A 461373-nucleotide genomic window follows, 5' to 3' on the forward strand; every position below is an offset into this window, starting at 1 on the left:
TTCATGGTGCCACGGTTGAGAATACCCTCTTCCAGGATGGAGAAGGTTCTAGTACCTTCCGAGCATTTAACCCAACCCAAGCGGAAGAAACCTATTCGATGGTGACGGCGAACCGGTTCTGGAGTCAGATTTTCGGTATTGCCTTCTCCAACAAACGCTGGCTGCACTTCTTCATGTTATTTGTGCCTGTGACCGGTCTGTGGATGAGTTCCATTGGCATTGTGGGTTTAGCCTTGAACCTGCGCGCCTATGATTTCATCTCCCAGGAGATACGGGCAGCGGAAGACCCAGAATTTGAGACGTTCTACACCAAGAACATTTTGCTCAATGATGGTATCCGTGCCTGGATGGCTCCCCAAGATCAACCCCATGAAAACCTAGTCTTCCCCGAAGAGGTACTGCCCCGTGGTAACGCTCTCTAGGGATTCGTAACGAGATTCGTAACGATTTGTAATGCGTTGACTCATTAATCACGCATTAATTAAAGCCAGTTCGTTGGAAAAATGATAGCAGTGGTCATAATATAAAAGGCTGCTGCTATTTTTTATGTAGCTCTTATATAATCTTGAAGCCCTTCCGTCGATGGGCCTGCCCACCCCGCTGCCGAGTCACTATGTCCTTGAGTTTTGAAGCCTCTGCGATCGCCACGGCCCGCCACCTTCTCTATGAAAAAGCCCTCGTCTATTTTAATCATGAACCCGTTGGCACCATTGCGGCCATCCCCCAAAAAACGCGGGTCTATAAAGATGGCAGATATCAGACCGTCGTTCCAGAAACAGACTTAAACTACACAGAGCTATTTATTCGGGATAATGTCCCCACAACGCTCTTTTTCTTGCTGGATGGCCGGGCGGATATTGCTCGTAATTTTTTAGATACCTGTTTACTCCTCCAGAGCAAGGATATTTATACGGCGGGTATTTTTCCCGCTAGTTTCCATGTTGGCCCCGATCGCCTCACCCCCGATTATGGTCAACGGGCCATTGGTCGGGTTGCCTCGGTGGATGCCACGTTGTGGTGGCTCATTTTGGCCGAAATCTATGTCCAGCGCACCGGCGATCGCGACTGGGCTAAGCAGGATTCGGTGCAGCACGGGATCCGCCAATTTTTACGGCTCCTATTACATCCCGGCTTTCGCGAAGCACCCACCCTCCAGGTTCCCGATGGGGCCTTTATGATTGACCGTCCCTTGGATGTGTGGGGCGCGCCCCTAGAAATTCAAGTGTTGCTCTATGGGGCCCTGATCAGTTCGGCCAGTTTAATTTTGGCCGGCCATGACTACGACTTAACTCCCGATGATCATTGGCGGGTGCAGCAATCCTTAAAACGGGCAATTCGACTACGGCGGTATCTACTCAAACACTACTGGCTGAATACCCGTATTGTCCAAGTATTGCGGCGGCGGCCCACGGATCTCTACGGCGATAGCAGCATTATCAATGAGTACAATATTCGCACAGAAACCATTCCCCATTGGCTGCAACATTGGCTAGGGGAGCAGGGGGGCTATTTGATTGGCAATGTGCGTACCGGTCGCCCGGATTTTCGATTTTTTACCCTGGGGAATTGTTTAGGAGCCATTTTTGATCTGTTAACCCGGAAACAGCAAAAATCTCTTTTTGAACTCATGCTCCATAACCACCAAGAACTCTTTGCGGAGATGCCCCTACGGATTTGCCATCCCCCCCTAGATAACGAAGACTGGCGGAATAAAACTGGCTTTGATCCAAAAAATCAAACCTGGTGCTATCATAATTCCGGTCATTGGCCCTGTTTATTTTGGTTTTTAGTCATTGCCATGATGCGACATCAGGACTATGCAGCGGATGTACCCGAAAGCTATGCCTATCATCGCCTCTTGAAAGATGGCTACGAAACCCTACTCCAGCGATTACCGGAACAGCAATGGGCAGAATATTTTGATGGGCCCACGGGGGTGTGGATTGGTCAACAGGCCCGTACCTACCAAACCTGGACTTTCACCAGTCTCTTGCTCAGTCATCATTTGTTAATTACCCATCCCGGCGATCGCGATCTGATGAATTTACCGTCATTGCGGCAGTTACTCTGTTATCTGCGGCCCAATTAGCTCCATCAGGCATCATTAATTCTCTAAATTTATACCCAAAAACATTTATACCCAAAAACATAATGAGTGAGCCACCCAATTCCCATCCACTTTGGGAGAAATGGAGTAATTCTAGATTAGTTCGCTATTTATTACTCTTTGCCTTGGGCTGGGCGATCACCCAAGTTTTAGTTTATTTTGAAGCGGTTATTATCATTTTCATTTTCTCCGCTGTTTTAGCCTTTTTGCTCCATTATCCTGTCCGTTGGCTGGCCCACTATATTCCCCGCAGTGCCGCCGTCCTCATTGTTTTTTCAATTACCCTTTTAATCCTGGGGGGATTACTGAGTACTCTGGGTTTAGCTATTATTTCCCAAGGGCAGCAACTCCTCAACCAAGCACCGGTTTTCTACAGTGCCGCCATTGAGTTTGTGGAAACAATGCAAGGCTTACTGACCCGTTGGAATCTGAATGTCAACTTTAATGGCATTGAGGATCAAATTCGGGATCAGGTGATTACGGGAGTTGGGTTTGGCTTTAGTACGCTTCAGGGGGTATTAGCCAGTTTACTGGATATGATTATCATTGCAGTGGTTGCTTTTTTCATGCTGTTGGATGGCGGAAAACTTTGGGAATTTATGCTCAAGGCCATTCCCATACACCAGCGTCAAAATTTTACCATTGCGGTTAAACGAAACTTTCTGGGTCTTTTTTTGGGGACGCTTAATTCTTTCTCTATTTTTTGGCGTATCTGTCTTTATTGTTTTATTATTCTTAGATGTTCCCTATGCCTTATTTTTAGCGGCGATCGCCGGTGTTTTTGATCTCATTCCCGGAATTGGAGCCACCCTGGGCATTAGCCTCGTTTCAATTATTTTATTACCTCAGGGTATTTTTCTCAGTCTTAAGGTGCTTGTCAGTTGTGTATTGCTGCAACAGGTGGAGGAAAATTTATTAATGCCACGGGTGATGCAAAACTCGGTTAATCTCAATCCAGTGATTATGTTTCTAGCACTCTTAATGGGAGCTAGGATTGCTGGACTTGTGGGCATATTTTTAGCCATTCCCATTACTGGGGTCGTCATTAGTTTACTCAATATTGATGAAATGCAAAGTAATGGCGAGGCAACGAAGAAAACAAAGGGTTTAGAAAACCCAAGCTAAAAACTCTAAAACTAAAAGTTAAAGTCGAAAATAACGGACAATACCATCGGCGATCGCCACCGCAAGGGCCTGGCGATGTTCGGGTCGAGCTAGGTTTCGTGCATCTTCCCGGCCCGTCAAAAAACCCACTTCCACTAATACGGCGGGCATGGTGGTATGGCGGAGAACATAAAAACGGGCTTGGCGAACCCCGCGATCGCGCACCTGAACCCGACTCAAAATACTATTATGAATGGCGCGGGCCAGGGGTAAACCCGTTGCGTAATAGTAGGTTTCCAAGCCATTAATATCGGGTCGGGACATACTGAAGGCATTGGCATGGATACTCACAAAGGCGCGGGCATTGACCTGGGCGGCTCGAGAAACCCGTGGGGCTAAATCCAACTCGCGATCGTCATTACGGGTCAAAACTACCTGTACACCCCGCTGTTGCAAGATTCGCGAGAGTTGCTGGGAAATATCTAGGACTACATCCTTTTCCCGCAGGCCACCAATGCCAACGGCTCCGGGATCTCGACCCCCATGGCCCGGATCCACGGCAATCACGACGCGGGCCCGGGGATAGGCAGGAGGATTGGGCACGGCAATTTGAATCGGCTGCGCCCTGGCTACGGCGGATCCCTCTAGGGGTAAAAACTTCGGCAGTTGAATATACCAGCGATTGGGGGCCAGGGCCCGCACCTTTACCTCCTGGGGACGCATGGTATAGTTTGGCCCTAGTTCAATCACAATCCGGGTCACTTGGGGGGTGAACTGCCCCACCCGTACTTCCCGGACAAAATTGCCAATGGATCGCTGGGTCAGGGGCCGGCCAAAGGATGTGCCCGGTAAATCCACCACGAGGCGAGCTGGGTTACTAAGTAACTGGACTTGGGGACGCACCCCCTCCTCTGCCACCATTTCCAGGCGGCCCATGGGCGCGTTAAATCGCCAATAATCTAAACGATTTGCCCAGGCTGGACAAGTATTTAAGAGCCAAAATCCAATGACGCTTAAGGAGCCTAAGCGCAAAAATTTCCATGGCGATCGCCCCATCACTCCCCCCTTCACACCCCGCCGCCATGGATTTCAACCCAATGGTTTTCTGATCCGCCGGTGGCGTAGACATTCTCTGTTTCTTCTAATGGGAAAAAGACGGCTCCATGCAGAATAGAGTTCCAGCTAGGTTAACTGGGCAGGCGGCGCAGCTCTTGGAGGAGGAGATCCACCGATTCGTAGCGATCTGTAAAGTTAAATTTCACCATGCGATTAATAATGCGAGCTAGTTCTGGGCTGACCTGGGTATACTGTTCCCAAGCCAATTCCCCACTGGCTCCATCCCGGGGAATATCCCGCGGCTTGACCCCCGTTAAGGCTTGAATGGCAATCATCCCCACCGCATAAATATCACTATTGAGGCAGGGTTGACCCGATAACTGCTCTGGGGGCGCATAGCCCATCGTGCCAATCACCACCGTACTGCCATCGGTTTTTTCCGTTTCCTGGGGTTTCATTTCTTTCACTGCCCCAAAATCAATCAAGACCAATTTTTGATCCGATTGACGGCGAATAATATTGTCTGGCTTAATGTCCCGGTGGATCACGTAATTGGTATGGACAAAATTGAGAATACCTAAAATATCCCGGAGAAAATCAATAACGACGGTCTCGGGTTGGGGGCGGGCAATTTCGGCGGTAAGGGATTGACCTTCAATAAACTCTTGAACGAGGTAAAATTCTTGGTTTTCTTCCACGTAGGCTAGAAGCAAGGGAATCTGATCATGGCGACCCAGTTTTTCTAAAATCTCCGCCTCTGTATTAAATAACCGCCGGGCAACCTGCATAAAGCGGGCATCGGTACGACCCGGCCGCAGATGTTTGACGACGCAAATGGGTTGACCGGGCCGTTGGGTATCTTTGGCCAAATAGGTGCGGCCAAAACCACCAGCTCCCAGGACTTTTTGAATTTTGTAGCGACCACTCAGGAGAGAACGGGGTTTGCCGGTAATTTCCGTCGGCTCCTGGAGAGCTTGGTTAAGGGCGGCGGTATTATCGGCCATGAGCGATCGCAGCACAGCAAGGGCTTTGTCCTGTTCTGCTACTTTTTCCCGGAAGGATTGCTGTTCCTTTTGGGCTTCATAACCGACGTAGGCGACAATACTACCACTGCTGAGGACCAAACCAATGGCGGCGGGGACCACCGGAATCCACCCTGCCGATCCCACAAATATGCCCCAACTGCCTGCCACCAAAAGGGCGATCGCCGCCAAAACCGCTCCCCCTAAATACAGAGGTTGACGAATCCACCAGGCGAGACTACTGCCCAACCCCGTCCAAACCCCAATCCACACCACTACTAAGGGAAGGGGCCAGTACCAAATGGGGCCGCGACCATCCAGGGCCGCACTGAGAAATTGGCTCACCATTTGCCCATGGACGACCACCCCAGGCATTTGCTGGGCAATGGCATCACTGCCGCTGTAGGGTGTCAGGAAAATATCTTTGACACTGGGGGCAGAGACACCAATTAAGACCACGCGATCGCGGATTAAATCTTCACTGACATTGCCTTCTAGGACATCGGAGAGGGTGACGGTTTTGCTCAGTTGATCCGTATTTCCGCGATAGTTTAATAGCACCTGCATCCCTCGGGCATCCAAGCCCACATAGCCCCCAGGGTTGGGATTTAGGGCAGGAAAATAGGTAGACCCCAAAATAATGCGATCGTCATTAATATCCACATTGACATCCGGTTCCTGATCCAGGTAGATCAGGGAAAGGATAAACCCAAGGGAAAAGGGTGTGGTGCAACGGGTGGCATTACTATTGGAAATTAAGAATAGATTACGGCGAATCACGCCATCGTTATCAATGGGAATGTCGGCAAACCCCACCTGCTCCGGGACGCGATCCGTGGGAATAATGGGTGGGGGTGGAACCTCTGGCTGATCGGTGGTTTCTCCGGCCGCTTTACAGACCGGGACAATTTGGGGATTAGCGGCAAAGAGCGTCGATAGCTCTGGATGGCCCGGCTCCGTTGGTAGATCCCGATAAATATCGAGGCCGATGGCCCGGGGACTGGCTTCATTCAAACGACGCAGAAGATCCGCAATGGTTTGATCACTCAAGGGCCAGGTCTGCTGCTTTTGAATATCCTGTTCCGTGACCAAAACCGTTAGGATCCGTTCATCGGGCGGTAGGCTGGGCCGCGATCGCAGGAACAGGTCATAGAGACTCAATTCACTTTGTTGCAGCCAGCCAAATTGACGCACCCCTGCGACTACGCCTGTTACCACTAGGGTTGTGACTAAAACAGGCATGGCGGTTAGTTTTTTCCAGTTTTGCCAGGGGATTGCCACGGAGATGCCTATAAAAATAGAGAATATGGGCTTTATCTTATCGAAAATTTGGTGACTTGCTATAGAAATCCTGGCTCAAGGTTATAGGCTGAACATAGCCCGCTAGGATCCGTTGGTTTCTTATGTCCGTTGAATATCCAGAGCAGCCCCTTGAGGATGAAAATGAGAATAATGGGACTGATGTGCCTGTTCCCAGTCATCACCACCCGCCCTTTGATTTTCATGCCCGTTTCCATGGTTGGATGGAACTCTATGCCCCCGTCAGCCAGTACGAAGCCTATTTGAATGACCATCGTCAGTGGTTTTATCGCTGCGCCCATCCCATGGCAGCCGAACCCATTGGCGAGAATGGTTATATTTTGACCATTGGCCGCTACGGTTCCTTTGGCTATGAAGTCGAACCGAAGATTGGCCTAAATTTACTCCCGGAAGACGAGGGAGTGTATCGGATTCAGACCATCCCGGTGCCGGATCAACCCTTTTTGAACTATGAGGTGGATTTTCAGGCAGAAAAAGCCCTAAAGCCAGCGATCGCCCAGCCAGAACAGGATCAGGATTTAATTGATCTGGGGGTGAGTCAGTACACCATTGTGGATTGGCAGCTAGATTTATCCGTGAAGGTCTATTTTCCCCGCTTTATTTATCGCCTACCCCATGGACTGATTCAACGCACCGGCGATCGCATTTTGGCGGAAATTGTGAAACAGGTCTCCTATCGTCTCACGGCCAAAGTCCAGGATGATTTTCATCAGACCATTGGTTTGACCCTAGGTAAGCGTTGGCGACGACAGCGATGCCACAATGCCCGCCTTAATCACCCAGCGGACGATCTGGATGCTCTAGATGATCTAGACCCAACACTTGACGGAATCGCTTCACCCGCGCCTGAATTGCCAGCCAATTCTGAGTCGCCACCCACTCAGGAGCCATAAGATCACTACCCACCCCCAGGGCGATCGCCCCCGCCTGAATCAGTTCCGGTGCATTTTCGAGGGTGACACCCCCTGTAGGAATGAGGGGAATGCCCGCGAAGGGCCCCTGTAAATCCCGCAGATACCTCGCTCCGCCCATCACCCCAATCGGAAACACCTTGACGCAGGTTGCCCCCCCTTGCCAGGCTTTTAATATTTCCGTGGGAGTCAAGGCCCCTGGAATAATGGGTACGGCAGCGGTTTTGACATAGCGAATTAAAGACGGATCCGTGTGGGGAGTGAAGATAAATTGAGCCTCGGCGGCGATCGCCTCGGCCGCCATGGTTTCATTGAGGATCGTACCTGCCCCAATCCAAGCCTGGGGAAATCGTTTCCGAAAGTGGCGAACAAGCAAGGCTGGCTCTGGCATATTCCAGGTAACTTCCAGAAGGCGAATCCCCGCTTGAATTAAGACCTCTCCCAGGGCGATCGCCAATTCCGGTTCCCCAACCCGCAGAACGGCAATTAACCGCTCTTGCAGAAGATGTTCTTGCCAGTTGTTCATCTTAAAATGAGGGTAAAGATTTGACAAAGCAGCAATCTCCCAAATCATAGGAATACAGTTTTGGGCACTGGTTTGGGGCCACTTCCCTGTAGCCAAGACGTTTTAAGAGGCGAATGCTCCTCTGATTCATAGGATGAACCGTGGCCCACCACTCTGTTCTGGGTGTAACCGTAGCGAGGTAATCGTGCCACCAAGACATCGCCTCAAAGGCCAATCCCTTTCCCCACCAAGCTTCACCTAATAGGTAGGCAACTTCGCCCCAGGCTCCGTGGCCTGTCGCCTCAAATGGGACGAAGACTTTTAGTTGACATGAAGGTACAAATACAAGATAAATGAAAGAGATCCGCGGGGGTGAGTTTATGAGTGTCAAATGGAATTGTAAATGAGTGTATCCCCATGATTGCCTCACTGATAGCTACGTTCTGGGGACAAATGCAATCCTGGTTTACTCAGGCAAAGGCAGTCACAGAATCGACCGATGATTTGATGCCCCTGCCCAATTCCTTAGAAATTCAAGTTTCCCAGCATATCCAGTCCCTCCCCAGTCCCCAAGCCTATCAAGCTTTTATTCATGAGTCCCTCTCTAACGCCCTTAGTCCTTGGCAAACGGACTTGGATGCCCCCAATAGCTTGGTCATTTTGGGGAGTCCGGTGGAATCCATTGCCAAAATTATTAGGGATGGTTTACAAACTTGGGTCGATCGGCCCCCTTTAGAGATCATTACGCCCCTGTCCTGCCGAAGTCGTCCCCAGATACCCTGGATCGTTACTTCCCAAATTCGCCAGGCCCTACAACCCTATCCCCAAATTAATGTGTCCGAGGATCTCCCTATGGATGATTCCCTGGATTTGGGTAGTCTGGAGGAGCGCACAACCCTAATCGTCATACCCTGTTTAGAACAGTGTTTTCTCCGTTGCATTGGCGGTTGGGAAAGTATTGAATTCCTACGGGATAGGGTCATCCATAATCCCAACTGTTTTTGGTTAATTGGCTGTAATCATTGGGCCTGGGATTATCTTGATTTTGTGTGTCAGGTGAGGGCTTACTTCAATGATGGACTGTATGTACCCCCCTTAGGGGGGGAGATGCTGCAGGCCTGGTTAGACCCGGTGATGAAGACCGTTGTCGCTCCCACCATTGATTTTGGCGATCGCCAGCATTTCATATTACAGAACTCTACCCGCCACCATCAACAGTCCCTCACGGACGAAGAACGCCACCAAACCTACTGGAATGTCCTCGCCCATCAATCCCTAGGCATTAGCAGTATGGCCACCAGCCTGTGGTTAAAAAGTTTACGCATAAAAAATGATGCGATCCCTGGGGGAACCGTCCCCAAACTTGAGTTGTCTGCGCAGGAGTCAACGGAGCAACCCTTTACCATCCACGAAGCGTTTCCTGCCCCCCCTAGCCTGCCGACCCTAACTGGCGGCGATCGCTACCTGCTTAACTCCGTTCTCATCCATGGCCACATTACCCGCTCTCACCTGGCCCTGAGTCTAGGAGAACCGGAAAGTAAAATCCGAGCACAGGTGCAATCCCTTCTGCGGGCCGGTGTCTTAGATCAGGGCCAGGGGGTATTGTCCGTACAGCCCGCCTATTATGGCAAAATCAAAAGTGAATTAGCCAATAATAACTTCTTTGTTAGTAAGAACTAAATGGCCGTCACTTAGGTTGATCGGGAAATGTTTGAATCTATAGGATCATTTGTCACACATCAAGTTCTTTATCTGCCGGTATTCTTGGCCAACGTGTTCTTAGCCGACATTGAACCGTCGGAAGAACTACCTCAACTATTAACTGAATTAACCTTGCAAAAGGTGGTGCGGGCGATAGTCATTATTATTATTGCCTACGCTTGTATGTCGATGATCCAAGCCGTCACCAATTGGCTATCAGAACGAGTACCCCGACGATTTCGACTCTTAATTAAGCAATCCCTACCCTTTTGGAAGGGGCTGATTTTAATCGTCACGATTTCCTATTTACTCAACTTATTTCTCAATTTATCGGAAACAAATCTGTTGGCACTCACTGGCACGATGGCCGTTGCCCTGGGTTTTGCCTTTAAGGACTACATTAGCTCTATTATTGCCGGTATTGTGGCTCTGTTTGAAACCCCCTACCAAGTGGGCGATCGCATTCAAATTGATGATCATTATGGCGAAGTCGTCGGCTATGGCTTACGGGGAATTCGGCTACAAACCCCGGACGATAATACGGTGACAATCCCCCATAACAAAACCTGGACAAATGCTATCTCCAATGCCAATAGTGGTCAATTAGAGGCCCAAGTTGCCACGGATTTTTATTTTGATCACCATGTAGATGGGGACAAAGTTGTCCAAATTCTCTACCAAGCCGCCTACAGTAGCAAATATACCCAGCTTAAGTTACCCATTGTGGTGGTAATGAAAGAACACCCCTGGGGAACCCAGTTTAAGCTGCGCTCCTATCCCATGGATGCTCGGGATGAATTTGTATATCAAACGGATTTGATTTGCCGCGCCAAGCAGGCCTTTAAGCGTCAGGGTTTTCCCTATCCAAAATTATGGCGTGCCGCTTTTCCTGATTAAGGATATACCCGTGAACCAATGAGATGGGTAGATTACTCGTCAGATTGGCTGCCGTCAGGCATGGTGGCATTGCGTAAATTAATCCCCCGCATTTCCGCCTTATAGAGATTGGCTCCTAAAAAGCAGGTGCGACAGGCATTGGCCTTCATCAGGTTTGCCTCCACTAAAATGGCATCCGTAAAATCCGTATTAATCAGGCTGGCTCCCTCCAGAATCGCCCCTTGGAGAATGGCTCCCTTACAATTAGCCTGGAGGAGATTGGCCTGTAACAGGTTGGCGCGGGTCAGGTTAGCCCCTTCTAGGGTGGCCTCCAAAAGATTAACCCGCCGCAGGAGTGCCCCCACCAAATTGGCATTGCGGAGATCGGCCATAGCGAGGTTTGATTTATAGAGATCTGCCCCCGCTAGGGTCGCACGCTGCAAGCAGGCCCCCTCCAGATTCGCCTCAATCAAATCACACATATAGAAATTGGTGTTGGTCAAATAGGCTTCCCGGAGCGTGGCCCGTCGCATATCAGACCCGGCCAAGTTGGCCCCCTCTAGGTTGACATCATTGAAATTAATGAGTTCTAGGGTCATACCACTGAGGTTGGCTCCCCCCAAATCTGGGCGAATCTTGGGATAATTCTCTCGCCACTGGTTCCACTCATTGGTTCCCTGCTGCAAAATTTCTAGGTGTTCAGCGTTTGCCATAGATTCGGTTCATCCTAAGAAGCCATAATTATATTATCTTGCAATCTGATAATTTTTCCTGACGTTGGTAGATTCGGAGGTTTCACCCAGGATGTACCCTTTCTAGATGTGCCATTTCTAAAAGCGGCTTGAAGTTTTATATTTTGAAATCAATGTCTATAATTCTTACAGAGACGTGAAACAAAACGTTGCAGAAAGGAGATCGAGTCCCGTTGCATGAAGCCACGAATTCTAATTATTGATGACGATGCAGCGATCGCCGATGTACTGTCGATCAACCTAGAGATGGCTGGATACGATGTGAGTCAGGCCTTGGATGGCATGAAGGGGCAGGCCCTAGCTGTTCAACTGTCTCCGGATCTAATTTTGTTGGATTTAATGTTGCCCCAGGTGGATGGATTTACGGTCTGCCAGCGACTACGCCGGGATGATCGCACCGCCAATATTCCCATTTTGATGCTGACGGCCCTCAGCCAAACCCAAAATAAGGTGGATGGCTTTAATGCCGGGGCCGATGATTATCTAACCAAGCCCTTTGAATTAGAAGAAATGTTAGCGCGGGTGCGGGCCCTTCTGCGGCGAACGGAGCGAATTCCCCAAACAGCGGGGCATAAGGAAATTTTGAGCTATGGCCCCCTCACCCTCATTCCCGAACGATTTGAAGTATTCTGGCTCAATAAGGTGATCAAGTTAACCCGCCTAGAGTTTGAATTACTTCACTGTTTACTCCAACGCCATGGCCAGACCGTTGCCCCCAGCGAAATCCTGAAGGAGGTGTGGGGGTACGATCCCGATGATGATATTGAAACGATCCGGGTTCATGTCCGCCATCTGCGTACTAAGCTGGAGCCGGATCCCCGCAGTCCCCGCTATATTAAAACCGTGTATGGAGCTGGGTATTGCCTGGAGTTGCCCAGTAGTATTGAGCCAGTGGAATCCTTAGCTCTCTAGGGTTTTAGGCAGGATTTTAGGCAAAGAGAGGGGCGGTGGGGGGAGCGATCGCCGAGGGTTCGGCCCACTCCAATTGTTGCTTCAGTACCAGGGCCAGCCAATCAATATCTGCTTCGCTGGTATCCCGCCCCAAGGTGAGACGAATACTTGATTTTGCCATGGCCTCGTCGTAACCCATGGCCATTAACACCGGACTGGGAATGGATTGGCCACTCTGGCAGGCAGAACCTGAACTAATGCCAATGCCAGCTAAGTTGAGTTGGCGCACGACGGATTTACCACTGAGGGGCGTACCATCGGCCAAGGTCACGGTAAAACTGAGGTGATGGGGTAAGCGTTTCCAGGGATGGCCGGTCAGATGGAGTCCGGGTAAGGCATTAAGTTGATGGTACAGGCGATCGCGCAGTCGCTGTAATTGCAATCCGGCGGCGTTCACTTCGTTACTGGCCAATTCCGCCGCCACACCAAAGCCAACGATGGCGGGTAGGGCCTGGGTTCCCGACCGCAGACCCATTTCCTGGCCCCCACCCCGATTCATGGCGGCGAGGTCAACCCCTGGGCGAATATAAAGGGCACCTGCCCCCTGGGGGCCATAGAGTTTATGGCTAGAGAGGGATAATAAATCAACGGGGAGGGTTTGCACATCAATGGGAATGCGGCCCGCCACCTGAACCCCATCGGTATGGAAGAGGATACCCCGTTGCCGGGCAATGGCCCCCAACTCGGCGATCGCCTGGAGGGTTCCTACTTCACTTTGTCCATAAATAATAGAGATTAAGACCGTATTTGCTTGCAGGGCCCCCTCCAAATCGACGGGATTCACCTGTCCCCAGCGATCCACGGCTAAACGGGTGATCTGCCATCCCTGGCGTTCTAGGGCGGCCATGGGCTTGCTAATGGCCGAATGCTCCACCTGGGAGGTAATCATGTGTTGAGGCTGGGCATACTGCTGGGCGACTCCCCACAGGGCCAAATTATTGGCCTCCGTGCCGCCAGAGGTAAAGACAATGGATTCCCCTGAACCATGGAGCAGACTAGCCACTTGCATTCGTGCCTGCTCTAGGGCAGTGGCCGATCGCTGACCCCATTCGTGCAGACTGGATGGATTCCCCCAATGGTTGTGCAGAACCTCTTCCATGGCGGCGATCGCCTCACTGCGGCAGGGGGTTGTGGCACTGTAGTCAAAATACAGTTGCATGGAGTCGCCCAAGTTCATCACTCCTAGTATATCTTTGCCCCTTCCCCCCTTTGTCTTTTGCATAGAATTGTACCCCGGATCGTAGTTTCCCCTTGGAATCAACTGGCACTGCTACAAGTAAGGACGATTTAGGGGTAACAATGACAGTGAACAGTGAGTCACCAAAAACGGGTCACGAATCCGCCTATCGGGTTGAGGCTTGCCTCCATGATGTTTGGGCTAACCGGGTCATTGATGACCTGTTTACTGATCTTGATTCGGCGGAGTACGACCCTGAGGAATCCCTAGCGGAGTCGGATTGGTTAGACAACCCCTTCAATAAGCCAAGAACCTTAGACGTTCAAGCCCTTGATCCGCGAGAGCAGGATACCGCTCTTTTGGTTCCCTACGTGCCAGGGGAGGCCCCAAGTCCCCAGACCTTATCTCCTAAAGCCTTACCCTCTAAAGAACGTCCCCTTAAGCCCTTCATTCATTCAGCAGAAACCTTCAGCGGCCGCGATCGCCTGCTAATGGGTGTGGGCATTGCCTCATTCATTGTGAGTGCGGGTCTTTGGATTGCCAGTCTCCAGCGATCGCCGGTCACGGCCGTTCTCCCCCCCATGGATGGTGTGGATGTCAATCCCCAGGATGTTGAGTTTGCCCGCTATATGGAGGAAGCCCTTACCCAACTGTCACGACAATCGGTGGCCCTGGCCCAAGAACCGGGAGCAACCGGCACGCCAACGATTACGGTGCCAGGGGCTGGAAATCCCAATGGCACTACGAATGGTGTCGAGCGGGTTTATGTGCCCGTCTATCAACCCCAGCCACCGGAGCAGGTATCTATTCCAACTTTGCCTAACCCAGGGAATGGCACCTCCTCGGCAATGACCTCTCCCCAAGCCGCCGTAGCTCCGGCTCCCCCCCCACCCACCCGTACCCTCGTCGGGGTTCTGGAATTAGACCAGCGATCGGTGGCCATGATTGAGATGAATGGCTCTACAGAGCGGGTTTCCGTTGGACAAACCCTAGATGGGGGTTGGAAACTGGTGCAAGTTAGTGACCAACGGGCTGTGTTACAACGGGGTGGGGAAGTCCGATCTATTGGGGTGGGCCAAAAGTTCTAAAATGGGTAATCATTCACTCGTTTTAGCCAGTTTTCCCCATCTTCCCATCGTTCTAAATGTAGCCTAATGACTTTTCTTGATGACTTGGCGGCCTTTCTTGAGCAACGCCTAGATGATTTTATTCGGGCGAATCCTGGCCTTGAATTAAATTTGATTCTGCTGGATATACAGGAGCAGGAACGCCATACCCTTCATTTATTACAAACCCTAGAACAGAAATGTCAAACCTGTGAGAAGGATATTCTTGGCCTAGTTGAGGATATTCGCCGCTGGCACGATCGGGTTAAGAAAGCGGAAGCTGCCGGCCGCGCCGACCTTGCTAAACTTGCCCGGGAAAAGGAAGAGGAACTCCGCCAACGGGGCCAAGACCTCTGGGGCCAGCGCACCCAAGCCCAAGCCCAGGTTGAACCCACTCGTTTGCTTCTAGCTAAAATTCGCGATCGTCGCAAAGAACTAGAAACGCGCATTCCCCAACCCCAAGGGACACCACCGCCCAAAGCCAGCTACACTCCTCCTAAGAGCGATCGCACGGATCCCATTGAAGCTCAATTTCGTAACTGGGAATTAGAGGCTGCCCTGAAAGAGTTAAAGACCTCCATGGGGCTGTGATATTTGTTTACTGGGACTATGAAATAGGTAAAATTTCAACGATTGAGAAGTCCCTGTCCATTACTAACGACGAAGACAAAAACCAACTCCTCCTACCGTGTTTGCAACCTTAGCTAGGATACCAACAACGCAACAAACTCTGCCGCTTTCAGAATTACAATATCTTGATAGTTTGTCAATGCCAAAAGATGCTTGTCTCCCGTAACGATGTGAGTTGCATTACCAACGACTGCACACTCTACAATCATGTCATCATCTGGATCGTCTGGAACTACCTTAAGCGTTCCAGAAATCTTAACTAATCGAGAGAAATCACGTACTTCCTTTACTGCTGATTGTGTCATATCTTCAGAAAATTTGAACTTCATGAGCAACTTCTCGGCAAGCTCGTCTAAAATTTCCTGACAGGTAATAGACTCAACCTGTCCAATCTTTGCCAAAGCTAGACACCGAAATGGATGACCATTTGTAGAAAGTAGAGCGGAGAGAAAAATATTGGTGTCAAAGACCGCAACATACCCCATTAGTCCTCATGCACTACATTATTAACAAAGTCTTCCCGTTCTTGCTCCGTCATTATATCCCAGTCATAGCCTCGCTCCTGGGCTACTAGTCTGGCTTTGTTTGACCCATAACGTGATAATGATTCCCACATCCCCCATTGCTGGAGGAGTAAGAGCCTGAATACTTCCACCTGTTGCTCAACTGGCAACTGTTTGACCAGTTCAACAACCTGCTCATTACTAAGAGTTACTATGGACATCTTTCACCTTAAAGTTAACGTTCTATAAATACCTTTATTGTAGACAATACCCAACTTTTAACGAGAAACAGATTGTAATAAAAATTCACATAAGCCCAAGTTGCTTTTTTACAGGTTGCGCCGTCTCCCAACAGGTAACCGATTGTCTAAAGTGACTCCATAAAGGTTATTTATCCGTAGCTCGGCAGCAGATTTAGGATTATTTACAGGATATCTTGAATGTCATGAGTGCGATTGAGCAATTTACTACTGGAATTGAATTTGAAAATTTTGATCAGAACTTAGAAATTGATTCGTTTATTTAGTTGATCTGCTGGGAAAATCTGGGCATTTCTGCCCCCAACCGACTATAATTCGGGCATCTTTCTTTGGCCCAAGGATCACGGCGATCTCAGAGTAACGGTGTACGTCAAACAGCTTGAACTCACAAATTTTAAGTCCTTTGGTGGTACGACCCAAATTCCGTTACTGCCAGGATTCACCGTGGTTTCCGGGCCCAATGGATCGGGTAAATCCAATCTTTTAGATGCACTCCTTTTTGCCCTAGGGTTAGCTGGCTCCAAGGGAATGCGGGCGGAGCGATTACCGGATCTGGTGAATCACAGCCAGTCGCGGCGGGGGCATCAGGTCATTGAAACCAAGGTTAAGGTGACGTTTGCCCTAGAAGGGGAGGGGGCCGAAGTCGTATCCGGGGAAAATCAGGCCCCTAGGAATGGAGCTAAGACGGGTTCAGAAACCGCCGATGAAACCCACCCCGCCCCAGGGGAATGGCAGGTGACACGGAAACTACGGGTGACAAAGCAGGGAACCTATACATCCACCTATTACTTAAATGATCAGCCCTGCACGCTGAATGAGCTTCATGGCCAACTCCAACAGTTACGTATTTATCCCCAGGGTTACAACGTGGTGCTTCAGGGGGATGTCACCGGTATTATTTCTATGAATGCGCGGCAGCGACGGGAAATTATTGATGAATTGGCGGGGGTTGCTGACTTCGATCGCAAAATTGACCAGGCCCGGGACAAACTGGATACGGTAAAAGAGCGGGAGGAGCGGTTTCGGATTGTTGAGAATGAACTGATCCAACAGCGCGATCGCCTCCAACGGGATCGGGTGCAGGCAGAAAAATATCGCTCGGTGCGCCAAGAATTAGAATCTAAGGAGCAATGGGCCGGGGTCTTGCGATGGAATGCCCAAAAAGCAAAAATTGACCAGCTTAAAAAAGCCATTGCCCAAACCCAGGGCGATCGCCAAACCTGCCAAACCGAGATCGACCTGCTGAAAACAACCATTGCCCAGGCCAGCCAAGTCCTAGAGGGGTTGAATGCCCAGGTCAAAGCCCTAGGGGAAGAGGAGTTCTTGAAACTTCAGTCAAACCTGGCGCAGCAGCAGGCGGAGGGACGGCAATTAGAGCGGCAACAACGGGAACTCCAGGAGCAACAAACCCGTGTAGAGTCACAGATTCAAGCTCAGGAAACCCAACGGCACCAAGAGCAACAGCAATTAGAGCAACTTCGCCACCAGATTCACCAGCGTAGCGAAACGGAACTCACGCCCCTGGATCGGGACTGCCACCAGGCCCGCCAAGCCCTAGACCAGATTCGCCTGGAATCCCAGGATTTAACGGCCGCTGCCCAGGAATGGATGGAGCAACACACCCACCTGCGCCAAAATATTGAGGAACTCCTAAAAAAACTAGAACCGGGCCGCAGCGAATTATCTCGCCTATGGGAGCGATCTCACCAGTTGGAGACCCGTACCCAGGAAACCGGCCAAGCTCTCCAAGACCTAGAACAGCAACGCCACCACCTGGATCAGGAGATGGCCACCCTCACCCAGGAATTACAAACCCAGGAAGCCCAGGTGCAAGCCACCGCTCAGGCATTGGCGATCGCCCAGCATGATCTGACCCTTCAGCAGGAAACCAAGACCCGCCTAGAACGGGAACAACGGGATAAACAACGGCAATTGGACAAACTAGAGGCCCGTCAACAGGCCGTCCAGGAAACCCAGGGCACCCACGCCACCCGTTTGATTTTGGCAGCGAATCTACCTGGGGTAGCCGGAACCGTTGCCCAACTCGGTCAGGTCGCCCCAGACCATCAATTGGCTCTGGAAACTGCCGCTGGAGGACGTTTGGGTAATATTGTCGTAGATGATGACGGTGTAGCAGCGGCCGGCATTGAAATTTTGAAGCGACAGCGGGGTGGTCGGGCTACCTTTTTGCCCCTAAATAAAATGAAGCCACCCAAGCCTCTGTCCCCCGTGAATTTTTTGGGTTGTCTGGACTACGCCCTGAATCTAATTGACTATGATCCCCGTTATCAGGGAGTCTTTGCCTATGTGTTTGGCCAGACCTTAGTGTTTGAAGACCTAGGGGCAGCCCGGCGGTATCTGGGGCAGTATCGCATTGTCACCCTAGAGGGAGAACTCCTGGAAACCAGTGGAGCGATGACCGGCGGCAGTCGCAGCCAACAAACTATGTTCCACTTTGGTCGGGGCAGCCAACCCCAAACCTGCCAAGAGACCCAAGACCTGGGCGATCGCCTCGCAGAAATTGAACGACTATTAGGGCGGTTGGAACCGGATCTGGCTGCAAAACAGACCCATGTACAAACCATCAGCCAAAGCCTGAATGAAGCCCGCCAACACCACCGCGATAGCCAACGGAATTTAGAGCAACTTCGCCGCCAAAAAGACCAGCTGGACAATCAATATCAGCAACAGCAGCAGCAGCAGGAACAGCAGGCCCAAGACCAGGCCACCACCCACGATCGCCTAGAAACCCTAGAGAACGAGTTACCCATCCTGGAAAATCAATTGCGGGATGCTCGCCTTGCCCTTGCCGAACTGGAGGCATCCCCCAGCCATACCCAATGGCAAACCCTGCAAGCCCAGATTCAAGCCCAGGAACAGGCCTGCCAAGTCCAGGAAAATCGGCGGCGATCGCTCCAGGAACAGATTCAAGATCAAACCTATCAAGCCAACCGGCTAGAGCAACGAATCCAAGAACACCAAGGCCAGATTCAAACCCTGCACCACCAGCACAGCCAATGTTTAGCCCAGAGCCAAACCCTTCAGACCCAGCAGGAGGAACAAGCCCGCCAATGCCAAGCCATTCAAGAGCAACTCCAACGCCTCGAAGACCACATGGGGGCCATCAAAACCCAGCGCGATCGCCAGGATAACGAACTGCGCCAGAGCCAAGCCATCCTCCAGCAAAAAGAATGGCACCTAGAAAAATTACTGACCCGCCAACAGGAGGCAGAAAACCAACTCACTGCCCTGGAAGAGGATATACCCCCTGAAGCCCCCACCCCACCCACCCCAATCCCGGAAGCCATCACCTTAGAGGAACTGGAAAAAAACCTAGAATCCCTGGAAAAGCGATTGCGAGCCATGGAGCCGGTGAATATGTTGGCGATCGAGGAGTACGACCAAACCCAATCTCGCCTAGACGAACTGCAAACTAAACTTAATGTTCTGGATTCCGAGCGTACCGAAATTTTATTGCGCATTGAAAACTTCACCACCCTGCGCCACCAAGCCTTTCGGGAGTCCTTTGATGCCATTAATGTAAACTTTCAAGGAATTTTTGCCGAACTCTCTGATGGAGATGGCTATCTGCAACTGGAAAATAGCGAAGATCCCTTTGCCGGTGGCCTCAACCTTGTCGCCCATCCCAAGGGCAAACCCGTCCAACGCCTAGCGTCGATGTCTGGGGGAGAAAAATCCCTCACCGCCCTTAGCTTTATTTTTGCCCTCCAACGCTATCGCCCCTCCCCCTTCTATGCCTTTGATGAAGTGGATATGTTTTTAGATGGGGCCAACGTGGAGCGTCTATCGAAAATGATTCAAAAACAAGCCCAGCAGGCCCAATTCATTGTGGTGAGTTTGCGTCGTCCCATGATCGAAGCCTCCCAGCGTACCATTGGTGTCACCCAAGCCCGAGGCCAACATACCCAAGTCATTGGTTTAGCTTTATCCTAGAAAAGGTTTTTACCATTTTTTTACTATTTCTGTGTAAGCTCTTTTTCTGTCTAGTCCCAGTTCTTTGTACGTCATTGATCCATTCCCTTCAATCATCCCCATCCCGTGACCGATAGTTTTCTGCATAGTTGGCACGCCCATTCCCAATGGATCATGGTGGGCCTCATTCTCACCTTCGCGATCGCCCATAGTGGTTTAGCGGCCCTGAGACCTTGGGCCGAGGACAAAATTGGCCCCCGCCCCTATCGCATTGGTTTTGCCCTGGTATCCCTCTCCCTCGCCCTAGGGATGATCGGCTATTTCTTGGCCCATCGTTATGATGGTGTCCAACTCTGGCAGGTGCAGCAGATTCCCTGGATCATGCCCCTGGTGTGGCTCCTCTCAGCGATCTCGTTTTTGTTTCTCTATCCCGCCACATTTAATCTTTTAGAAATTGCCGCCATTCAAAAACCCCAGGTTCACCTCTACGAAACCGGGATCATTCGCATTACCCGCCACCCCCAACTCTGGGGCCAGGTGATCTGGTGTCTGGCCCATACCCTCTGGCTGGGAACGTCCTTTACACTCCTTACGTCCCTGGGACTCATTGCCCACCATATCTTTGGAGCTTGGCATGGCGATCTCCGCTGGGAGAAACGCTATGGCGAGGCCTTTCGAGCCGTTAAAGCCCGAACCTCCCTGATCCCCTTTTTAGCCATTGCCCAGGGAAGACAACAATTTGTGATCAAAGAATTTATTCGCCCCGCCTATCTGGGGGTGGGACTTTTCATCGGCCTACTTTGGTGGGCCCATCCCCTAATTTATCGTGCAGGTACAGCCATTCACTGGTAAGATGATCCCAAGGTAAAATGGGTTAATATCCGTGGAATCCATTAACGAAAATAATTTTAATCAAGAAGTTATAGAATCTACGATCCCGGTCATTGTCAACTTCTGGGCCCCTTGGTGCGGAGTCTGTCGATTGATTGAGCCAGTTCTCAACCAGTTACAAGCTAATTTTCCGGCAACCTTTAAGGTTGTGCGTATCAATGCCGATGAAAACTTCCGCCTCTGTTGTAATTATCGGCTCACCAGTTTGCCCACCCTCTTGATTTTTGAACAGGGAGAAATTGTACAGCGGTTTGATCCCCTCCAGGCCCAAGGAGATTTACGCACCGCTCTGCGGCAAATGATTGAGCAGTTTTCCCCTACGCCCTGTTTGCAGGGGAGTGTTATCTCAAAGTCTTGATCCCCTCACCCTGGGCTGTCCTTAATTAGAGCCTGCACAATGCGATCGCTGGCTAACTTTGCGCCAAATAGATTGCGGGCCACCGGGCCGATGTGGAGGGCTGCGGCACCACCCATGATGAATAATTCACAGCCTGGCCAGCGCAGGTGATGATCCAGAATCGGCAGTCCTTTAATAATCGGCAGTGGATAGCGATCTCGCACATCAGACAACAGCGGCCAATGATTCACGTTGATCGTACCTCCCGTGGCCAACCAGATGCGATCAATGGGTAGATGGGCAATACAGTCGTGGCCATCCCCATGGGTACCTCGTTGGGCACAGGTAACGTTCCAGCCCTTCTCATGCCACGCCGCTGTCTGCACTTCGCACTGTTCGTAAAAAGACAGCTTGCCCTGCCGTTCTAACCGCCGCAATTGGGTCAAAATAGCATGGGTGAGGGAACCACCATTGCGGGCCGACTGGATCATTTGCCAGCGATTTTCCCAATCAGGTTCACCATGGAAGCCCTTGAGATACTTGGGCCCCAGCCAGCCTGGATCCGCATCAAATAATTTTTCATAGAATTGCCGTCGCGCCATCAGGATAACTTCAGCACCTTGGGCGATCGCCCCTAGGGCAAGGTGTCCACTGGTCAGACCACTGCCCACAATCAGCACCCGTTCCCCAGTAAACCGCGATCCCCGTAGATCAACTTGGTGGGAATGGCGTAGGCGATCGGGGGGATAGGTGAGCGGTAAGGATCGGGCCCATGGGGGCAGGTGGGGATCCCCGCCAGCGATCGCCAGTACCACCCGCCGAGCGGTCAACTCCCTGCCATCCGCTAAACCCAACCGAAACCGCTGCCGACCCTTCTGATCAAATAGTTCGATATGCTGCACCAGTGCCGGGATCACCCGCCTTTGCAAATTCCAACGTTCAATTACATCCTGGCAAAAATCCTCAAATAGTTGCGTTCCCGGCAGATCATAGGGGGGAAAAAGCTCCTGCGATCGCGATGCAGCAAAGGCACGAAGGGCATGGGGGTTGGGATCGGGATGATGGACAGCGGGCGATCGTAAATGGGGAATCCCATAGGCCGCAAACTGCTCCTGCCATTGTCTCAGCCAATTCCCCGCCGGATCCAACACCACAAAGCGGCTTTCCATAGACCGCTTCTTTTGCAACAGGTGCGTCACAAGGGTGAGGGATTGGGGCCCCGCCCCTACGATCGCTAGGTCAACTGAAACCGGCAATGCCCCCGAACCATCAACCATACAACTCAAGGTAAAAAAGGTGAATTATGATAATGATTATCATTTTAGTATTATAATTTACCCGTAGCTTCTAGCTCCGATTCTTAGGCTCAGATGAATCCCCACAACATCACACTGATCGCAGGCCCCCCAGGTGTGGGCAAAACCGCCTGGATCAGCCAACTACTTCAAGATAAGACCCGGCCCATGTTTTACCTTTGTCCAGGGATGGGAGAGGTTTCCGTCGATTTGGCACGCATGGGCTATCAATTTCCCTGGGTGTCTTTGCTTTCAGAGGATCAAGCCCCCAGGGTACTGGCTAACCTTCCCGATCAAGCTCAGGTCTACTTGGAAGTAGGATTTCACCTGAACCTGGAAACACCCTTTTTCACGACCTTGCCTTGCCATCGAGTAGCGGTGTTACCCCCTAGCCTTGAGCAATCTGAATGGCATCACTGGGCAGATGACGTGATTCCCGGAAATGACATTGGGGTGCCTGATCTTGGTCAATCCCAACAACTACCAGAGCTATGGCGATCGCTGTTGACCGGCCAAGTATTAGATCCCCCCAGCCTGGATGAGATATTGATTGAACTCACGGGAGGAGCCTACGGCCAGATTATGCGTCTAAAAGGCATCTTTGAACTGCCGGATGGTCGGGCCTTTTATGTTGATTTTGTTGAAGGATTGTCCGGCATTGAATATGGCGATCTGAACCTTCCTCCCTGGCGGCAGGGCCGTCCCAACCGTTTCAGTGGTCTGGAAGTCATTGGTTACAACCTAGAACGGGACATCATCGCTAAAACGTTGCTAGAAGCCTGTTTGGCAGAGGATGTGCTGGCCCAGTACCAGGAACAATACCAGATGTTGCACCCACAGGGTAAGGATACAGAAGAGGTGATCTCCCCATGAAACTCGCAGTGATCTCCTGCATTCACGGCAACTATGAAGCATTAAATGCCGTCCTCTCCGATATTGATACTCAAAAAGCAGACCAGATTTACTGTCTGGGTGACTTAGTGGGGTACGGGCCTTACCCAAATGCAGTCGTAGAAATGATTTGCTCCCTCGATATTCCAACCTGTCAGGGGTGTTGGGATGAAGATATTGTGGAGGGTTTGAATGCCTGTGAATGCAGCTATCCTTCCCAACTGGCGGAAAAGCGGGGCAGGTTGGCCCATGAATGGACGAATCAGAGGATTCACCCAGAGGTGCGGGCCTATTTAGCCGCATTGCCCATGACGTTGCGTCTGGAAAATCTTGGTTTTGTCCATGGTAGTCCAAGTAGTCAGCACGAGTACCTGTTACCCAGCATGGACGGTTTTGCGGCCTTAGAACGGGTACTGTTCGCCGATGTCGATGTGCTGTTCTGTGGTCACACCCATGTTCCCTATGTCCGGGATATAGAGGATGCAACGCTATCGGTACGGGTTCATCAGCCGGATCACAGCGAACGTCAGCACCAGTTTCATACTCCCTTGAAACGGATTGTTAATGTTGGTTCCGTGGGCGAACCTCGCCATGGTCGTCCCCATGCGACCTACGTACTCTATGACACCGATACGACGCAGGTGGTATTGCGCGAGGTTCCCTATGACTACGCCAAAACCTGTCAGGCGATCCTAGACCAGGGCTTGCCCCCGATTTTTGCCTGGCGACTGGCACGGGGAATGGAGTTTGCTGAACGAGCCGATGATCCCAACCATGTGTGTCAGCGGTAAGGAAATAAACTTGCGGAAAGATATTGGGAGGTCGGATGGTGAACTGGGCAATTTTGAGCGGTATTGAGGGAAATTTGGCGGCCTATGAGGCTGTTTTAGGGGATATGCGGCGGCAGCGAGATCCCGTAACTGATCTCTATATTCTTGGGGACGTGATTGGCCTCCAGGGAGATAATGAAGCGGTGATTCAGCGACTCCGCTTTCCCCGGCCCCATGAACTGATACCCCAGGTTTGTATGGGATGGTGGGAAGAACAATGCTTTAATCTGCATGGATTGAGTGGATTGCCCCAGGCCCCTGAGTTAATTGCCCAGGTGGGCGGTAATGGGGCAAAACAATTGTGGGAATCCGTATCCCGGGAGTCAGTTCAGTGGTTGAGATCCTGCCATTTTGGCTTTCATGAACTAGGCTGCTTGCTGATTCATGGTAGCACCGTTAGCTATGCCGATGAATTAACCCCAGAAACCTCCCCAATTCAGCTATGCGATCGCCTCATCCGTGCGGATGCCAATCATTTATTTTGCGGACGGTCAGGTCTCAGCTTTGAGTGCTGGGTTACCCCCGTCGGTTTACGGTCTACCATTACTACCCTCGATGGCGTTCAGGATCCCCAGGATCAGGGAAAAACACCTCGCCGCATTGTCGGAGTCGGCTCTGTTGGTCGCACACCGGGCCAGGCAACCTATACGCTATACAATCCTTCCACCGATCGCCTGACGTTCAAAACTATAATAATTTCATAAATAGTTAACTCTGGGTGATCTAAAATACCATGGGACAACCATTCTCCATTGGCGATCGGGTTCATTTAGTCGCCCTGCCCACCTACGTCAAAACCGCAGAACCAATGCCCATGCTACGTCCACCCAATGTCTTGACCCTTGGGGAGGAGGGGATCATTTTGGGGCGAGAACCAGGGGACTACTGGGTAGTGCGTTTAGAACGGGGCACGTTTTTACTTGAAGAAAAATATTTAGAGGCCATCCAGGGCGATCGCCCAATGGAGTAGATTTTAGTAACGATCGGCAAAATACCCCCTAGCGTGCTTAAATGCTTAAAGCAAGGTTCAGGGAGGACATCTAGGTGAAGCTGGGACAGTGGATTGGCCTCTTTGTCTTTTTAGTGTGTCTGTATATTCTCTGGGAGATCCGTCAAGTTGTTTTAGTCATCTTTTTAGCTGTTGTCCTAGCGACGGCCCTCAACTGGCTTCAGAATCGACTACAGCAGTGGGGCTTAAACCGTGGCCGGGCGATCGCCCTCACCCTAGGGATGACATTCTTGATCATGATTGGCTTTGTGCTGATTATCGTGCCGCCCTTTTTGCGGGAAACTCAGCAACTAACGATTTTAATTCCCAAGGGACTCCATCGCTTGCAGGGTTGGCTAGAGCAGGTTGACACACTTTTCTCCATTAATGGATTGAATGAGGGCCCCCTAGTAGATCGGTTATTCCGACAAGTTGAGCCATTTCTAGAGCGAATTTTTGATAACTTTTTCTCAGTTTTTTCTAATACCTTGGCTATTTTGCTGAATACCCTGTTGGTTTTGGTATTAACGGTGATGCTGGTCTTAAATCCTTCCCCCTACCGCCGTGGCTTTATTCGCCTGTTTCCCGCCTTTTATCGTCGTCGCATTGACATGATTTTGACCGAGAGCGAATCCCAACTCCTGGCCTGGTTAGCGGGGACGGGCTTAAATATGCTGGTGGTGGGAACGGTGAGTGGGTTGGTACTCTTGGTTTTGGGGGTACGCCTGGCCCTGGCCAATGCCTTTTTAGCTGGGCTTTTAGAAGCCATTCCCAATATTGGTCCCACCCTGAGTGTGATTCCCCCCATCGCCATTGCCCTATTGGATGATCCCTGGAAGGCCGTGGCGGTTTTAATTGCCTATATTATTATTCAACAACTAGAGCAATATTTACTCGTGCCGGTGATCATGGCCCACCAAGTCAATCTTTTACCAGCCTTTACCTTAATTTCCCAGATTATTTTTGCGATCTTCTTTGGCTTTTTGGGACTATTACTGGCTCTGCCCCTAGTTATTGTCGGAAAAATTTGGTTTGAGGAAATTGTTCTTAAGGATATTTTAGATCCGTGGGATCATGCCCTAGGGTCATCATCCCTAGCCGAGTCATCTTCCGAATCCAAGTAGAAGCGAATTGAGCCACACAACATCCCAGCATCAACATCGGGAGAACTGATGAAAAATTGAGGTACTCTATTCATTAAAAATTATTTTGCTCTGGGCTGTTCACGTTATCTGGATTATTGTTAAATCCTGGATCCTCATCAACGTCAAAGGGGGCTTCCTCAATAAATCCTTCTTCAATAAAGGGGTCATCCTCAATAAAACGTTCGTCTACGGGTGGGAGCAAATCTTCGGGAATATCAAAATCTCGTCCCGCTAGATCCGCTGGAGATAGCTCAAAGGAGGCAGGACTGTCTTCCTCTAGGGGACGGCGTTCGGGAACCGGCATATGGTAGAAAACAGCCGCCATGATGGCTAAACTGGCTGCACCCAAGGCCACCGGCGTTAATTGCTTGCCCAGGGGAACTTGGGGGGCGATCGCCCGGCGGGGCAAGGAGCTTAACTGAGTGCCCAGACTAGGCAGGGTTTGGCTATCACAGCAGAGTTGATCCAGGGCTTCTAACAGGTCAAAGAGTTGCAACCAGGATAGGGACACCTGCACCATTTTCGAGTCGGGATGCTCCTTTGTCACATGGGCCAGATCCGTTTGGGTGAGTAGGGCCGCAGGAATGGTTAGGAGAAACTGATGGGATTCCTGCTCTTCTAGATGAATCAAATGCTCAGACTTCACCAGCGATCGCCGTAAGCGTACCCCACTCATCCAGGTTTGCACCATAGGCGGCAATTGCTCCACTAGGGCATCCAAAAATTCACGCCCCCCCCTCAAGACCGATTTTTGTCCCAAGAGTTGACATTCACAAACCGTGACCACATCTAAGACCGGAGATAGGGTATTGGTTGGGTTACTTAACCCTTCAATGACCAGAATGCAGTTGGGTAAACTGTACTGACGTTGGACGAGCATCGTTTAATCCACTTCCCCATCAAAAAGACTAAACCAAAGCCGCTCCATACCTAGGGTTCCCGTACAGATCAAGAGTTGATGAAGTAAGCGTAGACCTAGGGCATTAAGCTGGGCATCATCCCTATAGATAAATAGGCTAGAACGGCGTAAGTTCATCCGTTTGCGAAAATGACGGCGAAACCGATCCAGATAGTCTCTCAGGGGCCCATAACTCTCCGGGGATAGATTCTGGGCTTCCATTTGGGGCAGAACCAGGAGTAGATGACGAATGACAGCGGTTTGGCGACGGGCCACATGGCAAATAATCATTACTAAGGCTTTGCCTTCCTCAAAACTGAGGGGATGACGTTGGGCTAAATGTCGAAATGGATTGGTACACCGCAATTGCCAAAAAATAACTCGATTGGGAATAATTACCTGAAGGCTGAGTTCGCGAGCAGCTTGCAGCATCATCTCCGCCGCGTTTAAGTCAAGGGACTCTAGGGCAATCATGAGTAGATCAATCTGCCAACGGGCACGCCTTGGACAAATACTCACCCCCTTGGGATTGGCTAAGGTGGCCAAAAGGGGCGGTAATACGTCCGGGGAAGGGGATTCTAAAATGGTGGTCGTGGGTTTTGCCGTCTCCATAATCCTAGATTGCCCTATCTAAGGGGGCACTGTACATGGGCATTAACCTAACGATGGTACATCACCACTGTAGCCTTTGCGGCTAATGGGCCTCTAGGGAGTCCTCTATGACCTTGATCTTTAGTGGCTAGATTTAGGTTCTCGGAATGTGCGAATCAAGGCGTAGCCCAGGATCAGCCAAAACAGCAACAGTCCTGCGGTCAAGGCCAGAATGGGTAGTAATCCAAATCGACTAATGAGGACAGGAGCGGCCGCCGTGAATAGACCACCGCCGACAATGGGTTCAAAAAACAGTTGCTTGTAGGCAAAGCCTTCAAAAGCACCGGTACGGTTATCCGGGTCCACCATGCGTAATAACAAAATGCCAGTGGCTGTTACTCCCATGGACTGTCCCATATCGCCAATCCCTTTCTCAAACCAGTAGCTAGGGAAGATGCGGGGGGCCCACCACAGAAAAATCAGCACATTCCAGAGGATTCCAGCCCCACTTAGGATCAAAAAGACCGCTAGGTTGCCGCCAATCACTTTCAGGGAAATAGAGGCGATCGCCGCTACAACGACCACATCTAGGGCGACACCGGCAATATTCTGCACCATGGATCGAATGACTAAGACCCCTAAGCCGAGGCGGTTCAGTAGGGATTGGGTGATAATGCCACCAATTAAGGCCACCGGAAACAGGGGCACAAACTGAAATATGGCAAATCCATCTTCCCCGCCCCACGTCATGGATTCGACCCATCTCAACGCTTCCAGAATCAGCCAGCCAATGGCAATGGCCATCCCGACAATGGCAAAGTTAATGGATAGAGGATCAATGAGTAGATTTCGCAGCAGTCGGGCGCGATGCCGCCGCACCTCTGGAGTTTCCGTAATCACATTTAAGTCTGGAATTTCTTCCGGTTCAGTGACATGATGGTTCACGGCAGTCACATGGCCCTTGCGGCGACCCCAATCCGCCAGAGCCGTACCGAGGACAATTCCGGAGACAATGCCCACGGTTGCCAGGCCAATGGCTAAATCAGCCCCATCGGTATATCCCAACTCCTTTAGGGTGTCTGCCATCCCCCCAGCGGTGCCATGCCCCCCTTCAAAGCCAATCTCAATCAAAGTGGCGGAAATGGGATGGGCACCAAACAGAGGGCCCAACACCAGTAATGTGGCTAAAATACCCACCACATACTGTCCCCAGGCTAGGGTTTGACCAAAGACGACTTGGGGGGCAGCCTTCCGCCAAATATCTTGGGGCGGTGGAATGGTTTCCCCTAAAAAGAGGGCGGCAAAGACAATATTGATGAACACTCCTGGTGCTTGAGACCAGACTGCTCGAATATTTTCAGAAAAGAGTCCCCCAGCAAGGAATCCAACGTTACCACCCCGGGCCGTGGCGATCGCCCCCAACACCTCCGGCCCCAAAAGTAACGCCAGCACTCCAGCCACCACTGAAGCAGGCAGATACAATTTCTGAAAGACCTGAACTTTTTGCTTGAGAAAGCGTCCTGCCAACAACAACAGGGCTAACAACACAAAGGCAAATAAAACGGTTTGTAGATTAAACACCGATCTTGAGGACTCCCCACGGACTATTTACTGGAAATACGGCTCAGTTCAGCAGCGTGGGATAATCATACCTGATAGGTCAAACAATACCTGCTTCAACTGTATTTCTCCTCCAGGTAATCCACATAGGACTCTGTAGGCTCTTCTGTATCTAACTGAACTACCCCAATTAGACTTTGAGTCCAGGAACTAAGGCCCGTCAAAGAACTCACGTTTGTTGCTAGAGGACTAAAAACGAGCGTTTCCTTTTGAATTGAACTCAACAGCGACTGCACTAAACGCCAGCGATCGTCAATCGGCAGTTGCAATGCCTGATTTTGGATCTCTTGCAATGTCATCAGCCTTTCACTAGCAACTCTTGGGATTCTATTTTACAAGGTACTCTTTTCGGTTGGGGTGAGGGCTATTGGATTTTAGGGCGATCGCAATAATGTTGAGCCATTGTTCCCGCCCCAAACGGCTCTGCAACCATCACGCCGCAGTGAAACCCCCTAAACCAGTTATGGCACTCTGACTCACTCGCAAGGCAGACTGGGAAAATAGTTGAAAGGCCTGTTGAATTTCTTTATGGCCATTCCCAGGGGTGAGAATCCATTCATCCCGGATACCCATAGACTGAAACACTTGGCGAAAGTCCGTGGAGCGATCATCAATCCCCATGGCAGCAATAATGTGATTTTCCGCCCGCAGCATATCCTGCACCAGCGATCGCACCGTTTGGGCATTGGCCCGGTGAGAATGTTGATCTGCCCCATCGGTAATTAAAAGGGTAATGGTTCGCACGGGTACGCCATTTTCGGCAAAATCCTGGGCTTTGGCAATCACTGTTCCCAACACAATTACGGTTTGATCGTAAAGGGGCGTGCCCTGGCGGGGATCATAATTCTGGGCATCCATGGGAATGGCCTGTAGGACAGGGCAGTAGGGGTAGAGAACCATACCATTGAGGTAACGATTGTGAATGAGAATACTATCCTTTTGGTTAGAGGCTTGCAGGGCACTGAGGATTGTATTATGGCCCGCCCGCACCACTGGGGTATTGCCGGCAAACTGAATTGAGCCGGAATCATCGGTCATAATCGTCACTAATACCACTTCACTGGCCGTCACGTCATCAATGGTAATGCCGAGACCCGCTTGGATCTGGGCACCAATATCCATCACGTTTAGGGCTTGCATTGAGGATGTTGACAGGAATCCCTCGTTTTGGGCTGATTGAAACAGATCATTTAGATTGGGAGTGGACATTTTTAGCTCCTGCATGATTGCATGAAATCAAGATAAAAATTGGAAAAAACTAGAATTTGATGTTGGGCTTAGAATTTGATATCCGGCCAGGTGGCGATCGCCTCGGTAGATTTGACAATGTGCATCCCGGCATCGGCAAAGCGTTGAAAGGCCTGATCCGCCTGCTCACTAAAGTCCACCACCCCAGGAACGACGACGGGGGACGTGCAGTCTTCCAGGAGATACACTTTTTTAACCAGGTCTGACCCCTGGGCCTGAAGCTCTGTGAGCAGATCCGCAATTGTCCAGGCCACACAATGGCTTTTGGCTTGTCCGGCAATAATGACCACATCAAAATCCAGCAACCGTTGGATAAAGCGGGTATTTCTCTGGGCGATCGGGTGTCCTTGGCTACTCTCTAAGACCTCGGGCTGGAGGACAGAATAGTTTTCCGTCAGGGGATTACCGCCCTTAATTTCAAACCGAGTCTGGCTATGGCGAGCCATATTGTGGAAAAAACAGGCTTCTTCCACGGCCGCAACCAGGGCATGGCCGATTCCCCCCAAGAGAGAGTGGTAGGGCCAAATCGTCAGCGGGAATTTCCCGACCTGATCCAATGTTTGTACATAGTGGAGAGCGTGTTGTTGCAGGCCCATGTAGTTCCCCGCGGCTAAACTATGGGCGATCGCCGGGTTTACTTTCCAGCGGCCGGTTTGCACATCGGTCAATGTAATGGTTTGGAGAGGTGCGGGGTGATGCCCCCCATCATCAATCCAAAAAACAGCATGGAAAATTTGGCTGGCGGTGTGGGTGTCCATTGTCGGCGCAATTTCCGTAATCACACCCAGGTTGCGATAGATAAATTCACAGAGGCGGCGATTGTCCTCTACCGCACCCATCCCAGATGTTCCCCCCACAAACAGTTCAAAGCCAGGAATACAAAAGGTATTTTGCACATCCACGAGCATTAAACAAATACGGGTTTTATCCGTAACCGCTGGAGCTAAAGGGTGGTACTTGGCCCAGGCCTGCGCCTCACTGGCCCGCTGTTGATAGGGCACTCGCCAGACTTCGCCGACGCGATCGCCGTGAAAATGTTGGGGAATGGGTAGTTCCGTAAGAGTTGGTGTTTTCATCATCAAGGTTTCCTAAAGTATCTGTAGATATTGAATGGATTGGGGGTGAATCCCATAGAGGCCCTGCCGAGCCGGTAATAACTGGCAATGGCTATTCACAAAGGGTTCCGTTTCCGTAAATAAACGGGTGGGTTGCAGGTGTCCCTGCTGGAGTTCCAGCCGCAAAATTCCTGCATCTGTGGGGACAAACAACTGATCTGCGATTGGGCAGGATCCACGACTGGCTAACCAATGATCCTCTTGATCGCTGGTGAGACTGGCTTCAATGTGGCCCTGAGCCTGGATGACGAGGAGGTGATAGTGACGTTTACCTTGACATTGGCTGGTGGCAAAGAGCCAGGCCCGATCGCCACTAAAGCAGCAGTGGAGGGTTAACAGTTGGCCCGGCCAGGCAGGAACGGTGAGGTGATCCTTGATGCCGGGGCGATCGCAATCAAAGATCAAAAGGGTCGTCAGGGTATCCATTCGATACAATCCCAACCCAAACGGGCCCACCCAAATAGCCGTTTGATGGAGGAGAACATCGCCCATATAAACCGGTGCCATTGGGCTCCCACGCAAGAGTTGGCCCTGATGAATCCAGTAGTAATGGCGATCGTTGCCCGCAAAACTGTGGCCCGGTAAATGGCAGGGATCCAGCCCAAAACGTTTCCTTAGATGGGGGCGATCGCCCAGAAGAACTAATTGGCCACCGTTGCTGATGAGTGTAGCGGCTCCGTGGAGCATAAATTCTAGGTGGGGAGCGGGGGTTCCTTCTCCAACAATGGCCCCGTCCTCGCGGTGAAACCCCTGATGATCGTGATAGAGCCAGCATAATTGATCTCCTTGCACAGTGGCAGTCACAATAATTCCTTGGGTTTGGAACAGCGTTTTTACATGGAGCGTCCCAGATTGCAGGGGTGGCGCAATCACCCTAAGTTGGGCGAAACAGTTGGGACAGGTGGGTTTGGCGTGGTCTAGGCCACAGGTCGGACAGGTCTGCCACCTCAGTTGTCGCAGTAAGGTTTGGGGGAATACCCCGCGCTGATCCTGGCGAAAAACCTGCTCAAAATAATCTAGAATCGCCTCTGGTAAACAATGGAGAGGTAAGGCAGGCTTGGGATACCTAACCTGGGGGTCAAAAATACTGATGCGATGGAGCGATCGCGCCCCCTGGGGAATTTTATGGGTAGGATTTTTCGGTTGATAAACTCCGCCGTAGGGATGGACAAAAAGAAGACATTGCATCACCATCACCGTAAAGGCATACCAATCCGACTCATCGCGATAGGGTTGATCTAAACAAAGCTGATGGCCGTGGTTACAAAGCTGGGGATCTAAAAATCGCTCCGTAAAGACACGGCAGGGAAAGGAACCAAACTGAAACGAATCCACATCAATAAAATAGGCTTGGTGATCCTGCACCAGAAGATTGAGATCATTAAAATCACCAATGATCATTCCCTGTTGATGGATTTGGGCCACCGTTTGATGCAGGTCTAACAGCATTGCCGTCACCTGTGGGGCCGAGATGCCCTGATGCCGAATCCGGCGATCGCCGTAGTCCAGTAAGGGGCGAGATGGCCTTAAAAAACGCATCGTATAGCCGACAATTCTGCCGCTGCGATCGTAGGCAAACTCCTGAGGGGCAATGACCCGATCCGGTAAGCCTTTGGGAAGTTGGTGTAATTTTTCCTGGTGTTCCTGTAGCCGTACCTGTACCGCCTGTTGGAGGGGAGAAGAGGCTTGATAATCCGGGTGATGGGCTTGCTTAAAGAGTTTTAAGACCTGACCTGTGCCCAGATCATAGACTTCCGCCTCGCCGCCGTTACCAATTAACTGTTGCCGCCGAATAGAAACCTTTTTTTGATTCAGATAGATATTCATGGCTAATTAGGTGCAAAATCGGAACCGAAAGTCTTGGCTGGTCTGCCAAAGTGGCTCGTCTAAGGTTTCTCGGACAAGATTAAGAATTGGATCAGGAATTTCGCCATAAAATGCCTCGGCAATTCCCCCGGTAATACAGGCGATCGTGTCACTATCGCCGCCAATGGAAATGGCATTGCGAATAGCATCTTCAAAATCTGTAGATTCCAAAAAAGCAATGATGGCTTGGGGAACGGAGCCTTGGCAAGACACATCAAATTGATAGTGGGGGCGAATCTCATCCAAGGTTTGATCCAAGTTGTAACCAAAGGTTCTTTGGATATAGGTTTTAATCTCCTCTTTTGACGTGCCGGTGCGCGCCAAGAAAATTGCGGCGGCGGTGGATTGGGCCCCCTTAATACCTTCCGGGTGGTTGTGGGTCACGGACGCACTGGCTTTGGCAAGCTCTAAAACCGTATCGAGGTCTTGGCCCACATAGGCTACTGGACTTACCCGCATTGCCGAGCCATTGCCCCAACTGTTATAGGGTTGACGGCGTTTCAAGGTTGCCCAAAGGGTAAAATTTTTGCCGTAGCCCGCTAGGGGATAACGCCAATAATAGTGATGGAGGGTCTCAATGTAATTCTTCCCGTGGAGATGGGCATCCGCAATGGCAACGGTCAGCACGGTATCATCCGTAAACCGAGTCATCAATTTTTTCAGGGGAAAATCTTTTGTTTTGACATTACGCCATTCATAGGCGGAGCCAATAATATCCCCTGCAATTGCACCTAACATAATGAGTTCTCCAGTTGTTTACGGCGAATTAAAACCAGCGTTGTATCATCTTCTAAGCGGCCACCTTGGCGATCGAGTACCTGGTTGTCCCAATCAGGGTGAATAATTTCACGATTACATTGGGCTAAATATCGCCGTAGTCGATCTGGATTTTGGAAGATACGCGGATCCTCTGCCAAGGCTGCCATAGCAGGAAGAATGGAGCCAGCGGGGGCTAAATCTTTAACACCATCACTGCCCAAAACCAGAGTATTCACCGTAGCCGTGGGGCGGACAATCACTTGAAATTGCACGTTGGCATCCCGTTCTAGAGTTGGCACTAAGCCATAGGCCAAAAAGGGTGGACAATTATCCACTACGGAACCCTTGAGGATCACCTCCTCATTGAGAATCACCACCCCATCTCCTAGGGAAAAAATGGCGGTTTGATCAGGGGTTAGTACCGCACCCACAATGGTGAACAGAAAATAATCCCGCATCACCGTTAGGGAATTTCCCATGGCACTGATCATTTGCTGCAACTGGGTTAGAAGTTCTTGGCGCAGGTCTTGCCAAAAGTCTGGACTAAACTCTAATTGCCCCCCATCTAGGGCCCGTTTCAGGGCAGATAAAACCAGCCGCGTCCCTAATTTGGCTCCCACCTCGGAATGGGGAGAACTACCACAACCATCACAAACAATGGCGATCGCCCTGTTCGGACTCAGATCAATGGCATAGGCATCCTGGTTATTACGACCTAAATGGCGGTGCGATCGCCCGATAACCGTACCCGCAGCAAGTTCAAAAAGACGGTTCATTTGCTTTTGGTGTTTAACATACACTAACTATAGTGTCAAAAAAACACTTTGTCAATCCTAGAGTGCGCCAAAAATTCCTTAGGAGGACATTAAGGGGATGCTAAGAACGGTGAAATGTTAACCCAGATATAACGTGGCAGTAACCGGGCCTTGTTTTTCCCTTGGTAGGATCCACTTAGTGCTATTTCTCTGGGGGATGTTTTCACTGTGGATTCGTCTAAGCTTAAAAAACTCTCACCAGAAAGTACCCTCGCAGATCTACCCACCTATTCGTTCCGAGTAGAACCTGAGACATCGGGGCAAGTGGTAGCCCAACAATTCAAGGCCCAACCCCAATTGCCCGGTGTGGTGATCATGGCAGATCAAGACCTGATTGGCGTGATCTCCCAAGCCAAATTTTTCGAGCGCATGAGTCAACGATTTAGTTTAGAACTCTACCTAAAGCGTCCCATTCAACTCCTCCCGGAAGTGGCGACTCCAACCGTTGCCCCCTTGGTTCTGCCGTCGTCCTGCAAAATTGGCCCAGCAGTGGAATCTGCCCTAGGTCGCCCCAGTAGCTTTGCCTACGAACCGATCTTAATCCGTAAAGACCATGAGATTTATTTGTTAGATTTGCATGATGTTCTTTTAGCCCAAACCCAAATTTTAGGGACAATTAATAAATTTATCGAGAAGCAACACCAACAAACCCGCCAACTCCTGGAGAGTCTGAAGGTTGAGCAGGCTCGGACAAAGGAATATGCGGCTCGCCTTGAAGAGGAACAGTCAGAAACCCAGCGGGTGAACCAAATTTTAGAGAATCAGCAGCAGGAAATGCGCCAGCAAGCGAAGCGGATTACCCGTCTGAATCATCGCTTCATTAATATTAGCCAACTCCTCTCGTCGGAAGGGAAAAAAGCCTTTGAAGCGACATTTATGGGGGTCAGTGCCATTTCTAAGGATACCGATCGCGTGTTTCGGTTGGGAGAACTGCTAGAGCGGGATTTAGAAATTGTGGATCAGGCAACCCACCAAATTGAGCATGTGAGTCGCCAAGTGAAGCATTTAGCCCTGCAAGCGAGTTTAATCGTCAGTCGTTCCGGTGGGCAGATTACCGGCTTTGACTTTATTACCAATGAAATTAATAAACTCGGAAACCAGGCGGTTATTGCCAACCAACAGGTGGATGAAATTGCCAATCGCTTTCGCCAACGGATTCGCGAAGTCATTGATGCGGCCCAATCGGGGGAACGCACTGCCCAATCCTTGATTCAGGAAATTCAACAGGCGGAAACGGCCTTAGCTCAATTGGAGGCCCTCGTCAATGAACAGGAAGGTCATCAGGGGGTATCCGCTCCTAGCCCTAGGGAGCCAATGGCCGCCATTTCCCTGAATTAGACTGGGATTTCTAGGGATTAGGCCTTAGGTCCAGTCATCTTTTTTGTTGCTACTCACCTTATAAAGGCCGCCCCGCTGATGAATGGCGCGGGTTTGCTCAAATAGTTCTGCTTCCGTCAATTGCCAACGGTCTAGGGCTGCCTTTAGATTGGCTTGAATATCCTTTGCGCCAGGAAACCCTTGGTAGCGAATGATCAATCGCCCTAGTTCCACTAGATGGTAATCCGTGGCCTCTCCCTGGAGTAGGCGTTCTGAGATCAGGCGATCGCCCCCGGCCCGAGGATGTTGCTGCTCTTTTTGTTCTGGATTTGCCATGGATCAAAACCTAGTCAAAACCTACTCGAAATCTACTGTAGTAGCCGCAGCATTTCCTGTTGAATGCGTTGACTGAAATTGGCATCCACCTGGGCCCGCTGGGTCATGGCATTAAACTGCTCTAGGGACATATTATATTTTTGCAAGATTTGCAGGGATTCCCGCAGATAGTCTTCACAAATACCTTCTAAACCGTTGGGAATATTCTGGCGATTGTAACCAAAGCAGGAATTGCGTGGCACAGTCCCGGAAACGACCTGCTGGGCCTGGCGATAGTATTTACGGCGAATCGGTTCAATCTCAAGGACGACACGGGCATAGTTGCTCACATCGGCTTGCACAAAAAGCAGAGACGGCTCTGGACTGGATTGGCCTCTAAGGGAAGAGTAGACCCCCGGCAGTACCGCAATCAGCAGGGCGATCGCGACCCCTTGGGTTAGTTTTCCTAGGCTCCATGGATTATTCACCTGTCGCAACAATCATCATCTCCCATGAATTCGCATCTAGTGGTATCTAGTTACTTTGAATGATCATTGTAGAGGAGAGTTCCCGCATAAATTTGGGATGGGGGTAAGGTTTTATGGTAGTAGGCACCACGATAGGCATAAATACCTAATTCTTTCTCAGTATGTTGAAGTAAGGCCTGGGAGTTGGCCAGCGTTGCATCCACCCACAATTTGAGGGAGGTGTTGCCTTCGACCAATAGGCTAAAAATTCCCAACTGAAGACAGTAATGGGACACGCCAATGGCCACCTTAAACTCTGTTTTCCGAAAGGAATAGAAGGGAATTAAATTTTTACCCTGAAAATGAAGTTCCTCCGACTCGGGTGCAAAGTACCCCTGGTGGGCTAAATCCCCATGGCTCATCATCAGCATGTTCTACTTGCCCCCATCTCTGCGGCGATCGCTGGCTGTACTCGTCTGTAATTAATGTATCTTTTAATACAGATTTTTTCTAGAATCTTCAAAATTCTTCCTAAACCCCTTAAGAAAACGTCATCTTAGAACCCATCCCAAAAGGGTCAGATTGGGGGAGGCAGGACTCATCACACTGGGGGAGGTGAGGTATGGGGCGAACCAGGGATAGTGGGGATAACCCTACATTACGTGACTAGGATTATGTTGCAGTTATCTATGAAAGAACTAAATCTTCAAATCGGCCAAAAACTCTATTTACGGGATGAGTTGTTCGAGATCATTGCCCTACGCCATGAGTTGGTTGTAGTGAAATCCCAAGAGCGGTCAGAATTGAGTTGGGTAGTGGCTAAAAGGGATTTACTCAAGTATTTCCGGGATTGCGAAGTGTCATCCTATTAGGAACACCTTAGGATACTGCCCCTGCCAGCACAATAACCCCGTTAGTAAAATAACCAGGTGGTGAAGGCGTATTTAGTGCCCTGGGTAACGGGTAAGGCGGCATGGGGATGGGTGTAGTAGGAGGGAAAGGCAATGACATCGCCGGTAGCGGGTTTGATTTTAATGTCTTGGCGATCGAAGTAGGTCTCGCCCCCTTCAAACTCATCGTTTAAGTAGCCCACAATACTAATATCTCGGGTGGGGATGCCCTGGGCCAATTCCATCATCCGGCTGGCTAAAAGGAGGTTATCCACATGGCGACGATAGCTCTCACCGGGACGGTAGCGCAGAATGGAAAACCCTTCCACCTGGGGAAATTTAATCCCATAGTGCTGGTAGAGGGCCCGTTGGATGAGTTGAATTTTTTCGTAGAGAAGCTGCTGGGTCGATCGCTGTACGGGGTGTTGAGCATCTAGGGGAAGAATGCCGCCACTGCGGACCTCTGGATCCACCGTTCCCATCAAGATCGAGGAGGGATCAAACGTGATCCATTCCGCCACCTGAATAATTTGCTGGCAAACCTCTGGGGAGAGTAACTGCCGAAACAGTAAAATATCTGCCCCGACATCTGTAAAGCTAGGTTGGGTCGCCTTAGGTTGGGTCATGGGTCTGGACGGCCCTTTGGGCATCTTGGCGTAGTTGGCCACAGGCGGCTTGGCGATCCAATCCCCGCGATCGCCGGATACTGGCAGTGAGGCCGTAGTCCTCTAGTTCCCCTAAAAAGGCCTCTATATCCTGACCATGGGGCCGGGCATAGGGAGCATCGGCAATGGGATTATAGGGAATCAGGTTGACATGGCTCTGGAATCCCCGCAGGTGGTGGGCGAGTTCCTGGGCATGGTGGGGCTGATCGTTGACACCGGCAAGGACGGTATATTCAAAACTAATCCGGCGGCCGGTCTGCTCCACATAGTATCGGCAATCGGCTAACAGGGTGTCCAGGGGATAGTGCTGGGCACTGGGAATTAATTGGCAGCGCAGGTCTTGATTGGATGCGTGGAGGCTAACTGCCAGGGTAATCTGGAGATCGTAGCGGGCTAAACGGCGAATCTGTTGGGGAATACCCACCGTCGAGACCGTCAGATGGCGTTGACCAATGCCCACATCCCGATTGATGGAGGTGAGGGCGGCCAAAACATTCTCTAAATTGAGGAGGGGTTCCCCCATACCCATAAACACCACATGGCTGACGCGCTGCTGAAAGTCTTCCTGGACGGTTAAAACTTGATCAATAATTTCGTGGGGGGCAAGATTACGACTAAATCCCCCTTTCCCGGTGGCACAAAAATCACAGGCCATGGGACACCCCACCTGGGAGGAGACACAGACGGTCAACCGTCGCGCCGTGGGAATCCCCACGGTTTCAATAATCTGATCATCCCCTAGTCTCAAGAGGTATTTAACCGTCCCATCCTTGGCTTCTAAACGCTGCTCAATGTGCGATCGCCCTAGGGGAATATGGTTCAGATCATCCCGCCATTTTTGGGGAAAGACGGTGATCTGTTGCAGCGATCGCACCCCCTTTTGATACAGCCACTGGTGTAATTGGCGGCCCCGATAGGCGGGTTGATGATGTTCCGTCACCCAAGTCTCTAATTCGGATTGGGAACGACCTAATAGGGGACGATCGTCCAGGGCAGTGGGAGCATTCATCGGCAAGTATGATAACTATCGCTAGGGCTAGGCCATTTTAACGCGCAGCCCAGTCAATGGGGAAATAAAGGCGGAGGGGCGATCTCCCCAAAATAGTCAATTCATCATTGCCAGTGGCCAGCTTGTTTATTGGCACTCCATGGCAACAAAAGGTGCAAGTCTGTGAATAGGATTATTTGCAATGATTTAGTAATATTTTAATAATGATCGCTTTTTATATTAAATCTTATTAAATCTTACGTGCAATTATCCTTTTTTATATATAGTTCTGTGTATTTATGTATAGTTGCCTCAATAAATTGGGTAGCCTTAAGGGTATAGAACCAGCTTTAATGGTACTTTTTCCCTTTGAATCCCTTCTAGAACATCTTGATCCGTAAACCCGCTGTAAATTCGTATCCTTTTTATATTCCTTTATCCGTAACTTATGTAGATAATGGCCTTTCCAGAACCTCAACTCATCCAGGTCATGGAGCGATTGCAAAGTGCTATCTTTGGTTGCGATCGCCATGGGCGACTGATATTTGTCAATGCCTATGGGGAGGCACTTGTCGGTCAACTCGCCAGCAGTGTTCAAGGGGTCTACCTGTGGGATATTTTACCTACCTCCCTTGGGTTGACTGCCGCAAAAGTCTTAATATGCCTGGAAAACCAAACGGATTACCATTGGGATTGTTACGATCCCCTTGAGGAGAAGTGGTGGCAAGGATTTCTCTACCCGGATCAGGTGGGACTCACCCTGATGATGACGGATATTAGCCAGCGGCAGCAGAGTCAAATTCTCCAGCAAGCCCAAGTCATCGAACTGGAAAAATGGTACCACCGCTTCCAAACCATGGGCCATCTCAGTCGTCAGATTTTTTGGGAATGGCATCAGGACACCAACTGGGCCCTGTGGAGTGGTGATACGATGACGGTTTTGGGCCATCCCCTCGAATCCATGCCCCGCTCCATTGAGGACTGGATGGGCTGGATCCACCCGGAGGATCAAGCTTGGTTCCAGGATTGTTTTTGGCAGGCCTGTGAAACAAAGACCTGTTTTGCCCAGGACTACCGTCTTAGGGATGGCGATGGAGCCTACTACTGGGTCAGCGATCGCCGCGAGTTTGCCCAGAGTACAGAAGGACAGACCCATGGGTGGGGAATTATTGTCGATATTCACGATCGCAAGATCATGGAGTTAGCCCTCGCCGAAAGTGAATATCGCTGGCGCACGATTTTTGAAGCGGCGGCCCTGGGAATTGTCATTGTGGAGCCAGGGAACAACTATAAATTAGTCTCCTGCAATCCATCCTTCTCTGAATTTGTCGGCTATAGTATCCCCGAACTCCTAGACTTACATCCAGCGGATCTCACCTTTCCTGAGGACTGGCAGAGGGAGCAAGCCCTCATTCACCAGTGCTGTGAACAGTCAAAAAAGTTCTATCAATTCAAAAAGCGATATCGTCACAAAAATGGTCAGGTTCTCTGGGCGAATTTAACCCTATCCTACGTTCAAGATGATCAACACAATCTGCAATTTATTGTTGCCCTGATTGAAAATATTAGCGATCGCCAGACCTTAGAAGACTCCCTGGAGACAGAACGCTTTCGCTATCAACAACTGGTCGAAAACTCCCCCAATCTCATCCTCAGTCTAGATGCCCTTAAACATCTCAAAACCATTAACTGGGCTGCCCTAGACGTTTTAGATTCCCTGGATACCGATGAGGGCCAATCCTACCAAAAGTTACTCCATCCCCAGGAGTCTATCGAGCGGGTTGAATACCTCCTCGATCGCGTCCTCCAGGGTGAATCAATCAGTGACATCGAGCTTATTTTCAATAGCCCCGATGGTCAACCCCATTATATGCTGACCCACCTCTATCCCCTTGTTAGCCATCACCAGCAACAGGATTCCACTGGCTGTGTTTTGATTAGCACCGATATTACCGCCCAAAAGAAAGCCCTCCAAGACCTGAACGAACGGGAAGCCCAATATCGCAGTGTGTTTGAATCCGTCACCGATGGCCTCCATGTTTTTGATATGGATACGGGCAAACTAGTGGAAGCAAATCCGGCGGCCTGTGCCATGCATGGCTATACCTACGCAGAGTTCATGGATTTAGACCCACGGCAGTTTGTCCACCCCAATTGCCATGCCATGTTTAGCAATTTTATGGAAACGGTTCGGGCTGGCAAACGTTTTGAATCCGAGGCTCAAAATATCTGTAAAGATGGCTCCATCATTGATATTCATGTCTATGGTTTACAGTTTACCTACCGCGGTCGCCCCCATGTCCTATCCGTGGTACGGGACATTACCGAACTCAAACAGATTGAAGCAAAACGGCAGCAGGTTGAAAACCAACTTCGGGAAAGTGAAAACCTCTTTCGATCCCTGATTCATGACCTGAATGTGGGTGTCATTGTCTATGGTCAAACGGGAGATGTGCAAATCGTCAACCATAAGGCCTGTGAACTGCTTGGTTTAACGGAGGCGGAATTTCTCGGGAAAACCTGCTTTGACCTAGACTGTCAACTCCTCAATGAAGAGGGCAGCCCCATCCCCATGGAGCAGCATCCGGTAGCCCAGGCGATCGCCCAAAGGCAGTGCATTCCTAATCGAGTAGTCGGTGTTCACAACCATCAAACCCATGACCTCCATTGGTTGCAAGCCACCGCAGATCCGCAAACTACGCCCCAGGGAACCGTTGGCCGCGTCATTGTTACCTTTAGTGATATTAGCGATCGCAAACGCACCGAGGATCAACTGCGTCACCAGGCAGAGCGGGAACAGGCCCTTAACCATGTGATTCAGTCCATCCGCGACTCCATTGACATTGAAACAATTTTTACGACCACGGTGCAGCAAATCGGCTCCCTCCTGAAGCTCGATCGGGCCCTGATTACGGAATATATGCCGGAACAAAAGGGTTGGGTTGCCATTCATGAGCATCGTCCCGATCCATCCACACCCACAACCCTGGGGGTGATTATTCCTGAGGAAGATAACCCCGTCAGTGATCAGGTCAAACAGGGAAAAATGGTACGCCTCGATCGGATAGCTGATACTGATTTAGCCAACGATCACAATAATCCCTGTGCATTCATTGAACAATCCGGCGGCTGGTTAATTTTTCCCTTGGTTATTAATCATCAAACCTGGGGAACCTTGACCCTTCAGCGGTACGATGAACATCCCAATTGGCAGGATCATGAAATTGCCCTCGCCCAGTCCGTTGTCAATCAACTGGCCGTCGCCATTCGCCAAGCCCAACTTTATCGGGATTTGCAACACGCCAACGCCGAACTCTCACGCCTGGCCACCATTGATGGATTAACCCAAATTGCCAATCGGCGGCACTTTGATCTCCATTTGTCCCAAGAATGGCAACGCTGTTTACGGGAGCAAGCCTGTTTATCCCTAGTGCTGTGTGATGTGGACTACTTCAAACCCTACAATGACCACTACGGCCACCAAGCGGGGGATGATTGCCTGATTCAAATTGCCCAAACCCTGGCCCAAGCTGCCCGTCGCTCCACGGATTTAATTGCCCGCTACGGTGGTGAAGAGTTTGCCTTAGTTTTACCCAATACCGATTTAGACGGTACGTTACGGGTGATCCACAAAATTCAAGAAGCCCTACATCGACTCAATATCCCCCATTTAGCCTCGTCTATTGGCGATCGCATTACCATTAGCTTTGGTGTTGTCACCCTTACCCCCCATTCCTCCCGTTCCCTAGACGAGTTCTTAAACGCCGCAGATCAATCCCTCTACCACGCCAAGCAGTCCGGCCGCAATACCTACTGTATCCATTATTTGAGCTATTCTAATCCGGCTTCACCGGAGACGACCTCACCGGATTTACGAATCACCTAATTCTATCCATAGCCTGTCCATAAAAATTTTGGTGACAAGAATTTCCCCATCCCTGATAATAGAGACTTTGCCCCAATGAATATCTTGCGGGGTTGAGGTCATAATTTTGGACACATTTTATTTCGGACGCATTTTGATGGTTTTTGCATGAACAAGCAACGGGTCTTATCAGGAGTTCAGCCCACCGGCAGCCTCCATCTGGGGAATTATTTGGGAGCCATTCGCACCTGGGTTGAGGGTCAAGCAAATTACGATAACTTTTTTTGCGTCGTGGATCTCCATGCCATTACGGTTCCCCATGATCCAACCCTATTAGCCGCCCAAACCTATGGTGTTGCCGCTCTCTACCTTGCCTGTGGCATTGATCTCGTCCATTCAACGATTTTTGTCCAGTCCCATGTGTCCGCCCACGCCGAACTCACCTGGTTATTGAACTGTATTACCCCCCTGAATTGGCTAGAGGCGATGATTCAGTTTAAGGAAAAAGCAATTAAACAGGGCGAAAATGTTGGTGTTGGTCTTCTTGATTATCCCGTTTTAATGGCCGCCGATATTTTGCTCTACGATGCCGATCGCGTCCCCGTGGGGGAAGATCAAAAACAACACCTAGAACTGGCCCGGGATATTGCCAGTCGGGTTAATTTTCTCTTTGGTTCAGGAGAAGGAGAACAAGTCATTCTCAAGCTGCCCCAACCCCTCATTCGCACCGAGGGAGCCAGGGTAATGAGTTTGACCGATGGCCGCCGGAAAATGTCGAAGTCTGACCCCTCCGAGCAAAGCCGGATTAACCTTTTGGATTCCGCCGCAGACATCCAACGGAAAATTAAGCGTTGCAAAACCGATCCGGTACGGGGACTGGTCTTTGATGATCCCGATCGCCCGGAATGCCATAACCTCCTTACCCTCTATATGGTGTTATCCAACCAAACCAAAGAACAGGTGGCTAGGGAGTGTGCCGATATGGGCTGGGGACAGTTTAAGCCCCTGCTAACGGATACGATCATCCATGGACTAGAACCCATTCAAACCCGTTACCAAGAAATCATGGCCGCACCGGATTATTTAGACCAGGTTCTCCGCCAGGGTCAGGAAAAAGCCGCCGCCGTAGCAACCACAACCTTAGATCGGGTCAAGCAGGCCTTTGGATTTGCTCCCAATGTTAAATAACCCAAAGCCAAATAAAATGTTAACTAAATGTTAAGTAACTGATCGATTTCTCATTTCTCAAAAAACTGCTGCTATACTCTTGTTCTTGAGTTCTCCTTTCGGCCCGGCTGAATTTGCATCCCATTGTGCATAAACCTGTTGTTGCCTACCGATAACTCCTTGACGTTTTTTACATGAATCACCGGAACAGTATATGCGGGAACCCACTCAACTGGTTGACTATTTAGAGCAAGAGCTATCCTTAGCACCAGCAACCATTCAAATGGCCCTAAAACAATGGCAGGAGCATCGCGGCCCCCTACCCATTATTCTCTGGCAGTACGGCTTCATTACCCTGGAGCAGTTGGATAAAATCTTTGATTTCATCGAGACCAAAGAGCGATAACGCCTAACTCGCCCAACTTGTCCAAGGTCTTTATCGTCACTCCGGATGTCTAGGAATGACCGAATTAAGTTTGCAGGATGCCCGCCACGCCCTCCAGCGAATTTGGGGCTATTCAGACTTTCGCCCACCCCAGGCCGAAGTAATTCAAGCGATTATTCAGGGACAGGATGCCTTAATTATTTTGCCCACAGGGGGAGGGAAAAGTCTTTGTTTCCAACTACCCAGTATCCTAAAAACCGGCTTAACCCTGGTGATTTCCCCCCTCTTGGCCCTGATCGAAAACCAAGTTGCCGAACTGCGGGAGCGAAATTTAGCGGCCGCCGCCTTTCATAGTGAATGCTCCAGGGGCGATCGCCAGCGGGTACTCCATGATCTCGATCGCCAAAAACTACGTTTACTGTACCTATCCCCCGAATCTCTGTTTAGTCCCAAAATCTGGCAGCGGCTCATCCACCCCGATCTGCTGATTAATGGCTTGATTTTAGATGAGGCCCATTGTTTAGTGCAGTGGGGGGATAGTTTTCGACCAGCCTATCGCCGCTTGGGTACGGTGAGACCGGCCCTAGAACAAGCAAAACCCCATCATCCTCGCCCAGCGATCGCTGCATTTACCGCCACCGCAGATCACCAGGTTCGCCAAACCATTGAACAGGTTCTCGGTCTAAAGCAGCCTCACCGGGTCTGTCTCAATCCCTATCGGGCCAACCTGAGTCTCGGGGTAAAATCCGTCTGTAGTCGGGGTCATCGTCGCCAACAGGTGATTCAGTTTATTCGCCAGCAAAGGGGAACCTCTGGCCTGGTCTATGGCCGCAGTCGTCGTGACTGTGAAACCTTGGCCCAGACCTTGAATGAATTGGGCTGGCAAACCCTGCCCTACCACGGCGGCCTCAGTGCGGGCGATCGCCGTTCCATTGAACAGGACTGGATCAGTAATCAACTTCCCTTTGTAGTCTGCACCAGTGCCTTTGGTATGGGGGTCAACAAGCCCGATGTGCGTTGGGTGTGCCATTACCAAGCCCCCCTCCATTTAGGGGAATACATCCAGGAAGTGGGCCGGGCCGGTCGGGATGGCAATGCGGCAACGGCCCTAACCCTCATTAGTGAACCCACGGGCTGGCTGGATCCCGAAGATCGGCAACGACAACGTTTTTTCCAGCAACAGGCCCAAGCCCAACGCCAAGAGGCTCTAGACCTGGCCAACCGCTTACCCCGCCAAGGATCTATTCAAGAGATTAGTCAACGCTACTCCCAGGGGGCGATCGCCCTAGCCCTGCTCCATCAACAGGGTCGCCTCGTCTGGACAGACCCCTTCCATTACCAAATGAAACCGACCCCCCAGGGCCCCACACCTCCCTTAACCGATGCCAGCAAAACCGATTTGGGCCAAATGCAAGCCTATGTTCACTACCGGGGCTGCCGTTGGCAAGCCCTCCTCCAAGCCTTTGGTTTTCTCCAGGAAGCCCACGCCATGGCCTGTGGCCGCTGTGATAACTGTAAACGCCAAAAATAAGATTTCACCTTTGCGCTATAGCTGTCGCCTGTTTCCCTAGGACATTTCGGACAAGGGGGGTGTGGGGGCTTCGCCCCCAGCCAGGGGTTCCACCCCTGCACCCCGTCCTAGACAAACCATTGGTTGCTATAACAGTGTTGACATTTATGGGACGTTGACATTTATGGTGAAATCTACTATAAATAAGATATTCTAATCGCGACCCTTTGCCATGACGGCTTTGAATCTCAGTGCTGACGACTACGGATTACTGACGGATCTCTATCAACTCACCATGGCTGCGGCCTATGTGGGGGAAGGCATTGCCGAGCAGCCCAGTAGTTTTGAACTAACGGTGCGGCGGTTGCCCCTGGGCTATGGCTATTTAGTGGCCATGGGACTTGCCCAGGTGGTGGACTACCTAGAGAATTTTCATTTTAGCCCAGAGCAGATTGCCTATCTCCAAAGCCTAGAGGTTTTTCAGCGGGCACCGGACTCCTTTTGGACATTATTGGCAGGGGCACGATTTTCCGGCAATCTTTGGGCCGTTCCCGAAGGCACCGTTGTCTTTGCCCATGAGCCGCTATTGCGGATTGAGGCTCCCCTTTGGCAGGCCCAGATCCTCGAAACCTATATTCTCAATACGATTAATTACCAGACCTTGATTGCCACACGGGCGGCCCGGCTTCGGGATATGGTGGGCCCCAAGGCTCCCCTATTAGAATTTGGTACCCGGCGGGCCTTTAGTCCCCAGGCATCCCTTTGGGCGGCGCGGGCGGCCTTGGCGGGGGGGTTTACGGCCACCTCCAATGTTTTGGCGGCCCAGCGGCTAGGGGTTGTCCCCGCTGGCACCATGGCCCATGCCCTAGTGATGGCCCTAGAGGCCACCCAGGGTTCGGAGCAACAGGCCTTTACCACCTTTTCCCAGTATTTTCCCGGCTCTGCTCTCCTGATTGACACCTTCGATACGATCGCAGCGGCAGAAGTCCTGGCCCAGCGGCGGGAGGCAGGGGAATTAGAAATTACAGCGGTGCGGATTGATTCGGGAGATCTGGTGCATTTATCCCAGCAGATTCGCCAACTCTTACCGGATGTCAGTATCGTGGCCAGTGGTGATTTGGATGAAACGGAAATTATGCACCTGCAAGCCTCTGGGGCCTGTATTGATGCCTATGGCATTGGCACCAAACTCGTCACGGGTACGCCGGTGAATGGGGTTTATAAGCTGGTGGAGTTTAATGGCAAGGGAGTGATGAAGGAATCCAGCGGCAAAATGACCTTACCCGGTCGGAAGCAAATTTTCCGATCGCCCGAGGCGGATATCCTGGGCCTGATGACAGACACCTCGGTTCCGGGGGTACGCCTTTTGATGCCAATTATGGATGAAGGAAAGCTAGTTGCCTTGATGCCTCCCCTAGGGGACATTCGCCAACATACCCGCGCCTCAGTGGCCAATCTGCCGACAATGGTACGGATTAATGCCCAGCCGGAACCCTACCCGGTCGCCTATTCCCTCGCCCTCCAGGAACTGGTGGATCGCATTCAACAGCGGCGGGCCCTATGCTAAGGATTGCCCTCTTTGGAACCAGTGCGGATCCGCCCACCCTGGCCCACAAGGATATTCTCCAATGGCTCGGAGATCGCTACGATCGGGTGGTGGTGTGGGCCGCCGACAATCCCTTTAAGGCCAATCAAACCCCCCTGGAACATCGCCAAGGAATGCTGAAATTATTGGTGGATCAACTCAATGGGAGCCACCCCCAGATTGAACATCACCCGGAGTTGAGTTTTCCCTATACCCTTTATTCCGTCAATACCGCGCGGCAACGCTGGCCCCAGGCAGAGTTTAGTTTAGTCATTGGTACGGATGTTTTAGCTAAACTTCCCCACTGGTATCGGGTCGAGGATCTCCTAGACCAAGTGAACCTATTGATCTTGCAGCGACCGGGGGTGCATATTTCAGCGGATATTTGGCAACAGGTAGCAGCATTATCCGCCAAGATGGAAATGGCCGACTACGTTGGCCCCGCCGTCTCCTCAACGGCCTGTCGCCAAGGGGAGCCTTCCGTTGCCCTGATTCCGGCGATCGCCTCCTACATTCACCAAGAGAACCTATACCAGTCCGGCAATCCATGACCAGTATCCATTCCCCCTCCTATCCTACCGTGGTGAATCCTGGCTCCCCCATTGCCGATCGACCAACGGTTTTGGCCGAGTTTGTGGTGGGGGTTGATAATGTCATTTTTTCAGTGGATACCCTGGAAAATCGCCTGCTGGTCTTACTCGTGAACCGTAGACAAGACCCCTTTGCTGGCTACTGGAGTTTACCGGGAACTCTGGTGCGCCAGGGGGAGTCCCTAGAGGCAGCGGCCTATCGGACATTGTCCGAAAAAATTCGGGTTAAAAACCTCTACCTGGAGCAACTCTATACCTTTGGTGGCCCGGATCGGGATCCCCGCGAATCTAGCACTGCCTACGGTACTCGGTATTTGTCCGTCAGTTACTTTGCCCTTGTGCGCTATGAAGATGCGGAACTGATTTGCCCGCCTGAATCTGGAACCACCCCCCAGCGAATTCGTTGGTTTTCGATGGAGCAAATTCCCGATTTGGCCTTTGATCATCGGCGAATTGTTCAGTACGGCCAACGGCGATTATGCAGTAAATTAGAATACAGTCCGGTGGCCTTTGAGGTTCTGCCCGACACCTTTACTCTCAACGATTTATATCAACTCTATAGTACGGTTTTAGGGGAGAATTTTTCCGACTATTCTAATTTTCGGGCACGACTCCTAAAACTAGGAATTTTACAAGATACCGGCGAGAAAATCACCCGCGGGGCAGGCCGTCCCGCTAGTTTGTACCGCTTTGACCCGGATGCGTTTGCTCCCCTGAAAGATAAACCCCTCCTTTTTGTTTAAGGCTCAGTTTTTTATTGATCCTCTCTTGAATTCTCCAAAGGTTTGAGAATGCAACTAAGCCCACTCGAAGATCTCAAAAATGATGTGATTCCCTACGCCTATTACCGTCACGATGAGGGGGATAGAAGTGGGTTTTTCCATACCTATGATGGTTTGCAGCTAGACCCGGCAATCGATCAACCCCGCAAAGTCCATATCTTTTTGCCCCGGGACTACGAAACTAGCGATCGCCCCTATCCGGTGATCTATATGAATGATGGTCAAACGGCATTTTGGCCCGAGGGTCTCAGTGCCTACTCCTGGGATGTCCGCCAAACCCTAGCAGACCTCTATCAACTGGCCAGGATATCGCCGGTGATTATTGTGGCAGTCCATCCCCTCAATCGCGCCCACGAATACCTGCACGTCAAGGAATATTCAACACCGCTACGGAAAGAAGGGGGGGGATTACCCATCTACAGTGATTACATGGTCAGGTTAAAGAAATTTGTGGATGATCATTACCGTACCCTCAGGGATCGGCGTTGGACAACGGTTGTTGGTTCCTCCCATGGCGGTTTAGCGGCCTTTTACACTGGGGCTACCCATGGCCACTATTTTGGAAATTTAGCAGCCCTCTCCCCCTCATTTTGGGTGGGAGGCGTGTTTAATCTACGGGATACTCCCTTAATGAGTGCCGTGCATCACTATCTTTTACCCACGAATCAAGATCGTCCCCGTATTTGGATTGATTGGGGATTAAAGCGTTTCGGCGGTTTTCATAACTCCTTAATTGAACAGCAGGCGGCGAAATGGGGGAAGGAAATGGTGCGACTCCTGGAAATGGATTATATGTATCGCAAAAACAAAGATCTATTTGTCTACAAAGATAAAATTGGCGGCCACGATGAACGATCCTGGGCCTATCGTTTTCGCCTAGTGCTGCAAACCTTTTATGGCCTCACCTAATGGCTATCCCCCAACATCTCTGGCTGCCATGAACATTGCGATCGCCCAGATTAATCCGATCATTGGTGATTTGGTTGGTAACAGCCAGAAAATTCTAGAGGTCGCTCAGGGAGTTGTAGAGCCGAATCGCTCCCCCGCCGTGGATCTACTGATCACCTCTGAGCTTGCCCTCTGTGGCTATCCCCCCAAGGATTTACTCATGGATCCCCATTTTATTGAGGCCATGGATCGGCAACTGGAAGAGCTAACCCTAAATCTACCGCCATCCCTCACCCTGTTGCTGGGAACTGTTCGTAAAAATAAACTTGCCCAGGACACTGGCGGAAAAACCCTCCTAAATGGGGCCGTGTTAATTCAGGATCAAGCCATTATTCAAACCTTTGCCAAACGATTACTGCCCACCTACGATGTCTTTGATGAAGATCGTTATTTTGAACCGGGGCATACCGCTAATCATTTTGAATTAGACCTCCAGGGTAAATCGATCAAAATCGGTGTCACCATCTGTGAAGATCTTTGGAATGATGAGCAGTTTTGGGGACAGCGACGCTATCAGATCAATCCGGTGGCTGAGTTGGTGCAGGAACAGGTGGATTTGATTGTCAACCTTTCGGCCTCTCCCTATAGTCTGGGCAAACCCAAGCTCCGGCAACAGCTTTTAGCCCATACGGTACAGCGATATGGCTGCCCGATCATCTATGTCAATCAGGTGGGGGGAAATGACGATCTCATTTTTGATGGCCATAGTTTAGCGGTGAATCGCCCTGGGGAAATCGTTGCCCAAGCTGCGGGTTTCCAGGAGGATATTCTAGTCGTGCCTTGGCAGCAGGGGGACTTGCAACCAAGCCGTAAGACCCCCCTGGCCCAGAGTGAACAGGAAGAAATGTGGCGGGCGTTGGTATTGGGGGTGCAGGACTACGCCCAAAAATGTGGTTTTCGGCAGGCGGTGATCGGTCTCAGTGGTGGTATTGATTCAGCCCTTGTGGCCGCGATCGCCACGGCGGCCCTGGGGCCCGAAAATGTCCTCGGTATTCTGATGCCCTCCCCCCATAGCTCCGATCACTCCATTACCGATGCCCTGGCCCTGGCCAAAAATCTGGGGATACAAACCCATACCCTGGCCATTGCGGATTTAATGAAGGGCTACGATCGCACCCTGGAGACCCTCTTTTTGGGAACCACCCCAGGGGTAGCCGAAGAAAATATCCAGGCCCGGATTCGCGGTACCCTCCTGATGGCGATCGCCAATAAATTTGGCCATTTGTTAATCTCTACGGGTAATAAATCCGAATTAGCCGTGGGCTACTGCACCCTCTACGGGGATATGAGTGGCGGGTTGGCAGCGATCGCCGATGTTCCCAAAACCAAAGTGTATGCCCTCTGCCACTGGTTAAATGCCCAAGCAAAGCATAATCCCTTAAATTTAGCTGCCTTTAATTTAAGCCAAGGGCCCGCGAATATTATTCCAGAACACATCTTGACCAAACCCCCCAGTGCGGAACTCAAGCCTGGCCAAACCGATCAAGACTCCCTGCCGGACTACGATAGTTTGGATGATATTCTCGAGCAAATGATTGATCACCACCAGGCCGATGCCGCCATTGTCAGCCGAGGCCATGACCCCGCCCTCGTGGAACGGATTCGCTCCCTGGTACACCGGGCGGAATTTAAGCGTCAGCAAGCGGCCCCAGGCTTAAAAATTACGGAGCGGGCCTTTGGTTCGGGGTGGCGAATGCCCATTGCTGCCAAAATCAGGATTCAACATCAAAATTAACGGCTCAAGCTACAATAGCCCTAATTGATGCCCTATAGCTCCTTCACTTCATAAGCTAATGATCGAAATCGACTATCATCAACGACGCAAACAGTTACTTGAAAAAATTGGTTCTGGGGTTGCCGTCTTTGCCAGTGCCCCCATGGCGGTCATGCACAATGATGTAGAGTATAACTTCCGTCAAGATAGTGATTTTTATTATTTAACGGGCTTTAATGAACCCAGGGGCGTGGCAATTTTCGCCCCGAACCATCCCGAACATCAGTTTATTTTATTTGTCCAGCCCAAGGATCTTGCAAAGGAAATTTGGACTGGGGCGAGGGTGGGGGTAGCCGCCGCCCAAGAGCAGTACGGCGCGGATCAGGCCTATGCCATTGGTGACTTAGACGAGCATTTAGCCAGCTACCTAAAAACGGGGGATAAAATTTACTATCATTTTGGCCGCGATCGCCGCCTCAATGAACAGATTCTTGGCCATTACCAGCGATTATTAACCACCTATGCCAAGCGGGGAACGGGGCCCCTAGGGATTGCGGATCCGGGCCCCCTCTTGGCCCCCATGCGCCAGATTAAAACCGAAGCGGAGTTAGACCTGATCCGCCGGGCGATCGCCATTAGTGCCGAAGCCCATAACCTGGCTCGGGAAATGGCCCAACCGGGGTGTTACGAGTACGAAATTCAGGCCGAGATGGAGCATTTATTTCGCCTGCGCGGTGGCGATGGCCCGGCCTACCCCTCAATTGTTGCCTCCGGCCCCAATGCCTGTGTGCTGCACTATACCGAGAATTCTCGCCAAATGGAGGCTGGGGATCTATTGCTCATTGATGCCGGCTGTGCCTACCGCTACTACAACGCCGATATTACCCGCACCTTTGGGGTGGGGCGGCCCCTAAGTGAGGAGCAGCGCGTCCTTTACGAATTAGTATTGGCGGCCCAAAAGGCGGCCATTGACCAGGTTCAGCCCGGAAATACCTACGACCAAATCCATGACGCTGCGGTGCAGGTAATTGTGGAGGGACTGGTAGACCTTGGTTTACTGGCGGGAGATATTGACACCTTGATCAATGAAGGGAAGGACGAACAAAAACAAAAATATCGTACCTTCTTCATGCATGGCACGGGTCACTGGTTAGGCCTAGATGTCCATGACGTGGGCATCTATAAACACAATAAAGACACCTGGATCAGCCTACAACCGGGCCATTTACTCACCGTTGAACCGGGAATTTATATCCATCCTGAAGCTGAACCTGCGGAGGGCCAACCCGCCATTGGCGATCGCTGGCGGGGGATTGGCATTCGCATTGAAGATGATGTGTTAGTTACGGCAGCAGGCCCTAGCGTCTTAACTAGCGATGTGCCCAAAGAACTCATGTCCTAGGACGGAACCGTGGGGACTTTGACAATAGGGTGTACCACCACTTGATTGCGGCCCCGCCGCTTCGCTTCATAGAGGGCTTGATCCGCTGCATTGAATAATAACAGGGGGGAATCCTGGCTTTCGGGGTACATGGCAGCAACGCCAAAGCTCATGGTGAGGCAAGAATGGATGGGAGATCGCCCATGGACAATACAGCGTTGATAGATAGCTTGACGCAAACTCTCGGCAATTAACTGGGCCCCACTGGCATCGGTATTGGGTAGCACTAATACAAATTCTTCTCCCCCATAGCGGGCGGCCATATCCCGGGGGCGGCGAATGGATTGACGCAGGGTTTCCGCGACCTGTTTTAAGCAATCATCTCCGGCCTTATGACCATACTCATCGTTATAAAGCTTAAAAAAGTCTACATCCGCCAAGACTAGGGCTAGGGGGTAGCGATCGCGGATTGCACTGAGCCATTCCTGATGGAAAAAGAAATCAAAATGCCGCCGATTGGCCAACTCCGTTAATTGATCCGTAATCGACAGCCGCATCAGTTCTCGGTTAGCCCGTTCTAATTCAGCGGTGCGGGCGGCAATAATTTCCGACTGCTGGGCCACCACCCGCTCGAGTTCTTCATTGGCCTTAGCCAGTTCTTCGTTAAGTTGCCGCAGGCGATAATTTTGTTCATCAATCTTGCGATCCTGTAAGTAGCTATGCACCGCATCTAGAACCGTAAGTTTTAAATCCTCAGGGTTCCAGGGTTTAGAAATATAGCGATAGAGTTTAGATAGCTTCAGGGCATTACTGACGGCTTCTAGGTTAGCCTGGCCCGTGAGCATGATTTTGAGGGTTCCCGGCGACATCTCATGGACGCGGCCGAGGAGTTCATCTCCCTTTAGATCCGGCATAATATAGTCGGACAGCACTAGGGCAATTTCACAGTCTTCTTGCTTGAGTTCCGCCATGAGGGAAAGGGCATCTTCGGCCCCTTCAGCGGTTTCAATAATACATTCATCGCCTAGGGCCCGCCGCAGTTCAATCCGCAAACTTTCTAAAACCGCTGGCTCGTCATCAACACAGATCACAACAGGCTTATTGTGAAGGGGTTTTCGCTCTTCGTCCAAGATATTATCCACTAGAATAAAGACTATGGATAGGATGCATTTTCTAGGGTCATTGTGACCCATAAAATATAAGGATAGCTGATCCAATGAACTTTATTTATTTTTTAGAATAATTTAACTGCGATTTTTGATAACTCCATGGCTCTAGCTGGCCCCGTCCCTAGTAATCTAAATAGTCTCTGGTCTTCGATTCTCTTTGAAACCCTATTTCGCCTAGGTCTCAGGCAGGTGGTTGTTTGTCCCGGTTCCCGATCCGGGCCCTTGGCCGTGGCGGTCGCCGAGCATCCACACCTAGAAGCGATTCCTATTCTTGACGAGCGATCTGCGGCATTTTTTGCCCTAGGCTTGGCCCGTCAGTCCCATACACCCGTGGCCCTGATCTGCACATCGGGAACCGCCGCCGCTAATTTCTATCCAGCGGTCATTGAAGCCAGTGTGAGCCATGTTCCCCTGTTGATTTTGACTGGCGATCGCCCTCCAGAATTGCGCTTTTGTCATGCTGGCCAAGCCATTGATCAGACCCAATTGTATGGGGGGTATAGCCGGTGTTTTCGGGAATTGGCTCTACCGGAGTTAAATCAGTGTGGGTATCTGCGGCAAACCATCCAACAGCTTTGGCATCGGTGTCTATCCCCGGATCCCGGTCCCGTACAGATTAATATTCCCCTGCGGGATCCCCTGGCTCCCCTGCCGGATCCTGAATTTCAGGCAACGTTCCAGGAATGGGTCGCCGCCAAGTCTTGGGGGGAAACCTTCTATCAGCATCTCGCTCCCCACCCTAGGGTCAGCCCCAGTTCATTTCTCTTTCCCTGGCGAGATTGGCAGGCCCATGGTCGAGGGGTGATTATTGCCGGCCCGGCCCAACCTCCGGTTCCCTTAGACTATTGCCGGGCGATCGCCCAATTAAGTGCAGCTTTGGGCTGGCCCGTATTGGCGGATGTTCTATCCCCCTGTCGTCACCACCAAGATGTCATTCCCACGGTCATCAGCGGTTACGATCTTCTCCTACGAGATAGTTCCTGGGCAGATAGGTTGGCCCCTACCGCCGTGATTCAATTGGGAGAACTCCCCACCAGTAAACCCCTACGGGCTTGGTTATCAGAGTTTCAACCCCAACGTTGGATCATTGACCCCTATGGCGATAATTATGACCCCCTCCATGGCCCCAGTATTCCCCTGCAAACTGGGGTTGAGGCCCTATTGCGATTAGACTCGGTGACTTTGGAGGATCAACCAGCAGGCTGGTCAGATTACCTAGAGGATTGGCTACGGGGCGATCGCCAGGTTCAGGAACAGCTAGATCACCTCTTTGCGGAAACAGATTGGCTTTGGGAACCCAAAATAGCCTGGACTCTGGCAAAAATGTTACCCCCCCAAACCCCCCTCTTTATTGCCAGTAGTATGCCGGTGCGGGATGCAGAAACGGTCTGGCCCGCCAATGATCACCATATTCAGCCCTGGTTTAATCGCGGAGCCAATGGGATTGATGGTACCCTCTCCACCGCCCTAGGGATTGCCCACCGCCACACTGCCGCCGTTCTGCTGACCGGGGATCTGGCCTGCCTGCACGATACCAATGGGTTTTTAATTGCACCCCAATTCCAGGGATCCCTAACGATTGTATTAGTGAATAATCACGGGGGTGGGATTTTTGGCATGTTACCCATTGCCCAGTTTGATCCACCCTTTGAAACCTACTTTGCCACCCCCCAATCCGTTTCCTTTGCCACATTAGCCGCCGCCTATGGCATCCATTATCAATCCCTTCACACTTGGCCAGATTTGGAAAAAGCCCTAGAAATCCATGAACTCAACCGCCCAGGTATTCGTCTATTAGAACTCACCTGCGATCGCCAACGGGATGCCCACAATCGGAAAACCCGGTTGTATCCTTTACTTAGCAACTCCTTCCATTCGTAAATTTAGTAATAAGGCCTTGCCGATGACGTTTATGTTTACCTACCAACCCTCAAATAGCTCACGATGGATGCCCCTTGGGATGGTGATCACCGTGCCGATGGTGATGGCTACCCTACCCGTTGCCGCCCTAGAGGTTGTGGTTCGCCCCGATCGCGCCTCCCTGGGGGATACCCTATCCATTGAAGTGCAAACCACGGAAACAGAGCCGCCCCAAGTGGAAGTAGCCGGTAAAATTGTGCCGGTCTTTCCCCTAGGAAACAATCGCTGGCGATCGCTGGTTCCCACCACCCCCCTGCAAACCCCCGGCCGCCGTTCCCTCATTGTTCGTTCCGGTGCAGATACCCGCAATATGCTGGTTTGGGTAGGAAATCGTCAGTTTTCAGTACAGCGCATTTGGCTTCCCCCCGGCAAAGATTCCAGCGGTACAGATTTTGAATTTGATCGGGTGGATGAATTTAAGGCCCTCGTCACCCCCGAAAAACTGTGGCAAGGCCCCTTTCGTCGCCCCCATGCTGGCCCCGTCACCACTCCCTACGGTGTGCGTCGCTACTACAATGGTGTCTTTGCGGAAAATTACTTCCATCGCGGTATTGACTATGCGGGTGGCACTGGCTCCCCTGTCCTAGCCGCCGCCCGCGGTCGCGTTGCCCTTGTGGGTCGAGAATCCCAAGGTTTTTTAATCCATGGCAATACGGTGGGAATTGATCACGGCCAGGGGGTAATTACTATTTATCTACACTTGCACAATATTCGCGTCCAGGAAGGCGATATGGTCACAGCCGGGCAGGTGATTGGTACCGTTGGCAATACAGGCGCGTCCACAGGGCCCCATCTCCACTGGGGATTGTACGTCAACGGCGAATCTGTGGATCCCCGCTCCTGGTTAGGCCAGGGATGGGAATAATCTGAATATTTAATGCAGAAAGATTAAAAAAGAGCCAGCATTTTGCGCTATGCTAGGTCTGCTACGCGGATGTGGCGGAATTGGTATACGCGCACGTTTGAGGGGCGTGTGGCTTTGCCTTGCGAGTTCGAGTCTCGCCATCCGCATAACTATTCACTATTCCCAGGACATCAACCCCAATCCCTACAGGGGTGATTCCGACGAGCTATCTGGCCCAGAGGGTTTTGGCCCATAGGTCTCCAGTAGAGCCAGCACTGCTTCAATGTCATCGGGGGTAATGATCATTTTGATAGGATGGCCGTCATCAATGAAAATCCCTTCTTCCTTCTTGGGGCGATTCGGATCCAAGTGAAACCAGTGGGGGATCAGACCCATTCCCCACAGTCGCCATTTCCCTTCAAAACCTAGCTCTAGTTTTTCATAGCTTTGAATAGATGAGTAGGGCACTGACTTATCGCCAAAGGGAAAGTAATACCAGCGAATGGTCAGACCCTGGCGATCGCAACTAATATACGTGTCTTCGTAAAGAATCTCATCCATGGTTATTCTTCAGCCTCCAAAAAGGGAGTATGACCGCTATCATGCCCTGTTCCCTTCCTTTAGGCAAGGGAGTAGACGGACGAGTAAATAGTTTAAATAATGCCGAGAATTAGGCGAGATTGGGGGGCAAGGTCAGAGCCTGGATAATTTTCTGTTGCAACTGGGCACGGGAGACCTCCGAACTATTTTCCGTCGCCCCATCCTCCAGGATTAAAAGGCTATCCACTGGCTCCATGGCCAAAAGTTGAAAGAGTAAATCAATAATCGGAATCGGACAGGCCCCTAACCCTCCCCCTCCATGGCTCAGGGCCATGGCCTCACTGCCGTAGGCATAGATCACAGACTTTGTTTGACCGGGATGGCGACGGTGTTCCAGGGTGACAACTTGCCACTGTTGGTTTGGGGTTTGTAATACGTAATAAATTAACTGGGGAAACATCTGGGCCTGGGCTACTAGAATTGGTGCGATCGTCCGTATTGCCTGGGGAGTTTGACCATCCTGGGGGGCATCGGCAATCAAACGGTTGGCTTGTTCCTGTAAATTCACAGGGGATCCTCTTGAGTGCAACTATCCCTACTCTATCTTTCTTGCCATGACCGGCCGCAGCAACACCATTAATGAATCATTGCTAAATCGTTACCATTCCCTTAGGGGAAACGAACTCTACCCAGAACTTCGCCTATGGTTTAGCTTATGAACCCAGATATTTTCCAGAATACTTATTTTATGCAGATAAAACAAATTAAAATTGTAAATCTTCAGTCAAAAATCCAAAAATTCACCTAGATCAGGCCTAAAACAACTTGAATAACTGAAACGAATATGCTTTGCTTATTAATAGGCTGTCAACACAACGTTACTGTAAAGTAAAAGTCCAAAAATTGTACAGCATGATGGAATATGTTCATTGTGTTTTAACTCAAAGGTAGGTTAGGAATGGCGCGGAAACGACATGAAGTCTTGACGGGCAGAGCACTTGTGGAGAAGGTTAAAGAACTGGATCACCTAACTAAAGAGGAAAAGGCAAAGGCCTGTGGTTACTACAGCATGACTAAAGGTGGTACTGAACGAGTCAGTATGATGAAATTTTCCAATGCCCTTCTGGATGCCTTGGGAATGAACTTAGATGGTAGAGGTTCCTCTCGCAATCGGGGCGGGCGCAGTGCCAGCTATCGGATTACGGTTCAAGCCAATGGCAATTTACTCATTGGTTCTGCCTATACGAAGCAAATGAATTTGGAGCCTGGGGATGAGTTTGAAATCTCCTTGGGGCGCAAACACATTCATCTGAAGCAGTTATCTAATGAGGAAGAGGAGGATGTGTCCGCCGCTTAGTTATGACCTAACTAGGTTTGGGGCCTCAACAAGAACTTATAACTCTTAGGGCTGACCAAAGCCGCCGCCACCGGGAGTTTCAATTCTAATTTGATCACCAGGTTCAACCCTTAGGGTGATAGTGCCAGGTAGGGATAGGGGGTCTGCGTTTTTACGTTGAAGCCAATTCTGTCCCCCTTGGCCACTCTTGCCTCCCTGAAGACCAAAGGGATGAATGCGGCGACTTTGGGATAGAATGGTTACGGTCATTGATTGACAAAATTCTATACAGCGAATGGCCCCATTTCCCCCCTTAAAGGCTCCAGTTCCCCCACTATTGGGCCGCACTGCAAAGGTTTTGACTAGAACGGGAAAGCGGTTTTCTAAAACTTCAACATCCGTTAGGCGAGAATTGGTCATGTGAGTTTGCACCGCATCGGCTCCGGCAAATCTAGCTCCGGCTCCGGCTCCGCCACAAATGGTTTCGTAATACTGATAGCGATCGCCACCAAAACTAAAATTATTCATCGTCCCTTGACTGGCGGCCATCACCCCTAGGGCCCCGTAAAGAACGTTAGTAATCGTCTGGGATGTTTCCACATTTCCGGCGACAACTGCCGCTGGGGGATGGGGGTTAAGAAGGCAACCAGGGGGAACAATAATATCTAGGGGTTGGAGACAGCCGGCATTCAGGGGAATTTCGTCTTGGATGAGGGTACGGAAGACATAAAGAATGGCAGCTTTTGTGATGGCTAGGGGCGCATTAAAATTGTCCTGGGTTTGGGCAGATGTGCCCCTAAAATCCAGGGTCGCCCGTTGGCGATCGCCCCGGATTGTAATTTTCACCTGAATGCGACTGCCATTATCCAATTCACAGCTAAATTCCCCATCTTCTAGGGTAGTTAAACAACGACGTACACAGTCGGCTCCATGGTCTTGACTAAACCCCATATAGGCTTGAACCATGGCTTGGCCATAGCGATCGCAGAGGCTTTTTAACTCCATTACTCCCCGCCGATTGGCGGCAACTTGGGCCTGGAGATCCGCAATATTTTGATCTGGGTTACGGGCAGGATAGGGGCCGGCGCAAAGTAAGGAGTATAGGGTTTCTGATTGCAGGCGATCGCCCTCCACAATCAGGACATTATCGAATAACACCCCTTCTTGATCCACCTGGGTACTATTGGCGGGCATGGAACCGGGACTGATACCGCCAATGTCGCTATGGTGTCCCCGGGACGCAACAAAAAACTGCGGCTGAAGTCCACCTTGTCCATCTAAAAAGACCGGCGTAATCACCGTAATATCCGGTAAATGGGTGCCGCCCCGGTAAGGATTGTTACTGGCATAGACTTGACCGGGTTTAAGGGTAAGTCCGTTTTGGAGGAGAGCCTGGACACTATCCCCCATGGAGCCAAGATGGACGGGAATATGGGGGGCATTGGCCACTAGGTTGCCTTGGCGATCGAAGAGGGCGCAGGAAAAGTCCAGGCGTTCTTTAATGTTGACGGAGGCACTGGTTTGCTGAAGCGTAATGCCCATTTGCTCGGCGATCGCCTGGAAGAGATGGTGAAAAATTTCCAGTTGAACCGGATCCCAGGTCAGGGGTTGATCGGAGTTGGCGGCGATTTCAGAGCAGTGATTCCCATCCCGATACTTTGTAGGCGCGATCCCTTGGCGTTGAATTTTTAGACCGCCTTGGCTAAGTTTGACCGCTTGCCAGCCCATTTCAATGACATTGGTTCCCGTGGCATCAATAATTAGGGCCGGGCCAGGAATCGGCGACCCTGGGGTGAGGTGTTCCCGTTGTAGCACTGGAGCTAAATGCCAAGCATTGTTACTATACATCTCTACCTGGGTGGGTTTCCCTGGCGGGGATGGGGCAGTGGCGATTGGTAAATCCCCATTCACGGGGGCCTGGCCAATGCCCTCTACTTGCAAACGGGTTATGATCAGCGGGCGATCGGGAAAGGTAAATCCATAGAGTTGCTGATGCTGCTCCCTAAAGCATTCGGCCATGGTCTGGGGGTCTGCTAGGGCCACCACCAAGGAGGTATCCGTTCCGATGTAGCGCACATACACCCGCTGGAGGCAATCCATGGCCGCTAAGGGTAATTCCTGGGCAACTAACTCCCCTTGCACGGCTTGACTGAGATCATCGGCCTGGGCCTGCACCTGGCGATAGTGATCCTCATCGAGGGGGGCTTCAATGGTTTGCTCCTTTATCACCCGCAGCTCTGCCCTACCCATGCCATAGGCCGATAGCACCCCCGCGTAGGGATGGATAAAAATTTCAGGAATACCCAGTGAGTCCGCAATCAGACAGGCGTGTTGCCCCCCCGCCCCGCCAAAACAACAGAGGGTATAGTCCCGCACATCATAGCCCCGCTCTAGGGAGATTTTTTTAATGGCTTGGGCCATCTTGGCCACGGCGATCGCCAAAAATCCCGCCGCCACCTGCTCTGGGTTTGAATCAATGCCGGTTTGTGCCTGGATGTCTCGACTAATGGTCTGAAACATGGCTTGGACAATGGGTTTATTTAGGGGTTGATCCCCTTGGGGGCCAAAACACTGGGGAAAAAATTCCGGCTGGACTCTCCCTAGGAGGACATTGGCATCCGTAAGGGTTAAGGGCCCTCCCTGGCCATAGGCCGCGGGCCCGGGATTAGCTCCGGCGGAGTCGGGGCCAACTCGATAGCGACTGCCATCAAATTTCAAAATGGATCCGCCTCCCGCCGCCACCGTATGGACCGCTAACATCGGCGATCGCAGGCGTACTCCCGCTACTTCTGTTTCATTAAAGCGTTCGTATTCTGCCCAGGGGGATTTTTCGCTATGGCGGTAGTGACAGACATCCGTTGAAGTGCCCCCCATATCCAGGCCAATTAGCCGCTGAATCCCTACCGCCAGAGCCGTTTGCACGACCCCCACCATGCCCCCCGCCGGCCCGGACAACAAACTATCTTTCCCTTGGAAGAAATTAGCTTTGACTAAGCCGCCATTGGACTGCATACAAAAGAGGGGCACATTACCTAATTCATGGCTCACCTGCTGGATATAGCGATGCAACACGGGAGACAAATAGGCATCCACCACGGTGGTATCTCCCCGGCTCACCAGTTTGATTAGCGGACTCACCTGATGGGAAACGGAAATCTGGCTAAACCCAATCTGCCGCGCCAACTCGGCCACCTGCTGTTCATGATCCGGGTAACGAAAACTATGGAGTAGGACAATGGCGCAGCCACGAATACCGGCAGCAAAGGCCGCTTCCAGTTCTGGCCTGAGGCGATCGCAATTTACGGGTTCCAATTCTTCCCCGGTGGCACTGTAGCGTTCCTGTACCTCAATTACCCGCTCGTAGAGCATCTCCGGTAAGATAATTTCCTGGGCAAAAATATCCGGGCGATGTTGGTAGCCAATGCGTAGGGCATCCCGAAATCCTGCCGTAATCACTAATAGGGTGCGATCTCCGCTACGCTCCAGTAGGGCATTCGTCGCCACCGTCGTTCCCAGCTTAATGGCACTAATGTTTTCACTGGGGATGGGGTCATGGGGGCCCAAACCTAAGATTTCACGAATTCCCTGTACCGCTGCATCAGGATACCGCTCTGGGCATTCGGAAAGGAGTTTATGGATGGTTAATGTTCCCGTGGGCGATCGGGCGACAATATCCGTAAATGTGCCACCGCGATCGATCCAAAATTGCCATTTCCCCAATGCAGCGTCTTGTTTCAAAATCAAGGGTTCCAAACCAACAAGATAAACTAAAAAATACTAAACCATCTCCTCCCCTATCCAGATTATGAAAACTCGTACCCTTGGCACAACGGATATTCAAATTACCCCCCTGATTATGGGGACTTGGCAGGCGGGCAAACGCTGGTGGGTGGGTATTGACGATAGCGAATCCATTAAAACCATTCGGGCGGCGGTGGACGCGGGGATGACGACCATTGATACCGCTGAAGTCTATGGGGAGGGCCATTCAGAGCGCATTGTGGCCGCTGCTCTCAAGGATATTCGCCATCGCTGTGTCTATGCCACCAAGGTATTTGCCAATCATCTGCGCTATCAGGAGGTTTTGGCGGCCTGCGATCGCTCGTTGCAAAATCTACAGACCGACTATATTGATCTCTATCAAATCCATTGGCCGGCGGGTTCCTTTAACAGTGACATTGTTCCCATTGCCGACACGATGGCGGCCCTCGTCAAACTAAAAGAAGACGGTAAAATCCGGGCGATCGGGGTATCCAACTTTTCCCGCCAGCAACTCCAAGAAGCCCTACAGTACGGCCCCATTGAGAGTATTCAACCCCCCTATTCCCTCTTTTGGCGATGGGCCGAGCAGGAATTAATGCCCTTTTGTGTGGAGCATCACATCACGATTTTGGCCTATTCGTCCCTGGCCCAAGGACTTTTAACGGGTCGCTTTAGCCGGAGTCATACCTTTCCGAAGGAGGATAACCGTGCCGCCAATAAACTTTTTCAGGGGGATGTTTATCAACGGGCCCTGGATGTCCTAGAGGAATTCAAACCCATCAGCGATCGCTATCAAACCAGCTTAGGGAATTTAGCCCTGGCCTGGCTCATGCACCAACCTCAAACCTGCGCCATTGTTGGTGCCCGTCATCCTGAACAGGCGATTGAAAATGCCCAAGCGGCCCATATCCATTTATCCCCAGAGGACAGGGACATCCTGGATCGCCTCAGTCGCCAAGTCAGGGATTTGCTGGATGATCAGCCCGTCATGTGGGAATGGTAGATGTGGGTAGGGTGGGAGAGCCTTGGATAGATTGTTTTTGCTGGTTGCCATAGGTTTTGCTTGCCGCTATACCGCTATACAATGTCCTATAACCATGATTCACTGGGTAGGCTGGGAACTATGACCATTAAGAAGGGCAGTTTTGTGAAAGTGATCGAAGAAAAACTAGCCAATAGTCTGGAAAGTCAAGCCAGCGATCGCCGCTATCCGCCCTATATTTTTGCCGGACGGGGGGAAGTGGTGGATATTCAAGGGGACTACGCCCAACTTAAATTTCCTGTACCAACACCAACCATTTGGTTGCGCCTTGATCAACTCGAAGCAGGAAAATAAATGTCTCCCTTGGTTGCCATCCTTGGGGCAGGAAATGTCGGTAGTGCCTTAGCTCAACGATTAATTGAAGCCAATATTGCCGATGTTGCCCTTTTAGATGTGGTTCCAGGGCGGGCCCAGGGGTTAGCCCTTGATTTGAGTCAAGCCGCTGTTCTGGAAGGCCACGATCGCCGGATTCAGGGCAGTACGGACTACGAGGCGATCGCCGGTGCGGATGTGGTGGTGATTACTGCTGGATTTCCCCGCAAACCGGGTATGAGTCGAGATGATCTCCTGAAACTGAATGGGGCCTTAGTGCTCCAAGTGACTCGCCAAGCGATTCAAAAAGCGGCCGATGCCATTTTCATTGTGGTCACCAATCCCCTCGATGTGATGACCTATGTGGCTTGGCAATGTAGTGGTTTACCTCCCCACCGTGTCCTAGGAATGGCCGGGGTTCTGGACTCAGCCCGGTTTGCTGCTTTTATTGCCCAGGAATTGGATGTTTCTGTCTTAGATATTCGGGCCATGGTACTGGGGGGGCATGGTGACTTAATGGTTCCATTGCCTCGTTTTTCCTGTGTGAATGGTATTCCGATTACGGAACTATTAGAGCCAGAAGTGATTGATCGGTTAGTGGATCGCACCCGCAATGGCGGCGCAGAAATTGTGGAATTGCTCCAAAGTGGTAGTGCTTTTTATGCCCCTGCCTCATCCACCGCCCAAATGGTCGCAGCCATCCTCGGCGATCGCCCTCGCATTATGCCGGTTTCTGCCTATGCCCACGGACTCTACGGCATTCATGATGTCTACATGGGCTTACCTGCCCGCATCAGTGCCTATGGTGTTGAAAAAGTCCTAGAACTTTCCTTGACCCAGACCGAACTCAACGCCCTGCGAACCTCCGCTGCGGCGGTGAAGGCTCGGGTTGACCTGATTAAAGAGATTCTTCCGTTTTAGCCCGCTATTATTTATAGATTAAGAGAAAATTTGGTTCCATCACTGTGCTAGGATCAATACTGGCTCGGAACCATGCGATGACAACGCCTAAACCTTGTCAGGCCCGGAAGGGAGCAGCAATACGGGATGCTTGTGATAGGCGTGGTCTCCGGGTCATGATTTTTTTTGCTTAACCTATGACCAGTCTTAGTTCTATTCCCCTCGATCAGATCTGCTACGACGATCGCGGTTTAGTTCCAGCCATTGTCCAGGATTACTTGGATGGCACGGTGTTAATGATGGCCTGGATGAATCGGGACTCCCTAGAAAAAACAATGGAAACTGGGCGTACCTGGTTTTGGAGCCGATCGCGGCAGGAACTATGGCCCAAGGGGGAGACATCGGGCCATGTGCAGTGGGTTAAATCCCTTCGCTATGACTGTGATAGTGATGCCCTTTTAATTGGGGTGGAGCAGGTGGGGGATATTGCCTGTCATACGGGGGAACGCAGTTGTTTCCATCGAGACGCGGATCGGGTTGAACCGCCTCCCGCTGATACCCTCTCCCAAGTATTTGACGTAATTTGCGATCGCCGCGATCGCCCCCAGGAAAACTCCTACACCTGTCAATTGTTTGCGGGGGGAGACAATAAGATTCTCAAAAAAATTGGTGAAGAATCCGCTGAAGTGGTTATGGCTTGCAAAGATGATCAGGCCGAGGCGATCGCCAGTGAAGTGGCCGACCTGTTTTATCACACTATGGTTGCCCTAGCCCACCACGGGGTTTCCCTGCGACAAGTCTATCAACAGTTACAACATCGTCGTTAGCTGGGCAGCTTATTGCCACACTTATGAGCGTTAGCCTAACGATCTAATCACCCTTCTATGATAGTATTTGCAGTAAAAGTCTCTCAATTGGGATGTTATCCGGCATTTACGGAATAACTCTATAATATGATACTGAGAAATTTTAGTACCGACAGTGATTGATAATACCCTTCCGAGGGGAGTTATCATGCAGATGCGGTCTAATAAATAGTTATACGGCATAGGGTACCGCCATGTTCTCTCAGAGAATGGGAATAACTCCAGCAGGCAAGATGGTGCAGGTCACATCAATGGATAGCGACCTGAGAAATACACTGTGGAGTTTGCTAAATATATACTATTGGGAAAAATTTGATCTTCCAAAGTTTGCAAGTGGAGGTAGGGCAGACCACATTTCGCGAAGCAATGTTTGGCAGATATTTCTATCGCTGTGGATAAACTACTTCAAAAAGCCAACTGATACGATACCTCAGCTTTTTTACGACGATATAAACACAGCAGGTGGGCTAGCGCAGATTAGAGAGTTTTTTTTTCGCTGCAAGTGGAACCAAGTCTATGACGTAATTGAATTGGTCTCCGAGTATGGCTCGAAGGAGGACAAAGGTACATTTCAACATACATGCAATCTTTATTTGGAAAAGGAGAATTCTGCCTACCGGTTTATAAATGGCGTTATCGCACCAATCAGCTCATTGGAAGAGGTGAGCGAGGTAGAGGAAGCAATTAGACAAACGCAACCCCAACCCTATGATGGGGCTCGTCAACATCTCCAACAAGCACTTGTTTTACTCAAGGATAGAGAGAATCCAGACTATAGAAACTCGATCAAGGAATCTATTTCAGCAGTCGAATCGGTATGCAAGCAGATTGACAAAAGCAGTGCTAAAACGCTTGGTGCAGCGCTGAGCGCACTCGAACAGAAAGGTAAACTACATCCAGCCTTGAAGAAGGCGTTCTCGGCACTTTACGGATACTCAAATGACGCAAATGGAATTCGCCACGCTCTCCTTGAGGAGAGCAATTTATCTAGCGCAGAGGCAAGGTTCATGCTTGTGAGTTGCTCTGCATTCATAAATTATGTGATCGTTGTTGTCGCAAATGCCGTATAAAAAAATTCCTCCAACCGACGGCGGACTGGTCGTCTCGCTCACTGTGGTTAAGTTCAGCTATTAAGCTGCCTCAAGTCACTAATAGAGCCATAGTAACAAGAAATTCCTGTAATAGAGTCAATTACGTCAGTAGCGATCCAGGCGATCTCGAAATATGCTCTTGCCTATAAGATGAATGATGACAACATACTTTAGACTTGTTTATGGATCAGCAAACCTTCAAACTTCCATGATCGCTCAGTCAGTAGGTGGGTAGACTAAAGATGTAAGCTCTACAACTTATGAGTACATGCTATGCCCCTTACTGATGTTCATCCTATTGTTTGACAGCTTTCTACTGTGGATAAGCTAAGACTCATTCGAATTTTATCAGAGGAGCTAGAACCAACGGAGGATATTTTACCTCTAGAACCCTTTAAGACCTATGACTTGCCGACACCTTACAACGGCTTTGGGACAGGAGCAGTGTTAATGAAAGCATTAGAGTTGGCAGATCAGCCTTAATTGTTATTATGCGTTTCGCTACTCCACCAGCGATCCAGCACAGAACGAGTTCGACAGCCTACCAAGGTTGCCAGTCATTCTCCGTTGTCAGGGGTGTACGGTTGAAACACTCGGTCTTGTTGACAGTGGCGCAACCGTCAACGTCATGCCCTACGAGCTTAGTCTGCAACTGGGAGCTATCTGGGACGATAACAGGGCCATCATTCAACTTGCAGGCAATCGAGGTAGCCAACCCGCCACCCCTTTCTTCGCGGTGGTTTAAGTAGGGGATATTGCTCCAGTTCAACTGGCGTTTGCTTGGACTAAACGCCCCAATGTGCCCCTAATTCTGGGACAAGTGAACTTTTTCATGGAATTTGACGTCTGCTTCTGCCGCTCCAAGATGGAATTTGAAGTTCAACCCAAATCATCGTAAGCTGTCTAGCTTACGGGCACCTCGAAAAATTGCTCGATCTGCTAAAAATAGAGGCTGAAACCATTGAAATCTCGTTTGCGATCGCCCCGACTTTTGAATTAATCGAGGTATCCATAACATTAGCTGTTTCCGCAGAAGGCTATTAGACTCCTCTGTGAAAGTTGTCGGTTAGGGCACAAACAGGGCAAATTAATACCGCACATCATCAACTGTGATTGCCATGATCTTTGATCCCTAAAACTAAATTATCTCGATGCACAATGGTTTCTGCTCCTTCGTAGCCCAAAATCTCTGGAATATCCCTTGATCGTTTACCTTGAATTTGATTCAGTTCCTGACGATTATAGTTGACTAATCCTCGGGCAATTTCTTCACCATTACTATTACATAGTTTGATCGCATCCTGAGCCTGAAAATCGCCTTTCACTTGAGTGATACCAGCCGCCAAGAGCGATCGCCCCTGATGGACAATAGCCTCCACCGCCCCCGCATCCAGCCACAGTTCCCCCCGAGGGATCAATGCCCGGGCAATCCATCGCTTTCGGGCATTTATAGTTTTTGGCTGGGGGATAAATTGAGTTCCTAAGGCTTCACCCCCCAGAATTTTCAGAATATTATGGGGAAACTTTCCTTCCGTTATCGCTGTACGCACGCCGGCCTCACTGGCAATCTTTGCGGCCGTGATTTTGGTGGCCATACCACCTGTGCCCCATTCAGAGCCGCGATCGCCTAAGGTAATGGCCAAAGCATCAAGTTCTTCAAATCGCTCCACCCGATCAATGGGCTTGGCATCGGCCTGATAACGGGGATCGGCGGAATAGAGGCGATCGACATCCGTCAATAAAAAGAGCCAATCCGCTTCTACTAAACTGGCCACTAGAGCAGAAAGGGTATCATTATCACCAAATTTGAGTTCGTCTACCGCCACGGTATCGTTTTCATTCACGATGGGGATCACACCCAGATCAAACAGTTCATGGAAAGTGTTGTAGGCATTTAGGTAACTCTGGCGATCGATAATGTCATGGCGTGTTAATAAAATCTGGGCGATCGGCTGCCCCAACACCGTAAACAAGTCATCATAGATTCTCATTAAATGCCCTTGGCCCACAGCGGCTACCGCTTGTTTTCGGGCTAATTGCCGTGGCCGTTCCCTCAAATTTAAGCGGGCTGCCCCTACCCCCACAGCCCCTGAGGACACCAATACGACGCGATCGCCCTGCTGCCGTAGTTGACATAGCACCTCTACAAGTTGGGCTAAGGTTGCAAGGGATAATCGGCCATTGATCCCGCCCGTGAGACTAGACGTACCAATTTTTATGACCAGAGTTTGAGTCATATTTCAAACGTTGCGCTAGGAGAAATATTAACAGTCAGTAATAAAATGTAACCAAAAGCAAAATGCCAGCCCCCCGATTTTCAGAGAACTGACACTTCACGCAGTATTAAAGGTGATTCAAAGTTAAGGTCTATATTGGGCTGACCTCATTTCAATATTTTAATCTTGGCACTTGATCCCCGTGATCCCGAAAGTTCTTAATAATTTCTTTATATTTTATATTTGTTCATTTGTTTACAGACAATACCGATATATTTCCTTGCGATGCAAGACGCGAACGAAGGTAATAATACCTTTGCCTTCTGATAAGCTAACTCGATAATTACCAATTTGACCCTGTAAGCCTTGGTGCCCCCATTGAATCGCCCTGTAAGTACTTCAAGCTCTAATCGGGATGACAGGATTTGAACCTGCGGCCCCTTCGTCCCGAACGAAGTGCCATAAAGACATAGAAAGTAGACTAGGCAAGGGATAGGGAGCATTTGCAATAAGGCATGGGGGTTAAAGCGGGGGTAAACTCTGAATCCCCACTAAGATGTGGGAGTTTTCTAGGATGGGCAAGAGAATTGATAAGGGTCACTCATGGATCATTCCCTTGGGTCAATGCCTCCTCAAGCTTTGCTTGCCAATGTGGATCATTAGGTTGCAACTTCAGGCGATGTGGCCGGCTTCGTAATTCCGCATAGACTGCCGTAGCCTGGGGAGTGCCTTTGACTTCCCACAGCAAGCTAGTGAGTTGCTGGGTTGTCAGTTGGGTTAGGTCAAGAACATTAGACATAGCCGATTTCACCATCTGGGTTAATGAACAAGATTGAGCGAGATCTCGGGGCATCATTCCGGGTTGTGTAAACGTAAAGGGATTTATCCTCTGGCAACTCCACAAAAACAATGACCGTAGATAATCGAACCAACTGATAGACCACCCGATAGAACGCTTTTAATTGTTCTAGGGTTGGCTCACTCATGGCTTGGACTCCACAGCGGTCTTCCGCGGTCGCCCACGCTTGCGCTTGGTAGGTTGTTCTGTCATCTCAGAGGATGGGGAAATATCCGCCGCCGGTGATGGGGTTGTACCTGGATGGGCGATCGCCCTGGATTCCTCCGGTGAGGGTGACATCAATTCTCGCTGTGCCGCTTCGGTGATGACACGGCGCACCCAGGGGACACGTTCTTTAGGTGGAAGACTGAACACGGCTCGGTCAATGTCTATGGGGAGCTTAATCCCTAGAACCCTACTGGATAGAGGCTGGGACACTTCACCAAATGCCTTAAACTGCTTTGCCTTGAATTCTGGAGTCTGAACCGGATTAGGATTACCCTTCATTTTTCCCTGTTAACTCTATACATTGCACTATATCACAGAGTTAACTGGGATAAGTGAAACTTATCTAATTTCGCGGTTAACAGCGTTAATTATTATATAAATTTCGTTTCTTTTCTCGGTTAACTGGGTATACTAGAAATTGTAAAGGGAAGGCACCCCACCAAGAGTAACCTTCCCAACACTCAACTAGGAGCTTTTCAATTATGACTTCTTTTAATGCACCCAAAGTTACCAAGACCGCCAAAGAGTTAATCTATTCGGTCAGTAATGCCATTCGCATTTTGGGACGCAAGTATCACGCTCTCAAGGTTGAAGTCTGGTTTAACTGTGTCTATGTTTGGGCAAAGGGTCAAGTTTCCCGATTCGTTTCCAAGAAAGCCTTTACTCAAAAGTTTGTAGACTTCCGTAAAGCTGGTTCCGTTGGCTTGGAGGTTGTCAAAGTTCCCTTTGAGACGGGTGAGTACATGATCAAGTCTGCCAGTAAAGACGGTTCCTACTTGGTTCAATGTTTGACTGATAAGCTCACTTGCACTTGCCAAGACTATCAAGCTCAAGCCGCTGCTATGAATAAGGCTTGCTGTAAGCACTGCTACGCAACATTAAGTTATCTCGGTTTTGACTCTCTAGCCGCCTATATCGCTTAGTTCCCGCGCCCTGGGCATGGCTCTAAACTGCCCTAAATAAACTACCTTTGGAGATGCAAATCATGCACCCGTTTACTGAACTGGAAATGTATAAAATCAACCTACCAGGGTTGAGCTTTGAGATTGGCACTTGCCACCTAGACCAGTCTCATAAGGTTGCTAAATGTGACTATGGGTTAATGCCCACCATTGACAATTTAGCTCCGGTCTGGGAGTGGGCAAAGTCACAGGAAGTTTATATCTGTCACTGTTCTGAATGGGGTGATAAACACTATCACTCCGCCCGTCGCGTAACGATTGAAGCGGCTTTAGTCCGTTTCCATGGCTATGCCCTTAGTCCGTTTTTATCCACCAAAAATGGCTGGGTGTTGTCGTTTTCACCATACAAAATCGACCACAATGACTTGGGTTGCTTGTTGATTTCTGAGAGTGGTGATTGTTTTCTTGACCCGTCTGAGAACCACCTTAGTGAGTTTCTTTATATCGTCCCACCTAATTACATGGATCAATTTGAGATTGATGATGATGGGGAGGATTTAGAACCAGCGATCGCCCCCTAAGACCAAACTGCACCGCGCCCCTCCCTTGGGGCGTTTTTCATGCAAAAAAATCCCCCAAGCGGTTAGAAACTTGGGGGCAAAGGAAGGCACGGAAAAGAGAATTATCTAATCACATTCTAACTCGATTTCATCCTCATTGAATCGCAAATTTGTTGCAGACAGTAACGCTAACACGTCCGTTTTTGGTTGCCCTTCTAAACCGTTCAGCAAGTAGGTTAATAGTTCCTTGGTCTGCTTTTCTGCCTCTTTTTCAACGCGAGATTGTAAAGCCCAACGCTGAGGGTATCTGCGCTCTAAAAACCAGGCTTTCGATTGCCAAGTTGGGTCATCAAGTATGACTCGCAAAGCGTTAGATTCGGATTCGCTTTCAGCCCTTTTTATGCTGTCCCAAAGTTCCCGATAAACCCCTTCGGTTTCAAGTTTTCCAATCGAAACCTACCTATAAAAAGTCGTGGTAGAAATTCCCGCAGCTTTGCAAGCGGCTTCCCGAAAGTTACCCTGTGCGATTGCCACTGAGATCGTTTCAATCATTTTGCGGTTTAGTTTGAGTTGGTTTCCTGGCATGGTTTTAACTCCTGAATTTAATTTTGCCTTCACGGATTTTCTGTGGCGCGCCAATGGGGTCAGCTTTGATGATCTCGTTCAGTTGGTCATGGTGGTAATAGGTCACGCCATCTGAACCCGTTTCACCACCGGATTGTTTTTGTTGCTTTTGAAACGGTGAATCAATCAGGTTTGAAGTTTGACGCAATTCAGCGATCGCTGATTTAGCCGGCTTGCCGCCAACAGCAACCAGGTCGCCCACTCCATCAATTTCAAAATGCCGGTCAACCGCCCTACTCCAGTCTGCAAACTGCTCTGGGTCTCCCCCCATTTCCCGAAAATGGTCTTTCAAAAGCAGGTTTTTCAGCTTGCTTTTAAGTCGCCGTTCTAACTTGGTTTCGCTTGTTAATTCCACAGGAAAAATCTCCTTTAGATAAGTAAATTATACCTTTGTTTCATTGAGAGTAGGGAACACTTAGCGATCGCCGCTATTCAATCGCGGTGACATTTTGGCGAATCCGATTAATATCACCTTCCATTTGTCCTGACTCAATCTCCTGAATCATTTGATTGCCATAGAACTCAACCAACCTTAGATAGGCTTTGCGAGTTAGCAAACTCCCTCCGGCGATCGCCAGACGGCAAATCTCAACCTGCTCGTAAATCGATTTACCTAGCGGTAGCATCAATGCTGCTCGAATCGATTTTTTACGGTGAGCCTGTACCATTTCCCGCCGCTCGGCGATCGTTTTTCCAGCAAAATCAAACATTATTTATCCTCCAAATAAATGTCTCGTTCAATGATTTGCCGGTCAAGTGAAGCCCACCGGCCACCATCGGATTCCAGTAAATAGAAGCCGTTATCGCACTGCTCCGCCACAGTCCACCATTCAGGACTATGCCCTAAAGATTCCAGCCAGTGCCGTAGATAGAACCTCGACCCCACAGGGATAGGGTCAGGTTCATTAGTGTGTGACACTTCTAAAAAATCGTCACATGACGAAGGCTGCATTTCACGATCTTTTTTTCTGGATTTCCCACCCCCTTGTTTTTTTGGTGTTACCGGTGTTACCGGTGTTACCGATCCTGGAAACCCTTGATATACATAGGTTTCATCGGTAACACCGGTAACACCGATTTTTAATAGGGGGGGGGAAATGCCGATCAAAGTTTTGTCTTTTGCATTTTCGGCTCCCAAAGTGTCACATACCTTTTCATTCCCCATCTTGCACCTCCCAGAATGGAGTAAAAGCGTAGAATCGCTGATTTTTGCCCTCTACCTTCCGCTGCACCGGTGTTTTGTTGGTCGCCTCATCCCATTTCAGCCACCCAAGCGATCGCATTTGCGTGGTTAGCAGTTTTCGATCAATTCCTTGACAGAATTGGTCACGGTAAACAGACGGGAGGATCAAAATTTCACCGTTGAGCCGGCGATAACCGAGTAAATTGCCGCGTGGGGTGTCCCCCAGCCTGTTCTCAAGATCAAGTGGGACTAATCCGGTGTGATAGTTTTCCCGCAAAATTGCCTCAACCCGTTCTAGTGCGGCCTTCAGGTCGTGGCTCCCTAGCCCGCCCCGCAAGTTAAGCCAGGTTTGTAGCAATATTGCTGAGGCTTGGGTAGGCTCACCCTCTGGTATAGGCAATATCCCAAAACGGATCGCTAACTCACCCGCTAGGGCAACCACCGCAAACCGCTCGATCGCCCGCCCTACCGCCGGATCAGCCACACCTGACGGGGTTAAAACCTCACGAATAGCCCGAAAAGAGTCGCGCAGGTCGTCAAGTCCTTCGGATTCCACCTGAGAAACCAAGACCTCTAGGAAGCTGGTTAGGGCTGTGCCGTGGTGTTGCCGTGTTGCGGATTTCAGGTGGTTCGCTATACCTGCCCCATCTTTGAAGCCATGCAAGTTCTCAAACACCCCATGCTCACCGGCGATCGCCCCAATATCGATTAATCGGATTTCCTGTCCACCCTTGACCGTTAAACTGTGCCCCTTGAGGTATTCGACAAAAGGCATCTCGCCGGTAGACAGAAACAGCGTCCGCCATGTTTTCGGGGTTTGCTTGCCGCCGGTACGGTTAGCTCGCTGCTTGCCAACACCATTAGCTAGTAGGTAGCTGGCCTGATCCACTACCTTCGGATGGCACTCCTTCAATTCGTCCAGAACTAGCGTCAGGTCGCTATGCTCTGAGGCGATCGCCTCTAACCCGTTGTCCGTAGCCCGCCAGCTACGGACAACTTTATCAGGATGACCCGCAACGCTCGCCGCCACCTGTACCGCTGTGGTTTTGCCGCGTGACGTAGCTCCGTAAAGGTTGAACCCCCCACCTGGAATATCCAGCAATTCCAACAGCGGGCCTGCAAACGAACTCGATAAAGCAAACGCTAGGCGAGAGTTCCCCGCCGCATATTTGCCCACCTCCACTGCCCAGTTTTCAAGGGTTCCCTTGGGTTGGTAGGGATGCGTTAAGGGTGGCTCGAAACTCTGAAACCGCAACCGGCGATCGCCAATAGTGACATGAGGCAGTAGAAAAGATTTTTGCTCCTGAACATCCGCCCAGCCAGTGGAAGGCATCAGAAGGAATTGCTCTTCAATCCCCGCCCCCAGCCCGTGGAGGTACGTCAGGAGGCGTGTTTTCTCGCCCCGCAAGAACGAGTACGATCGCAGTAAAAGTTCGGCTATCACCTCGTTGCCATCACCGGCTAGGCTCCCCCGCCCCATTAGGTAAGTAGCTAGATACCCGTGGATTGTCTTGAAACTCAGCACCAACGCCGCGCCGTCGCCACTAGGACTTTGGCAATAACCTATTGCCTCTAGGTGGTTGCCGATAAAGTAACGTAGCTCGTGACCGGGCTGTGAGGTGCGATCCGTGTAGATTAACCCCCGATCCGGATCGGTGGAAAACCCACTTTTAGGGAGTTGCGCCCGTAGCTCCGCCTCGATATCGAGAGGTTCAAGAAGTCGCTCTATCTCAAACTCAAGAGCCGCTTGGATTTGCTCAACCGACCAACCCGAATAGGTCACTAAATCGTAAATATCGCCCTTGGTAGGGATGCCGGGCCAAACCTCAGCCAAATCAAGAACGATTGTTTTAACGTGAACTTTTTCGAGTTGCGTTTTGAGCACCTCCCCCATCTCGCGACCGGTGGCATCGTGATCAGGCAAAACCACCGCTAACTTGGACTTGGCGGCTTTTAGGAATAGGGCGATCTGCTTGAGTCCTGCGGTTGTTTTTTCACCGCCCTGATTGCAGATTGCTACCCCTCCAATGCCGCGCATAGCCTCTACTGACTGTTCACCCGCAACCACAAAAACGACAGAGCCAGGGGTCACCTCGTTTTGCCGATAAATGGGCCATTTCCCATCACCCTTGCCCCGATCGCTCCACCAGCCTTTAACCCCGTCAGCCACCATTGCTGGAGTGGGTTTAGCCCAGTGCCAGGGACGTATTTCCTTAGTTTTTTTGGATGCGCCACGACCGTAGGCTAACCGGCGATCGCTCCATTGTTTTCTTACCACCTTGCCCAACGGATCGCCGGTTATCGGGTCGGGGTAATGGTATTCAATAATCTGTTCCGAGTGTTTTCCGTCTTTGCTACCGGTGGGTTGCCACTGGGGGCCGTCCGATTTTGGCTCCCACTCCAGAGGCAAAACGAGATCTGATAAAGTGCGAGGTTCGGCATAACTGCCAGTTTTAGCAAAGATCGGCCGTCCGTCTTTTGCCGTGCCCCGCTGTGAATAGCCTTCTGGCGGTGCGCTGATGCGATCGCAAATAAAGGCGGTCTCATTAATTAGGTAGCACCAGTCAGTACCACCACAGCCTGGGCAAGGATTATCCTTGTTGGCTTCTCTGCCCTGGTCGTTTAGATCTGTCTCAAGCATTTAATTTCCCTCCAGGGAAGTTTGAAGTTTGTTCCTGGAGGGGTAGAATGGAATTGCTATTCGATTCAGCCCCACCAGGCATTTAGAACCCCCGCCCCGCACGGTTGGGGGTTCTCGTTTTTTTATCTCTCTAACCAGTTAAGATACTCCTCGACCAATCGCTTGTGATCTGGCGAATTGAGATCATTTCTAATTAGAAAATCTTGGACTAGGACGCGGTTCCAGAAGATGCTCCGATTTGGCTGTATCCAGTAAATGCCTTTCGGTAATTTTCGCCGCAGGTCGGACTGAATTTGCTTTTTTAGTCCAAAATTCCTGGTCAAAAAACTCGAATCGACAAATTGAAATTGGGGGGGGTAGCAGTTGGCACAATTTACCTCCTAGGGTTTTCAAGTTTGGGGTTTTGGGGCTTTAGGGGGGGAGAAGCCGTCAGTAAGCTTTTAAGCTTCTTAAGCCTAATCGAATTTTTTACAGGCAAACCGAATTTGGGATTAATCGCTAGAAGGCTTACAGAGTAAGCCTTTCAGAGGGGTGGAAAATTTTAGAGTCAACAGGAACCAAAGATCGCCCCCTTCCTCTCTGGTAAAGTTTCCCCTGTTGGATCACTAAAGTTGGACTCTTTTCCACCGATGACACCTCACACCTCAGTGCAGTTATCCAGGGCTTCCAGTATGCAGACCAGTAAGAGTGATCGCTTGCTGCAATTATTCGACTGGTTTCTATCATGTAGTGGATGTTGGGTAGGTCACGAGGATACGGATTCTCTAGCTTCACCAAAGGCACGATAATGAGCTTCCTTAAGTCATTCGCTACAGACCGCTGTGTCAGCCCTCTGATAGTTGCCTTGCAGGAGAACTGCCGATAGCAAGTAAACAAATGGAAAATGGTCAAATCAAACCAACACCAAGCAAACCAATCGATTTCTGATAGATGGGGGTAAACATCTGGGTGTTGCCCCCTCGACTTGGCAGAGCCGCATAGCTCAAATAGGGCAGAGTTCCTTTTACCTATCGCTTGCAATGCCTTCCTTTGTCCCCTGGTGAGCTTCCGTTTGAATCTGGGGTCTACCGTCTCTAGGAACAGGTAAAGCCCCGCTAATTCCCTATCAAAGTACAACATCAACATCCTCTCCTCGGCTTCGGTCTTGCCAGGGAGAATAGAGTAGGCTTGCCTGATTCTCTCCCGGAAGTCCCGATCCTTTTGCCGTAGCCTCTCCTGTAACTCTTCTTTGTTCATGGACTACGAAAACTCCACAAAAATAGAGCGATTCTCAATCACAGAAGCATAGCTCTTATAGAGAATCGCGGGATTATGACCCGCTTGGGTGGCCACCATCAACGGATTAGCACCATTCGCTAAAGCATGGGAAACCGCTGTATGCCGTGTCGAATAGGGTTTCCTGTAATCAATCCCTAGCCGGTCAAGAATTGTCTTCCATGCTCGTTTGCGGAAGAGTTGATCACTCATTGATCCACCATGGGGTGCAGGGAAAACAAGATCATCAGGCTTGGGCGATCGCCGGTCGTAGACTTGGGCAAGCAAGCCAGCAAGACCTGGGGATAACACTACCTCGCGTGCCTTACCCGTCTTGGTGGTACGCCGGTGATGACCTCGGCTAATAGTTTCCCCAATCCATGCGGTACTGAACCCCTGGCTTAGGTGTTTCCATTGCAGTGCAGCAGCTTCACCAAAGCGACAACCCGATCCAAATAGAAAACAAACCATCGGGTAGTAATGCCGGTAATGGCGATCGCTCTTGAACGCTTCGAGAATCTCTATTACCTCTCCCTCTGTGAAGGGTTTCACCTTCTGGGTAGAGTGAGGTCTGATCTTTGCCGCAAGACCTTGCCATGGATTGCTATCAGCTAACCGATATTTGTCTTTTGCCCAATTCCAGCAAGACTCCAGTAGCCAAAGGTATTCCTTAGCAGTGCGGTCTGAAACGGTTTCCCGCAAGATTGAGGCAAAGTTGCCAGCACGTCGCTGGTCAACCAAGTCGGCATCAACATCTAGAGATCGTCGGACGTGCGACAAACACCCTTTATATCGGTGAATGCTACCAGGGGATAGTCCCTTATCCTTTGCAATATGCCGCGTAAACCGTTCAAATAGGTCTGAACAGCCAATGATGGTGGCATTCTTGCCGCGTTTCATCGGCTTGTACTTCAGCAGGGTAGTGTCGAATTGCCCTAGAAGGATGTCTCGCGTAATCTCATTTGAACGTTGAAGCGCGATCGCACGTCCGACCACATCATCCTTGACACCCAAAGACAAGGTGTACCGCTTCCCATCGACTAGCCAGCGTAACCGTAACAATCCGCGATGATTTTCTGTTGTAATTTTCATGGGGGTAAAAATGGGGGTAAATGTACAACCCCAATAACCCAAAAAGACCTATCTCTGTAGCCGTTATTGACATTAGAAACAGCCCTTAAGGATTATCAGGAATCCCCAAAAGCCTTACTGTGCTTGACTCCCCAGTCAGTCGGGATGACAGGATTTGAACCTGCGGCCCCTTCGTCCCGAACGAAGTGCGCTACCAAGCTGCGCCACATCCCGAAGCAAAACTATCCTAACATGGCATTCTCATCTCTTTCAGTGAGATATGACCCTGGGAATAAATGCCCATCTGCGGCAAAAATTTAAGGCGACAGAAGCTAAGGTGATCTACCGCCGCTGATTTGAGCAGCTTAGTCCGTTGGCGTAGGTACAACCAAGTATAACCATTCCCAGGAATCACCCTCTGTGGATTTTGCTCCCCCTAGGCCGATCACATAGAGTTCCACGGTGCGATCTTGGCTAACACGCGCCTGAAGGGATTGAATATCTTGAGTTCTCACCGCGACCCAGTAGGGGCGATCGTTTTCAAACACCCGAACTTCGACTTGGTAGGATTCGGTATAGCCCAGGGGGTTGCCAGCATAACGACGAGTCCAATGATCAAGTACGTCTTTTTTGAGGCCTTCTAGGGGACGCGCTTCGCCGTCATAAATGACCTGTACCCGTGATGGCAGTACATTGGCTTGAATGATGAGAGCATCCCCTAGAATATCTCCGAGGGGATCCGTGCCTAATTTACTGGCTAACCCTGCTTGGGCGATCGCCGCCAAGGTTCGGGGTTGATAATCAGCCAAGGATCGAGGTGTTTTATTGCCTCCCCCAGGAGATCGATCTTGGCTAGGGGAAGCCATGGGCCAAAGCCAAAAAAGAGAGCTAGTCAATAGCAGAAGGAATCTAGCCCTTCGCGTTTTGTTGGAAAACATGATCCATACCAAACATATTTATCCTAGGACGTTAACCTAGAAAGCGATCGAGGGCTGCCTTGAGTTCTTGCAGTTCGACTTCTATGGTTCCCTCTTCCGCTGCACGGGTAATACATTCACTCAGATGTTCGTCTAAAATAAGGCGGGCAACGCGATCCAAGGCTCCCCTCACCGCCGCAATCTGAATTAATACATCGGGACAGGGCCGCCCTTCTTGTACCATCACCTTAATTCCGCGCACATGGCCTTCGACCCGTGCGAGCCGATTCATAATGGCTTTCAGGGATTCTTCACTGTGAACATGGCCATGCCCTGTACCATCCCTATGGGTATGGGAGGGATGAACTAAGGACGGTAGGACAGTATCCGCAGATGATTTAGGTTTAGACTCAGGGGGATTTTGCTCGTGAGTCATTCATCCTTAAATAGATCGTAATGATTAATTTTAACTCCCCAGGCCGGATTCGAACCAGCGACCAATCGGTTAACAGCCGACCGCTCTACCACTGAGCTACTGAGGATTACTATCAGTGCCGGTCTTTAAGTATAACGGATTGCTAAGGCTTTCGCAACAGCTGACAACAGACTAAAAAAGACTAAAATAGCTGGGAAATTAAATTTTCCCCCGATAAATCTCCGTCTGTCTATTGGTTGTAATATAGTATAGGCTAGGTTGTTATATGCTAAAAGCTATGGATAGCAAGCTACCATGATTACGCCAGAGCAACTCACTGAAATTATTCAACGGGGCTTGCCCAACGCCATTGTTCAAGTTCAAGACCTGACGGGTGGCGGCGATCACTATCAAGCGGTGGTTGTTTCCGATGCGTTTCACGGAAAAGGACTGGTACAACAGCATCAACTCGTTTATAAAACCTTGCAAGGTCTGATGGCCAGTAATGAACTCCATGCCCTTGCTCTCAAGACCTATACCCCTGATCAGTGGGCCGAGGCTAGCTAAGGGAGACTAGCTAAGACAAAGGGTTTAGGGTTAGGGTTAATTTGCTCACGATTTTACGAGATTTACGAGGTGGTTATGACTCCTGAGGTTCAAGCCAAAATTGAACACCTGCTCAAGTCCAACAAAATTATTGTCTTTATGAAAGGCAGTAAGTTAATGCCCCAGTGTGGCTTCTCCAATAATGCGGTACAGCTTCTCAATTCCTTGGGGGTTCCCTATACGACGGTGGATGTGTTAGAAGACTTCGACATTCGCCAAGGCATTAAGGAATACTCCAATTGGCCGACTATTCCCCAGGTGTATATCAATGGTGAATTTGTGGGCGGCTCTGACATTCTCATTGAGCTTTACCAGAAAGGTGAACTCCAGCAGCTTGTGGAAGTTGCCCTCGCCTCCTAAAGCAAGGATACTTAGCGTTTTTAGAGCGTTAACTCGTGCTTCAGGGGGTTACCCCGCTCAAAGTCTGAGATGCTGGCGATCGTGGTGCTGAAAATATTGTTGAGGGCATTTTTGGTAAAAAATGCTTGATGGCTGGTGATGACCACATTGGGAAAGGACTGGAGGAGTTGAAAGGTGTCATCTTGAATGATGCGATCGGACCAATCAGCAAAGAATAGCTCATCTTCCTCTTCGTACACATCAATGCCAAAATAGCCCACTTTACCGGAGCGAATGCCTTTGATCACGGCTTGGGTATCCACCAGCTTGCCCCGACTGGTATTGATCAGCATCACGCCATCCTTCATTTGGGAGATCGTTTCCGCATTAATAATATTGTGGGTTTCCGGCAGTAGGGGGCAGTGGAGGGAAATAATATCGGCTTGGGCAAATAACTCAGGTAAGTCCACATAACGGGCTTGGGCGATCGCCGCAAACTCAGGATTAGGATACACATCATACCCAAGTAACTGACAGCCAAAACCAGCCATAATTTGGGCAAAAATCAGGCCAATTTTACCCGTACCCAAAATGCCCACACTACAGCCGTGGAGGTCAAACCCCAGTAAACCATCCAGGGTGAAATTATCATCCCGCACACGGTTATAGGCTCGATAGAGTTTGCGATTGAGCATTAAAATTAACCCCACCGTATGTTCAGCCACAGAGTAGGGAGAATAGGCTTCCACCCGCACGACTTTAATCCCCAATTGAAACGCGGTTTCCAAATCCACGTTATTGAATCCGGTACAGCGTAGGGCCACTAATCGGGTTCCTTGCTCTGCCAAAACCTGGAGGGTTTCTGCGCCAACATTATCATTGACAAAGACACACACCGCTGGAAAATCTGCCGCTAAGGAAGCGGTTTTCGGCTCTAAGCGGGTATCAAAGTAAACAATTTCATGGTGGGTATTGGCTTGATCTAAAAATTTGCGATCGTAGGGTTTGGTACTAAAGACAGCAACTTTCATGGTATCAAGGCTTCGAGTATCTGCCCTTAGACTATACCTCAGGGCTTCAAACTCGGGTGCATCTTAGCTAGTAAACGAGTATATATAGCCCTTATCTGCCTGCCAGCATTCCCTCCCGTAGTTTAGCCTTCCAGCAATCTCCTAAAGAGTTTCTTGGCAGTCTGTAGGGAGTCATGCTCTTCGCCAGCTAAATCTATAATCATTCACCTAGACCTCAATATTAAAGATACTAGGCTGTCATTCAAAAGCGGGTTAAGCCGTTCTATCTACTTCTACACTTTTTCTACACTTTCCTTATCAAAAGTAGAATCTTCTACCAGAAAAAAAGATATTCAGAAAGTCAGTAGAAGCCGTGTAACCCTTGCCTGGACTACGTTTCATGGTATGGACACAACTGGACTCGAACCAGTGACCCCCACGATGTCAACGTGGTGCTCTAACCAACTGAGCTATGCGTCCCTGAATCATTAGGGTAACATTAAAATAACAATGATCAATAAAGTGTATTTAAAATTCCTTCAGTTTTTAATATTCGGTCAGGCCTGATATGATAAGAGATCGCTCTATACCCCTAAGCTGAATCATGGTATTACTGCAACAAGACAAGCAAGAAATTATCAATACATATCAGACCCATCCCACAGATACAGGCTCCGCAGATGTTCAGGTTGCCATCCTAACGGAACGGATCAAGTCCTTATCGGGTCACCTTAAAACGAACAGCAAAGATCACTCGTCTCGCCGGGGTCTGATGAAAATGATTGGTCAGCGGAAGCGACTCCTGGCCTACATTGCCAAGCACGATCGCCAGCATTACCGCGATCTCATTGCCCGTTTAGGTATTCGGGGTTAGTGCTATGGCAGGGGAACAGAAACAGGGCAAGCAAAAAGAGTCTAACAAGGATGCTTCTGGCTCTGCCTTACCCTTTCAGCCAGGCAAAAAAAAGTCATCCTCCTCCACCAAAAAGCCTGCTTCTGTTAACTCGTCCCCTAAATCTTCATCTAATACAGCTAAAAACATGGGTATCCCTGATGCGGTCAGTCGGCGAATGGTCAGTCGCATGGCCGTCTGCTCAGGAATTCCTACCCTACTAGGATTTGTCACGTTTCCTTTGTGTTATGTGATTGTCCAGCAACATTGGCTTGAACTTCCGAATGTGGCAGTAGTTGCCATGAGCTTAGTCCTGTTTGGCTTAGGGGCCATAGGTTTGAGCTATGGAGTTCTATCGGCATCTTGGGAAGAAGATCAGGCTGGTAGTTTTTGGGGCTGGGAGGAGTTTCGACTGAATTTTGGGCGAGTGATTTCCGGTTGGCGATCGCCCAAGGATTCTTCTTCGACCTAAATTACAATTATTTGTCGTCACGATCACTCATTTTGTGTTGAAGCGATCACCCTAGTTTCTCTAGTCTAGACCTATCTTAGAAGTATCAGGATTGATCAATTTTCAGGAGAGCAACCATGAATGCGCGTGACTTCAGTATCAATGTTATTTTAATGGGAGCATTTACCCTCACCACCGCTGGATTAACGAGTCTAGCTCCAATGCCCACTGCCCTGGCCCAGGCAGCGAATTACGATAGCTATATGCGAATGGGGTATAGCTTGGCAGCCAAACGGGATTACCAATCTGCGATGATTAACTTCCGACGTGCTTTAAATCTGCGTCCCAGCGATCGCTATGCTCAAACAGCCATTCGGAATATGGAAGCCTATATTGCCCGCGATCGTATTGCTTCCCGACCTGGACAAAATCGTTTAGCCTATATTCCCTCTAACCTCAGTATGCCTGGACGCACTGTTGCCGGCGCATCCCGTGCAGGAGACTGTGTAAAAGGGAAGGTGCCTTTAACGGCTCTCCTACCTAACAATAATCTTGGACTTACCGCTGCGGCCCATCCCAGTTTATTTTTCTATATTCCAGAAACAACGGCTAAAACTGCTGAACTGATGGTCTTTAATGAAGTAGGGGAACTCTTGGAAACCCAAAACTATGCCATCAGCAATGTCCCTGGCATTATTGAAGTAACCTTTGATACCAGCAAATCTGCCTTAACACCTGGGGAGAAATATCGCTGGAATTTTTCCTTAACCTGCCGCACCGATCCCAGTGCGAATCCCTTTGTTGCCGGCTGGGTCGAACGGATCGAGATGGATCCCAATCTAGTTCAAGCCATGGTGGCATCTCCCCTTCAGGATCGTTTATCCCTCTATGCAGCCAATCAAATCTGGAATGAAACCCTGAGTACATTGGTTCAACTTAAAACCAGTCAGCCCAATAATGCCGACATCACCCAGCAATGGCAAGATTATCTTAAGGATGCTGGCATTGATCAAAGCATTGCTGATATGCCCATTGTGGACTGCTGTAAGCCAATGTAGTCCTACAACGTGGCAGACCCCTGACATTCTCGCTCACGGTAAAGACGATATCCGGGCACGGGTCTTCATGTCCATGTATGCCCCAATCTCGGCAAACATTTCTCTAGGATTGCCCAGGCAATCGGCTTGCCGATTCAGAACGGTTTGCAGTCTTTGGTCTTCCAGGGTGACGCGGATGCTGGTCATGCAGCGTTGACAAGGCCTTCTTCAGAATTTCCGTAGATAGCGTAAGCCAAGGCTTTGTCCCAGTCCTGGCGATCGCCCATCATTTTCTCCAATTCAAGCCTTTGCTGGTTAGTTCATCTTCAATTAATTCCTGAAAATAATCAAAAGCGTTGTCCACTATGTCCATTCCTCCCTAGTCAGTCGCTGTATTTGCCGGTTGTTGAATATCAGGACAATTTCTGTAATTATTTCGTTGGGGTAATAAAAGAAAGCCTGTTGAACCCCACGATTAATGCCACTTATAGCTGTCGCCTCTTCTCTTAGGACATTTCTGATAAGGGGGGGAGCTTCGCCCCCAGCCAGGGGTTCCACCCCTGCACCCCGTCCTAACCTAGGTGACGATAGCTATACATACATTGTCTACTACGATGGGCGATCGCCACCGATTTATTGATATTGACTAGCAATATACTTAGGAAAAAGTATATTTTAATTTTATTTTCTAAATTAATTTTATTTATGGGTAAAAACTGAACTTGCCTAGACATGAAAAGAGCAATTAGGCGTATCGTGAAAATACCTGATTAAATATTTGACAAAAAATTAACATTCCAAGTAAAAACTACTATAATAATTCCAAACTTATTGATTTATTTTCTCAATTATATAGTTGAGAAAAATCTAACTATTGAATTAATTTGTACTTAACTGATCAGTATCATGGAGACAACATGGCTAAAATTGGCTTATTTTACGGCTCTACTACAGGTAAAACGGCAGATGTTGCCGAGCAGATTAAAGCAGCCCTAGGGGGGGATTCGGTTCTTGATACCTACGATATTGCGGATGTGGAGGTTGCCCAGCTTACGGATTATGACTATTTAATTCTTGGCTGTCCGACCTGGAACATTGGTGACCTCCAAACTGACTGGGAAGGAATTTTTGATGACCTCGATACGATTGATTTTAGTGGTAAGAGTGTTTTTTACTTTGGTACAGGAGATCAGGTAGGCTATGCCGACAATTTTATGGATGCCATCGGCATTCTAGAGGAGAAAATCGCCAGCTTAGGGGGAGAAACCCTGGGCTACTGGCCCACCGATGGATATGACTTTAGCGACTCTCGGGCGATTCGCAATGGCAAGTTCTGCGGCCTTGTTCTTGATGAAGATAACCAATCTGACAAAACCTTAGAACGTATTCAGCAATGGACAACTCAAATCAAGCCTCTCTTGGGACTTTGAACTCAGCCCATTGTCCCTCAATCATTTACCGTTTTGAGCGTCATCATCGGTTGCCCACTCGGAAAAATTCACTGTGGCAAATCCATGAGGGCCTGGTGCGTACCGTAACTTGGGATGATGATGGCAGAGTTATCGTGTTGGGTTACTGGGGAGTTGGCAGTGTGGTGGGCTACGGCATTGATCAGATGGATCCCTACGACATTCAGCCCTTAACGGCGGTGAGTGTGACATCCATTAGTCTGAATTCAGCCCTAGCTAGCTCCTACTTGCTGGCCCATCAAAAGCAAACCAATGAACTATTGGGACTCCTCCATTGTCACCCTATGGATAATCGCCTATTGCGCTTTATTATATGGCTAGCCCAGCGTTTTGGTGTATCGAAAAAGCATGGGATTGAAGTACGATTCCTCTTGACTCACCAAGAAATTGCGGAAACCTTGGGAACTAATCGAGTGACCATTACTCGGTTGATCAAGCAACTCGAAAGCAATGGCAAACTACACTGGTCTCGCAAGCGCCGATTGATTCCCTATCAAACCTTTGATCGCTATGGTCAAACTCCCTAAGTATACATTAGGGCTAAATTTAGGGATGGCTGATTACTTCGGTAGTTTGGTAAACCAACTTTTCTTTGCCATGTCCAGTTGACCTTGAAGGACACCCGTGGCACCGGTTAAATCTGCCCCACTTAAATCTGCCCCCTGCAAATTGGTTCGGGAGAGAGATGCTTCCCGGAGAATGGCTCCCTTTAGGTTGGCATTACTCATATCTGCATTTACAAAATAGGCAGCGGTAAGATTTGCTCCTGCTAAGTTTGCTTGCCGTAGATTGGAGCGACCAAAATTGCAATTGGCAAGAATAGCATCTTTGAAATCCACATTTTCTAGTTTGGCATTGGCAAAATTACAGCCCGATAAATCATATTTACGCAAAACTAGGTTGGATAGATCCGCATCTACAAAATCCTTTTGACCTTGGCGGTAGGCGTTGGCTAATTGGGCCGCTGTATATCGCTTAGCCTGGTTCCCCATATCTCCAGGGCGCAAACGACCCGTATTAGAAGCTAGGGGTAAGCGTCCAGTCAAGGGGCGATCGCCGCCGAGGTTGCCATCACCCATGCGGGATTGACGATAGCGGGCGGCCTGGGCATTGTTGCTCACCGAAGAGGCATAGCTACTTTTATTACTGCTTCTTCCCTGAGAATTTCCCTGGGAGCTGGGGGAAGGGGATTGGCGGCGAGGTGGTGCAGACAATGAACCACTCATGTCCTCATACTGATCATCTTCGGACGTCGAGGAGGGCTGGGCCTGCAAATCTCGAACGATGTCTAGGGCATTTTGATAGCGATTTTTAACGGAATCCTCCAGCATTTTGTCTAAAATCTGGGCGAGGTGATCCGAAATTTGAACATGGTTCTTCCATTTCCATTCCCCGGTGCGATTATCCCGCTCAATTTCCTTGGGAGATTTACCCGTGAGTAAATAAATACAGGTTACCGCTAGGGCATAAATATCACTGGCATAGACGGGCCGCATTGCCATCTGTTCGGGGGGAGCGTAGACCGGGGTTCCCACCGCAAAGCTTGTGAAGGTACTCAATTCCGGGGCACCCTCAACCATGGCCTGGGTTACTTTATCTTTGACGGCCCCAAAGTCAATCAAAACGAGCTTATTGTCAATTTCCCGTCGAATGAGGTTAGCTGGCTTAATGTCTCGGTGGATCACCTCACATTTATGCAAATAATCAAGGATTGGCAACACTTCCAAAAGCACTTGGATTACGTATTGTTCATCTTTCGCCCCAAAGCGTTTTACTTCTTGCTGAAGGGTAAGACCGGCAACGTATTCTTGGACTAAGTAAAACTCACTTTCTGCTTCAAAGTAGGCTAAAAGTCGGGGAAGTTGGGGATGGTTGCCCACCTTGCCAAGGGTTGTGGCTTCCCGTAAAAATAATTCCCGGGCCATGGCAAGAATATGGGGGGCAGAAACGGCAGGCCGGAGTTGCTTAATCACACAGGTGGGATTTCCGGGCAGCTTTACATCAATGGCTAGAAAAGTCGTCCCAAATCCACCCCGCCCTAAAACCCGTACCGCTTGGTATTGGTCTTGAAGTAGTAAAGATGACCCACAGGCTTCACAATTTCTTAAGCCATCGGGATTGTCAGGTTTGACACAATTTGGGTTTAGACAATAACTCATGGGATGGTGCAGCGTGAGGGTAGGCAATCAATCTAAGACCATGATACCTGCAATGCAAAAAATCCTCCCTAAGGAATGGATGAGAAAAGTTGGCAGACTCCGTATATTTACGATACCGTTTCTGGTAAGAATTTACCTATCCGTAAAATTACGGAAGTTCTAGGGCGGTGGGTTGACAAGAAGCGGAGTGGATAGACTTTTTAAGTCTGGGTTAACCCTATGTTTGGATCAACCCTAATGTCTATAGGGATTGTTAATATGGTAATAGATTAGGATCAGAGAACGGTTGCATTTTCTCCTAGGGCAGGGCTAATGGTTTCCTTTGTAAGGATGTCTGCATATTCCTCTGGGATCGATCGTCCAGAAATTTTAGGCTGGCTGGAAAAACATGTTCCAGCTCCCCGTATCCACCATATCCTACGGGTTGAAACCATGGCTGCTGAACTGGCAGCCCGCCATGATCTAGATCCAGCGGAAGCTGCCCTAGCTGGGTTATTGCACGATTTGGCTAAATATTTTCCCCATGAAAAATTGATTAATATGGCGGAGGCGGCGAAGTTAGATTTGGGACCGGTGGACTATAGCAATCCCCATTTACTCCATGCGGATGTCAGTGCCCTTGTGGCTCAACAGGAATTTGGCATTGAGGATGAACGTCTTTTAGGGGCGATCGCCAACCATACTCTGGGGCGACCCAATATGGATGCCCTTAGTTGCGTTGTCTTTTTAGCTGATAGCTTGGAACCGGGTCGGGGCGATACTCCCGAATTAAATTCCCTACGTCAGATTGCCCAAACCAATCTCCATCGGGCCGTATGGCGGGTGTGCGATCGCACCCTCTACTTTCTAGTGAATCAATCTCGGTCTATCCACCCACGCATGGTCTTAACCCGAAACTGGGCCATGGAGCAGGAACATCAATCCTAGGGCACTTGCCAAATGCGCTGGTGATAGGCATCTAAATCATCTAGATTAGGGCCGCCATGGTGGTGATGGCCATGGCTAGAGTGGGGGTGATCATGGCTGTGATTATGGTCGTGGTGGCTATGATCATGGCTGTGGGGAGTCCCCTGACTGAGGGCAGAAAGGCGAAATTTACAGGCTTCACAGTTCATCTTCACCTCTCCCCGCTGGGTTTCCAATTCCCGCTGCCGAGTGAGATAAAACAATTGGGGATGTAAACCAATTTCCGGCAACTCTACACATTCAATGTCTGGATATTGGCTCTGCTGTTCAGCGGTAATCCGTTGGATCTTTTTGACGAGGGCACCGGTAAACATAAAGTGGGGCAGCACAATAATTCGACGGGGATGGTAAAGACGGGCGCGGGCAAAGCCTTCCTCAAGACGGGGATGGGTAATGCCAATAAAACAGGTTTCTACGGTACGATAGCGGCTGCCTTCCCAGAGCATTCGCGCTAATTTGAAAACATCGCCATTGGCATCGGGATCACTGGAGCCACGACCCACCACCAGCAACACTGTGTCTTCCCGGGAGATTCCTTGGGGATTGTGGTCAGGATGATCTAAGGCATCAAGGCGATCGCGCCAGAGGGCTAAAATTTCTGGGCTAATGCCGTAATGCCGTCCGTAGTGAAATTGAATCTGGGGAAACTGTTGTCGGGCGCGATCTAGCTCATTGGTGACATCAAACTTATTGTGGCGGGCTGCAAATAATAAAATGGGAAGGGCGGAAAAGTCGGTGTATCCCTGGGCAACACAATCCTGGATTACTTGGAAAATAGAGGGTTCCGTCAATTCTAAAAAGCAGGGAAAGACTGGGCGGCTGGCATCTAACTCCTGGTATTTCTGAACAAACTCAAGAAAACAATTTCGACCATGGTCGTCTCGGGTGCCATGGCCAATCATGAGTAAGGGACGGGGAAAGACTAGGGGAGGTAGCTGAATGTTTGCTGTTAACGATGGTAGGGCCACCGTCGCCGACTCATCGACAGATAAGACCACTGAATAACTCCATTCCTGTGCAACGCAGGATCATAGAGTGAAGATGCAGCAGGTTGGTGTTCTGACTGAGGAGCTAACTCTGTTTAGCGTTAACTCTATTCACAGTTGCGGCACAGTACCAGACTTTCACTGGTTTTCCCAACGGGCTACCATTCACTAATAACGCCCTAATCATAACGAATTGGGGATCTGTCTGTCTACAGCCCTGTGGGCCCTTGAGGTTAGGCGTGATGGGTTCCTTGGGGTGTAGCTGCCACCACAATGACTCCACAGACAGAGATATTGTGGGACTGAAGGGTTTGGGCCGCAGTTTGAACCGTGGTTCCTGTGGTGTAGATGTCATCACAGAGGAGAACGTGGTGATGCCTCTTTAGACCTGAACCAAGGCGAAAGGCATTCATGGCATTCCGTTGGCGATCGGCGAGGGACAGCTGAAACATGGCTAGGGTATTTTTCTGGCGAATGAGGCCTTGGGGTGCTAGGGGTAAACCGGTGATGCGACAAAACCCACGGGCAATGAGTTCTGCCTGGTTAAAGCCCCGCTGCTTCAGTTTTTCTGGGTGGAGAGGAATTGGTACCACGGTGATTGCTCCCGTTGGCCGGGTGGGGTTAGCCAACCAGGATTCGGCTAACCATTGTCCGAATAACACCCCTAGTTCAGGATGCTGATCATACTTGAGATGGGCGATCGCCCGTTTCAGGGGGCCACCATAACTGCCCCAGGCAAAAAGGGGAAATAAACCCCGGCCATTCAAGAGGGATGATTTGAGTTGACAGGTCTGTAATTGTCGCTGGCAATGGCCACAGATCAACGCTGGACTACGACGACCACAGCAGGGACAGGGATTGACAAATAGTAGCGTCCGCAGCGATCGCCAAAACACCCCAAGCTCCTAGACTCAAACTCTTATACCCAAGTTTCTAGACCTAAGCTTCTAAATCATGCATCTAGCAAGGTATTGTATCTTGTCAATTCTAAATCGATTCTGCACTCACATCTACGGTGGGGCCATCCCCAGGAACCTCCTGTTTGGCCTTTTTATTTTTGAGGTGCTCCACTGCCATTTGGGTGATTTCACTGGCTAATATGATCAAAACGGCGGCATCATCCAATTGACCCACAATGGGAATTAAATCCGGGGCAATGTCAATCGGACTCAAGAGATAGATTAAACTTCCGCCAATAATAAACCAGCGATACTTGGGATGACGCAGGGTGTTGCGATACCAGTTATAGAAAGCGGTCATGGTTGGATTGTCCTCAACAGTCTTCCTAAATTCTGACATACTGCATAGGAGCTGGTGGTACGGAAAGCCGCCCCAGAATTAGCCAACGCTCTACCCATGGATCAAGAAATACAAAAAATGATGAAATTATTAATGATTAGTTTACGCATTGCCCCAGCCCAAGAAGCGGCCTTTACGGAGTTTTACCACCATTCCTATATTCCCAAGCTCCTGGAGGTGGTGCCGGAAATTCACAGGGCCCATCGCTACGAAGAATATGGTGTGGCCGGTAGCCTGAAATGGTTTACGAAACGATTTTTAACAATCTATGAACTGGCAGCAAATATCAGCTTAGATGATCTCAATCGGGCCCTCGATCGCCCAGGCCGGGAAGCGGAAAAATCGGAATGGCAACGCTGGCGAGGGGAGGGGCTAAGGGATGTGAGCCACACCACCTATGAACAAATCTATGGCCACGATCGCCGCCCCCTGGATGGCTGGTTTGGCCGTCGTCCCTTTTTCATGGTAACGGTTGAGGTCAAACCGGAGGCAGATCAGGAGTTTCGCACCTGGTATGAGCAGGTTTATTTACCCAAAATCATGGCGGATGTACCCAGTTGGGCCGCCTGTCATCGCTATGTTAGCTGCGATCGCCAACCGATCCACTATCACACCGTCTATGAGACCCAAAGTTTAGCAGATTTGGAGGAGTCCTTTGCCCTGATGCGGGCCCCCTACCGCTATAGTTCCAATGCGGATTGGGATCACTGGGTCGGCCCAGCCATTACGGAGCAAGATGCCTCCAGCTACCGACCCATTTACTGCCGCCCAAACTAGACTAGGCCCCAAACTAGGCCTGATAATTCACAATCCGCGCAAAACTATCGGACTTGAGGCTGGCTCCTCCCACCAAGACCCCATCAATTTCCGGCTGGGCCATAATGGCATCAATATTGCTGGGGTTAACGGACCCGCCATACTGAATGGGGACATCGGTATTGGTCAACTGGGAACGAATTAAACCCACCACCCGGTTGGCCTCATCATCGGCACAGGTATCCCCAGTTCCGATCGCCCAGATGGGTTCGTAGGCAATCACAAGATTGGTCTGATCAACCTGTTCTAATCCTTTCTTTAACTGGCTTAAAATATGAGTCTCCGTTTCACCAGCATCCCGTTGTGCTTTGGTTTCGCCCACACATAAAATCGGTGTAAGACCATGGGCTTGGGCCGCTTTTGAGCGTAAATTGACGGTTTCATCGGTTTCGCCAAAGTATTGTCGCCGCTCACTATGGCCCACCACCACGTAACGGACACCCAACTCCCGTAGCATCGGCGGGGAAATTTCTCCGGTAAAGGCACCATTATCCTGCCAATGGACATTTTGGGCACCCAGGCGGATTCTGCTTCCGTGTAAATTTTTAGATAGGGTGGAAAGGGCTGTAAAGGGGACACAGAGGACGATTTCCCGCTCCCCTGGGGCTGTGTCGATCTCATGAACAAAACTAGAGAGAAAATCTAACGCTTCCACCTGGGTTTTGTGCATTTTCCAGTTGCCAGCGATAATAATACTGCGCACCGATCCTTTCATACCTCCCACGTATTCAGTTCATCTACACTACCATGAAGGCCGGCCAATCTTGTTTGATTTATGTCTATTCATATTAAAATTCTTCCTTTCTTTCTGGCGATCGCCATTGGCATCGTTGGAGCCGTTATTCTCTCCCAATTACAGATTAGTTTTTGGTGGGAACCTAATATAGTGGATGCACCCACGCCCCTGATTGAAGCTGAACCCACCACCACCCCCACCGCCCTGCCACCGCCTATCCCACCCCAAGAACCCCAACGGGATGGCCTCAGGGTGAGTAATCAAACCAGTTACCCCCTACGGATTGTTCTCCTTAACTACAGCGATCGCTCTAGCCAAGAGGAACACACGACCCATTGGGATTTTGCACCGATGGAAGGAAATATCCAAGGGTTGTTACTTTCCCTACCGGAAGGCAACCTCCGCCTTAAGTCTGGGGATATTTTAATGGCCTTTAGCCTGGATGGATCAAAGCGATACTGGGGGCCCTACATCATTGGTGAGTCTCAACAACTTCAGCAGGATAGCCAAACCCAGGAATGGCAATTGACTCTCCGCCCCTAAAAAATCACCCCTAAAAAAATCCACCCTAGGGCTGAAATAGTGTCCTCAGGGTGGAGATGAATCGCTGGTTGTCAATAAGTTGTCAACAGGTTGTCAGCACTTTGAACGTTTAGGATGCATTGATCTTTAACGGATCTTTAGCGTTTATTTACTAGGGGTTGGCTCCCTGCCAAGGAGGGGCGACAGGCTTCCAGGGAAACGGGAACAGGCTCCACCCCCCAGATGTCCTGGCAGTACTGGGAAATGGTGCGATCGGAGGAGAATTTACCCATGCGAGCAACATTTAAGATCGCCATTTTTGTCCAGCGATCCTTATCTCGGAAGGCTTCTGCCGCCTGCTTTTGGCAGTCCACATAGGATTGATAATCCGCAAACAGCATATAGGGATCGCCATAGAGGAGGGAATCCACAATGGGAGCAAATAGACCCGGATCCCGGGGACAGAAATAATCAGAAATGAGGCTGTCAATCACTTTTTTCAGCATTAAGTTACTGTTGTAGTAATCCATGGGATTGTAACCCTCTGCCTTGAGACTCATCACCTCTTGGGCTGTTAAACCAAAGAGGAAAAAGTTCTCTGGGCCCGCCTCTTCCCGGATCTCCACATTTGCCCCATCCAACGTACCTATGGTGATGGCACCATTGAGGGCAAACTTCATATTTCCGGTTCCCGATGCTTCCTTACCGGCGGTGGAAATTTGCTCGGAAAGATCGGCGGCAGGATAAGAAATTTCCCCTAGGGATACGGAATAGTTATTCAGGAAGACAACTTTTAAGCGACCATTGACATCACTATCGTGGTTAACCATATCCCCCACGGCATTGATCAGCTTAATCACCATTTTGGCCATGAAGTAGCCCGGAGCCGCCTTACCACCAAAGATAAAGGTGCGGGGTTGAATGTCAATACTGGGGTTAGCCTTGATCTGCTCGTAGAGGGTAATAATGTGCAACACCATTAGATGCTGCCGCTTGTACTCATGGATACGCTTAATCTGCACATCAAACAAGGAGTAGGGATCTACCTCAATCTGGTTATTTTGCCAGATATAGTCCGCCAGGCGTTCCTTGTTGGCCTGTTTGATCTGTTGCCATTCTGCCCGGAATTCTGGGCGATCGGCATGGGCCTCTAATCCCCTCAAGTCGTCTAGATGCTTCACCCAGCGATCGCTGCCCAGGGTTTTGGTGATCAGGCCAGAGAGTTGGGGATTGCTCAATAGCACCCAGCGGCGAGGGGTAACCCCGTTGGTTTTGTTCTGGAATTTATTGGGGTACATCTCGTAGAAGTCCCGCATCAGTTCCTGTTTAATCAATTCCGTGTGCAGTTCCGCTACCCCATTTACCGTATGACTGCCCACACAGGCCAAGTGCGCCATGCGAATTTGTTTGTGCCCCCCTTCTTCGATCAGGGACATACGGGCCAAACGGGCGTGGTTCCCTGGATAGCGGAGACGGATTTCATTGAGGAAACGATAGTTGATTTCGTAAATGATCTCCAGATGGCGCGGTAGCAGGCGGCCAAACAAATCCACCGACCATCGTTCCAGGGCTTCTGACAGTAAGGTGTGATTGGTGTAGGCAAAGGTGCGCTGGGTAATATCCCAAGCCTTTTCCCAGGTTAAGAAGTAGTCATCCACCAGCAGGCGCATGAGTTCGGCAACGCCAATGGAAGGATGGGTGTCGTTTAGCTGAATGGCGGTTTTCTCTGGGAAGGCATCAAAGGTTTTGTGTTTCCGCAGATAGAGGCGAATAATATCCTGCAAGGAACAGGCGACAAAGAAGTACTGTTGTTGCAACCGCAGTTCTTTTCCTTGGAGGGTGTTGTCATTGGGATAAAGAACCTTGGAAATATTCTCGCTAAAGGTTTTATTGGAGACGGCTTGGGTATAGTCTCCAGCATTAAACACTTGTAGGTTGAAATCCTGGGCAGCCCGGGCACTCCATAGCCTCAGGGTATTGACCGTATTATTGTCGTAACCGGCAATGGGAGTGTCGTAGGGGGTTCCATAGACGGTAGTCCCAGCAATCCAGCGCACGCGATAGTGGCCCTGGGGATCGGTGTAGGCCTCGGTGTGGCCACCAAATTTAACTTCAACATTGTAGTCGGGGCGGGCAATTTCCCAGGGGTTGCCAAAGCGGAGCCAGTTATCGGGGACTTCGTGCTGCCAGCCGTTGGTAATGATTTGCTCAAAGATGCCAAACTCATAACGAATTCCGTAGCCCACCGCTGGAATTTCTAGGGTGGCCAGGGAGTCTAAAAAGCAGGCAGCTAAACGGCCCAGTCCACCATTACCTAGTCCGGGTTCCGGCTCATGTTCCATCAGCTCAGCCAGATCTAAGCCAAATTCCCCAAGGGCTTTTTGGGTTTGCTCGTAGAGTCCGACGTTAATCAGGTTATTGATCAGCAATCGCCCAATCAAAAATTCCGCTGATAGGTAGTAAACGACCTTGGTATCTTCCTCGAAGTAGGTTTGGGCAGTCTTAATGCGTCGATGCAACAGGCGATCGCGGACGGTGTAGGCCAGGGCCATAAAGTAATCGTAGGCTGTGGCGAAGGTGGCATCTTTTCCCTGGATGTAGTGCAGGTTATCCACAAAGGATCGCTTCAGGGTACTGACGGTCATGCCGGTGCGATCGCTTTCAATATAGAGATCACAAACCTCTGCGGGATCCATGGGGTCAGGACTGTTGGCTAGATTTTCATTCATTAAAGGAGTGGTGCGATCGGCGAATGACTGTCCCCCGGAACTGCCACCGTTTGTAGTTTGATTGCTCATTAGGCTCTCTGCGTGGAATCGTGAAATCTTAAATAACTTACATTAAGGCTAATACACTTTAGCCAAAAGTACCTTAGAATACCAGCCACAAACCTTAATAATTACTTAAGCTCTGCGATCTCATTCCGGGAGATTTTCGGCTAGCTGTGGGCTGGAGGGGTGGCAAAACGAATTTTCAGATAGTCATCTTCCATTTTTGCGCCAACGGGCTGCATCGCTGCCAATCCCTGGGGAAGCACCATGTTCCGGCGATGATTACCAATGCGAATATTCAGTTCATCGGCACTTTTATTGAGTTCGACCTTTTCTTTAGGAATACCGGGCAAGTAGAGTTCTAAACTGTATTCCCCTTCTTCTTGGCGCACCCGAATCGTTTGCTCTTTGTAATAGACCTGGGCTGGATCTTCATCGCCATAGAGAACCCCCTTGAGGCGATCGAGGGCGGCTAGTCCACAGAGTTCCTCGGCAAAGAGGGGGACTTCTTTTACCGGCAGGGGACGGAAATTATCATGGATTTCTTGGCGGTATTGCTGCTGGGTGGCTTTCCAACGACTAAAGAAGGGATCATTGACCGTTTCCGGAATAATCCGATTGGCAATCACCAAATCCGTGGCCACATTGTAGAGACTGAGGTAGGCGTGGGCCCGCAGGGATTCCTTGATCACCATTTTTTCGGGGTTGGTGACGAGGCGGACAGAGGTTTGGGTATTGTCCGTCAAAACCTGCTCTAGGGCCTCAATCTGTTCGTAGAATTCGTAGGGGGCATCCATGACTTCTTTATCTGGCAGGGAAAAGCCAACGAGGGGCTTAAAAATCGGCTCCACAATGGGGCGCAGCGCCACGGACATCCGTTGCAGGGGTTTATAAAAACGGCGCATATACCAGCCACTCACCTCCGGTAAGCTCAATAGGCGGAGGGCGGTTCCGGTGGGGGCAGAATCAATAATCAGGACATCGTACTGGGCTTCATCGTAGTGGCGTTTCATCCGCACGAGGGCAAAAATTTCATCCATGCCAGGCAGAATGGCAAGTTCCTCCGCTTGCACTGCTTCTAGACCTCGGGCTTGGAGAACTTGGGTAATGTAGCGTTTGACCGCTCCCCAGTTGTCTTCCAGTTCCATTAGGGCATCGAGTTCCGCCCCCCAGAGGTTTTCACAAACAGGAGCCGGGGCGTGACCCAGTTCAATGTCAAAGCTATCCGCGAGGGAATGGGCTGGATCGGTACTCAGGACAAGGGTTTTGTAGCCTAATTCGGCACAGCGTAGGCCGGTGGCTGCGGCAACGGAGGTTTTGCCAACACCGCCCTTACCTGTCAATAAAATTACGCGCATTGAGGCCCTTAAATGAGTGAGTAGTGAATGGAACTATCCGTATTTTGGCACTTTTCCCCTAAGGTGACCTAGGGCAACCGGATGCAATCAGCGTAAGCTACCTAGGGTGTGTTGCCAAGCCAATTCTTTACTGAGAATTTCCAGGGCGCGGCGATCGCTGGGTTGAAATAGGGGTGTAATGGTTCCTAATATCTGACTGACTAGGGGAGAAGCGTAGCTACCCCCGGAATTTAATAGATGGGCATAGTAGCAACATTGGGCTTGGCCCTTGGCGTTGTGATGGAAGACCCGTAGGTCGTCCTGGGAGAGTTGCCACACGGGGGTATTGACGGGGACGACGGCCGCTGGAATCCCCTGTTCGCCGTACCGTTGCCCATCGGGGGAGGTAACAATGGTGCCGATGAGGACGATCCAGAGGAGGGTGCGGGTTTCATAGATCAAATCGGGGGTGAAGGTGGCATCCGGTTCGCTACTGAGGCGGGGACTGGTGCTATTAAATTGGGGATTGAGAAGCTGGGAATTGTAAATCACGCCGATGGCCCAATGACGCTGGCTGTCTTCTAATTTCACAAAACTGCCAAAGCCATAATCCTCTGGTTGGGGAGGGGAGATCACCTCTAGGGAATCGTCAATCTGGGCAATGTAGTCACAGTGGGAATTGGATTTAACAATTTTGCCAAGGCGACAGGGTTCGGAATGATTCATGATTCAAGGGCGACTTTTTGGGCAAGGATGAGATCTTTAATGCCCTTCTCCGCCAGATCTAAAATATCCAAGAGTTGGGCACGGCTGAAGGAGCCATCTTCGGCGGTTCCCTGCACTTCGAGGAGTTCCAAGGATTCGGTCATGACCACATTGAAGTCCACACTGGCGGCCACGTCTTCGGGATAATTTAAGTCTAGGTAAAGCTGATCCTCAATTAAGCCGATGGACACTGCGGCAATGTGCTGGATCAGGGGCGATCGCTGGAGGAGATTTTTTTCTAGCAGTGTGGCGATCGCATCGGCTAGGGCAATAAAACTGCCGGTAATGGCGGTGGTACGGGTTCCGGCATCCGCCTGTAAAACATCGGCATCCACGATCAGGGTACGCTCTCCCAAAATAGAAAAATCCAGGGCGGCCCGTAAACTGCGCCCAATCAACCGTTGAATTTCCTGGGTTCGCCCCGAAAGTTTCAGCCATTCCCGTTCCTGGCGTTGGGGGGTTGCCCCCGGTAGCATCCGGTATTCAGCGGTTAACCACCCCCGCCCCGTTCCTTCCAAAAATCTAGGCACGCCTTCGCGGATACTGACATTACATAGCACTTGGGTTTGACCACAGCGGGCTAGGACAGAACCAGGGGCAAACTGGGTGAACTGCCGTTGAAAACTGTGCGATCGCAACTCATCCCACTGCCGACCATCTGGACGCTGCCATCCCATAGTTACTCCGTTAGTTTTAGGGTGTTAATGTAGGGTGCAAACTAAATGCGTTACCAATTCTAGCTAATTCCCAGTCTTTTCCCCTAGGCGATAGATCATTGCAATACATCATTGCAAGCGGGACTCCACTTGATATTGCTCCCACAGGGATTGGTACAGGCCCGGTTGCTCCACGAGTTCACTATGGGTTCCGGTTTGAATAATTCGCCCCTGATCCATCACCAGCAGGCGATCGCAACAGGCCGCGGCCGCTGCTAATTGATGGGAAATAAAGATCACGGTTTTTTGTTGGCTGCCAGACTGGAGGGCCTGGAGGATTTGGGTGGCGGTTTCGTTGTCCACACTGGCCAGGGAATCATCCAAGACGAGGATGGGGGCATCAATCAACAGGGCCCGGGCTAGGGCGGTGCGCTGGCGTTGGCCACCGGAGAGGGTAATACCCCGCTCTCCCACGGCGGTCTCATACTGGCGGGGAAAGTTAAGAATTTCCTGGTGGATTTGGGCTTGGGTGGCGGCGGCCTCAACCAGGGGATGATCCGCCTCAGGATTGCCATAGCGGATATTGTTTCGCAAACTGGTACTAAATAGAAAACTTTCCTGGGGTACGTAGGCGATCGCCCGGCGCAGATCCACTAGGGAAATATCCGTTAGATCTATGCCATCTAGGAAGAGTTGCCCCGGTTTAATGTCCAGTAGATGGGGGAGGGTACTGGCCAACGTGGATTTACCACAGCCAATGGGGCCGACAATGGCCACGGTTTCACCCGGCTGAATCTCAAAACTGAGGTGGTCTAGGGCGGGATGGGTCGTTCCCGGATAGGTATAGCTGAGGTTCACCCCCCGTAAATGACCCCGCACTGAAGATAGGGGCAGGGCGATCGCCTGGGGATGGTCTTGAATCAGTGGCTCCACCGAAAGAATCGCTTCAATGCGATCTATACTCACCTCCCCCCGTTGGTAGGCGGTAATCGTAAATCCAAGCAAGGCCGTCGGAAAAATTAACCGCTCAATGTACAGAAGCAGGGCAATAAAATCTCCCACCTGAATCGTATTGGCGGCAATCATGCGACTGCCAAACCAAAGCAGAATTAATAAACTGAGGCTCACCATGCCCCCCAACAGGGGAAATAGAATATTCCGGGTTTTGGCTAGAACTAAATTGCTATTGAGGAGGTCTTGGTTGAGACGGCGAAATTGGCCCTGTTCATTCTCTTCCTGGGCATAAATTTTAATCAGGGCAATCCCGCTCATGTCCTCTTGGATCAAATCACTCAGGTCGGAAAGGGCCTGTTGCACATCCAGTTGCTCCGCCCGAAGACGTTCACTGAACCCCAGCACCAGCACGAGGACGGCCGGATAGACGGAAATTGCCCCCAGACTTAGACCCGGATGGATCGCCAGCATTACTGGCAGGGTGAGGGCATAGGCAAAAATGGTATTGACAAAGCTGAGAACCGCAAAACCAACGAGACGACGGATATTATCCACATCACTGGTGGCTCGATTAATCAGATCCCCAGCCGTATTGCGCTGGAAATAGGCCGGCTCCATTTCCAGCAAGTGATCAAAGATCTGTTGCTTGAGATCAAACTCCACTTGCCGGCCCACCCCAAAGAGCCACATCCGGGATGCCATGCGAATCAGCCACATGAGAGAAGCTAAGACCAGCAGCAAAACGACGTAAAAGACAACCCGCTGAAAATCAAAGACATCCTGCAACTCATCAATGGCCGTACCAATAAGCAGGGGTAAATAGGTTCCGACAAGATTCACAATAAATAATGCGACAATTCCGGCCCAAACGGTTTTTTGATGGGGGCGTAAATAGGTGAGGAGCTTCTGAAAACGGGAGAAACGGCCCGAACTTGCTTTATTTTCCATGAATTTTTTTCGAGATGATCCAAGTATCCTAGCTCTAGTATCCTTGATCCAAGCTGAGGGTATTTATATTGGGCAAGTTGTGGGTATTCATCCAAGTGCAGTGATTGAAGAGGGAGCCACCCTAGGTGAGAACGTGGCTATCAGTCCCTTTTGCTATATCGATCGCCACGTACAGTTAGGGGCAGGGTGTGTGCTTGGCCCCCACGTGACGATTTTAGGCCATACGACCCTGGGTAAGGATTGCCGAGTTCATGGTGGCGCAATTATTGGAGATATTCCCCAGGATGTGACCTATCAGGGCGGAGTCAGTTATGTCACTATCGGCGATCGCTGTATCTTGCGAGAAGGGGTGACGATTCATCGGGGCACAAAACCGGAGGCTGTTACCCAGGTGGGGAATGATTGCCTATTAATGGCCCATAGTCACTTGGCCCATGATGTGCAGATTGGCAACCAGGTGATTATTGCCAATGGCGCCCTAGTGGCAGGGTATGCCCATATTGGCGATCGCGCCTTTATTAGTGGTAATTGCCTAATCCATCAATTTACGCGGGTGGGTCGGTTGGCCATGCTCTCCGGTGGCACCGCCGTCCAAAAAGATGTTCCCCCCTTTGCCATGACCCATAGCCTCAGCCGCAATACAATTATGGGTCTGAATGTGGTGGGACTGCGCCGCGCGGGTTTTACGACGGAAGAACGCCAATTACTGAAGGCCGCCTTTACGATTCTCTATCGCTCGGATCTCAATACCACCCAGGCGATCGCCCAGTTAAAGGACATCTTTCACTCCCCCCTCGTCACCGAACTCTGGCAGTTTATTGAAACGTCCCAGCGGGGAATTTGCAACTTTATTCGTTGATCTTTAGCTCTATTCTTGCCTTAGTGGGTTTTGATCCTAGGGATCCACCTCTAGCAAGATACAGCGATTATTCCCCACGGGTTGATCAACTTGTTCGTAGAGTAAATCGATCCAGATCTCATCACTGTAAGGATGGCGACTGGTGACATAAAAGAGCCAATGCTGATCCAGACCCAAACTCTCCCGAAAGCGCATCATTTTAGGGGCAGATATGATCCTATGGGCAGCTAGGGCGGGTTTCCACTGATCAATGATACCCACGGCAATGGAAAACATCTGTCCTTCGGCATTTTCCAATTGAATCACCGCATCAATGTAAAGACTTTCCCACCAATTGCCGGGATCCCTTAGATCCAATCCCCGGGCATCCATCTCGTCAATCAGTTTCGGTAAATTTGCCTTAATAAACGTTTGGGCATGGTGAAATTCCGGTAGGGGTTGCAGCACCTTGAATTGTTGGGCCGTCTTATTGAACCAGAGTTTGTGGTAGGACATGAACCGTTATTCTCCACGTAAAGCCAGCGATCGCAGGAAAAAATTTCTAGGATTAACCCATCTGAAAATCTAAAACCTATCCAGCATACAGTAATTGGGCTGGCAGGTTGATCGGCTTCTTTACCTTACCGCAGCAATGAGAATGCTTACGAGATTGATTGGTTGGCTTTGATCAGGGGGAATACACCCAGGCGATCGCGGGATTCTCCCCTACCGCCCTCCAGGGCCGACCCACGACAATAGAGATACAGGGAAAAGAGGTCTGCATCATGGATTACATCTACCATCTTAGTAACGCCAGTCTAACCCTGCGTGTGGTGCAATTTTTGCATGAATATGCCAAACTTCCGGTTCAGTTTGTCACAGTCATTCATCAAGTTGACGGTTGGGTGGTGAGGGTCAAAATGCTCTCCCCCCTAACAGACCAACAGGCAGGAAATTTTAGTGCCTTCTTAAATGAGCTAGGTTTTGCCTATATACCAGGCATTTCACTAAAAATGGCCCTCTGGGCCCTAGAGACCGGCCAACCCATTGTTGAGGTGATGCGTCGCTATCAAGTGGCGATCGTTGCCCACGGTTGTCCTGATTTTGAAGATATTGAAGCCTTCCGTAAGCAGTTTATTCAGGGCCTTGGCTACTGTCCCGAAACTTTAGCCTAATTGAACGACGGGTCTAATGATTGGGGAATTTGAGGGGGCGATCGCGGGGGACGTTTGTGCGATCGCCCATTGAACATTCAGTATCTTAGATATCTAACAATATCTTAAATATCTAAGTTGGCTAGGGCGAGTTGGGGGCCATAGGTTTCAATAAATTCTCGGCGGGGGGCAACCCGATCGCCCATGAGAATCGTAAAAATGCGATCGGCTTCGGCGGCATCGTCAATTTCGACCCGCTTCATCATCCGTGTTTCTGGGTTCATGGTGGTATCCCAAAGTTGCTGGGGCATCATTTCCCCTAAACCCTTAAACCGTTGAATGGTGTAGTTGGCATTTGCAGGAAAACTGGCAATGTGCTCTTGGAGTTGGCGATCGTTATAGCAATAAAAATGCTGCCGTCCCCGCTCCAGTTTATATAAGGGTGGGCAAGCAATATACACAAAACCCTGGTCAATAATGTCCCGTTGATAGCGGTAAAAAAAGGTGAGCAAAAGGGTACGGATATGGGCCCCATCCACATCGGCATCGGTCATAACAACAATGCGATGATAGCGCAGTTGGTTAGAGTCAAAATCTTCTCCCTTAATACCTAAGCCTAGGGCGGTGATCAGGGCATGAATTTCATTGTTTTTATAAATCCTGGCATCATCAGTTTTTTCAATATTGAGAATTTTACCCCGCAGCGGCAAAATTGCCTGGAAACGGCGATCGCGACCCTGCTTCGCACTATTATGAACAAATACCCCACTGGCTAAGGCAAAGTTATGGGTGTGGGGAACCTCCAGATCATAAACATCTATCGGCTCATCCAGAAATTCAATATCCAGAATGCGGTGATTATAATTCTTGACGGCTTCCTCGGCTAATTGTTGATCTCCATTAAAGTAACGCTGACAGAAGCTATCAAAACGGAGCAGAGACCTATCTTTACTCTCACATCGGAATGCTTGATAGGCATCCAAATCTACAAAACCCTGTTCAAATTCAATCTTCTTGAGCGCGGCCAAGGTTTTAGAATAATAGGTTTTTTGAAGTGCCTTGCGCCGCTTTGCGCGAAACTCAGGAGTCCACTGTTCCTTAGTCTTCTGTTGTCGCCATTGGCGTAGGTTTTCATCCTGCCATTGCTCAACCGCTTTCTTAGAATAGTCTTGGCGTACTTGGGGATGGGATTCAAAATACTGCCTGACACGCTCTGCCTGCTCTGAGCGATGTTCTGAATGACTCCAATATTGACGCTGCGCTTGGTTTAATACTTCATTATTTAGTTTTTGATAATCAGGATTATTCTCATAAAAGTTCTGCCACTGCGCTTTCATGTAGGCCTTATATTCCGGATCTTGCCACTGAAGCTTTGCATTCTCCGATAAGCGTGCTCGTGTGGCTGGCTCTTTCATCCTTAAACTCATACTGTGACGAAAATCATCACTTTGGCGAATCTGCCGACACTTCTGTTTCACCTCATCTCGGTGGAGCGTTTTTGAAATATGCTGACGATGTAAAGCCAAATGATCTTCAGCCGTTAAGCGAACTAGATTTGTTGGATCATTATTTCGCTTATTGAAATCAATGTGATGGCAATGTTCACCCGCAGATAAGGTATAAACTCCTTGCCAGCGATTATGCCAATCTGCAACTAAGTGAGTAAATAGCCAGCGATCAGAGCGCGGACTCCAAACCATTTCATAACCATCAATGGTAATTCCTGGCTCCTGGGTACGGGATAGTTTCCGATACAGTGGCATTAATGAATCAGAGGGCGTAAGATCAGCGGCCGCTTTGTAGTTGCCATTCCGTAGCATGAAGCGATGGTCAGGGGTACAAATAAGCTGCTGACCATTGTCCAGGGTTATTTTGATCACTTTGGCATTGGTTTTTGTGCGGCGCACATTGATCAACCGTTCAATCCCAATCGTGCCATCATCCCGAATCGTATATCCGAAATGCTCCTTACCATCCACCTGCTCTTGAATTAACTCTAAGAAACTCAGATGACGACCATCGGCTAAGGCAACCTGGGTATTTCCGGCAAAGCAGCCACCAGCAGAATCGCCTTCCACGATGAAAATTTCTGACTCTGCCGGAATTCGGGAGCTACAATCGGCTAATTTACCGGGCAATGTAGACGATTCTAAAACCGACTTGCGCCGTACCATTTCCCGGGCCCGGCGAGCCGCCTCCGCCGCATTAAAGGCCTGAATCGCTTTTTCTAGAATACTATCGGCAACATTGGGACGAAAATCTAAATATTCCGTTAGGGTTTCGCCGACAATGGAGTCTACAATGCCTCGAACTTCGGTATTGCCCAGCTTTGTTTTTGTCTGTCCTTCAAATTCAGGATTAGGAACCTTTACGGAAATAATCGCTGTTAGCCCTTCCCGGATATTCTCACCAGCAAGATTGGAGTCATTTTCCTTGATCTTGTTGCGCTTGCGCCCAATGGTATTGAGAGTGCGGGTCAAAACTGCTTTCAACCCCTCTAGGTGGGTTCCACCATCAATGGTACGAATATTATTGGCAAAGCCCATCAGGTTTTCACTATAGGCATCGGAACACCACTGCAATGCCGCTTCTACCTGGACATCATTCTTCTCACCCTGAACAAAAATAATTTCTGGATGGAGGGGATCCTTATCCTGGATCATGTACTGGATGTATTCCTGAATCCCCCCCTCATAGCAAAAGGTTTCATCTAGGGGGCTTTCCGGGCGACAGTCTTTGAAATGAACACGAATACCCGCATTCAGATAGGCTAACTCGCGGATGCGATTCACTAAAATCTTGGACTCAAAGACAATGGTATCGGTAAAGATCTGGCGATCGGGGAAAAAGGTGATGGCGGTGCCTCGGCGCGACTCACTATCGGGGGTACTTTCGAGTATTCCTAGGGGAACGCCCCGTTCATAGCGTTGATGATAAATCTTTTGATTCCGCCAAACGGTGACTTCTAACCATTCGGAGAGGGCATTGACGACGGAAACACCCACGCCGTGCAGTCCCCCGGAGACTTTGTAGCCCCCATCCCCAAATTTACCGCCGGCATGGAGAACGGTCATCACCGTTTCAACCCCAGACACCCCTGTATCGGGGTGAATATCCGTGGGAATGCCGCGACCATCATCCTGAACTGTGACGGATCCATCGGCATTGATTTGCACGAGTACATTATTACAGTGGCCTGCGAGGGCTTCATCGACGGAATTGTCCACCACCTCGTACACTAGATGATGGAGACCCTTGGGGCCCGTACTACCAATGTACATACCGGGCCGGGTACGCACCGGTTCCAGTCCTTTGAGGACACGAAGTTGGGCGGAGGAATATTCGCCGGTCATGAAGACTCCCTAACTGCGACTAGAATCAAGCTAGGTCTAGATAAACCTAAGGAAATAACAAATCCGACCTAAATTTTAGCACAGAAGGGTTACAGGCGATTCTAGTAATTTTAGAGGCATTAATTGAATAGGGGATGGAACCGGGGTTAATTGTCATTGGTGGAGCTACAGCCACGGGCAAGACTCGTTTGGCGATCGCCCTGGCCCAGGCCTGTCATACGGTTATTTTGAATGCCGATTCCCGCCAAGTCTACCGGGGACTAGATATTGGCACGGCCAAGCCTTCACCCCAGGAGCAGCAGCAGGTTCCCCATTACCTTTTAGATCTGTGTCCACCGGATCGTACCTTTACCCTGGCGGATTATCAAACCCAGGCCCAGGACTTGATCACCACCTTACATGGCCAGGGAATTACGCCTATTTTAGTCGGTGGTACCGGCCTCTATATCCGCTCCATTACCCAAGGGTTGGGCATTCCTCGTGTGCCTCCCCACCCTGTCCTGCGATCGCAGTTATCGGCCCTGGGTCAAGATTTGATTTATCAATGGTTAGGCAACATTGATCCAGCGGCAACCCAACGGATTCACCCCCACGATCGGGTGCGTACTTTACGGGCCCTAGAAGTCTACTATGTCACCGGGGAACCGCTAACCCGTCAGCAAAGGGCTTATCCCCCCGCCTACCGGATTGATTATTTTTATCTGGAGCCGCCTCCCTTGGACATCTATCGCCAGATACTGCATCAACGAACGGAGCAGATGCTTGAGATGGGTTGGTTGACAGAAATTCAAAACCTAGGGGCCACCTACGGCCGGGATTTACCGCTACTGAGCACCCTGGGCTATCGGGAAATGGGGCAATATCTCTGGGGTGATCTTTCCTTGAATGAGGCGATCGCGGCGACTGTTAACCACACCCGTCAATTTGGTAAACGTCAATGTACCTGGTTTCGCTCTGAGACCCGGGCGATCGCCCTAGGATGGCCCAGCGATGTCAGAGTCCTCCTTGACCACCTGAAAACGTCTGGAACATTAGCTCAAAATTAAACTAGAGATCAAAATTTATTCCAGACGGCGACTCATGCGTGAGAGACCAAAGCAAAATAGCCAGTAGATCATGCCAATAAATAAATACACTTCGTTGTATCGACCTAAAAACTGGGGTTGGGCCAAAACAGAGCGGGCAATACCCGTCAGTTCTAAGAGGGCAAAAAGGGACAAGAGGGCTGTGTCCTTAAAGAGGGCAATAAACTGACCAGCGATCGCCGGAATGGCAATCCGTAGGGCCTGGGGTAAAACCACTAAACCTAAGGTCAGTAGCGGATTTAAGCCTAGAGACTGGGCGGCTTCCGTCTGTCCCTTAGGAATGGCCTGTAATCCCCCTCGCACATTTTCCGCCAGATAGGCCGCATTAAATAACACCAACCCGGCGATCGCCCGCAGGAGCCGATCCCATTGCCACCCCTGGGGCAAGACAAGGGGAACCATAATTTGGGCCATAAATAAAATGCCAATCAAGGGGAGACCCCGCACCAGTTCAATATAGCCCGTACTTAAAAGTTGCAGAATGGGTAACTCCTGACGTTGGCGGGCCACGGCCAAGGCCACCCCCAGGGGAAAGGCCAATACCGTACTGCTAAAGGAAACTAATAGGGTCAGCAATAAACCATTCCAAAGACTGGTGGGCACCGTTGCCAAGCCCAAACCACCACCAATGAGCCACAGGGCGATCGCCGAAATAAACGGTAACGCCAAAAGAATGGAACCTAACCGCCGTTTTTGATGGGCCCAAAGAGCGGTAGCCACCGTGCCCAAAATGAGAACGAGGAGTACCCCCAATCGCCACCATTGATCCTGGGGATAGCGGCCCACAAAAAAGCGGGGAAAATTCTCCTGAATCACCCCCCACTGGGCTACCCCGAAACTCCAGTGGAGCAGATTGCCCCCACCCCAAGCAATGAGCAGTAAACACCCCAGGGTTAGGAGGGAATTTAGGGGGCCACTGAATAGATTTTTCCGCAACCATTGGCGAAGGGTAAGGGCAACAACAGCGGGAGGTAAGGCACTAGATTTGATCATGGCGATTTGATCATGGCAGCCAACGGGCATGGAGTCCTGGGGCAACTAACTCCGGTGATTTAATCGTTAGGACATCGGTTTCTGGATTGTAGTCGAGGGGAAGAAGCCAAATATCCTGCTGGGATGGTTCTGGTACTGCCAATTCCGTAGAGTCTCGTTCCAGTTTCTGAAGTTCTGATTCTTCGTTAGCCAAGACGGGTAGCATGGCGTTAGTCAGGGTATAGGGTTCAGCGGCAGGGGATTCTGGGCTATAGGATTGGTTTTCAAGGTAGGGATTTTCCAAGAACCAATCGGTCATGTCATCCCGAGGCGGTTCAATCGCAAGTTCCTCTAAATCCCCATCCAGATAATCTTCAGGGGCACTGGTGGGACTAAATTCTTGGCTCCCTTGCTGTTCTAGGGGAGATGCTTGGCTGCGATCAAATGCAATGGCGGAGCCATCGGGGGCAAGGCTAATTTGAATTTCCTGATATTGGTTAAATTCCAGCAGTCGGGTGACAGATCCATCTTCCAAATCGATCAGCACAAGGTAGGGCTGTTCCCGATAGTCTTGATCCTCCGTCAATTCAGTGAGGACACAGTAGAGAAATTTACCTAGGGGATCAAAGGCAGCAGTCAGCAAAGAACCGTTGGTTTGCAAAAGTTCCCTGGATACGCCTTGGTTATTGACGAGGAATAGGGAGCGGCTAAAATCTGGATTAAATCGCACTAGGGCGGCGGTGCGGCCATCCCGACTAAAGCCGAGAACCATGCCAAACTGGGGCAAAAAGTCTAACTGACTGGTGGTGGTCTGCTGACCATCTAGGGGTGAGAGGGCAATCCCCTGGCCTTGGGCAATCACCAGGGTTTCATTATCCGGTGCAATTTGAAAGTCTCCGGCAGCCACTTGATCTAAGCGGCGAGGTTGATAGCGGCGATTCAAGGCCCATAGAGAGGTTTCATTCAGATTTTGGCGATTGACCCGCTGAACCACAATGGTTTGACCGTCGGCAGAAAGATCAAACTTGAGAATTTGGAAGTCCCGATTATCTAAGATGAGTTCGATTTGACCCGGTTCAATGGGGGATCCCTTGGGTTGCTCGGGGGCATTGAAATACAGGCCAGTGGATGCGGTGTAGAGTTGGGGGTCAAAACCATTGCCATTGTCCCGATCTGTGGCGGAAAAGAGGATGCGATCGCCAGCGGGATAGGGCTGAAAATCAAACACCCGTAGTTCGGGAGGAGTCAGAAATATCTTTTTTTGGAGTGTAAGATTGTTGAGGATTAGGCGACCCTCCTCTACCCCGGTTCCCAGGTACACTAAAGCCCGATCTCGGCTGCGGAATTGTCCCTGGAAGGGCTGCATATCCGTTGGATTAGTGTTGGAGGTAGCCCCCTCTAGCTTCAATTGGAACGCCTGGCCGTAGGGGATGGGTTGCAGGAGGGTATAGGCAAGGCGACGACCCGACCAACTCACTTTACCGGGGAGGGGCGGATCAATCACTAAGTTTTCCTGCACCGAAGGCCAATCCATCTGGCGATTGAAACTGAGAATAAAGGCTTTATCTTCGGCTCCCACCTGCCGATCTTGCCAGCTAAACTCCCGCACCTGGGGCAAGGTTTGATCCCCTCCCCACAGCAACAACAAGGTCAGCACAAAGGCGATCGCCAAGACGGACAGGGCTGCCCTATCTAGGGGTTGGGGAAAGGTACGGGACGGAGATCGACGCAAACTATACATAAACTATAGGAGTGAGAGTGATTTGAGGGTTCGCTAGACCATCGAACAGGGTAAATTAGGGGCTGTACCAGAGCTCCTCAATGGCTTGAATCACTTCTTGGGCCTGGGCTTGGGTCTCAAGCAGCACCGTAATATGCCCTAGTTTCCGGCCGGGGTAGGCCTGGTTCTTACCATACCAGTGCAGATGGGCATTAGGAATTTTAGCCAGTTCATTACATTTTTGTTCATAGTCAATGGTGATGCCCTCCGGCGCAGCATAGCCCAAGAGATTGACCATCACCGCCCCGTTTGCCGTCAGAGTAGTTTCCCCTAAGGGTTGCTCCGTAATTGCCCGTAAATGCTGCTGAAACTGACTGGTGGTACAGGCATCCAGGGTATAGTGACCTGAATTATGAGTACGGGGGGCCACTTCATTGATTAACACCTGCTGATCCACCAGGAAAAATTCAATGCCAAACACGCCCACCGCTTCAAGGCTCTTCAAAAGTTTATCGGTCATCCCATAAATTTCACTGGCGATCGCCTCCGAAATATCCGCAGGCGCAATCACCCGCCGACAAACTTGATTTTCCTGCTGGGTTTCTACAATCGGATAAAGGGCAATATCCCCCTTCGGGGAACGAGCCGCAATTATCGCCAGTTCCTTATCAAAGGAAACACAGGCCTCCATCAAATAAAACTGGGAGGGGGGATGTTCCCAGGCAAAGGCCTGCCAATCCTTCTCATCCCGGATAATAAAGGTGCCCTGACCATCGTAACCATGGCGGCGGGACTTCAGGACAAAGGGAAATAGACAGTCTTTAGGTAGAGATTGGCCCCGAAATAGGGAAAACTCCGGCACGGGCAAGCCCAACTCTTGGAGGTAACACCGTTGTTGGTACTTATCCAAAAGGGGGGCCAGGGTGGATAGATCGGGATAAAAACGAACCCCCTGTATTGCTAGGGCACTGAGGGCGTTGAGATCAATGAACTCATTTTCAAAGGTAATGACTTCACAGGCTTCCGCGAGTTGAGCCGTAGCGTGAATATCATCTAAGGGAGCATAAATAACCTCATGGGCAACGGAAACCGCTGGATCCGTACTCTGGGGTGTTTGAACTATTAGGTCTAAATCCAGCGACTGAGCCGCCTGCCCTAACATTTGGGCTAACTGTCCACCACCAATGACACCAATCTGTCGGGTCACGTTGCTTTTCTCCAATTTTTCTAACACTATTTAGCGATAAAGTATAGCGATAAACCATTATGCCGAACGGTTTAGTTTGACGGACACCTCTCCCTATTGTCATATTCAACGCAGTTGTGTCAACATCCGGTCAAAGTCTTGGGCAATCTGAGACCAGTTAAAGCGGTTTAAGGCATGGGTTCGTCCAGTTTCTCATGGACTGGCACGTGGGGCAGGTCACAGGGGAATCAGACATGGAGGTTCTCGGTGAACGATTTCTCTCATATCCTTACATTTTTAGGACTACCCTTCAATACATACATCCACGCTGACACGACAGCTAACACTCGCTTGGAGCGGACTGACAATAGGTGCTAAAGCCATGCAGAGGTCAGTTACAGCCGCTCAAGCGAACCGTTAGGCTAAATATCGTATTTCGACTAACTTAAATTTCGGTTTCAACAGCTTTCTGTAAACGGTTCATTGCATACTTTGCCTCGTTGAATAAGTCGTTCCAATCATCTGGAGGATGACCACTCTCTAGCATTTTCCTAAAAACTCTATAAGCGTCTGTATTACTCTCATAGGATCGCTTAGAGTTTTCGTCATTGACCCAAGCGAGGAGAATGATTTTACTCGCTTGATGGTATCGGAAAAATAGTCGGTATTGCTGAAAAAATTTAGCTCTAAACCAGTGCTTGTAATCATCTCCAAGCGTCGCCCCCTGTCGATACTCACTACGAGTTGGATCTTGAGGAATAATATCAAAGGCCAACTTTACGATCGCAGCTAGACGCTTTGTAGCATTTTTCTTTTTATAGTTCTTAGAATCCTTATGACGCAGATGTTCAACCTGGGCCACAAGTTCTTCAAACTGTTCAAGGAATAGGGGATGAGCAAATATGTTCCACCCATGAATCACTAGGGGTTGTTCTACGGGCAACCTTATTCGTCCTCATCCGAGAGTGGTGCCTCAAGATCGAGATCAATACCAGCGACTAGGGATTGAACATGGCTGACTAGGCTAGAACTCAACACTTGTAATTGTTGAGGGTGTTTTTCCATATCCCGTGCGAGAAAATTCAGAAATTCCCCAAGCACTGGATCACTTTTTGTTGACTCAGCCCGCGAGATCCATACTTTACCGTCAGGCTCTATGGTATAGCAAATTTTATCGCGCTTATTCAAGCCAAGAGCTTTGCGAACAGGATCGGGGACTGTCGTCTGGTAACGGTCAGTAAGGGTAGATTCTGGAAGTGGGGCTGACGTTGTAGCCATAGCGACCTTTAAGCCTGTCTGTAAAACTATACATGAATGATAATGCAATTGCATTGTCTTGTCGAGCGTGAAGCCACTGGGCCTACAGCCTAACGGCAAAGTTGTGCGGTGGCAGACAACCCCTGTCACTCAGAAAGCTCCGATGGCTCCACGCTAAAGGTCAGATTTTGTTGCTGCCGCTTGATCTCCAGACTGATTTTTTCCCCCAGACGGGTTGATTCAACAATGCCTTGAATTTGTTGGGGGTTTGGCTGGTTGACATCATTGATTTTGGCAACCCAATCCCCTGGTTGCAGCCCGGCCCGGGCCGCTGGAGAGTTAGGAATCACACCCACAATTAATGTGCCTTGTTCCTGGGTAATCTGCCACTGGGGATTTTCCTGGTTGATCTGCTCCCGCAGCGTTTTGTTAAGCCCGACCATGCGAATGCCCAGGTAGAGGTGCAATGCTCTGCCCTGTTCAATAATTTGGTTGGCTACCCGTTGGGCAGTATTAATGGGAATGGCAAAGCCGAGTCCTTGGGCCCGGGCAATGACGGCTGTATTGACACCAATCACTTGGCCCTGTTGGTTTAGAAGGGGGCCGCCGGAATTACCAGGGTTGATCGCCGCATCGGTTTGGATAAAGTTGACGCGCTTGTCTGTGGCACCAATTTCATTACTGGAGCGGCCAGTGGCACTAATAATGCCGGCGGTTACTGTGTTACTCAAGCCCAAGGGATTACCAATGGCGATCGCCCATTCCCCTGGAAACAAGGTATCAGCATTGCCAATGGGTGGTGTGGGTAAATTATCCGCCGGAATTTGAATCACTGCAATATCCGTCAAGGAATCGGCCCCTAGCACTTCACCATCAAACTGGCGGCCATCGGGCAATGTGACCCGCACTTGGCTGGCTCCTTCAACCACATGGGCATTGGTGAGGACTTTACCATCAGAGGAAAAAACAAACCCAGACCCTTTTCCCTGTTGAATTGGGGCATCCGGCTCCATCCAGGGATTAAAGGGGCGATTACCCTCGGGAGCAGTTCGCGCCGCATCAATACTCACCACCGCTGGGCCAACGCTTTCTACCACTTGGGCAATGAAGTTATTGGGAGAGCCATCCCCAGAGACGATCGCCGGTAGGGAAGGGGATTCGTCAACATTGGAGGTAAGATCACCTAGCTCTGGAAATTGACCCTGACAACCCAGAAGGGTTAATCCAATCACCCCCACGCTAATACCCTTGACCATAGAACTTAGTTGAGAATCATTCACGCTCGATTAGAACCTGCTATGGGTGTACTGTGAAATATGTCCCCCTTCCTTACCTATGTTCATTTTTTATGACCCACGCGACTGATATTTCGACCCTAGCCCGCTGGATGGCAGCAGATTTTAGCAATCAAGAGCAGGCCTTTGAAAATCCCCCCTTTTATGCCCACATTCGCGTTTGTATGCGTCCCTTGCCTAAGGGCATTGTAGCGGGAGTCGGCCTTTACGTTGAGCAGGCCTATGACTATCTTTTAACGATGCCCTACCGCAGCCGTGTTTTGGAACTAGTGAGGGATCAGGATCAGATTTTAATAAAAAACTACACCATCAAGGATGAAAAACGGTTTTACGGTGCCTCCCGCGATCGCCAGCACCTGGCCAATATCAAGGCCAATGACTTAGTACTGTTACCCGGTTGTAATATGATCACCCGCTGGACGGGCCATAGTTTTCGTGGCGAAGTGGAGCCTGGAAAGGCTTGCAAGGTTGTTCGTAAAGGCCAAGAGACCTACCTGGATAGCACCTTTGAAATTGATTCTGAAAGATTTATCAGCCACGATCGCGGCAGAGACCCCATTACCGATGAGCATCTCTGGGGATCCGTGGCTGGCCCCTTTTATTTTGTTCGCTGGGCAAGTTTTGCCGACGAAGTAGAGGGGACTTAAACCTTAGCCAGAAAACTAAAACTAGACCCTAGCCAAAACGACCACTAACATAATCCATGGTGACCTGCTCCTTGGGATTATTAAAGACCACATTGGTATCATTACACTCGACTAAGTAGCCGGCCCGATTCCCTTTGGTGGTAGCCTCCGCATTAAAGAAGGCGGTGCGATCGCTGACCCGGGTGGCCTGCTGCATATTATGGGTGACAATCACAATTGTGAATTCTTTCTTGAGTTCTTGGATCAACTCCTCCACCCGCAAAGTAGAAATGGGGTCAAGGGCCGAGCAAGGTTCATCCATCAAGATGACATCGGGCCGGGTGGCAATGGTGCGGGCAATACAGAGCCGCTGTTGCTGACCACCGGAAAGGGATAGACCACTTTGCTTGAGTTTATCTTTCACCTCGTCCCAGATCGCCGCTTGCCGCAGAGAGGTTTCCACCAACTCATCCAGGTTGCCCTTGTACTTGTTCACCCGCGCCCCAAAGACAACGTTATCGTAAATGGACTTGGGAAAAGGATTGGGCTTTTGGAACACCATACCAATGCGGCGACGCACTTCCACCGGATCAACGTCTTTGTCATAGAGATTTTTACCGTGGTAAGTAATTTGCCCCTCCACTCGCGCCCCCGGAACCAGATCGTTCATCCGATTCAAACAACGCAGAAGGGTGCTTTTGCCACAACCGGAGGGGCCGATGAGGGCAGTCACTTTATTGGCGTAGATGTCCAGAGAAACATCCCGCACGGCCTTGAAGGTTCCGTAAAAGATAGAAGCATTGTTCACTTCCATTACGGTCTGAAGGCTAGAAATGGGTGGTGTACTAGCTGAACTATTAGTCATGGAAAAAACTGCCTTGTAATGATTGAGCAACAACTAAACAAACGGAACCCATGGAACAAAAAAAGATTAAAACACCTTTTTACGGGTCAACAGACGCGATGAAATACTTACAAAAAGAATGATTCCCAGAAGTACTAATGCCCCTGCCCAAGCGAGTTGTTGCTGGGGTTTATAGGGAATAATCGAGAAAAAGTAAACCTGAACCGAGAGGGTAGAAATGGGACGGAAGATATCCGTAGACCAAAAGTTGTTATTCAATGCCGTAAACAGTAGGGGGGCAGCTTCGCCACCGGCCCGAGCAACAGCTAACGTCACCGCAGTGGCAATGGAGGGTAATGCCGCAGGCAAAACAATCCGACTCACCATTTCAAAGCGGGTTGCCCCTAAGCCAAAGGCGGCTAAACGCACCTCCTCGGGAACGAGAACCAGGCCTTCCTCCGTAGTTCGCATCACAATGGGTAACATGACAACGGAAAGGGCAACCCCACCGGCAAAGGCACTAAAACTTCCCATCGTCAGAACAACAATGGTATAGGCAAATAAACCGGCAATAATCGCCGGAACCCCACTGAGGACATTAGCAGAAAATCGAACCCAATAGGCAATTTTGCTGCCGCGGCCAAATTCCGAAAGCCAAACGGCCCCTAAAACCCCAAGGGGAACACTAATCACAGCGGCGATCGCCAGGGTAATCAGGGTACCCACAATGGCATTGCCCAGACCACCGCCACTGAGTCCAGGGGGAGGGGGCAATTTTGTAAACAAATCTAAATTAATCAGCTTTAAGCCTTCGGAGGAAACATTAATGATAATTGCTGCCAGAGGAATAACAGCCATTACGGCAAAGGAGGCGGTAATCACCGTCATCGCAATGCCAAAAATATTGCGACCCGATGTCCACACCTTTGATAAGTCAAAGGCCGATACCTTGGGGGCGTCAGGTTGGGTTAAGCCGGTCATGGGTGCTACCTATCGTATCTATTCTATCGCTCAACGTTTTGGAATTTCTTGATGATGATTTCCGCCAGGATATTGACCATTAGGGTGAGAATCATCAGTACCAAGCCCGCGTACAGTAGTGCCGCCACTTGATCCCGACTTGCTTCCCCAAACTGGGAGGCAATCAGGGAGGCAATGGTTGAGCCAGGTTCCAAAATGGAAATATTAATCCGATTGGCATTTCCCACGAGCATGGCGGCGGCCATTGTTTCTCCCATGGCGCGACCCAGAGCTAGCATCACCGAGCCAACAATCCCGGAAAAACCGGCGGGAATGAGTACCCGGATAATGGTTTCCCAGCGGGTTGCCCCCAGGGCCATGGAACCCTGGCGTAGGTGGGGAGGCAAGGAAATGAGTGTTCCCCTAGAAATGGAGGTAATCAGGGGCAAAATCATGAACCCTAAAACCAAACCCAGGGTGAGGAGACTGTTGCCGCGGGGGGAGGTGCTAAAGAGGGGAATCCAGCTAAAATGGGCGTAGAGGAAATTGTAAAAGGGGACCAGGAAGGGAATCAGCACAAAAATACCCCACAGACCAATGACCACACTGGGGATAGCGGCTAAAAGCTCAATGGCAAAGGCAATGGGGGTGCTGATCACCGGGGGTAAAAAGTCTTCACTGAGAAACACCGCAATCCCTAAACCCAGGGGTACGGCAATAATCAGGGCAATGATGGCACTGACAATGGTGCCGTATATCTGGGGCATGACCCCGTAGATATTACGAACCGGATCCCAGGTAGTGGAGAAAAGAAAGCCGAGGCCAAATTTTTGGATGGATGGCATGGCGGTGAGGCCAATCTGAATAATAATCCAGACAAGGGCAACGGCTATGGACAGGGCAAAGGCCATGGTGGTGTAATAAAACACCTGATCGAGGTAGTAACGGGCGTTTTTGCGTGCCTCGATCGCGTAGGGGTTAATCGTATCCGGGGATTGTTCCGAAGGGGTCATAGCTCCATACTGATTATGGGACTAGGAAAAAATAAAAACATAGAAAAAAAACTGATTGCCTTAGGTGATGTTGAAGGATACAGGGGCAAAGGGCGACAAACCCTTACCCCCGTATATTTTCAGGGAGTAAAAAACCGAGATTAGCTGGCTTTAACCCCATCTAGAACCTGCTTGACCCGCTCAACAATATCGGCGGGCATGGGCACGTAGTCTAGTTGCTGAGTGGTGCTGGTACCCTCGGTGAGGGCCCAAATCATCGTGGACTTGAGGGCTTCCCATTTCTTGGCATCCTGGTATTCGGGATAGACCATAATCCAGGTCAAGCCAGCAATGGGGAAGGCATCGGGATTTTCGGGATCGGGCACAACCAGGCCAAAGTCTTCGGGAATCGGAACCCCTTCAAAGGCTTTAGATGCAGCCTCCGGTGAGGGATAGATAAAGTTACCGGACTTATTCTCGACCTGGGCCCTGGCAATATCATTCAGCTTGGCGTAGGCGTACTCAACGTAGCCAATGGTGCCTTCGTTTTGCTGAATTTGGGCGGCAACCCCTTCGTTCCCTTGACCACCCACACCCGTGGGCCAGTCAACGGAGGTGCCAACACCAGCGGGCCAGTCAGGACAAGCGGCATTAATGTGATTCACAAAAATAAAGGTGGTACCACTGCCATCGGAGCGGTGGGCAAAGGTAATGGGCATATCGGGCAAGTCTTTGCCAGGGTTGGATGCCACAAGGGCGGGATCATTCCATGTCGTGATTTTGCCTTCAACAATGCCGCAGAGAACTTCCCGGGAAATCCGTAATTCCTCAACGCCAGGTAAATTGTAGGCTAAAACCACTGCTCCACCGGCCATGGGAACCTGGATTGGATCCGCACCGTATTTGTCTTGGAAAGACTTGAGCCGATCGCCAGTGATGGGAGCATCGGACGCGCCGAAGTCCACGGTACCACTGATGTATTGCTCAAGACCGGCCCCACTACCAACGGATTGATAGCTGATCTGGACATCGGGATTTTCATCCTGGGCATAGGTGGCGAACCAGTTTTGATATAGGGGAGCAGGGAAACTTGCCCCCGCACCACTCAGGGCAACGGTTTCACCCGTAGAAGTAGGGCCGGAACCACTATCTGTACCTGTATCCCCTTCACCACCACAGGCAGCAACGGTGCCCGCAAGGACAAGGGTAGAAAGAATAGAGACTAGACGAGTTGGACGAATTTTGAAGATCATAAGCGGCGATCGCAATTAAGAACAAAAACCAAATTGCATAAGACTAACTTGCTGCGAAAGGATAGAGATGACTATACCCGCAAAACAAGCTAGGGAGATATTACAGGAGCATTGTAAAGGTTGGATTAAATTCTGCCGGAGTTTATTTGTATTTTGATCTCAGGGATCCAAGTCATAATTTCCAAGATTTCGATGGATTAAGTTGCGGGCGAATTAAATTGCCATCGATACTATTTCTTGAGCACCTTTAATAATTGAGAATTATTCTAATTAATGAAAGAGGAATTATCCCTTGTATAATTCTTCTGCTTAGGTCATTTATGTAGTCAGCACAAGGAAGATAGTCCGTGCATAGTCATAACTTATTAAGAAATTACGTCATTATTTTGCTAATGGCAGCTATCCCCCTTCCCGTATTAGCGGAACGGGATACCCTTCCTATTATGATTAACGGCTGTGTCATCAAACCCAACACCGATTGTAGGGGGCTGGGCAATAGCCTTAAATATGCCAATCTCAGTGGGGTTGACTTAAGCGGGGCCAATCTGTCGGGATTAAACCTGCACGGTGCGTCCCTACGGAATGCCAATCTAAGGGGAGCTAATTTACAGCGTGTTGAGCTAGATATGGCTTCCCTAGCCAAGGCGGATTTGACGGGAGCAGACTTGACGGATGCCTACTTTGCTCTCTCTGATGTCGCTGGGGCTAATTTCCAAGCGGCGATTCTCACCAATGTTGATTTGCGCGGGGCAAATGGAGCTAGAACCGCCATTCTAGATGGAGCTAGGCTCTGCAACACCACATTACCTGATGGCACAATTCGCAACGACCATTGTCCTTGAGGCAAAGCTCATTTCAAGAAAAGTTATAAAGTTTTCTTAACATCGGTGTCCGCACCCATGGAGATGTTTTAGAATCAGCTTAAGCGGTGAATGTCTATATCCTTCCGTAAGTTTTTGGTTTTTAGTTACTAGCTTGTTCCCTTAATATTTACAAGTCTAACCAAATTAGATTGCAAAGAAATTAATTTTTGATTTCCGCTGATTCCTGGGAAGATGATCCCGTTGGAATTCAACTCATTGTATTCATTTTTCCAACTTATTTACCCAATCGAGGCATCTCCGATGATGTTTAATAACTTCGTGGATCGATGGATCAAAGCCGGTGTTCTAACCCTGACGTTGGCGTTGGTGGGCTGTGGTGGAACCAATGACTCCTCAGAATCTTCAATGGATCCAAGCTTAAAAACCATTGCCATTGACGGGTCAAGTACGGTCTATCCCATTTCCAAGGCTATGGCAGCGGCATTTACCGCAACAAAAGAGGGGGAGAATGCCGATATTTCGGTTAAGTTTTCGGGAACATCCGCCGGATTTCGGGAATTTTGTACGGGCAAAACGGATATTAGTGATGCGTCTCGGCCCATCTTGATTGCAGAACTCAACCAATGTATCCAAAATGGCGTACCCTTTATTGAAATTCCCATTGCCTTTGATGCCCTTACTATTGCAGTCAATCCTGAAAACACCTGGCTTAAGGAGCTTTCCGTACAAGAACTGGCAACGCTGTGGCAAAAAGCTTCGGAGCAAAAACTGACTCGTTGGAATCAACTCCGCCCTGATTTTCCCGATACGCCAGTGATTTTATGGGGCCCAGGGGGAGATTCGGGAACCTTTGATTATTTTAATGAAGCAATTTTAGGGGATTCTCGTGGGGCACGGGCGGACTATACCGGCAGCGAGGATGACGATGAAATTGTGGCGGGCATTGCGGCAAATGCTAATGCGCTGGGCTATTTACCCTTTGCCTATTTTGAAGCCAATACATCTAAACTGCGGGCGATCCCGATTAATAATGGTCAAGGGGCGATCGCTCCGGGGTTAGAAACAGTGCAATCCAGTGAGTACCAACCCCTTTCACGGCCGCTATTTCTCTATGTGAATGCCCAAAAGGCCCAGGAAAAGCCACTATTGCGTCAATTTCTGGAGTTTTATTTAGAAACGGCCCCTGAGATTGTCACCCAGGTGGGGTATGTTCCCCTGACGGAGGAGGGCTATCAACTGGCTAACCTTCAGTTTATTCGTGGGGAAGTGGGGACAGCCTTCAAGGGGGTTCCTGAACCAGATGTCACCATTGAAGAACTCCTGCGCCGCCAGGTTATTTTCCAAGATAGTCAGGCCAGTGCTCCCGGCCAATAGACTACCTTTTTTGAGCAGGGTGGTCGTCTAATTAGTCCGCTTGTAGACGGCTGGCCCATAGTCCCGGTTCGGAATCGGGAATGGCGATCGCCCCCACGGTGCGCTCATAAAAAGCAGTGGGCCCAACCCAACCAATAATGGCATAGGCATACCCCTGTTCTTTCATTTGCCAGAGGGTGAGTTGTAACAGCAGGGTGCCAATTCCCTGGCCACGAACAGCCTCATCCACCCCCATGGGCCCAAATAATCCCAGGGCAGCCGTATCGTAGCAGGCAAATCCCTGTAGTTTTCCGGCTTCAACGGCTAAAACACAGCGGGGCGGGCGTTGGTGTAGGGCAATACTTACTTCACTCACCCAACCCTGACTGAAGCGGCCTTTTACCCAATCTAAAATGAGATGGGTTTCCGAGCCAAGGGGTTGGCGATAGATAATGCCCTGCTGGTTATGGGCCGCAATTTTGGGCCAATCTACCTCTAGGTTGTAGAGCTTAACCAACATATCGGTCATAGCTAATTACAGGGGAGGTTAATTTAGGGGATCACGACACCGGCTGGACATTTAAGACAGGGGCCGGTTCCGAGGAGTCGTGGATGGGGGTGAGATGATCGGCCTGTAATAAGTTGGTTAGCAAGGACATGGGGGGTTGGGGATAGGGCCAGGCAAAGGCATGGCGGAAGGCCGCTTTTTGACAGGCCTGTAGCTCCTGGAAATCTAAAATATCCTGGGTGAGTAGGTTTTCGTACTCAAAGGGTAAGCGCATATTGTGGAGTCCGGCATTGTCAGTGCAAATGGCCACATCAACACCCGCCTCAAAGCATCGCTCAAAGATCAGACGTAAATCCTGATAATCTTCTAAGGTTCCCGTCTGGAAATAGGTGGTGGGACAAACTTCTAGACATTGGCCCCGAGCGGCGATCGCCGGCAGCAGTTCGGGATAGCGCAGGGGAATTTGAATCCCATGGCCAATGCGCTGGAGATAGGGGAGCAAATCAGCATAGCATCCCTGGCGAGTTTCGTAGAGGTGGCCCGTTGTTTTTAGGCCGAGGGAGCGGGCCCGTTGGTAAAGTTCGCTAAATTCATCGAGGCGATCGCCGTAGGCCCCATCTCCGCCGGCGAGGTCAATACCACAAACATACTCAGGCATTTGGGCTGCCAACTCGAGGATTGCCCGATTCACGGTGTAGGGTAAGCGGGAATGCATACAGAGAATTTGGCTGGTCACCATCGGATAGTCTTTGATCTGGCAGGCTTGCCCAACAATTTGGACGATCTCCGCCATCTGATCAATGCGATCCGTTTGCGAAAGCTGGGAATCGGTGCGGAAAAAGGGTGTATAGCGTAGTTCTAGGTAGGCTAAATTTTCAAAAATGTAGGCCCCACGGATCAGACGATAGATGAAGTAGGGCAAGGTTTGGGGCGTTTGTACCCCTTCCACTAGGGTATGTAACTCTAGGTACTCTTCTAGGGATTCCCGGGGACGGGTATAAAAGTCTTCAAAATTTTCGTAGTCAGGAAACCGGGCTGCCAGGGCTGGATCATTCCGCTGAAAATAACGCCAAAGAATACGAGGGACAACGGATCCCCCTAGGTGACGGTGGAGTTCGGCGTAAAGGGCCATGGTGGTCGCGCTCCGAAGAAAATGTGGGCAAACCCTAAAAAAAATGACTCTGACAATAACGCTAGAAATGAAAACATTAAAAATGACGCTAAAAGTACATCAAATTTATAAAATAGTGCTTCTAATGTAACAATATTAACAAAAATTACAAAGGCTTGACGTTGCGACCATCATTGAATCTAAAAATTCGAGAATTTGAATATCCTAAGACATTGACATCCTCCCACGCTTGAAAGTGGGGGCTTCTCAGAGGATGTTTTATGAGCCATACCAGAGGTGAAATTTTTGGTTGAGGTGATGTTGAATGTCACTAGCGATCGCCCCTAGGTTCTGCTGGGCATCAATGGGAATTACCTGTTCTGGGGATTGGTTCGCTAGGGCCCTAAATCCGTCGTACACCCGTTGATGAAAGGCTAGATCAAGGTTTTCCAGGCGATCGCCCGTAGAACTTCGTTGGCGGGTACGCTCTAGACCAATGGCCGGCGGTAAATCTAGCCACAGGGTTAAATCCGGTTGCAAGCCAGCGGTGGCAATGTCATTAATCTGGTGAATGAGGTGGAGATCAATGCCCCGTCCATAGCCCTGGTAAGCCACCGTTGATCCGGTAAAGCGATCGCACAGAACCACGCCCCCCGCCACTAAATGGGGACGAATCTGGGTTTCAATGTGCTGATGGCGATCGGCTCCGTAGAGAAATAATTCAGCAATGGCGGGAATATCTTCCTTACTGTGGAGCAAAATCTGACGAAGTTCCTGGCCGAGGGCGGTTCCTCCCGGTTCACGGGTAGCAAGAATGGGTGAGTCCAGACTAGGGCAATTTTTGGACAGGGTTTTGAACCAATGACTGGTGGCCAACCATTCCTGAGCAAGCTGAATTTGAGTAGACTTGCCAACGCCTTCAGTGCCTTCAAAAACAATGAATCGCCCCATTGACATATTTACGATCTCGTGACTATGGTTGAATAAATTGAACAAAATTGAGGTATCAATGATTGGAATCCCGTAACTGCTCCCTAACTTCTCTTTCAGACCTGCTTGAACCCGCATTCCTGAAACGGCATTTCTGAAAAAGGCGCAAAAAGGGGATTCGTTAAACTGATTACACAATGCCCGGTTCCTGGTTAGTTATCATAGGAACCATGTTGACCCACCTTACCATGCTGTAAATGCTATGGCTCGATACAAAAGCAACCTAACAATTGATGCCCCTGGAGACTGTCTGAAGGATCAGCTGGTGGGAACGCTCAGATCCTGCGATTTAGAAGTGATTCATGCCACAGAGGACTATTTGGTCGCCCGTGAGCTATCCGATCGCGCCTCCCTAGCTCAACTCGTCATTGTTGAAGTTCTCATTGACAAAACCCATGCCTCAGAAAAGAGTACGGATTTAGATATGGTGTTTCGGAATGAAGAACTGTCCCTTAAGCGGAATAATCACTGCGAACAACTCTATCATCGGGTCAGCCAGGCGATCGCCGATAATAAAAACTGGCAGTTGATTAGAAGTGTAGCCACAATTTAATATCGCTACAGTTTAATGATTTTCCCAAAGATTTATTTCAATGCAGATTTTTCAGACTCCAGGGGACTTTAGACCCTCGGGGGTAGCTGTAGCATAGATTAGGTGTAGCATAGAGGGTAGTGGGTTTTTACTTTCTAGGGTTGCCAATTCTTCTATGTCTGATACCACCCAAGATCACCATGTATTAACAATTGAAGATGAATCCGGGTCACGCACCTTGATTCTTAAGGCGGCAACCTACTCCTTGGGCCGAGATTCATCCAACGGGATCGTGATCAAGGGGAAAGGAGTTTCCCGGCAACATGCTCTTTTACTCCGCCTGCCGGCCCCTAATGGCTACCAATATCGGGTCGTAGATGGTAATTCCGAGGGTAAAGCCAGTGCCAATGGTGTTCTCGTCAATGGTAAACGCTCCAATAGCCATAATTTGAAGCATCGAGATGAAATTTACTTTGGTTCTGGGGTGCGGGCGGTTTACGAAATTGTGTCCATGGAAAACTCCCAGTTTATTCAGTACCTAGAACCGGCGGATTATCAAAGCATTAAATCTTCCCCCAAGACCTCAACTTCCACAACGATCAGTGAGGAAGATAGTCAAGAGCAAACCCTCTTTAATCAGGTGATACCACCGGAATTGAGTGAAGGAGCAGTGGCCAAGTCCCCGGTTGAACAACCTGCGGCTTCAACCCCCAACCGTCCTTGGTGGATCATAGGTGTGGTAGCGATTATCTTGATCGCCCTTGGAGCAGGACTTCTCTTAAACCGCGAGGAATCCTCACCGCCGCCCGAGCCTGCAAGCCAAGAACAGAGTTAGCTGGCTTAATTCCCTGCTTTGGGTATCTCTTCAGTGACACCGATGCGGGTTACGCTTGTGGGAGCTATGGTTGGCATGGTTGTTCCGCCGGAGGTTGCACTATGCCTATCATCAGGGCTTATTTGTCTTGGCTCAGTCTGGCGATAGAATGGTGATTCTCAATGAGGATAAATTCCAGCCAAAAGGCTGGTAGGGGTATCATTTTCTGAACAACGACCTGCCCTAAAATAGGGAAATGCGTGACAACCTTTGTAAGTATCTAGCGGAAAAATATCCCATCGCCTTTACCCAGTGGCTCCTCAAGGATTCCTCGCAAGATGTTTCCATCCTGAAAACCGAACTGAACCTAGAACCCATCCGCGCCGATTCCGTGACATTGGTACAGACCCAAAACTGTATTCTCCATCTAGAATTTCAAGTAGAGCCAGAGCCGACATTGCCTCTGCGGATGCTGGACTATTGGCTGAGACTCTATCGTACCTATCACTGTGAGATTGTCCAGGTCTTGATCTTGCTACGACGGACAAGGGTTTATGTGCCCGATGTCTTTGAGTTGCCAACGACGCTCCATCGCTATCGAGTGATTAAACTCTGGGAAGAAGACCCCAATCAATTTTTTAATATTCCTGCCCTATTACCATTTGCCGTATTAGGAAAAACCCAGAACGAGGAAGCCCTATTACAAGCCGTCGCCCATAGAATTGGTGAAATTGAATCAGTTCAAGCGCGGCAAGAATTGAGTACCGTCGTTCAACTATTGGCTGGGCTACAGTACAGTAAGGAGCTTATTCAAACCATTTTTAGGGAGGGGATGATGCGCGAATCGGTGATTTATCAAGAGATTCTCCAGGAAGGGGAACGTAAAGGACTTCAACAAGGTCTCCAACGTGGACGACAGGAGGGACGACAAGAGGGACGACAAGAGGGACGACAAGAGGGTCAACGGGAGGAAGCCTGTACCCTCATCCTGCGTCAACTAAACCGACGATTAGGGCGTCTTCCAGATCGCTTTGTCAGCCAGATTGATGATCTATCCCTGGATCAATTGGAATCCTTGGGGGAAGCCCTCTTAGATTTTCAAGACCTCCATGATCTAGAGAGTTGGCTAGGATCACGACCCAGCAGTTAGACCCTATTCTGTTTTTACCGATATGAATGGATATGAGGTAATGGTGGCCACAGAATTTATACAACTAATTTCTTTCAGGCGATCGCCTCGAAATGTAACTTAAATGTTACAAATAGGAAACAGGAGTTGCCAAGACGTAAGTTAGTGTGAAGTAATGAATACAGCAGTTTTTTGACTCGCAATACCTGAGTAACCAAGGAGTAATCCCATGACCCTCACCGATACCCAAGTCTACGTCGCCTTAGTTGTTGCCTTAGTTCCCGCTATCCTCGCGTTTCGTCTTTCCACTGAGCTATATAAATAAGAAGAGACCATCGATTGATTTATTTGGGTAGCCCGGTGGAAGCCTTCGCCGGGTTAAGTTACTTTGTTTGGTATTAGTTATGCCCCGTTCTGCTCAACGATTTGCCAACCCTGTCCCATCAAGCCAGGATCATCCCTATCAAGGGCAAACCTTAGAGGTTCTGGCAAAGATAGTGGTTCACTCGGGCTTAATTGTTTTTGGTCTGATGGCGGTCGGTAAAATTTTGCCCTACCAAATAGCCCAGTCCCAAAAGCTTGAAGCCATGGAAGGGGAAGTGGCCCAAATGCAACAGCGGGTCAATCAACTACGGGCAGATTATGAACTGGATTCCCAGCCCCAGGCCAATCAACGCATTGCCCAGGAAGAAGGAAATATGATTGGGACGAATCAACGGCGGGTGATCTGGATTGATCCTGAGGCGACCCAGCCCTAGCCAGTATTGCCTGCCAGTATTGTTTGTAGAAGGTATGTAAGCATTTATGTCTGTATCTAGCGATCGCCCCCTCCCCGATGACAGCTACGTTGTTCTCGGATTAGCCACCTGTTTTATTAAAACTGACGGCAAACTCCAATCAATACAAGTCGTTGAACCCATTCCCTCTGCGGCCCTAGAAGCGTTGATTCAAGGCTTACCGACCTCCTACTCCCAGGCCCGGGCCATGACCTTGGCAGAATCTAGTCAGGAGGCCACAGCCCTCGTTCATTTTCCTGGGGATGCTCAGTTTGCCGATGACTTTGCCGAACGGTTACAGGCCGCTGCCCGCACATACAGATCGCGGCAGGAAGCAACCCGTCACATCCCCCTAGGGACAACCTACAGCGACTTTAACTTTTCCACTGAACGGAAGCGGATCCTCAATTCGGAGCGGATGGTCACAGCAGCGGATAATGTGAAGCAACACGCCTATACTCATGAAGTTCTCTAGGCTTGAGACCTAATAGAGCCTAATAAAGGGCGATCGCCAGCATTAGCAAAAATAAAAAGCTAACAAAAATAAAAAATAGACCCCACACATCAAAGAAAAAGTCTGACGGTGCAGGGCCAAAGACGCAGTTAGGAGGTATCTTTCCCTACTAAGGTAAGGGTAGATTTCAAAAAAGGGTTGACTCTTTACCAAGTCTTTAGATTTGCATCCCGTGGATTGGAAATTTGAATGATCATGATTGAGAAGTACGGTAATTCTAAGTGCAAATCGTACTCTAGGTTACGGTAGATGCGCTGTTTCGCTGTGGTTGCCCAAGTGACGACCACCGCTCGATTCAACAGATGCAGACGATGGAGTACCTGCCACACTTGGGGATAGACCGATCGCACCTTTAATAAGACCACCGTATCCGCCCAACCACAAACCTGTTCCAACTCTTCAGCACAGTACATCGCCGGTAAAATAACCAGGCGATCGCCCCCCAGGGTTAAGGGTTGACCCACCATTGCCGCTGCCGCCAAGGGAGAACACACCCCCGGAATGATCTCAATTTGGATGGGAATGGGATTAGATTCTTGGCGTAGCGTTTCAGCTAGATAGGCAAAGGTACTGTAAAACCCCACATCTCCCTCACAGACAAAGGCCACATCTTCTCCCTGATCCAGGTGTTCTAAGACCCGCTGGGCGGCCCGTTGCCAGGCTGCCCTTAAAATGGCTCCATCCTGCACATAGGGAAAATCTAGGGGTAAACGAATCTGCTGGGGGGTTAACCAAGGGGCGGCAATTCCTTCGGCAATCCCCAGTTTCCCCCCAAGGCCGGCGGGAAAGGCAACCACGGGAACCCGCTGCAAAATACCTAGGGCTTTAACGGTAATTAATTCGGGATCACCGGGGCCCACACTCAAGCCGTAGAGCGTCCCTGCCATTAATGCCAACCCAAGCCCTGGCCGATTTGGTAGATGAGGCCACTCACTCCCCAGGCTAAAACCAGGGAATAGGCCGTTGCCATCAGTGTAAACCGCCAACGCTTAGATTCCGTTTGCAGGGTGGCTAGGGTACTCAGACAGGGGGTATACAGAAGCGTAAACAGCATAAAACAATAGGCTTGTAATGGCGTAATTTGCTGGGCGATCGCTCCTTGGAGTTCACTGCCTTGGAGATGGTAAATAACTGCCAAGGAGCCAACGACGATTTCCTTGGCCACGAAACCAAAAATCAAGGCAATGGTCAACTGGGCATTAATGCCTACGGGAGCCAAGAGGGGTTGCAATCCCGCACCAATTTGTCCGGCCCAGGTTTGCAGACTGGCCGGCTCCACATTCAGGGGAAAATGGGTTAATCCCCACACGCCAATCACCCCGGTAATAATAAAACCACTGGCCCGCTGAAGAAAATGGCGTACCTCACCCCAGGCCCGGCTAAAAATTTGGGAGACTGTGGGTAGTCGGTAGGGCGGAAGCTCTAGGACAAAGGATTCATCGTTGGGAAATTGTCCCCGAAAAAGGAGGGCCGTTCCCATGGCAGCCACACAACTCCAGAGGTAGAGGGAAACAATAATGATTGGCCCCAAGCGATGATCAAAGAGACAGGCCGCCATAAACACAAATACCTGCAACCGGGCCGAACATAGGGAAAAGGGAATCACTAGCATCGTTAATAGTCGTAGTCCTGGCGATCGGATCACCCGAGTTCCCATCAATGCGGGAACATTGCAGCCAAAGCCCATCAAGCTCAAAACAAAACTGCGGCCATCCAAACCAAGGCGGGCCATTAAGCCATCCATCAAATAGGCGGAGCGGGAGAGGTAGCCACTGTCTTCAATAAAGGCCATCACCGTAAAGAAAATAATCACCAAGGGCACAAATGCCGCAACGGTGACAATTCCGCCATAGATGCCATCGATGAAAAATCCCTGCCAACCGGGAGATAAATCTGCCAAGGCCACCGTTAATACCTGTTCCTGGAACCAGACAAAGCTATCACTGAGAATTTCCTGTAGGCGCAAGCCGAAGAACCATACGGCCTCAAACAACAGGAAAATGCCAAGAAAAAACAAAGGTAGACCCCAAAGGGGATGGAGTAAAAAGCTATCTAGACGTTGATTGATATCCTCGCCAGCCCTGGGAGACACCTGAACCCCATCCTGGAGAAGTTCATCGATAGCTTCAGGGGTAATGGGGGCTAGGGCAAGGGGAGTCTCTGGATTCCCTAGGGGGGCGATCGCCGCCGCGGATTGCTCTAGGGCCCGACTGATTTCTCCATAGGCCTCTAAGTATCCACCCCCATACTTAGCACTCAGTAAGGTCACGGGTAATCCCAATGTTTGACTCAGAAGGTGGGGATCAATTTTAATACCATAGCGTTGGGCTTCATCGGCCATGTTTAACAACACCAGGGCGGGAACTCCCCAGGCCTTAATTTGCAATACCAAGCGAATCTGATGGTGGATCTGACTGGCATTCAAAATAATGAGTACGAGACGAACAGGAACCGTGGTTAAAAATTGACGGACAATGGCTTCATCGGCAGCCTCTCCAGCGAGGTCATAAATGCCGGGCAAATCGACAATGGTTGTGGGTTGGCCATTGAGGGTCACCGTTGCCTGGGCCAAATCCACTGTTATGCCTGGCCAGTTGGCTACTCGGGCCGCCGCGCCCGTAATCCGATTAAAAAATGTTGACTTTCCCGTATTGGGCATTCCCACCAAGGCAATGCGGGCTGTGGGTTCAGACACTCTCAGTCTCAGGGGCAATCAAGGGCAATATCAAGCGAGTTAAGACCCGTTCATCTTCTAGCTTATACATATCTAAAACCCCCCCTAGCTGTTGGGCCACATAAAAGCAGGATTTGAGATGGCGGCCGGGGGGATGATCCAAGCTCGAGGGAGCCAGCCAATCTAGGTGATCAATGTGGTGAAGATCAATGATTAGGCGGGGATCAATTTCACCATTATCCGTAATGGAGATCTCTAGCCAGTCAGGGGTGTCTTTGGCTTCCGAGGGATTCCGCTTACACCAAATATCAATCCGGCCCTTGGAGTGGGAGCGTTGACAAGCCGCAAGGAGAACTTCGTAAAGAATGAGTTCAATTTTGGGAATATCCCCGTGGAGTGTCAGCACTTCTTGGCTATGGACTTGGGTCCAGAGTTGTTTCTTTTTTACCCAGGGTTCAAGGCGATCCAGATTGCGTTTCAGTAAAACCGCTAGACCGATTGAACTTTGACTGAACTCTAACTTCCAGGTTTCTTCGGTTAACAACTTGGGTAGAAATTCTAACTGCGATTGTATTTCCCGGCCCCAACGCTTTAGGAGCGGATCGGCAACATCGTAGCGTTGGCGCAGCCATTCATTGAATTGATTCGAGGTTTTAGCAATATTTTGATACAGTTCTTCCACCCGCCGATGTTTGTACCAATTTAGGGTTTCTAGGGTTTGCCATCCCTGGGTTAAAACTTGCAGCAAACAGGTGGAGCGGTGGGCCCAGGCTAAATGATTTGTGAGTGTGACGAGGGATTCTAAATGGCTTTCAGACCAGAGGCGATCGCGGCGATCGGCCACAACTAATACCCCCGATGGCTCATATTCCGGATCCGTTCGTAGGGCTAAGGCCAGGACTTGACCAATATCTGGGCCACTTAACCATTGCCGACTACGGCTATCTAGTTCCTCCACCGTTTGACTAATGAGGCCCGAATAGCGATCCACCTCCGTTCCCGCCTGGGACGACACTAGGGCTGCATGGATTAGGGGATCGTCGTAGATATTGATTTCAACATTGGTGTTAATGCCAAATCGTTGATGGCTGGGGGGCGGTGCTACAATCCAACCTGTGGTTTGCCCCGGCGGCCACGTCACTAAGGCCACCAAGGGAGCCTGAAGTAACGTCATAATATTTTGCAGACCTGTCAGCTCTAGGCGATCTAAATTTTGGGTTTTTTGCATCGCCATTAAACCCGTTTGCATGGAGTTATAGAGGTGCTGTTGTTGCTCACTTTGCCGTTGTAGTTGCCACTGATGACTCAGTAACCCCAAGCATTGGGCCACCTGTTGTAGGGAATTTTGTTCTTGGCGAGTCCAAGGGGATGTTTCCGTGCGCCCAGCAATTAAGACGGCTTCAAGGGGATTCCCAGGGGTTGTTTGGCAAAAAAGGAGCGATCGCAACCCTAATTTATTAAACGTCTCTTTCCAGGAATGGAGGCGGAGTTCGTGTTGAATATCATCCAGGGCAATGGCTACCGCACTGGCTTCAAGCAATTGCCAATCCATCTCACTCAGGGGAGGAAAGGGTTCTAAGGTAATACGACCACGGCTGCGGGGATGTTGGAGTTGGACGGTAAATCGATGGCTAATTGGCTCATGGATCAACAGTAAGACCATGGAGGCCTGGACACTATTGGCCAAATCTTGTCCCGCCTGTTCTAAAACCCTTTTCCAGTCCTGTTCTTGACAAATGGCATGGGTCAGATCCGTGAGAAGTCCCTGACTTTCTTTGGTTTGCAACAGTTGATGCTCGGCCCGCTCCACGGGGGCAGCCAAGGAGAGTAGATTGCAGGCGGTTTTTAGGTCTTGTTTATTGTTTTCTGGCCAAACATGGGGCTTGGACATCTCCAGGGTAATGAATCCAGTTAAATCTGGGCCGACAATTACTGGCGCTGCTAACAATGCTTGGGTATTGAGCATTTGTATCAATCGCACTGGAGTGGTGCTACTCACTGCCCCTTGGGCATCACTGACGGCAACAATCTGGCCCGCCATCAGGGCACTATAAAAACTCGCTAATTCTGTTTGAGTAATGGTTAAGGGTTGGCGTTGGGCTTCACGTCCCAAGGGCTTACCCGTGGTAAAGGTGCGACGACGATAGATGGGTTGATCTATATCTCGCCAAAATAAACTGGTGCGAACAGGTTGGATGTGTTGGTGAATATCCTGGAGCAGGAGATCAATCCGCTGGCTAAGAGTTCCCGCATGGCTAAACTGTTGCAATAACTGCACCAAGGAACCTGATGCGGTTTTCCCAGGCGGTTCCACGGGCGTTTGGGCTTGCAAGCGTCGCAGATCCGAGCCGAGGGCATTAAATAACAGCGTGGCATAGGTTAAATCTTCGCCCCGCAAGGCTTCTCCCCAACGGCTAGAACCAAGGAGGGCAACCCCCAAACATTCCCGTCCCTGGACAATGGGCATAATCACACTACCCTGAATATTCAGGCGGATAGCCACTTGTCGCCATTCCCCGATTCGGTTTTCTTCCTGCAAATTGGGAATAGTGACGGGTTGACGCTGCATCACCACCTGATCGAGGAGACTACCCGCCGCTAGGGAGACTTTTTGTTTTAAGAATGATGCTTGACCAATGGGAGTATCACCGCCTTGACCAATTAAGCTCCGATGGGCATCACTATAGAGTGAGAACCAGATTAAATTCATGCCCAGTTGCTCTTTTAAGTAGCCCAAGACAATGGGCCAAAGGTCTTCCGCCTGGGACTGACGACCCAAAAGTTTCTGAGCCGTTACAAGAGCCGTTAAATTTGATGGGGGTTGAGGCGACTTTGAGGACGTCATCGTCTGTAGCACTACCCTGGCGAAATTTTTCTAATTGTAGCGTTCAATGATGGATCACCATGTTCCACTCTACACCAACTTACATTGTCTGGTTCGCTGTGTGCCCCATTTAATTCTCCATGTAATTTGGTTAGGCAGGGTTCGAGTCCATCGCGATCAAACTCACCTCTACACGGTTGTCCGCGGATTGGGTGAGGGCAATATCAATATTGGGGCCAAAAAATTTCCGTAGTTTATCCTGCTTGGCCAGCCATTGTTCAAAACTAATCAAGGGAGAGTCAAATTCAAGGACTAGGGTATAGGCACCATCGGTATCACTTTCCCGCAATCCCGATAGAACCGGCCGTTCCTCATCGGAGGGACTCAAGCCAAGGGCCGCGAGGGATGTATCTAGGTGGCTTTCTTGGCCGTAGCGATAGCGGGTAATATCGTTGCGGATTTGGGTCTGAATTGGGGTTGCACCTTGGCGTAACTCAATAATATCTGGGGACGGCGGTTGACTGTAGGGCACCGGCTTGAGTTCGGCGGCTTTCAGGGCTAATCCCCCCAAGAGTAGGGGAATGCCATAGAAAAAACCCGCTAGATTTAGGGTTGCATTCCCTTGGGCATAGGCGATCGTTCCAATGATGGTCAAAACTGAGCCAACGACTAATCCAATTGTTCCTAATGAAAACCGACCGAACATACTGACCCTCTGGGGAAACGGAATTAAAGCAATTTCTCTAGGCGTTGGCGTAGACTATTAAGTTCACTATCGGAAAGTTGATCCTCTAATTCCGCCGCTGGTGGCACTATATTTTCTAGCTCCCAATCCGTTTCACCCACATTACTTTCGGGAGGGCTAAGGAATAGTCGCTCGGCATCACTCTTGGGAACAAATCCTTGGGGAACTCGCTGGCAAGCGTAGCCAGACGCATCGCAGAATTCTTCAATCTCTGCCGCATCAATTTCCACCACGCTAGGAGCATGAAAATCTTGGGCTTCTAGTAACAGGGCATAACGAGTGGCATCGTCCTCAGCCTCGAACATTAGGATTAGGTTGCGATCGTTGACCTGTAGGGAGTGAATTCCCTCGCTTTCGGTTCCAGGGTTAAATAGTAAAACGTACACACGCATTTTATTGATTGACCAACTGCCCATTAAAGTGTACCTGATTTTACCTCAATGACTCTTTCTTGCTGAATAACTGGGGATTTTAGGGCAAATTATCGGGCGAAGAGCATCGGCGATCGCTGGGTTTTGAATAATCTAGCTAGAATGTTTTAGAAAAACTGACTGAGTTGTGATCTATATCACAGTCAATATTGAGTTTGATCCGTAATACTAGAAAGTGACTCAGTACTATCCGAGTCATCAACAGGGAACACACAACGAGCCGACAAGCTGTTAATTTGGTTTGTCGGTTTTTTTCTAGTCTTTAGAAATTATAATCTAGCGATTATGTTCTAGAAATTTGAAGCTGATAGGTCATAGCTGCTGTTGCTCCTTTTCCCCGCACGGTTCCTGTAATGGGGGCTGCATCTTCAGGCTGGGCTGCGGCAACTAAGGCAATATGGCGATCGGCGACCGCTAAGCCATGGGTTGGATCGTATCCTCGCCAACCGGCCCCAGGCAAATAGACCTCGGCCCAGGCATGGAGATGACGTTCTGGACTATCTTCATCCCCTTCTTGGTAGCCACTGACAAAACGTGCGGCCAAACCCACAGCCCGACAGGCATGGATAAATAACACTGTTAAATCTCGGCAAGAGCCGGATTGCCGTTGCCAAGTCAGACAGGGGGGCCAAGGTTCACCAGTTTCGCGAGTTTGATACCCACAGGTTGCATAGAGTTTTTGATTTAGCTCACTTAGGAATACCAGCAGATTATTATCAACGCCAGTGGCAATTTCCCAGGCGAGGCCATGGGCAACGGGATCGATACCACCGGGAAAACCTGCTGACCCTAGATAGGGACTCAGGCTGTTGTGCAAGGTTCGCGGATAGTCGAGGGGAAGTTGGGTTGCCCAGGGATGGAGAAGAAATTGAAAGGGGTTTATGCAATGGGTTTCTACCTCAGCCATGATTTGGATGGAGAGCATGGAGGTGGGTAACTCGGGCCACCAAAGTTGGAGAATGGGGTTGTTTGCCTCATCTAATATCTGACTTTCACCCTTGGGAAGGGGAGATACTTGGAGTTGAAACATTAGTAAGGATTGATCACTACTACACCGGGGCCGCAGGCGAACCACATGGGGGGCAAGTTCTACGGCCTGGCTATAGGTGTAGGTCGTTTGATGAGAGATTTTATAGCGCATTAGGTCGTGGATGGGATGGGTTCTAGGGCAAAGAAGGCGGTAAAGATTTCATTGTCCACTTGGTTCATTTGACTTTGGAGTTGATCCAAGAATTCATGCATACCACGATTGATAATTTCATCAATGGTTAAATAATCAAGGTCGGAGCGGAGCCGTCCCAAGCAACGCTCTACGGGTAATTGCCAACTGCCTAGGGGTGTGCCGGTAATTTGGTACAAACTATACTCCACTTGCAACAAACAGGAACGAATGGCCCGGGGAAACTCGGCATCTAAAATTAAGAATTCTGCCACACCGGCGGGGGTAATCCGGTGTAAACCTCGTTTGCGATACATTTCGTAGGCGCTGGCAGATTTGAGAAGGGCAATCCAGCCTAGTTCATCAATGGGGCTACCCACATCTTCCACGGAGGGTAGGAGTAGAAAATATTTCACATCTAGGATGCGGGTGGTTTTGTCGGCACGTTCGAGTAATCGCCCCATTTGGCCAAAGTGCCAGGCTTCGTTGTGGGACATCGTGCTATCCATTACCCCAGCAAAGAGATGGCTGGCCTGTTTTACCTGACCGAGAAAATCAGCAATATCGGCTAAAGAATGGGTTTTGGCGGCATGACGAACTAGGGTATAGAACTGATTCACCTGCTGCCACATTTCTGAGGAGATCACTTCCCGAATGGAGGTGGCATTTTCCCGGGCAGCCCGAATGCAGGACAAAATGGAGTTGGGATAATTAGCATCAAAGGTTAAAAAGTTGATGACGTTATCGGCGGTTGCGGTGCCATAATGCTCTTGGAAAAATTGGAGGTCTCCGGTGGTCAAGATTAGGGGCTGCCACTGGGGCGATAGACTCGTGGGTAGGTCTAGGAGCATATTTAAGTTAACATCAACAAAACGAGCAATGTTTTCTGCCCGTTCAATGTAGCGATTTAGCCAGTAGACAGCATTGGCAACACGACTCAGCATAGGCGTGGGTATATCTATAATTAGGGTCAGTGCCTCATACTCTAGCAATCTTTGTCGGTGATAGAAAGTCGGTGGGCCTATCGTATGCAGGATACTCGTCTCAATACCTTTGTGAATCGCCTAGGAGAACAACTCCAGCGTCAGCTACAAAATCCCTGGCGGCGATTGGGGCTAATTGTGATTGCCCTCCTGTTTGGCATTTTCTTGGGGACAGCCCTTGCCTCTACAGCAGGTCAGGTGGGGTATATCGATATTGCGGCTTCGGCAATTGTGGCGATCGCCTCGGAGATTATTAGTGCTATTTTCTATAGCGATCGCTGGAAACTACGCAAAACCCTCTTGGGGGAGCTTCTAAATGCCCTCAAGTTTGGGGTACTCTACGGTCTATTCCTGATTGCCTTTCTCTTGGGTAGTTAAACCAGTTGGAACGAACTATTGCCACTGGAAGCCATTCTTGCTAGGATCAGTAAGCACCAATGAAGCCGGGATAGCTCAGTTGGTAGAGCAGAGGACTGAAAATCCTCGTGTCGCCAGTTCAATTCTGGCTCCTGGCATTCCAATTGTAATGACGATCTCACTAAAACATTAAGACAGCAAAAAATCCGCACTGCTGACGGCTAGGGCATAATCGACTGGCAACTGGCAATATGGCGATCGTTAATCGTTTTACTGGACGGACTAATTTTGGTTACGGGGTCTTGCATGGTTGCGGTTGCTCCTAAGCTGCCACTGCGCTTTCCAAAGAAAACTTCCCATTCGAGAACGAGATCATCGCCGCTTTCGTAGACACAAATAAACTGCAATCCTCTCCCCATGGGAGCGTCCTGACCAAAGGCTTGCAGGGACTCAACTTCCTGGAAGTAAATACATTTCCCGGCGGCTGTCGCTCCCCACAATTCATGCTGAGCCGTGGCGGTGGCAATTTCAATGGACATGGTGGCATTGTAAATGACGGGTTCACAGAGTCGAGCAGATTCTAGCCAGCAGTCCCGGGTTGTGCAGGTTCTAAAACTGATGGGCCGTTGATACCGCTCAAAGTAGTTGACTTGGGCCTGGGCCGGTGGACTAGCCATGAGGGCGATCGCCCCAGTTAGGGAAAGTAGACCGAGGGAATAGTGAAAAATTTTATTCATTAAACCAACTTTCCGATAGGGTTTATAAGGAATAGAGCGTTTCGCCAGTCACCGGGTAGATCTGTTCATGATTGATCAAACAAATGCCCATTTTTTGCATATCCAACCAAAATTTAACATTTTCATTGCGTTTGATCCGCAGCCAAGCTTGCTTCATCCCCTCTGACCAGGAAATATCGTCGAAAACAATAATGGCTTTATTTCCCAGATAGGGAATTAGGGATTCAAAATAAGAGATCGTGGCATTTTCATCATGATGACCATCAATAAAGGCATAGTCAATGGGTTGATGTTCCTGAAGAATGGGAGCAAAGGTATCCTGAAACCGTCCACAGATCACCTGAGTATAATCTAGGCCTAAGCCCCGTAAATTCTTTTCAGCCAAGGCGGCTAAGGATGGATCCCCTTCTAGGGTAATGATTCGTCCCTGATGATTGATGCTATGAGCCGCAGCTTGATAGGCCGCAGAAATACCTAAACAGGTTCCCAGTTCAATGGATATGGTGGGCTTAAACTCCCTAATAAGATAAAAAAGAATTAAGGCCCAAAAACGAGGTTTACTGGCTTTGCAAACTTGGGAAATGGTTGCCTTAGCCTCAATTCCGGCAGACATTTCAGCGTGGCTACGTTTTTGCTGGGGATTGCCAGCACCATAATCCTTCAGGGTTAATTCTGTAAGGTCATGATTTAATTGTGTTCTTAACGCTTCAATTTTTGTGACCCATTCCTGCTCATCTTGGCTGAGTCTTTCATTAAATGCTTGTTGGAGTACATGGGCGATCGCCCTGAGATCATCGATTTCTGTTGCATAGAGGCGGTGAGTGATCCGCTGCGCCTCAAATTTAGCAACCCGTTGACGAGTCTGAAGAATTATTGATTTCAGTGGGCCCATGGGCTAGACTATCCCGACGGTATGACAGACAGCTAGTTAGAAATACACATCCATCGTCGATCGCCCGGTGGTTTTCAGCCAGTTTTGCGCCTCGATATAATTGTTAGGAGCCATTTGAATCGCTCGTTTCCAATAATCAGCAGCACGATCGAAGAGTTGCTCCGCCTGCTCCTTTTCCTTGGCTTCTTCGGCCTGAGTGCCTAAATAGTGATAAATCACAGCAACATTATTTAGGGCTTGGGGCATGCGGGGGTTGAGGTCAAGGGATTGGTGATAGTAATCTAGGGCTTTCTCGTGATCCCCATTACTGGCATGGATTAAGCCCACATTGTAGAGAATGTAGCTGCGATCGTTGGGATCGTCTTCTAATTCTAGGGCTTCTTCATAGTTTTCTAGGGCCTCAGCATACTCGCCATCTGCTTGGGCCGACATGCCATCACGGTAGTAGGCAAAGGCTGTCTTCGAGCGGCTATTCGTGGGCAAAACCTTAAGAATAATATCCGCCATGACGGTAAAGGTCTTATCAATAAAATTATCGTTGCGCTGCGATCGCGGCATAGGACTTGCCCAAAGTTGATCTTAAATCAAGGAGTATTCTAGCAAATTATAGATGCCCTCAATCATGTACTAAAGCGTGTGGCAATGGTTTCAGGATGGGTGGCGGAGAGAATGACGTGGTGGGAATCCATAATCAGAACAGCGCGGGTACGGCGGCCGTAGGTGGCATCAATGAGGTGTCCCCGCTCCCGAGCTTCGCTGATGATACGCTTGATAGGGGATGAATCGGGGCTAACAACGGCAATGATACGATGGGCAGCAATACTATTGCCAAATCCCACATTAATGAGTTTGAGATCCATAGATGTTTGAGGCTCAAAAGGGTCTCAGCTTTCGTTTTCCTTGGGTATTTTGTCGTGCAACAGGTTGATTACACAACATTAATGGCGATCTGCACAGATCTGCAAGCGCATTGGCTCCCGGCCCGGCTGGAATCGGTCTATCAGCGCGATCGCCACAGCATTGCCCTAGCCCTGCGAACCCTAAATCAACGGCGATGGTTGACCCTCAGTTGGCATCCCCAGGCGGCCCGTCTTTGTTTTGAAGCTCCGCCGCCCCGTGTTCCTGACACGTTTACCTTTAGCCAACAACTTCAGCATCAATTGGGTCGGTTAGCTCTGGTGGCGATCGTCCCCCTGAGTCCCTGGGAACGGGTGCTAGATTTACAGTTTGCCCAGCGACCGGGCGACCCAATTCTTTGGCATCTCTATGGGGAAATCATGGGGAAATACAGTAATGTGATTCTGGTGAATCGCCATGGGGAAATTGTCACCGCTGCCCACCAGGTCAATGATCAACAATCTCGCTTGCGGCCGGTGTTGACGGGCCAAACCTATCGACCGCCGCCGGCCTTGACTGATACGATCCCACGGCGGGATGAAGCCTTTGATGCCTGGCGCGATCGCCTGAGTTTAATTCCTGGTTCCCTACGGCAATCGTTCCTCAAAAACTATCGGGGTCTCAGTTCTGCCCTCGTACTTCAGCTCTTTTGTCAAACCGGATTAGAGCCAAATTGTCTCAATGAAAACCTAGAGGAGTCTCAATGGCAACATCTCTTTCAAACCTGGCAGTATTGGTTAACCTGTTTAGCCGAAAAACGTTTTCAACCCCGTCGGGATGACCACACCTATAGCGTCATTCCCTGGACATTTGGCCAACCAGAGCCGGATCTGCATCGTCTGTTAGAGGACTATTATCAAGGGTATCTGCATCAACAGGAATGGCAGGGGTTACGTCATCAACTTTTGCAAAAACTAAGCCATCTCTGCCAGAAACTGGAGCAAAAAATCCATGACTTTCAAAGCCGTTTAGCGAAATCAGATACTAGCGATCGCCAGCGCCGCCAGGGGGATTTATTAATGGCCCATCTCCAGGAATGGCAACCCGGCCTCACGGCTATTACCCTGAAGGATTTTGAAACCAATGAACCCATCACCATTCCCCTCAACCCGGAAAAAAATGCGGTTCAAAATGCCCAACATCTCTATCGGCAACACCAAAAACTTAAACGGGCGCGGCAACACATTTTACCCCTCCTCGAAACGGCCCAAAAGGAACTTGCCTATCTGGCCCAGGTTCAGGTGGCGGTGGAACAATGCCAGCCCAGTTCTGAGGAGATCAATGGGGACACCTTTGGAAGCCTCTGCCAGGTCTTGGAAGATATTCGGGATGAACTCATTCAAGAGAACTATTTGCCAGAGCCAGACTATCGGCGATCGCCGCCGCCCTCAATGAACTTTTTACAATACCGCACCCCCGGTGGTTTATCCGTGTATGTGGGGCGGAATAATCGCCAAAATGATCACCTCACCTTTCGCCTGGCCAGTCCCTACGATCTTTGGTTCCACTCCCAGGAAATTCCCGGTAGTCACGTCATCCTGCGCCTGGATGCGGGAGACCAACCCAGTGAAAAAGACGTGCAATGGGTGGCCAATATTGCCGCCTATCATAGCCGTGCCAGTCAAAGTGCCCAGGTTCCAGTGGTCTATACTCCCATGAAATACGTTCATAAACCCAAGGGAGCGGCTCCGGGCATGGTGGTCTATCAGCAGGAAACGGTGATTTGGGGGTATCCCCTTCACAGGGGTAGCCAACAACCAACTTCCTAAGGCAACAAGTTAAGGAGCCTGAAATATACCACTAAACCCCAACTCGATATTTACTGCCTTTTCAATTTCTTGCCAGTATATGCTTTCTAACGTACCTAATTTATTTTTAACTCTTTGATAATCCACAGCCCTTAACTGACTGAAATTAATGTGTCTTTCCTTATCCAGGCGATTTTCAGGGGTGGGCACGATATTAACCACAAAAGGAAATGTTTTAATGCCTGGCATAATTGGAGCAATGATTGTGGTATTTCCAAACGTGTTACCAACATCGTTTTGCAGGATGAGGCAGGGGCGTTTTTTAGCTGTTTCATATCCAACGGCAGGTCTTAAGTCTACCCACCATATCTCACCTCTTTTATAGGTTAGGAATCCGTTAGGCATCTAACCCGTCACTCACCACAATATCCCAAGTCGAAATTTCTTTTTGAAAATCTGGATCATTAGCCTGATCTTGATAGGACTTCTCTAAATCCTCCATTAAAACTCGTTGCTGCTCTTGCAAAAGAATGTGATTAATAAAGCTACTCCGATTTTTGGAGCAACTGTCTACAAACTTTAAGGTCTCATCATCTAGGGTTATGCTGACTTTTTTACTCATTGGGGTAGTCCTTAGTAGGATTATATTATCATACTACTGAATCCTACTTTGATTTGCTGATCAGCAGCATGAACTGAAATTAAGCTGAAAACTCGACAACCCGTTCCATTTAGGCACTCCGCAGGGCGACAATGGGATCTAAGCTGGCCGCCCGCTTGGCTGGAACCACACCAAAAAATAGGCCAATTCCCCCGGAGACCCCCACGGCGATCGCCACTGCCACTGGAGCAACCCCGGCTTCTAAGGGTGTTGTTGCCGCCACGATCATGACACCACCGACCCCCACGGCGGTTCCCAGGAGGCCACCTAGGGCGGATAGAATAATTGCTTCAATCATAAACTGGGTGAGAATATCAGACTCTGTGGCCCCGATCGCCTTGCGTAGACCAATTTCCTGGGTACGTTCGGTGACAGATACGAGCATAATATTCATAATGCCAATGCCCCCCACCAAGAGGGAAATACTGGCGATCGCCGCTAACATTAACGTCAGAGCATTGGAGATATTGCCAATGATTTGCAGAGCTTCTTTTTGGGTTTGAATTGTGAAATCATCTTCATCCACAATTTGGTGGCGTAGTCGCAGCAGATTCGTAATTTGAAACTTGGCCGCCTCAATACTATTTTCATCACGAGCTGAGAGAGAAATAAACGTTAAGGACATCCCATAGGGAGATCGCTGGCCAACAATTCGACTTGACATGGTGGTGATGGGAATATAGGCCACTTCATCTTGGTTGTTGCCTAGAAAGGCACCCTTTTCTTCCATAACTCCAATCACCTCAAAGGCTAGATTCTTGATGCGAATCTCTTGGCCAATGGGATTTTCATTAAGGAATAACTTCGTTGCCAAATCAGAACCTAAAATTACCACCCGGCGATGGCGTTCTATATCCTGTTCAGAAATAAACCGGCCCCGATCAATGGTGAAATTTCGCACCGTTAAAAAGGTGGGGGTGGTGCCGACAACGGTGGCCGTTAGATTCCGTCCCCGGTAAATCATGCGCTGTTGTACCTGGAGTTGGGGGGCGACCTCCTTGACCGTGGGCACCTGTTGGGCGATCGCCTTGGCATCTTCAAGCACAAGGGTCTGGGGAATATCAAAGGTACGACTTCGCGCCTGGGGGGTACCCGGTGAAATGAACAGGGTATTGGGGCCGAGGGATTCAAATTGACCGGCGGCATAGCGTTGGGCCCCTTGACCAATGCCCACCATGGCAATGACAGAGGCATTCCCAATAATGATCCCGAGCATGGTTAAACCACTCCGCAGCCGATTGGCCGTGAGGGTGGCGATCGCCATTTTTATGCTTTCCCCAATATCCATACGAGTTCACCGTTATTTTTGCGGAAACCTTAATTAATCGAGTTTTTACCCTTTTAGCATTGGGAGAGTCCAAGCTTGTCACTAAATAGAAATACTTAGAGAGAATACTCGATTGAAATAGTTACATCGTAGTTGCAGCATTTGTGGTGCATATCGCAGTGATCACTGAGTACCGAACTACGGGTGCATTTCACCTTATTGGTAGAGAAATAAGACATACCTGTCAATAGCTTGCACTAGCTACGGTACCCTAGTACCTCCATTTTTACCATCATAAATTAATATTAACCCGTAACTATATAGGAAACCGTTGAGTTTTCAACATTTAAGACTTTACCGGTATTTTTACTGCGGCGGGCAATCCTGAATGCTGAAAGTTTTGATTCCTGGCCCGTGCTAGCAGATCATTTTCAGCGGGCATCCTAAGCTTTGACGCTAACTTGAGAAGCTCAAGCATTTTAATAAAGCCAAACGTTGGATCTGGAAGATAGACAACCTGCCCAGCAGCACTAATGGTGATGCCCTGCCGACTGGATGCAGGAAAGGCATGATGGAGATTATGCCAGCCTTCGCCCAGAGTTAGAAATGCTACAAATCCATTATTTCGGCTATGGTCGTTGGTGCTAAATGGTTGCTCACCCACAATATGGCTGAGGGAGTTAACGGTTTGCACGGCATGGAACAGCAGGGTTGTGCTAAGAAAAAAAGCACCGAGATATTCAACACCACCAATGAAATAGGAGAGTGCCCCAAGTGCTACTAGAGGGATAAAGTGCAAACGGTCAATCACTTTTAATACTCCATCCTCCTCAACATCGCTCGGTAGCTTGGCGGGAAAGAAGTTGGGAGATAATAGCCAACCTCCTTGGGACCAACCAAATCCCTTAATCCCCTGAGCTGGAGTATGGGGAGAATGGGGATCGAGATCGCGATCAACATATTGATGATGGATCATGTGGTGAGCTTTCCACCAACTGGGTCCCATCTGTCCAGCCGCCGCCGCCACAATACTGCCCACCCATAGAACCAGATTAGAAGCCTGATAGCTTTTGTGGGTGAGTAATCGATGATAAATACTAGTCGTTGCCAGCATGCGGATGACATATAAAAATAGCAGCCAAAGGATAGATCCCCAGGATAAGCCAGTGATCAAAACGAGTAGCGATCCGATATGACTGGCAATGATCAACGTTGGCCCGGTTAGATAGGAAACAACTGTGATTTTGGAATATGGCCTCATTTTTTGTTTTGTCGTCCCGAAAGAGTTATAAAAAATCAGTCTAATGGCTCAAATCAGAAATGAAAGCTAACCTCGAACTCAGCACCAGCAGCTTTTATCCGTCCGCTGCATTTGAATTGTTAGACTGCGTGCAGATATTAAACTTTCAGTAAGCCATAAAACTTCTTCGTTTGTAAAGATACCACAGATCCTTATACGGCTCAGTCAACCTTAGGTAGTCGCAAAGCGTGGAACAATATGCTATCTGCTACAACTCCAAACAATTTTTCTCCTTTACTACAGTTATTTAAGAGCAACAAGGAGACTAGAGCCGAGATAATTTGAATAACTGCTGCAAAGAATCCTTTACAGCAACAACATCTGTATTGGCAAGCTTACCAATTTTCCTGAGTACTAAGGCATGGTCGAGGGTAAATAACTTCATCCGAATGATGGAGTTTGCTTGTAGACCAGTCGAGGCTAAATCCTGAATTGGCACATCTAGAGGCCAGGGAGCGTGGGCCGTAGTTGCAATCATTGTCATAACGCTGCAGTCAATCAGTGTATTGAATTCTGCAATGTCTGACAAAATTAGAGCTGGCCTTCGCTTGGTTGCTGTCCTATCGGTAAATAGAAAAGGCACTACAACCAGATCAAACTGTTCAAATTGACTACGCATAGATTTTGGTAGGCTAGTTCATCAGCCTCTGAATCCCACTCGGTCAGCGTTGCCCCTACTGCATCAAGATAATCCTTATCTACAACTGGCTCTAAGGGATCGTTATAGCGTAGGACTATTCCTTGGAATGGATAGTCTTTTGGAGATGTGTGTCTTGGCTGTTCTTCCTTCGGCTGCTCCAAAATAATTATTTCTACGGCATCCCCGGCATGAAAGGGTAATCCTTTCAGCACTAGGATTCCATCTTCCATCAGGGTGGCAGCTAACTTATGGGCGTTCATTATTGGTTTCCTTAATAAGGAATACAAAGAAAGGGATACGATGAGAAACAGGCTATGGGGAAAACCCACTGTCGCAACAGTCAAACTGTTTTGTAAGGGTTGAAAAATAAGCATTCTGTCGAAATGTGGGTTCTAGACGATTGAGTAGAATCATTTTCATACCGATAATTTTTACGATTTTTTATCTGTTTTTTACATTGCTATAGTTTCGATGCTATATTGAATGTCAATTTTATTATGGTATTAGAGTTTAACTTTTTGTGGTCCTCACAGAGTTAGACTGTTAATAGCCTTCTTAATAGTTAGATTTATCGTGGCATCAATTGAAAAATTTCAGCACCAAATTATCAATGCGATGGCCAGGTCATGTGCAGATATGGTCGATTTCACGGATGATCCTGCGAAACCACCAAATGCTGAGTATCTGCTTACAGTTAACGTGGCCAAAGAAATTAGGAACCTCAATTACAGTGCAGGGGATCCCTACGATATCCGCCTTGAGGAACATACAGAGCAATTTGCTCGAAACTGCCTGTTCCCAAGCAAATTTGTTGGCCACCCACTAGCTCATGTATCCACGAAATTTAGGCTCGGCACACCCAAGATTAACCGTAACGGGAGAATCGACGTGGCAGTCTATGAGAATATTCCTAACAACGGTTACTTCGGTGCACAACCCATTTGTGCCATTGAGCTTAAGGGCCTTAATCCCAAGATGTCGTCCGCTCTCTCGGACATGAGGCGAAACCTCGAATTTTTCCGCGTGTCTGGTAATACTGGTGGGAGCGTGTTGAGGTTCTCGATTTTTGCCGCATTACATTCGTTTAAACGGTCTAGCGATGAAGATCGGGTTCAAGCAAATGAAGTCAAACTCAAAGAGAAATATCAGAAGGCGTTGGCACAGCTTGGTTCAACCCACGATATTTCAGTCGACATTCAAGTGCATACTATTAGTAAGGAACTTGTTGGTCGGGTTCTAAATGAAGGTGAACACAAAGTGCTAGACACCAGTGCCATTCATCACTTTGCTGGTATCATTGTCACATTTCGTGCAAAAGAAGTCTAACAGTTTGACCCACTGCGTACCGGAACATGAGCATTTAGAAGTACAAAAATCAAGGGACATCATGAACAAATTCGCCACGAAATAAGATACGCCAACAGCCGCAGAATATTTAGCAGCAACATCCACCCTGCTTTTGTCACTTTTGCAAAAAGAGGAGGTAAACCCTGATTCTTTCGCCACATATCGCTGCCATAATGATCAAAACTGACCAGCATTTCTTAAAATAACAGAATTGGGTTAACTCTGGACTTATTGGCGACTGGCTTGGTACAGCAACCCCAATCCCAGCAGAGTTAAAATTCCCTTGGGCAACCATCCCGCCATGATCGGACTAATCATTCCCCCTTCTCCAAAGGCTGTACAGATAAATGCAAAAATATAGTAACCAAAGATAATCACCACACTCAAGCCAAAGGCGCGGCTACGATTACTGCGGGGAGAGTTAATCCCTAAGACGGAGCCAATCAGGGCAAAGCTCAAGCAGACCAAGGGTAGGGACGCTTTATCCTGGAGTTGTACCTGCCAATGGCGCACCTGTCTTTGATCGCCACTTTGGCGCAAAATCTTGATGTAATGACGCATATCTTGACTGCTCATGTGTTCTGGGACGCGGGTTTCCCAGGCTAAATCTAAGGGAGTGCGGCTATAGTCAAACTGAGCCAGACTGAAAGGGCGAACGGTTTGATAGCTCTGATCTGGATTCACTTGGTAGATTGATCCCTGGTGAAAATCCCAGGCTTGGTCGGCTTCATTCCAGATGGCGGTGTCTGCCAAAACCATTTCTTTGAGTTGGCCCTGATCAAAATTTAAGACGGTGACATCTCCCATGGCTTCGCCATCAAAGGTATGGGCAAAGAAAATTTGGGCGAGGCGTTGATCCTGAAATTGGCGGTAGAAAATATTGGCATCACGGTAGGGTAGGGCTGATTCTTCCAGTTGGATCGCCAAAATAAGGTGCCCACGGTAGGAGAGGGCTGGGGCGATCGCCTCATTCAAAACGAAGGTTAAAATCATTGCCAGAACTCCCCCCAACAGGGCCGGCACCACTAATCGCTGGGGACTAATTCCACAACTTTTGCAGGCAATAATTTCACTGCGGCGGGATAGGCGACTATAGGCAATTAAGGAACAAAACAACACGGACATGGGCACTCCCAATACCGCAAAGGTGGGCAAACGCAGGAAGAACACCTCGATCGCCGTGAAAAGGGGGAGTTGGCTATCCACCATCAACCGGATTAGATAAAAAACGGTACCAATGACAGCGGCGATCGCCGTAAACAGACCAAACCCAAAAATGAAGGGGGCGATCATCTCCGTCAGCAGGTAACGATCCAAGCGACTCGGGAAGGAGAATCGGGGATTGGGCATACCTGACGTTTCCGGTGAGTTAGGAACCGGCGAGTTGGGATGGATTGAAGCAGTCAAAGCACTCTTCCAAAACCGTTGCTAGATAGTTGCCTGGGAAGCGATCGCCCCTGCTTTAGGAATTGCCCGCTGATTCAACTCTCACGTCAATGATTGAGGCTCGAAAACTATAGCCTGGGCCTTCCACTTCAACGGGAGTACCTACCTTCACATTACTGTTCCCTAAGACCGGCCCATTGCGGGTTACTTGGCCCTTACCTTCCACGGTTAGGAGTAAGTTACTACTAAACCCCATTTCCGGCCGCGGATCCGGCAGGGCCTTAATGGAGCCATCGGGTTGGGAAGCAATCACGGTTCGCGGTAAGACTTCAACGTTCTTAATATCAATGGCACCGTAGGGTTGATTCCGAATCACAAAGTTAGCGGTGGTTCCTGCCTTAATGAGTTCCTGGGGTTTGGGGGTACTCAGCCCAAGAACCAATACATCCACTTCAATAGGCTGACTGGCGGCAACTTGGGCAATGGATGAACCTGATTTCCCCGGAATAAAAAACAAGCCAATCACCACAAATAGCAGAATTAAACCCGCTCCAATATCCAGCAGGCTCAATTTACCAAAAAGGCGACCGTGGGAGTCTATGATTTTCATGAACTGTTGACTTGAACCTCGATAATGCAATTTAATGGCAATTCTAATGCTGAACTGCCCTGAGTATACCAAGCCTGGCCCGCTGCCGTAGACCTAAGCTCAAGAAGAAAGGTACCAGACTCCAACGTAATTCGCTACTATTGAAAGAGTGCTTGATTGTGACCCATGCCTCAAACCTTTGACCTCCACGTTGTTGAAACACGTCCCTTGCTGGCTCCGGCAACTCTTTTAACCGATCTTCCCCTCACCGATCCCTTGGCAACGTTGGTGGCCGATACCCGCGATCGCATCCGTGGGATTTTAAGGGGCCAGGATCGCCGTTTATTAGTGATCGTAGGGCCCTGCTCCATCCATGATGTGGATGCGGCCCTAGAGTATGGGCAAAAACTTCTGGAACTCCGCAACGACCTACGGGACTCCCTGGAAATCGTCATGCGCGTTTATTTTGAGAAACCCCGCACCTCCATTGGCTGGAAAGGGTTAATCAATGATCCCCACCTGAATGATACCTACGACATTAATACGGGGCTACGGGTTGCTCGTCAATTGCTGGTGGATTTAGCCTCCTTAGGAATGCCAGCGGCCACAGAATTACTCGACCCGATTATTCCCCAATACATTGCGGATGTGGTCAGTTGGACCGCGATCGGGGCCCGCACCACCGAAAGTCAGACCCACCGGCAAATGGCTTCAGGTCTATCCATGCCTGTGGGCTTCAAAAATGGTACGGATGGCCACCTGGATTCTGCCATTAACGCCATGTTAGCGGCCCAGCACACCCATCACTTTTTAGGCATTAATGCCCAGGGGTTGGCCAGTATTGTCACCACGACGGGCAATCTCGATACCCATCTAGTTCTGCGGGGGGGAAAAGATGGCCCCAATTACTCGCCTAGCCACATTGAAATGGCTGCCACTCTCCTAGAGCGTAAGGGTCTGAGTCCCCGGATCATGGTGGATTGTAGCCATGCCAACGCCGCCAAGGATCACAATCGCCAAATTGAAGTACTCCATAGTATTGCAGAGCAAGTGCGCCATGGGCGATCGCCGATCATGGGGGCAATGATTGAGAGTCATTTGCAGGCGGGCAACCAACCCATTCCCCAGGATTTGCGCCAACTTAACTACGGACAAAGTATTACCGATGCCTGTGTGAATTTTGATACCACCATTGTCATGCTGAAGGAGTTAGCCGCCGCAGTGGACAGTCAGTGCCTCGCGGTTCGTTAAATTGACTACAGATTGACTACGGCATGATGGGCAAATGGCAACACCTCACCCACAATCCCTTGGCCCGTTTTGGTCTGGGTATTTTACTCTGCTTTTATCTCTTGGCCTTTGGGGCTGATTTTTTTGCGCCCTATAATCCCTATGCGTCCCAAGTAGACGGGGCTTTACTTCCTCCTACCCAAATCTATTGGCGGAATACCGCTGGTGAGTTTATCGGCCCCCATGTGTATCCCACGACCCTTGGCCCCGTCAGCCTGGAAACCGGAGATCGCCCCCTGGTAGTGGATCGCACCCAGCCGTCGCCCCTAAGGTTATTTGTATCGGGGTTTGAGTATCATTTTTTACAATTATCCCTGCCCTTACCTTCTCGGTGGAGTTTGCAAGACCCTCGGATTGAACAACGGGTGATTGTACCTGGCATCCCCAGTACATTGCATTTTTTTGGTACGGCGGGCCCCGGCCATCTCAATCTTTTGGGAACCGATGAGCAGGCCCGAGATCAACTTAGTCGGCTCCTATTTGGGGCACGGATCAGCCTCAGTATTGGTTTATTGGGGGTCGCCATTGCCTTTCCCATTGGTTTATTTGTGGGCGGCGTTTCCGGTTACTTTGGTGGCTGGCTTGATGGTGTCCTGATGCGCCTAGTGGAAGTGCTGATGACCATTCCCACGATTTATTTGTTGGTTTCTCTGGCGGCGGTGCTTCCCCCCGGTCTCAGTAGTGCCGAGCGATTTATGCTGATTATTTTTATTACCTCCTTTGTTAGTTGGGCTGGATTGGCGCGGGTGATTCGGGGCCAGGTTCTATCCCTCAAGGAAATGGGCTATGTCCAGGCGGCCCAAGCCATGGGGGGGCGATCACTCTATATTATTTTGCGCCATGTTTTACCGCAAACGGCCAGCTATGTGATTATTTCGGCAACTCTGGCGATTCCCAGTTTCATTGTGGCGGAATCGGTTTTGAGCTTGATTGGCTTGGGCATTCAACAGCCGGATCCCTCCTGGGGGAATATGCTTTCGTTGGCGACCAATGCCTCTATTTTGGTGCTGCAACCCTGGCTAATTTGGCCCCCGGCTCTGCTGATTGTCACCACCGTTCTTTGCTTTAATCTGTTAGGAGATGCCCTTCGGGATGCCTTGGATCCCCGCAGTCTGCGCCTTTGAACCTGAAACAGACTTGGGCACAGTCTGCCAGGTTGCCATCTGAGGAGCCATTGAGGGATCGGGCAATATTTTGTTTGAGTTTACTCATCGTGCCCTGCCATTGCCTGAAGTTTCTAAACTGACCGAAACCAGATGCTTCAGCACTTGGGCCACTCGGAGTAAGTTGCTATCGGCATCTGAGAGCAGAGTAAAACTCTGAGACAGGGCAAATTCGCCACGCTCTAATTTCAAAAACAGATAATCATATCCATTGGTGACTAATCCAAAAACAGGGCGATCGGGATAGGGACTGGCAGCCATATAGGCGATCGCCTGGGGAACAGCCCGCAGCACACTAAACCCACCCCGCTTCCCTTCAATCACCACTAACCAAAAATCATCCTGTACCGTTAGGGCATCAATCCGCCCCTCTAAGGTCATTCTTCCTGCTTCGTCATCCACCTGGGTCTGCACCTCAACCCACGTTTCTCCCCGAATCCGGTAGGGTGGATCGCACAGTCCCAAGGCATCCAGCAGGGGCGAGAATAAAATAATGTTCAGTGTTCCTTCGCTAACTTCACCCTCTTCTAAATAGGCAAGATACCGCTGGGCTAAACGATTCAAAGCCAGTACTTCTTGATCCGTGGGTGGCGGCAAAAAATCTCTCCATTCAGGGAAAAACTCAGGATTATCGGTGCGTTGTAGCCCAAGTTTGTCTTGAATATCCCGGAAATTAATAATTGCTTTGGTAATCGCGGTGACTGGAACCATTGCTTATATTCCTCTTGATGATTAATCACCCATCTCCCAGCGCAATGAACGAATGACATTGGTCAATCCATACCCCAAATCTTCTTTTTATACCTGGCTGAGGTGTTGTCTGATAAATTCTCGAAAGGCCTGTTCTGCCACAATTTCGTCCTGTTGGGCTTGCTCTAGAAAGTGATATAGATACTCTTTTTCGACCCAAGGAAATGTGGGACTGCGATCGCACTCTTGATAGTCCCTCTCCTGCAACTGAAAAATCCGCCAATCTTGCCCGTTATATCGCCAAAGCTCTGGTACTCCCATGGCGGCATAGAGGCGGTTTTTATCAATATCGGTGTGGGTTATATCCACTTCAACGACCAGATCCGGAGGGGGATCAGTGGCAAAATCAACCTTGCGTCCGGCAACCGTGGGCTGATTTTGAATGTAGTAAGCACAATCAGGCTCGGAACCGCGATCGAGTTCCTGCCGATCCATCGTTGTTGATCCCATGGTTTTAATTTTCATGCCCATTTCAAAAACTAACGTGATAATAAAACGCTCAATTAAGCGCAGGGCAAACTCATGGGATTCTAAGGGCATGGTAATTTCTAAAACTCCACGATCGTAGGTGAGACGGGCCCCACGACGTTGGGGCAAGGCATGAAGAATTTGTTGATAGGCATTCCAGGTTAGCCCCCGCAAAGCTACGCGCTTTTCACCGATCGGTTGTGTATTCATTTGGGGTGCAATGGCGACCATGGGGTAATTCCTCTTGCTAATAACTTTGCGGCAAAGGAAAATTTATCCAAGTGATTCCTGCCACCTTATCGATCTTAGATACTAAAGAGGGTCTTTAGCCGCTCTCGAATCCAGAAGAGGGGCGGTAAACTAGAGTCACTTTTACCATTGGCATCCACTAAGCCCAACTCCTGAAGAACTTGTTGCCGGGCAGCGAGTTCATTGGCAATTTCTTCGGCGAGGCGAGGATGAACCTGGAGGAGTTTCTGGAGAGTCTCACGGTTGACAACAAATAGGGTGGAGTCCTCTAGACAGCGCACCGTAGCGGTTCGGGGCAATCCCGTTAGGACAGAAATTTCCCCAAAAAACTCTCCTTCGTGCAGGGTTGCCAGAATTTGATCGAGGCGTTCAGAGCGAATTTCCACGGCCCCCGACAAAACAATATAAAAAGCATCTCCCTCGTCATGCTCACGGAAAATTACTCGACTAGCGGGAAAAAACTGCCGATGGCCCAGTTCAATCAGCATTCGTATTTCAGAGTCAGTACAGCGCGAAAAATAACTAATATGCCGGAGTAATTCTGCCAAGGCTGGGGTTTTCTTAACGCGGGCGGCCTTTTGGCGAAGGACGGTGGAGGAATCCTCTTGGGTTAGCTGTTGGGAGGGAGAATCATTGATCAACGCCCGCAGACCCCCAATATCCTTGACATGGAGATCGAGTTGGGGGAAGGGGACTTGAATCCCCCGATGTTTGAGTTCCTGTTCAATGAGAAAGTTGAGGGCACTTTTAATCGGTTCTGAATCCTGGGGGCGATCGATCCACGCAAGTAGATCAAACTCGTAGGCACTCTCGCCAAACTTGCGAAACCAAACGCTAGGGGCCGGATTTGTTAATACACGGGGATCCTGACGGGCGGCACTGAGGAGAGCCTCGGTCACTAAAATGGTATCACTGCCGTAGGCAATGCCCACCGGGACATGAATGCGGCTATCGGGACTACCATAACTCCAGTTGACCACGTTCTTTTCAATGAAGCGATTATTGGGCACAATCACGTATTGGCTATCATTGGTGCGAATTACGGTAGAACGAATGGAAATTTTCTCGACAGTTCCCAGGAGTCCATCTACTTCGATAAAATCTCCCACTTTAATGGGATGCTCCAACAGAATCGTTAAACCACTAATAAAGTTACTGGCTAGACTTTGCAAACCAAAACCAAAACCAATACCGAGAACCCCTGCTAAGACCGTGAGGGAACTCAAATCAATGCCAGCGGTTTGAAGAACAACAATAAAACCAATCAAACTGAGGGCATAGCTAATGGCACGGGTAATGGTTTCCTGGGAGCCTCTATCAACGCGAAGTTGAATCAAGATGCGTTGTTTAATCCATTCACTGATCCAACGGGATACGAAGAAGACCATAATGGATAGAAAGACAATCCAAAAAACAAATCCCAAGGTGACTTCAGTACGTCCAAGCTGAAAAAAGGGCGTTGTAAAAAGGGTCTGAATTTGCTTACCAATTCTCTCGGTCAAGTTATTGACATGGCGTTGGAGGGGGCGGAAGGTCTCTATCGATCGCAAGCTCCAGGAAATTAAGCTCACCCAAAGAAATATTCGTATCCCCAGTCGAAGCAGAGAAAATCCGAGGCCAAACCAATCTTGTTGCTTTTGATTGAATTGATGAATCTTTCCCTGAAGCCAACGGCCGCCTTTTTGAATTAACAACCAATCTAGAAAAATGACGATCCCCGCCATTAGACCAATTTGGAGTGCTTCTAATACAATTTCAAAAAAACGTTCCCGGCGTTGATTAATTGCGCCAGTTAAAAGGGATGTTTCTAAGGAAATCAGAAACCAAAGAATCTGTTTGCTCATAGGGATGCTGCTCGGGCCGCCTTGATCTGCTGAACAACAACTTGATGGCCACCCTCTAGGGCCCAAATTAGGGCAGTCCAGGAGTTCTGATCCTTGATATTGAGATCCGCTCCCGCTGCCAAGAGTATCTCGACAATTTGCTCCTGGCCCTTGGCAGCCGCAGCCATGAGGGGTGTCAAGCCAAAGTTGGTTTGACTATTCACATTTGCCCCTTGTTCTAAGAGGGTTTTTACAATCAAAAGTTCCCCAACCCCGGCAGCGGCCATCAGGGCTGTCCACCCTTCGCCATCGCTCTGATTGGGATCGGCACCGGCGGATAACAAATCTTGCAGTATCTCTAGTTGACCTGCCTCCGCCGCGATCGCCAAGAGGGGCATTCCTTCACTATCGGTACTTTGGGGGTCAAACCCCTCATCTAGGGCTTGCTGAATCAGTGAACGCTGACCATTCATTATGGCGTCAATAATAGGATTCATCCCTCACCTCACTACTCTGCCTTAGATTCTAAGGGGCCAATTCGAGAGTTGGGGGTGTTGAGCAGAAGGATTTTAGCTCGATCTTGGCTAAATTCAAGGGCTAGGCTAGGATAGTGCAAGAATTATGTCATTCACGTTCAGTTACCCCTTTAGGTCAAACCATGGTACCGGATCTGTCCCCATTGCCTTCGTCGTCATCCGTCCCATTGTCTATCCAAGCGCATATCGTTGTGGCTCAAAAGTTTGAGGATACCTTGGGGGATGATTTTGCCAAAACTTGGAATAATTTTATTGATTCGGGTCAGGTGTGGGCCCTGATCATTGGGTTGGGCATCGGCTGGTTATTTGGCAAACTGCTAAATTTTTAGATTTTCTATTATTTTACGAGGGTTAATGTGACCACCTCCCCCCAGCCTTGGAGTCAACGGTTTGAATCCGCTCTCCACCCTGCGATCGCCCGTTTTAATGCCAGTATTGGTTTTGACATTCGTCTGATTGAGTATGATCTGACGGGTTCCCAGGCCCATGCCCGTATGTTGGGTAAAACCGGAATTATCCCTGCCGCAGAGGCGGAGCAGTTGGTGGCTGGTCTTGAGCAAATCCGCCAAGAGTATCGCCGAGGTGAGTTTCAGCCGGGAATTGATGCGGAAGATGTTCACTTTGCCGTAGAGCGTCGCCTCACGGAATTGATTGGGGATGTGGGCAAAAAACTTCACACGGGGCGATCGCGCAATGATCAGGTAGGGACGGATACGCGCCTTTACTTGCGGGAACAGGTTCGCCTGATCCAGGATCAACTCCGCCAATGGCAACGCACCTTACTGGATCTGGCTGAACCCCATATTGAAACCCTGATTCCTGGCTATACCCACCTGCAACGGGCCCAACCCCTCAGTTTAGCCCACCATCTTCTTGCCTATGTGGAGATGGCCCAGCGGGATTGGCAACGGTTGGATCAACTGTATGAGCGGGTTAATGTTTCACCCTTGGGTAGTGGGGCCTTGGCCGGAACGACCTTTCCCATCGATCGCCATTACAGTGCCGAACTGTTAAATTTTGGTGGGGTCTACCGCAATAGTTTAGATGGGGTCAGCGATCGCGACTTTGCCATTGAATTTCTCTGTGCCGCAAGTTTAATTATGGTGCATTTATCACGGCTGGCGGAGGAAGTCATTCTCTGGGCATCGGAAGAGTTTGCCTTTGTGAAGCTCACGGATAGTTGTGCCACTGGCTCCAGTATTATGCCCCAGAAAAAGAATCCAGATGTGCCGGAACTGGTGCGGGGAAAAACGGGGCGGGTCTTTGGGCATTTGCAGGGGATGCTCGTACTCATGAAGGGACTGCCCCTGGCCTATAACAAGGATTTACAGGAGGATAAGGAAGCACTCTTTGATGGGGTGGATACGGTGTCTGCCTGCTTAGAGGCGATGACTATTTTGATGGCGGAGGGACTCACCTTCCGGGGCGATCGCCTGGCGGTGGCGGTGGAGAGTGATTTTGCCAATGCAACGGATGTGGCAGATTATTTGGCCGGCAAGGGTATACCGTTCCGGGAAGCCTATAATCTGGTGGGCCAAGTGGTGAAAACCTGTTTAGCCCAGGGCAAGATACTCAAGGAACTCAGTCTGGAGGAATGGCAAGCACTCCATCCTAAGTTTGATGCGGATATTTACGCAGCGATCGCCCCGCGTCAGGTGGTAGCAGCCCGCAATAGTTTTGGGGGCACAGGTTTTGAGCAAGTTCGCCAAGCGATCGCCGTCGCTAGACAAGCTATTTCATGAGTTAATTCAGTAGTAATAAGGCTGATGGGACTATATCTCTGATGCTGCCACCCATACCCATTCCCCAAATTGTGATCGATACAAATGTCGTTGTTGCTGGGCTACGATCTAGAAACGGAAGTGCTTTTCGTCTATTGGGATTGGTTGGTAGTGAGCAGTTTCAGATCAATCTTTCTGTGCCGCTAGTTTTGGAGTACGAAGAAGTCTTATTGCGGGAACTGCCAAATCTGGCCATGAATGTCTCAGATATACAAGATTTTCTTGATTTTCACTGCGCGGTTGCGACCCATCAGCAGATTTTTTTCCTTTGGCGACCTTTCTTGCTTGATCCAAAGGATGACATGGTTTTGGAACTGGCAGTTAACGCCAGGTGTGATAGCGTAGTGACATACAATATCCGCGATTTTGTAGGCATTGAGCAGTTTGGGGTAAATGCCATGACACCAGCAAAGTTCCTAGAGTCTATTGGAGCACTGTCTTGAGCACATTAAGCATCCAGCTACCTGACTCCCTATACAAAAGCTTGCAAAGACTGGCAAAGCAGAATGGGGTTTCCTTAGATCAGTTTATTGCCATGGCCGTGGCCGAGAAAATTTCAGCCTTAACGACTGAGGGATATTTGCAAGAGCGGGCAAGTCGTGGTGAACGGACAAAATATGAGGCTGTGTTGGCTAAAGTCGCTGATGTTGAGCCAGAACTTGATAACCAGTTGCCGCCAGCATAACAACCTGCCTGCACCCAGTATATTGTAGGCTCCCTAACCGAGTCACAAAGATCAGTGTCAGTCTACGGGGCCGGTGAGGAGACAAACTCCGCTTGGCGAAATCAGCTTCAGAATGTAAATGTGGTGCGGATATTACCGATCAGCACCGCCGGATTGTTATTATCTTGGTTGGGAGCGGTCAGAATAATGAAGCCGGGAGTGACAGAAATACCATCATTCACCTGATACTTGTAAAAAGCTTCCAGATGCAGAGGAACATCAACATTAAAGGGCTGGGGATTACCCCCCGTGAACCGGTTTAGATAGGGTTCGGCCCCCAAAACCAGGCCCAGGAGATTTCCCTTGCGCCCCATATCCGGAAAGGCAAACGTCAACGCATAGTTGAAAATTTCCCCATTGCCTTGCCCAATTAACGTCGGATAACTAGCCCCAAACCAGGCACTGAGCGTAAATTTTGGGCTGAACTGGTAGGTGAATTGCCCCCCATAGGAATCAACCCTTACTCCGCCCAGATTGAATAATTCCGGGAATTCTGTCAGACGTGATTGTCCAGCCAACGTATTGGCAACAGCAGTGCCGGTAATATTAAGGGCATTGTAGTTAAAACCAAACCGTCCGGGCAGAAAGTAGGAATGGACATAGGTAGCAGCAAAGCCTAACTGTTGGGTGGGTCGCCAAGTTACTTGGCCCAGAGCGGCATAGCCACCGTTAATAAATCCCTTGTTTGGATTCGGGGCTGAGAGGAAATCCGACAGATAGGCTGCTGTGATATCCACCTGTGGAGTGGCTTGAAAATTGAGACCAATGCCAGTACCGCCACCGAGAGCACTGATTGCATTGCCTTGCCCAAAGGCGGAGAGGGCACCGGTACCGGCAAAACTGTCTGCTAGGTAAGGATTCAGGACGGGGGCAATGCTAAAAAGAGTGCCAATATTACTGACTGCATCTACACGCAGTTTCTGAGTGACCGGGAAGCTGTATCGCAGAATAGCCATATAGAGTTGGTTATTACTATTAGCGGCAAATTGGGTGGACAGAGTACCTTCCGCCGAAGCAATCGGAATGCCATTTACGATTTCGCCGGGGAGATTAAACCCTGTACCTAAGGGGGGGACATTACCGGCAAACAGGCTAGTAGCGAGCAAATCCTTGCCAGTAAAGCTGGTGAGCAGGTTCAGGTTGACACGATATTGAACGACCGGATTATTATTGTTAAATGCCGCCTGAGCTAGGGGATTATTACTAGAAAAACCCGTTCCCGTTGCTCCGGCAAACCACATATTGGTAACGCCCAATAGTTTAGTCGTGGTCGAGAAATGCTGGGCTTCCAATTGGGCAGTGCGGGCTTCCATGCTATCCACCCGTCCCCGCAGCGTCGTCAGTTCGGCGCTAAACTGCTCCTGTAACTTTCGCGCCGTTTCTAGGTCTTCTTTTGTGGCAAAGCGATCGCTGAAAACATCCAGACAGGCATTGAGTGCAGCGGCCAGTTCAAAACGAGTCACAGCCCGGTTGCCTCGAAGCGTGCCATCGGGATAGCCAACAACACAACCGTATTTTTCTACCAGGGATTGTACCGCCTGAAAAGCCCAGTCCGTAGGTTGGACATCAGACAATTGTGTAACGGAGGTCATCTGGCCAAGGGGCTGTATCGCCTGAAAGGCCCAGTCCGCAGATTGGGCATCAGACAACTGGGAAACGGAGGTCACCCGTCTGAGGGATTTGGGCGGGGGAATTTCTGGCAACAGTGGCGCATTTTGGGTATGGGGATTAACAATTAACGGAACCGTAGGGACTGTCTGTGTCGGCATTAAGGGTTCGGACTGAACTGCGCTGGCGGCAACGCTGGCATTAGTTTGGTTAGCAATTGTTCCAGTTTTTTGGGGGGGTAAAGACTCTGCAAATGCGGGAGCTGAAACGGCACAGGCAATCGCCAAAGCACCACTGATTCTACTCCACCAATGATCCTTGATCTGCTGTTTCATTGTCTCACTCCACACACTCACGACGATATCTCACTTTAACAAGCCTTAGGGTCAGGTTCACGCCCGCTGTCAACCGAGAATGTGTTTATCCTGAAAAGGGCTTGCGAGAAAAGATAATGTTTTTGCAACTGTCTGAGTATCCCAAAATTCCAACATTTGGCTAATTAAGCTGGTGATCGCTGTAATGTGACTGAAGGTGACTCACCAAACATATGTTTATAGTCAGTAGAAAAATGTCCCATGTGCCAGAAGCCGTAGCGGTTAGCAATGCCCATCACCGAATCTGATTCTGGATTGCTCTTTTTCAGAGCGTTGCGTACCCCTTTGAGCCGTTGAATTTTGAGGTAGGCTATTGAACTCATGCCAAAAATATCCTGGAATCCATAGGACAAAGCACTTTTGCTCACTTTTAAGGCTTGATAAACTTTAAGAGTTTTGTCCACTTTTTTTTGGTCAGGGTCATGATTTCACTGTCCACTTTTTTCAGTCAGGGTCAGACTTATGGCTTGTAGTTGCTCATGCCCGGGCCGGTCTTGTCGAAGACGTTGAAATGTTCGTCCGGCATGATGGTGGCCACGCCGCCTTCGGGAGTTTCGATCAGGTCCTGCTCCAGGGTGACCACCCGAACTTTCCACCCTTCGGGAAGCTCCTTATACATGGCTGCTCCGTTGGCAATGAAGTCGTCGTAAGTGTGTTTGGGTTGAAGGCCGAGTTGGAAGCCCTTCATGATCCATGTGTTGCCATCGGGATCGTCGAGAAGCACCACCGTAGTTCCCTTCTTCCAACCGATGCTGCTGGTCCGAGCAATGGTAATTGGTTGGTAGGGAGGGGTGGCTTCTTCCACTCCGGCAGAACCGTCTCCCCCCATGTTCAATTGAGCAATCCATGATGCCGGGATCCCGTTGAAGTTCCGCTCCACCCCGACCGTGAATTCACTCCAGTCCGGCGTCCAAAACTTCGGGCCGTTGAGCGACACGCCAAGGACGCCAAATTCTTCTTTCAGCTTCTCGAAATCCAGTCCTTCGAGCAATTCCTGGGGAGACGTGTCCTTCGATGCTGGGATGCCCCGGGCACTAAACATGGAATTGTAAACCGCAGCGACTACCTCCCCAGTTTCGGGGGAACGACCCGCGAGCATCATCTCAATATAGCGAGTCCCATGCAGGTCGTCGAAACGCACACTCTTGGCATTCGCGCCATCGGACAACACATTGGCGGGTTTAGATGCAGCATGGTTGTACTGATAGTTGCCCTCAAGCTCGTCGAGAACAATGGTGTTAGGCGGTTCAGAATCGGCGGCGGACGTCAGAGTCATGTCTTGCTCCAACTGGCGTGCCCTGAAATTCCATCCGTTCGGCAAATTCAGGCGCTCGCCAAGGGTGGGCAGATTTTCGATGGTGTTATCGGGATCAATCTTCAGGGACAGACTGAACATGGTGTATACGGCGCCCTCGGGGGTGATGAGCTCATACACCGTTTCGCCCGCGTTGAAGCTAAATGTATTGCTACGTTTGGAAACCAGCACCTGGTATGAAGGAAGGTTTCCGGCAACGGCCTTACTGAGGTCAGGGGTTTCGAAGATGCCGAAAACCCGATAGGGAATCGTGGCGACCACTCTCTCCTTGCAGCCATCCCAAGCCATCCCGGTTATGCCGTTCGTCACGAGACGGCGCGGACCATTGAAGAGGATGCCATCGCTCCCGTATTCCTTTTTCAAGGTGTCTGCATCCAGAGCACGGAAGCGGGCGTCCATCACGTCGTTGGATGCCTCAAGGTCCTTGCCGATGGAATTGTAGTAGAAGCCAACCCCACTGCCATCGGCCAGGCGGTTCATGAACAAAATTTCGTAGAAGGCCTTGCCGCGCCAGTTCTCTATCTGGATTGGGCAGGGATCCTTCAGTTCAACTTTCTGTTCGGCCAAGACTGCTGTAGTAGTGCCTATCAGCCCAAGCGCCAGTGCAGTTACTTGCACGGTCATGATTATCTTTCTCTTAATGCCGCTTCTCATTGTTTTCATTGATCTTTTCCTTGTTGATTTTCGCTTTGCAGCGATTTCAATAGCTTGATTACTACACTTGTTGATTATGCCTCTCACTGCACTGGCACTGCGGCTGGAAATTCCCACGATCCATCTATAACTTCCCGTTTTGGCTGATACATCCGTACGATGTAGCTCCAACCCGGAGTGATCGGGAGGTAGTTCGGCTGATCGGGGTCTCCCCCGAAGTGAACCGTCACTGACCCATCAGGGTTCCGCTTGGCGGTCACGTTGTTTACCGAATAGGCATCCAGGTCGTTTTTTTCCATAAAGCCTTTGGCATTGTAAACGGTGATCGACGCAAACCCGTCTACAGGAATCGCCTCCGATACCGTCAGAACATAGGGCGTCTTGCCGTCGTTTTTTTCGGGGACGACATTGACATAAACCGCATCTATATCCGGATTCCCACCCCAGCCGTAAGCTGTGCCCAGCAGATGACTGATAGGATCAATCTCATTCTTGTTGCCGAACATGCCCTTGGCTGTAGGCCTGGTACCCGCAAGAATATTGATGGCATCGCGAACCTTCGCCAGGGAGTCTTTGTTCCAATCCGGTACCTCAAAAACCCCCGGAGTTTTCTGCCGGACTTCGATTTTGTCTTGTATCTCGTTAGCGACTCTTATATCGGCCGGGTCACTTGCATCCACGAAGGTTCGAATGAGAATACACAGGTAGCGCGTTCCGGTATCCTCCTTTGTAAAGGTAAAGGTAGTTTTGCCATCGCCGTAATAGACCGCAAGCGTGTAGTGATCCTGATTGATGACCTGCATGGACTGAAACCGCCCCTTGCTGTCAGGCATTACGATGGTGACCGGCTCGGTGAGATCGAAAACACCGATGGAATAGATTGTATCGCGATTCATGCGAATCACTTTCTGCTGATCAATTGGCGTCGGCTGACGAATATGCAGGAATTTGCCGAAAGCACCCTGCTTGACGTAGGCACTTAGAGTTGTATCGGTCTCGGCGCGGACGTAGGTATCCACGGTGACTTTTTCGGATGCTGAACTCAGGACTGGATTGGGGAGTATCATTCCCAAAATCGCGAGAAAGAATAGTAATAGTGGTCGCTTCATTCCTTTATGCCCCCTATTCGTTTTGTGCAGCCCAATGGATCCGAAATAAGCAGAACCCCGACTTGAATGATGAGATTGTATCAGACGACGAAGGGGTGAAGTGCAACTGAGTCCGAAGGATTCCGCTTTATCGAGTGGTTGGGCATCGCGATCGCAGTACCTTGATTAATCATACAGAATCCCTAACGACTGGATGAAGTATCGGGTCCATTGGGTGATGACCCTGACTGAAAAAAGTGGACAAACTCCAAGAGTCGCCAATGAAGGAGAATGTCCAAATGACCCAAAAACCAAGACGAACATTTACTGCCGAACAAAAAGCTGATTTCTGTGACCATAGGTCAGTAGCTGTGGCAATTGTGAAACAGTCAGGCAGAGCCACATCAGCCAAGTCGCCCAGGAAATGGGTTTAACAGAAAGTGCCCTACGCCAATGGGTCAAACAAGCAACCATTGACCAAGGTGGTGATAGCCAAGGGGCATTAACCACGCAGTCCTGCCGTCACGTCATGGGATACTCGATCGGTGGCGATCGCGTAGCGGAAGACCTGGGATATTAGGGTTTTAACCGGTGGGCCGTCTCGATAGAGCCACGGGCAACAATGCGGTTCAGAACGGCTAAAACCTCTTGGGCTGTGATGTCAGTAATGGGGCGATCGCCGTGGCTAGACAAACCCTTTCACTGAGTTAATCGGGCGAGTTATGAGAATCATCAACTGACCAAACCATTGCATATCCTGGTCGTCTACTCACTCGATTGTTACTTTGTCGTAATATACTGGTCGGTCGGTGCCCCCGATCCCCGTCTCGCATGCTCCGATCAAACAGCAGTTCTCCACCAGACACCACCCTACTGGTTGAACTTAGACCCATGGCTAAACGATTGCCATCGGCATCAAATACCAACCGACTGGGTGGATTGCTCAGGTCAAACCGTTCTACCATTTGCCTTGTGGTGACATCGAAGATACCAATAGCTCCATTATTAAATCCCACCGCTAATCGATCGCCCATGGGACTGAAGGCTACTGCGGTGACATCTTGTTCCTCCGGCTCCACTGCCATCACTAGGGAACCATCCGCGGTCTGCCAGACATAGGTTCCCTCCCGCCCCCGTACCGCAATCAGGGAGCCATCATCACTTAACTGTAGAAAATTGCGATCGCGACTTATTCGCGCCAAGGGTAAACTATCTTCCCGAATCACGACCCCATCCCTTAAGCGTTGGAGAGGCCAAACCATAATCCGTTTCTCCGCCTCATTATAGGCCGCCACGTAGTCGCCATTGGCGGATGTTGCAACCCGCATATAGCCATCCCCTTCCCGCAGCCATGCAATTAGGGTTCCATCCCCATGACGAACGGAAACCCCGGCCTCTTCTGCCACCAAAAAACCCTTGAGAAGGGGTACCCTAACAACATCATGAATAGTCGTTTCCGCCTCTGGGGTCCAAATCCCCACAAGCTCTCCATCCCAATCAAAGACTTTGACGTTATTTTGATTGTAGGCAATGATTTCGTTGCGATCGCTGGCAATACTATAGCGATAATCCTTATCAACAGGATTTAAGCGTTTCAGGATTTTACCATTGGTAGCATCATGGATCAGAGTATGTTCACCACGACTCAACAAACGGGAGTTGTCACCGGAAAAACCCCACACGGAAACCAAGTTTCGGCCATTGACTACACCGTATAAACAGCCAGGATAGTTGGAACAGGCTCCCATGGCAGTGATGCGCGGGCCTACCACACTGGAAAAAAAGGCATAGATGATGAACCCAGGGATAATAATGCCACAGGGCATCATGGTGATCAGGAAGCAGGTTCGTAGGATTTGTTTGATGTTCGCCATGGTGCCTTTATTCAATACAAACCAGGGTAGGATTGTTCTTAGCTAGGACATTGTACCTCCAATAAGATATATGCCCAGATAAAAATCCTTACCTTATCAGCAACCTAACATGATTTTGGACAGGTTGCCTTAGGAACCCGTATACTTTTCTGCCACTAATGCTGCAATTCCTTGACAGATAGACTCCATATTAGCGATCAGGGAACCTGCCTCAGAGAGATCATTTTCCTTTGCCTGTTGTTCCAATTCCGTGGCTAATCCTTGAATGGTTGTGGCTCCAACATTGCCGCCGGAGCCTTTGAGGTGATGGGCTTCCCGCTTGATTTGGTCAATATTATTGTCTGCTAGGGCTGTTTTGGCCGCGCTCAGATGCAGTTGGGCATCCTCCACAAAGGTGAGGAGCAGTTCCTGTTCAAATTCTGTATCACCGCCGGAGAGTTGGGAAAGGTAGTCCCAATCAATTAAAGCGTCTGTACCCATAATGGTTTTATGCTGCTAGAGATCGACACAGGAATAATACCGCAAACCCAAACAGGCTGGGTTAGTTGCCCTCACCATTGGGCAAAAACGGCAGCACGGTATCGGTAATATTGGCACCGCTTAAATTTGCCCGGGATAGATCCGCCTCGGTGAGGTTCGCCCCCGTCAGATTCACATCAATCATATTGGCTCCCATGAGTTGGGCCCGGGTGAGATTGGTTTGGCTAAGGTTAGCATTGACTAGGTTGGCAATCGTTAGCCGCGCCCCTTCTAGTTGGGCATGGCTCAGGTCGGCATTCACCAAAATAGCCAAATACAAATTGGCCCGATTCAGGTTAGCGTTTTGCAGGTTGGCTCCAAAAAAATTGACCCCCGCTAAATAGGCCCCCTCCAGATTAGCCCCCGCTAGGTTGGCCTTAAACAAATTGGCATCCATGAGGTTGGCTCCCCTGAGGTCACAATTGGGACATTGCCGGGTCTCTAGAAGTTGGCGCACATGGGCCGGATTTTCGGCGATCGCCGGGCCCGCCACCAACCCAGTGGCAAAGAATATCCCCAGGATCCAGCACCAAGAAAATGGGGGTCTGGGGAGGGGAATTTGGACATTCATCCACGATTGTTCGATCCCTTGGCCATCATCCATCTATAATTCCTGTATTCTTCCTGTATAAAAGGTTGTAGGAGCCACGCACCCATTTATTATGGTTGGTTATCTGATTTCCCTCGGCATCTTCACCGCCACCTTTGCCCTCTTCAGTCTGGGGCTAAATCTTCAGTGGGGGTTTACCGGCCTGATCAATTTTGGCCATGTGGGCTTTTTGGCGATCGGCTCCTACACCACAATTCTACTGAGTTTAATGAATGTTCCCATGGCCGTGGCCGTGATCGCCGGCATGATCCTAGCCATGGTGTTGGGCTTGATTATGGGCATGACGACCCTGCGGCTGCGGGAAGATTATTTAGCCATTGTCACGATTGGGATGGCGGAAATTGTCCGGTTAATTGCCCTCAATGAGGAGTGGTTAACCCGTGGGGCCCGGGGGGTCTTTGGATTTCCCTTGCCCTTAGATCGCCTTGAACCTAGTCTGCCCCTGAAGATGGCCATGATTGGGGTATTGACGGCCATTGGGGTTGGGGTTGGCTGGCATTGGTGGCAATGGCTAGGACGATTACGCCCCGATCTCTCCCTGCGATCGCCCTGGTTAAACCGAGGCTTTTTTGTGGGGTTTTTGGTCTGTGTTGCTGGCCTGGAATGGGGACTATGGCAAACCATCGAACCCCTAAGTTTAGGCAGGGGCTTGAATGTGGTGATGGTACTCCTGACCCTGATCATGGGGGCGATCGCCCTAGGGATTCTCATCACCCGCTGGCAGAGTGACATTCCGCTGCGGCAGTATGCTAATCTAGCAACCCTGCGGCAATTCCCCCTCCTGACTTTGTTGACCCATACCTTGGGGTTTGGTTTGGTGGCCATGCTTTACTGGGCCAATGTGGCCGGTCTCTGGAATTACACCTATCGGGCTGGACTTCTCTGGTTATTACTCATTGTCCTGGTGATCGTCTTTTGGCAATTGGAGCAGTGGGTGCGTTCCCCCTGGGGTCGGGTCTTAAAATCCATTCGCGAAGATGAAGACGTGGCCAAGGCCCTAGGGAAAAATGTCTTTTTCTATAAGTTGCAATCCTTAATGCTGGGGGGGGCGATCGCCGCCTTAGCGGGTTCCTTCTATGCCTGGCAACTCACATTTATTAATCCCGAAGGATTTACATCATTGTTAACCTTTCAGGCCTGGACTATTGTTGTTTTAGGCGGAGCAGGTAATAATGTGGGCACAATCTTGGGTGCGACCATCTTCTGGGCCTATACGGCCCTCACCCGTTTTCTACCCCTGGATGGCGGCCGCCTAGAAGCCCTGCGCATGATGGTAATTGGTTTGTTACTAATTATTCTTATGATGTGGCGACCCCAAGGTATCTTAGGCAAAAAGGAGGAACTGAGCCTTGGCCGATAAACTCTCTGTTTCAATGTCAACGATGGATCCTGCCACCCGGACAACGACTCCCCTCCTGGCAGCCAGCGGCCTGTGTAAATCCTTTGGCGGCATAAGGGCAGTGGATCAGGCGGAGATTGCCGTACCGGCGGGGAGTATTACCGGCTTAATTGGCCCCAACGGTGCGGGGAAAACCACGCTTTTTAACCTGTTGTGTAACTTTATTCCCAGCGATCGCGGCCGGGTGATCTTTGACGGCGAACCCATTAACCACCTCCAACCCCACCAAGTTGCTCTCCAGGGCCTACTGCGTACCTTCCAAGTCGCCCGGGTTCTCTCCAAGCTGTCGGTTTTAGAAAATATGCTCCTCGCCGCCCCCCACCAAACCGGCGAAAAACTTTGGAATAGTTGGTTTCGCCCCCTCCGCATCCGCCAAGAAGAGCAGGAACTGAAGCAACGGGCCTGGGATATTTTAGAATCCGTGGGACTGGCGGCAAAAGCCAATGACTACGCCGGCGCCCTTTCGGGGGGACAACGCAAGCTTTTAGAAATGGCGCGGGTGTTAATGCATCAGCCCCGTTTAGTTCTCCTAGATGAACCCGCTGCCGGTGTTAATCCAACCCTGATCAACCAAATCTGTGAGCATATTGTGCGCTGGAATCAGGAGGGGGTGACCTTTTTAATTATTGAACACAATATGGATGTGATCATGTCCCTGTGCGATCGCGTGTGGGTTTTGGCCGAAGGGAAAAATCTCGCCGCCGGGCCACCCACTGATATCCAAAATAATCCAGAGGTTCTCACCGCCTACCTAGGGCAATAATACCCTTCCCCCAATTCTGATCACACCGAGTTGGATAAAGGAGAGTCTGATCAAAAAAATGCTCGCTACTTATTGCGAATTATTCCTAAAACCCCTACACTGAAAATCAAGGTAAAAAAATACCCCACAGAGGGGGTAAGGGAATTCATGGTCAGCGTCAATACCCTACAGTTTCAGGCTGTCGTTTGCCAGAAAATGATCCAGGTGGTAGGCCCGCTCTTCGGTCTTCAGCAAGATTTGATCGTAAAGATAGGCCGTCGCCCGATCTCCCAGGGTTTCCGCCTGACTGGCCTGTTGCCTCAACAGTTGAATCACCGCCTGCTCACAGGTGAGATCATTTTGCACCATCTGGCGGCTACTAAAGGCTCCATCTGCCTCTGGAGTGAAACAACACAGGTTTGCCAATCCCGTAAAGCTGGCCACGGGGACTCCCCCCAAGCCATTCAATCGTTCTCCCAGTTCGTGGACATGATCTTGGACTTCGCCGTAGCAATCCTGGAAAAACTCATGGAGTTGGTAAAACTCAGCACCTTCAACCACAAAATGATGCTTCTGATATTGCAAATAAAGGGCTTGAAAACTGGCCAACAGTCGATTCATCCCCTCGCAAACCGGCTCCGTACTTTCCTTTTCCAGGAGAACAACATTGGCAGCAACATCGCCAAAACTGTGCATGGGAATTTGAGTCGTCGTCATATCGACCTCCCTGGTGGATTAGATTTGGGTCTACCTCCTTTTCTTAACACATTTAACTATTTAATGATTCCAAAAATCTTGATCTACCCGATCTCGGAGTGTACAAAATATGACCTCTAATCGACAGATGATTGCTGTGCCCTGGCAATATCGCTGGCAGGTGTATTATCGCTTGAGTCGCCTAGGGATTTCCTGCTGGTACGCCCCCTATCAACCCCTCTACGGTGAAATTACAACGCCCCTAGCGGCAATCCAGGTGTGGAGTGTGGTGCAACAGATCACGGCATCTCGACAAAGTTTAGTCCATTGGCTAAATGACTGCTGGAATCATTCTTGTTTATCCGGCGATCGCTAATCACTATTTTTCTAACAATTCGCTAATAACAAAATTAGCCCATCAACTAGCTCTGTAATTGCAAAATCAAGGGGCGATCGCCATCGATACATTTACCCGCCATGCCCAGGGGCAAGGAACTCGCTCCCCATACAAGGCCGACACTGCCGGAGGGCAACACCTTGAGACTCTTGGGAGCTGCCGTTAGCCAAAGCATCGGTTCCTGCGGGCAGGGATGACTCTCCGGTTCGGGATGAATTTCCGCTAGGGTTCTTAAAATTCGAGATTGCCCCTGAATCATGCCCGTACGATGACTCCAAAACTGAACTGGAACCTGTTGCTCCGTACTGAAAACGACGAGGGATGCGGTAGCAATGACGGCCTGTTCAAAGTGATCTGCGGCCCAGCCAACGGAATTGTCTAGGGCGATGGTGATGGCGGCTCCGCCCCTAAAGGTATCCAGTTCCCTCACCCGCAGTTCCCCATAGCGGGCACTGGTGCGCCAATGGACGAGTCGGAGTGGATCCCCCCAGCGGTAGGGCCGCAGCGATCGGGTCAGGCCATCGCTACTCAGTTGTCTATGCATCTGGCGATCGCGCCATTCCTGGGTTTGATCTTGGCCCAGTTGATCCAATAGGGGGCAGGTCTTTAGGGTCAAAATGCGAGGATAGACCACCACCGTCATCGGTATTTGCCAGAACCGCCGACACCAAAAGAGTCCCAAGGGAGCGGCCGTACGCAGAGAAACCCGTTGCCAGCTAAAGACCCCCCGTTCTTCTGGGGTAAAGGTGTAGTCACATCGATATTGCCCGTGGCAGGGTAACTCGGCGATCGCCCCTAGGGGTGGCTGCTCTAGAAATGTTCCCAGGGTTTTGGGTACATGATCCTGAACTTGTAGTAACTGTCGCCCTTCCCCACTGGGATTCTCAATGATGATGCTCAAACTGAGGCGATCGCCGGCATGAACGGGAGCAGGGGTCAAACGACTAATAGCCAAGCCCTTGAGGACGCGGGGGGGGGTAATCGCCGCCACCATCAACAGAGCCAGCATCACCCCCGTAATCACGTAGAGCCAACCGGCCATGGAGTTGACTGCGGCCGCAAACAGGAAGAAACTTAGCCCCATGAGTAAGGCTCCGCCAAACCCCGGTGTCACCCAACGAGTTTCTAGATAACGATTGGCATGGGTAAGGCGATTCACAGCTAAAGACCGATACGAACAATGCCTCCCATGTTAAATCCATATTCAATGAACTGAACAACCCGAAGATTTGAAGGCGGCACCCAGATTCGAACTGGGGGATAAAGGTTTTGCAGACCTCTGCCTTACCACTTGGCTATGCCGCCATATTTATTAATGCAGTCTATCATTATACAATGAGGCAGAGAGCTATAACAATGGTTTTTAACCATCGCCTAGGGGAAACCCATACTCAATTGGCAACGATACGAGCAATTTTTCGAGGTGCCCTTGATTCAAATTTTATTCGAGTTTGCTAAGAGGGCTGTCACAAGAAGATCACAAATCCTTAGGGCGGTGATCGGAGCCAGTAATATACCGTTGCGATAATGACCCGTTGCCCACCAAGCGTTAGTATAGGATGCCACGGCTTGAATAACTGGAGCACCTTGGTTTTGGGGCCGGGGGCGTAGTCCTTGCCAGGTGTAAAGGATTTTGGTTGATTCCAGGCTGGGACATAGGGCGATCGCCTGCTCATATACCTTCCGTAAGCAATCTGGATCTGCCACGGGTTGGCATGGATCTAATAGACCCGAACTCGAATCCGGCTGCGGATCAGGATTAAATTCTAGGGTTGCCCCTACCCAAAATTGGCCAGGATGGATCGGTACAATATGCACGTCTTCCCCCTGAATCACGGGAGATATGGGCCCATGGGGGCGATCGCTCCCTAGACATAGAGCCTGGCCGAGGACGGGCTGTAGGGGGAGGGACTGACCCAGGGTTTGACTGAGGGCCGTTGTTCCCAAACCCGCCGCCAAGACAATGGCATCTATTGGGTACACCTCATTGAGGGTATGGAGATGGGTAATAGTTTGTTCCCGCTGGCTAAAGTGGGTAACGGTTTGGTTGTAGTGAAATTGAGCACCCCGGAGTTGGGCCCCCTCCCGTAATCCTTGGGTGAGGCTCAGGGGATCCACCTGGCGATCGCTCCGGCAGAATATCCCACCCTGGAGGAGAGAACCGGTGCAGGAGGTGGCACCAGCTACCATCGGATAGTGCTGTCCAACCTGGTCTGGGGGTAATAATTCTAGGAAAATACCCTGATCAGCCTGGGCTAAATCCTGCCATTGTTGCCAATCGGCGGCATTAAAACAAAGTTCTAAAATGCCCTGGCGGTTGTAGGGAATCTGCCGTTGGATCAGGGCTTCCAATTCGGGAATGAGCGATTCATAACGTTGGAGGCTGGCCTGCCGTAGACAAAAATTACGCCCCTTGCGCCGCCGACTTAAACCTACTATTAAAATCCCCAGGGCCGCTCCGGTGGCGTGCCATTGATCTGGGGGATTCTGGTCAAAAACAATGACATTGTAATCGGGCTGGGCAGTCAGTTCATAGGCGATCGCCGAACCAACAACCCCGGCCCCAATCACCGCAATAGTCAGCAACGTTTTAACTCAGCAACGTCTAAACTCAATAAAGTTTGGACATCCAGGAGTCTAGGAGGCATCCGCCAAGGGCATGAGTTTTAGGTAGAGTTCAAAATCCTGCTCGGCAGCACTTAATCCTTTCTGAGCAGCAATGGTATTTTTACTGTCAGCGGCCTGGTCAATATCTACAAAATGATCAAAGAGAGATCGGGTTAATTTTGTAGCAATGGGTTGATCCTTGGGTAATAGATTCCGATTTAAGAAACGCATATCCTGAAGCATCGCCCCCAAGGGGCCCCGCATAATCCCTTGAACGTCTTGCCAATCACCCGTGGCAATGTCCTGTTCTAACTCAGCAAAGCGTTGCGCATTGGCCTCAATACCCATCAGATAGTCATCAATTCGAGTCAACTGCTCTGGGGTATAGGTCGGTGGGGGCTGAATTGCCGCTGGGGGGGCACCACAACTTACTAAAACCACGGCAATCAGGCCTAAGACCAATGGAAGCCAATTTTTCAAACGAAAAGCCGTCATAAAATCTGTCCTTACTTGTATCAATCGTTCGCTCCTATTCTGCCATGGTTAACGCTGAACTCAATGGCTAGTGGCAATACCCCGTTGACGCAGTTGCTCTACAAAAAATTCCTCTAGGGACGGTCGGGCTAGCTGGAGTTTCAAAATCTGTCCTCCCATTTCTGCCACCAGGGTTAAAAATCGCTCCGGTGCCATGGTAATGGTTCCTTGCCAGCGATCGCCCTGAATTTCTAAAGGATTGACCCACTGTTGTAAACCATCAATATGACCACCCTTGCCCTGAACATGATAGGCTTCCGTTACTCCCAGTAAATCCATCACCGAACCTTGGCAAATGAGTTCCCCCTGGGCGAGAATAGCCACGCGATCGCAAATGGCCTCCACATCGGAAAGAACATGACTATTAAAGAAAATTGTCTTGCCTTGCTTTCTTAGAGAAACAATAATTTCTCGGATTTGAAAGCGGCCGAGGGGATCCAAGCCCGACATCGGTTCATCTAAAAAGACTAAATCGGGATCATTAATTAAGGCTTGGGCCATGCCTACCCGTTGCAGCATTCCCTTAGAGTAGCGGCGCATTTGTTTTTTGCGAGCATCCTTTTGGGGTAGACCCACCATTTCCAGGAGTAGGGAAATCCGCTGTCGTTGCACAGAGGCAGGAACTTGAAATAACCCGGCCGCAAACTCTAAAAATTCCCAGCCCGTCAAATAATCATAAAAATAGGGATTTTCCGGTAGGTAGCCAATTTTTTGCCGTACCTGGCGATCGCCCAAGGGATAACCAAAGATTCGACCGGAACCCGCCGATGGGGACACCAAACCTAAGAGAGTTTTTAATAGTGTGGTCTTACCTGCACCATTGGGGCCCAACAGACCAAAGGTTTCTCCTTGATGCACCCGAAGGGAGCAGGATTTAAGGGGGGTAATTTTTTGATTTAGCCAAAAGCCAGTGCGATAGGATTTTTGGAGATTTTCGACCTCAAGGACAATGGGATGTTCCTCAGGGATGGGGGATACAGGTTCAGTCACCAGAGAACTCCTTCAACAGTCTTATCAAAAAGTCTACTAAAATTTAAGCGGTAATTTCCCAGAATCGGAGTCGCTGTTTGCACCTCTGGGCGTTCCCCATCCAAGAATCAAGCTGCTATAATGGCTAAGGCTTAAAGGATTTAGGGCGGTTAGCTCAGTTGGTAGAGCGTCTCGTTTACACCGAGGTTGTCGGGGGTTCGAGTCCCTCACCGCCCATAGGATAATAATCTGAGACAGTCTGAGAATGTTCGTGCAGCAAGGGTTTCAGCCTCTATTTTTAGCAAATCGAGCAATTTTCGAGGTGCCCTTTAGAGAGTCTAAGGCAGGCTGCTTTGATTTCTTCTTTTGTAGCATCGGGAGCAAGTTCCAATATTTCAAAGTATTCGTTCATTTTCGGGTATGTTAGGTAACGGTAAATTTCAAATGTTCTAAGTTTTTAAGGCTCTCTTAGGTCTAGGGTCAAAACTGGAAGGACAAAAAACTAAAACTTATACTAGGCAATCATTGCAAGTCTCTTGACACGGAGCCTGATTTAATCCGCCACCATACTTCTAAGAGAGCCACAAAAGACTACGAATACTTATTCTGAAATTGAATGCCATTATCGCCAGGATAGGGGTTTTGATGTAGGTTATATCCTTGCCAAATGTCATCCGGTATTCCTTGCAAGAAAGCCTTGCACGTTCTCTTTACTCCTTCAATATTTTGATCGTTCAAATGATAACAGTTACTACAAACTGGACTAAACCTATAACTCTCTACATCTGAAACGTTGCTGGGTGGAAGTTGAGGTGGCGAATAAATTTGCCGATGACTACCTGTGTATTCCAGCAACAGGGACGAATAATCTCCGTTTGAACCAATTAGGTGATATATATCTCTCAAGAAATCTTGTATTGTCTTTATAACTTTTCGGAAATACTCGATAGATTTGAGAATATTATCCCTTTTTTCAGTGTCACCTTTTTGGGAAATATATTCTTCATTAACTTGATCTTCAAGAGACCGTAGTGATTTCGTTAAGCCCATAACTACAGATTCACCTAAAGCATAAGCAACCTTTTCATCATAAGCTTCTATTTCTCGAATAGTGGCGATGAGTTTCGCTCCATAGAGAACAACCATATCAGGGGACTCTTTAAGCAAATTACCTAAAACTCCACCTGTCACACCTCCCAAAAGTGCGCCACCACCAACTACGACAACAAAGCCCCCAGCCATACCAAAGCCGCCAGCCGCTAATGCACCTCCGCCTAATGCCGCAAGAACCGAGCTAGTTGCAGCAGCACCATAAAGTCCAGCAGGTGCTAAAAGTCCAACAATTGCTGGAATTGCAAGAGGAGCCAACAAAGCAAATAAAATAATTCCTACAAGTACCCAAATAAATATATTCCCATCACTTTTAATTTTCTTGACTGCCTCTTCAAAGTAAGTCTTAATTCGTTGCGGGGAGCCACTTCTTAGTCCAAGATAGAATGCAATACTGCTTATTGCTTTAAGCCAATGATCTTCATCAAACCACCCCCCACGATTGGGCTTTAAGTCTTTATATTTATCTTCATCAGAACTCTTCTTGATTTCCAAAGAAAAGTATGGAGTAAAAACCACTAATTCGGTCAAAATCGTTACTCTATCAATTAATTTTGATTTAGGTTCTAATAGATTCTTAGAAAAATTAAATAATTCCTCGTCTTCCAATAATTCGAGTTTTTTACCTGCGGATTCACTAACGAAACGCTCAATTTCTACCTTCCACTTGCGTAACCACTCTCTCTTAAGCAATCGAGTATCTTGAGCTTCTTCCCTGTCAACATCTTTTTTAGTTAAGTAATACTGAAAGCTTGACATGACCAAATATTCTGGCCACTGCAATTTGAATAAGTCTTCATGCTGACTCATGTTCGTACCCCAAAATTTTTGTGATTATGTCTAAATTGACAACATAGATAAAGATTGAAAAGCCTCCAGCATTGCCGATTCCCCACCCCAAGCCTGACGAACATCATCAGGGTCAAGAATCCGACAGTTGCCAAATACATTATTTCGTTGCAACCGCCAGCCGCCCACATTCGCAATGTTCGTCCAAAATATATGACCCCCCATTGTTGGCATCGGAATATTGGGTAACTCGCCTAACTGTTCTAACAATCGTCCAATGGCCTGGGGGTCATCTGCTAACCGAGTTAAGACTTGAATCGCTAATATTTCAGGGATTCGGTACATAATCTATGCCACCTATAAATATGGAATAATGCACTACCCCCCCCCTATCCTAGCCAGCAAATCCCAGAAAGGAGTATCGAATTAAACAAAAATCCTTAATGTGACAAAAATGTATAAAACTGTAAAACTTTTTCTTGTTTATTCATATTCGCTTACAAAAAAGAACCTGCTCTGATTCTCTTGTCAAGATGGGACAATTCAGTAATCCCCCGGTATGAGAATCTTGCAAATCGGGGAAGACTAAAGCAATACCTATTGAGGTTCATACAACGATGTCTAGCTTCACCCCCAAAGTTGGCGACCATATTTACTACGGATGTGGAACACACGCCCATCACGGCATCTACTGCGGCGACTTTATGTATAAGGAACGAACATTCAAAGATGTTGTTATTCATTGCGAAGGCAAAGCAAAAGGCGGACGGATCAAAGGATTAAGCTATACCAAATTTGCAGCGGGCCATGATGTCAAATTAGTTAAGTACGCCCCAGGAGCCTGTTTTGACACCGAAACCGTTGTTAAGCGAGCCATCAGTCGTCTGGGTGAATATGGCTATGACCTCCTGGATAACAACTGTGAACACTTTGCGACTTGGTGCAAAACGGGCAAACATAAAAGCGAACAAGTAGAACACGGGGTTGCAGTTGGGGCTGGTGCGCCATTAGCTGGAGCCGCTGTTGCTGGTAGTTTGGGAGTTGTCAGTGGGGTTGGAGCCGCTGCCGGACTGAGTGGGGCTGGAATTATGTCAGGACTCGCTACCGTTGGTGGTGTAGTTGGTGGTGGAGCCGTTGCTGGTGTTGGTGCATTGGGAGCCTTACCAGCTTTAGCGACAACAGGAATGATGTACAACGTCCTTAACGATGATGAAAGCTTACCCCAAGATGAGCGAGATGCTAGAAGTGCGGGAAGGGTTGCAACAACGGCTGGTGCGGTAGGAGGTAGTGCATTAGCTTTAGGTGCAATTGCTGGTGCTGGAACTGCTGGAGTTAGTGCAGCCGGAATTACCAGTGGTTTGGCTGCGATTGGTGGCACTGTTGGAGGAGGTATGGCGGCTGGTGTTGGTCTTACGGTTGCGGCTCCGGCTGTTGCTGCTGCTGCATTGGGTTTTGGCGTTTACAAGGCCTGGCAATGGTTAAGCGAGTAACTCATCCCTCTGCCCGCCGTACCCTATCCCAGGAGCTTAGTCTGTTGGGAAATAACCCTGACCAGGCCTGTAGTTCTTCAACATCTTCAAAGTTAAGTAGTGCTTTACCAAGCAAATCTAACTGCTCAGAAGATAGAGATTTAATTTGAGACTCAAGCGAAAAATCAATACTTCCCATTTTATAGCGAAGTTGACAGATAATCATTTGCGATTCGCCTTCTCTAAAAACATCGTGGTAAAACCTTGTGTGGCTGAGGTCTTCTGCTTGTAGTCCAAGCATTTTGCAAAACTGCTTACAAAAATCGAAGAGATTTTACTGCTAACTTACTCTGGCTAACCAGGCCTGTAGTTCTGAAACATCTTCAAAGTGTACTATTGCTTTACCTAAGGCTTGAAGCTCCTCAGATGATAATGCGGAAACTTGGTCTTCTAATTTAGGGGATAAGCTGCCAAACTTCTCAACCAAAAAATTCACCACAGAAAGAGTAATTCCCTGTTTAAGCACATCTTGATAAAACCTGGTGTGGCTGAGATCTTCTGCTTGTAGTCCGAGCATTTTACGAATTCCCTCCAAATTTAGATCAGGAAACTTATTGCCTAATATAGCTTCAATCAAACCTAGCCATTGGGTAAAATCAGGGGTGCTGGCTACAGATTGGACGAGTTTTTGAGCGGCTTCGGCGGTTTGGGAGGCTTCGATGACAATTAGCTGGAGTAACGCCAGGCCTGGGGATAAATCTGTTGCTATAAATCTGAAACCAAAAACACAAGCCTTCTAGCCGATTTTGGTAGGGCTATTTTCAGTATCTTGTCGAATAAAATTTTTGCCCCGCTCCCATTCGGCTTGACTCAGAAAGTTCCGTAACTTCATAATCTGCTCTCGGGCACTATCTTTTGGTTTGGTTTGAGTATTTGTATTCAGCCCCAAAAGCTTAGTCCGTTGGGAAATAACCCTGACCAAGCCTGTTCGGATAGACAGCACAACCTCAATACCTAGTGCTAGGGTTGACGATACTAACGCCCTGCGATAGTATGAGCTTGTAATCTTAAGTTTCAAATGTAACGAGACAAAGAAAGTCTTTGAGGGGTTTAAGTCTCGCCAGTTCCCTCCAGACATCCAGAATGTCGCCAGTCGAAAGCTCTTGATGATTCATGCTGCCGTTTCTATTGCAGACCTTAGAGTACCGCCAGGAAATCGGTTAGAAAAGCTAGTTGGTAATCGTGAAGGTCAGTACAGCATCCGTATTAACAATCAATGGAGGATTTGCTTCAACTGGACGGATGAAGGCAATGCTACTCAAGTTGAAATCGTGGACTATCACTAATGACAAAAGAACGCCTAGATAGGATTCACCCTGGCGAGATTCTAAAGTTAGAGTTTTTAGAACCTCTAGGAATTACCCCATACAAGCTAAGTAAAGACATACAGGTATCACAGACCCGGATCAGTGAAATCCTCAAGGGAAAACGCTCTATTACGGCGGATACGGCGTTACGTCTGTCCCGTTACTTTGGCACAAGCCCTGAGTTTTGGGTAAACCTACAGGCACATTATGACCTGACTCAAGCCCATGAGGACAATGCTGAAATCTATGAAAAGATTCGAGTAGCTCAATTTCCCGATGTAGCTTAATCCTTAAGCAGTAAGCGGACGATGGGACTCGAACCCACGACGTTCAGCTTGGGAAGCTGACATTCTACCACTGAATTACGTCCGCACAGCTACTCAAAATCCTATCACGGAACTGGGGAGATGGGACTGGACTAAGAGAAAGCCATTCCCGCTCCCACCTTTTTGATTTTGGTGCTGATTTCTTTCAGGGGGGTTATTCTTCATTCACTTTGCGACGGGTGCAGGTCGCATGTAACCATTGCCCAGCAAATAGGATCAAAAAAAGGGGGTTATTAATCAGATAACGCCCAGCGAGGCGGCGGGGTTCCTGACTCAAGCGAAAGAGCCATTCCAAGCCCAGGGCCATCATCCAGCGGGGGGCTTGGCGAACGTGGCCACTATGAAAATTAAAGGCGGCTCCTACCCCCAACATGATCCCGTTGATCCGTTGCCGTTGCTGGTACATCCATTCTTCCTGTTTTGGACACCCCAAGCTCACAAAAATAATTTTGGCTCCAGAGGCACGAATGCGATCGCCATCGGCTTGGTATTCTTCAGGACTGAGGGGGCGAAAGGGGGGACAATGGCTACCGGCGATCGCTAAGTTAGGATAGTGGTTCAGGAGATTGATCGTCAGTTGCTCCATCACCCTGGGTTCACTGCCATATAGATAGATGGGCCACCCCCACTCCGTCACCTTGGCACAGAGAGCTAACATCAAATCCGGGCCATAGACCCGAACACTTTTTTCGTACCCCAATAGGCGTAGTCCCCAGACCAAGGGCATACCATCCGCCGTGACCAGTTTGGCTTCATTAACCATGGTTTGAAATCTAGGCTGCCACACCCCCGTCATCACCACATGGACATTGGCCGGAATCACATAGCCCGATTCCCCTGACTCAATCCAGGTTTTAATGCGATCGCAGGCCTGATCATAGGTCGTCAGATCAATGCGCGTACCTAAAATCTGGGGCATGTATTGTCTCCCCTCAACCCTTGACACCACTGCCAATTTCTGAGGGAATAATATATCGCTGTAGGGCTAAGAAGACGAGTAAAACCGGCACAATGGAAATCACCGATCCAGCGGCAATTAACCGCCAATCTAAGGAAAACATCCCGGCAAGGGTGGCCACGCCAATGGGAAGGGTATAGAGTTCCGGGCGATCCAGGACAATCAGGGGCCAGAGGAAATCACTCCAGGCACCAATAAAGACAAAAATAGCTAGGGTAACTAGGGCTGGACGCACCGCCGGCAACATCACACACCACCAAATCCCCAGTTCTGAACAGCCATCCAAGCGGGCCGCTTCCTCTAGTTCCTTGGGCACGCCTAAAAATGCTTGACGCAGTAGGAAAATGCCAAAGGCTGATGCGATCGCTGGAAAAATGACCCCAACATAGGTATTTCGCAGGCCCAACTGCACCGTCAAAATATAGAGGGGAATCATGACAATCTGAAAGGGAATCATAATTGTGGCCAGGATCAGGGCAAAAAGACTATCCCGACCGACAAAATTGAGCCGCGCTAAGGGATAGGCCGCCAAAGAGGAGGTGAGTAAATTGAGGGCCACCGTGAGGCTGGCCACCAGTGTACTATTCCAGAGGTATTGGCCAAAGGGATGGGTCTGCCAAACCGTCTGAAAATTGGCCCAGGTTGGCTCTTGGGGCAGCCACTGGGGCGGAAAGGCAAAAATATTTTCATTGGGGGACTTAAACGCCGTACTCACTAACCAGATCAGGGGTAAAAGCATTCCCAGGGCGATCGCCAGCAGGAAGCCATAGGTGAGACCCGTCCGCAGATAACGCCCCAGAGTTGGATTCACCGCTTTGTCCAGAGATTGGTAAACATCATCAAAAAGCCACCAATCACAATGGCGATCGCCAAGAGTCCAGCAATGAGGTCTAAATTGCCACTATCCAAGGTCAAAAGAACCATGACCATTAACGGGGGGCCCGTTCAAACCCATTGAGAATGCCCTTATAGAAGTCAATATTCAAGGCCTTGGGATAATTAATCACCCCATTGGCCCCAAACCAGCGATCGTACAATCCATTGGCCGTTGGATCATTGGCAACCACCGCTTCCATGTGGGACAAAAGGGCCATATTCACCATATCTCGCCATAGGGATTGATTTTGTGGCACCATGCAGGCGTAGGCTTCCGCTTGAATGGGCCCGTCCGGTACAATTTTCATCTGGGTTGCCCCCGGATTGGTTTTGAGAACGCCCTGGAGCAGGGCCCCATCACTGGCAAAGGCATCAATCTCTCCGGCCTGTAACTTGGCGATGCCATCGGCGCGATCGCTGACGTAGACGACCGTTACTTCCGGGCGAATATTCCGCACTGCCCCTTCATTGGTCGTGCCCTGGATCACCCCCACCGTTTTGTCCCCTAGGGTAGCCGGCCCTTTAATGGCACTATTGGCAGGCACCAATAACTGGGTTCCGGTCAGGAAAAAGGGCACCGTAAAATCAACGTATCGCTCCCGCGCCCAGGTACTCGATGTGGCACCACACTCAATGTCAATCTGGCCCTCTTGCACCATGGGAATGCGGGTGCTCACATCCACGGGCTTGATTTCCAGCTTGACGGGCTTCCCTAGCTCCCGCTCTGCCCTGGCCCGAATTAGCTCTAGGATATCCACGGAATAGCCCACAAATTCGCCGTCCTTTACATAACCAAAGGGAACCGCATCCTGGCGAGTACCCGCGGTCAAGACCCCGGTACGCCCAATTTTTTCCAAAATCGTCTCGGCCCACGCCGCCATGGGCATGGATAGGGCCAGCAGAGCCAAAACACCGGACACTGTGTAGCGACGGAAACGGGGAGAATTCAATAGAAGGCGCATAGGCAAAACATCAGGGGGGTGGAAGGAGTAAAACAACTTAAAGCAAGTAAAAAAACAAGTAAAACACTTTTATTATCATGCCCAAGGGCACTCCCCTTACAGAGTATCAGAATTTTTCTCGGGGTTCGGGCGATCGCCCCTAGTTTTTCCAGTCCTTCTTCGAGGTGGGGGAATAAATATCACCAAGGTCTAGGGATGGCTGTACCTGCTACAGTAGAAGACTAACGCCCCTTCCGTATGTCCGAAAGTTTTGATCCTATGCCTTGGCCCTTTTCCCGCTCTGCTCAAAAACAAATTGCCCGCATTGAAATCACCGGGGCGATCGCCAGTGGCACCCGAAAGCGTGTCCTCAAAGCTCTAAAAACCGTTGAAGAACGGGGATTTCCTGCCCTTCTCCTCCGCATTGACAGCCCTGGGGGGACGGTGGGAGATTCCCAAGAAATTTATGAAGCCCTGAAGCGACTACGGCAAAAGGTCAAGGTCGTGGCTAGTTTTGGCAATATTTCTGCCTCCGGTGGGGTCTACATTGGCGTTGGTGCCGATCACATCATGGCCAATCCGGGAACCATTACCGGCAGTATTGGCGTGATCCTGCGGGGGAACAATCTCCAGCGACTACTGGATAAAATTGGGATTTCCTTCAAAGTGATTAAGTCGGGCCCTTACAAGGATATTCTCGCCTTTGACCGGGAACTGACGGACGCAGAAACAACCATCTTGCAAGAGTTAATTGATACTAGCTATCACCAATTTGTCCAAACCGTGGCGGAGGGCCGCAAGCTGGACGAAGAAACGGTACGCAGTTTTGCCGATGGCCGCGTCTTTACCGGCCAACAGGCCCTCGCCCTTGGCCTGGTGGATCGTCTCGGAACCGAAGAAGATGCGCGGCGGTGGCTGGCGGAGTTAGTGGATTTAGACCCAGAGAAAGTCAAAACCTGCCCCATTGAACAAAAAAAATCGCCCCTGATGCGTTTACTACCCGGCCAAGAGACGCAGGAAGAGCGATGGATGGGCCCTTGGCGATCGCAGTTGGACTGGCTAGAGTTTGAAATAGCCACCAGTGGTCTTCCCCTTTGGCTCTATCGCCCGTAACCTTGGTAAAGTAGGCAGGTGATTCATGGAGGATGGAAACGTGGGCTGGCGAGTCCGGGCAATTCGAGGGGCAACCACCGCCACCGAAAATTCAATTCCTGCGATTCGGGATGCGGTTATAGAACTGCTTCGGGAAATTGAGACCCGGAATAACCTGGATTTGACGGAGGTGATTAGTGTTACATTCTCTGTCACCAAGGACTTGGATCAAATTTTTCCAGCGGCGATCGCCCGGGAATGTGAAGGATGGCAGCAGGTTCCCCTCCTAGATGTCCAGCAGATGCACGTTGAGGGCGGCCTACCCCGCTGTATTCGTTGCCTCATCTATATGAATACTCCCCATCCCCATCACCGGATTTACCATGCCTATCTCCGCCATGCCCAAGGATTGCGCCCGGATCTGTCCCTCACCAATGCCCTATCCTCCTAACTTTATTCTCTTAACCTTACTTTAACTGCACTATGACTACTGCCCTCGTTCAAGACTACATGACTCCTCAACCCATTACGGTTCAGGAAGATGCGGCGATCGCCGATGCCATCAAACTCATGGAAGATCATCAAATTCGCGGCTTACCCGTCCTAGATCATCAAAATACCCTCGTGGGTTTGGTATCAGAGGCGGATCTCATCGTCCGTCAGGCCCCCCTAGAGCCACCGCTTTACCTCACCTTTCTGGGCAGTGTGATTTACTTTGAATCCCCTGAGTCTTTCCACCACCACCTCAAGAAAACCCTGGGCCAGCAGGTAAAAGATGTCATGAGCGATCGCCCCTTTACAATTAAAGCCACTGCTCCCATTTCCGAAGCCGCCCAATTAATTGTCAAGCACCACATCAGCCGTTTACCCGTTTTGGATGGGGAAAACAACCTCGTCGGTATTATTACCCGCCATGATCTGATGCGGGCCCTCCATCCCTAGATCAATCACCCAGTTGAGGGTTTGATCCACTAAGGTACGGAAGGGATTCGTGGGCTGGCTGGTTGGATTGTCAATCATTGAAAACTTTTGGGTCCGATATACTGTCCACTTTTTTCACTCAGGGTCAGAATTGAGCCCCAACCCAATCTCTAAAAAACCGCATAGTATCCCAAGAGTCAGTGTCTTCAGGATTGTAGAACTTTGCCTCGACCTTTTTAAGAATGAAACTTGAGGGTAGATCACGGACTGGATCGCTGAGACATCGCAGTAACAAATTCCGTCTTCCTCTCTTACTCAGGCGTTCAATCTCGTTGATGTGAATTTGACTACCTAATGTAGTCGATAGAACTTGCTCAGCAGCAGTGAGAAAAGGATCAAAGGCTTTTTTGTCCCTCCATCCAAAGAGATGGCTCATTAAATTCCATGTTGACATGATATTTACCTAACTAGGCTGGCAGTCCAACGGTGCCCATCACCCGCCGCAGATAACCTTTGCATCATAACCGATCACCTTCGGCGGTCGGTGTGCATAGGCGTTGTTATGCGTGGATGCCTTAGTATTAGCTACCAGATTGCTGAATCGGTTTAGATATATGCTGATGCACAATCTTCCACGCTTCGTCTATTTTCTTAAGACAGAAGGTAGCCCGAACCAAATCTTGAAACGTATGTCCGTCAGGCATTTTACCGCCACAACGAATAAAGCAATGTGCAAATGCAAGATCGGTACTGACTGTTACAGACAGATTCTCCAGTTCAAACTGACCATCACCCTGAGTTTCAGGCTGCCAACTATCCCAACTTTGGCGATAAGACTCAGCACTTTCATATTTCATCGGTGATAGCACGTCAAAGATTACAAGATCAGGTACATGATTTTTGAGAATCTCGTCCTTGCGGTTTTGCCGTGTTGCCTTTGCCCAGTTTTCGAGAACTGCGTGAACCTGAATCTGTAACGCATTCATTTCACTCATCACTGTTCTCCTTTTTAGTAAGTAGCTGGGTTCAATTAACCTAAACATGCTGACAGGGAAAAAGGCGATAATCTCCTTCCCTGGAGGCTACACTGCGATTCCCTTGTCTTACAAGTAATTGCGCCTACCTACTTATTTAATTGTGCCTAGCTACTTACTACTTGTACTTTATCTTTAGCTTCATTGTACCTGAAGCACCCACAATAAACTCAATTGGAACACCATCAACATCTGAAGCTAGACCAACACCAGCTTTCTGAGACATTGTAATCTCTATTTCGTCTGCACCATTTTCTTTTCCTGCTCGAATAATGTCGATAGCTGCTTTCCTTTGTTCTGCAATCTCTTTTTCGTTAGCACCCGATGTCAGAGAGGAAATACCGTCAAATAAGGCTTTGCCAATCCAATAAGGGACGGGAAATATAATCTGGGTTATTGCAAGCGCAGCCTTGCGACCTTCTTCTGTAGTGAGATCGAATTTTTGGCTAGAATCACTCATTGATGTTTTGTCACTATCAAAATGATGAGGCTTCGGCATAACTATTGATTAGACAGCGATTAGCAGCCTAGCTAATTTAGTAATGAAAAACCAGAACTCTCTATTCACAACGATAAAACGCACCCTAGCACATGAATATACAGGTGTCAAAAATTGCTGTATACCCAGGGGGAAATCATTGACGAACTCATGCAGAATATCCGTGAAGTAATCGAATTATGTCTTCAAGAGATCGAAGACGAATCAACCAAATTGTGATACTCCCCGAAAACTTCACTGGGGTAGATATAGGGGAATCGACCTAGGGGCTATATCGCCAAGCTAGGGCTGTGGTTATGATGAGGACGACTATGAACCAATCTCCCCACCGCACATACAGCGTTTGACTCCGGCGCGGATAAATCGTTGATAGGTGAATTTCAAATACCTGAATCTGCGATCGCCAACGGGTCTGGCCCTGGGGACTAATGACCGCAGATAGCCCCGTATTAGTTGCCCGCACTAACCAGCGATCGCTTTCAATGGCACGCATCACATCCTGAGCATGGTGTTGAGCCATCAGAGGATAGGTATAGGGATCATTATTAGCCAAGCTTAAAATCCACTCTCCCCCCAAGGCCGCCTGATCCCGAAAACGATAGGAAAACGCTGATTCAAAACAAATACCGACAATGGCGGGCCCCAAAGGCGTTTGAAAGAGTTGATCCGCTGCCCCAGCACTCAAATTAGCACTTAGGGGTGAGAGTCGCTGCACCAATCCCCCTAACCCTTCAGGAATATACTCTCCCAGGGGAACTAGCTTCACTTTTTTATAGACGCTATATACCTGACCATCGCCATCTAGGGTAATTAAGCTTTGATAAACATGATCGTTTCGCTCAATAAATGTACCCAGCCAAAGAGGAACTCCCTCAAGGGCGATCGCCCGGGTGAGAGGATTCACCTGATCGGGTTGCCAGCGAATGGGGAGAGCCGCTTCTGGGGTTAATACTGCATCGGCTCCCTGCTCCACTAATTGTTTGTAGCCTTGGCCATAGTGATCCCAGGCTTGACGAATACCGGCGGCAGTGAGTTTCACTCGGGTGGGAATATTTCCCTGGATCAGACCAATGTTGAGGCGGGGAGCAACATCGACTGGGCTACTAGCCATGAGTATCCCCCCCAATCCATGGGCAGCAATAATGAGAAGTAGGGGTGGTATCCACAGGAATCGGGGTAGGGTACGGGAGCGCAGATAGACGATCGCCATTTCTGCAATGAATCCATTGATTGCCACCACCACCACAGTTACGAGGGTCGGCCCCGACAGTTGCCCCAGATGAAGTAGCCAGAGATTTCCAGGACTTTGGGTGAGGGAGAAAGAAAGCCACCAGAGGGGAGAATGACTGCAAATGGCCTCTAGTACCCCCCAGATCGTCACCCCCCCTAATATTCGTAATCCCATGGGAGCGGCTTTACCCCAGAGTGCAAACAACAGGGCCCAGGTTCCACTAAAAACGCCCCCCAATATACAGAGAAATAGCCATACCCCTAGGGCGATCGCCACAGAATTGGCTTCGGGAACCCCCATCCACATGAGCGGATGAAGATCTAAAATCCAGTTGAGACTTGTGCTATAAAAGCCAACGCCCCACAAAAATCCAGCGAAGGAGATGATCCACCAGTCCGGCGATCGCGGTTGGCAAATGTACATCCAGAGAGGCACAAGGGCAACCCAACCCAACCCCCAGATAGATGCGGGCGGAAAGGCCAGGGATGCAATCATTCCCCACAGAAAGAGTAGGGCTAAAACGAGAACGGGGAAACGGGACAAGGTGAAGCTCTCATTGATGCATTATTGGGCACACTTAACCTACAGTGTTAGCTAATAATCTGTTAGCTAAAATTAGGACATAAATTGGGGGCATTATCATGATCCAAGTCATGGAGATCAAACGGTTTGCCTATACCATGGCAGGATTAGGAGCCTTAACCGTGATCTTGGGGAGTTGTACCCAAGCCCGACAAACCGGCACAGACATTGGTACAGCGATTATTCAACCCCAAAACCAGGCAAAGGAAGCTGAAGCTCAAATCAGCCTGCGGGCAATGTTGCGGGGACAACAGGCCTATTTTATGGAAAATGGTCGATTTACGGAATCCTTAGGGGACTTAGGTTTAGGCCTACCCCAAGAAACAGGAACCTATCACTACGAAATTTCCCTGAAGAGTCCTCCAGGCAATGATCAACTTGTGATTGTGCGGGCGATCGCCCAGGATAAAACCCTCAGAAATCATACCGCAGCCCTAGGGATGGGCACAGGGGGCAATATGACGGAGGTAATATGCCAATGCAAGCAGCCCGGTGAATCCATCTGGGATCCCAAGCTAATGAATGGGCAACTTCAATGTGGGACAGATAGTGAACCGATTATATAGTGAACGTATTTTTTGATGAATTTGGGACTGAACCCAATAGCAAAAATGACTACAGCACTGTTGGGAGTGTATATGGGCAATACATGAGAGGGGCGATCGCCGGTTTTTTGATCAAGATTAAGTTTTTTTGCTTATCATTAATAATAGCAAATGCTCCTTACTGGCACGTTCTCTATGCTGAGTGGCTTTTCTAATCATTCCCTACCCTGGATGGTGCGATTTCAGCGAATTTGGCGTTACTACTACTTAAGTTTTTTGCGATCCCAAAGCAGTAGCCATGAATTAGCACGGGGTATGGCGATGGGAGTATTTGCCGGAATGCTCCCCCTCTTTGGTCTTCAGATTATCATTGCCATGGCCCTGGCCTTTGTGGTGCGGGGCAATAAACCCATGGCAGCCCTAACAACCTGGGTCAGTAATCCCCTGACCTATGCTCCCATCTATTGGTTTAATTTTCAGGTGGGATGGTGGATCGTGGGTAAACCTGCTCTCGATATTCACACCGTTGACTCTTGGCGAGATGCCTTAACCCAGGGGGGACTGGCGGCCTCTATTCTCATGCTCGGCAGTCTCTGGATGGCAGTCATCCTGTCAGCCCTAACCTACGGGATTGGCCTACGCCTTATTCCCTACTTAAAACAGCGGCTTAAGGTTCGTCGTCGCTCTAAACAGAGCCAAATCAGGGATTGGCTAAAGAGGTAACCATTTGTTTTAGCTCAGAAATCAGGGATTGGGGGCCACCATTCAATTGCCCCGAATTTAACCCCTCCAAGTGCTGGCGAACTTGATCCACCTTATCTTGAACAGGCTGCAAGAATTCCTGCAAGACAGCGACCCGGCCCCTTTGCTCCTTCAGGTTAAACTGCTCTAACTCCAAACGTTCCTGCCAATCTTTTAAGCCTTGTTCTCGCTGGTTTAGCTCTTGGTCTTGGCCGTCGAGACTCTCACGCAGCGTGGATATTTCCTGTTCCAATTGCTGAATTTCTGCATCTAACCCTTGAAGAGTCTGACCTAGGCTGGCCCGCTGAGTTTCCATTTGTCCTAAAACGGGAATGAGGCTAATACTTTGCTGGGAAGATGGATCACGACGAGCTTGCAATACTTGCTCATGAAGGTCATAACTGGCCTGTTTTTCCTTCAGCCGTTGCCGCTGCCCCTCTAAGGTTTCATTCAGGAGGTTAAAGTTTTGCCGCTCTGATTCGAGTTCCGCTGAGAGTTCTAATCGCTCAAACTCGCTGACTTGATTCATTTTGTCTTGAAGTTCCTGCACCGCTTGCTGCTGCATGGTGAGTTCTTCTTCTTGATCATTGACGAAGGAGGACATCCGTTGCAGTTCTTTTTGAACAGATGCGACTAGGCCCTCTAGTTCTGCCATGGGCATTTGTTGCAGGGCTTGGATATCAACTTCATCGGTAATACTACCGGCGATCGCCTCCCGTAATTGTTGAATGATCGTGTCCTGCTGTTGCAGTTGCGATCGCAGTTGCTCCGCCTGCCCCGTTTTCCAAGTCAATAACTCATGCTGAACCCGTAGATTTTGCCGAGATTCTGCTAGGCTCCCATAACGTTGCTGCCACTCTTGCCGCTGTTGACTTAGTTCCCCAATCTGGCGATCGATGTCGCCTTGTTTCTCCTCTAAGGCTTGATTTTGTTGCTCCAATTGCTGCCAATAGTGACTTAGAACCCCCTGCTGTTGCTGAAGGGTATCTAAACAGGCCGAGACTTGACCGTTGCCATTGAGACTTTCCCCTAATTTTTGGAGAATGCCATCCACTTGCTGGAGTTGCTCACTGTTGAGGCCGGCTCCACCCCCCTCCCGTTTAATTTTTTCCCATCTCTCCTGTTCTTGGTGGAGAGTATGGCGCATATTTTCCACTTCTTGGCGATCGCGCTGGATATGCTCCTGTTGTTCCGCGTACTCGCCTCTGAGCTTATTCAGTTCGGCCAGTTGCTGATCGTAATTGGCAATTTGTTCTTCAATCTCTTGGAGTTCATCCCGCCGGGCATCAAACTCTGCTTCCCGCTGGTTCAGGGCCTCCGCCTGGTACATCAGGGATTGCTTCCAGCCCTCAATTTCTTCTTCCTGACTACGGGTTTTCTCCCGCATCCGCGTAAAACTTTGCAAAATACCGACAATGCGATTAGCACCGCTATCAATGTGCTGAATATTGCGATTGGCGGCAAGCTCAATAAAAACTAAGACCCCATTGCCATAGTCATTACTGACATCATAGGAAATCAGTTCTTCACTGTTGGGAACTGGATGCCAGTATCCCGCCTGCTCCCGCATGAGCAGTTTTAACTGGGTCTTGGCTCCCATAAAACCAGTTGTCTTGATCACTTCTGCTAGATACTGCACAGCGTTTGCCCTCGTGACCAATGCAGATGCCTAAGAAACACAACTAAACCCTGAAAGTTAAAAAAAAAGAATGTTCCGAACTAGAGCGTCCCAAAGTTATCAGTATAGCGATCATGATGATTAAATATGTTACTAGGGCTACATGTTACCAGGGTGACAGCGACCACTGAGTATTAGCGATATTCCTCGATCATGATGAACCATTTGCACAAAAACTAAAATAAAGCCGTGATTATTCTAGCTTGGTTATAACGCAATATTCTAAAACTGCTGGAACTATTTTGATCCTAACCTATGGTAGCCGTGGTGTTAATCTTTTTAGAAGATACATTATTCCCTTTTTGGGAGAGGATGATCACTCCCCTTAAGAAAATTTAACCCGCCCTAGGTGTCACTATTTTGCCCATTACCACACCCTCTTGGGGAAATGGCCAAGGGGCATAAGCCTCTAGGGTACAATGTAGCGAGTCCACCCTGGCGATCCCATCTATGGCTATTGAACATCATCTTAATCTCTGGCGGCCCTTAAGTTTCACAGAGCGTGTGGTGGGGGCCATTGATGTGGGTACAAACTCGATTCACATGGTTGTGGTGCAGGTTCAGCCTAATTTGCCTAGCTTTAAGATTATTGCCACTGAAAAAGATATGGTGCGGCTGGGGGAGCGGTGTCAGCGAACTGGCGAGTTAACAGATGTTGCCATGGAACGGGCGATCGCCACTCTACGGCGTTGTCGGGAATTGGCCGATGGACTCCATGCCGAAGAAGTTGTTGGTGTCGCCACCAGTGCGGTGCGGGAAGCCCCCAATGGTCGGGAATTTTTAGAACGGGTTAAAAAGGAGATTGGCCTGGAGATTGATCTGATCCCTGGGGAAGAAGAGGCGCGGCGGATTTACCTAGGGGTGCTTTCGGGACTAGAATTTCAGGAAAAACCCCACATTATTATTGACATTGGTGGCGGCTCCACCGAACTTATTCTGGGGGATGGCCATGAACCCCGTTACCTCAGTAGTACGAAAGTTGGGGCCGTGCGTCTCACGGAGATGTTTGTCCAAAGTGACCCCATTAGCGATCGCGATTATGAATGTCTGCGGAGTTATGTGCGGGGAATGTTGGATTGGCCCACTGAAAGCCTTTGTGCCCATTTAGCCCCCGGAGAGACAGCCCAACTGGTGGGCACCTCTGGTACTATCGAAAGTCTGGTCATGGTTCACACCTGTGAAAAACAGGGGAATTGTCCCACGTCCTTACAGGGCTATGCCCTCACCCTAGAGGATTTACAGGCCCTCATTGATCGCCTACGGAAGCTAACCTTTACCCAACGGTGTCAGATTTTAGGAATGTCAGAGCGGCGGGCGGAAATTATTTTAGCGGGGGCCGTGATTCTGCAAGAGGCGATGGTGCTACTGGGGCAATCTTCGTTGATTACCTGCGATCGCGCCCTGCGGGAAGGCATCATTGTGGATTGGATGCTCACCCATGGCCTAATTGAAGATCGGTTGCGGTATCAAAGTTCGGTGCGGCAGCGGAGTACCTACAGCTTAGGTGAAAAATTCCATGTCAATTTAAGCAGTAGTGAACGGGTGGCCGGTTTTGCCTTGGCCCTCTTTGATCAAACCCAAGAAATTTTACACTCATGGACGGAGGCAGAGCGGGAGCTACTCTGGTCAGCGGCAATTTTGCATAACTGTGGTCACTATGTGAGCCATTCTGCCCACCACAAGCATTCCTACTATCTCGTTCGCCATGGTGGTTTACTGGGGTATACCGATGCGGAAATTGAAATCATTGCTAATCTATGTCGCTATCATCGCAAAAATACCCCCAAGAAAAAGCATGAAAACTATCGCAATCTTCAAGGGCGCCAACAACGCCACATTGTTGATCAACTGAGTGCGATTCTCCGCTTGGCGGCAGCCCTAGATCGACGACAAATTGGTGCAATTAATTCTCTACATTGTGAATGGAAGGCTCCTGAACGAGAACTAATTCTACATTTACAGGCCGTTAATCCCCAGGATCAGTGTGATTTAGAACTGTGGAGCTTAAATTACAAGAAAGAACCCTTTGAATCCGTCTTTAGTGTCAAGCTGAAGGCGGTTTTAGATTCCCCTCAACGACACTCTGAGATGCCGGTATCGACGGCGACTGTATCCTAAGTTCCTTAATTGCCATGCCCTGATCTAGGTTGCTTTAGAGGTGTTAGATTCCTGGATCTGGCGATCGCTAAATCGGCGTAACACCCCATTAATAAACCGATGCCCCCCCTCATCGCTATAGCGTTTGGCTAATTCGACGGCCTCATTAATCGCCACTTTCCGAGCCACATCTAAATACATCATCTCAGCGATCGCCAGTTGGAGAATCGTTCGATCAATATTGGCGAGACGATCCACCTGCCAATCCACCAGAGATTCCCCTAAGGTTTGATCCAGGGTTGCCTGATGGGTATTGAGGCAATTGAGTAAGGCTAGGGCATACATTTGCACTTCGTCTTGGTGGGCAAAGTAGAGGATTTCGGGTAGCTCTAGGGCCGTACCCAGGCGGTTAATCGTGGATTCGGTTGTTTCAATGGCTTTTTGAAGATAGCTTTGAGCTTTTTTATATTCCGGGGCCGCTAACTCACTTTTGAGCAACAATCCATGGCTTTCATTCAGATCACTACTGGCTAACTCCAGGGACTCCCGCACCTCAAGGGCTAGGGTACGAATAGCGGCCAACATGAGACTACGGCAGTCCTGTTCCGAGAGGGTATGGGGTTGGCTAAGAACTTGGGCCGCACTAAGTAGGGCAAGTTCCCTAGCGGCACGACGAGGGGTAGTCATGGTGGTATCCTAGCTCATGCCTGGGGAGAGTGAATTGGGAGAAAGGGGTGGTTTGGGGGGTAAAACGTCAACGGATTCAGCTTCAGGACGGGCGATCGCCCCTGTTCCCCTAGATTTACCATTAAAACTATCGGGAATGACAATGCCACCGGAGATAATTATCTTAAAGGCATCTTCAATGGAAATATCCAGATCAATCACATCTTCCTCGGAAACTAAGGTATACCATCCCGTTGTTGGATTGGGCGAGGTGGGGATAAACAAACTGAGCATAGCCTGATTAAAGTTTTCTTGGAGCGTACCGCTCACATTGCCCGTGACAAATCCCAAGGACCACAGGCCCGTGCGCGGATATTCCACGAGAACCACGCGGCGAAAGCGATTGCGAGAGTCCCGTAGGAGGGTTTCTAGCAGTTGTTGTAGAACCTTATACACCGATCCTGCTAGGGGAATACGCTTGAGAATATTTTCCCCGGTCTCCAGAAACCAGCGGCCGACAAAATTACGGGCCATTAAACCAATCAGGAGAATTCCCACCAGGGGAACCGTAATGCCAATAAAGAAATTGAGCAGGTCTAGGAGCAGGGGATGCCAGGTTTTGAAGGGATTCAGTTGCTTGGGGACACGGGTAAACAGATTGATCACCCAGGTGGATACCGTAAAGGATAACCAGATAGTCGTGGCTAGGGGAATGACCACCAATAAACCGGCAATCAGATCATTCTTAATGGCTTGCTTCAGTCGTTGCAGCACAGATCCTCTCTAAGTTACAGACGGGGGTGTCTGTCTACCGCTATGGGATCTAGCTTACCGTACTGATTTACTTCAGGTTTAAGGTTCCTTAGAAATCCCCTTGATTTTTAGCGATCTGGGCGATCGCCTGTTTCAGTATCTGGTGTTCTTGGACTTGGATGCGTTGATGGAGCTTTTCTGGAGTATCCCCCGCCAGGATAGGCACCGCCGCCTGGGCAAGGATGGGGCCACTATCCACCTCTAGGCTCACCAGATGGACGGTACAGCCGGTTATTTTCACCCCTGCGGCCAAGGCCTGCTCCACCGCATGGAGCCCCTTAAAGCTGGGCAACAAACTGGGATGGAGATTAATCACCCGGTCAGAATAGGCCTGCAACAATACCGGCGTGACAATTCGCATCCAACCCGCCATCACCACCCAATCTACGTCATAGGCCTGCAAGACCCGGACAATTGCCTCATCTAGGGCCTCTCGGCTTGGAAAATCTCGGTGATTGAGGAGTTCAGCCGGAATCTTCCAGGCTTGGGCCCGTTCAGCGACTTTAGCCTTGGGATTATTGTAAATCAACACATGAATTTGGGCGGGTAACTGATCCTGGGCAATGGCTTCAGCTAGGGCCGCAAAATTGGTACCTGAACCCGATGCCAATACACCTAAACGCAGGGGTTTCATGAACACAACCTAAGGGAAAGTCCGTTAATATTAATGTTTAAGCAGAATAAAAAACAAGCCATCCCCATCTTAACGGGAGGAGCGTTGTTGAAGGATCAATAACTCTAGGGCCCGCAGCAGAACTGGATCCTGAACGGTAGCAATGGCGTGGGGATTGATCCGTAGCTGCATATCGGTGGCAGGATGACTGGGAACCAAGACATCAGGGGTAATCCCCCCCTCGGAAATATCCGTACCCTTTGGCGTGAGATACCGTGCCACGGTCACAACCAGGGCAGAACCATCCCCCATTTCATGGACGGCTTGAACGCGAACTTTACCAAAGGTGCGGGTTCCCACCACCTGGGCCCGGCCATGATCTTGCAGGGCCCCCGCTAAAATTTCACTGGCACTGGCGGAGGCCTGATTCACCAAAATAACTAGGGGTAAATCCGTAATTGCCCGTTGATTGGCCCGAATTTCATCTTCTTTATCACCATGCTGGATACGGACAATGACACCAGCAGGGAGCCACTGGCGGGTAATGTCAATACCTGCTTCTAACAGCCCCCCTGGGTTATGGCGTAGATCCAGAATATAGCTCTGCACATTTTGTTCGGCCAATGTGGTGATGGCGGTTTCCATTTGTTCCTTGGAGTGGGAATTAAACCCATTCAAGCGAATGTAGCCAATCCGATTGGGGCCCACCACCATGACTTGGTAGAGAACTGTGGTGGGAATTTCGCCTTCCCGGGTGATTTCAACGGCAAAGATTTCGCCATCGCCCCTGCGGACAGAAAGAACCAGTTTTGTGCCCGCTGTTCCCCGCAATAGATAGGTAGCCCGTTCCAGGGTGAGGCGATCGCTACCACGACCATTGATGGCAACAATTTCATCCCCCACTTTTAGATCGGCCTTTGCGGCCATAGAACCGGAGGTGATTTCAGCAACTTGAAAACTTTCTCCCATTTCCGCTAGGGTTAGGCCCACATCAACCAGTTGTCCTTGGGTTTGGCGCAGGAGTTGGCCATATTCTTGGGGCGGTAAAAAACGGGTGTAGGGATCATTGAGCTTCGTCAGGGTTTGCTGGATGGTGCGATAGGCCTGCTGGCGATCGCCGTATTGACGAGATAACAACTCGGTACGAATCGATGACCAATCTAACTGGTTAAACTGGGGATCAATGTAATTCTTATTAATAAACTGCCAGGCTTCATCCACTAGGGCCTTAGGGGAATCCTTGAGGGTGGTGGTGGCAGCGGTGGCGGCTGAACCAACCAGAAAAATGAATGGTAGACATCCACTAATCGCCCGTGCCAGTCCAGTTTTCAAACCCATCGCCAAATGCTCCTGTTAATTTAACCTATATGGAATAAAGTATCTGTACCTTGATTTATACTTTGTCAAACTTTTCATCAATCGTGTTGAATTTTTCCCTAGTTTCTGTTTGATTAACCTTAACCTCTAGGGTTAGGTTCTGAATCTGGGACTGCATGGGCCGGATACCATCCAACACCTGGCTTAGTTCCGATTGAGTTGTTGAATCACTCATGACCATGACCTACCATGTTGTTTCGGGCTGGTTTGTCAGACAGATTGACTCACATTATAGGGCGATCGCCTAGGGGTGTGGCACGAGAACGGTGTCTAGCCATTCCTGAATGCCCTGGGCCAATGTGCGGGATAGGGCTGCTTGGGCCTGGGGATCCGTAATCCATTCAAATTCTTCGGGATTAATCATGAATCCCAACTCCAAGAGTACCGCTGGGGCTACGGTAGGACGGGTTAGGGCTAAGTTATTCCAAAACACACCATAGCGGGGACGGTTCAGGCGACGGCTGAGGTATTCCTCTAGAAAGATGGCTAAACTGTGGCTTTGGGGTTCATACCAAAACGTACCAATTCCCTGGGTATTCCAGGCATCCCCCGCATCGGGTAAGGCATTGTAATGAATACTTAGGGCCAGGGTCGGCTCAGTGGCATCAATGAGGGCAACGCGCTCAGGCAAGTCTAAATCCCGATCATCCTCGAGAGTCAAGATGACGGTGGCCCCTAGCTGTTCCATATCCCGCGCCAAGTGCTGGGACAAAATTAGGGTCATTTCTTTTTCTGGGGTACCATCGGGCCCCCGTGCCCCTAGGTCTTCTGGGCCGCCATGGCCCGGATCCAAGAGAATTTTAATACCGCTGAGGGGTTGATTGCCCCGTGGTTGGGGCGGCGGATGGCGGAGACTTACAATAAGTTGATTCCCCTCATACCGGAGGCGATAGCCCCACTGCTGCGGAGAATGGAGCTGGAAACGATATTGCACCTGGCTAGGACTGACTTGGGCCCAGTCGAGGCGTTGAATCACTGGGTCAGGATCCAGGCGAATGACATCGGTTTGGGCCGTGGTGTTGTGGAGAGTCAAGGTAAAGTGGCGATCGCCCTGGGTAACGGTCACGGGGACAGGCAACTCTAGGGGAAAGGTAATCTCTGTCCAACCGGATTGGGGGCGGGCAATAATACTACGAATCCTAGCCTGGGTGGGTGTTGCCAGGGGCAGCGATTGGGTTTCTGAGGCACGAATCCAGCCACCATAATCTAAACGTAACCAATCCCCCGTGCGTCCAGTTACCTGGGCCCGGGTTCCGGGGGGTAAGGGGGTCAACCGAGAATAATCTGTCCCTGGGCCGGTGCGGGCAATGCCGCCTTCGGGGCGAATGACTGTAATCCTGGGGAGTTGGGCTGGATCCAGAATCTCCAGGGTTGTGCCGGGTTCGACGGTTTGGTCACTAGAACCTTGGCCCAGATGCCAGCGAATTTGGCCGTAGTCCCCAGGGGTATCAAGGGCGGTACAGCCCCGATAGGTTTGGCTGGGGGAGGAATAGACCGTGGTTTGATCAATTAACGCCGCTGTATTTGGAGCTAAAATGCCTGAACCATCAATGGCGGATAAATTAACGGTTTTGGGGCCAACTTGAACCCGCAGGCGATCGCCCGGACTAGCCAGAGCTGTAAAACAGAGGGGTTCCCCCGGTTGCCGTGCTAGGTTTGCCGTGGGTTCTAAAATCCGAAAACCTGCGGCGGTGGTGAGTCCATCGGGTTCAAGGGCTTGGCGATGAATTTGAAATGTGAGGGTTTGCTCCCCAGCCTGAAGGGTGATCTGATTCTCGCCCCACTGCAAGGGAATGGATGGGGAAAAATGACCCGCCGGCGATCGCTGCTCAATCACCTGGCCATTTAGGAGAACGGGTAAATTGGGGTTGGCGGTACCAATAAAGAAAATTTGGGCGGCCGTGGTTCGGTGCGTTTGGGGCGGATAGACAACATTCAGGGGGCGATCGCCCCAACTGGGCTGGGCGGCAAAGCAAACCATGGGTAGAGCCAAGGTGGTCGTGGCCAAAAATTTTAAGCTAACGGATGCTGGCAATATTCTCCTCCCAGGCCCGGCCCTCAAAAGCTACCACCTCAAATTTTTCCCGCAGGTTCGGCTCGTCCAAACAATTCAGATTCACATCAATCTGATCCGGGTGGGAGCGGGGATGGTAAAAGGGATGAATCCCACAGTGTTGACAAAATAAATGTTGGGCCGTGCCTGTATTGAAGCGGTAGGTCGTAAGGTCATCGTCCCCCTGTAATAATTCAAAATCTGAGGGAGGAACAATGTGGTGCAAAAATCCTTTCTTTGTGCAGATCGAACAGTTACAGGCGATCGCCCGCCATTGACGAATCTTTACCCGAAACCGAACAGACCCACAGTGGCAACCTCCCCCATAGACCTGCTCACTTGAATCATGACTCGTTTGGAGCATGACTGGTTAATCATCGGGAGTTAGGCGCAGCAAGAGATAGCCGAGACCAAGACCGACAAGAACAAGCGTAAAGGAAATAACAGAGGTATTGAAAATTTCTTGCCCCATGATCGCGATGTCTCCAGTTAAACAAAATTCATTTTATCGTGAGTCTGACCACCCTAGAAAAGAAAGAACCCAAAAATAATCCAAGGCATCCTCAAAGAAATCGCCTTAGGCGAACTAAAATCGGCTGGTAGACATCTAAACAGAGACGCAGAACAACGCCTAAATGGGCACAAAACGTCAGACCCACCCAAACCAGGGGAAACCAGTGTCCCGGCGCATCCGGTAAGGGAGGAAAGGTATGATACCCCAGCCAGACCAAGGCCGGTGGCATCAGCACAAATAGAATACCGAGTACCACCACCGTATAGGTAAATTCCATGGGGCGTTGATGGAGAGATCGCCAACCCTGACCCATCCACTGCCAACGAAACCCCTGGCTACTATCTTCTAGGCGAACGGTTTGGGTTTCAAAGTTAACGGAGAGAATATGGCGGCAAAAGTTGCAGGCAAAGGCATCCATCAGAACCATTTGGGAAATTTGCCCATGGCGACATACGGGACAGATATAGACCCCACTCGCCTCTAACGGCATACGTTTAGAGACAGGATCGATGGGACCGCCAGGGACAAAATCAACCATGCCTAAGGCTGGACAATGACCGCCATTCCCACTTCCACTTTCTCAAATAGGGCACGAATATCGTTATTTTTCATCCGCACACAACCGTGGGACACCGCCTGACCAATTAATGACTCATTGGTGGTGCCATGAAAGCCGACAAAACCTTTATTGCCCATGGGCGCAAAGACAATCAGGCGATCGCCCAAGGGATTATTAGGCCCTGGCTGGACAACATTGCCATTAAAGGGATTTTGCCAAATGGGATCAACTACTTTGTGGGACACCTGAAAAGACCCTTGGGGCGTTTCCCAACCCGCTCGACCAATGGCAACCGGATAGCTGGCGAGAACCTGTTCCCCTTCATATAGATAAACGCGGCGATCGCTCAGCCGCAACACCAATTTACGCTCCATGGTAGGAAGGAAGGGAGAAGCTTCGCGGAGGGCCGGCAGTTCCAGTAAGGCAATATCCGGTAATAGTAACGGATTTGGCTCTGTCCTGGGGGCCCGACTCACTGCGGTTTCTAAGGCTGCGGTTCCTAGGGGCAGGGCCAAACCAGGCAAGGCTGCTAACCCAACTAAACCCGATGCTAAGATGCCTGACTGTAACCAACGCAACATCATCAACTCCTCCCTTCCAAATGTGAAGAAACAAAATAACTAGGTCATTAAATTAATGCAGCTAATACAACCCCAGACCTAGTAGAAAAGGATCTGCGGTGGTGGGGGTTGGGGAGCAGGCGGCGGCGCAACCACAGGACGGGGAGGTGGGGCACTCACAGCGGGAATTTGCAGAGGTTGCACAGCAACGTAGGGCGGAGCCGGTACAATGGCTGCACAAAGAATCTTGGCCGTAGGCTCTTGATAGCGAGGATCAAGAATAACGGCTAGATCCATCCCTTCTTCAACTTCAGCCCGGAAGGGACGCTGACGATGTTTGCGATCGAAAACAACCACAATATCTTCGCCCCAAGGTTGGCGCATCGTTACTAGATCACCATCAATATTGGTGACAACACCCCGAACAGCCTTTGCACTCTGGGCCTCGGCCTCAGGAACCATTCCCACTAACCCTAGGCCCGTTGCTGCAATTGCTAAAGCAGCTAAAGCGGTATGACGCAATTTGAACACAGTTTTACTCCTGTTAATCCTAAATCCAAACCATATGGAAGCCAGTTTTTTAGTTAAGTACCCTAGACACGACCGGATACGGGAACCTGGCGAAACAGCATTGAGTCCTAATTGCTAAGCCTTAAAACTGAATGCTGGATTTTGCATAGATGAAGAGTGAATATCTACTCTGCATTCTACGAATCTGGATTAGCCTCGTCAAGGTTTTGCTACGAATCTTGATATAACCGGCTTTGGCCCCACTGTGACCCCCAAGTGACCTATGCCAATTCAATGAATTCCTAAATACTTGAAATCGGTTTTGACGGTTTCCAGGGAACTGCATCCCTAGACGTTTTGATGCCTATATATCCAGCTAGAGGTCAAGGTAAAGCTAGTTGACTAGAATACTCTTGTTGGATTCTGGTTTTACCTTGGTGATGTACGCCCTGATTGCCCTCGTCCCCATTGTGACGGTGTTCCTGTTGCTGATCGGGGCACGCTGGCCTGCCAATCGAGCGATGCCGGTAGCCTATGGAGTCACGGTGATCATTGCCTTGGTTTTGTGGCGAGTTCCCTTTCATTGGGTGGCCGCGGCGACGGTGCAGGGTGGGGTCATTGCCCTAGAGATTTTATATATTGTCTTTGGCGCGATTTTGCTATTAAACACGCTCCAGTTATCGGGGGCAATTCCGGCCATTCGCCACAGTCTCACGTCGATTACGGAGGATCGGCGGATCCAAGTGATGATTATTGCCTGGCTGTTTGGTAGCTTTATTGAGGGAGCCTCTGGATTTGGCACCCCAGCGGTCATTTGCGTCCCTTTGATGGTGGCGATCGGGTTTCCAGCCCTAGCGGCGGTGATGATGGCCCTCATCATTCAAAGTACCCCTTCCACCTTTGGGGCAGTGGGTACGCCAATTGTGATTGGCATCCGGGCAGGCCTAGAGAGCGTTCCGGCATTTGAGGAGGTTTTGAGTCATTTTGGTGGTAACGTTGATCTCTTTTTGAAGCAGGTGGGGATTTCTGCGGCAATTATTCACACCATAGTGGGTACCTTTATTCCCTTGATTTTGGCGGTGACTCTCACCCAGTTTTTTGGAGCCGAAAGGTCTTGGCGGGCAGGACTCGGGGCTTGGAAATTTGCGCTGTTTGCGGGTTTGGCCTTTACGATTCCCTATTTACTAACGGCGATTTTCATTGGCCCAGAATTTCCCACCTTAGTTGGCGGCTTGCTTGGCCTAGGGATAACGATTTTTGTGGCAAAACAGAAGTGGCTGGTTCCAGCAGACCCATGGGATTTTCCAGCGCGAGGCCAATGGCCAGACTTTTGGGGGAGCAACCGTCCCGAAGACTCTCCAGAAATGATAAATTCAGGAACCCAATTAATGAATCCGATCTTGGCCTGGTTACCCTATGGACTAGTGGGTGTATGTCTCGTGCTATCGCGGATTGTGCCCCCCTTAAAAAATGGACTCCAGGCCTGGCAAATTACGATTTCTAATTTATTGGGTACCACCTTAACGGTAACAACCCAACCCCTGTATTTACCGCCAACAATTTTGTTATTTGTGGTAGGAATAACGTATTTCCTGCATCGGATGGAATGGAGAAAATTTCAATACGCCGTCAAAAGTACGGTTCCAATTCTCTTAAATGTCAGCTTGGCCTTGGGCGCCGCCGTTTTGTTGGCAAGGGTATTTATTAACTCGGGAAGCAATGGCTTAGGGCTAAAGAGTATGCCCTTGGAATTAGCTGATGGACTGGCATTGATCGTGGGAGACAGTTGGCCTCTATTTGCTCCAGTGGTTGGATTAATTGGAGCCTTTGTCGCCGGCAGTGTCACAGTGAGTAATATGATGTTTTCCCTATTTCAGTTTGGCATGGCAGAAAAAATCAACCTGTCGCAACCACTCATTTTAGCGTTGCAATGTGTTGGGGCTTCGGCGGGAAATATCATTTGTGTGCCTAATATTGTGGCAGCGGCGGCAACGGTGGGCCTGTTGGGGATGGAGGGCGTTTTAATTCGCTGGTTATTGACTCCAGCGGTCTACTACATTGGCTTGGCGGGTCTTGTAGGACTGGTCTTGAGTTAGTGAGCTAGAGTTAGTGAGTTAGAATGAACCCTATGGATATTGAACTCCTTGGCATGAACTTGGCTAGCTTGGTGCGGGCCTTAAGTGGCATTTTAATCAGTACTTGCCAACTATTGGCAATTTTTGTTATTTCTGTGGGTATTGTTCGCGCCTTACGTTATTTTTCTTGAAGTCGTCTCTATTCAAGGCCCAAACCCCGGTCACGTTTCAACGTAGTCGCCTTGCCATGGATATCTTTCCCTAGGACTGAGTTTTTGTTGGGGTAGCATTCTCAAAACGATGCTGTCCAGTCAGTGGGAAGATATTGCTCGTTTGGTCATCATCATTGCAGTACGCACAACCCTAAACCTACTCTTAGAGCGTGCGATCCGCAGTGGTCAAGATATGAACACAATGATCGAGGATTCGCAGACCCAGACCAATCGTTCACTAAAACCTGATCAAACTGTTTCCCCAGAAGTGGCGATCGGGGTGGATTTCTCCTAAGCTCTTTCGATGAATATGATGTAAATATCAAGTTTTCAAGGCATGTTTTTGCTTCATATTTTTAGTCTCTCGCCACCAGCCTAGGAGGGTACTGGCCACAAAGATACTAGAGTAGGCTCCCATGACAAAACCAATAATCAGGGCCAGGGCAAAGTAGCGCAGGGTTTCACCACCAAAGATGAAAATGGCGATTAGGGGCAACAGGGTCGTCATGGTGGTGTTGATGGATCGCCCCAGAGTTTGATTGACGGCGGTATCTACAATTTCGTTAATGGGTAAGTCGCTATGGATTTTAATATTCTCGCGGATGCGATCGTAGATGACAACGGTATCGTTAACGGAAAAGCCAATGATCGTTAGCAGGGCAACCACAAATAGACTATCCACTTCAATGCCTAGGACGAGGCCCAAAATGGCAAAAATTCCCATCGTGACAAAGACATCATGGACTAGGGCTACGAGGGCAAAAAAGGCATAGTCAAACTGAAAGCGAATGGTTAAATAAATCGTAATGCCAATAAAGGATACAAATAAGGCTAAAAGACCAGAATTTAGGATTTGGCGACCTAGGGTGGGGCCCACGGTTTCAATCTGCACTTGCTGGGGGTCAAAGGTGCCCAGGGTTGCTTCCAGCTTGTCTTTGAGGCGGGTGCGTTGATTAACGTCTAGGGGTAGGGTGCGAATGGAGAGGCCGTATTGATCCAAGACCTGAATACTGCTATTGCCTAGCCCTTCTTGGGTGAGGATTTCCCGGGCTTGACTGAGGTCAATGGGGCGATCGCAGGTTTGGGTTGTGGTACATTCCAGTTCAAATTGCAGCCGTGTCCCACCAATAAAATCTAGGCCGGGCCGAAGGGGGGCGCGAATCTCTGGATTACTCCAGGAGATCACCATGGCAATGATGCCACTGACCAAGAAAACAATGGAAATTCCCCACCAGAGCGATCGCTGTTTCACCACACTAAAGGTCATTTCACCGCCTCCAATTTGGGACAAAACCAGCGGGGCCGCCGCAAACTGGGAATGGTAATCACGTAGAACAAAAAGGTGCGGCTACAGGTGAGTGCCGTAAACATACTCACACCAACCCCGATCGCCAGGGTAACGGCAAACCCGCGCACTAGGCCGGTTCCGAGCCAAAAGAGGGCCCCACAGGCAATCAGAGTGGTAATATTACTGTCTAAAATACTGGAAAAGGCCCGATCAAAGCCTGCTTCTACGGAGCGATAAAGAGTACGTCCGGCCCGCAGTTCTTCTCGAGTCCGCTCAAAAATCAGGACATTGGCATCCACCGCCATGCCAATACTGAGAATAAATCCGGCAATACCTGGCAGGGTTAAGGTGACACCAAAGAGCAAAAATACCGCATAGGTAAACGTGGCATAGAGAATTAACGCCACATCGGCGATCGCCCCCGGTAAACGGTAGTAGGCCACCATAAAGATCAGCACTAAGACCAATCCCCCCAAGCCGGCAATCAAGCTTTTACGAATACTATCTTGACCCAGGGTTGCTCCCACGGTGCGATTTTCCACCACTTCAAGGGGAACAGGCAAGGCTCCACCCTGGAGTTGTACTGCTAGATCATTGGCACTTTGGGCATTAAAGCCACCGGAAATTTCGGCACTACCCCCGGCAATACCGGTTTGGGCATACTCCACGGATACGGTGGGGGCACTAATCAGGCGATCGTCCAGGAAAATACCAATGGATCGGCCCGTGCCCGCGATTTCCCTGGTCAGATTAGCAAATAGCTCTGAACCTTGGGTGTCAAAGCGAACCACCACACTCCAATTGGGCGAACCGGGGGCCACCGGACTGGCAAAGGCTTCCCGCAACATTGCCCCCGTCAAGTCGGTTTTTTGGAAGAGGTCGGCGATCGCCTGCTCACTTTTTTCTAGAGAGTCACGATTTTCTTCTAAGGCTGCTTCGTTTTCGGCTAAGACCGTAGCATTCCCCTGATTGTCCGACTGAGCTATTAGGAGTTGGGCCTGCTGTAGTAAAAGTTCTGATTGGAGTTGCCGCTCAATTTGGAGTTGGGCATCGGTTCCGGGTTTTTGAAAACGAAAATCTAGTTGGGCCGTCCCCTGGAGCACCCGCTCCGCCTGTTGGGGATCACTCACCCCTGGCAGTTGCACTAGCAGCTTATCCTCTCCAGAGGTTTGGACAACCGCCTCGGCCACCCCTAAACCATTAATCCGGTTTTCGACAACCCGCTGTACCGCTTCTAAAACAAGGGGGGTTATTTGGGGTACTTTTTCCGTCGTTTCCACCTGCAAGGTTAGCTGGGCCCCACCACGCAAGTCCAAACCTAATCGGGGTGGAGTTCGGGCAATTACCCAGGTTGCCGCCAAGAGTAAAACTAAAATAACAGCAATCCAGCCTCGATGCTTACCCATGAATTACACCTGCCCTGTAACCATTTTTTGCACCGCTTCCACGATTTGGGGAGGTTGCACAATGGTTAAATTTTCTAGTTTGCCATTGTAGGGAGTGGGAATATCCTGGGAAGAGAGCCGCAAAACAGGGGCATCCAACTCATCAAAGTACCGCTCCGTAATCGAGGCAACCAGTTCCGCGCCAATCCCGCCGGTTTTCATACATTCTTCGACGATGATCACCCGATGGGTCTTGGTAATGGAGGGGCCAATCGTGGCAAAATCAATGGGCTTAAGGGAAATTAAATCAATGACCTCGGGATCGTAGCCCTCTTTTTCCAGGGTCTTCACCGCTTGGAGAACATGGTGTCGCATCCGTGAGTAGGTGAGAATAGTGACATCCTTGCCAGGGCGAACAATTTCTGCTTTATCCAAAGGAACTAAATATTCGTGATCCGGTAGGTCTTCCTTCAGGTTGTAAAGGAGGACATGCTCAAAAAATAGAACGGGGTTTTCATCCCGGATGGCTGATTTCAAGAGTCCCTTGGCATTGTAGGCCGTTGAGCAGGCGACAATTTTTAAGCCGGGCACTGCCTGAAAATAGGCCTCTAGCCGCTGGGAATGTTCTGCCCCCAGTTGGCGACCGACACCGCCGGGGCCACGAATCACAATGGGAATTTTGAAGTTGCCGCCGGATGTGTAACGTAGCATCCCAGCATTATTGGCAATTTGATTAAAGGCCAGGAGTAAAAAGCCCATATTCATGCCTTCGACGATGGGCCGCAGTCCAGTCATTGCGGCTCCCACGGCCATCCCCGTAAAGCTATTTTCAGCAATGGGGGTATCTAAAAGGCGCAAGTCCCCATACTTTTTATATAGATCCTTCGTCACTTTATAGGAGCCGCCGTAGTGGCCCACGTCTTCCCCCATCACCAGTACGGTGGGATCCCGCTCCATTTCTTCGTCAATGGCTGCCCGGAGGGCATTAAACATTAACATTTCTGACATTGCGGTTTCCTAAGGGCTGTAACTGGACTATTCTTTAGGTTAGTCGAAACTTGACCATTTTTGATAGCGTTTCCAATCGGTTCCTAGGGGCTGTGGTTCACTCTCAGGTTCACTAGGGGCACTATTGTGCAGCAAAACCGTAAATGCCCCTGCCCCTAAACCACTTTGGGGCCAGAGGCGATAGCAGGGAAATGGGGCAAGGTGGGATTGCCAATCCTTCAGGGCGAGAACCGCTTGGGGCTGAAATTGGGGAAATTTGCTTAAAAACCAGGCGATCGCCCCTTCGTTTTCCGCCTTTGAGAATGTACAGGTAGAGTAGAGTAACCACCCCTGGGGAGCTACTAGGTCAGCAGCAGCGGCCAAAATACGCTTTTGACGGCGTTGATTATGGCGAATGGTTACTGGATGAAAGCATCCCTCCACCTTTGTCCTTTTAGCGAGAAGCGATTGACCGGAACAGGGAGCATCTACAATTACCACGTCTGCGGATTGGCAGAGGACGGGAGCTAAGGTGGCCACATCTCCATGGAGTACCGCCACCGGATCCACCTGACAGCGTTTCAGATTTGAAATGAGCATCCCTAGGCGTTTGCCAATGACTTCATTGCAGAGGAGGAGGTCGGGTTGGATACTACGCCAAGCAAAGAGACTTTTTCCACCGGGGGCGGCACAGAGATCCACCACAAGATTGGTTTTAGGGGCTTTTGCGGCGAGTTCCATTAGGGGTACGGCAGCAAAAACAGAGGAAAGGTCTAAACAGTAGTAGGCCCCTTGGTCATGGAGGGGATGCTTGCCGGGCTTGCTCTCTAAACTGAGGCGATCGACAAAGGAGGGTTGCCAGGCAACGGCTGGGGCGATCGCAAAGGGGAGAACGGCTGGCTTTGGTTGAATCCAAAGAATCGCCGGTGGATAGGGTTGGGGCTGAAGCAGTGCTTGTATAAATTGTTCCTGATCGGGCAGTTTTGGAAACAGGTTTTGACTCAGGGTTTGCAGGAGCCGCGAAGGAGAATTAGGCACTGGTATAAACTTTAGGGCACTCCGAAAAATTGGCAAAGGCGGTGTGGCTATGCGCTCATACTAAAGTCGATAGCATGGTTTGATGTGAACGATGGGACAACAAAAAGGGTTTGGGATCCATGCCATTGATTCAAGGGAAAACAGTGGATTTTTATAGGGCACCTCGATTAATTCAAAATTTGGGGCGATCGCGTACATCATCGGATGATCCTAGCAATTGTTACTTGATACTCGACTAGGTGGCAAAAACAACACCAATGGAACATCGTCTGATAATGGGCCAGGGGGAGGCAGTTTAGCTTTTTGCTGTTGCAGCCAAGTGGACACCTCTAGGTTTTGGGGGTGGAACTCATGGACATAGTTAATGAAATCATCTACGGTGCAAGGCTTTTGCTTACCCCCTAGGCTTTGATGAAAATGATTATGGACGTTTTGGGCAATAGTGATGATATTGTCAACTGACCCAGCTAGGTGGGGATAATGGGCCGCAGCATATAGGTGATGGGAAGCCAGATTAGGGGAGTTGATCACAGATGGTTTGAGTCCAGTGACAAGACAGGTATTTTTATCCCGTCGTCTGGCTTGCTTTTTGGCTTTCTCGATTTCTTTGCCTCGATTTAGAATCTTTTTAACAATGGTGTTGATGGTGGGTTGGATTTCATCGCCCATCTGTTTACACCATTCCTGCCGATTCCTCCTCACTAAGCTTTGACTAAATTCTTTAGATAGGATCAGAATCCCTGACAAGGAATAGTAACGAATGTCTTTATCAATGTCATGGTAATAGTCTTGACCCACAATCAAGGACGGTTCGGCTTGAGCCGCCATCCTCCTGAGGAAGTCACGCCGAGTTGCAAAAATAGCTACAATATCGCGTTCATTGAGGAAAAATCTGTCACTTCTACGGACTAAGGACGAACTATTGTAGAGGATGCTTTGATGGATGAAGGCTCGTCTAACGTCTTTTTTGAATTGTTTTAGAAGTTGCCGAAACCAGCTCAGGAAACCCTTATCCCGTTGTTTGTCTTTGAAGGCAATGTAAGAGGCGATCGCATAGGCTCCGGTGTCGGAATAATCCCGTAAGCCGGTGGTTTGGTTGATCACTCGATAATCACGATCTGGGCGTAATTCCCATCTGTCGTTAGGATCGCTATCGAAAAAATCTTGGATGTCCAGCAACTCTTGTTCCGTGATGTTAAGAACCTTGATTAGTTTTTCAGCCGTGATCCAGACTTTGGGCATTAGCCTTTCCCCAATAGACTCCGGTAGAATACATTTAGGCGATTGAAAATGTCTGGATTCCCCGTGGGCTGGTCAGGGTGGTAGGTTTTGCTGAGTTCCCGGTAGGCTGCCTTGATGTCGTTGTCTGTGGCAGTATGCCGGTCTAGTCCAAACACTCGCCAGGGCAAATCGTAGTCGAAAATGTTGATGCCATTAATGCAATTGTCCCCGGTCACGCCGTCTTCATCCGGTAGAACCCCGATCCAACGACGATAGATTTTTTTCCAAGATTCCTTCTGGCTGAGGCTCAAATTCATGCCATCGGTGGCCATCTGGAATGAACCCGACGCCTTTAATTTTGGGGTTGAACTAACTTGAAAGTGTCGATAAACTGCTTTTTTGAGTTCAGGCAACGTTAATTGTAGTTTTTTGCCTTTGACAAAGGAGGCAAACTGAATAAGGATCGCCTTATCATAGCCGTGTAGGTTAACGAGTCTATCTATTTCTGCTTGAATGGAACTGACACTGGGGGCGCGTGGCATTGTTTTCCATGGATTAACTGGCTCCATAGTAGTACATTACAATTCCCACCAGCCAACAAACACCAATGCCCAAGCCATGGTAAGAATACAGCCGAGGATAGGTGCGTTTTTGCTGTCGCGATCGCAGCCCATACCCCCGTAACCGCATGGCCCGATAGACCTGTTCAGAGCGATCGTAACTGCGAATTAAAAAAGTGCCAATTAAGGCCGCAATGCGCCCCAACCGCCGCCAATGGGGACGAAACCCCCGCAACATCATGGACTGCTGCATCCGCACCAACATCGGCCGCAACTCAAAAATATATCGATAGCTCAACACCAACACATCCGTCAGAAAGGGGGGGATGCCAAAGGTACGTAAAACCTGGAGCCATGCTGAAAATGTGGTCGTTTCCAGTAACACCATGGCAAGGGTGGCAAGGGTGATCAACCGCCCCGCCAAAACCAGAGCCGCCCGCAATCCCTCCCAAAAAATTACCAGTCCCCCCCACCGCAACCATGGGGTTTCCCCCCCCTGAAACAACAGGAGTAATCCTAGCCCTAGGAAAAATACCGCCAGCACCGCCAGTCGTTGCCACCATCGCCGCCACGAGAGACCCGCACCCCCATACACCAGTGCCATTCCCCCCAGGGCGATCGCCAACACCGATAGGCGATCGATCGCCGCAATCACAAAAAGAAGCGGCAACAGACCCAAGACCTTACATTCAGGCTGCCAACGATGAAAAATCGACATACCATAGAACATATCGCCCCACAGGTTCCCCCATGCCATGATCAAGACAATTAGTTTATTTACCCTTTGGTTGGCATTCATGGGCTATGGTTTTTTCCTGGCTCCACCGGATCACCCCGATACCTTGGATCTGATTGGGCGACTGATCCGCGGCCCCTGGCAGGGCATTAACCCCCTAGTCATTGCCTTATTTAATCTGATGGGGATTTGGCCGTTCATTTATACGGCGGTTGTGCTAGTGGATGGCCGCGGACAAAAATTACCTGGGTGGCTCTTTGCCGCAGGTGGCTTTTTGTTGGGAGCCTTTGCCCTCATTCCCTACCTAGCCCTTCGTCGCCCTAATCCGACGTTTCAGGGCCCCCTAGACTGGGGATTGCGGATATGGGAATGGCGCGGTACGGGTATTCTGCTGCTACTGGCAACAGTTGGGTTGGTGGGCTATGGTGTCACCCAGGGCAATTGGGCTGATTTTTGGCATCAATGGCAGACCCGCCGCTTTATTCACCTAATGAGCATCGTATTTTTGTCTACTGACCCTACTATTTCCCTTACTTTTGGGGGATGATCTGGCTCGACGACAACCCAGCTTCCAGGGGCTAGGGGTCTTGGCCAGTTTCCCCCTTTTTGGCCCATTACTGTATCTATGTTTACGTCCTAGGCTCATTAACACCGATAAAGTGTATCATGAGATACAAAATACAGGGCCACAATCCGTTTAACTAAAACTCCAATGGCAAGAATCTGATTACAGAGTCTGAGCATACAGTAGATGCACCATGGCAGGGTTAGATGGATGCTCTTCCCTTGCCTTTACTAACAGTCATTTAACCTATGGCACAGGATAGTCAACCAATCTATGGTAACTACTAGCGATCAACCGCTGGCCGCCATTTTTCGGCAGATGGCCAGTGGGATGTTCCCGACCGCAACGGAAGTCTTTGACCGGGGTAAAACCATCTTTTTCCCGGGTGATCCGGCTGAGAAAGTGTACTTCTTACTGAAGGGTGCGGTGAAGTTATCGCGGGTCTACGAGGCAGGGGAAGAGATTACGGTTGCGCTTTTACGGGAAAATAGCGTCTTTGGGGTGTTGTCCCTGGCTACGGGAACTCGCTCCGATCGCTTTTACCATGCGGTTGCCTTTACGCCGACGGAATTGCTTTCCGTGCCCATTGAGCAGGTTGAAAAGGCCATGCACGAGGATCCCACCCTACCGATGCTGATGATTCAGGGTCTATCCTCCCGAATTTTACAAACGGAAATGATGATTGAAACCCTGGCCCATCGAGATATGGGGTCACGTCTCGTCAGCTTTTTACTGATTCTTTGCCGCGATTTTGGGATTCCGGGGGCAACTGGGGTCACGGTGGATTTGAAACTCTCCCACCAAGCGATCGCCGAGGCCATTGGTTCAACCCGTGTCACCGTTACCCGGCTGCTAGGGGAATTACGGGATCAAAATATGATTTCGATCCAGAAGAAAAAAATTACGGTTCATAACCCCTTGATGCTCAGTCAGCAGTTCACCTAAGGGTTAATCCAGACCAGGATTCAGGACAGAATTATGCCCTGATTACCCTTCTTTGAGATGGGAAACTTGTTTAGGGTGCGTTTCGTCCCTAGGTCAAGGTACGTTAGAGGTGGCCTGATTTTCTGAGCCTATGGAACCTACCTTTGCGATCGCCGCCCCGCGAATTTTATTGGTCATGACTGACTCGGCCCTCGCCCAGCAAATTGGCCAAGACCTACAACAGGCGGGGTATGACCCGGTAACGGCGGCAACGTTTGCGGACTGTCAGTTGGCCTGCCAGGAATGGCAACCGGCCCTAGTGATTGTGGACGACCTGGCCATGGAGCATCGCCCCGATAACGTGAGCGGCCTAGATCTGTGTCGTAAAATCCGTCAGGAAAAAATTACCTTACCACTCCTGTTAATCATGGAGAGCGATCGCCTAGAGGATCGGGTGAACTGTTTAGAAGCCGGAGCCGATGACTATCTCCTCAAGCCCTACCGCGATCAACAGTTTTTAGACATGGTTCAGCTTTACCTGAAACCAACGGCCCCAAGTGGGGAACAACTGCGATTTGAGACCCTGGTTCTGGATTTAGCCACGCGGCGGGCCGAGCGGAATGGTCGCTTGATAGATTTAACGATGAAGGAATACGAACTCCTGAAATTTTTAATGGAGCATCCCCGCCAAGTTCTTAGTCGAGACAAGATTTTAGAGAATGTCTGGGGCTATGACTTCCTGGGGGAGTCCAATGTCATTGAGGTTTATGTCCGTTATTTACGGCTAAAAATTGAACCCGATGGCGAAAAACGATTGATCCATACGGTGCGAGGGGTGGGGTATGTTCTCCGGGAAGCTTAAATTTAAGCAGGTTAAGCAGATTTACTCATTTTTTTTAGCCCTAGGGGTGGCATTGACGGTTATCGGCTGTCAAGCCCTTGAGCAACCTAGTCTAAATTCTCAAAATTCTAATGTGGCGATCGCTGGGGTTTCCCAAATTTTGCCGATTACGGCCCAGGCGATCATTGGCGAGACGGTTATTGATCTGGAAGTCGCCAAAACTCCTGCCCAGCAAGCCCTAGGATTGATGTATCGCAGTGAATTAGCGGATAATCGGGGGATGTTATTTCCCTTTGATCCGCCCCAATTGGTAAGCTTCTGGATGAAAAATTGCCTTATTTCCTTGGATCTGATTTTTATCTATGAGGGGGAAGTTATTGATATTGCTGAAAATGCCCCCCCCTGTTATGACGATCCCTGCCCCACCTACGGCCCGAATCAAATCATCGATCATGTGTTAGAACTGCGGGGTGGTCGGGCCGCTGAAATTAGCCTTGCCGTGGGCGATCGCCTCAAAATCAAGCCCCTTGAGCAATCCTAGGAACCTGTGGGATAAACCGGTCAACTATTCCTAACCCATTGCTATCCAACGATCCAAGGGTATTTCATCCGATAGGGTATGTCATCTAAGGATGCCAAGGATATCAGATATGTAGTGTTAGAGTAAGAGTATCTGTTAGTTTTTTTAGTAATCAATTAGTGCCATGGCCATCTCTGCAACTCTCTCCGTTGAAAAAGAAAAAGTTAAAAAACCTCCCTTCAAAATTCACGTCCTCGGCGATCGGGTACTGCGCCAGCCCGCTAAACGGATTAGCCAAGTCAATGACAGTATCCGCCAAACCGTACGGGATATGCTACAAACCATGTACAGTGCCGATGGCATTGGCCTGGCCGCCCCCCAGGTGGGGATTAATAAACAGCTTTTAGTCATTGATCTTCACCCCGATGAAGCCGCCAATCCGCCCCTGATTATGATCAACCCGGTGATCCGCGAAGCCAGTCCCTTGTTGGAATTGGGTCAAGAAGGCTGCTTGAGTATTCCTGGGGTCTTTTTGGATGTGAAGCGGCCGGAAATGATTGAGGTCAGCTACAAGGACGAGTGGGGCCGCCCCCAACTACTTTATGCCAGCGGCTTGCTATGCCGGGCCATCCAGCATGAAATTGACCACCTCACAGGGGTGATGTTTGTGGATCGGGTGGAAAATAAATTACTCCTGAATCAAGAATTATCGGAGCATGGTTTTTCCCGCAATGCCGTTCGCCCCGTGGCAGGTTGAGGTTCGGCGTGGTTGCTAAAAGTTATGTATTTTTAGGTGGGGCCTGCATTGCCTTTATTGCGACCGTGGGCTGCATCTTTGAGTTATCCTCTGGAGAGGCCCAACTGGGTTTTGGGGTGACATCGGCTATTTTAGCCCTGGCATTGCCCCTCGGTATTGGCCTATTTGTGGCCGCCGTTAGGCTCGGCCGGGCCGACCCCTGAGATGATAATAAAAGAAACCACGGCAGTGAGATGAGTCTATGACCTTAGAGTACCCGGATGATCTTCAATACCTGGATAGTCATGAGTATGTGCGTATTGAAGGGGAAATCGCCACCATTGGCATTAGTGCCTTTGCGGTCGATCAACTGGGAGATATTGTCTTTATTGAAATTCCCCAGGAAGGCGATAAATTAATCCAAGGGGAACGCTTTGGCACCATTGAGTCGGTGAAGGCCGTTGAGGAAATGTATTCCCCCGTAACCGGAACGGTGATTGAAAGTAACCAGGCGATCGCCGATACCCCAGAAGAATTAGCCGCAGATCCCTACGGCGAAGGCTGGCTCGTGAAAGTACGCCTAGATAATGAAGATGACATCGAAGGGGCCCTGACGGCCACCGCCTACCAAGCCCTAGTGGAGGGAGATGAGTAGTTTATGGCAAAGGCAGCACGAAAAAAATCCAAGAAAAAAAATAACCTGGATCATGATGATCAGACTCCCCTGTCAGAGGTGAAATCACCCTCCCCGACCCTGGCCAAGAATGCCCCGGTTGAGAATACATCCCCAGAGCCACCGCCGTCCGCACCCATTGAACCCGACATTAATCCTGAGAACCCTGATCCTGAAAATACGGTGTACGAAGCGGTAATTGGCCTGGAAATTCACTGTCAACTCAGCACCAACACCAAGATTTTCTCCAGTAGCTCCAGCGCGTTTGGAGCAGATCCCAATACCCACATTGATCCCATTTGTTTGGGCCTACCGGGTACCTTGCCCGTCCTCAATGCCAAAGTCTTAGAGTATGCCGTCAAGGCAGGGTTAGCTCTCAATTGCCACATTGCCCCCTACAGCAAATTCGATCGCAAGCAGTATTTCTACCCTGATTTACCCAAGAACTACCAAATTTCCCAGTACGATTTACCCATTGCTGAGCAGGGTTTCTTAGAAATTGAACTCATTGACGAGAATGATCAGCCCCGCCGCAAACGAATTGGCATTACCCGCCTGCACATGGAAGAAGATGCCGGAAAATTAGTCCATGCAGGCAGCGATCGCCTCTCGGGGTCGACCTATTCCCTGGTGGATTTGAACCGGGCCGGAGTTCCCCTAGCGGAAATTGTCTCCGAGCCGGATCTGCGATCGGGCCAGGAAGCGGCGGAATATGCCCAGGAATTGCGGCGAATTTTGCGTTATTTGGGTGTATGTGATGGGAATATGCAGGAAGGTTCCCTCCGCTGTGATGTGAATATTTCCGTCCGTCCTGAAGGCAGAGAAGCCTTTGGCACGAAGGTGGAAATTAAGAATATGAACTCCTTTAATGCCATTCAACGGGCGATTGACTTTGAAATTGATCGCCAAATTACGGCCATTAAGGCGGGAGAAAAAATTATTCAAGAAACCCGGCTCTGGGACGAAAATACCCAAGCCACGTTTACGATGCGGGTCAAGGAAGGATCTAGCGATTATCGATATTTTCCTGAGCCAGATCTGGGGCCCATTGAGGTGAGTGAGCAGCAGCGGGATCTTTGGCGCAGTGAACTACCGGAATTACCGGCCCAGAAGCGTCATCGTTACCAAGAAGACTGGGGTCTGTCTGCCTACGATAGTCGGGTCTTAACCGATGAACGGGGCACCGCTGAATATTTGGAAGCCACCATTGCCGCCGGAGCCGTAGCCAAACAGGCCGCCAACTGGATCATGGGGGACATGACGGCCTATGCCAAAGAGACTAAGCAATCCATTCGGGATTTGCCCCTAACCCCGGATCATTTAGCCGAACTCATTGCCCTAATCGAAGATGGCACGATCAGCAGCAAAATTGCCAAGGATATGCTGCCTGAACTCCTGAAAAACGGCGGGTCTGCGAAGGCCCTAGTGGAGAAAAAAGGACTCAGCCAAATTTCTGATGCCGGCACCCTCAACGCCATCATTGATGAGCTATTGGCGGCCCATCCCCAGGAACTAGAGCAATACCGAGCTGGCAAAACCAAGCTCCAGGGCTTTTTTGTGGGGCAGATGATGAAAAAAACGGGCGGGCGGGCGGATCCAAAATTAACCAATCAGTTATTAGTTGCCAAACTCAATCCCCCCGGCTAAAGCATAATTCCCGGCAAAGATTCTAGTCGAGGACTGCCAGGACGTGACCGCAGATGTGATAATGGGCTTAACAAACGTAATTATTTACGCCTGTAGATTGTAGATTCCTTAGTAAACTCCGTAAACCATGGCTCAAGTCTCTGGAACGTCTGATGTGCCCGATATGGGCCGTCGTCAATTTATGAACCTGCTCACCTTCGGTACCATCACCGGTACTGCGTTGGGAGCCTTATATCCGGTCATTCGCTATTTTATTCCTCCCTCGGCCGGTGGGACAGGAGGGGGGGTCATCGCTAAAGATGCCCTTGGCAATGCCATTAATGTCACTGATTACCTGAGTAAGCACCTCGCGGGCGATCGCTCCCTGGCCCAAGGCATTAAGGGAGATCCCACCTACATTGTCATTGAAGAGGATCACACCATTGCCAACTATGGCTTAAATGCGGTCTGTACCCATTTGGGCTGCGTGGTTCCCTGGAATGTCAGTGAGAATAAGTTTATCTGCCCTTGTCATGGCTCCCAGTACGACAGCACGGGTAAGGTGGTGCGTGGCCCGGCTCCTCTGTCGTTGGCCCTTGCCCAAACAACCGTAACCGATGACAAACTCGTCTTCACCCCTTGGACGGATACGGACTTCCGGACGGGTAAAGAGCCTTGGTGGACGTAAGGACAGGTAATCTTCATGAAATTTTTGATGAAATCAATGAAATCGTTGATCGCATTTTTCTGCCTCTGTGGGGCCCTTTTAATCGGCCAACTTTGGCTGGCTACCCCCCCAGCCCAGGCCTATCCCTTCTATGCCCAGCAGGGATACGATAGCCCCAGGGAAGCCACGGGTCGCATTGTCTGTGCTAACTGTCACCTGGCGGCCAAGCCCACGGAAATCGAAGTCCCCCAAGCGGTGACACCGGACTCAGTTTTTGAAGCCGTCGTCAAAATTCCCTATGATACCAGTGTGCAGCAGGTGTTAGGGGATGGCTCCAAGGGGGGCCTTAATGTTGGGGCGGTGTTGATGCTACCGGAGGGCTTTACCATTGCCCCAGCGGATCGCATCCCGGAAGAACTTCAGGAAAAGGTTTCTGGGGTCTATTACCAGCCCTACAGTGACGATAAGCAAAATATTATTCTGGTGGGCCCCTTGCCCGGTGAGCAGTATCAAGAAATTGTCTTTCCGGTACTTGCTCCCAATCCCGCTAATGATAAGACCATTCACTTTGGTAAATACTCGGTTCATGCTGGCGGCAATCGGGGCCGGGGTCAGGTCTATCCCACCGGGGACAAAACCAATAACACCGTTTATACCGCTGCGATCGCCGGCACGGTAAGCCTCACCACTGGGGACGATGGTAGTTTAGTGGCCACCATTACCTCTGATAGTGGCGAATCCGTTGCCGAAACCATTCCTGCGGGACCAGAATTGATCGTCTCTGATGGTCAAGTGGTGGCTGCGGGGGAAGCTCTGACCACCAATCCCAATGTGGGTGGTTTTGGTCAAAAGGATACGGAAATTGTCCTCCAGGATCCCAACCGGATTAAGTGGCTATTGGTCTTCTTTGCGGCCATTACCCTCTCCCAAATCCTCTTGGTTCTGAAGAAGAAGCAGGTGGAAAAGGTGCAGGCGGCGGAGATGAATTTTTAGCGTTTAGTCTCTAACGTTTAATTTCTAAAATGTGAATCGATCCTCAACCATTGCAGCGATCGCAACGGCTATTGTTCCCCAGCAGGGCAGTATTGGTATTGTCCGTCTGTCGGGGCCCGAGTCCGTGGCGATCGCTCAGTCACTTTTCCACGCCCCTGGACACCAAGCCTGGCAGAGTCATCGTATTCTCTATGGCCACATCAGGGATCCCCAGGGCGAACAGATCATTGATGAAGCTCTTCTCCTCTTGATGCTGGCTCCCCGCTCCTATACCCGCGAAGATGTGGTGGAGTTTCACTGCCACGGGGGGATGATGCCGGTGCAGCAGGTTCTCCAACTGTGCCTGAGCCAAGGGGCCCAACTCGCCCAACCCGGAGAATTTACCCTACGGGCTTTTTTGAATGGCCGCCTAGATCTGACCCAAGCGGAAAGCGTGGCGGATCTGGTGGGAGCGAAATCCCCCCAAGCGGCCCAGTATGCCCTGGCCGGTCTACAAGGAAAACTCACCCAACCCCTAGGGCAAATTCGCGCCGCCTGTTTAGAATTGCTGACGGAAATTGAAGCCCGTCTGGATTTTGCCGATGACCTACCCCCTTTGAATGGGGAGCAGGTACGCCAGGACATCCTTGGACTCCATCACCAGGTTCAGCACATTTTAGCAACGGCCGATCGCGGCGAGTTAATTCGCACGGGCCTCAAGGTGGCGATCGTTGGTCAGCCCAATGTGGGGAAGTCCAGTTTATTAAATGCTTGGAGCCGCTGCGATCGCGCCATTGTCACGGATTTACCGGGCACCACCCGGGATGTGGTGGAATCTCAGCTAGTGGTGGGGGGGATTCCCATTCAAGTCTTGGATACGGCGGGGATTCGGGCCACGGAGGATCGGGTAGAGCAATTGGGGGTAGAGCGATCCACCCAGGCGGCGGCCCAAGCGGATTTAGTTCTATTTGTGGTGGATGCCCAACAGGGTTGGACCGATGGGGAACAGGCCATATACGATCGCCTCTGTAGTGGACACCGGCCAAGGGGTAAAAAAATTCTCATTGTGATCAATAAAATCGATCTAGTTGATCCCAATGTTCAACCCCAAGCCCTTCTAGAATCGTTGGCTGAACTATCCTTACGTAGCCTACCTATTGTTTGCCTGTCTGCCCTGCAACACCAAGGAATTCTAGAGCTTGAGCAGGGGATTTTGCACTTAATGACCCAAGGGGATTTACAGGCAACTAATTTAGATCTGGCCATTAATCAACGCCAAGCCAGTATTCTCGCTCAGGTGAGTCAATTTTTGGAGCATACTATTGAGGCGATCGCCGCCGACTTACCCCTAGATTTTTGGACAATTGATCTGCGGGCTGCGGCCCGGGCCCTTGGGGAACTTACCGGCGAAGATGTGAATGAGTCGGTTTTAGATCAAATTTTTAGTCGATTTTGCATTGGTAAATAAGTCTGGCAAAAATTTGGCTGGGATATAGTATTAACGCCGTCCGCCAAAGAGCCACTGGATATTCACCCCTACCCCTGGGGAACTTTGGCCAATTAATCCGCCGACGGCCATATTCTGACCCGCTGCATTACTGCCATAGACATCAATACCCACATTCCACTGGGGAATCAGATAACGCATCCCTACACTAAACACACTCCGCTCACCGGTGACAATGGGGGTTGCTTCACCAATGAACTGTAATCCAGGCACAACCTCGTAGTTGACCCCCAAGCCGACCCCGCCCACGCGAGTATCCCCAGTTAGAAGACCAAACTTAGGATTTAGAAACAAGGCTAGGGGTTCGATGGGACGGTAGGTAAAGGGAAGTTCTAGTACCGCCACCGAGCGACTACCAAAATTCTCCTCTCCCTGTAAAAAGCCGCGATTAAAGGATCCCTTAAAGGCAAAGGAAAAGGGATCCCCCTGGACTTGATCTAAAAAGCGTAATTTAGCCGCCAGTCCAAGGTTGAGATTACCGCTGTAGTCCACATTTTCAAGTAAATCTACCCCTGGCTCTAACTGCTCAACGGCCACTTCAAATTGGGCATCATGGACTACACCGATGGCAATATTAACCCCCTGACCCACATCCCCGGCACTGCCGCGCACCCGTAGCATACCTGGGGGCAGGGTATCTGCCGTTGGAATCGTAATTCCATCTAACAATAACTGGCGATCGCGCTGATCCAAGGGTTGACGGGGGCCGCTACGAAAACTAGGTAAAAAACTCGGCGCATAGTCTAAACCCAGATCCGGGGTATAGGTCAAGCCCGCCCGCAGGGCAATGTGATCGCCATCGGGCAAAAAGGCCAGGGTGCGCGTTGTCGGTGTCACCCCAAAACTATTGGTGGCCGCCAGATCCATGCTCACCGCCGGGTTAACCAGGAACCGAACGCCCGCACTCCAGACCGGAAAATTGGTGATGGCCCCATCACTGGCCCGCACCGTATTGCCACCGGGGCCCACCGGCATAATAATATCCGTGAAAAAGTTGACCCGCTCGTGGGGTTGCCAACTCAGGCCGGTTCCAAAACTAATATTGGTGCCATAGAAGTCCGCACCATTGACATTTTCAGGTAAAAAAGCAACGGCCGGTGTAAAGTGCCATTGGAGTTGGGGTGTCACCCTATAGGTGAGGGGCATTTCCAAAGAGCCAGCGGCGGTGTAGGAACCTTGCACCTCTGCGCTAGAGGCAAACATAAAATTATCGGAGCGCACCCGCAGCAATTCAACACCACCCATAATGGCGATCGCTAGATTGTCACTGTTATGGAAGCGGTATTTGAGACTGGCTCCCACTGCGCCATACTGGAGATCAGGTTGCAAACCATTCACCAAACGCCCTAGGGGATCATCAAAGTAGTTCCCCGTGAGGCTAATTTGCATATCTTCGTTCAGGCCAAAATCCACGGTTCCGTAGAAGATTTGCAACCCTGCACCGCCGCCACTGACTTCATCACTGCGGAAAGTGGTGAGACCGCCACTCAGTTGCAGCATTCCAGGGGGCAATAGGTTGGCAGTTTCTATATTGTAGAGACGAATGGGCGGCCGCATTAGGGGCGGAATCGTGTACTCCGGATCGGAAATGGCCACAGGAGGTAGGGGCTGGACGGGGTCATCGGCAACCGTGGGCGTGGTTGGCTCATCGGCATGCTGCTCTAGGGGATCGGGGGTTTCGACAAAGACCGGGCTAGAACTGGGGGGTGATGGAATAGATACGGGCCCCGTCGGTGTGACTTCTTGCCATTGAGGTGTGTTGGTATCCTGGGGAGCAACATCAAAGGAGGGGCCACTGGTGGTGGTGGGGACTTCCTGCCACTGGGGAGCCGATGGATCCGTGGCTTGGGCCCAGGTAGGTGGGGTGATGCCCACACCCATCAAAGCAAGAATGGCTGTCCAGGAAAATACTTTCATGCACACAATATACTCACACCTATCCGTACAGTTAAACAGATTCCAGACCTAAAACGCAACTCCAGAAAACGGCATGATTGGGTATGCAAATTGGGCCTGGAATCCTAAATCGGTATACTAGAAGCTGATTATCATAAAAAGTCTATGAATTTGGGGCTGTAGCTCAGCAGGATAGAGCGAGTGCCTCCTAAGCACTAGGTCGTGCGTTCGAATCGCACCAGTCCCGTTCCCCTAGATCACGGTTGTTACCAGCTTATACCGGCTTAGGTGGGCAGAATCCGCAAAAGGGGCTGGCCATATTCAATGGGTTCACCGTTTTCCACCAGGATTTCCACCACCTGACCGTTGACTTCTGCCTCTATTTCATTCATGAGTTTCATGGCTTCGATGATGCAGACCACCTGTCCCTTGCGAACCGTATCCCCTATATCCACAAAGGCGGGTTCATCGGGAGCCGGAGCGCGGTAGAAGGTTCCCACCATGGGTGAGGGAATATCAATGGTTTTGCGACTGCTTTGGGGCGGGGGGGTGGGTTCAGGTTCTGGCGTAGGGCTAGGGGAGGGCATAACAGTAACCGTTGGTGAAAGACTACTGGCTGGGGGAGCAGAGGGCTGATCTTTCCGTAGAACCAACTCAAACTGACTACTTTTTAGATTTAACTCCGTGACATTTGTTTGATTAAACATCACTAGGAGTTCCCGTACTTGGTTCAGATCAAACTCCACGCTATTACTCCTATTCCCGTCCCAGGTATGAATCAGATCGGGTATCAATACGAATTTTTTCGCCAATGGAAATAAATAGTGGCACCATGACTTGGGCCCCGGTTTCCACGATCGCCGGTTTGGTTCCCCCGGTGGCGGTATCCCCCTTCACCCCGGGATCGGTTTGGATCACTTCTAGGCTGACGGAGTTGGGTAATTCCACTTCTAGTATCTGCTCACCCCAACGGATAATATTCACCTCCATCCCTTCTTTGAGGTACTTGGCGCGATCGCCAATCTGATCGGGGGTGAGTTGGGCTTCTTCGTAGCTTGCCATATCCATAAAGACGAAATCACTGCCATCTTTATAGGTATGCTGCATGGTGCGTTTTTCCAAATTGGCTTGGGGCACGGTTTCCCCCGCCCGGAAGGTTCGCTCCATGACATTGCCAGTCTGGACATTTTTCAGTTTTGTGCGGACAAAGGCTGATCCTTTCCCTGGTTTGACGTGGAGAAACTCAACAACGCGCCAGACCGAGCCATCTAATTCAATGCTGACCCCGGTGCGAAAATCGTTACTGGAAATCATGTCCTACCGTGCAGTTCACCAAGCTACCATTGTACCGCCGCAGGGAACGGGATTTATACTTTAGCCTGGGAATTTATGGGAGTCTGGAAATTTATGCGTCCCGATCGCCGGTAATGGCTAGGGGAGCGACCCAGACATGGGGGGCCATGCCATAGCGACTAAATTCTGCGGTGGGTTCTAAGTATTCAATGGTTTGCAATAGGGTGCGAATATCCCCGGCAACGGTGGCGGATTCAATACTAATTTTTTCACCGTTTCGGAGTAACCAACCATCGAAGGGTAGGGAGAAAGACCCTTGCAGAGCTTTGACCCCCGCATGGAGGGCATGGAGGTCATCAATCCAAACAATGCCATCCCCTCGGTGGCGATCGTAGGCCGGATCCGCTTCTGTTCCCGGTAAAAGATCATAGAAATGGGCACCCACGGTTACTTTCGCCCCCAGATTGGCATGGCCCGTGGGGGATGTGGCCATCCGTTTGGCGGTTCCGGCACTGTGGAGGAGTCCGGTTAAGACCCCCTTTTCAATGAGAGGAACGCGGCGGGTGGGGGTTCCTTCGCCATCAAACTGGGGCGCGCCTAAATTTTGGGGGTGGAGGGCATCGTCATAGAGATTGAGAAGGGGACTGGCGATCGCCTGGTGAAGAGAATCGAGATTAGACAAACTTTGGCGGTCTAGAATACTTTGGGCATTAAATAAATTAGAGAAGGCCGAGATCAAACTCAAAATCGCTTCTGGGGAAAACACCACCGGATAGGGTTTGGAAATAATGGGTTGATAGTCGAGGTGGCTGGCGGTTTTGCGGGCGGTTTCTTGGATGCAGCCCTCAATATCGAGGGTGTCAAGGCCATGGCTCAGGCGAAAGGCTCCAGCACTGCGGGGTTTACGACCCGCTTGATCGGTTTTGCTATAGAGATAAATCGTGGTAGAAGTGTCGGCTTGGTGACGATTGGCACCTTCACTATTGAGATAAAAATGCTCTACCTGGCGTTGACTTAACCCGTTATAGGGAACACTGGCGATCGCTGGATGGGACTCTAGTAAGGCCGTTTCCGCTCGAATCAGGGTTTCCAGGAGCAAATTAGCGGGGGCCAGGGTTGTTGGCACCGGTTCCAAGGGATGAAGGGGAGCCGTAGCCTCGGGACTAAAATCGGGGATATTCTCCTCCACACCAAATTGACTGGCATCCCGGGCCATGCCCAGGGCCAATTCTAGGCCCCGCTCATCCAGATCCGTGGTACTGGTCACGCCCATCTGGCCCCGTTCATTCCAGACCCGTACCGTGATACCCGATCGCTGGGAGGCTTTTACTTGTTTGGGTTCCCCCTGCTGCACCTGCACCGATACTTCATCAATTTTGGCCCCACCAAGATCATATTTTTTAATGCCGAGCCGTTGGGCCGTCATCTGGGCTAAGGCGGCGATCGTCTGAGTTGGTGAGACAAGAGTAACCATGGAAAACCTTTTTGACTATAGGTTCATGCTATACCTAGGAACCAAGTCGCAGCAACACTTAAAATGAAGCATGGTGATAGAGGCGGCTAACCCAAATTGTTTGAGTTTACCTGTCAAGCCCGTTGTGGCCAGGCTCGGGCGGGGACATTCCATACCCCCCATGGCATTGTGGAAACCCCTCGGTTTATGCCCGTAGGCACCCTGGCCAATGTGAAAACGGTGACACCGGCCCAATTGGCGGACACTGGGGCGCAAATGATCCTAGCCAATACCTACCATCTCCATCTCCAACCCGGAGAAGAGATTGTGGCGGCGGCGGGGGGGTTGCACGCCTTTATGGGCTGGGCCGGGCCGATTCTCACGGATTCGGGAGGGTTTCAGGTTTTTAGCTTGAGCCAGATGCGGGAAATCTCCGATGAGGGGGTGTGCTTCCGTTCCCCTCGGGATGGCCAAAAAATTAATCTCACCCCGGAGCGGGCGATCGCCATCCAGGGCCAGCTGGGGGCTGATGTGATCATGGCCTTTGATGAATGCCCCCCCTATCCAGCTTCACGGGAACAGGTGAGCCGGGCAACAAAACGAACCTTACAATGGTTGGATCGCTGTATCCAGGCCCAAACCCGACCGGATCAGGCCCTCTTTGGCATTGTCCAGGGGGGCGTTTATCCTGATTTACGTCAAGCCTGTGCTGAAGCAATGGTTCCCTTGGATTTACCGGGGTATGCCATTGGTGGTGTCAGTGTGGGGGAGCCGCCGGAATTGATCCCGGAGATTGTCCGCATTACCGCCCCAATTTTGCCGGAAACTAAACCTCGTTATCTCATGGGCGTGGGGACATTTCCAGAAATGCTAGAGGCGATCGCCGCCGGAATTGATCTCTTTGACTGTGTGATTCCCACCCGCCTGGGCCGTCATGGATGTGCCATGGTGCAGGGGGAGCGATGGAACCTAAAAAATGCCCGCTTCAAAACCGATCCGGCTCCCCTGGATGCCACCTGTTCCTGTTATACCTGTCGCACCTTTAGCCGCGCCTACTTAAGTCATTTGGTGCGTTCCCAGGAACTCTTAGCCTATACGCTTCTATCCATACACAATATTACGGAATTGGTAGGTTTTAGCCAACGGGCCCGCGCCGCCATTCTGAATCAAACCTTTGCGGAGTTCAAGGCAGACTGTTTAGCCCACTGGCCACCACGGAAAAGTGATCTATCGATCACAGCCGAATCAATTACAGTCTAAGGGTACCCCCTTCCTAAATCTATGCTCCATTCATTACGAATCGAGAATTTTGCCCTCATTGATCACCTTGAGGTGACCCTTACCCCAGGGTTGACGGTACTGACGGGGGAAACTGGAGCCGGAAAATCCATTATCCTAGATGCCCTAGATGCGGTCTTGGGGGGAAAGGTAACGGGGCGGATCCTGCGGACGGGTTCACAGCGGGGGTTGATTGAGGCGGCCTTTGATCTAAGTCCTAGTCTCCGGGATTGGTTAACGGAGATGGAGATCGATGCCCTAGGGGAAGGGGAACTGGTCTGCACCAAGGAGTTTTCCCTATCCGGCGAACATTTTCGCAGTCGCTCCCGCATTAATGGAGTGATCGTCAATCGTCAACAGTTGGAAAGCCTGCGCGATCGCCTTGTGGCCATTACCGCCCAGGGTCAAGCGGTGCAACTTGCCGCCCCTAACCAACAACGCCAATGGTTAGATGATTTTGGTGGCGATACCCTTTTGCAGGAACGGGAAGCAGTTCTAAGCTGTTATCGAGCCTGGCAAGGTATAAAGCGGGCCCTAGAGGAACAGCGGCAGGGAGAGCAGCAGCGTTTACAACAACTGGATTTACTAAAATTTCAATGGCAGGAATTAGAGGAAGCCCAGATCCTTGACCCCCAGGAGTTGGAACAGTTAGAACACCAATACCAACGCCTTAACCACGTTAGTCAACTCCAGCACCAGGGCCGCATCGCCTACCAAGCTCTCTACGAAGGAAATGATCATTTTGCAGCGGCCGATGTTTTGGCCCAGGCCCAAGTTGCCCTGGGGGAAATGCGGGCGGTGGATCCAGAATTATCGGGGGTGGTGGATTTAATTGAGGGGGCGATCGCCCAGGTAGAGGAAGCGGCCCGGCAAATCCGCACCTATACCGATACCCTAGAGGCGGATCCGGATCAACTGGACATGGTTGCCAATCGCATTGCCCAGCTCAATCGTCTCTGTCGCAAGTATGGCCCCACCCTTCAGGAGGTGATCCACCACCGCGATCGCATTGCAGTGGAGTTAGAACGCCATAGCCAAGGCCACCAATCCCAAGGGGAATTGGAGGAACGCTATCGCCAAACCGAACAGGAACTGATCCAGGCCTGCGATCGCCTCCACCAGGCACGGGTAGCGACGGGCCAAATCCTAGAAACCCAACTCATTAAGCAACTCAAACCCTTAGGGATGGCCAACGTTCAATTTCAGGTACAGTTCCAGCCCATTCCGCCGAGTTCCTGGGGTAGTGATCAGGTGACATTTTTATTTAGCCCGAACCCTGGCCAGCCCCCCCAACCCCTGGGAGCCATTGCCTCTGGCGGAGAAATGAGTCGGTTTCTACTGGCCCTACAGGCCTGTTTTTCGGCGGTGACAGCACCCAAAACCCTGATTTTTGATGAAATCGATGCGGGCGTATCGGGCCGCGTTGCCCAGGCGATCGCCGAGAAACTCCACCACCTAAGCCAATACCATCAAGTTCTTTGTGTTACCCATCAATCCCTGGTGGCAGCCATGGCCGATCACCATTTGCGCGTTGAAAAGATGATTTCCGAGCAGGAATCCAGTACCCTTGTTCGCATCCATAGCCTCAGTGACGCCGATCGCCCCAGCGAACTAGCCCAGCTTGCCGGAGGAGGAAAAGATCAACCGGCCCTAAATTTTGCCACGGCACTCTTGGAACAGGCCGCTAACCTACGCCAACCGCTCTAGGGAAAGTTGGGCCGCCTCTGCCACCTGGCTATTCTCATCCTTAGCTAAGTATTTGAGGGCCGATATGCCCTTAGCATGGGGTAAATTCCCTAGGGCCTCCGCCAAACGTTGACGGATGAGCCAGTCATCGGATTGGACAAACCTCAATAGGTGATCCACCACCGCCGGATTACCAATTTCCCCTAGAGCGGCGATCGCCCCCTGGAGCATCAGTACTTGATCACTTTCCAGGGCCGATAGGAGTGCATCACAGCCCCGAGGATCCTTCAGATTCCCTAGGGACACCGCCGCTGAAAAACGCACCAACCAATCCGTATCCTCATAAAACGCACGAATCAGGGGTTCAAAGGCCCGTTCATCCTCCAAATAGCCCAGGGCCCCCGCCGCATCGGCGCGAATGCCGTAGTCCGGTTCCGTTTCTAAAAGCTGCACCAAAAGACCAAAACACTCCGCAGTGGGTTTCACGCCCAGGGCAAAGACCGCCATGGAGCGAATTTGCAGATTTTCATCCCAGAGCACTTTTTTAATCAGGGGAACGGCATCATCTGCTGGAATATCTCGCAATGCCGCCAAGGCTAAGAGGCGATCGCGGGAACTGGAGCTTTCTAGCTGATCGGCAAGCTGTGCTAAGGAAGTAGTCATGGCAGTATTTTTTACAAAAGTTAACATATATTCTCATTATAGAGACTTGATAACGACTATTCCACTCTCCGACCGATCCAAGAACGGCGAAGATGGCCGCCACTACAACCAAGACCCTGATGGGAATTTTAGAATTAACGTAGACTGGCCCTAAGTCCAGAGATTTTTGCTAATCTAACCTGGATAGAGCCATTTTGGGGATGTGAGAAGTGAATATTGCAGAGGCATTTACCCGTGGTGGGCTGGCAATGTGGCCCCTGCTGGTGTTGTCAATTTTAACCCTAGGAACTATTTTTGAACGGGTGTGGTTTTGGACCCTAGTCCTACGGGGAGAAACCAAGTTGGCCGAGCAAATTTTATCCGCTGCCCAACGGAACTGGCAGGAAGCCACCGATCTGGCGGCCCAAGCCTGTGATCAACCCATGGGACGATTTCTCTATACTCCACTGCAATTAGTGGATATGGAGCCGGAGATTTTTCGTTTAGCCCTAGAAGCGGCCGCCGATGAAGAACTTAGTGCCATGCGCCGTGGCGAAAAGGTACTAGAGGCAACCATCACCATGGCCCCACTACTGGGACTCCTCGGAACCGTGCTGGGCTTAATTAGTGCCCTGAGTTCGATCCGCTTGGGGGATATTGGAACACCGGCCACCCTAGGGGTGGGTCTAGGGATTAGTGAGGCCCTGATTAGTACAGCGGCGGGGTTAATTGTGGCCATTATTAGTTTGGCCTTTCAGCGACTCTTTCAAGCCTTACTCATGCAACAGGCCCAGATTTTCCGGCGCACAGGTAATGAATTAGAACTGGCCTATCGACAATTTTGGCTTCAGCAACAGTCCTCTGAAACCGAGCGTTCTTTCCTATGAAAATTAATCTCCGCAATGACACCGATGATGTCCGCATTGAGATTTTGCCCCTCATTGATGTGGTCTTTTGTATCCTCACCTTTTTTATTTTGGCGGCCGTCAGTTTGACCCGACAGCAGGCAATTACCCTCAATTTGCCAGAGGCAAGTACGGGCCAAGCCCAATCGCGGCAGATGCTTGTGGTGAGCATTGATCCCGTGGGTCAAATTTATGTGGATCAGGATCCGGTAAATCGCAGTGAACTTTACGAAGAACTATTGACCTATCTCCGCCTTAATCCAGAGGGCATGGTGGTGCTGCGGGCCTCCCAGGTTGTTAGTTACAATGATGTTATTCAGGTTCTTGATCTGTTGCGATCTGTGGGGGGAAACCGCGTTGCCTTGGCGACCCAGCCCCTTGAACAGCCCGCCATGGGTGTAGATCCAATGCCCCCCATTGATAATTTTGATGATTTTCCGGCTATAGAAGACGTGCCCCTGACTCCCGATGGTTTAGATAGTCCCGATCGCCCAGCGGGGGAACTGGAGACATTTCCGGAGGAACCCGCCAGTGATTAATCGAGCCGTGATTAATCGAGGGGGTGACTCTGCCCCTGTGCTACGGCAATATCCCTGGATAGCGGCAGGATATGGAGCGACCTAAGGGGTTCAAACTGAAAAATCCTGGCTTTTGGTGGGCTGCGGTGGTCTCAATCCTGGGCGATCGCCTAACCAAACTATGGATTGTCCAAACCTATAGCCTGACCTATCCGCCAGAAACAACGCCCCTGTGGCCCAATGTCTTTCATATTACCTATGTGACCAATACCGGCGCGGCGTTTAGTCTATTTGCCAATGGTGGGGGCGGCTGGTTACGCTGGCTCTCCCTGGCCGTCAGTTTGCTGTTAATTGCCTTTGCGGTCTTTGGCCCCCGCCTGGATCGTTGGGAACAACTGGGCTATGGCCTGTTATTGGGGGGAGCCTTAGGTAATGGCATCGATCGCCTCCTGAAGGGAGAGGTGGTGGATTTTTTAGATTTCCGCTTAATTCGCTTCCCGATCTTTAATGTGGCAGATATTGCCATCAATCTGGGCATTGCCTGTTTACTGTATGCCGCTTGGCGACAGCATCAAAGGGATAGTGCAGATACCCAAGGATAGGACGCAGGGTGGGGGCACAGAAATAATACTGTAAAAATAAAAAGCAAATAAAAAATACATGGACATCGTTCTTTGCCATACAACCGCTGATTTCGACACCCTGGGGGCGGCGGTGGGTTTAAGCTGTCTCTATCCAGGCACAAAAATTGTTTTGACCGGGGGATCCCATCCCAAGGTGGGGGAGTTCCTGGCCTTTCACCGGGACGAGTATGCCCTAATTGAGGCGCGATCAGTGACGGCGGAGACCCTGCGGCGCATTTGGATTGTGGATACCCAGTCCCGCAAACTATTGGGGGCAGCGGTCCCATGGCTGGATCAGCCCCAGGTGGAAGTTTATATCTATGACCATCATCTGGATAGCCCTGGGGATATTGTTGCCCAGGAACGATGGCTGGAGCCAGTGGGCGCAACCTGCACCATCATTGTGGAGCGGCTGCAAGCCGAAAAGGTCTCCCTAAGGGCAACGGAGGCAACGGTTTTAGCCCTAGGGATCCACGGTGATACGGGATCGCTGACCTTTGAGCAAACAACGGCCCGGGACGCGGCGGCCTTGGCCTGGTTACTGGAACAGGGGGCCCACCAACGGGCGATCGCCGACTTTTGCGATCCTGGTTTAAGCGAGGATCTGCAACCCCTCTTGAGCCAAGCCTGGGATCATCTGCACCAAGAAACTCACCAAGGTCATTGTTTAGGACGGGTGCTACTGACCACGCCGGAGTATGTTCCTGGGTTATCCCGCTTAATTACCCATTTGGCGGATCTCAGTGAATGCAATGCCTTGATTCTGGGTCACTATTACCGGGCCAATGCCACGGGAGGGCACTTAAGTTTGATTGGCCGAAGTCGAGTCCCTGGCGTGAATTTGGCCACCATAATGCAATCCCTAGGGGGAGGGGGCCATGCCCAAGCAGCGGCCGTCACCCTGACAACATCGGAACCCGAACGGGTGTTAGAGAAGATCTACCAGCAACTTCTTGAGCAAATTCCCCAGCCCGCCACAGCCCAAGAGTTAATGTCATCCCCGGTACGAACCGTACTACCCGATACAACGGTGGAGCAGGCCCATCGGGTTTTATTGCGCTATGGCCATTCCGGCCTATCGGTGGTGGATCGTCAGGGTCAGTTGGTAGGAATCATTTCCCGCCGGGATTTGGATATTGCCCTGCACCATGGGTTTGATCATGCTCCGGTCAAAGGCTATATGAAGTCTCCTGTACGCACGATTGGAACCACAACCACCCTGCCCCAGATTCAGGCCTTGATGGTCACCTACGACATTGGACGGCTACCCGTGATCAATGCTCAGGGACACCTCCAGGGAATTGTCACCCGTACCGATGTGTTGCGGCAACTCTATCACCATCAACCGGATTCCCAAAGGACAACGGCTCCCCATCGGCAATTTCTCTTTCAACCGCTGCAAGATCTGCTGCCACCCCCCCTACGCCACGTTTTGGAACAGGCCGCGATCGCCTGTAGTCAACGGGGCTGGCAACTTTACTTGGTGGGGGGAGCGGTGCGGGACTTACTCTTGCTCCTGCATCAGCGTAAATCAATGGATGATCTGGCAATGGATGATCTGGGGGAATGCTACAGCCGCATCACCCGTGAATTCGATCTCGTGGTGGATGGCATTCAGCAAGGAGTACAGGAGGGGGCCGGGGTGCAGTTAGCAAGGGAACTCCATGGCTATTACCCCAAGGCCGAAGTCCAGATCTATGGTCAATTCCAAACCGCGGCCCTCCATTGGCCCCACCATTCCCCCCTTGGCGATTTTGCCATCGATATTGCCACGGCCCGCAGTGAATTTTATCCCTATCCGGCGGCCCACCCGGAAGTGGCGGCCAGTTCCATTCGCCAAGACCTCTATCGCCGCGATTTTACGATTAATGCCCTGGCCATTCGCTTGACCCAACCCCACAGTGGTGAACTTCTCGATTTTTTTGGTGGCTGGCAGGACTTGCAAAGCCAGACGATTCGGGTCTTGCATCCCAATAGTTTTATTGAGGATCCCACCCGTATTTTTCGCGCCGTCCGCTTTGCCGTGCGTCTAAACTTTCTCCTGGATGCCCAAACCCAGGAGTATATTGGCCATGCCCTGACCAGTGGCATTTTTGAGCGGAGTCAACGCCGCAGCCAGAAATTGCCTTCCCTGCAAAGTCGGCTACGCAACGAATGTCGTTACCTGTTGCAATTGCCCTTGGGGGAAGAGGACACCTTTCCGGGGGAAACGGCCCTAGGTCAATTAAATGATTTGGGCGCGTTGCAATGTCTCCATCGGGATCTACCCTTTAGCCAACAGACCCGTCAGAGTCTTGCCCTAGCCTGGGAATGGTGGCAAGCCTACGGGGAACCTACGACGATCCAAGGGATAGGGGATTGGGAACTTTTACTGATGGTTTTGTTAGCTCCCCTAGGGGATGCGGTGATGGTGGCAGAGCAGCTACATTTGGCAGAACCCCTGCACCATCGCTTAGCCATCTGGCGATCGCGGGCGGAGGAATTCCAGGCACTTCTGGCAACTGAGCCTAAAATCAGCACCTTAACCTGTTGGTTAGATGGGTTGGATATTCCCCTGATTATTTTGATTGCCAGTCAAACCCCAACCCCAGTGGGCGATCGCCTCAAACAGTATTTAGGGCAATGGCGAGAGCAAAAGTCGCCCCTAAATGGGGATGATTTGCAGGCCTTGGGATATCAGCGGGGGCCGCAATTTCGGGAGATGTTACAGGCATTGCGCTGGGCTGCCCTCGATGGCATTGTCGGCGATCGCGACGGGGCCAAAGCTTTTTTGGCTGCTCACTATCCCCAGAATTAACCAGAATTAATTAATAACGACTAAGCTGTTAGCGTATTGGTAAACAAGGGGGCGCACTCCTTAGCAATTTGGGCAATATGGCGATGATCCGTGCCGCAACAGCCCCCCATAATATTCAACTGCTGAAGTTGTTGCTTAATGGCAATGTAATACTGTCCCAATTCTGTGGGATTGCCGCTATCGAGTTCTGTAGAGTCATTGAGTTCCTGATGGCTTTTGCGGGAGGAATTCGCCCGTACCCCTCGAATCCGGCCTAACTCCGGTTCCCCGCCCATTAAACTTTTTTCAAAGTGGGTCGGATGGGCACAATTAATCATAAAGTAACTGGCGTATTCGGCAGTGGCAGCATCCACTTGTTGAACCGCCGAAGGTAAGGATTGGCCATTGGGCAGATGACCATCGGTTTCCAGGGTGAAGGAAATGGAGATGGGAATTTGCGCCCTTTGGGCCGCCCGGACAATCCCGATCGCTTCCTCTGGATAATTGATCGTGAAGGCGCAGACCATATCGGCGGCAGTACCGGCAACGGTATGAATTTGGGGCCAATGGTAGGCTTCCGCTTCCGTGGCATCCATCGTACTTTCAATGGCGTAACCATCACCACGGGGGCCAATACACCCACTGAGGACAATTTGAGTGTGGTCACTTTCGTACTCATGACGGAGGGTTTCAATATGGGCGATCGCCGCGCAGTTAATCTCTGCTAGGGCTTCGCTGTCGTACCCCAAACGGCTCCCCCAGTCAGAATTGGCTCGCCAAGTCACACTATCCAGAATAAAATTAGCTTGAACCTGCTGGGCAATCTCTAGATATTTCCGGTAGTAACCATTAAGCATCTCCCGGCCAACCGCCGTCCTCAAAAGGGGAAACGAGGCAAATTCTGGCAAGTCAACTCCGTGGTGAAAGATCAATGTTGTTTCTAATCCCCCATCCATCAAAAAAAAGTCTTGCCCTAATTGGGGTAACTGATGGCGATATTTGGACATTATGAATACAATCCTCCTAGGGCTGAGCGATGAACGTTCCCATGTCTGTTTGCCATAGCAATATCGACATTAATATTATGTCAATAATGTATAAAATCAATAATATAGCAACCAATGGTTTGGTTGAGACGGGGTGCAGGGGTGGAACCCCTGGCTGGCGGCGAAGCCCCCACACCCCCCTTATGCAAAATGTCTTAAGGAAACAGGCGACAGCCATATATAAAAAGATTAACAAACCATGATTCAGCCCCAACTTCCAGCCCCTCTCCAGCCCGGCGATCGCCTTGGGGTGGTCTTCCCCAGTGGTCGATTAAGGGATAGGGAGCCATTCTTGGCCGGACTCCAATGCTGGCGGGATCACGGCTATAAAATTGCTGCGGATGATACCTGGCATCGGGGCTGGGGTTATTTGGCCGGTTCCGATGGAGATCGCCGTCAGGCCCTCTTAGATGCCTTGACCAACTCAGAGATTAAGGGCATTCTCTGTGGTCGGGGCGGATTTGGGGCAACCCGATTATTAGAGGACTGGGCCTGGCCGGCCCTAGCAGGCAAGTGGCTCATTGGCTTCTCAGATATTACCGCTCTCCTGTGGAGTTACGTTCAAGAAGGAGTGGCCGGAGTCCATGGCCCCGTTCTGACGACCCTAGCCGCCGAACCCCCATGGAGCCGAGATCGTCTCTTCCATCTGGTACAGGGCAAGTCCCTAGACCCCCTAGATGGCCAAGGTTGGGGAGGCGGAATCGTCACGGGGCAGCTCTTGCCAGGTAATCTTGCCGTGGCCACCCACCTGATCCATACCCGCCACTGCCCGGATCTAACTGGGGCAATTTTAGCCTTTGAAGATGTGGGGGAAGCCCCCTATCGCCTGGACCGAATGTTAACCCAATGGCGGCAAACGGGATTATTAAGCCAAGTGGCAGGTATTGCCCTCGGTCGTTTTAGCCGTTGCCAAGTGGAACCCTCCGTTCCCAGCTTTACCGCTGAAGAAGTCCTCGGCGATCGCCTAGCGGATTTAGGCCTGCCCATTGTCAGTGGCTTACCCTTTGGCCATGAGGGGGTGAATGCTGCATTGCCTGTCGGGATCATGGCAACCCTAGACGGCGATCGCGGGCAGTTGATCTTTGGTTGAGGCAAGCTGCTCTCCAGGAAAGGAAACATCGAGAACTCGGCGACAGGACTCTTGACAGGTTAAGCTGAAGATGGTTTTCAACCCACCGTTAGTTTCTAAGAATCATAATCTTCATGAATATCCTGGCTAATCTCTTAACCTCCGACACAACTCCGGTGCAAACTCGTCCTCGCCGTGGGATTGAAATTAAGTCTCGCCGTGAAATTGAGGTCATGCGCCAAGCTTCTAAGATCGTGGCCACCGTACTGAAGGAAATTTCCGAGATCACCAAGCCAGGCATGAGTACCGCAGATTTAGATGCCCATGCGGAGCGGCGAATCCGGGAAATGGGAGCCACTCCCAGTTTTAAGGGGTACCATGGGTTTCCGGCATCGATCTGTGCCTCCGTCAATAATGAAGTCGTCCATGGGATTCCCAACCCCCGCAAAATCATTCGTAATGGCGATGTGGTCAAAGTGGATACCGGTGCCTATTTCAATGGGTTCCATGGGGATTCCTGCATCACGATCGCCGTCGGCCCCATTAGTGAAGAAGCGGCCAAGCTAGTGCGGGTAGCCGAAGAGGCCCTTTATTGTGGCATTAAGCAGGTCAAGGAGGGTAATTATTTAATGGACTTGGCCGGTGCCATTCAAGATTGCGTCGAGTCCAATGGATTTGTGATTGTGGAAGACTTTACCGGCCATGGGGTCGGCCGCAATTTGCACGAAGAACCCTCGGTGTTTAATTTTCGTACCCGTGACCTCAAAAATGTGCGGCTGCGGGCGGGAATGACCCTGGCCATTGAACCGATTGTGAATGCCGGCTCGAAGCAGGTTCGCATTTTATCCGATCGCTGGACCGCCGTTACGGTAGATAATGCCCTCTCGGCCCAGTTTGAACATACGGTGTTAGTCACTAAAACAGGCTACGAAATTTTGACCGATCGCCAAGGACTCTAGGCCAACTATGCTAGGTGAGAAAACACCCCCAGAGATATTGCAGTCCGAGGTCTTTTGTCGGAGTCGTAAATTTAGCTTTGACATTAATCGCTATCGCTTGCCCCACGGCGCGATCGCCCAGATGGGGTGCATTCGTCATCCAGGGGGGGCCTTAGCCGTTCCGGTCACGCAGGACGGGCAGTTGATTTTAGTGCGCCAATATCGTTTTGCTGCGGAACAAGCCCTCCTCGAATTTCCAGCGGGAACCGTCGAAGTCCATGAACCACCGGAAGCAACCATCCGGCGAGAACTGGAGGAAGAAGCGGGCTATCGGGGCCACCAATGGCGATCGCTGGGGGAATTTTATGTCGCCCCGGGCTACTCCGATGAAATTATTTATGCTTTTTTAGCAACGGCTCTGGAAAAGCTAGACAATCCGCCTCCCCAAGACGACGATGAAGATATTCAAGCGGTACTGATGACACCAACGGCATTAGAAAACGCGATTTTACAAGGCCAGGTGGTAGATGCCAAAACCATTTCTAGTTTTTTCCTAGCCCGCCCCTTTCTTACGTAGACCTTCTAAAGAACGCCTAGGGGAACTTTACCGATGTCTGAGCAGCCCACCCTCTACGACCAATTACCAGCGGAAATCCTGAGCCAACTGCGCCTCTACCAAGAACGGCATCACCTGGAAAATTTAGATGCAGCCGTCGTGCATATTCTCCAAGACTATTTGACTTCAACGGTTCCCTTAATGGAGCAGTACGAAGATGTGGAGCGTCGCCTCAATGCCCTAGGTCGGGAAGTGGTGCAACTGCGTCAGCAAATGCCCCAAAACTACGATCGCCTGCGGGAACAATTAGCCGCGGTGCGGTTAAGCCATTCTGGATTACTCCACAATCTCCGCGATCGCATTGCCATTGTTGAGCAACACTTACAAATAAACGACGATAATGAAGATACTAGTGGTCAACCCATGGGCGATCGAGGGATGTCCGACCCATCCCCTAGCCCCAATCCCTGAGTGATTAACAGATTCAAGACCCTGGGGCTAGAAAAAATCCCAAAGAAGAGTCCCTGTACCTGTCCAATTGACTGAAATAGACGGTATGCTGTCAGGCAATAGGTCTATACATTACTCCCACTAGCCCGTAGACCCCGTTCCGTAAAGGAGAAATGTCGTATGCTACACCGCAAGCTTTATCAACTTTACACCGATGGCCAGGAGGTCTGGATTTACTTGCGGGATCAACAACGCCTGATTGACCGGGCCCGAATCGTTGAACTAGAAGGGGATTTAGTTACTATCCGCTACGAAACTGAGGAAGAAGATGAGATCTGTTCCTGGGAAGAGATGGTACGCATGGAAAGTATTGGTGCCATTACCCGTCGCCTAGCCTCTGTATCCAAGGGCTTTAGTGAACCCTTAGTTTCCGATGATTGTCCTGAGGCGGAGCAACTGCCCAAGCATTCCCCGGAAGCAGAGCATTAAACCTTCAGGGCCATTCCAGACGGTGAACTAGAGGCTAAAAATGATAAGGTGGTAAGTTGGGTTGCCTAACCTTAGGGTTGGCGATCGCCCCCAAAGCCCCTCACACCATTACCGCTAATTTATTATGAGTTCTGTCCTGCGCTTCTTAATGTGTCCACCCCAACACTACGATGTGGACTATGTAATTAACCCGTGGATGGAAGGAAATATCCATAAATCCTCCCGCGATCGCGCCCAAGAGCAATGGCAAAAACTCTACGAAATTATCCGCGATCGGGCAGAGGTTCAGTTAGTAGAGCCTCAAAAGGGCTGGCCCGATATGGTCTTTACCGCCAATGCCGGATTAGTTCTTGGCGATAACGTGGTTCTAAGTCGGTTTTACCATCCCGAACGCCAAGGCGAAGAACCCCATTTTAGGGAATGGTTTTTAAGCCAGGGGTACACCGTCCATGAACTGCCCTCAGACTTGCCCTTTGAAGGGGCCGGCGATGCCCTCCTGGATCGGGAAGGTCGCTGGCTATGGGCAGGCTATGGCTTTCGTTCCGAACTGGATTCCCACGCCTACTTAGCCAAGTGGTTAGATATTGAAGTTCTCTCCCTGCGGTTGATGGATGAGCGGTTCTACCATCTGGATACCTGTTTTTGTCCCTTGAGCGGCGGCTATCTGCTCTACTATCCGCCGGCCTTTGATGCCTACTCCAATCGTTTGATTGAGCTACGGGTTCCCCCGGAAAAACGAATCATTGTCGGTGAAGCAGATGCAGTCAACTTTGCCTGCAATGCCGTCAATATCCATCAAATTATTATCTTGAACCGAGCCAGCCCAGACCTACGGACAACCCTAGAGCAGGCGGGCTTTGAAATTATTGAAACCCCCCTAACCGAGTTTCTGAAAGCGGGTGGAGCCTCAAAATGTTTAACACTGCGGGTGACGGAGCCAGTTCGGGAAGAGGTTCATGGCAGTGCGTCACTCCAAAGTCGCTTAATTCGCCTAGAGGGGCATCTCTTAGATTCAGGACTGATTAACCGGGCCCTGGATACGATTGTGGAAGGGGGCGGCAGTTTCCAAGTTACCGATTTCCATCTAGGGGAGCAGCGGCAAAGTACATCCCAGGCCAATGTGCGGGTAACGGCTCCCTCCGGCACAGTGATGGAAGAAATCATGACCCAGTTGATTGATCTCGGTGCGATCGCCCCGCCCCAAGAGGTATGTGATAACCAACTGGAAACGGTGACCCAGGCAGGTGTGGCCCCGGATGATTTCTATGTCACGACCATCTATCCCACGGAAGTACGGGTGAATTGTGAGTGGGTGCGGGTTCACGGCCAACGCATGGATGCGGCCATTGTGGTGCAGTCTACCCCCGAAGGCCATCGAGCGGAATGTCGCCTATTGCGGGACTTAGAGGTGGGCGATCGCGTCGTTGTCGGTGTAGAAGGCATTCGCACCGTGCGCAAACCGGAAAACCGAGATCAGCGGGGCAATAGCCAAGAATTTACATTTATGGGTTCTGGGGTCTCCAGTGAACGCCGCGTAGAATTGGTGGTTGAGCAAATTGCCTGGGATCTGCGCCGGATTCGGGACCAAGGGGGGAAGGTTGTCGTGGTTGCCGGCCCGGTGGTGATCCATACCGGCGGTGGCGAACATCTTTCCCATCTAATTCGGGAAGGGTATGTTCAAGCCCTCCTAGGGGGAAATGCCATTGCCGTTCATGATATGGAGCAGGCCATGATGGGCACATCCCTAGGGGTAGATATGAAACGGGGCGTTCCCGTGCGGGGCGGCCATCGCCACCACCTCAAGGTCATTAATGCCATTCGTCGCTGTGGCAATATTAGTGCGGCCGTGGAGCAGGGACTCCTGACCAATGGAGTCATGTATGAATGTGTTAAAAATAACGTCCCCTACGTCCTAGCTGGCTCCATTCGTGATGATGGCCCCCTTCCCGACACCCAGATGGATTTACTCCAGGCCCAGCAAGAATACAGTCGCCTGATTCAAGGCTCCAATATGATCTTAATGCTCTCCTCCATGCTCCATTCCATTGGTGTGGGCAATATGACACCAGCGGGGGTGAAACTGGTCTGTGTGGATATTAATCCAGCGGTGGTAACAAAACTCGCCGATCGCGGCTCCGTAGAATCCGTGGGTATTGTCACCGATGTGGGTCTGTTCCTCAGCCTCCTAGTGCAGCAATTATCGGGCTTAAATCGCCCCTATTCCCTTGTCTAGGAATGCAACCTAGGAATGAAGTGGGCCTATGATATTGTCATTGTCTCTGGCTCGGCCCTAGGTTTTGAGGTTGCCTTTGATTTGAGTCTTTGGGGCCGGGTTGCCTTAGTCATTCCCGAAAAGACCTCCTGGGAGGGTAGCTGGTTACGGCTAATTTTACCGGAGCGACTCTGCGATCGCTTCAACGAGCATCCTAGGGTTCTGCGGGGAGATGCGCTGCGTTCCTGGCTCCAAGGTCAGGTTGAGCGGGTTCAGATGGTCTATTCCAGGGCTGTCTTGGCAGCGGCCGGCGTGGATATTATTGAGGGCATGGGGCAATTTTCCCAGGATAAACCCCTCGGATTGGAGATCCAGGGCGATCGCCTCGAAGCCCCCTCCTATCTGCTATTGGATCAACCGGATAACCCCTTAGACTTAGGGGAAGCCTACGCCAAACTTTTGACTCCCCCTGGCAAAAATGAATCCTGTGCAAATGGGCATCGGGTTTGGTCGGTGCGAGGCCACGGCCCAGAATTAGCAGAATGGATTGGCCTAGCTTGCCTGCTGGAAGAATCGGTGTCTTGGTATATTCCGGGCGATCGCCCCCTGCCCCAAGAAGATGACTGGACAAACCAGCGACTTCAAGCCTACCTGGAAGCCCTCGGTGTTAGGATCTATACCCAGACCCCAGGCTCCCCCCATCCCTCTATCCTGGCACTGCCCCCTAGCCACGGGGGAAATGATCAGGATCATCAAAAAGAACAAGAGAAGACAAGCCTACTGGATGAATGGGGCGGGTTAGGGTTAAGCCAACTAGGACTGCACTGCCATCCTGTCCCCACCGACTCTTTTCTCAATCTCAATGGCTTTCTGAAGGTCAATGGCGATCTCCAAACCCGTCACCCTAAAATTTATGCCTGTGGGTCTTGGCTCAGGGGCTACGATCTTCCCATGACCACAAAAGCAGAGGCCCTCCACATTGGCCGCAACTGTCTACAGAAACGTCGTCGATTCCCAAGGAACCACATACCAATGATCTATAAAGGGTGTCCTTGGTGGCTGACCACTCCCTACCCCCTAGCCCGAGTCGGCTGGAATCTTCGCCAATTAACCCAGTCCCAAAACAATAACGATTTTCGTGGCCATGCCCTGAAAACCTATCGGATTCAAGCCTCTCCCCTCGGTGGCGACTACGGCCAAATCGTGACCCATAACCAACAACTCTTGGGGGCAACCCTGGTGGGTTATGGGGCCATATCCGCCAGTCAGACCTTTGCCCTGGGTTTGCAAAAATCCGTTCCTTGGCCGGACATTTTGGCGATCGCCGGTTGGCAGTTAACTGACTAGGCCATCCCCTTTCGCTAAAAATTCCTTGAGGAACCAACGATGTTTTTGGTGGACTTGAACCAAGCGAGTATATAAGTCCGCGGTGCCAATATCCCCCGCCTCCGTGGCAATATCGGCATCTTGGTGCATTTCCGTAATGATTGTTTCGTGGTTGGCGATCGCCTCCGCAATCATCTCCTTCACCGAGAGTTTACCCGTCGAAGCCGTTACCGTCGCCGTGGGTAAGTAGGTAGCCGGATCCGCAATGGGCTGGCCATCCAACATTAAACTCCGCTCCGCCAATTCATCAACCATGGCAAAAACTTCGCCACCTTGCTCCTCAAAAAGTAGATGCAAATCCCGGAACAGGGGGCCAAAGGTCAACCAATGGTATTTCTTGTAGTTGAGAAACGTCACCAGAGCATTAGCCTGGGAACGATTCAGGGTTGTAATCACTTGTTCTTTCAGGGAGGGTGCAGTCGCAACCATACTAGAGTCTCCTTATGGGATATTACTCAATAGTCAAATCATATCCGTTATGAGTACGGATTTCAAGATAAGTAACTTGAGAGCAATTATTCTGTATCTATACCTCGTATCCTAACGTTACTAACACTACTTCTTCTAATTGAGTCATTGTTTCAGCACTCAGTTGACCTAAGCTCCGAACTAACCGCGTCTTATCCAATGCTCGAATTTGAAAACACAATGCAACTGAATCCTGTGATAATCCACCATCTCCCTGTTTGATGAGCATACAAATCGGTAATGAAGCGCGACGCTGGTTTGTAGTCAAGGGAATAACGATAATCGTCGTTGAGAACCGAGAAACAATGTCATCTTGAAAAATAATGCTAGGACGAACACCGGCTTGTTCAGAACCTTGAGTAGGATCAAGGTTTACTAGCCAAACTTCTCCTCGTTTAAGCTGGTCAGTCATTACTGATCTTCTTGGGCAAGCATCATTGCATAATCACCCATTCCAGCTTCAGCAAGAGAACGATCTTCTTCTGCAAACTCAGTTGCGAGGGCAGTCAACTGAGCCGGATCAAGAACGATGCGACGGCGTTTATCCCGAAATTTGAGAAAGGCAATGAAGTCAGCCACTTGTTGCAGTTGCTCCGTGGTGAGTTGATCGATATCCTGCTTAAGATCTTTGCTAGTGACTGGCATATCAACACAGTAAACGGATTTTTGCGCTATTACTCCATTGTAGATAACAAACAGACAATCTTGAACTCCCACCGATAACCTCTGTGCCGTCCACATCAACGCAGTGTTACGCTGCCGTTGTTACCACAGGCTAGAACTACTCCCTCAGGAATGATAGAAATAGATTTGCTTCACAAAAATCTCATCCGAACTTTATCATCTTCGACAACGCTGAAATGCCCAACCCAATCATCACGTAGGGAGATCGCCGCTACGACCTTTTGAGCCACTATCACACTTGAGGGGGCTGTAATCCGAAACAGGATAATACCGCTGGCAGCAGGAAGTTTCGTGCGAAAAGCAAGTTCGCCAAAATCTTTGTCAAAGGTCAGGAGGATACGGTCTTCTGCTTGGGCACGACTCAATACTTCGGGGTCAGAAATGCCAGGAGATTCTGTACGAATCCAAACCACATCATGTCCCTGCTGACGTAATGCTTCTACAGCATCCAAAGGAAAGTTTTCGTTGGCAAGGAAGCGCATGGACTAGAGCGGAATGGCATAAACTTTTTCGGACTTGAGCATAGTACTGGCATAGCTGAGGCAGGCTTGAATATCTTCAAGGCTGATGCCGGGGTAATTGCGAAGGATTTCATCAGCACTCCAGCCTTGGGCAAGAAGGTCAATGATGAATTCAACAGCAAGTCGAGTGCCTCGGATGATGGGCTTACCAACCAGGATATCTGGGCTAAGAGCGATGCGAGTTGGCTGATCCATAAACAAATCTGAAGTACGTTGTCTTTTTCATTTTATGACAAGAGCAATTTTCACGATCGCCTGCACCACTACCATGTGCAATTAACCTCATCACAGGAATTTTGTGTGACTATGCCCTACCGATGACTTGAGGCAGCATAACAAGGCAATGAACCTTCCAGGCAGAAATGATAGAATAATTCCACGCTAGGGGTGTCTGATTACCACACAGGCTGAGAATAGACCCTTAGAACCTGAATCCAGATCATACTGGCGCAGGGAAGCTGTAAATTGAGGATTTTAATAATGCGTAGCGAATGGATTGCTCCTCGGCGGGGCCAGGCGAATGTCAGTCAAATGAATTATGCCCGCCAAGGCCTGATCACCCAAGAAATGGACTATGTCGCCAAGCGAGAAAACCTACCCCAGGAATTAATCCGCGACGAAGTGGCCCGGGGTCGGATGATTATTCCGGCCAATATCAACCATGTCAATTTAGAACCTATGGCGATCGGGATTGCCTCTAAGTGTAAAGTGAATGCCAATATTGGCGCGTCACCCAACTCCTCAAACTTGGAGGAAGAAGTTGCCAAGCTGAATCTGGCGGTGAAGTATGGGGCTGATACGGTGATGGATCTGTCCACTGGCGGCGGCGATCTGGATCGGATTCGCACGGCCATTATCCAAGCCTCCCCCGTTCCCATTGGCACAGTGCCCATTTACCAAGCCCTAGAAAGTGTCCATGGCAATGTGGAAAACCTGACCGCCGATGACTTTCTACACATCATTGAGAAACACGCCCAGCAAGGGGTGGACTACATGACGATCCATGCGGGTATCTTGATTGAACATCTACCCCTAGTGAAAAATCGCATTACGGGTATTGTCTCCCGTGGCGGCGGCATTTTAGCCAAGTGGATGCTGCACCACCATAAACAAAATCCCCTCTATACCCATTTCAATGACATCATTGAAATTTTCAAGAAGTATGATGTTTCCTTTTCCCTAGGGGATTCCCTGCGGCCGGGCTGTACCCACGATGCCTCCGATGAGGCCCAATTGGCAGAACTCAAAACCCTGGGGCAACTCACCCGCAAGGCCTGGGAGCAGGATGTGCAAGTCATGGTAGAAGGGCCGGGCCATGTCCCCATGGATCAGATTGAGTTTAATGTCCGCAAGCAGATGGAAGAATGCTCGGAAGCACCGTTCTACGTCTTGGGCCCCCTCGTGACGGATATTGCCCCAGGCTATGATCACATTACCAGTGCGATCGGTGCGGCTATGGCGGGTTGGTATGGGACAGCTATGCTCTGTTACGTCACGCCCAAGGAGCATTTAGGCCTACCCAATGCCGAAGATGTGCGGAATGGCCTAATTGCCTATAAGATTGCTGCCCACGCGGCAGATATTGCCCGGCATCGTCCTGGGGCCCGCGATCGCGACGATGAATTATCAGCAGCCCGCTATAATTTTGATTGGAATAAGCAGTTTGAACTAGCCTTGGATCCGGAACGGGCCCGGGAATACCACGATGAAACCCTACCCGCAGACATTTATAAAACGGCGGAGTTTTGTTCCATGTGTGGGCCTAAGTTCTGCCCCATGCAAACCAAAGTGGATGCGGATGCCCTGACGGAGTTAGAGAAATTCCTAGCCCAAGACAAGGAAGTCATGGTTGTGGGTAGCTAAGGTTGATCGATAAGCTAGGAAAATGCGAGATAATCTATGCAAATACCTAGCTGAAAAATATCCCACCGCCTTTACCCAGTGGCTCCTCAACGATGCCTCAGAAGATGTTTCGATCCTGAAAACCGAACTGAATCTGGAACCAATTCGGGCGGATTCCGTGACACTGGTACAGACCCAAGCCTGTATTCTGCATCTGGAATTTCAGGTTGAACCAGAGCCAACTCTGCCCTTACGAATGCTGGACTACTGGCTCAGACTCTATCGCACCCATCAGTGTGAAATTGTCCAAGTCTTGATCTTGCTGCGGCGCACACGGGTTCATGTTCCCGATGCGTTCGAGTTGCCAGCAACAATCCATCGCTATCGAGTCGTGAGACTCTGGGAAGAAGACCCCAACCAATTTTTTCAGATTCCCGCCCTATTGCCCTTTGCGGTCTTAGGAAAAACCGACAACGAATCCGCCCTCTTGCAAGCCGTTGCCGACCAAATTGATCAAATTCAATCGGAGCAGTCCAGGAAAGAACTGAGTACCGTGGTACAACTAATGGCTGGGTTACAGTACAGTAAAGAGCTTATTCAAACTATTTTTCGGGAGGGAATGATGCGTGAATCCGTGATTTATCAAGAAATTCTTCAGGAAGGGCGGCAAGAAGGACGACAAGAGGGAGAATCTACCCTTATCCTCCGCCAACTCCACCGACGACTGGGGATTCTCTCTGATCAGGTTGTTAGCCAGATCCGTGGGTTATCTCTCGAACAATTGGAATCCTTGGGAGAAGCTCTCTTAGATTTTCAAGACCTCTATGATCTTGAAACGTGGCTAGGATCATAACCTTAGCCATTAGAAGATATTAACTATCACAGGCTGTACCGGTTTCCGTTCGTAGGGCCCCCAGCATTGTCACCATGCGAATACAGCGTTGAGCATCTGCTGAGGCATTATTAACGGGGCGAAAGGTGATGCGGCGCGGCGGCGTATTAATAATACTCATGCGACCATCGTACTCAAAGGCAACTTGGTAGGTATCTGCTACTGCATTAAAGCTCGTATTGGCAAGATCAATTTCAATCAAGTTAGAGTCATCGCCCAGTAAATTCTGCCAGTCCCACTGAGCAACGGGGGTTGTGGTTCGGGAGACGGCCCATTGCACTTGACCATTGGATTCACGAAAGGCTGCCACCCAACGTAGATTTTCCCGCCGTGCTCCTCCCTGGGCTAAACGAATGGCGGAAACGGATTCATTCACTGCCACCCGCATTCGTTGATTGTTCAGAAAACCTAGCCAGGAAACGCCACCAATGGCTGCCAGGATGCCGACCATAACTAAAATAACGACAGTTTCCGCCAGACTAAATCCAGCATCCTTCTGTTGCCCTAGGGCTAAGGGTCGCCGAGATGTTAAGAGGTGGGCCATGGGTATCGGTCTCCAAAATCCATAGGATTGCTGTGAATTAGTTAACTAGGGGGGTTTTATTGACAACACCACGATTCAGAATGGTTGTTGATAAGGTGGGACGACGATCGGAGTTTGCAGCGTTTAAGCCCGGTTTACCCGCAGGATTTGCCCGTAAATAAACAAAGGTGGACTGGTTAAGGGTTGAGCCACGATTGAGGACGCAGGCATAAAAGCTATTGGGTGGGCTGGTACTCGCCAAGGGCGATCGCACGTAGGCAACACCCTGAACCGCCGGTGGACAGTTGATGGGCGTGGTGGTTAGATCGGCCCAATTGGCATCAATGAAATCGGAAACCACGGGTAATTCATCCAGGTTTGCCGTAGGAACCGCTGCCTGCTGATTGGTGAATGTGCCGCTAACAACCCGGTAGGGCCAGACTTGAAACTGGTTTTGTCCCGCTACCGTGGGATCAACGTAGCCCGTCGTCTGCACGACATTACTCGCCGTTAGAGTGGAGAATTTACGCAATTGATAGCGTCGTAGTCGGGCCGTGCCTTGCCAGCCACCGCCGGGATTGGTGTCTAGATAATAGGCCACTAGGGTATAGGCCCGCCGTGCATTTTGTACCGATATGCAATCTGTTCCTAAACCTTCACAATTCGTTGGAATGGCTTGGGAGGTGGGATCGTAGGGAACAGGTTCTAGAATCCACATCGCTAAAATGGGTGTAATACCTGTACCAAAGTTGGGAATATGATTAATCAGACCAGGGCAAAAATCTGTATCGCTGGTGGTACCTCGCCCTTCTAAACAGTCACCATCGTAGACGTAGGTGGCCTGGGTGAGGTCAGAGGTAACAAAGTTCATGGCTGATTGCAGGTCTTGCTGTACCTCGTTTAAGGATGCCTCCCGCGCTTCATTTTGCAGCATATCCACGAGAATGGCTCCCAAAACCGTGGAGATAATCGCCCCTACAACAACGGCAACGAGAAGTTCTACTAGGGTAAACCCTTGCTTGCCTGAAGCCAGAGACCCTAGCTTTTGTTGTGGAACTCGCTGCCGCCGAAAACTCTGCCAAAAAGGAACCATGGAATCACCTCTACTGACAGTCGGTAATATTACAAAGGGTTGCCGGATTATCGCCCCGCACCACATCCGTCGTTAGGACAATCAGGGGAAGCCCCGAAGAATCGCCAGAGGCGGTGAAGGTGGCGGGAACCTGTGGAATCGGTACATCGGCACTGGGGGTATTGCCGCCATCAAAGGTGCGTAGGCTATAAACCCGAACCTGCATCGGAAAGGCAATAATTCTACCACCGGCAGTAATTCCCGCCCCTCGATAAACCTGTACGACAAACTCAGCATTATTGAATGTACGCAGACAGCCGGTGACCGCCGTGGCAGGCACTCCAGTGCAGGTCGTCACTGAGGATGGGGGCGGCTGCATCGAGAGACCACCCGGTTGGCCCAATTCTGCTGATACGGAGCTTGCGGGGGGTAGATCGGCATTTTGATAGACCCCCTGCTCCATGAGGGCGCGCATCTGATCCACCTGGGAAATGGCTAGGCCGCTGGCTTGATTGATGCGATCATTTTGCGATCGCGTCGCCGTCACCATCACCAAGGGAGCCGCTAGGGCCGCCAGCAAAATATTGGTAATCACAATGGCGACAACGCATTCCACCAAGGTGAGGCCCTGGTTTAGGTTTTGCGGTCGGAGTTGAACATACATACCTAACGACTCCTAAATTCCTAAGCCGGACAGCCGGTTACAGAAGGATCAATGGTGCCACCGCCATCCCGCTCGGCACAGCGCAAATTGAGGATATAGGGATCATCTGCCGGTAACTCGGTAAAGTATTCACTGCGGGCCCGACCCACAGAAATAAACCGATTGGCTACGGGCCCTGCAGGGGCTAACTGTAGGGCTGGATCATAACCCCACCGCCGTGCAGGTGCGCCGTAGTATTGAATAAGCTCTGCCTGAGGGGCAGTTGTATCATTAAAGGCCGTGTCCGCAGGAATCGCCGTGGCCGGCATATCCCATTGATCTTGGTCAAAGGGGGCCGTCGCCTGGGTGGAAAAGTTTAACTGCAAGAAGGATCCTTGAATCCAGAGGTTTCCCCAACCTTCGAGAAAGCGCGGGAAGTTATGCATACCGCCGTAGGATTGCCGGGGACGGGAGGGTACGGTACCACTCACCATGACTGCATTCACGCGGGTATTGGACGTGCCTGCCCGCGATCGCCCTTGGTTAAAGGCATAGTAGGCGGAGTTGGCGTTGACACCCGTATAATTACCCTGCTGCCCCGTTAGATGATTAATAATCTGGGGCGTACCATTGCGATCCACAAAGACCGGCGTACTTGGGTCAAAGGGATTTTCCCGTAACCAAATATGATCGGCCGGTATAGCTGGATTTGCCTGATTATCGCGGGGACGATTGGCATTCAAGTAGGAGGTGCGCAGATTATTACTAGCATTACCACAACGCAAATAGATGCGATTGGCGGCATTATTGTTATTCACCCGCTCATTGTTAGCCGTATTAGCATTGGGATAGTTGTTCACCACATTTTCCGGTGAAACATTACCCAAACCCACGATGTCATCGTTGTAAGCCTCGGCAAAATAATCATTGGCACTGCCAGGACAGTAGTTATCAGAAACAACGCTCACCGCATCCGCCAAAATTTCCACCGGTCGCCAGGTATCGGTTTCCGGTCGGCCAAAGCGGGCATCTAGGGTTGTCCGTCCATAGAACTGTGCAGGGTTGAAGTCATTGGGTAACCGAACTGTAAACTCTTCAATCCGGTTCCCGTCCGTGGTTGAACCATTAGTGCTATGCCAGTTAAAGTCTCCCTGGATATAGGCCGAGTTATCGGAGATAAACGACATACCGTAAATATTTTGAACCGCCGTTAAGCCCGTCCGATCCACCCGCACCCCATTCAAGAAGCGAAAACCATGGGGGCGACGCATCGGATCCGCAAAGAAATCTACGGGCTTAATGGAAATATTGAAGGGCGGCGACAGGGCCGGGTCGTGGGGCCCCGCTGGATCCGGGTTCATCCAGTTAGAACCGCTGACGACCGGCCGGGCAATGCCATCTTCCCGCACTGCGTCTTCCCGTGCCCCATAGACAATACCGCCCATGGGAAGCCAGGTGTCACCACCAATGGCAGTGGTTCGCAATAGATCAATGTCTAAATCCATCACCCGCACATCCATTTCTTCCCGGCCATTAAAGATGGCGGTATCTAAGAAGGCAATGTTGTGGGCAGCACCGCCAAAATCAATAATCTGATTAAAGCGGTTAGGAAAGCCAGTGGTATTACCCGTGACCGCTGCAACCGGAACGACAAAATCCGCCAGTGAGTCCTTGGGTGTTGCCGCAATGTCAGCGGGGGCAACGGTATTGGGGCCATTAAAGATCGCTGCCAGAGCAGGATACTTGACCACGGTATTAAACGTGCCCGCCAATGGTTCAGTGATAGATCCCAGACGAACAATTGTTGCACCAACGTCGATTTCATCCCCAGCAGCGGGATCAAAACCACCCAAATAGCGAAGATCAACTTCGTTGTTAGAACCCGCATTAAAATCGGTGACGAGGAATCGACCAAATAAGGGCCCCGTTGCAGAGCGGAGTTCAACAATATCATCCTCTGCTAGGACCATAGTCCCTATTTCCAGATCATCAATCTCACTACTGTTGGCAGGAGTTGTGCGATCTAGGTTCGGTGGATCATCCGAAATAGTATTGTCATCCGAAACTGTTCCCGTTACCGTGGGTAGATGCAGAGAAATCGCTGCCCCTGCGGGAATCGGAGTGCCATCCGGTGCATTACCTGCTACTGCAGGATTAGGATTGGTTAAGGTTACCTGCGTCACCCGTCCGCCTACATCCGTTACCGATGCCAAGGTAAATTGTCCGGCTCCAGCGATGTAAACACTCGCCCCCACATCCCCGGCCCCTAAAAGGAAATCGTAGGTAGCGGGGTCTTCAATATTTATTGCAGGGGTTGTGTCCCCTACAGCCGGAATCGTAAAGGCTGCGGCAGTTGTTGCCCCCCGCCGTAATAAGCAAAAACGGGCTTGGAGAAGGGGGTAGGTTCCGGGAATACCGCAGGTATAATTCGCGGGGTCTAAATCAAATATTGCCTGTTCCCGCAGGGCCACGAGCCGCGCTAATTTGGCATTAACATCGGCGGGGAGTTCTTGCAGGGGTCGGGCAGCCCAACTCGCATTGGGAATCAAGCCCGTCACATAGCTATCCGGGGGCGTGTAACCACCGGTCATTGTTAAGGGTGCAGCTACGCCAAACCCAGGGCGAATGAGTTGCACCCGTGAGGTGGTCGCCGTTTCCCGGAAAACATCCACTTCGCCATCGTCGATGTCCAGATCCGATAAGTCTGCCAGGGCATTATTCAAATTATTCAAATTCCCCGTCCCAGTTGGATCCAGGTTGGCATAAAAATCAGTATCTTGTAGCTTCTCGACGCTATCGGCGAGCATTCCCAGGGTACAGGCAGCGGTTTGCTGAAAGCTAATATCTGCCAAGCTGGTATTACCGAGGGTACTATCTAAGGCCCGAGCTAGATTAGAAAAGTTACCACTGCGGGTCGTCGCCGGATTGGGGTGGATGACCCCCGCTTCTTGGCGAGGCGGAAAGGCACCCAGAGCAGTATTGTCGGCACTGTAGGCGACTAGGTTTTCTAGGGCCGATTGCATGTCAGGACTAGCGGGATCGACGGGGGTATATTCCCAGCCATTGGTTCCCCGACCAGTGAAAAAGTCGAGAAAGACATCGGGTGCGCCAGTGACCCCAGCGTATTGATTAAAGGTCACACTCCGCAGGGCCGATTGAGAGGTTCCTGAATGGTAGGTACTCGCCAAACAGGACACAGGGGCAAAGCCACCGGTGGTGTTCCCTGGATAGGTGGGGGTGAGGGGATCGGCAATACCGTTGTTAATGCTGGTTCCCTCGGCCTTGTAGTGATAAATGGCCGTGCTTTGTACCGCCGCCAAATCATCTCGCAGGGCGCGGTGTTGGTAGTATTCACTGCCTCGGCGGGGATTAGTGACATAGGCGTTTGGCGGATCCAGGGGCTTCCCTAGTTCCAGCCGCTCACCCACTAAAATGCGTAGCCCTTCCTGGCGGGCCCGCCGCTCCCAGTAACCGTCTAGACCCAGTTGTTCTTTGGGTTCATTGGCGGGGGGATTATTCCGATTCAGAACCAGGTTGGCAGCAGGGATTGCATCACCAACAACGGAACCGGATGGAATAACGAGGTTGGGGTCGGGATTGTCTAGGTTGCGATCATAAACGGGTTTGGGGCCGTAGCGATCGTCGGCGCGGTAGGTATCGTCAATATAGGGCTTAGGCTCTGGGGCATTAAAGAGGCGCGATCGCTGTACATAAAATTGATTGTCCCAGTTCTCGTCTCGCACCGTATCCCCAGAGTTGGAGGGGTTACTGGCATTGCGGGCGCGGCTAATATCCTGGGTTTGCAATAAAACTGGATTTAATGCCAAAGCATTAACCGCCGTTACGCCACTGGCCACCGAGTCACGATCAGTATTCATGATCACATTCTCAGCTGGGGGGGCGGCATCGCCCGCCGTTACCGGATCCTCTGGGGGCTGGCGATAGACGTGGTAAGTGGAACTACCCGTAAAGGTGTTGAGTTTCATTGAGCCGTTAATAAATTGGCCCTGAAAGGCAATGGGGCCATCCCCTTGACCCGGCTCATTATCCAGTTGGGTAACGGTAATCTCTGAGGAAGAAGCGGTATAAATACAGGAGCTTGGGGCACTCACTAGGTAGGCTTGGAACTGGCTACTATCCCCGACAATCATGCTGCCTTCGGTATGAATTGCACCATTCCAGCGAAAGGCGGGCCCTGGAAAAACCTCTAAGTCATTACGGAACCAAGCTCCCCATTTATTGCCCCGCGCTAGTTCCCGCTCTTGGATCAGGTCGATGGTGGCTAGGGCTTGCCCCCCACCCCGATTTTCAAAAACAAAGGCATCAATCTGAACATTTTTCCGCAGGACTGCTGAGGTAATGGGATCCCAGCCCGCCTCTGCACCACCACCAGCCACATCCCCTAGGGCAGCGGAACAGACTCCGGACTCATCGGTGGTATTTAGGGGGCGATTGCGGGTGACGAGGGCCGCAGCCTTTTGGGCATCGGTTTGATTGAGTTGGGCATCGGTGGGCCGTTGCATCAGGACAGAATAGGCAACAATGGAGTTGGCACTAGGCTGAAAATACCAGGCATTATCAACGGTGCCATCCCCGTCAAGGTCAATGCGCTCTTCATCGTCAAGGGTATAGGGATCGGCAACATCATCCTCTAGGTCTGCATTCAGCATCAGTTCCCGGAGGCGATCTTCCCCAGGAACCCCATTGGGAAAGCGCGGGTCTCGACTAAAGAGGTATTCGAGTTTTGCCTTGGCCCGATCCAATGCTGGGGTTGCCGCATTGAGTACCTGCACATCCTGCCGTTCCCCAGCGACCTGGGTGGTGCGATTGAGGGTGCGCATGGTTAGGGCGCCAACGGTCATGGTTAAGACCAAGACAACTAAGACTGCCGTGGGTAGGACAAACCCCGATCTCCCGAGGCGAAGTCGCTCTGCTGGATTGCCCGGCCGCCCCTGGGCCGCCTTTAATTTCCGCCGCAACCATCGGGATAGTTGCCGAAAGAGATGACGAATCGTGGATAACAATTTGCGGTAGGTGCGCTTATTGAGTCCGAAACGGTTATATCGCTTAGTCATGGGAGTTCCCTAGGGGTGCAAAGAGCGGGCAACAGAGAAAACAGGCTACTTAACTTATTGTGGGCATTATTTTATAAAAAGTTGCAGGCTTCACACTAATTCATAAACAATTTCACAAACAAGTTTCAGAAACACACAAGCAATGGCGGCGGTGTTTTTTGAGTCAACTTTTTGCTCAACAGCTATGGGCATAAATTGAATTCTTTTGGGGAAATTATTTATCCAAAAAATAATTTGGTTTAATTTCACCTCTCCATCATGCCCAGAATAACTAGGAATGGATGTGATCAATATCACCGTTTTGGGAAATTTTAGGGGCTTTCCAAGATACCTTAGAGTTGCGTAGGATGGAGTTCTGTTAATATTTCCGACCGTAGATTGCTATTTATCCTATGTTTGTTTGCCTCAAGGCTATATATCGCTGGTGTGCCCTGTTTATCCTGGGATTAGGTCTAACGGGTCTGATGGCTGCCTGTGGAGTCTTGAGTCCCTATGGGGGCGATCGCCTGCCCAGGGTTGAAGTGGTTCTCTCCTCCTTTGCCGTCACAAAACCAGCCTACGATGTGATTATTCCTAGGTTTGCCGAGAAATGGCAGCAGGAGCATCAACAAATTGTTCGTTTTCCCACCAGTTATGGGCCGTCCGGGGCCCAAGCACGGGGGGTGATGGATGGCCTACCCGCCGATATTGTGCATTTAGCCCTGGGATTTGACGTGGATCGCATTGCTGAGGCGGGCTTGATTGATCCAAACTGGTCAGCACAGTTTCCCAATCATAGTGTGGTTACGGAGTCTGTGCCAGTGATTGTCACCCGTGCAGACAATCCCAAGGATATTACCCAGTGGTCTGATTTAGCCCGACCCGGAGTGTCTTTTGTCACCACCGATCCAAAAACCTCCGGGGCAGCCCGTTGGAATGTGTTGGCCCTTTGGGCATCGGTCATGGAAGCAGGCGGAACCCCTGACCAAGCGGAAACCTTTCTCAGGCAAGCCTTTGGAAATGTGGAAATTCTCAGTAGGGATGCTAGGGAAGCCACGGATGCCTTTTTTAGTCAAGGCCAGGGGGATGCCCTGATTAACTATGAAAATGAGGTGATTTTGGCAAATTTGCAGGGGGATGACCTGCCCTATACCATTCCCGATGTGAATATTCTGATTGAAAATCCCATCGCTGTGGTGGATAAAAATGTGGATCGCCATGGAAATCGTGAGGTGGTGGAAGCGTTTATTGAATTTCTCTATACCCCTGAGGCCCAAACCGAATTTGCTAAGGTGGGCTTTCGTCCAGTTAATCCAGAGGTGGCGGCTGAGTTTGCCGATCAATTTCCAATGGTGAAAACCCTGGTCACGGTGGGTGAGTTAGGCGGATGGACGCAAATACAAAAGGAGTTTTTTGCGGATGGGGCCCTTTTTGATCAAATTCGGGATCGGGGGCGATCGCTCTAATGGGAATGGATGAATGGATCTAGGCAATGGTTTGAGCCATTAAAAATCGTGGAATTTGATTCATATCGGCAGCGATCGCCAGGGATGAGTACTGCCCAAGGCTTTCCAGAAAGGAGATCACCCTATCCCCTTGACCGGCCATGAGTTCCATGAGTAGCCACCCCCCTGGTTTGAGGTAATCGGGGGCAGCGATCGCCAGGGTTTTGATGGCCATCAGTCCATCGGTTCCCCCATCCAAGGCTAAACGGGGTTCGTGATTTTTAACTTCCGGTTGCAGGTGATCAATCATCGAACTGGGAATATAGGGGGGATTACTGACAATGACCTCGATCTTGCCCCGTACATGGCTCAGGGGTTGAAACCAGGAGCCATGGTAGAGGGTAATGCGTTCCTGGAGACCATAGCGGTGAATATTAGTTTTGGCAATGGCAAGGGCCTCGGCACTGGCATCCACCCCATGGATGTGGGACTGGGGTAATTGTTGACCTAAACCCAGGGCGATCGCCCCGGAACCCGTACCTAAATCCAGCCAATGTCCAGTGGTAGGCACATGGCGATCGCGGGTGAGTTGAAGGGCCAAGTCAATTAATTCTTCCGTTTCCGGGCGCGGGATCAGAACTGCTGGTGTAACCTCTAAAATCAAATCACGCCAATGGGCAACCCCCAACAAATATTGCAGGGGTACGGCCTCCTGCCAACGGCGTTCCCATAGCTGACCCAGTTCATCTAGGGAGAGTTTGCTGTGAATATCGCCCTGATGCCAATAGGTTTCTAGGCGCAGATCTAGGCGATTGATATTGGTCACTAGGGTGATCAGATGGGTAAGTTCCTGGAGTCCATCGGGGCGATCGCTGGCAGGAATGATCATTTGCGCCCATTGCAACCATTGCCCTAGATCATCACCAGAGCATTGAAAGGGGAAGTCTGGGTTATCTATCAGAATGTTCAATTTGCTATTGGAGCTAATGGATTTGCACAGATGCCTGAAATTTTTAGGGTTTTTTCACATTGTCTTGTTTTCTGGAGTCAGTCGTATCACAATAGCGGTAGAGATTTCCCTTATATTTCCGAGAATGAGCTAATCTTAGCCATTTCTGGCGGATTCCCTGCCTTGATTCCAAGGTATAAAGGATTTAAGAATACGTCAAAGACTTAGGAATACGTCAACTCACCTTACCACTAGGCAACTGTGACAGATTTAGGGCAACAGGTTAAATACCTCCAGGAACAACTCCGTATTGCTCAAAACCGGGCAGCCGAGTGGCAAAAACGATATGAAGTAGAAGCTCAACAGCGGCGGCAAGATGCGGAATTACACCGTCAAACCTTGCTCAATTCTAAGTCGTCTGCTCCGAACTATTCTGCCAATAGATTAACCCTCCCCCCTTCGGCTTCAGAGTCTGGGGAACGGGCGATCGCCGATGGAGTAGCCAATGAAATTCAAGCGCAAGTCCTAGGGGAAACGGATCCGGTCACATTGCAGGCCCAATTGATTCAAGCCCTACTGGACAATCAACGCCTCACTCAGGCCCTAGAAAGCGAACGGGCCAGTCATGCCAAAACCCGTCAAAGCTTGACTACGGCCCTAGGGGATACGATCGAAACCCTCCAGCAACGTCGCCGTTTGCGTCCCCCTAAAAGCCCATAACGGCGGCAACGTTTTCAGACTGGGCAGAAATATGACGATGGAAGCGATCGCTGTGTTGATCTAGGGCGGTGTCTGGATCCTTGAGGCCATTGCCGGTTAAGACACAGACAATCGTGGAGCGGGGAGGAACCTGATCCCGTAACTTTAGGAGACCCGCCACCGATGCCGCACTGGCCGGTTCACAGAAAATGCCCTCTTCACCAGCTAACAGGCGATAGGCTGCTAAAATCTCGGCATCACTCACCCCATGAAATTCTCCTTGGCTGGCCTGTTTCACGGCGATCGCCCGCTCCCAATTTGCTGGATTGCCAATGCGAATGGCCGTCGCAACGGTTTCTGGATGGGGAATAATTTCTCCCCGTACCAGGGGAGCCGAGCCAGCGGCCTGAAACCCCATCATCCGAGGCAGGCGATCGCAGCGATCCTGTTCCCGATACTGACAAAATCCCATCCAATAGGCGGTAATATTTCCGGCATTGCCCATGGGAATACAGAGCCAGTGGGGAGCATTGCCCAGGGTATCCACCACTTCAAACGCCGCTGTTTTTTGACCCTCTAGGCGGTAGGGGTTCACGGAATTGACCAGCGTCACCGGGTAGCGATCGGCCATCACGCGGACAATGTCTAGGGCCTGATCAAAATTGCCATCAATGGCGATCACTTCCGCCCCATAGAGCAAGGCCTGGGCTAGTTTTCCTTGGGCAACATACCCTTCCGGAATGAGCACATAGGCCCGTAGGCCGGCCCGACAGGCATAGGCCGCCGCTGAGGCCGATGTATTACCCGTACTGGCACAAATGACCGCCTTTGCCCCCGCTTCCTTGGCCTTGGAAATGGCCAGGGTCATGCCCCGATCCTTGAAACTACCCGTGGGATTGAGGCCATCGTACTTGACGTAGACCTGAACATCTCGACCAATGGCCGCCGAAATTTTAGGCACAGGGATGAGGGGCGTATTTCCCTCATTCAGCGTCACAATCGGGGTTTCAGCCGTGACGGGTAAAAAATCTCGATAGGTATGAATCAGGCCATGCCAGGCAGGGCGAATGGGAGCAGAAACAGTCAGTGCCACAGTATCTTCTTAATTTATCTTCTTGATTTACTGTATCTTTTTGAGGTATTCAGGAACGGGTTAACCCACCTTTTTCCAGGTAGTTATTAGTTTAACTTGTGGGGGGCTAGTCTCCCATTCTCAAGAGGATCCCCGTTCCTAGAACCATAGCTGTTATTTTTTCAGGTCATTCAGATTCAATAGAAAGGGGACACCGCTGCCCTCTCCCCCCATAACTAACACATTGGGAACCTTAGCACCACCCTCACGCCAGGCCTGAATGGCTTCTTTTTGCAAGACCAATTGCCCTCCAGCACTTTTTAGAGTTTCCGCCAAGAGTCGTTGGGCCTCCGCCTTACCTTGGGCGCGATTGATTTCAGCTTGGGCCTCCTGGGAGGCTTCCTGGGCAATATAGACCGCCCGTTGGGCCCGCTGCTCGGCAATTTGCTTATCTTCAACGGCCTTGGAGAATTCATGGGAAAACTCCAGGTTGACCACACTGGTATCCATGACAATAATGCTGTATTTCGCCAGTCGTTGCCCTAGGGCCGCATCAAAATCGTTCTTGAGTTCATCTCGCTTGGTAATGGCTTCTTCGGCAGTGCGCCGGGCAGCGGCAATTTTGAAGGCTTCCTGGGTTTGGGGGGCGATAATTTTCGTGACAATATTGGACAAGGAACCCTGGGTGCGGCGAACTTGGACGATTTCCAAGGGATCCAGGCGAAAATTAATGGCAAAGCTGGCAGAAATATCCTGTAAATCCTTGGTGGCACTTTCCGCGGGAACTTCAAATTTCTGGACGGTGACATCGTAGAGATTGACGGTGGAGATAAAGGGCGGCTTCCAATGTAAACCTTCTAGGAGTGGGCCATCCTGGGCCTTGCCAAGAACCTGAAGGACTCCCACTTCCCCCGGATTAATAATCACTACGGAGTTGAAAATTAATAGAAAGGTGAGAAAGGCAACGATCGCAACGATGGAACTGAAAAGATTTTTCACAATGGGGGTTTTGACTCCTGGCTAGGTATCCGTAGGGAAAATTAAATTATGGTGGCGTGATAAATTCACTCAAAAGTTGAGAGGGTGCATCATCACTCCAAGACAATTGTAAATTGAGTAGGGCCGAGGCCAGGGTATCTTGCTTGAGGGGGCCCCAATTCAAAATCTTGAGAATACGCTTCAGTTGGGCCGCAACTTCTGCCCCATGCACCGTAAAATCTTCGTCGGGCAGGGCCGGAAACCAATCGAGCGCTCCCTGTTGGTTGGCCCACTGGCGTTGGATGGGGGAAATATGATTATCGTAGCGATCGATGATCACGATACGCATTTTCGCGTGGGTTGCCTTACACCACTGCAATAGTTTGCTAATATCTGGTTCCTCTAATTGGGAATCAAGGAAGAGTAGGTTGGGCAACCGTTTCATGACACCGATAAAATCACTGATGATGCGGCGGGAGTTGGCCTGGCCCGATTCAATAATCACCTCCATGTCCTGGGAGATGAGCAGTTCTTGCCAAACCTGGGCCTGAATACCGGGCGGTTGAATTAATAACACCACCGGCCGCTCGTCGGAGGTAGGTTCGGGGGGAATGGTAGAGGTGGCTTCTGCGGTGCGAAACTCTAGGGTGGTGCGCCCAATGGTAAAGCGATCGCCGGTTTTTAGGAGTGTGGGGACTTGAATGGCTTGGCCGTTAAGAATACAACCATTGCGACTACCTAGGTCAATCAGATAATAGTCATCGTTATCGAGCCGCTGCACCATGCCATGGCGGCGGGATGACCAGCGATCGGGCAAAACAATCGTACAATCTTTGCCCCGGCCAATGACCCAGGACTTGCCTTGGGTTAGGGGAACAACATAGGTACCAGATTCGGTGGAGATCACCAGTTGGGGAAATTGAGCAACCACGTTATTTCTATCCCTAATTCCTAAAAATCACAAGGTTTCTATAGACCTGAGCGAAAATCTGCACAATTAATTGCCTCTTCAGTGGCTGCACGGTAGGGATGGAGGGCACACTTAAGTCGATAGTCGCCGGAGAAAAATTGACAATGGGCACAGGGAATCTGGTGCATTTTTTTGACCGCCACCATGCCATCCCGCCCCATCGACCAGAGACTCCAACTGGTTAAAACAACCAACCCCCAAGCTGCGGTGAAGCAGAAGGGAGCTAAAAGGGGATGGAGTTGTTGAAGCCATGAAAGCATAGGTAAGGTTGATCAAGGTCGCTTAATGTTTTTAGATACATAAACCGATCACATAAAAAATATATTAACATTAAACCTCCCCAGCGGAAGGTGTCATCCGGCCCAAGAGGGCTCCGTTTCCAGAATGAATCTTAGCTTTTTCCGCAGAATTGGTGGCTGGGGGTATGGATTCCTAAACCATCTGGATCGGGTCAGGCATCGGCAAATCCAGCTTGGCTTCTTTTCCCTGAACAAGAACGTAAAACCCACCTAACCCCAGGGGATTAATCAGTTGATGGAGGGACTCCCGTCGCTGGAGAGTCTCCATGACCGAACCTTGAGAATGTTGATTATTTTGGCTGAGGCGATCGCCCAGGCCCAAGGCCATTAAAAAAAGACCCTGCTGAGTGAGTAAACAGGTTTCGAGGCCCGCTTCCTGACCAGTACGCTCTAGGGCGGTCATATCCACATGGGCGGTGATGTCCTGCTCGCCGAGATAGGCGTAGGGATCGTCGTGGCGGCGGTGGTGATAGTAGCATTGCAACGTTCCCTGTTCTCGTTGAGGGTGATAGTACTGGGAGGCAGGATAGCCATAGTCCAGGGTTAGGATAAATCCCCGCTTTAGGCTTTGGGCAATCCGTTCCATGGATGCCAATGCCTTAAGATTCACTTCCGTACAGTAGCGATCGCTGTAGTTTTGGCGATGAACGTCAATCCCCACCCAATCAAAATACTCAGCCAAGCGGGGATCGGACGGGCGATCGCGAATTTCCTGGAAGGCACTGTCCGGGTGGACAGCATTGACCGTTACATAGATTTCTTGCCATTGACCCTGATGCCAACAGAGACGGTGAACGGGGAGGGCATCAAAAAACTCGTTAGAAAAGAGGCAACCCACCAGCGAATTGGGTTGTAAATCATCCCAGGTTAACCAGGAGAGTTTACCGGCCGTTTGCCAAGGATATAAATAATTACGTTGGCGTTTAAGAAAGGATTGGGACTGTTCAAGAATGTGATAGTTTAGGGCCGTAAAAAAAGAGGGATAGCGATGGTTGACATAATTGAGGACATCCTGGGCAATTAATCCCTGACCTGCCCCCAGTTCAATGAGATCAAAGGAATCGGGACGATCTAACTGCTGCCACATTTGCCAGAAACAGTCTGCTAACAATTCGGCAAAATCAGTCCCTAGGTGGGGGGAGGTAAAAAAATCACCCTCCATGCCAATGGAATCCGTGGGGTTATTATAGTAACCAAACTGAGGATGATAGAGAACCCAATCCATATATTCAGCAAAGGTGATGCGCTGATCGGGGCGATCGCCGATGTAATGCACAAGAAAGTGATAGAGGTCTTGGGATAGGGTATTCATGGGTTCAGAATAGAAAAAATCGATCAACTTAAGGGAAACATTGCCCCAAGGGACAACTGAGAATGAATGGTACGGATTTAGAACATCTTCGTTTGGCGATCGCCAAGCCCTTAGATGCCCTGGGTATTCGAGTACAAGTTAAACAGCATCAAACCCATCTTAATCTGATTCTGAATCGTCGCCCAGATATTCCCGTGGACTACGGGGCCGCCACTAAAGTGATCCTTTCCGCACTCCAAAATCTGGATATTGCCGATCTCAGCCATGTGCGCCTATTAGGGCGAGTCATCGGCGAAAAAAAGGCAGAATGGCAACAAATGTACCCACTATCGGCACGCTCTACCCCAGAGGTTAAGCAAGCTACGATAGAAACCATTTCTCCCAGGGAGAAGACTCCAGAGGGTCAGCCCAATTACCTGCCCGATTGTCAGTTTATCGGCCGTCCCGGATTTTACTGGAATTTTTTGGGTAATGGCTACTCCATACCTGCCCTGGGAACGATGATTTTATTTATCAAGGATGAGGTGCTGATCGCCCGCCGCAAGGGGTTTCTAGAAAGTAGTGAAATTTGGATGCCCCTCTCAACCATTAATTCTCTGGAGTTTTATCAGACGCCCATGTATCTCTTTAGCTACCTGGGCTTCATTTGCATTATTGGTACCGTATTTGTGCGATCTCTGATTCTGTTGGCCCCCATTTTGATTGTCGTGGCATTTTTATTTAGGTCAAAGCACATCATTGTCAAAAATTACACGAACACGATTATCTTTTTTGGCGCGGATGTCCAAGACTACAACGAGATTATCCGATCGCTGAAGCTGATGGAGCATCCAAATATCGAAAAAATCTGAGATAAGTTTAGTGGGTTTGCCGCATTAGGGTGATTTAGCTCACGGTTGCAGCCCAAAAACATCACTATCAGATATGGATTCACTTCGATCTATATCGTAATCAATACAATGGTGACATTATCCCGGCCACTATTGTCCTTGGCGGCATCAATCAGACTTTGCACGACCTTTGACTCATCGGCTTCGCTCAGATAAATACTAATCAAATCATCATTGAGTTCTTCCGTGAGGCCGTCAGTACACAGAAGCAGGCGATCACCGGGTTGAATATCAATGGGTTGAATATCAACGGTGCTTAAGTCTTCCCGGCCAAGGCATTGGGAAAGAACATGTCGCCAAGGGTGCTGTCGAGCTTGCTCCATGGTCAAGCTGCCTAAACGGACTGCCTGGGCAATCCAAGTGTGGTCATCCGTCACCTGCTCCAAGTCGGGTTCCCGCCAGCGATAAATACGGGAGTCGCCCACATGGGCACACCAGGCCCGCCGACTACTGGGTTCTAATAAAACCGTTACCGCCGTTGTCCCCATATCTGCGCGGGCGGATTGCAGCCGTTGCTGCTCGACAATGGCCTTATTGGCAGCCATAAAGGCGGCTCGGAGTAACTCAACCGGGTCGTCACACTCTTCGTCCCCTAGGCGATCGCTCAGGTATTGACGAATTTGATCCACCGCAATCCGGCTCGCTTCTTCACCACCAGCGTGGCCCCCCATGCCATCGGCCACAATAAAGAAACGCTGATCGGTCTCATCAATAAAGAACGCATCCTGATTTGTTTTGCGTAGAAGACCGCAATCGGTTTGGCCGGCAACATTCATATTTCACTCACACTGAATTTTAGTTTTGGGCTAAAACATTTTTTCATATTTATCTAACTTAAGTAGCAAACGGAGGTAGGCGATCGCCACCCATAGGGCAAAAACCGCCACAAGACCTGCTAGAACAGCATACTGGTTCACCAATAAAATAGAGGCTGCTATGGTAAAGCTACCAATGAGGACTACGTAGTTTAAACCCAAATTAATATTACTCATGCGTCGTAAAATGCGATCGCTTTCACTGGCCCGCACCCGCATCCGCAAATCGCCATTTTCCAGCTTGTCTAGGGCATCTTCTAAGCGGCGGGGTAAGCCAAAGGCACTGGTTCCCACCTGGGCAGCCTGCCGCCCCAATTCCGTAAAGAGGCTACCATTGTCTGGGTCTGAAAAATTTCCGTTAGTCATAAGCTCCGCTGCAAAAGGTTGAGCAACATCCATAAAATTAAAACTTTTGTCCAAACCCTTGCCAACCCCTTCTAGGGTCGAGAAGGCCCGCATCACAAAGGTAAAGGTTGCTGGAAAACGAAAGGGCTGATCGTAGGCAATTTCATAGAGATCATCGCTAATTTGAGCCACGGACTGCATCTCAAAGGACTGATCCATGAAATTGTCTAACATATACTGAATCGATCGCCGCACCGGGCCCATATCCCCCGTCGGGACTAAGGCACCCAGATCAATCAGGGATTCAACAACCTGTTCCCCATTCCGTTGGGCAATACTAAAAAAAGTCTTGAGCAACTTATCACGGGTGACGGGTTGAATGCGGCCCATCATACCAAAGTCATAGAAAATTAGCTGGCCGGTGGGGCTGACGGCAATATTGCCGGGGTGGGGATCCGCATGGAAAAACCCATCATTGAGCACTTGCTGCAAATAGGCCTTTGCCCCCAATTCCGCTAAACGACGGCGATTTAGACCAGCGGCTTCAAGGGCTTCGTAGTGGCTGATCTTAATCCCTGGCAAATACTCAAGGGCTAACACCCGAGGGGTGGCATAACGCCAATAGACCCGAGGCACACAGACCCAATCCCGATGGCGAAAATTACGGCGAAAGGTATCGGCATTACGGCCTTCGCTCAGATAGTCGATTTCTTCATAAAGGATTCGACAGCATTCCTCATAAATACCCATCCAGTCCCGGCCCTGGCCCCACTTGGGATGATTTTGAAAATAGCGGGCAATGCCCTGAAGAATCGATAGATCAATGGCAAACAACTGGCGCAAGCCGGGCCGCTGCACCTTGACCACCACCTCTTCCCCGGAAATGAGTTGGGCCTTATGCACCTGTCCTAAGCTGGCAGCAGCTAAGGGAATCGGGTCAAAACTGCGGAAAAGTTCGGGAATGGTACGCCCAAAATCTTCGTAAATAATTCGCTCAACCTTTTCATAGCTAAAGGCCGGTACGCGATCCTGAAGTTTGGCAAGTTCTTCCACATACTCCGCAGGAAATAAATCAGCACGGGTAGAAAATAGCTGCCCAACCTTAATAAATGTAGGGCCCAAATCTAGGAAGGTTTCCCGAATCCAAATGGCCTGGGATCGCCGCCGAGAAGCCCGTTTGGCATCGGTCATGCCGCCCCAATAGCTCCAGGATTTGGTTAAAAGCCAACGTCCGAAGATTAATCGCCAGACAAATAGCCAAATATCGACAAAGCGACGGGGACGAGAGTAGCGTTCTCGATTCCAACGATAGGCTTTGCCAGCAGACATTAACCCGACTGACATCTGAGAGGGACTGGACACGCGGCTTCCTTAGCTGACTTCTGTAACAGATTGTAACGAAAACGGCGGTTTTTCTCCTAGCGATTTCGATAACGTTGTAGTTCTGAGCGCAGACGGGCAATTTCCGCCCGTAACTCGTCAATCATGGCCTGGAGATCCGGGCGATCGCCCCCATCATTGGGTGTCACCCCTCCCGCCTCTTGTTCCGCCCGCTGCCGCACCTCTTGGGTAAACTGACGCAGTCGCTCCTTTTGTTCCGCATCAAACTTGGCCACCTCACTGAGAATGTCCGTTAAAAGGTGTTCAGCATTATCTCGCAAAAGACTGGCTGTGGCTCGACCAAGGAAAAAGGCATCAAGGGGAGATTGACTCATGGCGTACATTCCGCTTACTAGGTACTGTCTAAGGCGATCGCCCAAATTATAACCTGTCCCCCGAATTCTGTTTCCCTGGCGCGGGCTTTCTCTGAGAATCGTTTCCTAGTCTAGGCGCAAATCAAACAAGATGTGCCGGCAGGGATCAATCAGGTTATAGCGAAACTTACGGGACTCCAGGACATTGAGATTAAGATCATGAATCATCCTATGCCAATTTTCCTCTGTTAAAAAGCCATAGGGTAAATGAATGCCGTAGGGTTGATTGCCAATGTAGTCCGCAAATTTCAGACTCGTGAAATCCTTGGAATTAACCCAGTAGTGATCCTTGATCAGGATATTCTTGCGGGCAACACGCTTTGCTTCTTCGAGAACCCGCCGTGGAGAATCCGCATGGTGCAAAACATCAATGATCATCACCGTATCAAAGTGATTTTCAGGAAAGGGAATCGTGTAGCCGTCATAGCGAACTACGGGAATAAAGGTTTCAGGTTGAATATGAACATCACAGCCAGTGAATTCTGGAGTAGTAGTGGCACCCAATTTTCTTTTAATGTTGGCCGCCAACGCCCCATTGGAGGTTCCCAAATCCAGTACGTTGCTACTCTCTCCAAAATAGGGGGTTAAAATTTGCGTTAAATAGTGAGTTCTGAGGGGAAATAAAACCGCTTCATTCAGGGTCTTCAATGTGGAGTCTGAGAAAAATCTCACTATCTGGTTCGTTAGGGATTCATAGGTCGAGTCGGATAGAAACATAAAACTCCTTAAAATATAAAATAAAATCTAAATCTGACGAGCATTCATCGCCACATCAGAGATGGAAATCTTTCAGAGATTAAAATTAAATGGGTATACCAGCGATCGCCCCTGCTATGCCGAGGTTGGCAGGGAAAAAAACGCCTTCTGAGGATTGATAACCAAGGAGTCGGCCCATGATGTGTTGGGATGCGATGGGATCCTATCCATTCCAGGGGGCTACGGATTCTTGAGATGAAGGGGATTCTTGAGATGAAAATGTCCTTTGCCAGAGAACTGATAAAACGAATCTGCACTAGCCGCCGCTGTTACGATAACAGGTTTGGATCATATCATGGTACATGGACATATAAAAATACAGGAAAGAATTGATTTAACAGATAAATTCAATAGATAAATAGATGGAACCTAGGGATCGTGATCACCGTCATGAATTTCAGGCCCGTTCTATCACTGCCCTGTATCGTCCGTTTGTTTAAGGTATGTAGTAGGGCAACAGGAGCTAGTGGATCTATAAAAAAGATGCCGGCATCTCTCGCTGTTTAACCCTTGATTGTCTTGATTTTATTGTGCTTTTCGAGTGCAAAAGGTGAACCTCCTATGACTTCTCTCTATTCCCGCTCTCTGTCTCGGATGCTCGCAATCGTGGTTGGCCTAAGCGTGGCCCTACCAGCGGGTTTGGCTGGAGCTAATTTCACACCGCCGAGTAATCTGGGCCGCCCCGGAAATCGTGAAGGTGCCGCCACCCGTGGAGCCTGCAAAGTTCAAGCGAGTGAAACTGAGCCGGATCTGACCGCGATCGTCCCCGTCAGCAATATTGGCTTGACGACCGCCACGCGCCCTACCCTGTATTGGTACTTACCGTCCAATAACTATCAGGAAATTCAATTTTCCCTCTACCAGACCAAGGAAGATAATACGGAAGCCCTCATCTATGACACCCAACTTCCCTTGGCAGGGCGGCCCCGTCTCGATAGTCTTACCCTGGATGGCAAAGTTGCTCCCCTCATTGAAGGGGTTGACTATCGCTGGGTGGTGAGTTTAATCTGTAACCCCAATGACCCAGACCCTTCTCAAGTGCGCTATGTGGAAGGTTGGGTGCGGCGAGTAACAGCTTCTCCAGGGCTTTCCGAGTCCCTCAAGGCAGCAACGCCCCTGCAACAATTTGAGATTCTCGCCGAAAATGGCCTCTGGTACGATGCCCTGACGACCTTGGTGGAGTTTCAACAAAAACAACCCACCAGTTCTGAGGCGGCGGCAAAATGGTCAGAGTTGATGAATGCCCAAAGTGTTCGCTTAAATCGGTTGTCCCAGCAACCCCAGGCAACGGGTGGCTAAGACAAGGGGCTAAGATCATTAGATCGTTGGTGGCGATCGCTAGGGAATTGCAGCCATTTCCGATAGGCTAGAAACAGTCCAGCTTTGGGCATCTCCATGGTGAGTGGTGTCTATTCTCTAGCGGAATTACAACAGCTACTTCAAACATCCCCTGAGTTATGGCGGCCAATGGTCTTTACCAATGGCTGCTTTGATCTACTCCATGCCGGTCATGTGCGCTACCTGCAAAGGGCGCGGCAATTGGGTCAATCCCTCGTCGTTGGTCTGAACAGCGATCGCTCCGTTGCCGAGATTAAGCCCCATCGGTTGGGCCAACCCCCTCGGCCCATTGTGCCCCAGGAGCAACGGGCTGAAGTCTTGGCTGCCCTAAAGTCCGTGGATGGAGTGGTTATTTTTGATGATCCCACGGCCAAGACGCTGATTGAGTCCCTACAACCAGACATTTATGTTAAGGGAGGAGATTACCAATTAAATACCCTGCCGGAAGCATCGGTAGTGAAGAGTTACGGCGGTAAAATAGAACTGATCCAGGTAGAAATTCCCAGTTCGACCACGGCCATGATTAATCGCATTATCCAGTTTCAGGGGGGATGATCAGCAAATCAATGCAGTCAACCGATGAACAACTTACTGAGCTTAGCTCTCAACTCAATGGTGGGATTGAAAGAATCCAACTTCCGGCGATCGCCACATTAATGGATCTGGGCCCACCGGGTTGGCATATTCTGCAAGTCTTTCTCCACCAGAGCCAAAAAACACCTGAAACGGACAACAGTGCCATCTGGATCTATGGGCATATCTATCAACAACTCCTCGGTATTGACGATCACGCCGTCCAGACCACTCTTAAAGAAGATTTTCCCGGTGGTGTGGTTCCCCTTCACTCGGAAAGAGGGATAAACTATCTTCCCCTGCAACATTGCTTGGCACGAAAGGATTTTCAAACCAGCGATCGCCTCACCCTTGAAAAACTCTGTGAACTGGCCGGCCCCACTGCCACCCAACGGCGATGGCTCTACTTTACGGAAGTGGAGCAGTTACCCCTCCTTGATCTGCAAACCCTGAACCAGCTTTGGTTAGCCTATTCCCTAGGACGATTTGGCTATTCAGTCCAGCGGCAACTATGGCTGGGCAGTGGCAAAAACTGGGATACCCTGTGGGAGAAAATCAACTGGCGCAAGGGTAAAAAATGGACCCGTTATCCCCATGAATTTACTTGGGATTTGGCCGCTCCCCGAGGGCATCTGCCGCTTTCTAATCAACTGCGGGGGGTGCAGGTGATGAATGCCATCTTAAATCACCCTGCCTGGAGTTAAAAGACCCTCGGACTATCCTCGACAAAATATCAAAATAATAGGTTAAGGGCAGCCGTTGCGATCGCAGAAAAAAAGCTATAATGACATATAGTTCCATACCATGGGGCTGTAACGGCTTCGACGTTCTTGTGAAAGTCGTTCTGTGATTCAGGTCGAGAGTGGGCTATCTCTCGCAAATCAAAAGTCCAAACTTTATGTAACTGCGAACAATATCGTTCCTTTCGCTCGTAAGGCTGCTGCTGTAGCTTAAACACCACTCTTTGGTTCGAGCACTCGTTGTCTGACTCCGTTAAGGGCAGCGGGTTAACCCCAACGGATGCCCTAGTTACCTTCTCTGGTAGGGTAGCTAGTTAAGACTTTACCAGAGCATCCTACCGTTCGGGATTAAGGAACGGTTCCTGCCTAAGGGTTAAAAAGGCTAAACCTGTGAATGAGCAGACTATGATTAGCTTGGGCGGACACGGGTTCGACTCCCGTCAGCTCCACTTAATTTAACTCTAAAAAAGTCCAAAAAAGTCTCAAATGCTCTTTAGGTATGGGATATAGCCATTTTTGGTTAGTCTAGCGTAATCCTAGTAAGTCTGTAGATATCTACTCAAAAGTGAGTAGCTTAAAGAATAGGGCTACCTGGCAAACCTAACGCCAATGCACCGCCAGCGATCGCTGATACCCCTACCCATGAGACAACATCTAAACGCCGGGGTAGCCCCCGCAAGAAACTAATGGAAGAGAGCTAATTGAGTGACCCTGCCACATCACCAATCGGATTCCTCAACGATAAAACAACTTTGCGTAAGTCCTGGCAGGGTTGATTTACCTGGATATGTTAAATTACATGGCAGGATTCACCACGAATTAGCCTCATGGCATCATCCCCCCCTACCCATCTCAGGCGTTCCCTGGGATTTACTGGTGTTCTATCTCAATCTTTAGCTGGTATTGCCCCAACCGCAACGCCAACCATTAACATTGCGATTATTTTTACAACAGCTGGAACTGGTACTTGGCTCACCTATTTAGTTGCCACCCTTGCTGTTCTCAGCATTGCCCTTAATCTGAATGTTTTTGCCCGTTCTACTGCATCTGCCGGATCATTATCTGATTTTGTCAGTCTGGGCCTGGGGCAACGGGGTCAAACGGTCACTGCTTGGGCCTTGCTTTTAGCCTATTTATCCGCATCCGTGGCTACGCTTACCGCATGTTCTGGCTATATGCTCAGTCTTCTCACCGCGATGGCTGTGCAGGCCCCTCCCGTATTACTAGGGATTGTCATCGCCCTCGTTTGCTGTATTTTCGCCTTCCAAGAGATTCAACTGTCCACAAAACTGATGCTGATTCTCGAAACCCTTTCGGTTTTAATGATTATCTTTTTGTGTATCCGCATCCTTGTCCGGGAAGGGTTGGTGATTGATCTGTCACAATTTACCCTCAAGGGAGTCACAGCTACAGGATTTAATGAGGGTCTAATCGTTGCCATGCTCAGTTTTGCAGGTTTTGAGGCGGCCACAACTCTCGGCGAAGAAGCAAAGCATCCCTACCAGGCCATTCCTCGCATTTTGTTTCTCACCCCGGTTCTCGCAGGTGGATTTTTCATTTTTTCAGCCTATGTCATTGTTCTTGGTTTTAATTTTTATAAGATTGGGGTGGCCACCAGTGATGCTCCCTTAGACACCTTGGCTCAAGCAATGGGCATTGGCAACTTTGGGCTGCTCATCAGCGTGGGTGCTACGGTCAGTCTGTTTGGCTGTGGCCTGGCGACTCTCGTTGCGGCTAGTCGGCTGTTGTTTTCCATGATCCGTTCTCAAACCCTGCCGCAGTTTAATCATGGCGTTCAATCCGAGAACTCTCAACTCAAACAGGCCATTGTAGTTTGCGCGGTGATTGTCTTTGTTGCCGTAGTCCTATGCTTGGCTAGGTTCAAGCCCTTGGATGTCTATGACTGGTTTGGTACCTTTGGCACGTTTGGTTTTCTTATCGCTTACGGCCTCAGTTGTATTGCTGCCCCCATTTTTCTACAACGATCTAGGTCTCTCCATCGCGGGCATTTGCTGGCTAGTGCGGTTGGTTTTCTGGTGATTAGTTTTATTTTTCTGGGTTCCATTGTCCCCTTACCAACATTCCCGTTAAATCTGGCTCCCCTATTCTTTTTGATCCTCTTGGGCCTGGGAGTAACATATTCTCTCTTACACCCCAAAAATAACCGAGATTAAACAAGGACTGATAATGACCTTAGCCCGTATTCCCGTTCTTCTCGCCCCCTCCCGGCAATGAATTCTAAAATCCATTGGTCTCAGGTGCTTGGCTTGGTCGGAGTCCAGGGATCTATTACCCTCGCTTGGGTCATTTATGCTCTTTACTTACCGGATCTATTAGTAAGCTTGGGGTTTAGTAAAAGTCTTGCAGGTCTTCTCTTACTGGTTGAACATGGCTTAGAGGCAGTCATTGAGCCTATTTTTGGGCATCTCTCGGATCTCTCTCAGCGGACGCGGGGAAGTCGTTTTCCCTGGATTCGTTTAGGCGTGAGCCTCGCAGCGATTCTGTTTATTCTTTTGCCCTTAGTCACGCTGATTTTTGGCCCCGATCAGTTTGGGCGATGGCTTTTACCAGGATTGGCAGTGCTTTGGGCATCTGTAATGGCCATTTTTCGCAGTCCGGTGATGGCTCTACTGGGACAAGCGACTCCTCGACCCAAGTTACCGATCGCGGCTAGTGGACTGACCTTTATTCAACAGTTGGTGGGTGCTTTTCGATTTACCGCCTATGGGGCGATTCTTTCCCTAGGGCCGGTGTTGACTTTTGCGATTGGTTCAGGGGTACTTGCTGGTGCGGCGGTTATTTTACGCCGAGTGACACCCAATACGCCCCCTCATCCCCGCTCTATTGAATCCTTACCGTTAATGTCGGGTCGGGTGGCGATCGCTATTCTAGGGACAGGGATTAGTCTGGGGTTGGCGTTACGGTTTCTCTTCGCTAGTGTGTCAAAACTCTTCGCGCTACGTTTGGGTGCCGATGCGGTTGGAGGTAGCTTGTTGGGTTTTAGCCTTATCTTGGCATTGAGTGCTTTACCTGCGGGGCAGATTGCCAGCCGAATGGGTAACTCTAAAGCAACAATCATTGGCCTAGGGAGTACGGCTCTATTCCTGGCATTATCCTTGATGACAACTGCCAAAGTTTTATTTATTCTAGGGGCGATCGCTCTGGGGATAACGTTTAGCCTGGCACTGAATGGAATGATTCCCTTTGTCCTTGAGACCACGCCAAATCATCGCTCAGGGTTGGGAATGGGGCTTTATTTTGGTGGCTTTAGTGGGGCGATCGGCCTTTTTGATTTTGGCTTTGCTCAAATGACTGATTTACAACCGATTATTGGTGCTGGTATCCTCTGCTTTATTCTGGCCAGTGGCTTTGTCTTTTTAGGTCATTCCAGTCAAACACGCTAGTTAGAACTCTCTTCAAGTCTAAAATCCCCCATTTGGAGAAAGATAACGTTTTTCTGACCAACCGTAAGAGGCTGTGTAAAAAGAAATGTAAAGATAGTAGCAAGCCACTAGAGTAACGTCTGAAAATGGTGGTGATGTAGTTTGCTAAGACAGTCTATGCCATACCCCAGTGACCTCTCAGACCAGCAATGGCAAATCCTTGAACCGTTGCTCCCAGATCAAAAGCCCGGTGGTCGGAAACGGCGAGTAGACTTAAGAGCAGTATGCAATGCCATCTTCTATCACCTGAAAACGGGCTGCCAATGGCGGATGCTACCGAGTGAGTTTCCCCCCTACTCCACCGTCTACTTTTATTACCGCAGTTGGCAAGTGGAGGGCGTTTGGTCACGCATCAATCAAACCCTCATCCGGCAAAGACGAGAGCATGTCGGCAAACATCCGTTACCCACCGTGGTCGCTGTGGATTCTCAATCCGTCAAGACCACGGAAAAAAGGGGGAGGTCTATGGCTTTGATGGAGGCAAGAAGGTGAAAGGACGCAAGCGTCATATCATTGTCGATTCCCTCGGTCAGATGCTCAAGGTGATTGTGACAGAAGCGAATGGGTCAGATCGAGTTGGCGCAGCCTATGGTTTGATGCAGTGGCGAGATCATTATCCCGAAATGGTGGAGAACGTGCATACCGTGTTGGCGGATGCCGGATATCGGGGAGACCGATTTCGCTTGTGGGTGTGGTCACTGGTGCAAGCAGCCGTAGAAATCCGAGAGAATCTCAAGGGAGAGTTTGAGGTGGTTGCAAAGCCTTGGGTGGTAGAGTGCACGTTTGGGTGGTTAAATGTCTATCGACGATTGAGCAAGGACTACGAGTTGTTGCCTGAAGTCTCTGAGTCAGCCATCTATGCGGTAATGGTTCACCTGACACTACGCTACCTTGCCCCTGCTTAATCTTTCTTTTTAAACAGCCTCTAAGTAGCAATACTCAGAGAGAACCTCCGATTGAGATTGGCACATCGTAGTCGCAGCGTTTGTGGTACATATGCTCAAAGACCTTATCGACACAGCCTGGCCACAACGCGGTTTTCGTCCTCTCCAATTTGGTGGTGTATCCTATCAACATTTGTGCAAATTTTCGACTAAGGGATTCCTTCCTGTTCCTGGTGCTCTGGTGTGAAACGGGCAATGATATTCCATACCCCATCATGGTCATCGCTAACACAGACTACACTTGTGGCTCTAGGGGCTGATGGTGTATTCAGGTAATCAAACACAATCCCCAACCGCTTTCTACCCTATAGACGAAACTAGTAGAGGAGGGCAAGTAGAGCCAATTTATATTAACTAGCACAAGGACGATAGACAATGAACTCTGAAGTGACGACAGAAATGGTGTCTTTATATGACATCGATTTCCAATGTTGGTTAGGGGAAACGGTAGCACAGCTGCGGGGCCATGATTTTAACAATCTTGACCTAGAAAATTTAATCGAGGAGATCGAAGGCTTGGGTAAAGCTGAAGGCAACCGAATTCCCTTCTGGCTTGATTTACCAAGAACCTGAATTTAACCTAGAGCAAGCCCTAGATGAAGACTGGTTCCCCTGGCAACCTGAATAGTGCCCGAATAGTGGTGATGTTCATGCCTTCAAACATCATGCAACGAAAGTTGTCGATATTCCCCTCGAAAATTTTATGACCAAATTGGATAAGGAGGCTGCTTGTGTCTACTGCAACTGAACTAAAAGCTGATCAAAACGTGTGGACTGATGAAGAATTTATGGCATTGCCCCAAGACGGCCATCGCTATGAAATTGTCAATGGAGAATTGATTGATATGGGAAACTCAGGCGCATTGCATGGCTATGTCTGTAGCCTTCTGCTAACTGCTTTAGCCAGCTATAGTTTATCTAACAAGCTTGGAGCTATATTTGATTCCAGTACTGCCTTCACCATGAAAAATGGCAATAAACGTTCTCCTGACATCTCTTTCTTTGCCAAAGAACGCTTGCAAGGAATAACTGAACTCCCCACAGGGTTTCTAGATGGTGCGCCTGATCTGGCGGTTGAAGTGCTATCCCCTGGCAATACGGTAGAAGAAATCCACGACAAACTGGTGGAATACTTCGAGAATGGTACCCGTTTAGCTTGGATTATTCACCCTAATGAACACTATATTCTAGCTTATCGTTGTGCCCAAGAACCCGATCGCCTGCTGAAATCCATCGATTCCTTAGATGGGGAAGAGGTAGTTCCCGGATTTACGTTGCCCGTCGCTGATTTATTTCAAGGACTCTCATTCTAGGTTGGCCGTTGTACGCCCTCAACTTCACTGTTCTAAGACATCTAGGATGCGTTGGCTGGCTTTTCCCTGGCCATAGGGCTGCGCTGAGAACAGAGTTGAAGTATCCATTTCTAGGGCCCTTTGGATCGTTTCCACAATGGTAGATTGAGTCAGGGTTTTAACTAAGAAATTACAGCCTAGTTCCACTAACTCAACCCATTCCGTCTCTTCCCGCAGTGTGACACAGGGAACATGATAGAAGAATGCTTCCTTTTGCATGCCACCGGAGTCTGTGGCCAGTAATCGGGCATTTTTCTCCAGCATCAACATATCTAAATACCCCACTGGATCAATGAGGGTGAGGGAATCCTTGGCGATCGCCCCCCAAGGAGAATGTTCTAAGGCCTTGCGGGTTCGGGGATGAACCGGCCACACCACGGGAATAGCCTGATCCCGGGCGACCTTTGCTAACCCCTGAATGATGGCTGCTAACGTCGTGGGATGATCCGTATTTTCGGCCCGGTGTACGGTGGTTAGGATGTAGCCCTTTGGGGGTAACTGTAAATCTCTAAGAATGGGGCTAGTTTGGTAGGCTTTTTCGCCGTAGTACAGGGCTGCATCATACATGACATCACCCACTTGGTAAATTCGGGATGGGGGAATGCCTTCTTGGATTAAGTGTTCCACCGCCGTTGCTGTGGGGGCAAAGAGGACATCGGCACTGTGATCCGTCAAAATGCGGTTAATTTCCTCCGGCATTCGCCGATTAAAGGAGCGTAATCCTGCCTCCACATGGGCAATGGGAATGTGCAGTTTCACCGCAGCGATCGCCCCCGCTAGGGTTGAATTAGTATCCCCATAGACTAAAACCCAATGTGGTTTTTCAGTGAGTAGAACTTGTTCAATTTTGGCTAACATTTCCCCGGTTTGGACACCATGGGAACCGGAGCCAACATGGAGATGGTAGTGGGGGTCGGGAATGGCTAGTTCCTGGAAAAACACATCGGACATATTGGAGTCATAGTGTTGGCCGGTATGCACGAGAATGCTCTCGATTTGGGGGCGATCGCCCATTGCTTGGGCCACAATCGCGGCCTTAATAAATTGGGGTCGGGCACCAATAATCGTAATAATTTTCACTGAGAACTCCTGAGTGTGAAACCCCGTCCTTGAGGACAGCTTCACAAAAACTTTTGAGCAGCAAACCCTAGACCGTTGGTTATTTCAGATAGGTGTTCTTATGCTTGATGAAAAACTAATTATCATTAAATGCCGCACTAAATACTCAAGGACGTTTCCTCTTTCGCCGGGTCTAATCGCGATCGCACGCTCATTAAAAAGGCTTTGGCGACAACGGCGATGGGAACTGCAACTAAGACCCCCAGCAGACCGGCAACCCTAGCTCCCGTTAAGATGGCAAGAAAGACCCACACCGGATTCAGGCCCGTAAAACTGCCAATAACTCGCGGAGCAATAACATTTTCGAGGATCTGCTGCACTAGTAGGGAAAAACCCAGCACCCGCAACCCTAGCCAGAAATCTTGCAATGTCACCAGCAGCGTCACCGAAATAATGCCAATGGTGCCACCAAAAGGTACGAGGGCCATTACACCAATGGTGACACCAAAGAGTAAACCATAGGGTACTTTTAGGAATAGGAACATTAATGTCAAACTAATGCCCATAAAAATGGAAAGAATGAGTTGGCCAATAAAATAGCTTTGAAAACTACGGCGAATGGTTTCCGAAACCGATGGACGAACTGTATCCGGCAACCAACTCATTAAGCTATCCCAGAGTTCATCCCCATGCTGAAGCAGGTAAAACGTAAGCACGATGGTCAAAATAATATTGATAATGACATCCACCACACTACTGACCGTCCCCAAAAGTAAATTTAGGGATTCCCTGGCAACGGTTTGGAGTTGATCTTTGAGCCGTTCTAATAACTGATTGGCGAGGGCATCCACATCAATGACAAAGGGTAAATTTAGGGTATCAATCCACTGACCAAACTCCAATAATCGCTTTTGACCGGAGCTAAACCATTCCGGTAGGCGGATAACCAACTGCTGGGCTTGATTAATTACATTAGGGCCGAGGATGATCAGTGTTGATGTAATTAAAATTAATGCCAATAAAAAGACACAGACGGCCGCAGGGCCCCGAGGATTACCCTGTTGTTCTAGCCAGTTCACGGGGTAATTTAAGATAAAAGCTAAAAGGGATGCCAGAATTAAAACCGCGATTAATGTGCCAAAGTACGTAGAAATGGAGGCAAAGGCCCAGAAATTAATGGTTAAGATGGGCCCCACAAGGCCAATAACGAGCAGGCGGCTGGGAATGGACAAGCGACTCCACCACGGGAAGGATTGATGCTCTGCCATAGGGTTATAACTCTAGACACAGTTTACGAAAGTGATTACCCCTGGACTCAAAGTTTTGGTATTGATCAAAACTTGCACAGGCGGGGGAAAATAACACGGTCTTCACTGATGATTGTGCCACTAATCCTGCCGCAGTACGCACCGCGTTCTCTAGGGTCTCCACCTGTTGATAATTCTCGTAACCGATCGCCCCTAGACGTTGGGCAAAGTCATCGGCGGCGGCCCCAATTAATAGCACGTTAGCGGCTTTTTCCTGAATGGTTTTTAGCCAAGCCCGATCCTCGCCAATTTTAGCCTGGCCCCCAGCAATGAGGATCACGGGGCCGGGAACAGCCCGTAAGCCAATCTCCGCCGCATCGTAGTTGGTGGCTTTACTATCATTAATCCAATCTGCATCTTGCCAGTGACAAATCCATTCCAAGCGATGGGGAACCCCTGGAAATTGAGCAATGCCCTCGGCGATCGCCCCCACCGGAATATCGGCCAAGTAGGCTGCGGCCACCGCCAGAAGTAGGTTCTGTTGATTATGGATCCCGGGCATTTTCAGCAGAGAAATGGGGATGAGTTTAGTTTGCTCGGCAAAAATCCAACCATCCTCAAGGTAAACCGCCTGTTTTTGCCCCTGGGGTAGGGCGGCGGATCCTTGGCAACTCACCCACCAGGCCCCGGGCCAGCGATTGTTCATGTGGGTGCGTAAATAGGGATCATCCCCATTCAAAATAGGTATATCGGCTTGTTCGAGGAGTTGGGCCTTGGTGGCACTGTACTGCTCTAGGGTGCCGTGTCGCTCTAGGTGATCGGGGGTGAGGGTTGTCCATAGGGCGCACCGAGAATGGAGACTCGGCCGGGACTCTAGCTGATAGCTACTAATTTCCGCAATTACCCAATCCGGTTGCTGGGTCAGGGCAACTTCACAAAGGCTATAGCCGATGTTTCCACAGGCCGGAGCCTGAAACCCTGCGGCTTGAAAAATGGCGGCGGTGAGGGCCGTTGTCGTGGTTTTGCCATTGGTGCCGGTAATGCTCACCCAGGGAATGCTCTGGAGGTGTTGCCAAGCGATCTCCACTTCGCCAATCACGGAAATACCGGACTGGCGGGCCGCTTCTAGGTTAGGACTGTGCCAAGGAACCCCTGGGCTGATAACAATCACATCGGGTTGCGTTAAATTCTGCTGTTCCAGGGTCTGTAGGGAAAAGTTCCAGCCCAGATATACACCAATTCCCTGGTGCTCTAACTGGTTCTTGAGGGTTTCAAAGTGCTGTTTCTCGGTGCGATCGCTCAGGGTGACCTGCCAACCCTTTTGCTGTAATAGCCTAGCTGCGGCTATGCCCGAACAACCAAGGCCAATTACATGAGCGGTGGGCATAATTTATAATGATGGGCGATCGTGACAACAGTAGTTTACTGTATCACAACCGGGATCACCGATGGAGCTTAGGTTTGCCATGTTTAGATCAATGTTTTTGCTCCTGAGCATTTTACTGGTTGCGGGAGTTTGGAATACCCTACCGGCTCCGGCCCGGGATATCCCCCAGAAGTTGGCCCGCCGCCATAACCAAGGGCCGCCAAAGGTCGTTAAAGTCACCGAAGCCCAGGTTGTCAGTGACAATATTAATGGGATATGGTATCACAGCCTTAGCGGTCAGGTGGTAAATGAAACCGGGGGAACGGTTCGCAATATTCAGGTCTATTACGAAATTTATCAGCCCGGCACCAATCGCCTTGTGGATGCGGGGGCAACGACAGTGAAACCCAGTCCCCTCTTAGCCAATGCGGTGGGGAATTTCCGGCTTACGTCTAACCAGGGCGGTCAGGTTAAAATTACCCTCGTGGAGTGGTTAAGTGGCGATCGCGGCTACCATTCTCACCCGCAAATGGAGGAGTTTCCGGCTCAGTGAGCTATTTACCCAACCCTAGAACATAAAACAGAGGGTGATCCGCCAGGATTTAACCTCGCCGTAGTGAACCTCTATGGCTTTAATAAATTCACGGAAATAAAATCGCTGTTCCGGGGCAGAGAGGGCGTACCAAAACTGGGGCACGCCAATATTATCCACGATTTGGCGAAGATTATCGGGGGGAAGTTGGGACTGTTGATCCTGTAGGGTGGCCAATTCACTCCGAAGTTTATAGCGGCGGAGTCGGGCTGTCTCCCCATCTAAGATTCCGTCCTGCACCAAGGTTTCCAGTTGGGCGATGCGGTCATTGAGTTGCCCAATGGTGTCTTCCAGTTGGCCGCGCCTGGCCTCTAGTCCGGTGGTTTTTAGTCCGGCCATTGCGGGGGGGAGTTCCTGGCAAATTTGGTGAATGGTTTGCTCTAAAATGCGATCGTAGGCAAGACTGGGGCATTTAGGGGAATGGGGACATTGGCGGGGCCGCAGATAGATATATTCCTGCTGTTTGCGATAGGCTGTCACCCGCGATCGCTGGAAGGAACTACCACAGGCCCCACAATAGATCAGGCCGGCCAAGGCATGGGGAGCACTGGCGGAACGCCTCGGCAAGGAACGATTTCGCCGTAACAGTCGATCCACTTGGGCGGCTTCTTCCCGTGAAAGAATAGGGGCATGGGTATCGCGAATAATTTCATTGTTTTTGTAGCATAAATCACCGCGATAGACTGGGTGGGTTAGCCACCGCTGGCCCGTGGTCACAGAAATTTTCTTTTGGTGAGCTTGGTCTAAAAAACGGACGGCCGATCGCAACGAACCGTAGAGCAAAAAGTGATCAAAGAAATCCTTGACAATAATGGCCGCCTGGCGATCGATGACATATCGCTCCTTGCCGCGACGATAACCGTAGGGAACCCGACCGGGGGGGGGTAAAAACTTGAGGCGACTGCGGCCATGGCCCTGGCGAATTTGGCGACTGCGCTGCTGTTGCTCTAGGGTCTCCAAGAGGTGGGCAAAAGCTTTCGGGCCGGAGGTGATACCAGTGCGATAGGGCTGGGCGATCGCCATTACCTGAATCCCCAAAGCTTCTAACTGCCCGAGGCGATCGCCAATCTCGGAAATTGAATCTGCCAACTCATCCAACCGGCAGAGCAAAAAATAACTCACCTGCCCAGGCATCAGGTTCTGCAAAAGAGAACATAGGTGGGGCCGCTGCGGCTCAACATCGATATAAACCCGATCCACCTCCTGCCCCCAGACCTCACTATCCTCCGGTAGGGTTTCCCAACGGGTATCAAAATATCGGTAAGCAATTACAGCACCCATAGCAGCAAAACGATTTACCTGTGCTAGTCTAGTAAAGGACTTAAATTTTTCCAACGGGTTGCTAGCTCAGTGGTAGAGCATTCGGCTTTTAACCGACTGGTCCTGGGTTCGAGTCCCAGGCGACCCACTTTTAATCAAACTGCAGTCACACCAGTATCCTGAAAACCAATCCCGGCGATCGCCCCACCCAGACCCATCAAAACTAGCAGATCAGCCCAGTTGAAACGAAAAGAAGAATGTGTCATCGGCCCTACAGAAAAACTAAAAGTTGGCACAATCATATAAAAAAAGACTCCCACATGATTATGGGAGCCTGTATCAAATTGTTTACGTTTCTACGCTTGGATAATTATTAATCCAAATTAGGCATAGACAGCACGGGTTCTGTTTCCCGCTCAATTCCTTTTTCAAACCCAGCCGCCGCAGCCCGGGCCCGACCCGCATGCCACAGGTGGCCCACTAGGAAAAAGAAACCTAAAACAAAGTGAGAAGTGGATAGCCAAGAACGGGGTGAGACAAAGTTCACCGAGTTAATTTCCGTGGCCACACCACCCACAGAGTTCAAGGAACCCAAAGGTGCATGGGTCATGTACTCCGCCGCACGGCGAGCTTGCCAGGGCTGAATATCATTTTTGATCTTGTTCAGATCTAGACCATTGGGCCCCCGCAGCGGCTCTAACCAAGGTCCCCGGAAATCCCAGAAACGCATGGTTTCACCACCAAAGATGATTTCCCCAGAGGGAGACCGCATCAAATATTTACCCAGACCGGTGGGGCCTTGGGCTGAACCCACATTAGCACCAAGCTTTTGGTCCCGCACCAAGAACGTCATCGCCTGAGCTTGGGAGGCTTCCGGGCCGGTGGGGCCATAGAACTCGCTCGGATAGACGGTATTGTTGAACCAAACAAAGCAGGTGGCAATAAAGCCCATCAGGGACAACGCACCCAAACTATAGGAGAGGTAGGCTTCACCAGACCAAATAAAGGCACGGCGGGCCCAACCAAAGGGCTTGGTCAAAATATGCCAGATACCACCAAAGATGCAGATCAGGCCAATCCAAATGTGACCGCCGACAACATCTTCCAGATTACTCACACTGACAATCCAGCCATCCCCCCCAAAGGGAGATTTTGTGAGATAGCCAAAGATGACCGTAGGATCCAATGTGGGGTTGGTAATAATCCGCACATCTCCACCACCGGGGGCCCAGGTGTCATAGAGACCACCAAAGAACATCGCCTTCGCCACCAAAAGAAATGCACCAATCCCTAAAACCACTAGGTGAAAACCCAGGATCGTGGTCATTTTATTTTTGTCTTTCCAGTCATAGCCAAAGAAAGACGAGTACTCTTCTAAGGTTTCCGGGCCACGTACCGCGTGGTAGATGCCCCCCAGTCCTAACACCGCAGAGGAAATAAGGTGAACAACCCCGACGACAAAGAAGGGGAAAATATCCACCACTTCACCCCCGGCACCGACACCCCAACCAAGGGTGGCAATATGGGGAAGCAAAATAAAACCCTGCTCATACATGGGTTTTTCAGGAATGAAATGGGCGGTTTCAAACAGGGTCATCGCCCCGGCCCAGAAGACAATCAAACCAGCATGGGCAACGTGAGCACCCAATAATTTGCCAGAAAGATTGATTAACCGAGCATTACCGGCCCACCAGGCAAACCCGGAGGATTCCTGATCACGATTCGTTGCAAAAATTGAATTACTAGAGAGCGTTACCACGGGGCAGTACCTCTTCGGGGAAGACTAGGTTTTCATGGGGTTGATCTTGGGGAGCCATCCAGGCACGGATACCATCATTGAGCAAAATGTTCTTGGTGTAGAACGTCTCAAATTCTGGGTCTTCCGCTGCCCGTATCTCCTGGGAGATAAAATCATAGGCGCGCAGGTTCAAGGCTAAACCCACAATGCCAATGGAACTCATCCACAGACCGGTCACAGGCACAAATAACATGAAGAAGTGCAGCCAGCGTTTGTTGGAGAAGGCAATACCAAAAATCTGACTCCAGAACCGGTTCGCCGTCACCATCGAATAGGTTTCTTCCGCTTGAGTTGGGTTAAATGCCCGGAAGGTACTAGAACCTTCTCCATCCTGGAAGAGGGTATTTTCCACCGTGGCACCATGAATGGCACACAGCAAAGCACCGCCCAAGACCCCGGCAACCCCCATCATGTGGAAGGGATTCAAGGTCCAGTTGTGGAAGCCTTGCAAAAAGAGCAGGAACCGGAAAATGGCAGCGACACCAAAACTAGGGGCAAAAAACCAACCGGACTGCCCCAAGGGGTACATCAAAAACACGCTGACAAAAACGGCAATGGGTGCGCTGAAGGCAATGGCGTTGTAGGGACGAATGCCCACCAAACGGGCAATTTCAAACTGCCGTAGCATAAAACCAATCAGCCCAAAGGCTCCATGGAGCGCCAAAAAGGTCCACAGTCCACCCAATTGACACCAACGGGTGAAGTCCCCCTGGGCTTCGGGGCCCCACAATAGGATCAAAGAATGCCCCATACTGTTTGCCGGGGTTGAGACTGCAACGGTGAGGAAGTTACAGCCTTCGAGATAACTGGAAGCCAGTCCGTGGGTATACCAAGAACTGACGAAGGTGGTGCCGGTCAACCATCCCCCCAGAGCCAAATAGGCACAGGGAAATAGTAGGATACCCGACCAACCCACGAAGACAAATCTGTCGCGCTTGAGCCAGTCATCGAGGATGTCAAACCACCCCCGCTCTGCTGGTGCGCGTCCGATCGCTATGGTCATTGAATTAAATCCTCTTACAGATATTAGGATTGCCAAAGTAAAAGAATGTAGCCGTCCCACCCCCTATTCTGACCCGAAAGTGGAGCCAAGAACTAATCTACGGTGAAACACTACTAACTTGGACATATATATAAAAAGCCTGACCTGATGCAAGGAACTGAGGTCGGTAGCAGAACGCCAGGTGGAACACTCAGCGAGACAACGGCAGGCTTACCTTCCCAAAACAGCCTAGTTTGGAAAGTCCATATTAACGTGATAGCGGAATTCTTACGAAATATCAAGGGAAATGGAGGAACTCTCTCATAATTCTCATACTTTCCCTGCCCCGCCTGAGCGCCGGGGAAGGGATTAATATTCTTAAGGGCAGCTTGTTTTTTTGAACTTTAACAATTTCATGGTATGAAATTTAGGGAACTGAGTGACTCGCTGCAATACCTCGGAGAATAAATTTTAGATAATGAATATCGTTCTGTTTGATACTCGACAAACGATTATTGCGGCTATTTTAACCCTATACCTGGGCAAGTACCTCACCCGTCATAGTCGATTTCTGCGGAATTTTAATATTCCCGACGCGGTCTCTGGTGGTGTTGTCGCCTCGTTGTTTTTTGGGTTTTGCTACGTTGCTCTGAATCTCCAAATTGAATTTAGTCTCCAAATTCGCGATGTGCTGCTGATTGTTTTTTTTACTACCATTGGCCTTTCGTCAAAGCTGAAAACCCTGCTGGAAGGTGGCAAGCCCCTTTTGATTTTATTAGTCACCGCCTTAGTTTATCTGGTGTTGCAAAACTCTGCGGGGATAGCGGTGGCCAGTCTGTTGGGGCTGGATCCAGCTATTGGCATTTTAACGGGTTCCGTTTCCTTAAGTGGTGGCCATGGGACGGCGATCGCCTGGGCTCCTATTTTTGCCGACTATGGGATTCCCAATGCCTCGGAAATCGGAATTGCCAATGCGACCTTTGGCTTAATTATTGGCGGGATCGTGGGTGGCCCAATAGCTCGGTATTTAATTCTGAAATATCAGTTACAGCCCGTCAATGAGGAGGAACAATTAAGCGTTAGTATTAAGCACAGACAAAAAAATGTCAAAATCGACTATGACACCATGCTCAATTCCCTATTGGTTTTGGGCCTGACCATTGGCTTTGGTCTGCAAATTAGTGTGGTGATTGAGGCCATTGGCTTAAACTTACCGATGTTTGTGGCCTGTCTATTTGCCGGGATTATTTTGACGAATACCATGCCCTTGCTGTTCAAACGATTTCCCTGGCCGACGGGCACCCCCACCCTGGCCCTAATTTCCGATCTAAGTCTGGGATTATTTCTGTGTATGTCCCTGATGAGTTTGCAATTATGGACATTGGTAGATGTGGCGGGGCCGATTTTGATCTTAGTTTTAGTTCAATTTTTACTCAGCACCGTTTATACAATTTTCTTGGTCTTTCCCGTCATGGGCAAGGACTATAATGCGGCAGTTATTGCAGCGGGTTATTCGGGCTTAACGCTGGGTACAACTCCCACGGCGATCGCAAATATGACCGCAGTTACGGCTCACTTTGGCGCGGCTCCCCAAGCCTTTGTGATTTTACCCCTAGTAGGGGCATTCTTTATTGATATTGCCAATGCCTTTGCTATTCAGACGTTCTTAAACTTTCTCGGTTAAACGTAATCCTTCATTCCGGAGAAACCTAAAATAGCCAAAAATCAGGTTGGATTGAGATGGGAATCATGGGTTTGTCCTACTAGTCTTAAGCCCTGGGTCTTGATCCCTGCCCAAAGAGCGGCAATTCTTGGTTCGCGTTAACATAAATATGGTGTTGTATCCCATGGATTGAGCGTGATCAGGAATGGTAACATTCAAGGGAGGACGGATGAAACGAGCAACTCTCAGGAGCGTTGGCACAGTCTACGCCCAGCAGGTTTTTGAGAAGCCAGTGCTGTCCCCCTTGCGGCCAGTGACTGGAAATGCCACTATGTTAAGAATTGTTTTGGGACACACATCAGCATGACCATACCGGAACAACTGCTTCAACGGGCGGATCTGATTGGTACTCAGGTAATTACCCGGGATACGGGCCGTAAATTAGGGGTAATTAACCAGGTCTGGGTGGATGTGGATCAACGTCAGGTTGTGGCCATGGGATTGCGAAGTACCCTGTTTACGGGTGAACAGCGATTTATTTTGCTCGCAAACATTAGTCAAATTGGCGATGTCATTCTAATTGAAGATGAGGATGCGATCGCCCCAATTAATACCTATAACTACAGCAGCCTGATTGATAACGAAGTCATTACGGAAACCGGTGAAATTTTAGGGAAGGTTCGGGGTTTTAAGTTTGACCCGGATACGGGGGATGTCACGGATTTGATATTAGCCTCCATTGGCCTACCCTGGATTCCCGCCCAACTCATTAGTACCTATGAGTTACCCATTGAAGAAATTATTAGCAGTGGCCCAGAGCGATTAATTGTCTTTGAGGGTGCCGAAAGTCGCTTAGTACAAATTACTGTGGGTCTTTTGGAGCGGGTTGGCTTAGGCGCACCCCCCTGGGAGGACGAAGAAGATGAATACCTCCAGCCCATGACTCCGAGCAGTAACCAGTTACCTTCAGGCAGCCGCAATCGGGTCTATCCACCGGAACGTCGCGCTCCTCGCACCCAGGAATGGGATGAACCCGTCAGCTATCGTCAGCGGGATCAATACGATTATGCCGAGGAAGAGATTTATTATGAAGACGACTATGAACCTGAGGTGATTGAGCGGCCGGCTCCCCCGCCTCGGCGGCCCCGTGTGGTTCAAGAACCCCTGAATCCTCCTCTTCGGGCCAATGTTCAGCCCACCCCGGCGGATCCAGAGGAAGACTACTGGGATAACGAAGAGTATCAGGGCCAACCCTTCAAGGTTCAGGAGAAGCAACCGGAGGAAGAGTACTAATTTTTGGTGATACCTTTTGATTCCAATTCCAAAACTGATCGTTTGGAGTCAAGGATTTAATCGCAATAGGGTAGACTGATAATTAGCATTTCATCTGTCCAATAGACGGTCTTACTCAGACCGTCTTTTTTTAGTCATAGATTAATGTCGTCAAATTTAGAGTTGATTGAACAGGACATTGCCACGCTTCAGGGCCGGGTAATGGGAGTGCTTCAGGAAATGCAGGGGGTTTATGGCCAGTACCTGGATCAATTAGCGGCCGTTGCCCGGCAGCAATTAATTACGGTGACGTTTCAAATTTGTACCCAAATGTTTCCCGATCGCTTTTTGTCGCTGAATGACGACGATCGCCAAGGGTTACAGGATCGGATTGATGCGATCGCCAAGGGAACTGAACGTCAGCTTTTAGACCTACGCCCCCAGTCCTTAATTCCCCGTTGGGAAACCTTAGACAGGCAAGATGATGATCCTGGGGATAAAAGGGTGGAGGATGATCTAGAAGAGGACGATCTAGAACTTGATCTAGGGGATTATACTCCCACGGATAAGGAGCAATGGGCGGCGGATAAACCGCAGTGGGATGATTTCTTTGAAGACGTTACGGAAGGAAAACTCACCCAGGAAGACGAAGATATTGAGTTTATTGAAAATTTAACCATTGATGATTTTACAGACAGTTTAACGATGGATGTTGCCCCCCTGTCCCTCATCGAGACTGAGGAAACAGTAAACGAGAGTCGTGAAACACCGCAGACAGGAGAATCATCCCCCCCTTCGACGGAGGCCCAGGGAAACAAGGACGAAATCCCAGAGCTAGAATCCGATAAAAATCAACCCCACCACCTATCCCTAGACCAGCGAATTGCCTTGGTCTTACAGCAGGGATCCCTGTATTGTAATCAGGTTCTACAGCAGGCAAATATTTTACCCCCCGCCCCCATTGAACTCATTCTTGAAATTGCCGCAAAAGCAGAGGGTCGTCCCTTGGGTCGGGTTCCCCATCTATTAACATTAATGATTGAGGAGCGATCGCCCAATGAGGAGGAGGATACTGGGGAAAACAATCGAGATAACCGGGATGATTCCCCAGCATTGTCCATTGCAGCAATTTATTTACAGCTAGAAGAAATTGAGTTTCACCATCCGGCCCTAACCAGTTACCGTGGTCAACTGCGTAAGCTGGAGAATCAATTGAGTCAACTTCACCAGCAACTCCAACAAAAGCAACAACAACGCCTTGTATTAAAAGCCACTCGAGCTTGGTGGGAAACCTGGAAAGGATGACGGAGGTAGAACTGCAAGAATTACTCATTGCCAAATGGGGTCGCTCCTATGACCTACAACTGCGGCGTACCCAAGGTAAGATTTTTTTACAGGTAATGTGGCGGTATTTAGAGCAAGCGTCCTTTCCCCTGACACCGGAAGAGTATCTAGAGCATTTGCGGACAATCGTCACCTATTTGAACGATTGGGGGTGTACTGAACAGGTAAGATCCCATTTGGTTCACACCAAGGCCAAACCTCGTTTGGGTAAGGCGGTTAATATTCCTTTGGACTTAGGCGGACGCGAAAGCGAATGGTTAAATTAAATGGATGATCTTACCCAACGGATTCAAGCGGCGGCAGACTTTTTGCGATGCCACTGTTCCGTCTCTCCCGACATTGTTGTTATTTTGGGATCGGGTTGGGGGGGGCTGGCCGATCAAGTCACTCCAGACTATGGGATCGCCTACGAAAAAATTCCCCATTTCCCTAAGACCACGGTTCCTGGCCACTCAGGTCGCTTAGTGATTGCATCAATCGGGGGCCGACCTGTGGCGATGCTTCAGGGCCGATTTCATCTCTATGAAGGCTATAGCCCCCAGGAAACAACCCTACCTCTACGGGTTTTGGCTGAGTTGGGAGCCAGGTTTCTCATTGTCACAAATGCGGCTGGGGGATTAGACCCGAAATATTGCCCTGGAGATTTGATGATTATCCGAGATCACCTCAATCTATTGCTAGAAAGTCCCCTGCGGGGGCTAGGGGAAGCGGAATTTGGTTCCCGCTTTATTGATATGGTAAATGCCTATCCATCCCAGTGGCGATCGCTGGCTCAGGAGTTGGCCCAAAAGTTAGGGATCACCTGTCATGAAGGGGTATATGCCGCCGTACCCGGCCCCAGTTATGAAACCCCCGCAGAAATTAAAATGTTGCGAATCCTGGGGGCAGATGCGGTGGGAATGTCCACCGTGCCCGAAGTGATTGTCGCCCGTCAGCTAGGGCTTCAGGTGTTAGGGTTGTCCTGTATTACCAATTTAGGAGCGGGTATTGCCCCCAATCAATCCGTGAACCACGCAGAGGTTTTGGCGGTGGGAGCCGATCGCGCCGAACGGTTTAGTCAGTTTTTGGAACAACTCATCCCGCAGCTAAGGTAAACGAATGATTCAACGCCGAGCCAGTCTATCCGAACCGGAAACAGAGATTGCCCTAGGGTTTCATGCCCTATCGGAACCCATCCGTCTACAGGTTCTAGAGCACTTAAAAATTCAAGAGCTGTGTGTGTGTGATCTGTGCGATCGCCTAGAACTGAGTCCCTCTAAACTATCCTTTCACCTAAAAACACTCCGGCAAGCGGGACTCGTCCAATCGCGACAACAGGGCCGCTGGGTCTACTACAGTCTGAATATTCCCCAATTTCAGATACTAGAAGGCTACTTAAATCAGTACCGCTCCCTAGATGCTATCCGTCCTGCCCAACCCTGCTCTCCCTAGACATTTTCTTCAGGGATGTGCTTTAGGAATGTTATGTTAAATTCGGGAATACCGCTAAACTACAGACATTCAAGTTATCCTTTTCTTAACCTTGATGCGCGATAGATAGGTAAGGTAGGTTTATAGAGTATGGCCCATTTGGGAAACGACGCGGCAATTCAATCCTCAGATCGCCTACTCCGTCAGTATGGCTTTGATTTGGCGGGACAAACCGTAGAATCTATTTTAGATAGCTGGTTGCGGCAGTTCCCGTCCCGCTGGATTCGTTTGGCCCTGATTGAAGCCCTCTACCAAGGACGGTACAAGGCTTTTTCCGTGGAGCATATTCTCGATCAATGGTTACGTCGGGAGCAACCTACTTATCACTTTAATAGCGAATTTGAGGCGTTGATTTGCAATAATATGCCGAGGAATCTGTGTCAAGTTGAACCAGAGAGCCACCATCCACCCCGCCACCGCCCTAAAGAAAAAGAATCAGAGCAGATCACGCCGCCGTCCTCAGATTTAACCCACGTCACCGATCTTGGGGAGGGTATTACCTCCTCCATTCGCCAATTTCATCCCGATCCACCGGCCAGTGAATTTACCAGTAAACTAACTGAGATTGTCCGCCGCTGGCGATCGCAGGGAGATATGGAAACCCGTCTACCCCAGCGTTAAATAATAGAGCTAAAAATAATCGAGCTAAACGATGGCCCCACCATGGGTCGCCGCCAAAATGATCCCCTGAATCATCCCTGGAAATAACCAGTCTAAATAGCTGTTCATTAAGGCATCACCAAAGAGGGCCGCTACCATTGCCGCCACCGCTAAGAAGGGACCAAAGGGAATGGGTTGACGGCGGTGAATTAGACCTAGGGCAATCCCGCCCACGCCAACGATCGCCCCAAGAGTTGAACCCAAAAAGAAGGTCAACAATAATAATTTCCAACCGAGCCAAGCTCCAATCAGAGCCGCTAATTTACCATCGCCCCCCCCCATCACGTCCTGTTTCATGGCGATCGCCCCACCCCAGCGAACCAGATCAAACAACCAAATCCCGATCACTGCCGCAACAACAGACTCACTGAATCCGATGAGCGTTGCCTGCCATCCCCCAGTAAGTCCCGGCATCACCGTTTGTATCACCACCCCAGTGATCAACCCCCACTTCGTCAATGGATGGGGCAACGTCAGGGTATCGAGATCAATCATTCCTAGGGCCAAAAGCCAACTCAGAAATATCCAGTAGCTCAGGGTTTGCCATTGCCAACCCAATAGGAGAAAGACCCAGAGAAAGAGAATCGCCGTCAGGGTTTCAATCAGGGGATAGCGATAGGAAATGGATGTGTGACAATAGCGGCATTGCCCCCGCAAAAGAATCCAACCCAAAATGGGAATATTGTCGTAGGGTCGGAGACGGGTCAGACACACTGGGCAGCGGGATGGCGGATAGAGCAGGGATATCCCTGCCGGAATTCGATAGATTACTACATTCAGAAAGCTACCGACAGCGGCCCCCAAGCTAAACACAAGCAAGCCACTAAACAGGTGAATGACCGTATTAATCAGGAGCAACTAGGCGCAACCTACTTCGGGTAAATCATGATAGGGCACAAAACATTCATGGGGCAGAAGCACAGGCTGGGCGGCAAAAATAACGTGGCCCCGTAGGGTCTGACGATCCACCGCAACCCCCGCAGGAGCGGTTCGACTACCATGAACCTGTTGATAGAGATTATAAATGGTTTGGGCAACCGCCAATAATGAGGTGTCAAAGCCCAGATCGTGCTCTGGTATATCGAGAGTTGGCATGGTTTGCATAATGATGAACCCCACTCCTAGGCAAAACGAATCGGACAAACAAAGCAAAAAAAAGTAAGAAAGCAGATGAACACTCGGTTGTTAATTTCTTTTACATTTGCCTAAGTATGCAGTCCTGAGCAGTCCAAACTAGCTCCCAGGACAGTTTTCAAACTAGAACATCGCTTCCTCTAGTTTAGTGATCAATTTGGAATTTCCTTGCTAGGATTGCATTACACTATCCTGCTTGAGGTAAGGAAATGTTGAAATCCTTGGGTATTGTCGGTGGTTTGGGGGTCGCTGTTATCATGACTGCGGCAATGCCTGTGTTGGCTGAACAAGAAGTTCCCGTTGCCCGTGACAGTAATGGGCGTGTCTATACCGCTGATATGGATTCCCGCGAGTTTTATCAGAATAGTAATGGTGTAACTCAGGTGGATTTCAGCTTATCCACCGAGGGAGATGGCTATTGGCATGATGCAACTGCCTCCTGCAATCCCTACGATGTCAAAAGTGAATTCTATGGCTGGGACTGGTCAGGGACTCGCAGCTATGCCGCCGGAACCGTAGGGGGAGATATTGCCCGAGCGGTCTGTGCGCGTTAATCTCTGCCCCTAGCGTAACGCTGTGCCCCCTTAGTCTAGGTATTTTAGTCTAGGGGGGTTGGACTCTGGGCCTATTTGAGCAGAATCTACTTGGTCCCCATAGGTTTGGGCAATCTCGCGAATATTTGCTATCGTTCCAATCACAATACCGATTGGTTATGCTGACCTGATTCTTATCTTCGTATTCAATAAAAATAGCAGCAATGCGTTAAAATCCAGTAAGTATAAGCGTAAGTAATATTTGAGTTATCTTGCACAAGTCTATGAAAATAAAACCGCTCGTAATGTTGGCGATCGCCCTGGTTGGGGGGTTATACCTACTAAGTTTTAATGTGAGAACATCTGTGGCTCAAGATGCCAACCCGTTGCTTGATATCAATGAAATCAATAAAGTCAGGGTTAGTAATATTGATACGAATTTCCCTGATTTTAGCACCAATGAACAGGTCAATTTAGCCCAGCGATCGCCCGCTCTCGGCCAAGCTGCCGCCGCTACCCATCCACGATTTTCCTGCGATCCAAGGCAGGTGGATGTGCATCAATATAGTGGCGGAGTCATTTCCTACTGCCGCAACGAGCAGTTGACCGCCGCCGAAACCGATTCAGCCAGGGTAGACATTCAGCCCAATGCAGCCCGTACCCCCCATTGGCATAACACCTGGGAAGAACAGATTCTCCTATCGGGCACAGCAACCACCACCATGATTGATCCCACAGGCCAGAGCTATCAAGAACGCCTTGAACCAGGAACTATTGTCGTTATTCCTGCGGGGTGGACCCATTGGTCGGAAACCCTGGGCAATCAGACCGCAAGTTTTATCCTGGTATTTCCCGCAGGATTCAAGACCTTTGAGTTGAGTGACTCCATGGTCAAACTCAATCCCGCCATCATGGCCGCAATGATGGGTGAGGAGCTATCCAACGTCAAACACAATCGAGATAAACTCGTTCTTTTGAAGTCTCCTAACCCCTAGAATAGGCTCCCCGCCGCCTTCATCATGTTGGAGGGATTAAAGGCATCCATGGCCGCAGTGGGTTCATAGCCACAATGCACCATGCAATCCTGACATTTGGGATTGCCGCTCTGGTGGCCATAATTATCCCAGTCCGTGTTATCCAGCAACTCCTGCCAGGTTTGATAATGGCCTTCATTCATCAGATAGCAGGGCTTCTGCCAACCTAGGACACTATAGCTGGGCATTCCCCAGGGGGTGCATTCATAGTCCTTTTCCCCGGTCAGGAAATCTAAAAAGAGGGGATTATGGTTGAAATTCCATTTTTTCTCACCGGCGCGGAAGGGAGCTAAAATTTCCCGGAACAGGGCCCGAGTTTGCTCCCGTTTGAGGAAATGCTGTTGATCCGGGGCCCATTCGTAGGCATAGCCTGGAGAAATCATCATGCCATCGGTGCCCAGGGTACTGACAAAATCAAAGAAGGCCTGAGTTTCCTTGACATTGGCCCCTTCAAAAATGGTGGTGTTGGTGGTGACGCGGAACCCCTTGGACTTGGCGGCTTTAATGGCTTTGACCGCCGTGTCAAATACCCCCTTGCGATCGACACATTTGTCATGCCATTCCCGGAGACCATCCAAGTGAACGCTGAAGGTGAGGTAAGGAGAGGGCTGGAACTTGTGGAGATTGTCTTCCAGGAGAATCCCATTGGTACAGAGGTAAACAAACTTACGCCGGGCCACCAAACCCCGCACAATTTCATCAATTTGGGGATGGAGGAGGGGTTCTCCCCCAGGAATGGCCACCACCGGCGCACCACATTCCTCAACGGCGCGAAAGCACTCTTCAGGAGTTAAATTTTTCCGTAAAATATCTAGGGGATGCTGAATTTTGCCACAACCGCTACAGGCAAGATTGCAGCGAAAGAGGGGTTCAAGCATGAGGGTAAGCGGAAACCGTTTTTTGCCCTGCAACCGCTGGGAAATGATGTAGGTTGCAATCTCAACCGCTTGCTTTATGTGTACACCCATGCATATTCCTCCTCAAGGCTCTATGGGTTCCAGAAACTTAATAGAACTAAATATATAAGTTATAGCGGCTTTGGGGGCGATCGCCAAAGTGTCCCTACAGGTTTGGGAATTGGCACAGGGGAACAACAGTACACAACGATACACAACAACACAAAGGGGAAATAGTAGTCCAACCCAACGTTGTCCCAAAAATCCGCACTTTTTAGGCCATACCCCTAGTCAAGACCGACTAAGGCGCGTATAATTCTTGAACATTAGGGTTACTGTAGACGTTTAGCCCTTGCTCGGCTTATCTTGGTTAACTAAGCTTATTTTCAGTTAACACTTCAGGGGGAGCACGTCATTTTCCCCGCTAGGTTGGCATCATTCGACATTAACCATTCCCTAGGGTTTGCAGGTTAGGCAAGGACAATGGGAAAATTAGGTCGTTAGTATTGCCACTGATCAATGCAGTGCTATCTCCAGTCTCTACAGATTGTCCCTCCTGATCCATGTTCTTAGTAGCGGTTCCTAGGGCTTCGTTCCCCTAGGGCGGCCGAGCTTCCGGTAAGCCCCTAGAACCAACCAACCTTTGACTAATGTAAAACCAATGCCATGGTCACTCATTCAATATTTTTAAGGATATTTAATGTCTAAGCAAATTATTATTGCCGAACAGTTTCGCCTTGCTGCCGTTTTTGCTGAAGATCAAATTCAAGAACTCATCGTCGCCACCGGAAGTCACCAAGTTGGAGATGTTTACCTAGGAATTGTTGAGAACGTCTTACCCGGTATTGACGCAGCCTTTGTGAATCTGGGGGATACGGCTCGCAATGGGTTTATCCATGTCAGTGATTTAGGCCCCCTGCGCCTGAAGCGCACCGCTGGGGCCATTACAGAGCTATTGACTCCCCAGCAAAAGGTTTTGGTTCAGGTCATGAAGGAACCAACGGGGAATAAGGGGCCTCGGCTGACGGGAAATGTGTCCTTACCGGGACGCTACTTAGTATTGATGCCCTATGGTCGTGGGGTGAATCTCTCCCGTCGCATTGGTAGTGATAGTGAACGGCATCGGCTGCGGGCCCTCGGTATTTTAGTCAAGCCTGCGGGCATGGGCCTGTTAGTGCGGACAGAGGCGGAGGGCGTTTCCGAGGAAGCCATTTTAGAGGATTTAGAGCTATTGCAGCGGCAGTGGGAAACGGTGCAGCAGCAGGCGGCCTCGAATCGTCCCCCCACCCTCCTTGGCCGGGATGATGATTTTATCCAGCGGGTACTGCGGGATGTCTATAGCAGTGACGTGAATCGGATTGTGGTGGATACTGCCGGTGGAGTCAAGCGGGTGAAGCAACACCTGATGAATTGGAATAGTAATAAGCCACCGGTGGGAGTTTTAATTGATCATCACCAAGAAAATATTCCCATCCTGGATTACTTCCGAGTGAATGCCGCCATCCGCGAAGCCCTCAAGCCTCGGGTGGATCTCCCCTCCGGTGGTTATGTGATTATTGAGCCAACGGAAGCCCTCACCGTTGTGGATGTCAACTCTGGCTCCTTTACCAGTTCAGCCACGGCCCGAGAAACGGTATTGTGGACCAATTGTGAAGCGGCCACCGAAATTGCCCGTCAACTGCGGCTACGGAATGTGGCGGGGGTGATCATTGTCGATTTTATTGATATGGATTCCCGCCGTGATCAACTTCAGTTATTAGAGCATTTTAGTAAGGAGCTACGGGCAGATAAGGCCCGTCCTCAAATTGCCCAATTGTCAGAACTGGGATTGGTGGAACTGACCCGGAAACGACAGGGACAAAACATTTATGAGTTGTTTGGTCGGCCCTGTGGAGCCTGTGGGGGCCATGGTCATCTCGTCCATTTACCCGGGGAGTCTGAGGAAAGTCCGGGGGAAAGTTTGGAGCGAACGGTGATTTCCCGAACCATTGAGACGCGACGTTCCCCTGAATCCCGCAGTGATAGCTATGATTCCAGCGCCAGTGATATTCAACTTATTAATCATCCTGGCTACCAGGAGGTGGGAGGAACTCGCCAGCGATCGTCCCGTTCCCGTGGCGGGAATGGATCCCCAGCGCGGCCAACCCGTTCCCGTGGTGAGGCTCCCAGTAATGGTCGCAAAAATGCTAGTCCCGCCCCGGAGCTAACAGATGCGGTTAATTCTCCGGCCAACTCGGTGACTAAGGTTATTCCCACGGAGAAAGCGACTCCGGTGGAAACCCATCGAGATAACTCTAGTTCTGGTGGTGGTCGTCCATCGCGGCCGACCCGTGCGCCCCGTCCCCGATCTGAACCCAGTGAAGTCATTGCCGTCACTATGACCCAGGAAGAACAGCAGATCTATGCGGCCATGGGTATTTCCCCCATTGTGCTCTATCCAGATGAGGTCAAGAATGTGCGATCGGCGGTTGTGATGGTGGCCTTGCCGGGCCAGACTCCGGTACCGCCGCCGGAAAAAGAAGCTCCAGCGATCGCCAATGAAGACAGTTCAGAGAATTCTGAAAGTTCTGAGAATGGTGAGGGGTCTGAGAGTCCTGGGGATTCTAAGGGGGGCGAAAGTATGAACGATACAACGCCAGTGACCTCTTCTAAAACAACCAAGGTCATTAAGGTTGAACCAATTGTGGTAAAAACGGCGGCGATCGCCCCGGATGGGATCGGTTCAGCTTCCTCAAAGAACGAGTCTGATGAACCCACTGAAAAACCTGAGCCAACTCCCCTGCCAGTTCCAGCAGAAGCTCCTAGCCCAGAAGTAAAAAATGCTGAGGTAGCTGTCCCCAGTGGACGACGGCGGCGGCGGCGAGGTGCCTCGGAGCAATTATCCCTTGAGACGGATACCTAGGGCTAAGTGACCTAGTATAGCTGTCGCCTCTTCTCTTAGGACATTTCTCATAAGGGGGTGTGGGGGCTTCGCCCCCAGCCAGGGGTTCCACCCCTGCACCCCGTCCTAACCTAGGTGACGATAGCTATACTTACTTGGGACTCAGTTAAAGTGAGTTCGGGAAAAGAGAGGAACAGAACAGATCGGCTGAACGTGCTAAGTTTCCATCCCTCTGTTCGCTCTATGTTTCATCTAGAAGAGTTATTTTGCTCCGTTGATGATTTCTGCGACAGTTTGAACCGATGGGGCAGCAGCAGTTACTGAGCAATGGACTCGCTCATCGTTGCTTAAACCGAACTCACGTCAAATTAACTTAGCGGAACGCAGGCCATAGAACAGACCCACCGCAACCCCCATCACCGCAGCAACCCAGATAAAATACGCTAAAACTGCCATAGGTCATCCTTGAATGTATTGATTAAAGTGTCTTGATTTTATCAGTCCCGCGGATCACCGCAATGGCGATCGCGGTTTCAATAGGAGTGAATTTGTTACCACCGCAATGGAACTGACGGCCATACAGGCAGCGGCCACACTCGGCGTGAGACTAATGTGCCAATGGGGTAACAACACCCCCGCCGCAATGGGCAGACCAACTAAGTTATAGGCGCAGGCCCAAAAAAGATTTTGGCGAATTTTCCCCAGGGTGGCCCGACCTAAGGCAAGGGCGGTGACGACATCCTCTAACTGATTATGGATAAGGACAATATCCGCCGCTTCTAGGGCCACATCCGTACCACTAGCTAGGGCAATACCCACATTTGCCGTTGTTAGGGCCGGACCATCGTTGATGCCATCCCCCACCATGGCCACCTTTTCTCCTTGGCTCTGCCAGGTTTGGATTAATGTCACTTTTTCACCGGGTAAGAGGCGAGTATGGATCTGTTCCGGCGATAGGCTCAAGGGTTGGAGCAATGCTAAGGTTGCGTCCCGTTGATCACCCGTCAACACATGGACGGTTAAGCCCAGGGATTTGAGGGCCTCAAGGGTTATTTTGGCATCGGCCCGTAGCGTATCCGCCAGGGTAAAACAGGCCGCCAGTTCTCCGTTAATGGCAAGGCCAATCTGGCTCATAGCTTGCCTAGGGGAGGGTTCGCGGCAAATATCAATGCCTTGGGTTTCTAACCAACTCAAACGACCAATGGCTACGGGTTGATCCTGAATGACGGCCCGAATCCCCTGGCCGGGACAGACCTGTTTATGGGTTACAGGTAAGAGAGCTGGATGGTTCTGGGCCATGTCATTATCATTTGGCGTACCATCAGACTCAGCCATTGCACAATGGGTTTGCCAAGCCTGGGCGATCGCGTTAGCCAGGGGGTGATGCACCTCCTGCTCTAGACTGGCGGCCCAGCGCAATAGCTCTGAGGTATCCATGCCATTGACGGACTCTAGGGACTCTAGGGTCAGTTTGCCGGTGGTGAGGGTTCCGGTTTTATCGAAGGCGATGGTGGTGAGTTGCTGCACCTGCTCCAAAATATCTCCACCACGAATGAGTAGCCCCTGTTCAGCCCCACGGCTAGTTCCCACTAAAATCGCGGTGGGGGTAGCCAGGCCAAGGGCACAGGGACAGGCAATGACCAAAACCGTAATGGCTAATTTTAGGCTGATTAAAGCCACACTTTGGCTATCCGTTAACCCCAGGAGCGATCGCCCCCCTAGGAACCAAAAGGCAAAGGTGAGGGCGGCAAAGGTTAGGACACCATAGCAAAAATACCCCGCCAAGGTATCGGCAAATTGTTGTACCGGTGCTTTTCGGGTTTGGGCCGCTGTCACCAGAGCAAGAATCTGGCCGAGAAAGGTGTCTTGACCACGGCGATCGGCTTGAATCGTCACGGGTGCCAATTGATTCATACTGCCGGCAATCACGTAGGAGAGACGCTGATCCGTGGGTTGGGGTAAGGTGTCCGGGGCGATCGCCACCTTGGGCACGGGTAGGGATTCCCCCGTTAACATCGATTCCTCCACCAAGGTTTCTCCCCGCACCACATAGCCATCCACAGGAAATTTATCCCCCCCTAAGACCCTTAGCCAATCTCCGGGTTGAATCTGGGTGACTGGCACAGGCAAACTGGTCTCACTATCGGGGTGAGGTAACCACTGGGCGATCGCCGGTTGGAGAGCTAAAAGAGCCTGTAAGCTATGCTTGGCACGAGAACGGGCCCTTTCCTCTAGGGTGCGTCCCAAAAGGATAAAGCTAATCATCATCACCGGCTCATCAAAAAAGCACTCCCAGCCCAACTGGGGCCATAACCAGGCCACCCCACTGGCCCCATAGGCCGCCAAGCTCCCCAGGGCCACCAAGGTATTCATATTGGGCCGTCCTTCCCAAGCTCCCCGGCCCCCCTCTTGCAAAATACGACGGCCGGGGCCCAGCAACGCAACAGTGGCCAGGGCCCAATGCCAGAGCATCGAACTTAAAATCGGTACATGGATCGGTACAATATGCTGAAGATGGCCCAAGCTGGAGAGGAGTAACAGGCCCAGAGCAGATACCAATGGCCAGGGAGAGGGGGATTCCGCTGGGGAAATCGTCCAGTCTAGGGGATCCGCCGGGTTGGGAACATGGGTCTTAAATCCTGCGGCCGTGAGGCGATCGGCCAAATCCTGGGGATCAAGTTCTGTTCCTTGGGATGTTACCTGGTATGTCACCATCGCCGTTCCGGTCATTAAATTCACCGCGGCCCCTGTGACTTGTTCCTGGCCCAATAGGATCCGCTCCACGGATTTAACACATCCGCCACAACGCATTCCCCCCACATTCAGGGCGATCGTGGCAGAGGGCATTGGGGTTGAATCCCTGGGAACCACTGCCGAGGTAAGCTGGGCCATCAGTTTGTCCTATTTCTCTAAAGAGTCTAAGAAATGGTCAGTGATCAGTTCAATGAGCTAAGAATTTTTAGCTCCTAGCCCCCATTATGGGGAGAGCCTTCAGTCTGAGCAAATCTAGCCTAACCGCAATGCCCAGAAACTCGATACAATTTCCATACCTCCCTTGACAAGAATGTAAGAGCAAGAATAGAAGAGAGTACGAGGCAACCCAACGGTGACGACAATTCTGTCCGGCGATATTGGTGGGACAAAAACCATTCTCCGCCTGACTCAGGTAAACCCACCCCAAGTCAAAGTTCTGGCGGAAGAGACCTATGCCAGTGGCGATTTTCCCCATCTCACCCCCCTGATTCGCCAATTTTTAGACCAGATTCCTGGCCATGATCCCGATCGAGCCTGCTTGGCGATCGCCGGCCCCGTCTTTAATCAAACCTCCCAAGTCACGAATTTAGGTTGGCATCTCAGGGCCGATGACATGGCCGCAGACCTCAATATTCCTGATCTCACTCTGATCAATGACTTTGTGGCGATCGGTTACGGTATTTTAACCCTGAATCGAGCAGACCTGTATGTCCTCCAAGATCGGCCCAGCCATGACCACGCCCCCATTGCTATTCTTGGAGCCGGCACTGGCCTGGGGGAAGCCCTATTAGTCTGGCAGGGCGATCGCTACCAAGTTTTGCCCCTTGAGGGGGGGCATACCGACTATCCACCCCGGAATCCCCTGGAAATTGGCCTGTTAGAATACCTCTTAAAAAAACTGGGGCGCGTGTCCGTTGAGCGGGTCGTATCCGGCCAGGGTATTTGCAATATCTATGCCTACCTGCGGGATACGGGCAAATTTCCCGAATCTGCCAAGCTGGCCCAACAGATGAGTCGGGAATTAGATGCAGCCATCATCAGCGATGCAGCCATGGCAGGTCAAGACCCCCTCTGTGAAAAAACCCTAGATATGTTTATTGCTGCCTACGGGGCCGAAGCGGGCAACCTCGCCCTAAAAACCTTACCCTTAGGAGGGGTGTACATTGCCGGCGGCATTGCCGCTAAAATTTTAGCCAAACTACAGGATGGGAAATTTTTAGATAGCTTTGTCGATAAAGGTCGATTACGTCCCCTACTAGAACAACTGCCGGTCTCCATTGTTCTCAATCCCAAGGTTGGATTACAGGGAGCGCACCTAGTAGCCGCATCCAAACCTATAACTGCACCATGAAGGATAAGGATACCGAAGCCCAACGACAGCAAGTGCGTCACCTTCTCGTCCTCGAAGATACGGAAGGTCGTCGTCCCATCCTGCTAGAAGCAGCAACCTACTCTATTGGCCGGGATAGTACCAATTCAATTGTTCTCCATTCCAAACTTGTCTCACGGCAGCATTCTCTACTTTTGCGGGTCACCAATCCTGACTCCGGCAGCTATATTTTTCGGATTGTGGATGGCGATCTCCAGGGCAAACGCAGCACCAACGGCATCTTAGTGAATGGTCAACGCTGTTTTTCCCACGATCTCAAGCATGGTGACACCATCGTCTGGGGCGGCGATGTACGGGCTCGCTATCTCACCCTGACAAACATGAGTGATGACGAATTTGCGGAGTTCTGCAAAGGCACGGATGTTCTCGGTTTTCTCTCCAAAAGTAGTAATCCCTTTGCCACCCTTGTTCCAGTTGACAATCAAGACATTGCCGAATTTAGTGAAGCGGCCCTTGTTCGCCTCGCCTCCTATCCCGAACTCACCCCCAACCCTATTTTAGAAATTGATCTCCAGGGAACCATTACCTATCTAAATCCAGCGGCGGTGATGCAGTTCAATGATTTACAACGCAATGGGGTACGCCATCCAATTTTGCTAGGGCTGCCGGAAATGGCCCGCTACATGAAACAAACCGAGGAAAAAGTCCATGTGCGGGAGGTGGAATACCATCAGCGCATCTACGAGCAATCTATTCATTATATTTACGAGAGTGAGTTAATTCGCAGTTATATTACGGATGTAACCGAGCGCAAGCGGGCCGAAGAACAACTCCGCCACCAAGCTCGTCGTGAAGCCGTCATCAACCGCATTATTCAGGCCATGCGAACCACCATGATTGCCGATGAAGTGCTGCAAATTACCGCCGATTTACTATTAGAAGCCCTAGGGGCAAACTGTTGTCTGATCACCCAATCTAAGAACCAAGCGACAACGGTTTCTAGCCATCCTCCCTTAACAGATGTAGAGCTACAACTGGGACAGCTAAATAACTTGGCTCTCTCAATTTATCAAGATTCCCTTGTCATGGGAAATCAAGTCTTACTTTTAGCTAACTCAGAGAACTTACCGGACTCCCTAGCATCCCAATTTAAGGAATTTCACTTAGATGTGGTGGTTGTGACTCCCCTGATCTATGTTAATAAATTTCTAGGGAATATTACTCTCTTCCAGAGTCGTCTTGATCGGAATGTGGAACATCAAGAGTACGAAGAACAGGAAGAATACGAGATGACTATTCTTAATCACGGCCAGGCAGTCCCGATACTTAATCCTCCCTCAATCACAGGTGCCCATCATTCCAACTCCAACCATTGGACCTTAGATGAGCTTAGTTTAGTTAAAACCATTGCGGATCAATGTGCTCTAGCGATTCATCAAGCCCATCTCTATCAGCAGGTACAGGAACTCAATGCGGATCTAGAATGCCAGGTGCAAGCCCGAACCGCTGAACTGGAACAAAAAATGCAGGAACTAGAGCGGCTTAATGCCCTCAAAGATGATTTTCTCAGTACGGTTTCCCATGAGTTGCGTACCCCGATGGCAAATATCAAAATGGCCATTCATATGTTGAAACAATTTCCCTTGGAGCAACGCCAAGAACGCTATTTAACCATTCTCAGTAATGAATGTAATCGAGAAACGGAACTGATTAATGACTTATTAGATTTACAACGACTAGAAGCCGGCCGCACCCCCATTCAGCAGGAAATCATTGATCTAAATAGTTGGCTCCCCTTAGTGGTAGAACCTTTTCGCAACCGCATGCAGCAACGGAATCAAGCTCTCCACATCCATCGCCCCGAAGTCTTACCCCAGATTGAATCCAATCGCCATGCCCTAGAACGAATTCTTGCGGAATTATTAAATAATGCCTGTAAGTATACCCCTGCGGCGGGGCAAATTGCCTTAAATGTTGTGATGAGTTCTGATGGATCGATTTTACCCAGCCATCCCAGGGCGATCGCCGGGGATTATATTCAGTTTCAGGTCATTAATCCCTCAGAAATTCCTGCCACTGAACTGCCGCGTATTTTTGAAAAATTTTATCGAATTCCCAATGCAGACCCCTGGCATCAAGGGGGAACTGGTTTAGGATTAGCTTTAACCAAAAAACTGGTGGAACAATTGCGCGGGGAAATCGATGCCCAAAGCAATGAAGGGATCACCTCCTTTACCTTGACCCTACCATTAGTTACATCCCAGGATTAGTGCGCAGTCCGCAAAAATGAGCATGATAGAATTTAACTGCCCCATTGAGCCAAATGCAACCCTATAATGCAGCCCTACAGAGGAGTAGCACCATGATTCACCATTCCCTCACCCTTGGCTTCGGAGCAGGAATTGCCTTGCTAGCCATGGTTGAAGTCAAGGCCCTAGAGCCTTACAGGCACTCCCTTCTTTTGGGGCAAAGTGGTGCAGAACTGTTAGAGCAGGGGGGCCCCATTGAGAGTCAGGGAGTTCCCGTACCCCAACCCGCGCCCAACCTAGAGGGTGCCGATCGCCAGTTAGAGGAAAGCGCAGACTTGGCCCGTCAACAGGCTGCCTCCGATATTATTCGCCAAGCCCAGGACTATAGTTTGCTCAATGATGGCTATGTGGGCAACCCCAACTATGTGGGCTGGACGGGGGGAGAACAGATGGGTCTAGATTACCTAACACCGGATCCCTACATTGGCAGTTGGGGAGATGGCTACTGGCCCTATACCCTTGGATTCTAATTGAGTTCTCATTGCCCCATTTTTCTAAATCCCATTTTATTGAATCGCTCCTATTTCTTTGGCCCCCATGACCGCTGACAATATTTCCGATCGCGCTGCCAAACAAGAAGGTCAACTCCTTGCCCTCTTCACGGCCCTTGGCTATGGGCTATTTACCCTACTCCCAGATAGCCATAGTCTAATGGTGGCTTGGCCCTGGGTCTTTATTTGGCAAGTGACCCTCATCCTACCCATCCTTTGGTTTTTGCAAAATCTGGCCTATCAACGGCGGATTCAACTCCTAGGCAATGGATTTGATGGGGTGATCTTACTGCTGCTTTTGGGTTTGGGCATTTCGGGAACGTTTAGTGAATTTCCCAATCAGGCCCGTTGGTTTGGCTGGGCGGCGGTGGGGGGATGTGCGGCCCTCTATGCCCTAAATGCCTGGCTGCGAAAGCGCGATCGCCAACAACAGTTGCTTCAATGGCTGGGCTATTTCACGATTGTTTTTATCATCTGGAGCTTATTTCTCTGGCTCAAAGATACGATTTTCCCAGAGTATCTTCGTATTCAAGAATTGAGTACTCAGGGTTTCAATATTGGCCTGAACCATCAAAACCTAGAATTTCGCAACTGGGCCCCCATGGGTCATCAAAACTATGTGGCGGGCTTTTTGCTGCTCAGTTTACCCTTGCTGGGGGCACTGGCCTGGCAAGGTGGGAATGGCGATCGCTGGTGGCGAACCCGTTGGTTTTGGTTAGGGGGCCTGGGCTTGGGCTTCGTCGATCTCTATTCCACCAATTCCCGGGGTGGCTGGCTGGGTCTGATTACGATTTTAGTGATTATCACACCGACCATCTGGCAGCAATGGCGACAGCGATCGCCCTGGGGACAGCATTGGTTTTTCCACCCCTGGATCATGGGAACTGGGATCACACTGGTGATGGCCCTGTTTTTATTTTTTACTAACTCCCGCCTCCGCCGCTCTCTCCTTGCTCTGGGCAAAGGCTACGAAGGGACGGAACTGGCCTACCGTTGGATTACTTCCGAGGCTGGTTGGCTCATGGGTTGGGATCATCCCCTGACGGGCCATGGTTTAGGAACCGTTCCCCTGGTCTATCAGAGGTATCGGCCGGTCTGGGCGGGCCGGGAAGCGGAATTGGTATTTCAACTCCACAATACCCCCATGCAGATTTGGGCTGAGTTGGGCCTGTGGGGGGTGGCTAGTTTACTGCTGCTAGTGGGTTTATTATTCTATTGGCTATTTCAACGACACCGTTGGCTGGATAGCCTAGATGGGGGCGATCGCCCCTGGGTATTAGCCCTATACGCTGCCTTTGGGGGCTACGCCGTCCTGAGTGTAACGGACTATCAACTCGATAATATTAGTATTAGCGGCATCCTCATTTTTGAACTGGCCCTGCTCACCACATTTATCCGCACCGGCCTGGGCCAGTCACCGCCGCCGCGCACTCGCTTCCGCTATGCCCTAACCACCGTCGGCATTGGCCTCGGAATCGTCTTAGCCATAGTTCTCTGGTTAATTCCCATTCAACGGGCCTGGCAACTATCGAGTCAAGGCTTTCTCGCTCTCCTGGAAGAGACCCCAAATTGGGAACAGTTTACTAAAAAACTCACTGCTGCCCAAGAACTGGCTCCCTGGGAACCCTATTATCCCTTTCAACTGGGCTGGAACCTAGGAAATCGGGGACTGAGAGGAACGGAAACCGACAGGGAAAACCAGCAGTCCTTAATGACTCAGGCGATCGCTGAATTTAACCAAGGGAATCGCATCTCACCGGATCAGGAATTTGGCCATAGCAATGTGGCATGGTTATATCTTCGCACTGAACCCCAGGGTGCGCTTTATCCCTTTGGGCGAGCCAGCCAGCTCGTCCCTGCGAAACGGGGGAATTTTCTAGGTTTAGGTCTGACCCTACTCTACCTGAATCAGGAATCCTTAGGGACGGAAGCCCTGACCCTAGAAGCCCTCAGGGATCCCTCATTTATTACCAGTCCCCTATGGCGAGACCCCCTACTTACCCCACTCTATCCCCGTGTTTTAGAGGCCCTGAGCGATCGCTATCAAGCCTTACAAACGGAATTTCCGGTGACGAATACCACTGGCCGCTATGCTCGGCAAGTCGATGCCGTCTTACTCTGGTGGAAAAAAGACTACGCTGGGGCCATGGCGGTACTTAAGGATCTGCCTCCCCAATTTCAATCCGCCATCCTACAGGATTTGATTGAGTTTGAGCAAAAAGACTTTCAGGCCCCCACCGTTCCTGATCTTCAAGACCTGCGCCCGGATCAGCTTTTTTTACTCGCTTGGGGATCGGCCCAGAATCGGCCCAGATTATTACAAACTGCCTGGAGCAAAGCCACCCAAGAAACCCTGCCGGCCCATCAAATGAAAGATTTATTGGACAGTATCTCTGATGCAGAGGATCCGGCAACGCGCACGGACTTTGATACCTGGCTCCGGTTTAAGTCTCCTGCGGTTGCGGTCACATTTCAGCGGGCGGGCTTTGGTGTACTCAGCCGTCATATTGATGGCCCCCAACCCGTAGACTTTTTTGTCTCAAACCAAAATTTAGTTCTCTCTGCCCTATTCCAAGATCTATGGCCCAGTAATATTTTTCTGCCGGATTTAGATAAGTCCCTCGAACCCGATCGCCAGCACCTGCTCACCCAACTGAATTTAGGGCTTAATTAGCTCCCCATCCCTGGGATTTTGTCTACACAATGTAACATTTCTGTAATGTATCGTTATCAGCCCTAACCTTTTCGGTAGGATGCAAACAGAGTGCCATTATCCAAAATCGAGACATAGCGACTATGGTCAATACTGTAACCAAGCCTGAATTTGACGAACTACGCCCCGGTATCAAAGCTCCGGCGAAGGAGACCATTCTCACTCCCCGCTTTTACACCACAGACTTTGATGCAATGGCGGAGCTAGATGTTTCCGAAAATCTGGACGAACTACAGGCCATTATCGAAGAATTTCGCACCGACTATAACCGTCACCACTTTGTCCGGGATGCAGAATTTGAACAGTCCTGGGATCACATTGATGGTGAAACCCGGCAACTCTTTATTGAATTTCTAGAGCGTTCCTGCACCGCTGAATTTTCGGGATTTTTGCTCTACAAGGAACTCAGCCGCAAGCTGAAAAATCGCAACCCGGTTTTAGCGGAAGGATTTGCGCTGATGTCGCGGGATGAGGCTCGCCATGCGGGTTTCCTCAATAAGGCCATGTCGGACTTTAATTTATCCTTGGATCTAGGCTTTTTAACCCAGAGCCGCAGCTACACCTACTTTGAGCCAGAATTTATTTTCTATGCCACCTATCTTTCCGAGAAAATTGGCTACTGGCGGTATATCACCATCTATCGCCATCTCGAAAAGAACCCCGAAGATCGGATTTATCCTATTTTCCGTTTCTTTGAAAACTGGTGTCAGGATGAGAATCGCCACGGAGACTTCTTTGATGCGGTGATGCGGGCCCAACCCCAAATGCTAGATCGCCCCCGCAGCTTCTGGCAAAAAATTAAAGATATTCCTGGTTCCTTTTCTGGCAAAGCCTGGGCCCGGTATTTCATGGTATCCCTTGTCCCCCCCAAACTTTGGTGCCGCTTTTTCCTGCTGTCGGTCTTTGTCACCATGTATCTGAATGATCTCCAGCGATCTGATTTTTACGCCTCCATTGGCCTAAATGCCCGGGACTACGATCGGGAAGTGATTCTCAAAACCAATGAAACGGCGGGTCGGGTTTTCCCAATCATCTTGGATGTCGAACATCCTGAATTTTACGATCGCCTAGAACGGTGCGTAGAAAACAATGCCAAGCTGAATGAGATTGTCAGCGATGACACCACCCCAGGTTGGTTAAAGGGTCTGCGGAAACTACCCCTTTACTTAGCCAATGTGGGTGAGTTTTTCCGTCTATTCACCTTACCTGTGAAAGAAATTCCTGCCCAACAGGTGCGTTAATTCCAGCAAGACCTAAAGTATCAACGGATCAGACTCGGCGATCGCTACCCCAGGGATAGGGCGATCGCCCATTGCTGTAAAAAAACATGGGTCAAATTCTGAATTGGCATGACTTCAATTTTTTGTATTTTGAAGTAATGTTGTCATTGATGTTGAAAGATGAAGCCGGGGCGATCGCCCATTTTAAGGATCCGCAGATCCACTAAAGCTAAGCTGAGCCTGTCTTGGGGATGATAGCAAAGGATGGAATGTTTTTAATTTTTAATTTTTATTCTCTTGCATATATTTCGGATCATTACGCCAATATGAAAAGATTCTAAAACTTCTAAAACCCGATCTGGAACCCTACAACTCCAACTCAATCAGGGTTTAGACCTGTGATCGGTCAATTTTATCCCCAAACCAAATCCTTAGGATATTAGTAGAGGTATCTTTTTTCTTCGGAGTTGATCCCCAAATGGCAAGCTCTCCTGAAACCGTTTCTACCTGCCGCTTTTGTGCCTTTTATGACATTGAAGGTAGACGCGGTGGCCAATGTCAAAAACTATCCGTACCCGTGCGGGGATTTTGGCGGGCCTGCCCTTTGGCTCTTTCACCCTTTACAACTCCCCTGCCCTTACCCCAAGACCAAGTGATTAAGCTGGCGGAAGCCTCCCAGACATTACCTACCAAAACTCGTTTATTATTCTCCGATCGTGATCTCGAAGAAACTGTTTTACCTGATCAAGGCTAGGTTGGGCGGCGATCGCCCCTGGTTTGAGGGTAATGTAGGCCCCCACCGCACTGGCGAAGGTTAGGCAAGCTTGCTGCCACTGGGGATCAGCGAATTGCTTAGGGGTTCCCTGGACTAAGCCGTAGAGCCAACCCGCCACAAAACCATCCCCTGCTCCGGTCGTATCCACAGGCTTAACTTGAAAGGGATCAATCCTGCCCCGATGGCCCTGCCAGGCATAGGTAGTAGGTTCGGGGCCGTCCGTAATCACCACAGCGGCCTCTGGGCGATCGCCCCAGAGTTCCTGGCTAATGGCTTGGGGATCGGAGTCAGAGAAAAATAAATCCGCCTCTTCCTGGGACAATTTCAGATAATCTGCCTGCTTGAGAAATCCTTTAATTTCGGGAATGGCAGCGATCTCATCGGCCCAAAAGATTGGTCGCCAATTCAGATCCACCATCACCTTCCCTCCCTTTTGATGAATGGCCGCCACAGCTTGGTGCATGGCCGCAGCGGTGGCTGGAGCCGCCAAGCCCAGGGTTCCCACCACCAGATAGTCAGCTTCGGCAAATAATTCCTGGGGAAGGTCATCCCCCCTAAGACCCTCATCGGCAAACTGGGTGCAGTCCTCCGGCAAAAAACCAACAAAGCGGCGATCGCCCGTAGCATCATGGTGAACCAAGACCCGCCGTGTTGGCCAATTCTGAGCGACCTGTAAGCCCCGCAGATCAACGCCTACTGCCTCTAAATTCTGACGAATAAGGGAACCATCGGCATCATCCCCGATCGCCCCCAAAAAAGCCGCTGGAATGCCCAAATTAACCACACCACAGGCTACATTCGCCGGTGCCCCTCCCATATAGGCTTTAATTTCGTTGGTCGTTGTATTTTGAAGGCAGTCGAAAAGAACTTCGCCAAGGGATAAAATATTAACCATTCTTAACCACTAATAACTATTCGTCACATCTTAAATAACAATTAATTTGTATGTACTTTTGTTACTCTCCACTGATGTTCTTCGACATTTCCATTGACAATGTAAAGTTAGAATTACTAGATTATAAATGAATTGCTCCTGTCGATTAAACCTAGGATCGTTCATTCACCTATTGGATAACCTTAGGGACACCTCGAAAAATTGCTCGAACTGCTAAAAATAGAGGCTGAAATCATTGAAATATCGTTTGACGTCGCCCCAAAATTTGAATTAATCGAGGTGATCTATAGATCATTAAGACTTGCCTTTGGAAACGTTGCGCTTTTGTAGCAGATGCTTACTGCGTCAGTAGGAGGGATGGCGATTTATCACTCTTAATAAAACAAGAATCTATTATTGAGTTCTTTAATAAAATGTCAGCTAGGAACTATTTTTCAGTTCATGGGGCTCTTTAATGATGTTAATGATCCTTAGAATTTATGATCCATTTCCTTAGACTTTGAGTGTTCCAATTTTAAGATTTTTTCCATGAGTCATTTATTCCTAAATTTTTTTACATTTAGGTGTTCCTTGCATCAAGGGTTAGGCATAGGGCTATGACTTTTTCCTTCTCCTCTGCCTTTGATCTCGATTCCGGGCAAGATCCCTACACCATTATTCGCTCCAGTTGTGCCCGCTTACCCTTTCTCATTGCCTTTTACCACCCCCTTGGCTCCCTCATTACCGTCAATCAAGAATTCACCTCTATCCTTGGCTGGGATACCTCGGATTTAGTTACCACCGATGTCCTGGCGGCCTGCTTCCCCGACCCAGGGACTCACCAACAATTTCGGGACTGGATGATCCAACCGGCTCCAGGCTGGCGAGAAATTCCTACCCATAATCGCGATGGTCGCCTGATTGAAACCCTTTGGGCCGTTGTCAAATTCCCCAATGGCAGTGGCATGATTTGTGGACAAAATATTACTCCCCTCAAGCACCTCCAGACCTCCCTCCTCGAAACCAGTGAACGCTACGCCCTATTGGTGATGGGCATTAACGACGGTGTCTGGGATTGGGACTTAAATACCGATGAAGTGTTCTACTCATTTCGCTGGAAAACCCTCCTAGGCTATGGCGACGATGAACTGGGCAACCACATTAGCGATTGGCTCTCTCGCATTCATCCCCAGGATGTAGAGCGGGTCAAGCTAAATCTCACCCTCCATATTCAGGGTCAAACACCCCACTTCCAGCAGGAATTTCGCATCCAGCATAAAAATAGTGGCTATCGCTGGGCCCTTGTGCGCGGTTTAGCCTTGCGGGATCCCCAAGGCAAAGCCTATCGAATTTCTGGCTCCCTCACAGATTTAACAGAACACCGCCTAGCGGAAGCCCAACTCCTCCACGATGCCCTTCACGATGCTCTAACAGGTCTAGCTAATCGAACCCTTCTCTTTGATCGCATTGCCCAATCTATTCGCCATGGTCGCCGTCGCCCCAACTACAATTTTGCCCTGCTGTTCATTGACATCGATCGCTTCAAGGTGATTAACGATAGTCTCGGCCATAGCTTAGGAGATAAGGTACTGATTGAAATCTCCAAACGTTTGACCGCCATCCTACGCCCTGATGATACAGTAGCCCGTTTGGGGGGTGATGAGTTTGTGATTCTCCTAGACGACATGGTCAGTCCTGAGGATGCTCTTTCCGTAGCCGATCGCATACTTCGGGATATGGAACGACCCTTCATGATCAAAGGGGAGACCATTTTTACCAATGCCAGTATTGGCATCGCCCTGCGCGCCAAGGATTCCGATCAACCGGAAGATTATGTGCGGAATGCTGACTTAGCCATGTATCGGGCCAAATTGGCGGGGGGACAACGGTATCAAATTTTTACCGACGATATGCACGTCATGTCCCGGGAACGATTAGCCGTTGAAATTAATCTGCGGCGGGCCCTAGAAGAAAAGGAATTATGCCTCTACTACCAGCCCATCTATAGCCTCCAGGATAATCGCCTCAAGGGATTTGAAGCTCTGATCCGCTGGCAACACCCCCAGGAGGGACTGGTGGGCCCAGAACGTTTTATTGATTTGGCGGAAGAAACGGGCCTGATTATTCCCATTGGCAATTACGTTCTCTGGCAAGCCTGCCAACAAATGCAAGCTTGGCTCACGGAATTCCCTGGGGATGATCTATCCATCAGCGTCAATGTCTCCAATCGCCAGTTTATTCAACCGAAGATCGTTGAGCAGGTGCTAACCACCCTAGAGCGCACCCAATTGTCCCCCCACTGCCTGCAACTGGAAATTACAGAAACAATGGTCATTGAAAATCCCGAACTGATGCAGCAGGTTTTACTGGATCTCAAGGCCCATGATATTCGCCTCAACATGGATGACTTCGGCACGGGTTACTCGTCCCTCAGTTACTTGGCCCGTTTACCCATTGATGTCTTGAAAATCGATCGCAGCTTTGTGCAGCAAATTCAGGAAGGAGATGAAAAATTAGAAATTATTCGGGCGATCGCCAGCCTTGCCTGTAGTCTCAACCTAGAAGTCGTCGCCGAAGGCATTGAAACCGCCCATCAAGTCAGTAAACTAAGGGAACTTGGCTGTCAGTATGGCCAAGGCTATTACTTTGATCGCCCCCTATCCCTAGAGGCTGCCACAGAATTATTAGCGAGAACTCCCCGATAGGGCCGATGTTAGTAGTTCTATCGGAATCATATTACAGGCCACCATTTTACTAATGAGAGGCGGCCCCACCTTGGATGAAATAATACCTTGGAGATTACTGCTATCCTTAATGGACAACACCAACTGACCCATAATTGAGCTTGCATCGGGAGGTGTGCCACCATCTGTGGGAATGAGCTTAATTAATTCCGAGAATTCTTGACAGGAACTGGTGCTAATGTGTTCAGCCAAGGCATCACTCACTTGGGTCACAGTACTATTCATGACATCATCGGGCAAAGCAGATTGGGCTTGGGCAGACAATCCACCCCCTAGACACAAACTACCCAGGATCACGGCGAAACTCAGTTGATTTATTTTCTTGAGCATGAAATTATTCTCCGATACCTCATCACTTACCACCATAACTTTTAGAAAGGTGGTTGTGGCAGGGTAATCAAGGTCTCTTTAGTCCCAGTCTTGGCAAAAATAAACCAGGCACCTCGTTGTCAAGTACACCTTATCAAAAACTTTGGGTCTAAAACCCCGTCCTTTAGGACGGCTTTATGTCAGCTATGTTAATATAAGAATATGCTCATCCTTGAATCCAAACTCAAAGGGAAAGACAGTCAGTTTAGCCTAGTCAACGAGGCTATTCGGACAGTTCAGTTCGTTAGGAACAAAGCCTTACGGTTTTGGATGGAGGGAAATAGCAAGTCGCAATACGACCTGAACAAATACTGTGCAGTCTTGGCGAAAGAGTTTGAATGGGCAAAGAAGCTTAACTCCCAGGCACGGCAAGCTGCGGCAGAGCGGGCATGGTCAGCTATTGCGAGATTCTTTGATAACTGCAAGAAGTCGATTCCAGGCAAGAAGGGTTATCCCAAGTTTCAGAAAGACAACCGCTCGGTGGAGTACAAAACGACTGGGTGGAAACTTTCAGATGACCGGAAATCTATCACCTTTACCGATGGTTTTGGCATAGGTAGTTTTAAGCTATTAGGCAGCCGTGACTTAAATTTTTACTCAATTGACCAAATCAAGCGGGTGAGAATTGTTAGACGGGCTGATGGCTATTACTGCCAGTTTTGCATTGCAGTTGATCGAGAAGTAACGACTGACCCCACGGGCAATGCTTTAGGTATTGACCTAGGGCTGAAATACTTTTTGGCTGGTTCTGATGGCTGTACAGTTGAAAATCCTCGTTGCCTGAGAAAGTCTGAGCAAGCACTTAAGCGTTTGCAACGGCAAATATCTCGCAAGGCGAAGGGGTCAAAGAACCGCATCAAAGCCAGAAAGCGACTGGCAAAAAAACACTTGCAAATATCCAGGCAGCGCAAAGATTTCGTGGTAAAAACTGCGAGAGCGTTAATCTTGTCTAGCGACCTGTTAGCCTATGAAAATTTGCAAGTGCGTAACATGGTTAAGAATCATTCATTGGCTAAATCCATCTCTGATGCAAGTTGGGGAATGTTTGTGCAGTGGCTTGGATATTTTGGGAAAGTATTCGGCAAGGTTGTTGTGCCAGTACCGCCTCAATTCACTAGCCAAGAATGCGCAAACTGCGGGCATCGAGTTCCAAAAACTCTGAGTACCCGTACCCATACTTGTCCAAAATGCGGATATTCCGAATGTCGGGATGTCAATGCAGCACGGGTAATTTTGCAAAGGGGATTGAAAGTAGCATCTGAACAGTACCCACGGGCAGTGGGAAACTTAACGCTTGGGGAGAGTTTAGTCCCTACTTTGAGCAATGAGAGTTGTTCAAAGCAAACTATCTCGATGAACCAAGAATCCCCGTCTCTTTAGAGCGGGGAGTGTCAAACTGGATCAATGCGTTTACCCTAAAGGCCATATTCACTGTATGGACGGATGGGGTATTCCGCGAGTACGATAATTCTTTGAATCCCCTAGGAGGACATTAATCATGGGACTCAATGTGGTGAATCTTGTCGGCCGGGTCGGCACAGAACCAGATGTGAAATATTTTGAGTCGGGTAGTGTCAAATGCCGCCTCACATTAGCTGTTAATCGCCCCACCAAAGATGATCAACCCGACTGGTTTAACTTAGAGCTTTGGGGGAAAACTGCCGAAATTGCCGCCAACTATGTGCGAAAAGGTAGCCTGATTGGTGTCAAAGGCTCTCTCAAATTGGATCAATGGGCCGATCGCGCCACAGGTGCCCCCCGATCTAGCCCCGTTGTCGTCGTCGATAAATTAGACTTACTCGGCTCCAAGAAAGATACTGAAGCCCATGCCGGTCAAATTCGGGAAACCGCCAGCGAATTTTAGCCGCGCTCAAGATGGGCCCCAGAACTAGGGCTTCGTTTTAACACAGACCGAGCCATGAACCAGTGTTTGACAGGCCAAGCGGTAGGTGTCTGGCTTGCGGCGCAGCTTTCGTTCCTCTACTTTTGTTCGAGGCGAAAGGCTGTCCATCCCTTCGACAATTTCAACGATGCAGGTGCCACACTGGCCGTAGCCATTGCAATTCATTAATTTCCCTTTTAGAGTATAAATATCAATTCCTGCCTCTAGGGCCTTCGCGCGTAAATTAGCTCCATCGGCAACGATAATTTCCCGATCTTCTTTAATAAACTTAATATTTGTGCCTCCAGATTCAGCTTTACTTGCCATAGCGACTCACGATAGTTACACTTCTTTATACATTCTCATTCTGGCAGAAAACTAGCCAAGGGTTGGCTCATATACGGTCAGGTTGACAGCTACACTCATAGTAGTGGCGCGGTAAACTCACCGTGATCCGGCCAAATTAATAAAATTTCATCATGCAAACTCTAAACTTTTGTATAGGAGGAGCGTAGTCAATGGGACTACCCTGGTACCGAGTTCACACTGTCCTGATTAACGATCCGGGGCGGTTGATTGCGACCCACCTGATGCACACGGCTCTGGTGGCAGGTTGGGCCGGATCAATGGCCCTCTACGAGCTAGCCATTTTCGATCCAAGTGATCCGATTCTCAACCCAATGTGGCGGCAAGGTATGTTTGTGCTGCCCTTCATGACTCGCTTGGGCATTACTGGCTCTTGGGCGGGTTGGAGTATTACCGGCGAAACCGGTCTTAATCCTGGTTTCTGGAGCTTTGAAGGCGTGGCCTTGGCTCACATTGTTCTTTCTGGGTTATTATTCCTAGCCGCCATCTGGCATTGGGTCTACTGGGATTTGGAATTATTCCGTGATCCCCGCACGGGCGAACCAGCCCTAGATTTGCCGAAAATGTTTGGGATTCACCTATTTCTGTCTGGCTTACTATGTTTTAGCTTTGGGGCATTCCACCTCACGGGCTTATTTGGGCCGGGGATGTGGGTGTCTGACCCCTACGGATTAACCGGTAGTGTACAGCCCGTTGCACCTGCTTGGGGCCCAGAAGGCTTTAACCCCTTTAATCCGGGAGGGATTGTTGCCCACCACATTGCTGCGGGGATTGTGGGGATTATCGCTGGCTTATTCCACCTGTTGGTGCGGCCCCCACAGCGACTCTACAAAGCCCTGCGGATGGGGAACATTGAAACCGTTCTCTCTAGCAGTATTGCCGCCGTCTTCTTTGCCGCCTTTGTGGTGGCTGGAACCATGTGGTATGGCAGTGCCGCTACCCCCATTGAGCTATTTGGCCCTACTCGTTATCAGTGGGATAGCAGCTATTTCCAACAGGAAATTAATCGTCGGGTTCAAGGCTCCTTGGCTGCTGGCGATAGCTTGGAGCAGGCTTGGTCTGCTATTCCAGAAAAGCTTGCATTTTATGACTATATCGGCAATAACCCCGCCAAAGGTGGTTTGTTCCGTACCGGTGCAATGAATAACGGCGATGGCATTGCCCGAGGCTGGAAAGGCCATGCGGTTTTCAAGGATAAGTCTGGGGAAGAGCTATTCGTGCGGCGGATGCCCAACTTCTTTGAAAACTTCCCTGTGGTTCTCACTGATAAGGATGGCGTTGTCAAGGCGGATATTCCCTTCCGTCGGGCTGAATCTAAGTTTAGCTTTGAGCAGCAAGGGGTAACGGTCAGCTTCTATGGCGGTGAACTGAGTGGCCAAACCTTTAGTGATCCCAACACCGTCAAGAGCTATGCCCGTAAGTTGCAATTGGGTGAAGCCTTTGAGTTTGACCAAGAAACCCTCAACTCCGATGGGATTTTCCGCACTAGCCCGCGCGGTTGGTTCACCTTTGGCCATGCGGTCTTTGCGTTGCTCTTCTTCTTTGGCCATATTTGGCATGGTGCCCGCACCCTCTTCCGGGATGTGTTCTCTGGGATTGACCCCGAACTATCGGCGGAGCAGGTGGAGTGGGGCTTCTATCAAAAAGTGGGTGATCTATCTACCCGCCGTAAGGAACCTGTCTAATCTCGTTGACTCACGTTAGGAGGATTTAACCCATGGAAAGCATTGCTTACGTGTTTATTTTTGCCTGTTTAATTGCATTGTTCTTCTTTGCCATCTTCTTCCGGGAGCCTCCCCGGATTACCAAAAAGTAAGCTGAGTTGGGGTTAAGTCTCTCCTGATCTCAAAAAGATCTAAGGCTTAACCTCAATATTCGCGAATATTTGTGGAAAAATAAAAATCCAAAAATTAATGGGCGATCGCTGCGGTGATGGCCCATTTTTCATAGATGCCCCAAAGAATCGCAAATGGGGGAAAGTTAGGGTTTAAGGGTCGTGATTACACCTTATCGAAGAGGGACACCTTAGCCAATAGTCCGATCAAGGCTAACACTAGGGCAATGACAAAAGACCATAGACGGGCATCTGTTCCCGTTTGTCTAGCGCGGAGATCGTCTACCTTGTCATCCATGGCTTTGATCTGGGCACCGAGCTTTTCGTCGACTCCTTTGATTTGGGTACTGAGTTTTTCATCTAACCCATCAATCTTGGCCTGGCTAACCTTGACTTCTATGGTCAGGGCTTGAATATCCCCCTGCATAGACTTGATATCGCCCTGCATGGATTTCATATCGGACTGCATAGAGGCGATCGCATCCAACACTTGCCCTAGCTCTGATTTGGTGGATATTTCACTCATGACTCACGCCCCTTCAGAGTTACACTCTGTCAAACAATGTCACCTTTGCCAGTAGTCCAGCCATCGTGAAGAACAGAGCCACCAAGAAGGCCCATAGGCGGTTATCGGTAGATGTCTGACGCTTGCCTAGGTCATCTATTTTGGTGTCAAGCGCGTCAATTTTTGCCTGATTAACCCTGACTTCTATGGTTAGAGCTTGAATGTCACCCTGTATGGACTTGATATCCCCCTGCATAGACTTGATATCGCCCTGCATGGATTTCATATCGGACTGCATAGAGGCGATCGCAGTTAACACTTGCCCTAGTTCTGATTGGGTGGCTGGTTCACTCATGGCTCACGTTATCCCTGCCAATATCAAACGGAGAGGGGGGGATTCGAACCCCCGGAAGGTGTGACCCTTCAACAGATTTCAAGTCTGCCGCAATCGACCACTCTGCCACCTCTCCTAAAAATTTTTAGGCCATTAAATTAACTCAACAGAACTATATTCTACAATAATCCTTGGAAAAATTTATTCCTGACAACACGAGAGGCTAACATGACCCATGTATAGGGCACAGGAAATCCTATATGGTAAATAAATAATTGAACTCCATGTTTTTTGGTTTTAGTAACGGCCCATGATTGATCTTTCTGGACTTAAACGAGACATTACCCTGATCAGCGATCGCCTGGGGAAAGCCCAGGACTATCTTTGACCCCCCTGCCCTCCATGCCAAAATTACGGATCTGGAACAGGTGGCGGCCCAGCCCAATTTTTGGGATGATCAATCCCTGGCTCAGGCAACCCTACAGCAATTAACAGACGCAAAATTTACCCTGGAGCAGCTAGATCGGTGGACATCTTCCCTGGAGAATAGTGGTACGGCCCTAGAGCTTTTAGAGGTAGAAGATGATCCGGGTCTTTACGATGAAGCCGTAGAAGTATTGGGCCAGCTTGATCAAGAGTTAAGCCGTTGGGAACTGGAGCAACTTTTGAGTGGCCCCTACGACAAGAATGGGGCCATCCTAACCATTAATGCCGGTGCCGGTGGAACCGATGCCCAAGACTGGGCGGAAATGCTTCTACGCATGTACACTCGTTGGGCCGAAGGCCGGGGCTATAAGCTGCACTTAACGGAACTATCTGAAGGAGAAGAGGCAGGGATTAAATCGGCAACATTGGAAATTGACGGTCGCTATGCCTATGGTTACTTACGCTCCGAAAAAGGAACCCACCGCCTGGTGCGAATTTCCCCCTTTAACGCCAATGGTAAGCGGCAAACGAGTTTTGCGGGCATAGATGTGATGCCCCAGTTAGATCACAGTGTCACCCTAGACATTCCGGAAACGGACTTAGAGATTAGTACCTCTCGCTCGGGTGGAAAAGGGGGGCAAAATGTCAATAAAGTGGAAACGGCGGTTCGAGTCGTCCATCTTCCCACAGGTTTGGCAGTGCGCTGTACCCAGGAGCGATCGCAGCTTCAAAATAAAGAAAAAGCCCTTGCCCTCCTCAAGGCTAAATTATTAATTATTGCCCAGGAACAAAAAGCCCAAGAAATTTCGGATATTCGTGGTGATATTGTAGATGCGGCCTGGGGCAATCAAATTCGTAATTATGTTTTTCATCCTTACCAGATGGTCAAAGACCTACGCACCGAAGAGGAGACCACCGCGATCGCCGATGTCATGGACGGCGAGATTGATGCCTTTATCCAGGCCTACCTGCACCGTAGTACGGAATAATCATGAATGATGGTAGTATTGACTTCTTATTAATTTATTTATTTTTCTTCGTTTTTCAACGTTGCCTTCAATGTTCCTACGTTTTTTCCTATGGACAGCCATGGGACATTTCTGGGATCACAGGGTTTAATGTATCACAAGGTTAAGTTATGATAAGGGGACTGTTCCCATTAATGATTATTCAGTGTCAGGAGATAATATAGATGACCCAAGCGACCCTGGAACTAAATTATACGAGTGCCACCTACAAAGATGCCTACAGTCGTATTAATGCGATTGTGATTGAGGGTGAGCGGGAAGCCCATGACAACTACACTCAACTGGCACAGTTGCTCCCAGACGACACCGATGAACTCATCAGGCTTTCTAAGATGGAAGCTCGTCATAAAAAGGGGTTTGAAGCCTGCGGTCGCAATCTAGAGGTTGAACCGGATCTCAAGTTTGCTGAAGAGTTTTTCTCGAAGTTACACCAAAATTTCCAGGATGCCGCTGCCGCCGGTCAAATCGCCACCTGCTTGGTGATCCAGGGCTTGATTATCGAATGCTTTGCCATTGCTGCATATAACATTTACATTCCCATGGCGGATCCCTTTGCCCGTAAAATCACTGAGGGCGTAGTCAAGGATGAATACACCCATCTCAACTTTGGAGAGGAGTGGCTTAAGGCAAACTTTGAAACCAGTAAAGAAGAGGTAGAAGCAGCTAATCGCCAAAATCTTCCTCTTGTCTGGAAAATGCTGAATCAAGTAGAAGCGGATGCAAAAGTATTGGGCATGGAAAAAGATGCCATGGTCGAAGACTTTATGATTCAGTACAGTGGGGCCCTCGAGAATATTGGTTTTACCACCCGTGAAATCATGAAAATGTCCGTTTATGGCCTAACTGCGGCATAATGAACGGTTAACTCACTTACCGGTTGCCCTACGCCCATGTTTGGATTGATTGGCCATCTAACTAGCCTCGAACACGCCCAAGCTGTTGCCCATCGTCTAGGCTATCCTGAGTACGGGGATCAAGGGTTAGAGTTCTGGTGTATGGCCCCACCCCAAATTGTGGATGATATTGTGGTCACCAGTGTCACTGGAAAGACCATTTACGGTAAGTACATTGAGTCCTGTTTTTTGCCGGAAATGCTGGCTAGTCAACGGGTGAAGGCGGCTACACGGAAAATTATTAATGCCATGGCCCACGCCCAGAAACACGACATTGATATTACGGCATTGGGGGGATTTTCCTCGATCATCTTTGAGAATTTTGATCTAGAGAAAATGTCCCATGTGCGAAATGTGGATTTAGATTTTCAACGATTTACCACAGGGAACACCCATACCGCCTATGTGATCTGTCAACAGATTGAACATGCCGCCCCCCAAGTAGGTATTGATCTGAGCCAAGCCACGATCGCTGTGTGTGGAGCAACGGGAGACATTGGTAGTGCAGTGTGTCGCTGGCTGGATGCCTGTTTAGAGGTTAAAGACTTACTTTTAGTAGCCCGTAACCGCGATCGCCTGAACGAATTACAAACGGAATTGGGGCGAGGCAAAATTCTGCCCCTAGAAGAGGCCCTACCCTTGGCAGATATTGTCGTTTGGGTTGCCAGTATGCCCAAGGGTGTGGAGCTTGATCCCCAGACATTAAAGAATCCTTCCCTAATGATTGATGGCGGGTATCCGAAAAACATGGCAACAAAGCTTCAACATCCAGGGATTCATGTCCTCAATGGCGGTATTGTTGAGCACTCTTTGGATATTGATTGGAAGATCATGGAAATCGTAAGTATGGATGTCCCTTCTCGGCAGATGTTCGCCTGTTTTGCCGAGGCGATGCTCCTAGAGTTTGAAGGGTGGCATACTAATTTTTCCTGGGGACGGAATCAAATTACCGTAGAGAAAATGAAACAGATTGGTCAGGCTTCCCTTAAGCACGGCTTTCAGCCCCTCTTACTGGGGATGTGATTTTTAATTTTAAGTCTAATTTTTAAGTGTCATTCAAGTTCAATAAGGAATCAAAAAAATAATGGCTGGTGAACGTCGCACGCTCCTCCTCGACTTTGAAAAACCCTTAGCGGAATTGGAAAGTCAAATTCAACAGGTGCGGGATAAATCCTCAGAGTTGGGTGTGGATGTTGCCGATCAAATTCGTGATTTAGAGCAGCGGGCCCGCCATGTCCGTCAAGAAATTTTCAGTAAGCTGACCCCGGGACAAACCCTACAGGTGGCGCGTCATCCCCGCCGGCCCAGTACCCTAGATTATATCCAAGCCATTAGTGACGAGTGGTTAGAACTCCATGGCGATCGCCGTGGGAGTGATGATCCAGCGATTGTGGGCGGAGTGGGCCGGTTAGGTCAGCAACCTGTGGTCATGCTCGGCCATCAAAAGGGGCGAGATACTAAGGACAATGTGGCCCGTAATTTTGGCATGGCATCCCCCGGAGGCTACCGCAAGGCGATGCGATTAATGGAACACGCCAATCGCTTTAGTCTGCCCATTCTCACTTTTATTGACACCCCTGCGGCTTGGGCGGGCATTGATGCCGAGAAATTTGGCCAAGGGGAGGCGATCGCCTATAACCTACGGGAAATGTTTCGCCTAGATGTGCCGATCATTTGTACGGTGATTGGGGAAGGCGGTTCCGGCGGGGCCTTAGCCATTGGCGTGGGCGATCGGTTGCTGATGTTTGAACATGCGGTGTATAGCGTTGCGCCACCGGAAGCCTGTGCGGCCATTCTTTGGCGAGATGCCCAAAAGGGCCCCATTGCCGCAGAGTCCCTGAAAATCACTGCCCCCGATCTCCTCAAATTAGGGATTATTGATGAAATTTTGCCCGAACCCATTGGCGCAGCCCACAGTGACCCAGTACAAGCTGCGGAAAATCTGAAGCAGTCCCTAGGGCATCATCTCGCTGATTTACAAAAAATGAGCGGGGCAGAGCGGCGAGAACTTCGCTATCAAAAATTCCGGCGCATGGGGGTTTTTAGCCAGGCTAATGAGAGCTAAGTTAGCGAGTCACCAGTCGCGAGTAACGGATTAACATGACCCATTCATCAACACCTCGGCAGGCCTTAATTACGGGTGCCAGTAGCGGCATTGGGGCTGCCACAGCCCTAGCCTTTGCAGCAGCAGGAATCAACCTGGTTCTTGTGGCCCGATCCCTGGAGAAACTGCATCAGGTGGGGGAGAAAGCAGCCCAGCAGGGCGTTAAGGTTGCCACCTATTCCCTGGATCTATCCGATCCTAGTTCGATTCAAGACTCCCTCAAGGATATCTTGGCGGAGGTGGGTGGAATCGATATTTTAGTGAATAATGCCGGCTTGGCCGTGAATGCCCCCCTGGCAGATATGCCCCTCGGAGATTGGCAATACCTCCTGAACTTAAATGTGACGAATGCCTGGCTCTGTAGTCAAGGGGTAATTCCTGGAATGCGATCGCGGGGGTGCGGTACGATAATTAATATAGTTTCCATTGCCGGACGACAGGTCTTTCCCAACTGGGGAGCCTACTGCGTGACTAAATTTGCCCTGATGGGACTGACTAAAGCCCTAGCCAGCGAAGAACGCTCCCACGGAATTCGTGTCATTGCCCTCTGTCCCGGTGCCGTTGATACCCCCCTTTGGGATCAGGAAACTATTGAAGGTAGCTTTGACCGCTCTGCTATGTTATCCGCTGACAGTATCGCCCAATCGATTCTCTATGCGGTAAATCTTCCCCAGAATGCTCTTGTGGAAGAGTTGATTCTGATGCCCTTGGGCGGTGCTCTTTAGGGAGTATCGTTCGTCCATTTACTTGCAGATTTCTACGATATCTCTATGACGATTTCTCCTCCTCAAAGCTTTAGTGCGTCTGAACCTAGTTTCAACGGGAAAAAGGACAGCAAAGACAATCAGCCCGCGATCCTCCCCGATCGCAATACCCACCAAGGAAAAGAACCCAAATTCCAAGCTCCTCCAGCGGATATTGCCAAGGAGGAAATGATGGCGGCGGTGCATTCCATCCTTGTGAATGTGGGGGAAGATGCGGAGCGGGAAGGCCTGCTGAAGACACCAAAACGGGTTGCCGAGGCCATGCAGTTTCTCACCAGTGGCTATAGCCAGTCCCTAGAAACCCTCGTAAATGGGGCAATCTTTGACGAAGGCCACGATGAAATGGTTCTCGTGCGGGATATTCATGCCTTTAGTCTCTGTGAGCATCATATGCTGCCCTTTATTGGCAAAGTCCATGTGGCCTATATTCCCAATCAGCGGGTCATTGGCCTGAGCAAGCTCGCACGCATTGTCGAAATGTATGCCCGTCGCTTACAGGTACAGGAACGCTTGACTCGCCAGGTGGCTGAGGCGATCGAGACGGTTTTAGATCCCAAGGGGGTTGCCGTTGTCATGGAAGCGAGCCACATGTGCATGGTGATGCGGGGGGTGCAAAAACCTGGCTCTTGGACGGTGACCAGTTCAATGATCGGGCAGTTTCGGGATGATTCCAAAACTCGGGAAGAATTTCTGAATCTGATTCGCCATCAACCCAACTTTTGAAGGTAAGCAAGAACGATTCATGGGTGGAGCCAGAACTCTAGAAATTAAATCCCTAGCATACCTGGGATTTAGGTTTTGTGTTCCACCGGTCAGTTCAAGGATAGGGCAACCCTTAAAATTCAGTCTATAAAACGTGTGGAAGGGAGAAGGCAATGGAACTGGCGACTAGAGTGATGCAGGTCAAACCATCAGTCACCTTAGCCATTGATACCAAAGCCAAGGGAATGCGGGCTGCGGGGGAAGATATCTGTAGCTTCAGTGCCGGCGAACCGGACTTTAATACCCCAGATCATATTAAACGGGCGGCCCAGGATGCTCTGGATCAGGGGAAAACTCGCTACGGCCCAGCGGCGGGAGAACCGGCTCTACGGGCAGCGATCGCCGAAAAACTGAACCGGGATAATCAGTTAGCCTACGCCCCTAGCAATATTGCCGTCACCAATGGTGGCAAGCAATCTCTCTTTAACCTCATGTTGGCCTTGATCAATCCCGGCGACGAAGTGATCATTCCCGCCCCCTACTGGTTGAGCTATCCAGAAATGGTTCATTTGGCAGCGGGGGTTCCGGTAATTGTACCCACCAATGCTGAAAGTGGCTATCGCATTACCCCAGAGCAATTAGAGGCGGCCATTACCCCGAAAACCCGCCTATTTGTCTTAAACTCTCCCAATAATCCCACGGGGATGGTCTATAGCCCAGGGGAAATTCAGGCCTTGGCTGAGGTAGTGGTTAAGCATCAGTTGTGGGTGGTATCCGATGAAATCTATGAAAAAATTCGCTACGATGATACCCCGCACCTGAGTATTGGTGCCGTGAGTTCTCCGGCCTTTGAACGTACCATTATTAGTAGTGGCTTTGCTAAGGCCTATGCCATGACCGGTTGGCGGGTGGGCTATTTAGCGGGCCCTGAGGAACTAATTAACGCCACGATTAAAATTCAGGGCCATAGCACATCCAATGTCTGTACCTTTGCCCAGTTTGGGGCGATCGCCGCCCTAAACGGTTCCCAGGATTGCGTAGAAACGATGATGATGGCCTTTAAGCAGCGACGGCAGATCATGTACGAGGGCATGGCCGCTATTCCTGGTCTGAGTTGTATCCAACCCAAAGGGGCATTCTATTTATTTGTGAATATCAGTAAAACAGGCTTGGGATCCCTAGAGTTTTGCGATCGCCTCCTAGGGGAAAAAAAAGTAGCCGTCATTCCCGGCAAAGCCTTTGGGGCAGACGACCACATTCGCTTATCCTATGCCACAGATGTAGAGACGATTCAAAAGGGTATTGAACGCATCGCTACATTTGTGTCGAGTATTTAGAATTTATTCCTCGGATGGAGATTCGGAGGCTTCCGGTAACTCTTTGGATTCGCAAAGAATATCCCAAGCGGCCTTGGCGGCTCTGCTCACCCGTTCTTCAAAGCCCTTGGCCTGGGTGGTCACCGTATCCGCACCGGATTTAATTTCCGAAACAGCCTTTTCTATAGCAGCTTGAACATCCGCCGGTAAACTTTTGAACTGGGCCGCCGTAAGACGTTGGAGAGCTTCAATGAGAGCTTTGGCGGCTTCCGTTACCTCTGCTGGATCAACGGTCTCCTCAACAGGAGTATCAACAGAGGTGGTTGATTCTTCACTCATGATTTCTTTGACTCCAGGAATTACAACTAGATAGGTCTGCTTGGAGTATACCGCGTGTTTCCGGAGGATGCTAGAGGATGGGTACCAGCTACCGTTTTGTGCTGCGGTGGGGTTTCCCTCGGGGGCGTTTTAGGGGAGTGACGCGGCTAGAGGGGGGCGGTGATGGTCGGAGTCTAGAAGCAGATGCCGGAAATGGGGCAGGGGTCGCGGGCTGTTTTTTCTGACGTTTCTTGCGAATTTTGATCTGCTCTAGGCGCTGCTCAACGGACGTTTTTTCCGGGAAAGACAAAATATCAGCTTGATGACATTCCCGGGCCGCCCGAATCAAAATCCCAGCGATCGCTAGACTGGCCATCATGGAACTGCCACCATAGCTAAACAGGGGAAAGGGTAATCCCGTCGTCGGCAAGATGCCAATGGATACCCCCACATTAATGAGTGCTTGGAGGAGCATCATCACCATTGCCCCTAAGGCGACAAGGCGGGAAATGGGATCTCGGGTTTGACCTACCACCCGCAGGGCGATCGCCCCATATATCCCCAGCAACACCAGTAGTAATAGGCAACCAATGAAGCCCATTTCTTCCGCAAAAATAGCAAATATAAAATCGGTATGTTGAATGGGTAAGTAGGAGAGTTTCTGTTGGGACATACCATAGCCCACTCCGGAGACCCCCCCAGAGCCAACGGCCAGTAAGCTTTGTACCAGTTGATACCCATCTCCCATGGAATCGGACCAGGGATCTAAAAAGGACATCACCCGTCGCCGTTGGTACTCCCGTAGGCTAATACTCAGCACCGCCAAACCCACTCCCCCCAAAGCCGTCAAACCCATGGGAATCAAGGGTAAACCTGCTCCTAAGGCAATCAGCCAGAGACTCATGCCACACAGAGCGGTGGTACTAAGATTGGGTTGAATTAAAATTCCCAACAGGGTGAGGGCAAAGGCCGTCAACCAGAAAAAGCGGGCACGATTATGTAAACGGTGCCAACTACCAAAAAACCACGCCGCCTGCAACACTAAAAAGGGCTTCATTAGTTCTGAGGGTTGGATCTGCACCGGCCCAATCGCAATCCAACGGGTTGCCCCCATTACCGTGGTTCCCACCCCTGGTATTCGCGTTGCCCAAATTAGTAAAAAACAAAGGAAAAATCCAGGAATTGCTAATTGCAGCGATCGCCGTAGGGGAGTACGGATAAAAAATTGAAACCCAACCCAACCCAGTACCGTCCAAATTAACTGCCGCTTAAAATAAAAAAGACCATCCCCAGCCTCCGCCAATCCCACGGGCAGGGATGCCGAAAAGAGAACCAGTAACCCCAAGCCTAGCCAAAGTACCGTTAACCAATTCAGGAGTCGTGCTTCTAAACTCCAGGTACGAACGGATGGATCCAATAGAGGAATGAATCGCCACCAATTTGCCAAGATTAGTTCTTCTCCCTATCCCAGTTAATTGTTATACCCTACCGCCATCCTTATAGGTACAATTTTGTATCTGGCACAGGTTCTATGCAAATTTGTGCATAAAAAAAAAGAAAAACCCGACCCCTAACCGCTGAGGTTAAGATCGGGAAGATGGAATTTCGAGTAATTCGAGTAAACTGACTTGCCGGAACAGGCTACTTGCTGCCCAAGACCTAGAGAATCTAGCTCCCTTAAGCAAGTCCAGTATTTGCTCCCGGCTTACCGGTAGAGAGTTCTACCTTGACAATCGTGCCACCCATCTTTTGAATTCGTTGCTGTTCCCGGAACCAGTTATCGTAGGGAACCAGTTTAGTAAAGTAGGTATTTTGCAATTCCCGCTGGGTGCGAATCCGGGTTTGACTTGGAACGCAGGCTGTAACTTTGAACATGCGCATAGGTTATCGGCTCCAAACTGAAAACGTCCAGAAATAGTTTCTTTTTAATTAAATACTACAAGGCTGGGAGCTAAGGACTTGCCTCAGACTGTCTAAGCTCACGTATGGGCCATGCACAGGCTGAAACCCTCCCCTAACTTCCCAGACCTGAAACGCTTAGAAGAATTACCCTAGGGCAATCACCTCAAGACGACTAGCTTAAGCCAGAGCAGATATAGTCAAGGTAGACACCCATTTCTTTACCAGCATCGGCACCCACCAAGCTGGCGGTGACTTCTTTGATGGCTTGAATGGCTTGGACTGTGGCAGCAATGGGCACGCCCAAAGAATTGTAGGTTTCTTTCAGACCATTAAGTACCCGCTCATCCAAAATGGAGGGATCCCCAGCCAACATGGCATAGGTTGCATAGCGAAGGTAGTAGTCTAGGTCACGGATACAAGCCGCATAGCGACGGGTGGTGTACATGTTGCCACCGGGACGGGTAATGTCAGAATAAAGCAGGGACTTGGCCACAGCTTCCTTGACGATACCAGCAGCATTGGAGCTGATGACGGTGGCGGCCCGAACCCGAAGTTCGCCGGTGGAGAAGTAAGCCTTAAGCTTTTCCAACGCAGCGGTGTCTAGATACTTGCCCTGCACATCAGACGAATTGATGACAGCGGTAATCGCGTCTTGCATAGTTAAAATTCCTCAGAAATTTTCTCAATGATTAACAAAGTTCAAACGCAAGAGATCGCAGACCTACTGCATGGCCCCGATGACAAAATCGAAGTAAGCGCCAGCTTCAGCGGCATCTTCGGCTGACAGTAGGGAAGCAGCGGCGTTTTTAGCAGCCCGGACACCCTCTGCAACAGCCGGGATGGGGGTTCCCAGGGAATTGTACATTTCCCGCACGCCGACTAAACCGATTTCTTCAATGGGGGTGACATCACCAGCAACGACTCCGTAGGTGACCAGACGAAGGTAGTAGTCTAGGTCACGCAGGCAGGTGGCGGTCATTTCTTCACCGTAGGCATTGCCACCGGGGGAAACGACATCGGGCCGCTTCTGGAAGAGTTGGTCGCCAGCTTGCTTAACAATCCGCTCCCGATTCTCTGTCAATGTTTGGGCAATGCGGAGACGCTTTTCGCCACTGGTGACGAAGCTTTTGATCCGATCTAATTCGCCAGGGCTGAGGTAACGGGCCTCGGCATCAGCATTCACGATCGATTTCGTGACAACGCTCATTTATTTCCTCCAAAATTGGAATTGTGAAACAAGGGGCTTGATTTTTAGGGCATATGCCGCCAGAAAGTTTCGACTGCTCCGTTAATATCCCTGAATTGAACTCTTCAGAAATTTTAATGGGCAGAATCCCCTAGGGGTTGAGAAACCTTCCGGGAAACATTCTCGGACATTGTGGGGACATCTCTCACATCCTCGCAATGCTTTTTAACATTCTTTCACCTGAACCATGATCCGCTTGGGGCAGGTAGCGTACATAAGACCTAAAATGCATTAATTTTTGTAACATTGTGTCACGGAATCTTTACCAAAACAGGGTAAATCAAGGATTCGTGGCGATCTCAGGCGAACTAATATCTCTCTAATATCTAAAGGGCGTATGCCAATAGGGCCAATTTTCTTTATTAAAGGGCGATCGCCATTTTAGGATCAGGTGTCGCTCCTGTTCTTGGCGTTGGTGTTTTCGGCTGGGGGCATGGTACCAAAAGGCAATTCCCACGGCGACGGCCGCATCCACATGACGATGGGCGGCTACATAATTTTGGAGGTACTGTTTACAGTCATGGTTTCCCTGCCAGCGTTGCCCCGATCGCCCGGTTTCGCCAATATAGAGGAGCAAGGGATAATTGTAGTCCATGACAAAGTAAAAGGCCGCCTGGCCCTTGGGAGAGCTTTTTTGTCGCCAGAATAGGGTATTTTCACAGGGCAATGTAAAGGGATTAAGGTTTTCCCAGGTTGGGGGTGGGGTCTCAAGGTCAAATAGAGGGACTTGGGCGGTAGTCTTTGCCTGGGATACCTGGGTCTGGTAGGTGCGAATGGGCTGTTTCCAGGCATCAAGATGATCGAAATTAAGGTGAGGTGATTTCCCCTGGGACGGGCCGACGTTGTACTGGCCCGTTTGTCCCCGAACGCGCCAAAGAACCTCTGGGGGAAAGAGTTGGCCTTGTTCCGGTTTCATGGAATCAGGGGTGTATTTACAACGGACGAAGCCTTCAATATGATAACTTCCATCTCGGCGATCGCCCTAGGGGTAAATCAAATATCCTGTAATGCCCTATACTATTTTAATATTGAGAATATATTGCATTAGTTGGACACCAGTAGTAAACCTTAGAGTACGTCATTTTCGGGAAATTATCTATGAAGCGGCGACGGTTAATTGGCTATATGGGCTTGATGGCGATTGTTTCAACTCTGACGATTAGTTGCAATAATGTACCTCCAGGCTCCACTCCAGAAGCTACCGCCCCAGATGTTGCGGTGGTATCGAACGGAGAATTGACCATCTATTCTGGTCGGAATGAAAACCTAATTGGCCCATTACTGGAAGAATTTGAGGCGGAAACAGGGACAAAAGTGAATGTCCGCTATGGGGATACGGCGGAGTTGGCCGCAGCTATTTTAGAGGAAGGTGCAAACACCCCCGCAGATCTATTTTTTGGCCAGGATGCTGGGGCATTGGGGGCCCTCCAGAAGGAAAATCGTGCCCGAACTTTGCCGGAACCAATCCTAGAAAAGGTGGATGTTCGGTTTCGGTCTCCTGAAGGTCAATGGATTGGTATTTCTGGGCGGGCCCGGGTCTTAGACTACAATACAGAACGGGTACAACCCAGTGAATTGCCCAATTCCATCTGGGAACTCACGGAAGAAAAGTGGCGGGGCCGGGTGGGTTGGGCCCCAACTAATGGTTCCTTTCAATCCTTTGTGACGGCCCTGCGCTTAACTGAGGGGGATGAGAAGACCCTAGAATGGCTCAAGGCAATGCGGGCCAATGATGTTCAGGTTTACAACAACAACACTGGGATTGTTGAGGCTCTGGGTCGAGGTGAAGTGGATATTGGCTTGGTAAATAATTATTATTTGGGTCGATTCAAGGCGGAAAACCCTAATTTTCCAGTAGCCCACCACTATACTCAGGAAGATGCTGGTTCCATGGTTAATGTGGCCGGAGTGGCTATGATCAATGAATCGGATCAGCAGGAGGCCGCCCTAGGGTTGATTGAATATTTACTCTCACCCCAGTCCCAGGCCTATTTTGCTGAGGAAACCAACGAGTATCCCTTGGTTAAAGGTAGCCCCTCTCCCAAGGATCAAATCCCTCTAGATCAAATCAAAGCCCCCCAAATTGATTTGAGTAATCTGGATGATTTGGAAGGAACGCTGGTTCTGTTGAAGCAGTCTGGGGCACTTTAAAATCACGGGAATTTGAAATCACGGAAATAATGGCAAATTCATTCCAGGCCATAACTAGGCGTTGGCAGGATTGGCGGGGAAAAGCAAAAAAATCTCCGCCCCTTTTTCTCATACTCATGGCAGCGGTAACGGCGATCGCCCTAGTGTTGCCCCTCATTTACTTGATCCTACGCACTGCCAGCATTGAACCGGTTCAGTTGTGGGAGTTTATTAGTCGACCCCGCACCCTTACCATCGTCTGGAATAGCCTGATCATGGCCGCATTAGTCACCCTCTTTTCGGGATTGATTGCCATTCCCTTGGCCTTTTTGACGGTGCAGACAGATTTGCCCTGGCGACGGTTTTGGGCCGTGGTGACCGCCCTACCCTTAGCGGTGCCGACCTACGTGGGTAGTTTTGCCCTCATTGCCATGTTTGGCCCCCGGGGCAGTTTACTACAAACCTGGCTGGCTCCCTTGGGGGTGGATCAGTTGCCGGCAATTTATGGCTTAACTGGGACAGTGGCAGCGATTACGATGTTTTCCTACCCCTACGTGTTACTAACGGTGCGGGCGGGGTTGCAGGGAATGAATCCCTCCATGGAGGAAGCGGCCCGCAGTTTGGGGCATAACCCTTGGTCGGTGTTTTTTCGGGTGATATTACCTCAACTACGTCCCTCCATTGTGGCGGGTTCTCTTTTGGTCGCCCTCTATGCCCTCCAGGACTTTGGCACACCCACATTAATGCGGTTTGAATCCTTTACTGAGGCGATTTTCATCCAGTATCGGGCCAGTTTTAATCGCAATTTTGCCGCAGCCCTCTCCCTGATGCTGGTGCTATTGGTGCTAGTGATTTTATTTCTTGAATACAGGGCCCGAACCCGGGCTGTTTACTATACCAGGGGGACGGATAATCGCCAAAACCGTCGCCTCATTCCCCTAGGGCGGTGGCGATGGCCAGCGATCGCCTTTTGTGCCACGGTGACAGCGTTGTGTGTGGTGTTACCCGTAGGTGTGATCTTATACTGGCTGCTGCGATCGCCCCAGATGTGGGCTGCCCTGCAAGCCATTATTCCCATGGCAGTAAACTCAGTTTGGGCCGCTGGTTTAGCAGCCATTTTTTCGACGATTTTTGCGTTGCCCGTAGCCGTTTTAGCGGTGCGTTTTCCCAGTGGGATGACAACGATGATTGAGCGGGGCACCTATATTGGCTTCGGTTTACCAGGGGTTGTGGTGGCCATCGCCTTGGTCTTTTTTGGTGCGAACTATGCACCTTGGCTCTACCAAACCATGCCAATGCTGATCTTTGCCTACATGGTTTTGTTTTTGCCCCAATCCGTGGGAACCCTGCGGAATTCACTACTGCAAGTGAGTCCATCCCTAGAGGAATCGGCCCGCTGTTTAGGGCGATCGCCCCGGCAAACCCTATGGGAAATTACCATTCCACTCATTCGCCCTGGTTTTATTGGCGGCTTGGTCTTAATTTTCCTAACGGCCATTAAGGAACTACCGGCCACCATTTTGTTATCCCCCATCGGATTTCGCACCCTAGCAACTCAAATTTGGCTGGCAACGAACGATGTCTCCTTTGTGGATGCAGCGGCAGCATCCCTGGCTATTTTGGTGGTGTGTACCGGTTTAACCCTGATTGTGCTATCCCAGGAGCAGAAAACCTATCGTTAACGTGAGTTCGGGATAAGAGAGGGGCAGAACAGATAGGCTGAAAGTGCTCAATTCTCATCCCTCTGCTTGCCCTATGCTTAGTCTAGAAGAGTTATTTTGCTACGTCGATGATTTCTGCCAACAGTTTGAACCGATGTGGCAGCAACAGTTGCTAGGCAATGGACTCGCTCATCGTAGTCGAAGGCGCAGTTTGTGTCTGAGCGAAATTATGACGATTCTCATCGGCTTCCACCAGTCTTCCTATCGCAATTTCAAAGCTTACTACACCGAGAAGGTACACGCTCACTGGTGCTCTGCCTTTCCAGGCTTGGTTAGCTACGGGCGTTTTGTTGAGTGAATACCCAGCACCCTGCTGCCCTTGTGTGCCTATCTCCGTTCTTGCTTCGGCCACTGTACAGGCATCAGTTTTCTTGATGCCACCAGTCTCAAAGTTTGTCACAACCGTCGCATCCCTCAGCACAAAGTGTTTAAAAACTTGATCTGGTGATCAACGACAAAGGAGAGTTGCTCAACTTCACCTTCACACCAGGTAACACAGATGACCGTACACCTGTCCCTCAACTGCTGAAACACCTCTTTGGCAAGGTGTTTGCAGACAAGGGCTATATCTCCCAGAAATTGGCAAAATAGTTGATGGAGGCAACGGGGATACAACTGATCACGAAGCTACGACGCAACATGAAGAATCGTTTGTTGGGATTGAGCGATCGCTTGATGCTGAGAAAACGGGCCATTATCGAGACAGTAATTGATCAGTTGAAGAACATTTCTCAAATTGAACACTCTCGTCACCGTTCCCCGATCAATTGCTTAGTGAACATCGTCTGTGGGCTAATTGCCTATACTCACCAACCGAAGAAGCCCTCCATTGCCATTGATCACCATTTGCTCACAGTTGCTTAAACCGAACTCACGTTAATCAACAAATTGGTAACTTGGGCAACCGCCTCGGCGAATTTGTTGAGTTGCAAGTCCGTCCCGCGGCCGTCCGTCTTTTCCAAGAACGGGGAATTGATGTCCATGAACTCCATGCCGATATTTCTGTGAACCGACCGGAAGGAGCCATTGAAATTGACCTACTTGTGGTGAACGAGACCGATGTGATTTTGATTGAAGTGAAAAGCAAACTCAGTCAAACCGATGTGGATGAACATTTAGAACGGTTAGCCAAATTCAAAGACCTGATGCCTCGTTACCGTCAAATGAATGCAATGGCCGCCGTTGCCGCCATGGTAATTCCCGCAGATGTTGCCCTCTATGCCTACCGTCAGGGATTATTCGTTCTGGCCCAATCCGGGGATAATATTGTGATTCTCAATGATGATAAATTCCAGCCAAAAACCTGGTAGGAGCATAATTTTCTGGATAGCTGCCTGCCCTAAAATAGGGAGGCTGGACTATTGGCTGGGTCACAGCATAGTAAAGAGATTCTTCAGGAAGGGGAACGGAGAGGACTTCAACAAGGTCTCCAACAGGGATGGCAGGAAGGCCAGATTGAGGGAGAGCGCACATTTTGCGATTACTTGCTCTTCAACTGGGGATTATTGCAGATGAAGATATGATTAGGACAAAATAAAATAGAACCCCAAATGTCTTCTCACCCCTATGCCTTTACCCTATAGCCTCGACCTCCGTCACAAAGCCTTGCGTGCCATCGACCAAGGAGAGAAAAAAACACAGGTCTGTCGCCTGTTCAATATCAGTCGCAACACCCTTGATTTGTGGCTCAAGCGTCGTCAGCAGACCGGTAGTGTCGCCCCAAACACCCACTATCGTCGAGGTCCTGCCCCCAAAGTTAATGACTTAGATGCCTTTGGCACCTTTGCCCAAGAACACGGTCATCTCACCCAACAGCAAATGGCCGAGCCTACCGCGAGCGCAATGAAGATCGCCGCCAAGCCTTCTTGACGCAACTGGCTCATTATGACCCAGCCGAGATTGTTTATCTCGATGAAGCTGGAGTGGACAATACCATAGACTATCCTTACGGGTATTGCCATCAGTCTGAACGCTTTCATGCTCTGAGGCTAGGACATCGCACCCAACGCATCAGTATGATTGCAGGTTGGTGTGATCGCCAAATACTAGCCCCGATGACCTTTGAGGGATATTGCAACAGTGACCTATTCGAGAACTGGGTAGAGCAGTTTTTAGTGCCTGAACTGAACGCAGGTCAACTCGTTGTCCTTGACAATGCGAGCTTTCATCAATCGCAGCGGACTCAAGAGTTAATTGAACAGGGTGCATCCAGCCTGTTATTTTTGCCGCCTTACTCCCCTGACTTGAATAAGATAGAGAAATTTTGGGCACGGTTAAAGCAGTATTTGGGTCAGACCCTGAATCGGTTTGATCTCTTGTAGGATGCCGTCGATGAAGCTTTCAGGCATATGTCCTAACTATCATTTCATTTGCAATATGCCTGATACCTATCAGAAGCAAATTTATAGCTTATCCCTAGAACAGTTAGAAGCCTTGGGAGAGGCTCTGCTAGACTTTCAAGAACTGGCGTGACTTCGGGGAGGGGGCTGTGATGGATGAAGCGTTACTGGAAAATTTCATTGCCTTAATTTTGACCCATACTGGCATTCATATCCGATCGCAGGATAAATCACTGCTGGCGAAAAAACTCTCCGATCGCAGCCGCGCCCTCTCCTATTCCCGCCTTTCTAGCTACTATGCCCTGCTGGCCAATGGGGGCGATCGCGACAGTCAACAGGAATGGAAAGTTCTTGCCTCGGTCATCACCACTGGCGAGAGCTACTTTTTCCGAGATCAGGGCCAAATTACCCTACTGCAAGAGCGTATTTTGCCGGAACTCATGACTACCCACAGCGAGGATCGGCGGTTAAATATTTTGAGTGCGGGCTGCTCCAGTGGCGAAGAGGTCTATTCCCTGGCAATTTTGCTGAAGGAACTCATTCCCTACATTCACAACTGGAACATTTCCCTCGTTGGTCTGGACTTAAATCAGGAGGCCATTGCCAAGGCTAAGGAGGGATTGTACAGCGAGTGGTCTTTTCGGGGGGTAGAACCAGCCCGGCGATCGCACTATTTTCAACGCACGGCTCAGGGGTGGCAAGTGATCCCGGAACTGCAAAAAATGGTGGAGTTCCGCTGTGCCAACTTAATTCAAGATGGGATTACCTGTTTTGCCCATGAATCGGTGGATCTAATCATTTGCCGCAATGTGTTTATCTACTTTGATAGAGATCGCATTAGCCTAGTTCTGAAAAAATTCATTGATCTATTGAAACCCAAAGGCTATTTATTAACGGGCCACACCGAACTCCAAGGGCAAATCGTCGAACCCTTACAGATACTAAGCTTTCCTGAATCCGTCATTTATCAACACTCCCCCCATCCCCCGGAAATCTTGCCCGCCCCAACCCCCTCCCAACCGCTGATCCCTGCCAATACATGGGAACGGGCCCAGGATGCCTTTAGCCAGGGAAACTATGGGGATGCCATTCGCCTAAGCAAGGACTGGCTAAAACTCAACCCCAAGGACGACCAAACCCTTTCTCTGATCGCCCAAGCTGCGGCCAATCAAGGCAAATATGCCGCCGCCATTGACACCTGCCATCAGATACTGGCGATCGCCCCCACCTCTAGTTCAGCCCTCTTTTTACTGGCCCAAATTGCCGAGTCCCAGGGGGACATCGATAAAGCAAAGGAATACCTCCGCCGCATTCTCTTCCTTGATCCCAACTCCATTCCCGCCTACCTAGAACTCTTAGAACTCCATGCCAGGGACAGGGAATCAGGCCAGGCCCAGCGTCTTCTGGAAACAGCAGCGGCCCTATTACAGGAACGCCCAGATACAGACATTATTCCCTACCGCCAAGGCGTAACTGTGGCTACCCTCCGCACCCACCTAGAACAACTTCTTAAATCACTATGATTGATCCCCCCCATTCTTGCCTGAATATATAACGATTCAGTTAATCTATTCCCCTCAAATGAGGATAAAAACATTTATGGTTAGCATATTGAAAGCAAATATTATAAATATCATTAAATGTGATCTTTGATACACGATCCCAGCAGATCATCGAGTAAAGTGTCACCTATGCTGGTACAGTGTCGTCCAAGTTGGTATCGTCAAATATTTTTATTTTTTTATTCGCAGTTGGGGAATTAATGCAACCGGTGTTTTTCAAGGTGTTCCCTTTGGCATCGATCTTTAGGCTGGGATCATTGCTATTTCGTACACTGATTGCGTTTAATTTGCTAGATTAATCTTTATTAAGATTAGTTAAGGTTACAAATGAGTTCAAACTAAGATTTTGACATCCATAGACTTTTCTCTATGGTTTGATCGATCTGAATTCCGGGTCACTTTTTCTGTGATCCGACCTGTTGAAGTTCATTATTATGATTGCGGGGAATTTTCTATGCAAGCCTTTGATCGTGTTCCACAGCCATCAGATCACGAATCCGATGAATTAACGAGCCTTATTCAAGCCCTTGCTGGCTATCAAGAAAGTGGCTTTTCGGGGGTCATTAAAATCTCCACCAAAATTCCCCATACCCAAAGGCGACTATGCTACTTTCTCGGATTTCAAGACGGAAATCTCACATTTTCTGAAAATAAAATACCCTCCCCGGAAGAGTTTGTTCAATCCCTAGGGCGATACCTCAAGGTGGGGATCATGGATTCCCTAATGCAGTATGCCTCGAATCGCACCACTGACAATCCCTCTGTACGGGAACTATTAGAAGCCATCGTTAGTACCCGTGCCCTCTCCTGGGATGATCTGGAAAAAGCAACCATGAGTCGCATTACGGTGATCCTAGAGCGGTTACTGCCCTACTCCTGCGTGACCCACACCGAAGCCGATGTGGAATATGATCTCTCCTTTGGGGACGATCGCCATGGTATCAGTTACGAAAAAGTGCTTGAGCGGATTAACGAACGGCAAAAATTGTGGAAGCAATATCTACCGATCATTTCCTCAGTGGAAGGGATTCCCCACCTAAGGGAAGGAGTTTTGCCTAGCGTTAAGCATGAACCCACGGCCCAACATCTCAAGCAGTGGGTCAATGGTAAAAATTCCATTGCCGATATTGCCGAAGCCCTCCACCAAGATCCCCTCACCCTGGCTCCCTTATACCTGCGCTGGGCCAATGAAGGGTTGATTAGTGTTATTGACGATCACCAGCCCCAGACCAGTGGTCAAACCATGCCAGTGGTTCTAACGGTGGATGATAGCCCCATTGTTCAGGCCATGATTCGCCGGGCCCTGTGTGAAAACTATGAAGTCATTGGTGCCACCAGCGCCATTGATGCCCTAGGTATCTTAAATAATCGGAACGTGTCTCTGATTTTCTTGGATGTCACTATGCCGGAAATTGACGGCCTAGAGTTTTGCCGCACCATTCGTAAAATTGAAAAGTTCAAAGAGATTCCGGTGATCATGCTCACGGCCAAAGATGGCCTCATTGATCGGGCCAAAGGGCACATGGCCGGAACCAGTCGTTACCTCACCAAACCCGTTGATAAGGAGATGCTTTTGAATACGGTTCAAGAGTTCATCTAATTACAACCGTGTAGTTTGTTATGTAACTTGAGTGTGGTGACGAGGAAATGAATTATTTACGTTTCCGGCTCCAGGGATTGAGCTATGGATTGCCTTTGGACATCGTGAAGGAAGTTTTTTTTCTACCTGAACTCACGCCCCTTCCCGAAGCCCCCGCCGATATTATTGGAGTCTTGAATTTACGGGGAACCTTGCTACCCGTGATGCACCTAGGCAAACGATTGGGCCTGGCCAACCCCATTTGTTTGACAACGGATATCGTGATTACCTTGGAATGGCAAGGCCTACGGGTGGGGGTAATTGTTGACACGGTGGAGGAGGTCATTACCCTTGATCCCCAGCAGATCAATCCTGAACCCGATTATGGCCGCCTCAATCCCCTGGCAACCGCTTTTATGGATGGGATTGCCCAGGTGGGTGAAAATCTGATCCTTTTAGTGAATCCCGATACCCTGATTCGATCGCCGGAAGATGTAGCCAATCTCACGGACGTGGACATGGAGACCCTGGTGATTCCTGAGGATTTCTATCAGTTGTATGCCGCCGATATGGATACCCAGGGGCGATCGCTGTTGCAACAACGGAAGGTAGACTTTGCCCAAACTGAGAAGAATAGCCAAGAGGTGGAGGATCCCCTGATTTTGGCGATCGTCAAGCTGGAACATGAACGGATTGGCATTTCCCTGGAATATATTCGTGAGTTTGTGGACATCTCCCACTATGTTCCCGTTCCCTGCTGCCCTGAGCATATTGTCGGTAATATGAATCTGCGAGGGGAAATTATGACCCTGATTGATATTCGTCCGACCCTTAACTTGGCCCAGTCTGCTCAACACCTGCGTAAGGCAGTTGTCATTGAAGTGGATGACATTAGTGCCGCTGTTTTAGTTGAGGATGTGGAAGATGTACTTAAAGTCACCTATTCTGACCTGCGGTTGTCTCCATTCTTTGGTGAAAACCATCATCGCTTAGGAACAGTGATGCAGGGGGATCAGATAGTCACCCTGTTAAATACACGACAACTGTTGCAGGGAAATAGTTTGATGGTTGAGGCGGCGTAACCGGGGGCGATCGCCCTAGGGTTATGGATTAGATTAGTTTAATTTTTTATTTGTGAGGATGTTTGGATGCGGATTAGATACCAACTGTATTTACTGACCAGTGCCGTCGGCTTTATGGCCATTAGCAGCTTGGGGATTATTCTTTTCAGTCAAACCAGTAAATATCCCAAAATCATCAATGAGGCGGGCCTAGTGCGGGGGGGAACCCAGCGGATTGTCAAATTACGTCTCCTCGGCCAAGTCCCTACAGATTTAATAACGGCTACAGATGAGCGGATTAATACGTTGATCAATGGTGATCCAGCCCAGGATATTCCCCCAGCAACGGATCCTGAATTTCGCCAGGCAATGCAAAATGTGCAACAGCAGTGGGACGCCCTCAAGGTTGAACTCAATCGTCCCCAAATTAACACCGCTGCCATTGCTGAGAGGAGTGAAGAACTTTTTGATGCGACAAACAATGCTAACAGTGTAATGGAGAAAATAGCCGGCCGGGAATATCAACGGGTGTTTGTCCTGGAAACCGTGGTCGTTGTTGCCGAATTAATCATTTTGGTGATTGTTGGTTTTGTGATTCAACGGATTACCAAGGTTCTTTCCGGTATTGCCAACCAAATTGCCAGTGCCTCCACGGAAACCGCCGCCGCCATTGCCGAGCAGGAAAAGGTGATTGCCCAACAGGCCGCCTCGGTGAATCAAACTACTACCACCATGGAAGAATTGGGGGCCTCATCCCGCCAATCTGCGGAGCAAGCGGATGCCTCCTCGGCTGGAGCTAAACAGACCATGGAACTTTCCACCTCTGGGCTTCAGGGGGTGCGTCATACTACCGAAGGTATTGATGTCCTCAAAGATAACGTCTCGGCGATCGCAGAAAAGATTATGCAACTGAGCGAACAAACCACCCAAATCACTTCGGTGTCGGAACTGGTGGCAGACATTGCCAATCAGACCAATATTCTCGCCCTGAATGCCGCCGTGGAAGCCGCCCGGGCCGGGGAGCAGGGTAAGGGCTTCTCCGTCGTTGCCCAGGAAGTACGGAAGCTGGCGGATCAGAGTAAAAAATCCGCAGAAAAGATTACCGCCCTGATTCGGGAAACCCAGGCCTCCATTAATAGCACCGTCATGGTCACGGACGAAGGAACCAAAACCGCCGCCGAATGTATTAAATTGGCCCAGTCCACCCGGGAAACCTTTGAAACCATTGCCGATTCCATTAATTCCGTCTTTGTCAACAGTCAACAGATTGCCCTGAGTTCTAAGCAGCAAGCCGTGGGGGTGCAGCAGGCCGTCTCCGCCATGAATGCTATTAACTTAGGAGCCAGGGAAGCTTCCACCAGTGTGTCCCAGATCAAAACCGCCACCCAACAACTGCTTGAGTCTGCCCAGACCCTGAAAGAGCGAGTGTAAATGGCCTATGTATATCGAGGACGACGAACTACGGAATCTTTACCAGGCAGCCAGTCAGGAGCATCTGCACAATATTGAAGCAGGTCTTTTGGTTCTGGAAAAGCAACCGCAGGATCGGGGCAAGCTGGAGGAGCTACTCCGGGAAACCCACTCCCTGAAGGGGGACTCCAGAATGCTGGGGGTAACAGACGCCGAATCCTTGACCCATCACATCGAAGAAATTCTCACGGCCGTTCACAATGGCGAGGCGAGTTTTTCACCCCAGGTATTTGATTGCCTCTACGAAGGCGTAGATGCGATTAAAAAAGTTGCCCAGGAAGCGGTGACGGGAACTCCCTCCGGCGTTAGTGTCTTCCATGTGTCTGCCCAACTTTTGGCCCTCATTGGTTCCAGCAGTGAGGGGGAAGACCCAGCCCAAATCCCAGATAGAGGAGCGGAAGTTGCCCCAGATCTAACCCCAGAACCTACCTTGTTTGAGGCTGACCTAGGGGCGATCGCTGATTTTGAACAACTGCTCAGGGATACCACGGCCCAGGAATCGGAACCCCGTCTGCCCCTGCCTCCACCCCCAGAGATTCCCTCTCCCCAGGAAATAGTAGAAGAAGAATATCGCTTTGATACGGTGCGAATTGAGGCCACTAAACTCGATGCCCTCATGCACCACATTGGCGAGTTAAGCGTGACCCAGCAGCGGATTGCCCGCCAGCGGATTGTCATCCATACCCTGAATGAACTTTGGGAAGAGGCCCAACGCCAAGCCAGCCAAGGGCAACAGTTCTTAGGCAGTGATTCCAGTACGGTTCCCCTGCGCCAAACCTACCACCAGTTACAAAAGCAGCTTGACTTGATTGGTCAATCCCTACAGCAGTTGGTGGGTAATACCCAGGTGGATGATTCCCGCCTAGAAGTCTTGGCAGATATTCTGGAAACCGATGTTCGCAATCTTCAGCTTCTGCCCTTTTCCAGTATTTTTAACCTCTTTCCACGCACAGTGCGGGATCTGGCCAAGCAACAGAAGAAACAGGTTGATTTTATTGTGGAAGGAGCCGACAACTCCGTGGATCGCCGCATCCTAGAGGAAATGAAGGCCCCCCTCACCCACCTGCTACGGAATGCCATTGATCACGGAATTGAATCACCGGAGGAGCGACTGAGCCAGGGCAAACCAGCGGCAGCCACCTTAATTCTGCGGGGGGCGATCCGGGGCAGTGAAATTGTCATCGAAGTGACGGATGATGGTCGGGGCTTAGACCTGGAGGCCATTAAGCAAACGGCCATTAAGCGGGGATTACGCACCGCCACCGAACTGGCCATGATGACTCCTAGCCAGATTGAAGCCTTGGTCTTTATGCCAGGGTTTTCCACCCGCTCCCAGGTGACGGAAATTTCTGGCCGGGGCGTGGGTCTGGATGTGGTACGGGCCAATGTGGAGCGACTCAAGGGAACCCTGACGGTGACATCCCGCCCCCAAAATGGCTGTACCTTTCGGGTGACGTTGCGGGGAAATCGGGCCACCATCCCCATTCTTGTTGTCCGCCTGGGGGAAACCTACTATGGCGTGCCCACGGATGCGGTGGAAACCTCGCTCCTACTCACCACGGATCAAATGATCACCATTGATGGAAGTCCCAGTATTGTCTGGCAGGGACAGCCCATTGGGGTGAGTTGGTTGGCGGATATTTTGGATCATCCCCACCGCGATCGCCTGCGTCAGTATCCCTGTATGGTGCTGCGCCAAGGGGAGCATTATCGGGGCATGATTGTGGACGAGTTAATTGATTGCCAAGATATTCAACTCAAAACCCAGAGTAAACTACTGAAACGGGTTCCCAACCTCCTGGGGGTGACGATTCTCAGTAGTGGTGAAATTTGCCATATTCTCAATCCCCAGGATCTGATTCAGGTGCCTGGGGCCCACACCTCCCTGGAACGGCTCAGTGCCGAGGCGATCGCCAAGCCCAATGTCCTACTGGTGGAAGATTCCCTGCCCATTCGTACCCAGTTGCGCCGGATTTTAGAAGCGTCGGGCTATGCGGTGACAACGGCCGTGGATGGCATGGACGGCTTTCATCAGTTGCGGGCCGGGGAGTTTGATGCGGTGGTCTCGGATGTGGAAATGCCCAACCAATCTGGCATTGAAATGACTGAGAAAATTCGCCGCTTAAGTGACTATAATAAGTTGCCGATTATTCTCGTCACCACCTTAGCCGCCGATAGCGATCGCCAACGGGCCATGAATGCCGGGGCCAGTGCCTACCTGACCAAGGGGGATTTTGATCAGACGTTATTGTTGAATACCTTAAGGAATTTTATTTATGGCGAAAATTAAAGTAGTTCTCATTGAAGATTCCGTGGTGGCCCTAGAAATTCTGCAACGGCTGATCAACTCATCAGAGGAAGTGGAAGTCGTAGGTACGGCCCTAGATGGTGCCTCAGGTCTCCAAGTAATTGAGCAAAATCAGCCGGACGTGATTTGTACCGATCTTCAGATGCCTGGCATGGATGGGCTGGAGTTCACGAAGGAAGTGATGAAACGCTTTCCCCGGCCGGTTCTGGTCGTTAGCAACGCGGTGCAGCCCAGTGATGTGGATAATATCTATAATTTGATGCAGGCAGGGGCTCTCGACTTCTTTCCCAAGCCCACCAGTGGCATATCCACGGATTACGAACGGCTCAAGAGTGCCCTTGTCACTAAGATTAAGGTTCTCGCCAGCAAGCGTGTCTCCTAAGGAACGGCCCTAAGACCTCCATGGCTATCCGTGTCTTTCTGGTGGAAGATTCCCCCATTGCCCTGCACATCCTAGAGCAAATTCTGCAAGCCGCCCCCGGTCTGGAGGTGGTGGGAACTGCCCAAAATGGCAAAGATGCCCTCCTGCGTATTCCTGAATCCAAGCCCGATGTGATCTGCACCGATCTCTACATGAAGGAGATGGATGGGGTGGAGCTTACACGTCAGATTATGGCCCGCTATCCCCGCCCCATTTTGGTGATTAGTGTGGCCGTGGGCCAAGGCAACGAGCAAAATGCCTTTCAGTTATTGCAGGCCGGGGCGATCGATGTTTTTCCAAAACCGGGGACAGGATTGATTGCCGACTACGACCGAGGGCAACTGATTAATAAAATCAAGGTTCTGGCAGGGGTTAAGGTATTTACGCGGCCCCTGCGGCCAACCCTGGGTACACCCACTAATGGACAATCCTCTGGGCAACCGTCATCGCCCCCAATCAAGTTTCAACAAAATGGAAAATATACCATTATTGGTATTGGTGCATCCACAGGGGGCCCCCAGGCGATCGCCAAGATTCTGTCCAAACTGCCGGGGAATTTTCCCTTACCCATTCTCTGTACGCAGCATATTAGTATGGGTTTTCTGGAGGGGCTGGTCTCGTGGATCCGCCAGGAATGTGCCCTAAAAGTGAAAATTGGTGAAACCGGCGAAACACCGCAACCGGGGGTGGTCTATTTTGCCCCCGATCAATGTAACCTGGAACTGGATCGCCGGGGAAAATTACTCCTGTCTGCTCCCACTGCCTCAGAACGCCACTGTCCCTCAGTGAATGTGATGTTACGATCCCTTGCCTTAGTCTTTGGCCAGGAAGCCATTGGTATTCTACTGACGGGAATGGGGGATGATGGTGCCGATGGAATGCGCTGTTTGGCCGCAGCGGGGGGACTCACCATTGCCCAAGATGAAGCCACCTGTATTGTCTATGGGATGCCCAAGGAAGCCATTGCCCTAGGTGCGGTGCAACATACCTTGGCGATCGATGCCATTGGTGAATCTTTGGTGACATACTGCCGACGCTGATTTGTGATGTTGTGATATTGGCAGAGCGACCAGGAAAGGCTTTAATTCCCACCAAGGAAAACAATCCAGGGTAAAATGCTTCTGGCACTTACGAGGATTTGGTTCTGTCCACACGAGTTGTTATTGTCCGCCACGGCGAAAGTACATTTAATGCCGAGGGGCGTGTCCAGGGCCACAGTGATGCCTCTGCCCTCAGCGATCGCGGCCGGCAAATGGCCCAACGGGTTGCCCAGGCCCTTAAGGGGATTGCCTTTGATGCCTTCTATACCAGTCCCCTGCGCCGGGCCCAAGAAACCGCCGCCGAAATTTTTGCCGGCATTGCCAATGGTTCCATTCCCTCACCCTACCCCCTCAAAACCCTCATCGAAATTTCCCTACCCCAGTGGGAAGATATGTATTTTGAAGAGGTTAAAGAAAAATTTCCTGAGGCCTACCGCTGTTGGCAAGAGCAACCCCACTTGTTGGCCATGGATATTAAAGACGAGGCCGGCAACGTTACTACCTTTTATCCGGGGCGAGACCTCTTTGAGCGGGCCCAGCAGGTGTGGCCAACCCTACTAGAGCAGCATTCTGGGCAAACTATTTTAATTGTGGCCCACAGTGGCATTAATCGGGCCCTGATCTGTACCGCCCTAGGGATGGGTATTGAAGGATATTTACGTTTCCAGCAGGCCAACTGCGGCATTACGGTGCTTAATTTTCCCGGTGCCTGGGGGCAGCCGGCCCAGCTAGAGGCCCTTAATGTCACCAGTCATTTGGGGAATCCCTTTCCCACACCTCGGTTTAAGGAACAAACCCTGCGAATTTTTTTAGTGCGCCATGGGGAGACCGATTGGAATCGTCAGGGTCGGTTTCAAGGTCAAATCGATGTTCCCCTCAATGCCACGGGCCAGGCCCAGGGGGAGCAAGTGGCCGCCTTTCTAAAAGAGGTGTCCTTCCATCAAGCCATTAGCAGTCCGATGCTGCGGCCGAAGGCGACGGCGGAGGCCATCCTGGCCCATCATCCCCAGGTTCCCCTGAAATTGATACCGGCCTTTGCAGAAATTAGCCATGGGGACTGGGAAGGAAAGTTTGAACCGGAGGTGGAAGCCCTCTATCCGGGGGAACTTCATCGCTGGCGGCAGACTCCGGCGGTGGTGCAAATGCCCAATGGCGAAAATCTACGGCAGGTTTGGGAGCGGGCGATCGCCGCGTGGGAGCAATTAATTAACGAATTACGGGAATCGCCTTCCAGCCCCCAGCAGTTGCCCCATCAGGTGTTAGTGGTTGCCCATGATGCCATTAATAAATTGATTTTGTGTCAAGTGGCGGGGTTAGGGATTGAGCAGTTCTGGCATTTTAAGCAGGGCAATGGCGGTGTGAGTATCATTGACTATCCCCTCCAGGGCGGTCATCCCCGCTTACAAGCCATGAATATTACCACCCATTTAGGCGGAGTTTTGGACCCCACGGCCGCTGGAGCATTGTAGACCCTATGGTGGTTCGGTTGCTGCAACAGGTTCGCATTCTTGATCCGGTGAACCAGCGGGACGTTTGCGGCGATGTGTTGCTCGATGATCGATCCATTTTGGCGATCGCCCCCCACATTGACACCTACCCTGACGAAACATACTGTCAAAATGCCCAGGGCTTGATTTTGGGGCCGGGCTTGGTGGATCTCTACAGCCATTCCGGTGAACCGGGCTATGAATACCGGGAAACCCTCGCTTCTCTGGTGGCGGCGGCGGCGGCGGGGGGATTTAGTCGCATCCATCTGTTGCCCGATACCCAACCGGCGATCGATGGCCCAGCGGTCTGGCAACAGATTCAGGCCGGTCTATCGCAAAATGCTCAAAATTCTCGGGTACAGGTGGGGGCATGGGCAGGGTTGACCCAAAATTTAGGGGGAACAGCCCTAAACGATCTGGCAGAGTTAGCCGCCAGTGGCATTGTTGGCTTTAGCGATAGCCGTGGCTTAACCCATTGGCCCCTCTTGCAGCGGGCCCTAGAGTATCTCCAACCCTTTAATCGGCCCGTGGCCCTGTGGCCCTTTGATTCTGGCTTAGGGGGGCAGGGGGTGATGCGCCAAAGTCCTGAGGCTGTGGCATTGGGTTTAGTGGAGCAGGGGGCGATCGCCGAGACGGGGCCCCTGGCCATGATCCTGGAGTTAGCCGCCACCGTCGAATTGCCCATCCATGTCATGCGCCTGTCCACGGCCCGCAGTGTGGAGATGATGGAACAGGTTTACGCCCAAGGCCAGGCCCCCGCCTTCAAACCCACCGCAAGTGTCTCCTGGCTCCATTTACTTTTGAATACCACCGATTTAGGCAGTTATGATCCCAACTTACGGCTCGATCCTCCCCTAGGAACCCCCAGGGATCAGCAGGCCCTCATTGCTGGTGTCAAATCCGGGGCGATCGCCGCCATTGCCATTGATCACACCCCCCTGACCTACGAAGAAAAGATGGTGTCCTTTGCCGAAGCCCTACCAGGGGCCATTGGCCTAGAGCTGGCCCTACCCTGTCTATGGCAGCAGCTTGTCACCACGGAGCAACTAACGGCCCTAGAGTTATGGCAGGCCTTGAGTACCCGTCCCGCCGAGATTTTGGGGCAAACCCCGGCCCAACTCGTCCCTGGTCAACCCTCGGAAGTGATTCTCTTTGATCCCAACCCGGTCTGGACGGTTACAGCGGATGCGCTCCATAGCCATGCCCAAAATACGCCCTTTTTAGGAAAAACACTCCAGGGTAAAGTTGTGACCCACCTCCTCTACGATCGCCCAGGAGATTAGGGCATAATCAGAAACGTTCACCAAATTACCCCTAGGCATTGTCATGAATCCTGCCCTCTCCCCCATTGGTCTGCAAATGTCGTCTCTGACAGGGGTACGGGCGATTATGAAAGATATTATCGAAACCCTGCGATCCAATCGGGGTCAGGATCTGATTAATCTCAGTGCTGGTAATCCCCTGATTGTCCCAGAGGTGGAACAGTTATGGCGGGATTGTACCCAGGAACTCATGGCCAGTCCCGAATTTGGCCAAGTGGTCTGTCGCTATGGTACAAGCCAAGGCTATGAACCCCTCATTGAGGCGATCGTCGAAGATTTTAATCGTCGCTATGACCTGAATCTGACGGAACGAAATGTCTTGATTACCCCTGGGAGTCAGTCCATCTATTTCTTTGCCGCCAATGCCTTTGCGGGCCCCCTCGGCAATGGGGAATCCAAAAAAGTCGTTTTACCCCTTAGCCCTGAATATACGGGGTATGGCGGCGTTAGTTTAAGCCCGGAAACCGTGGTTGCCTACCGGCCGCGCCTAGATATTGCCGAGACCCAGCATTACTTTAAGTACCGTCCCGATTTTCGGCAACTCCAGATTGATGGTACGACGGGCTGTGTTATTTTTTCCCGCCCCTGTAACCCCACAGGTAATGTCCTCAGTGATGGGGAAGTGCGCCAGATTGCAGATTTAGCCATTCCCTACGGTGTCCCTGTTTTGGTGGATGCCGCCTACGGCCCTCCCTTTCCCAGTTTGAATTTTACGGAACTCGTACCAGTCTTTGGCGGTAATATTGTCCATTGTTTAAGTCTATCCAAGGCCGGCCTGCCTGGGGAGCGGGTGGGTATTGCCATTGGCGATAGTGGCATTTTAAGTGTCCTAGAGGCCTTTCAAACCAATGCCTGTATCCATTCATCCCGTTTTGGCCAGGCGATCGCCGCCCTTGCCATTGCCAATGGGGCCCTGGCAGATGTGTCCCTAAATGTGATTCGACCGTTTTACCAGAAAAAATTCACGGTCTTAGAAACCACCCTCAATCAGTTTTTACCCGATCACCTCCCTTGGTTTTTACATCGGGGCGAAGGGGCAATTTTTGCCTGGTTATGGCTACGGGATTTGCCCATTTCTGACTGGGATCTCTATCAAGAGTTGAAACAAGCGGGTGTGATTGTTGTTCCCGGTAGTTCCTTTTTCCCCGGACTCCAGGAAGAATGGCAGCATAAACACGAGTGCCTACGGATTAGCCTCACCGCCAGTGATGAAGAAATTGCCCTGGGCATGGAACGCCTCGCCCAAACGGTCACAGCCGTCTATCGGTGAAGTTAGCTAGCTGGCAGTAGCACCCACCACTAGGCTTGGCACGGATCATCTCCTGGAGGGTGCAATTTAGTTTGTATCCAAAACCGTCTTGTTGATCGAATAGAATCGTTCTCAGGATAACGGGAATCATTCAAATCAAGACGCAGGCAAGTTGCGCGACCAATTGGTGAAGTTCCTTCTATAACAACACCTTGATTTAGCCAAACAAAATGTTGTCCCCACTTCTGTTTACGCGGGTTGAAAATAGGAACAATCTCTTGAGTATCTGGATCAATACCAGCTACAAAGTTGTATCGCCTCTCGTTGCAGCGACGACAGGCAAGTGCAAGATTATCAAGTTCATCAGAACCACCCAAAGATTTTGGAATGACATGATCAAAGGTAAATCGATTGGCGCTCAACCGCTCTGGTGAATGACAATACTCGCACACATATTTAGCTCGCTCTCGAATGGCTTGCTTGAGTTCATCACTGATTGGCATTTTGAGCAGCAAGCATTGCGTTGATATGGGTAAAAATGCGATCTAACTCTCCGATCGCATCCAGTTCTGCAATTTCATCAGGCGTGATCTGATCAGCTTTTTGCTTCTCTAGAAGGTTCTCCATTTGCAGTTGCAGAGATTCACTGAATTTGAATAAATTCCAGTTGTCAACTTTTTCAAGTCGGATTTCATGGATTAAAGAAGATGGTTTATTAAGAGTTGTAACCATTTAGCCCCCATTGTATTAAATTTTTGCAAACCAATCTGTATCGACTTCCACTGACTCAATTACTGTGATCTTGACACCAAGCCCCAATTCTTTCAAGCGTTGAACTAACTGTTCTCCATCGATCAGATCAATCGGTGGTGCCCCATCGCGTGTTGCCTCCTTGATCGCATCTCTGGTGAATGTGCCAGTCGTGATCAACAACCCTTTGTCAGTTCGCCCTTGCATGGCTCCACGAAAATCTCGAATTTGACCTGCCGTTACTGAACCTTGATAACGCTTACATTGAAAAAGAACGTGAAAGCTTAGGAAGCCATTAATCCGAGCAATGCCAACTCCATCAATTCCACCGTCACCAGATTTCCCTGTAACTTGAACTTGAATAAATCCGGACTCACGCAGTAGACGTTGTGCCAAACGCTCAAACGCTGATGGCTCAAGAGTTAATAGCATTTTGTGCAACTGTTGATGCCATGCTAACTCTTCCAAGGTTTCGATGGATTCAACAGTTTCAGTTATTGGGTCTGAAGAAACAACCTTGCCCTTCTCTGTATCTCGAACAGCTTTAACAATTTCTTTGGCATCCAGGTCGTCAGGATTAAGTGAGGTTGATACTAACGACCATACGCCACGTGCTGAATTTTGCAAAAGCCCATACTTCTTCAAATAGGTACGGCTCCAGGCAAGACGGTACTCAACTTCACTTTGGGAGGTACTACCATGGGGAATTTCAAGCACCTTATCCGGCAAATTAAGAATTTGTGCTACTTTGTCGTAAATCTCCTCAGTCGTCCCAGACCCACCAAGGACTTGCAGAGCCTGAATTGTGGGTATGAGCATTGAATCAAATGTTGGGACTGAGGAGGCAGATCGCTTCATACAAAGGAGCTGATTTACAGAAATGTTCTTTACAAATATAAATCGCTACTCAAATTATGTAACTGATTTGCGATCGCCCATCATAAGCATCCCATTGATAATCTGGATGTAAACTCAACCCAGAAACGTAGCCAGCTAACAACGTCACAAATAAAGTGCCAAATAAACCCAGTACCGTTCTAACGGGTTCCCATGGCGGCGATCGCCGTCGTCAGAGAGGTTAAGCATTCCTGGGTAAAGGGCAAGCTATCGATCGCCATGGCCGCGCACAGCAGCATCATGTATAAAATGGAAAACTTAAACAACGATCGCGCTTCATCTTTATCACTGGGGGCCTGCATTAATTCCCAGGCCCGATAGATAAACATCCCGCCCAAAACCAGAGCGATCGCCCCATAGAGGAAACCCGATACACCAAAGGGATAGACCAATAGCAGGGTTGTGGGCACTAGGGCCAGGGTATAGATAAAAATCTGCTTAGCCGTCACCCCATCCCCATCCACTACGGGCAACATCGGCACATTCACCCGGGCATAGTCATCCTGAATCAGCATCGCCAGGGGCCAAAAATGAGGCGGAGTCCAAATAAAAATAATGGCAAACAAAACCCAGGCGGGCCAAGCTAATTCTCCAGTGACCGCCGCCCATCCCACCAAGGGAGGAATCGCCCCCGCTGCGCCACCAATGACAATATTTTTGGAGGAAGATCGCTTCAGCCAATGGGTATAGACCCCCACGTATACCGCAATCCCCGCCATGGCCAAAAGACCACTCAGCAGATTGGCAAAAATGGTGAGTAACAGGAAAGATGTCATCGCCAGGGCAATGGCAAAGACCAATGCCTCCCAGGGTTGAACCCGGCCCGAGGGAAGGGGGCGGTGGCGAGTTCGCTCCATGATCCCATCAATATCTCTGTCATAGAGGCAGTTAATCGTATTCGCAGAGCCGGCAGCTAGGGCACCACTGACCAGGGTAACGAGAAATAACCAAGGATTCACTTCGCCCTGACTGGCCAGTTCCATGGAGGCTGCGGTGGTAATCAAAAACAAAAGGATCAGGCGCGGTTTCGTGAGTTGATAGTAATCATTGAGCAGGGAAAGAAAGCCACGTTGATCCGCCGATGTCCAAGTTGTTTCTTGCATAGGAAGTGCCAAAAATTTTTAAGCTGAGGTCAGTTCAGAGTGATTATCACGCCAGGCCAAGGTTGTAAAGGCGACAAGCAAGCCAAGGAGCGTTGCCCCAATCATTTGATGGGCAACCGTGAGGGCCGGGACTTGTAATTTAAGTTGGTAGGTTGCACTACCCAAGAGTAGTTGTAACACCAAAGCCAGGCAAATAGCTTGGGTTAACCGCCGCAAAAGAGGATGCAGGGCTGCCCGTCGCCAGGCTACCACAAGGACAGCGATAACACTCAAGGTTGCCGGCACAACCCCAATGAGGTGACTATTCATGATGCTACAGAGGCGATCGCCGTAGAGGCACTGATGCAACGCCCACTGGGATGAGACTAAACCACCTAAAATGCTTTGACCATAGATGAGTAACCCGGCTACCAGACCCCAGGCCGTTAAGTTTCCGGCTGTACCGGTTCCCTGATAGGGGGATAAAAATACAGCCATCTTGATCAACACACAGAAAAAAAGCAGGCCGGTACCCAGGTGAGCCGTAACAATTTCAAACCGTAGCAGTTCCGTCACCGTCAAGCCCCCTAAAATTCCTTGGGCAATGACTAAGACAAGGGCAAAGGATGCCACCCAGGTAAATCCCTGGGGTAAGGCTTTACGCCACCACCAGGCTGCGGCGGTTAGGCCGATGGTGAACAGGCCCAGGGAGGTGGCCACCAGGCGATGAAACCACTCTAAAAAGACTTGCAGATTCATCTGCCGTTGGGGAATCAGTTCACCAAAACACAGGGGCCAGTCAGGGCAGGCCAACCCCGCTTCCATCACGCGAGTCGCACTCCCCACCGCCATCAAAAATAGGGTGAGTACAGTCATGAGAACGACCCAGCGAAAGATCCAGACCTGGGCCGACCCCGATGGTTTATTTTCCGTGGGTTCTTCGGGTTGTGGATTGGAAAGTGTGAACCGGCTTAACACGGCGTACCCCTGTATTTCAACACATCCCCATGGTAAAGAAGCTAAGGGCGACATTCGCAAGAATGTGAAAATCTATAGCTTTTCTTTAAGTTTGAGGTGTAGTATAAATTTTTGTATCAATAGACCCGTATTTGGATGATGCCTGTGATACCAAAAAATAAATAGTTCACAAATAATTTATATTTTTTAGGGTCGGGAGTAGGAATGGATTCAATTTTTCCAGTGATTTGGTTTGAGGATCGGGTTCGACTCATTGATCAAACTCGCCTGCCCAATGAGTACACGTTTGTGGATGTGCGCCTATCCAGTGACATGGCCGAAGCCATTCGCACCATGATTGTCCGGGGCGCACCCGCCATTGGTGTAGCAGCGGCCTTTGGCATAGTTTTAGGGTCCCGGGAATATACTGGCGATCAGGGGGATAAAACGGCGTTCTTGGCCCATTTAGAAACTGTGGCGGCAGAGTTGCGACAAACTCGGCCCACGGCTGTAAATCTTTTCTGGGCGATCGCCAAAATGCTGGAGGCAGCCAAGGGGCATTCCGGTTCGATTCCTAAGATTCAAGAAGATCTGCTCAAAACCGCCCAATCCATTGCCACAGAGGATGTGGAAACCTGTCGCGCCATTGGGGGCCATGGCCTGCGGGTGTTGCCGCCTACACCGGAAAAACTGCGAATTCTCACCCACTGTAATGCGGGGGCCTTGGCCACAGCGGGCTATGGAACGGCCCTAGGGGTGATTCGTTCTGCCTGGGGTAGCGATCGCCTTGAGCGGGTCTATGCCGATGAAACGCGCCCCCGGATGCAGGGAGCCAAACTCACCACCTGGGAATGTGTTCAGGAGGGCATTCCAGTAACGTTGATTGCCGATACCATGGCCGCCCACTGTATGCAGCAGGGGTTAATTGATGCGGTGGTGGTGGGAGCTGATCGCATTGCCCGCAATGGGGATACCGCAAATAAAATTGGTACCTATAGTGTTGCCCTCGCCGCCCAGGCCCATGGGATTCCCTTCTATGTGGCAGCCCCCGTTTCCACCATTGATTTTAAGCTTGGCAGTGGCGTAGAAATTCCCATTGAGGAGCGAAATCCCCAGGAAATCTATCAAGTTGGGTTTAGTCGCATTTGCCCCGCAGGGGTTGATTTTTATAACCCCGCCTTTGATGTCACTCCGGCCCACCTGATTACGGGCATCATTACGGAGCATGGGGCGTTTTCCCCTGGAGAGTTAGCGTCGGGTTTAGGGGAAATGAATCTTATCCAGGATTAACTGCTCTAGCCGCAGGCGCAAATTAGGCATCGGAATTTTATCCAGTTGCTCGATCGCAAAGGCTTTGACCAGTAAATCCTGAGCTTGCTGCGGATCTAAACCACGACTTTGCAGATAGAAAATATCCTCAGGATTGAGTTGGCTCACCGTAGCACCGTGGGCACATTTGACATTATCCGCCACAATTTCTAGCTGGGGCTTAGTATCCACCCGCGCCTTCGGTGACAGCAACAAGGTTCGGCTCATTTGGGCCGCATCCGTGAGTTGGGCCGCCTTGGGAACATCAATTTTGCCATTGAAAACTGCCCGGGCGCGATCGCCAACAATACATTTATGCACCTGCTGACTACGGCCATGGGGGGCACTAAAGTAAATCCCGGAATGGGTATCCGCCAACTGCTCTCCCGTGGCAACCACGAGGCCATGGAGTTGGGTATCCGTTTGCTCTCCCTGGCAGAAAACGTGCCAATTATGACGACCGACAAGACCGCCCACACTAATGCTATTCCCCTGGTAGTGGCTATCCCGAGCCTGAGAAATCACCGTTTTGCCCACGATGACACTGCGATCTCCCAGATTTTGCATCCGCACATGATTGATGTGGGCATTCGTCCCTAGGTAAATTTCCGTTACGCCATTAATGAAATGCTCATCCCTCCCCTGGGAAAGATACTCTTCCACCAAGGTTACGGTACTGTTGGCAGCCCCCAGCACCAAAAGACGGGGTTGAATCACTTTGGCAGGGCCGGGGGTGAATAAATGGACAATATGAATGGGGCGGCTAATGGCCTGGTTCCCCAAAACCTGTAAAATTGCCGCATCCTGAAATCGAGCCGTATTCAAGGCCGTAAAAACCTCGTCCCCGTCGGGTAATTGCCCCAAGTAGGGCCGCACCTGGTCAACCTGGCCCCTAAGATTTGTCAGGGTCACTGTGGCCGTGGGGGGGACATGGCTGAGATGGCTGGCAAAATGGCCATCGACAAAAATTAGGGTATAGGCGTCATCCAGGGTGCGATCGCCCAAAAAGCAATGGGCCGATTCTAGGGTGGCCCCATCTGGCTCGGTTTCTAGGGGATCAAATTTTCGAGAGACCAGGGGAGATAGATCCGTAAATCGCCAATCCTCATCCTTTGTCGTGGGTAGGGACTGCTCATGTAAAAAATCTAAGGCCCGATCCCGCAGCCCTTCCAGGTAGACCACCCCATCCCCACCAATTTTTTCGTCATCTAAGGGGGCCGGCAGAGCCAAGAGATCCGCCAACTGGGTGACACCAGCGATCGCCCGGGTTTCCGCCCGATCCGAGTTAGCAACAACTGACATTATTTAACCGCCACCTCAACATCTTCCTCCCGTACCCAGTCGTAGCCGCGAGCTTCTAACTCCAAAGCCAATTCTTTGGGCCCCGTTAAAATAATCCGACCCGCCTCCATCACGTGAACATAGTCGGGGATGATGTAGTCCAGTAAACGCTGGTAGTGGGTAATCAATAAAATGCAATTATCGTCCTTGGCCAGTTGATTAACCCCATTGGAGACAATCCGCAGAGCATCAATATCTAAGCCGGAGTCCGTTTCGTCCAAAATGGCGAGGGTTGGCTCAAGAATAGCCATTTGCAGAATTTCATTGCGCTTCTTTTCACCGCCGGAGAACCCTTCATTGACCCCCCGACTCAGGAATGCACTATCCAGCTTGACAATATCTAGTTTTTCTTGAACCAAGTCATCAAAGTCAAAGACATCCAATTCCTCTAGACTGTTGTGTTTCCGCTTGGCATTGTAGGCCACCCGCAGAAAATCTAGGTTGCTCACCCCAGGAATTTCCAGGGGATACTGAAAGGCCAAGAATAGGCCGGCTCGGGCCCGCTCCTCTGGGGGAAGCTCCAGCAAATTTTGCCCCTGATAAATCACTTCACCGCCGGTGATGGCATAGGCAGGATGCCCCGCCAGAATCTTGGAAAAGGTGCTTTTACCAGAGCCATTGGGGCCCATAATGGTATGGATTTCGCCGGCCCTGATCTCTAGGTTTAGCCCCTTGAGGATGGGAGTACCGTCGACCTCCGCCGTCAGTTCACGTACTGCTAAAATGACATCACTCTCGGCTCGAATCACCCATTGACCTCCAAAATTCTGCTGCTCTACCCCAACATTCCCGAAATATTCGTAGGGTATGGCAAAACGGTATTCTCATTATTTCGTAAGGCCATCTTAACGTAAAAGTTGCTGCTCCCTAGGGTGGACAGGATTAGAGATACCGTAGTTCTAGAATTTACAATGCTCAATCATGGCGGCATCCTTAACTACGGCTGCGTCGCCAAAATCGTAAAACAATTTTTTCTAGCTCAACCCAAACAAAGATCAAAAAGCTACAGCCAACACAAATCGCCAATTCCCGCAGGGAGAGCCAATAGGTACCAAAGAACAGTCGTAGGGGTGTGACATAAATCAACAGTAGTTGCAAAACGGTTGTTAACAGAACGGCGGCCCAAATATAGGGATTGGTTAAGGGGTTCATTTCTAGGGTTAAGCGTGTATCGGAGCGCACGGCAATGGCATGACCCATTTGGGCCAGACAGAGGGTGGTAAAGACCATGGTTGTCCAACGTTCCCGATGGAGCCATTCGGTTTGGTAGACATTGGTATAGCTGTAGGCCCACACCATGAGGGCAATACTGACGATCGCCAAGATTAGGCCAACCCGCACCATATACATTCCTAAGCCATCGGCAAAGATACTATCCTTGGGCTTGACGGGCGATCGCTTCATCACATTGGCACTGCCGGGTTCAACCGCTAGGGCAAGGGCCGGTAAGCCATCGGTGACGAGGTTCATCCATAGGATTTGTAAGGGGGTCAGGGGTACACCTCCCAACCCCAACAAAGGGGCCGAGGCAATGGTAATGACTTCACCAATATTAGAGCCGAGAATATATTTAATAAAGCGGCGGATATTGCCATAGATGACCCGGCCTTCTTCGGTGGCGGCAACAATGGTGGCAAAATTATCATCCAGTAACACCATCTCACTCGCTTCTTTGGTGACATCGGTGCCGGTAATGCCCATGGCCACGCCAATATCTGCCTGTTTAAGGGCAGGGGCATCATTGACCCCATCCCCCGTCATGGCTACCACTTGATTTTGCCGTTGTAGGGCCCGCACAATGCGCAACTTGTGTTCGGGGGAGACACGGGCATAGACACTGACCTCATTCACCGACTGTTCCAATTCCTCGGAACTCATTTTTTCGATCTCGCGGCCGGTTAGCACCCGATCGCCCCGTTGACAAATGCCAATACTAGCGGCGATCGCCTGGGCCGTGAGTTGATGATCCCCCGTAATCATAATGGGCCGAATACCCGCAGAACGACAGGTTTCCACCGCAACCTTTACCTCTGGGCGCGGCGGATCCAAAATACCCACTAATCCCAGCCAAACCATCTCCTGTTCACTGGTATCTTCAGAGCCTAGGGGCGGTAGTTCCTGCCAACCGCGATAGGCCAATCCTAAAACCCGCAGGCCTTGGGCCGCCAATTCATTATTCTGTTTAATAATTTCTTGGACTATCTCTGGGGTCAACGTTGCCTGATCTTCGCCAATCTGAATGTAACGACAGCGATCCAGGATGGATTCGGGAGATCCCTTCGTCACCATGAGGTAGGACGGGTCTTGGGGTAGGGCATAGTCATGGTCTACGGGTAGCGTCACAAAAACACTCATGCGTTTGCGATCGGAATTAAAAGGAAATTCCCCCACCCGTGGAAAGGCTTCCCGCACTCGGTCTAGATTTAACCCTCCCTTTATGGCCAAGGGCAGTAGGGCCGCTTCCGTTGGATCCCCCAAAATCCCCCATTTTCCGTCCTCCTGCTGTAATACCGCATCGTTGCAAAGGACACCGCCTAAAAGTAAAAGTTGCTGTTCCGCCCTAGTTGCTACGGTCTCTTCTAGGGTGGCCTGTAAATTGCCCTGGGGATGATACCCTTCTCCGCTGGCGATCGCCTCGCCTTGGTAGGTGCGGATCCCTTGAACCACCATTTTGTTTTGGGTGAGGGTTCCGGTTTTATCAGAGCAGATGGTCGTGACACTCCCCAGGGTTTCCACCGCTGGTAGCCGCCGAATCAGGGCATTGCGTTTAACCATCCGCTGGGTTCCTAGGGCCAGGGTAACGGTAATCACTGCCGGTAAGCCCTCTGGTACCACCGCCACCGCCATACTCAGGGAAACTTTAATCAGATGGCCAAAAAGTTCAGGATTATAAAGGGTTCCCCCCCCTACCACGAGGGTGACTAAGACCAACGCCATCCAAACCAGCTTGTTGCCCAATTCCGTCATGCGTTTTTGCAGGGGGGTTGGCTCCTGTTGAACGGACTGCAAGGCCGTAGCAATCTTCCCCAGCTCCGTATCCATACCAATACTGGTTACAAGGGCAACCCCACGCCCATGGGTGATCTCCGTTCCCGAAAAGACCAGATTCACCCGATCGCCCAGTTCCGTATCTTCCGGGAGAACAACCTCAGCCTTTTTGTTCACCGCCTCTGCTTCCCCCGTGAGGGCAGACTCTCTAACCTGTAAATTCATGGCCTCTAGGAGCCGCCCATCCGCCGAAATTTTCACCCCTGCCTCTAGGAAGACAATATCCCCCACCACCAACTGGGGCGAATCAATTTCTTGGCTGCGCCCTTCCCGGAGAACTCGAACCTTGGGAGCCGACATATTTTTCAGGGCAGCTAGGGCTTCTTCCGCCCGACTCTCTTGGACATACCCCAAAATGCCATTGAGGATCACCACAATTAGGATCGCAAAGGCATCCTTGGGAAAGACCAAGGCTTGTTCTACCTGAAAACCCTCGGCAATATCTATAATGGCGGAGATCACGGCCACCACGAGGAGCATGATCAGCATCACATTCCGAAACTGATCGATGAAAATATCAAACTTACGACGCCGGTTCTGTTCCTTTAGCTCATTGGAGCCGTAGGATTCCTGCCGCCGCCTGACCTCAGCCTCTGTGAGTCCCTGATCAGGATTGCTTCCTAGGGAGGTTAGGGCAGTATCAATACTTGCATGGTGCCAATGATTGGGAATAGAGACAGGCGAGGAAAATTGCATAGATGGAGATCAAATTGCGTCTACATCTTCTAGTATTGCTATTCCTCAAGGAGATTGCCTGTTTTTAGCTTTTAGGAAAAAAGGGGGCGTTTAGGAGATAAGGGAGCTTTTAGTAGGCTAGGGTTTCCAGGGCTTGACGCAGGTAGGCAGAAACCTGGGTGTCCAAATCCGTTTTGGAATAGTTGACTTTGGAGTCATCCACGTTAGACTGGCTGATTGAGTAATGAATATCTTCTTCCTGTTGCCAACGCTGAAATCCAGAACTATGGGCGATCGCCCGTTTCAGAGAAGTCCAGATTGCCTCAGATTCTATGGGGCTTTGGGCCTCAATAATTGGCGTTTCCATAGAGATCTCTCCATTACTGCTGTCGTCAAGGTAAAATTTCAAGGTCAAACTGCACGTCTAACAAGCTGTATCTATAACAGTGCATTTATAACAAGGTAGCCGAATTTATCAAGGGACTCCGTATGCTACGTTACGATTTTTTACATTTTTCTCATTAAATCACAACTTAAATCACAATCGTCACATCTACGCGATCGCCCTCATGGGACAGGGGGGCAATATTTAGGTAATAGAGGGGTTGATCCCCAGAGAGATTGCGAATCCAATGGAGGCACTGGGCATCCACATGGAAATAGGCCCCGGTTTGCACCGGCCGGCGGGTGAGCGCGTCCATAGCAATGGTGTCAGCGGGGGGAACCATATCACAGGTCAACAGTTCACCTTCTCCGGCCACAATTAAAAAAATATCGCCCCCTTCGTGGTGATAGTGGGGATAATTGGCCTGGCCTGGCTCTATCTTATACAGGCTAGAGGCCAAATCTGGATTTCGGTGATCGAGGGGACAGGCAGAATATCCAGGACGCTTGGCTGACCAATCTTGAAAATCCTTGATCAATCCTGGAAATGAAAAAACAGTCATGGGCGATCGCGGCAATAAATGGCAACAAATTTAGAACAACGTTGAGGAGAACTTAACTCTGGGTACGACAATGGCAAATTTGCAAAGACTAGAATTTACAAAGACTAGATCTGACCAACACGATACACTGGAGATACGTTCAGAGTAAGTCTATCGCAAGACTGGATCATGATTAAAAATATTTGGCAAAAATTTAAGCCCCTTTTGACTGTGATTATTATTGCAGTCTTTATGGCCCAGATCGTCCTCGATGCCGGTAGTGCCTTGGCAGCCCGCAGTGGTGGCCGCATCGGTGGCGGTTCCTTTTCCCGTCCCTCTCCGAGTCGCTCCTACAGTGCCCCCCGTGGAAACAGTAGTTATGGCTACGGCCGAGGGTATGGTGGTGGCCTAGGGTTTCCCTTCTTGATTCCGTTCTTTGGGTTTGGGGGTGGTTTTGGCGGATTATTCACGATTATTCTTTTAGGAGTCGTCGCCAATTTTCTGTTTTCCGCCTTTCGTCAGTTCCGTGATGGTGGCACAGAAGAGAATGAATTTAGCCCCAATCCCGCCGTTTCCCTACAAACGGTGCAAGTTGGCCTAGTTGCCGAGGCGCGATCGCTACAGACGGATCTCAATCGCCTTGCCCTCAGTGCCAATACCCAAACCCCAGAGGGTTTAACCAAGGTTCTCCAGGAAACCACCCTGGCCCTTCTCCGCCACCCCGATTACTGGGTCTATGGCCGCACCGCCAAACAAGATACCCAACTTCAGGGGGCGGAAACCCAATTCAATCAGTTGGCTCTGATGGAGCGGGGCAAGTTGGCCGCCGAAACCCTCTCGAATTATCGCCAAGAGGTCCAGGAATCAGCGATCGCCGTGGCAGATTCCAGGACAGATACCGTGGGTGACTCGGTGGGTGAATATATTGTGGTGACCCTTCTAGTGGCTACCCTGGGTAAGTTGACACTACCAGCGGTGAATAGTTCGGCGGATCTGCGCTTGGCTCTACAGACCCTAGGGGGCGTGAGTAGCGATCGCCTCCTGGCGGTAGAGATTCTATGGCAACCCCAAGCCGACGGCGACACCCTTAGTTCCGATGATGTCCTGTTGGCCTATCCCGAACTCAAACTGATCTAAACCCACCCGTTGTCGATATTATGGCCTCGTCTCCTTGGCGGGGTTTTTTGATGGAAATTGCAACCTGGAATGTGAATTCAATTCGGACACGCCTGGAGCAGGTCTGCCAATGGCTAGAGCACCATCCCGTTGATTACCTGTGCTTGCAGGAGACCAAAGTGGTGGATGAACTCTTTCCACACCAACCCTTTCTAGAGCGGGGCTATCAGGTCTATTGTGCCGGACAAAAATCCTACAATGGCGTGGCAATTGTCAGCCGTCGTCCCCTAGATCGGGTCGAGGTTGGCTTTGCTTCCCTCCTACCCGACCGGGAAGAATTCCTAGATGAGCAAAAACGGTTGATCATGGGTTGCCCCTTGCCCGATGTGGCCTTAATTAACGTCTATATTCCCAACGGCTCCAGTGTGGGTAGCGACAAATATGCCTATAAATTGGCCTGGCTAGAGGCCCTCCGCATCTATCTGGATACCCTTCAGGGCCAATCCCAAACTCGGATTATCCTCTGTGGTGACTTTAATATTGCCCCGGAGGATCGGGATATTCATGATCCCAGCGATCGCGAGAATCATATTATGTCCTCGGAACCGGAACGCCAGGCCCTGGAGGCTATTCGCCAGGGGGGATTGGTGGATGCTTTTCGCCATGGCAACCCAGAGACCGGTCATTATTCTTGGTGGGACTACCGCCAGGGATCCTTTCGGCGGAATCGGGGCTGGCGCATTGATCACCACTACATTAGCGAAGCCCTTTTGCCCGATCTAATTGGCTGCACCATTGATGTTCAACCTCGCGGTTTACCCCAACCCAGTGATCATGCCCCGGTCATTCTAAGTCTGGGCCTGGAATGGTGAATATTGGGCCCTAAAATCCTTACCCAGGCATATTTCCGTATAACTATAAACCCCTAGGAAGAGTTCCACCATGGTGTCACACCTTGCGAATCCTGTCTCTATTCAGCGCGATCTCCAGAGCGATCGCCTCCATCTGCAACATTTTGCCAGTCCCCAAGCAGAGGATTGCTCCGGTCAAGATGTCCTAGAGGGCCTCACTCGCCACCCCATCAAAACTATCCCGGCTCAATACTTTTACGACGATCGGGGGTCCCAACTCTTTGAACAGATCTGCACCTTGCCCGAATACTATCCCACCCGCACAGAGATCAGCATTTTAGCCTCTTCATCGGCGGCGATCGCCCAGGCCATTGGCCCCTGTGAAGTGGTGGAACTCGGCAGTGGTAATTCCAGCAAAATTCGCCATCTCCTCAATGCCCAGCAAACCCTTAATTTTCCGCTCCGCTATCTCCCCCTAGATGTCAGTGGAAGTATTCTCAAGGACAGTGCCCTGGGCCTGTTGGCGGACTATCCTTCCCTCACCATTGCTGGTGTGGTGGCAACCTACGAACTGGGGTTAGCCCATTTACCGCCCCTACAATTGCCGAAGCGCATCATCTGCTTTTTTGGCAGTACCCTAGGCAACTTAACCCCGGATCAGTGCGATCGCTTTTTTAAGTTAATCCATCGAAGCTTGAAACCAGGGGAATACTTTTTACTGGGGGTAGACCTACAAAAATCCACGCCCATTCTAGAAGCCGCCTACAACGATTCCCAGGGAATAACCGCCGCCTTTAACCTGAATATGCTGCAACACTTAAACTGGCGATTTCAAGGGAACTTTTGCCTGGAGAACTTTTCCCATCGAGCCATTTACAATCCCCAAGCGCAGCAAATTGAAATGTACCTAGACTCCCGCACCGATCAGCGGGCCACCTTGTCCGCCCTAGGCCTAGAGATTGAACTGGCACAGGGGGAAGCCATTCTCACGGAAATTTCCCGTAAATTTGATCTTGCCAGTCTGCGTCAAGACCTCACTGCCGCCGGATTACCGCCCCAACAGATTTGGCAGGATCCCCAGGGTTGGTTTGCCCTGATCCTTTGCCAGGCTCGATCCCTAACCCGGAGAGGATAGGCGGAACAGGGCGACGAATTTGGTATGATAGCTAAAATATCCCCGATTTACGTCTGCGAGGCCCAGTGCTTATGCATTTGAGTGAACTCACCCACCCTAATCAGCTTCATGGACTGTCTATCCCCCAACTTAAGCAAATTGCGGCGCAAATCCGTGATAAACACCTAGAAACAGTGGCTGCGACGGGGGGGCACTTGGGGCCCGGCTTAGGGGTTGTGGAACTCACCTTAGCCCTGTATCAAACCTTAGACTTAGAGCAGGATCGGGTGATCTGGGATGTGGGTCACCAAGCCTATCCCCACAAAATGTTGACGGGCCGCTATCACAATTTCCATACCCTGCGGCAAAAGGATGGCATTGCTGGCTACCTCAACCTGCGGGAAAGTTCCTTTGACCACTTTGGTGCGGGCCATGCCTCCACCAGTATTTCTGCGGGCTTGGGCATGGCGATCGCCCGGGACATGAAGGGGGAAAATTTCAAGGTGGTCTCCATCATTGGGGATGGGGCCCTCACCGGCGGCATGGCCCTAGAAGCCATTAACCATGCAGGACATTTACCGGATACACGCCTCCTAGTGGTTCTCAATGATAATGAAATGTCCATTTCCCCGAATGTGGGGGCCATTCCCCGCTACCTGAATAAAATGCGCCTCTCTCCCCAGGTGCAATTCCTCACCGATAACCTGGAAGAGCAGTTTAAGCACATTCCCTTTGTGGGGGAAAGTCTCACCCCAGAGATGCAGCGGATTAAGGAAGGCATGAAGCGATTGGCCGTTCCCAAAGTCGGAGCCGTCTTTGAAGAATTGGGCTTCACCTATGTCGGCCCCGTTGATGGCCATAATTTGGAGGAAATGATCCACACCTTCAATCATGCCCATGGGTTGACTGGCCCCGTCTTGGTTCATGTGGCCACCACCAAAGGTAAGGGCTATGCGATCGCCGAAAAAGATCAGGTGGGCTACCACGCCCAAAATCCCTTTGATCTGGTGACAGGAAAGGCCAAGCCCTCCGGCAAGCCCAAACCCCCCAGCTATTCCAAGGTTTTTGGCCAAACCCTGACAAAACTAGCGGAGGCGGATCCCCGCATTATTGGTGTCACCGCTGCCATGGCCACCGGAACTGGCCTGGATATTTTACAAAAACGGGTTCCCCAGCAATACATTGATGTGGGCATTGCCGAACAGCACGCCGTCACCATGGCTGCAGGCCTGGCAACCCAAGGGATGCGCCCCCTTGCAGTAATTTACTCCACCTTTTTGCAGCGGGCCTACGACCAAATCATCCATGATGTGTGCATCCAAAAGCTGCCAGTCTTTTTCTGCCTCGATCGGGCCGGGATTGTCGGTGCCGATGGCCCCACCCACCAAGGGATGTACGACATTGCCTACCTGCGCTGCCTCCCCAATATGGTCTTGATGGCTCCCAAGGACGAAGCCGAACTCCAGCGCATGTTAGTTACCGGTATTGCCCATACCCAAGGCCCCATTGCCATGCGCTATCCCCGGGGAAGTGGCTATGGCGTGGCGTTGATGGACGAAGGCTGGGAACCCCTGCCCATTGGTAAGGGGGAACTTCTCCGCCAGGGAGATGATCTATTATTAGTGGCCTACGGTTCCATGGTGTATCCCGCCATGCAGGTGGCCGAATTACTGATGGAGCATGGTGTCAATGCCTCGGTGGTCAATGCGCGGTTTGCCAAACCCCTGGATCGGGATTTGATTTTGCCCCTAGCTGAAAAAATTGGCCGCGTTGTCACTGTGGAAGAGGGCTGTCTCATGGGCGGATTCGGTACGGCAATTTTAGAAGCCCTTCAGGATGCCGGGCTACTTTTGCCTGTATTGCGCCTGGGCATTCCCGATCTATTGGTGGAGCACGCCACGGCGGATCAGTCCAAGGCCGATTTAAGTCTCACCCCGGCCCAGATGGTGGCTAAGATTTTAGCCCAATTTCCCGTCCCCCAAACTGCGGTCACCATCCAAAGTTAACCCTTGAGACCGTTAACCCATGAATCCCGATATTGAAATTCGTCGTTTATTAGATGTGATGCCAGCATCGGGACGGATGCGATGTAAACTCCTCAATCGCTCCAATCAACCCCTTGTGATCCACTACCAGCCTCCCCTTCCCTGGGGAGATCGCCTGATTGAGATTAACTTTCGCCTCTGGAGTCAGTTGTCCCGACCCCAACGAGATTTACTCATTCTCCGGGCGGTGGCCTGGCTAAATCGTTCCAAGCTGATCAAACTAGATGTTTACCAAGGTCTGACCGTCGCTGGGGTAGTGGGGGCAACGGTACAATTTATCCAAGCAGATCCCGTCGGTGTTGTCTTGGCGGGGGGGCTGACGGCCTTTGCCGGACTACAGATCTGGCGGAATAGTCGGGGTCTGCCTGTGGATATAGATGCCGATAGTGAAGCCCTGCGAATTGCCCAGCGTCGCGGATATAGCGAAACCGAAGCCGCCGCGGCCCTACTCCAGGCGATCGCCACCGTTGCCACCCTTGAGCGGCGGGCCAATCTAGATTTTAATGAACTTGTCCGCAGTCAAAATCTGCGCCGGATTGCTGGACTTGAGCGGGCCGATGAACCCGAACCCCTGCGATCGCCCTAGGCCGGTTTTGCCTCCCTTTGCGAAAGCGACAGTAACCAGGGAGAATAGGATTAAGTTAACTAAAATTTTGAATTTTGCCACCGTGGAAACTCCTCGCACCGTCTCCGATACCAAAAAAGCATTCTATACGGCCCATACCCGTCCCATCCACTCCATTTTTCGTCGCTTTATTGAGGAGCTACTGGTCGAAATCCACCTGTTACGGGTGAATGTGGACTTTCACTACACCCCCCTATTTGCCCTCGGGGTAGTCACCGCCTTTGAGAAGTTCATGGCAGATTATCGACCGGAAGGCGATCGCCCATCAATTTTTACGGCCCTGTGCCACGCTGAAGAACTCGACCCCGATCAGCTTCAACGGGATGCGAGTAGCTGGCAAACTTATCAAGGACAATCCCTAGATCACCTCCTAGATCAGTTAAATCAGGGAGAGAGCAGTCCCTTAGCTGCCGTTGCCCACCACCCAGGAAAATATAATCGCCTGACAGCCATCGGTCTATACGCCCTGATAGATTTGATCAACCCAGAAATGATCAGCGACGTCGGACAATTGAATGCCGGACTTGAACAACTGTGCCCCCCCCTCAACTTACCCACCGAAAAGGTGAAAAAAGACCTTGAACTCTACCGGAGTAATCTCGAAAAAATGGTACAGGCCCGCAAACTCCTCACAGAAGTCGCGGCCCTTGACCGCAAGCGGCGATCGCAGGCTGAGTCCCCCCTATCCGCAGCGGTTGATACCAATTCCGATACCCCTGCTTCCACCTAAGAAAGCTTTACAATATTTAACCTGATTTAACCAGTATTCAGTCCCAGGAAGCGGCCACTGGATTAACTATTTCATAAGAGTTATTGCTACTATAGTAGGCAAGCCGTCCCCACCCAATTTGCCCCTATGGTCAATACATCATCATCCCGTAGAGCCATTACCGTCCGTAAAGCCAGTAGCCCCACCGAGCGGTCTCTGGTTTCATCGGGGTATGCCAATCTCGAACAAGTGCGTGAAGCCCTAGCCACCAGTCGCAAAAATGGTACCTCCCTAGTACAGGTACTTCAGGACATCACGGGTGTGGCCATGCCCCCGGAGGTCATGCGCCAGTATAAAAAACAACAATTATTTGAACTAAAGGTCATCTATGGCGTAGATTGCCTTGATCCAGAGTTAAATCGTTTTCCCACGGATCAAATTGGCGAACTGATTAAAACCATTTTGCCCATTGATACCTGTCGTACCTATCAAGCCATTCCCATTTCATTGCATCGCAATAGCGATCCCCCCTACCTCTTAGTGGCCATGGTGGATCCCGACAACCTACAAGCCGTCGATAATCTCACCAAGACGCTGCGGAGTCATAGCCTTAGCTTCAAACGCATGGTGATCACCCAAGAAGATTACCAGCGATTGATTAACCCCTTCCTCGAAGAACAAGTTGCGGCGGCCACGACTCAACAACCCGCTGCGATGGGAGCCATTGATCTTGATGATGACCTTGAAGCCATTGGCGGCCTAGAGGATGCCGAAGGGGATCAGGAAGTTGACCTCGTAGATGCGGTCAAGGGGGCAGAAGATGCACCGATTATTGCCCTAGTTAACAAAATTCTCGCCAAGGCTCTTCAGGATGGCATATCTGATATTCACATTGAACCCCAGGAAGAAGCCTTACGAGTTCGCTTCCGTAAGGATGGTGTGTTGCAGCAAGCCTTTGAACCCTTGCCCAAGCGAATTATTCCGGCGGTGGTCTCCCGCTTCAAAATTCTGGCCGACCTAGACATTGCCGAACGGCGGGCCCCCCAGGATGGTCGGATTCGTAAAATATTCCAAGGTCGTCGCATTGACTTTCGGGTGAATACTCTACCTAGCCGTTGGGGCGAAAAAGTTGTACTGCGGATTTTAGATAATTCCTCTACCCAACTCGGTCTAGATAAGCTGATTACGGATCCCGAAAGTCTGGAAATTGTTCGGGACATGACCAAGCGACCCTTTGGCTTGATTCTGGTGACCGGGCCGACTGGCTCTGGGAAAACCACAACCCTCTATTCAGCCCTAGCGGAATGTAACAGCCCTGGGGTAAACATTAGTACCGCAGAAGATCCCATTGAATATACACTGCCCGGGTTAACCCAGGTGCAGGTGATTCGGGATAAGGGAATGGACTTTTCCTCCATTCTCCGTGCATTCCTCCGCCAAGACCCCGACGTGATTCTGGTGGGGGAAACTCGGGATAAGGAAACCGCAAAGACGGCGATCGAGGCTGCCCTCACCGGTCACTTAGTGTTAACGACGTTACACACCAATGATGCTGCCAGTGCCGTTGCCCGTCTCTCGGAAATGGACGTAGAACCGTTCATGGTATCAGCGTCGCTCCTTGGTGTTATTGCCCAGCGGCTAATGCGACGAGTCTGCTCAGAATGTCGTGTTCCCTATAATCCCAACCCAGAGGAACTGGCGCGCTTTGGACTATCGGCATCCAAGGATATTAGCCTCACCTTTTATAAGGCCAACAAACTAAGTGCCGAGCAAATTCAAGTAGCAAAAGCCAGTGGTCAACCCATTTGTTCTAAGTGTGGTGGCGTAGGCTACCGAGGACGGTGTGGGGTCTATGAAATCATGCGGATTACAGAGCGGCTGCAAACCCTGATCACCGAAGGTGCCCCCACGGAGCGAATCAAGGAAGCGGCGGTGGAAGATGGCATGAAAACCCTTCTAGCTTACAGTCTCAAGCTCGTTCAGGATGGTCATACCACCCTAGAGGAGGTGGAGCGGGTTACCTTTACGGATACCGGGCTGGAGGCAGAACTCAAAGCCAAGCGGAAAAGCTCCCTCACCTGTCGAGTGTGTGGAGCCGAAGCCCAACAGGAATGGTTGGAGTGTCCGTATTGCATGACTCCCCGCTTTGAGGATTAAACCTATACAGTATCCATTCATTGCCCCTAGGAAGCCCTAACTGAGGATAACGCCCATGGATTTAATGATTGAAGACTTAATGGAGCAGGTGGTGGCCAACGGTGGTTCTGACCTCCATATTTCCGCTGGATTGCCCCCCTACATTCGCATTAGTGGTAAGCTCACGCCCACGGACTATGAGCCTCTCACCCCTGAGCAATGCCAGCGGCTCATTTTTAGTATGCTGAATAACACCCAGCGCAAACATCTGGAGCAAAACTGGGAACTGGATTGTTCTTACGGGGTACGGGGACTGGCCCGTTTTCGGGTGAATGTCTATAAAGATCGGGGAACCTATGCCGCCTGTCTACGGGCCTTAAGTTCTAAGATTCCTACCTTTGAACAGTTGGGCTTACCCAATATTGTCCGGGAAATGAGTGAGCGACCCCGGGGATTGATTCTCGTGACGGGGCCGACCGGTTCTGGGAAAACGACCACCCTGGCAGCGATGATTGACCTGATCAACAAAACCCGTGCCGAGCATATTTTGACCGTTGAAGACCCGATTGAGTTCGTCTATGAACCCATTAAGAGTCTGGTTCACCAGCGACAGGTGGGGGAGGATACCAAGAGTTTTTCCAACGCTCTCCGGGCCGCATTACGGGAAGACCCAGATATTATTCTGGTGGGTGAAATGCGTGACTTAGAAACCATTCAGTTAGCCATCTCGGCGGCGGAAACCGGTCACTTGGTTTTTGGAACCTTGCACACCAGTTCTGCACCCCAAACCGTTGACCGGATGGTGGATGTGTTTCCGCCAGAACAACAAACCCAAATTCGGGTTCAGTTGTCCAACTCCCTAGTGGCCGTATTTAGCCAAACCTTGGTATCTAAGAAAAATCCCAAGCCCGGTGAATTTGGTCGGGTGATGGCCCAGGAAATCATGGTCGTAACCCCAGCCATTTCCAACTTAATTCGGGAAGGTAAAACCTCTCAGATTTACTCTGCGATCCAAACTGGGGCAAAATTGGGAATGCAAACCCTGGAAAAAGTGTTAGCAGATTATTATCGTGCTGGCGTGATTGGTTATGAAGCAGCGATGTCTAAAACGTCCCGTGCCGATGAGCTTCAACGCTTGATTGGGACTGGTACAACCGCCGCAGTTCGTTAAATGCTTGGAGTAGATTACTTAATGGGGATTGACTGATGGCTACCTACGAGGTTCGCATTCGGGATGCTCAGGGCAAATATAAGACACTAAAGGAAGAAGCTGCCACACCCAAGGAAGCTCGCTTGAGTGTGCAAATGCAAGGAGGGGTGCAGGTTTTAGAGATCAAGGAAGCGCAAAAGTTTACGCTGAAGTCCGACCTTGATCTAAGCTTTCTATCTAAGATTACCGTCAAGGACCGGGCAATTTTTTCCCGGCAATTTTCAGCCCTAGTGAATGCGGGAGTTGCCTTGGTACGGGGTCTGGGGGTCATGGCGGATCAGTGTACCAATCCAAAGCTGAAGAAGGTGCTGATGGCCGTCAATAATGACATTCAGCAGGGGGGAAGCCTGTCTGAGTCTATGCGGCCCCACCCAGAGGCCTTTGATGATCTCTACGTGGCGATGATCCAAGCAGGGGAAACCGGTGGGGTACTCGATGAGGTTTTGAATCGGCTCTCCAAACTTCTGGAGGATCAGGCGCGCTTAAATAACCAAATCAAGTCTGCCTTGGCCTATCCTGTGGTCGTCGGACTCTTGGCGGTGAGTATTTTCCTGGGGATGGTGATCTTTTTGATCCCCGTCTTTGAAGGGATTTTTACCCAGCTTGGGGGAGAATTGCCGGCGTTTACGCAGCTTATGGTGAACTTGAGCGAATTTCTACGCAATCCGTTGAACATGAGCATTCTGATTGTTACCGTGATTGGCATTGTATTTGGGGTGCGGATGTACTATAAAACCCCAGCGGGTCACTTGATGATTGATCACATGATGCTCAAGCTGCCTCTGTTTGGTGATTTAGTGGAAAAAACCGCCGTTGCCCGCTTCTGCCGTACCTTTGGTTCTCTATCCCGATCGGGAGTGCCGATTCTACGCTCCCTGGAAATTGTCAGTCAAACGGCTGGGAATCAGGTTATTTCCAATGCCATTGATAATGCAGCGAAGGAAGTGCAAACCGGTGGAATGCTTAGTATTGCCCTGCAACAGGCCCGGGTGTTTCCTGTGTTGGCAACCCAAATGATCAATGTGGGGGAAGAAACGGGGGAACTGGACAAGATGCTGATGAAGGTGGCGGACTTCTACGAGGATGAGGTGGAGCAGGCGGTGAAGTCTCTCACCAGTGTGATGGAGCCACTGATGATTGTGGTGTTGGGGGGCATGGTGGGTTCCATCTTGATTGCGATGTACTTGCCCATGTTCAAAATCTTTGAACTCATTGAGGGATAAGCACTCCGGCAACTATTAGGGATATAGCATGTGGTCTAGTGTGGTGGGGTGATGATGCCTGAAAAAAACGCCCAAGGGTTGACCTATTACCAACTTTTAGAGGTTGAACCAGGATGCTCTCTCCAAGAGCTACGGCGGGCCTATCGGGAAAAAAGTAAGGTTTATCACCCAGATACCACGACATTGCCCATGGCCCTTGCCCGCGATCGCTTCGATCGCCTGAAGGAGGCCTATGCTACCCTAACAAATCCTGAGGAGCGTTTGCGCTACGATCGCCACCTACAGACCAAAAGGATGATTCGTTCATCTGATCTGGGGGAAGGATTGCCCCCTAAATCCCTGGATGTGGAGTATGGTTTACCGTCTCGACCCTATCGAGAGCGACCTCTTTCACCAGGAGAGATTTTTGCATTATTTATCCTTGGGTTGACGTTTGTGGGATGCTTGGTACTCGCAGTTATTGTTGGTTTTACCCGGGGTGACTGGATGCTCCAGGCGTTGCACTATTTTTCGAGTTAGTTATGGTTGATTTGCCCGCGGCTACCACTCCTCTCTATAATCATGGATTGCCCCAAATTGAATTTTGGCTAACACAAAAGGGTTGTGTTCAGAATCGTACAAATTTACACTGTTGGCAGTTTGAGCGACCGGCTTGGGAAGCGGAAATTTGCCTGGATATTGAGGAGTTAATGGTGCGCTATCACGATCGCCAGGGGGGAGATACGGTACAGCGATCCTTTAAGTATTCCCTGAGTCGTCAAGATATTGAAGCGGCTATTTTTGCGGGGCCCTAGAGTTGCAGACCCCCTAAAGACGACCAAAACGGCGATGACGTTGTTGATATTGGAGAAGAGCTTGGTGGAACGCACGGCGATCGAAGTCGGGCCAGAGGGTCTCTGTGACATAGATCTCAGCATAGGCAACTTGCCAGAGTAAAAAATTACTGACCCGCATTTCCCCACTGGTACGAATCAACAGATCCGGATCGCAGATACCCGCCGTGTAGAGGTGACGTTCAAATAGGGCTTCGTCAATATCTTCGGGGTTGAGTTGCCCCTGACTGGCTTGGGTGGCGATCGCCCGACAGGCTTGAATGATTTCCCGCCGCCCCCCATAGTTTGTTGCGACAACAAATTGAATTTTCTGATTATGCTGGGTAGCCTCCATCGCCCGTTCAATTTCTGCTTGCAGGGAAGCAGGTAAACAGTGGAGATCGCCCACAAAGTGAATTTGTACCCCTTCGTCAATCATTTCATTGATTTCCCGGCGGAGAACCCGCTCAAATAGGGTCATCAAGAAATCCACTTCCGGCAGGGGTCGACCCCAATTTTCGGTGGAAAAGGCATACGCCGTCAGGGCTTGAATACCCCAATCTTTGCAACAGCGCAGCAGATCCTTGAGGGTATCAACCCCCCGCTGATGGCCCATGATTCGGGGTAGGTTACGTTGCTTGGCCCAGCGACCATTCCCATCCATGATCACCGCCACATGGCGGGGAATCCGCTGAATATCAAGATCCGGCGGTAAGATTGTTAAGTGTTGGGGCTGGGTCGTCATGGTGGGTCTTTGGGGGTGTCTAAATAGGGAAGTGTTAGCGAAGGGGCCAAACCATTTTTAAGAATTTCAAAGGGAATCGACGGGGGCTACTGGTTAAGGTTCCACTAGGATTTCTTTTAAGGTACTGCTCTAACAACTCCCCTAGTTTACTGCTAGTCAGGGGACGTTGTAGTTCTCCTTTAATCGCTAGGGAAATAGAACCCGTTTCTTCGGAAACCACCACACATAAACAATGGCTAAACCGTTCCGTCATGCCAATGGCAGCCCGGTGACGAGTGCCCAATTGCCAGGGACCGGTGCGCTCTGAGAGGGGCAAGATCAGTTTGGCCGCCAAAATTTGGGAACCACGGATGAGAATGGCACCATCATGGAGGGGGGAACTGGTTTGGAAAATGGTATGGATTAACTCCTTGGATAGGGCCGCATTTAGTCGCACACCGGCATGGGTAAAATCCTGGGCAGTGAGATTTGTATTGGTTTCCAGTAAAATCAATGCTCCGGTACGATTTTGGGATAGATCTTTGACTGCTGCCACAATAATACTGATGGGGTCTTCGGTAGTGTTGCGACTACTGATGGGGGGACGTAATAGCTCAAAAATTTTACCCCGTCCCAGTTGCTCTAAAAAGTAGCGAATTTCCGGTTGGAGAATGACCGCTAGGGCTACCGCCGATCCTACTACCAGATTATTGAGGACAAATGCTAAAAACTTTAAGCCAATCCAATTGCTCAGGGACGCTGCAAAAATCAAGAAAATAAATCCCCGTACCATCCAGAGGGTACGCCGTTCGGCAATCACCAGCAGAACAATATAGGTGAGAGCTAAAACTAAACCAACATCGGCTAAGGTACGCACCAACACCCAGGTCCGTGTTGAAATAACAGGCCAGGTAAATCCCCAGAGCCAGTAGGCAAGGGTCATGCTGCTGGTCATCAAGCCGCTCCACTCCAATTACAGTTTGGGATCAGTTTGGTGGGGATCAGTGGGGTTGGATCCTAGGCGCGAGGGCAACACATCCTGACGAATTAAATCCCGATAGGTTTCCCGAATGAGGATTAAATTTGCTTCTCCTCCTTGAACCAGTACCGCTGCCGGTCGAGGGACTCGGTTGTAGTTGGAGGCCATACTTGCGTTGTAGGCCCCCGTGGCTAAGACCACAAGAATATCCTCGGGCTGTAAGGGCGGTAATTCAATATCTTTCAAAAGAATATCTCCCGATTCACAATGTTTACCAGCAATGGTGACAACTTCCGCTAGGCTCTCGGTCATCCGGTTTCCGACAACGGCACTGTAGTCTGCCTGGTAGGTAATGGGGCGGGGATTGTCGGACATGCCACCATCCACGGCCACATAGGTGCGGATTTCCGGAATCTCTTTGCGTCCCCCCACCGTGTAGGCGGTAACTGTTGCCGGCCCAATCAGCGATCGCCCCGGTTCACACAATAGTTTAGGTAAGGGTAGGTTGCGACGTTGACAAGCGGCGGTGATATTTTTGGCAATCTGTTCCACCCAGGTGGCGATCGCCGGCGGCTCGTCCGTTGAGGTATAGCGGATTCCCAGTCCCCCGCCCACATTTAGCTCCTGCATGGGTAATCCAATATCCTGGGCCGCCAAAAGCCAATCTGCCAGCACCTCCGTCAAGTCCTGGTGGGGCTGGAGTTCAAAGATCTGGGAACCAATGTGGGCATGGAAGCCGACCCAATTTAGCTGGGGATGATTCAGGGCAAAATCAAACAACTGGGGAAGTTGCTGGGGATCAAAGCCAAATTTATTATCTAGATGCCCGGTGCGAATATATTCATGGGTGTGGCACTCAATGCCGGGGGTAATTCGCAGCATCACCCGGGGGGGTGTCCCCCCTAGGGTTTGGCCGTAGTCCGCTAAACGCTCCAGTTCTAGCCAGTTATCGGCCACCAGGGTGCAGCCCACCTCTAGGGCAAATAGCAGTTCATCCGGTGATTTATTATTTCCATGGAAATAGATGGCATCGGCGGGTACTCCTGCTTCTAGGGCGGTGTAGAGTTCACCACCGGAGACCACATCAATGCCTAGACCTTCACTGTGGGCCAGGGCGCAGGTAGCTAGACAATTCCACGCCTTCGAGGCAAAGAGAACTAAACTTTCCCCGCCATACTGTTGTTTTAGGGTGCGGTGGTATTGTTGGCAGGCGGTGCGAAACGTGGTCTCATCCACAATGTAGAGGGGAGAGCCAAAGCAATGGACTAAATCCACCACATCACATCCACCAATTTCCAGATGGCCGCGGCTGTTGGTAAGGGCAGTGAGGGGAAGTAACTGCTGATTGGCCGCCAAAGGGGGAATAGCAGCATCGGCGATCGCCCCAGAAGGAATGCCCGAGGAAAGGGTGGTGCTAGGAGAAGAAATCATACCGTCAGTAGTGAGGTGAAAGGACAAAAGTATCCCAGGGGACGTTTATCTTGTGGGATAAAATTAGGCTGTGACCAGCAGTGAAATACCTACTTCCAGTTTGACATTCTCCCTGCGGATTCAGGGGAAATCCAACAAAAATTAAGTCGATTCAGGGGTTTTTCTGAATATCTATGGGTTATGGGTATGATTGAGACATCAGGGGGAAAGTCATCTAAACCCAAGGTTAACAGATGCAATCGTTTCCTCAACTGGTCAATATTTTTACCCATCGGAGTTAGTACGCATTTTATGGTTGCCTCAGCTTGGCCCTACGTGACTCCTGGAATCCCCGATCGCGAGTTTGAGCGTTTACCAGGCATTCCCTTAACCAAGCGGGAAACGCGACTACTAATGCTATCCCATTTACGCCTAGAGGCCGACTCGACACTGTGGGATATTGGTGCGGGCACGGGCACAATCGCCGTGGAAGCCGGTTTATTAGCATCCCAAGGGAAAATTATTGCCATTGAGCGGGATGAGGAAGTGGCCAGCTTAATTCAACGGAATTGCGATCGCTTTGGTGTTAGTAATGTGCAGATCATTCAAGATAGTGCCCCGGAATGCCTGGCCCAGTTAGCCTTTCCGCCCCAGCGAATTTGTTTGGAGGGGGGGCGACCCATTAAAGACATTTTGGAGCAGGCCTGGCAATACTTGATTCCCGGAGGTCGGTTAGTGACTACCACCAGTAGCCTGGAGAATCTCTATGCTATTTCTGAGGCATTGGCCGCCGTTCAAGCCCGTAGTTTAGAGGTGGTGCAGTCGGTAATTAATCGCCTAGAAACTCGGGGCGGTCATCAAATTTTTGCGGCAGTGGAGCCGATCTTTATCCTCAGTGGCGAGAAAGTTCTGTGATCTCGGAGCCGTCCGTCTCTTTGGTTGAAAACGATACGGGCGATCGCCTCGACCCTAAATTGGGACAACTATATATTGTTGCAACCCCCATCGGCAATCTACAGGATATAACTCCCCGCGCCCTGGAAATATTGAGCCAGGTTGATTTAATTGCCGCCGAAGATACCCGCCATACGGGCCGCCTGTTAGAACATTTTCAGATTAAAACCCCCCAGGTTAGTTTTCATCAGCATAATGTCGCCCAACGCCTGCCTCTATTACTGAATCGCCTCCAGCAGGGGCAACGGTTGGCCCTGGTTAGTGATGCGGGCTTACCCGGCGTGGCAGACCCAGGGTATGAGTTGATCCGTGTCGGTATTGATCACCAGATTGCCATCTGTCCTATTCCTGGGGCCAATGCGGCTTTAACGGCCCTGGTAGCCTCCGGTTTACCCATGGATCGTTTTACCTTTGAAGGGTTTTTACCCCGCAAAGCGAGTCATCGCCGCGATCGCCTCCAAGAGTTAGCCCAGGAATCGCGCACCATGATTCTCTATGAAGCTCCCCACCGTTTACGCAAAACCCTCAGGGACTTAGCCGATAGTTTCGGGGGCGATCGCCCCATTGTCATTGCCCGAGAACTCACCAAACGCTATGAAGAATTTTGGCGCGGTAGTTTGACCCAAGCCTTAGTAAATTATGGTGAAAAAGACCCCAAAGGGGAAATAACCTTAGTCATTGGTGGCTATGGTGGGCAGCCAAATTCAATGGAAGAATATCAATGGCAAGATCACCTGCGCGATCGCCTAGAGCAAGGTATTCCCCTCTCCCAAGCTACCCGTGAACTCGCCCAGGAAATGGGTTTATCACGACGAAAATTGTATCAAGCGGCCCTAAAATTGAATCTAGAAAATTAATACAAAAATAACAACGATTTTTTGAGGCAATGATTTTAAGTTATTTCTCGTTAATTGATTTTCCCTGAATCCATTCATCAGGAACTCTAGAAATTTTCTCTCTACCCGTGGGTTGGTGCAGAGGTTTACCCAGGGGGCGCAACTTTAATTCACCCCTTTGAAATTGATTGATCCTCTCTTTGGCAATATCAATATACTGACGTTCACGTTCAATGATCATACCGCGTCGATCATGCTTAATTGCAGCAATCAATGTCGAGCCAACGCCACCAAAGGGATCTAGCACCCAGTCCCCTTTATTACTGAAGGCCAATACACATCGTTCAACCAACTCCACTGGAAACTGACATGGATGAATCGTTTTCTCGGGATGATTGGATTTTACATTGGGAATATCAATAATGCCTTGACTCCATTCTTCTTCCATGATCGCCCAGAAGTCAGATGGATTTTTTCCCAGGGGATTACCACTCGGTTTACCAATATTTTGCCCTTTATAATGGCGTTTACCAGGGTATTTGGCGGGAACACGCACTGCATCCAAATTGAAGGTATAGTCTTTTGTTTTAGTAAACCAGAGAAGGACTTCGTACCGCCCAGATAGCCGCTTAGAAGCGTGCAAACCATGATTGAAGTGCCAGATAATACGATTGCGTAACTGCATTCCCAGAGACTTAAAAATGGGATAAACATAAATATCAAGGGGAAACACTTCGCCATTTTGTACATAATTCCCCACTTGCCAAACAATACTTCCTTGGTTGGAACAGAGACGAACCTGCTCCCTTAGTATGTTTTTCTGCCAATCTAAATATTCATCCAGACCGACGTGCTTTTCATAGCTTTTGCCAAGATTATAGGGGGGGGATGAAATAATTAACTGAAAAGACGCATTGGGCAACTGTTTTGAGATTTCTAGGGTATCCCCCTCTGTCATGACGAGATGGGCCATTGATCGATAGGACTGCTCAATACAAAGGGGATTCACCCATGCCTCCCTAGGCTGATTGAGTAAATAACAGAAGGATGAAATTTGCGTTATACGGAGAGAGAGTCATTGTAAATAGGACTTGAAACAACTTATATGACTGGGTTCACATGGAGGGTGAGTCTTAATGTGCTCACAAAAATGCCCCCAGATTATTGTCGCTGGGAAAAGATGGGAGTAGAGGTTTTGAGATACTGCTGGGCGTAGACTTCCTGTCGATGGCATTTCATCTGCCGGCCCTAGAACCATTATGGACAGTAAGATGTCAGCTTATCATTTTGTTGTAAAAGTTTGAAGATTCACTCGGACATGGGTGACCTTGTCTCGAAAAAGTGGACAGTGAAATTAAGCGGAAATGGGTGAAATTAGGGAGCGGTAATAATGATCCTCCAATTGAGCAGCCGTAGAAATCCGAGAGAATCTCAAGGAAGAGTTTGAGGTGGGCGCAAAGCGTTGGGTCGTAGAGCGTACGTTTGGGTGGTTGAATTTTTATCGACGATTGAGTAAAGACTACGAGTTGTTGCCTGAAGTCTCTGAGTCAGCCATCTATGCGGTAATGGTTCACCTGACACTACGCTACCTTGCCCCTGCTTAATCTTTCTTTTTAAACAGCCTCTTAGGGGAATTGTGGAATGAAGTGATGGCAGAACTACCAAAAAGTTGAGGATCAAGGGCTGATTTTAGGCAAACTTTAGGCAAGATTTTTTAGGCAGGGCTTGTAACCCTTACTAGAATAGGGTTTATAATGTTGGCTCAACGGATGCCCCGTCCCCAAGCCCCCTAGTGATTGAGATGCCATTATGCTGCGAGCCGGAATTGTCGGCCTCCCCAATGTGGGAAAATCCACCCTGTTTAATGCCCTCGTGGCCAATGCGAAAGCGGAAGCGGCTAACTTTCCCTTTTGTACAATTGAACCCAATGTGGGTGTTGTGGCTGTGCCTGATGAACGTTTGGCAGTCCTGGCAGACATTTCTAGCTCGGCGGAGATTGTCCCTACGCGGGTTGAGTTTGTGGATATTGCCGGATTGGTAAAAGGAGCCAGTAAGGGAGAAGGTCTGGGAAATCAATTTTTAGCCAATATCCGGGAAGTAGATGCCATTGTCCATGTGGTGCGTTGTTTTGATGATGAGGATATTATTCATGTGGCGGGGATGGTGGACCCCCAGCAGGATATTGAAGTGATCAACCTGGAACTAGTGTTGTCAGATTTGTCGCAGATTGAACGTCGCATCGATCGCACCCGCAAGACGGCCCGAAATAACAAGGAAGCCCAGATCGAATTAGCCGGTCTCGAAAAACTAGAAGCCATTCTCAATGAAGGCCAACCGGCCCGCCTCTGTACCCTCAGCGAAGACGAAGAGGAAGCCACCCGCTTTTTAGGACTGTTAACCCGTAAGCCCGTGGTCTATGCTGCAAACGTGGCCGAGCAGGATCTCGCCACTGGCAACGCCTGGGTCGAACAGGTGAAAACCATTGCCCAAGGAGAAGGGGCGGAAGTGGTCGTTGTCTCTGCCCAAGTGGAGGCGGAACTCGTGGAACTCCCCCAGGGCGATCGCCAGGATTACCTAGACAGCTTAGGGGTCAGTGAAGGGGGCCTCAAATCCTTGATCCATTCCACCTATACCCTTTTAGGATTGCGAACCTTTTTTACCACCGGGCCCAAGGAAACCCGTGCCTGGACAATTATTGCAGGGGCCAAGGCTCCCCAAGCAGCGGGAACAATTCACACAGATTTTGAACGGGGATTTATTCGGGCAGAAACCATTAGTTATCCAGATTTAGTGGCCACCCGCTCCATGACCACCGCCAAGGAAAAAGGCCTGGTGCGTAGTGAAGGAAAAGACTACATCGTTCAGGAAGGGGATGTCATGCTGTTTCGCTTTAATGTTTGAGCCAAATTGTCTCAGTTAAATATCTAAATTAAATATCTAAATCGGTATTCTATAAAATTGTTCATTACACCTAAAAATTGTTGATCATACCTATGCATCCTCGTCCATTTCCCATAGAACCAGGCCAAGAATCCGTTTGGGACTATCCCCGTCCACCGCGCTTAGAGCCAACATCCAAGCATTTACAAGTTATTTTCAACCAGGTCATCATTGCCGATACCCATCGGGGACAGCGCATTCTTGAAACCAGTCATCCCCCCGTTTATTATTTCCCACCAGAAGATGTAAAAGTAGCGTACCTAGAGCGATCGCCCCGACAAACCTACTGCGAATGGAAAGGCCAAGGGGCTTACTATCATATCTGTGTAACGGCTCAACGGATTCAAGATGCCGCCTGGTTCTACCCCCAGCCAACTGCGACCTTTGCGACCATTAGGGACTACATAGCCTTTTACCCCGACGGGATGGATGTCTGCTATGTGGATGGTATTTTAGTGACTCCCCAGCCAGGTCGCTTTTATGGGGGGTGGATTACACCGGATATTATTGGCCCCTTTAAGGGAATACCTGGAAGTTGGGGATGGTAAACCCGATATTTCCTCAATGGCTTCAGAACCAAGGCTGAACAGGTTACGACACATTTTGAAGCCATTGTAGACAAGTACTTTTATTAATGATGGCAATAGATTCCTCATCTTGGGTGAAAATAATATCTACTTCGAGGCCAGGAATATCCTTCTGTAGGGCATGAGTAACCTGCGATCGCATTTGATCCAGTTCTGGGAGAGTGAAGGAGAGTTCTTCGGGCAATAACCAGTAGGCGTGGATATAGACAAACTTACCCATTTCAGCGGTACGAACCCAAATATGTTGGTAGGGAAGTGCAGAGATCAACTGATCAAAGCTACTTTTAATCTGGGTCTGGCGTTCAGAACTGGGCGCGCCCCAAAGAAGTTGACGCAGGTTTAATATGACAACTTTTAGGGGCATCGGTAAGGTCAAACCCGCTACAATCAGCACCAGTATCGAGTCGATATAGGGAACTAAGCCAGCTAGGGGCGTATTTTGAATCCAGCCTGCTATGGTAAAGGCCAAGCCAACACTCAAGCTAATCAAACCATTCAACAGCCAATTTTTTATATCTACCTGTAATAGTATGGATTGGGCTTTTTGATTGACCTTCCATTGATACAGAGTAATCAATAAACAAGTTGTTGCAGCAATGACTGAGTAAATAATTGCTAAGGTAGCATTAACTGCTCGTCCTCCCGCTATGATTGCCTGTACTGCTGAAAATCCGGCAAAGAGAGAAACAATACTGACCAGTAGACCCTTGAGAATATTGGTCAAGGGCACAAAACCCATATACCCAAACTGAAATAACTGATTTTCGGGTTGTTGTATTAACCACGTTACCCAAAGGGTGCCCAAAGACATCACAAAACTAAGCGCATTGTAAAAAGCATCTAATAGTATTGCATCAGAATTAATAAATAGGGAAAACCCTATTCCCAACAACGCTAAACAGCCCGTACCGATCGTTGAAACCCGCAGGGCCATGTTCTCTTGACCATGAGCATCCATGTACTCTCCTCAAAAATCACCCACGGCGGCTTCAATTATAAACTGGCCGTTGTTACCATAGCGTTATTTTTTCGGTAATCTATTTTTGTAAATGATGGAGAGAAATAAGCGATTCATGCCATTGTCGCTGCCAAATGCAATGTTTCGTTGTAGTGCTGAATAACGTTCCAATATCTAGTCATTTAACACAAAACTCGCTTCTATACATATAATGTATGCATGGAAATCGAATGGGATCCTAATAAAGCGGCTATTAATCTAAAAAAGCACGGTGTAAGCTTTTCGGATGCTGAGGCAGTTTTGTATGATCCAAATGCGCTTTCTTTTGAAGACACAACCGTTCAAGGAGAACAGCGATTTGTCGTGATTGGAATGGGTCATCTCTGGCGATTGCTCGTCGTGATTTATACAGATCGAGGGAATTGCGTTCGCTTGATTTCAGCCCGCCCTGCAACACGTTCTGAGAAAAGACAGTATGAAAGTGGAATATGATTTTAGTCAAGCTAAACAAGGGGCTGTTATTCCCCAAACAGGTAAAACACGCATCACGATTTATATTGATGATGATGTGCTAGAAACCTTCCGAGAGCGGAGTGAGTCTGCTGGAAAAGGTTATCAAACTATGATGAATGAGGCTTTACGGCAGTATTTAGAAAAAGTCAAACAGCCCTTAGATGAAGAAACACTACGCCGAGTTCTTCAGGAGGAACTTCAAGAACTTCGTGCAGAAAAATAAGTGGGAGGGAGATGGCAGAACAGCAGAACAGTTGTCCGTGGGATCCCAAAAATGGGTACCGCCGCACAACTTCACCGTTATGCGTCCGTGGAGTTTTAGCTCTCCATTACTCTACTCTAATCCTTACCTAAGGACTTTACCAATTCAAATAGATAGGCAACATTAGCTTCAGGGGTGCCTTGGAGGACACCATGACCAAGGTTAAAAATGTACTTTTGCTGACCTGCGGCTTGAATAATATCCTTAGCCCGATCGCCCAAAATTGATGGGGGCGCAAAAAGAGTAACGGGGTCTAAATTGCCTTGAATACCCACCTGGGGGCCAAAACGTTCCCGGGTTTCTTTTATGTCCACAGTCCAGTCAAGGCTGACAATATCTACTCCGGTTTTGGGCATTCGATCCAAGATGGCCGCACTGCCATTGATATAGAGGATCATGGGAACCTCTGGATAGACCGCTTTTACCTTTTTCACCACTTCCGTTTGGTAGGGCAGGGCAAAGGTATCGTAGTCTAAGGGACTCAACTGACCCGCCCAGGAATCAAAGAGTTGCACCACCTGGGCACCACTGTCAATTTGATAACAGAGATACTGGGCGATCGCCTCGGCTAAATGGCCTAAAAATTGATGGAGCAGGTCTGGCTCTCGGTAGGCCATACTCTTAATTTGGATATAGTCCTTAGAACTTTTCCCCTCAATGGCATAGGCGGCTAAGGTCCAGGGGGCCCCCGCAAATCCTAAGACCGTTGCCCGGTTGCCCACTTCTTGGCGGAGGGTCGATAAAATCGGCCGAATAAAGGGACAGGCCGCTTCTGGCTCTAGGGGCCGGAGTTGCTGGATCTGCTCCAGGGTACGAATGGGCGGATCAATAATGGGCCCCTTGCTTTCCACGATGTCAAAGGGAATGCCGATTCCTGGTAGGGGAGTCAAAATATCGGAAAACAGGATGACACCATCGGGGGCAAAGGCGCGAAAGGGTTGCAGGGAAATTTCAATGGCCAGTTCAGCAATTTCAGAGCGATCTCGAAAAGAGGGGTAGCGATCGCGGAGGTCTCGATAAACTTTCATGTATCGGCCCGCTTGACGCATTAGCCAAATGGGGGGACGGTCTAATACTTCTCCCTTTGCTGCCCGCAACAACCGAGGCAATTCCTGGGTACTGGCCATTTCTATTCCTGTGGTTTATGATGCTTGTCTAGTATACAGCACCCCCTTGCACCCAACCTCACGGCTATTTCTAGGTCTCTGCCAGTGCTACCCTAGTAAGGCTAGGTTATTGGTCAAGAATTACGTTAATTGGTCACTAATTGGTCATTAAGTCCATTGAGGAAGTTGTAATGGTGTGGGTTACATTACCCTATTTTCCGCGCCCATTATCCCTAATTGGGGTGGAGGTGAGTTCTGTATCTGGAAACTTACTCCCCGTCTACGGTGTATTGCTATTGGGTTTAGTGGCCGCCGTTACATTGGGGTTGGTGGCTTTTTTCAATTCTAAACGTCCCCCAGGCTGGGAAGATGCCGAACGGCCCAGTTTTATTCCCAAAATAGAGACTGAAGAACTAGATAAAGAATTGAACTCTACAGAATTATCTAAGGATACTGATACCGACAAGAAACCCGAGGATCATAACTAGGTGAAGCTCTTTCGGATTCTGTTACGGGCTGCCTGGAAAACAGTGATCGGGGCAGCCATTGCCGGCCTCTTAAATGGGATAAGTACCGCTGGTTTGATTGCCTTGATTAATGGTGCCCTCCACCACAGTCAAGTCCTAGGGGCTTTTTTGCCTTGGGCTTTTTTAGGTTTAGCCCTACTGCTACTGCTCACCCACTTTGCCTCCCAGGTGCTCTTGGTGCGGGCTGCCCAGCAGGCCCTCTTAGAGATGCGTTTACTCCTGAGTCGGCGAATTTTAGCCTCTCCCCTGCGGCAATTGGAGGGGATTGGTACTGCCCAACTGTTGGCAACCCTCACGGACGATGTGGATGCGGTCTCCCGTTCCTTTTCGGCCCTGCCCAATCTCTTTAATGCGATCGCCATTGTGTTGGGCTGCCTGCTCTATATGGGTTGGCTCTCCCCGATTTTGTTTTTTGCCCTAGTTGCCCTCATCGGCATTGGCACGAGTAGCTACCTATTTTTGGCCTCCAAGGCCCGCCGCTTTCTCAAACGGGCCCGGGATGAACAGGATCACCTTTTTCAGCATTTTCGGACGCTGACAGAGGGGAATAAGGAACTGAAGCTCAATCAAAATCGCCGCGTTGCTTTTATTAATGAAGACCTGCAACCGACGGCGGAAATCACCCGACAGCAAAATCAATTGGGCTTTACGGTCTTTGCGATCGCCGCCAGTTGGGGACAGCTACTTCTATTTGTCACCATTGGCTTTTTTCTCTTTACCCTGCCCCACATTTTAGGGGTTAGCTCCACGGTCTTGTCGGGCTATGTGCTGACCATTATTTACTTGATGCTACCCATGCAACAGGTGATTGATGCCATTCCCATTTTTAGCCGTGCCAGTGTTGCCCTCAGCAAGGTAGAGTCTCTGCAACTCACTCTGGCAGACAGTCCCCAGGATAGTCAGCTAAGTACCCATGAAACCGATGGCTTAAAACCTTGGCAAAAGTTACAACTGGTGGGAGTAACCCATAGCTACCATAGTGGCGGCGCAGAGCAGCCCATCACCTTTACCTTGGGGCCCCTCTACCTAGAATTTGCAGCGGGGGAGATTATTTTTATTGTCGGCGGGAATGGCAGCGGTAAATCTACCCTAGCCAAGATCATTACTGGCCTCTATGTCCCCGAATCAGGGGATATTTTTCTAGATGCCCTGAAAATTGACGATCGCAACCGCGAGGCCTACCGCCAGCAGTTTGCCACGGTGTTTAGTGATTTCTATCTCTTCGATCGCCTCTTGGGGTTAGAGCCATCCCACCTGGTTGAACAGGTTCCCCAGTACCTTGAGCGGCTGCGCCTGAGCCATAAAGTGACACTCCAGGGCGATCGCTTTTCCACCACGAACCTATCCCAGGGGGAGCGAAAACGCTTGGGCCTATTGACGGCATACCTGGAAGATCGTCCCGTCTATGTGTTTGATGAATGGGCGGCGGATCAGGATCCCCTCTTTCGCGACTTTTTCTATCGCAAGCTCTTACCGGAACTGAAGGAACGGGGAAAAACCATCTTTGTGATTAGCCATGACGATCGCTACTTTGACCTGGGCGATCGCCTGATTAAGCTAGACTACGGCCAAGTTGCTGTGGCACACTGATCCCTTAGGGGTATTGATACCCAACCCTAAAAATCAACCCTAGGGAAACAGGAGAACATCCATGGGGCAATCTATTTCTTCCGGTGACTATTCCTGGAACAGACTCCTCAAGTGGGCTGCTGGATTCCTGCTTTGCGCCTGTTTGGTGCTTCTGGCTCCCTTGCCTGCCTGGGCGGCGACCCAAATTCGTCTTTTTGATCTGACTTACCAAGACTGTCCTGCCGAGATTGGGGCGGGAGCCGTGACCCCCGGTGGCACCACCCTACGGGCAAATTGCTATCTGATTATTGGTCAGGCGGAAAACAAATCCGGTCGCACCGTGGTAGATGCCGATGTCTTTGGGCGCATCTATGATGCCAATGGCAATCCAGTAATGCAAAATCGCACTCGCCTTGGTGCCATTGAAGAAGTCCCCCCCGGCATTAGTGAGTTTCAAATTCGCGTGAGTGTTCCCTACGATCAGCCCACACCCCTCATTTTGGAGCAGTTCAAAGCCTCAGGTTTTACGACAAAGGTTCGCTAGTTTTTTGTATTTTCCTACAAAAGTACCTGTCAACACCCCTACACCCGCAAGGGGATGGGTTTATCGGTGAAAAACCATGAAATATTTCCTTGCTGTAATGCTTGTTTTGGCGACAGTGCCCCTACCTGCCCTAGGTCAGGGTCGTCCCCTACGGTGCCAGAATACAGAAAGCACATTTGTGGAAACGGAAACTAAAAACTACTGGGTTAATATCTGTGGCGGTGATTTTCCTGCCTACTATGTAGCCATGAACAAAGGCGATCGCAACCAATCCATTCGCCTCCGACTCAGTGACTACGATCCCCAAGGAAACTACTTTGAGGCAGTGAATCAGAGCTATATCTATATCCTTTCAAAAACACCCCGAGGGATGTTTCTAACGGTGAGCCAGGGGACAAAGGAACTCTTGAGGGAACCGGTATTGCAACCCTGGTAATTTCTAGATATTAATTCATGTCAGGAGACGCACAATCTAGGGACAATCTAAGGCATCAAGCATTGCTGCCCACTGCTCAGGGGTGAGATCATTGAATGTTCCACCCGCGCCCTCCGCTTCGCTGTCTAGATCACACACCACCTCTTCATCATTAGAGGCGGATTCTTGTCCCTGAAGAATCGTGGCAATATCCGAGGGGCCATTGGTATCAGGATCGTTGGGAACGACATCCACCTGGGGACTAGCCTCGAAACTGGTCGATGTGACTGGAGAACTGGCGGTAGCCGATGGTACAGAAGAGGAAGGCGTTGGCGTGGGGCTGATAGCCGTTGATTCTGAGGAGCTAGGGTCAGGGAGAACAGTATTAGGATTCAGTTGGCTGGGATCGATTTGATACAGAAAACCATTGCCAGTAAAGGTGGCTGGATCTGGATAAACCGTATTAAACTGTTCGGCTCCCACTAACCCGCCCTTGCTATTGGACGCTGGCGAAAACGAATAGACTAACCAGTCGCCCACAGTCGATTCAATTCCGTTTGCACCTGCATTATTAATAAAGCTACTGGGAGTAACCAAGGTAATTGAGTTTTGGGCTTGCACTGGCTCATTCAAGATTAAATTGCCTGACTGGGTGCGAATATTAACGCTATTGGCACCCGTCACCCCCGTTGGATTCACTTGACCAATGATCAATGTCCCTGAATTGACAAATTCAATATCACCCGTTGCATCACTGGCAAAGGTTTGAACCGTATTACCCGTGTGATCAAAGGTAAAGGAAACATTTCCGGAAAAGGCAAGTCCTTGAGCAACCACCGGCTGGGTTTGAGTAACGGCTCCCCCTGCATTGAGGGTAATTGCCCCCTGAGAGGTTAATCCATTTGTTGTACCAACGGTGCCAATCGTAAAGCCGCCACTATCTCGATAGCTAATGGCCCCGGTGGTATTTCCGGCCAGGGTGGCGATCGCATTGCCGGGATTCTCTAGTTCAACATTCCCCTGAGCGATTAACCCTAAATTAGCGATCGCTAAATTTGCACCAGCGGTTTGGTTAATCCCCTGCCCCGTGACCAATTGCAGTGTATTGGTATTTGTGGGCGATAGGAGAGCGGAAATTTCAATAGAACCACTGTTGGTGTCACCAATTTGCAGTATTCCAGCCGTAATTTTATTTAACTCAGCAGACACCAAACTCAATTTACCCGCCGTTTTTGTCCCCAGATCTATCTCATGACCATTGCTGAAGGGCCGCACCGTTACCTGATGGGTTCCGGCATTCACCGCTCCATTATTCAATGCCATTTCATTGGCAATAAGCGTCAGGTTGTCCCCTGACAGAATACTACCCGAGCTTATGGTGAGACTATTTCCTGCGGTTAGGGAAATGATGCCGCCGCTACTAGCTGTCCCGGTAGCAGAGCTAGAACTGGTATTAATGCCTTGAGTTGTAATATTGCCGTTTGTCGTTAGAGAAACACTCCCCCCTAAATTTGCATTACCAATCCCAGCATTGATGCGACTAGAGTTAGCGTTAATGGCACCTACCTGAATATTGCCGGTTTGGGTAGTGATTGCCAGATTTCCAGCATCTCCGGCATTACCAGCACCGCCCTGAGTGCGTTGGGAATTGGTAGAAATTGCTGTGGTTGTTACATTCCCTTGGGCTGTTAAAGTCACTGGAGCAGCATTTCCAGCATTGCCACCCCCGGCTCCAGTGCGATTAGAATTAGCCGTAATCGCAGCCGTCGTAATTGTTCCAGCAGCGGATAGATTGATCGGAGCAGCATTCCCAGCGTTGCCACTCCCACCTCCAGTACGACTCGAATTAGCCGTAATTGCAGCCGTATTCAAACTACCCGCTGAATTTAAGGCAATGCTCCCCGCATTCCCAGCATTATGATTATTAATCCCGGTAGAAACCGTTGATCCAGAGTTCAAAGCCCCTGTAGAGGCAATATTCCCTGAGGTTTGGGTGGTCAAGGAAATAGCTCCACCATTATTGGCTGCACCAGTTGCAGAGACGGAACTAGTATTAATGGCTTGGGTATTAATATTGCCGTTCGCCGTCGTCAGGGAAATGATTCCCCCTAAACCTGCATTCCCAATCCCAGTAGTGGGGCGATTAGAACTAGCATTAATGGCACCTACTTGAATATTGCCGGTTTGGGTGGCGATTGTCAGATTTCCGGCATCTCCGGCATTACCAGCACCACCCTGAGTGCGTTGGGAATTTGTAGAAATTGCTGTGGTTGTTACATTTCCTTGGGCTGTTAAAGTCACTGGAGCGGCATTTCCAGCATTGCCACCCCCGGCTCCAGTACGATTAGAATTAGCCGTAATCGCAGCAGTTGTAATTGTTCCAGCAGCGGATAGATTGATCGGAGCAGCATTGCCGGCATTGCCACTCCCACCTCCAGTACGACTAGAATTAGCCGTAATTCCAGTAGTATTCAAATTACCCGCTGAATTTAAGGTAATGTTCCCCGCATTCCCAGCGTCATGATTATTAGTTCCGGCAGAAACCGTTGATCCAGAGTTCAAAGCCCCTGTAGAGGCAATATTCCCTGAGGTTTGGGTAGTTAAGGAAATAGCACCACCATTATTAGCTGCACCAGTTGCAGAGGCAGAACTGGTATTAATGGCTTGAGTATTAATATTGCCGTTCGCCGTCGTCAGGGATATGATTCCCCCTAAACCTGCATCCCCAATCCCGGCATTTGCGCGATTAGAGCTAACATTGATGGCACCTACTTGGATGTTGCCAGTTTGGGTAGTGATTGTAAGATTTCCAGCATTTCCGGCATCACCAGCCCCTGCACCCGTGCGACTCGAATTAGCCGTAATACCGGCCGTAGTTAAACTTCCAGCAGAACTAAAGGTAATGTCGCCTGCGTTACCAGCATTATGATTATTTGTCGCAGCAGAAACCGTTGAACGAGAATTCAAGGCCCCTGTAGAAATATTATTTCCTGAAGTTTGGGTAGTTAGGGAGATAGAACCGCCGTCACTAGCTGCCCCAGTAGTAGAGTTAGTCCAGGTATTAATGGCTTGGGTAGTAATATTGCCATTTGCCGTCGTCAGGGATATGATTCCCCCTAAACCTGCACCTCCAATCCCGGCATTTGCGCGATTAGAACTAGCATTAATGGCACCTACTTGGATGTTACCGGTTTGGGTAGTGATTGTTAGATTTCCGGCATTTCCGGCATGACCAGCACCACCCTGAGTGCGTTGGGAATTGGTAGAAATTGCTGTGGTTGTTACATTCCCTTGGGCTGTTAAAGTAACAGAAGCGGCATTTCCAGCATTGCCACTACCGCCCCCAGTACGACTAGAATTTGCAGTAATCGCTCCAGTAGTAATTGCAGCCGCAGAGTTGACGGTAATTGTCCCCCCATTACCCACATTGTCAGCGGTTGCTCCTGCTAAACTGGCCCCAGCCGCTAGGTTTCTTAGGGTAATATTACCAACGGTACTGGTTACGGTAATTGAACCAGCATCATTGCTACCATTGCTCGTGTTTAAGTCTCGGTTGGGCAAGTCAATGGATGCGGCATTGAGTACAATATCGCCACCATTTGTCCGAATGGTTCTCACTGGGGTTCCTGTTCCTGTTCGTCGAATCATGCCATTGGGGTCAAAAGAGCCATAGCCTGATGTCGGGCCCGCCAGTAAACTAACGTCACCACCATTGGTTGTAATATTGGCATCCAGGTAAATATCCCGCCCTGCTTGAGCCGTTAAAGAAACTCCTGAATTGGCTAAACTCACCGGGTTATTAAAGCGAATATCGCGTGTAGCCTGTAACGTTACGTTGGTTGTTGCTGCATTTAAGGTGGCAGTATTCAAGACACTATTGTTCGTGCCATTGTCAGTAAATAGAACATTAGGCGCATTCGGCACTCCCGAATTTGCTCCCGTGCTAATAGTCAAGTCTTGGGGATCCAACAACAACATCCCCGCTTGCCCTTGGGGTGCAAGGGTGTTGACCTGTCCGTCAAAATGCAGATACTTTTTCCCCGATACCTCCACAAACCCACCATCACCGCCCAAATCTCCCCCCCGGGCAGAGATCATTCCCTGAAATATCGTACTGTTATCCGCCCAATTAATGACTGTCCCGCCGTTACCCTGAGTCACAGCATCGACATTCATGACGGTGTTGCTATCTACAAATAAGTTCTGGGCATTGAAACTACTATCCAGGCGACCCGTGCCTGCACTACCTCCTAGGTAATCCCCACCCCCCAGAATCGTGCCGCCACCCGCACCACCAGAGGCATTCAACTGAGCATTGACAAAGGCGACATTAGAGCCAAGGACATTAATCTGTCCTCCCACCCCCTCAGGATTCGACACATCCATCGTGCCACTGGCAACCGTTGTTGCCCCCTCCACTGGCACATTCACCTTACTGGGGTCATGAACCAAGCTAATCGTGCCATCGGCATTGTGTACTACACTATTCACCCGTGGACGATCTTCTCCTCCCGTAATCAATCGGGGTAAATCCACCGCTTCAATCACCCCATCTTCAGGAATCCGATCCGCTGGAATCTCTAAACTAAGGATCATTCCCTCCTGGGAAATCCGTACCATGCCCGTTTCTGGAACCGCCTGAATTGTGATCCGTCCCCCCGGAGCCGATAGGGTTCCTGTATTGAACACCTGATGACCCATCAATGTTAAATTCTGCCCTGGACCAACGGCTAAATTCCCTTCATTGACGATAATTCCCGTGCTTAAAAACTCAAACCCGGTGGGGTTCCCGACGAGGTTGGCGTAGTCATTAAACCCATTAATGTCAAAAATACCGCCGTCAAAATGCACCCGTTGGGCGGTGGAGGCATGGAACGCTGCTGGTACGTTTAACTGGGCATTGGGCCCGAAAACAATTCCCGCCGGATTAAGTAAATAGAGGTTGCTGTTCCCCCCCATTACCTGGATTAAACCATTGATATAGCTGACATCGCCGCCATTCACGCCAGCGAGGATATTTTGAACATTGGGCTTGGAGAGAAAGTTGGCAATCTGACCATCATTCAGACCAAATTGCCGAAACAGATGAAATAAATTTTTGCCATCCCTGGAAAATGCACCGCCGCCAATGTCAAATTGCTGACCATTTACCGTCACGGTTGTATTTGTAGCGTTAGCCGCAGGATGGATCTGGGCGATCGCAGGTAAGGGAAGAAGGCAACCCAGAGCCACAACAGGAGAGAACCACCGACAAATTGTGTTTAACATTTGACAGATAAAATAGTGGGAATACAAGAAACATTCTAGCGACTTGTGTCAACAGCCCCCTCATGTGTCAAGAATTCGTTATATTTCTTATTGTTTTTATGGTCAGGAAGCCTGCTCTAGCAGCAATGGTTCTGATACAGATTTCATGGGTGGATGCAAGGGATCATAGTGCAATTGCTCTGCAATCCGTTGCCGCGCCAAGACTCGGTATTCCCAAAAATGCTCACCTGCGGCACATAGGCCCAGATACATATTCAAGACTTGGGGTTTTTTCCAGAAAATCGTCCATAGTTGCCGCCAAAATTGCTGGCGGATTTCAGGGCGACGGATGCCCTGGAGCCAAAACACTTGGGCAATCAAGCGTAATCCCTTGCCTAGGGGAAACTGCATGGTTTGTTTTTTGGCATTGGCGAGGCGGATATTTAGACATTGGTTGAAACAACGGCGGAGATACTGGGCCGGATCATAGAGATTCCAAAATGCCTGGACGTACTCTTCGGCAATCTCCTCGATGGGGCGGGTGGGAATGAAATTCATCAGGGTATTTTGATCCCCGGTTTGGTTTTCATGATCTACTAAAAGGCGATTTTCCTTTGCTAGGCGATCCCAAAGGGCTGTGTTGTGGGGGGCCTGAAGAATACCCAGCATCGGTTGGGGAATACTGGTTTCCTCAACAAAGGCGCGAATTCGTTCCCCGGCTCCGGCCCGCTCACCATCAAAGCCAAGGATAAAGCCTGCATAGATCAGTAATCCAGCCTTATTGATCTTATTACAGGCCTCTACTAGGGGATTGCGGGTATTTTGTACCTTGCGGGTCACTTGCAGACTGTCTTGATCGGGGGTTTCAATGCCTAAGAAAACCGCATAGAAGCCGGATTTGCCCATTAATTCTAGGAGTTCATCGTCCTCGGCTAAGTTTACAGAAGCTTCAGTAATAAACGTAAAGGGAAAGTTCCGCTCCTCCATCCAGGGAATCAATTCCCGCAAAAATCGCTTCACATTGCGTTGATTGCCAATGAAGTTGTCATCCACAATGAAGAGGGAACCCCGCCAGCCTAAGTCATAGAGAGCCTGGAGTTCGGCGATCGCCTGTTGGGGTTCCTTCGTGCGTGGTTTACGGCCATAGAGGGAAATAATGTCACAAAATTCACAGTTGAAGGGACAACCTCGGGAAAACTGAACCGCCATCATCAGATAGGCATCCAAATCCAGGAGATCAAAACGGGGCATGGGACTTTGACTGACATCGGGTTTTTCTGTAGCCCGAAAGGTTCCCTGGCTCTCCCCCCGATTGACGGCCTCAATGAACAGGGGAATGGTAATTTCCCCCTCATCAAGAATCAGATAATCCACACCTGCATCAATGGATTCCTGGGTGACAGAGGTGGGATAGGGGCCACCAGCGGCTACCTTTTTCCCTAGTTGATGGGCTTTTTTGACCAGTTCCAAAAAGTCGGGCTTTTGCACCAACATGGCGGAAAGAATCACGAGATCACACCATTCCCAATCGTCCTCGGTTTCTTCTCGGACATTGCGATCGCAGAATCGAATATTCCACTCCGGTGGCAAAAGGGAGGCAACGGTAATAATTCCTAGGGGGGGAATGGTTGCCTTTAAGCCAGCGATCTCCATGAGGCGATCGTAGGACCAAAAGGACTGGGGAAATTTGGGATAGAGAAGGAGGACGTTCATTATTTTTTTAGGTTAAGGGTTTTAGGTTAAGGGAATGAAGATATTTAGATATTAATTTTGGCACTCTAAACATTTGACAGCCGAAAAACTGGCTTAGGATTTCAATTGTTAGGGATAGCTGACGTTTAGCTGTTCCTTTGAGTATAGCGGTCAGTCGAAAATCTGCCCCTTGGTGAGCCTACTAGGCTAATTTCAATGCCAGAATAACGACACACTGTACATTGGTTTACAGTTTTTCAATAAAGATATGTGATTTTCTGATGGTCAGGGTGAGATGGAAGTGATGCGCTGGACTATTGTTCGATTTGCTTTGACGCTGGGCATGACCATGCTATGTTTGGCAGGACTGATGACTCTGACGGGCCAGCAGCCTCGGAGTCAGGAAGCCAATCTTCAGGTTCAGGAACAAATTTGGGCGGAGGTTAACCGCTATGTTCCCACCATTGAAACGGGCGTGCCTGTAGACGCTCGGTGTGAAGTTACCGCAGCACCCGCTATAGATGCTGCCCTAGATACCCTGGTGGAAACAGTGCCCCACTATCGACCCCAGGAAATTTGGCGGCGGGCAGATCCCAGTAACTATGGCGATCGCGTCCGGCAAGATGTCTATGGTCGTCCGGTGAGTGAGTCCCTTTTAGTGGTGATTCATGAAACCGTTGGCCCTGCCGAGGGAACCGTTCACCTGTTTCAGACCTACCATCCCTACGACTATCAACAGGTGAGCTATCACACCATTATTGATCAGGATGGAACCCTCATTCATACCGTACCCGCCAAGAATCGAGCCTACGGAGCAGGGAATTCTGAGTTTCAGGGGGAATCCGTGAAAACGAATCCAGAGATCGCGGCATCAGTAAATAATTTTGCCTACCATATCTCCCTGGAAACCCCCGATGATGGCATCCACGAATACGATAGCCACAGTGGCTATACGGATGCCCAGTATCGCTCGTTGGCATGGCTGATTAGTCGTACCCATGTTGCTGAGGATCGGGTGGTGTTTCATAAGGACATCGATCGCTACGGAGAACGGAATGATCCCCGCAGTTTTGATCAAGCCCTGCTGGATAACTATCTCAAGCCCTACCAAGGGATTCGCACTGCCTACTGTAGTCTTGTGGCCAAGGGGAAAGGGCTATCCGCCTCGAAATATCCCATAGAACTGAACTAGCCCCATCCATGACCATGGCCTATTCATCTAGAGATTAGACCGATCCTAGAGGGACATCTGACTGAGGTAATCACGGTAGCCCAGGGACTGAAGTTGATGATTTTTTTCTCTGATGGTTTCTCTTAAGGCGTGACGGTAGGCGCAGACCCGCTCTAGGAGAGCAGGATCATGACTCGCTAAGATCTGTACAGCTAGTAATCCAGCATTACGGGCATTACCGATCGCCACAGTTGCTACGGGAACACCGGTGGGCATTTGCACAATGGAGTAAAGGGAATCCACGCCCTGAAGATGACGGCTCGGTACGGGCACACCAATGACGGGTAGGGGGGTGAGGGCCGCAACCATTCCAGGTAAATGGGCTGCCCCTCCGGCTCCGGCAATAATAACTTTGATGCCGCGTTGATGGGCCCCTTGGGCAAACTCGTTCATTTCTAGGGGAGTTCGATGGGCTGAGAGAATCTGTACCTCCCAGGGAACGGCAAAATCTTCACAGATGGAGATCGCCCCCTGAAGGGTCGGTAAATCCGAATCACTTCCCATGACAATGGCGACGCAGGTGGTCTCATTCATGCCCAAACCTGAAAAAATTGAAACAGTCTGTAATATTATTCCCACGGAATTGTACCGATTGGGCCCCCATCTTTATACATTTATTGCAATCTCTGTCATTTCTGAGAATTTTTATCTAGAATTCGATTACTTTGGTTTTTCTGTATCTGAGTCTCAGACCCCCATTGACTCCCTAACTTAAGTCATTAAGTTAAGTTACGTAAATTCTTGCTCTCATCACTGCCTTGAGGAATCCCCCATGCTCAATGACATTCAAAAATACCGTTTTGTCTGCACCCTCACCTTTGGTGATATTTACGGTCAAATTATCATTTGGTTGATTGTTCTATTTATTGGCCTGGCGGCCTCCGTCACCCTCTACAACAATCCTGTGCAGGCGTTCTTGGTGGGGGGACTGATTCTGGTGTTAACGTTGCCGTTTCTGCTCTTTGCCTTTGTTACGACCCTGTTAAACCATATTGAAATGCGCCCTGTTACCGCCAGCGATCGCAAAAAGGCACGCAAATCTAAAATGGCCCCCCAGCCCGGCCCAAGCTCTGAAGTGGCTCCCGCCAGTTAGTTGGTTTTCCCCGACGAGTCAAAACCGTGGCCCATTGGCTGAGACAGGCAACCCTCATTGGTAATGATCATCCCCAGCAACTTCTCATTGATCAGGGGGTGGTTGTTGCCATTGAGCCGGAAGCCAATGACCTACCATGGTTCGATCCATCCATTCAGGTTGTAGATTTAGGGGGCGATCGCCTGTCCTTGGGTGGGATTGATGTGCAAATTAATGGGGCCCTCGGTCTACCCTTTCCCCTCTTGCAGCCCCAACATTTGCCCAAACTACGGGAGATTGGCCGGTTTCTCTGGAATCAAGGGGTTGATGCCTATTTACCCACCCTCGTCACCTCAGCGATCGCCGATATTCACCGCGCCCTAGAAACCCTAGCCACCGCATTCTCCTCTCAGCCGTCTATCCAGGAAGCCCACATCCTGGGCGTTCATTTAGAGGGCCCCTTCCTCAATCCCCAGAAACGGGGGGCCCATCCCCAAAAACATTTGCTGCCCCTCACGATCGATCAGGTGAAGCGGGTGCTGGGGGACTACGGCCCTATCGTCAAAGTAATCACCCTTGCCCCGGAATTAGATGAAACCGGCACCGTCATTCCCTACCTACGGGAACAGGGGATCACGGTCAGCTTAGGCCACTCCTTAGCAACCGCAACCCAAGCCAGCCAAGCCTTTGACCAAGGGGCAACCATGGTCACCCACGCCTTTAATGCCATGCCCAGTTTGCACCATCGAAATCCAGGCCTATTGGCGGCGGCGATCGCCGATGAACGGGTTTGGTATGGTTTGATTGCTGATGGCCAACATGTGGATCCCTTAATGATCAATCTTCTCCTCCGCTGCGATCGCCCCCATCAAGCCGGTACCTTTCTAGTGAGCGATGCCCTTGCCCCCCTGGGTTTAGCCGATGGGGTGTACCCGTGGGATGAACGGGAAATTACCATAGATAACGGTACAGCCCGCCTAGAGGATGGAACCTTGGCAGGGACAACCTTACCCTTATTAGCGGCGGTCACAAATCTCGTCCAATGGCGCATCTGCTCTTGGGATCGGGCGATCGCCCTAGGAACCCTTGCTCCCCGTCAAGCCATCGGGGAATCTATTTCAGCCATCCATTCAGGAATCGGTGTCGGCACTCGGGCCGAACATCTACTGCGTTGGTCAACAGGTTCAAAAGGGCCGCAAGCCCAGCGACTTGACTTAGGGGGTTAGCACGTTGTTGGGCTGCTCTACCCTAATTTTTAAGGAGGCAACCTGAAGCTTGTCCGTGGGCTTCAAGATCAAATCTTTCTAAAGAAAAACCACTAGCAGACATGACTTAGATTGATAGTAGCTCCCTCAAAAAGATCGTCAGATTGTTGAGACTCAAAATATGTTGCTCAGTCTGAGTGCTAACCCAAGCATTGTCTGAAATACTTGCTGTGTTTGTTTTACCTGGCTTAAGAATGCTTGCAATCGTTGCAACTGTCGCCTTTTCTTTGTCAAAAGGCTTCCAGCCAATTTGCTTAACTTCTTCTTCAGAAAATTGAGAAATGTAGGATTTAGCCCTTTCCATGTATGCAGGATAAGCTACTTCTCCACACGCACAGAGCAATGTATCCAGTACGCCTTGGTCAGAGTTGTTTGGCAGTATATAGATTCCCAACTTTGGCGTAGTTTTCGTTACAGCACCAGTTTCGCTAATTTCAGATGGAAAGTCAGGAAAATACTCACTCAATCCGTCACAATATTTCTTTGCGACTTCAGCAGGTTTTTGTTTGTCAGCATCAGCTACAATTGCAAATGCTGACAAAGAGTTCAAATAATCAATATCAGCCAACTTGTCTTTTAAGTTATCTACTAATCTACTCCCTTCACCCGCATATATAGCTACAGATAAAGTGTCTGTATATAGAATTGACGGCATATCAAGCCTAAGATACAGCCTTCCTGTTTTCGAAGGATATACAGGAATGAACTTTTGCCACAAAGAATCCAGCTTTGATTTATCGTCATTGAATTGGGAAAATCCTAGTAATTCACGTAAGACTTTGCATAGAAAAGCTTGATCATGGTTCCCCTCAACCCCAACTAATACACATCTTCGGTTCACCAACGAACCTCCTGTCCTAATTCCTCACGCAATCGTTTCAATCTATCCCAGTCATGTCTCACTACTCGTGTTTGCATCTCCTTCGGCTCAAGGCGATAAAGAACTAAATCTGATTCATACTCAGTCACATCCAATAAGGCATCAACAGCTTCAAGACTATGTGTTGTTGCAAAGAGCTGCACATCCATTTCTTTGCACCATTTAACGAGCCAACCGAACGAATTTTGCAATGCTTCAGTATGGATTGTGGATTCAAGCTCATCTATTAAAAAAATTCCTCCTCTGACACTTGCAAGCTTAAGAGCTATATGCAGTAGGCGACGGACTCCATCACCGAATGTACTGACAGGTGCAAGTCCTAACCTTTCATGTTGAATGTAAATGTTAAATCGAGAAGATATAGACTCTGGAGACAAAAGAATTTCTATGTCAGAAATATTATGATCCATCTGACGCAACAGATCTAACACATCAGCTTTAAAGTTATGAAACCGAGCTTCTGACAGCAGCCGAAACTGTCCAATATCTGAGCGATGAGATGCAGGTGTGACAACTGAAGTAAGTAGGCTAGGTTCTCTTTTCCCTGTTCTGGAAAAAAACTCATGCTCCCAAAGCTGGTAGTCCTCGATAATATCAGCTTCCTCACTATTAAATAAACTCAACTGTTCAGTGTATAGATCGACTCTTAGGTCAATTCCTTTTCTCAATTCGAGGAGATCCTCGCTTTCACCTATCTGCTCGTCCTCAGATTCAGCAAGTTGATCATCTCCAGCAGCTAACCTTCTCCGCTTTTCAGAGACAAACATACCCTCCATTTCCTCATAAGTCGCTTTCATCTGCTTGACTGCAAATGATCCACTGCCAGAAATAGAGATGGTACCCGTCTTGAGTTTTTCACTATTCAATAGAAAATCATGTGAAAACAACCATTGAAGTGCATCAAGAGAGGGGGTACGAGATATCCTATACTCTTGCTCCCGTTGTCTCGCAGTACTTAGCCATACCCTTATATCTAATGGATGGCAATAGATAGATAAAGCCTCAAGAACACTTGTCTTACCTGAGTTGTTGATTCCAACGAGCAGGTTAATTTGTCCAAGACCTTTTAGTTCTAGATCTCGAATCCCCCTAAACTTATGAATTGCTATGCTTTCCAGGCTTACTGTGCTCATGTGCCTAGTTTAGCCTAAAACGTTGTTAGCCAAGAACGTTAGTTCAATCACATTGCCATCGGGATCCTGAACGAAAAACGCCGCACGGCCCGAGGCACTGGCTTGAATCCGGTAGCCCGCCGCCGTCAGTTGCTTGCCTATCCCCTCTAAATCATTGACGGCCAAGGCAATATGGGGATTTCGCCCCCATCGTTCCCGCTCCGCCAAAGCATTTGAGCATTGATTCGTTTCAATGAGATGGATCTGCACTGGCCCCACCTGATACCACAGTCCCGGAAAACTCAACGGGCGATCGGCTAAAGTCAACCTGAGAAGATTGCCATAAAATTGGGCAGATCGTTCCAGATCCGTCACATGAATCGCAACATGGAGAACAGCGGAAATCACGATGGTTAAGTTAGTCCGGTTAAGTTACGTCCGAGTTAAAACCGTGGGTTATTCTGCCGGGGCTTGGGCCGTTGCCGCCGTAGGTGTGGCTGCTTGAGTCACTCCCAAACGAATTTCTGAGCAAAAGGATGCCATACTAAAGCCACCAAATCGCTTCAAAATACTGGTACGCAAACGTAAATTGGGGCTGGCAAACCAGATTCGCTCCTCGGAATACATGGTGTCATACTCCGTAATTAAGGTTAGGGCCCCATCACTCCCCATGACATACCGACCAGCAACGGGAGCTTTTTCCGCATAGCCCATTTCCCGCAGCAGTTTCCCTTCTGTTGAATGTTTTCCATCCGCCACCGGAACAATCACCGTTGAGCCTTCATGCTTTTCCTCATCCCATTCCATTGTGCCGTCCCAACTCACACGGGCACCACAGAGAGCCTGACTCCCATCAATTTCGTATTGGTTACACAGAGCAATAACAGCCGGGTCAGTGACACTCAGAAATTCAATCGTCAATTGAGATTTACCCGATTCTGACTGCTTGAAGGCCAAATGGTGACTCGTGCGTTGAGAAAACCAACGACCCGCACTTTGCTCAAAAAAGGTTTGGATATCCATGCCGTATAATTGAAACTAAATTTTGAATGGAGATGCTGCTCCATTATATAGCCCCAGGGAAGCCTAGGGATCGGCAAGCAGGCAAGAAGACTTCAGTTTTTAAAGAGTTTGGTGAAGCAAAATATTTCCTAAAGTTACATGCCAATGCATAGAAATATGAGGCAACACAATAATTTGCACTACACTAAAAAAATAGTTAAAATACAGAAAAAATCAATCCATTGAAACTCTACGGTGATGTCAATGTTCTTGATTTTAATCCTTTTGTTCCGCTCAGTGATGAGCAATGAAGTGGCTCCCGGAAGCTGAACAGAACCTTATTCTTTCAGCCGGTCAATCCTGGAGAAGTGTTAGGAGGAAAATCTTTCAAGTTGTCAATGGTAAAAAGCTCTTATTTGAAAATTTAGACTCTCTTTTTCAATATCTTAAAGCTTATAAGTTATCAATGCAGCTAACTTCATTGGAGTTGAATTATAAAATAGTTACAGCCAGTATAACTATAGATGAAATTCACAAAGACGTTCATCAATCCTTTAATACGTTAAGTCAATTTCTCATCTAGATTAAAATATCATCTTCGGTTAAACTAGAAAAAATATTGGTTCGTGCTGATTGTGCCCTCACTCCATCCCTTTGCTCGTCTACTCACCCATACTCGACAGTATCAAACCCAGGTTTGGCAAGCCTCTGCTTGTTCCGTACTCAACAAAATCTTTGATCTTGCGCCGCCGGTCTTAATTGGGATTGCGGTAGATATTGTCGTCGAGCAACAGGACTCTATCCTCGCCCGCTGGGGACTTGTTAGTGCCCGGCAACAACTTTTAGCTTTAGCCCTAGTCTCTTTTTTGATCTGGAGTTTAGAATCCCTGTTTGAGTATGCCTACGATCGCCTGTGGCGGAATTTAGCCCAGCAGATTCAGCATGATTTGCGATTGGATGCCTACAGCCATTTGCAGGAGATGGAATTAGCCTATTTCGAGGATCGCAGTAGTGGGGTTCTCCTCTCGATTCTGAATGATGATATTAACCAGTTAGAGCGATTTTTAGATCAGGGTGCGAACGAAATTCTCCAAGTGACGACCACAGTGATTGTTATTGGGGCAATTTTCTTTTTCTTGGCTCCAACCGTGACCATTTGGGCGATGCTACCCATGCCATTTATTCTTTGGGGGTCGATTATTTTTCAACGGCGATTAGCCCCTCGCTATGCCCAAGTTCGGGAGAAGGCAGGGTTATTAAATGAACGTCTTGCCAATAATTTAGCGGGTATGCAAACAATTAAAAGCTTCACTGCTGAAGAGTATGAATTGGAACGTCTTCGCCTCGATAGTTTGGCCTATCGCCAGAGCAATCGTGGGGCGATCGCCCTGAGTGCGGCCTATATACCCCTAATTCGCTTCGTGATTCTGTTTGGCTTTACCGGAACCCTAATTTTAGGCGGTTTTGCGGCGATCGCCGGCCGCTTAGATGTGGGGGCCTATAGCGTTATGGTCTTTTTAATTCAACGGTTGCTCTGGCCCCTGACTCGATTGGGAGAAACCCTAGATCAATATCAGCGAGCAATGGCATCCAGCCAACGGGTGATGAATTTACTGAATGCAGAAATTAGAATTCATCCGGGACATCGCGTCCTTGTGCCCCAGGACGTCAAGGGTGAGTTGCGGTTTGAACAAGTCAGTTTTGCCTACGGTGGCCGCGACACCATACTCCACAGCATTGATCTATACGTTCCCGCTAGTCAGACCATTGCCATTGTCGGCGCAACCGGCTCTGGTAAAAGCACGCTAGCGAAACTGCTGCTGCGATTTTATGAGATTCATGGGGGACGCATTCTTTTGGATGGCATTGAAATCCATGAATTACGCCTAAAGGATTTGAGAGCAGCCATTGGATTGGTGAGTCAGGATGTTTTTCTATTCCATGGCACCGTGTACGACAATATTGCCTACGGTACCTTTGAAGCGACCCTTGCAGAAGTAATAACGGCGGCGAAGATGGCGGAAGCCGATGAGTTTATCCGTCAGCTTCCCCAAGGGTATGACACGGTGGTGGGGGAGCGGGGACAAAAACTATCGGGAGGACAGCGTCAACGCCTGGCGATCGCCCGGGCTATTCTCAAGGATCCACCCATTTTAGTTCTGGATGAAGCCACCTCAGCGGTGGATAACGAAACGGAAGCGGCCATTCAACGCTCCCTCGCCCAAATCACCCAGCACCGTACTACCATTGCCATTGCCCACCGTCTCTCCACGATTCGCCATGCAGATCGTATCTATGTGATGGATGCCGGTCGATTTGTCGAACAGGGAACCCATGAAGAACTCATTGAGTTGGCTGGCATCTATAGTCACCTATGGGATGTGCAAACAGGCCACTTACCTGCCACTTTACTCCCGTAGAACTTTATTCCTGTAGAAATTTTAGAACCTGATCGGTTAAGTTCAGGCGCCAAGGTGAAAGGCCCTATGAATTGCTTGCAAGGCGGCAATACCATCGGCTTCTGCAACAACGCAACTGACCCGGATTTCTGAGGTGGCAATCATCTGAATATTGATGTTGGCCTGGGCTAGGGCCGCAAACATCTGAGCTGCCACCCCCGGCCGGTGGATCATGCCCACGCCGACAATACTCACCTTGGCGATCGCCCGATCTAGTAGAACCTCGCCCCAATGGTAATCCCTTTGAGCATCCTTGAGCAGATGATGGGCCCCGTCACCGTCTCCCTCGGCCACCGTAAAGGCAATATCCCGACTGATCACCCCATTCAAGGATCGCGATCGCTGGGACTGAATAATCATATCCACACTGATGCCCGCATCGGCTAAACGCTGAAAAATGGTTGCCGCCATCCCGGGGCGATCGGGTACATCGCGAATGGCTAAACGGGCCTGCTTGCCATCTAGGGCTACCCCCCGCACCGCTGGATATTCCGTCGTTTGATCAGGCCAATCTGGCTGGGAAACCATCTCTACATCAAAGGTTTGGGATAGGAGGGCAACGGCCCGGCCAGCATCCACCGCCATGACCGTACAACTAACGTTCACTTCAGAGGTGGAAATCATTTGCAGATTAATGCCCGCCGCCGCTAAGGCCGAAAACATCTGGGCAGCTACCCCCGGGCGGCCAATCATGCCGGCTCCCGTAATACTCACCTTGGCAATATCCCGGTCAATGAGAACTTCGGCACTATCGCGAGTAGAACCATTTTTGTTCCGCAGCAGGGGACTAAAGGCCGTTGCCACCGCTTCCGCTTGGTTTAGGGAAGCTTTTTGAACGGTAAAGGCAATATCATTGGTGTTCCCCTCATGGATGGATTGAATAATTAAATCCACATCCAAGTCCTGTTGGGCCAGTTCTCCAAAGAGTTGGGCCGCCACCCCAGGGCGATCGGCAACCCGCAGTAGGGCCACTTTGGCCTGATCTGTGTCCAGTTTCACCCCATCTACGGGCCGGCCCAGTTCCAGATTTTCCACGGGACGAGGTTGGCGCACTGGCGAGATCACCCGAGTACCAGGCTCATCAGTCCAACTGGAGCGAACCACTAAATCCACCCCATAGTTACGGGCAATTTCAACGGCACGGGGATGGAGTACCTTGGCTCCCAAACTCGCTAATTCCAGCATTTCATCACAGGTAATGGCATCCATTAACTGGGCATCGGGCACCAGTCGGGGATCTGTGGTGAGAATGCCAGGGACATCTGTATAAATTTCGCAGCAGTTGGCAGCTAAGGCAGCCGCTAGGGCCACCGCAGAGGTATCAGAGCCGCCCCGCCCGAGGGTAGTTACTTCAAAATCTTCGGCGGCGGTCACCCCCTGAAAACCAGCAACAACAACGACTTTGCCTTCTTTGAGGTGGCGTTCTAAGCGTTGGGTTTCAATATGCAAAATCCGGGCACGGGTGTGGGCCGGTTCCGTGACAATGCCCACTTGGGCCCCGGTGAGGGAAATGGCGGGCTGACCAAGGGCCTGAAGGGCCATACTGAGTAGGGAAATGGACACCTGCTCCCCGGTGGACAAGAGCATATCCATTTCGCGGCGACAGGGATTGGGACTAATGTCTTGGGCTAACTTGACCAGACCATCGGTGGTTTTACCCATGGCGGAGACAACGACCACCACTTGATGCCCTGCTTGAACCGTCGCTTTGACCCGTTGAGCCACCGCTTGAATGCGCTCAACACTACCAACGGAGGTGCCACCATATTTTTGAACAATTAATCCCATGAGTTTGATAATGCCATAAAAATCAATGGATTACTTGGAGGGTAGCAGACGCAACCAAGGTTTATTTTGCCGTCGTCGCTCTACATGACACTCCAGGCCAAACTGAGTATAGTCTGCTGGGTCAATTAATCGCTTGAATTGGGAAAACTTGATGGCGCGATCGCCCTGGGTTGATGTAATTTCTGATTCGGGGTTATTAACATCACCGCCTAGATAATTAAAGGCAATTTCCGCCGTCATCCATACCGTTCTATCTAGGGTTTCCGCCGTGGGAATGGTTTCTTCTAGACGGCTTAGTTTTTGGGACAGATCACTCCAGAGATTAGAGGATCGGCCTTGCTTCTGGTTTGGATCGGATTTCTTTTTACGGAACAGTACTGTAAATTGCGTCCATTTTTGGCGAATAATTAAGCCAATATAGGTTGAAAATCGGCGGATAATCCGAAAAAACAGGGCAATAATATTCCCTGCTCCTGTCTTATTGGTGGGTTTTGCCGGGGATTGGCTGGGTTGATTTCCTGGAATGGGCTTACCCGTTTGGGGCGATCGCTCAATGACCACATCACTCCAGCCACAGTTGCTACATACCTGCCGTCCCGATTTCAAGGGGGGGCCGATTTTGGAATAACAGCGGGGACAGCTTTCAAACATAGATGGTATCGCTTGGGTGGACGTTCAAAATTTTATCGAATTTTTATTTTGCTATTTTCTAACATTGTATAGCCGCCCCCGCTTACGCGAAAATTAGGAGTACCCTTAACGGACGCAATATGGCATAATAAGCCTCTGCGGGCGAGTGGCGAAATGGTAGACGCACTACACTCAAAATGTAGCGGGGTTTCCCCATGTCAGTTCGAGTCTGACCTCGCCCATAGTAATAGCAATGCTTCCATGCAACGCCTAGGGCGGGATGTTTTTCTTTGGCTGGGCGATCGCCCAGCCAGGCACATCAACCCCATCACCGGCGGCGGATGTTTCCCCATCCTCTGAGATGGCAGAGCAGCCTGCCAAGCGTAAGTGAGGGCGACCACGGAAGACCTCTATGGAGTCAAAGCCATGAGTGAGCAGATCACAGCCAGTGAAGCCAAGCAAATCATGGACTTACTGCAATCCATGGATAAGAAGCTAGATGTCCACATTGCAGAAACGAAGGGGCAATTTAATACAGTTCATACCGAGATTAAGGCTCTCAATGACAAGGTTGATGGCTTACGCTCTGAACTGCGGGATGACATTACCGAACTGCGTGGACAACAGAAAACGACTGATGCAAGGTTATGGGGCTTCATTGTGGCCCTGGTGACTCTGGTTGGCAGTGGCGTGATTAAGGTTCTCTGGTTTGACCGTGCCTAAAAAAATACCCAGACCTGCAAGTCTGGGTGGATTCAATAAATTCTCAAGGTGATTTTCCCATGTCTGAATGAGACTTCAAAACCTCACAACTAAATAATAAGCTGACATCTTATGTCCATACCAGTTCCGGGGCTGGCAGATGAAACGCCAATGACAGGGACTTTACGCCCGGCGGTATCTTAAAAAGTCTATTCCCATCTTTCCCAAGCAACGATCATTTGGGGGTAATTCTGGGGGTATATCGTGAACAGGCTTCAGAAGAAACCCATTTATATCAACGGTTTGAATGGTCTAGCTGGATGGAGACCTCGCCATGGCCACCATTCGCGGTGAAAAGACGGAGTCTGAGTTAGTGAGCCAATGGAAATTTACCCAACGATGCTTCACACTTGGAAGTACCAGCTTGACGCTTGGTTTGAACAAAGCTTTCTTGGTCAGGAGTGAGACTCATGATCATATACACTTCTTATCCAGACGACCAGTTATTTTAAGCTGTTCTCCCATCTATTCTAGGTATAGAATGGCCTCGCAGAGATTCTAGTCAACCGGTTGCCTGTAACATTGTAGTTGGCGAGAGGAACGTTCTGTTGCAAAATGTAAAGCTGAATTTAGCATTGGAGATGGTGTAACTGATGTATAACTTGAGTGCAACCAGCGGAAATACCGGCTTTGGTAGTCGCGTATTCCGGTATGAGGTGACTGGCCTGCGTCAAACGAGTGAATCCGATCAAACCGATTATGATATTCGTCGCAGTGGTAGTACGTTTTTTAATGTGCCCTACAGCCGCATGAATCAGTTTATGCAACAGATCAGTCGTTGGGGGGGCAAGATTGTCAGTATCTATCCCCTCGGTATTGACACCCCGCCACCGCCAGCAGCAACATCAGCCCCAGCAGTTGAACCCCAGAAAAAAGCAAAGGCAGATATTCCGGTTAATATTTATCGGCCCAATAAACCCTACATGGGCAAGGTCATCTCCAATGAAGAACTGGTACGGGAAGGGGGAGAAGGCACCGTTAAGCATATTATCTTTGATCTTTCTGAGGGAGAACTGCGCTACCTAGAAGGTCAGAGCATTGGTATTATTCCTGCGGGTACGGATGCTAAGGGTAAACCCCATAAACTTCGCCTCTATTCCATTGCCTCTACCCGCCACGGTGATTTTGTGGATGATAAAACCGTATCCCTGTGTGTCCGCCAACTGGAGTACAAAGACCCAGAGAGTGGTGACAAGGTTTACGGGGTGTGCTCGTCCTACCTGAATAAGGTAAAACCCGGTGATGAGGTCAAAATTACGGGCCCTGTGGGTAAAGAAATGCTCTTGCCTGATGACCCGGAAGCAACCATTGTCATGCTGGGGACGGGGACGGGGATTGCTCCTTTCCGGGCATTCCTGTGGCGGATGTTCAAGGAGAAGCATGCAGACTATCAATTCAAAGGTTTAGCCTGGTTATTTTTTGGGGTTGCCTATACGCCTAATATTCTCTATAAGCAAGAGCTAGAGGAACTTCAAGAGAAATTCCCGGAAAACTTCCGTTTAACCTATGCCATTAGTCGGGAGCAAAAAACCGCTGAAGGGGGCAAGATGTACATCCAATGTCGGATTGCTGAACACGCCGATGAACTTTGGCAACTCCTCCAGAAGAAAAATACCCATGTCTATATGTGCGGACTCAAGGGCATGGAGCCAGGCATTGATCAAGCTATGACTGAAGCTGCGGCTAAAAATGGGGCTGACTGGACCGAGTTTCTCAAGGGAACCCTGAAAAAGGAAAGCCGTTGGCACGTGGAAACCTACTAAGTTATCAAAACTAAGTTATCAAAACTAAGTTATCAAAACTAAGTTATCAAAGTCCCGCGTCCCACGAAATCCAAGGAACGATCCCCCTACGTGAGAGCGTGAGGGGGTTTTTATTGATAACCGTGTGGCATTAAGACTCCTTCCGGAATACCTTCAGCCTTGAGCAGACGGGGCAGGGGAGGTAAAATTCGGCTACAACGGGCAACAAAATCCGCCAGCCAGGATTCTAGCAGGGATTTTTCCTCAATGGTAAGATGCTGTTGTGTCCAAGTCTGTTGAGATGTCACCTGATTGACCTCTGGACTCACGGCCACCACATTAAAGGATTGCAACCAGTGATGACTGGGGCGGGTGACGAGCCAATAGTTGCTCACTAGCATCTTGCCAAGGTAAGTTTGGGCGATTTGGCCAGCTTTTTGAAAATACTCTAAATATTCGTCCAAGGTGGGCATGGCTGTTGGTTTATAGGCATAGGTCTGATGGGGCGCGATCGCCATGTCTGGTTCAAAGAAATTAGTAAATTCCTCCTCCGGGCTATCCATGGGGGCCTCACTCAGCCCGAGGAGGGCAAACAATTTGGTTTCTAACTCGTGGAGATGTTCTGGTTTTGTGGATTGACGATCTTTGATTTTTTGGTGCAGGTTGACCAGTAACTCCAATTCACCGGTCTGGAGATCGGACAGATGGATGAGATGAATCAAATGCTCTAGGAAACGATTTACGGTAAGGGATTCCCCTGACATCGAAGCTCTGTGAACTGACGCAGGTGTATTACGGAGGAGATCATCAATATCCCCGCGTTCAGCGAGAAGGTGGCATAAATAATAACGAGTCATAGGGGAAACATTCATAGCATTATCCTCATGGTCGAAGAAAACGAACACAACGACTGATAAAACCGATAGGCCAATTGATCCCACAAAAGGAGGAACACAAGAGGTATATGGATCACACCAGTCCGGTGATTATTTAGGTAAGCCCACAGGAGTATAAAAATACTCGCAGATAAAATAAGTTCCAGGTTGGCGATAACTTAAGAAACTCGCAAGAATCAGTGATCCCGTCGGAACGACATAAAAAATCTGAAAAAAAAATAATCAAACTCTTATGAGATTAAATAAACCCAGCGATCGCCGTGATGCTCAGATGCTCTAGAACCTCGGTGGATTCTAGCAAATCCTGCTCCGGCCCAACTCCTAACAAACTGCTATACCTCGTAACTGATTTCCGCTATAGCTGAAACCTACAGTGATCTCCAAAGGTCAAGATTGAATTAACCTGGGTATTGGCTTATGGGACTGTTATAACGTTCTTTACTGTAAGAGACAAGTAACAAGGACTACAAAACGACAATATTTACAATACAGAAAGATTATTTTAATAATCAGAGCTACTTATGACTGGGAGCATTTTACCTGGATTTGGCAATGAAATGGGAGATAGATTAGACAGGGTGGGCGATCCCCATTGGAGATCGCTAGTTTAATGACTCGGCTATTACAAGAATAAGGTTAAAAACGTTACGGAATAAGGGGTGTGTTCTCAACATTTTATAAATTAACTTAATGAAAAACCATGAAATACCAATAAAAATCCAAATCTAAATAAAATCTTAAGATATGTTTAGGAAAGATATAGAAATCGTGGCTAATTTTACTTTACATTTGTGGGCGATCGCCTTTGGAAATCCTAGTTCCAAAGGAATTTAGTGCCTAGGACACCTTGGCGAAGGAGGGGACTTACCCCTACAATACGGGCAGATTTTCCTAGATATGTTTGCATAAAAGAACCCTTAGGTAGCAATATCTTAAGCAGTAGGAGTGATTGGGTGCGGTAATGGCGACTTGGGAATTTTTATTACAGAAGGAGGGCGATCGTGCGTGGCTCCCCCTTGAACCCCCCTCGGTGGAAATTTTAGAGGGCTGTTATCGGCTCATGGCCCGTTGTCCATCGGCGGAAACACCCATTGAGGTACAAATCAAACATTATTATGAGCAAGAGGGGCAACCGAAGCAACGCTACCAACGCCGCACCCATCGCACCAGTCCCTCCGGTCTAATGGGGATCATTCCCTTTACCTATTTAGAGCCGGGTCGCTGGGAATTGTCCTGTCGTCTGACTCAAGAGGGTGTCATTCAAGGGGGTACCTTTGAGATCAGGTTGGATGTATTAGCCCAAGTGGAAGATTGGGACTGGATGCCAACAATTCCCGTGACGGCTACCGAAGAACCGCCCGTGATGTTATCCGCTGGGTTACCGGAGGAAGAAAGTTGGTCTGGGCCATCTGAATCAAGGGACATTGCTGCCCCAGCTATACCCGTACTTGAATCCTCCCCCGAATCCGATGTGTTGGTTCCCATTACCCAAACCTCACAGAAATCGGTGGAAAACTTGACCGATCCCCAACCCTTAGATGCGGAGACGGCCCAACAACCCACCCAACCTGCCACCCTGATTACCTTGCCCCAATGTGCCTATACGGTATTTTCCGATGAATCCTTAACTATTCGTGGCCAGGTTCTAGTTCCGGGAACGGTTGTGATTCGCCTGCGGAATCCCCTTACCCGCGAAGTGATTCTTGAAGATTCTATTGAACCAGTGGGAGTAGCTCCCAACCTAGAGTTTGCCTATGAAATGCCCCAATTAACCCATATCTCTGTGGTGGTTGGTGAAGCACGGGTGATCCCAACAACGGAACTGGGGCGATCGGAAATTCGCCAATCTCAAGCTTTTATGGTGACGATCTTAGCGGCCCCTGATTTACCCCTTGCGTCCACCGCCCCGAAACCGAAGGATGAGTCTAAATCGACTATACCGGTGAAGCCACTCCAATCCTCTCCAGTGATTCAAACCCCGGTTTCCCCTGCCCAACCTTTACCCTTGCATCCTCCGAAACCCCCTCGATCGCCCCTGGATCAGCCCTTAGTGAAACCCTTAGCCAGCCCGCCTCTCCTGCCCCGTCGCCGTAGTCCCGAACTGCCGGTATTGGCTCCCGTGCAATTGACTCCGTCACCATCTCCAGGGATCACCTTACCGCCTCGATTAGGAGCCATCTCGGAGTCAAAGAGACAACGGCGGGTGAGTTTACCAACATTTTGCCAACCGCTTTCAGTTGTGGATGTGCCCGTTACACCTCCTCCCTTTTCATCCGCTGGCAGCCAGGAGCGGTTTTGGTCAAATTTACAACGATTAGCCCAGGTGGAGGCTTCCCAGGTTGGTTATCAGAATGAAGATGGGCCAATTGCAGAGGATTTTCCACTCCTGCCCCCCATTCTCACATTGCCCGAAGCAGATATGGTTGCCAATGAATCGATGGAGATTCGCGTCAAACTTAGCCAGAGTAAGGAACGAGTTTGTGTAAAGTTGTGGGTTACAAATGCAGAAACAGGGGATTTAATTGCTGGGCCCCGCTGGCTGGTGGATTTTGATTTCCAGGATAACCATAGTGAACGGGAAACAATCGTAAGGATTGATATTCCTAGTGATGCCCAAGCCTTGGCTATCATGGCGATCGCCGTGAATCAAGATACCTGCCAAGAAAGTCCTACGGTAGCTCTGCGACGTTCAGTGATTAAGGGAAGGTGATTCGGGGGAAATGATAGATTTACCCAAACTTAGGTTAAAGATGATTTTCATGAATTATCCCAACCGTTGATCAAAGAATGACAGCTTAATGAGATAGGCGATAATCGCACCAGTGAGGGTAACAATAAATCCCCAAAGGCGCGAATCAACGGTCTTTTGGCGATCTTGAAGGTCAATGACTTTGTCATCTACTGCTTTGATTTGACCCGACAGCTTATCGTCTACGGCTTTGATTTCAGCCCGCACCGTGTTGATCTCTCCAGATAGTCGCTCCTCTAGCGTGTTGAACTTTTCGCTAGTCTCAGCTTGGCTGACCTTCACCTCTATGGTTAAGTCGTGTATCTGTGTCTGCATAGCCCTGATGTCAGTCTGCATGGACTTGACTGCATCTAATACTTGCCCTATCTCTGACCTAGTGGCTGGCTCACTCATGGCTTATTCACTCTCGCTACTTTGACAGTAGCACTCCCAAGGATGCGATCGCCCAAGGTTTCCATTAGTTCGACTTCTTGGGATAGAAGCCATTCTAAAAAGTGGATTCAACCTAAACCATTGGCAAAGCCGTTTCCATTAGTTCGACTTCTTGGGATAGAAGCCATGTATATGCTACTCACACTAACTTGCTTTTTTATTCGTTTCCATTAGTTCGACTTCTTGGGATAGAAGCCATCAGATACTGCATGGCATGACAGCTAAGATCAACGTGTTTCCATTAGTTCGACTTCTTGGGATAGAAGCCATGTATATGCTACTCACACTAACTTGCTTTTTTATTCGTTTCCATTAGTTCGACTTCTTGGGATAGAAGCCATCAGATACTGCATGGCATGACAGCTAAGATCAACGTGTTTCCATTAGTTCGACTTCTTGGGATAGAAGCCATGTATATGCTACTCACACTAACTTGCTTTTTTATTCGTTTCCATTAGTTCGACTTCTTGGGATAGAAGCCATCCTACGGATTACAATACGGCTCTATAGAGGTGTTCCAGTTTCCATTAGTTCGACTTCTTGGGATAGAAGCCATATATCTCCAGCGCCTCCACGCCCATCGGGAAGCAACTGTTTCCATTAGTTCAACTTCTTGGGATAGAAGCCATAGGCTGAATGGGCTATCGATATTTTTGAAGTAAAAAGTTTCCATTAGTTCAACTTCTTGGGATAGAAGCCATCTAAAACCTTTACGGCAAAAGTCTCCGCAGTAACCTGTTTCCATTAGTTCAACTTCTTGGGATAGAAGCCATGAGGATAAAAAAATGAACCAATTTCCCGCAAAATTGTTTCCATTAGTTCGACTTCTTGGGATAGAAGCCATTTCAAGCATTTTGTTTTTTTTTCAAGGTAGATCGCCCGTGGTTTCCATTAGTTCGACTTCTTGGGATAGAAGCCATTTCCACAAAAGGCAAAGTATTCGGACGGAACCGCCTAAGTTTCCATTAGTTCGACTTCTTGGGATAGAAGCCATTTTCCGCTATTGTGGCGGATTGGGCCGTGGAAGGGGCGAGTTTCCATTAGTTCGACTTCTTGGGATAGAAGCCATTCGAGCGTTCCATTGCCCTGCCCCCTGCGGAGCCGCCGAGGTTTCCATTAGTTCGACTTCTTGGGATAGAAGCCATTGAAATCAAGTCGTCCAAAAGGACGACTTCAGTAAACACAAGTTTCCATTAGTTCGACTTCTTGGGATAGAAGCCATAGCTATGTATATTAGCATAACTCTGGCCTGGGTTTGAGCCACCCATTTCGAGGGGGTCAGCGGACACCCCTGGGCAAAGTTTTTTTATCATAAAAATAAAAACCTGGAACCCAGACCAGCAAAGGATTCGGCCCCCTTTACCCAATAATGCGGGTTTCCAGCCACAGCGGCAGGGATCCGAATCGAAAACCAACCAAATATAACCAAAGATTAAGAGTTGTCAGCAATAAAATATGTATATATACTAATGATATAGTTCAAACGCGCTCAAGCTGCACAGCAGTATTTTCCTATGACAACAACCCTCTATCTTAATCGCCAAGGCTGCTCCGTAAGCCTCAAGCAAGAAAAAATCATCGTCAAATACAAAGGCGATATCTGCCAAGAGTGCCAACTCCAATTGATTGATCTCATTTTAGTCTTTGGTTCTGTCCAACTCACCACCCAAGTCATTCGTGCCTGCCTAAAACGAGGGGTAACGATCTCTTACCTTTCCCAATCTGGCTACTGCTATGGCCGCCTTTTACCCATCAGCAAACGAAAAAACTCCCTGCAAACCTATCAAAATCGCCTCACCGACACACAAAAATTAACCGTTGCCCGCCAACTGATTCATGCCAAACTGCACAATAGCCGCGTCATCCTGATGCGCCAATACCGCCGCCGTCCCCAGCCCACGATTCAAAACGCCATTGATCACTTGCACCTTGCCACCCAACGGAGCTTAAACGCTCAAGACCTTTCAGAACTGACTGGCATTGAAGGTGCCGCGGCCCATCGCTACTTTGAAGCCCTTGGGGCCTGTTTCCAGCACCCAGACCTGACCTTTGGCGGCCGCAGTCGCCGACCCCCAGGTAACGAAATAAATGCCCTACTGAGTTTTGGCTATCAAATACTCTGGAATCATTTGTTTGGCCTCCTCGATACCTGTGGCTTTGATGCCCATCAGGGTTGTCTACACCAAAATCACCATGGCCATCCTGCCCTAGTCTCAGATATTCTTGAACCCTTTCGCGCCCCCATCATTAAGAAGACCATCTGCGAATTTATCCCCTCACTCGCCATACCGAACCCCATATTCTGATTTGGGGAACGGGTCTACCTTCACAAAAGCCATGCCAAAGTTTGATTATTAAGAAAAAAACCATTTAATAATTCTTTATAAAATTGATGACAATATAAAAATATTGTAAAGAACATGAACTAACTCCTGTCTGGCGTTTAAGCTGTCGAAAACCTAAGTGAATACCCTCACGCCCGTTATGTACTATCGCCGCAAGCTCTTTGCCCTTTTCCATGATCCCTTGCTCAAGGCTCTATTTAGGGATAAGTCTGAAAAAGGTTCATGGCGACAGTTGACGTGCCTATCTGAGGTTGCCTCAGAGCTAGAGACATGGTGGAGCAATCATGAAGGGGGAGGTGTCCTTGCGGATCATATTTCCTCCGCGTCCGATCGCCTCAGTTTTCGTCGGGATATGCAGGTCGATGCCACAGTTGAGCAGGCAATGACCACCATTGAAGTCTGTCACCCGATTACCGGAGCAAAGCAAACGCTTGATTTTGGTGATACCTACACAGATGATCGCCTCATCGAGATTGATAACCGTACCCTTTGGATTAAGATCAAAGACCTGAAAGGGGAAGAGGGGGCCAAAAAAGCCTTTTGGTGGGTGTGGCGATTTTATGGAGATGCCATTGCCAGTGATCAGGGAATAGATAAACGCGATGTCCTGCTATTGCCGGCGGAGACGCGATTACCAGATTGTCCGGTGATGTTCCACAATGCAATTACCGCTGCCTTGACGGGGGCAATGTTTCCCACTGATGTGGAGAATAATGCTGCTGTGGGCCATCCCTGGCTGCTGATGTTTTCCTTCTCGCCAGTACAGGAGTTTATTAAAGCCTCCCGCAAATTTCTAGACTTTTGGGCAGGTTCCTATCTGCTCCATTATCTCAGTGCGCGACTGTGTTGGTATCTTGCGGAAAAGTATGGCCCTGATGCGGTTATTTCTCCCAATCTTCATGGGCAGGCAATCATTGATGCTTTTTTAATTCAAAAATATTCTGATCCCGATTCTGGCTTTGGTGAATATTTTGATCATTTGAACTTGCCAAATCCCCTGAAACAGTTTGACAACGAGGAATCTACCAGTTTAAGTACGGCGGGTTTTCCCAATGTGATTTCAGCCTTAATTCCGGCGGGCGATCGCACCACCCTGGGCCCAGAACTGGAGCAGTTTTTACAGACAGAATGGCGGGAGATCGGGGACAAGGTACGGGATAGCATTAAGGAAACCGTCCAGGGGATCTATGGCGATCCCAAAAGAGTCAATGAGATTCAAGACTGGATTGATCAAGCCTTTCCTGACGGTATGTGGGATGCCCTCAAAGATGAATTTTTAAGCTGGACACAGGGGGGACGTTGGGAATGGAATCGGCTCTGGCAGACCCAACTGGATCACTCCTGGGAAACCTATTGGATTGCCCTGCCCCTAGGAGTACCGGATCAATCTCTAGCTAAAAAACGGTCAACATCAGATTATGGCGACTGGAAAGCTGCCCAGGATACCCTCGCCCAAGGGACGAATCACGCCATCCCCATTCCGACGGCGACGGAAGAGCGCATTTACGCCAGGATCAATGTGGGAACCTGGTGGCCACTTCTACAACAACGGTTGGGGGAGGGGTTATCTGCGATTAAAAATACTCGTAATTGGCAGATTCCGGTGGCCCCAGGGGAGCGATCGTCCATATCTGGGCAGTATAGTGTGGTGCATCCCAACTGGCTCTACCGCGATCGCTTTTGTGAGGGGGGTGGGCTGCCGACCAGTTCCTTGCGTTTGTTTTGGCAGGTGATGGCCGTAGCATTTCCGGGCTTGTTTAATGGCTCAGAGCGGCTCAATGCCCTAGAACTGACGAAACGGATGGCCTGGAAGCATGGGGGTGTGGCGGAATCCCTGGGAATCATGTCTTTTAAGGAAGATGATTATGAAGGTTTGATTCGATTTCCTAATTTGAGTGCGATCGCCGCTGCCCGGTTTATGAAAAACTACCCTGATTTGGTGCAAAGCTATTGGCAAAAATTGAATCAGGCGATCGCTAATCAGTCCGACCTCCAAGGATATAAATCTTTAATGCGATCGCTAACCCATCGCCCCAATCACATTCGCCAGGTGGATGAGGCTCTAAAAAGCCATGGCAATCAAAATTACAACGGTGTCATGTTTTCTGCAAAATGGTTAGGGGATGACCTGGCCCTAGAGGGAGAAGCCCTCAGTCAATTGCGGGGTTGTGTGGATCGGGCCCATCAATCTATTGGCTGGGGCGATCGCTCTCCGGCAGACTGGTGGGGGATTGTTTTAGCCGATGGCGATAGTATGGGCGACTATGTTCGCGGTAAAAAACTCAAACCCTATGGGGACTATGTACCCCAAAAAATTCTAGAACAGATTGATAAAAATGCCGCCCAAACTGGCCCAACCCAAGACCAGTGGCAACGCTGGCAAGCATTGATGAACGCGCCGAAACGGATGGGGCCCGCCACCCACGGGGGGCTTAACCGCGCCCTCCTAGACTTTTCTAACCGGATTGTGCCCTACTTGGTGGAGCATCGCTTCTGTGGTCGAGTGATCTACAGCGGCGGGGATGATGTGATGGCCGTTTTCCCCCTAGAGGATGTTTTGCCCTTTATCCATTCTCTGCGGGCGGCCTGGGCCGGTCAAGGGGATCCGGGGGGTGACTTTACGCCCACGGGTGATTATTGGAAACCATCAAGTAAACAGGCAAAAAAAGTTCTTGGCGATCGCCCTCATTTTACGATGGGGGATGGGGCAACCCTGAGTATGGGAATTGTTCTAGCCCATAAAAGCGTGCCCTTACCCACTGTCCTAGAAAACCTTTGGCAAGCCGAAAAGGATCGCGCCAAAAAACTCCCTGATAAGGACGGCCTGTGTTTTCGAGTAATTTATGGTTCAGGGAATACCCTAGAAGCCTTACTCAAAGGAGAGATGCTGGCGGATTGGTGGGACATTCTTGCTCTTTGCTCCTCCGAGGTTAGCCCGGTTTTCCATCGCCTTGCCAGCGAACTCCCCCGCCATTGTTATTTATCCAAGGATCATCTGATTTCCCAGGCTGTCCAGGCCATTCTCTTACGTCGCCAAGTGCCATTGCCCCCTACTTTTGATGATAATTTACGCCGCTGGTGCGATCGCTGGGAATACTGGGCAATCCATCATGAGAACTCTCTGGGAACTCGCCTTGAGGATTTGATGCATCTGTTTCGCCTCAGTGCCTTTTGGTTAGATCACGGGGAACTAGCTGCCATCCACTCAGAACCAGCGCAGGCTGCCTAATGACCCATCTCGATGGTTTGCACTGGTATCGTTTAGAACCCCTCGACATTTTGCTTTTTCGGGATGCGCGTCCCTTTAATCCAGGGGATGGATCCTGGGCTAAAAGCTTATGTCCACCACCGCCGCAAACAGTCTTTCAAGCCCTGCGATCGACCTTGCCTGCTTACCAAACAAAGAACCGAGATTTAACTTTTATCGGCCCTTTTTTAATGGATGAGACCGATACCGTCTGGGTAACAACCCCCAAAGACCTGATCTGTATTGGCCCAGATCCGGGGAAGGCCAGTGATAAAAAGACGGGTGTGAACGATGTCTTAGATCATGATCAATTAAGCCGGGTGAAACGCCTTGATCGGATGGTGCCAGCCCAGGGCGATCGCTGGCAATGGATCCACCATCCCCTCCCCGGTTCCTTGCGCCCAATTGTGCCCCCCCAACTCAACCCCAAAGAGAAAGAGGTAATCATGGGTCGGCCGGGGCCCTTAATGAAACTCTCGGCCCTAGAATCCTACCTAAAGGGGGATCTGTCTAAACTCAGGGCGCAAACGGATTTTCATATATTGCCTTGGGATACCCAAATCTTGCCCCATAATTCCCTTGCCCAGGGCAGTCGCCAAGTTCTCCCAGAGGGGGGCTATTTTACGGAGGTGGCAACACGGCTAAAACCAGGCTGGGCTTTTTTAGCAGGGATTAGTTGCCAGATCACAAGCTCCACAACTCGCTTAGGTGGAGAAGGTCATCATGTGCAGATTTCACCCCTGACGGATCAGCCCCTAGAATCTTTACGACAATCTTTGCAACGGGACCTGGCTCCAACGGGGGGAACCGTTGCCTATGTTTTAACCCCAGGTTTAGCCCAAGCGGAGAGTAATGCCCCCATCTATGGCCTCTATCCCCAGGACTGGCTCTCGGATTCAATAGGTCTTATTGGGGTCGTGGGCGATCGCCCCCTGTTGATGGGGGGAATTTCAGTGATCAATCGTAAAGGCGGTGAGCGTGAACCGGCCTATTTACCCCAACGGGCTTTTGTCAGTCCGGGTACGATCTATTGCTTTGAAAAAGCCTATCAGCCCGACGTGAATCGGCTCCTCTCTGGGGTTAATGCTGTTACGAAGAAAACATTGGAGGCCCTACATTATGGTCAACTGCTTTGGGGTAGGTAAGGGTGATTTAGAAAAACTCGTAGAACAGTATCAATTATTTAGGGCAGTATTAATTCAATGACCAACATTAACTTAGTGTATTTCTATCTCCTGACTCCCCTCCACACAGGCGGTACAACTCAAGAAGGCAACCTACTTGGCATTGCCCGTGAATCCCATACAGATTTGCCCTATGTACCCTCTAGTTCCATTCGCGGTCGCCTGAGAAGTATGACAGATAGCGGCATCCGCAATCAGCTATGGGGAAACACGATTGGTGATGTTACAGGGGGGAGCGAAGAAAATCTAACTCAAGGGGCCCTCTGGATTGGCGATGGCTCCATCCTTTGGTTGCCTGTCCCTTCCCTTAGTCATGGGGTTGTCTGGATCAGTTCTCCGATGCTATTGCAACGCTGGAAACGTCTGCAAGGTGAGTCTATTACGGTTCCTGACTACAGTACCAATTTGAAAAAAGGTAAGCCGATCTATCTGAAGGATGCCATTATCAAAGAGACAGAATTAAGAGAATGGAGTAACTGGAAATCCTGTATTCCTGAATCATCTGAAACGAAGGGGATTCAGCGAGTATTAGTTCTACCGGATCAACACTGTGCCACCCTCATTCAGATGAGCCTTTGGCGACAGGTCAAGATCAAGCTGGATGAGCACAAAACCGTGGATGGTGGTTTCCGTTATGAGGAGGCGGTTCCACCGGACACATTGATGTATTTCCCTTGGGGGATAACATCCCAGGCCAATGGTAATGCCAGTTCAGCAAAGGTTGACTTTGAGAACCTGCTCTCTGAGCATGAGATTTTGCAAATTGGTGGACAAGAAAGCTTGGGACGGGGCTTTGTTCAAACTTGGCTAGCATCTAACTAACCCGTCTGCTTAGGAGCGGTGGCATGATGGACAAATTACAGGAACGCTATCTCGTTGATGATCAGGGTAATCGTATTGGTGTGTTGTTAGATATTACGGCCTACCAACAGTTGCTCGACAAGTTGGAGGAGTTGGAATCACTCTATGCTTTTGACCAAGCGGAGGCTGCTGAGGATGAGGCAATACCGCTAGAAGAGGCGATCGCAGAAATCGAAGCTCAGAAGGACTCATCGCCATGATTTATCGGTTTCTTTATAAAATTAATGGCATCCAGCAAGCCGTTGAGATAGTTCACATTGGACATAGTCGAGATGTGTATCGTCAATGATTTTTAGATGGGAGAAGGGCAATGGGATTTGATCCACGCACAATGGGTAAGCCTGTATATGAAGCGTTACAGGCACTGAAAAGCCAGCCCAACCAAAATGATGCTCGACTTAAAGAGCAGAAAAATCAGGCTGTTGAACTGTATACCTACCTTTCTACTTGGGGTTTATTGCGGCTCAAGGCAGAAGAAAAGGCACTGAGTCAAGAAGGCAAAAAGCAAGTTGTCAAGTCATTTTTTCAATGTCTACAGGCAATTTCTGAACAATCCAAGCTAGTTGGTGATGAGGGGCTAAAAACCCTCAAAGACCTTAGCACAGATGAATATTTAGGGTTAATGGGTCTAGGGCTAGCGATCGCCCAAGAATTCAGCTTTTGGGCCACTGCGGTTTATCACGATATTACGGGAGAAGTATAAATGGTATTTGAGCGTCCAAAACGACCGGGAACTTCTAGCTCTCAACCTAATCCCACTGGTTATCCTGGCTCGGGAGGGAATCGCAATCGGGGTGGAGGCAGCAATAGTGACAGTAATGGCGATAAACCCTCCCCTTGGCTAGAACATCCCTTGGACCCCAACCCCAATCCAATTCCTGAAGCCAGTTTTGTGGAGTATCTGCGGTGGATGAGATCGCCCGATAGCGAATATAAAGACCCCACTAAGGTGCAAATTCTACAAATGGCAGAGGAGAGAGCCAACTATCGAGATCGCCTCACTACCCTCACCAACCGCACTAAGCTTATTGCGGGAGAAGGCAATACTTTTCAGGCCAGATGTCTATGGCGCATTCGGGTCGGTGGCCACCGGGGGCCAGAGAGTATTTTGCTGCCTGCTTTCGATGCCTTGGGCATGCCCTACATTCCCGCCAGTACTCTTCGCGGTGTTGCTCGAGCCCAGGCTATTCGAGAACTGATAAAGCAGGAAGGCTTGTCTTGGAAGCGGGCAGAGGAAACTATTTCACGCCAGTACTTTGGGTATCTGGATAGTAAGAAAAGTGATGAGCGATCTGGGAAGGTTATTTTTTTAGATGCCTATCCTTTGCCACAACAGTCTGGTAATGGCGGTGGATTAACGGTGGACATGGCTAACAATATTTGGTCATGGGATGCAGCAGGTCAAGATTTGCTCTATTCGCCAAATCCAAATCCGTTCTACTCCCTCAATGAAGCCACATTTTTGATTGGTTTACGCTCGACCAGAAACGGAGATGATGAGAACCTTAGCAAAGTAAAGCAGTGGCTTAGTAAAGGGCTTCAAGCTGGGATTGGCTCCCAGGTAAATACAGGTTATGGCAGCTTAGTCAGGGCAGGGCAAAAAGCTCAAGACGACGAATTTTTTAGCCTGGAGTTTACGCTAGAAGGCCAACTCATTCACGGACGGCAAAAGTTTACTCAATGGAATTGGAACGATCGCCGCCATGAATGGCAAATGCGGGGTAATCCAGACGCAGAAGTACGTCCAGTTGCCTTTAAATCTATGTTGCGCTACTGGTTTCGATCTTTTGCTCTAGGCGTATTGCCTGGTCGCGAAGTACAGCAACTAGAGGGCCAATTATTTGGCTCTATTACCCCAAAGCCGATGCAGGGTTGGGTAACAGTGAGAATTGCTGATGGTAAGTTAGTGAAACGGGAAGCCCGACCCACTCGTCAAGGAAAGAATGATTCCTGTGGAGAGCAATTTGGTCAATTAATATTGGCCTGTTCCTCGGAAGCACCGTTAAACAAAAGGCAGAGTATAGAACAATTATTTAAGCATTTGACTTGGATGATGTTTCATCTGGGTGGAGTAGGTCAAGGAGCAAGGCGGCCTTGCTATTCTCGTAGAAACCGAGAACGGGCTCCTTGGTGGCGGGGGGCAACTCTGATTCCAGAAATAGAGCATGGGTTTTGGTCATTGCCCGATGGGGTACAGAGGTTCCAGCAATTATTCCGGCAGCGGCTACAGGTGTTTTATAAAGCACTAGGGCAAATTGCCGATCGCCCCCTGAATCCCCGACAACTGCTAAATACTGGGCAAGTTCGCCAGGATTGCTGGAAAGAGTCAGTAGATACTAACTGCCGTATTGTGGTCTGTGCCGGAAATGAAGATTTTGACAAACCCTATGCTCTGTCGATTTTGCACGGAAACGATTTCAAGGTTAGGAACAAGCTCGGGCAGGTTGACTATGATCCCAATCTCTGTGGAACAACTAAGGGAAAAATAGTCAAGCCCTCACCTGTTTGGATTGCTAATTTGGGAGATTATCAAGTTGCGACTGTCTTTGGGGCAAATCAGAATCCTCGAAAAGAGTATCTTAATGTACTGAAACAGAAAGCTAACGAGTACAATCAGATTTTCCCACTGACGTAAACGCGATCGCCCAACTCTAGCTGAAAGTCAGACGAACCAAGGTTCACCATGAAAACCACGGCTTATTTTGAATCTGTTGTTCGTCCCAAACGTCCAGAGATTGAAATCGCCTGGATCGAACAAGTGCTGGCAAATCCCATAAAAACCGTCACCCAGATCGATAGACGGATGTGCCATTGGGCGAATATTCCTGAAGCCGATGGGCGAGTACTCCGAGTCGTGACCTTAGAGGATGGTGAAACTATTCACAATGCCTTTTTCGATCGTAACTTTTTCAAAAAACAGCAGCGAGGTGAGCAACCATGAAAGTTCAGTACTTTTCTGATACAGACACCCTCTATCTAACCCTACAAAACAAGCCCAGCGTTGAGTCGGAAGAAGTTTCTCCAGACATCATCCTGGATTTTGATGCAGATGGAAATGTGGTAGGTATCACCATCGATCATGCCTCTCACAAACTCGATTCCCTCAACCTAGAGGCAATTTTGGCATCAACCGCAGCGTAGTAAGCTGGATACGGATTTATGGTTCCCTGATTCATATTGATCTCAAAGGTGACAAAATCTGGATAGCGATCGCCCATCCCAAACCCATGCATTTACTAACCCCCCTACCACCATGGCCATTCTCGAAACCGATAGAACCTACCTAGGTCTTTCGCCATCTTGTCCTCAACCCCAAAACTATTCAATCAACTACAATAGTTCTAACATTGCCCATCATCTCCCACCATGCTCCAAGCAGCAGACCATCGCCTCAGACCCTTAACCTTTGATGAATACCTCGCCTACGACGATGGTAGCGACACCCGCTATGAACTAGAGGATGGGGAACTGGTAGAAATGCCCACCGAAAGTCCCGAAAATAACCAAATTGCCCAACGGCTGTATATCGAACTCCTCAAACATCTGCCCTACTATCTGATTGCCCACAAAGATACCGAACTTGAAGTTAGTGGTCGCTTAGCCCGCTGTCGCTTACCCGACCTGATGGTGCATACTGAAGCCTCTTTCACAGCATTAAAAGGAGCTAGCCGAGCCATCATTACCAGAGACATGCCCCCTCCTGCCCTCGCGATTGAAGTAGTCTCTCCCGGTATAGTCAACCGCACCCGCGACTATCGCCACAAATATACCGAATATGCAGCTCGTTGCATTAGCGAATATTGGATTGTTGATCCAGAGGAACGGCAGATTACGGCCTGCCAATGGGTAGAGGGTGTTTACGAGTCGGTCTCAGTCATGGGCCAGAACCCAATTCTATCCTTGGTGGTTCCTGATCTAAAACTGACAGCCGATCAATTATTTGATACTTCTCTTTAGCCTGAAACTGTTGTGTTTATATTCCAATAGGGCACCTCGATTAATCGAGTTTTCAGCATCTGGATTGAAAGCGATCGCACAGAAGTTGGGGTTGTCAATTTGTTAGTTGAGCAGGGGATTGATAAAAAAGATATTGTATTGGCCTATCATGCTCCCTATCTACACCAGTATACTGAGTTTGGTGTGGACTAGCTAATGGATGAGAAGTGATCAAAATAGCTCAGAATTAACATTCAATCAATGATCCATCATAGGCAAGCGACCTGTAATCAGTACGAAAACAAACTAATTATCATGGCAAGTATTATTCTTTCGTTTGTGGGCAGTCAAGATCCCTATTCTGAGAATACGAATCAGGAAGGATCGATCGTGAGCTTGGTTAAACATTTCTTACAGCAGAGGGTGGTGATTAAACGAGTGGTCTTGTTGCATACTACTGAGACGGCGACGAATGCCCAGGATACGCAGGAGTGGCTACTGTCGGAGGTGGCGACGTTGACGGCAGAAGCGATCGCGCTTTTCCCTGTGAGTGCGGCCTTTTCAGCTGACCCGATTAATCAATTGCTAGCGGTGCATGAGGCTCGTCAAGCGTTGGAGAAGGCTAAAAAGGAGCAAAGTCCACAGGATCGACTGGAGTTGAATGGTTCGTCAGGAACGCCCACGATGAAGTCCTGTTGGAGTATTTTGCAGGCGATGGGATTTGCACCGCGTAGTCATGTGTGGCAGATCCGTAATCCAAAAAAAATGCAACCAGGTCAGGCGCGGGTGTTTGCGGTGGATGTCAACGCGCTGAAAAATGAGGTAGATAATCAGCTGATTCAGTGCCAGGTGCGGAACTATAACTATCAGGGAGCACTAATCAGTTTGCAAAATAGTTCGTTAGCTTCACCTGTACTAGAGGCATTGTTAAATTATGGTTATTATCGTCAGGTAAGGGATTTCGATCGCGCGTTTAATGCCCTATATCTGGTTAAGGATGAAGTTGATTCAGTGTGGTTAAAGGAGATTGCGACGCTGCGGCGCAAGGAGATGACGGCAATTTTGCGGGATGCCTATTTTCAAGCGCAAATCTTGCTGAAACTAAAACGCTATGCAGAGTTTCTGGTGGTTTTATCAGGCTTGCACGAAAATCTAATTCGCTTTCTGGTGACAGATCGTAATCATATCGGTTTACAGATATTGACAAAACCTGGCGATCGCGATCAAGCATGGACGATAATTCGGCAGTTTGATCAGGGGCAGTTGTATCAATTTTTGCAAGGGTATCGGTTACCGAGTGGGATGGCATTACGGGTGTCGTCGGAGGATGCGATCGGACGGTTTACGTTGATTGCAATTCTGGACTATTTTCCGGATTTGCGGGAAGTTGTGTTGGCAATTAAGGAAATTAATGAGTATTGCGATCGTCGGAATGAGGCGGTGCATCAGTTGGCGGGGGTGTCGGCGATCGAGGATCAGGAGAAGTTGCTAAAGAATTTGCGGCGGGCGATACAATTTGTGGTGAGTTTGGGGGAGGGGAATCCGTTCGATCGCTTGAATAAGGAAGTTTGTGGGTTGCTTGATCGGGCCGTAGCAGGGGTTTAGATCACGATCAGGGAAATTTAGGGTTCTGAAGACGGAATAACTTCGTTTTGCCCCAAGAGGATTTTATTTTATCTATTTGTTTATAGAGATCACTCCCTTCTGCAAGACCTGTACCAGTGGGGGATTGAACAATTACAACCTTAAAAATCCAATCCCTAGGAGTCGCAGAACTCCAGCCCTGTAAACGCTAGGGGCTATTTCACTATTTGTTTGTGGCGGTTGCCTCGTTGGAGGCCAGTTCTGATAGACGAAACGTGACCAACTTATCCCAATTCCCACCCTCAAATAGGACGGCGGCGCGACCATCGCTAATCCGCTGCACCTGGCCCTCAAACCCATAATAGGTATCGGCGGGGTTGATCACCTTAACGGTTGTACCCGGCAAAATGGTTAGGGTATCCAGGTTCATTCGTTTTGAGGTCATGGCAAAATTAACCATTGCAACAACTGCCATTCTAGAATAGCACTGAGAAACTTACGATAAAGGTACATACTGGTAGGATAATTCTCCAGTTACACCCGTCATTGGAGTTAAGACTGGAGTAAGGATAGCTGAAATTACCATGATTGATGTCGAACACCTCACGAAAACCTATGGCAGTACCCTAGCTCTGCGGGATGTCAGTTTCCGGGCCGAAACCGGTGAAATTCTTGGGCTGTTGGGCCCAAATGGTGCGGGTAAGACCACCACTATGCGGATCCTATCGGGCTATTTGCCGGCCACCAGTGGCACAGCGGCGATCGCTGGCTACGATGTCCACGAAAATCCCATGGCCGTGCGCCAACGCATTGGCTATTTACCGGAAAATCCCCCCCTCTATACGGAAATGACGGTGGAGAGCTACCTGCACTTTGTCGGGCGTATTAAGGGGATCAGTTCCGGCGATCGCCCCCAGCAGGTAAACCGGGCCCTCAAAAGTTGTGGTTTAGAGGATCGGCGGAAAACCATTATTCGCAAACTCTCGAAGGGGTATCGGCAGCGGGTTGGCATTGCCCAGGCGATCGTCCATGATCCACCGGCAATTATTTTGGACGAACCCACCGTTGGCCTAGACCCCCGGCAAATTATTGAAGTTCGCAAGCTGATCCAGGCCTTGGCAGGCCAGCGCACCATCATTTTATCCACCCATATCTTGCCAGAAGTGAGTATGACCTGCGATCGGGCAGTGATTATTAACCGAGGCGAGGTGGTGGGCGTTGGCAAAATTGATGACTTGATGCATCAGTTAAGCGGGGGCTATGCGTACAATCTGGAAGTTGCCGGCGACCCTGAACAGATTCAAAACACCCTAGGGGGAATCAGTGCCATCCAAACCATTGAGTGGTACCACAACGAAGAATTAGCAAGACACGAACGCTACCAGTTGCTAATCACCTGTCAAAATGACCTAGGGGCAGATATTGCCACAGCCCTAGTCCATGCCAACTTAGGCCTCTACGAAATGCGCCGCAGTCAAGCCAACCTCGAAGATGTGTTCTTAAAGCTGACCACGGATGATAGTGCCAGCCCCCTCCATCCAGCCATGGAAGGAGATGCGGTGGATGAACATCTTGAGGATGACCCAGATGATCAACCCCTTGCCCTGGAACCCCCTCTGAATGAGGATACCCATGAGTAACGTGCAACAACTTCAACCCAAACCCACGCGAGGATGGTTTTATCCTATCCGCATGATTGCAGCCAATATTTTGGCGATCTATCGGCGGGAACTCCAGGGGTACTTCCTTTCGCCCTTTTTCTACGTTATTGCCGGGGTGTTTTGGCTCCTCGCCGGGCTATTCTTTGCCTACATTGTCACCACCGTTGTGCAGTATGTAGCCCAAGCTGATCTGACACAGCAACAATTTGGTACGCCCTCCCAAGCAATTGACGTGCCCCAACTGATCCTAGAAAGCTATCTGGGGCTATTGGGGTCCATTTCCCAGGTGATTTTGCCCATGTTGTCCATGGGTCTGTACACGGAAGAACGCAAGCGAGGCACTCTGGAGCTTTTGGCCACCTCCCCCATTACCAACTGGTCGGTGGCAACGGGCAAACTGTTAGCGGTGGTAACGTTTTTTGCAACTCTTATTTTGCCCCTGATGGTCTATGAGTTTATTACCCTAAGGAGTACCAGCCCTCCCCTATCGCCGTGGTTGATTTTGGCGGGTCATGGTGGCCTCATTCTCTTTGCGGCCATGATCCTATCTCTGGGGATGTTTCTGTCTTCCCTGACGGATAGTGCCATTGTGGCGGCGATTATGACCTTTGCTCTCCTTCTGATTCTCTGGATTTTGGATGCCCTCGCCAAAACCACCGGCGGTGTCGTCAGCGAGATACTGACCTACCTATCCCCTGTGGAGCATTTTTCCTCCATGACTCGTGGGGTGGTGCGAACCAATAGTCTTATTCTCTTTGGTAGCTATATCTTTTTGGGTATTTATCTCACGGCCCAGTCCATTGATGCCTTCCGATTCCAACGCAACTAGGCTCACCATTACCCTTTTACTCATACTTGCTCTACCTCACCTAAACTCACCTAAATAGGTCTATGAAGCGCGTTTCTCTCCCCAAAAAATTGCCCTTTTCACCGTCTTCCCAGTGGTTGCTGGGCCTCGCCCCCCTGCTCTTGGTGGCGGGTATTGCGGCGGGGGTGGTGACGGACACCTGGAATTGGTTGCCGATGACCCTTCTGGCCTTGGCCGGTCTGTGTCTATTGGCCTGGCTGGTGATGGAAGCGCGGGTGTCTGGGGGATTCTGGGGGCGGCGATCCACCCAGGTGGGAACCAATGCCCTACTCTCGTTGGTGGCGGTATTAGTGTTACTGGGGGTGGTGAATTTTCTCGGCGATCGCTACATGGTGGAGTTTGACCTCACGGAAAACCAAAACTTTACCCTGGCGGCGGAAACCCAGGAGGTGATTACCAGCTTAGAGGAGCCGGTAAATATCCTCGTCTTTTCGGCCAATCCCAATCCCAGCGATCGCCTCCTCTTAGAACAATACCGTCGTCAGAGTGAGGGGCAGGTTAATTTTGAATTTGTGGATCCCCAGGCCCGCCCCGGATTAGCCCAAAAGTATAATATCCAACGGGCCGGAGATGTGATCTTAGAGGCAGGTAATACCTCCCGCCCCCTGGAAGGAGATCTTTCGGAAACCAACCTAACCCCAGGGATACTCCGAGTCACCAGCGATCGCCGTACCCGCGCCTACTTTACAACGGGCCATGGTGAAATTCCCTTAACGGGTGAGGGGTCTAGTCTTTCGGAGGTGGCCCAGGCTTTGGAGCAGCGGGCCGTTGAAGTCGAACCCTTAAATCTATTGGAAACGGGTAATATTCCTGAGGATGCCAATGTGGTGATTGTGGCGGGGCCCCGGCAACCCTTTTTGGAACTGGAGGAAAATATTCTCGAAGACTACCTGAAACGGGGCGGAAGTGTTCTGTTGATGTTGGATGTGGATGGCAATCCGGGTTTGACCAGCCTATTATCCAACTGGGGGTTGACCCTGGATAGTCGTTGGGTGATTGATGGTTCAGGGATTGGTCAACAGGTGGGCCTAGGGCCGGATACGGTCATTGTCACCCAGTATGGCAATCATCCCATTACTGGCAAATTTGCCCAGGGGCCAAGTTTATTCCCACGGGTGCAAGCCGTTGTCGTGGAGCCAGTGGATCAAGACGAGGTGGTGGATTTGGTGATCACTGGGGAACAAACCTGGGCGGAAGCGGAATGGCAATCCGGTGATCTCACCTTTGATGAGGGGGTTGATACGCCGGGGCCCTTGACCTTGGGAGTGGCAATTTCCCGGCCCTTGGCGGTTCCTGAAAATGGTGAAACCCTGGATAAGGAATCTCGCTTAGTGGTCTTTGGGGATTCGGAATTCGCCAGCGATCGCGTACTGGCCTACCAGGGGGTGAATAGTGATTTATTTATTAATTCCGTTCTCTGGCTGGGCGATCGGGATGATCAAGTTTTGACGGTGCGCGCGCGGGAGTCTCCCAATCGTCGTCTCCAGATGAATGTGGCCACCAGTCGCTGGATTTCCGTGATCAGTTTGCTGATTTTACCTTTAATCGGTTTTGGTCTGGCAGTGGTGGTGTGGTGGAAACGCCGCTAACGGTATAGGTTTAGCCTGATTGACTGATCCCAGGGATGACATGGAAAGACATTAAAGACATTACATGCGATCGACGGTGGCAATCCCCAAGAGAGAGAGACCCAGCTTTAGGGTCTTAGCAGTGAGATGAGCCAAACTTAGGCGGGAGGTTCGCACCGGTTCGTCGGCGGCAAGAATGGGGCAGCGATCGTAGAATTGATTAAATTTTTGGCTTAACTCAAAAAGGTATTGACAAAGCCGATTGGGTAGTAGCTCTGTCGCCACTAGATTTAGGGTTTCTTCCAGTTGCACTAAATGTTTGCCTAGCAATAGCTCGGTCTCATCCCTTAGCTGGAGTTTCCCTAGGTCTAGGTCATTGACATCAATCTCACCTTTGCGGGTAATTCCTTGTACGCGCACATAGGCATAGATCAGATAGGGGGCGGTGTTCCCTTGGAGGGAGAGCATTTTATCGTAGCTAAAGACATAGTTACTATTGCGGTTTTGACTGAGATCTGCATATTTGACGGCACCGATGCCAATCACTTGGGCCACCTGGTTGATAAAATCGGGGGATTCTTGGCGATCTTCGCTTTTGAGCCGCTCCTCTAGATCGGTTTTGGCCCGATGTACCGCTTCCCCTAGCAAATCCTTGAGGCGAATCGTTTCCCCTGACCGGGTTTTTAGGCGTTTACCCCCTTCCCCTAGCACTAGGCCAAAGGGGATATGTTCAACCTGAATAGAATCGGGCAACCAGCCAGCGCGGCGGGCCACCTGAAAGACCTGGGCAAAGTGACTGGACTGGCCCACATCCGTGACATAGATCAGCCAATCGGCACCGTCTTGGTTAATGCGGTAGCGGAGGGCGGCCAGATCCGTCGTGGCGTAGTTGTAACCGCCATCGGATTTTTGAATGATCAGGGGTTGGGGCTGACCGTCCTTATTGGTGAACCCTTCCAGAAAAACAACCTTGGCCCCTTGATCAACCACAAGCAGGCCCAGGGTTTCTAGGTCGGCGACAACGGCGGGCAAAAATGGATTATAGAAGGATTCGCCCCGTTCTTCTAGGCAAATATCAAGGGTCTGATAGATTTTTTCAAATTCGCGCCGAGATTGATCGCAGAGGAGTTGCCAGGCTTTGGTACTGGTGGCATCCCCCTGCTGAAGGTGGACGACTTCTTGACGGGCCGCGGTTTGAAATTCTGGGTCTTGATCAAAACGTTGCTTGGCCTGTTTATAAAAGGTGACGAGATCCCCTAAATCTAAGGCATCAGCGGTTTCCAGGGCATCGGGATAGACCTCCTTCAGGTAGGCAATGAGTAGGCCAAACTGGGTTCCCCAATCCCCCACATGGTTCAGCCGCAGTACGCCATGGCCCTGAAACTCGAGAATGCGAGCAATGCAATCGCCAATGATCGTGGAGCGCAAATGCCCCACATGCATTTCCTTGGCAATATTGGGACTGGAAAAGTCCACGACAACTCGACGGGGTGGGTGGGTGGGTTCAATGCCGAGGCGATCGCCCCCTAAACGCTGCCGTAAAATCGTTTCCAGGTATGGGGTTCGCAGCCGAAAGTTCAGGAATCCGGGGCCGGCAATTTCCACTGGCTCACAAATATCCTCAACCTGAAGATTCTCCACAAGGCGATGGGCCAACTCTCGCGGTGAGGGAGGTTTACTGCCATCCTGGGCTAGGGTTTTGGCCAAGGGCAGGCAGATGTTGGACTGGTAATCGCCAAACTTGGCCTGACTGGCGGGGACAATTAAGGGCCCAGGAACCGATACTTCATTCCCAAAGGCGATATGAATCCCCTGCTCTAAACGGGTTTGGAGAAGATGAAGAGGAGAAGTCATGGGCGATATTTCATGAGCGGCTCATTAGCGGCGTTGTTGTCCCTGCCGATCCCGTTTATCTTGATCCAAACGCCGGCGATCGCGCCATTCAGCAAAGGTTAGGTAGGCAATTCCCCCCGTAACCACCAAGAGCAGGGCTACGGCAGCCAACACTAAGAGATCAATAAAGGAAAAATGAGTAATACTATCCACAGGACTCCAGCAACTACATACCGTGACGACCCCAGACAACAAAGGCAATGGAGAGGGTAAAGACACCCAAAATACCAACCCAACCGAGTGAAATAATATCCATGGCAGTTTTAATTATTAAATTGCGTCCACCGCCTATTTTATCTCACTTGGCATCGTTCACTGGGGATTTCACCAAGCTTACTCGTTTCACCCGTCTATAAATGACTCGTCTATGGAAATTCAGGGCATCACCCTCACAGATTTTAAGATTCACCGCGATCGCCATTTTGCCTTTGCCCCTGGAATTAATGCCATTTGTGGTGATAATGGAGCCGGTAAAACCAGCATTATTGAGGCGATCGCCTGGGTTTTGTTTGACCATGCCGATTATCCCAAGGCAGAACTGATTCGCGCCGGGAGCAATAGTGCAAAGGTGCGGGTGGTTTTTACCTCTGCCCAGGATGGATGCACGTACCATATTCAACGCTGTACCTCCCAAGGCTACGATATTTACGATCCCCAGCTAAAAAAACAATTGGGCCTGAAGAAAAAAGAGGATGTGGGCCAATGGCTACAGCAACATTTAGGCCTAGGACGCGATCTCAAACCCAGTCAACTGTTCTCGGATGTGATTGGCATTCCCCAGGGAACCTTTACGGCGGATTTTCTTAAGACAGCGGCCGATCGCAAGAAAGTTTTTGATCCCATTTTGCGCGTTGAAGAGTACAAACAAGCCTACGAACGCTCCCGGGAGCTTCGCACCTATGCCCACGGCCAAGTCACCCAACTGGAGCAAAAAATCCAGGCCTATCAGGAGCAACTGAAGGAATGGCCCCAGCAAAAACAGGCCTACCGAGCATTAGACCAAGAAATTCATGGCGATCGCCAACGGTTAGGCGAGTTAGAGCAAGCACTGCAAAGCCTTCAGGGGCAACGCCAAGCCCTACAAATCCAGGCGGAAACCCTCCAGCAACTTCAGCAAACCCTGGTGACTCTGAAACGGAATCGCCAGCAAGCCCAAGAACAGCAACGGCTCTATCAGGAGCAATACCACCAGGCCCAGCATAGCCAAGGCCTATGTGAAACTCACCACCCCGACTACCAACGCTACGGTGAACTGCAACTCCTGATCCAAGGACTGGAGCAACGGTTAACGGCTCGCTCAAGCCTACAAATCCAAGGCCAAGATTTGGACAACCAATTCCAGCAGATCCAGGCCCAGCAGCTAAAAATTGAGTTCCAACTCCAGGCGATCGCCACGGCGGATGCCAAAATCCAGGAATTAAGCCCCCTCCTTTTGCGGCAGCAGCACATTGAGCAGGAACTCCATATCCTGGCCACAGCATTAAAAACGGCCCAGACCCAGGCAACGGAATTACGGGTATTACAGGAACAACAGCAACGCCATCTCCAGACCCAAAACGCCCTGGATCAAGAAATTGAAGCTTTGCATCCCCAAACCGTCGGGGCTGATAGGTTAGGAGACTTGGAAGATCAACGCCAGCAACGGCAAAACCAGATCACCCATCGCCAAGCTGCCCAAGCCTTTGCCACAGAGTTAGGTGCGTTAGTCCAAAAAGGCTATCAGGGCCGCGATCGCTGGTATCCCCAAGCAGAAGCCATCCTTGGTCTCCTTCGTGCCGAATTGCCATCCCCCATTCTTGAACAGGCGATCGCCACCATTGAGCAGGGCCGATCGGAATACGATCAATTATTCAGCAGTCTAGGGCAACTGTATCAGGCCCTAGGGGATGCTCCCCCCCTAGAGACTCTCCAGGCAGACCTTCGCCAACTGGATCAGCAGATTCATCAGGCCCAAAACGCTCAACGGGCCCTGGCAACCCTGGGGGAACGGCAGCAGCAGCGGCACACTTTGGAGGTAACCCTCCACCAACTGCAAATACAAATTACGATTCTCGAAAAAAGTCTGATTTCCGCCAACGACCTCCGCGATCGCCAACATCAACTAGAGCAAGAACTCGCCCAATTAGACCATCCCCGCACTAAAATTCAGATGTTGCAGGAACAGCAAGAAAAGACACCCCAACTTCAGCAGGCACAGGGGCAACTTAGGGCAGAACAAAGCCAAATCCGTGAGGCATTATGCCAAGTCAATCAGGAACTCACAAGCCTAGATAGCATTGAAGGCGAACGACAACAGTTGTTCCAGGAACAGCAGCAGGTCAGCCATGGCTATCAAATTTATCTGCAACACCTGGCCATGGCACAAACCCTCGTAGATCGCCAGGGGGACTTAGATCGGGTTCTGAGTCAATTAACGGCCCTTGATCAGGACTACCTGGCCACAGAAACCACCTTAAATCAACAGTCTCAGACCTTTGATCCAGCCGAACTTGCCCAGCTAAATCAAGCCTACGAGCAGACTCAAGCCCAATGCCACTATCTCCAGGGAGCCTTACCCCTAAAAGAAGCCCAACGGGCCCAACTACAACAGGCCCTTGATCAGGCCCAGAACCTTTATGAGGAACTGCAAGTTGCTGAACATCAACTGCAAGAAAAGCGACGAATTCTGCAATTCATTCATGATGCCCGACAAATTTTCAATAGTAGTGGCCCTCGGATTAGTCAGTATTTCATTAGTAGTATTTCCCGCGAGGGCGATCGCCTGATTCGGGAACTCCTCAATCGCCCAGATGTGGCCTTGACCTGGACAGAGGACTATGACATTCGGCTTCAGGAGAGTGGCCATTGGCGCACATTTAAGAGTTTATCTGGGGGGGAACAGATGTGTGCGGCCCTAGCGGTGCGTTTAGCACTCTTAAAAATTTTAGTGGATATGGATATTGCCTTTTTTGATGAACCCACCACCAATATGGATCAGCACCGTCGGCAACAGCTTGCGGATGCCCTAAGTCACCTAAAGAGTTTCCGTCAGCTATTTATTATTAGCCATGATGATGCCTTTGAAACCATGACTGAAAACATTATTCGCGTGGAACGGTAAAGGATGATTAAACCAATAATGTTCAGGAGCTTATTCTGAATCCATTCCCAAAAGGGCGATCGCCCGGGTTTGAATGGCTTCCGGCGTAATACCATTAAAGGCCATTAGCTCCGATGCACTGGCAGTGGTTTCTCCCCGTTGCCAGGTCATTAAATCTCGGTTCAACGGAGAACGCAACATCAAGGGTTCTAGCATAGCCCCCGGCCCCCCCGTAATTCCCAGGAGAGCATTGCCGCCAAAGAGAGCTTCAAAGGTTGCATCATCCGCAAAACCCCCATCGGGTTCTGAGCAAGTACTCCAGGCCACATCACTGGGACGGTAGAGCCGCCGCGGACTGATCACCGACACAATTCGTACCCGTACCCCTTCCGCTTCCAGGGATTTCGCCGCCGCAAACACGGGCAGTAAGATCATATCCCCCAAGGCAGCCAAGACAACCAGTGGCCCAGATCCTTCACTCTCGTAAAGAATCACACCACCCTTCACCAGAGCCTCTTCGGTTTGGGCAAACGTCGTGCGAATCGGCAGGGGAGACTTGCTGGCAATAATCGCAATACCCTTATTTTGGGTACTCAATGCCCACTGGTAGCACACCTGAACACTATTGGCATCGGCGGGAAACAACGGGAAGATATTTCCATTCCGCATCATTGCCCCGAAGTAGGCTTCAATTTCTGGGCGTTGGTGAGTCCAGCCATTCCGCCCCTGTTCTAAGGCTCCGGCGGTATAAAGGGTGACGGTGGAGGGGGTGGGACGGCGCAGTTCAGCCATGGCCTGGGTCACGGTCTGCCAGATGGGTAAGCCATTAATAGCAAAGGATTCGTAGGAGCACCAAAGGGTTCGACTGCCCATTAAACATAATCCTGCCGCTAATCCAGCACAGGCATCTTCGCTCAGGGGTTCATAGACTTGGCCCGTGGGTTCCTGGTTATAGAGGGGGTCCGGGGTGGGGTGAATAATCTTGAGGGCTTGGTTAATATTGCCAATGCCAGAGGCTTCGTTACCATCGGCATTCGTTACCAAATAGCGGCGATCCTTTTGCCCCACGTAGGCCACCAATTGGCCCATGGCGGTTGTGGATACTTTGGCGTCTCCCCCCACCGAATAGGCTTCTAGGGGCAGTTCTCCTAGGTCTGGTAGGTCAAGCACGGATTCAGTGACCGCAACCTTGGCCGCTGGGCCGCCCCCGGCCCGCTCACAATTAGTCCGCACCAGTTGCCAAGCCGCCACCGATAGGGCCCGTTTTTCGAGGGCAGTCACAATGTCGGCGTTATCCAGGGTGTGATAGCCGTAGAGGTTATGGGATTTGGCTCCCTTGGCATGAACCCCCGCCCCCTTGAGTTGCTTAATGATAAAGACCGTTAATTCACCCCCAAGGGCCGCTTTTGCCGCTTTTTGTGCCCCCATAAGTACGGCGGTCATAAATTTCATCCGTCCCTCAAAGGAAAAGAGGGTACTGTCCACATAGGCCCCGGGCTGATCCCCATCCTCAAAGTCCTTGGCATCGATCAGCACGACATTTTTGAAGCCATTCCCCTGCCAGTAGGCGATCATCTGGTCATTGGACTGCAACGACACCATGCTGTGATGCTCTTGGCTAAAGCCATTCCACACCAGTATGGGCAGAAAGTTGGTGACGGAGGGAAAAGCGGTATGGAAATGCCCCATACTACTCATCACATAGGGTTCACCCAAGCCCCCATCCCCCAAGGTAAAGGGAAAGAGGGTTTGACGATGCAACCAGGCGGCGGCCATGGCAAAGTGCTGCCCCTGACCGAGGGGCCCTGCTGGAGCTAAAATACCGGGAATATAGCCCGATAGATGCCCTAACAGGCCGTGTTTTTCCCGGAAGCGATCGCGCAGATCCTGGACGGTATGAATATCCATGGCTTCCAGGGAACGATCCAGAAACATGGCACTGTAGAATCCGGGGGCATGGTGGCCCACCTCGGTGATGATATTTTTATGGCCCAGAAAGACGAAGGCTGCGTAGGCCTCAGCTTGACTGGCAAACCCCCCTGGATGGCCCGAGGCCTTACTTGCCGTGACTTGCAGGGTTAGGTAGCGCAGGGCATCGGCATAAAGCAGTGCTTGGTAGGCGGCGGCTGGATCCTGTCCATGGGCGATCGCCCCGGTACGGTCATCGATAACGGCAGCTTGACCATAATCCTGCCATTGGGGCCAATCTGAGCCAAAATACTGAATGCCTTGGCAAAAATTGGGATGATTGGAACTTGAAGCAGGGGAAGCAGCCGTCATAAACAATCCTTAAACTTAAAAACTTAAACAGAGGTAAATTGACAGTAGGGAGGACAGCGACGGTTCATTGAGCGTGATGGATTAAATCTTAAACACTCGTTATCGGCCGTAAACTCACGGATTGATTTTACAATTCTTTGGACGCAAAACCCAATTACAACAACGATGACCATCCCCCAACCATGACCATCACCAGTAGCCAACCAAAGACCTACAGTGCCGAAGAATATCTGCATCTAGACGTAGGGTCAGAACTGCGCCATGAATACCACCATGGAGAAATCATCCCGATGCCTGGGGGAACCCCTGCCCATAACGAAATTATCCGTATGTTGGTTTTTCTATTAACGGCTAACCTGCGGAAACAGCCCTACAGTATTTTTGTGACTGACCAGCGATTGTGGATTCCTACCCGTGCCATTGGCCCAGAGGAGACCGACGAATTGTATACCTATCCCAACGTAATGGTCACATCCCGCCCAGTAACTCTTAAACCAGGACGAAAAGACACCGTGATCAATCCAATTTTGATCGCCGAGGTCTTGTCAGACTCTACCCAAGGGTACGATCGGGGTGATAAATTCGCAGCCTATCGCACCATTCCCACCTTTGAGGAATATTTACTCATTGATCAATCCAAACCCCATGTGGAGCAGTATGGGAAACAGGCAGAAAATCAGTGGTTATTTACAGAGTATTACGGTCTTGACCAAACCCTGAATCTGCAATCTGTGGGGGTGGCGATCGCCCTCACTGACCTGTATGAAGCCATTGATTGGTGATGGGTGACGACTATCGCCATAACGGATACACTGAGTTATCCCCTTGACACGAAGCGTATCCCTTCCTAAATGGCTCTATCAAATACTGCTCAGAATATCTTGCAATACGAGTCTACGATTTGGTCTACGGCTGACCTATTGCGGGGCTGTGGCATCAAAGAATCGGAATGGCCGTCCTATATGATGCCGTTCTTTGCCCTGGTGATGATTGAGAGCCGCCTGATCAGGATGTTTGATGACCTAAAGACAGAACTAGGGGAAGACACCTTCAATGGGATTGAACCCAATGACCTGATTGAATTGATTCAGGACAAGGGCCAAGGCTACAACGTCTATATCTTTGAGAAGCACCAGACCCTAAAGGACATCTGCCAGAACGATAAATCCTTTGATGTGGACTTTGATGCCTATCTGAAAGGCTATGACGGCGAAACTAAAGACCTGTTGGGGGTGGATGCCTTTGAAGGGGAAAAGTTTCTCGATATCAAAGGGGTGATTGCCAAGCTCAAGGCTAAGAAGGTGCTGTTTAGCTACGTCACGGCATGGAGCAGCATTGACCTAAAGCCCTTTGACAACTCAGCAATTACCACCCTAGAGGAACACATCAAACGCCGTTGGGCGGATATTTCCGCTGAGACAGCGGGGGAACAGTACACCCCCGATGATGTGATCGCCCTGATTGCAGAGATTATCGCGTCAAAGATTGAGGACTCAGGCCGCCTGCTGAAAATCTATGACTGCACCTGTGGGGGTGGGAACCTGCTGTTTGGGGTGGAAGACCGGATTAAGGAGAAGGTGAACCGCCTGACTCAGACCTATGGGCAAGACTGGAATGATGCCCTTTACGCCTTAGCCAAGATTGAAGGTCGGTTTCGGGTGGATTCTAAAATCGAGCATGGCAACACCCTAACCGATGACAAATTCTTTGCGGATGAGTTTGATGTGGTGGTGGCGAATCCGCCCTATGGGGTGGACTGGAAGGGCTTTCAGAAAGACATCCAGAACGATAAGACCCAGCGGTTTCAGCATCTCCCGGCGGTGAGTGATGGGCAGTTGTTGTTTATGCAACACCTGATCTCGAAGATGAATGCCACGGGTATGGGAGTGGTGGTTCATAATGGCTCCACCCTGTTTAGTGGCGATGCCGGATCGGGGGAAAGCAATATCCGTAAATGGATGCTGGATAATGACCTGGTGGAAGCGGTGATCCAGTTGCCGACGGATGAGTTTTTTAACACTAATATCTACACCTATCTGTGGGTGCTGAATAAGCAGAAACCCGATGAGCGGAAGGATCGGGTGATGCTGATCAATGCCAGTGAAAAGTTTAAGCCCCTGAAGAAAAACAAAGGCTCGAAGCGGAAGGAGATAGATGAGGCCAATCGTTTAGAAATTGTCGATACTTTGGGCAAGTGGGCGGATAACGACTATGCCAGGGTGTTTGATAAGGAGTTTTTCTATTTCAATAAGCAGGCGATCATGCTCACGAATGTGGATGAGCAGGGCAGAACGTTTGCTGATCGCCTGAAGGATGGGAAAAAGAGTCGGTCGCTTAAACCTGTGAAGCTGGACAACGGGGAACGGACGTTAACGGAATTCACGATATTAGAACCGCCTGAGAACCCCCCGCCTGACAGCACCCCCCTTATCAAAGGGGGCAGGGGGGATCTATCCGAGTATTTCACCGATGACATTAAGCCGTTTGTGAGTTCGTTGGATTATAAAGAACAGCCGTTGGTGGTGACAACGGAAAAGGCGCAATACAGTTTTGATGCGGATCAGGAAACGCTGATTAAGGAGGTATTGGGCAAGCGGGAAGCATTGGGCTGTGGAAAGATTGTGGTGAAGTCTGCGTTTAAGAAAAAGACGAAAACCAAACCGGAAAGCATTGTGATTACGGTGGAGCTAACGCCAGACTATCAGAAGGATTATGAGATTATTCCCTATCACCGTGACCCGGATGAGAATCGGGCGGCCATTGAAGCGTTTATGGCGAAGTACATCACGAAGCCGTTTGAGTATTTAGAAAATGTGGTGGGAGTAGAAATTAATTTTAATAAGGTATTTTATCAGCCTGAGCAATTGCGAAGTGTAGAGGAAATCTTGGATGAGATTTCGACCTTAGATAAAGAACTCAGAGAACTAGAGCAGTCTTTATCTTTATGAAGACTCTAGAGGAGGTTAAAAGCCAATTACAAGCCGGACAATTTGAATTTACCCGCCATGCCTTTAAGCGGGCAGTTGAGCGCAATATTAGTGAGGCAGAGATTAGAGAAGCGAGTACAAAAATAGAGGTGATTGAAGATTATCCAGACGACAAGTATTCACCAAGTTGTCTGCTGCTGGGATTCACACTAGCAAATCGAGCTTTACACCTTCAGGTTTCAAGGATTGAATCTGACAACGTAAAAATCATTACACTGTACGAACCTGACTCAATGCAATGGATGGATTACCGAAGGAGGAAACCCTGATGTTTAGATGTCATGTTTGCGGTTCAGAAGAGTCTCATTCAGAGTCTATTAGCGAAGTTTTTAATGTTCGAGGAAAATTTTATTTGGTAGAAAAAATCCCGGCTATGGTTTGCTCTCGCTGTGGAGAGGAGGTGTTGAGCCGAGAGACAACTGAAGGAGTTCGAGTGATGTTACATCGGGAAGATGAACCGATTCGATCTATTTCCTTGGATGTATTTTCCTATGGCGGTTTTAATTAATAATCGTCAATTATTCATTGTTAATTGTCAGTTATGCCTGGGCAATTGAGAAGTGTGGAGAAGATTTTAGATGATATTTCTGAGTTAGACTATCGGTTAAAAGAGTTGGAGGATACTTTGTCATTATGAACCCACCAATAAGTAGCAATGCCCAACGAGCTTCACCGATCGCAATTCCTCGTCGTGGTCGATTAGAGCAACTGTGTATCCAATATAAAATTGCAAAGTTGTCTTTATTTGGTTCGATTTTGCGAGACGATTTTACTGATGAAAGCGATATTGATTTTTTGGTGGAGTTCCAAAAAGATTACACTCCCACTTTTTTGGTGATGGCTCAGATCGAGGAAGAGTTGTCGGATCTACTGCAAGGCAGAATTGTGGATTTGAGAACACTGGCGGAACTAAGTCCCTATTTTAGGGATCGGGTCATGGCGGAGACAAGGGTGCAATATGAGTGCAACTACAATGGATAATTATCAATTGTCAACTCACAATTACCCATTAAAAATAGATGCTTTGAATAATGAGTCGAAGGCGTTAGAGGAGAGTCTGACGCCATGAAATTAAGAATCAGTCGATATGAACAGTACAAGGAAAGTGAAATTGATGGATTAGTGAAGATCCCTTGTCATTGGCGATTAGAACGCTTGAAATTTATTGCTGAAGTACGAAGCGGAGTAGCAAAGGGACGGAATCTATCGGGAAAGAAAACCATCGAATTGCCGTATTTGAGAGTAGCTAATGTTCAAGAAAATCGTCTTGAGTTGGACAATATTTCCAGGATCGAAATTCAACTTAGTGAAGAAGCTAGGTATTCATTAAAGCCTGGTGATGTTTTGATGACGGAAGGAGGCGACAATGACAAACTAGGTCGTGGAGCTGTTTGGAAGGGGCAAATTCCAAGATGTCTGCATCAAAATCATGTATTTGCAGTCAGACCGTTTGATTCTGAAAACTCATATTGGATCAACTGGATGACACAGACAGAGTTCTTAAAATATTTCTTTTTGAGCCGATCTAAGCAGACAACTAATTTAGCTTCTATTTCTTCTACAAATCTGAAAATAACCCCAATTATATTTCCACCTCTGCACGAGCGTTTAGCGATTACCCGCTATCTCGACACCAGAACTGCCCAGATCGATCGCAAAATTGACCTACTCACCCAAAAAGCCCAACGCTATGAGGAACTGAAAAGGGCGATCATTAACGAAACCGTCACACGCGGTCTTGATAAGTCTGTACCGATGAAAAATAGCGGCATTGAATGGATCGGCAAAATTCCTGAGCATTGGGAAATTAAGCGGATAAAGGATATTACCGAATCAGATGTTTCGGTAAAAACACCGTCTCAATTAAAGGAAACAGATTTAATTGAGTTTGTCCCGATGAGTAATATTGATGAAAATATTGGGAGGATTAAAGAATTTAGTTTCGTGACACTTGATACTGTTTCTAGTGGCTATACAAAATTCAAAAATGAAGATGTAATTTTTGCCAAGATAACACCCTGTATGGAGAACGGAAATGTAGCCTTAGTAAAAAATCTGAGACATGGGATTGGCTTCGGGAGCACCGAATTTATGGTTTTTAGGTCTCAGAAAGAATTATTGCCAAAGTATCTACACTATTTCTTTCACAATATTCTCTTTAGAAAGAATGCTGAACCTTTTATGAAGGGTACTGCGGGGCAAAAAAGAATCACAAGTTTGTATATGTCAACTCATGGTTTTGGCTTACCACCGCTTGATGAACAAAAAGCGATCGCCCACTATCTAGACACAAAAACCGATCAAATTGACCAAATCATCCAAACTATCAACACCCAAATCGAAAAACTCAAGGAACTTCGCAAGACCCTAATTAACGATGTTGTTACTGGAAAAATCAAAGTGATTGATAATTGAAAATGGAGAATTGACAATGAATGTGGCTCAACTGCGGCAAAAAATCGACTATCAACTCAATAACCTTTCACCCCAATGGCTAATTCTCATTAGCAACTTCCTCGATTCCATTCAATCCCTTACCAGCAAAGGAGAAATCCCAGATATTCAACCAACCGCTATCAAACGCGACAACATGCCCAATATCTACTCAAACATGCCAACACCTGGCAAGGCGATGACCTCGAAGCGTGTCTAGATTTCGTCATCGAAACCCGTTCAGAATCGCAGTTTTAGCTATCTATTGTTCATTTTCAATTGCCAATTGCCGATTGCCCATTATCTACTGTGAACTATGAGCTACCAAGGAAGAATCACCCTAGAACCTGGAAAACGCAGTGGTAAACCCTGCATTCGCGGAATGCGGATCACCGTTTATGATGTGCTGTCCTACCTTGCCTCTGGCATGACCTACCAAGAAATTTTGGATGACTTTCCCTACCTCACCCAAGAAGACATATTAGCTTGCCTGAGCTACGCCGCCGATCGCGAACACCAAACCCTGCTGGTACAGGCATGAAGCTGCTGTTTGATCACAACCTCTCACCCAAATTAGTCCAGCGGCTTGCTGATTTATTTCCAGATTCAACCCACGTTTACACCCTTGAGCTAGATGAAGCCGACGACCGCGAGGTTTGGGACTACGCCCAACACCATGGCTTCATCATTGTCACCAAAGACAGCGACTACAACGAACTGCTTACATTCAGAGGGTTTCCGCCAAAAGTCATTTGGATTCGTCGCGGCAACTGCTCCACCAACGACATCGAATCCATCCTGCGAACCCACGCCGCCGATATCCAAACCTTAACCAATGACCCTACCCTCGGCATCTTGACCCTGTACTAGCAATTGAGAATGAAAAATTGAAAATTGAAAATTATTCATTATCAATTAAACATGGAGAATTGAGGATGGGGAGGAACATTGTTAAGGATAAGAGTTTTGATTTTGCTGTTCGGATCGTCAACCTGAGTAAATACCTGACTGAGCAAAAGCGAGAGTATGTTTTATCCAGGCAAATTCTACGATCGGGAACCGCCGTTGGTGCATTAATCCGAGAAGCTGAGCAAGCTGAAAGCAAAGCCGACTTCATCCACAAACTCGCCATTGCTCTCAAAGAAGCCAACGAAACTGACTACTGGCTAGACCTCCTCTACAAAACCGAATACCTCGAAGACAAACACCATCAGAGCCTAAAAGCTTATCTCACTGAACTCTTAAAACTCCTAACCTCCATCATCAAAACTATCAATTACCATCTACCACAAACGCTCAACCTCGTAGACATCAAACTTCGTATCAATACTCACAATTGGCAATCCCATGATGTGGCTTTGGGCGATCAACAACCGATCAAACGGATCGCGATGGTGAGACGGCAAACGACTGAGGGCATAGATATACGATAGCTCAATCGGCAACAGGCTCAGGCGATTTCGTTTCACCTCATCCTCGACTAGTTCAGACAACGGCAATTGCAGGGATAGCTTCCCTAGGGATAGCTTGATTTGCATTTCCCAAATACTCACCAAACTCAGCACAGGCTCATTACCCGGATCGACCAAAAAATCACGGGCTAAAGCAGAAAGTCGGCTGGGTTCCCCAGTCCACCAAATGAAGACATGGGTATCAATCAGCGCCCTCACCCCAGCTCACTCAGCCAAAATTCATCCGGCAACGGCTCATTAAAATCCTCGCTTATCCACACCTGTCCCACATGCAAACCGGGCACCCGTGGCGCATCTCCCCCAGTTTCAGCTAGAGTAGAGCTACCTTTGACCGCTTGGATAAAATCCAGTACCCGCAAGAGTAACGGCTCTGGGGCTGATACTAATTCCCGCACAATCGTTTCAAAAACCGTCATCTGCCTGAGTCACAAATGTTACCTCTCTATTTTGGCATAGTCGCAAAGCCAGCCTACTTATGAGTGAACTTCACCTGCAAGACAAATTCCTCGTTCCGTTCATCAAGACAGAGCTAGGCTACCGGGAAGTCAAACCCAACACTGTTACCAGTTCTTTGATCATTGAGGAAGATCTGCAAGAATTCATTTCTCAAACCACCCTCAACCAGAGAGCTTACGAAACTTTGCTGAGGAAATACAACGGCAATCCTCAAGCTCTGCTAGCAGACCTCATCGAACTCATCCAAGAACGGATCGCCAGCAGTCGGAATATGGCACTGTTTATCAATGCCAACAAATCCGTTACCCTGCGAGGGATTAAGCTCCATCTGTTCTATACCGATGACAGCGTTATTCACGATAGCGAACTATTCAACCAAAATATTTTTTCCGTTATTCAAGAACTGCCCTACAAATATGAGTATAAAAATGAAAAAGTCTTTTCCTTCCGCCCCGATCTCTGTTTCTTTGTCAATGGTCTGTATCTGGTTTACAGCGAACTCAAAGCCAATTTCAGCAACCAAACTGCCAAGAAAAACGGACGGGGCAAAGTCACCAAAGACTACTTTGAAGCGATCAGAAAGTATCACGAAGTCTTTGATCAAAGCCCTCACCTCAGCGACTCAGAAAAAGAACGTTACCGCCGAGACTTCCTGAAAATCTTTGAAAAAGCGATTCACATCACCACCACCGACATTGCCGAAACCTACGTTATCCGCACCATCGATCAATTCTTTGATGAAGCCCTCGCCACCTGTAGAGCAGGTAAGTTCAATCGTGAGGAATACGATAAAAAAGTCTTTGAAGCCTTCAAACCCTATCCCCTGCTAAATCCCAACGCCGATAAAAAAGACAAGCTGAAAGAGCTTTTCACCTTCCACTACGGCAAAAGCTTTATCGAAAAAGAAATTCTCTACTACAACTTCATCGAGCGGGAAGTTTACACGGTCAATGGTCGCAAAGAACTCAAAGACGAGAAAGGCCAACTTATTTGCCCCCGACCTAAGCAAAAATTTGGCACTGACAAGATCCTGGCAAAAATAGACGAATTCCTAGACCACGAGATCGAAGATGACTACTTCATTCACCACCTAGAGCAACAGCTTGCCCACGTTGCCCCCGCCAAACGCGCCGAACTAATCGAAAAGCGCAAAGCCTACGCCAACAACAAAAACGTCTATTCCCTGTTGCTGCAATATGCGGCTGGGTTTGGCAAATCCAACATTATCGGCTGGACAGCCCTCCAACTCAAAGATATACGCCGCAATGGTGAGTATGTCTACAATAAGGTCATGATCGTGGTCGATCGCCTGCAACTCCGCAGCCAGATTGATGCCAAAATGCGGAACATGAACATTGAAAACTCTATGTTCCTCGAAGCTCACGATAAGAAAACCTTTCAAGAAGCCCTCATCTCTGATCAGCGCTTAGTCATCATCAACCTACAAAAATTCCAAGATGTGCGAAAAATCTTGGATGCCGACACCTTGCAACATCTAGCTAATCTCCGCATCGTCTTCTTGATTGACGAGATTCACCGCTCCAACAGTGGCAGTCAACACGAAGAAATGGTCAATATCTTCGATGTGTTGCAAACCCCCTTTGATGCCAACGCAACCTATAACCAAACCCGCACGAAGAAAAACCTGATCATTGGCTTCACTGCCACCCCCGATGACAACACCCTGGCAAGATTCGGAGAATTCAGCGGCTATGCCGAAAGTGAAAAGCTTTGGGTGCCCTTTGATGCCTACACCATGAATGAGGCTATTAAAGACGGCTTCATCCTCAACCCCATCAAAAATATCGTTCCCGTTGCCTCTAAGATGCTGTTTGACCTTCCCAGTAATGAGCTAGAGGGCTTCAAGGAACCCAACTACAAAGATGCTGATAAAAGACAAATTTACGAAAATACAGAGCGCATTGATGAGATATCAAAGTACATTGCTGATTTGCTAGTTAAAGATGTCTACCGACAAATCAGAGGCACAGGCAAAGCGATGTTAGCGGTGTACTCCATTAAAGCTGCTCGACTGTATGCTGAGGCCGTTAAACGTCACTTTCAGACCATCACCCAACAGCGCAAGTATGAGAAGTATGCGGATGCCCCCATCTATGTGGTGTATTCCAGCAGTCAAGATCAGCAAAGCTCTACCGGGTTAAATGATGGACTCAGCGAAGAAAAAGTCTTAGAAAACTTTGCCCTCAGAAAAAACGGCTTAATCATCGTCGTTGCCAAACTGCAAACCGGATTTGATGAGCGGCGACTACACACCCTATTCCTCGATAAGGAAATCAGAGGCATTGCCGCAATTCAAGCCATCTCACGGGTAGACCGCACAGCCAAATACAAAAACGACTGTAAGATCGTTGACTTCTCCTACAACAACGTCAATGTGCAAAACATCAAAGATGCCTTTGAGCATTTCTCTGATGTAGTGGTGAGTGATTTTGATCCCTTCAGCGATCTGCGGATTTTAGACATCCTCTTTTCAGAACTTAAAAAGTCTGGAGTCTATACCCAATTCTTTGACGCATTCCTGCAAATCTTCAATGATGATGCCAAGCACAACAATCCAGAAAGTTACCTTGACCTGGAAAGCAGCATCGAGAAACACATCTCAGCCAACCCTCAACACACGGCTGATGCCAAAGCCAAAGCCGCTCAATACTTCACCATTCTCAACCGCATCGAGTATGTTATTACTCTGGACGACAAATACAAAGAACCCAGCTTTCTCGCATTCCTATGCCTGTTCAATCGTCTCTATAACCAACAGCATCGCAGCGACGATGTCAAAGACCCCATTGAAGTCTACTTTGACAACCAAATCGGTATTGTGGAAGTGGAAGCCCAAGAAACTGAACCTAAGAAAAAGCGGGAAACCAAAGTTGCCACCTCTAGCGGAACTTATAAGGTTCATCAATTTGACATCCTGGCAGTCATCGAAGCCCGTAATGAACAAGAAGACCTTAAAGCCCAACGGATTAAGGAATTTGAAGCAAAAATTCAAGACCTGTTTGCTTATGTTTTGGATTCTGACGAAGGTAAACGGTTAATTGTCAAAATCAATTCTAATGTATCAGAAGATGAGATTTACGAAGACTTTGCTAAAATCTATCGCAAGTATAAAATTCTTAATAGGAAAATCGTGGGAGAGTATTTCTTCAAAGAAATGGAAGATTTAGTCGATAAACTGTGTGATGACTTTGAACATATAGTTTATAAATCTACGAAACAATAAGTGAAATAGCCCTGCTCAAACGGGATAGAACCGCAGGGGTAATAAATTGCGTAACTGTTGGCCCAATCGGTACACCTGATGATCGTAGAGAGCCAATTCTAAGGTGGTGGGTAAGGCGGCGATAAACTTGCGGGATTCACTGAGGGGGCAGCCGCTAATATTGGTAATGATATTGCCTGCTTCCAGGCCCGCTTCGGGGTAAAGGGGTTTCCCGGCCCAAAGTCGCCAGGTGCGGCGAGGAGCTAACTCACCCCGTTCAATGCGCCGTAGTCCCTGAATGGTGGCTAGTATAACCAAGCGATCGCCGGCCCCGACATGGACATCATCGCCAGGTAAAATTTGATGGGTTCGTTCCCCTGCGATCGCCGCGCTTTCTTTTTGATAGAACACGGGAACCACACCATACCCATAGGCAATTTCAGCCATCAGTTTTCCCACTAGGGTATCTCCAGGGGTGAGGGCGTAGTCAGCCACCAAGACCGTGCGGTTGGCAATTTGAAACAGACCTAAAATATTTTCACCAAAGGCGGCTCCGGCAAAGGCTTCGGCCGCTAATTCATAGACGCACAACCCCTGGGCATTGGGTAACAGCTCTGCTAGGTTTTGACTCAATAGTTGATCGTAGGTTCGCACCACTAAGCCAATGGAATTATTGTGGCCCTGGGCGGTGCCTCTAGCAATGAGGGCTGCTTCCAGATTCAGCATTTCATCATCACTGGTGAGAATAATACTCTTGGCCGTGGCCAGATTTGCCTGGGGAAGCTGTTGAATGATGTTCCCCTCTAAAATCGGTACATCCGGCAAGAGATTGGGGGGATCTAAGTCCTCAACGATCACCACAAAGGGTTGCTGAAACTCTCGGAGAAGTTGGGCTACCTGTTGTCCCACTTGGCCAAGTCCCACCAGGATCACATGACCAGCGTCGGGAATGGGGGGCCGCTTCTGGAAAAATTCAAACCGAGATTGGAGAAGTTTTTCTGCCAGTAAACCAAACACGCCCAAAATGAATAGCAAACTAATCAGGGCAATAATCACTAAAATCCCCTGCACCCAGGCGGGGACGGGATCTGGCTCTAGACCACCAAAGACATCACTAAAGCCACCGGTGAGTAAGATAAAACTGGCAATGAACGATTTTTGCCAGGTAATCTCGGCCACATTCAACCGCAATAAAATGGCTGCCAGTAACCAGAGGAGAACCCCCACCTCCAAGCCATTAAAAATAATCCGGCGGGAGCGATCGCCATTGACCCATTGCCAAAATTTTTGCCAGAGTTGACGGGGATGGACGTGGCGCAACCACTGGTGTAGGGATTGGATCAGGTTAAAATCTTGCCCATAATTGGGACTGGAAACAGGTTCAATCAATTCAATGGAAATGGGGCGATCGCCCACCTGGAGGATTAGATCGGGAGACCATTGATGAAATAGACGGGAGGATGATCCCGACGTTGCAAAGCAGGAGGTCGTGGGTTGGGTCTGAGGGATTGATTGAGAACTAGGGGAACCCGTTGTTAGATCCGTTTTCAGAACCGTGAGCAGGCGTTTGTGGCGGCGTTGTAGTTGTTGGGCAGGGTAATTAATATAGCGGTGTTCATCGGCGGTAATCCCATGCTGAACAATTCGTAGCTGCTGTCCCTCCACCGTCAAAGCCGCCAGAATTTCATCCCCCAATCCCGCTAGGGCAAAGGCCGGCGCAGGTAATTCCATGGGGTCAAGGGCAACACAACTCCCTAGCTTTTCTTGGAGGAGGGCATTGAGGTTTTTCCGCCCCGATCGCACCACCAAATGCACCTGGGGGTTTAAGCGGCGGGCAGCGATCGCTCCGGCAATATTGGTAGCTTCATCACTGGTGACAAATAAAATCGTGCGGCAACTATGAATTCCCGCCTGCTCTAAGCAGTCCGGCTGGCGACAATCCCCAATCAACACCGGTTCCGACAGGATATCCGTCATCCCCTGAACTTCCCAACCGGGATCCCGCTGCCGTTCAATGGCACAGAGGTGAATATTCAGGGATTTGCCCGCAAACTTCCGTAAACTATCAATACAATATTGCCCCAAACTTCCCAGTCCACAAATAATGAATCGCTCCCCGGTTTCTGATCCGTCTACCACCGTGGGATCATGCCCTGGGGTGACAGCGGCGAAGTCCAAAGTTTCTAAGCTCCCTAGGGAACTAGCTGGAGAGACGGGCTGGGGCTGCTCCCAGGTCTGCTGCCAAAGGGGAAAGGGATGGCCCTTTTGACCGGCGAGTACCTTAATCGTTCTGAGGGCATGGGGGAGTTGGCGAAAGAGTTGGTTCCATTGCTTTGTCCAGCGATCGCTCCAGGCTTGACATTGCTCAACGCTGGCTCCATCCAACCAGATATAAAGGCGATGATCTAAATACTCTAGACTCCACTCAATGCCGCGATCGCCGATATTGACCCTGAGCCACCGATCAATGATCGCCAATAGTTCTCGATGCACCTGGGACATGGCCGACGGCCTCCGCAGAACGCTACAGGGCAGATTTATTTTTCCTGGGGATCAGGGTCTAAGTACTGCCCTAGGTCTTGGAGGGACGGATACACCGGCTCTAGGACAGCCTGGGTTTGGGCGATCGCCCGGAGGAGTTCACTGGATAAATGTTCAAGGGGGTGGGGGGGCTGGGGCTGGCGGCGACGGCGCGGAGGGGCAAATTCACTGGCCACTGCCTGCAATTGATAGGCGATCGCCTTGACCTTGGCCAGGTAGGTGAGGGTTTGGTGCAGATGCTCCTCTAGTCGTCCATAACTTGCCTGCATCTGGGCCCAATCCTCCTCGGAGAGGGCTAAGAACGGGGCCATCTCCAGGAGAACCAGGGGGGGAATATCGGCAAAAAGACTCTCAATATCCGGTAACTCCGGCAAAATTAAGGTTTCCAGAAGCTGTAAATCAAACAGGGTGGCCAACACCTGATCCGGCACAGCATCCATGGTTAGGGGTTCCCCAACTTCAGGCTGGGAAGGAGGACTCACATCAGGATTACGTTCGGTCTGAGTGGGATTTTGAGAGTTTGCCATAGATAGACCAAAGGCGGACGACAGGATGAATCTGGTTCTAGAATAGAAAAAATTGAGACGAAGCGAGGGATTGAAGTTCAAAATGATTGCCAAGAACGAGGGGCTGGGAGTGATCCCTGAGTTTGATCTAGGCTTGGACTAATTTAGACTGAGATTATTAGACTTGGGTTAATTGTGTCATTATCTTCCCCCATTGTGATTGGCGTATCGGGAGCATCTGGTTTAATCTACGCCGTAAGAACGATTAAATTTCTATTACGTGCAGGCCAGATTATTCAATTAGTGGCCTCCAAGGCGGTGCATCAGGTCTGGCAAGCAGAGCAGGGTATTAAAATGCCCGCCCAGCCGGAGAAACAGGCTCTTTTTTGGCGGCAACAGGCCGATGAATGGGGCGGAGAGTTAACCTGCCATCCCCCCACCCATATTGGAGCAGCGATCGCCAGTGGTTCCTACCGTACCATTGGTATGCTGATTATTCCCTGTAGTATGAGTACGGTTGCTAAAATTTCGGCGGGATTAAGCTCCGATCTCCTGGAGCGGGCCGCCGATGTGCAACTCAAAGAAGGGGGAAAACTCGTGATTGTGCCCCGGGAAACGCCCTTTAGTCTCATCCACCTGGAAAATCTTACCCGCCTCGCCCGGGCAGGGGCCAGAATTGTGCCCGCCATTCCCGCTTGGTACCATCGCCCCCAAACTATTGAGGATTTAGTTGATTTTGTGGTTGCCCGCGCCTTAGATCAACTGGGTTTAGATTGTGTGCCGTTGCAGCGGTGGCAGGGGCCGATTCAGTAATGCCCCGCCTGTCCTTTGGTCTACTGTTTTTAGTGCTTTTGGGCATCCTAGGGGTGCAAAACTGGCAGCCATCCCTGGCCATAACGTTTTTAGGCCGGCGATCGCCCACCCTTCCCTTTTCCCTATGGATCGTGGCGGCGGTTCTGTTGGGTTATGTCACTGGCGCAACTATTCTCTGGCTGATTGGCCCGGATACCGGACGCAGCGATCGCCCCCGCCCCAGGAAACCATCGGCCCAAAAATCCCCCTCTGGCCCCGAAGGCTCTGGAACTAGGGATCAAGAGGATCAGGGGGAAGATGCCTTTAACTTTGACGATAACTTTGATAATCAAGGGATGGATGATCGGGATATTAATGATCCACCGATTGACGATCCGGTAGAAGATTCAGAACCCATCCCCGCAGACAAACCGCCCCAAACCCCTAACTATCGCCCCGGGCCCCGCCCCAGTGCCCCCTACTCCTACAGCTATCGCCCATCGCGGAAAGTCACCCCTCGCACCGTGGACGATCGCCCCCTCAACCCACCACCGCGATCCGTCGCCAAAGGATCTTCCAAAGAGGATGTTTACGATGCTGAGTATCGCATTCTCACGCCGCCCTACCCAGAAGCCGATTCCACCCCGCCTCCCCCCCCAGAGGACGACTGGGATGATTGGGACGACTGGACAAGGGGCTAAGGTTATCTAGTCAAGACTTGCAGTAGGGGCAAAATTGCGTCAATTGCGCTCAGGCTGATCAGTCCTTGAGTATAAATTTCGGTGGTGTTAACCAAAATAATAGGCTATTCCCCACCGGATCACCCTCCGGAAGAGTTAAACCGATCACCCCAGCCTTTTTTAGCTGTAGACTCCCCCGTGATTTGCCCCAGAGGAGTAACTCCGTCCAATGGCTTAAATTGGGTTCATGGCCCACTAACATCAAGGACGTATGGGTTTCGTCTCGCCAATGATCCAACCATTGCAGCCAATCCCCAAAGGAGCCAGCGGGGGCCAAGGTATCGGAGATCGCCAGTTCTGGGGCAACTCCCGCCTCTAGGAATAACTGGGATGTTTGGTGGGCCCGCAGCAACGGACTGGACAGGATTAAATCCGCTTCAATACCAAAATTCAAGAATTCACGAGCCACTTCGCGGGTTTTTCGCTCTCCCTTGGCCGTCAGGGGGCGATCGCGATCGGGGCCGGGAAATAGATCTCCCTCAACCGCAATGCCATGGCGCAGCAGGTACAGGTTTAGTTCAGCCATAACTTAGCCATTGGCCACAAATGTAAATTGTCAATGGAGCCAGCGATCGCCCAACTAGGCAAAAAATCGTTCCCAGCCTTCACCATACTGAAGACACATGGTTTCAAATATAGCTTCCAGATTACTATCGGGCCGGGGGATCACCGTTGACGACAGATAAAGGGTTGTTTCCTTGGGATTATCCGCCGGAATCCGTTTCGCCGCATCCACACCGGCCGCCACCGCAATTTGTACTTCTGAAACATCACCGCGAACAATAATCGTCAGGCGAGCACCACTCACCCGCTCGTAGCCAACCAGGGTAACACGGGCAGCTTTGACCATCACATCGGCAACAGATAGGGCCGGAGGATGGCCTAAAACCTCTACCATCCCAACCGCAATGGGCATGGAAAACTCTCCTTTGTGAGAATAGAATTAGCTTATCATGGCCCGTAATCCCAAAGATTGCCGAGAAATTGCCGGCTCAAATTATAAAGCAGGTCTAAAGAATCGTTACCAGTCGGGGTTGAGGTGTGACGGTAGGGACTTCTCTGCGGTAGGGTAAACCTGGGAACTGTAGGAACACATTGAGCATGGATCCTCTGACACTCTGGCAGCAGTATCAAGACTGGTTATACTATCACCCGGAACTTAAACTCTATCTCGATGTCAGTCGGATGGGTCTAGATCAAGCCACGGTGGCGACATTAACCCCTGCGTTTCAGCAGGCATTTCAGGCAATGGCAGAGCTAGAGGCCGGGGCGATCGCCAATCCCGATGAGGATCGAATGGTGGGCCACTATTGGCTGCGGGATCCTGACCTTGCCCCAGCACCGGAACTCACCGCCGAAATTAGGGCAACCCTGGAGCAAATTAAAACCTTTGTGGATCAGGTGCATTCCGGCCAGATTGCCCCACCCCAGGGGGGAAAATTTAGGGATGTGATTTCCGTGGGCATTGGTGGATCGGCTCTGGGACCCCAGTTTGTCTCCCAGGCCTTAGCTCCCCTGGATGCGCCGTTGAATATTCATTTTTTAGACAATACGGATCCCGCCGGTTTCGATCGCCTCCTGACCCAACTGGGCGATCGCCTCGTGAATAGTTTGGTCTTAGTGGTTTCCAAATCTGGGGGAACCCCGGAAACCTGCAATGGCATGGTGGAGGTAGCCGCAGCCTTTCAACGGGCGGGCCTAGATTTCCCCAAGCACGCCGTTGCCATTACCATGAACGGCAGTAAACTCTTCCAGATTGCCCAGACCAATCACTGGTTAGCCATCTTCCCCATGTACGACTGGGTGGGGGGACGCACCTCCGAGCTTTCTGCGGTGGGTCTATTGCCGGCGGCCTTGCAGGGCATTGCCATTGAAGAGATGCTCACCGGGGCCAAACAAATGGATGCCGCCACCCGCGTCCCCCAGATCAAAACCAATCCCGCCGCCCTCCTCGCCCTCGCCTGGTACCATGCCGGCAATGGTAAGGGGGAAAAGGACATGGTGGTGTTGCCCTACAAAGATAGCCTGCAACTGTTTAGTCGCTACCTTCAGCAATTAGTGATGGAGTCCCTCGGCAAGGAAAAAGACCTCGATGGCCAGATTGTTCACCAGGGCATTGCGGTCTATGGCAACAAGGGCACCACGGATCAACACGCCTACGTTCAACAATTGCGGGATGGGTTGGCCAACTTTTTTCTAACCTTTATTGAAGTTCTCAAGGATCGCCCGGGAACCCCCATTGATGTGGAGCCGGGGATCACCTCGGGAGACTATCTCTGTGGTTTGCTCCTGGGGACTCGTCAGGCCCTTTACGACAACGATCGCCCGTCCCTGACCGTAACCCTGCCGGAGGTGACACCGACTACGGTGGGGGCCCTCATTGCCCTTTATGAGCGGGCGGTTGGTCTCTATGGATTTCTGGTGAATGTGAATGCCTATCACCAACCGGGGGTCGAAGCTGGGAAAAAAGCCGCCGCCGCCAACCTAGCCCTGCAACTAAAGTTAGTGAATGCCCTGAAACAGGAATCGGGGCCCATTCCCTTGATAGATTTAGTAACCAAACTCGGCGTTCCCGAACAGGCCGAGATGGCCTATCTGCTCCTGCGCCACTTGGCCGCCAATGATCAGCGTGTTGAATTGCTGGGGTCTCCCCAAACCCCGGGTCAGTTACGGGTGGTCTGGCAGGGTTAATGGAGCGGCGTTCCTTTTTAAGGGGTTTAGGAGGCCTATCCCTGGGGCTACTGGCGGGGGGGTGTCAGGGAATAACGCCAACGGGATTGACGATCCATGGTCTCAAGGGGTCTCTCCCCGCCCAACTATTGCGGCGATTTCGCCAAGCATCGGGCCAGAACCTTTCCTATCAGGTGCATTTGACCCCCGCGGATCTATTCGCCCTCCTGGCGGATGATCTGGGCGACAATAGCTTGGTGAGTTTGGGCCAGGCCTGGCTGGATGGGGCGATCGCCCCAGGGAAAATTCAACCCATGGCTAAATCAGCCCTGCCGTCCCTGGAGGATTTGGATCCCCGCTGGCAGAGTTTAATTGAAACTCCTCCCCTGCCAACGGATACAGTGTGGGGCATCCCCTATCGCTGGGGAGCCACGGTGATGGTTTATCGCCGCGATCGCTTTGCCGAGTTAGGCTGGACACCCACGGATTGGTCTGATCTGTGGCGATCGGATCTTCAAGGTAAATTTAGTCTGTTAAATGACCCACGGGAAGTCATTGGCCTGACCCTCAAACACCTGGGACATTCCTACAACAGCGATCGCCCCCAGGATATTCCTCCCCTCCTAGCCAATCTCCAATCCCTCCGCCAGGGTTGTAAGCTTTTTAGCTCCGATGCCTACCTGCAACCGCTAGTGTTGGGGGATACCTGGCTGGCCGTGGGCTGGTCAAGTGATGTTTTACCCCTCCTCAAACGCGACGATACCCTGGGGGCCGTGATGCCCAAATCCGGGACGGCCCTCTGGACAGATATCTGGGTGCAGCCCCAGTCCGGGGAAAATCAACCCCTTGATCTCGATCAGCAGGCCTGGCTAAACTTTTGGTTGGAACCTGAAGTCGCCCGCCTCCTGTCCCAATTTAGCGATGGGGTATCCCCGCTGATTCTCTCTAGCGAGGATATAGAACTGCCTAGTCCCGCAGAAACCCTACTGTTAACGGATGGCCCCGCCCTAGCAGCCAGTGAATTCATTTTGCCCCAGGCTCCAGAGGTGGCGGCCCAATATCAAAAAATTTGGACGGAAACGATTCTCCGCTGGGATGGAACTGCCGATTCGACCTAACCTTGGTATACTCCTTTAGAGTAGAAAGCCTCACCCCAATTGATGCAATTAAATTGATGCGATTACTGAGGAAGCAGGATGATTGTCGTTGCTGTGCTTGCCGCCGGCCGTGGAACACGAATGAAGTCAAGTTTGCCCAAGGTCCTGCATCCCCTCGGTGGGAGATCGCTGGTGGGGTGGGTTCTTCGCAGTGTGGCAGCCCTAGAACCCAGTCGGCAAATGGTGATTGTGGGGTATGAGGGAGAGCTAGTCTGCCAATCCCTGAAGCACTTAGCCAATGTTGAATTTGTTGAACAGCGGGAGCAACTGGGAACGGGCCATGCGGTGCAGCAGGTATTACCGCTGCTGGAAAACTACGACGGGCATCTATTGGTTTTGAATGGGGATGTACCCCTACTGCGGTCCCAAACCCTGCAAACCCTCTTACAAACCCATCAAGAACACAAAAATGCGGCCACAATTCTCACGGCCCATATTCCTAACCCCAAAGGATACGGCCGGGTGATCTGTGATGGGAACCATATCCTCAAGCAAATTATTGAAGACCGGGACTGCACCACGGCCCAAAAGCAAAACCGCCGGATTAATGCCGGGGTCTATTGCTTCCATTGGCCACGCCTAGCAGAAGTTCTGCCCCATCTGAAAACAGAAAATGATCAAAAAGAATACTACCTCACCGATGCCGTCAATGATCTAGCCCCAGTGATGGCTGTAGATGTGGAGGACTACGAAGAAATTTTAGGGGTGAACGATCGCCAACAACTGGCCACCGCCTACCAGATTTTACAGACCCGGATTAAACGGGAATGGATGATGGCCGGAGTCACCCTCATTGATCCCGGTAGCACCACCATTGATGACACCGTACAACTGAGTCCCGATGTGGTGATTGAACCCCAGACCCACCTCCGAGGAGAGACCCACATTGGTCGGGGTAGCCAGATTGGCCCCGGTAGCTTAATCGAAAATAGCACCATTGGTGAAGACACAACAGTGCGCTACTCCGTTGTTAGTCAAAGTCAGATTGCCGACCACAGTCAAATTGGCCCCTATGCCCACATTCGCCAACGCAGCCAAGTGGGAGAGCATTGTCGCATTGGCAATTTTGTGGAACTGAAAAAAGCCAGCATGGGGGATGGCAGTAAGGCTTCCCATTTAGCCTACTTGGGGGATACCACCCTAGGGGAACAGGTGAATATTGGTGCCGGAACCATTACCGCCAATTATGACGGTGTGAATAAACATCAAACCATCCTGGGCGATCGCTGTAAAACCGGGGCTAATAGCGTCTTAGTTGCCCCTCTGACGCTGGGAGAAGATGTCACAGTGGCCGCTGGCTCTACCGTCACCAAATCCGTCGCTGCTGATAGTCTTGTTATTGCCCGTTCCCGCCAGATTGTGAAGCCTGGTTGGCGACTGCCCAAAACCCAAGAATCCCAGGAAACCGGTAAAAATACCAGTCAAGAATAATGTTCATTCGAGAAGAAATTAAATTCAGGAGTCTTTGCTGTGAATACAAGAGACTTTTTTCTAGCCTTACGCCAAGGAGAAACTAACTTTAGTGGCCTAGACCTACAGGGATTAAACCTAACCCTAGAGGTTGTCCTAGAGGTAAATTTTTCCGGCTCTAATCTTAGGGGGGCCATTCTCAATGGCGCAGATCTGCTCCGTTGTGATTTCAGTCAGGCTAACTTGACCGATGCCAAAATTCTCGGTGCAGATCTAAAGGCGGCGAATTTAACGGAGGCCATTCTCACCAATGCTCTCCTGAGTGCATCGGATTTCAGTGGTGCCAAACTGTGTCGAGCTAATTTACAAAAGGCTGTCCTAGGGGGAACTTGCCTGCGGGGAGCCAATTTACGGGGAGCATTACTGCGGGGGGCCAGCTTTGAATGTGCGGATCTGACCGGTGCGGATCTCTTGGGTGCGGAGGCAAAACGCTCGGCCCTCCTTGCGGCTGCTACGTTAGAGCAGGCCACCATGCCCGATGGTACGGTCTATGAATTTTTTACACCCATGGCTTGAGCTAGTTGGTTTGTATTATTTTTATTTTATGGTTCTACTTTTCCCAGGTGTTGGTTTCTGGCATCCCTGAGTATAGGTTTTCCTTTTTTTCTTGATTCGTTAGGGGATTGAGCCAACAAATATCCACACAGGCGATCGCCCCATCCAGAAATTCAACCAGCGTAAATCCATGCCAGGACCCCACGGGAGACGGCATTATTCGAGGGCTGAGGGCTGCATTTAGGTAAAGGGTTTGATCTCGGCAACACAGACGTGTCCGTTGGCGATCGCGGCGATGGCGTAGGCGATGGTGCATGTGACCAAAGGCTACCAGAGGAATGGTTTTCCCTTGGGCCTTTAATGCGGTAATGGCCATGGCCAGGTCAGGATCCCCAAAGTCTCCCCCAAGGGGCATCCAATCGCGGCCACAGGGATCATCCGGGCGATCGCCTAAACCAGTGGGGCCATTATGGGATAGAAAAATTAACTGGTCAAAGGAAGAATCTAAGGCAGACTGAACAATGCGATCGCTGGATTGCTGAAAACTCTCTACCCCAAATCGCTGCCGCAAAAACTGGCGATGTTGCCAATGGGGCCCACCCCAACTAAAGGGCCGCCCGCCGACAACAGCAAAACCCAAGGCTTCACAGCCTAACCAGCCATAGCCCACATGGGCCGACCCCACTAAATCAAGCTGTTGCTGCACCCGATCTTCTCTCTGGCGATCGTAGGGACATTTCTTTCGTCCCCAGGAGGAGGCACTATACCAGGCATCATGATTACCAAAGGCAACGGCAATGGGTAAGGATAGCTGGGCGATCGCCGCCACAATATCCACCGCTTCATTACCAAAATCGCCCACAAACAGAGCTAAATCAACCCCTAACCCTTCTAAAAGCTTGGCATCTGTTATAGACCAACAACCATGAATATCGCCAATGACAGCTAGGGAAAAATGCATTTTCGCTTCAAGTGGGCCATTGGGCTATATAACTGTAAAAGAACGAATGTTCACCATATTTTATCTCAAGACAACTTACTTTTGAGCAATGACATTCAAGCTAATTAATGTATCCAAAATTCGCATACTACTACAGTCGTTAAAAATGCCAAACTCCGATACAGCCCAATAATCGGAAAAACCTGTTTCCTGGATATAGAGTCCTAGGGTTTCAAAATCAAAACCCACTTTATGAACATCATACTCATTGGTTTGTCCGCCAAATATAATTCGCATCAAGTGATGTCGCTCTAGGGGAAGCATATTTGGATTCACATATAGCCAGCAAAGCGTCCTCAAATCAGGAACGCTAATCATGAGTTCTCCCCCTGGCTTTAGAACTCGGTACCATTCCTTCAGCACTAAAATTAATTCTTGATTGAGTCCATAGAAAAAATGTTCTAGAACATGGCTAGAATAAATTCGATCAATGCTATTATCTGCAAACTGGGACAAATCCGCCGCATTTCCCACATAATCCACTTCAGGACGTTCTAAAACATCTAGGATTTTCCAATCAGGATGGGCCTGTTTCCCACCGATATGGAGGTTGAATTGAGGTGTCATAGTCAAAGTCTCTGTAATGAATACTGGAAGCATGATCCAGTTTGGCATCTTCCATGAAGGCAGAAATCGCTAACTCCAGATACATTCCGCGATTGAGATCATTATCAGCCCCATCAGCTTCGATAAGTGCCAACACCCCACAGTTATTCAGGTCTAGGGGCGTACTAGGTTCATCCCAGTGGGTGTGATCAATACTCTGTTTTACTCGATCCCAAGCAGGAGACGATAATGTTACCCCATGATTCTCAATGAAATTTTGATAGGCGGCAAACAAAATCGTACCTTAATAATTACGGAGAATATTGCTTAGCTGAGTTGATTCAGAGGAGGTAAGCCTCGCATTTGCCGCAGGGCATTTAGGCATAAAGGGCAATCGCAACCAAATAGGGCAACAGCCATATTACTTTCTTCTTCAGAAAATTCCAGCATGGTCGGTGGCATATTGGGGGTATCCCCTACTGCCGTAATTTCAGGGTTTGGCGTTTCTTGGCCTAGGCGGGTACAGGTCAGGCGAAATTTGTTATGAGGATCAGGCAAACAAGCCCGATCTTCCATTATAGGCCCAGTAATAGGGAGATTGACTTCGGCGCGGGCAGATTGCACTAAGGGAAATAGGGCAAACAATGATCCGAGAAGGGTGGGGCTGGCCATGAGGGCTAGACGAAACTGGGGCATATCCTCATCTCCAAATAAATTTAATCAGTGGGTAAAAATCCAGGACTGTATGCTCGATAGTGTAAGGGGCAATACTTCCCTTGTCTAGACATACCGATCGCCCCCAGGGTTCATGCAACCACAGCGATCGCTGAATCCGCTAGGATCCAAGGGCATCCCTCAGAGACATTCCATGGATATTGGTCTTCCTAAGGAAATTAAGGATCAAGAATTTCGCGTTGGCTTAACCCCTGGGGTGGTTCAGACCCTAACGGAGAAGGGCCATCGGGTTTATGTGGAAACGGATGCGGGGGTAGGGTCAGGGTTTCCAGATCATGAATATAGCCAGGCGGGTGCAATCCTTGTTCCCACAGCAAAAGATGCCTGGCAGCAGGAACTAATTATTAAAGTAAAGGAGCCCCTACCTTCTGAATACGAGTACTTAAAACAAGATCAGCTTTTATTTACCTATCTCCATTTGGCGGCCAGTCAAGATTTAACCCAAGCCCTTATGGAATCTGGTGTGACGGCGATCGCCTACGAAACTGTTGAACAATTGTCCCAGGGACAGGTTTCCTTTCCCCTTTTAACCCCCATGAGTATGATTGCGGGACGATTAGCGGTTCAGTTTGGGGCCCGTTTTTTAGAGCGAAGCCAGGGGGGGCGGGGGGTCTTACTCAGTGGTATTCCGGGGGTCAAACCGGCCCAAGTGGTTATTTTAGGGGGTGGGGTTGTGGGTACGGAAGCAGCCCGAATTGCCGTGGGTATGGGGGCCCAGGTCAAAATTTTAGATATTAATGTGGATCGATTAATCTACCTAGAAACCCTCTTTGGTTCGCGAATCGAGTATCTTTACAGCACCTCCCATCAAATTGCCCAGGTTATCCCTGGTGCTGATCTCGTGATTGGAGCCGTTTTAGTACCAGGGCAACGCCCCCCCTGTCTCGTACCGGCAGACTTGGTAAAACAAATGCACCCTGGCTCGGTGATTGTGGATGTTGCCGTGGATCAAGGGGGGTGCATTGAAACCCTGCGACCTACGAGTCATTCCCAACCCATCTACTGTGAGTATGGTGTAATTCACTATGGGGTACCAAATATGCCTGGAGCCGTTCCCTGGACGGCCACCCAAGCCCTGACGAACAGTACATTGCCCTATATTCTCCGCTTAGCAAATTCAGGAATCCAAGCCTTTGATCGGGATCCAGGGTTGGGACGGGGGCTGAATGTTCAGGGGGGGCGGTTGATGCATCCGGCGGTCAAACAGGTGTTTCCAGAGTTAAATTAGTTGCTATACCGCAAGTCATCGGTGGGGCATAACCTGAAGCTTGCCTGTCAGTCTTCATAAGGTAGAGTATTAAAGATACTTAAATTTTTATAAGTGGCTGGGTTCAATTAACCTAAACATGCTGGCAGGGAAAAAGGCGGTAATCTCCCTGCATGGGAGCTACACTGCGATTCCCTTCTCTTACAAGTAATTGCGCCTACCTACTTAGGTATTTATGGTAAAAGCTTAGGAAAAATTCTACCTGTAAAATCCAAGAATAATCTTCTAAAAAGGTAGCAAATATTAAATGCTTGAAAAGGTCGAACTTTATAACTTTAAAAGTCATAGATCCACAGAACTCAACCTAGATGATTCCCGCCTACATGCACTGGTAGGACAAAATAGTTCTGGAAAAACATCTGTTTTGCAAGCGTTGCATTATCTTAGTCGGCTTGCCAACTATGACAATTCATCATTTGCACATATCTTTCAGTTTGAACGCGCGCCTGAATTTATAACAACAATCGGGGAAAATTACTTGTCTGTTAAAGTTAACGGATTTTGGGGGTACAAAAGACCAAAACGTTGGCAGGCTGCTTACAGTTGGAAACAGAATGTAAATCCACCTTGGTTTCCAATCGCGTCATGGCAGATTTATGATGATCCAGAGAAAAATATTCCAGGTGGTTGGAAAAGTTCGTTAAAAGATGCACCCGAACCAATCCCTCAAGCATTGAGATTTTGTGTTCACCTCAAGTTAGATGCTGCTAATCTCGCAAAAGCTGCTTATAGTGAGGCGATTACTCCACGAGTTGAATTTGATGGTTCAGGGTTAGCACCTACATTAGATTATCTTCGTGATGAAGCCCCAGATAATTTCCAATCCTTACAGGAAATGCTGAAGCGAATTGTTCCAGGGGTTCAAAAAGTAGGCGTAAGACGTGCCAAAGTTATGATCAATCGGCAGCGCTTAATTGAGGTTGATGGGAAATCTATTTCCTACGAAGAAAGCCAAGAAATTGCTGGACAAGAGATTGTGTTAGATATGAATACGGGTGAGCGTATTCCTGCTCATGCTATTAGTGAAGGGACAATGTTAACTCTGGGGCTGCTGACTGTGCTGATGAATCCTAAGCAACCAAATTTAGTATTGTTAGATGATGTAGAGCAAGGACTTCATCCAAAAGCACAACGAGAATTAATGACTGTTTTTAAGGAAATCATTCAATCTAATAAAAATCTGCAAATTATCTTCTCTACTCACTCTCCTTACATTGTAGACGATCTTACTCCATCCCAAGTTCATGTATTGAGTAATGCGAACTCAGGGTTTACTCGTTCTAAGCGATTAGACGAACATCCTGATGTGGAATGGGCAAAACAAACTTTGACCACTGGTGAATTTTGGGATGCGGAGGGAGAAGATTGGGTGGTTGCTGGAGAAATAAATGCTTGATTTTGTTGTAGTTGTTGAAAGCAGTGCAGATGCACAAACTGCCACGAAATTAGCTGAGCGTGTATTCGTAGAAAGAGTAGATTGGTTAGAGCCTGAGTATTTACAAGGTTTATTTCGATGGGGCGGATTAGAGGAAGGAAGTGAGTATTCATGCTGGAGGGATATTAGAAATATTATGCAGCGTGCTAAAGAGTCAGGTTTACCTATTCCAAAGTTTTTGGGACATGGCAGAAGCGGAGCACTAAAAGCTGATGGTGCAGCAACAATGAAAATTTTGAATCTAATAAGATGTCTTCAGCTTAAGAACATCCGAAAAGTTAGAGCAGTTCTCTTGATTCGGGATTTAGATAATCAACCTGAGCGAAGGGAAGGTATTGAGCAAGCTCGTGCAGAACATATTGAGCAGCAACCTAAATTAGAGATTATTATTGGTGCGGCTGATCCAATGCGAGAAGCTTGGGTCTTAAATGGATTTACTCCAGCTAGTCGAAAGGAAGTGCGAGCTTTAGAGAATATTAAGAACCAATTAAATTTTGATCCTTGTGAGGATTCGCACAGATTACGTTCTAATTCTTGGGAAGAACCTGAACGAATTAGAAATCCTAAAATAGTACTTGAAGAACTTACCAAAAGGAACAAGTTACGAGAACAGAGTTGCTGGGAAGAAACTAGCCTAGAGCTTCTACAACAAAGAGGTACAAATACGGGGCTAACAGCTTACCTTTGGGAGATTGAGCAACGGCTAATTCCAGTTATTCTCGAATAGAATTCTGAATTTGGTTCAATACAAGTACAATTAAGTTCCTAGCACTTAAGACAGCATAATCTTAAACTTAGTTATTGTGTCTTTTGCTACTGTAAATCAAAAAAATACCCGTGAGTAAGGCGGGAAGAGTGATGCAGGCCCAAACTACGGGCACGGTATTGGGCAAAGGATAGGTCAGCGCAATGGTTTTGAGGGCGATCGCCATAATTAGGGAAATCAGGAATAACTGGATTAGCCATCTCCCCTCCTGCCAACGAAATCCCTGATGTTCTTCCTTCAAGGTGTTCTCCTTCAAGACAGGGTACTCCGAAATAACCCCTGGGGACGAATGAGCAACACCACCATCATGACGATAAATGCAACGGCTAATTTATATTCATTGGGAATAATCAGGGTACTCACCTCCTGGGTAATACCAATCACCATGGCTCCGGCTATCGCTCCGTAGGGGTTGCCAATGCCCCCCAAAATAATTGCGGCAAAAAGGGGCAAAATCAAAAACCAGCCCATGGTGGGCCGCACCGCCGTAACCAGGCCATAGAGTCCCCCACTGACTCCCGTTAACACCCCTGCCAAAATCCAGGTACAGAGGACAACCCACTCCACATCAATGCCGGAAACCCTGGCTAAATCAAGATCATCGGCCACGGCTCGCATTGCCTTGCCAATTTTTGTTCGCTGAAAAATTAAATGAATGGCAATCATGGCTACGAAGGCGAGAATCACCACAACTAAGTTAGAGTAGGCAATTCTCAGTCCCAAAAACGTAATGGCGGGCATCACTGGCAATCGATAGGTTTGGTTTTCACTCCCCCAGAGCAGAATAATGCCATTTCGTAAAATGAATGAAAGACCAATGGAAATAATAATCAACGTGGTGGAATTCGCTCGGCGATCGCGCATTACCGACCAGATCAGTTTTTCCCCCACTAACATCAACCCCGCCGTGCCCACTGCTCCCACCACCATGGCCAGCCAAATATTCACCCCTAGGGCATTGGTAAAAAGGGTCAAATAGGCCCCAATGGCCATAAAATCGCCGTGGGCAAAGTTAGAGAGCCGCAGAATTCCAAAGGTGAGGGTTAGGCCAATGGCCGAAAGGGCAATAATACTACCCACCGCCACCCCGTTCACCACCAGTTGGGCAAGTTGTGCATCCATCTAAACCTCCGAGGGACTCTCTCTTTTGGCGATGTCTTTGGTGGAAACAAAGCCTTTAATAATATATACCCCCAAATAATATACGCCTAAATAAATGTCCCTGGGAATTAAAGGTCGGGTTGAACCGGATTACACCTTGTCAAACAAAGTCACCTTGGCCAGTAACCCAGCCATTGTGAAGAACAGAGCCACCAGGAATGCCCACAGACGGTTATCGGTAGATGTCTGACGTTTGGAAAGATCCGTAATTTGTTCATTGGTTGTCTTCACTTCCACCCTTACTGCATCAATTTTTGCCTCTATTGTGTTGAACTTTTCCGCAGTAGTGGCAATGTAAATCTCTAGCTTTTTGTCCATGGCCTGGATATGACCCTGCAAGGACTTGATATCGGACTGCATGGAGGCGATCGCATCCAACACTTGACCGAGTTCTGATGTAGTGGCTGATTCACCCATGACTTAATTTATGGCCTATTTTATTTATGGCCTGTTTCCCATTTATTCCCATTGCTTAATATTTAGTCTACCCCCTAGGGCGATCGCCTATGGGCAAAAAGAACTGTCTCCAGCCATCGTCGTGGCTGCCTAGCTTAGCGTAGAAATGTTATTATAAACCGGAATTATTGAGCGTATGTAGCGTATATACTGTGGCCCGTCCTGTTCTCTATGTTGCAATTACCAATCATGGTTTTGGCCATGTGACCCGCACGGCGGCACTGATTAATGCGATTCAAAGCCAAATCCCCGATCTTTTACCCTTAGTGGTAACCGCAGCCCCCCACTGGCTACTACGTTCCCATTTGCAGGGTGAGTTTATTCATCGTCCCCGCAGTTTGGATATTGGCGTGGTCCAACGGGATAGTCTACAGATGGATATAGCCGCCACCCATGGGAAATTAGCCCAGATCGAAGCTCTAGCTCCCCAAATCATTGCGGCGGAAGTAGATTTTATTACTCAAAATAAAGCGTCCCTGGTCTTGGCGGATATTCCCCCCTTGGCCACTGCCATTGCCGAACAAGCAGCCATTCCCTGCTGGATGGCCAGTAACTTTGGCTGGGACTTCATCTATGCCCCCTGGGGAAATGATTTTCGGGAGCGGGTGGCCTGGATTGAGGATCTCTACCGTCGCTGCGATCGCCTGTTTCGCCTACCCTTTGCGGAACCCATGGAGGAATTTCCGGTCATTGAAGATATTGGTTTAACAGGTACGAATCCCCGCTTTGAACCAGCGGAGCTACGGGAAGAACTTCAGATCACAACAGATCCCGAGAAAACCATTTTGCTCACCTTCGGCGGTTTGAGCTTACAGCACGTCCCCTACCAAAACCTAGATCAGTTTCCCGACTGGCAATTTATTACCTGTGATCCTGGGGCACCGGAGGGATTGGCCAATTTACGGAAACTTTGTGGCCAGGACTATCGCCCCGTGGACTTGATGGGAATCTGTGGTCGGGTACTATGCAAACCAGGTTACGGCACCTTTTCCGAAGCCTGTCGGGTTGGTCTTCCGATTACAACCATTACCCGCGATGATTTTGCCGAAGGGAAGCTCCTGATCCAAGGCATTCAGGATTATGCCTACCACCAAGTTTTATCCCCTGACGAATTCTTTGATACCTCTTGGGACTTTTTACATGGGGAACCCCAGGCTCCTCGACAACAAACCCCTCTAAAACAGGATGGAAATCGGGCGATCGCCACCGCCGTGCGTGATTTTTTTCATGGGAATTTTATGCTGGCCGCCTCTTGAGATAGATTCCATGGGGAATCCTAGTAATCCTAATGATGATGGGCCTTAACGATAACGTGAGTTCGGTTTAAGCAACTGTGAGCAAATGGTGATCAATGGCAATGGAGGGCTTCTTCGGTTGGTGAGTATAGGCAATTAGCCCACAGACGATGTTCACTAAGCAATTGATCGGGGAACGGTGACGAGAGTGTTCAATTTGAGAAATGTTCTTCAACTGATCAATTACTGTCTCGATAATGGCCCGTTTTCTCAGCATCAAGCGATCTCTCAATCCCAACAAACGATTCTTCATGTTGCGTCGTAGCTTCGTGATCAGTTGTATCCCCGTTGCCTCCATCAACTGTTTTGCCAATTTCTGGGAGACATAGCCCTTGTCTGCAAACACCTTGCCAAAGAGGTGTTTCAGCAGTTGAGGGACAGGTGTACGGTCATCTGTGTTACCTGGTGTGAAGGTGAAGTTGAGCAACTCTCCTTTGTCGTTGATCACCAGATGCAGCTTGAAGCCAAAGAACCAATCCACAGAAGTTTTACCGCATGCCGCCAAGTTTTTAAACACTTTGTGCTGAGGGATGCGACGGTTGTGACAAACTTTGAGACTGGTGGCATCAAGAAAACTGATGCCTGTACAGTGGCCGAAGCAAGAACGGAGATAGGCACACAAGGGCAGCAGGGTGCTGGGTATCCACTCAACAAAACGCCCGTAGCTAACCAAGCCTGGAAAGGCAGAGCACCAGTGAGCGTGTACCTTCTCGGTGTAGTAAGCTTTGAAATTGCGATAGGAAGACTGGTGGAAGCCGATGAGAATCGTCATAATTTCGCTCAGACACAAACTGCGCCTTCGACTACGATGAGCGAGTCCATTGCCTAGCAACTGTTGCTGCCACATCGGTTCAAACTGTTGGCAGAAATCATCGACGTAGCAAAATAACTCTTCTAGACTAAGCATAGGGCAAGCAGAGGGATGAGAATTGAGCACTTTCAGCCTATCTGTTCTGCCCCTCTCTTATCCCGAACTCACGTTGATTAACTTGCTGGATCTGGCGATCTGTCTTACGAGCTTGCTCCTTGAGAACTTGCTCTGTTTCTTGAAATCGGCGTTCGGTTTCTTTTTGGGCTTCGGCGAGTTCACCCAGTAAACGCCACACATCATCGGTAGTGGTTGCCATGGCTTTGAACCTAGATTTTTATGGCTTGGCTATCTTCTAGGATACCTAACTGCACTCCGCCGCTAGGGCAGATTCTACGGGTACTCCATCAATCTCTAGGACTGCTTCTCCCTCTACTAATTCACATAGGCTTTTCTCTAGGGGAAGTTGGGGTTGTTCTTGACCTAGCAAAATCGTCAAGATGTTGGCCGGTAGGGGTAAATCAGCAGGGGTGAGAACAATAGGTTGAGGGGTTGGCGGAGGCGTGACTTGAGGTTGAGGGGTTGGCGGAGGCGTGACTTGAGGTTGAGGGGTTGGCGGAGGCGTGACTTGAGGTTGAGAGGGCGGTATTAAAGGCGATGTAACAACAGGCGCAAGTTGATTGGTCAACGTAAAAGTAATTGGAGTTACGCCATTGACCAGTGCTTCAAGGGTAATCACCCCCGGTTCGCCATTGGTGACTAAGCCAGAGAGGGTTGCAATTCCATTGGCATTGGTAACAACCGTATTCCCCTGGGTAAAGGTGACTGATGGGCCAGTGTTGGGGGCTTGGAACTCAATGGTGAGTCCAGGCATCCCAGTGTTAACAAAGGTTTCCGAAAGTTGAATTTCAATCGGTTCAGACACCGGGGAATTGACCAAGGTTTGTTGATTATTACCTTGGAGAATATTGAGGCTAAAGCCTTGCACCTCAACGGCTCCCAGATCAACCGTGCCGACAATACGAGGGGCGCCCCGTTGGTCCGTTGTAACTACTCCGGGAACTTCGGCATTGACCCCGACATTAAGGGCAGGGCTATTGGGTAAGAGCATGTGGGTTTGAGTCGGGCCGCCATTGTCAGCCAAGGGGCCAATAATTTGACTGGTTGGAACTGAAGGAGTAATGACGTTGCCTGCCCCACTGGAGATCGCACCAATAATTCCTAAGGTATTATTTTGCCCAACAAGGTTATTGCCGATAAAGTTTAAATTGGCATCAAGGTGATCAATTTCAGGGGCGTAGCGTGCAGTGTTACCACTAATAATGCTGTTGGTCACATTGATCCTTGCAACCTCAATATAAATCCCACCGCCGCGATAATCAGTAGACTTATTATTACTGATTGTGCTGTTGGTCACATTGATCCTTGCATGCTCATTATAAATCCCACCGCCGCCTCGACCAGCCGTATTATTACTGATTGTGCTGTTGGTCACGGTGAGCATATTTCTAGGTCTATTCTGAAAAATCCCGCCGCCTCGACGAGCCTTATTGCCACTGATCGTGCTGTTGGTCAGCGTGAGCGTCCCAGTGCTCCCAATCCCACCGCCGTCGGTACCAGCCGTATTATTACTGATTGTGCTGTTGGTCACGATGAGTGTGCCAGTATGAAAAACAAAAACTCCACCGCCGCTGCCAGTAGCGAAGCCATCGGTAATGGTTAAATCACTGAGATTAACCGTACCCTCTGTAACAATGACCACCCGACGAGTATTTTGACCACTAAGAATGGTATTTGCTGCCCCTTGCCCTTGGAGTGTCAAATTTTTATTAATAGTGATAGTTGCTGGGTCTGCAAACGTAGCCGCAGCTAAATTAACCGTGCCTCCATCAGTGACCACATCCACTCCGTTTTGAACCCAGCCACCACTCCCTACATTCACAGTCGTCGCTGTTTCAGATAACGTTGCTCCTGTCGTCAGCTTTATAATTGCATTTAGGTTTACTAGGGGCGTACTCAGTATTAAATTGTTAGAGTTTGCATTACCACTAGCATCAACTGCATTATTGACGGTAATGCTTTGAGTCGCTTGTAAATTTACATCGCTCGTATTTAATGCCGTCACAATAGTATTAGGCGAAATAAAGCTATTCGGGGGCGGATCCCCTGGATTAGCCGGAATCCCATCTGATCCGCCGGTTTGGACTGTAA

456 protein-coding genes, 13 tRNA genes, 2 other RNA genes, 9 pseudogenes, 1 CRISPR repeat array and 2 riboswitches (2 of these 483 cut by a window edge) are annotated in these 461373 nt (G+C 49.9%); of the genes and pseudogenes, 246 read left to right on the plus strand and 234 right to left on the minus strand.

The window, feature by feature from the left end; translation table 11 throughout:
- From psbD (L3556_RS06930) to L3556_RS06940, 3 genes and pseudogenes are all read left to right on the plus strand, one after another.
- A protein-coding gene (psbD, locus tag L3556_RS06930) for a photosystem II D2 protein (photosystem q(a) protein) (protein ID WP_277866574.1) crosses the window boundary here: on the plus strand, positions 1-422 show its 3' end. The gene continues 637 nt to the left of window position 1, outside the view; only the last 422 of its 1059 coding nucleotides appear in the window; the start codon falls outside the window, past its left edge; it ends in the stop codon at positions 420-422.
- A 191-nt stretch (positions 423-613) separates the two neighbouring features.
- Positions 614-2089 (plus strand): glycoside hydrolase 100 family protein, encoded by a 1476-nt coding sequence (locus L3556_RS06935; protein WP_277866575.1) that lies wholly within the window; start codon positions 614-616, stop codon positions 2087-2089.
- A gap of 62 nt (positions 2090-2151) precedes the next feature.
- Positions 2152-3232, plus strand: a pseudogene (locus L3556_RS06940) (AI-2E family transporter).
- An 18-nt stretch (positions 3233-3250) separates the two neighbouring features.
- Here the strand turns inward: L3556_RS06940 and L3556_RS06945 are convergent.
- Genes L3556_RS06945 through L3556_RS06955 form a run of 3 tightly spaced genes read right to left on the minus strand, consistent with a single transcriptional unit; the run spans position 3251 to position 6570 of the window.
- Positions 3251-4147 carry an N-acetylmuramoyl-L-alanine amidase gene (locus L3556_RS06945; RefSeq protein WP_277866576.1) on the minus strand — a complete coding sequence of 299 codons (897 nt, stop codon included), beginning with the start codon at positions 4145-4147 and terminating at the stop codon, positions 3251-3253.
- Positions 4148-4154: 7 nt separating this feature from the next.
- Positions 4155-4340 (minus strand): hypothetical protein, encoded by a 186-nt coding sequence (locus L3556_RS06950; RefSeq protein WP_277866577.1) that lies wholly within the window; start codon positions 4338-4340, stop codon positions 4155-4157.
- A gap of 58 nt (positions 4341-4398) precedes the next feature.
- Positions 4399-6570 (minus strand): CHASE2 domain-containing serine/threonine-protein kinase, encoded by a 2172-nt coding sequence (locus L3556_RS06955; protein ID WP_277866578.1) that lies wholly within the window; start codon positions 6568-6570, stop codon positions 4399-4401.
- A 122-nt stretch (positions 6571-6692) separates the two neighbouring features.
- Here L3556_RS06955 and L3556_RS06960 point away from each other — a divergent pair, with 122 nt between their 5' ends.
- Positions 6693-7502 carry a DUF1997 domain-containing protein gene (locus L3556_RS06960; RefSeq protein WP_277866579.1) on the plus strand — a complete coding sequence of 270 codons (810 nt, stop codon included), beginning with the start codon at positions 6693-6695 and terminating at the stop codon, positions 7500-7502.
- Here the strand turns inward: L3556_RS06960 and L3556_RS06965 are convergent.
- Both L3556_RS06965 and L3556_RS16300 read right to left on the minus strand, forming a co-directional pair.
- Positions 7486-8094: pseudogene (locus tag L3556_RS06965) on the minus strand (bifunctional 4-hydroxy-2-oxoglutarate aldolase/2-dehydro-3-deoxy-phosphogluconate aldolase); the annotation flags it as partial. The gene L3556_RS06960 and the pseudogene L3556_RS06965 overlap by 17 nt on opposite strands.
- A complete protein-coding gene (locus L3556_RS16300) occupies positions 8048-8455 on the minus strand; it encodes a GNAT family N-acetyltransferase (protein ID WP_422110753.1) in 408 nt (135 codons plus the stop codon). The gene L3556_RS16300 and the pseudogene L3556_RS06965, both read right to left, overlap by 47 nt.
- Positions 8456-8478: 23 nt before the next feature.
- Here L3556_RS16300 and L3556_RS06970 point away from each other — a divergent pair, with 23 nt between their 5' ends.
- On the plus strand, positions 8479-9705 hold the full coding sequence (locus tag L3556_RS06970) for an AsnC family protein (protein WP_277866580.1): 1227 nt from the start codon (positions 8479-8481) through the stop codon (positions 9703-9705).
- Positions 9706-9789: 84 nt separating this feature from the next.
- A complete protein-coding gene (locus tag L3556_RS06975; protein WP_277866581.1) occupies positions 9790-10623 on the plus strand; it encodes a mechanosensitive ion channel family protein in 834 nt (277 codons plus the stop codon).
- Between the two features lie 32 nt (positions 10624-10655).
- On the opposite strand, the gene L3556_RS06980 is transcribed toward L3556_RS06975, so the two are convergent.
- Positions 10656-11315: a pentapeptide repeat-containing protein gene (locus L3556_RS06980; RefSeq protein ID WP_277866582.1), complete on the minus strand. Its 660-nt coding sequence runs from the start codon at positions 11313-11315 to the stop codon at positions 10656-10658.
- A 216-nt stretch (positions 11316-11531) separates the two neighbouring features.
- On the opposite strand from L3556_RS06980, the gene L3556_RS06985 reads away from it, so the two are divergent.
- Entirely contained in the window at positions 11532-12266 is a 735-nt protein-coding gene (locus L3556_RS06985; RefSeq protein ID WP_277866583.1) for a response regulator transcription factor, read from the plus strand.
- Between the two features lie 16 nt (positions 12267-12282).
- Here L3556_RS06985 and L3556_RS06990 read toward each other — a convergent pair whose 3' ends face one another.
- Complete coding sequence (locus L3556_RS06990; protein WP_479682438.1) at positions 12283-13527, minus strand: cysteine desulfurase family protein; 1245 nt, start codon at positions 13525-13527, stop codon at positions 12283-12285.
- Between the two features lie 77 nt (positions 13528-13604).
- Between L3556_RS06990 and L3556_RS06995 the strand changes: the two genes are divergently transcribed.
- Together L3556_RS06995 and L3556_RS07000 are read left to right on the plus strand one after the other, a co-directional pair.
- Positions 13605-14570, plus strand: a complete 966-nt coding sequence (locus L3556_RS06995) for a hypothetical protein (protein WP_277866584.1) — start codon at positions 13605-13607, stop codon at positions 14568-14570.
- A 66-nt stretch (positions 14571-14636) separates the two neighbouring features.
- Complete coding sequence (locus L3556_RS07000; protein WP_277866585.1) at positions 14637-15179, plus strand: TIGR04376 family protein; 543 nt, start codon at positions 14637-14639, stop codon at positions 15177-15179.
- 113 nt (positions 15180-15292) lie between these two features.
- Here L3556_RS07000 and L3556_RS07005 read toward each other — a convergent pair whose 3' ends face one another.
- Both L3556_RS07005 and L3556_RS07010 read right to left on the minus strand, forming a co-directional pair.
- On the minus strand, positions 15293-15703 hold the full coding sequence (locus tag L3556_RS07005; RefSeq protein ID WP_277866586.1) for a putative toxin-antitoxin system toxin component, PIN family: 411 nt from the start codon (positions 15701-15703) through the stop codon (positions 15293-15295).
- Positions 15703-15942 carry a hypothetical protein gene (locus L3556_RS07010; protein ID WP_277866587.1) on the minus strand — a complete coding sequence of 80 codons (240 nt, stop codon included), beginning with the start codon at positions 15940-15942 and terminating at the stop codon, positions 15703-15705. Before L3556_RS07010 ends, L3556_RS07005 begins: the two co-directional genes overlap by 1 nt.
- Positions 15943-16344: 402 nt before the next feature.
- On the opposite strand from L3556_RS07010, the gene smc reads away from it, so the two are divergent.
- From smc to L3556_RS07025, 3 genes are all read left to right on the plus strand, one after another.
- Positions 16345-19935 (plus strand): chromosome segregation protein SMC, encoded by a 3591-nt coding sequence (smc, locus tag L3556_RS07015; protein WP_277866588.1) that lies wholly within the window; start codon positions 16345-16347, stop codon positions 19933-19935.
- Between the two features lie 153 nt (positions 19936-20088).
- Positions 20089-20766: an NnrU family protein gene (locus tag L3556_RS07020; RefSeq protein ID WP_277867608.1), complete on the plus strand. Its 678-nt coding sequence runs from the start codon at positions 20089-20091 to the stop codon at positions 20764-20766.
- 31 nt (positions 20767-20797) lie between these two features.
- Positions 20798-21163 (plus strand): thioredoxin family protein, encoded by a 366-nt coding sequence (locus tag L3556_RS07025; RefSeq protein WP_277866589.1) that lies wholly within the window; start codon positions 20798-20800, stop codon positions 21161-21163.
- Positions 21164-21168: 5 nt separating this feature from the next.
- On the opposite strand, the gene L3556_RS07030 is transcribed toward L3556_RS07025, so the two are convergent.
- Positions 21169-22419 carry an FAD/NAD(P)-binding protein gene (locus L3556_RS07030; protein ID WP_277866590.1) on the minus strand — a complete coding sequence of 417 codons (1251 nt, stop codon included), beginning with the start codon at positions 22417-22419 and terminating at the stop codon, positions 21169-21171.
- Positions 22420-22512: 93 nt separating this feature from the next.
- Between L3556_RS07030 and L3556_RS07035 the strand changes: the two genes are divergently transcribed.
- From L3556_RS07035 to L3556_RS07055, 5 genes are all read left to right on the plus strand, one after another.
- The gene (locus tag L3556_RS07035) at positions 22513-23310 is read left to right on the plus strand and encodes a GTP-binding protein (RefSeq protein ID WP_277866591.1); all 798 of its coding nucleotides are present in this window, start codon (positions 22513-22515) and stop codon (positions 23308-23310) included.
- Positions 23307-24119, plus strand: coding sequence for a metallophosphoesterase family protein (locus L3556_RS07040; RefSeq protein WP_277866592.1), 813 nt, complete (start codon positions 23307-23309; stop codon positions 24117-24119). The genes L3556_RS07035 and L3556_RS07040 overlap by 4 nt, the downstream gene beginning before the upstream one ends.
- A gap of 35 nt (positions 24120-24154) precedes the next feature.
- Entirely contained in the window at positions 24155-24862 is a 708-nt protein-coding gene (locus L3556_RS07045; RefSeq protein ID WP_277866593.1) for a metallophosphatase, read from the plus strand.
- A 29-nt stretch (positions 24863-24891) separates the two neighbouring features.
- On the plus strand, positions 24892-25128 hold the full coding sequence (gene sipA / locus L3556_RS07050) for a regulatory protein SipA (RefSeq protein WP_277866594.1): 237 nt from the start codon (positions 24892-24894) through the stop codon (positions 25126-25128).
- Positions 25129-25202: 74 nt separating this feature from the next.
- The gene (locus L3556_RS07055; protein WP_277866595.1) at positions 25203-26270 is read left to right on the plus strand and encodes an AI-2E family transporter; all 1068 of its coding nucleotides are present in this window, start codon (positions 25203-25205) and stop codon (positions 26268-26270) included.
- A 73-nt stretch (positions 26271-26343) separates the two neighbouring features.
- Here L3556_RS07055 and L3556_RS07060 read toward each other — a convergent pair whose 3' ends face one another.
- From L3556_RS07060 to L3556_RS07100, 9 genes are all read right to left on the minus strand, one after another.
- The gene (locus tag L3556_RS07060) at positions 26344-27171 is read right to left on the minus strand and encodes a DUF4335 domain-containing protein (protein WP_277866596.1); all 828 of its coding nucleotides are present in this window, start codon (positions 27169-27171) and stop codon (positions 26344-26346) included.
- Between the two features lie 3 nt (positions 27172-27174).
- On the minus strand, positions 27175-27801 hold the full coding sequence (locus L3556_RS07065; RefSeq protein WP_277866597.1) for a DUF3038 domain-containing protein: 627 nt from the start codon (positions 27799-27801) through the stop codon (positions 27175-27177).
- A 120-nt stretch (positions 27802-27921) separates the two neighbouring features.
- On the minus strand, positions 27922-29361 hold the full coding sequence (locus L3556_RS07070) for a sodium/glutamate symporter (protein WP_277866598.1): 1440 nt from the start codon (positions 29359-29361) through the stop codon (positions 27922-27924).
- Between the two features lie 95 nt (positions 29362-29456).
- Positions 29457-29699, minus strand: a complete 243-nt coding sequence (locus L3556_RS07075) for a hypothetical protein (RefSeq protein ID WP_277866599.1) — start codon at positions 29697-29699, stop codon at positions 29457-29459.
- A gap of 133 nt (positions 29700-29832) precedes the next feature.
- A complete protein-coding gene (locus tag L3556_RS07080) occupies positions 29833-30609 on the minus strand; it encodes a hypothetical protein (protein ID WP_277866600.1) in 777 nt (258 codons plus the stop codon).
- A 68-nt stretch (positions 30610-30677) separates the two neighbouring features.
- A complete protein-coding gene (locus tag L3556_RS07085) occupies positions 30678-31727 on the minus strand; it encodes a cysteine hydrolase family protein (RefSeq protein ID WP_277866601.1) in 1050 nt (349 codons plus the stop codon).
- Between the two features lie 9 nt (positions 31728-31736).
- On the minus strand, positions 31737-33590 hold the full coding sequence (locus L3556_RS07090) for a hypothetical protein (RefSeq protein WP_277866602.1): 1854 nt from the start codon (positions 33588-33590) through the stop codon (positions 31737-31739).
- A 6-nt stretch (positions 33591-33596) separates the two neighbouring features.
- Positions 33597-34367 carry an ADP-ribosylglycohydrolase family protein gene (locus L3556_RS07095; protein WP_277866603.1) on the minus strand — a complete coding sequence of 257 codons (771 nt, stop codon included), beginning with the start codon at positions 34365-34367 and terminating at the stop codon, positions 33597-33599.
- Positions 34361-35164 carry a protein phosphatase 2C domain-containing protein gene (locus tag L3556_RS07100; RefSeq protein ID WP_277866604.1) on the minus strand — a complete coding sequence of 268 codons (804 nt, stop codon included), beginning with the start codon at positions 35162-35164 and terminating at the stop codon, positions 34361-34363. The genes L3556_RS07095 and L3556_RS07100 overlap by 7 nt, the downstream gene beginning before the upstream one ends.
- A 207-nt stretch (positions 35165-35371) precedes the next feature.
- Between L3556_RS07100 and L3556_RS07105 the strand changes: the two genes are divergently transcribed.
- Positions 35372-36541: a chemotaxis protein gene (locus tag L3556_RS07105; RefSeq protein ID WP_277866605.1), complete on the plus strand. Its 1170-nt coding sequence runs from the start codon at positions 35372-35374 to the stop codon at positions 36539-36541.
- Positions 36542-36565: 24 nt separating this feature from the next.
- On the opposite strand, the gene L3556_RS07110 is transcribed toward L3556_RS07105, so the two are convergent.
- The 3 genes from L3556_RS07110 to L3556_RS07120 are packed head-to-tail and all read right to left on the minus strand — an operon-like array spanning position 36566 to position 37733.
- Complete coding sequence (locus tag L3556_RS07110) at positions 36566-36856, minus strand: DUF3288 family protein (RefSeq protein ID WP_277866606.1); 291 nt, start codon at positions 36854-36856, stop codon at positions 36566-36568.
- Positions 36857-36888: 32 nt separating this feature from the next.
- Positions 36889-37323, minus strand: coding sequence for a DUF4168 domain-containing protein (locus L3556_RS07115; RefSeq protein WP_277866607.1), 435 nt, complete (start codon positions 37321-37323; stop codon positions 36889-36891).
- Positions 37324-37373: 50 nt separating this feature from the next.
- A complete protein-coding gene (locus tag L3556_RS07120) occupies positions 37374-37733 on the minus strand; it encodes a hypothetical protein (protein WP_277866608.1) in 360 nt (119 codons plus the stop codon).
- Between the two features lie 258 nt (positions 37734-37991).
- Between L3556_RS07120 and L3556_RS07125 the strand changes: the two genes are divergently transcribed.
- Entirely contained in the window at positions 37992-38174 is a 183-nt protein-coding gene (locus tag L3556_RS07125; RefSeq protein ID WP_277866609.1) for a hypothetical protein, read from the plus strand.
- A gap of 41 nt (positions 38175-38215) precedes the next feature.
- On the opposite strand, the gene L3556_RS07130 is transcribed toward L3556_RS07125, so the two are convergent.
- Positions 38216-38818, minus strand: coding sequence for a prolyl hydroxylase family protein (locus L3556_RS07130; protein ID WP_277866610.1), 603 nt, complete (start codon positions 38816-38818; stop codon positions 38216-38218).
- Positions 38805-39866: a dual-specificity RNA methyltransferase RlmN gene (rlmN, locus tag L3556_RS07135; protein WP_277866611.1), complete on the minus strand. Its 1062-nt coding sequence runs from the start codon at positions 39864-39866 to the stop codon at positions 38805-38807. Before rlmN ends, L3556_RS07130 begins: the two co-directional genes overlap by 14 nt.
- Positions 39867-40302: 436 nt before the next feature.
- Between rlmN and L3556_RS07140 the strand changes: the two genes are divergently transcribed.
- From L3556_RS07140 to L3556_RS07185, 10 genes are all read left to right on the plus strand, one after another.
- The gene (locus L3556_RS07140) at positions 40303-43731 is read left to right on the plus strand and encodes a PAS domain S-box protein (RefSeq protein ID WP_277866612.1); all 3429 of its coding nucleotides are present in this window, start codon (positions 40303-40305) and stop codon (positions 43729-43731) included.
- A gap of 147 nt (positions 43732-43878) precedes the next feature.
- Positions 43879-44898 (plus strand): tryptophan--tRNA ligase, encoded by a 1020-nt coding sequence (gene trpS, locus L3556_RS07145; RefSeq protein WP_277866613.1) that lies wholly within the window; start codon positions 43879-43881, stop codon positions 44896-44898.
- Between the two features lie 193 nt (positions 44899-45091).
- Positions 45092-45283 (plus strand): DUF2949 domain-containing protein, encoded by a 192-nt coding sequence (locus L3556_RS07150; RefSeq protein ID WP_277866614.1) that lies wholly within the window; start codon positions 45092-45094, stop codon positions 45281-45283.
- 55 nt (positions 45284-45338) lie between these two features.
- On the plus strand, positions 45339-46793 hold the full coding sequence (locus L3556_RS07155; protein WP_277866615.1) for a RecQ family ATP-dependent DNA helicase: 1455 nt from the start codon (positions 45339-45341) through the stop codon (positions 46791-46793).
- A gap of 211 nt (positions 46794-47004) precedes the next feature.
- Positions 47005-48339: a nicotinate phosphoribosyltransferase gene (locus tag L3556_RS07160; RefSeq protein WP_277866616.1), complete on the plus strand. Its 1335-nt coding sequence runs from the start codon at positions 47005-47007 to the stop codon at positions 48337-48339.
- Positions 48333-48908: a nicotinate-nucleotide adenylyltransferase gene (locus L3556_RS07165; protein ID WP_277866617.1), complete on the plus strand. Its 576-nt coding sequence runs from the start codon at positions 48333-48335 to the stop codon at positions 48906-48908. The genes L3556_RS07160 and L3556_RS07165 overlap by 7 nt, the downstream gene beginning before the upstream one ends.
- Positions 48905-49690, plus strand: coding sequence for an NUDIX hydrolase (locus tag L3556_RS07170; protein WP_277866618.1), 786 nt, complete (start codon positions 48905-48907; stop codon positions 49688-49690). Before L3556_RS07165 ends, L3556_RS07170 begins: the two co-directional genes overlap by 4 nt.
- 48 nt (positions 49691-49738) lie before the next feature.
- Positions 49739-50638: an alpha/beta hydrolase gene (locus tag L3556_RS07175; protein WP_277866619.1), complete on the plus strand. Its 900-nt coding sequence runs from the start codon at positions 49739-49741 to the stop codon at positions 50636-50638.
- A 28-nt stretch (positions 50639-50666) separates the two neighbouring features.
- Positions 50667-52412 carry an NAD+ synthase gene (locus tag L3556_RS07180; protein ID WP_277867609.1) on the plus strand — a complete coding sequence of 582 codons (1746 nt, stop codon included), beginning with the start codon at positions 50667-50669 and terminating at the stop codon, positions 52410-52412.
- A gap of 58 nt (positions 52413-52470) precedes the next feature.
- Positions 52471-53793: an aminopeptidase P N-terminal domain-containing protein gene (locus L3556_RS07185; protein WP_479682439.1), complete on the plus strand. Its 1323-nt coding sequence runs from the start codon at positions 52471-52473 to the stop codon at positions 53791-53793.
- Here L3556_RS07185 and L3556_RS07190 read toward each other — a convergent pair.
- Entirely contained in the window at positions 53790-54902 is a 1113-nt protein-coding gene (locus tag L3556_RS07190; protein WP_277866620.1) for a GGDEF domain-containing response regulator, read from the minus strand. The genes L3556_RS07185 and L3556_RS07190 overlap by 4 nt on opposite strands.
- 138 nt (positions 54903-55040) lie before the next feature.
- Here L3556_RS07190 and menD point away from each other — a divergent pair, with 138 nt between their 5' ends.
- From menD to L3556_RS07205, 3 genes are all read left to right on the plus strand, one after another.
- Positions 55041-56822 (plus strand): 2-succinyl-5-enolpyruvyl-6-hydroxy-3-cyclohexene-1-carboxylic-acid synthase, encoded by a 1782-nt coding sequence (gene menD, locus L3556_RS07195; protein WP_277866621.1) that lies wholly within the window; start codon positions 55041-55043, stop codon positions 56820-56822.
- Positions 56823-56844: 22 nt separating this feature from the next.
- The gene (locus L3556_RS07200) at positions 56845-57726 is read left to right on the plus strand and encodes a M23 family metallopeptidase (protein ID WP_338405715.1); all 882 of its coding nucleotides are present in this window, start codon (positions 56845-56847) and stop codon (positions 57724-57726) included.
- A 65-nt stretch (positions 57727-57791) separates the two neighbouring features.
- Positions 57792-57872: transfer RNA gene (locus L3556_RS07205), tRNA-Leu, on the plus strand.
- Positions 57873-57909: 37 nt separating this feature from the next.
- Here L3556_RS07205 and L3556_RS07210 read toward each other — a convergent pair.
- Together L3556_RS07210 and L3556_RS07215 are read right to left on the minus strand one after the other, a co-directional pair.
- The gene (locus L3556_RS07210; RefSeq protein WP_277866622.1) at positions 57910-58266 is read right to left on the minus strand and encodes a PH domain-containing protein; all 357 of its coding nucleotides are present in this window, start codon (positions 58264-58266) and stop codon (positions 57910-57912) included.
- Positions 58267-58375: 109 nt separating this feature from the next.
- Complete coding sequence (locus L3556_RS07215; protein ID WP_277866623.1) at positions 58376-58813, minus strand: hypothetical protein; 438 nt, start codon at positions 58811-58813, stop codon at positions 58376-58378.
- 390 nt (positions 58814-59203) lie between these two features.
- Between L3556_RS07215 and L3556_RS07220 the strand changes: the two genes are divergently transcribed.
- Positions 59204-59602, plus strand: coding sequence for an AbrB family transcriptional regulator (locus tag L3556_RS07220; RefSeq protein ID WP_277866624.1), 399 nt, complete (start codon positions 59204-59206; stop codon positions 59600-59602).
- 45 nt (positions 59603-59647) lie between these two features.
- Here L3556_RS07220 and L3556_RS07225 read toward each other — a convergent pair whose 3' ends face one another.
- Positions 59648-63319 carry a hydantoinase B/oxoprolinase family protein gene (locus tag L3556_RS07225; protein ID WP_277866625.1) on the minus strand — a complete coding sequence of 1224 codons (3672 nt, stop codon included), beginning with the start codon at positions 63317-63319 and terminating at the stop codon, positions 59648-59650.
- 67 nt (positions 63320-63386) lie between these two features.
- Here L3556_RS07225 and L3556_RS07230 point away from each other — a divergent pair, with 67 nt between their 5' ends.
- The 6 genes from L3556_RS07230 to L3556_RS07255 all read left to right on the plus strand — a co-directional run bounded on the left by L3556_RS07230 (position 63387) and on the right by L3556_RS07255 (position 67533).
- Positions 63387-64346, plus strand: a complete 960-nt coding sequence (locus tag L3556_RS07230; RefSeq protein WP_277866626.1) for an aldo/keto reductase — start codon at positions 63387-63389, stop codon at positions 64344-64346.
- A gap of 120 nt (positions 64347-64466) precedes the next feature.
- Positions 64467-64679, plus strand: a complete 213-nt coding sequence (ndhO, locus tag L3556_RS07235) for an NAD(P)H-quinone oxidoreductase subunit O (RefSeq protein WP_277866627.1) — start codon at positions 64467-64469, stop codon at positions 64677-64679.
- The gene (gene mdh, locus L3556_RS07240) at positions 64680-65618 is read left to right on the plus strand and encodes a malate dehydrogenase (RefSeq protein WP_277866628.1); all 939 of its coding nucleotides are present in this window, start codon (positions 64680-64682) and stop codon (positions 65616-65618) included. It begins immediately after the preceding gene.
- Between the two features lie 61 nt (positions 65619-65679).
- Positions 65680-65776, plus strand: an RNA gene (gene ffs / locus L3556_RS07245) — signal recognition particle sRNA small type.
- A gap of 18 nt (positions 65777-65794) precedes the next feature.
- Complete coding sequence (gene hisIE / locus L3556_RS07250; protein WP_277866629.1) at positions 65795-66424, plus strand: bifunctional phosphoribosyl-AMP cyclohydrolase/phosphoribosyl-ATP diphosphatase HisIE; 630 nt, start codon at positions 65795-65797, stop codon at positions 66422-66424.
- Positions 66425-66657: 233 nt separating this feature from the next.
- Positions 66658-67533 carry an AbiJ-NTD4 domain-containing protein gene (locus tag L3556_RS07255; protein ID WP_277866630.1) on the plus strand — a complete coding sequence of 292 codons (876 nt, stop codon included), beginning with the start codon at positions 66658-66660 and terminating at the stop codon, positions 67531-67533.
- 1124 nt (positions 67534-68657) lie between these two features.
- Here L3556_RS07255 and proB read toward each other — a convergent pair.
- The 5 genes from proB to L3556_RS07280 form a co-directional block, all read right to left on the minus strand.
- A complete protein-coding gene (proB, locus tag L3556_RS07260; RefSeq protein WP_277866631.1) occupies positions 68658-69791 on the minus strand; it encodes a glutamate 5-kinase in 1134 nt (377 codons plus the stop codon).
- A gap of 392 nt (positions 69792-70183) precedes the next feature.
- Positions 70184-70258 (minus strand) — tRNA-Pro (locus L3556_RS07265).
- A 113-nt stretch (positions 70259-70371) separates the two neighbouring features.
- On the minus strand, positions 70372-70569 hold the full coding sequence (locus L3556_RS07270) for a hypothetical protein (protein ID WP_277866632.1): 198 nt from the start codon (positions 70567-70569) through the stop codon (positions 70372-70374).
- Positions 70562-70756 carry a hypothetical protein gene (locus L3556_RS07275; RefSeq protein WP_277866633.1) on the minus strand — a complete coding sequence of 65 codons (195 nt, stop codon included), beginning with the start codon at positions 70754-70756 and terminating at the stop codon, positions 70562-70564. Before L3556_RS07275 ends, L3556_RS07270 begins: the two co-directional genes overlap by 8 nt.
- On the minus strand, positions 70753-71115 hold the full coding sequence (locus tag L3556_RS07280) for a hypothetical protein (protein WP_277866634.1): 363 nt from the start codon (positions 71113-71115) through the stop codon (positions 70753-70755). Before L3556_RS07280 ends, L3556_RS07275 begins: the two co-directional genes overlap by 4 nt.
- A gap of 203 nt (positions 71116-71318) precedes the next feature.
- Between L3556_RS07280 and L3556_RS07285 the strand changes: the two genes are divergently transcribed.
- On the plus strand, positions 71319-71759 hold the full coding sequence (locus L3556_RS07285; protein WP_277866635.1) for an SWIM zinc finger family protein: 441 nt from the start codon (positions 71319-71321) through the stop codon (positions 71757-71759).
- A gap of 62 nt (positions 71760-71821) precedes the next feature.
- Positions 71822-72319, plus strand: coding sequence for a hypothetical protein (locus L3556_RS07290; protein WP_277866636.1), 498 nt, complete (start codon positions 71822-71824; stop codon positions 72317-72319).
- A 568-nt stretch (positions 72320-72887) separates the two neighbouring features.
- Here L3556_RS07290 and L3556_RS07295 read toward each other — a convergent pair.
- The 9 genes from L3556_RS07295 to L3556_RS07335 form a co-directional block, all read right to left on the minus strand.
- Positions 72888-73277, minus strand: a complete 390-nt coding sequence (locus tag L3556_RS07295) for a hypothetical protein (RefSeq protein WP_277866637.1) — start codon at positions 73275-73277, stop codon at positions 72888-72890.
- Positions 73278-73350: 73 nt separating this feature from the next.
- Positions 73351-73632: a hypothetical protein gene (locus L3556_RS07300; RefSeq protein WP_277866638.1), complete on the minus strand. Its 282-nt coding sequence runs from the start codon at positions 73630-73632 to the stop codon at positions 73351-73353.
- Positions 73632-74087: a hypothetical protein gene (locus L3556_RS07305; RefSeq protein ID WP_277866639.1), complete on the minus strand. Its 456-nt coding sequence runs from the start codon at positions 74085-74087 to the stop codon at positions 73632-73634. The genes L3556_RS07300 and L3556_RS07305 overlap by 1 nt, the downstream gene beginning before the upstream one ends.
- A complete protein-coding gene (locus tag L3556_RS07310) occupies positions 74077-76746 on the minus strand; it encodes a DUF927 domain-containing protein (RefSeq protein WP_277866640.1) in 2670 nt (889 codons plus the stop codon). The genes L3556_RS07305 and L3556_RS07310 overlap by 11 nt, the downstream gene beginning before the upstream one ends.
- 1239 nt (positions 76747-77985) lie before the next feature.
- Positions 77986-78900, minus strand: coding sequence for a tyrosine-type recombinase/integrase (locus tag L3556_RS07315; RefSeq protein ID WP_277866641.1), 915 nt, complete (start codon positions 78898-78900; stop codon positions 77986-77988).
- Between the two features lie 331 nt (positions 78901-79231).
- A tRNA-Pro gene (locus L3556_RS07320) sits at positions 79232-79305 on the minus strand.
- 131 nt (positions 79306-79436) lie between these two features.
- Positions 79437-79967 (minus strand): hypothetical protein, encoded by a 531-nt coding sequence (locus L3556_RS07325; RefSeq protein ID WP_277866642.1) that lies wholly within the window; start codon positions 79965-79967, stop codon positions 79437-79439.
- Positions 79968-80040: 73 nt separating this feature from the next.
- Complete coding sequence (locus tag L3556_RS07330) at positions 80041-80424, minus strand: metal-sensing transcriptional repressor (protein ID WP_277866643.1); 384 nt, start codon at positions 80422-80424, stop codon at positions 80041-80043.
- Positions 80425-80458: 34 nt separating this feature from the next.
- Positions 80459-80530: transfer RNA gene (locus L3556_RS07335), tRNA-Asn, on the minus strand.
- A gap of 188 nt (positions 80531-80718) precedes the next feature.
- Between L3556_RS07335 and L3556_RS07340 the strand changes: the two genes are divergently transcribed.
- Both L3556_RS07340 and grxD read left to right on the plus strand, forming a co-directional pair.
- Positions 80719-80970, plus strand: a complete 252-nt coding sequence (locus L3556_RS07340) for a BolA family protein (protein ID WP_277866644.1) — start codon at positions 80719-80721, stop codon at positions 80968-80970.
- Between the two features lie 75 nt (positions 80971-81045).
- Positions 81046-81369: a Grx4 family monothiol glutaredoxin gene (grxD, locus tag L3556_RS07345; protein ID WP_277866645.1), complete on the plus strand. Its 324-nt coding sequence runs from the start codon at positions 81046-81048 to the stop codon at positions 81367-81369.
- 20 nt (positions 81370-81389) lie between these two features.
- Here grxD and L3556_RS07350 read toward each other — a convergent pair whose 3' ends face one another.
- Positions 81390-82379, minus strand: coding sequence for a 2-hydroxyacid dehydrogenase (locus tag L3556_RS07350; RefSeq protein ID WP_277866646.1), 990 nt, complete (start codon positions 82377-82379; stop codon positions 81390-81392).
- 385 nt (positions 82380-82764) lie between these two features.
- Positions 82765-82838: transfer RNA gene (locus L3556_RS07355), tRNA-Val, on the minus strand.
- Positions 82839-82962: 124 nt separating this feature from the next.
- Between L3556_RS07355 and rpsO the strand changes: the two genes are divergently transcribed.
- From rpsO to L3556_RS07370, 3 genes are all read left to right on the plus strand, one after another.
- On the plus strand, positions 82963-83232 hold the full coding sequence (rpsO, locus tag L3556_RS07360; RefSeq protein WP_277866647.1) for a 30S ribosomal protein S15: 270 nt from the start codon (positions 82963-82965) through the stop codon (positions 83230-83232).
- A gap of 4 nt (positions 83233-83236) precedes the next feature.
- On the plus strand, positions 83237-83722 hold the full coding sequence (locus L3556_RS07365; protein WP_277866648.1) for a PAM68 family protein: 486 nt from the start codon (positions 83237-83239) through the stop codon (positions 83720-83722).
- A gap of 116 nt (positions 83723-83838) precedes the next feature.
- Positions 83839-84759 carry a DUF928 domain-containing protein gene (locus L3556_RS07370; protein ID WP_277866649.1) on the plus strand — a complete coding sequence of 307 codons (921 nt, stop codon included), beginning with the start codon at positions 83839-83841 and terminating at the stop codon, positions 84757-84759.
- A 33-nt stretch (positions 84760-84792) separates the two neighbouring features.
- Here L3556_RS07370 and L3556_RS07375 read toward each other — a convergent pair whose 3' ends face one another.
- Positions 84793-84945, minus strand: coding sequence for a hypothetical protein (locus L3556_RS07375; protein WP_277866650.1), 153 nt, complete (start codon positions 84943-84945; stop codon positions 84793-84795).
- 710 nt (positions 84946-85655) lie between these two features.
- Here L3556_RS07375 and fldA point away from each other — a divergent pair.
- Together fldA and L3556_RS07385 are read left to right on the plus strand one after the other, a co-directional pair.
- Positions 85656-86168 (plus strand): flavodoxin FldA, encoded by a 513-nt coding sequence (gene fldA, locus L3556_RS07380; RefSeq protein WP_277866651.1) that lies wholly within the window; start codon positions 85656-85658, stop codon positions 86166-86168.
- Positions 86165-86734: a Crp/Fnr family transcriptional regulator gene (locus L3556_RS07385; RefSeq protein ID WP_277866652.1), complete on the plus strand. Its 570-nt coding sequence runs from the start codon at positions 86165-86167 to the stop codon at positions 86732-86734. Before fldA ends, L3556_RS07385 begins: the two co-directional genes overlap by 4 nt.
- A 33-nt stretch (positions 86735-86767) precedes the next feature.
- On the opposite strand, the gene L3556_RS07390 is transcribed toward L3556_RS07385, so the two are convergent.
- The gene (locus tag L3556_RS07390; protein ID WP_277866653.1) at positions 86768-88393 is read right to left on the minus strand and encodes a serine/threonine-protein kinase; all 1626 of its coding nucleotides are present in this window, start codon (positions 88391-88393) and stop codon (positions 86768-86770) included.
- A gap of 303 nt (positions 88394-88696) precedes the next feature.
- Between L3556_RS07390 and yqeK the strand changes: the two genes are divergently transcribed.
- Positions 88697-89293, plus strand: coding sequence for a bis(5'-nucleosyl)-tetraphosphatase (symmetrical) YqeK (gene yqeK, locus L3556_RS07395; protein WP_277866654.1), 597 nt, complete (start codon positions 88697-88699; stop codon positions 89291-89293).
- On the opposite strand, the gene L3556_RS07400 is transcribed toward yqeK, so the two are convergent.
- The 3 genes from L3556_RS07400 to L3556_RS07410 all read right to left on the minus strand — a co-directional run bounded on the left by L3556_RS07400 (position 89290) and on the right by L3556_RS07410 (position 91578).
- Positions 89290-90234 (minus strand): sirohydrochlorin chelatase, encoded by a 945-nt coding sequence (locus L3556_RS07400; RefSeq protein ID WP_422110775.1) that lies wholly within the window; start codon positions 90232-90234, stop codon positions 89290-89292. The two genes, yqeK and L3556_RS07400, sit on opposite strands and share 4 nt — an antisense overlap.
- 142 nt (positions 90235-90376) lie before the next feature.
- A riboswitch (adenosylcobalamin-variant (AdoCbl-variant) riboswitch) is annotated at positions 90377-90482 on the minus strand.
- A gap of 69 nt (positions 90483-90551) precedes the next feature.
- The gene (locus tag L3556_RS07405) at positions 90552-91214 is read right to left on the minus strand and encodes a ComF family protein (RefSeq protein ID WP_277866655.1); all 663 of its coding nucleotides are present in this window, start codon (positions 91212-91214) and stop codon (positions 90552-90554) included.
- 91 nt (positions 91215-91305) lie between these two features.
- Positions 91306-91578 (minus strand): YkvA family protein, encoded by a 273-nt coding sequence (locus L3556_RS07410; RefSeq protein ID WP_277866656.1) that lies wholly within the window; start codon positions 91576-91578, stop codon positions 91306-91308.
- Between the two features lie 54 nt (positions 91579-91632).
- Between L3556_RS07410 and L3556_RS07415 the strand changes: the two genes are divergently transcribed.
- Entirely contained in the window at positions 91633-92394 is a 762-nt protein-coding gene (locus tag L3556_RS07415) for a hypothetical protein (protein WP_277866657.1), read from the plus strand.
- A gap of 13 nt (positions 92395-92407) precedes the next feature.
- On the opposite strand, the gene tpiA is transcribed toward L3556_RS07415, so the two are convergent.
- Complete coding sequence (tpiA, locus tag L3556_RS07420; protein ID WP_277867613.1) at positions 92408-93136, minus strand: triose-phosphate isomerase; 729 nt, start codon at positions 93134-93136, stop codon at positions 92408-92410.
- Between the two features lie 72 nt (positions 93137-93208).
- Here tpiA and L3556_RS07425 point away from each other — a divergent pair, with 72 nt between their 5' ends.
- Positions 93209-93712, plus strand: a complete 504-nt coding sequence (locus L3556_RS07425; RefSeq protein ID WP_277866658.1) for a hypothetical protein — start codon at positions 93209-93211, stop codon at positions 93710-93712.
- Positions 93713-93849: 137 nt separating this feature from the next.
- Here L3556_RS07425 and L3556_RS07430 read toward each other — a convergent pair whose 3' ends face one another.
- The 5 genes from L3556_RS07430 to L3556_RS07450 all read right to left on the minus strand — a co-directional run bounded on the left by L3556_RS07430 (position 93850) and on the right by L3556_RS07450 (position 101122).
- Positions 93850-96387, minus strand: a complete 2538-nt coding sequence (locus L3556_RS07430) for a glycogen/starch/alpha-glucan phosphorylase (RefSeq protein ID WP_277867614.1) — start codon at positions 96385-96387, stop codon at positions 93850-93852.
- Positions 96388-96629: 242 nt separating this feature from the next.
- A complete protein-coding gene (locus L3556_RS07435; RefSeq protein ID WP_277866659.1) occupies positions 96630-97820 on the minus strand; it encodes a TRC40/GET3/ArsA family transport-energizing ATPase in 1191 nt (396 codons plus the stop codon).
- Between the two features lie 87 nt (positions 97821-97907).
- A complete protein-coding gene (locus tag L3556_RS07440) occupies positions 97908-98525 on the minus strand; it encodes a DUF8166 family protein (RefSeq protein ID WP_277866660.1) in 618 nt (205 codons plus the stop codon).
- Entirely contained in the window at positions 98522-99241 is a 720-nt protein-coding gene (rph, locus tag L3556_RS07445; protein ID WP_277866661.1) for a ribonuclease PH, read from the minus strand. The genes L3556_RS07440 and rph overlap by 4 nt, the downstream gene beginning before the upstream one ends.
- A gap of 108 nt (positions 99242-99349) precedes the next feature.
- Positions 99350-101122, minus strand: coding sequence for an ABC transporter ATP-binding protein (locus L3556_RS07450; protein WP_277866662.1), 1773 nt, complete (start codon positions 101120-101122; stop codon positions 99350-99352).
- Here L3556_RS07450 and lpxA point away from each other — a divergent pair.
- Positions 101121-101981 carry an acyl-ACP--UDP-N-acetylglucosamine O-acyltransferase gene (gene lpxA / locus L3556_RS07455; protein ID WP_277866663.1) on the plus strand — a complete coding sequence of 287 codons (861 nt, stop codon included), beginning with the start codon at positions 101121-101123 and terminating at the stop codon, positions 101979-101981. The two genes, L3556_RS07450 and lpxA, sit on opposite strands and share 2 nt — an antisense overlap.
- Before the next feature lie 36 nt (positions 101982-102017).
- On the opposite strand, the gene L3556_RS07460 is transcribed toward lpxA, so the two are convergent.
- Entirely contained in the window at positions 102018-102476 is a 459-nt protein-coding gene (locus L3556_RS07460; protein WP_277866664.1) for a hypothetical protein, read from the minus strand.
- Positions 102477-102634: 158 nt separating this feature from the next.
- On the opposite strand from L3556_RS07460, the gene L3556_RS07465 reads away from it, so the two are divergent.
- Positions 102635-103135, plus strand: coding sequence for a hypothetical protein (locus tag L3556_RS07465; protein ID WP_422110754.1), 501 nt, complete (start codon positions 102635-102637; stop codon positions 103133-103135).
- 104 nt (positions 103136-103239) lie between these two features.
- On the opposite strand, the gene gyrB is transcribed toward L3556_RS07465, so the two are convergent.
- Positions 103240-106467: a DNA topoisomerase (ATP-hydrolyzing) subunit B gene (gene gyrB / locus L3556_RS07470; RefSeq protein WP_277866665.1), complete on the minus strand. Its 3228-nt coding sequence runs from the start codon at positions 106465-106467 to the stop codon at positions 103240-103242.
- Between the two features lie 134 nt (positions 106468-106601).
- Between gyrB and miaA the strand changes: the two genes are divergently transcribed.
- Positions 106602-107513 carry a tRNA (adenosine(37)-N6)-dimethylallyltransferase MiaA gene (gene miaA / locus L3556_RS07475; protein ID WP_277866666.1) on the plus strand — a complete coding sequence of 304 codons (912 nt, stop codon included), beginning with the start codon at positions 106602-106604 and terminating at the stop codon, positions 107511-107513.
- A gap of 15 nt (positions 107514-107528) precedes the next feature.
- On the opposite strand, the gene L3556_RS07480 is transcribed toward miaA, so the two are convergent.
- The 6 genes from L3556_RS07480 to L3556_RS07505 form a co-directional block, all read right to left on the minus strand.
- The gene (locus tag L3556_RS07480; protein ID WP_277866667.1) at positions 107529-108575 is read right to left on the minus strand and encodes an amino acid ABC transporter permease; all 1047 of its coding nucleotides are present in this window, start codon (positions 108573-108575) and stop codon (positions 107529-107531) included.
- Positions 108556-110265 (minus strand): hypothetical protein, encoded by a 1710-nt coding sequence (locus L3556_RS07485; RefSeq protein WP_277866668.1) that lies wholly within the window; start codon positions 110263-110265, stop codon positions 108556-108558. The genes L3556_RS07480 and L3556_RS07485 overlap by 20 nt, the downstream gene beginning before the upstream one ends.
- Before the next feature lie 55 nt (positions 110266-110320).
- A complete protein-coding gene (locus tag L3556_RS07490; RefSeq protein ID WP_277866669.1) occupies positions 110321-111451 on the minus strand; it encodes a 5-(carboxyamino)imidazole ribonucleotide synthase in 1131 nt (376 codons plus the stop codon).
- A gap of 424 nt (positions 111452-111875) precedes the next feature.
- Positions 111876-112373 carry a type II toxin-antitoxin system YhaV family toxin gene (locus L3556_RS07495; RefSeq protein WP_277866670.1) on the minus strand — a complete coding sequence of 166 codons (498 nt, stop codon included), beginning with the start codon at positions 112371-112373 and terminating at the stop codon, positions 111876-111878.
- 2 nt (positions 112374-112375) lie between these two features.
- The gene (locus tag L3556_RS07500) at positions 112376-112708 is read right to left on the minus strand and encodes a type II toxin-antitoxin system PrlF family antitoxin (RefSeq protein ID WP_277866671.1); all 333 of its coding nucleotides are present in this window, start codon (positions 112706-112708) and stop codon (positions 112376-112378) included.
- 125 nt (positions 112709-112833) lie between these two features.
- Complete coding sequence (locus L3556_RS07505) at positions 112834-113967, minus strand: trypsin-like peptidase domain-containing protein (protein WP_277866672.1); 1134 nt, start codon at positions 113965-113967, stop codon at positions 112834-112836.
- Between the two features lie 68 nt (positions 113968-114035).
- On the opposite strand from L3556_RS07505, the gene L3556_RS07510 reads away from it, so the two are divergent.
- Positions 114036-114629: a chromophore lyase CpcT/CpeT gene (locus tag L3556_RS07510; RefSeq protein WP_277866673.1), complete on the plus strand. Its 594-nt coding sequence runs from the start codon at positions 114036-114038 to the stop codon at positions 114627-114629.
- Between the two features lie 28 nt (positions 114630-114657).
- Here L3556_RS07510 and pstB read toward each other — a convergent pair whose 3' ends face one another.
- From pstB to pstS, 4 genes are all read right to left on the minus strand, one after another.
- Entirely contained in the window at positions 114658-115473 is an 816-nt protein-coding gene (gene pstB / locus L3556_RS07515) for a phosphate ABC transporter ATP-binding protein PstB (RefSeq protein ID WP_277866674.1), read from the minus strand.
- Between the two features lie 66 nt (positions 115474-115539).
- Complete coding sequence (gene pstA, locus L3556_RS07520; protein ID WP_277866675.1) at positions 115540-116433, minus strand: phosphate ABC transporter permease PstA; 894 nt, start codon at positions 116431-116433, stop codon at positions 115540-115542.
- Positions 116434-116456: 23 nt separating this feature from the next.
- Entirely contained in the window at positions 116457-117425 is a 969-nt protein-coding gene (gene pstC, locus L3556_RS07525; RefSeq protein WP_277866676.1) for a phosphate ABC transporter permease subunit PstC, read from the minus strand.
- 140 nt (positions 117426-117565) lie between these two features.
- The gene (pstS, locus tag L3556_RS07530; RefSeq protein WP_277866677.1) at positions 117566-118657 is read right to left on the minus strand and encodes a phosphate ABC transporter substrate-binding protein PstS; all 1092 of its coding nucleotides are present in this window, start codon (positions 118655-118657) and stop codon (positions 117566-117568) included.
- Between the two features lie 347 nt (positions 118658-119004).
- On the opposite strand from pstS, the gene L3556_RS07535 reads away from it, so the two are divergent.
- The gene (locus tag L3556_RS07535) at positions 119005-119499 is read left to right on the plus strand and encodes a pentapeptide repeat-containing protein (RefSeq protein WP_277866678.1); all 495 of its coding nucleotides are present in this window, start codon (positions 119005-119007) and stop codon (positions 119497-119499) included.
- 282 nt (positions 119500-119781) lie between these two features.
- Positions 119782-120855 (plus strand): PstS family phosphate ABC transporter substrate-binding protein, encoded by a 1074-nt coding sequence (locus tag L3556_RS07540; protein WP_277866679.1) that lies wholly within the window; start codon positions 119782-119784, stop codon positions 120853-120855.
- A gap of 31 nt (positions 120856-120886) precedes the next feature.
- Here L3556_RS07540 and L3556_RS07545 read toward each other — a convergent pair whose 3' ends face one another.
- The 3 genes from L3556_RS07545 to tmk form a co-directional block, all read right to left on the minus strand.
- The gene (locus L3556_RS07545) at positions 120887-121363 is read right to left on the minus strand and encodes a GNAT family N-acetyltransferase (protein ID WP_277866680.1); all 477 of its coding nucleotides are present in this window, start codon (positions 121361-121363) and stop codon (positions 120887-120889) included.
- 31 nt (positions 121364-121394) lie between these two features.
- A complete protein-coding gene (locus tag L3556_RS07550) occupies positions 121395-122474 on the minus strand; it encodes an adenosine deaminase (RefSeq protein ID WP_277866681.1) in 1080 nt (359 codons plus the stop codon).
- 258 nt (positions 122475-122732) lie between these two features.
- Positions 122733-123410 (minus strand): dTMP kinase, encoded by a 678-nt coding sequence (gene tmk / locus L3556_RS07555; protein WP_277866682.1) that lies wholly within the window; start codon positions 123408-123410, stop codon positions 122733-122735.
- A gap of 298 nt (positions 123411-123708) precedes the next feature.
- On the opposite strand from tmk, the gene L3556_RS07560 reads away from it, so the two are divergent.
- The 6 genes from L3556_RS07560 to L3556_RS07585 all read left to right on the plus strand — a co-directional run bounded on the left by L3556_RS07560 (position 123709) and on the right by L3556_RS07585 (position 127169).
- The gene (locus L3556_RS07560; protein WP_277866683.1) at positions 123709-123996 is read left to right on the plus strand and encodes a hypothetical protein; all 288 of its coding nucleotides are present in this window, start codon (positions 123709-123711) and stop codon (positions 123994-123996) included.
- Between the two features lie 154 nt (positions 123997-124150).
- A complete protein-coding gene (locus L3556_RS07565) occupies positions 124151-124810 on the plus strand; it encodes an FHA domain-containing protein (protein WP_277866684.1) in 660 nt (219 codons plus the stop codon).
- 235 nt (positions 124811-125045) lie between these two features.
- Positions 125046-125939: an Rpn family recombination-promoting nuclease/putative transposase gene (locus tag L3556_RS07570; protein WP_277866685.1), complete on the plus strand. Its 894-nt coding sequence runs from the start codon at positions 125046-125048 to the stop codon at positions 125937-125939.
- A gap of 208 nt (positions 125940-126147) precedes the next feature.
- A complete protein-coding gene (psaM, locus tag L3556_RS07575) occupies positions 126148-126243 on the plus strand; it encodes a photosystem I reaction center subunit XII (RefSeq protein WP_277866686.1) in 96 nt (31 codons plus the stop codon).
- Positions 126244-126322: 79 nt separating this feature from the next.
- Positions 126323-126676, plus strand: a complete 354-nt coding sequence (locus tag L3556_RS07580; protein ID WP_277866687.1) for a slr1601 family putative cell division protein — start codon at positions 126323-126325, stop codon at positions 126674-126676.
- A gap of 46 nt (positions 126677-126722) precedes the next feature.
- A complete protein-coding gene (locus L3556_RS07585; protein WP_277866688.1) occupies positions 126723-127169 on the plus strand; it encodes a hypothetical protein in 447 nt (148 codons plus the stop codon).
- A 185-nt stretch (positions 127170-127354) separates the two neighbouring features.
- Here L3556_RS07585 and L3556_RS07590 read toward each other — a convergent pair whose 3' ends face one another.
- The 7 genes from L3556_RS07590 to L3556_RS07620 form a co-directional block, all read right to left on the minus strand.
- Positions 127355-128095, minus strand: coding sequence for a precorrin-2 C(20)-methyltransferase (locus L3556_RS07590; protein ID WP_277866689.1), 741 nt, complete (start codon positions 128093-128095; stop codon positions 127355-127357).
- Positions 128095-129903, minus strand: a complete 1809-nt coding sequence (feoB, locus tag L3556_RS07595) for a ferrous iron transport protein B (protein ID WP_277866690.1) — start codon at positions 129901-129903, stop codon at positions 128095-128097. The genes L3556_RS07590 and feoB overlap by 1 nt, the downstream gene beginning before the upstream one ends.
- Positions 129896-132727 carry a sensor histidine kinase gene (locus L3556_RS07600; RefSeq protein WP_277866691.1) on the minus strand — a complete coding sequence of 944 codons (2832 nt, stop codon included), beginning with the start codon at positions 132725-132727 and terminating at the stop codon, positions 129896-129898. Before L3556_RS07600 ends, feoB begins: the two co-directional genes overlap by 8 nt.
- Before the next feature lie 130 nt (positions 132728-132857).
- Complete coding sequence (locus L3556_RS07605; protein WP_277866692.1) at positions 132858-133412, minus strand: DUF2854 domain-containing protein; 555 nt, start codon at positions 133410-133412, stop codon at positions 132858-132860.
- A 23-nt stretch (positions 133413-133435) separates the two neighbouring features.
- A complete protein-coding gene (locus L3556_RS07610) occupies positions 133436-133843 on the minus strand; it encodes a DUF3110 domain-containing protein (protein WP_277867616.1) in 408 nt (135 codons plus the stop codon).
- Between the two features lie 322 nt (positions 133844-134165).
- Positions 134166-135023, minus strand: a complete 858-nt coding sequence (locus L3556_RS07615; protein WP_277866693.1) for a transglutaminase family protein — start codon at positions 135021-135023, stop codon at positions 134166-134168.
- Positions 135023-135985 carry an alpha-E domain-containing protein gene (locus L3556_RS07620; protein ID WP_277866694.1) on the minus strand — a complete coding sequence of 321 codons (963 nt, stop codon included), beginning with the start codon at positions 135983-135985 and terminating at the stop codon, positions 135023-135025. Before L3556_RS07620 ends, L3556_RS07615 begins: the two co-directional genes overlap by 1 nt.
- An 84-nt stretch (positions 135986-136069) precedes the next feature.
- On the opposite strand from L3556_RS07620, the gene L3556_RS07625 reads away from it, so the two are divergent.
- Together L3556_RS07625 and L3556_RS07630 are read left to right on the plus strand one after the other, a co-directional pair.
- Entirely contained in the window at positions 136070-136402 is a 333-nt protein-coding gene (locus L3556_RS07625) for a DUF565 domain-containing protein (protein ID WP_277866695.1), read from the plus strand.
- Between the two features lie 64 nt (positions 136403-136466).
- Positions 136467-136539 (plus strand) — tRNA-Phe (locus tag L3556_RS07630).
- A gap of 63 nt (positions 136540-136602) precedes the next feature.
- Here L3556_RS07630 and L3556_RS07635 read toward each other — a convergent pair.
- The 4 genes from L3556_RS07635 to L3556_RS07650 form a co-directional block, all read right to left on the minus strand.
- Positions 136603-137118: a hypothetical protein gene (locus L3556_RS07635; protein WP_277866696.1), complete on the minus strand. Its 516-nt coding sequence runs from the start codon at positions 137116-137118 to the stop codon at positions 136603-136605.
- A 22-nt stretch (positions 137119-137140) separates the two neighbouring features.
- On the minus strand, positions 137141-138010 hold the full coding sequence (locus L3556_RS07640) for an O-methyltransferase (RefSeq protein WP_277866697.1): 870 nt from the start codon (positions 138008-138010) through the stop codon (positions 137141-137143).
- 36 nt (positions 138011-138046) lie between these two features.
- A complete protein-coding gene (locus tag L3556_RS07645; RefSeq protein ID WP_277866698.1) occupies positions 138047-138568 on the minus strand; it encodes a photosystem I assembly protein Ycf3 in 522 nt (173 codons plus the stop codon).
- Positions 138569-138630: 62 nt separating this feature from the next.
- A complete protein-coding gene (locus L3556_RS07650) occupies positions 138631-138870 on the minus strand; it encodes a DUF370 domain-containing protein (protein WP_277866699.1) in 240 nt (79 codons plus the stop codon).
- Between the two features lie 54 nt (positions 138871-138924).
- Here L3556_RS07650 and L3556_RS07655 point away from each other — a divergent pair, with 54 nt between their 5' ends.
- A complete protein-coding gene (locus tag L3556_RS07655; protein ID WP_277866700.1) occupies positions 138925-140676 on the plus strand; it encodes an Rqc2 family fibronectin-binding protein in 1752 nt (583 codons plus the stop codon).
- A gap of 9 nt (positions 140677-140685) precedes the next feature.
- On the opposite strand, the gene L3556_RS07660 is transcribed toward L3556_RS07655, so the two are convergent.
- From L3556_RS07660 to L3556_RS07685, 6 genes are all read right to left on the minus strand, one after another.
- Positions 140686-141060, minus strand: a complete 375-nt coding sequence (locus tag L3556_RS07660; protein ID WP_277866701.1) for a type II toxin-antitoxin system PemK/MazF family toxin — start codon at positions 141058-141060, stop codon at positions 140686-140688.
- Positions 141053-141277: a type II toxin-antitoxin system MazE family antitoxin gene (gene mazE / locus L3556_RS07665; RefSeq protein ID WP_277866702.1), complete on the minus strand. Its 225-nt coding sequence runs from the start codon at positions 141275-141277 to the stop codon at positions 141053-141055. Before mazE ends, L3556_RS07660 begins: the two co-directional genes overlap by 8 nt.
- A 109-nt stretch (positions 141278-141386) precedes the next feature.
- Positions 141387-142604 (minus strand): ABC transporter permease, encoded by a 1218-nt coding sequence (locus L3556_RS07670; protein WP_277866703.1) that lies wholly within the window; start codon positions 142602-142604, stop codon positions 141387-141389.
- Between the two features lie 325 nt (positions 142605-142929).
- Entirely contained in the window at positions 142930-143793 is an 864-nt protein-coding gene (locus L3556_RS07675; RefSeq protein ID WP_277866704.1) for an acyl-CoA desaturase, read from the minus strand.
- Between the two features lie 355 nt (positions 143794-144148).
- Positions 144149-144502, minus strand: coding sequence for a type II toxin-antitoxin system PemK/MazF family toxin (locus tag L3556_RS07680; RefSeq protein ID WP_277866705.1), 354 nt, complete (start codon positions 144500-144502; stop codon positions 144149-144151).
- On the minus strand, positions 144466-144783 hold the full coding sequence (locus L3556_RS07685) for a hypothetical protein (protein ID WP_277866706.1): 318 nt from the start codon (positions 144781-144783) through the stop codon (positions 144466-144468). Before L3556_RS07685 ends, L3556_RS07680 begins: the two co-directional genes overlap by 37 nt.
- A 313-nt stretch (positions 144784-145096) precedes the next feature.
- On the opposite strand from L3556_RS07685, the gene L3556_RS07690 reads away from it, so the two are divergent.
- Positions 145097-145849, plus strand: a complete 753-nt coding sequence (locus L3556_RS07690; RefSeq protein ID WP_277866707.1) for a hypothetical protein — start codon at positions 145097-145099, stop codon at positions 145847-145849.
- A 249-nt stretch (positions 145850-146098) separates the two neighbouring features.
- Here the strand turns inward: L3556_RS07690 and L3556_RS07695 are convergent, their stop codons facing one another.
- Both L3556_RS07695 and L3556_RS07700 read right to left on the minus strand, forming a co-directional pair.
- Positions 146099-147277, minus strand: coding sequence for an LptF/LptG family permease (locus tag L3556_RS07695; RefSeq protein ID WP_277866708.1), 1179 nt, complete (start codon positions 147275-147277; stop codon positions 146099-146101).
- 55 nt (positions 147278-147332) lie between these two features.
- Positions 147333-147866, minus strand: a complete 534-nt coding sequence (locus L3556_RS07700; RefSeq protein WP_277866709.1) for a DUF4330 domain-containing protein — start codon at positions 147864-147866, stop codon at positions 147333-147335.
- A 165-nt stretch (positions 147867-148031) separates the two neighbouring features.
- On the opposite strand from L3556_RS07700, the gene L3556_RS07705 reads away from it, so the two are divergent.
- Both L3556_RS07705 and L3556_RS07710 read left to right on the plus strand, forming a co-directional pair.
- Positions 148032-149096, plus strand: coding sequence for a 3-deoxy-7-phosphoheptulonate synthase (locus tag L3556_RS07705; protein WP_277866710.1), 1065 nt, complete (start codon positions 148032-148034; stop codon positions 149094-149096).
- Between the two features lie 26 nt (positions 149097-149122).
- A complete protein-coding gene (locus tag L3556_RS07710) occupies positions 149123-150259 on the plus strand; it encodes an ABC transporter permease (RefSeq protein WP_277867617.1) in 1137 nt (378 codons plus the stop codon).
- A gap of 84 nt (positions 150260-150343) precedes the next feature.
- Here L3556_RS07710 and L3556_RS07715 read toward each other — a convergent pair whose 3' ends face one another.
- The 4 genes from L3556_RS07715 to L3556_RS07730 all read right to left on the minus strand — a co-directional run bounded on the left by L3556_RS07715 (position 150344) and on the right by L3556_RS07730 (position 154061).
- Positions 150344-151009, minus strand: coding sequence for a restriction endonuclease subunit R (locus tag L3556_RS07715; protein WP_277866711.1), 666 nt, complete (start codon positions 151007-151009; stop codon positions 150344-150346).
- A gap of 87 nt (positions 151010-151096) precedes the next feature.
- A complete protein-coding gene (locus L3556_RS07720; protein ID WP_277866712.1) occupies positions 151097-151747 on the minus strand; it encodes a Uma2 family endonuclease in 651 nt (216 codons plus the stop codon).
- A 74-nt stretch (positions 151748-151821) separates the two neighbouring features.
- On the minus strand, positions 151822-153609 hold the full coding sequence (locus L3556_RS07725) for a mechanosensitive ion channel domain-containing protein (protein ID WP_277866713.1): 1788 nt from the start codon (positions 153607-153609) through the stop codon (positions 151822-151824).
- Positions 153606-154061: an ankyrin repeat domain-containing protein gene (locus L3556_RS07730; protein WP_277866714.1), complete on the minus strand. Its 456-nt coding sequence runs from the start codon at positions 154059-154061 to the stop codon at positions 153606-153608. The genes L3556_RS07725 and L3556_RS07730 overlap by 4 nt, the downstream gene beginning before the upstream one ends.
- Before the next feature lie 254 nt (positions 154062-154315).
- On the opposite strand from L3556_RS07730, the gene L3556_RS07735 reads away from it, so the two are divergent.
- The 4 genes from L3556_RS07735 to L3556_RS07750 are packed head-to-tail and all read left to right on the plus strand — an operon-like array spanning position 154316 to position 156590.
- Positions 154316-154453 (plus strand): hypothetical protein, encoded by a 138-nt coding sequence (locus L3556_RS07735; RefSeq protein WP_277866715.1) that lies wholly within the window; start codon positions 154316-154318, stop codon positions 154451-154453.
- Positions 154454-154480: 27 nt separating this feature from the next.
- On the plus strand, positions 154481-155866 hold the full coding sequence (gene argH / locus L3556_RS07740) for an argininosuccinate lyase (protein WP_277866716.1): 1386 nt from the start codon (positions 154481-154483) through the stop codon (positions 155864-155866).
- Between the two features lie 41 nt (positions 155867-155907).
- Positions 155908-156348, plus strand: coding sequence for a putative toxin-antitoxin system toxin component, PIN family (locus L3556_RS07745; RefSeq protein ID WP_277866717.1), 441 nt, complete (start codon positions 155908-155910; stop codon positions 156346-156348).
- Positions 156345-156590 carry a toxin-antitoxin system HicB family antitoxin gene (locus L3556_RS07750; RefSeq protein ID WP_277866718.1) on the plus strand — a complete coding sequence of 82 codons (246 nt, stop codon included), beginning with the start codon at positions 156345-156347 and terminating at the stop codon, positions 156588-156590. Before L3556_RS07745 ends, L3556_RS07750 begins: the two co-directional genes overlap by 4 nt.
- 107 nt (positions 156591-156697) lie before the next feature.
- On the opposite strand, the gene L3556_RS07755 is transcribed toward L3556_RS07750, so the two are convergent.
- From L3556_RS07755 to L3556_RS07770, 4 genes are all read right to left on the minus strand, one after another.
- Positions 156698-158572 carry an iron uptake porin gene (locus tag L3556_RS07755; RefSeq protein WP_277866719.1) on the minus strand — a complete coding sequence of 625 codons (1875 nt, stop codon included), beginning with the start codon at positions 158570-158572 and terminating at the stop codon, positions 156698-156700.
- A 164-nt stretch (positions 158573-158736) separates the two neighbouring features.
- Positions 158737-159015, minus strand: a complete 279-nt coding sequence (locus L3556_RS07760) for a helix-turn-helix domain-containing protein (protein ID WP_277866720.1) — start codon at positions 159013-159015, stop codon at positions 158737-158739.
- 56 nt (positions 159016-159071) lie between these two features.
- Entirely contained in the window at positions 159072-160550 is a 1479-nt protein-coding gene (locus L3556_RS07765; protein ID WP_277866721.1) for a hypothetical protein, read from the minus strand.
- Positions 160551-160663: 113 nt separating this feature from the next.
- Positions 160664-161689 carry a DUF1214 domain-containing protein gene (locus L3556_RS07770; protein WP_277866722.1) on the minus strand — a complete coding sequence of 342 codons (1026 nt, stop codon included), beginning with the start codon at positions 161687-161689 and terminating at the stop codon, positions 160664-160666.
- A gap of 382 nt (positions 161690-162071) precedes the next feature.
- On the opposite strand from L3556_RS07770, the gene L3556_RS07775 reads away from it, so the two are divergent.
- Complete coding sequence (locus L3556_RS07775; protein WP_338405732.1) at positions 162072-162248, plus strand: hypothetical protein; 177 nt, start codon at positions 162072-162074, stop codon at positions 162246-162248.
- On the opposite strand, the gene L3556_RS16305 is transcribed toward L3556_RS07775, so the two are convergent.
- From L3556_RS16305 to L3556_RS07790, 4 genes are all read right to left on the minus strand, one after another.
- The gene (locus L3556_RS16305) at positions 162245-162361 is read right to left on the minus strand and encodes a phage integrase central domain-containing protein (RefSeq protein ID WP_422110755.1); all 117 of its coding nucleotides are present in this window, start codon (positions 162359-162361) and stop codon (positions 162245-162247) included. The two genes, L3556_RS07775 and L3556_RS16305, sit on opposite strands and share 4 nt — an antisense overlap.
- A gap of 14 nt (positions 162362-162375) precedes the next feature.
- Positions 162376-163542: a WD40 repeat domain-containing protein gene (locus tag L3556_RS07780; RefSeq protein WP_277866724.1), complete on the minus strand. Its 1167-nt coding sequence runs from the start codon at positions 163540-163542 to the stop codon at positions 162376-162378.
- Between the two features lie 129 nt (positions 163543-163671).
- Complete coding sequence (locus L3556_RS07785; RefSeq protein ID WP_277866725.1) at positions 163672-164022, minus strand: Hpt domain-containing protein; 351 nt, start codon at positions 164020-164022, stop codon at positions 163672-163674.
- A gap of 61 nt (positions 164023-164083) precedes the next feature.
- The gene (locus L3556_RS07790) at positions 164084-164665 is read right to left on the minus strand and encodes a pentapeptide repeat-containing protein (RefSeq protein ID WP_277866726.1); all 582 of its coding nucleotides are present in this window, start codon (positions 164663-164665) and stop codon (positions 164084-164086) included.
- Between the two features lie 58 nt (positions 164666-164723).
- On the opposite strand from L3556_RS07790, the gene L3556_RS07795 reads away from it, so the two are divergent.
- Positions 164724-166031, plus strand: a complete 1308-nt coding sequence (locus tag L3556_RS07795; protein ID WP_277866727.1) for a branched-chain amino acid ABC transporter permease — start codon at positions 164724-164726, stop codon at positions 166029-166031.
- 22 nt (positions 166032-166053) lie between these two features.
- Positions 166054-166833 (plus strand): ABC transporter ATP-binding protein, encoded by a 780-nt coding sequence (locus tag L3556_RS07800; protein ID WP_277866728.1) that lies wholly within the window; start codon positions 166054-166056, stop codon positions 166831-166833.
- A 165-nt stretch (positions 166834-166998) separates the two neighbouring features.
- Here L3556_RS07800 and dpsA read toward each other — a convergent pair whose 3' ends face one another.
- A complete protein-coding gene (gene dpsA, locus L3556_RS07805) occupies positions 166999-167529 on the minus strand; it encodes a DNA starvation/stress protection protein DpsA (protein ID WP_277866729.1) in 531 nt (176 codons plus the stop codon).
- Positions 167530-167638: 109 nt separating this feature from the next.
- Here dpsA and L3556_RS07810 point away from each other — a divergent pair, with 109 nt between their 5' ends.
- The gene (locus L3556_RS07810) at positions 167639-167884 is read left to right on the plus strand and encodes an Asr1405/Asl0597 family protein (protein ID WP_277866730.1); all 246 of its coding nucleotides are present in this window, start codon (positions 167639-167641) and stop codon (positions 167882-167884) included.
- A gap of 46 nt (positions 167885-167930) precedes the next feature.
- Here L3556_RS07810 and L3556_RS07815 read toward each other — a convergent pair whose 3' ends face one another.
- The 5 genes from L3556_RS07815 to L3556_RS07835 all read right to left on the minus strand — a co-directional run bounded on the left by L3556_RS07815 (position 167931) and on the right by L3556_RS07835 (position 172036).
- On the minus strand, positions 167931-169064 hold the full coding sequence (locus tag L3556_RS07815; RefSeq protein ID WP_277866731.1) for a DUF58 domain-containing protein: 1134 nt from the start codon (positions 169062-169064) through the stop codon (positions 167931-167933).
- Between the two features lie 74 nt (positions 169065-169138).
- Positions 169139-169210 (minus strand) — tRNA-Cys (locus tag L3556_RS07820).
- A gap of 129 nt (positions 169211-169339) precedes the next feature.
- Positions 169340-170491, minus strand: coding sequence for an NAD(P)/FAD-dependent oxidoreductase (locus L3556_RS07825; RefSeq protein ID WP_277866732.1), 1152 nt, complete (start codon positions 170489-170491; stop codon positions 169340-169342).
- 51 nt (positions 170492-170542) lie between these two features.
- A complete protein-coding gene (gene psbQ / locus L3556_RS07830) occupies positions 170543-171007 on the minus strand; it encodes a photosystem II protein PsbQ (protein ID WP_277866733.1) in 465 nt (154 codons plus the stop codon).
- A gap of 60 nt (positions 171008-171067) precedes the next feature.
- The gene (locus L3556_RS07835) at positions 171068-172036 is read right to left on the minus strand and encodes an ABC transporter ATP-binding protein (RefSeq protein ID WP_277866734.1); all 969 of its coding nucleotides are present in this window, start codon (positions 172034-172036) and stop codon (positions 171068-171070) included.
- Between the two features lie 143 nt (positions 172037-172179).
- Here L3556_RS07835 and L3556_RS07840 point away from each other — a divergent pair.
- Positions 172180-172252, plus strand: a tRNA-Val gene (locus L3556_RS07840).
- 354 nt (positions 172253-172606) lie between these two features.
- Here the strand turns inward: L3556_RS07840 and L3556_RS07845 are convergent.
- Positions 172607-173935: a hypothetical protein gene (locus tag L3556_RS07845; RefSeq protein ID WP_277866735.1), complete on the minus strand. Its 1329-nt coding sequence runs from the start codon at positions 173933-173935 to the stop codon at positions 172607-172609.
- 30 nt (positions 173936-173965) lie between these two features.
- On the minus strand, positions 173966-174259 hold the full coding sequence (locus tag L3556_RS07850) for a hypothetical protein (protein ID WP_277866736.1): 294 nt from the start codon (positions 174257-174259) through the stop codon (positions 173966-173968).
- Positions 174260-174531: 272 nt separating this feature from the next.
- On the opposite strand from L3556_RS07850, the gene L3556_RS07855 reads away from it, so the two are divergent.
- A complete protein-coding gene (locus L3556_RS07855) occupies positions 174532-175404 on the plus strand; it encodes a lecithin retinol acyltransferase family protein (protein WP_277866737.1) in 873 nt (290 codons plus the stop codon).
- Position 175405: 1 nt separating this feature from the next.
- Here L3556_RS07855 and L3556_RS07860 read toward each other — a convergent pair whose 3' ends face one another.
- Entirely contained in the window at positions 175406-175684 is a 279-nt protein-coding gene (locus L3556_RS07860; RefSeq protein WP_277866738.1) for a DUF4351 domain-containing protein, read from the minus strand.
- A gap of 39 nt (positions 175685-175723) precedes the next feature.
- Complete coding sequence (locus L3556_RS07865; RefSeq protein ID WP_277867618.1) at positions 175724-176152, minus strand: DUF4351 domain-containing protein; 429 nt, start codon at positions 176150-176152, stop codon at positions 175724-175726.
- A 295-nt stretch (positions 176153-176447) separates the two neighbouring features.
- Here L3556_RS07865 and L3556_RS07870 point away from each other — a divergent pair, with 295 nt between their 5' ends.
- Both L3556_RS07870 and L3556_RS07875 read left to right on the plus strand, forming a co-directional pair.
- Positions 176448-176729: a type II toxin-antitoxin system RelE/ParE family toxin gene (locus L3556_RS07870; protein WP_277867619.1), complete on the plus strand. Its 282-nt coding sequence runs from the start codon at positions 176448-176450 to the stop codon at positions 176727-176729.
- Positions 176729-177037 (plus strand): HigA family addiction module antitoxin, encoded by a 309-nt coding sequence (locus L3556_RS07875; RefSeq protein WP_277866739.1) that lies wholly within the window; start codon positions 176729-176731, stop codon positions 177035-177037. Before L3556_RS07870 ends, L3556_RS07875 begins: the two co-directional genes overlap by 1 nt.
- 13 nt (positions 177038-177050) lie before the next feature.
- Here L3556_RS07875 and L3556_RS07880 read toward each other — a convergent pair.
- The 5 genes from L3556_RS07880 to L3556_RS07900 all read right to left on the minus strand — a co-directional run bounded on the left by L3556_RS07880 (position 177051) and on the right by L3556_RS07900 (position 179872).
- A tRNA-Gly gene (locus L3556_RS07880) sits at positions 177051-177122 on the minus strand.
- A gap of 108 nt (positions 177123-177230) precedes the next feature.
- A complete protein-coding gene (locus L3556_RS07885; RefSeq protein ID WP_277866740.1) occupies positions 177231-177995 on the minus strand; it encodes a WecB/TagA/CpsF family glycosyltransferase in 765 nt (254 codons plus the stop codon).
- Positions 177996-178008: 13 nt separating this feature from the next.
- A complete protein-coding gene (locus tag L3556_RS07890) occupies positions 178009-178773 on the minus strand; it encodes a carbohydrate ABC transporter permease (RefSeq protein WP_277867620.1) in 765 nt (254 codons plus the stop codon).
- Positions 178774-178841: 68 nt separating this feature from the next.
- The gene (locus L3556_RS07895; protein ID WP_277866741.1) at positions 178842-178964 is read right to left on the minus strand and encodes a hypothetical protein; all 123 of its coding nucleotides are present in this window, start codon (positions 178962-178964) and stop codon (positions 178842-178844) included.
- A complete protein-coding gene (locus L3556_RS07900; protein ID WP_277866742.1) occupies positions 178964-179872 on the minus strand; it encodes an amino acid ABC transporter substrate-binding protein in 909 nt (302 codons plus the stop codon). Before L3556_RS07900 ends, L3556_RS07895 begins: the two co-directional genes overlap by 1 nt.
- 258 nt (positions 179873-180130) lie before the next feature.
- Between L3556_RS07900 and sppA the strand changes: the two genes are divergently transcribed.
- Genes sppA through L3556_RS07915 form a run of 3 tightly spaced genes read left to right on the plus strand, consistent with a single transcriptional unit; the run spans position 180131 to position 181885 of the window.
- Positions 180131-180964, plus strand: a complete 834-nt coding sequence (gene sppA, locus L3556_RS07905) for a signal peptide peptidase SppA (protein ID WP_277866743.1) — start codon at positions 180131-180133, stop codon at positions 180962-180964.
- A gap of 25 nt (positions 180965-180989) precedes the next feature.
- On the plus strand, positions 180990-181394 hold the full coding sequence (aroH, locus tag L3556_RS07910) for a chorismate mutase (RefSeq protein ID WP_277866744.1): 405 nt from the start codon (positions 180990-180992) through the stop codon (positions 181392-181394).
- 32 nt (positions 181395-181426) lie between these two features.
- On the plus strand, positions 181427-181885 hold the full coding sequence (locus tag L3556_RS07915; RefSeq protein WP_277866745.1) for a CBS domain-containing protein: 459 nt from the start codon (positions 181427-181429) through the stop codon (positions 181883-181885).
- Between the two features lie 560 nt (positions 181886-182445).
- Here the strand turns inward: L3556_RS07915 and L3556_RS07920 are convergent.
- Positions 182446-182859: a YybH family protein gene (locus L3556_RS07920; protein WP_277866746.1), complete on the minus strand. Its 414-nt coding sequence runs from the start codon at positions 182857-182859 to the stop codon at positions 182446-182448.
- A 157-nt stretch (positions 182860-183016) separates the two neighbouring features.
- Positions 183017-183397: a hypothetical protein gene (locus L3556_RS07925; protein WP_277866747.1), complete on the minus strand. Its 381-nt coding sequence runs from the start codon at positions 183395-183397 to the stop codon at positions 183017-183019.
- A 111-nt stretch (positions 183398-183508) separates the two neighbouring features.
- On the opposite strand from L3556_RS07925, the pseudogene L3556_RS07930 reads away from it, so the two are divergent.
- Positions 183509-183616: pseudogene (locus tag L3556_RS07930) on the plus strand (type II toxin-antitoxin system HicB family antitoxin); the annotation flags it as partial.
- Positions 183617-183659: 43 nt separating this feature from the next.
- On the opposite strand, the gene lnt reads toward L3556_RS07930, so the two are convergent.
- On the minus strand, positions 183660-185171 hold the full coding sequence (lnt, locus tag L3556_RS07935; RefSeq protein WP_277866748.1) for an apolipoprotein N-acyltransferase: 1512 nt from the start codon (positions 185169-185171) through the stop codon (positions 183660-183662).
- Between the two features lie 98 nt (positions 185172-185269).
- On the opposite strand from lnt, the gene L3556_RS07940 reads away from it, so the two are divergent.
- Entirely contained in the window at positions 185270-185776 is a 507-nt protein-coding gene (locus tag L3556_RS07940; protein ID WP_277866749.1) for a type IV pilin-like G/H family protein, read from the plus strand.
- Between the two features lie 174 nt (positions 185777-185950).
- Entirely contained in the window at positions 185951-186478 is a 528-nt protein-coding gene (locus tag L3556_RS07945; RefSeq protein ID WP_277866750.1) for a DUF2062 domain-containing protein, read from the plus strand.
- Here L3556_RS07945 and hmpF read toward each other — a convergent pair.
- Positions 186456-188135, minus strand: a complete 1680-nt coding sequence (gene hmpF / locus L3556_RS07950; RefSeq protein WP_277866751.1) for a pilus motility taxis protein HmpF — start codon at positions 188133-188135, stop codon at positions 186456-186458. The genes L3556_RS07945 and hmpF overlap by 23 nt on opposite strands.
- A 489-nt stretch (positions 188136-188624) precedes the next feature.
- Between hmpF and L3556_RS07955 the strand changes: the two genes are divergently transcribed.
- Positions 188625-190292, plus strand: coding sequence for a Ppx/GppA phosphatase family protein (locus tag L3556_RS07955; protein WP_277866752.1), 1668 nt, complete (start codon positions 188625-188627; stop codon positions 190290-190292).
- 24 nt (positions 190293-190316) lie between these two features.
- Here L3556_RS07955 and nusB read toward each other — a convergent pair whose 3' ends face one another.
- The 11 genes from nusB to L3556_RS08010 form a co-directional block, all read right to left on the minus strand.
- Positions 190317-190958: a transcription antitermination factor NusB gene (nusB, locus tag L3556_RS07960; RefSeq protein WP_277866753.1), complete on the minus strand. Its 642-nt coding sequence runs from the start codon at positions 190956-190958 to the stop codon at positions 190317-190319.
- A 9-nt stretch (positions 190959-190967) separates the two neighbouring features.
- Complete coding sequence (locus L3556_RS07965) at positions 190968-191711, minus strand: DUF502 domain-containing protein (RefSeq protein ID WP_277866754.1); 744 nt, start codon at positions 191709-191711, stop codon at positions 190968-190970.
- Positions 191712-191799: 88 nt separating this feature from the next.
- On the minus strand, positions 191800-192384 hold the full coding sequence (gene purN, locus L3556_RS07970; RefSeq protein WP_277866755.1) for a phosphoribosylglycinamide formyltransferase: 585 nt from the start codon (positions 192382-192384) through the stop codon (positions 191800-191802).
- Positions 192385-192453: 69 nt separating this feature from the next.
- Positions 192454-193701, minus strand: coding sequence for a S41 family peptidase (locus tag L3556_RS07975; protein ID WP_277866756.1), 1248 nt, complete (start codon positions 193699-193701; stop codon positions 192454-192456).
- Between the two features lie 55 nt (positions 193702-193756).
- Positions 193757-193915 carry a hypothetical protein gene (locus tag L3556_RS07980; RefSeq protein ID WP_277866757.1) on the minus strand — a complete coding sequence of 53 codons (159 nt, stop codon included), beginning with the start codon at positions 193913-193915 and terminating at the stop codon, positions 193757-193759.
- Positions 193916-193984: 69 nt separating this feature from the next.
- Complete coding sequence (locus L3556_RS07985) at positions 193985-195775, minus strand: N-acetylmuramoyl-L-alanine amidase family protein (RefSeq protein ID WP_277866758.1); 1791 nt, start codon at positions 195773-195775, stop codon at positions 193985-193987.
- Positions 195759-196157, minus strand: coding sequence for a GFA family protein (locus L3556_RS07990; protein WP_277866759.1), 399 nt, complete (start codon positions 196155-196157; stop codon positions 195759-195761). Before L3556_RS07990 ends, L3556_RS07985 begins: the two co-directional genes overlap by 17 nt.
- A gap of 6 nt (positions 196158-196163) precedes the next feature.
- Entirely contained in the window at positions 196164-196265 is a 102-nt protein-coding gene (gene petM, locus L3556_RS07995) for a cytochrome b6-f complex subunit PetM (protein WP_277866760.1), read from the minus strand.
- 91 nt (positions 196266-196356) lie between these two features.
- Positions 196357-196845, minus strand: coding sequence for a hypothetical protein (locus L3556_RS08000; protein WP_277866761.1), 489 nt, complete (start codon positions 196843-196845; stop codon positions 196357-196359).
- 2 nt (positions 196846-196847) lie between these two features.
- Positions 196848-197450: a L,D-transpeptidase gene (locus L3556_RS08005; RefSeq protein ID WP_277866762.1), complete on the minus strand. Its 603-nt coding sequence runs from the start codon at positions 197448-197450 to the stop codon at positions 196848-196850.
- A 75-nt stretch (positions 197451-197525) separates the two neighbouring features.
- The gene (locus L3556_RS08010) at positions 197526-197957 is read right to left on the minus strand and encodes a hypothetical protein (protein WP_277866763.1); all 432 of its coding nucleotides are present in this window, start codon (positions 197955-197957) and stop codon (positions 197526-197528) included.
- Positions 197958-198352: 395 nt separating this feature from the next.
- Here L3556_RS08010 and L3556_RS08015 point away from each other — a divergent pair, with 395 nt between their 5' ends.
- From L3556_RS08015 to L3556_RS08025, 3 genes and pseudogenes are all read left to right on the plus strand, one after another.
- Complete coding sequence (locus L3556_RS08015; RefSeq protein WP_277866764.1) at positions 198353-200032, plus strand: L-lactate permease; 1680 nt, start codon at positions 198353-198355, stop codon at positions 200030-200032.
- Positions 200033-200064: 32 nt separating this feature from the next.
- Positions 200065-200202 carry a hypothetical protein gene (locus L3556_RS08020; protein ID WP_277866765.1) on the plus strand — a complete coding sequence of 46 codons (138 nt, stop codon included), beginning with the start codon at positions 200065-200067 and terminating at the stop codon, positions 200200-200202.
- Positions 200203-200275: 73 nt separating this feature from the next.
- A pseudogene (locus L3556_RS08025) lies at positions 200276-200518 on the plus strand (DUF1622 domain-containing protein); the annotation flags it as partial.
- Between the two features lie 27 nt (positions 200519-200545).
- Here the strand turns inward: L3556_RS08025 and secF are convergent.
- From secF to cbiQ, 7 genes are all read right to left on the minus strand, one after another.
- Entirely contained in the window at positions 200546-201490 is a 945-nt protein-coding gene (gene secF / locus L3556_RS08030; protein WP_277866766.1) for a protein translocase subunit SecF, read from the minus strand.
- Positions 201487-202917, minus strand: a complete 1431-nt coding sequence (secD, locus tag L3556_RS08035; protein WP_277866767.1) for a protein translocase subunit SecD — start codon at positions 202915-202917, stop codon at positions 201487-201489. The genes secF and secD overlap by 4 nt, the downstream gene beginning before the upstream one ends.
- Positions 202918-202920: 3 nt before the next feature.
- The gene (locus L3556_RS08040) at positions 202921-203904 is read right to left on the minus strand and encodes an alpha-ketoacid dehydrogenase subunit beta (protein WP_277866768.1); all 984 of its coding nucleotides are present in this window, start codon (positions 203902-203904) and stop codon (positions 202921-202923) included.
- A 39-nt stretch (positions 203905-203943) separates the two neighbouring features.
- Positions 203944-204921: an RsmB/NOP family class I SAM-dependent RNA methyltransferase gene (locus tag L3556_RS08045; protein ID WP_277866769.1), complete on the minus strand. Its 978-nt coding sequence runs from the start codon at positions 204919-204921 to the stop codon at positions 203944-203946.
- A gap of 210 nt (positions 204922-205131) precedes the next feature.
- On the minus strand, positions 205132-206163 hold the full coding sequence (locus L3556_RS08050) for a hypothetical protein (protein ID WP_277866770.1): 1032 nt from the start codon (positions 206161-206163) through the stop codon (positions 205132-205134).
- The gene (locus L3556_RS08055; RefSeq protein WP_277866771.1) at positions 206163-206684 is read right to left on the minus strand and encodes a J domain-containing protein; all 522 of its coding nucleotides are present in this window, start codon (positions 206682-206684) and stop codon (positions 206163-206165) included. The genes L3556_RS08050 and L3556_RS08055 overlap by 1 nt, the downstream gene beginning before the upstream one ends.
- A 13-nt stretch (positions 206685-206697) precedes the next feature.
- On the minus strand, positions 206698-207459 hold the full coding sequence (gene cbiQ, locus L3556_RS08060) for a cobalt ECF transporter T component CbiQ (RefSeq protein WP_277866772.1): 762 nt from the start codon (positions 207457-207459) through the stop codon (positions 206698-206700).
- On the opposite strand from cbiQ, the gene L3556_RS08065 reads away from it, so the two are divergent.
- From L3556_RS08065 to mnmE, 11 genes are all read left to right on the plus strand, one after another.
- Positions 207458-207985, plus strand: coding sequence for a DUF2834 domain-containing protein (locus L3556_RS08065; RefSeq protein WP_277866773.1), 528 nt, complete (start codon positions 207458-207460; stop codon positions 207983-207985). The two genes, cbiQ and L3556_RS08065, sit on opposite strands and share 2 nt — an antisense overlap.
- A gap of 291 nt (positions 207986-208276) precedes the next feature.
- Positions 208277-208948 (plus strand): global nitrogen regulator NtcA, encoded by a 672-nt coding sequence (ntcA, locus tag L3556_RS08070; protein ID WP_277866774.1) that lies wholly within the window; start codon positions 208277-208279, stop codon positions 208946-208948.
- 130 nt (positions 208949-209078) lie between these two features.
- Entirely contained in the window at positions 209079-209789 is a 711-nt protein-coding gene (nblR, locus tag L3556_RS08075; RefSeq protein ID WP_277866775.1) for a response regulator transcription factor NblR, read from the plus strand.
- Complete coding sequence (locus L3556_RS08080) at positions 209770-210309, plus strand: DUF192 domain-containing protein (RefSeq protein WP_277866776.1); 540 nt, start codon at positions 209770-209772, stop codon at positions 210307-210309. The genes nblR and L3556_RS08080 overlap by 20 nt, the downstream gene beginning before the upstream one ends.
- 169 nt (positions 210310-210478) lie before the next feature.
- Positions 210479-211045, plus strand: coding sequence for a peptide deformylase (gene def / locus L3556_RS08085; protein WP_277867621.1), 567 nt, complete (start codon positions 210479-210481; stop codon positions 211043-211045).
- 8 nt (positions 211046-211053) lie between these two features.
- Positions 211054-211248: a hypothetical protein gene (locus L3556_RS08090; RefSeq protein ID WP_277866777.1), complete on the plus strand. Its 195-nt coding sequence runs from the start codon at positions 211054-211056 to the stop codon at positions 211246-211248.
- A gap of 38 nt (positions 211249-211286) precedes the next feature.
- A complete protein-coding gene (gene gcvH, locus L3556_RS08095; RefSeq protein WP_277866778.1) occupies positions 211287-211679 on the plus strand; it encodes a glycine cleavage system protein GcvH in 393 nt (130 codons plus the stop codon).
- Positions 211680-211682: 3 nt separating this feature from the next.
- Complete coding sequence (gene gatB / locus L3556_RS08100; RefSeq protein WP_277866779.1) at positions 211683-213344, plus strand: Asp-tRNA(Asn)/Glu-tRNA(Gln) amidotransferase subunit GatB; 1662 nt, start codon at positions 211683-211685, stop codon at positions 213342-213344.
- A 127-nt stretch (positions 213345-213471) separates the two neighbouring features.
- Positions 213472-214011 carry a cytochrome b6-f complex iron-sulfur subunit gene (gene petC, locus L3556_RS08105; RefSeq protein WP_277866780.1) on the plus strand — a complete coding sequence of 180 codons (540 nt, stop codon included), beginning with the start codon at positions 213472-213474 and terminating at the stop codon, positions 214009-214011.
- 36 nt (positions 214012-214047) lie between these two features.
- Entirely contained in the window at positions 214048-214983 is a 936-nt protein-coding gene (petA, locus tag L3556_RS08110) for a cytochrome f (protein ID WP_277866781.1), read from the plus strand.
- A gap of 31 nt (positions 214984-215014) precedes the next feature.
- A complete protein-coding gene (gene mnmE, locus L3556_RS08115) occupies positions 215015-216430 on the plus strand; it encodes a tRNA uridine-5-carboxymethylaminomethyl(34) synthesis GTPase MnmE (protein WP_277866782.1) in 1416 nt (471 codons plus the stop codon).
- Positions 216431-216460: 30 nt separating this feature from the next.
- On the opposite strand, the gene L3556_RS08120 is transcribed toward mnmE, so the two are convergent.
- Complete coding sequence (locus L3556_RS08120) at positions 216461-218386, minus strand: hypothetical protein (protein WP_277866783.1); 1926 nt, start codon at positions 218384-218386, stop codon at positions 216461-216463.
- A 152-nt stretch (positions 218387-218538) separates the two neighbouring features.
- On the opposite strand from L3556_RS08120, the gene L3556_RS08125 reads away from it, so the two are divergent.
- Positions 218539-218612: transfer RNA gene (locus tag L3556_RS08125), tRNA-Arg, on the plus strand.
- A gap of 37 nt (positions 218613-218649) precedes the next feature.
- Here L3556_RS08125 and accB read toward each other — a convergent pair.
- The 3 genes from accB to L3556_RS08140 all read right to left on the minus strand — a co-directional run bounded on the left by accB (position 218650) and on the right by L3556_RS08140 (position 221132).
- Entirely contained in the window at positions 218650-219111 is a 462-nt protein-coding gene (accB, locus tag L3556_RS08130) for an acetyl-CoA carboxylase biotin carboxyl carrier protein (protein WP_277866784.1), read from the minus strand.
- Between the two features lie 10 nt (positions 219112-219121).
- On the minus strand, positions 219122-219679 hold the full coding sequence (gene efp, locus L3556_RS08135; RefSeq protein WP_277866785.1) for an elongation factor P: 558 nt from the start codon (positions 219677-219679) through the stop codon (positions 219122-219124).
- Positions 219680-219770: 91 nt separating this feature from the next.
- Complete coding sequence (locus L3556_RS08140; protein ID WP_277866786.1) at positions 219771-221132, minus strand: TldD/PmbA family protein; 1362 nt, start codon at positions 221130-221132, stop codon at positions 219771-219773.
- A gap of 96 nt (positions 221133-221228) precedes the next feature.
- Between L3556_RS08140 and tgt the strand changes: the two genes are divergently transcribed.
- The gene (gene tgt, locus L3556_RS08145; RefSeq protein WP_277866787.1) at positions 221229-222371 is read left to right on the plus strand and encodes a tRNA guanosine(34) transglycosylase Tgt; all 1143 of its coding nucleotides are present in this window, start codon (positions 221229-221231) and stop codon (positions 222369-222371) included.
- 21 nt (positions 222372-222392) lie between these two features.
- Positions 222393-224096: a DNA repair protein RecN gene (gene recN, locus L3556_RS08150; RefSeq protein WP_277866788.1), complete on the plus strand. Its 1704-nt coding sequence runs from the start codon at positions 222393-222395 to the stop codon at positions 224094-224096.
- Here the strand turns inward: recN and L3556_RS08155 are convergent.
- Positions 224079-224738: a HEAT repeat domain-containing protein gene (locus L3556_RS08155; RefSeq protein ID WP_277866789.1), complete on the minus strand. Its 660-nt coding sequence runs from the start codon at positions 224736-224738 to the stop codon at positions 224079-224081. The two genes, recN and L3556_RS08155, sit on opposite strands and share 18 nt — an antisense overlap.
- Before the next feature lie 209 nt (positions 224739-224947).
- Between L3556_RS08155 and L3556_RS08160 the strand changes: the two genes are divergently transcribed.
- From L3556_RS08160 to L3556_RS08175, 4 genes are all read left to right on the plus strand, one after another.
- Positions 224948-225604: a MotA/TolQ/ExbB proton channel family protein gene (locus tag L3556_RS08160; protein WP_422110756.1), complete on the plus strand. Its 657-nt coding sequence runs from the start codon at positions 224948-224950 to the stop codon at positions 225602-225604.
- On the plus strand, positions 225601-226161 hold the full coding sequence (locus L3556_RS08165) for an ExbD/TolR family protein (protein ID WP_277866790.1): 561 nt from the start codon (positions 225601-225603) through the stop codon (positions 226159-226161). Before L3556_RS08160 ends, L3556_RS08165 begins: the two co-directional genes overlap by 4 nt.
- A gap of 71 nt (positions 226162-226232) precedes the next feature.
- The gene (lspA, locus tag L3556_RS08170; protein ID WP_277866791.1) at positions 226233-226742 is read left to right on the plus strand and encodes a signal peptidase II; all 510 of its coding nucleotides are present in this window, start codon (positions 226233-226235) and stop codon (positions 226740-226742) included.
- Between the two features lie 58 nt (positions 226743-226800).
- Entirely contained in the window at positions 226801-229560 is a 2760-nt protein-coding gene (locus L3556_RS08175) for a CBS domain-containing protein (protein WP_277866792.1), read from the plus strand.
- Between the two features lie 20 nt (positions 229561-229580).
- On the opposite strand, the gene L3556_RS08180 is transcribed toward L3556_RS08175, so the two are convergent.
- Positions 229581-230546 (minus strand): homocysteine S-methyltransferase family protein, encoded by a 966-nt coding sequence (locus L3556_RS08180; RefSeq protein ID WP_277866793.1) that lies wholly within the window; start codon positions 230544-230546, stop codon positions 229581-229583.
- Between the two features lie 238 nt (positions 230547-230784).
- Here L3556_RS08180 and L3556_RS08185 point away from each other — a divergent pair, with 238 nt between their 5' ends.
- The 7 genes from L3556_RS08185 to L3556_RS08215 all read left to right on the plus strand — a co-directional run bounded on the left by L3556_RS08185 (position 230785) and on the right by L3556_RS08215 (position 237646).
- Entirely contained in the window at positions 230785-231675 is an 891-nt protein-coding gene (locus L3556_RS08185; protein WP_277866794.1) for a S66 peptidase family protein, read from the plus strand.
- A 113-nt stretch (positions 231676-231788) separates the two neighbouring features.
- Positions 231789-232613, plus strand: a complete 825-nt coding sequence (gene map / locus L3556_RS08190) for a type I methionyl aminopeptidase (protein WP_277866795.1) — start codon at positions 231789-231791, stop codon at positions 232611-232613.
- Positions 232614-232620: 7 nt separating this feature from the next.
- Positions 232621-233169, plus strand: coding sequence for an NUDIX hydrolase (locus tag L3556_RS08195; protein ID WP_277866796.1), 549 nt, complete (start codon positions 232621-232623; stop codon positions 233167-233169).
- A gap of 33 nt (positions 233170-233202) precedes the next feature.
- Positions 233203-233619, plus strand: a complete 417-nt coding sequence (locus tag L3556_RS08200) for a hypothetical protein (RefSeq protein WP_277866797.1) — start codon at positions 233203-233205, stop codon at positions 233617-233619.
- Between the two features lie 159 nt (positions 233620-233778).
- A complete protein-coding gene (locus tag L3556_RS08205) occupies positions 233779-234087 on the plus strand; it encodes a DUF6679 family protein (RefSeq protein WP_277866798.1) in 309 nt (102 codons plus the stop codon).
- A gap of 124 nt (positions 234088-234211) precedes the next feature.
- Complete coding sequence (gene argZ, locus L3556_RS08210; RefSeq protein ID WP_277866799.1) at positions 234212-236320, plus strand: bifunctional arginine dihydrolase/ornithine cyclodeaminase; 2109 nt, start codon at positions 234212-234214, stop codon at positions 236318-236320.
- 15 nt (positions 236321-236335) lie between these two features.
- On the plus strand, positions 236336-237646 hold the full coding sequence (locus L3556_RS08215; protein WP_277866800.1) for a hypothetical protein: 1311 nt from the start codon (positions 236336-236338) through the stop codon (positions 237644-237646).
- Here the strand turns inward: L3556_RS08215 and L3556_RS08220 are convergent.
- The 5 genes from L3556_RS08220 to L3556_RS08240 all read right to left on the minus strand — a co-directional run bounded on the left by L3556_RS08220 (position 237635) and on the right by L3556_RS08240 (position 239553).
- Positions 237635-238114: a Dps family protein gene (locus L3556_RS08220; RefSeq protein WP_277866801.1), complete on the minus strand. Its 480-nt coding sequence runs from the start codon at positions 238112-238114 to the stop codon at positions 237635-237637. The two genes, L3556_RS08215 and L3556_RS08220, sit on opposite strands and share 12 nt — an antisense overlap.
- A gap of 97 nt (positions 238115-238211) precedes the next feature.
- Complete coding sequence (locus L3556_RS08225) at positions 238212-238565, minus strand: type II toxin-antitoxin system PemK/MazF family toxin (RefSeq protein ID WP_277866802.1); 354 nt, start codon at positions 238563-238565, stop codon at positions 238212-238214.
- Entirely contained in the window at positions 238565-238870 is a 306-nt protein-coding gene (locus L3556_RS08230; RefSeq protein ID WP_277866803.1) for a hypothetical protein, read from the minus strand. The genes L3556_RS08225 and L3556_RS08230 overlap by 1 nt, the downstream gene beginning before the upstream one ends.
- Before the next feature lie 98 nt (positions 238871-238968).
- Positions 238969-239319 (minus strand): DUF5615 family PIN-like protein, encoded by a 351-nt coding sequence (locus tag L3556_RS08235; RefSeq protein ID WP_277866804.1) that lies wholly within the window; start codon positions 239317-239319, stop codon positions 238969-238971.
- A 3-nt stretch (positions 239320-239322) separates the two neighbouring features.
- A complete protein-coding gene (locus tag L3556_RS08240; RefSeq protein ID WP_277866805.1) occupies positions 239323-239553 on the minus strand; it encodes a DUF433 domain-containing protein in 231 nt (76 codons plus the stop codon).
- Between the two features lie 178 nt (positions 239554-239731).
- Positions 239732-239831: riboswitch (TPP riboswitch) on the plus strand.
- A gap of 7 nt (positions 239832-239838) precedes the next feature.
- Here L3556_RS08240 and thiC point away from each other — a divergent pair.
- Positions 239839-241221: a phosphomethylpyrimidine synthase gene (gene thiC / locus L3556_RS08245; RefSeq protein ID WP_277866806.1), complete on the plus strand. Its 1383-nt coding sequence runs from the start codon at positions 239839-239841 to the stop codon at positions 241219-241221.
- Positions 241222-241243: 22 nt separating this feature from the next.
- The gene (locus L3556_RS08250; RefSeq protein ID WP_277866807.1) at positions 241244-242053 is read left to right on the plus strand and encodes an Rpn family recombination-promoting nuclease/putative transposase; all 810 of its coding nucleotides are present in this window, start codon (positions 241244-241246) and stop codon (positions 242051-242053) included.
- Positions 242054-242072: 19 nt separating this feature from the next.
- Here the strand turns inward: L3556_RS08250 and L3556_RS08255 are convergent, their stop codons facing one another.
- Genes L3556_RS08255 through hpsA form a run of 4 tightly spaced genes read right to left on the minus strand, consistent with a single transcriptional unit; the run spans position 242073 to position 249405 of the window.
- The gene (locus L3556_RS08255; RefSeq protein WP_277866808.1) at positions 242073-242636 is read right to left on the minus strand and encodes a pilus assembly FimT family protein; all 564 of its coding nucleotides are present in this window, start codon (positions 242634-242636) and stop codon (positions 242073-242075) included.
- A 37-nt stretch (positions 242637-242673) separates the two neighbouring features.
- Entirely contained in the window at positions 242674-243708 is a 1035-nt protein-coding gene (locus L3556_RS08260; protein WP_277866809.1) for a prepilin-type N-terminal cleavage/methylation domain-containing protein, read from the minus strand.
- A gap of 10 nt (positions 243709-243718) precedes the next feature.
- A complete protein-coding gene (locus L3556_RS08265) occupies positions 243719-244351 on the minus strand; it encodes a prepilin-type N-terminal cleavage/methylation domain-containing protein (protein ID WP_277866810.1) in 633 nt (210 codons plus the stop codon).
- Positions 244352-244371: 20 nt separating this feature from the next.
- Positions 244372-249405, minus strand: a complete 5034-nt coding sequence (gene hpsA, locus L3556_RS08270; RefSeq protein ID WP_277866811.1) for a hormogonium polysaccharide biosynthesis protein HpsA — start codon at positions 249403-249405, stop codon at positions 244372-244374.
- A gap of 392 nt (positions 249406-249797) precedes the next feature.
- Between hpsA and L3556_RS08275 the strand changes: the two genes are divergently transcribed.
- Positions 249798-250850 carry a sulfate ABC transporter substrate-binding protein gene (locus L3556_RS08275; RefSeq protein ID WP_277866812.1) on the plus strand — a complete coding sequence of 351 codons (1053 nt, stop codon included), beginning with the start codon at positions 249798-249800 and terminating at the stop codon, positions 250848-250850.
- A 19-nt stretch (positions 250851-250869) separates the two neighbouring features.
- Here the strand turns inward: L3556_RS08275 and prmC are convergent, their stop codons facing one another.
- Positions 250870-251799 (minus strand): peptide chain release factor N(5)-glutamine methyltransferase, encoded by a 930-nt coding sequence (gene prmC / locus L3556_RS08280; RefSeq protein WP_338405716.1) that lies wholly within the window; start codon positions 251797-251799, stop codon positions 250870-250872.
- 240 nt (positions 251800-252039) lie between these two features.
- On the opposite strand from prmC, the gene L3556_RS08285 reads away from it, so the two are divergent.
- Positions 252040-252498: a hypothetical protein gene (locus L3556_RS08285; RefSeq protein WP_277866813.1), complete on the plus strand. Its 459-nt coding sequence runs from the start codon at positions 252040-252042 to the stop codon at positions 252496-252498.
- Here the strand turns inward: L3556_RS08285 and thrC are convergent.
- From thrC to L3556_RS08310, 5 genes are all read right to left on the minus strand, one after another.
- Positions 252485-253570: a threonine synthase gene (thrC, locus tag L3556_RS08290; RefSeq protein WP_277866814.1), complete on the minus strand. Its 1086-nt coding sequence runs from the start codon at positions 253568-253570 to the stop codon at positions 252485-252487. The two genes, L3556_RS08285 and thrC, sit on opposite strands and share 14 nt — an antisense overlap.
- 153 nt (positions 253571-253723) lie before the next feature.
- On the minus strand, positions 253724-254548 hold the full coding sequence (locus L3556_RS08295) for a prohibitin family protein (protein ID WP_277866815.1): 825 nt from the start codon (positions 254546-254548) through the stop codon (positions 253724-253726).
- Between the two features lie 46 nt (positions 254549-254594).
- Positions 254595-255458 carry an FHA domain-containing protein gene (locus L3556_RS08300; RefSeq protein WP_277866816.1) on the minus strand — a complete coding sequence of 288 codons (864 nt, stop codon included), beginning with the start codon at positions 255456-255458 and terminating at the stop codon, positions 254595-254597.
- 38 nt (positions 255459-255496) lie between these two features.
- Positions 255497-255757: a hypothetical protein gene (locus tag L3556_RS08305; protein ID WP_277866817.1), complete on the minus strand. Its 261-nt coding sequence runs from the start codon at positions 255755-255757 to the stop codon at positions 255497-255499.
- Between the two features lie 172 nt (positions 255758-255929).
- Positions 255930-257108, minus strand: a complete 1179-nt coding sequence (locus L3556_RS08310) for a class I SAM-dependent methyltransferase (RefSeq protein ID WP_277866818.1) — start codon at positions 257106-257108, stop codon at positions 255930-255932.
- A 62-nt stretch (positions 257109-257170) separates the two neighbouring features.
- On the opposite strand from L3556_RS08310, the gene L3556_RS08315 reads away from it, so the two are divergent.
- The gene (locus L3556_RS08315) at positions 257171-257959 is read left to right on the plus strand and encodes a hypothetical protein (protein WP_277866819.1); all 789 of its coding nucleotides are present in this window, start codon (positions 257171-257173) and stop codon (positions 257957-257959) included.
- A gap of 89 nt (positions 257960-258048) precedes the next feature.
- Here the strand turns inward: L3556_RS08315 and L3556_RS08320 are convergent, their stop codons facing one another.
- From L3556_RS08320 to L3556_RS08335, 4 genes are all read right to left on the minus strand, one after another.
- On the minus strand, positions 258049-258774 hold the full coding sequence (locus L3556_RS08320) for a PP2C family protein-serine/threonine phosphatase (protein ID WP_277866820.1): 726 nt from the start codon (positions 258772-258774) through the stop codon (positions 258049-258051).
- A gap of 30 nt (positions 258775-258804) precedes the next feature.
- Entirely contained in the window at positions 258805-260502 is a 1698-nt protein-coding gene (locus L3556_RS08325) for an ABC1 kinase family protein (protein ID WP_277867624.1), read from the minus strand.
- Between the two features lie 74 nt (positions 260503-260576).
- Positions 260577-260873 carry a DUF6825 family protein gene (locus tag L3556_RS08330; protein ID WP_277866821.1) on the minus strand — a complete coding sequence of 99 codons (297 nt, stop codon included), beginning with the start codon at positions 260871-260873 and terminating at the stop codon, positions 260577-260579.
- Positions 260874-260978: 105 nt separating this feature from the next.
- Positions 260979-261629: a class I SAM-dependent methyltransferase gene (locus L3556_RS08335; protein WP_277866822.1), complete on the minus strand. Its 651-nt coding sequence runs from the start codon at positions 261627-261629 to the stop codon at positions 260979-260981.
- A gap of 600 nt (positions 261630-262229) precedes the next feature.
- Here L3556_RS08335 and L3556_RS08340 point away from each other — a divergent pair.
- The 9 genes from L3556_RS08340 to L3556_RS08380 all read left to right on the plus strand — a co-directional run bounded on the left by L3556_RS08340 (position 262230) and on the right by L3556_RS08380 (position 270019).
- A complete protein-coding gene (locus L3556_RS08340; RefSeq protein WP_277866823.1) occupies positions 262230-262967 on the plus strand; it encodes a DUF928 domain-containing protein in 738 nt (245 codons plus the stop codon).
- Positions 262968-263063: 96 nt separating this feature from the next.
- Positions 263064-263561 (plus strand): D-glycero-beta-D-manno-heptose 1-phosphate adenylyltransferase, encoded by a 498-nt coding sequence (gene rfaE2, locus L3556_RS08345; RefSeq protein ID WP_277866824.1) that lies wholly within the window; start codon positions 263064-263066, stop codon positions 263559-263561.
- Between the two features lie 11 nt (positions 263562-263572).
- Complete coding sequence (locus L3556_RS08350) at positions 263573-264283, plus strand: GUN4 domain-containing protein (RefSeq protein WP_277866825.1); 711 nt, start codon at positions 263573-263575, stop codon at positions 264281-264283.
- Positions 264284-264385: 102 nt separating this feature from the next.
- Positions 264386-264771, plus strand: a transfer-messenger RNA (tmRNA) gene (gene ssrA, locus L3556_RS08355).
- Between the two features lie 375 nt (positions 264772-265146).
- The gene (locus tag L3556_RS08360; protein ID WP_277866826.1) at positions 265147-266493 is read left to right on the plus strand and encodes an APC family permease; all 1347 of its coding nucleotides are present in this window, start codon (positions 265147-265149) and stop codon (positions 266491-266493) included.
- Positions 266494-266577: 84 nt separating this feature from the next.
- Entirely contained in the window at positions 266578-267723 is a 1146-nt protein-coding gene (locus L3556_RS08365) for an MFS transporter (protein ID WP_277866827.1), read from the plus strand.
- A gap of 156 nt (positions 267724-267879) precedes the next feature.
- Positions 267880-268667 (plus strand): IS5 family transposase gene (locus L3556_RS08370; RefSeq protein WP_277866828.1). Its coding sequence is split into 2 segments (ribosomal slippage): positions 267880-268221 and positions 268224-268667, totalling 786 coding nucleotides; the frame shifts between segments, so codons are not numbered across the junction.
- A gap of 414 nt (positions 268668-269081) precedes the next feature.
- Positions 269082-269279 carry a DUF29 family protein gene (locus L3556_RS08375; RefSeq protein ID WP_277866829.1) on the plus strand — a complete coding sequence of 66 codons (198 nt, stop codon included), beginning with the start codon at positions 269082-269084 and terminating at the stop codon, positions 269277-269279.
- A 158-nt stretch (positions 269280-269437) separates the two neighbouring features.
- Positions 269438-270019: a Uma2 family endonuclease gene (locus L3556_RS08380; protein ID WP_422110757.1), complete on the plus strand. Its 582-nt coding sequence runs from the start codon at positions 269438-269440 to the stop codon at positions 270017-270019.
- 24 nt (positions 270020-270043) lie between these two features.
- Here the strand turns inward: L3556_RS08380 and wecB are convergent, their stop codons facing one another.
- The 3 genes from wecB to murD form a co-directional block, all read right to left on the minus strand.
- A complete protein-coding gene (gene wecB / locus L3556_RS08385; RefSeq protein ID WP_277866830.1) occupies positions 270044-271138 on the minus strand; it encodes a non-hydrolyzing UDP-N-acetylglucosamine 2-epimerase in 1095 nt (364 codons plus the stop codon).
- A 137-nt stretch (positions 271139-271275) separates the two neighbouring features.
- On the minus strand, positions 271276-272385 hold the full coding sequence (locus L3556_RS08390) for an AI-2E family transporter (RefSeq protein WP_277866831.1): 1110 nt from the start codon (positions 272383-272385) through the stop codon (positions 271276-271278).
- Positions 272386-272389: 4 nt separating this feature from the next.
- Complete coding sequence (gene murD, locus L3556_RS08395; RefSeq protein ID WP_277866832.1) at positions 272390-273751, minus strand: UDP-N-acetylmuramoyl-L-alanine--D-glutamate ligase; 1362 nt, start codon at positions 273749-273751, stop codon at positions 272390-272392.
- Between the two features lie 79 nt (positions 273752-273830).
- Here murD and L3556_RS08400 point away from each other — a divergent pair, with 79 nt between their 5' ends.
- Positions 273831-274283, plus strand: a complete 453-nt coding sequence (locus L3556_RS08400; RefSeq protein ID WP_277866833.1) for a hypothetical protein — start codon at positions 273831-273833, stop codon at positions 274281-274283.
- A 15-nt stretch (positions 274284-274298) separates the two neighbouring features.
- Here L3556_RS08400 and L3556_RS08405 read toward each other — a convergent pair whose 3' ends face one another.
- The gene (locus L3556_RS08405) at positions 274299-275603 is read right to left on the minus strand and encodes a recombinase family protein (RefSeq protein ID WP_277866834.1); all 1305 of its coding nucleotides are present in this window, start codon (positions 275601-275603) and stop codon (positions 274299-274301) included.
- A 55-nt stretch (positions 275604-275658) separates the two neighbouring features.
- Here L3556_RS08405 and L3556_RS08410 point away from each other — a divergent pair.
- Positions 275659-275730: transfer RNA gene (locus L3556_RS08410), tRNA-Lys, on the plus strand.
- Between the two features lie 225 nt (positions 275731-275955).
- Here the strand turns inward: L3556_RS08410 and psbC are convergent.
- Complete coding sequence (psbC, locus tag L3556_RS08415; RefSeq protein ID WP_277866835.1) at positions 275956-277341, minus strand: photosystem II reaction center protein CP43; 1386 nt, start codon at positions 277339-277341, stop codon at positions 275956-275958.
- Complete coding sequence (psbD, locus tag L3556_RS08420; protein ID WP_277866574.1) at positions 277325-278383, minus strand: photosystem II D2 protein (photosystem q(a) protein); 1059 nt, start codon at positions 278381-278383, stop codon at positions 277325-277327. Before psbD (L3556_RS08420) ends, psbC begins: the two co-directional genes overlap by 17 nt.
- A gap of 457 nt (positions 278384-278840) precedes the next feature.
- Here psbD (L3556_RS08420) and gltS point away from each other — a divergent pair, with 457 nt between their 5' ends.
- The 7 genes from gltS (at position 278841) to L3556_RS08455 (ending at position 284732) form a co-directional block, all read left to right on the plus strand.
- Complete coding sequence (gene gltS / locus L3556_RS08425) at positions 278841-280046, plus strand: sodium/glutamate symporter (protein ID WP_277866836.1); 1206 nt, start codon at positions 278841-278843, stop codon at positions 280044-280046.
- Positions 280047-280388: 342 nt separating this feature from the next.
- Complete coding sequence (locus L3556_RS08430) at positions 280389-281318, plus strand: PRC-barrel domain-containing protein (protein ID WP_277866837.1); 930 nt, start codon at positions 280389-280391, stop codon at positions 281316-281318.
- Positions 281319-281462: 144 nt separating this feature from the next.
- Entirely contained in the window at positions 281463-282602 is a 1140-nt protein-coding gene (locus tag L3556_RS08435) for a hypothetical protein (protein WP_277866838.1), read from the plus strand.
- Positions 282599-282907 carry a DUF3067 family protein gene (locus L3556_RS08440; RefSeq protein ID WP_277866839.1) on the plus strand — a complete coding sequence of 103 codons (309 nt, stop codon included), beginning with the start codon at positions 282599-282601 and terminating at the stop codon, positions 282905-282907. The genes L3556_RS08435 and L3556_RS08440 overlap by 4 nt, the downstream gene beginning before the upstream one ends.
- Positions 282908-283735, plus strand: coding sequence for a purine-nucleoside phosphorylase (locus L3556_RS08445; RefSeq protein ID WP_277866840.1), 828 nt, complete (start codon positions 282908-282910; stop codon positions 283733-283735).
- A gap of 4 nt (positions 283736-283739) precedes the next feature.
- Entirely contained in the window at positions 283740-284072 is a 333-nt protein-coding gene (locus L3556_RS08450) for an ArsR/SmtB family transcription factor (protein ID WP_277866841.1), read from the plus strand.
- Between the two features lie 129 nt (positions 284073-284201).
- Complete coding sequence (locus tag L3556_RS08455; RefSeq protein WP_277866842.1) at positions 284202-284732, plus strand: hypothetical protein; 531 nt, start codon at positions 284202-284204, stop codon at positions 284730-284732.
- Positions 284733-284756: 24 nt separating this feature from the next.
- On the opposite strand, the gene L3556_RS08460 is transcribed toward L3556_RS08455, so the two are convergent.
- Together L3556_RS08460 and L3556_RS08465 are read right to left on the minus strand one after the other, a co-directional pair.
- Positions 284757-285620, minus strand: a complete 864-nt coding sequence (locus L3556_RS08460) for a prepilin peptidase (protein ID WP_277867626.1) — start codon at positions 285618-285620, stop codon at positions 284757-284759.
- Positions 285621-285629: 9 nt separating this feature from the next.
- Positions 285630-285875, minus strand: coding sequence for a hypothetical protein (locus tag L3556_RS08465; protein WP_277866843.1), 246 nt, complete (start codon positions 285873-285875; stop codon positions 285630-285632).
- A 239-nt stretch (positions 285876-286114) separates the two neighbouring features.
- Here L3556_RS08465 and L3556_RS08470 point away from each other — a divergent pair, with 239 nt between their 5' ends.
- Together L3556_RS08470 and L3556_RS08475 are read left to right on the plus strand one after the other, a co-directional pair.
- Entirely contained in the window at positions 286115-286459 is a 345-nt protein-coding gene (locus L3556_RS08470) for a hypothetical protein (protein ID WP_277866844.1), read from the plus strand.
- Between the two features lie 263 nt (positions 286460-286722).
- Complete coding sequence (locus tag L3556_RS08475) at positions 286723-287433, plus strand: cupin domain-containing protein (protein ID WP_277866845.1); 711 nt, start codon at positions 286723-286725, stop codon at positions 287431-287433.
- Here L3556_RS08475 and hpnH read toward each other — a convergent pair.
- On the minus strand, positions 287430-288440 hold the full coding sequence (gene hpnH, locus L3556_RS08480) for an adenosyl-hopene transferase HpnH (RefSeq protein WP_277866846.1): 1011 nt from the start codon (positions 288438-288440) through the stop codon (positions 287430-287432). The two genes, L3556_RS08475 and hpnH, sit on opposite strands and share 4 nt — an antisense overlap.
- Before the next feature lie 628 nt (positions 288441-289068).
- Here hpnH and rne point away from each other — a divergent pair.
- Positions 289069-291270, plus strand: coding sequence for a ribonuclease E (rne, locus tag L3556_RS08485; protein WP_277866847.1), 2202 nt, complete (start codon positions 289069-289071; stop codon positions 291268-291270).
- Positions 291271-291492: 222 nt separating this feature from the next.
- Positions 291493-291608 (plus strand): annotated as a pseudogene (locus L3556_RS16310) (IS982 family transposase); the annotation flags it as partial.
- Positions 291609-291612: 4 nt separating this feature from the next.
- Here L3556_RS16310 and petL read toward each other — a convergent pair.
- Positions 291613-291705, minus strand: coding sequence for a cytochrome b6-f complex subunit PetL (petL, locus tag L3556_RS08490; protein WP_277866848.1), 93 nt, complete (start codon positions 291703-291705; stop codon positions 291613-291615).
- A 54-nt stretch (positions 291706-291759) separates the two neighbouring features.
- Entirely contained in the window at positions 291760-294141 is a 2382-nt protein-coding gene (locus L3556_RS08495) for a heavy metal translocating P-type ATPase (RefSeq protein WP_277866849.1), read from the minus strand.
- Positions 294142-294355: 214 nt separating this feature from the next.
- Between L3556_RS08495 and L3556_RS08500 the strand changes: the two genes are divergently transcribed.
- From L3556_RS08500 to L3556_RS08525, 6 genes are all read left to right on the plus strand, one after another.
- On the plus strand, positions 294356-295354 hold the full coding sequence (locus tag L3556_RS08500; protein WP_277866850.1) for a glucokinase: 999 nt from the start codon (positions 294356-294358) through the stop codon (positions 295352-295354).
- Positions 295351-297603, plus strand: a complete 2253-nt coding sequence (locus L3556_RS08505) for an ATP-binding protein (RefSeq protein WP_277866851.1) — start codon at positions 295351-295353, stop codon at positions 297601-297603. The genes L3556_RS08500 and L3556_RS08505 overlap by 4 nt, the downstream gene beginning before the upstream one ends.
- A 92-nt stretch (positions 297604-297695) precedes the next feature.
- Positions 297696-298112: a hypothetical protein gene (locus L3556_RS08510; RefSeq protein WP_277866852.1), complete on the plus strand. Its 417-nt coding sequence runs from the start codon at positions 297696-297698 to the stop codon at positions 298110-298112.
- 67 nt (positions 298113-298179) lie between these two features.
- Positions 298180-300807 (plus strand): O-antigen ligase family protein, encoded by a 2628-nt coding sequence (locus L3556_RS08515; RefSeq protein ID WP_277867627.1) that lies wholly within the window; start codon positions 298180-298182, stop codon positions 300805-300807.
- A gap of 122 nt (positions 300808-300929) precedes the next feature.
- Entirely contained in the window at positions 300930-302087 is a 1158-nt protein-coding gene (gene acsF / locus L3556_RS08520) for a magnesium-protoporphyrin IX monomethyl ester (oxidative) cyclase (protein ID WP_277866853.1), read from the plus strand.
- Between the two features lie 457 nt (positions 302088-302544).
- The gene (locus L3556_RS08525) at positions 302545-302820 is read left to right on the plus strand and encodes a hypothetical protein (protein WP_277866854.1); all 276 of its coding nucleotides are present in this window, start codon (positions 302545-302547) and stop codon (positions 302818-302820) included.
- Here L3556_RS08525 and L3556_RS08530 read toward each other — a convergent pair.
- Complete coding sequence (locus tag L3556_RS08530) at positions 302753-303736, minus strand: carbohydrate kinase family protein (RefSeq protein WP_277866855.1); 984 nt, start codon at positions 303734-303736, stop codon at positions 302753-302755. The two genes, L3556_RS08525 and L3556_RS08530, sit on opposite strands and share 68 nt — an antisense overlap.
- Before the next feature lie 596 nt (positions 303737-304332).
- Between L3556_RS08530 and L3556_RS08535 the strand changes: the two genes are divergently transcribed.
- Positions 304333-306420: a putative bifunctional diguanylate cyclase/phosphodiesterase gene (locus L3556_RS08535; protein ID WP_277866856.1), complete on the plus strand. Its 2088-nt coding sequence runs from the start codon at positions 304333-304335 to the stop codon at positions 306418-306420.
- On the opposite strand, the gene L3556_RS08540 is transcribed toward L3556_RS08535, so the two are convergent.
- On the minus strand, positions 306400-306789 hold the full coding sequence (locus L3556_RS08540; RefSeq protein ID WP_277866857.1) for a hypothetical protein: 390 nt from the start codon (positions 306787-306789) through the stop codon (positions 306400-306402). The genes L3556_RS08535 and L3556_RS08540 overlap by 21 nt on opposite strands.
- A gap of 201 nt (positions 306790-306990) precedes the next feature.
- Here L3556_RS08540 and L3556_RS08545 point away from each other — a divergent pair, with 201 nt between their 5' ends.
- Positions 306991-308208, plus strand: a complete 1218-nt coding sequence (locus L3556_RS08545; RefSeq protein WP_277866858.1) for an RNA-guided endonuclease InsQ/TnpB family protein — start codon at positions 306991-306993, stop codon at positions 308206-308208.
- A gap of 118 nt (positions 308209-308326) precedes the next feature.
- Positions 308327-308692 carry a single-stranded DNA-binding protein gene (locus L3556_RS08550; RefSeq protein ID WP_277866859.1) on the plus strand — a complete coding sequence of 122 codons (366 nt, stop codon included), beginning with the start codon at positions 308327-308329 and terminating at the stop codon, positions 308690-308692.
- A 24-nt stretch (positions 308693-308716) separates the two neighbouring features.
- Here L3556_RS08550 and L3556_RS08555 read toward each other — a convergent pair whose 3' ends face one another.
- The gene (locus L3556_RS08555; protein WP_277866860.1) at positions 308717-309037 is read right to left on the minus strand and encodes a 2Fe-2S iron-sulfur cluster-binding protein; all 321 of its coding nucleotides are present in this window, start codon (positions 309035-309037) and stop codon (positions 308717-308719) included.
- A 191-nt stretch (positions 309038-309228) separates the two neighbouring features.
- Here L3556_RS08555 and psbB point away from each other — a divergent pair, with 191 nt between their 5' ends.
- Complete coding sequence (gene psbB / locus L3556_RS08560; RefSeq protein ID WP_277866861.1) at positions 309229-310761, plus strand: photosystem II chlorophyll-binding protein CP47; 1533 nt, start codon at positions 309229-309231, stop codon at positions 310759-310761.
- 32 nt (positions 310762-310793) lie between these two features.
- Entirely contained in the window at positions 310794-310892 is a 99-nt protein-coding gene (locus L3556_RS08565) for a photosystem II reaction center protein T (protein WP_277866862.1), read from the plus strand.
- A 184-nt stretch (positions 310893-311076) separates the two neighbouring features.
- On the opposite strand, the gene L3556_RS08570 is transcribed toward L3556_RS08565, so the two are convergent.
- From L3556_RS08570 to L3556_RS08580, 3 genes are all read right to left on the minus strand, one after another.
- Positions 311077-311436: a nucleic acid-binding protein gene (locus tag L3556_RS08570; RefSeq protein ID WP_277866863.1), complete on the minus strand. Its 360-nt coding sequence runs from the start codon at positions 311434-311436 to the stop codon at positions 311077-311079.
- A gap of 19 nt (positions 311437-311455) precedes the next feature.
- Positions 311456-311770: a coiled-coil domain-containing protein gene (locus L3556_RS08575; protein ID WP_277866864.1), complete on the minus strand. Its 315-nt coding sequence runs from the start codon at positions 311768-311770 to the stop codon at positions 311456-311458.
- A gap of 28 nt (positions 311771-311798) precedes the next feature.
- Positions 311799-311885, minus strand: a tRNA-Ser gene (locus tag L3556_RS08580).
- Between the two features lie 177 nt (positions 311886-312062).
- On the opposite strand from L3556_RS08580, the gene prfB reads away from it, so the two are divergent.
- From prfB to L3556_RS08615, 7 genes are all read left to right on the plus strand, one after another.
- Positions 312063-313164 (plus strand): peptide chain release factor 2 gene (gene prfB / locus L3556_RS08585; protein WP_338405733.1). Its coding sequence is split into 2 segments (ribosomal slippage): positions 312063-312134 and positions 312136-313164, totalling 1101 coding nucleotides; the frame shifts between segments, so codons are not numbered across the junction.
- 203 nt (positions 313165-313367) lie between these two features.
- Positions 313368-314057, plus strand: coding sequence for an aldehyde oxygenase (deformylating) (locus L3556_RS08590; protein WP_277866866.1), 690 nt, complete (start codon positions 313368-313370; stop codon positions 314055-314057).
- 36 nt (positions 314058-314093) lie between these two features.
- Positions 314094-315119, plus strand: a complete 1026-nt coding sequence (locus L3556_RS08595; RefSeq protein WP_277866867.1) for a long-chain acyl-[acyl-carrier-protein] reductase — start codon at positions 314094-314096, stop codon at positions 315117-315119.
- A gap of 61 nt (positions 315120-315180) precedes the next feature.
- A complete protein-coding gene (locus tag L3556_RS08600) occupies positions 315181-316161 on the plus strand; it encodes an acetyl-CoA carboxylase carboxyltransferase subunit alpha (RefSeq protein WP_338405718.1) in 981 nt (326 codons plus the stop codon).
- 35 nt (positions 316162-316196) lie between these two features.
- Positions 316197-316925: an SDR family oxidoreductase gene (locus L3556_RS08605; RefSeq protein ID WP_277866868.1), complete on the plus strand. Its 729-nt coding sequence runs from the start codon at positions 316197-316199 to the stop codon at positions 316923-316925.
- Between the two features lie 45 nt (positions 316926-316970).
- Positions 316971-317687, plus strand: coding sequence for a GTP cyclohydrolase I FolE (gene folE, locus L3556_RS08610; protein WP_277866869.1), 717 nt, complete (start codon positions 316971-316973; stop codon positions 317685-317687).
- A 152-nt stretch (positions 317688-317839) separates the two neighbouring features.
- A complete protein-coding gene (locus L3556_RS08615; RefSeq protein ID WP_277866870.1) occupies positions 317840-319003 on the plus strand; it encodes a pyridoxal phosphate-dependent aminotransferase in 1164 nt (387 codons plus the stop codon).
- 3 nt (positions 319004-319006) lie between these two features.
- On the opposite strand, the gene L3556_RS08620 is transcribed toward L3556_RS08615, so the two are convergent.
- The 6 genes from L3556_RS08620 to L3556_RS08645 form a co-directional block, all read right to left on the minus strand.
- Positions 319007-319321, minus strand: coding sequence for a hypothetical protein (locus L3556_RS08620; protein WP_277866871.1), 315 nt, complete (start codon positions 319319-319321; stop codon positions 319007-319009).
- Between the two features lie 88 nt (positions 319322-319409).
- Positions 319410-320747, minus strand: coding sequence for an FtsW/RodA/SpoVE family cell cycle protein (locus L3556_RS08625; RefSeq protein WP_277866872.1), 1338 nt, complete (start codon positions 320745-320747; stop codon positions 319410-319412).
- 230 nt (positions 320748-320977) lie between these two features.
- Positions 320978-321181, minus strand: a complete 204-nt coding sequence (locus tag L3556_RS08630; RefSeq protein WP_277866873.1) for a phycobilisome linker polypeptide — start codon at positions 321179-321181, stop codon at positions 320978-320980.
- Positions 321182-321374: 193 nt separating this feature from the next.
- Positions 321375-321860 (minus strand): allophycocyanin subunit beta, encoded by a 486-nt coding sequence (gene apcB / locus L3556_RS08635; RefSeq protein WP_277866874.1) that lies wholly within the window; start codon positions 321858-321860, stop codon positions 321375-321377.
- Between the two features lie 63 nt (positions 321861-321923).
- A complete protein-coding gene (gene apcA / locus L3556_RS08640; RefSeq protein WP_277866875.1) occupies positions 321924-322409 on the minus strand; it encodes an allophycocyanin subunit alpha in 486 nt (161 codons plus the stop codon).
- Positions 322410-322767: 358 nt separating this feature from the next.
- Entirely contained in the window at positions 322768-323364 is a 597-nt protein-coding gene (locus L3556_RS08645; RefSeq protein WP_277866876.1) for a GIY-YIG nuclease family protein, read from the minus strand.
- A gap of 182 nt (positions 323365-323546) precedes the next feature.
- Between L3556_RS08645 and L3556_RS08650 the strand changes: the two genes are divergently transcribed.
- The 16 genes and pseudogenes from L3556_RS08650 (at position 323547) to L3556_RS08725 (ending at position 342158) form a co-directional block, all read left to right on the plus strand.
- A complete protein-coding gene (locus tag L3556_RS08650; protein WP_277866877.1) occupies positions 323547-324599 on the plus strand; it encodes an iron ABC transporter substrate-binding protein in 1053 nt (350 codons plus the stop codon).
- Between the two features lie 29 nt (positions 324600-324628).
- On the plus strand, positions 324629-326260 hold the full coding sequence (locus tag L3556_RS08655; protein WP_277866878.1) for an ABC transporter permease: 1632 nt from the start codon (positions 324629-324631) through the stop codon (positions 326258-326260).
- Positions 326261-326333: 73 nt separating this feature from the next.
- Positions 326334-327163 (plus strand): annotated as a pseudogene (locus L3556_RS08660) (IS982 family transposase).
- A gap of 32 nt (positions 327164-327195) precedes the next feature.
- On the plus strand, positions 327196-327609 hold the full coding sequence (locus L3556_RS08665) for a hypothetical protein (RefSeq protein ID WP_277866879.1): 414 nt from the start codon (positions 327196-327198) through the stop codon (positions 327607-327609).
- A 256-nt stretch (positions 327610-327865) separates the two neighbouring features.
- Positions 327866-328620, plus strand: a pseudogene (locus tag L3556_RS08670) (IS630 family transposase).
- A 55-nt stretch (positions 328621-328675) separates the two neighbouring features.
- Positions 328676-328771 carry a DUF4351 domain-containing protein gene (locus L3556_RS08675; RefSeq protein ID WP_277866880.1) on the plus strand — a complete coding sequence of 32 codons (96 nt, stop codon included), beginning with the start codon at positions 328676-328678 and terminating at the stop codon, positions 328769-328771.
- Between the two features lie 19 nt (positions 328772-328790).
- Positions 328791-330161, plus strand: coding sequence for a CheR family methyltransferase (locus L3556_RS08680; protein WP_277866881.1), 1371 nt, complete (start codon positions 328791-328793; stop codon positions 330159-330161).
- A gap of 493 nt (positions 330162-330654) precedes the next feature.
- A complete protein-coding gene (locus L3556_RS08685) occupies positions 330655-331800 on the plus strand; it encodes a response regulator (protein WP_277866882.1) in 1146 nt (381 codons plus the stop codon).
- 47 nt (positions 331801-331847) lie between these two features.
- Positions 331848-332861, plus strand: coding sequence for a chemotaxis protein CheW (locus L3556_RS08690; protein WP_277866883.1), 1014 nt, complete (start codon positions 331848-331850; stop codon positions 332859-332861).
- A gap of 66 nt (positions 332862-332927) precedes the next feature.
- Positions 332928-334271, plus strand: coding sequence for a methyl-accepting chemotaxis protein (locus L3556_RS08695; RefSeq protein ID WP_277866884.1), 1344 nt, complete (start codon positions 332928-332930; stop codon positions 334269-334271).
- A gap of 7 nt (positions 334272-334278) precedes the next feature.
- Positions 334279-336600 carry a hybrid sensor histidine kinase/response regulator gene (locus tag L3556_RS08700; RefSeq protein ID WP_277866885.1) on the plus strand — a complete coding sequence of 774 codons (2322 nt, stop codon included), beginning with the start codon at positions 334279-334281 and terminating at the stop codon, positions 336598-336600.
- Positions 336587-337000 carry a response regulator gene (locus L3556_RS08705; protein ID WP_277866886.1) on the plus strand — a complete coding sequence of 138 codons (414 nt, stop codon included), beginning with the start codon at positions 336587-336589 and terminating at the stop codon, positions 336998-337000. The genes L3556_RS08700 and L3556_RS08705 overlap by 14 nt, the downstream gene beginning before the upstream one ends.
- Before the next feature lie 20 nt (positions 337001-337020).
- The gene (cheB, locus tag L3556_RS08710) at positions 337021-338079 is read left to right on the plus strand and encodes a chemotaxis-specific protein-glutamate methyltransferase CheB (protein WP_277866887.1); all 1059 of its coding nucleotides are present in this window, start codon (positions 337021-337023) and stop codon (positions 338077-338079) included.
- 98 nt (positions 338080-338177) lie between these two features.
- On the plus strand, positions 338178-339548 hold the full coding sequence (locus tag L3556_RS08715; protein WP_479682440.1) for a histidine phosphatase family protein: 1371 nt from the start codon (positions 338178-338180) through the stop codon (positions 339546-339548).
- A 5-nt stretch (positions 339549-339553) separates the two neighbouring features.
- Positions 339554-340849 carry a dihydroorotase gene (locus tag L3556_RS08720; protein WP_277866888.1) on the plus strand — a complete coding sequence of 432 codons (1296 nt, stop codon included), beginning with the start codon at positions 339554-339556 and terminating at the stop codon, positions 340847-340849.
- A 43-nt stretch (positions 340850-340892) separates the two neighbouring features.
- On the plus strand, positions 340893-342158 hold the full coding sequence (locus L3556_RS08725; protein WP_277866889.1) for a valine--pyruvate transaminase: 1266 nt from the start codon (positions 340893-340895) through the stop codon (positions 342156-342158).
- Between the two features lie 29 nt (positions 342159-342187).
- Here the strand turns inward: L3556_RS08725 and L3556_RS08730 are convergent, their stop codons facing one another.
- The 5 genes from L3556_RS08730 to L3556_RS08750 form a co-directional block, all read right to left on the minus strand.
- Entirely contained in the window at positions 342188-342640 is a 453-nt protein-coding gene (locus tag L3556_RS08730) for an HNH endonuclease (protein WP_277866890.1), read from the minus strand.
- Positions 342627-342869, minus strand: a complete 243-nt coding sequence (locus L3556_RS08735) for a hypothetical protein (RefSeq protein ID WP_277866891.1) — start codon at positions 342867-342869, stop codon at positions 342627-342629. Before L3556_RS08735 ends, L3556_RS08730 begins: the two co-directional genes overlap by 14 nt.
- 15 nt (positions 342870-342884) lie before the next feature.
- On the minus strand, positions 342885-343745 hold the full coding sequence (locus L3556_RS08740; RefSeq protein WP_277866892.1) for a restriction endonuclease: 861 nt from the start codon (positions 343743-343745) through the stop codon (positions 342885-342887).
- 179 nt (positions 343746-343924) lie between these two features.
- The gene (locus tag L3556_RS08745; protein ID WP_277866893.1) at positions 343925-344887 is read right to left on the minus strand and encodes a heme o synthase; all 963 of its coding nucleotides are present in this window, start codon (positions 344885-344887) and stop codon (positions 343925-343927) included.
- Positions 344888-344905: 18 nt separating this feature from the next.
- Entirely contained in the window at positions 344906-345844 is a 939-nt protein-coding gene (locus L3556_RS08750) for a COX15/CtaA family protein (RefSeq protein WP_277866894.1), read from the minus strand.
- Positions 345845-346048: 204 nt separating this feature from the next.
- Here L3556_RS08750 and mtnA point away from each other — a divergent pair, with 204 nt between their 5' ends.
- Entirely contained in the window at positions 346049-347113 is a 1065-nt protein-coding gene (gene mtnA / locus L3556_RS08755) for an S-methyl-5-thioribose-1-phosphate isomerase (protein WP_277866895.1), read from the plus strand.
- On the opposite strand, the gene sufD is transcribed toward mtnA, so the two are convergent.
- From sufD to L3556_RS08780, 5 genes are all read right to left on the minus strand, one after another.
- Complete coding sequence (gene sufD / locus L3556_RS08760) at positions 347084-348433, minus strand: Fe-S cluster assembly protein SufD (protein WP_277866896.1); 1350 nt, start codon at positions 348431-348433, stop codon at positions 347084-347086. The genes mtnA and sufD overlap by 30 nt on opposite strands.
- A complete protein-coding gene (gene sufC, locus L3556_RS08765; protein WP_277866897.1) occupies positions 348433-349221 on the minus strand; it encodes a Fe-S cluster assembly ATPase SufC in 789 nt (262 codons plus the stop codon). Before sufC ends, sufD begins: the two co-directional genes overlap by 1 nt.
- 184 nt (positions 349222-349405) lie before the next feature.
- Positions 349406-352216, minus strand: a complete 2811-nt coding sequence (locus tag L3556_RS08770) for a cation-translocating P-type ATPase (RefSeq protein WP_277866898.1) — start codon at positions 352214-352216, stop codon at positions 349406-349408.
- Between the two features lie 109 nt (positions 352217-352325).
- Positions 352326-352562 carry a hypothetical protein gene (locus L3556_RS08775; RefSeq protein ID WP_277866899.1) on the minus strand — a complete coding sequence of 79 codons (237 nt, stop codon included), beginning with the start codon at positions 352560-352562 and terminating at the stop codon, positions 352326-352328.
- Between the two features lie 166 nt (positions 352563-352728).
- Complete coding sequence (locus tag L3556_RS08780; RefSeq protein ID WP_277866900.1) at positions 352729-353142, minus strand: cupin domain-containing protein; 414 nt, start codon at positions 353140-353142, stop codon at positions 352729-352731.
- A 168-nt stretch (positions 353143-353310) separates the two neighbouring features.
- Between L3556_RS08780 and L3556_RS08785 the strand changes: the two genes are divergently transcribed.
- The 11 genes from L3556_RS08785 (at position 353311) to L3556_RS08835 (ending at position 364944) form a co-directional block, all read left to right on the plus strand.
- Entirely contained in the window at positions 353311-354258 is a 948-nt protein-coding gene (locus L3556_RS08785; RefSeq protein ID WP_277866901.1) for a DUF1517 domain-containing protein, read from the plus strand.
- A 50-nt stretch (positions 354259-354308) separates the two neighbouring features.
- Entirely contained in the window at positions 354309-355109 is an 801-nt protein-coding gene (gene xth, locus L3556_RS08790; protein WP_277866902.1) for an exodeoxyribonuclease III, read from the plus strand.
- Positions 355110-355179: 70 nt separating this feature from the next.
- Positions 355180-356223 carry an L-histidine N(alpha)-methyltransferase gene (gene egtD, locus L3556_RS08795; protein WP_277866903.1) on the plus strand — a complete coding sequence of 348 codons (1044 nt, stop codon included), beginning with the start codon at positions 355180-355182 and terminating at the stop codon, positions 356221-356223.
- Between the two features lie 71 nt (positions 356224-356294).
- Positions 356295-358208 (plus strand): 1-deoxy-D-xylulose-5-phosphate synthase, encoded by a 1914-nt coding sequence (gene dxs / locus L3556_RS08800; RefSeq protein ID WP_277866904.1) that lies wholly within the window; start codon positions 356295-356297, stop codon positions 358206-358208.
- A 19-nt stretch (positions 358209-358227) separates the two neighbouring features.
- On the plus strand, positions 358228-358833 hold the full coding sequence (locus L3556_RS08805; RefSeq protein WP_277866905.1) for a DUF3318 domain-containing protein: 606 nt from the start codon (positions 358228-358230) through the stop codon (positions 358831-358833).
- Complete coding sequence (gene psb29, locus L3556_RS08810) at positions 358805-359602, plus strand: photosystem II biogenesis protein Psp29 (protein ID WP_277866906.1); 798 nt, start codon at positions 358805-358807, stop codon at positions 359600-359602. The genes L3556_RS08805 and psb29 overlap by 29 nt, the downstream gene beginning before the upstream one ends.
- 126 nt (positions 359603-359728) lie before the next feature.
- The gene (locus tag L3556_RS08815; protein WP_277866907.1) at positions 359729-361738 is read left to right on the plus strand and encodes a GspE/PulE family protein; all 2010 of its coding nucleotides are present in this window, start codon (positions 359729-359731) and stop codon (positions 361736-361738) included.
- Positions 361739-361793: 55 nt separating this feature from the next.
- On the plus strand, positions 361794-362888 hold the full coding sequence (locus tag L3556_RS08820; RefSeq protein ID WP_277866908.1) for a type IV pilus twitching motility protein PilT: 1095 nt from the start codon (positions 361794-361796) through the stop codon (positions 362886-362888).
- A 35-nt stretch (positions 362889-362923) separates the two neighbouring features.
- Positions 362924-364150, plus strand: coding sequence for a type II secretion system F family protein (locus tag L3556_RS08825; RefSeq protein WP_277866909.1), 1227 nt, complete (start codon positions 362924-362926; stop codon positions 364148-364150).
- Between the two features lie 51 nt (positions 364151-364201).
- Complete coding sequence (locus L3556_RS08830; RefSeq protein ID WP_277866910.1) at positions 364202-364669, plus strand: J domain-containing protein; 468 nt, start codon at positions 364202-364204, stop codon at positions 364667-364669.
- Between the two features lie 2 nt (positions 364670-364671).
- Positions 364672-364944, plus strand: a complete 273-nt coding sequence (locus L3556_RS08835; protein WP_277866911.1) for a DUF3143 domain-containing protein — start codon at positions 364672-364674, stop codon at positions 364942-364944.
- A 13-nt stretch (positions 364945-364957) separates the two neighbouring features.
- Here L3556_RS08835 and uppS read toward each other — a convergent pair whose 3' ends face one another.
- From uppS to lysA, 3 genes are read right to left on the minus strand one after another with little or no spacing between them, the layout of a single operon-like run.
- Positions 364958-365707, minus strand: a complete 750-nt coding sequence (gene uppS / locus L3556_RS08840; RefSeq protein WP_277866912.1) for a polyprenyl diphosphate synthase — start codon at positions 365705-365707, stop codon at positions 364958-364960.
- Positions 365708-365741: 34 nt separating this feature from the next.
- Positions 365742-366641 (minus strand): diadenylate cyclase CdaA, encoded by a 900-nt coding sequence (gene cdaA, locus L3556_RS08845; RefSeq protein WP_277866913.1) that lies wholly within the window; start codon positions 366639-366641, stop codon positions 365742-365744.
- Positions 366642-366659: 18 nt separating this feature from the next.
- Positions 366660-368096 carry a diaminopimelate decarboxylase gene (gene lysA, locus L3556_RS08850; RefSeq protein ID WP_277866914.1) on the minus strand — a complete coding sequence of 479 codons (1437 nt, stop codon included), beginning with the start codon at positions 368094-368096 and terminating at the stop codon, positions 366660-366662.
- Between the two features lie 291 nt (positions 368097-368387).
- On the opposite strand from lysA, the gene cbiT reads away from it, so the two are divergent.
- Entirely contained in the window at positions 368388-368990 is a 603-nt protein-coding gene (gene cbiT / locus L3556_RS08855; protein ID WP_277866915.1) for a precorrin-6Y C5,15-methyltransferase subunit CbiT, read from the plus strand.
- Between the two features lie 59 nt (positions 368991-369049).
- Entirely contained in the window at positions 369050-369886 is an 837-nt protein-coding gene (rsmI, locus tag L3556_RS08860) for a 16S rRNA (cytidine(1402)-2'-O)-methyltransferase (protein WP_277867630.1), read from the plus strand.
- A gap of 40 nt (positions 369887-369926) precedes the next feature.
- Here rsmI and L3556_RS08865 read toward each other — a convergent pair whose 3' ends face one another.
- Positions 369927-370874: a DNA-methyltransferase gene (locus tag L3556_RS08865; protein WP_277866916.1), complete on the minus strand. Its 948-nt coding sequence runs from the start codon at positions 370872-370874 to the stop codon at positions 369927-369929.
- A 430-nt stretch (positions 370875-371304) separates the two neighbouring features.
- On the opposite strand from L3556_RS08865, the pseudogene L3556_RS08870 reads away from it, so the two are divergent.
- The 3 genes and pseudogenes from L3556_RS08870 to L3556_RS08880 form a co-directional block, all read left to right on the plus strand.
- Positions 371305-371469 (plus strand): annotated as a pseudogene (locus tag L3556_RS08870) (transposase); the annotation flags it as partial.
- A 205-nt stretch (positions 371470-371674) separates the two neighbouring features.
- Entirely contained in the window at positions 371675-372766 is a 1092-nt protein-coding gene (gene ychF, locus L3556_RS08875; protein WP_277866917.1) for a redox-regulated ATPase YchF, read from the plus strand.
- Positions 372767-372858: 92 nt separating this feature from the next.
- Complete coding sequence (locus L3556_RS08880; protein WP_277866918.1) at positions 372859-373353, plus strand: DUF427 domain-containing protein; 495 nt, start codon at positions 372859-372861, stop codon at positions 373351-373353.
- A gap of 43 nt (positions 373354-373396) precedes the next feature.
- On the opposite strand, the gene L3556_RS08885 is transcribed toward L3556_RS08880, so the two are convergent.
- A complete protein-coding gene (locus L3556_RS08885; RefSeq protein ID WP_277866919.1) occupies positions 373397-374350 on the minus strand; it encodes a cation diffusion facilitator family transporter in 954 nt (317 codons plus the stop codon).
- Between the two features lie 219 nt (positions 374351-374569).
- Here L3556_RS08885 and L3556_RS08890 point away from each other — a divergent pair, with 219 nt between their 5' ends.
- Both L3556_RS08890 and L3556_RS08895 read left to right on the plus strand, forming a co-directional pair.
- Positions 374570-374842, plus strand: coding sequence for a BrnT family toxin (locus L3556_RS08890; protein WP_277866920.1), 273 nt, complete (start codon positions 374570-374572; stop codon positions 374840-374842).
- Positions 374826-375086, plus strand: coding sequence for a BrnA antitoxin family protein (locus L3556_RS08895; RefSeq protein ID WP_277866921.1), 261 nt, complete (start codon positions 374826-374828; stop codon positions 375084-375086). Before L3556_RS08890 ends, L3556_RS08895 begins: the two co-directional genes overlap by 17 nt.
- A gap of 116 nt (positions 375087-375202) precedes the next feature.
- On the opposite strand, the gene hemE is transcribed toward L3556_RS08895, so the two are convergent.
- The gene (gene hemE / locus L3556_RS08900; RefSeq protein ID WP_277866922.1) at positions 375203-376252 is read right to left on the minus strand and encodes a uroporphyrinogen decarboxylase; all 1050 of its coding nucleotides are present in this window, start codon (positions 376250-376252) and stop codon (positions 375203-375205) included.
- Positions 376253-376422: 170 nt separating this feature from the next.
- On the opposite strand from hemE, the gene psb35 reads away from it, so the two are divergent.
- From psb35 to L3556_RS08920, 4 genes are all read left to right on the plus strand, one after another.
- Positions 376423-376719 (plus strand): photosystem II assembly protein Psb35, encoded by a 297-nt coding sequence (psb35, locus tag L3556_RS08905; RefSeq protein ID WP_277866923.1) that lies wholly within the window; start codon positions 376423-376425, stop codon positions 376717-376719.
- Positions 376720-378348 carry a cyclic peptide export ABC transporter gene (locus tag L3556_RS08910; RefSeq protein WP_277866924.1) on the plus strand — a complete coding sequence of 543 codons (1629 nt, stop codon included), beginning with the start codon at positions 376720-376722 and terminating at the stop codon, positions 378346-378348. It abuts the gene before it with no gap.
- Between the two features lie 61 nt (positions 378349-378409).
- Complete coding sequence (locus L3556_RS08915) at positions 378410-378871, plus strand: hypothetical protein (RefSeq protein ID WP_277866925.1); 462 nt, start codon at positions 378410-378412, stop codon at positions 378869-378871.
- Between the two features lie 76 nt (positions 378872-378947).
- Entirely contained in the window at positions 378948-379307 is a 360-nt protein-coding gene (locus tag L3556_RS08920; RefSeq protein WP_277866926.1) for a hypothetical protein, read from the plus strand.
- Between the two features lie 36 nt (positions 379308-379343).
- On the opposite strand, the gene L3556_RS08925 is transcribed toward L3556_RS08920, so the two are convergent.
- Positions 379344-384518: a two-partner secretion domain-containing protein gene (locus L3556_RS08925; protein WP_277866927.1), complete on the minus strand. Its 5175-nt coding sequence runs from the start codon at positions 384516-384518 to the stop codon at positions 379344-379346.
- A gap of 138 nt (positions 384519-384656) precedes the next feature.
- Positions 384657-386246, minus strand: a complete 1590-nt coding sequence (locus L3556_RS08930; protein WP_277866928.1) for a B12-binding domain-containing radical SAM protein — start codon at positions 386244-386246, stop codon at positions 384657-384659.
- 283 nt (positions 386247-386529) lie between these two features.
- On the opposite strand from L3556_RS08930, the gene L3556_RS08935 reads away from it, so the two are divergent.
- Positions 386530-387417, plus strand: coding sequence for an N-acetylmuramoyl-L-alanine amidase (locus L3556_RS08935; RefSeq protein WP_277866929.1), 888 nt, complete (start codon positions 386530-386532; stop codon positions 387415-387417).
- A 45-nt stretch (positions 387418-387462) separates the two neighbouring features.
- Here L3556_RS08935 and purE read toward each other — a convergent pair whose 3' ends face one another.
- Positions 387463-387990 (minus strand): 5-(carboxyamino)imidazole ribonucleotide mutase, encoded by a 528-nt coding sequence (purE, locus tag L3556_RS08940; RefSeq protein WP_277866930.1) that lies wholly within the window; start codon positions 387988-387990, stop codon positions 387463-387465.
- 238 nt (positions 387991-388228) lie between these two features.
- Between purE and L3556_RS08945 the strand changes: the two genes are divergently transcribed.
- Together L3556_RS08945 and nagA are read left to right on the plus strand one after the other, a co-directional pair.
- A complete protein-coding gene (locus tag L3556_RS08945) occupies positions 388229-388549 on the plus strand; it encodes a hypothetical protein (protein WP_277866931.1) in 321 nt (106 codons plus the stop codon).
- A gap of 26 nt (positions 388550-388575) precedes the next feature.
- Positions 388576-389754: an N-acetylglucosamine-6-phosphate deacetylase gene (gene nagA / locus L3556_RS08950; protein WP_277866932.1), complete on the plus strand. Its 1179-nt coding sequence runs from the start codon at positions 388576-388578 to the stop codon at positions 389752-389754.
- Positions 389755-389860: 106 nt separating this feature from the next.
- Here the strand turns inward: nagA and L3556_RS08955 are convergent, their stop codons facing one another.
- The 4 genes from L3556_RS08955 to L3556_RS08970 are packed head-to-tail and all read right to left on the minus strand — an operon-like array spanning position 389861 to position 392808.
- Positions 389861-390634: a DUF3226 domain-containing protein gene (locus tag L3556_RS08955; protein WP_338405734.1), complete on the minus strand. Its 774-nt coding sequence runs from the start codon at positions 390632-390634 to the stop codon at positions 389861-389863.
- Positions 390631-391806 (minus strand): AAA family ATPase, encoded by a 1176-nt coding sequence (locus L3556_RS08960; RefSeq protein WP_277866934.1) that lies wholly within the window; start codon positions 391804-391806, stop codon positions 390631-390633. Before L3556_RS08960 ends, L3556_RS08955 begins: the two co-directional genes overlap by 4 nt.
- 9 nt (positions 391807-391815) lie before the next feature.
- Positions 391816-392193, minus strand: coding sequence for a VOC family protein (locus L3556_RS08965; protein WP_338405719.1), 378 nt, complete (start codon positions 392191-392193; stop codon positions 391816-391818).
- A 48-nt stretch (positions 392194-392241) separates the two neighbouring features.
- Positions 392242-392808, minus strand: a complete 567-nt coding sequence (locus L3556_RS08970; protein ID WP_277866935.1) for a phycobiliprotein lyase — start codon at positions 392806-392808, stop codon at positions 392242-392244.
- Positions 392809-393419: 611 nt separating this feature from the next.
- On the opposite strand from L3556_RS08970, the gene L3556_RS08975 reads away from it, so the two are divergent.
- Positions 393420-395207, plus strand: coding sequence for an ABC transporter ATP-binding protein (locus L3556_RS08975; RefSeq protein ID WP_277867632.1), 1788 nt, complete (start codon positions 393420-393422; stop codon positions 395205-395207).
- Between the two features lie 42 nt (positions 395208-395249).
- On the opposite strand, the gene L3556_RS08980 is transcribed toward L3556_RS08975, so the two are convergent.
- Positions 395250-397034, minus strand: a complete 1785-nt coding sequence (locus tag L3556_RS08980; protein ID WP_277866936.1) for an aspartate kinase — start codon at positions 397032-397034, stop codon at positions 395250-395252.
- 30 nt (positions 397035-397064) lie between these two features.
- Complete coding sequence (locus L3556_RS08985) at positions 397065-397685, minus strand: hypothetical protein (RefSeq protein ID WP_277866937.1); 621 nt, start codon at positions 397683-397685, stop codon at positions 397065-397067.
- Between the two features lie 139 nt (positions 397686-397824).
- On the opposite strand from L3556_RS08985, the gene L3556_RS08990 reads away from it, so the two are divergent.
- The 3 genes from L3556_RS08990 to petH all read left to right on the plus strand — a co-directional run bounded on the left by L3556_RS08990 (position 397825) and on the right by petH (position 400189).
- Positions 397825-397906, plus strand: a tRNA-Leu gene (locus L3556_RS08990).
- Between the two features lie 184 nt (positions 397907-398090).
- Positions 398091-398387 (plus strand): hemagglutinin, encoded by a 297-nt coding sequence (locus tag L3556_RS08995; RefSeq protein ID WP_277866938.1) that lies wholly within the window; start codon positions 398091-398093, stop codon positions 398385-398387.
- A 632-nt stretch (positions 398388-399019) separates the two neighbouring features.
- On the plus strand, positions 399020-400189 hold the full coding sequence (petH, locus tag L3556_RS09000; protein ID WP_277866939.1) for a ferredoxin--NADP reductase: 1170 nt from the start codon (positions 399020-399022) through the stop codon (positions 400187-400189).
- 110 nt (positions 400190-400299) lie between these two features.
- Here the strand turns inward: petH and L3556_RS09005 are convergent, their stop codons facing one another.
- The gene (locus L3556_RS09005; protein WP_277866940.1) at positions 400300-401040 is read right to left on the minus strand and encodes a hypothetical protein; all 741 of its coding nucleotides are present in this window, start codon (positions 401038-401040) and stop codon (positions 400300-400302) included.
- Between the two features lie 985 nt (positions 401041-402025).
- On the opposite strand from L3556_RS09005, the gene L3556_RS09010 reads away from it, so the two are divergent.
- Positions 402026-403774 carry a hypothetical protein gene (locus tag L3556_RS09010; protein WP_277866941.1) on the plus strand — a complete coding sequence of 583 codons (1749 nt, stop codon included), beginning with the start codon at positions 402026-402028 and terminating at the stop codon, positions 403772-403774.
- Positions 403775-403828: 54 nt separating this feature from the next.
- On the opposite strand, the gene L3556_RS09015 is transcribed toward L3556_RS09010, so the two are convergent.
- Positions 403829-404128: a hemagglutinin gene (locus tag L3556_RS09015; RefSeq protein ID WP_277866942.1), complete on the minus strand. Its 300-nt coding sequence runs from the start codon at positions 404126-404128 to the stop codon at positions 403829-403831.
- A gap of 135 nt (positions 404129-404263) precedes the next feature.
- Positions 404264-405467: direct repeats of the CRISPR family, unit length 36 nt; unit sequence GTTTCCATTAGTTCGACTTCTTGGGATAGAAGCCAT.
- Between the two features lie 292 nt (positions 405468-405759).
- Between L3556_RS09015 and cas1 the strand changes: the two genes are divergently transcribed.
- The 12 genes from cas1 (at position 405760) to L3556_RS09070 (ending at position 417423) form a co-directional block, all read left to right on the plus strand.
- Positions 405760-406551, plus strand: a complete 792-nt coding sequence (gene cas1 / locus L3556_RS09020) for a CRISPR-associated endonuclease Cas1 (protein WP_277866943.1) — start codon at positions 405760-405762, stop codon at positions 406549-406551.
- Between the two features lie 157 nt (positions 406552-406708).
- Positions 406709-409819 (plus strand): type III-B CRISPR-associated protein Cas10/Cmr2, encoded by a 3111-nt coding sequence (gene cas10 / locus L3556_RS09025; protein ID WP_277866944.1) that lies wholly within the window; start codon positions 406709-406711, stop codon positions 409817-409819.
- Complete coding sequence (locus L3556_RS09030) at positions 409819-410982, plus strand: type III-B CRISPR module-associated Cmr3 family protein (RefSeq protein WP_277866945.1); 1164 nt, start codon at positions 409819-409821, stop codon at positions 410980-410982. The genes cas10 and L3556_RS09030 overlap by 1 nt, the downstream gene beginning before the upstream one ends.
- 57 nt (positions 410983-411039) lie before the next feature.
- A complete protein-coding gene (gene cmr4 / locus L3556_RS09035; protein WP_277866946.1) occupies positions 411040-411843 on the plus strand; it encodes a type III-B CRISPR module RAMP protein Cmr4 in 804 nt (267 codons plus the stop codon).
- A 23-nt stretch (positions 411844-411866) separates the two neighbouring features.
- Entirely contained in the window at positions 411867-412082 is a 216-nt protein-coding gene (locus L3556_RS09040) for a hypothetical protein (protein ID WP_277866947.1), read from the plus strand.
- 110 nt (positions 412083-412192) lie between these two features.
- Positions 412193-412585 (plus strand): hypothetical protein, encoded by a 393-nt coding sequence (locus tag L3556_RS09045; RefSeq protein WP_277866948.1) that lies wholly within the window; start codon positions 412193-412195, stop codon positions 412583-412585.
- Positions 412586-414517, plus strand: coding sequence for an RAMP superfamily CRISPR-associated protein (locus L3556_RS09050; RefSeq protein WP_277866949.1), 1932 nt, complete (start codon positions 412586-412588; stop codon positions 414515-414517).
- A gap of 48 nt (positions 414518-414565) precedes the next feature.
- The gene (locus L3556_RS09055; RefSeq protein WP_277866950.1) at positions 414566-414823 is read left to right on the plus strand and encodes a hypothetical protein; all 258 of its coding nucleotides are present in this window, start codon (positions 414566-414568) and stop codon (positions 414821-414823) included.
- Complete coding sequence (locus tag L3556_RS09060) at positions 414820-415023, plus strand: DUF2283 domain-containing protein (RefSeq protein WP_277866951.1); 204 nt, start codon at positions 414820-414822, stop codon at positions 415021-415023. Before L3556_RS09055 ends, L3556_RS09060 begins: the two co-directional genes overlap by 4 nt.
- Before the next feature lie 225 nt (positions 415024-415248).
- Positions 415249-415839, plus strand: coding sequence for a Uma2 family endonuclease (locus L3556_RS09065; RefSeq protein ID WP_277866952.1), 591 nt, complete (start codon positions 415249-415251; stop codon positions 415837-415839).
- A 63-nt stretch (positions 415840-415902) separates the two neighbouring features.
- Complete coding sequence (locus L3556_RS16315) at positions 415903-416031, plus strand: element excision factor XisI family protein (RefSeq protein WP_422110777.1); 129 nt, start codon at positions 415903-415905, stop codon at positions 416029-416031.
- A gap of 177 nt (positions 416032-416208) precedes the next feature.
- The gene (locus L3556_RS09070; protein ID WP_277866953.1) at positions 416209-417423 is read left to right on the plus strand and encodes a hypothetical protein; all 1215 of its coding nucleotides are present in this window, start codon (positions 416209-416211) and stop codon (positions 417421-417423) included.
- A gap of 202 nt (positions 417424-417625) precedes the next feature.
- Here L3556_RS09070 and L3556_RS09075 read toward each other — a convergent pair whose 3' ends face one another.
- Positions 417626-417832: an NAD(P)H dehydrogenase subunit NdhS gene (locus L3556_RS09075; RefSeq protein ID WP_277867633.1), complete on the minus strand. Its 207-nt coding sequence runs from the start codon at positions 417830-417832 to the stop codon at positions 417626-417628.
- A 154-nt stretch (positions 417833-417986) separates the two neighbouring features.
- Here L3556_RS09075 and L3556_RS09080 point away from each other — a divergent pair, with 154 nt between their 5' ends.
- The 3 genes from L3556_RS09080 (at position 417987) to L3556_RS09090 (ending at position 421520) form a co-directional block, all read left to right on the plus strand.
- Positions 417987-419042, plus strand: coding sequence for an ABC transporter ATP-binding protein (locus tag L3556_RS09080; protein WP_277866954.1), 1056 nt, complete (start codon positions 417987-417989; stop codon positions 419040-419042).
- Complete coding sequence (locus tag L3556_RS09085) at positions 419035-419892, plus strand: ABC transporter permease (RefSeq protein WP_277866955.1); 858 nt, start codon at positions 419035-419037, stop codon at positions 419890-419892. The genes L3556_RS09080 and L3556_RS09085 overlap by 8 nt, the downstream gene beginning before the upstream one ends.
- 62 nt (positions 419893-419954) lie before the next feature.
- Positions 419955-421520 (plus strand): GldG family protein, encoded by a 1566-nt coding sequence (locus L3556_RS09090; protein WP_277866956.1) that lies wholly within the window; start codon positions 419955-419957, stop codon positions 421518-421520.
- Positions 421521-421580: 60 nt separating this feature from the next.
- On the opposite strand, the gene argS is transcribed toward L3556_RS09090, so the two are convergent.
- Genes argS through petN form a run of 3 tightly spaced genes read right to left on the minus strand, consistent with a single transcriptional unit; the run spans position 421581 to position 423648 of the window.
- Positions 421581-423353 (minus strand): arginine--tRNA ligase, encoded by a 1773-nt coding sequence (argS, locus tag L3556_RS09095; protein WP_277866957.1) that lies wholly within the window; start codon positions 423351-423353, stop codon positions 421581-421583.
- Between the two features lie 24 nt (positions 423354-423377).
- Positions 423378-423545, minus strand: a complete 168-nt coding sequence (locus tag L3556_RS09100; protein ID WP_277866958.1) for a hypothetical protein — start codon at positions 423543-423545, stop codon at positions 423378-423380.
- A gap of 13 nt (positions 423546-423558) precedes the next feature.
- Positions 423559-423648 carry a cytochrome b6-f complex subunit PetN gene (gene petN, locus L3556_RS09105; protein ID WP_277866959.1) on the minus strand — a complete coding sequence of 30 codons (90 nt, stop codon included), beginning with the start codon at positions 423646-423648 and terminating at the stop codon, positions 423559-423561.
- Positions 423649-423759: 111 nt separating this feature from the next.
- Here petN and L3556_RS09110 point away from each other — a divergent pair, with 111 nt between their 5' ends.
- Positions 423760-426492 carry an AAA family ATPase gene (locus L3556_RS09110; protein WP_277866960.1) on the plus strand — a complete coding sequence of 911 codons (2733 nt, stop codon included), beginning with the start codon at positions 423760-423762 and terminating at the stop codon, positions 426490-426492.
- 30 nt (positions 426493-426522) lie between these two features.
- Here L3556_RS09110 and L3556_RS09115 read toward each other — a convergent pair whose 3' ends face one another.
- Positions 426523-428751 carry a phosphoketolase family protein gene (locus tag L3556_RS09115; RefSeq protein WP_277866961.1) on the minus strand — a complete coding sequence of 743 codons (2229 nt, stop codon included), beginning with the start codon at positions 428749-428751 and terminating at the stop codon, positions 426523-426525.
- A gap of 137 nt (positions 428752-428888) precedes the next feature.
- Between L3556_RS09115 and L3556_RS09120 the strand changes: the two genes are divergently transcribed.
- The 10 genes from L3556_RS09120 to L3556_RS09160 all read left to right on the plus strand — a co-directional run bounded on the left by L3556_RS09120 (position 428889) and on the right by L3556_RS09160 (position 435604).
- Positions 428889-429533, plus strand: a complete 645-nt coding sequence (locus L3556_RS09120; protein ID WP_277866962.1) for a Uma2 family endonuclease — start codon at positions 428889-428891, stop codon at positions 429531-429533.
- A 69-nt stretch (positions 429534-429602) separates the two neighbouring features.
- Positions 429603-431699: an HsdM family class I SAM-dependent methyltransferase gene (locus tag L3556_RS09125; protein WP_277866963.1), complete on the plus strand. Its 2097-nt coding sequence runs from the start codon at positions 429603-429605 to the stop codon at positions 431697-431699.
- On the plus strand, positions 431696-432007 hold the full coding sequence (locus tag L3556_RS09130; RefSeq protein ID WP_277866964.1) for a DUF4258 domain-containing protein: 312 nt from the start codon (positions 431696-431698) through the stop codon (positions 432005-432007). The genes L3556_RS09125 and L3556_RS09130 overlap by 4 nt, the downstream gene beginning before the upstream one ends.
- Positions 432007-432246, plus strand: a complete 240-nt coding sequence (locus L3556_RS16320) for a YgiT-type zinc finger protein (protein WP_422110760.1) — start codon at positions 432007-432009, stop codon at positions 432244-432246. Before L3556_RS09130 ends, L3556_RS16320 begins: the two co-directional genes overlap by 1 nt.
- A gap of 125 nt (positions 432247-432371) precedes the next feature.
- Positions 432372-432719, plus strand: a complete 348-nt coding sequence (locus tag L3556_RS09135) for a nucleotidyltransferase family protein (RefSeq protein WP_277866965.1) — start codon at positions 432372-432374, stop codon at positions 432717-432719.
- A gap of 84 nt (positions 432720-432803) precedes the next feature.
- Positions 432804-434153, plus strand: coding sequence for a restriction endonuclease subunit S (locus tag L3556_RS09140; RefSeq protein ID WP_277866966.1), 1350 nt, complete (start codon positions 432804-432806; stop codon positions 434151-434153).
- Positions 434154-434169: 16 nt separating this feature from the next.
- Positions 434170-434391, plus strand: coding sequence for a hypothetical protein (locus L3556_RS09145; RefSeq protein WP_277866967.1), 222 nt, complete (start codon positions 434170-434172; stop codon positions 434389-434391).
- 96 nt (positions 434392-434487) lie between these two features.
- Positions 434488-434712 carry a DUF433 domain-containing protein gene (locus L3556_RS09150; RefSeq protein ID WP_277866968.1) on the plus strand — a complete coding sequence of 75 codons (225 nt, stop codon included), beginning with the start codon at positions 434488-434490 and terminating at the stop codon, positions 434710-434712.
- Entirely contained in the window at positions 434709-435041 is a 333-nt protein-coding gene (locus tag L3556_RS09155) for a DUF5615 family PIN-like protein (RefSeq protein WP_277866969.1), read from the plus strand. The genes L3556_RS09150 and L3556_RS09155 overlap by 4 nt, the downstream gene beginning before the upstream one ends.
- Before the next feature lie 65 nt (positions 435042-435106).
- A complete protein-coding gene (locus tag L3556_RS09160; RefSeq protein ID WP_422110778.1) occupies positions 435107-435604 on the plus strand; it encodes a four helix bundle protein in 498 nt (165 codons plus the stop codon).
- On the opposite strand, the pseudogene L3556_RS16325 reads toward L3556_RS09160, so the two are convergent.
- A pseudogene (locus L3556_RS16325) lies at positions 435536-435841 on the minus strand (type II toxin-antitoxin system VapC family toxin); the annotation flags it as partial. The gene L3556_RS09160 and the pseudogene L3556_RS16325 overlap by 69 nt on opposite strands.
- The gene (locus L3556_RS09165) at positions 435838-436059 is read right to left on the minus strand and encodes a hypothetical protein (RefSeq protein ID WP_277866971.1); all 222 of its coding nucleotides are present in this window, start codon (positions 436057-436059) and stop codon (positions 435838-435840) included. The gene L3556_RS09165 and the pseudogene L3556_RS16325, both read right to left, overlap by 4 nt.
- Before the next feature lie 59 nt (positions 436060-436118).
- Here L3556_RS09165 and L3556_RS09170 point away from each other — a divergent pair, with 59 nt between their 5' ends.
- The gene (locus L3556_RS09170) at positions 436119-439343 is read left to right on the plus strand and encodes a DEAD/DEAH box helicase family protein (RefSeq protein WP_277866972.1); all 3225 of its coding nucleotides are present in this window, start codon (positions 436119-436121) and stop codon (positions 439341-439343) included.
- A gap of 15 nt (positions 439344-439358) precedes the next feature.
- On the opposite strand, the gene L3556_RS09175 is transcribed toward L3556_RS09170, so the two are convergent.
- Both L3556_RS09175 and L3556_RS09180 read right to left on the minus strand, forming a co-directional pair.
- Positions 439359-441824, minus strand: coding sequence for an NAD-binding protein (locus L3556_RS09175; RefSeq protein ID WP_277866973.1), 2466 nt, complete (start codon positions 441822-441824; stop codon positions 439359-439361).
- Positions 441825-441859: 35 nt separating this feature from the next.
- Positions 441860-442390, minus strand: a complete 531-nt coding sequence (locus tag L3556_RS09180; protein ID WP_277866974.1) for a hypothetical protein — start codon at positions 442388-442390, stop codon at positions 441860-441862.
- 174 nt (positions 442391-442564) lie between these two features.
- Here L3556_RS09180 and L3556_RS09185 point away from each other — a divergent pair, with 174 nt between their 5' ends.
- Complete coding sequence (locus L3556_RS09185; RefSeq protein ID WP_277866975.1) at positions 442565-443182, plus strand: flavin prenyltransferase UbiX; 618 nt, start codon at positions 442565-442567, stop codon at positions 443180-443182.
- The gene (locus L3556_RS09190; RefSeq protein WP_277866976.1) at positions 443143-443862 is read left to right on the plus strand and encodes a hypothetical protein; all 720 of its coding nucleotides are present in this window, start codon (positions 443143-443145) and stop codon (positions 443860-443862) included. Before L3556_RS09185 ends, L3556_RS09190 begins: the two co-directional genes overlap by 40 nt.
- Before the next feature lie 58 nt (positions 443863-443920).
- Here the strand turns inward: L3556_RS09190 and sixA are convergent, their stop codons facing one another.
- Both sixA and L3556_RS09200 read right to left on the minus strand, forming a co-directional pair.
- The gene (sixA, locus tag L3556_RS09195) at positions 443921-444427 is read right to left on the minus strand and encodes a phosphohistidine phosphatase SixA (protein WP_277866977.1); all 507 of its coding nucleotides are present in this window, start codon (positions 444425-444427) and stop codon (positions 443921-443923) included.
- Between the two features lie 54 nt (positions 444428-444481).
- Positions 444482-444817, minus strand: a complete 336-nt coding sequence (locus L3556_RS09200) for a carbon dioxide-concentrating mechanism protein CcmK (RefSeq protein WP_277866978.1) — start codon at positions 444815-444817, stop codon at positions 444482-444484.
- 185 nt (positions 444818-445002) lie between these two features.
- Between L3556_RS09200 and L3556_RS09205 the strand changes: the two genes are divergently transcribed.
- The 4 genes from L3556_RS09205 to L3556_RS09220 all read left to right on the plus strand — a co-directional run bounded on the left by L3556_RS09205 (position 445003) and on the right by L3556_RS09220 (position 449714).
- On the plus strand, positions 445003-446592 hold the full coding sequence (locus L3556_RS09205) for a glucose-6-phosphate isomerase (protein ID WP_277866979.1): 1590 nt from the start codon (positions 445003-445005) through the stop codon (positions 446590-446592).
- Entirely contained in the window at positions 446592-447689 is a 1098-nt protein-coding gene (locus L3556_RS09210; RefSeq protein WP_277866980.1) for an extracellular solute-binding protein, read from the plus strand. The genes L3556_RS09205 and L3556_RS09210 overlap by 1 nt, the downstream gene beginning before the upstream one ends.
- A gap of 78 nt (positions 447690-447767) precedes the next feature.
- Complete coding sequence (gene glmU, locus L3556_RS09215) at positions 447768-449159, plus strand: bifunctional UDP-N-acetylglucosamine diphosphorylase/glucosamine-1-phosphate N-acetyltransferase GlmU (protein ID WP_277866981.1); 1392 nt, start codon at positions 447768-447770, stop codon at positions 449157-449159.
- 39 nt (positions 449160-449198) lie between these two features.
- On the plus strand, positions 449199-449714 hold the full coding sequence (locus tag L3556_RS09220) for a pentapeptide repeat-containing protein (RefSeq protein WP_277866982.1): 516 nt from the start codon (positions 449199-449201) through the stop codon (positions 449712-449714).
- A 34-nt stretch (positions 449715-449748) separates the two neighbouring features.
- On the opposite strand, the gene L3556_RS09225 is transcribed toward L3556_RS09220, so the two are convergent.
- The 4 genes from L3556_RS09225 to L3556_RS09240 all read right to left on the minus strand — a co-directional run bounded on the left by L3556_RS09225 (position 449749) and on the right by L3556_RS09240 (position 451935).
- Positions 449749-450654, minus strand: coding sequence for a TIGR04168 family protein (locus L3556_RS09225; protein ID WP_277866983.1), 906 nt, complete (start codon positions 450652-450654; stop codon positions 449749-449751).
- Between the two features lie 75 nt (positions 450655-450729).
- The gene (locus tag L3556_RS09230; RefSeq protein WP_277866984.1) at positions 450730-451260 is read right to left on the minus strand and encodes a class I SAM-dependent methyltransferase; all 531 of its coding nucleotides are present in this window, start codon (positions 451258-451260) and stop codon (positions 450730-450732) included.
- Positions 451211-451534, minus strand: a complete 324-nt coding sequence (locus L3556_RS09235; RefSeq protein WP_277866985.1) for a hypothetical protein — start codon at positions 451532-451534, stop codon at positions 451211-451213. The genes L3556_RS09230 and L3556_RS09235 overlap by 50 nt, the downstream gene beginning before the upstream one ends.
- Positions 451535-451566: 32 nt before the next feature.
- Positions 451567-451935, minus strand: a complete 369-nt coding sequence (locus L3556_RS09240) for a hypothetical protein (protein WP_277866986.1) — start codon at positions 451933-451935, stop codon at positions 451567-451569.
- A 172-nt stretch (positions 451936-452107) separates the two neighbouring features.
- Between L3556_RS09240 and ald the strand changes: the two genes are divergently transcribed.
- From ald to L3556_RS09255, 3 genes are all read left to right on the plus strand, one after another.
- Entirely contained in the window at positions 452108-453202 is a 1095-nt protein-coding gene (gene ald / locus L3556_RS09245) for an alanine dehydrogenase (protein WP_277866987.1), read from the plus strand.
- Between the two features lie 286 nt (positions 453203-453488).
- Complete coding sequence (locus tag L3556_RS09250) at positions 453489-454637, plus strand: AAA family ATPase (protein ID WP_277866988.1); 1149 nt, start codon at positions 453489-453491, stop codon at positions 454635-454637.
- A complete protein-coding gene (locus L3556_RS09255) occupies positions 454630-455403 on the plus strand; it encodes a hypothetical protein (protein WP_277866989.1) in 774 nt (257 codons plus the stop codon). The genes L3556_RS09250 and L3556_RS09255 overlap by 8 nt, the downstream gene beginning before the upstream one ends.
- Before the next feature lie 67 nt (positions 455404-455470).
- On the opposite strand, the gene L3556_RS09260 is transcribed toward L3556_RS09255, so the two are convergent.
- The 3 genes from L3556_RS09260 to L3556_RS09270 all read right to left on the minus strand — a co-directional run bounded on the left by L3556_RS09260 (position 455471) and on the right by L3556_RS09270 (position 457020).
- On the minus strand, positions 455471-455683 hold the full coding sequence (locus tag L3556_RS09260; RefSeq protein ID WP_277866990.1) for a hypothetical protein: 213 nt from the start codon (positions 455681-455683) through the stop codon (positions 455471-455473).
- An 11-nt stretch (positions 455684-455694) separates the two neighbouring features.
- Positions 455695-456564, minus strand: coding sequence for a branched-chain amino acid ABC transporter permease (locus L3556_RS09265; protein ID WP_277866991.1), 870 nt, complete (start codon positions 456562-456564; stop codon positions 455695-455697).
- 129 nt (positions 456565-456693) lie between these two features.
- The gene (locus L3556_RS09270) at positions 456694-457020 is read right to left on the minus strand and encodes a hypothetical protein (RefSeq protein WP_277866992.1); all 327 of its coding nucleotides are present in this window, start codon (positions 457018-457020) and stop codon (positions 456694-456696) included.
- 10 nt (positions 457021-457030) lie between these two features.
- Between L3556_RS09270 and L3556_RS09275 the strand changes: the two genes are divergently transcribed.
- Positions 457031-457153 (plus strand): hypothetical protein, encoded by a 123-nt coding sequence (locus L3556_RS09275; RefSeq protein WP_277866993.1) that lies wholly within the window; start codon positions 457031-457033, stop codon positions 457151-457153.
- A gap of 58 nt (positions 457154-457211) precedes the next feature.
- Positions 457212-458315 carry a glycosyl transferase gene (locus L3556_RS09280; protein ID WP_277866994.1) on the plus strand — a complete coding sequence of 368 codons (1104 nt, stop codon included), beginning with the start codon at positions 457212-457214 and terminating at the stop codon, positions 458313-458315.
- Between the two features lie 67 nt (positions 458316-458382).
- Here L3556_RS09280 and L3556_RS09285 read toward each other — a convergent pair whose 3' ends face one another.
- The 3 genes in view from L3556_RS09285 to L3556_RS09295 are tightly spaced (at most 45 nt apart) and all read right to left on the minus strand, a layout consistent with a single transcriptional unit that may run on beyond the window.
- Positions 458383-459261 (minus strand): IS982 family transposase, encoded by an 879-nt coding sequence (locus L3556_RS09285; RefSeq protein WP_277866995.1) that lies wholly within the window; start codon positions 459259-459261, stop codon positions 458383-458385.
- A 37-nt stretch (positions 459262-459298) separates the two neighbouring features.
- Positions 459299-459481, minus strand: coding sequence for a hypothetical protein (locus L3556_RS09290; protein WP_277866996.1), 183 nt, complete (start codon positions 459479-459481; stop codon positions 459299-459301).
- Positions 459482-459526: 45 nt separating this feature from the next.
- Positions 459527-461373, minus strand: the 3' portion of a protein-coding gene (locus L3556_RS09295) for a two-partner secretion domain-containing protein (protein ID WP_277866997.1). 1321 nt of this gene lie beyond the right edge of the window; 1847 of the gene's 3168 nt are visible here — the last part of the coding sequence; its start codon lies off the right edge, out of view; the stop codon is at positions 459527-459529.

It is taken from the genome of Candidatus Synechococcus calcipolaris G9 (assembly GCF_029582805.1).
Taxonomy (GTDB): Bacteria; Cyanobacteriota; Cyanobacteriia; order Thermosynechococcales; family Thermosynechococcaceae; genus Synechococcus_F; species Synechococcus_F calcipolaris.

Coding starts and splice junctions, on each gene's coding strand:
- L3556_RS07670 (WP_277866703.1), bottom strand. CDS start 142,604: ATGGATATTGGGGAAAGCATAAAAATGGCGATCGCCACCCTCACGGCC.
- rph (WP_277866661.1), bottom strand. CDS start 99,241: ATGGGATGGCAGCGTCCAGATGGTCGGCAGTGGGATGAGTTGCGATCG.
- L3556_RS08475 (WP_277866845.1), top strand. CDS start 286,723: ATGAAAATAAAACCGCTCGTAATGTTGGCGATCGCCCTGGTTGGGGGG.
- L3556_RS08200 (WP_277866797.1), top strand. CDS start 233,203: ATGTCTGAGCAGCCCACCCTCTACGACCAATTACCAGCGGAAATCCTG.
- L3556_RS06990 (WP_479682438.1), bottom strand. CDS start 13,527: ATGCAAAAGACAAAGGGGGGAAGGGGCAAAGATATACTAGGAGTGATG.
- L3556_RS08550 (WP_277866859.1), top strand. CDS start 308,327: ATGGGACTCAATGTGGTGAATCTTGTCGGCCGGGTCGGCACAGAACCA.
- L3556_RS08250 (WP_277866807.1), top strand. CDS start 241,244: ATGCGAGATAATCTATGCAAATACCTAGCTGAAAAATATCCCACCGCC.
- L3556_RS07945 (WP_277866750.1), top strand. CDS start 185,951: ATGCTGAGTGGCTTTTCTAATCATTCCCTACCCTGGATGGTGCGATTT.
- L3556_RS07375 (WP_277866650.1), bottom strand. CDS start 84,945: ATGACCAGCATCCGCGTCACCCTGGAAGACCAAAGACTGCAAACCGTT.
- L3556_RS08630 (WP_277866873.1), bottom strand. CDS start 321,181: ATGCGCATGTTCAAAGTTACAGCCTGCGTTCCAAGTCAAACCCGGATT.
- L3556_RS07500 (WP_277866671.1), bottom strand. CDS start 112,708: ATGGCTACAACGTCAGCCCCACTTCCAGAATCTACCCTTACTGACCGT.
- L3556_RS07765 (WP_277866721.1), bottom strand. CDS start 160,550: ATGACCGTGCAAGTAACTGCACTGGCGCTTGGGCTGATAGGCACTACT.
- psbD (WP_277866574.1), bottom strand. CDS start 278,383: ATGACCATAGCGATCGGACGCGCACCAGCAGAGCGGGGGTGGTTTGAC.
- L3556_RS09225 (WP_277866983.1), bottom strand. CDS start 450,654: ATGCATTTTTCCCTAGCTGTCATTGGCGATATTCATGGTTGTTGGTCT.
- mtnA (WP_277866895.1), top strand. CDS start 346,049: ATGGATTCAATTTTTCCAGTGATTTGGTTTGAGGATCGGGTTCGACTC.
- L3556_RS08455 (WP_277866842.1), top strand. CDS start 284,202: ATGGCCCATTTGGGAAACGACGCGGCAATTCAATCCTCAGATCGCCTA.
- L3556_RS07600 (WP_277866691.1), bottom strand. CDS start 132,727: ATGACGTCCTCAAAGTCGCCTCAACCCCCATCAAATTTAACGGCTCTT.
- L3556_RS07810 (WP_277866730.1), top strand. CDS start 167,639: ATGACCTCTAATCGACAGATGATTGCTGTGCCCTGGCAATATCGCTGG.
- L3556_RS07095 (WP_277866603.1), bottom strand. CDS start 34,367: ATGTTAGGTGCAATTGCAGGGGATATTATTGGCTCCGCCTATGAATGG.
- psbQ (WP_277866733.1), bottom strand. CDS start 171,007: ATGACGGCTTTTCGTTTGAAAAATTGGCTTCCATTGGTCTTAGGCCTG.
- trpS (WP_277866613.1), top strand. CDS start 43,879: ATGAACAAGCAACGGGTCTTATCAGGAGTTCAGCCCACCGGCAGCCTC.
- petH (WP_277866939.1), top strand. CDS start 399,020: ATGTATAACTTGAGTGCAACCAGCGGAAATACCGGCTTTGGTAGTCGC.
- L3556_RS08120 (WP_277866783.1), bottom strand. CDS start 218,386: ATGAAAGTATTTTCCTGGACAGCCATTCTTGCTTTGATGGGTGTGGGC.
- L3556_RS09040 (WP_277866947.1), top strand. CDS start 411,867: ATGATGGACAAATTACAGGAACGCTATCTCGTTGATGATCAGGGTAAT.
- L3556_RS07090 (WP_277866602.1), bottom strand. CDS start 33,590: ATGAATATCTATCTGAATCAAAAAAAGGTTTCTATTCGGCGGCAACAG.
- L3556_RS08920 (WP_277866926.1), top strand. CDS start 378,948: ATGAAATATTTCCTTGCTGTAATGCTTGTTTTGGCGACAGTGCCCCTA.
- L3556_RS07585 (WP_277866688.1), top strand. CDS start 126,723: ATGTCTGTATCTAGCGATCGCCCCCTCCCCGATGACAGCTACGTTGTT.
- L3556_RS09135 (WP_277866965.1), top strand. CDS start 432,372: ATGAACCCACCAATAAGTAGCAATGCCCAACGAGCTTCACCGATCGCA.
- L3556_RS07770 (WP_277866722.1), bottom strand. CDS start 161,689: ATGAAGCGACCACTATTACTATTCTTTCTCGCGATTTTGGGAATGATA.
- cas1 (WP_277866943.1), top strand. CDS start 405,760: ATGACAACAACCCTCTATCTTAATCGCCAAGGCTGCTCCGTAAGCCTC.
- L3556_RS08335 (WP_277866822.1), bottom strand. CDS start 261,629: ATGTTTCTATCCGACTCGACCTATGAATCCCTAACGAACCAGATAGTG.
- L3556_RS09205 (WP_277866979.1), top strand. CDS start 445,003: ATGGATCCTCTGACACTCTGGCAGCAGTATCAAGACTGGTTATACTAT.
- L3556_RS07580 (WP_277866687.1), top strand. CDS start 126,323: ATGCCCCGTTCTGCTCAACGATTTGCCAACCCTGTCCCATCAAGCCAG.
- L3556_RS09200 (WP_277866978.1), bottom strand. CDS start 444,817: ATGCCCATTGCGGTTGGGATGGTAGAGGTTTTAGGCCATCCTCCGGCC.
- L3556_RS08080 (WP_277866776.1), top strand. CDS start 209,770: ATGTTCTCCGGGAAGCTTAAATTTAAGCAGGTTAAGCAGATTTACTCA.
- L3556_RS07860 (WP_277866738.1), bottom strand. CDS start 175,684: ATGCTTGGACTACAAGCAGAAGACCTCAGCCACACAAGGTTTTACCAC.
- thiC (WP_277866806.1), top strand. CDS start 239,839: ATGCGTAGCGAATGGATTGCTCCTCGGCGGGGCCAGGCGAATGTCAGT.
- L3556_RS07710 (WP_277867617.1), top strand. CDS start 149,123: ATGGGCAAATGGCAACACCTCACCCACAATCCCTTGGCCCGTTTTGGT.
- L3556_RS07425 (WP_277866658.1), top strand. CDS start 93,209: ATGTCTATTCATATTAAAATTCTTCCTTTCTTTCTGGCGATCGCCATT.
- L3556_RS08440 (WP_277866839.1), top strand. CDS start 282,599: ATGACGGAGGTAGAACTGCAAGAATTACTCATTGCCAAATGGGGTCGC.
- L3556_RS06985 (WP_277866583.1), top strand. CDS start 11,532: ATGAAGCCACGAATTCTAATTATTGATGACGATGCAGCGATCGCCGAT.
- L3556_RS07310 (WP_277866640.1), bottom strand. CDS start 76,746: ATGCTTGAGACAGATCTAAACGACCAGGGCAGAGAAGCCAACAAGGAT.
- purN (WP_277866755.1), bottom strand. CDS start 192,384: ATGAAACCCCTGCGTTTAGGTGTATTGGCATCGGGTTCAGGTACCAAT.
- L3556_RS07125 (WP_277866609.1), top strand. CDS start 37,992: ATGAAAGAACTAAATCTTCAAATCGGCCAAAAACTCTATTTACGGGAT.
- L3556_RS07410 (WP_277866656.1), bottom strand. CDS start 91,578: ATGACCGCTTTCTATAACTGGTATCGCAACACCCTGCGTCATCCCAAG.
- L3556_RS08805 (WP_277866905.1), top strand. CDS start 358,228: ATGAATCCCGATATTGAAATTCGTCGTTTATTAGATGTGATGCCAGCA.
- L3556_RS08470 (WP_277866844.1), top strand. CDS start 286,115: ATGTTGAAATCCTTGGGTATTGTCGGTGGTTTGGGGGTCGCTGTTATC.
- L3556_RS08650 (WP_277866877.1), top strand. CDS start 323,547: ATGAAGCGGCGACGGTTAATTGGCTATATGGGCTTGATGGCGATTGTT.
- L3556_RS08695 (WP_277866884.1), top strand. CDS start 332,928: ATGCGGATTAGATACCAACTGTATTTACTGACCAGTGCCGTCGGCTTT.
- L3556_RS07040 (WP_277866592.1), top strand. CDS start 23,307: ATGAAACTCGCAGTGATCTCCTGCATTCACGGCAACTATGAAGCATTA.
- L3556_RS09170 (WP_277866972.1), top strand. CDS start 436,119: ATGAGTGAACTTCACCTGCAAGACAAATTCCTCGTTCCGTTCATCAAG.
- L3556_RS07005 (WP_277866586.1), bottom strand. CDS start 15,703: ATGGGGTATGTTGCGGTCTTTGACACCAATATTTTTCTCTCCGCTCTA.
- L3556_RS07085 (WP_277866601.1), bottom strand. CDS start 31,727: ATGATGAAAACACCAACTCTTACGGAACTACCCATTCCCCAACATTTT.
- L3556_RS07635 (WP_277866696.1), bottom strand. CDS start 137,118: ATGAATAAAATTTTTCACTATTCCCTCGGTCTACTTTCCCTAACTGGG.
- L3556_RS08320 (WP_277866820.1), bottom strand. CDS start 258,774: ATGAATGTTGCCGGCCAAACCGATTGCGGTCTTCTACGCAAAACAAAT.
- L3556_RS09115 (WP_277866961.1), bottom strand. CDS start 428,751: ATGACGGCTGCTTCCCCTGCTTCAAGTTCCAATCATCCCAATTTTTGC.
- L3556_RS08260 (WP_277866809.1), bottom strand. CDS start 243,708: ATGGTTCCTTTTTGGCAGAGTTTTCGGCGGCAGCGAGTTCCACAACAA.
- L3556_RS09250 (WP_277866988.1), top strand. CDS start 453,489: ATGCTTGAAAAGGTCGAACTTTATAACTTTAAAAGTCATAGATCCACA.
- L3556_RS07230 (WP_277866626.1), top strand. CDS start 63,387: ATGAAAACTCGTACCCTTGGCACAACGGATATTCAAATTACCCCCCTG.
- L3556_RS09270 (WP_277866992.1), bottom strand. CDS start 457,020: ATGGGTGAATCAGCCACTACATCAGAACTCGGTCAAGTGTTGGATGCG.
- hpsA (WP_277866811.1), bottom strand. CDS start 249,405: ATGACTAAGCGATATAACCGTTTCGGACTCAATAAGCGCACCTACCGC.
- L3556_RS07605 (WP_277866692.1), bottom strand. CDS start 133,412: ATGTTCGGTCGGTTTTCATTAGGAACAATTGGATTAGTCGTTGGCTCA.
- L3556_RS08000 (WP_277866761.1), bottom strand. CDS start 196,845: ATGGTTGATTTTGTCCCTGGCGGTCCCATCGATCCTGTCTCTAAACGT.
- L3556_RS08430 (WP_277866837.1), top strand. CDS start 280,389: ATGACCATACCGGAACAACTGCTTCAACGGGCGGATCTGATTGGTACT.
- L3556_RS07680 (WP_277866705.1), bottom strand. CDS start 144,502: ATGCGTAGTCAATTTGAACAGTTTGATCTGGTTGTAGTGCCTTTTCTA.
- L3556_RS08505 (WP_277866851.1), top strand. CDS start 295,351: ATGAAGGATAAGGATACCGAAGCCCAACGACAGCAAGTGCGTCACCTT.
- L3556_RS09160 (WP_422110778.1), top strand. CDS start 435,107: ATGGGGAGGAACATTGTTAAGGATAAGAGTTTTGATTTTGCTGTTCGG.
- L3556_RS08255 (WP_277866808.1), bottom strand. CDS start 242,636: ATGGCCCACCTCTTAACATCTCGGCGACCCTTAGCCCTAGGGCAACAG.
- gyrB (WP_277866665.1), bottom strand. CDS start 106,467: ATGACCGGCGAATATTCCTCCGCCCAACTTCGTGTCCTCAAAGGACTG.
- L3556_RS08725 (WP_277866889.1), top strand. CDS start 340,893: ATGAATCCTGCCCTCTCCCCCATTGGTCTGCAAATGTCGTCTCTGACA.
- L3556_RS08350 (WP_277866825.1), top strand. CDS start 263,573: ATGCAGTCAACCGATGAACAACTTACTGAGCTTAGCTCTCAACTCAAT.
- L3556_RS08185 (WP_277866794.1), top strand. CDS start 230,785: ATGATTCAGCCCCAACTTCCAGCCCCTCTCCAGCCCGGCGATCGCCTT.
- L3556_RS07925 (WP_277866747.1), bottom strand. CDS start 183,397: ATGCCGAAGCCTCATCATTTTGATAGTGACAAAACATCAATGAGTGAT.
- L3556_RS07120 (WP_277866608.1), bottom strand. CDS start 37,733: ATGCTGATGATGAGCCATGGGGATTTAGCCCACCAGGGGTACTTTGCA.
- L3556_RS08705 (WP_277866886.1), top strand. CDS start 336,587: ATGGCGAAAATTAAAGTAGTTCTCATTGAAGATTCCGTGGTGGCCCTA.
- hisIE (WP_277866629.1), top strand. CDS start 65,795: ATGACCAGTCTTAGTTCTATTCCCCTCGATCAGATCTGCTACGACGAT.
- glmU (WP_277866981.1), top strand. CDS start 447,768: ATGATTGTCGTTGCTGTGCTTGCCGCCGGCCGTGGAACACGAATGAAG.
- L3556_RS08745 (WP_277866893.1), bottom strand. CDS start 344,887: ATGCAAGAAACAACTTGGACATCGGCGGATCAACGTGGCTTTCTTTCC.
- L3556_RS08510 (WP_277866852.1), top strand. CDS start 297,696: ATGATTCACCATTCCCTCACCCTTGGCTTCGGAGCAGGAATTGCCTTG.
- lspA (WP_277866791.1), top strand. CDS start 226,233: ATGGAGCGACCTAAGGGGTTCAAACTGAAAAATCCTGGCTTTTGGTGG.
- L3556_RS08495 (WP_277866849.1), bottom strand. CDS start 294,141: ATGGCCCAGCTTACCTCGGCAGTGGTTCCCAGGGATTCAACCCCAATG.
- L3556_RS08820 (WP_277866908.1), top strand. CDS start 361,794: ATGGATTTAATGATTGAAGACTTAATGGAGCAGGTGGTGGCCAACGGT.
- L3556_RS08265 (WP_277866810.1), bottom strand. CDS start 244,351: ATGTATGTTCAACTCCGACCGCAAAACCTAAACCAGGGCCTCACCTTG.
- L3556_RS07855 (WP_277866737.1), top strand. CDS start 174,532: ATGTCTAGCTTCACCCCCAAAGTTGGCGACCATATTTACTACGGATGT.
- L3556_RS08885 (WP_277866919.1), bottom strand. CDS start 374,350: ATGGATGCTCATGGTCAAGAGAACATGGCCCTGCGGGTTTCAACGATC.
- L3556_RS08825 (WP_277866909.1), top strand. CDS start 362,924: ATGGCTACCTACGAGGTTCGCATTCGGGATGCTCAGGGCAAATATAAG.
- efp (WP_277866785.1), bottom strand. CDS start 219,679: ATGATTTCCAGTAACGATTTTCGCACCGGGGTCAGCATTGAATTAGAT.
- L3556_RS08740 (WP_277866892.1), bottom strand. CDS start 343,745: ATGAAGCGATCTGCCTCCTCAGTCCCAACATTTGATTCAATGCTCATA.
- L3556_RS08405 (WP_277866834.1), bottom strand. CDS start 275,603: ATGGGTGCTGTAATTGCTTACCGATATTTTGATACCCGTTGGGAAACC.
- L3556_RS07045 (WP_277866593.1), top strand. CDS start 24,155: ATGGTGAACTGGGCAATTTTGAGCGGTATTGAGGGAAATTTGGCGGCC.
- L3556_RS07845 (WP_277866735.1), bottom strand. CDS start 173,935: ATGAGTCAGCATGAAGACTTATTCAAATTGCAGTGGCCAGAATATTTG.
- gatB (WP_277866779.1), top strand. CDS start 211,683: ATGGCAAAGGCAGCACGAAAAAAATCCAAGAAAAAAAATAACCTGGAT.
- L3556_RS08600 (WP_338405718.1), top strand. CDS start 315,181: ATGGCTGGTGAACGTCGCACGCTCCTCCTCGACTTTGAAAAACCCTTA.
- yqeK (WP_277866654.1), top strand. CDS start 88,697: ATGTCTGCATATTCCTCTGGGATCGATCGTCCAGAAATTTTAGGCTGG.
- L3556_RS07075 (WP_277866599.1), bottom strand. CDS start 29,699: ATGACATTGCAAGAGATCCAAAATCAGGCATTGCAACTGCCGATTGAC.
- L3556_RS07430 (WP_277867614.1), bottom strand. CDS start 96,387: ATGGATCCCGCAGAGGTTTGTGATCTCTATATTGAAAGCGATCGCACC.
- L3556_RS07285 (WP_277866635.1), top strand. CDS start 71,319: ATGACTTCTTTTAATGCACCCAAAGTTACCAAGACCGCCAAAGAGTTA.
- L3556_RS07100 (WP_277866604.1), bottom strand. CDS start 35,164: ATGAACCGTCTTTTTGAACTTGCTGCGGGTACGGTTATCGGGCGATCG.
- L3556_RS09030 (WP_277866945.1), top strand. CDS start 409,819: ATGACCCATCTCGATGGTTTGCACTGGTATCGTTTAGAACCCCTCGAC.
- L3556_RS08535 (WP_277866856.1), top strand. CDS start 304,333: ATGACTTTTTCCTTCTCCTCTGCCTTTGATCTCGATTCCGGGCAAGAT.
- L3556_RS08880 (WP_277866918.1), top strand. CDS start 372,859: ATGCATCCTCGTCCATTTCCCATAGAACCAGGCCAAGAATCCGTTTGG.
- L3556_RS07010 (WP_277866587.1), bottom strand. CDS start 15,942: ATGTCCATAGTAACTCTTAGTAATGAGCAGGTTGTTGAACTGGTCAAA.
- L3556_RS08330 (WP_277866821.1), bottom strand. CDS start 260,873: ATGAGTCAATCTCCCCTTGATGCCTTTTTCCTTGGTCGAGCCACAGCC.
- L3556_RS07480 (WP_277866667.1), bottom strand. CDS start 108,575: ATGCCCGTTGGCTGCCATGATCAAATCGCCATGATCAAATCTAGTGCC.
- L3556_RS06960 (WP_277866579.1), top strand. CDS start 6,693: ATGTCCGTTGAATATCCAGAGCAGCCCCTTGAGGATGAAAATGAGAAT.
- L3556_RS08960 (WP_277866934.1), bottom strand. CDS start 391,806: ATGAGCACAGTAAGCCTGGAAAGCATAGCAATTCATAAGTTTAGGGGG.
- L3556_RS08155 (WP_277866789.1), bottom strand. CDS start 224,738: ATGACTACTTCCTTAGCACAGCTTGCCGATCAGCTAGAAAGCTCCAGT.
- murD (WP_277866832.1), bottom strand. CDS start 273,751: ATGCCCACCGCTCATGTAATTGGCCTTGGTTGTTCGGGCATAGCCGCA.
- L3556_RS08545 (WP_277866858.1), top strand. CDS start 306,991: ATGCTCATCCTTGAATCCAAACTCAAAGGGAAAGACAGTCAGTTTAGC.
- L3556_RS07610 (WP_277867616.1), bottom strand. CDS start 133,843: ATGCGTGTGTACGTTTTACTATTTAACCCTGGAACCGAAAGCGAGGGA.
- xth (WP_277866902.1), top strand. CDS start 354,309: ATGGAAATTGCAACCTGGAATGTGAATTCAATTCGGACACGCCTGGAG.
- L3556_RS08020 (WP_277866765.1), top strand. CDS start 200,065: ATGGATATTGAACTCCTTGGCATGAACTTGGCTAGCTTGGTGCGGGCC.
- L3556_RS08315 (WP_277866819.1), top strand. CDS start 257,171: ATGAATGGTACGGATTTAGAACATCTTCGTTTGGCGATCGCCAAGCCC.
- L3556_RS08935 (WP_277866929.1), top strand. CDS start 386,530: ATGCGCTGGACTATTGTTCGATTTGCTTTGACGCTGGGCATGACCATG.
- L3556_RS08240 (WP_277866805.1), bottom strand. CDS start 239,553: ATGGATCAGCCAACTCGCATCGCTCTTAGCCCAGATATCCTGGTTGGT.
- psb29 (WP_277866906.1), top strand. CDS start 358,805: ATGAACCCGAACCCCTGCGATCGCCCTAGGCCGGTTTTGCCTCCCTTT.
- menD (WP_277866621.1), top strand. CDS start 55,041: ATGGCTCTAGCTGGCCCCGTCCCTAGTAATCTAAATAGTCTCTGGTCT.
- L3556_RS07210 (WP_277866622.1), bottom strand. CDS start 58,266: ATGGATGAGATTCTTTACGAAGACACGTATATTAGTTGCGATCGCCAG.
- L3556_RS07150 (WP_277866614.1), top strand. CDS start 45,092: ATGCGGGAACCCACTCAACTGGTTGACTATTTAGAGCAAGAGCTATCC.
- fldA (WP_277866651.1), top strand. CDS start 85,656: ATGGCTAAAATTGGCTTATTTTACGGCTCTACTACAGGTAAAACGGCA.
- rfaE2 (WP_277866824.1), top strand. CDS start 263,064: ATGGTGAGTGGTGTCTATTCTCTAGCGGAATTACAACAGCTACTTCAA.
- L3556_RS09065 (WP_277866952.1), top strand. CDS start 415,249: ATGCTCCAAGCAGCAGACCATCGCCTCAGACCCTTAACCTTTGATGAA.
- petN (WP_277866959.1), bottom strand. CDS start 423,648: ATGGATATTATTTCACTCGGTTGGGTTGGTATTTTGGGTGTCTTTACC.
- L3556_RS07800 (WP_277866728.1), top strand. CDS start 166,054: ATGGATCCTGCCACCCGGACAACGACTCCCCTCCTGGCAGCCAGCGGC.
- cmr4 (WP_277866946.1), top strand. CDS start 411,040: ATGACCAACATTAACTTAGTGTATTTCTATCTCCTGACTCCCCTCCAC.
- L3556_RS09080 (WP_277866954.1), top strand. CDS start 417,987: ATGATTGATGTCGAACACCTCACGAAAACCTATGGCAGTACCCTAGCT.
- L3556_RS07990 (WP_277866759.1), bottom strand. CDS start 196,157: ATGCTCCAAACGAGTCATGATTCAAGTGAGCAGGTCTATGGGGGAGGT.
- L3556_RS09255 (WP_277866989.1), top strand. CDS start 454,630: ATGCTTGATTTTGTTGTAGTTGTTGAAAGCAGTGCAGATGCACAAACT.
- L3556_RS07160 (WP_277866616.1), top strand. CDS start 47,005: ATGACGGCTTTGAATCTCAGTGCTGACGACTACGGATTACTGACGGAT.
- L3556_RS08615 (WP_277866870.1), top strand. CDS start 317,840: ATGGAACTGGCGACTAGAGTGATGCAGGTCAAACCATCAGTCACCTTA.
- cbiQ (WP_277866772.1), bottom strand. CDS start 207,459: ATGGCATGGGGGAACCTGTGGGGCGATATGTTCTATGGTATGTCGATT.
- L3556_RS08465 (WP_277866843.1), bottom strand. CDS start 285,875: ATGCAAACCATGCCAACTCTCGATATACCAGAGCACGATCTGGGCTTT.
- L3556_RS07550 (WP_277866681.1), bottom strand. CDS start 122,474: ATGGCCCTTTACGCCGAACTCCACCGTCACCTAGGGGGATCCGTTGTC.
- L3556_RS07200 (WP_338405715.1), top strand. CDS start 56,845: ATGACGTTTATGTTTACCTACCAACCCTCAAATAGCTCACGATGGATG.
- L3556_RS08980 (WP_277866936.1), bottom strand. CDS start 397,034: ATGGGATTAATTGTTCAAAAATATGGTGGCACCTCCGTTGGTAGTGTT.
- L3556_RS08445 (WP_277866840.1), top strand. CDS start 282,908: ATGGATGATCTTACCCAACGGATTCAAGCGGCGGCAGACTTTTTGCGA.
- L3556_RS08830 (WP_277866910.1), top strand. CDS start 364,202: ATGATGCCTGAAAAAAACGCCCAAGGGTTGACCTATTACCAACTTTTA.
- L3556_RS08005 (WP_277866762.1), bottom strand. CDS start 197,450: ATGATGTTGCGTTGGTTACAGTCAGGCATCTTAGCATCGGGTTTAGTT.
- L3556_RS07745 (WP_277866717.1), top strand. CDS start 155,908: ATGCTGCCACCCATACCCATTCCCCAAATTGTGATCGATACAAATGTC.
- lpxA (WP_277866663.1), top strand. CDS start 101,121: ATGAATTTTTTTCGAGATGATCCAAGTATCCTAGCTCTAGTATCCTTG.
- L3556_RS07565 (WP_277866684.1), top strand. CDS start 124,151: ATGTCTGATACCACCCAAGATCACCATGTATTAACAATTGAAGATGAA.
- purE (WP_277866930.1), bottom strand. CDS start 387,990: ATGAATGAGACCACCTGCGTCGCCATTGTCATGGGAAGTGATTCGGAT.
- L3556_RS06945 (WP_277866576.1), bottom strand. CDS start 4,147: ATGGGCCGCCTGGAAATGGTGGCAGAGGAGGGGGTGCGTCCCCAAGTC.
- L3556_RS09085 (WP_277866955.1), top strand. CDS start 419,035: ATGAGTAACGTGCAACAACTTCAACCCAAACCCACGCGAGGATGGTTT.
- L3556_RS07365 (WP_277866648.1), top strand. CDS start 83,237: ATGGCAGGGGAACAGAAACAGGGCAAGCAAAAAGAGTCTAACAAGGAT.
- L3556_RS07785 (WP_277866725.1), bottom strand. CDS start 164,022: ATGGGTACAGACGCTTTAATTGATTGGGACTACCTTTCCCAACTCTCC.
- rpsO (WP_277866647.1), top strand. CDS start 82,963: ATGGTATTACTGCAACAAGACAAGCAAGAAATTATCAATACATATCAG.
- L3556_RS08590 (WP_277866866.1), top strand. CDS start 313,368: ATGACCCAAGCGACCCTGGAACTAAATTATACGAGTGCCACCTACAAA.
- L3556_RS06970 (WP_277866580.1), top strand. CDS start 8,479: ATGCAATCCTGGTTTACTCAGGCAAAGGCAGTCACAGAATCGACCGAT.
- uppS (WP_277866912.1), bottom strand. CDS start 365,707: ATGACGACCCAGCCCCAACACTTAACAATCTTACCGCCGGATCTTGAT.
- L3556_RS07110 (WP_277866606.1), bottom strand. CDS start 36,856: ATGGCAAATCCAGAACAAAAAGAGCAGCAACATCCTCGGGCCGGGGGC.
- L3556_RS09285 (WP_277866995.1), bottom strand. CDS start 459,261: ATGCTTAGTCTAGAAGAGTTATTTTGCTACGTCGATGATTTCTGCCAA.
- dpsA (WP_277866729.1), bottom strand. CDS start 167,529: ATGACGACGACTCAAATTCCCATGCACAGTTTTGGCGATGTTGCTGCC.
- L3556_RS08325 (WP_277867624.1), bottom strand. CDS start 260,502: ATGTCAGTCGGGTTAATGTCTGCTGGCAAAGCCTATCGTTGGAATCGA.
- L3556_RS08655 (WP_277866878.1), top strand. CDS start 324,629: ATGGCAAATTCATTCCAGGCCATAACTAGGCGTTGGCAGGATTGGCGG.
- L3556_RS07435 (WP_277866659.1), bottom strand. CDS start 97,820: ATGCGCGTAATTTTATTGACAGGTAAGGGCGGTGTTGGCAAAACCTCC.
- L3556_RS07280 (WP_277866634.1), bottom strand. CDS start 71,115: ATGAAGGGTAATCCTAATCCGGTTCAGACTCCAGAATTCAAGGCAAAG.
- L3556_RS08730 (WP_277866890.1), bottom strand. CDS start 342,640: ATGCCAATCAGTGATGAACTCAAGCAAGCCATTCGAGAGCGAGCTAAA.
- L3556_RS07000 (WP_277866585.1), top strand. CDS start 14,637: ATGACTTTTCTTGATGACTTGGCGGCCTTTCTTGAGCAACGCCTAGAT.
- map (WP_277866795.1), top strand. CDS start 231,789: ATGAATATCCTGGCTAATCTCTTAACCTCCGACACAACTCCGGTGCAA.
- L3556_RS08205 (WP_277866798.1), top strand. CDS start 233,779: ATGCTACACCGCAAGCTTTATCAACTTTACACCGATGGCCAGGAGGTC.
- L3556_RS08310 (WP_277866818.1), bottom strand. CDS start 257,108: ATGAATACCCTATCCCAAGACCTCTATCACTTTCTTGTGCATTACATC.
- L3556_RS07400 (WP_422110775.1), bottom strand. CDS start 90,234: ATGATTGGCCATGGCACCCGAGACGACCATGGTCGAAATTGTTTTCTT.
- recN (WP_277866788.1), top strand. CDS start 222,393: ATGCTCCATTCATTACGAATCGAGAATTTTGCCCTCATTGATCACCTT.
- sppA (WP_277866743.1), top strand. CDS start 180,131: ATGCCTTGGCCCTTTTCCCGCTCTGCTCAAAAACAAATTGCCCGCATT.
- L3556_RS08195 (WP_277866796.1), top strand. CDS start 232,621: ATGCTAGGTGAGAAAACACCCCCAGAGATATTGCAGTCCGAGGTCTTT.
- L3556_RS08570 (WP_277866863.1), bottom strand. CDS start 311,436: ATGAGTGAAATATCCACCAAATCAGAGCTAGGGCAAGTGTTGGATGCG.
- L3556_RS08055 (WP_277866771.1), bottom strand. CDS start 206,684: ATGCCACGCGCCCCCAGTGTCAGTTCCATTCAAGCAGAAATAGATAGA.
- L3556_RS07275 (WP_277866633.1), bottom strand. CDS start 70,756: ATGAGTGAGCCAACCCTAGAACAATTAAAAGCGTTCTATCGGGTGGTC.
- psb35 (WP_277866923.1), top strand. CDS start 376,423: ATGGTGTGGGTTACATTACCCTATTTTCCGCGCCCATTATCCCTAATT.
- L3556_RS07705 (WP_277866710.1), top strand. CDS start 148,032: ATGCCTCAAACCTTTGACCTCCACGTTGTTGAAACACGTCCCTTGCTG.
- L3556_RS08215 (WP_277866800.1), top strand. CDS start 236,336: ATGAAGTGGGCCTATGATATTGTCATTGTCTCTGGCTCGGCCCTAGGT.
- L3556_RS08275 (WP_277866812.1), top strand. CDS start 249,798: ATGTTTGTTTGCCTCAAGGCTATATATCGCTGGTGTGCCCTGTTTATC.
- L3556_RS07130 (WP_277866610.1), bottom strand. CDS start 38,818: ATGACCCAACCTAAGGCGACCCAACCTAGCTTTACAGATGTCGGGGCA.
- L3556_RS08915 (WP_277866925.1), top strand. CDS start 378,410: ATGGGGCAATCTATTTCTTCCGGTGACTATTCCTGGAACAGACTCCTC.
- L3556_RS08540 (WP_277866857.1), bottom strand. CDS start 306,789: ATGCTCAAGAAAATAAATCAACTGAGTTTCGCCGTGATCCTGGGTAGT.
- sufD (WP_277866896.1), bottom strand. CDS start 348,433: ATGTCAGTTGTTGCTAACTCGGATCGGGCGGAAACCCGGGCGATCGCT.
- L3556_RS08065 (WP_277866773.1), top strand. CDS start 207,458: ATGATCAAGACAATTAGTTTATTTACCCTTTGGTTGGCATTCATGGGC.
- L3556_RS07545 (WP_277866680.1), bottom strand. CDS start 121,363: ATGACCGATATGTTGGTTAAGCTCTACAACCTAGAGGTAGATTGGCCC.
- mazE (WP_277866702.1), bottom strand. CDS start 141,277: ATGAGTAAAAAAGTCAGCATAACCCTAGATGATGAGACCTTAAAGTTT.
- petL (WP_277866848.1), bottom strand. CDS start 291,705: ATGGCAGTTTTAGCGTATTTTATCTGGGTTGCTGCGGTGATGGGGGTT.
- L3556_RS07685 (WP_277866706.1), bottom strand. CDS start 144,783: ATGAACGCCCATAAGTTAGCTGCCACCCTGATGGAAGATGGAATCCTA.
- sipA (WP_277866594.1), top strand. CDS start 24,892: ATGGGACAACCATTCTCCATTGGCGATCGGGTTCATTTAGTCGCCCTG.
- ntcA (WP_277866774.1), top strand. CDS start 208,277: ATGGTAACTACTAGCGATCAACCGCTGGCCGCCATTTTTCGGCAGATG.
- L3556_RS08775 (WP_277866899.1), bottom strand. CDS start 352,562: ATGGAAACGCCAATTATTGAGGCCCAAAGCCCCATAGAATCTGAGGCA.
- L3556_RS08525 (WP_277866854.1), top strand. CDS start 302,545: ATGGCAAGCTCTCCTGAAACCGTTTCTACCTGCCGCTTTTGTGCCTTT.
- L3556_RS09240 (WP_277866986.1), bottom strand. CDS start 451,935: ATGCCCCAGTTTCGTCTAGCCCTCATGGCCAGCCCCACCCTTCTCGGA.
- L3556_RS08995 (WP_277866938.1), top strand. CDS start 398,091: ATGAGTGAGCAGATCACAGCCAGTGAAGCCAAGCAAATCATGGACTTA.
- L3556_RS08605 (WP_277866868.1), top strand. CDS start 316,197: ATGACCCATTCATCAACACCTCGGCAGGCCTTAATTACGGGTGCCAGT.
- L3556_RS07790 (WP_277866726.1), bottom strand. CDS start 164,665: ATGGATGATGGCCAAGGGATCGAACAATCGTGGATGAATGTCCAAATT.
- L3556_RS07940 (WP_277866749.1), top strand. CDS start 185,270: ATGATCCAAGTCATGGAGATCAAACGGTTTGCCTATACCATGGCAGGA.
- petA (WP_277866781.1), top strand. CDS start 214,048: ATGAAATCGTTGATCGCATTTTTCTGCCTCTGTGGGGCCCTTTTAATC.
- L3556_RS07020 (WP_277867608.1), top strand. CDS start 20,089: ATGGTGGGCCTCATTCTCACCTTCGCGATCGCCCATAGTGGTTTAGCG.
- L3556_RS07140 (WP_277866612.1), top strand. CDS start 40,303: ATGGCCTTTCCAGAACCTCAACTCATCCAGGTCATGGAGCGATTGCAA.
- L3556_RS07540 (WP_277866679.1), top strand. CDS start 119,782: ATGATGTTTAATAACTTCGTGGATCGATGGATCAAAGCCGGTGTTCTA.
- L3556_RS07330 (WP_277866643.1), bottom strand. CDS start 80,424: ATGACTCACGAGCAAAATCCCCCTGAGTCTAAACCTAAATCATCTGCG.
- rne (WP_277866847.1), top strand. CDS start 289,069: ATGTCTAAGCAAATTATTATTGCCGAACAGTTTCGCCTTGCTGCCGTT.
- L3556_RS16320 (WP_422110760.1), top strand. CDS start 432,007: ATGTTTAGATGTCATGTTTGCGGTTCAGAAGAGTCTCATTCAGAGTCT.
- cheB (WP_277866887.1), top strand. CDS start 337,021: ATGGCTATCCGTGTCTTTCTGGTGGAAGATTCCCCCATTGCCCTGCAC.
- ald (WP_277866987.1), top strand. CDS start 452,108: ATGGATATTGGTCTTCCTAAGGAAATTAAGGATCAAGAATTTCGCGTT.
- L3556_RS07440 (WP_277866660.1), bottom strand. CDS start 98,525: ATGAATCATTCCGAACCCTGTCGCCTTGGCAAAATTGTTAAATCCAAT.
- L3556_RS07570 (WP_277866685.1), top strand. CDS start 125,046: ATGCGTGACAACCTTTGTAAGTATCTAGCGGAAAAATATCCCATCGCC.
- L3556_RS07175 (WP_277866619.1), top strand. CDS start 49,739: ATGCAACTAAGCCCACTCGAAGATCTCAAAAATGATGTGATTCCCTAC.
- L3556_RS08780 (WP_277866900.1), bottom strand. CDS start 353,142: ATGACTGTTTTTTCATTTCCAGGATTGATCAAGGATTTTCAAGATTGG.
- L3556_RS07485 (WP_277866668.1), bottom strand. CDS start 110,265: ATGTATAGTTTGCGTCGATCTCCGTCCCGTACCTTTCCCCAACCCCTA.
- L3556_RS08985 (WP_277866937.1), bottom strand. CDS start 397,685: ATGTTTGAAAGCTGTCCCCGCTGTTATTCCAAAATCGGCCCCCCCTTG.
- L3556_RS07615 (WP_277866693.1), bottom strand. CDS start 135,023: ATGCGCTATAAAATCTCTCATCAAACGACCTACACCTATAGCCAGGCC.
- L3556_RS08360 (WP_277866826.1), top strand. CDS start 265,147: ATGGCATCATCCCCCCCTACCCATCTCAGGCGTTCCCTGGGATTTACT.
- L3556_RS08575 (WP_277866864.1), bottom strand. CDS start 311,770: ATGAGTGAACCAGCCACCCAATCAGAACTAGGGCAAGTGTTAACTGCG.
- ychF (WP_277866917.1), top strand. CDS start 371,675: ATGCTGCGAGCCGGAATTGTCGGCCTCCCCAATGTGGGAAAATCCACC.
- L3556_RS09150 (WP_277866968.1), top strand. CDS start 434,488: ATGAGCTACCAAGGAAGAATCACCCTAGAACCTGGAAAACGCAGTGGT.
- argZ (WP_277866799.1), top strand. CDS start 234,212: ATGAGTTCTGTCCTGCGCTTCTTAATGTGTCCACCCCAACACTACGAT.
- pstB (WP_277866674.1), bottom strand. CDS start 115,473: ATGACTAATAGTTCAGCTAGTACACCACCCATTTCTAGCCTTCAGACC.
- L3556_RS07730 (WP_277866714.1), bottom strand. CDS start 154,061: ATGAATGGTCAGCGTTCACTGATTCAGCAAGCCCTAGATGAGGGGTTT.
- L3556_RS08555 (WP_277866860.1), bottom strand. CDS start 309,037: ATGGCAAGTAAAGCTGAATCTGGAGGCACAAATATTAAGTTTATTAAA.
- L3556_RS07155 (WP_277866615.1), top strand. CDS start 45,339: ATGACCGAATTAAGTTTGCAGGATGCCCGCCACGCCCTCCAGCGAATT.
- L3556_RS08620 (WP_277866871.1), bottom strand. CDS start 319,321: ATGAGTGAAGAATCAACCACCTCTGTTGATACTCCTGTTGAGGAGACC.
- L3556_RS07895 (WP_277866741.1), bottom strand. CDS start 178,964: ATGGTCATGGTTCTTTTGACCTTGGATAGTGGCAATTTAGACCTCATT.
- L3556_RS06980 (WP_277866582.1), bottom strand. CDS start 11,315: ATGGCAAACGCTGAACACCTAGAAATTTTGCAGCAGGGAACCAATGAG.
- L3556_RS07625 (WP_277866695.1), top strand. CDS start 136,070: ATGCAGGATACTCGTCTCAATACCTTTGTGAATCGCCTAGGAGAACAA.
- L3556_RS09060 (WP_277866951.1), top strand. CDS start 414,820: ATGAAAGTTCAGTACTTTTCTGATACAGACACCCTCTATCTAACCCTA.
- L3556_RS06995 (WP_277866584.1), top strand. CDS start 13,605: ATGACAGTGAACAGTGAGTCACCAAAAACGGGTCACGAATCCGCCTAT.
- L3556_RS07590 (WP_277866689.1), bottom strand. CDS start 128,095: ATGGCAGGGACGCTCTACGGCTTGAGTGTGGGCCCCGGTGATCCCGAA.
- L3556_RS07300 (WP_277866638.1), bottom strand. CDS start 73,632: ATGTTTGATTTTGCTGGAAAAACGATCGCCGAGCGGCGGGAAATGGTA.
- L3556_RS06950 (WP_277866577.1), bottom strand. CDS start 4,340: ATGTCTACGCCACCGGCGGATCAGAAAACCATTGGGTTGAAATCCATG.
- acsF (WP_277866853.1), top strand. CDS start 300,930: ATGGTCAATACTGTAACCAAGCCTGAATTTGACGAACTACGCCCCGGT.
- L3556_RS08220 (WP_277866801.1), bottom strand. CDS start 238,114: ATGGTTGCGACTGCACCCTCCCTGAAAGAACAAGTGATTACAACCCTG.
- L3556_RS09230 (WP_277866984.1), bottom strand. CDS start 451,260: ATGACACCTCAATTCAACCTCCATATCGGTGGGAAACAGGCCCATCCT.
- L3556_RS07920 (WP_277866746.1), bottom strand. CDS start 182,859: ATGAGTGAAATGAATGCGTTACAGATTCAGGTTCACGCAGTTCTCGAA.
- L3556_RS07755 (WP_277866719.1), bottom strand. CDS start 158,572: ATGAAACAGCAGATCAAGGATCATTGGTGGAGTAGAATCAGTGGTGCT.
- L3556_RS08305 (WP_277866817.1), bottom strand. CDS start 255,757: ATGCTTTCATGGCTTCAACAACTCCATCCCCTTTTAGCTCCCTTCTGC.
- L3556_RS07450 (WP_277866662.1), bottom strand. CDS start 101,122: ATGGAAAATAAAGCAAGTTCGGGCCGTTTCTCCCGTTTTCAGAAGCTC.
- L3556_RS08720 (WP_277866888.1), top strand. CDS start 339,554: ATGGTGGTTCGGTTGCTGCAACAGGTTCGCATTCTTGATCCGGTGAAC.
- L3556_RS08375 (WP_277866829.1), top strand. CDS start 269,082: ATGAACTCTGAAGTGACGACAGAAATGGTGTCTTTATATGACATCGAT.
- L3556_RS09210 (WP_277866980.1), top strand. CDS start 446,592: ATGGAGCGGCGTTCCTTTTTAAGGGGTTTAGGAGGCCTATCCCTGGGG.
- nblR (WP_277866775.1), top strand. CDS start 209,079: ATGGAACCTACCTTTGCGATCGCCGCCCCGCGAATTTTATTGGTCATG.
- L3556_RS07850 (WP_277866736.1), bottom strand. CDS start 174,259: ATGTACCGAATCCCTGAAATATTAGCGATTCAAGTCTTAACTCGGTTA.
- lysA (WP_277866914.1), bottom strand. CDS start 368,096: ATGATTTCTTCTCCTAGCACCACCCTTTCCTCGGGCATTCCTTCTGGG.
- L3556_RS07885 (WP_277866740.1), bottom strand. CDS start 177,995: ATGCCCCAGATTTTAGGTACGCGCATTGATCTGACGACCTATGATCAG.
- L3556_RS09090 (WP_277866956.1), top strand. CDS start 419,955: ATGAAGCGCGTTTCTCTCCCCAAAAAATTGCCCTTTTCACCGTCTTCC.
- L3556_RS07165 (WP_277866617.1), top strand. CDS start 48,333: ATGCTAAGGATTGCCCTCTTTGGAACCAGTGCGGATCCGCCCACCCTG.
- L3556_RS08945 (WP_277866931.1), top strand. CDS start 388,229: ATGCTCAATGACATTCAAAAATACCGTTTTGTCTGCACCCTCACCTTT.
- psbB (WP_277866861.1), top strand. CDS start 309,229: ATGGGACTACCCTGGTACCGAGTTCACACTGTCCTGATTAACGATCCG.
- L3556_RS09155 (WP_277866969.1), top strand. CDS start 434,709: ATGAAGCTGCTGTTTGATCACAACCTCTCACCCAAATTAGTCCAGCGG.
- L3556_RS09005 (WP_277866940.1), bottom strand. CDS start 401,040: ATGAATGTTTCCCCTATGACTCGTTATTATTTATGCCACCTTCTCGCT.
- hpnH (WP_277866846.1), bottom strand. CDS start 288,440: ATGGGTGTACACATAAAGCAAGCGGTTGAGATTGCAACCTACATCATT.
- psaM (WP_277866686.1), top strand. CDS start 126,148: ATGACCCTCACCGATACCCAAGTCTACGTCGCCTTAGTTGTTGCCTTA.
- apcB (WP_277866874.1), bottom strand. CDS start 321,860: ATGCAAGACGCGATTACCGCTGTCATCAATTCGTCTGATGTGCAGGGC.
- L3556_RS08835 (WP_277866911.1), top strand. CDS start 364,672: ATGGTTGATTTGCCCGCGGCTACCACTCCTCTCTATAATCATGGATTG.
- L3556_RS07660 (WP_277866701.1), bottom strand. CDS start 141,060: ATGCCTAACGGATTCCTAACCTATAAAAGAGGTGAGATATGGTGGGTA.
- L3556_RS09045 (WP_277866948.1), top strand. CDS start 412,193: ATGGGATTTGATCCACGCACAATGGGTAAGCCTGTATATGAAGCGTTA.
- L3556_RS07340 (WP_277866644.1), top strand. CDS start 80,719: ATGATTACGCCAGAGCAACTCACTGAAATTATTCAACGGGGCTTGCCC.
- L3556_RS08225 (WP_277866802.1), bottom strand. CDS start 238,565: ATGACTGACCAGCTTAAACGAGGAGAAGTTTGGCTAGTAAACCTTGAT.
- L3556_RS09165 (WP_277866971.1), bottom strand. CDS start 436,059: ATGACGGTTTTTGAAACGATTGTGCGGGAATTAGTATCAGCCCCAGAG.
- L3556_RS08515 (WP_277867627.1), top strand. CDS start 298,180: ATGACCGCTGACAATATTTCCGATCGCGCTGCCAAACAAGAAGGTCAA.
- sixA (WP_277866977.1), bottom strand. CDS start 444,427: ATGGCTGAACTAAACCTGTACCTGCTGCGCCATGGCATTGCGGTTGAG.
- L3556_RS08680 (WP_277866881.1), top strand. CDS start 328,791: ATGGATGAAGCGTTACTGGAAAATTTCATTGCCTTAATTTTGACCCAT.
- L3556_RS08700 (WP_277866885.1), top strand. CDS start 334,279: ATGTATATCGAGGACGACGAACTACGGAATCTTTACCAGGCAGCCAGT.
- L3556_RS07185 (WP_479682439.1), top strand. CDS start 52,471: ATGATCGAAATCGACTATCATCAACGACGCAAACAGTTACTTGAAAAA.
- L3556_RS07315 (WP_277866641.1), bottom strand. CDS start 78,900: ATGAAACGCGGCAAGAATGCCACCATCATTGGCTGTTCAGACCTATTT.
- secF (WP_277866766.1), bottom strand. CDS start 201,490: ATGACCTTTAGTGTGGTGAAACAGCGATCGCTCTGGTGGGGAATTTCC.
- L3556_RS07795 (WP_277866727.1), top strand. CDS start 164,724: ATGGTTGGTTATCTGATTTCCCTCGGCATCTTCACCGCCACCTTTGCC.
- L3556_RS07460 (WP_277866664.1), bottom strand. CDS start 102,476: ATGTCCTACCACAAACTCTGGTTCAATAAGACGGCCCAACAATTCAAG.
- L3556_RS07720 (WP_277866712.1), bottom strand. CDS start 151,747: ATGGTCGCCATTGCACCCCAAATGAATACACAACCGATCGGTGAAAAG.
- L3556_RS09075 (WP_277867633.1), bottom strand. CDS start 417,832: ATGAACCTGGATACCCTAACCATTTTGCCGGGTACAACCGTTAAGGTG.
- L3556_RS07510 (WP_277866673.1), top strand. CDS start 114,036: ATGACCCACGCGACTGATATTTCGACCCTAGCCCGCTGGATGGCAGCA.
- folE (WP_277866869.1), top strand. CDS start 316,971: ATGACGATTTCTCCTCCTCAAAGCTTTAGTGCGTCTGAACCTAGTTTC.
- L3556_RS09110 (WP_277866960.1), top strand. CDS start 423,760: ATGGAAATTCAGGGCATCACCCTCACAGATTTTAAGATTCACCGCGAT.
- L3556_RS09180 (WP_277866974.1), bottom strand. CDS start 442,390: ATGGCAAACTCTCAAAATCCCACTCAGACCGAACGTAATCCTGATGTG.
- L3556_RS07890 (WP_277867620.1), bottom strand. CDS start 178,773: ATGCTTTTACCCCTGATCTGGTTAGTGAGTACGGCGTTTAAGTCCCCC.
- L3556_RS07305 (WP_277866639.1), bottom strand. CDS start 74,087: ATGGGGAATGAAAAGGTATGTGACACTTTGGGAGCCGAAAATGCAAAA.
- L3556_RS08690 (WP_277866883.1), top strand. CDS start 331,848: ATGAATTATTTACGTTTCCGGCTCCAGGGATTGAGCTATGGATTGCCT.
- L3556_RS07370 (WP_277866649.1), top strand. CDS start 83,839: ATGAATGCGCGTGACTTCAGTATCAATGTTATTTTAATGGGAGCATTT.
- petC (WP_277866780.1), top strand. CDS start 213,472: ATGGCTCAAGTCTCTGGAACGTCTGATGTGCCCGATATGGGCCGTCGT.
- L3556_RS07030 (WP_277866590.1), bottom strand. CDS start 22,419: ATGGTTGATGGTTCGGGGGCATTGCCGGTTTCAGTTGACCTAGCGATC.
- apcA (WP_277866875.1), bottom strand. CDS start 322,409: ATGAGCGTTGTCACGAAATCGATCGTGAATGCTGATGCCGAGGCCCGT.
- L3556_RS08685 (WP_277866882.1), top strand. CDS start 330,655: ATGCAAGCCTTTGATCGTGTTCCACAGCCATCAGATCACGAATCCGAT.
- gcvH (WP_277866778.1), top strand. CDS start 211,287: ATGACCTTAGAGTACCCGGATGATCTTCAATACCTGGATAGTCATGAG.
- L3556_RS07875 (WP_277866739.1), top strand. CDS start 176,729: ATGACAAAAGAACGCCTAGATAGGATTCACCCTGGCGAGATTCTAAAG.
- L3556_RS07270 (WP_277866632.1), bottom strand. CDS start 70,569: ATGTCTAATGTTCTTGACCTAACCCAACTGACAACCCAGCAACTCACT.
- ndhO (WP_277866627.1), top strand. CDS start 64,467: ATGACCATTAAGAAGGGCAGTTTTGTGAAAGTGATCGAAGAAAAACTA.
- L3556_RS08595 (WP_277866867.1), top strand. CDS start 314,094: ATGTTTGGATTGATTGGCCATCTAACTAGCCTCGAACACGCCCAAGCT.
- L3556_RS09140 (WP_277866966.1), top strand. CDS start 432,804: ATGAAATTAAGAATCAGTCGATATGAACAGTACAAGGAAAGTGAAATT.
- argS (WP_277866957.1), bottom strand. CDS start 423,353: ATGACTTCTCCTCTTCATCTTCTCCAAACCCGTTTAGAGCAGGGGATT.
- L3556_RS07060 (WP_277866596.1), bottom strand. CDS start 27,171: ATGCTCGTCCAACGTCAGTACAGTTTACCCAACTGCATTCTGGTCATT.
- L3556_RS08140 (WP_277866786.1), bottom strand. CDS start 221,132: ATGGTTACTCTTGTCTCACCAACTCAGACGATCGCCGCCTTAGCCCAG.
- aroH (WP_277866744.1), top strand. CDS start 180,990: ATGGAGGATGGAAACGTGGGCTGGCGAGTCCGGGCAATTCGAGGGGCA.
- L3556_RS07900 (WP_277866742.1), bottom strand. CDS start 179,872: ATGCGCCTTCTATTGAATTCTCCCCGTTTCCGTCGCTACACAGTGTCC.
- L3556_RS08050 (WP_277866770.1), bottom strand. CDS start 206,163: ATGCCCAAAGTCTGGATCACGGCTGAAAAACTAATCAAGGTTCTTAAC.
- L3556_RS07255 (WP_277866630.1), top strand. CDS start 66,658: ATGTTCTCTCAGAGAATGGGAATAACTCCAGCAGGCAAGATGGTGCAG.
- grxD (WP_277866645.1), top strand. CDS start 81,046: ATGACTCCTGAGGTTCAAGCCAAAATTGAACACCTGCTCAAGTCCAAC.
- rlmN (WP_277866611.1), bottom strand. CDS start 39,866: ATGAATGCTCCCACTGCCCTGGACGATCGTCCCCTATTAGGTCGTTCC.
- L3556_RS09145 (WP_277866967.1), top strand. CDS start 434,170: ATGAATGTGGCTCAACTGCGGCAAAAAATCGACTATCAACTCAATAAC.
- L3556_RS07780 (WP_277866724.1), bottom strand. CDS start 163,542: ATGGCGAACATCAAACAAATCCTACGAACCTGCTTCCTGATCACCATG.
- proB (WP_277866631.1), bottom strand. CDS start 69,791: ATGACTCAAACTCTGGTCATAAAAATTGGTACGTCTAGTCTCACGGGC.
- L3556_RS08450 (WP_277866841.1), top strand. CDS start 283,740: ATGATTCAACGCCGAGCCAGTCTATCCGAACCGGAAACAGAGATTGCC.
- gltS (WP_277866836.1), top strand. CDS start 278,841: ATGAATATCGTTCTGTTTGATACTCGACAAACGATTATTGCGGCTATT.
- L3556_RS07180 (WP_277867609.1), top strand. CDS start 50,667: ATGAACATTGCGATCGCCCAGATTAATCCGATCATTGGTGATTTGGTT.
- L3556_RS08165 (WP_277866790.1), top strand. CDS start 225,601: ATGAAAATTAATCTCCGCAATGACACCGATGATGTCCGCATTGAGATT.
- mdh (WP_277866628.1), top strand. CDS start 64,680: ATGTCTCCCTTGGTTGCCATCCTTGGGGCAGGAAATGTCGGTAGTGCC.
- L3556_RS08890 (WP_277866920.1), top strand. CDS start 374,570: ATGGAAATCGAATGGGATCCTAATAAAGCGGCTATTAATCTAAAAAAG.
- L3556_RS08770 (WP_277866898.1), bottom strand. CDS start 352,216: ATGCAATTTTCCTCGCCTGTCTCTATTCCCAATCATTGGCACCATGCA.
- L3556_RS08180 (WP_277866793.1), bottom strand. CDS start 230,546: ATGTCCAAATATCGCCATCAGTTACCCCAATTAGGGCAAGACTTTTTT.
- cbiT (WP_277866915.1), top strand. CDS start 368,388: ATGGTTGCCTCAGCTTGGCCCTACGTGACTCCTGGAATCCCCGATCGC.
- L3556_RS08645 (WP_277866876.1), bottom strand. CDS start 323,364: ATGAAACCGGAACAAGGCCAACTCTTTCCCCCAGAGGTTCTTTGGCGC.
- L3556_RS06935 (WP_277866575.1), top strand. CDS start 614: ATGTCCTTGAGTTTTGAAGCCTCTGCGATCGCCACGGCCCGCCACCTT.
- L3556_RS08565 (WP_277866862.1), top strand. CDS start 310,794: ATGGAAAGCATTGCTTACGTGTTTATTTTTGCCTGTTTAATTGCATTG.
- L3556_RS08735 (WP_277866891.1), bottom strand. CDS start 342,869: ATGGTTACAACTCTTAATAAACCATCTTCTTTAATCCATGAAATCCGA.
- L3556_RS07915 (WP_277866745.1), top strand. CDS start 181,427: ATGACTACTGCCCTCGTTCAAGACTACATGACTCCTCAACCCATTACG.
- L3556_RS07620 (WP_277866694.1), bottom strand. CDS start 135,985: ATGCTGAGTCGTGTTGCCAATGCTGTCTACTGGCTAAATCGCTACATT.
- hemE (WP_277866922.1), bottom strand. CDS start 376,252: ATGGCCAGTACCCAGGAATTGCCTCGGTTGTTGCGGGCAGCAAAGGGA.
- L3556_RS07715 (WP_277866711.1), bottom strand. CDS start 151,009: ATGGTTCCAGTCACCGCGATTACCAAAGCAATTATTAATTTCCGGGAT.
- L3556_RS07170 (WP_277866618.1), top strand. CDS start 48,905: ATGACCAGTATCCATTCCCCCTCCTATCCTACCGTGGTGAATCCTGGC.
- L3556_RS09055 (WP_277866950.1), top strand. CDS start 414,566: ATGAAAACCACGGCTTATTTTGAATCTGTTGTTCGTCCCAAACGTCCA.
- L3556_RS07725 (WP_277866713.1), bottom strand. CDS start 153,609: ATGAGCAAACAGATTCTTTGGTTTCTGATTTCCTTAGAAACATCCCTT.
- miaA (WP_277866666.1), top strand. CDS start 106,602: ATGGAACCGGGGTTAATTGTCATTGGTGGAGCTACAGCCACGGGCAAG.
- L3556_RS09130 (WP_277866964.1), top strand. CDS start 431,696: ATGAAGACTCTAGAGGAGGTTAAAAGCCAATTACAAGCCGGACAATTT.
- nusB (WP_277866753.1), bottom strand. CDS start 190,958: ATGACTACCCCTCGTCGTGCCGCTAGGGAACTTGCCCTACTTAGTGCG.
- L3556_RS07980 (WP_277866757.1), bottom strand. CDS start 193,915: ATGAGTGATTCAACAACTCAATCGGAACTAAGCCAGGTGTTGGATGGT.
- L3556_RS09290 (WP_277866996.1), bottom strand. CDS start 459,481: ATGGCAACCACTACCGATGATGTGTGGCGTTTACTGGGTGAACTCGCC.
- L3556_RS08175 (WP_277866792.1), top strand. CDS start 226,801: ATGGACATCGTTCTTTGCCATACAACCGCTGATTTCGACACCCTGGGG.
- L3556_RS09010 (WP_277866941.1), top strand. CDS start 402,026: ATGGCGACTTGGGAATTTTTATTACAGAAGGAGGGCGATCGTGCGTGG.
- L3556_RS07065 (WP_277866597.1), bottom strand. CDS start 27,801: ATGGAGACGGCAAAACCCACGACCACCATTTTAGAATCCCCTTCCCCG.
- L3556_RS08970 (WP_277866935.1), bottom strand. CDS start 392,808: ATGGATATCCAAACCTTTTTTGAGCAAAGTGCGGGTCGTTGGTTTTCT.
- egtD (WP_277866903.1), top strand. CDS start 355,180: ATGGTGTCACACCTTGCGAATCCTGTCTCTATTCAGCGCGATCTCCAG.
- L3556_RS08390 (WP_277866831.1), bottom strand. CDS start 272,385: ATGGCAGAGCATCAATCCTTCCCGTGGTGGAGTCGCTTGTCCATTCCC.
- dxs (WP_277866904.1), top strand. CDS start 356,295: ATGCATTTGAGTGAACTCACCCACCCTAATCAGCTTCATGGACTGTCT.
- L3556_RS09265 (WP_277866991.1), bottom strand. CDS start 456,564: ATGGATGCACAACTTGCCCAACTGGTGGTGAACGGGGTGGCGGTGGGT.
- pstC (WP_277866676.1), bottom strand. CDS start 117,425: ATGACCCCTTCGGAACAATCCCCGGATACGATTAACCCCTACGCGATC.
- pstA (WP_277866675.1), bottom strand. CDS start 116,433: ATGACCGGCTTAACCCAACCTGACGCCCCCAAGGTATCGGCCTTTGAC.
- L3556_RS09015 (WP_277866942.1), bottom strand. CDS start 404,128: ATGCAGACACAGATACACGACTTAACCATAGAGGTGAAGGTCAGCCAA.
- secD (WP_277866767.1), bottom strand. CDS start 202,917: ATGGGTAAGCATCGAGGCTGGATTGCTGTTATTTTAGTTTTACTCTTG.
- L3556_RS08930 (WP_277866928.1), bottom strand. CDS start 386,246: ATGAACGTCCTCCTTCTCTATCCCAAATTTCCCCAGTCCTTTTGGTCC.
- pstS (WP_277866677.1), bottom strand. CDS start 118,657: ATGATCTTCAAAATTCGTCCAACTCGTCTAGTCTCTATTCTTTCTACC.
- L3556_RS08235 (WP_277866804.1), bottom strand. CDS start 239,319: ATGCGCTTCCTTGCCAACGAAAACTTTCCTTTGGATGCTGTAGAAGCA.
- L3556_RS07645 (WP_277866698.1), bottom strand. CDS start 138,568: ATGCCGCGATCGCAGCGCAACGATAATTTTATTGATAAGACCTTTACC.
- L3556_RS08895 (WP_277866921.1), top strand. CDS start 374,826: ATGAAAGTGGAATATGATTTTAGTCAAGCTAAACAAGGGGCTGTTATT.
- tmk (WP_277866682.1), bottom strand. CDS start 123,410: ATGTCAATGGGGCGATTCATTGTTTTTGAAGGCACTGAAGGCGTTGGC.
- cdaA (WP_277866913.1), bottom strand. CDS start 366,641: ATGACCAGCAGCATGACCCTTGCCTACTGGCTCTGGGGATTTACCTGG.
- L3556_RS07035 (WP_277866591.1), top strand. CDS start 22,513: ATGAATCCCCACAACATCACACTGATCGCAGGCCCCCCAGGTGTGGGC.
- petM (WP_277866760.1), bottom strand. CDS start 196,265: ATGGGGCAAGAAATTTTCAATACCTCTGTTATTTCCTTTACGCTTGTT.
- L3556_RS07080 (WP_277866600.1), bottom strand. CDS start 30,609: ATGTCCACTCCCAATCTAAATGATCTGTTTCAATCAGCCCAAAACGAG.
- L3556_RS07955 (WP_277866752.1), top strand. CDS start 188,625: ATGGCTATTGAACATCATCTTAATCTCTGGCGGCCCTTAAGTTTCACA.
- L3556_RS07220 (WP_277866624.1), top strand. CDS start 59,204: ATGGCGCGGAAACGACATGAAGTCTTGACGGGCAGAGCACTTGTGGAG.
- L3556_RS09175 (WP_277866973.1), bottom strand. CDS start 441,824: ATGTCCCAGGTGCATCGAGAACTATTGGCGATCATTGATCGGTGGCTC.
- L3556_RS08400 (WP_277866833.1), top strand. CDS start 273,831: ATGTTTAGATCAATGTTTTTGCTCCTGAGCATTTTACTGGTTGCGGGA.
- L3556_RS07700 (WP_277866709.1), bottom strand. CDS start 147,866: ATGAAAATCATAGACTCCCACGGTCGCCTTTTTGGTAAATTGAGCCTG.
- L3556_RS08675 (WP_277866880.1), top strand. CDS start 328,676: ATGCCTGATACCTATCAGAAGCAAATTTATAGCTTATCCCTAGAACAG.
- L3556_RS09125 (WP_277866963.1), top strand. CDS start 429,603: ATGGCTCTATCAAATACTGCTCAGAATATCTTGCAATACGAGTCTACG.
- L3556_RS08435 (WP_277866838.1), top strand. CDS start 281,463: ATGTCGTCAAATTTAGAGTTGATTGAACAGGACATTGCCACGCTTCAG.
- L3556_RS08530 (WP_277866855.1), bottom strand. CDS start 303,736: ATGGTTAATATTTTATCCCTTGGCGAAGTTCTTTTCGACTGCCTTCAA.
- L3556_RS08815 (WP_277866907.1), top strand. CDS start 359,729: ATGGTCAATACATCATCATCCCGTAGAGCCATTACCGTCCGTAAAGCC.
- L3556_RS08785 (WP_277866901.1), top strand. CDS start 353,311: ATGATTAAAAATATTTGGCAAAAATTTAAGCCCCTTTTGACTGTGATT.
- L3556_RS08040 (WP_277866768.1), bottom strand. CDS start 203,904: ATGTCAGAAATGTTAATGTTTAATGCCCTCCGGGCAGCCATTGACGAA.
- L3556_RS07975 (WP_277866756.1), bottom strand. CDS start 193,701: ATGGGTTTGAAAACTGGACTGGCACGGGCGATTAGTGGATGTCTACCA.
- L3556_RS07640 (WP_277866697.1), bottom strand. CDS start 138,010: ATGGGCCCACTGAAATCAATAATTCTTCAGACTCGTCAACGGGTTGCT.
- L3556_RS09050 (WP_277866949.1), top strand. CDS start 412,586: ATGGTATTTGAGCGTCCAAAACGACCGGGAACTTCTAGCTCTCAACCT.
- L3556_RS08340 (WP_277866823.1), top strand. CDS start 262,230: ATGACTTCTCTCTATTCCCGCTCTCTGTCTCGGATGCTCGCAATCGTG.
- L3556_RS07650 (WP_277866699.1), bottom strand. CDS start 138,870: ATGGATCTCAAACTCATTAATGTGGGATTTGGCAATAGTATTGCTGCC.
- L3556_RS07350 (WP_277866646.1), bottom strand. CDS start 82,379: ATGAAAGTTGCTGTCTTTAGTACCAAACCCTACGATCGCAAATTTTTA.
- L3556_RS09275 (WP_277866993.1), top strand. CDS start 457,031: ATGGCCTATTTTATTTATGGCCTGTTTCCCATTTATTCCCATTGCTTA.
- L3556_RS07290 (WP_277866636.1), top strand. CDS start 71,822: ATGCACCCGTTTACTGAACTGGAAATGTATAAAATCAACCTACCAGGG.